Origin of the sequence: Microbacter margulisiae (genome assembly GCF_014192515.1) — a bacterium.
Taxonomy (GTDB): domain Bacteria; phylum Bacteroidota; class Bacteroidia; order Bacteroidales; family Paludibacteraceae; genus Microbacter; species Microbacter margulisiae.
Genome location: NZ_JACHYB010000001.1, coordinates 1095757 through 1557129, shown reverse-complemented (window position 1 = coordinate 1557129; position 461373 = coordinate 1095757). Strand labels below are relative to the sequence as shown.

The 461373-nt window shown below is 39.6% G+C and carries 329 protein-coding genes, 2 tRNA genes, 5 pseudogenes and 1 riboswitch (2 of these 337 cut by a window edge); of the genes and pseudogenes, 130 read left to right on the top strand and 206 right to left on the bottom strand.

Annotated features, from left to right (window positions below; translation table 11 throughout):
- Positions 1-542, bottom strand: partial view of an endopeptidase La gene (gene lon / locus FHX64_RS06210; protein WP_183412926.1) — the start only. The gene continues 1873 nt to the left of window position 1, outside the view; 542 of the gene's 2415 nt are visible here — the first part of the coding sequence; the start codon lies at positions 540-542; its stop codon lies beyond the left edge, outside the window.
- Between the two features lie 327 nt (positions 543-869).
- On the opposite strand from lon, the gene FHX64_RS06205 reads away from it, so the two are divergent.
- The 6 genes from FHX64_RS06205 (at position 870) to metA (ending at position 5588) form a co-directional block, all read left to right on the top strand.
- Positions 870-941 (top strand) — tRNA-Glu (locus FHX64_RS06205).
- A gap of 26 nt (positions 942-967) precedes the next feature.
- The gene (gene rpsT / locus FHX64_RS06200) at positions 968-1225 is read left to right on the top strand and encodes a 30S ribosomal protein S20 (RefSeq protein ID WP_183412925.1); all 258 of its coding nucleotides are present in this window, start codon (positions 968-970) and stop codon (positions 1223-1225) included.
- A gap of 224 nt (positions 1226-1449) precedes the next feature.
- Complete coding sequence (locus tag FHX64_RS06195; RefSeq protein WP_183412924.1) at positions 1450-2061, top strand: riboflavin synthase; 612 nt, start codon at positions 1450-1452, stop codon at positions 2059-2061.
- Between the two features lie 86 nt (positions 2062-2147).
- Positions 2148-3809 (top strand): dipeptidase, encoded by a 1662-nt coding sequence (locus FHX64_RS06190; RefSeq protein WP_183412923.1) that lies wholly within the window; start codon positions 2148-2150, stop codon positions 3807-3809.
- Between the two features lie 10 nt (positions 3810-3819).
- Positions 3820-4659 (top strand): glutamate racemase, encoded by an 840-nt coding sequence (murI, locus tag FHX64_RS06185; RefSeq protein ID WP_183412922.1) that lies wholly within the window; start codon positions 3820-3822, stop codon positions 4657-4659.
- An 11-nt stretch (positions 4660-4670) separates the two neighbouring features.
- Complete coding sequence (metA, locus tag FHX64_RS06180) at positions 4671-5588, top strand: homoserine O-acetyltransferase MetA (RefSeq protein WP_183412921.1); 918 nt, start codon at positions 4671-4673, stop codon at positions 5586-5588.
- 58 nt (positions 5589-5646) lie between these two features.
- Here the strand turns inward: metA and FHX64_RS06175 are convergent, their stop codons facing one another.
- From FHX64_RS06175 to nadB, 4 genes are all read right to left on the bottom strand, one after another.
- Positions 5647-6519, bottom strand: a complete 873-nt coding sequence (locus FHX64_RS06175) for an IS3 family transposase (RefSeq protein WP_183413736.1) — start codon at positions 6517-6519, stop codon at positions 5647-5649.
- Positions 6516-6890, bottom strand: a complete 375-nt coding sequence (locus FHX64_RS14315; RefSeq protein WP_246392323.1) for a hypothetical protein — start codon at positions 6888-6890, stop codon at positions 6516-6518. Before FHX64_RS14315 ends, FHX64_RS06175 begins: the two co-directional genes overlap by 4 nt.
- A gap of 34 nt (positions 6891-6924) precedes the next feature.
- The gene (lgt, locus tag FHX64_RS06170) at positions 6925-7773 is read right to left on the bottom strand and encodes a prolipoprotein diacylglyceryl transferase (RefSeq protein ID WP_183412920.1); all 849 of its coding nucleotides are present in this window, start codon (positions 7771-7773) and stop codon (positions 6925-6927) included.
- Between the two features lie 81 nt (positions 7774-7854).
- Positions 7855-9426, bottom strand: a complete 1572-nt coding sequence (gene nadB / locus FHX64_RS06165; RefSeq protein ID WP_183412919.1) for an L-aspartate oxidase — start codon at positions 9424-9426, stop codon at positions 7855-7857.
- A gap of 428 nt (positions 9427-9854) precedes the next feature.
- Here nadB and FHX64_RS06160 point away from each other — a divergent pair, with 428 nt between their 5' ends.
- Positions 9855-11555, top strand: a complete 1701-nt coding sequence (locus FHX64_RS06160) for an alpha-amylase family glycosyl hydrolase (RefSeq protein WP_183412918.1) — start codon at positions 9855-9857, stop codon at positions 11553-11555.
- A 110-nt stretch (positions 11556-11665) separates the two neighbouring features.
- Here FHX64_RS06160 and FHX64_RS06155 read toward each other — a convergent pair whose 3' ends face one another.
- From FHX64_RS06155 to gcvP, 13 genes are all read right to left on the bottom strand, one after another.
- The gene (locus tag FHX64_RS06155) at positions 11666-14197 is read right to left on the bottom strand and encodes a TonB-dependent receptor (protein ID WP_183412917.1); all 2532 of its coding nucleotides are present in this window, start codon (positions 14195-14197) and stop codon (positions 11666-11668) included.
- 239 nt (positions 14198-14436) lie between these two features.
- On the bottom strand, positions 14437-14787 hold the full coding sequence (locus tag FHX64_RS06150; protein WP_183412916.1) for a hypothetical protein: 351 nt from the start codon (positions 14785-14787) through the stop codon (positions 14437-14439).
- Positions 14788-15161: 374 nt separating this feature from the next.
- Positions 15162-16616 carry a TonB-dependent receptor family protein gene (locus tag FHX64_RS06145; RefSeq protein WP_183412915.1) on the bottom strand — a complete coding sequence of 485 codons (1455 nt, stop codon included), beginning with the start codon at positions 16614-16616 and terminating at the stop codon, positions 15162-15164.
- A gap of 121 nt (positions 16617-16737) precedes the next feature.
- A complete protein-coding gene (locus FHX64_RS06140) occupies positions 16738-17421 on the bottom strand; it encodes a TonB-dependent receptor plug domain-containing protein (protein ID WP_183412914.1) in 684 nt (227 codons plus the stop codon).
- A gap of 376 nt (positions 17422-17797) precedes the next feature.
- The gene (locus tag FHX64_RS14460; protein ID WP_183412913.1) at positions 17798-17983 is read right to left on the bottom strand and encodes a FeoB-associated Cys-rich membrane protein; all 186 of its coding nucleotides are present in this window, start codon (positions 17981-17983) and stop codon (positions 17798-17800) included.
- Positions 17984-17997: 14 nt separating this feature from the next.
- The gene (feoB, locus tag FHX64_RS06130) at positions 17998-20490 is read right to left on the bottom strand and encodes a ferrous iron transport protein B (RefSeq protein WP_183412912.1); all 2493 of its coding nucleotides are present in this window, start codon (positions 20488-20490) and stop codon (positions 17998-18000) included.
- 24 nt (positions 20491-20514) lie between these two features.
- Positions 20515-20844 (bottom strand): hypothetical protein, encoded by a 330-nt coding sequence (locus tag FHX64_RS06125; protein WP_183412911.1) that lies wholly within the window; start codon positions 20842-20844, stop codon positions 20515-20517.
- A gap of 129 nt (positions 20845-20973) precedes the next feature.
- Positions 20974-21462: a 2-C-methyl-D-erythritol 2,4-cyclodiphosphate synthase gene (gene ispF, locus FHX64_RS06120; protein WP_183412910.1), complete on the bottom strand. Its 489-nt coding sequence runs from the start codon at positions 21460-21462 to the stop codon at positions 20974-20976.
- 100 nt (positions 21463-21562) lie between these two features.
- Positions 21563-22678: a type IX secretion system outer membrane channel protein PorV gene (porV, locus tag FHX64_RS06115; protein ID WP_183412909.1), complete on the bottom strand. Its 1116-nt coding sequence runs from the start codon at positions 22676-22678 to the stop codon at positions 21563-21565.
- Between the two features lie 104 nt (positions 22679-22782).
- Positions 22783-26190: a type IX secretion system sortase PorU gene (porU, locus tag FHX64_RS06110; RefSeq protein WP_183412908.1), complete on the bottom strand. Its 3408-nt coding sequence runs from the start codon at positions 26188-26190 to the stop codon at positions 22783-22785.
- Between the two features lie 39 nt (positions 26191-26229).
- The gene (locus FHX64_RS06105) at positions 26230-26844 is read right to left on the bottom strand and encodes a fumarylacetoacetate hydrolase family protein (protein ID WP_183412907.1); all 615 of its coding nucleotides are present in this window, start codon (positions 26842-26844) and stop codon (positions 26230-26232) included.
- A 50-nt stretch (positions 26845-26894) separates the two neighbouring features.
- Positions 26895-27533, bottom strand: coding sequence for a redox-sensing transcriptional repressor Rex (locus FHX64_RS06100; RefSeq protein ID WP_183412906.1), 639 nt, complete (start codon positions 27531-27533; stop codon positions 26895-26897).
- Positions 27534-27586: 53 nt separating this feature from the next.
- Positions 27587-30430 (bottom strand): aminomethyl-transferring glycine dehydrogenase, encoded by a 2844-nt coding sequence (gene gcvP / locus FHX64_RS06095; RefSeq protein ID WP_183412905.1) that lies wholly within the window; start codon positions 30428-30430, stop codon positions 27587-27589.
- Positions 30431-30998: 568 nt separating this feature from the next.
- Here gcvP and FHX64_RS06090 point away from each other — a divergent pair.
- From FHX64_RS06090 to FHX64_RS05950, 29 genes are all read left to right on the top strand, one after another.
- Positions 30999-31445: an Hsp20/alpha crystallin family protein gene (locus tag FHX64_RS06090; protein ID WP_183412904.1), complete on the top strand. Its 447-nt coding sequence runs from the start codon at positions 30999-31001 to the stop codon at positions 31443-31445.
- A 167-nt stretch (positions 31446-31612) separates the two neighbouring features.
- Entirely contained in the window at positions 31613-32443 is an 831-nt protein-coding gene (locus FHX64_RS06085; protein ID WP_183411862.1) for an IS5 family transposase, read from the top strand.
- A gap of 279 nt (positions 32444-32722) precedes the next feature.
- Positions 32723-33967: an IS4 family transposase gene (locus tag FHX64_RS06080; protein WP_183411901.1), complete on the top strand. Its 1245-nt coding sequence runs from the start codon at positions 32723-32725 to the stop codon at positions 33965-33967.
- A 13-nt stretch (positions 33968-33980) separates the two neighbouring features.
- On the top strand, positions 33981-34277 hold the full coding sequence (locus tag FHX64_RS06075; RefSeq protein ID WP_183412903.1) for a cupin domain-containing protein: 297 nt from the start codon (positions 33981-33983) through the stop codon (positions 34275-34277).
- A 21-nt stretch (positions 34278-34298) separates the two neighbouring features.
- Positions 34299-35045: a hypothetical protein gene (locus FHX64_RS06070; protein ID WP_183412902.1), complete on the top strand. Its 747-nt coding sequence runs from the start codon at positions 34299-34301 to the stop codon at positions 35043-35045.
- Positions 35046-35161: 116 nt separating this feature from the next.
- The gene (locus FHX64_RS06065; RefSeq protein ID WP_183412901.1) at positions 35162-35908 is read left to right on the top strand and encodes a tRNA threonylcarbamoyladenosine dehydratase; all 747 of its coding nucleotides are present in this window, start codon (positions 35162-35164) and stop codon (positions 35906-35908) included.
- A gap of 336 nt (positions 35909-36244) precedes the next feature.
- A riboswitch (cobalamin riboswitch) is annotated at positions 36245-36447 on the top strand.
- Positions 36448-36549: 102 nt separating this feature from the next.
- Positions 36550-38577: a TonB-dependent receptor plug domain-containing protein gene (locus tag FHX64_RS06060; RefSeq protein WP_183412900.1), complete on the top strand. Its 2028-nt coding sequence runs from the start codon at positions 36550-36552 to the stop codon at positions 38575-38577.
- A gap of 45 nt (positions 38578-38622) precedes the next feature.
- Complete coding sequence (locus tag FHX64_RS06055) at positions 38623-39696, top strand: YncE family protein (RefSeq protein ID WP_183412899.1); 1074 nt, start codon at positions 38623-38625, stop codon at positions 39694-39696.
- 703 nt (positions 39697-40399) lie between these two features.
- Entirely contained in the window at positions 40400-41143 is a 744-nt protein-coding gene (locus tag FHX64_RS06050; protein WP_183412898.1) for a FadR/GntR family transcriptional regulator, read from the top strand.
- A gap of 1278 nt (positions 41144-42421) precedes the next feature.
- On the top strand, positions 42422-43036 hold the full coding sequence (locus FHX64_RS06045) for a hypothetical protein (RefSeq protein WP_183412897.1): 615 nt from the start codon (positions 42422-42424) through the stop codon (positions 43034-43036).
- A gap of 1018 nt (positions 43037-44054) precedes the next feature.
- On the top strand, positions 44055-46457 hold the full coding sequence (locus FHX64_RS06040; protein ID WP_183412896.1) for an outer membrane beta-barrel family protein: 2403 nt from the start codon (positions 44055-44057) through the stop codon (positions 46455-46457).
- 285 nt (positions 46458-46742) lie between these two features.
- Entirely contained in the window at positions 46743-47879 is a 1137-nt protein-coding gene (locus FHX64_RS06035; RefSeq protein WP_183412895.1) for a peroxiredoxin family protein, read from the top strand.
- A gap of 76 nt (positions 47880-47955) precedes the next feature.
- Positions 47956-48150 (top strand): hypothetical protein, encoded by a 195-nt coding sequence (locus FHX64_RS06030; protein ID WP_183412894.1) that lies wholly within the window; start codon positions 47956-47958, stop codon positions 48148-48150.
- A gap of 60 nt (positions 48151-48210) precedes the next feature.
- The gene (locus tag FHX64_RS06025; RefSeq protein WP_183412893.1) at positions 48211-48816 is read left to right on the top strand and encodes a hypothetical protein; all 606 of its coding nucleotides are present in this window, start codon (positions 48211-48213) and stop codon (positions 48814-48816) included.
- 35 nt (positions 48817-48851) lie between these two features.
- Positions 48852-49373, top strand: a complete 522-nt coding sequence (locus tag FHX64_RS06020) for a TlpA family protein disulfide reductase (RefSeq protein ID WP_183412892.1) — start codon at positions 48852-48854, stop codon at positions 49371-49373.
- Between the two features lie 553 nt (positions 49374-49926).
- Positions 49927-50883 (top strand): signal recognition particle-docking protein FtsY, encoded by a 957-nt coding sequence (gene ftsY / locus FHX64_RS06015; RefSeq protein WP_183412891.1) that lies wholly within the window; start codon positions 49927-49929, stop codon positions 50881-50883.
- A gap of 267 nt (positions 50884-51150) precedes the next feature.
- Positions 51151-52074 (top strand): alpha/beta hydrolase, encoded by a 924-nt coding sequence (locus FHX64_RS06010; protein ID WP_183412890.1) that lies wholly within the window; start codon positions 51151-51153, stop codon positions 52072-52074.
- Positions 52075-52164: 90 nt separating this feature from the next.
- A complete protein-coding gene (locus FHX64_RS06005) occupies positions 52165-52506 on the top strand; it encodes a hypothetical protein (RefSeq protein ID WP_183412889.1) in 342 nt (113 codons plus the stop codon).
- Between the two features lie 66 nt (positions 52507-52572).
- A complete protein-coding gene (lolA1, locus tag FHX64_RS06000; protein ID WP_183412888.1) occupies positions 52573-53217 on the top strand; it encodes an outer membrane lipoprotein periplasmic chaperone LolA1 in 645 nt (214 codons plus the stop codon).
- A gap of 204 nt (positions 53218-53421) precedes the next feature.
- Entirely contained in the window at positions 53422-54738 is a 1317-nt protein-coding gene (locus FHX64_RS05995; RefSeq protein WP_183412887.1) for an alpha-amylase family glycosyl hydrolase, read from the top strand.
- Positions 54739-55135: 397 nt separating this feature from the next.
- The gene (locus FHX64_RS05990) at positions 55136-58162 is read left to right on the top strand and encodes a SusC/RagA family TonB-linked outer membrane protein (protein WP_246392321.1); all 3027 of its coding nucleotides are present in this window, start codon (positions 55136-55138) and stop codon (positions 58160-58162) included.
- 12 nt (positions 58163-58174) lie between these two features.
- Positions 58175-59812 (top strand): RagB/SusD family nutrient uptake outer membrane protein, encoded by a 1638-nt coding sequence (locus FHX64_RS05985; protein WP_183412886.1) that lies wholly within the window; start codon positions 58175-58177, stop codon positions 59810-59812.
- 76 nt (positions 59813-59888) lie between these two features.
- Complete coding sequence (locus FHX64_RS05980; RefSeq protein ID WP_183412885.1) at positions 59889-61064, top strand: SusE domain-containing protein; 1176 nt, start codon at positions 59889-59891, stop codon at positions 61062-61064.
- A gap of 341 nt (positions 61065-61405) precedes the next feature.
- A complete protein-coding gene (locus FHX64_RS05975) occupies positions 61406-64339 on the top strand; it encodes an alpha-amylase family glycosyl hydrolase (protein WP_183412884.1) in 2934 nt (977 codons plus the stop codon).
- 66 nt (positions 64340-64405) lie between these two features.
- A complete protein-coding gene (locus FHX64_RS05970) occupies positions 64406-65419 on the top strand; it encodes a LacI family DNA-binding transcriptional regulator (RefSeq protein WP_183412883.1) in 1014 nt (337 codons plus the stop codon).
- A gap of 91 nt (positions 65420-65510) precedes the next feature.
- Positions 65511-68168: a 4-alpha-glucanotransferase gene (locus FHX64_RS05965; protein ID WP_183412882.1), complete on the top strand. Its 2658-nt coding sequence runs from the start codon at positions 65511-65513 to the stop codon at positions 68166-68168.
- Positions 68169-68324: 156 nt separating this feature from the next.
- Entirely contained in the window at positions 68325-69653 is a 1329-nt protein-coding gene (locus FHX64_RS05960) for an MFS transporter (protein ID WP_221202151.1), read from the top strand.
- Positions 69654-69827: 174 nt separating this feature from the next.
- Positions 69828-71174, top strand: coding sequence for an alpha-amylase family glycosyl hydrolase (locus FHX64_RS05955; RefSeq protein ID WP_246392319.1), 1347 nt, complete (start codon positions 69828-69830; stop codon positions 71172-71174).
- Positions 71175-71331: 157 nt separating this feature from the next.
- A complete protein-coding gene (locus FHX64_RS05950) occupies positions 71332-72693 on the top strand; it encodes a M28 family metallopeptidase (RefSeq protein WP_183412880.1) in 1362 nt (453 codons plus the stop codon).
- 11 nt (positions 72694-72704) lie between these two features.
- Here FHX64_RS05950 and FHX64_RS05945 read toward each other — a convergent pair whose 3' ends face one another.
- Positions 72705-73346: a protein-L-isoaspartate(D-aspartate) O-methyltransferase gene (locus FHX64_RS05945; RefSeq protein ID WP_183412879.1), complete on the bottom strand. Its 642-nt coding sequence runs from the start codon at positions 73344-73346 to the stop codon at positions 72705-72707.
- Positions 73347-73421: 75 nt separating this feature from the next.
- Positions 73422-73652 carry a DUF5652 family protein gene (locus FHX64_RS05940; protein WP_183412878.1) on the bottom strand — a complete coding sequence of 77 codons (231 nt, stop codon included), beginning with the start codon at positions 73650-73652 and terminating at the stop codon, positions 73422-73424.
- Between the two features lie 352 nt (positions 73653-74004).
- Between FHX64_RS05940 and FHX64_RS05935 the strand changes: the two genes are divergently transcribed.
- On the top strand, positions 74005-76065 hold the full coding sequence (locus tag FHX64_RS05935) for a DUF3857 domain-containing protein (RefSeq protein ID WP_183412877.1): 2061 nt from the start codon (positions 74005-74007) through the stop codon (positions 76063-76065).
- Positions 76066-76074: 9 nt separating this feature from the next.
- Complete coding sequence (locus FHX64_RS05930) at positions 76075-77976, top strand: DUF3857 domain-containing protein (protein ID WP_183412876.1); 1902 nt, start codon at positions 76075-76077, stop codon at positions 77974-77976.
- 24 nt (positions 77977-78000) lie between these two features.
- On the opposite strand, the gene FHX64_RS05925 is transcribed toward FHX64_RS05930, so the two are convergent.
- The 7 genes from FHX64_RS05925 to FHX64_RS05895 form a co-directional block, all read right to left on the bottom strand.
- The gene (locus FHX64_RS05925; protein ID WP_183412875.1) at positions 78001-80370 is read right to left on the bottom strand and encodes a TIM-barrel domain-containing protein; all 2370 of its coding nucleotides are present in this window, start codon (positions 80368-80370) and stop codon (positions 78001-78003) included.
- Positions 80371-80629: 259 nt separating this feature from the next.
- Positions 80630-82546 (bottom strand): molecular chaperone DnaK, encoded by a 1917-nt coding sequence (gene dnaK, locus FHX64_RS05920; RefSeq protein ID WP_183412874.1) that lies wholly within the window; start codon positions 82544-82546, stop codon positions 80630-80632.
- Positions 82547-82788: 242 nt separating this feature from the next.
- Positions 82789-83250, bottom strand: coding sequence for a hypothetical protein (locus tag FHX64_RS05915; protein ID WP_183412873.1), 462 nt, complete (start codon positions 83248-83250; stop codon positions 82789-82791).
- 43 nt (positions 83251-83293) lie between these two features.
- The gene (locus tag FHX64_RS05910; RefSeq protein WP_183412872.1) at positions 83294-83638 is read right to left on the bottom strand and encodes a hypothetical protein; all 345 of its coding nucleotides are present in this window, start codon (positions 83636-83638) and stop codon (positions 83294-83296) included.
- A 51-nt stretch (positions 83639-83689) separates the two neighbouring features.
- Positions 83690-84241 carry an RNA polymerase sigma factor gene (locus tag FHX64_RS05905; RefSeq protein WP_183412871.1) on the bottom strand — a complete coding sequence of 184 codons (552 nt, stop codon included), beginning with the start codon at positions 84239-84241 and terminating at the stop codon, positions 83690-83692.
- Between the two features lie 18 nt (positions 84242-84259).
- Positions 84260-85147, bottom strand: coding sequence for a phosphatase PAP2 family protein (locus FHX64_RS14390; protein WP_183412870.1), 888 nt, complete (start codon positions 85145-85147; stop codon positions 84260-84262).
- Between the two features lie 204 nt (positions 85148-85351).
- Positions 85352-86467 (bottom strand): GNAT family N-acetyltransferase, encoded by a 1116-nt coding sequence (locus FHX64_RS05895; RefSeq protein WP_183412869.1) that lies wholly within the window; start codon positions 86465-86467, stop codon positions 85352-85354.
- 167 nt (positions 86468-86634) lie between these two features.
- Between FHX64_RS05895 and zupT the strand changes: the two genes are divergently transcribed.
- Positions 86635-87444, top strand: a complete 810-nt coding sequence (gene zupT, locus FHX64_RS05890) for a zinc transporter ZupT (protein ID WP_183412868.1) — start codon at positions 86635-86637, stop codon at positions 87442-87444.
- Positions 87445-87497: 53 nt separating this feature from the next.
- Here zupT and FHX64_RS05885 read toward each other — a convergent pair whose 3' ends face one another.
- The 5 genes from FHX64_RS05885 to infC form a co-directional block, all read right to left on the bottom strand.
- Complete coding sequence (locus tag FHX64_RS05885) at positions 87498-88358, bottom strand: sigma-70 family RNA polymerase sigma factor (protein ID WP_183412867.1); 861 nt, start codon at positions 88356-88358, stop codon at positions 87498-87500.
- 156 nt (positions 88359-88514) lie between these two features.
- Positions 88515-89738: a M16 family metallopeptidase gene (locus tag FHX64_RS05880; protein ID WP_183412866.1), complete on the bottom strand. Its 1224-nt coding sequence runs from the start codon at positions 89736-89738 to the stop codon at positions 88515-88517.
- 94 nt (positions 89739-89832) lie between these two features.
- Positions 89833-90183 carry a 50S ribosomal protein L20 gene (gene rplT, locus FHX64_RS05875; protein ID WP_183412865.1) on the bottom strand — a complete coding sequence of 117 codons (351 nt, stop codon included), beginning with the start codon at positions 90181-90183 and terminating at the stop codon, positions 89833-89835.
- 98 nt (positions 90184-90281) lie between these two features.
- Positions 90282-90479, bottom strand: coding sequence for a 50S ribosomal protein L35 (rpmI, locus tag FHX64_RS05870; protein ID WP_183412864.1), 198 nt, complete (start codon positions 90477-90479; stop codon positions 90282-90284).
- Positions 90480-90533: 54 nt separating this feature from the next.
- Complete coding sequence (infC, locus tag FHX64_RS05865) at positions 90534-91061, bottom strand: translation initiation factor IF-3 (protein WP_183412863.1); 528 nt, start codon at positions 91059-91061, stop codon at positions 90534-90536.
- 243 nt (positions 91062-91304) lie between these two features.
- Between infC and hisS the strand changes: the two genes are divergently transcribed.
- From hisS to FHX64_RS05850, 3 genes are all read left to right on the top strand, one after another.
- Positions 91305-92663 (top strand): histidine--tRNA ligase, encoded by a 1359-nt coding sequence (gene hisS / locus FHX64_RS05860; protein ID WP_183412862.1) that lies wholly within the window; start codon positions 91305-91307, stop codon positions 92661-92663.
- Between the two features lie 132 nt (positions 92664-92795).
- A complete protein-coding gene (locus tag FHX64_RS05855; protein ID WP_183412861.1) occupies positions 92796-94640 on the top strand; it encodes a LysM peptidoglycan-binding domain-containing protein in 1845 nt (614 codons plus the stop codon).
- 33 nt (positions 94641-94673) lie between these two features.
- Positions 94674-95318: an outer membrane beta-barrel protein gene (locus tag FHX64_RS05850; RefSeq protein ID WP_183412860.1), complete on the top strand. Its 645-nt coding sequence runs from the start codon at positions 94674-94676 to the stop codon at positions 95316-95318.
- On the opposite strand, the gene FHX64_RS05845 is transcribed toward FHX64_RS05850, so the two are convergent.
- From FHX64_RS05845 to ald, 3 genes are all read right to left on the bottom strand, one after another.
- Positions 95302-96426, bottom strand: coding sequence for an AI-2E family transporter (locus FHX64_RS05845; protein WP_183412859.1), 1125 nt, complete (start codon positions 96424-96426; stop codon positions 95302-95304). The genes FHX64_RS05850 and FHX64_RS05845 overlap by 17 nt on opposite strands.
- A 62-nt stretch (positions 96427-96488) precedes the next feature.
- Positions 96489-97217 carry a DNA repair protein RecO gene (recO, locus tag FHX64_RS05840; RefSeq protein WP_183412858.1) on the bottom strand — a complete coding sequence of 243 codons (729 nt, stop codon included), beginning with the start codon at positions 97215-97217 and terminating at the stop codon, positions 96489-96491.
- Between the two features lie 104 nt (positions 97218-97321).
- The gene (gene ald, locus FHX64_RS05835; protein WP_183412857.1) at positions 97322-98407 is read right to left on the bottom strand and encodes an alanine dehydrogenase; all 1086 of its coding nucleotides are present in this window, start codon (positions 98405-98407) and stop codon (positions 97322-97324) included.
- Positions 98408-98789: 382 nt separating this feature from the next.
- Here ald and dnaA point away from each other — a divergent pair, with 382 nt between their 5' ends.
- Positions 98790-100181 carry a chromosomal replication initiator protein DnaA gene (gene dnaA / locus FHX64_RS05830; RefSeq protein ID WP_183412856.1) on the top strand — a complete coding sequence of 464 codons (1392 nt, stop codon included), beginning with the start codon at positions 98790-98792 and terminating at the stop codon, positions 100179-100181.
- A 272-nt stretch (positions 100182-100453) separates the two neighbouring features.
- On the top strand, positions 100454-100726 hold the full coding sequence (locus FHX64_RS05825; RefSeq protein WP_183412855.1) for a DNA-binding protein: 273 nt from the start codon (positions 100454-100456) through the stop codon (positions 100724-100726).
- A 46-nt stretch (positions 100727-100772) separates the two neighbouring features.
- Here the strand turns inward: FHX64_RS05825 and FHX64_RS05820 are convergent, their stop codons facing one another.
- From FHX64_RS05820 to FHX64_RS05805, 4 genes are read right to left on the bottom strand one after another with little or no spacing between them, the layout of a single operon-like run.
- A complete protein-coding gene (locus tag FHX64_RS05820) occupies positions 100773-101129 on the bottom strand; it encodes a hypothetical protein (protein ID WP_183412854.1) in 357 nt (118 codons plus the stop codon).
- Between the two features lie 5 nt (positions 101130-101134).
- Positions 101135-101449 carry an FtsB family cell division protein gene (locus tag FHX64_RS05815; RefSeq protein WP_183412853.1) on the bottom strand — a complete coding sequence of 105 codons (315 nt, stop codon included), beginning with the start codon at positions 101447-101449 and terminating at the stop codon, positions 101135-101137.
- A gap of 52 nt (positions 101450-101501) precedes the next feature.
- Positions 101502-102989, bottom strand: coding sequence for an RIP metalloprotease RseP (gene rseP, locus FHX64_RS05810; RefSeq protein ID WP_183412852.1), 1488 nt, complete (start codon positions 102987-102989; stop codon positions 101502-101504).
- Between the two features lie 21 nt (positions 102990-103010).
- Positions 103011-104201 (bottom strand): 1-deoxy-D-xylulose-5-phosphate reductoisomerase, encoded by a 1191-nt coding sequence (locus FHX64_RS05805; protein WP_183412851.1) that lies wholly within the window; start codon positions 104199-104201, stop codon positions 103011-103013.
- A 624-nt stretch (positions 104202-104825) separates the two neighbouring features.
- Between FHX64_RS05805 and FHX64_RS05800 the strand changes: the two genes are divergently transcribed.
- Entirely contained in the window at positions 104826-106061 is a 1236-nt protein-coding gene (locus FHX64_RS05800) for a DUF6051 family protein (protein WP_183412850.1), read from the top strand.
- 54 nt (positions 106062-106115) lie between these two features.
- On the opposite strand, the gene FHX64_RS05795 is transcribed toward FHX64_RS05800, so the two are convergent.
- The 3 genes from FHX64_RS05795 to FHX64_RS05785 form a co-directional block, all read right to left on the bottom strand.
- Positions 106116-107519: an MBL fold metallo-hydrolase RNA specificity domain-containing protein gene (locus tag FHX64_RS05795; RefSeq protein ID WP_183412849.1), complete on the bottom strand. Its 1404-nt coding sequence runs from the start codon at positions 107517-107519 to the stop codon at positions 106116-106118.
- Between the two features lie 115 nt (positions 107520-107634).
- Entirely contained in the window at positions 107635-108591 is a 957-nt protein-coding gene (locus tag FHX64_RS05790) for a bifunctional methionine sulfoxide reductase B/A protein (protein WP_183412848.1), read from the bottom strand.
- Between the two features lie 80 nt (positions 108592-108671).
- Entirely contained in the window at positions 108672-110825 is a 2154-nt protein-coding gene (locus FHX64_RS05785) for a cation:proton antiporter (RefSeq protein WP_183412847.1), read from the bottom strand.
- 565 nt (positions 110826-111390) lie between these two features.
- Between FHX64_RS05785 and FHX64_RS05780 the strand changes: the two genes are divergently transcribed.
- The 3 genes from FHX64_RS05780 (at position 111391) to FHX64_RS05770 (ending at position 114566) form a co-directional block, all read left to right on the top strand.
- Complete coding sequence (locus FHX64_RS05780; protein WP_183412846.1) at positions 111391-111747, top strand: 6-pyruvoyl trahydropterin synthase family protein; 357 nt, start codon at positions 111391-111393, stop codon at positions 111745-111747.
- Positions 111734-112336: a 7-carboxy-7-deazaguanine synthase QueE gene (locus FHX64_RS05775; protein ID WP_246392317.1), complete on the top strand. Its 603-nt coding sequence runs from the start codon at positions 111734-111736 to the stop codon at positions 112334-112336. The genes FHX64_RS05780 and FHX64_RS05775 overlap by 14 nt, the downstream gene beginning before the upstream one ends.
- 181 nt (positions 112337-112517) lie before the next feature.
- The gene (locus FHX64_RS05770) at positions 112518-114566 is read left to right on the top strand and encodes a M13 family metallopeptidase (protein WP_183412845.1); all 2049 of its coding nucleotides are present in this window, start codon (positions 112518-112520) and stop codon (positions 114564-114566) included.
- 103 nt (positions 114567-114669) lie between these two features.
- Here the strand turns inward: FHX64_RS05770 and FHX64_RS05765 are convergent, their stop codons facing one another.
- From FHX64_RS05765 to FHX64_RS05755, 3 genes are read right to left on the bottom strand one after another with little or no spacing between them, the layout of a single operon-like run.
- Complete coding sequence (locus FHX64_RS05765; RefSeq protein ID WP_183412844.1) at positions 114670-116145, bottom strand: rhamnulokinase; 1476 nt, start codon at positions 116143-116145, stop codon at positions 114670-114672.
- A gap of 10 nt (positions 116146-116155) precedes the next feature.
- A complete protein-coding gene (gene rhaT, locus FHX64_RS05760; protein ID WP_183412843.1) occupies positions 116156-117193 on the bottom strand; it encodes an L-rhamnose/proton symporter RhaT in 1038 nt (345 codons plus the stop codon).
- A 53-nt stretch (positions 117194-117246) separates the two neighbouring features.
- Positions 117247-118506, bottom strand: coding sequence for an L-rhamnose isomerase (locus tag FHX64_RS05755; protein ID WP_183412842.1), 1260 nt, complete (start codon positions 118504-118506; stop codon positions 117247-117249).
- Between the two features lie 188 nt (positions 118507-118694).
- Between FHX64_RS05755 and FHX64_RS05750 the strand changes: the two genes are divergently transcribed.
- Complete coding sequence (locus FHX64_RS05750) at positions 118695-119594, top strand: AraC family transcriptional regulator (RefSeq protein WP_183412841.1); 900 nt, start codon at positions 118695-118697, stop codon at positions 119592-119594.
- Between the two features lie 16 nt (positions 119595-119610).
- Here the strand turns inward: FHX64_RS05750 and FHX64_RS05745 are convergent, their stop codons facing one another.
- The 42 genes and pseudogenes from FHX64_RS05745 to FHX64_RS05545 form a co-directional block, all read right to left on the bottom strand.
- Positions 119611-120852, bottom strand: coding sequence for an MFS transporter (locus tag FHX64_RS05745; protein ID WP_183412840.1), 1242 nt, complete (start codon positions 120850-120852; stop codon positions 119611-119613).
- 39 nt (positions 120853-120891) lie between these two features.
- On the bottom strand, positions 120892-121794 hold the full coding sequence (locus tag FHX64_RS05740; RefSeq protein ID WP_183412839.1) for a dihydrodipicolinate synthase family protein: 903 nt from the start codon (positions 121792-121794) through the stop codon (positions 120892-120894).
- A 75-nt stretch (positions 121795-121869) separates the two neighbouring features.
- Positions 121870-123333 (bottom strand): sialate O-acetylesterase, encoded by a 1464-nt coding sequence (locus tag FHX64_RS05735; protein ID WP_183412838.1) that lies wholly within the window; start codon positions 123331-123333, stop codon positions 121870-121872.
- Between the two features lie 107 nt (positions 123334-123440).
- On the bottom strand, positions 123441-125783 hold the full coding sequence (locus FHX64_RS05730) for a DUF5703 domain-containing protein (RefSeq protein ID WP_183412837.1): 2343 nt from the start codon (positions 125781-125783) through the stop codon (positions 123441-123443).
- A 35-nt stretch (positions 125784-125818) separates the two neighbouring features.
- Positions 125819-127249, bottom strand: coding sequence for a sialate O-acetylesterase (locus tag FHX64_RS05725; protein WP_183412836.1), 1431 nt, complete (start codon positions 127247-127249; stop codon positions 125819-125821).
- 61 nt (positions 127250-127310) lie between these two features.
- A complete protein-coding gene (locus FHX64_RS05720; protein WP_183412835.1) occupies positions 127311-130190 on the bottom strand; it encodes a glycoside hydrolase family 2 protein in 2880 nt (959 codons plus the stop codon).
- Positions 130191-130231: 41 nt separating this feature from the next.
- Positions 130232-133540: a glycoside hydrolase family 2 TIM barrel-domain containing protein gene (locus tag FHX64_RS05715; protein WP_183412834.1), complete on the bottom strand. Its 3309-nt coding sequence runs from the start codon at positions 133538-133540 to the stop codon at positions 130232-130234.
- A gap of 12 nt (positions 133541-133552) precedes the next feature.
- Positions 133553-137938, bottom strand: a complete 4386-nt coding sequence (locus FHX64_RS05710) for a beta-d-glucuronidase/beta-L-arabinofuranosidase (protein ID WP_425487963.1) — start codon at positions 137936-137938, stop codon at positions 133553-133555.
- 79 nt (positions 137939-138017) lie between these two features.
- A complete protein-coding gene (locus tag FHX64_RS05705; RefSeq protein ID WP_183412832.1) occupies positions 138018-140747 on the bottom strand; it encodes an alpha-d-galacturonidase in 2730 nt (909 codons plus the stop codon).
- Positions 140748-140792: 45 nt separating this feature from the next.
- Positions 140793-142826: an aceric acid hydrolase gene (locus tag FHX64_RS05700; protein WP_183412831.1), complete on the bottom strand. Its 2034-nt coding sequence runs from the start codon at positions 142824-142826 to the stop codon at positions 140793-140795.
- Positions 142827-142896: 70 nt separating this feature from the next.
- The gene (locus tag FHX64_RS05695) at positions 142897-145059 is read right to left on the bottom strand and encodes an alpha-L-rhamnosidase-related protein (RefSeq protein ID WP_183412830.1); all 2163 of its coding nucleotides are present in this window, start codon (positions 145057-145059) and stop codon (positions 142897-142899) included.
- A gap of 55 nt (positions 145060-145114) precedes the next feature.
- Positions 145115-146965, bottom strand: a complete 1851-nt coding sequence (locus FHX64_RS05690) for a right-handed parallel beta-helix repeat-containing protein (protein ID WP_183413538.1) — start codon at positions 146963-146965, stop codon at positions 145115-145117.
- Complete coding sequence (locus FHX64_RS05685) at positions 146949-147665, bottom strand: vitamin B12 dependent-methionine synthase activation domain-containing protein (RefSeq protein ID WP_183412829.1); 717 nt, start codon at positions 147663-147665, stop codon at positions 146949-146951. The genes FHX64_RS05690 and FHX64_RS05685 overlap by 17 nt, the downstream gene beginning before the upstream one ends.
- A 26-nt stretch (positions 147666-147691) precedes the next feature.
- The gene (locus tag FHX64_RS05680; RefSeq protein WP_183412828.1) at positions 147692-148693 is read right to left on the bottom strand and encodes a uroporphyrinogen decarboxylase family protein; all 1002 of its coding nucleotides are present in this window, start codon (positions 148691-148693) and stop codon (positions 147692-147694) included.
- A gap of 69 nt (positions 148694-148762) precedes the next feature.
- On the bottom strand, positions 148763-149431 hold the full coding sequence (locus FHX64_RS05675; protein WP_183412827.1) for a cobalamin B12-binding domain-containing protein: 669 nt from the start codon (positions 149429-149431) through the stop codon (positions 148763-148765).
- A 56-nt stretch (positions 149432-149487) separates the two neighbouring features.
- Positions 149488-150549 carry an L-rhamnose/proton symporter RhaT gene (locus FHX64_RS05670; protein WP_183412826.1) on the bottom strand — a complete coding sequence of 354 codons (1062 nt, stop codon included), beginning with the start codon at positions 150547-150549 and terminating at the stop codon, positions 149488-149490.
- 36 nt (positions 150550-150585) lie between these two features.
- Positions 150586-150912 (bottom strand): L-rhamnose mutarotase, encoded by a 327-nt coding sequence (locus tag FHX64_RS05665; protein WP_183412825.1) that lies wholly within the window; start codon positions 150910-150912, stop codon positions 150586-150588.
- 61 nt (positions 150913-150973) lie between these two features.
- The gene (locus tag FHX64_RS05660; protein WP_183412824.1) at positions 150974-152011 is read right to left on the bottom strand and encodes a uroporphyrinogen decarboxylase family protein; all 1038 of its coding nucleotides are present in this window, start codon (positions 152009-152011) and stop codon (positions 150974-150976) included.
- Between the two features lie 61 nt (positions 152012-152072).
- Entirely contained in the window at positions 152073-153641 is a 1569-nt protein-coding gene (locus FHX64_RS05655) for a sodium:solute symporter family transporter (RefSeq protein ID WP_183412823.1), read from the bottom strand.
- 62 nt (positions 153642-153703) lie between these two features.
- Positions 153704-154762 (bottom strand): annotated as a pseudogene (locus FHX64_RS05650) (corrinoid protein); the annotation flags it as partial.
- A gap of 6 nt (positions 154763-154768) precedes the next feature.
- The gene (locus FHX64_RS05645; protein ID WP_183412821.1) at positions 154769-156997 is read right to left on the bottom strand and encodes a glycoside hydrolase family 31 protein; all 2229 of its coding nucleotides are present in this window, start codon (positions 156995-156997) and stop codon (positions 154769-154771) included.
- 18 nt (positions 156998-157015) lie between these two features.
- Positions 157016-157693 (bottom strand): L-rhamnose mutarotase, encoded by a 678-nt coding sequence (locus FHX64_RS05640; protein WP_183412820.1) that lies wholly within the window; start codon positions 157691-157693, stop codon positions 157016-157018.
- Positions 157694-157696: 3 nt separating this feature from the next.
- A pseudogene (locus tag FHX64_RS14455) lies at positions 157697-158428 on the bottom strand (sugar phosphate isomerase/epimerase family protein); the annotation flags it as partial.
- Positions 158429-158572: 144 nt separating this feature from the next.
- Positions 158573-162316: pseudogene (locus FHX64_RS05635) on the bottom strand (family 78 glycoside hydrolase catalytic domain); the annotation flags it as partial.
- Between the two features lie 16 nt (positions 162317-162332).
- Positions 162333-163778 (bottom strand): glycoside hydrolase family 140 protein, encoded by a 1446-nt coding sequence (locus tag FHX64_RS05630; protein WP_183412818.1) that lies wholly within the window; start codon positions 163776-163778, stop codon positions 162333-162335.
- A 23-nt stretch (positions 163779-163801) separates the two neighbouring features.
- On the bottom strand, positions 163802-167125 hold the full coding sequence (locus FHX64_RS05625) for a glycosyl hydrolase (RefSeq protein ID WP_183412817.1): 3324 nt from the start codon (positions 167123-167125) through the stop codon (positions 163802-163804).
- A 53-nt stretch (positions 167126-167178) separates the two neighbouring features.
- A complete protein-coding gene (locus FHX64_RS05620; RefSeq protein ID WP_183412816.1) occupies positions 167179-169635 on the bottom strand; it encodes a glycoside hydrolase family 95 protein in 2457 nt (818 codons plus the stop codon).
- Between the two features lie 55 nt (positions 169636-169690).
- Positions 169691-171091: an acetylxylan esterase gene (locus tag FHX64_RS05615; protein WP_246392314.1), complete on the bottom strand. Its 1401-nt coding sequence runs from the start codon at positions 171089-171091 to the stop codon at positions 169691-169693.
- 286 nt (positions 171092-171377) lie between these two features.
- A pseudogene (locus FHX64_RS05610) lies at positions 171378-172679 on the bottom strand (glycoside hydrolase family 28 protein); the annotation flags it as partial.
- A gap of 13 nt (positions 172680-172692) precedes the next feature.
- Positions 172693-173841 (bottom strand): four-carbon acid sugar kinase family protein, encoded by a 1149-nt coding sequence (locus FHX64_RS05605; protein WP_183412814.1) that lies wholly within the window; start codon positions 173839-173841, stop codon positions 172693-172695.
- The gene (gene pdxA, locus FHX64_RS05600; RefSeq protein WP_221202149.1) at positions 173838-174866 is read right to left on the bottom strand and encodes a 4-hydroxythreonine-4-phosphate dehydrogenase PdxA; all 1029 of its coding nucleotides are present in this window, start codon (positions 174864-174866) and stop codon (positions 173838-173840) included. The genes FHX64_RS05605 and pdxA overlap by 4 nt, the downstream gene beginning before the upstream one ends.
- A gap of 71 nt (positions 174867-174937) precedes the next feature.
- The gene (locus FHX64_RS05595) at positions 174938-176086 is read right to left on the bottom strand and encodes an iron-containing alcohol dehydrogenase (protein WP_183412813.1); all 1149 of its coding nucleotides are present in this window, start codon (positions 176084-176086) and stop codon (positions 174938-174940) included.
- 77 nt (positions 176087-176163) lie between these two features.
- Entirely contained in the window at positions 176164-177708 is a 1545-nt protein-coding gene (locus tag FHX64_RS05590) for a sodium:solute symporter family transporter (RefSeq protein ID WP_221202148.1), read from the bottom strand.
- A 67-nt stretch (positions 177709-177775) separates the two neighbouring features.
- Positions 177776-178687, bottom strand: coding sequence for a dihydrodipicolinate synthase family protein (locus tag FHX64_RS05585; protein WP_183412812.1), 912 nt, complete (start codon positions 178685-178687; stop codon positions 177776-177778).
- Positions 178688-178711: 24 nt separating this feature from the next.
- Positions 178712-181471, bottom strand: coding sequence for a glycoside hydrolase family 78 protein (locus FHX64_RS05580; RefSeq protein ID WP_183412811.1), 2760 nt, complete (start codon positions 181469-181471; stop codon positions 178712-178714).
- Positions 181472-181509: 38 nt separating this feature from the next.
- The gene (locus FHX64_RS05575; protein ID WP_183412810.1) at positions 181510-184851 is read right to left on the bottom strand and encodes an MGH1-like glycoside hydrolase domain-containing protein; all 3342 of its coding nucleotides are present in this window, start codon (positions 184849-184851) and stop codon (positions 181510-181512) included.
- Between the two features lie 12 nt (positions 184852-184863).
- Positions 184864-185796, bottom strand: a complete 933-nt coding sequence (locus FHX64_RS05570; RefSeq protein WP_183412809.1) for a glycoside hydrolase family 43 protein — start codon at positions 185794-185796, stop codon at positions 184864-184866.
- Positions 185797-185808: 12 nt separating this feature from the next.
- On the bottom strand, positions 185809-188955 hold the full coding sequence (locus tag FHX64_RS05565) for a DUF6298 domain-containing protein (protein ID WP_221202147.1): 3147 nt from the start codon (positions 188953-188955) through the stop codon (positions 185809-185811).
- 42 nt (positions 188956-188997) lie between these two features.
- Positions 188998-189654 (bottom strand): DUF3826 domain-containing protein, encoded by a 657-nt coding sequence (locus tag FHX64_RS05560; protein WP_183412808.1) that lies wholly within the window; start codon positions 189652-189654, stop codon positions 188998-189000.
- Between the two features lie 136 nt (positions 189655-189790).
- Positions 189791-191569, bottom strand: coding sequence for a polysaccharide lyase (locus FHX64_RS05555; protein ID WP_183412807.1), 1779 nt, complete (start codon positions 191567-191569; stop codon positions 189791-189793).
- Positions 191570-191718: 149 nt separating this feature from the next.
- On the bottom strand, positions 191719-193683 hold the full coding sequence (locus FHX64_RS05550) for a RagB/SusD family nutrient uptake outer membrane protein (RefSeq protein WP_183412806.1): 1965 nt from the start codon (positions 193681-193683) through the stop codon (positions 191719-191721).
- A gap of 42 nt (positions 193684-193725) precedes the next feature.
- Positions 193726-194601, bottom strand: a complete 876-nt coding sequence (locus FHX64_RS05545; protein ID WP_183412805.1) for a SusC/RagA family TonB-linked outer membrane protein — start codon at positions 194599-194601, stop codon at positions 193726-193728.
- Positions 194602-194716: 115 nt separating this feature from the next.
- On the opposite strand from FHX64_RS05545, the gene FHX64_RS05540 reads away from it, so the two are divergent.
- On the top strand, positions 194717-195880 hold the full coding sequence (locus tag FHX64_RS05540; protein WP_183412237.1) for an IS4 family transposase: 1164 nt from the start codon (positions 194717-194719) through the stop codon (positions 195878-195880).
- A gap of 31 nt (positions 195881-195911) precedes the next feature.
- Here FHX64_RS05540 and FHX64_RS05535 read toward each other — a convergent pair whose 3' ends face one another.
- Positions 195912-198470: a SusC/RagA family TonB-linked outer membrane protein gene (locus tag FHX64_RS05535; RefSeq protein ID WP_183412804.1), complete on the bottom strand. Its 2559-nt coding sequence runs from the start codon at positions 198468-198470 to the stop codon at positions 195912-195914.
- 1266 nt (positions 198471-199736) lie between these two features.
- On the opposite strand from FHX64_RS05535, the gene FHX64_RS05530 reads away from it, so the two are divergent.
- Positions 199737-200900 (top strand): IS4 family transposase, encoded by a 1164-nt coding sequence (locus tag FHX64_RS05530; RefSeq protein ID WP_183412237.1) that lies wholly within the window; start codon positions 199737-199739, stop codon positions 200898-200900.
- A gap of 400 nt (positions 200901-201300) precedes the next feature.
- Here FHX64_RS05530 and FHX64_RS05525 read toward each other — a convergent pair whose 3' ends face one another.
- The 24 genes from FHX64_RS05525 to FHX64_RS05410 form a co-directional block, all read right to left on the bottom strand.
- On the bottom strand, positions 201301-204135 hold the full coding sequence (locus FHX64_RS05525; protein ID WP_183412803.1) for a beta-galactosidase: 2835 nt from the start codon (positions 204133-204135) through the stop codon (positions 201301-201303).
- Between the two features lie 98 nt (positions 204136-204233).
- Complete coding sequence (locus FHX64_RS05520; RefSeq protein ID WP_183412802.1) at positions 204234-205205, bottom strand: glycoside hydrolase family 43 protein; 972 nt, start codon at positions 205203-205205, stop codon at positions 204234-204236.
- A 128-nt stretch (positions 205206-205333) separates the two neighbouring features.
- Entirely contained in the window at positions 205334-206473 is a 1140-nt protein-coding gene (locus tag FHX64_RS05515) for a glycoside hydrolase family 88/105 protein (protein WP_183412801.1), read from the bottom strand.
- 28 nt (positions 206474-206501) lie between these two features.
- Complete coding sequence (locus FHX64_RS05510; protein WP_425487962.1) at positions 206502-208010, bottom strand: rhamnogalacturonidase; 1509 nt, start codon at positions 208008-208010, stop codon at positions 206502-206504.
- A gap of 417 nt (positions 208011-208427) precedes the next feature.
- Positions 208428-212114 carry a DUF4450 domain-containing protein gene (locus FHX64_RS05505; RefSeq protein ID WP_183412799.1) on the bottom strand — a complete coding sequence of 1229 codons (3687 nt, stop codon included), beginning with the start codon at positions 212112-212114 and terminating at the stop codon, positions 208428-208430.
- A gap of 281 nt (positions 212115-212395) precedes the next feature.
- Entirely contained in the window at positions 212396-213265 is an 870-nt protein-coding gene (locus FHX64_RS05500; protein ID WP_183412046.1) for an IS3 family transposase, read from the bottom strand.
- Positions 213265-213678, bottom strand: coding sequence for a transposase (locus FHX64_RS05495; protein ID WP_183412047.1), 414 nt, complete (start codon positions 213676-213678; stop codon positions 213265-213267). Before FHX64_RS05495 ends, FHX64_RS05500 begins: the two co-directional genes overlap by 1 nt.
- 293 nt (positions 213679-213971) lie before the next feature.
- Positions 213972-216770 (bottom strand): alpha-L-rhamnosidase, encoded by a 2799-nt coding sequence (locus tag FHX64_RS05490; protein WP_183412798.1) that lies wholly within the window; start codon positions 216768-216770, stop codon positions 213972-213974.
- Between the two features lie 20 nt (positions 216771-216790).
- Complete coding sequence (locus FHX64_RS05485) at positions 216791-217531, bottom strand: DUF4450 domain-containing protein (RefSeq protein WP_221202146.1); 741 nt, start codon at positions 217529-217531, stop codon at positions 216791-216793.
- 22 nt (positions 217532-217553) lie between these two features.
- Positions 217554-219014, bottom strand: coding sequence for a glycoside hydrolase family 28 protein (locus FHX64_RS05480; RefSeq protein WP_183412796.1), 1461 nt, complete (start codon positions 219012-219014; stop codon positions 217554-217556).
- Positions 219015-219026: 12 nt separating this feature from the next.
- Positions 219027-220352, bottom strand: a complete 1326-nt coding sequence (locus tag FHX64_RS05475) for a rhamnogalacturonan acetylesterase (RefSeq protein WP_246392312.1) — start codon at positions 220350-220352, stop codon at positions 219027-219029.
- A gap of 44 nt (positions 220353-220396) precedes the next feature.
- On the bottom strand, positions 220397-223075 hold the full coding sequence (locus tag FHX64_RS05470; RefSeq protein WP_183412795.1) for a glycoside hydrolase family 2 protein: 2679 nt from the start codon (positions 223073-223075) through the stop codon (positions 220397-220399).
- A gap of 31 nt (positions 223076-223106) precedes the next feature.
- On the bottom strand, positions 223107-224720 hold the full coding sequence (locus FHX64_RS05465) for a right-handed parallel beta-helix repeat-containing protein (protein WP_183412794.1): 1614 nt from the start codon (positions 224718-224720) through the stop codon (positions 223107-223109).
- Positions 224721-224953: 233 nt separating this feature from the next.
- Entirely contained in the window at positions 224954-226663 is a 1710-nt protein-coding gene (locus FHX64_RS05460; protein WP_183412793.1) for a RagB/SusD family nutrient uptake outer membrane protein, read from the bottom strand.
- A 28-nt stretch (positions 226664-226691) separates the two neighbouring features.
- Positions 226692-229499: a SusC/RagA family TonB-linked outer membrane protein gene (locus FHX64_RS05455; protein WP_183412792.1), complete on the bottom strand. Its 2808-nt coding sequence runs from the start codon at positions 229497-229499 to the stop codon at positions 226692-226694.
- A 32-nt stretch (positions 229500-229531) separates the two neighbouring features.
- Complete coding sequence (locus FHX64_RS05450) at positions 229532-231508, bottom strand: RagB/SusD family nutrient uptake outer membrane protein (RefSeq protein ID WP_183412791.1); 1977 nt, start codon at positions 231506-231508, stop codon at positions 229532-229534.
- Positions 231509-231527: 19 nt separating this feature from the next.
- Positions 231528-234590, bottom strand: coding sequence for a SusC/RagA family TonB-linked outer membrane protein (locus FHX64_RS05445; protein ID WP_246392310.1), 3063 nt, complete (start codon positions 234588-234590; stop codon positions 231528-231530).
- A 490-nt stretch (positions 234591-235080) separates the two neighbouring features.
- Positions 235081-237219, bottom strand: a complete 2139-nt coding sequence (locus FHX64_RS05440; protein ID WP_183412789.1) for a hypothetical protein — start codon at positions 237217-237219, stop codon at positions 235081-235083.
- Between the two features lie 550 nt (positions 237220-237769).
- Positions 237770-239293, bottom strand: a complete 1524-nt coding sequence (locus tag FHX64_RS05435) for a glycosyl hydrolase family 28 protein (RefSeq protein ID WP_183412788.1) — start codon at positions 239291-239293, stop codon at positions 237770-237772.
- Between the two features lie 239 nt (positions 239294-239532).
- A complete protein-coding gene (locus FHX64_RS05430; RefSeq protein ID WP_183412787.1) occupies positions 239533-242199 on the bottom strand; it encodes a glycosyl hydrolase 115 family protein in 2667 nt (888 codons plus the stop codon).
- 98 nt (positions 242200-242297) lie between these two features.
- Positions 242298-243797: a sialate O-acetylesterase gene (locus FHX64_RS05425; protein ID WP_221202145.1), complete on the bottom strand. Its 1500-nt coding sequence runs from the start codon at positions 243795-243797 to the stop codon at positions 242298-242300.
- 59 nt (positions 243798-243856) lie between these two features.
- The gene (locus FHX64_RS05420; protein ID WP_183412785.1) at positions 243857-245818 is read right to left on the bottom strand and encodes a glycosyl hydrolase family 28 protein; all 1962 of its coding nucleotides are present in this window, start codon (positions 245816-245818) and stop codon (positions 243857-243859) included.
- Between the two features lie 211 nt (positions 245819-246029).
- On the bottom strand, positions 246030-248462 hold the full coding sequence (locus tag FHX64_RS05415) for a glycoside hydrolase family 2 TIM barrel-domain containing protein (protein ID WP_183412784.1): 2433 nt from the start codon (positions 248460-248462) through the stop codon (positions 246030-246032).
- Positions 248463-248737: 275 nt separating this feature from the next.
- Complete coding sequence (locus FHX64_RS05410) at positions 248738-250729, bottom strand: alpha-L-arabinofuranosidase C-terminal domain-containing protein (RefSeq protein WP_221202144.1); 1992 nt, start codon at positions 250727-250729, stop codon at positions 248738-248740.
- A gap of 485 nt (positions 250730-251214) precedes the next feature.
- Between FHX64_RS05410 and FHX64_RS05405 the strand changes: the two are divergent.
- Positions 251215-252378: pseudogene (locus tag FHX64_RS05405) on the top strand (IS4 family transposase).
- On the opposite strand, the gene FHX64_RS05400 reads toward FHX64_RS05405, so the two are convergent.
- The 13 genes from FHX64_RS05400 to FHX64_RS05340 all read right to left on the bottom strand — a co-directional run bounded on the left by FHX64_RS05400 (position 252350) and on the right by FHX64_RS05340 (position 271797).
- Positions 252350-254344 carry a glycosyl hydrolase gene (locus FHX64_RS05400; RefSeq protein WP_183412783.1) on the bottom strand — a complete coding sequence of 665 codons (1995 nt, stop codon included), beginning with the start codon at positions 254342-254344 and terminating at the stop codon, positions 252350-252352. The pseudogene FHX64_RS05405 and the gene FHX64_RS05400 sit on opposite strands and share 29 nt — an antisense overlap.
- A 13-nt stretch (positions 254345-254357) precedes the next feature.
- Positions 254358-257246: an exo-beta-1,4-galactosidase gene (locus FHX64_RS05395; protein WP_183412782.1), complete on the bottom strand. Its 2889-nt coding sequence runs from the start codon at positions 257244-257246 to the stop codon at positions 254358-254360.
- Between the two features lie 48 nt (positions 257247-257294).
- Entirely contained in the window at positions 257295-257609 is a 315-nt protein-coding gene (gene rhaM / locus FHX64_RS05390; protein WP_183412781.1) for an L-rhamnose mutarotase, read from the bottom strand.
- Between the two features lie 57 nt (positions 257610-257666).
- Positions 257667-258887, bottom strand: coding sequence for an oligogalacturonate lyase family protein (locus FHX64_RS05385; RefSeq protein ID WP_183412780.1), 1221 nt, complete (start codon positions 258885-258887; stop codon positions 257667-257669).
- A 270-nt stretch (positions 258888-259157) separates the two neighbouring features.
- Positions 259158-260075 carry a lipoate--protein ligase family protein gene (locus FHX64_RS05380; RefSeq protein WP_183412779.1) on the bottom strand — a complete coding sequence of 306 codons (918 nt, stop codon included), beginning with the start codon at positions 260073-260075 and terminating at the stop codon, positions 259158-259160.
- Between the two features lie 2 nt (positions 260076-260077).
- Positions 260078-261379: a class II aldolase/adducin family protein gene (locus FHX64_RS05375; protein WP_183412778.1), complete on the bottom strand. Its 1302-nt coding sequence runs from the start codon at positions 261377-261379 to the stop codon at positions 260078-260080.
- 58 nt (positions 261380-261437) lie between these two features.
- Positions 261438-262712, bottom strand: a complete 1275-nt coding sequence (locus FHX64_RS05370) for a zinc-binding dehydrogenase (RefSeq protein WP_183412777.1) — start codon at positions 262710-262712, stop codon at positions 261438-261440.
- A 212-nt stretch (positions 262713-262924) separates the two neighbouring features.
- Entirely contained in the window at positions 262925-263305 is a 381-nt protein-coding gene (locus FHX64_RS05365) for a four helix bundle protein (RefSeq protein ID WP_183412776.1), read from the bottom strand.
- A 35-nt stretch (positions 263306-263340) separates the two neighbouring features.
- Complete coding sequence (locus FHX64_RS05360) at positions 263341-265302, bottom strand: SDR family NAD(P)-dependent oxidoreductase (RefSeq protein WP_183412775.1); 1962 nt, start codon at positions 265300-265302, stop codon at positions 263341-263343.
- A gap of 34 nt (positions 265303-265336) precedes the next feature.
- Positions 265337-266518 (bottom strand): PHP domain-containing protein, encoded by a 1182-nt coding sequence (locus tag FHX64_RS05355; RefSeq protein ID WP_183412774.1) that lies wholly within the window; start codon positions 266516-266518, stop codon positions 265337-265339.
- A 77-nt stretch (positions 266519-266595) separates the two neighbouring features.
- Complete coding sequence (locus FHX64_RS05350; protein ID WP_183412773.1) at positions 266596-269073, bottom strand: alpha-ketoacid dehydrogenase subunit alpha/beta; 2478 nt, start codon at positions 269071-269073, stop codon at positions 266596-266598.
- Positions 269074-269109: 36 nt separating this feature from the next.
- The gene (gene lpdA, locus FHX64_RS05345) at positions 269110-270468 is read right to left on the bottom strand and encodes a dihydrolipoyl dehydrogenase (protein ID WP_343053506.1); all 1359 of its coding nucleotides are present in this window, start codon (positions 270466-270468) and stop codon (positions 269110-269112) included.
- Positions 270469-270480: 12 nt separating this feature from the next.
- A complete protein-coding gene (locus FHX64_RS05340) occupies positions 270481-271797 on the bottom strand; it encodes a dihydrolipoamide acetyltransferase family protein (protein WP_183412771.1) in 1317 nt (438 codons plus the stop codon).
- 280 nt (positions 271798-272077) lie between these two features.
- Between FHX64_RS05340 and FHX64_RS05335 the strand changes: the two genes are divergently transcribed.
- The 10 genes from FHX64_RS05335 to FHX64_RS05290 all read left to right on the top strand — a co-directional run bounded on the left by FHX64_RS05335 (position 272078) and on the right by FHX64_RS05290 (position 283453).
- Entirely contained in the window at positions 272078-272785 is a 708-nt protein-coding gene (locus FHX64_RS05335; protein ID WP_183412770.1) for a GntR family transcriptional regulator, read from the top strand.
- 798 nt (positions 272786-273583) lie between these two features.
- Entirely contained in the window at positions 273584-274363 is a 780-nt protein-coding gene (locus FHX64_RS05330) for an O-methyltransferase (protein ID WP_183412769.1), read from the top strand.
- A 146-nt stretch (positions 274364-274509) separates the two neighbouring features.
- Positions 274510-275067: a cob(I)yrinic acid a,c-diamide adenosyltransferase gene (locus tag FHX64_RS05325; protein ID WP_183412768.1), complete on the top strand. Its 558-nt coding sequence runs from the start codon at positions 274510-274512 to the stop codon at positions 275065-275067.
- A gap of 133 nt (positions 275068-275200) precedes the next feature.
- Positions 275201-275422 carry a DUF2795 domain-containing protein gene (locus FHX64_RS05320; protein ID WP_002558131.1) on the top strand — a complete coding sequence of 74 codons (222 nt, stop codon included), beginning with the start codon at positions 275201-275203 and terminating at the stop codon, positions 275420-275422.
- A 187-nt stretch (positions 275423-275609) separates the two neighbouring features.
- Positions 275610-276593, top strand: coding sequence for a PorP/SprF family type IX secretion system membrane protein (locus tag FHX64_RS05315; RefSeq protein WP_183412767.1), 984 nt, complete (start codon positions 275610-275612; stop codon positions 276591-276593).
- Positions 276594-276609: 16 nt separating this feature from the next.
- Positions 276610-277971 carry a T9SS ring complex lipoprotein PorK/GldK gene (gene porK, locus FHX64_RS05310; RefSeq protein WP_183412766.1) on the top strand — a complete coding sequence of 454 codons (1362 nt, stop codon included), beginning with the start codon at positions 276610-276612 and terminating at the stop codon, positions 277969-277971.
- Positions 277972-278005: 34 nt separating this feature from the next.
- Positions 278006-278857 carry a type IX secretion system motor protein PorL/GldL gene (gene porL, locus FHX64_RS05305; RefSeq protein ID WP_183412765.1) on the top strand — a complete coding sequence of 284 codons (852 nt, stop codon included), beginning with the start codon at positions 278006-278008 and terminating at the stop codon, positions 278855-278857.
- Between the two features lie 20 nt (positions 278858-278877).
- Positions 278878-280416 carry a type IX secretion system motor protein PorM/GldM gene (porM, locus tag FHX64_RS05300; protein WP_183412764.1) on the top strand — a complete coding sequence of 513 codons (1539 nt, stop codon included), beginning with the start codon at positions 278878-278880 and terminating at the stop codon, positions 280414-280416.
- 25 nt (positions 280417-280441) lie between these two features.
- Positions 280442-281386, top strand: coding sequence for a type IX secretion system ring subunit PorN/GldN (porN, locus tag FHX64_RS05295; RefSeq protein WP_183412763.1), 945 nt, complete (start codon positions 280442-280444; stop codon positions 281384-281386).
- Between the two features lie 180 nt (positions 281387-281566).
- The gene (locus tag FHX64_RS05290) at positions 281567-283453 is read left to right on the top strand and encodes a putative porin (protein WP_183412762.1); all 1887 of its coding nucleotides are present in this window, start codon (positions 281567-281569) and stop codon (positions 283451-283453) included.
- Positions 283454-283455: 2 nt separating this feature from the next.
- Here FHX64_RS05290 and priA read toward each other — a convergent pair whose 3' ends face one another.
- A complete protein-coding gene (priA, locus tag FHX64_RS05285; protein ID WP_183412761.1) occupies positions 283456-285921 on the bottom strand; it encodes a replication restart helicase PriA in 2466 nt (821 codons plus the stop codon).
- A gap of 3 nt (positions 285922-285924) precedes the next feature.
- Positions 285925-286941, bottom strand: a complete 1017-nt coding sequence (gene murB, locus FHX64_RS05280; protein ID WP_183412760.1) for a UDP-N-acetylmuramate dehydrogenase — start codon at positions 286939-286941, stop codon at positions 285925-285927.
- Between the two features lie 465 nt (positions 286942-287406).
- Here murB and murA point away from each other — a divergent pair, with 465 nt between their 5' ends.
- The 11 genes from murA (at position 287407) to scpA (ending at position 302738) form a co-directional block, all read left to right on the top strand.
- Entirely contained in the window at positions 287407-288714 is a 1308-nt protein-coding gene (gene murA, locus FHX64_RS05275; RefSeq protein WP_183412759.1) for a UDP-N-acetylglucosamine 1-carboxyvinyltransferase, read from the top strand.
- 40 nt (positions 288715-288754) lie between these two features.
- On the top strand, positions 288755-291442 hold the full coding sequence (locus FHX64_RS05270) for a YncE family protein (protein ID WP_183412758.1): 2688 nt from the start codon (positions 288755-288757) through the stop codon (positions 291440-291442).
- Between the two features lie 39 nt (positions 291443-291481).
- A complete protein-coding gene (gene serB / locus FHX64_RS05265; protein WP_183412757.1) occupies positions 291482-292705 on the top strand; it encodes a phosphoserine phosphatase SerB in 1224 nt (407 codons plus the stop codon).
- Positions 292623-293366 carry a pyridoxamine 5'-phosphate oxidase gene (pdxH, locus tag FHX64_RS05260; RefSeq protein WP_246392308.1) on the top strand — a complete coding sequence of 248 codons (744 nt, stop codon included), beginning with the start codon at positions 292623-292625 and terminating at the stop codon, positions 293364-293366. The genes serB and pdxH overlap by 83 nt, the downstream gene beginning before the upstream one ends.
- Positions 293367-293593: 227 nt before the next feature.
- Positions 293594-294646 carry a thiamine-phosphate kinase gene (gene thiL / locus FHX64_RS05255; RefSeq protein ID WP_183412756.1) on the top strand — a complete coding sequence of 351 codons (1053 nt, stop codon included), beginning with the start codon at positions 293594-293596 and terminating at the stop codon, positions 294644-294646.
- A 100-nt stretch (positions 294647-294746) separates the two neighbouring features.
- Positions 294747-295202 (top strand): ribose 5-phosphate isomerase B, encoded by a 456-nt coding sequence (gene rpiB, locus FHX64_RS05250; protein WP_183412755.1) that lies wholly within the window; start codon positions 294747-294749, stop codon positions 295200-295202.
- Between the two features lie 47 nt (positions 295203-295249).
- Complete coding sequence (locus tag FHX64_RS05245) at positions 295250-296380, top strand: aspartate aminotransferase family protein (protein WP_183412754.1); 1131 nt, start codon at positions 295250-295252, stop codon at positions 296378-296380.
- A 42-nt stretch (positions 296381-296422) separates the two neighbouring features.
- Positions 296423-297145: a (Fe-S)-binding protein gene (locus tag FHX64_RS05240; protein WP_183412753.1), complete on the top strand. Its 723-nt coding sequence runs from the start codon at positions 296423-296425 to the stop codon at positions 297143-297145.
- A 150-nt stretch (positions 297146-297295) separates the two neighbouring features.
- Positions 297296-298294, top strand: coding sequence for a type I glyceraldehyde-3-phosphate dehydrogenase (gene gap / locus FHX64_RS05235; protein WP_183412752.1), 999 nt, complete (start codon positions 297296-297298; stop codon positions 298292-298294).
- A 355-nt stretch (positions 298295-298649) separates the two neighbouring features.
- Positions 298650-300542 carry a methylmalonyl-CoA mutase small subunit gene (gene mutA / locus FHX64_RS05230; RefSeq protein WP_183412751.1) on the top strand — a complete coding sequence of 631 codons (1893 nt, stop codon included), beginning with the start codon at positions 298650-298652 and terminating at the stop codon, positions 300540-300542.
- 72 nt (positions 300543-300614) lie between these two features.
- Positions 300615-302738: a methylmalonyl-CoA mutase gene (scpA, locus tag FHX64_RS05225; RefSeq protein WP_183412750.1), complete on the top strand. Its 2124-nt coding sequence runs from the start codon at positions 300615-300617 to the stop codon at positions 302736-302738.
- A gap of 93 nt (positions 302739-302831) precedes the next feature.
- Here scpA and FHX64_RS05220 read toward each other — a convergent pair whose 3' ends face one another.
- Positions 302832-303962, bottom strand: coding sequence for a TlpA disulfide reductase family protein (locus FHX64_RS05220; protein WP_183412749.1), 1131 nt, complete (start codon positions 303960-303962; stop codon positions 302832-302834).
- Positions 303963-304082: 120 nt separating this feature from the next.
- Between FHX64_RS05220 and FHX64_RS14385 the strand changes: the two genes are divergently transcribed.
- The 5 genes from FHX64_RS14385 (at position 304083) to FHX64_RS05200 (ending at position 309378) form a co-directional block, all read left to right on the top strand.
- Complete coding sequence (locus FHX64_RS14385; RefSeq protein ID WP_281370786.1) at positions 304083-304205, top strand: hypothetical protein; 123 nt, start codon at positions 304083-304085, stop codon at positions 304203-304205.
- A gap of 331 nt (positions 304206-304536) precedes the next feature.
- On the top strand, positions 304537-305613 hold the full coding sequence (locus FHX64_RS05215; protein WP_183412748.1) for an NADH:flavin oxidoreductase/NADH oxidase: 1077 nt from the start codon (positions 304537-304539) through the stop codon (positions 305611-305613).
- Positions 305614-305880: 267 nt separating this feature from the next.
- The gene (mnmE, locus tag FHX64_RS05210; RefSeq protein WP_183412747.1) at positions 305881-307281 is read left to right on the top strand and encodes a tRNA uridine-5-carboxymethylaminomethyl(34) synthesis GTPase MnmE; all 1401 of its coding nucleotides are present in this window, start codon (positions 305881-305883) and stop codon (positions 307279-307281) included.
- Positions 307282-307428: 147 nt separating this feature from the next.
- Entirely contained in the window at positions 307429-307776 is a 348-nt protein-coding gene (locus FHX64_RS05205) for a hypothetical protein (protein ID WP_183412746.1), read from the top strand.
- A gap of 330 nt (positions 307777-308106) precedes the next feature.
- Positions 308107-309378, top strand: coding sequence for an IS256 family transposase (locus tag FHX64_RS05200; protein ID WP_246392280.1), 1272 nt, complete (start codon positions 308107-308109; stop codon positions 309376-309378).
- A gap of 292 nt (positions 309379-309670) precedes the next feature.
- Here FHX64_RS05200 and FHX64_RS05195 read toward each other — a convergent pair whose 3' ends face one another.
- Together FHX64_RS05195 and FHX64_RS05190 are read right to left on the bottom strand one after the other, a co-directional pair.
- Positions 309671-310885, bottom strand: coding sequence for an IS256 family transposase (locus FHX64_RS05195; RefSeq protein ID WP_183412745.1), 1215 nt, complete (start codon positions 310883-310885; stop codon positions 309671-309673).
- Positions 310886-311058: 173 nt separating this feature from the next.
- A complete protein-coding gene (locus FHX64_RS05190) occupies positions 311059-311616 on the bottom strand; it encodes a hypothetical protein (protein ID WP_183412744.1) in 558 nt (185 codons plus the stop codon).
- A 257-nt stretch (positions 311617-311873) separates the two neighbouring features.
- On the opposite strand from FHX64_RS05190, the gene FHX64_RS05185 reads away from it, so the two are divergent.
- The 4 genes from FHX64_RS05185 to FHX64_RS05170 all read left to right on the top strand — a co-directional run bounded on the left by FHX64_RS05185 (position 311874) and on the right by FHX64_RS05170 (position 315000).
- A complete protein-coding gene (locus FHX64_RS05185) occupies positions 311874-312053 on the top strand; it encodes a hypothetical protein (protein WP_183412743.1) in 180 nt (59 codons plus the stop codon).
- Positions 312054-312082: 29 nt separating this feature from the next.
- Positions 312083-312643, top strand: a complete 561-nt coding sequence (locus FHX64_RS05180) for a YdeI/OmpD-associated family protein (protein ID WP_183412742.1) — start codon at positions 312083-312085, stop codon at positions 312641-312643.
- Positions 312644-313034: 391 nt separating this feature from the next.
- A complete protein-coding gene (locus FHX64_RS05175; RefSeq protein WP_183412741.1) occupies positions 313035-314072 on the top strand; it encodes a hypothetical protein in 1038 nt (345 codons plus the stop codon).
- Between the two features lie 295 nt (positions 314073-314367).
- Positions 314368-315000 carry a ribonuclease H1 domain-containing protein gene (locus FHX64_RS05170; RefSeq protein WP_183412740.1) on the top strand — a complete coding sequence of 211 codons (633 nt, stop codon included), beginning with the start codon at positions 314368-314370 and terminating at the stop codon, positions 314998-315000.
- An 8-nt stretch (positions 315001-315008) separates the two neighbouring features.
- Here FHX64_RS05170 and FHX64_RS05165 read toward each other — a convergent pair whose 3' ends face one another.
- The 8 genes from FHX64_RS05165 to mutY form a co-directional block, all read right to left on the bottom strand.
- Positions 315009-316469: a hypothetical protein gene (locus FHX64_RS05165; RefSeq protein ID WP_183412739.1), complete on the bottom strand. Its 1461-nt coding sequence runs from the start codon at positions 316467-316469 to the stop codon at positions 315009-315011.
- Between the two features lie 87 nt (positions 316470-316556).
- The gene (locus FHX64_RS05160; RefSeq protein ID WP_183412738.1) at positions 316557-317261 is read right to left on the bottom strand and encodes an SAM-dependent methyltransferase; all 705 of its coding nucleotides are present in this window, start codon (positions 317259-317261) and stop codon (positions 316557-316559) included.
- A 93-nt stretch (positions 317262-317354) separates the two neighbouring features.
- Complete coding sequence (gene sufB, locus FHX64_RS05155; protein ID WP_183412737.1) at positions 317355-318794, bottom strand: Fe-S cluster assembly protein SufB; 1440 nt, start codon at positions 318792-318794, stop codon at positions 317355-317357.
- 19 nt (positions 318795-318813) lie between these two features.
- A complete protein-coding gene (locus FHX64_RS05150) occupies positions 318814-319467 on the bottom strand; it encodes a 4'-phosphopantetheinyl transferase family protein (protein WP_183412736.1) in 654 nt (217 codons plus the stop codon).
- Between the two features lie 11 nt (positions 319468-319478).
- A complete protein-coding gene (gldD, locus tag FHX64_RS05145) occupies positions 319479-320048 on the bottom strand; it encodes a gliding motility lipoprotein GldD (protein ID WP_183412735.1) in 570 nt (189 codons plus the stop codon).
- 21 nt (positions 320049-320069) lie between these two features.
- Positions 320070-321341 (bottom strand): gliding motility-associated protein GldE, encoded by a 1272-nt coding sequence (gldE, locus tag FHX64_RS05140; protein ID WP_183412734.1) that lies wholly within the window; start codon positions 321339-321341, stop codon positions 320070-320072.
- A gap of 169 nt (positions 321342-321510) precedes the next feature.
- Positions 321511-321963, bottom strand: coding sequence for a single-stranded DNA-binding protein (locus tag FHX64_RS05135; protein WP_183412733.1), 453 nt, complete (start codon positions 321961-321963; stop codon positions 321511-321513).
- 39 nt (positions 321964-322002) lie between these two features.
- Positions 322003-323097, bottom strand: coding sequence for an A/G-specific adenine glycosylase (mutY, locus tag FHX64_RS05130; RefSeq protein ID WP_183412732.1), 1095 nt, complete (start codon positions 323095-323097; stop codon positions 322003-322005).
- Positions 323098-323302: 205 nt separating this feature from the next.
- On the opposite strand from mutY, the gene FHX64_RS05125 reads away from it, so the two are divergent.
- The 16 genes from FHX64_RS05125 to recQ all read left to right on the top strand — a co-directional run bounded on the left by FHX64_RS05125 (position 323303) and on the right by recQ (position 347050).
- Entirely contained in the window at positions 323303-323575 is a 273-nt protein-coding gene (locus FHX64_RS05125) for an HU family DNA-binding protein (RefSeq protein WP_183412731.1), read from the top strand.
- A gap of 200 nt (positions 323576-323775) precedes the next feature.
- The gene (locus FHX64_RS05120; RefSeq protein ID WP_183412730.1) at positions 323776-325350 is read left to right on the top strand and encodes an Rne/Rng family ribonuclease; all 1575 of its coding nucleotides are present in this window, start codon (positions 323776-323778) and stop codon (positions 325348-325350) included.
- 660 nt (positions 325351-326010) lie between these two features.
- Positions 326011-327096 carry a 5-aminoimidazole-4-carboxamide ribonucleotide transformylase gene (locus tag FHX64_RS05115; RefSeq protein WP_183412729.1) on the top strand — a complete coding sequence of 362 codons (1086 nt, stop codon included), beginning with the start codon at positions 326011-326013 and terminating at the stop codon, positions 327094-327096.
- Between the two features lie 351 nt (positions 327097-327447).
- Positions 327448-329907, top strand: a complete 2460-nt coding sequence (locus tag FHX64_RS05110) for a TonB-dependent receptor (RefSeq protein WP_183412728.1) — start codon at positions 327448-327450, stop codon at positions 329905-329907.
- Between the two features lie 505 nt (positions 329908-330412).
- Complete coding sequence (locus tag FHX64_RS05105; protein ID WP_183412727.1) at positions 330413-332872, top strand: TonB-dependent receptor; 2460 nt, start codon at positions 330413-330415, stop codon at positions 332870-332872.
- Positions 332873-333207: 335 nt separating this feature from the next.
- Entirely contained in the window at positions 333208-333825 is a 618-nt protein-coding gene (locus FHX64_RS05100) for a TetR/AcrR family transcriptional regulator (RefSeq protein WP_183412726.1), read from the top strand.
- Positions 333826-333948: 123 nt separating this feature from the next.
- A tRNA-Arg gene (locus FHX64_RS05095) sits at positions 333949-334020 on the top strand.
- 114 nt (positions 334021-334134) lie between these two features.
- Positions 334135-335220, top strand: a complete 1086-nt coding sequence (locus FHX64_RS05090; RefSeq protein ID WP_183412725.1) for an efflux RND transporter periplasmic adaptor subunit — start codon at positions 334135-334137, stop codon at positions 335218-335220.
- 27 nt (positions 335221-335247) lie between these two features.
- Positions 335248-338370 (top strand): efflux RND transporter permease subunit, encoded by a 3123-nt coding sequence (locus tag FHX64_RS05085; RefSeq protein ID WP_183412724.1) that lies wholly within the window; start codon positions 335248-335250, stop codon positions 338368-338370.
- The gene (locus FHX64_RS05080; RefSeq protein ID WP_183412723.1) at positions 338358-339761 is read left to right on the top strand and encodes an efflux transporter outer membrane subunit; all 1404 of its coding nucleotides are present in this window, start codon (positions 338358-338360) and stop codon (positions 339759-339761) included. The genes FHX64_RS05085 and FHX64_RS05080 overlap by 13 nt, the downstream gene beginning before the upstream one ends.
- A 23-nt stretch (positions 339762-339784) precedes the next feature.
- Positions 339785-340258 (top strand): 23S rRNA (pseudouridine(1915)-N(3))-methyltransferase RlmH, encoded by a 474-nt coding sequence (gene rlmH, locus FHX64_RS05075; protein ID WP_183412722.1) that lies wholly within the window; start codon positions 339785-339787, stop codon positions 340256-340258.
- 291 nt (positions 340259-340549) lie between these two features.
- On the top strand, positions 340550-341161 hold the full coding sequence (locus FHX64_RS05070; protein WP_183412721.1) for a nucleotide exchange factor GrpE: 612 nt from the start codon (positions 340550-340552) through the stop codon (positions 341159-341161).
- Positions 341162-341213: 52 nt separating this feature from the next.
- Complete coding sequence (gene dnaJ, locus FHX64_RS05065) at positions 341214-342368, top strand: molecular chaperone DnaJ (RefSeq protein WP_183412720.1); 1155 nt, start codon at positions 341214-341216, stop codon at positions 342366-342368.
- A gap of 157 nt (positions 342369-342525) precedes the next feature.
- Positions 342526-343197: an ATP-dependent Clp endopeptidase proteolytic subunit ClpP gene (clpP, locus tag FHX64_RS05060; RefSeq protein ID WP_183412719.1), complete on the top strand. Its 672-nt coding sequence runs from the start codon at positions 342526-342528 to the stop codon at positions 343195-343197.
- Between the two features lie 12 nt (positions 343198-343209).
- Positions 343210-344439 carry an ATP-dependent Clp protease ATP-binding subunit ClpX gene (clpX, locus tag FHX64_RS05055; protein WP_183412718.1) on the top strand — a complete coding sequence of 410 codons (1230 nt, stop codon included), beginning with the start codon at positions 343210-343212 and terminating at the stop codon, positions 344437-344439.
- 424 nt (positions 344440-344863) lie between these two features.
- Positions 344864-347050, top strand: a complete 2187-nt coding sequence (recQ, locus tag FHX64_RS05050) for a DNA helicase RecQ (protein WP_183412717.1) — start codon at positions 344864-344866, stop codon at positions 347048-347050.
- Positions 347051-347055: 5 nt separating this feature from the next.
- Here recQ and FHX64_RS05045 read toward each other — a convergent pair whose 3' ends face one another.
- The 25 genes from FHX64_RS05045 to lpdA (FHX64_RS04925) all read right to left on the bottom strand — a co-directional run bounded on the left by FHX64_RS05045 (position 347056) and on the right by lpdA (FHX64_RS04925) (position 372984).
- The gene (locus tag FHX64_RS05045) at positions 347056-348708 is read right to left on the bottom strand and encodes an AMP-binding protein (protein WP_183412716.1); all 1653 of its coding nucleotides are present in this window, start codon (positions 348706-348708) and stop codon (positions 347056-347058) included.
- 3 nt (positions 348709-348711) lie between these two features.
- Positions 348712-349485, bottom strand: coding sequence for a creatininase family protein (locus tag FHX64_RS05040; protein ID WP_183412715.1), 774 nt, complete (start codon positions 349483-349485; stop codon positions 348712-348714).
- 23 nt (positions 349486-349508) lie between these two features.
- On the bottom strand, positions 349509-350084 hold the full coding sequence (locus tag FHX64_RS05035; protein WP_183412714.1) for a helix-turn-helix domain-containing protein: 576 nt from the start codon (positions 350082-350084) through the stop codon (positions 349509-349511).
- Between the two features lie 141 nt (positions 350085-350225).
- Positions 350226-351338: a DNA-processing protein DprA gene (gene dprA, locus FHX64_RS05030; RefSeq protein ID WP_183412713.1), complete on the bottom strand. Its 1113-nt coding sequence runs from the start codon at positions 351336-351338 to the stop codon at positions 350226-350228.
- Positions 351335-351733 carry a VanZ family protein gene (locus FHX64_RS05025; RefSeq protein WP_183412712.1) on the bottom strand — a complete coding sequence of 133 codons (399 nt, stop codon included), beginning with the start codon at positions 351731-351733 and terminating at the stop codon, positions 351335-351337. Before FHX64_RS05025 ends, dprA begins: the two co-directional genes overlap by 4 nt.
- A gap of 14 nt (positions 351734-351747) precedes the next feature.
- Positions 351748-352401: a uracil phosphoribosyltransferase gene (gene upp / locus FHX64_RS05020; protein WP_183412711.1), complete on the bottom strand. Its 654-nt coding sequence runs from the start codon at positions 352399-352401 to the stop codon at positions 351748-351750.
- Positions 352402-352881: 480 nt separating this feature from the next.
- Positions 352882-354285, bottom strand: coding sequence for an NADH-quinone oxidoreductase subunit N (locus tag FHX64_RS05015; RefSeq protein ID WP_183412710.1), 1404 nt, complete (start codon positions 354283-354285; stop codon positions 352882-352884).
- A gap of 54 nt (positions 354286-354339) precedes the next feature.
- Positions 354340-355836 carry a complex I subunit 4 family protein gene (locus FHX64_RS05010; protein WP_183412709.1) on the bottom strand — a complete coding sequence of 499 codons (1497 nt, stop codon included), beginning with the start codon at positions 355834-355836 and terminating at the stop codon, positions 354340-354342.
- Between the two features lie 6 nt (positions 355837-355842).
- Complete coding sequence (gene nuoL, locus FHX64_RS05005; RefSeq protein WP_183412708.1) at positions 355843-357780, bottom strand: NADH-quinone oxidoreductase subunit L; 1938 nt, start codon at positions 357778-357780, stop codon at positions 355843-355845.
- A 2-nt stretch (positions 357781-357782) separates the two neighbouring features.
- Complete coding sequence (gene nuoK, locus FHX64_RS05000; protein ID WP_183412707.1) at positions 357783-358097, bottom strand: NADH-quinone oxidoreductase subunit NuoK; 315 nt, start codon at positions 358095-358097, stop codon at positions 357783-357785.
- A gap of 11 nt (positions 358098-358108) precedes the next feature.
- The gene (locus FHX64_RS04995; RefSeq protein ID WP_183412706.1) at positions 358109-358651 is read right to left on the bottom strand and encodes an NADH-quinone oxidoreductase subunit J family protein; all 543 of its coding nucleotides are present in this window, start codon (positions 358649-358651) and stop codon (positions 358109-358111) included.
- Entirely contained in the window at positions 358648-359151 is a 504-nt protein-coding gene (locus tag FHX64_RS04990; RefSeq protein ID WP_183412705.1) for a 4Fe-4S binding protein, read from the bottom strand. Before FHX64_RS04990 ends, FHX64_RS04995 begins: the two co-directional genes overlap by 4 nt.
- A 111-nt stretch (positions 359152-359262) precedes the next feature.
- Positions 359263-360351 carry an NADH-quinone oxidoreductase subunit NuoH gene (nuoH, locus tag FHX64_RS04985; RefSeq protein WP_183413530.1) on the bottom strand — a complete coding sequence of 363 codons (1089 nt, stop codon included), beginning with the start codon at positions 360349-360351 and terminating at the stop codon, positions 359263-359265.
- Between the two features lie 19 nt (positions 360352-360370).
- The gene (locus tag FHX64_RS04980; RefSeq protein ID WP_183412704.1) at positions 360371-361498 is read right to left on the bottom strand and encodes an NADH-quinone oxidoreductase subunit D; all 1128 of its coding nucleotides are present in this window, start codon (positions 361496-361498) and stop codon (positions 360371-360373) included.
- A gap of 11 nt (positions 361499-361509) precedes the next feature.
- Positions 361510-361965 carry an NADH-quinone oxidoreductase subunit C gene (locus FHX64_RS04975; RefSeq protein WP_183412703.1) on the bottom strand — a complete coding sequence of 152 codons (456 nt, stop codon included), beginning with the start codon at positions 361963-361965 and terminating at the stop codon, positions 361510-361512.
- The gene (locus FHX64_RS04970) at positions 361958-362458 is read right to left on the bottom strand and encodes an NADH-quinone oxidoreductase subunit B (protein ID WP_246392404.1); all 501 of its coding nucleotides are present in this window, start codon (positions 362456-362458) and stop codon (positions 361958-361960) included. Before FHX64_RS04970 ends, FHX64_RS04975 begins: the two co-directional genes overlap by 8 nt.
- A gap of 47 nt (positions 362459-362505) precedes the next feature.
- Positions 362506-362856: an NADH-quinone oxidoreductase subunit A gene (locus tag FHX64_RS04965; RefSeq protein ID WP_183412701.1), complete on the bottom strand. Its 351-nt coding sequence runs from the start codon at positions 362854-362856 to the stop codon at positions 362506-362508.
- Positions 362857-363068: 212 nt separating this feature from the next.
- A complete protein-coding gene (locus FHX64_RS04960) occupies positions 363069-363821 on the bottom strand; it encodes an NADH-quinone oxidoreductase subunit B family protein (protein ID WP_183412700.1) in 753 nt (250 codons plus the stop codon).
- Positions 363822-363846: 25 nt separating this feature from the next.
- Positions 363847-365343 (bottom strand): NADH-quinone oxidoreductase subunit D-related protein, encoded by a 1497-nt coding sequence (locus tag FHX64_RS04955; protein ID WP_183412699.1) that lies wholly within the window; start codon positions 365341-365343, stop codon positions 363847-363849.
- A gap of 1 nt (position 365344) precedes the next feature.
- The gene (locus tag FHX64_RS04950) at positions 365345-366772 is read right to left on the bottom strand and encodes a proton-conducting transporter transmembrane domain-containing protein (RefSeq protein WP_183412698.1); all 1428 of its coding nucleotides are present in this window, start codon (positions 366770-366772) and stop codon (positions 365345-365347) included.
- Between the two features lie 11 nt (positions 366773-366783).
- Entirely contained in the window at positions 366784-367413 is a 630-nt protein-coding gene (locus FHX64_RS04945) for a hypothetical protein (protein WP_183412697.1), read from the bottom strand.
- Between the two features lie 4 nt (positions 367414-367417).
- A complete protein-coding gene (locus tag FHX64_RS04940; protein WP_183412696.1) occupies positions 367418-368326 on the bottom strand; it encodes a respiratory chain complex I subunit 1 family protein in 909 nt (302 codons plus the stop codon).
- Positions 368327-368333: 7 nt separating this feature from the next.
- On the bottom strand, positions 368334-370361 hold the full coding sequence (locus FHX64_RS04935; protein WP_183412695.1) for a proton-conducting transporter transmembrane domain-containing protein: 2028 nt from the start codon (positions 370359-370361) through the stop codon (positions 368334-368336).
- Between the two features lie 381 nt (positions 370362-370742).
- Positions 370743-371486 carry an ABC transporter ATP-binding protein gene (locus FHX64_RS04930; RefSeq protein ID WP_183412694.1) on the bottom strand — a complete coding sequence of 248 codons (744 nt, stop codon included), beginning with the start codon at positions 371484-371486 and terminating at the stop codon, positions 370743-370745.
- Between the two features lie 148 nt (positions 371487-371634).
- The gene (lpdA, locus tag FHX64_RS04925; RefSeq protein ID WP_183412693.1) at positions 371635-372984 is read right to left on the bottom strand and encodes a dihydrolipoyl dehydrogenase; all 1350 of its coding nucleotides are present in this window, start codon (positions 372982-372984) and stop codon (positions 371635-371637) included.
- Positions 372985-373261: 277 nt separating this feature from the next.
- Here lpdA (FHX64_RS04925) and FHX64_RS04920 point away from each other — a divergent pair, with 277 nt between their 5' ends.
- Both FHX64_RS04920 and tyrS read left to right on the top strand, forming a co-directional pair.
- The gene (locus FHX64_RS04920; protein WP_183412692.1) at positions 373262-373672 is read left to right on the top strand and encodes a hypothetical protein; all 411 of its coding nucleotides are present in this window, start codon (positions 373262-373264) and stop codon (positions 373670-373672) included.
- Positions 373673-373988: 316 nt separating this feature from the next.
- The gene (gene tyrS, locus FHX64_RS04915; RefSeq protein WP_183412691.1) at positions 373989-375281 is read left to right on the top strand and encodes a tyrosine--tRNA ligase; all 1293 of its coding nucleotides are present in this window, start codon (positions 373989-373991) and stop codon (positions 375279-375281) included.
- A 60-nt stretch (positions 375282-375341) separates the two neighbouring features.
- On the opposite strand, the gene FHX64_RS04910 is transcribed toward tyrS, so the two are convergent.
- From FHX64_RS04910 to FHX64_RS04900, 3 genes are all read right to left on the bottom strand, one after another.
- On the bottom strand, positions 375342-376148 hold the full coding sequence (locus FHX64_RS04910) for a sulfite exporter TauE/SafE family protein (protein ID WP_183412689.1): 807 nt from the start codon (positions 376146-376148) through the stop codon (positions 375342-375344).
- Positions 376149-376187: 39 nt separating this feature from the next.
- Positions 376188-376829, bottom strand: a complete 642-nt coding sequence (gene queC / locus FHX64_RS04905; protein WP_183412688.1) for a 7-cyano-7-deazaguanine synthase QueC — start codon at positions 376827-376829, stop codon at positions 376188-376190.
- Positions 376830-376901: 72 nt separating this feature from the next.
- Positions 376902-377909 (bottom strand): aspartate-semialdehyde dehydrogenase, encoded by a 1008-nt coding sequence (locus FHX64_RS04900; RefSeq protein WP_183412686.1) that lies wholly within the window; start codon positions 377907-377909, stop codon positions 376902-376904.
- Positions 377910-378031: 122 nt separating this feature from the next.
- Between FHX64_RS04900 and FHX64_RS04895 the strand changes: the two genes are divergently transcribed.
- The gene (locus FHX64_RS04895) at positions 378032-380605 is read left to right on the top strand and encodes a lamin tail domain-containing protein (RefSeq protein ID WP_183412684.1); all 2574 of its coding nucleotides are present in this window, start codon (positions 378032-378034) and stop codon (positions 380603-380605) included.
- Between the two features lie 10 nt (positions 380606-380615).
- Here the strand turns inward: FHX64_RS04895 and ybaK are convergent, their stop codons facing one another.
- From ybaK to FHX64_RS04880, 3 genes are read right to left on the bottom strand one after another with little or no spacing between them, the layout of a single operon-like run.
- A complete protein-coding gene (gene ybaK, locus FHX64_RS04890) occupies positions 380616-381089 on the bottom strand; it encodes a Cys-tRNA(Pro) deacylase (RefSeq protein ID WP_183412683.1) in 474 nt (157 codons plus the stop codon).
- Between the two features lie 25 nt (positions 381090-381114).
- Positions 381115-382428, bottom strand: coding sequence for an ABC transporter permease (locus FHX64_RS04885; protein WP_183412682.1), 1314 nt, complete (start codon positions 382426-382428; stop codon positions 381115-381117).
- Positions 382429-382433: 5 nt separating this feature from the next.
- Positions 382434-383351, bottom strand: a complete 918-nt coding sequence (locus FHX64_RS04880; protein ID WP_183412681.1) for an ABC transporter ATP-binding protein — start codon at positions 383349-383351, stop codon at positions 382434-382436.
- 172 nt (positions 383352-383523) lie between these two features.
- Here FHX64_RS04880 and recF point away from each other — a divergent pair, with 172 nt between their 5' ends.
- Positions 383524-384621 (top strand): DNA replication/repair protein RecF, encoded by a 1098-nt coding sequence (gene recF / locus FHX64_RS04875; protein ID WP_183412680.1) that lies wholly within the window; start codon positions 383524-383526, stop codon positions 384619-384621.
- An 18-nt stretch (positions 384622-384639) separates the two neighbouring features.
- Here the strand turns inward: recF and argC are convergent, their stop codons facing one another.
- From argC to udk, 5 genes are all read right to left on the bottom strand, one after another.
- Positions 384640-385608: an N-acetyl-gamma-glutamyl-phosphate reductase gene (argC, locus tag FHX64_RS04870; protein WP_183412679.1), complete on the bottom strand. Its 969-nt coding sequence runs from the start codon at positions 385606-385608 to the stop codon at positions 384640-384642.
- 35 nt (positions 385609-385643) lie between these two features.
- Positions 385644-386333 (bottom strand): tRNA (guanosine(37)-N1)-methyltransferase TrmD, encoded by a 690-nt coding sequence (gene trmD / locus FHX64_RS04865; protein WP_183412678.1) that lies wholly within the window; start codon positions 386331-386333, stop codon positions 385644-385646.
- Positions 386334-386384: 51 nt separating this feature from the next.
- Complete coding sequence (locus FHX64_RS04860) at positions 386385-386810, bottom strand: DUF5606 family protein (protein WP_183412677.1); 426 nt, start codon at positions 386808-386810, stop codon at positions 386385-386387.
- Between the two features lie 123 nt (positions 386811-386933).
- The gene (locus FHX64_RS04855) at positions 386934-388298 is read right to left on the bottom strand and encodes a methyltransferase RsmF C-terminal domain-like protein (RefSeq protein WP_183412676.1); all 1365 of its coding nucleotides are present in this window, start codon (positions 388296-388298) and stop codon (positions 386934-386936) included.
- Positions 388299-388315: 17 nt separating this feature from the next.
- The gene (udk, locus tag FHX64_RS04850; RefSeq protein WP_183412675.1) at positions 388316-388924 is read right to left on the bottom strand and encodes a uridine kinase; all 609 of its coding nucleotides are present in this window, start codon (positions 388922-388924) and stop codon (positions 388316-388318) included.
- Between the two features lie 321 nt (positions 388925-389245).
- Between udk and FHX64_RS04845 the strand changes: the two genes are divergently transcribed.
- The 5 genes from FHX64_RS04845 (at position 389246) to FHX64_RS04825 (ending at position 396558) form a co-directional block, all read left to right on the top strand.
- Positions 389246-389836, top strand: a complete 591-nt coding sequence (locus FHX64_RS04845) for a DUF4290 domain-containing protein (RefSeq protein WP_183413529.1) — start codon at positions 389246-389248, stop codon at positions 389834-389836.
- 263 nt (positions 389837-390099) lie between these two features.
- On the top strand, positions 390100-390837 hold the full coding sequence (locus FHX64_RS04840) for a biotin--[acetyl-CoA-carboxylase] ligase (RefSeq protein WP_183412674.1): 738 nt from the start codon (positions 390100-390102) through the stop codon (positions 390835-390837).
- Between the two features lie 278 nt (positions 390838-391115).
- The gene (locus FHX64_RS04835) at positions 391116-393209 is read left to right on the top strand and encodes an OmpA family protein (protein ID WP_183412673.1); all 2094 of its coding nucleotides are present in this window, start codon (positions 391116-391118) and stop codon (positions 393207-393209) included.
- 243 nt (positions 393210-393452) lie between these two features.
- Complete coding sequence (locus tag FHX64_RS04830) at positions 393453-395687, top strand: LruC domain-containing protein (protein ID WP_183412672.1); 2235 nt, start codon at positions 393453-393455, stop codon at positions 395685-395687.
- A gap of 76 nt (positions 395688-395763) precedes the next feature.
- Complete coding sequence (locus tag FHX64_RS04825) at positions 395764-396558, top strand: hypothetical protein (RefSeq protein ID WP_183412671.1); 795 nt, start codon at positions 395764-395766, stop codon at positions 396556-396558.
- On the opposite strand, the gene FHX64_RS04820 is transcribed toward FHX64_RS04825, so the two are convergent.
- A complete protein-coding gene (locus tag FHX64_RS04820; RefSeq protein ID WP_183412670.1) occupies positions 396542-399466 on the bottom strand; it encodes a glycoside hydrolase family 2 protein in 2925 nt (974 codons plus the stop codon). The genes FHX64_RS04825 and FHX64_RS04820 overlap by 17 nt on opposite strands.
- Positions 399467-400126: 660 nt before the next feature.
- On the opposite strand from FHX64_RS04820, the gene FHX64_RS04815 reads away from it, so the two are divergent.
- The 5 genes from FHX64_RS04815 to FHX64_RS04795 all read left to right on the top strand — a co-directional run bounded on the left by FHX64_RS04815 (position 400127) and on the right by FHX64_RS04795 (position 406344).
- Positions 400127-401341: a DNA recombination protein RmuC gene (locus tag FHX64_RS04815; RefSeq protein ID WP_425487960.1), complete on the top strand. Its 1215-nt coding sequence runs from the start codon at positions 400127-400129 to the stop codon at positions 401339-401341.
- Between the two features lie 216 nt (positions 401342-401557).
- Complete coding sequence (uxaC, locus tag FHX64_RS04810) at positions 401558-402964, top strand: glucuronate isomerase (protein ID WP_183412668.1); 1407 nt, start codon at positions 401558-401560, stop codon at positions 402962-402964.
- 154 nt (positions 402965-403118) lie between these two features.
- Positions 403119-404162, top strand: coding sequence for a sugar kinase (locus FHX64_RS04805; protein WP_183412667.1), 1044 nt, complete (start codon positions 403119-403121; stop codon positions 404160-404162).
- Between the two features lie 94 nt (positions 404163-404256).
- Positions 404257-404925 (top strand): bifunctional 4-hydroxy-2-oxoglutarate aldolase/2-dehydro-3-deoxy-phosphogluconate aldolase, encoded by a 669-nt coding sequence (locus FHX64_RS04800; RefSeq protein ID WP_183412666.1) that lies wholly within the window; start codon positions 404257-404259, stop codon positions 404923-404925.
- 33 nt (positions 404926-404958) lie between these two features.
- A complete protein-coding gene (locus FHX64_RS04795) occupies positions 404959-406344 on the top strand; it encodes an MFS transporter (protein ID WP_246392304.1) in 1386 nt (461 codons plus the stop codon).
- A 370-nt stretch (positions 406345-406714) separates the two neighbouring features.
- On the opposite strand, the gene FHX64_RS04790 is transcribed toward FHX64_RS04795, so the two are convergent.
- From FHX64_RS04790 to FHX64_RS04780, 3 genes are read right to left on the bottom strand one after another with little or no spacing between them, the layout of a single operon-like run.
- Positions 406715-407896, bottom strand: coding sequence for a class I SAM-dependent rRNA methyltransferase (locus FHX64_RS04790; RefSeq protein ID WP_183412665.1), 1182 nt, complete (start codon positions 407894-407896; stop codon positions 406715-406717).
- Complete coding sequence (locus tag FHX64_RS04785; RefSeq protein ID WP_183412664.1) at positions 407896-408474, bottom strand: 3'-5' exonuclease; 579 nt, start codon at positions 408472-408474, stop codon at positions 407896-407898. Before FHX64_RS04785 ends, FHX64_RS04790 begins: the two co-directional genes overlap by 1 nt.
- A 10-nt stretch (positions 408475-408484) precedes the next feature.
- Positions 408485-409099, bottom strand: coding sequence for a DUF5063 domain-containing protein (locus FHX64_RS04780; RefSeq protein WP_183412663.1), 615 nt, complete (start codon positions 409097-409099; stop codon positions 408485-408487).
- A 274-nt stretch (positions 409100-409373) separates the two neighbouring features.
- On the opposite strand from FHX64_RS04780, the gene FHX64_RS04775 reads away from it, so the two are divergent.
- On the top strand, positions 409374-409676 hold the full coding sequence (locus FHX64_RS04775) for a Dabb family protein (RefSeq protein WP_183412662.1): 303 nt from the start codon (positions 409374-409376) through the stop codon (positions 409674-409676).
- Positions 409677-409852: 176 nt separating this feature from the next.
- On the opposite strand, the gene FHX64_RS04770 is transcribed toward FHX64_RS04775, so the two are convergent.
- From FHX64_RS04770 to FHX64_RS04715, 12 genes are all read right to left on the bottom strand, one after another.
- Positions 409853-411220, bottom strand: coding sequence for a TolC family protein (locus FHX64_RS04770; RefSeq protein ID WP_183412661.1), 1368 nt, complete (start codon positions 411218-411220; stop codon positions 409853-409855).
- Entirely contained in the window at positions 411217-412845 is a 1629-nt protein-coding gene (locus FHX64_RS04765) for a DHA2 family efflux MFS transporter permease subunit (protein ID WP_183412660.1), read from the bottom strand. Before FHX64_RS04765 ends, FHX64_RS04770 begins: the two co-directional genes overlap by 4 nt.
- Complete coding sequence (locus FHX64_RS04760; RefSeq protein WP_183412659.1) at positions 412845-413855, bottom strand: HlyD family secretion protein; 1011 nt, start codon at positions 413853-413855, stop codon at positions 412845-412847. Before FHX64_RS04760 ends, FHX64_RS04765 begins: the two co-directional genes overlap by 1 nt.
- 90 nt (positions 413856-413945) lie before the next feature.
- Complete coding sequence (locus tag FHX64_RS04755; protein ID WP_183412658.1) at positions 413946-414437, bottom strand: MarR family winged helix-turn-helix transcriptional regulator; 492 nt, start codon at positions 414435-414437, stop codon at positions 413946-413948.
- A 593-nt stretch (positions 414438-415030) separates the two neighbouring features.
- Positions 415031-415993 carry an alpha/beta hydrolase family protein gene (locus FHX64_RS04750; RefSeq protein ID WP_183412657.1) on the bottom strand — a complete coding sequence of 321 codons (963 nt, stop codon included), beginning with the start codon at positions 415991-415993 and terminating at the stop codon, positions 415031-415033.
- Positions 415994-416087: 94 nt separating this feature from the next.
- Positions 416088-416648, bottom strand: a complete 561-nt coding sequence (locus tag FHX64_RS04745) for a hypothetical protein (protein WP_183412656.1) — start codon at positions 416646-416648, stop codon at positions 416088-416090.
- A 122-nt stretch (positions 416649-416770) separates the two neighbouring features.
- Positions 416771-417616, bottom strand: a complete 846-nt coding sequence (locus FHX64_RS04740) for a hypothetical protein (protein WP_183412655.1) — start codon at positions 417614-417616, stop codon at positions 416771-416773.
- 35 nt (positions 417617-417651) lie between these two features.
- Positions 417652-417864 (bottom strand): energy transducer TonB, encoded by a 213-nt coding sequence (locus tag FHX64_RS14445; RefSeq protein ID WP_425487959.1) that lies wholly within the window; start codon positions 417862-417864, stop codon positions 417652-417654.
- 45 nt (positions 417865-417909) lie between these two features.
- Positions 417910-418293, bottom strand: coding sequence for a hypothetical protein (locus tag FHX64_RS04730; protein ID WP_183412654.1), 384 nt, complete (start codon positions 418291-418293; stop codon positions 417910-417912).
- A gap of 151 nt (positions 418294-418444) precedes the next feature.
- Positions 418445-418774 carry a YbjQ family protein gene (locus tag FHX64_RS04725; protein ID WP_183412653.1) on the bottom strand — a complete coding sequence of 110 codons (330 nt, stop codon included), beginning with the start codon at positions 418772-418774 and terminating at the stop codon, positions 418445-418447.
- An 83-nt stretch (positions 418775-418857) separates the two neighbouring features.
- Positions 418858-419307: a YybH family protein gene (locus tag FHX64_RS04720; RefSeq protein WP_246392302.1), complete on the bottom strand. Its 450-nt coding sequence runs from the start codon at positions 419305-419307 to the stop codon at positions 418858-418860.
- 113 nt (positions 419308-419420) lie between these two features.
- Positions 419421-419888 (bottom strand): pyridoxamine 5'-phosphate oxidase family protein, encoded by a 468-nt coding sequence (locus tag FHX64_RS04715; RefSeq protein ID WP_183412652.1) that lies wholly within the window; start codon positions 419886-419888, stop codon positions 419421-419423.
- Positions 419889-420549: 661 nt separating this feature from the next.
- On the opposite strand from FHX64_RS04715, the gene FHX64_RS04710 reads away from it, so the two are divergent.
- Both FHX64_RS04710 and FHX64_RS04705 read left to right on the top strand, forming a co-directional pair.
- Positions 420550-421380, top strand: coding sequence for an IS5 family transposase (locus tag FHX64_RS04710; RefSeq protein WP_183411862.1), 831 nt, complete (start codon positions 420550-420552; stop codon positions 421378-421380).
- Entirely contained in the window at positions 421377-422087 is a 711-nt protein-coding gene (locus FHX64_RS04705) for a hypothetical protein (RefSeq protein ID WP_183412651.1), read from the top strand. Before FHX64_RS04710 ends, FHX64_RS04705 begins: the two co-directional genes overlap by 4 nt.
- A gap of 163 nt (positions 422088-422250) precedes the next feature.
- Here FHX64_RS04705 and FHX64_RS04700 read toward each other — a convergent pair whose 3' ends face one another.
- From FHX64_RS04700 to FHX64_RS04690, 3 genes are all read right to left on the bottom strand, one after another.
- Positions 422251-422823 carry a transposase gene (locus tag FHX64_RS04700; protein ID WP_183412650.1) on the bottom strand — a complete coding sequence of 191 codons (573 nt, stop codon included), beginning with the start codon at positions 422821-422823 and terminating at the stop codon, positions 422251-422253.
- Between the two features lie 121 nt (positions 422824-422944).
- The gene (locus FHX64_RS04695) at positions 422945-423715 is read right to left on the bottom strand and encodes a LuxR C-terminal-related transcriptional regulator (RefSeq protein ID WP_183412649.1); all 771 of its coding nucleotides are present in this window, start codon (positions 423713-423715) and stop codon (positions 422945-422947) included.
- Between the two features lie 718 nt (positions 423716-424433).
- Positions 424434-424739 (bottom strand): hypothetical protein, encoded by a 306-nt coding sequence (locus tag FHX64_RS04690; RefSeq protein WP_183412648.1) that lies wholly within the window; start codon positions 424737-424739, stop codon positions 424434-424436.
- 162 nt (positions 424740-424901) lie between these two features.
- Here FHX64_RS04690 and FHX64_RS04685 point away from each other — a divergent pair, with 162 nt between their 5' ends.
- On the top strand, positions 424902-425528 hold the full coding sequence (locus FHX64_RS04685; protein ID WP_183412647.1) for a fibronectin type III domain-containing protein: 627 nt from the start codon (positions 424902-424904) through the stop codon (positions 425526-425528).
- A 219-nt stretch (positions 425529-425747) separates the two neighbouring features.
- Here the strand turns inward: FHX64_RS04685 and FHX64_RS04680 are convergent, their stop codons facing one another.
- From FHX64_RS04680 to FHX64_RS04665, 4 genes are all read right to left on the bottom strand, one after another.
- Entirely contained in the window at positions 425748-426353 is a 606-nt protein-coding gene (locus FHX64_RS04680) for an FmdE family protein (RefSeq protein WP_183412646.1), read from the bottom strand.
- A 14-nt stretch (positions 426354-426367) separates the two neighbouring features.
- Positions 426368-427381 carry a porin gene (locus FHX64_RS04675; protein ID WP_183412645.1) on the bottom strand — a complete coding sequence of 338 codons (1014 nt, stop codon included), beginning with the start codon at positions 427379-427381 and terminating at the stop codon, positions 426368-426370.
- Between the two features lie 75 nt (positions 427382-427456).
- Entirely contained in the window at positions 427457-428230 is a 774-nt protein-coding gene (locus tag FHX64_RS04670) for a sulfite exporter TauE/SafE family protein (protein WP_183412644.1), read from the bottom strand.
- A gap of 12 nt (positions 428231-428242) precedes the next feature.
- Positions 428243-428899: an FmdE family protein gene (locus FHX64_RS04665; RefSeq protein WP_183412643.1), complete on the bottom strand. Its 657-nt coding sequence runs from the start codon at positions 428897-428899 to the stop codon at positions 428243-428245.
- A 29-nt stretch (positions 428900-428928) separates the two neighbouring features.
- Here FHX64_RS04665 and FHX64_RS04660 point away from each other — a divergent pair, with 29 nt between their 5' ends.
- Positions 428929-429069, top strand: a complete 141-nt coding sequence (locus FHX64_RS04660) for a hypothetical protein (RefSeq protein WP_183412642.1) — start codon at positions 428929-428931, stop codon at positions 429067-429069.
- On the opposite strand, the gene FHX64_RS04655 is transcribed toward FHX64_RS04660, so the two are convergent.
- The 4 genes from FHX64_RS04655 to FHX64_RS04640 form a co-directional block, all read right to left on the bottom strand.
- Positions 429066-429410, bottom strand: a complete 345-nt coding sequence (locus tag FHX64_RS04655; RefSeq protein ID WP_183412641.1) for an ArsR/SmtB family transcription factor — start codon at positions 429408-429410, stop codon at positions 429066-429068. The two genes, FHX64_RS04660 and FHX64_RS04655, sit on opposite strands and share 4 nt — an antisense overlap.
- A 302-nt stretch (positions 429411-429712) precedes the next feature.
- Positions 429713-430168: a nuclear transport factor 2 family protein gene (locus tag FHX64_RS04650; protein ID WP_183412640.1), complete on the bottom strand. Its 456-nt coding sequence runs from the start codon at positions 430166-430168 to the stop codon at positions 429713-429715.
- A gap of 1120 nt (positions 430169-431288) precedes the next feature.
- On the bottom strand, positions 431289-431666 hold the full coding sequence (locus FHX64_RS04645; protein WP_183412639.1) for a hypothetical protein: 378 nt from the start codon (positions 431664-431666) through the stop codon (positions 431289-431291).
- 107 nt (positions 431667-431773) lie between these two features.
- On the bottom strand, positions 431774-432307 hold the full coding sequence (locus FHX64_RS04640) for a hypothetical protein (protein ID WP_183412638.1): 534 nt from the start codon (positions 432305-432307) through the stop codon (positions 431774-431776).
- A 765-nt stretch (positions 432308-433072) separates the two neighbouring features.
- Here FHX64_RS04640 and FHX64_RS04635 point away from each other — a divergent pair.
- The 12 genes from FHX64_RS04635 (at position 433073) to FHX64_RS04580 (ending at position 455170) form a co-directional block, all read left to right on the top strand.
- Positions 433073-433678, top strand: a complete 606-nt coding sequence (locus tag FHX64_RS04635; RefSeq protein WP_183412637.1) for an RNA polymerase sigma-70 factor — start codon at positions 433073-433075, stop codon at positions 433676-433678.
- Positions 433679-433694: 16 nt separating this feature from the next.
- Positions 433695-434693, top strand: a complete 999-nt coding sequence (locus FHX64_RS04630) for a FecR family protein (RefSeq protein ID WP_183412636.1) — start codon at positions 433695-433697, stop codon at positions 434691-434693.
- Between the two features lie 191 nt (positions 434694-434884).
- Complete coding sequence (locus FHX64_RS04625; protein WP_246392300.1) at positions 434885-438331, top strand: SusC/RagA family TonB-linked outer membrane protein; 3447 nt, start codon at positions 434885-434887, stop codon at positions 438329-438331.
- Between the two features lie 24 nt (positions 438332-438355).
- Positions 438356-440290 carry a SusD/RagB family nutrient-binding outer membrane lipoprotein gene (locus FHX64_RS04620; protein ID WP_183412635.1) on the top strand — a complete coding sequence of 645 codons (1935 nt, stop codon included), beginning with the start codon at positions 438356-438358 and terminating at the stop codon, positions 440288-440290.
- A gap of 148 nt (positions 440291-440438) precedes the next feature.
- Positions 440439-441569 carry a glycoside hydrolase family 18 protein gene (locus tag FHX64_RS04615; protein ID WP_183412634.1) on the top strand — a complete coding sequence of 377 codons (1131 nt, stop codon included), beginning with the start codon at positions 440439-440441 and terminating at the stop codon, positions 441567-441569.
- Between the two features lie 62 nt (positions 441570-441631).
- Positions 441632-443890 carry a GH92 family glycosyl hydrolase gene (locus FHX64_RS04610; protein ID WP_183412633.1) on the top strand — a complete coding sequence of 753 codons (2259 nt, stop codon included), beginning with the start codon at positions 441632-441634 and terminating at the stop codon, positions 443888-443890.
- Between the two features lie 31 nt (positions 443891-443921).
- Positions 443922-445370, top strand: coding sequence for a glycoside hydrolase family 125 protein (locus FHX64_RS04605; protein WP_183412632.1), 1449 nt, complete (start codon positions 443922-443924; stop codon positions 445368-445370).
- Positions 445371-445447: 77 nt separating this feature from the next.
- Positions 445448-446845: an alpha-L-fucosidase gene (locus FHX64_RS04600; RefSeq protein ID WP_221202143.1), complete on the top strand. Its 1398-nt coding sequence runs from the start codon at positions 445448-445450 to the stop codon at positions 446843-446845.
- A 98-nt stretch (positions 446846-446943) separates the two neighbouring features.
- A complete protein-coding gene (locus tag FHX64_RS04595) occupies positions 446944-449154 on the top strand; it encodes a glycoside hydrolase family 20 protein (RefSeq protein WP_246392400.1) in 2211 nt (736 codons plus the stop codon).
- 44 nt (positions 449155-449198) lie between these two features.
- Complete coding sequence (locus FHX64_RS04590; protein ID WP_183412630.1) at positions 449199-451817, top strand: glycoside hydrolase family 2 protein; 2619 nt, start codon at positions 449199-449201, stop codon at positions 451815-451817.
- A 248-nt stretch (positions 451818-452065) separates the two neighbouring features.
- Complete coding sequence (locus FHX64_RS04585; protein ID WP_183412629.1) at positions 452066-454750, top strand: transglutaminase-like domain-containing protein; 2685 nt, start codon at positions 452066-452068, stop codon at positions 454748-454750.
- A gap of 174 nt (positions 454751-454924) precedes the next feature.
- On the top strand, positions 454925-455170 hold the full coding sequence (locus tag FHX64_RS04580) for a hypothetical protein (protein WP_183412628.1): 246 nt from the start codon (positions 454925-454927) through the stop codon (positions 455168-455170).
- 65 nt (positions 455171-455235) lie between these two features.
- Here the strand turns inward: FHX64_RS04580 and FHX64_RS04575 are convergent, their stop codons facing one another.
- From FHX64_RS04575 to FHX64_RS04555, 5 genes are all read right to left on the bottom strand, one after another.
- Positions 455236-456339: a glycosyltransferase gene (locus tag FHX64_RS04575; RefSeq protein ID WP_183412627.1), complete on the bottom strand. Its 1104-nt coding sequence runs from the start codon at positions 456337-456339 to the stop codon at positions 455236-455238.
- Between the two features lie 21 nt (positions 456340-456360).
- Positions 456361-457605: an ABC transporter permease gene (locus tag FHX64_RS04570; protein ID WP_183412626.1), complete on the bottom strand. Its 1245-nt coding sequence runs from the start codon at positions 457603-457605 to the stop codon at positions 456361-456363.
- 42 nt (positions 457606-457647) lie between these two features.
- Positions 457648-458847: a pyridoxal phosphate-dependent aminotransferase gene (locus tag FHX64_RS04565; protein ID WP_183412625.1), complete on the bottom strand. Its 1200-nt coding sequence runs from the start codon at positions 458845-458847 to the stop codon at positions 457648-457650.
- A 71-nt stretch (positions 458848-458918) separates the two neighbouring features.
- Positions 458919-459374, bottom strand: a complete 456-nt coding sequence (smpB, locus tag FHX64_RS04560; protein ID WP_183412624.1) for an SsrA-binding protein SmpB — start codon at positions 459372-459374, stop codon at positions 458919-458921.
- A 6-nt stretch (positions 459375-459380) separates the two neighbouring features.
- Positions 459381-459944, bottom strand: coding sequence for a hypothetical protein (locus FHX64_RS04555; protein ID WP_183412623.1), 564 nt, complete (start codon positions 459942-459944; stop codon positions 459381-459383).
- 208 nt (positions 459945-460152) lie between these two features.
- Here FHX64_RS04555 and ahcY point away from each other — a divergent pair, with 208 nt between their 5' ends.
- A protein-coding gene (ahcY, locus tag FHX64_RS04550) for an adenosylhomocysteinase (protein ID WP_183412622.1) crosses the window boundary here: on the top strand, positions 460153-461373 show its 5' portion. It continues 198 nt past the right edge of the window; 1221 of the gene's 1419 nt are visible here — the first part of the coding sequence; its start codon is at positions 460153-460155; its stop codon lies off the right edge, out of view.

The following is a 461373-nucleotide window of genomic DNA, read 5'->3' as shown; positions in this document are numbered from 1 at the left end:
GGTGGAATTGTTCCTGAATTTTGAATGATTTTGATTGCCAGATCTTTAATTGCTTCTATTAATGCAACAAAAACGCGGTTATCTTCATTAGGAATTTGATCTGTCATCGTTTTGATAAATCCTTGATGAAAAGGAGTTTTACTAGTTATTTCCAGTAATTCAAAACGTGTAATTCCCTGAAGTAAAACAGTAGTTGAGTTATCCGGCATTTCTAAAATGCGAACAATACGAGCGATTGTTCCAATGGGATACAAATCTGATAAGCCAGGATCATCTACCTTAATGTCTTTCTGAGTAGTTGCTGCCAATACGCCATTGTTCTTATATACTTCCCGGATTAAGCGCAGCGACTTATTGCGGCTTACGGCGATAGGAAGCACTACATTGGGAAACATGACCATGTTGCGCAATGGTAGAACCGGAATTAGCTCATCTTGAGATAGATTTATACTTTCCGATTCACTATTGTCTGCAACAATCGAAAGATAGCCCGTTGATTCATCTGAATCATTACTCAAAATTTTATTTAGTAGAATGTCCATGTCAAAAGATTAGTTTTGTGTTGTCATTTTGTCAGTCTGTGTCATTGGCTGCTTTCTTTCCATCTTCCTTTGCGGAATGAAGGAATATCTATTAATCACGTGTTTATCCAATTCCATATGCAAGATAATACATATAAACCGGGAAAGCACTATCCGTTAACAATTGCTATGCCATGAGCGCTTATCCGCCCTTTCTGACGTTCTTTACCTAATAAGCAGAAAAACGGGGACATGAGCATGCTAAAAAGATTCGAGAAAAAGTCTTCGACTTATTTTGTAGTTTCAAATATGCGCCTTATCTTTGCACCGCTTTTGAAAAAGCGATTTGGCCCATTCGTCTATCGGTTAGGACGCAAGATTTTCATTCTTGAAAGAGGGGTTCGATTCCCCTATGGGCTACAAAACGTACATTATTGAAATACATTATGGCAAATCACAAATCATCCGTAAAAAGAATTCGTCAAACAGCAAAAAAAAGGTTACACAATCGTTATTACGCTAAGACGGCGCGCAATGCTGTACGGGCTTTACGTAGTGTTAAAGAACCTGCTGAAGCAGCTGCGATGTTGCCAAAAGTTGCTTCTATGCTTGACAAATTGGCTAAACGCAACATGATCCACAAAAACAAAGCGAATAATCTAAAATCGAAATTAGCTTTGCACGTCAATAAATTGGCGAAATAAATTGGTTTTTAATTTCACATTTACAATCTCTTCTGTTGCATAAAGTGACAGAAGAGATTGTTGTTTTAAATTTGCCTATTCAGCTCTCTTTTCATACATTTGTACCTCTTTTTTAGTTACAATATGAAAAATGAATGAGAATATAATCTGCAATATTACAGATTTTTAATGGATTTCTCATGTTAAATGCATATTTGAATATCTAACCACAAATTCATACGAAAATGTTTTCTGGTATTATTGAAGAAGCGGCTGAGGTAGTCGCATTAAGCTATGACAATAGCAATTTGAACATTTCATTACGTTGTTCGTTTACGAATGAGCTCAAAATTGATCAGAGCATTGCTCACAATGGAGTTTGCTTAACAGTGATTGATATCAAAAATGATATATATACTGTCACTGCCATACAAGAGACTTTGGACAAATCTAATTTAGGACTTTTGCAAATTGGAAGCAAAGTGAATTTGGAACGTAGCATGCTAATGAATGGACGATTAGATGGACATATTGTGCAAGGCCATGTGGATCAGACTGCTATGTGTACAGATGTGCAGTTGGCAAATGGAAGTTGGTATTACACATTTAGTTATAAAACAACTTCACAAATGAAAGCACAAGGTTACGTAACTGTGGAGAAAGGTTCTGTTGCTGTTAACGGGGTGAGTCTGACAGTGGTACATTCAAAACCCAATAGCTTTTCAATTGCAATTATTCCGTACACTTACGAGCATACCAACTTTAATCAGATTACCGTTGGCTCTGTAGTAAATTTAGAGTTCGACATCATTGGTAAATATATCAGTCGTTTGATAGGCGATCGTCATAAGGCATAATGTTTTTCGTAAATGTTGTAATATTGTCTGTTTTCCACTAGTCAAATGCATTGCTCTTGTGTAAAAGTGATCTAACCAGAATATGCATGAAAAAATTCTTCTTTCTCATTTTATTATTAACCGTTATTGTTTCGCGCCCCTATGCATGTACTAACTTTTTAGTCGGTAAAGATGCCAGTGCAACTGGAGCTGCTTATATAACTTATAATGCCGATTCATATTTCTTGTTTGGAGCGCTTTATTATCGTCCTGCTGCCAATTATCCTAAAGGTGCTATGATGGATATTTACGATTGGGATACAGGAAACTACCGTGGCCAGATCAAGCAAGCTGAGCATACGTATTCTGTGGTAGGAAATATGAATCAATATCAAGTTACGATTGCCGAAACTACTTTTGGTGGAAGGCCTGAATTAGTTGATACAACAGCTGTACTGGATTATGGCAGTCTCATGTATATTGCTTTACAGCGTTCACGTACTGCGAGAGAAGCCATTAAGGTAATGGCCTCGTTGGTAAATGAGTACGGATATGGAAGTGAAGGTGAATCATTCTCAATTGGAGATCCTGAAGAAGTCTGGATCCTCGAAATGATAGGTAAAGGGCCCAAAAATAAAGGGGCAGTGTGGGTCGCTGAACGTATTCCTGATGATTGCGTTTCGGCACATGCAAATCAGGCACGGATTACCACTTTCCCGTTGGATGATCCAAAAAATTGTCTGTACGCACCTGATGTTATCTCGTTTGCCCGATCTAAAGGTTATTATAACGGCACAAATAAAGATTTCAGTTTTTCAGATACATATGCCCCCTTAGATTATGTAGCTTTACGCGCTTGCGAAGCTCGCGTATGGTCTTTCTTTAGAAAGATGGATACCACAATGAATAAATATATTACCTATGTGAAAGGTGAAACAAAAGAGCGTATGCCATTGTGGATCAAACCTTCACATAAAGTAACATTACATGAACTAATGCTTGACATGCGTGACCGTTTTGAAGGTACTGAATTTGATATCACAAAGGGAGTAGGGGCTGGCCCTTTTGGTTCGCCTTTACGATGCAGTCCATTAGTATGGACATATAACGGGAAAGAATATTTACATGAACGGCCAACTGCAACTTATCAAACAGGTTTTACCTTTGTGGCGGAAATGCGTCGATGGTTACCTGATCCTGTAGGGGGAATTCTTTGGTTTGGAGTGGACGATGCTGCTTGTTCGGAATACGTGCCAATGTATTGCGGAATTAATAAAGTTCCTGAATGTTTTTCTCCAACCAATGGAAGTTTATTGAAATTTTCATGGACATCAGCATTTTGGATTTTCAATTGGGTTTCTAATATGGCATATAGCAAATATTGTTATATGATCCAGGATATTAATAAAGAACAATCCAAGTGGGAAAATAAATTTACCATTTTAACTCCTGCTGTTGATAAAGCAGCTGCTTATTTAATGGAAACAGATACAACAGCTGCCTGCGATTTTCTCACTGAGTTTAGTGATGATCAAGCTGAGGCTGTTACTCATGCCTGGAAAAAGCTGGGAGAGTATCTGATGGTGAAATATATGGATGGCAATATTAAGGTTGAAAAAGACGGAAAGTTTGTACAAAATGCCGCAGGCATTCCTCCTACAATTGACAGACCGGGTTATCCGGATGATTTTAAACGCCAGATTATTCAAGCCAATCCTGATGAGTTTCGTGTGAAAACCCAGGCAGAGTTGGATAATCGAAAACAGTGATATCGCAAAGATGGTAACACGATCTAATTCAGCAACAGGCCCTATTGGTATCTTCGATTCCGGATATGGCGGATTGACGATATTGAATGCTATACGGGAGCAGATGCCACAATACGACTATCTATATTTGGGAGATAATGCACGAACTCCTTACGGAACACGTTCATTTGAAGTAGTATATCAATATACTCTGGAATGTGTAAAGAAGTTATTCAGCCTGAATTGCAGGCTTGTGCTGTTGGCTTGTAATACAGCTTCTGCTAAGGCTTTACGTACAATTCAACAAAATGATTTACCCAATATTGATCCTGACAGGCGCGTGTTAGGTGTTATTCGTCCAACAGCAGAAGCTATCGGAACCTTGACAAAAACACGCCATGTGGGTTTAGTTGGTACAACAGGAACTATCCAGTCGCTTTCTTATCCGATGGAAATAGCCAAATTATTTCAGGATATAATTGTTACGGGAGAAGCTTGTCCCATGTGGGTACCTTTGGTCGAAAATGGAGAATATGATTCTCCGGGTGCTGATTACTTTGTTGAAAAACATTTGAATCATTTATTTTCTGTTGATCCTGAAATTGATACACTGGTATTGGGATGTACGCACTACCCTTTACTATTGAATAAGATACGGCAATTTACTCCTTCTCATGTGTCGTTAATTGTACAGGGAAAAATTGTGGCTGACCGCTTGTCCGATTATTTATATCGACATCCTGATATGGAGCAACGCTGTGCAAAGAATGGATCATGTCATTTTTTGACGACCGAATCAGAAGAAAAATTCGCTGCTTCGGCATCTTTGTTTATAAATGAACCTGTTATTGCCACTCATGTTGTGGTATAAAACTGATCATTATGCCTGTTAATATTCCTGATAAATTACCTGCCGTTGAACAATTGAAGCACGAAAATATTTTTGTGATGGATGCTTCGCGTGCATTAACCCAAGATATCCGTCCTTTGAAAATCGTGATTCTGAACTTAATGCCGATTAAAATCACAACGGAGACTGATTTGATTCGATTGTTGTCCAATACGCCACTTCAGGTCGAAATTGATTTTTTAAAAATGAAAAGTCATATTTCCAAAAATACACCAATGGAACATATGACGATGTTTTACAAAACGTTCAATTCTATTCGTAATGGCAAGTATGATGGCATGATTATTACAGGCGCTCCTGTTGAAATGCTTGATTTTGAGGAAGTAAACTATTGGAGTGAATTGACAGAAATCTTTTCTTGGGCTAGGACACATGTAACATCGACTTTTTACATTTGCTGGGCAGCTCAGGCTGGCCTGCATTATTTCTATGATATTCCTAAATATATTTTGTCGGAAAAAATGTTTGGAGTGTTTGAACATTCGTTGAATGAACCTTTAAATCCAATTTTTAGAGGATTTGATGAGACTTTCTATGTTCCACACAGTCGCCACACTGAAATTAAGCGGGATGATATTATTTCAAAGCCGGAACTAACTATATTATCTGAATCGGACGAAGCCGGTGTGTACATGGTTATGGCCCGTAATGGCCGAGAATTTTTTATTACAGGGCATGCTGAATATGCCCCTGATACGCTTGATCAGGAATATCAAAGGGATGTGGCAAAAGGTCTTTCCATTGAATTACCTCGTCATTATTACAGAGATGATAATCCTGAAAATCCCCCTTTAGTTAGGTGGCGGGGACATGCCAATCTGCTATTTACAAATTGGTTGAATTATTTTGTCTATCAGATGACTCCGTTTAATAGAGAAGATATTCAGTAGACAAGTGACTAGTCCTAAAAAACCGTTACAGGTTTATTGAACAAAAATACTCTTTTTATCAAACCTTATCAAGGCTAGCCTTGATAAGGTTTTGCTTTTTATAATTTCTAATTTTTATTTCTTTTTGGCAGTGCATCTGTTCAGGTGTTTTCATGTAACACGACCAGTGTGGCCTTTGTGTATTGTAAATATGAACAGCATCTTCTACCAATAATTTCATTGTTTTGATATCTACCAGATAATCCTCCAGAAAAAACTCCTGTTTTAATATCCCATTTACCCTCTCAGCTATCGCATTGGCATAAGGGTCATAATGCTCAGTCATACTTGGTATAATCTTTTTCTTTTTCAATACATTTTGATAATCGTTACTGCAATACTGTAATCCTCTATCCGAATGATGGATCAGTTTGTTTTTATATTTTTTTTGTTTAATGGCCATGTTTAATGCTCTCAAAGAACCTTCAGTGGACAAACTATTAGAAACATCATAACCCATGATCTTTTTGGAATATGCATCTGTAACTAATGCCAGATAACAGTTCCTGTCCCTGCCCCCGATATAAGTTATATCCGATACCCAAACCTGTTCGGGATGGGTCAGTTCTATATCTGCCACCAAATTCTTGTGCTTTCTAAAACGATGGTGGGAGTCTGTGGTTATACGATAATTTCTCTTTGGTTTAATCAACATCTGATTAGCCTTTAGTATAGATAGAAACTTGTCACGGCCAACATGTAATTCTATTAATGGTTCATAAAGAAGATAATATAACTTCCTGAATCCTATTCGGGGCATATTTTTCCGTATGGGACGAACCATTGTTAATACTTGCTCTGCCTTGTCCTGTTTCTTCTGTTTTGACCTACAATAACGATAATAAACCTGTCTACTTACCCCGAGCAATCCACAGGTGGAGGTTTTGCTCACTTTGTTTTCTTGGCTGAATCGGTCGACTGTTCGGGTAAAGAGTTTTTTCGGATAGAGATATTGTACTCTTTTTCTGCCATATCAACCATCATGTCAAAGAAAGCTGCTTTCATATCAGATTGCTCTGCCTGTTTTTCTAGAAATGCCTTTTGCTTTTCTAAAACCTTGATCTTTTGTTCTAATTCAAGGATCTTTTGATCTTTACTTTTTGGCATATTACTCGGCGTTTGATTTTCCCAATCAAAGGTACCATATTTTCTGAGCCAACCAACAACTGTGGATCTTCCCTGTATACCATATTTCTTCGTAGCTGATGTGACTGAGATATCTCCTCGTTCTATCTCTGAAATAATCGATAATTTAAAGGACATGCTATAATCCTTTTGAGTCAGCTTGTTTTTGCTGTTATTTTTTATGCGAGGATACTGACTTGATTCGGTTTGGAATTTTATAGCTTCTCCAAACAAGAAAGAGACCTATTAAAACAAATGGAATGCTGAGCCATTGTCCCATATCGAGTGTCATATTCCGTTCAAAAGCTTCCTGAGGAGCTTTGAAGAATTCAATGATAAAACGTGCCGTGAAGATTAATGCTATTGTTAGCCCGAAGAAGAACCCGGATCCAACCTTCGATTTGATCTTTTTGTATAAAAACATATTAAGAAAAAAGATAAACAAATAGGAAAGGCCTTCATAAATTTGCGAAGGATGTCTGGGTGATTGATCTACTCTTTCGAAAATAAATGCCCAAGGTACATCGGTTTTCTTTCCATAAATCTCAGAATTCATTAGGTTGGCCATCCGAATAAAAAAACCTGATAAAGGTGTTACAATAGCTACTAAATCAAGCGTTACCCATATGTTACGTTTCGTTTTCCATGTGAAAAGCGCTAATGCCAAAATTAATCCCAAAGCACCACCATGGCTGGCAAGACCCTGATATCCAATAAAATGATAGTGGCCATCAGGCATTTGTTCAATTGGAAGAAGGACTTCCAAAGGATGTGTTATTAGTTGACTTGGTTCATAGAATAGATATTGACCTAACCGGGCTCCGGCAATAATGCCGATTAACCCATATAAAGTCAGTTTATCCCATTCTTTCTGAGTAAATCCTTCACGTTTGGCCATTTTTTCTAATATGAACAGGGCCAAAATAATACCTCCGACAAATAAAATGCCATAATAACGAATGGAGATGCCAAACACCTTGACAATCTCGGGATTGACATTCCAATGAATAAATAGATTCATAAATGCTGATTTTCAGTTAAATAATTATTCTTTTTTCGCTTGTTTAATTTCAATGAATTGAAAAACATCCATCTTAATACTTCAATGTTTTTCGCAAGGTTCCGGATAATCAATTGTATAATGCAACCCAATGCTTTCTTTTCGTTGCATGGCTTGTTTTATGATTAGGTAGCCAACACTAATGATGTTGCGAAGTTCGCAAATTTCTTTTGAAACAACAGATCGGTCAAATAAACTTTCGGTTTCACGATACAGGATTTCAAGACGTGACATTGCACGCTGCAATCGCAGATTGGAACGTACAATACCTACATACGTTGTCATAATTTGCTGCACTTCTTTGATGCTTTGAGTGATTAAGACCATTTCTTCTGGTAATGAAGTCCCTGCATCGTCCCATTCAGGAACTTCTACGAATGACAATTGTGAAATGCGTTGAATGGCGTCTTTGGCAGCAGCATCGGCAAATACAACAGCTTCAATGAGCGAATTTGAGGCAAGGCGATTCGCTCCATGCAAACCAGTCCGGCTACATTCCCCGACTGCATACAAACGGTTAATTGATGTATGTGCGTTCAGATCAACCTGGATGCCACCACATAAATAATGGGCTGCCGGGGTGACGGGAATCATATCACGTGTTATATTAATGCCAAGGCTCATGCATTTCTGATAGATCATCGGAAAATGTTGTTTTGTTTCTTCTGCGTCTTTGTGGGTGACGTCCAAATAAACAAAGTCATCTCCACGGTTTTTCATTTCATTATCAATAGCGCGTGCAACAATATCGCGGGGAGCCAACTCTCCACGAATATCATATTTGTGCATGAATTCTTTTCCGTCCGTTGTGCGTAATAGTGCACCATAGCCCCGCATAGCTTCCGTTATCAAAAACGAGGGCCGTTCTCCGGGATGATAAAGCGCTGTGGGATGGAACTGAACGAATTCCATATCAGAAATTACTCCACGTGCCCGATGCACCATGGCAATACCATCTCCTGTGGCAATAGCCGGATTGGTTGTGGTTTGATATACATTTCCAATACCTCCGGTTGCTACCAAGGTAATTTTTGCCAAAAACGTATCGATACGTCGTGTGTTATGATCCAGCACATATACTCCATAGCATGCAATGTTTGGAGTGTGCCGTGTAACAATTTGGCCTAAATGGTGTTGGGTAATTAAATCGATAGCGAAATGATCATTGAAAATGTCAATATTCGGATTTTGTAATACCCGATTGACCAATGATTCCTGAATTTCACTACCGGTCGAATCTTTATGGTGTAAAATACGAAACTCGGAATGTCCCCCTTCGCGATGCAAGTCAAAATGTCCCGAATCATCTTTGTCAAAATCAACACCCCATTGAATTAACTCTTTAATTTGAGCTGGAGCTTCCCGGACTACTTTTTCGACTGCTTCCCGGTTGCACAGAAAATCTCCTGCTATCAGCGTGTCCTGAATATGTTTTTCGAAGTTATCCGACTGAAGCATGACGGTAGCCACGCCTCCCTGAGCATAAAATGTATTGGCTTCTTCTAAAGATGTTTTGGTTAAAATGGCAACTTTACCCTTGGATGCTACTTTGAGAGCAAAGCTTAATCCGGCAATACCTCCTCCAATAACCAAAAAATCATAGCGGTATTCCATCTTTATTTATTTGTAAATGTCGTAACACTAATGTTTCGTCTCGAAAATCAATGTTGGCATATTCGTGTTTTGTTGTTTGATTTGAATAAGCAAAGATACTCTTTTTTCAGGACTTGCAGTCAATCAAATGTTTTTAGCTTTTTTACTACCATTTGGCATTGAGAATCGTTATCTTTGTTTGGTCAACGAGCAATGATATGTTCAACGCGATGACATGCTTTTTATACTGAGAAGAATCCATTTTGATACTAATCCAATCGCTTAAAAAATTGAATTACGCTTATTGCTACACACTTACTCCGAGCTATTTATTTCATTTCGCCTGCTTTGCTTAATGATTTTCAGTATATATCCTTTTTTATCAAAAGACATGCATGTTTCCTTGTTTTCAAATGCACAATTAATTCGTAAATTCCATCATCCAACCTATGAGTTCAAAAATGATTATTTATCAGATTTTACCGCGTCTTTTTGGCAATACCCACGATAGACTAATTCACAACGGAGACATCGAATCCAATGGATGTGGAAAGTTTCAGGATATAACGTCAAAAACTCTTCAAGAGATCAAAAAATTGGGGATTACACATATTTGGTATACGGGGATTATAGAACATGCATCGCAAACCGACTATTCCGCATTTGGAATTACAAAAGATCATTCTGCTATTGTTAAGGGGAAGGCGGGTTCGCCGTATGCTATTAAAGATTATTACGATGTAGATCCGGATCTGGCGGTGGATGTTACAAACCGGATGCATGAATTTGAGGCATTAATAGAACGAACGCATATGCAGGATATTAAAGTGTTGATTGATTTTGTCCCGAACCATGTGGCACGCCAATATCATTCAGATGCGAAGCCGGCTGATGTGTTTGATTTGGGTGAGCTTGATAATCAAAAACTTGCATTCGATTCTCAAAATAATTTTTATTATTTGCCGGGTGAATTATTTGCTCCCCAGATGGATTTAACGGGAGATGAACAATCTCCGTATGTGGAATCGCCTGCCAAAGCAACAGGAAATGACCAATTTACGTCACACCCTACAATCTATGATTGGTATGAGACAGTAAAACTGAATTATGGGGTCGATTATGTAAATGGGAAGTCAAAATATTTTGATCCAATTCCTGATACGTGGCAAAAAATGCGATCTATTTTATTGTTTTGGGCACAGAAGAATATTGATGGTTTTCGTTGTGATATGGCAGAAATGGTCCCAGTGGAGTTTTGGTCATGGGTAATTCCTCAAGTAAAAGCTAAGTTTCCTGACATTGTTTTCATTGCTGAAATTTACACTCCTTCGTCATATCGTCATTTTATTGAAATTGGTAAGTTTGATTTCCTTTATGACAAAGTGGGAATGTACGATACATTGCGTGCCATCACAACTGATTTTGAATCGGCGAGAGATGTCAGTGTGAAATGGCAACAGGTAAGTGACATATTGCCTCACATGCTTTTCTTCCTTGAAAATCACGATGAGCAACGGATTGCATCTCGTTTTTTTGCAGGCGATCCTTTACAGGCTGTACCAGCAATGATTATTGCGGCTACATTAAGTGTCTCTCCTGTCATGATTTATTTTGGACAGGAATTAGGAGAGCGTGGATCTGATGTTGAAGGTTTTAGCGGAGATGACGGACGAACAACTATTTTCGATTATTGGAGCATGGATACTGTTCGCCGATGGTATAATAAAGGAAATTGTGACGGAGCGCTATTGACAGAACAAGAACGTGATTTACGAAATTTCTATCAGAAATTACTGAATATCTCACAGGATGAGAAAGCTATTGCTCATGGCGAAATGTTTGACCTTATGTATGTCAATTATGAAAATCAGATGTTTAATGTTGATAAACAATTTGCTTATTTGCGAAAAGCGGGTGATGAGCTTATTTTGATATGCGTAAATTTCGATGCTTTGTGTTCCGATATACTGATAAATATTCCACAACATGCGTTTCATTACTTGGAACTGCCTGAAGGTACAAAAATGAATGGTGTTGATTTGCTTTCTGGAGAACAAGAGTTAGAGCAGGAATTCAGTTCGCATACGCCTTATTCTATGCATTTGAATGCATTTTCAGGGAAGATTCTAAAAATGAAATGGGCAAGATAAATCAATGATAAATTTATTCAATTGATTATTTGACAGTGCATGCTTGGATGGCCATAATAAAAAAGCGGTTATGTTCAATAAAGACATAGCCGCTTTTTTATTAATCTGGGCTATATTTTGTTCGTTACTTTTGTTTTTGGCGACAGATCAAATGGTATTACTACCTTTAAGCTGACATTACGTCCCATATTGAAAATCCCTGGTTGAATTCCTGCCGGCACAACCGGATTGTCGAAATATTTTAGGCGGCTCATATTGGATTGATAATTCACATTGGCAAGATTGGTTCCTTCAATATAAAGTTCAACGACTTTTTCTCCCTTTCTGTTTACAATATTTCCCCCGAATCCAGCGCTTAAAAGGTTGTAGCCTGCCGTATATGTTTCAGTACCATAAGCTGCAAAAAAGCGCTTTTGAGGTTCAAAATGAGTCAATCCGATATAACCGTACATGCCTCTGAACCAATTAAATCCTTTTGAAAATGTGGCGCGTAATGCTGAATAGGTGTGCAAAGGAGGAATAAAAGGTAAATATCGGAGACTATCCGGTTCGTTTCCGTGATTGCCCAAGTTGGTTCCGTATGTCAATGTGAGAGAGTTCTCGAAATGTAACCAAGCTAATGGATGGATGTCTAATGTAAAGTCACCCCCTAAAATGCGTGCTTTGGTTTGTGTATAGGTAAATCGGCTGTATTGCCCGTTTGGATTTAAAGATCCATTGGCATTGACTCTTTCCGGAGTGCCATTTGCATCAGTCATTTGTTCCTGGAAAATATAATTTTCAATATTGTTATCATACAATTCGGCACTGGCTGATACGACAGGCAAGGTTATGTAAGCTCCAATATCTCCTTGTATACTGTATTCCGGTTTAAAATTAATATTTCCAACATGATAGATCTGGGATCCCGGATCAGCGCCGTTAGCCGATAGTTCTGCTATGCTTGGTGCCCTAAATCCGGTGGCAATATTTGCTTTCAACAACAAGGCATTCGAAACATTATAGGCTGCACCCAAACTGCCTGATGGGCCTGAAAATGTTTTGTGAAATGCATTGAATTGTTGTATGACATTTGGCGTTCCCGTAGGATTTTGTCCGTAATATAACGATGGAAAATATGTTACGGTTGTGTCAATATATGCAGCGCTTGAGCTGATGACACGCGTGTCATAACGTCCTCCTGCTGAAACGTCTACTTTCCCAAAACTTTTCTTTGCAAAAACAAATGCTCCGATATCAAATAGGCGGTATGCCGGAATCGGAAAATCAGTACTGTTCTTTCCGAGTTTATTATCCTGATACATGCCGTTTAATCCTATTGTGGTTTCGTAATTGTTGCCTGGAGTGAAATTATATTTCAAGTCATAGTTGAGCGTATGCAATTCCAAGTTTAATCCTGGTACGGATGGATTTTGAGGATGGGTATATTCCCTTCTGTGGCTGTATTGATAACCCAAATTTAGCAACAACGTGTTGTTCCCGATATTAAAGCTGCTATTATCGTATATGTTATACATTTGCACATGTTGATGCAATGCTGGCGTAGCATACGAGTCCAGCATTGATGCCGGAACTATAGGCCGATAGGTATCTGCATCAGTGATCTGATACGTGAACTGACGCGTGAGTGAGTCGCGGCTACCGTCTGGAATATCTTGAATATCATCAAATACAGAAGCGTTCAGATACGAATATCCCCATGATTTATTAAGTCCGATCATTACACGGGCATCTTTTTCTTTGAAACCGGTGGCGTATACTCTTCCGTCATGTTGGTTTTCATAGTTTTTGGCTAATTTATTGGTCAGAACAGTTCCCCATACGAGTCCGTTGTTATTTCCCTGTAATTGAAATGAGGTATTGATCAGTCCATTGTTTGTGCCATAATCATTTGAGAAAGATCCTAAGATTCTCCCGTCCGGAATGGTTGGAGCTGTAATCAGATTGATAACGCCTGCAATGGCTCCCGAACCGTATGTCAAGCTTGCCGGACCTTTTATTACTTCAATATGATTGATGGCATTCTGGTCGACTTCTATGCCATGCTCGTCGCCCCATTGCTGCCCTTCGATTCGAATGCCATCCAATAATGTAACCACCCGGTTGTATCCTAATCCGTGAATAAACGGTTTTGAAATGTTGGGCCCTGTGGTGACAGTGCTTATCCCCGGAATATGAGTAATTTCCGCGATAATATTATTTGAAGCGCTATTTTCATTAAGATAGACTTTATCAACTGCAACGATAGGAACAGGACTTTGCTTGATTTGAGTGGCTTTGCTTACACCGGTAACAATTACTTCATTGAGTTCTGAATTCGATTCTGTCATAGCAAAATTAGCGGTTCGGTTGGTTCGCAAATTAATGTCTTTCGTAATCGTTTGATACCCTGTGTAACTGATTTCAATACTTTGGGTGATTGCCGGAAGATTGTTAATCTCATATTTACCATTGCCATCGGTAATGGCTCCTTTTCTTAAATCAGGAAAATAAACATTGACTCCTATTAATGGAGCCCCGGAACTTTTGTCCACGACAACTCCTGTCAGCGAACTGGTTACGATGCTTGTACTGTTGCTTGCGAAAAGAGGAATAGTAATGAGTGTTACTAATATGATGAAGATGATTTTTTTGAATAACATATGGATAAATAATTAAGTAAAACAACTATACATCAATCTACTATTGCGTTAAAACGCAAAAACAGATGTATCTTATCAATGAATTTGAATAGATATATAACCGGATTTCGATGGTATCTGTGCACATGGCATACCACTGCGTAATCCTTTTATTGTTTTATTCAAGAACAAGGTTTCATGTAATTAAATAAAGGTAGATCATGTATCGATTGTTATTCGATACAGATTGAATTTGAAACTTAAATGAATGATAGGACAGGGGGGGCTCTTAAAGAAAGAGCGCCGGCGAAACTGTTAAAAGCTTTGCTTGTAATGACGGCACGTTCTTTTTGATGAGGAAGCAATGCTGCTTGTGGAAGCGGATGTTCCGTATGAGAAGTATAAAGAAAAAACTCAAAATCACAGATTGGACAATCTTTTTCAACTGGCGAAGATATTTTTGTTTCTGTATCGTGCATCACAACAACATTGTGATGAATGAAAAATATATGCACAGGTTTAATCAAAAGAGCGCCACACATGAGTGACAATAAAAATATTGCCAATACACGTTCGAAAGATATAAGACGCTTTTTTGAAGAAAAATACATGAAAAACAGAGATTTACTGTTCAATTGAATATTTCGCTGAATTTGCAAAGAAATCTTGCAAAGCAATCAATGGTATTGTTGAGGACTAACAAAAGATGCTGCAAAGATAACTACGAATTGATATCCCTGTACCTTTTATGTCAAAAAAAGGACTGCATCCTTTGTTCTATTATTAGAAATATACTAAAAAGCAGGAGAATTTTCTTCTTTCGAAAAAGTAACCTTGGGAGCAATCCTTTGAATGCTCCCAATACCCTCTGTAGATATGAAGCAAGGAAATGCTTTAAAGAAGTAAAACACTGCGTACATGAAGTTATCACACTTCTTTAAAGAAATAAGACGCTTCAGGCATCAAATTAGGTGATCTTTATAAATCAAAGTGTTGCAGATAAGCCGGCATACAACATTCTCCCTATTGAAGGTATAATACCCGGCCCGGGGTATTCATCAGTTCGAAGGGTAAAGTACTTTTCATCCGTTAAATTGTTGACTCCAAACTTTAGTTTAAGTTTCTGATTTATATTATAAGAAGACGATAGATCAACAACGTAATACGCCGGGATAATACCTGTTAAAGCATTGGCAGCAAAAACTGTATTGGCTGCATCGCTATAGGAAGACGAAGTATAGGAATATTGCAGGTTCATGGAGAAGTGCTTGATACTGTAATCCAGCCCAACCCGCTCAATATTCTTAGGGGCATATTCCACATCATTGCCTTTATATGGCCCCGAAACATAGCGGGCATCTATGTAGGCATAAGAATTATACATGCCCAACCTTCCTGCTTTCAAGCTGGGAATAATCCCTCCAAGAATATTTACTTCAACATACGTTTCGATCCCCTTGTGCACAGAATTGCCGGTATTGGTTCTGTACTCATAATTTGTTGTAACTGTTGATTTATTAATGATGCCGATCTCATTTTTATAGCTCATATAAAAAGCGCCCACATCGAAGTTCAAAGCATGTTTAATTACTCCCCTGTAACCGATGTTGATATTGTTCGCCTTGGGATCTTTCATATTTGGATCTATTTTGGCAATGCTCCCGAATGGAGTTAATTGATCATAAGTGATGGGCTGGTAGCTTTGATTGCCATTTGCATAAATATTTGTAGTTTCAGAGATTTTATACTCCAGGCTAATACCGCTCAACAAAATTTTGCGGGTACGTCTCTCCTTGTTTGCGTAAACAAAAGGGTCAGTACTATCTCCTGCGGTATTTTCATCATAGCCGTTGGCCATAGTACTCAGGTACTCAAATCGCAGGCCTGGGCTGACAGAAAATCTTCGTCCGATTCTAAAGAGATTTTCAGCATAGGCTGCTATATTGGTAGTGTAATAATACATATTGCCGCCCCAGGGAGAAGTAGTTGTGTAATCTAAATCACTTCCTGTAGTACCGTCCGCTCCGTGAAGATTGTGTTTGGTGTTATATGAATACCGTAATCCAAGGGAAAGGGTCTGGTACTGTTTCCCTATATCATATCCTGTAACAAAACGTAATTCATTGGCTATACTTCTGAAGTATTCGTGTTCTACCTCGCGCGGAACATAAGAAAGGGAAGGAGTGATGGTATCCTTTATCGGCCAGTCATCTTCATTTCTCCAAACCAGGTCCCGTTCACTATGATTATAGGCAGATTTTAAGCTTATGGAAGTATTCTTGTTAAACGTATAACTTGCATGCGCTTCGATAATATTCCAGGGACTTTGCAACCAGTTGCGGGCCCGTATAGATTGTTTTGGGTTTTCCTTGAACATAGCGTCTGTCAGACCTCCCGGCATACGAATGGTGTTTCGCAACGCAGAATATTCAATGCCCATATGAAGCTTTTCTGTAGGAAAGTACTTTATGCTTGCAAACCCCGATAACTGGTTTTGTTGGGAATTGTCTCTCCAGCCTTTAAAATATCGGTACTGTAAATAGGTATAATATTTGATTTTTTTATACGTGCCCCCCCACAGAAGTGAAACTGTTGTACATACCATAGCTCCCCATAGTTTGAGATGTTGTAATATTAATGGGCCCTGGGCCGCCGTCTTTAAGCTCATAATCAATCATGCCGCCAATTTGTGGTCCAAAGGCGAGAGAGGATGCGCCACGTAAAAATATGATATCCTTTACTGCTTCCATCGGGGGAAGATAATAGGCTTCATTATAACCAAAAACATCGGCAGAAATATTATAACCGTTTTGCCGGGTGTTGGTTTCAATACTCTGGTAAGGGTTCAGTCCGCGAAAGCCAACGCCATTGGCCGTAAAACCGTCGCTTTCTGTTTCAGCAATATTTAATCCCGGAATACGGCCTATGATCTGCCGGGTAGTATTAATGGCTTTATTGGCATCCAAACTATCAAGTACAACCACTTCCGTCTTCTTCCCAGCATAAATTACCTGCTTGTTGACATCTTTTATCCGGCCCACACCGTTCATCGTTCTGTAAGCAGTGATCTTTACCTCCCGCAATGAATCATAAAGAAGTGTTGCAGGATATTTTGCCTGCAAAGGATCCTCTTTCGTAGTTGATTGGGCATACCCATTGGCTATAAAACAAAAGAATAATAGCGCCAACACGTTTATCTTTCTTCTCTGATCAGTATTAGGTGTTTTTGTTGTTATATTTTTCATTATTTCATCTTATTTATAAAAAAACATAAACAATCAAACAGGGATAATCCGCCAAATGATAGGAGCTTTTACCTAAACTCTGGTGCTTAATTGCTGATAGCCAAATTTCGGTTATAATTTTCCGACTCCTGCCTGGGATAGAAGAGCGATATATTACGAAAGTGAAATTTTGATAGATTTTGCACTGCCTTGAATAGTTTCAGCCATAAGCCTTCTATTAAACGTTCCGGCAATGCTCCATGTAGTGTATTGTCCTGAAGATTGTTTACAGATTTTGTGTTAATACTCTTGTCTTTGAATAACTCCTTTACAATGGAATGGAGAATGTGAAGTTAAGAAAGTCATTATCTTCAAATTCTCACATCTTTTCCATTCCTTATTTTATGGATGTCATATGATCACATGAGATGTGATGCTTCGTCAGGTCATTTTTCAGAGTACAGCCGGAACAACCATCACAGAGTGAACCTTTCTTTTTGGGATGCATCTGTTTGATAAGTTTCTTTATTGCAAAATATAGTGCGATAGCAATAACAAGAATGACGATAATATCTTGTATCATGATTGAAAAATTTATTATGAAAACAAACTGCCGATCTGATATGCAAGCAATGCTACTACCCAGGCCAACACTGTGGTAAATGTCGCAGCGAATGTAGCCCAGCGCCATCCGGCTTCCCGGTTAATGGCTGCTATAGTGGCAATGCAAGGAAAATAGATTAAAACAAAGAGAAGAAACGCAATGGTTGCAGCGGGCGTGAAAACAGCTTTCCCAATCAGAGGCCCACTTTGATATTTTTCTTTAATTAATTGGTTTTTTAGGGTTTGAGAATGTTCGTCAGCATGAGAACCTGCCTGATAGAGAATTCCCATTGAACTGACAACAATTTCTTTTGCTGCAAAGCCGGAAATTAGACTGACACTCATTTTCCAGTCGAATCCTAAAGGTGCCATAATTGGTTCTATTGCATGACCCAATCGCCCGATGTAAGAATTTTCTTGTTGAGCTGATTCTTTGTCAAGCGAAAGATTCTCTATTTCATTGGTTTTTGTGTGTTGAGAAAGCTGGGAATTGGCTTCTATTTTGGCTATTTGCTGTGCGTAAAATTGATCCTTACTGCTGTGTCGTGGAAAATATCCCAATGCCCAGAGCAAAACAGATGCTACCAAAATCACACTCCCCATTTTATGAAGATATTGTTTGGCTTTAAACCACATGTGAACAGTGGTACTTTTAATTGTAGGCATACGATAGGGTGGAAGTTCCATAACAAATGGAGCTTCTTGTTTTTTGAAAACGATTTTTTTCATTACCAAAGCGACTAAAATTGCTAACAACACTCCTGTAAAGTAAATAGAAAACAAGACAAGCCCTTGATAAGCAGCAAAGAATGCAGATATTAGCAATACATATACCGGTAATCGAGCACTGCAAGACATGAATGGGATAATCATCATGGTGAGAATTCTGTTTTTGCGGTTTTCCAATGTACGTGTTGCCATAATGGCAGGGACATTACAACCAAATCCCATTAGCAGTGGAATAAAAGACTTGCCATGTAGTCCAATTTTGTGCATCAGTTTGTCCATGATAAAAGAGGCCCGGGCCATATATCCCGTATCTTCCATAATGGAAATGAACAAGAAAAGAATCAATATATTGGGTAAAAACACAATGACGCTTCCTATACCTGCAATTACTCCGTCAACCACTAAATCGTGCAATGGACCTGGCGCAAGCAAATTACTAACCATCTGACTGATCCATGCAACGCCGTCTCCTATCCATACCATCGGATAGCTTCCCAATGTAAAAGTTGCCTGAAACATGAGCCACATGAAAAAAATGAAAATGGGAAATCCCCAAAACCGATGAGTTAATACATCATCCAGTTCATGTTTGTTTTTGCGCTTATCTTTGATATTTTCTTGATATGTCTCTTTTAACGCTCCGTCTATGAAACCATATTTTGCATCGGTGATAATAGTTTCGGAGTTTTCTCCGTACTCTTTTTCTAACCGTTGAATGGCTGTTGCAGTAACCAGTTTGATTTGCTGAACGTTTTGACAACTTGCCGTAAGTTGATTCATCGTTGTTTTATCCTGTTCCAGAAGTTTGATGGCAAGATAACGCGATGATAGTTTATCCGTAATGGATGGATTTTTCCATATTTCATTTTGAATCAACTTGATGGCAGCTTCAATGTCAGTGCCGTAATTGATGTGGACGTGGCGAACATTCGGATCTCGGTCTTCATATACATCAATTAATTTATCCAATAATTCGTCAATCCCTTTTCCTTTCGATGCAATAGTGGGTATGATAGGAATTCCTACCATCCTTCCAAGTGATTCATAATCAAATTGAATATTCTTTTTTTCCAGTTCATCAAACATGTTCAGGGCAATGACAACCTTAATGTTCATATCGATTAACTGTGTTGTCAAAAATAAATTTCGTTCCAGATTCGAAGCATCTACTACATTAACCACAATGTCAGGCATTTTATCGGTTATGTAGTTACGCACATAAAGTTCTTCGGGTGAATATTCGGTGATGGAATAAGTGCCTGGCAGATCAATCCATTGAAACGTGTATCCCCGATGTTTCATGAAGGCTTCTTTGGCATCAACTGTTACACCGCTATAATTCCCCACATGTTCGTGCGATCCCGAAGCATGATTAAATAGTGTGGTTTTTCCACAATTCGGATTCCCGACCAGTGCTACGTTGATATTTAAACTTTTTTCGTGTGCTGATATTTTTAAGCGTTCTTCGTCGATCGTGCCTGCAAAAGAAGCCTCTGTAAGATTTCCAGCTTCTTCTATCGCGGCCATTTGTACTAATGCTGCTTCTGTGCGTCGAAGCGATACTTTGTATCCTAAAATCTCATATTCAACCGGATCTTGAAGGGGCGCATTTTTTATGACAGTTACTTTTTTCCCTTTAACAAATCCCATTTCCGTAATTCGCTTTCTGAAAGCACCGTGTCCCAGGACTTTGATGATGATACCTTCTTCTCCGGTACTCAATTCCGATAAAGGGGTGGTTCTGATATTTGTTGTCATAAATGCTTCAATGTTAGTTGTAATTCAATGTCTGACAGCGAATGGCGTATAAAATTTGAGCTGAGGATACACATGACTTACCAAACGATTTAGTTTTAAATCGTTTGCAATACTTGCAAGCTTCATAAACAATACTTTGTCTTGCAATGATTTAATTGTTTGATTGTAGAAAAGGATGAAAAAGTCAGGTAATCTCAGAAATGTTTGCCCCTCGCAGATAGCGCTACGAGCAATGGTATTCGCTAAAGTATGAATAGAATATGCAGAAAAGAAAAAGTTACTGTTTTGTACACGCAAATAGAAAGAGTCAATAATCTTGAAGTACAATACAGCCCAATAAGTCATTTTTTGCATAGAGCATCGCTTTAAAATCGCTGCAAAGTTACGACATTCTACACAAATGGCTAATCACCAGAAGTGACCATTTATAGAATAAAGTATCCCTATAAATGATGATTTTTGCCTTTCCCGGGTAAAGACTGGCTATTCTTTCCCGGTTTGATAAAGTAATGCCACAGCATATGTGGCAATTCCTTCATTTCTGCCAATGAATCCAAGTTTCTCGGTGGTTGTGGCTTTTACCGAAATATCATCTTCTGAAACACCTATAATTTCTGCTAATTTCCCGGTTATTTCAGGGATATATCCTTGTAATTTTGGATGTTCGGCACAAATAGTACAATCGATGTTGCTGACCTCGAAGTTTTTGTCCCGAACAATTTGCATGGTTTTGCTCAGCAAAATTTTGCTGTCGATACCTTCATACTTTTTGTCACTATCGGGGAAATGAAACCCGATATCACGTGCATTGGCGGCTCCAAGCAATGCATCACAAATGGCATGAATGAGTACATCTGCATCCGAATGTCCCAACAAGCCAATTGGATGAGCAATCCGTATGCCTCCCAACCATAATTCACGTCCTATTGCAAAACGATGGACATCAAAGCCCATACCAACTCGAATTTTCATAACAACCTTATTTATGCAAAACTGAAGAAATGTTCATGCTGCAGTTGGTAATTTCATCCTGACGCAACACGGAGATTTCATTATCTATTTTGGTAATTGATTATTTCATAAGACCTTTAATTCCTGCCAGATCAAATCCAAGAGATAGGCGCAACGTCTGATCCAACGGATTACTTTGCGAAGTAGCAATTAAATAGGCTACGTCTAAGCGAAATACATTGAGCATAAAACCGGCACCTAATGTAAAGTACTTTCTATTCCCGCTGAGTTGTGATTCATAAAAATAACCACCACGCACAAAAAACTGGTTATTATAGCCATATTCAACACCCACCGAAGCCTGAATCCGCTTGATGAAATTTGGATCGCTGAATGATTTGAAGATGCTGGTAATTGGGGATATTTGTGAATATTGTTCGGTAGTCATTGTGTCTTGAGGCTCTACCAATAATTTATTTACATCAACATTAAACGAAATAGAATTGTAGTTATCCATTGGGTATTGATAAGAGACTCCAAGTCGAAGATTAGTTGGCAGGAAGTTACTGGTATTTCCTTTATCGTATGAGATTTTTGATCCGATGTTTGAAATGTCAGCTCCAAATCCAAAAATTGCATCACCATTAGCTGCCTGAATGGTAGAGTGGTAATAGGTAGCTACATCCGCTGCTACAGCAGAACCTGGGTACATATCCGTAATTTGTCCTCCGGATAAATCCGAATAGATAAAACGAAGAGCTACGGCAGCCGACCATTTGTCGGAAAGCTGGCGCGAGTAAGCTGCGTCAATGGAATATTCAGCGGGATTAATGCTATTTAATGTATTCCCGCTTGCATCAGTCAAATCTACTGATCCCAAGGAAAAGTAACGTAAAGAGGCACTTATTGCTTGTTGATCACCAATCTTATAATATCCTGCTAGATAGGATAAACTCATGTCACTTACCAATTTACGAAGCCATGGCGTGTATGATAAAGAAAGGCCTGCACCGCTTTCCATAAAAGCATATTTAGCCGGATTCCAATATTGGGAATTGACATCGGGAGTTGTAGCTGCTCCTACATCACCCATGCCACCTCCACGAGCATCCGGAGCAATTGATAATGAAGGCACTCCAGTTACCAACGGATTTAATGAATTATCAACCGTTTTCTGTGCTGAGGTAACCGTGGCAATAAGCAATACAAACACGAATAGAAACAATATTTTTTTCATTGAAAAATGCTTTTGGGTAAATAATTTGTCTGTTTATGTTGGCTTTGTTCGTATAATACGTTGTTGTAAACTTTGTTATATAAAACGAAAAAATCGCTCTTTTATTATTGACTGATAATTACTTTTTGTGTTTTTGAACTGTATGAACCATTGTCAGATGCTATTTCAACCTTATAAAGATAAATTCCAGGTTGCAGGCGAACTCCGTTTGCATCCGTTACATTCCACGGGATAGTTGTCGTGGACGATTCTGTGACAGCAGTTTGCTGTATGATGTTTAACAAACGACCAGTGATATCGTATACAAATACTTTGATCGACAATATGTTGTCAGGACGATCATGTTGCAAGACAAAATTAGTACTTTCTCCTGTAACTGGGTTAGGATAATTGTAAATTTTATAGAAGTCAGGGCTAATTCCTTGTTGAACAGTAAAATTAATAGTAGAATCACTGGAATTGTTCAATACATCCCAAATTTTAAATGTCAGTGTGTGTTTGCCGTTACTGAGCGTAGGAAGTTTATATTGAATCACTCCACTGCGGTAATCACCAATATTGGATTGAAAATAATCATTGAGTACGTAATAATTATTCGGGTCGTTATCCAGTGTTAAGGTAATGTCATGGCCAATGCCGCTTCCAATAGTATTAATGCCTGTTTGGTCGCTTACATCTGCTACGAAAAGAGGTGTTGAGTTAACTTTATCTCCATTCCGGAATTCCGGTGTGTTGAGGTACATATGAATGTCTGGTCCATTGTTCTCCCATGCAATTTGGTTATTGGTTCCTCCTACAAAGAAATTTGTAAAATTACCTTGGCCTTCGTGGCCTAAAGAATCTGCGGCATAAAAACTCATTCTTCCTGTGCCAAAGTTATAATCAATATCTTTGGGAATAATAGCTTCCACTGTAAAGCGTCCGTTTTTCACCAATGATTTGCCTGAAAAAAGTATGTTAGGTCGGTCGTAATACACAAAAGGACTTGATCCTGAGATATTGGCTAACGTTGTCATTTTTTCCACTTTGTCGAAAACTTTCGTTTGAACATACCCATTGAAATCGGTACAAACATTATTCGTATTTGGTTCATCAACATGTCCACTAATAGTCATGGTGGAAAGTGCGTTAAGCGTATCTGTCTTTGAAATGGGAACATGGTTGATACTGTCTACCACGACAGTGAAGTTGGGAGCAGGGAATGCCAGCTTCAATGCCGGATCGCCTATCAAAATAAAATTCATTTTATTGTCATCTCCGGGCATGGCATTTTTTGTACGCATCATCATATCTCCAAGTCGTAGGGAGTTGCCATTGGAATCCCGATAGAATACATTGTGTGCAAAGTTTTGGTTGATAATGAAATTGGAGGTTGAAAAAACGGTTCTTGTGGTAGTAAAAAGAGCTATACCACCGCCATTGGGATTCAGAAATACATCTTCTCCGGCCGTTAAATCCGTATAATCGCATCGGGTGAAATCGCACGTGGCTGTTACCCAAAGGGCTAGATTCTGATTGTACATAGATTGAATGTCGTCTGTGGTCAGTATTTGTGAATTCGACCAACCTGACGTTCCACCATGTCCGGTGTAATTTAACAACAGTACTCCTGATTTAATGAGGTTCAATAGCTTATCTTTTGCTGTGGGATATGTGACACTGGTTGCGTTTGTAACTGCTTGGAAAGCATCCAGATAAATTTTGTTGACCTGAACATAGGGATTGGCACTTGCCGTAATGGAAGCTATGCTGTCTGCCTGTGTCATGTGAATGTCGTAGTCAGGAGCATCGCCGGCATAGTAATCACCTACAAAGCAAACCTGGTTTTTCCAATAACCGGTGTTTTGATTTTCAATGTATTGAATCGTTTTGTTAACGGTTGCTTCGGCCTGATCGACGGTATAGATTGGGAAACGACCGACACCAATACGCAATATGTCAGAATTAAGATTAACTCCCGAATTGTCATCTAAAAAGCCGAAATAGTCATCGGACATATAAGATGCTGTTTGGCTAATGGAGTTGTAGGATTCGAAATCAAGAAGTTGTCGTATTGGCTCTGAAGTAGGAATGATGCCACGATTGTCAAAACAGCCTCTGCCAAAGAGTAATAAATATTTTGGAGCTGTGGTCGGATTGCTTCCATATTTATCATACAGCATTTTCATGATCTTGCGGTAGGCAGTTGCATCTGGTGTCCCTGATGAAAATTCGTTATAGACTTGTTCCGGGGTTACAACGGTCACTTTTAAATGGTCATGATCGCGATGTATTTGTGCCAGTTGTTCAGCTTCGGAGATAAACGCATCAGGAGAAATAATAACCATATCCTGCGCTGAAAGAGCATGAAGATCCTGATTGGGAACATTTGTCTGAACTATTTCAGGAGATGGTAAAGCGGACATTTGAGAGGTGTCGATTGCTACAAACTGTTGTAAATTTTTGTTTGAAGCAGATGACACAAAGCGAAGTGTTGTCTCTTGTCGGGTTGTTGGAACCGTTTGAATATTCTGCGGATCGGTAATATTCCAGATTGCTACATTATTATTGGCATTACTGAGAGTGAAAAGTGGAATTTTTACTGTGTTCAAAAAATCAGGATTACGAAAAAACATCACACTATTTGTCATGATCAGCTTGCGATAAACATTCATTTCGATCCAGTTCAGGTATCCTGTTGCAACAGAATTTGGCTGATTGTAGGTTAGCGTGACATTTAGATTATCCATATTTGGTGTAAATGGGAAAGCTCCGCTTCCATCACGGGCAAGATCATACATGCTACTAACCGCTGCAATTCCAACAGTACCTACTGTTGCTGAATTAACATTTACCGTAAAGCTGCTGGTATTGGTGGAATTGGCTACAGCATCAATACTTATAAAACTATTTCTGCGAGTGTCGGCATTCACGAAAGTGAAAGGGAATGTATAAGAATTGGTATAGCTAAACGTTTCTCCATAAAATTCCCGGCCTGAATTTGCTAAATTGATCAGGTCTTTTTCATGAAGGGCATAATCCAGGAAATAGTCGGCTGTGTCTGTCGGGATTGAGGTGTCTGCCGTAGCTAATGAAATTCGTTTTGTTGGTGTACTTCCTTGATTTATAAAGTAGTATCCATAATCAGAGTAACAGTTGGTGACGTGTGTGAATCTTTTTTGAGTCGTATTGTATTGCCAACTGATAGGCCCCTGGGCATAAAAAACAATATAATTGCTGCCTACATAAACGGCATTATCAGGCAAATCGTCGATAAACGGTTTTGTGAAGTCTTCTGGTAATTCCGCTCCTCCATAGCCATATACATGGACATCCTGAGGATTGGTTATCCCAGCTTTCCTTAGGTCATCAAAAGTTAGCCTGTAAAATCCGGTTGAAGCAATTCTGATTTTTATCCATGTCCCCTGGGCAAGCACTGAATGATTGGCATAGGTATGCACTGATGCAAAAGCGGCATTAGCAAAGCTGGTTAAGAACAAAGCCAATATCCACAGGGAGGCTTGTCGGGTCATGGGTGAAATTTAATTGAAAGGTCAAAGATAGCCATAAAATTATCGTACCCAAAAGTCGAGCATTAGATTATCTTCGATAAATCCTTGTAAGTGATCTCCAATGTTGACCGGTCCTACGTTGACAGGAGTTCCGGTAAAGATTAAATCTCCGGTCTTTAGTGTGAAAAAATGGCTGAGATAGGCTATTATTTGATTGATTGGAAAAATCATATCACGCGTATTGCCTGTTTGCACAGTTTTGCCGTTAATGGCTAAATGGAAATTGATATTTTGAATGTCTTGGAATTGACTTACTTTCAGAAAATGACTTATCGGTGCGGATTGATCGAATGATTTACAGATTTCCCACGGACCACCCGAAGCACGTTGTCGTCGCTGTAAATCACGGGCTGTAAAGTCAATTCCTAATCCGATTTCTCCGTAATAGCGCGGGGCAAATTTTTCATCAATACCTTTCCCTAAACGGTTAATGCGAACAACGATTTCTGTCTCGTAGTCGATTTCCTGTGAAAATGATGGATAGAAAAACGGCTTGTTGTCTTTTACGATGGCCGTATCTGCTTTCATAAAAAAAGTTGGCTCAGTGGGTATTTCATCATGAGCCAACTCCTTATTATGATCCAAATAGTTCCATCCGATAGCAAAAACTTTCATGTAAATTATGATTGAGTTTTATCAGGATTTTGAAATACCGGGATAGTGATTTATTCGTTTTTTAATTGTTCCAAACGGTTGTACATTACCGCTAGGTGTGCATAAATGGAAGTGTTCTGTACAACAATATGATCAGGGACCTTAATGCGGATAGGGGTAAAATTCCAAATTGCTTTAAAATTGACTTCTATCAAAAAATCAGCTACTTCTTGTGCCCGATTGATAGGAACGGTCAGTACCGCTATGTCGACACCTGTTTTACGTCGCAATTCGCACATATTGTCGAAATGATGAATAGGAATATGATTAATATTAGTGCCGGCTAATTCATATTTCACATCAAATGCAGCAATAATTTCGAGTCCGAATTGACGTAATCCATTGTCTTGTAATAATGCTCCGCCAAGACGTCCTACGCCAAATAAAAAAGCAGGATGGCTTTTGGTAAATCCCAGAAATGTTTCCAGAACTTCAATCAGGGTAAAGGTATTATAACCTACTCGTGTCTTTCCTGCTACATCTATGTATGACAGGTCTTTAGCGACTACTGAAGAATCTACGCCAATAGCAAAAGCAATCTGTGTTGATGAAATCGTTGTCTCTCCTTTTTCCAACGCTAATTTGGCATACGACAAATACCATGGTAATCTTCGTATCGCAGGTTCCGGTAAGTGTACAGAATTTTCCATTGTTTTAATTTGCTGAATAACTAGGTATTTTGCAAAGATAACAAATATTTTTTCTATTTACATGTACAGACAAGATTCCGATCGCCATAGGCATTATCAACACGTCCAACCTGTAACCAGAATTTATTTTCACGAACCCATTCCAAAGGATATGCAGCCTTTTCGCGTGAATAGGAATGACTCCATGCGTCGGACATAACATCAAATTCACAGTGTGGCGAGTTTAGGAGCACATTGTCTGTTCGATCGGCTGTGCCATTTTCAATTTCTTTGATTTCATTGTAAATGGTCAGCATGGTTTCTACAAACCTGTCGAGTTCTGCCAGTGATTCACTTTCTGTTGGTTCTACCATCAAAGTGCCATGGACAGGGAACGAAAGAGTTGGAGCATGAAATCCGAAGTCCATCAACCGCTTCGCAATATCGGTTTCGGTTATGCCTGATGTTGCCTTGAAATGACGGCATTCGAGGATCATTTCATGTCCGACACGTCCGGTCTCTCCACTATAGACAATTCCGTACGTGTCTTTTAACTTAGCGGCCAAATAATTTGCATTCAGAATGGCGATTTTAGTTGCGTCAGTCAATCCCTCAGCTCCCATCATACAGATATAACCATACGAAATGGCGTAAATAGCAGCACTGCCGTAAGGAGCTGCAGCAACAGCTGTGTAGGTGACTTCATTGTCAATAACAGGATGTTGAGGAAGGTACGGCGCTAAATGACTGGCTGCACAAACCGGGCCAACACCAGGACCGCCTCCTCCATGAGGAATGGCAAAGGTTTTATGCAGATTGAGATGGCAAATGTCGGCCCCAATGGTGGCCGGCGAAGTAAGACCTACCTGGGCATTCATGTTTGCTCCATCCATATAAACCTGACCACCGTTGTTATGTACTATATCGCAAATTTCGCGAATAGCACTTTCAAAAACGCCATGTGTAGATGGATATGTAATCATCAGAGCGGCTAGTTGCTCTTTGTGTTGTTCGGCTTTAGTCCGCAGATCAGCTACATCCACATTGCCACGATCGTCGCAGTTGACAACCACTACTTCATAACCAGCCTGCACTGCACTGGCCGGATTAGTTCCATGTGCTGATGACGGGATTAAGATAACGTTACGCTGTGATTGCTTTTGGGATTTAAAATAATTGCGGATGGTAATTAATCCGGTATATTCTCCTGCAGCGCCTGAGTTAGGCTGAAAGGTGACAGCAGGAAATCCAGTGATTTCTGATAGAAAGTCTTTTAGGCGGGCAAACATTTCATGGTATCCCTGCGCCTGATCTGATGGTACAAATGGATGCATTGTTCCCCATGCCGGATGATTTAGCGGCAGCATTTCAGCGGCAGCATTCAGTTTCATAGTACACGACCCTAACGAAATCATGGAATGAGCTAATGAGATGTCCTTTCGTTCCAGTTTTTTGATATAACGCATCATCTCTGTTTCAGAGTGATATTTATTGAAGACGGGCTGTTGCAGAAAAGGGGAAGAGCGTTGAAGGTATAGCGGCAAGGTGGTATCATTATGTTCATAATAGGTAACCGAAGACATATTCCCTAATGTTGTCGAAAATAGCTTGATAAGTTTTGCAATATCTTCATTTCCGGTTGTTTCATCAATGCTTATACCGATCTCTCCGGAAGAGAAATACCGAAGGTTAATTTGTTGTTTCAATGCCCTTTCTCTCAGTGTTTTTAATGAGAATTTTGCTGGACAGCTAATTTTTAAAGTGTCAAAATATTGGGTGTTAATGACATAAAAGCCAAGTGATGTCAAGACTTTGGCCAATGTTTCTGTGTGATGATAAATCCGGTTTGCGATTCTTTTCAATCCTTCCGGTCCGTGATAAACTGCATAAAATCCGGCCATGGTGGCAAGCAAAGCTTGGGCTGTGCAGATGTTGGATGTGGCTTTCTCGCGTTTAATGTGCTGTTCACGTGTTTGTAATGCCAAACGGTATACAGGACGTCCCTGAGTGTCTTTTGAAATGCCGATGATCCGTCCCGGAAGGTCACGCTTAAACGAGTCACGTGTGGCAAAAAAAGCAGCTGAAGGTCCTCCGTAACTTAGCGGAATCCCAAAGCGTTGCGATGAGCCAAAAGCTACATCAGCACCCCATTCACCGGGAGGAGTTAACAGTGTCAGTGCCAATAAATCTGTGGCAACAGCTACCCGACAATCATGAGCATGGGCTTTTTCAACAAATGAAGCATAGTCAATAATGTCTCCATTAGCATTTGGATATTGAATAATGGCGCCAAATACAGGAGTCGAGAAATCGAATGTGCTGACATCGGCAATCAATAACGAAATACCCTGAGGGACTGATCGCGTTTGTAAAACGGATAATGTTTGATCCCAAATTTCTTTGTCAACCAATAATGTGTTCACTCCGGCTTGCTCCTGAACTTTGCTTCGGGTATTGTGGAACATAGTCATGGCTTCTGCAGCGGCAGTGGCTTCATCAAGCAATGAGGCATTGGTCAATGGAAGTGCTGTTAAATCGCTAACCATCGTTTGAAAATTGAGTAGCGCTTCTAGCCTTCCCTGCGAAATTTCAGCCTGATAGGGAGTGTAGGATGTGTACCATACCGGATTTTCAAATACATTGCGCCATATAACAGCCGGCGTTATTGTATTATAATATCCCATCCCAATGTATGTTTTGAATATCTTATTTTTTTCGGCCAATGATAAAATATGGTTTGAATATTCATATTCACTCATAGCCGGAGGTAACTGAAGTGGTTTTTTTAGTTTTATATCTGACGGAATTGTCAGATCTATCAGATTATCTAAGGTTTTAACTCCTATGGCATTCAACATTACAGGTAAATCGTTTCCCGTGATGCCATTATGACGATCGACAAATGAATCATTTTTCATGTGAATCTATATTTGTATTGAGATGTTAATTACGAAAGGGAAATCTGCCAAAAGATTTTTGCGTTGTGAGGATTCGTGTTTTTCCAACAAAACATGATTGTATGGAATGGTATTATATAAAACGCATTGATAATTAGCTTGTTATTTTTGAAGATAAAATGTTGATTTTTGTTCCACAAAGGTAAAGTTCTTTTGTGGAAAAAGAAAATCAGGTTGATATTTCATGGATAATGATATTTTGTAAAAAAAAGCATGTTGTCGGTATCAAAATAACAACGAGTATGCTATTTTTGTGATATATTGTTGTCTGGTATGTTGAAAATGCTGTTTTTAGGATGAAGAACAGATTGTGATCAGGAGACTAAAAAAAATAAAAGCAATAGTTATCTGGCAATCAATGGGTGTTGATTCTGTCAATTTGTCAGTTACGAGAGGGGGAGAGGTAAGGGTTTATGATTCAATATTCAGACTTTGCGAGTTATTAGGAAATGAGAAATGGCACAGATTTTGATAGATTTGTTTGAGAATGAAAATAAATAAGTTTAATCCATTAAAAAAGGAGGTAATTATGGCACTGATTAAAAGAGATGATTTGGTTCCTGCATGGTCGAATTTTTTAAACGATTTTTTTAATCGGGATTTGTTCGATTGGTCACTCCGTCATTTTTCGGGTCCGAATTCAACACTTCCGTCCATGAACGTAAAAGAGACTCCCGATGCTTTCGAGATTGAGATGGCTGCTCCCGGAATGAACAAAGAAGATTTCAAAATTGAATTAGATAACGGAATGTTGACTATTTCTTCCGAAAAAAAACAGGAAAATACAACAGAAGAACAAGGAAAATATACGCGCCGGGAATTTAGCTATCAATCTTTCAGCCGTACGTTGGAGATGCCTGCCAGTGCTGACAGTGAAAGTATTTCGGCCAAGTATGAAAATGGTATTTTGAAAGTGGTTATTTCAAAGAAAGAAGAAGAAAAGCCAAAACCCAGCAAACAAATTTCGATTGAATAATCTTTATTTTCTAACAAGCTGCTTTTCAATCTGGGAAAACAGCTTGTTTTTTTTTGTGCGGATAGTAAATTTATACGAATTCGTCTTGACTTTTACAAGCTTTAAATACTAAAAAAAGGGAAGAGCCGTTTTATGAAAAGCAAAACTATAAAACACCACTCTTCCCCATGTACTTAGTACTCGACAAAGATACAATAAATAAAGAAATAGTGCCATTCATCCCTGTACCCAAGAGAGGGTTCAGGACAAAGTGTGATATCGCCGAGATTGTTAACTGCATATTGTACAAATTAAAAACAGGTTGTCAATGGCATATGTTGCCCGTTAAAAGTTTATTTTCTAATGTCGTATTGCATTATAAGACTGTTTTCGGTTATTTTCGTACATGGTGTAAATCAGGAGTGTTACAACAAATCTGGTTTGGTTTATTGAATAAATACAGAGCCTCATTGGACATGTCCAGTGTTGATTTGGATGGCAGCCATACCCCCGCATTACGTGGAGGAGAACAGGTTGCTTATCAGGGTCGGAAGAAAAGGAAGACTACCAATGCTCTTTATCTTACAGACAGACAAGGTATCCCATTGGCCATATCAGACCCGATAGAAGGGAATCACAATGATTTACATCAAATTAAAGAACGTTTTACCGACATTATTGATTCGCTGAATAACTCCGATATAAGAGTTGATGGTCTTTTTCTTAATGCCGATGCAGGTTTTGACTCTGCGGAGTTCAGAGAATTCTGTTCTTCCCATGAAATAATACCCAACATCGCTATTAACTGGCGTAACGCAGCACATACGGATGATATATTCTTCGATGAATTGCTCTATCAGCAACGCTATTGCATAGAAAGAACCAATGCATGGATGGATAGTTTCAGATCTCTATTGAACAGATTTGATGTTACTTGCTCCAGTTGGCAAAGCTTTAACCTTATCGCTTTTATCGTGATACTACTTAAGAAAATTACTAAACAGAAAAAGTCAAGATGACTTCACTTCATATTTTGATAAAATGAGAACGAAAAGCGATACATTTCTGATTGAACAGGAAAAAGAATGGATTAAAATAGGGGAAGGCGTGCGCCCAATGTCATTAAGTTAGCGATATAATTATCTGATTATCAACAATAAACGCTTGTGTATATGAGTTATTTTTTGTATATTTGTTTCAGAATCAAATAGTTATTATCATGAAAAAAAACGCCGGAAAGTATATTGGAACTGATAAGGAAAAGAGTATTTTCGCAGGAAATAGTTTTAAAGTTCAGAATGTTAGAGACAGATTTTACAAGAAACAGGAAGCAATCATTTCACAGCACCATTGTCTTTATGATAAATTTTCTCACTAAAAGTCTTTCGGTTGAGATAGCTAACTTTATTAGTTTCATAAAGTACAATATGCCTGGTGCTTCGATAAATGGTATTACAAAAAGTGCTTTTGTACAGTATCGAAAAAAAATAAAACCTGAAGTATTTAAATCACTTTCAGATAGTTTGATTGAGGAGTTTTATACAGACAATGATGCATCGATAAAGCTCTGGAATGGATTTAGGTTGTTGGCTATTGATGGGTCAAGATTGGTTTTGCCCGATACTCAGGAGTTGGAAAGCATTTATGGCAGGACTAAAAACCAATCTGAAACAGGAGTGGTACAGGCAAGAATATCGGTATTGTACGATGTTTTGAATCGGTTTGTCCTGGATGGTGTTTTAGCTCCACTGTCAACTGGAGAGAGTGTTTTGGCGTTGAATCATTTGGTTTTTGCAAAAGCTAACGACTTGATTATTTACGATAGAGGTTATCCTTCTTTCAATTTGATTTATGAGCATTTTGAAAAAGGAGTAGATTTTCTCATCCGGGTTAAAGCTGATTTTAGTAACCTCACCCGGGAATTTTACCAGAGTGGACTACAGTCAGCTATTGCTCGAATGCAACCTGGAAAGAACATAAAACTGTCGGATAAACCGTATTCGAAGAATGCATTCAAAGAAGTTCGGTTGGTTCGGGTTGAACTACCTGATGGAGAAATAGAAATACTGATAACTTCTTTGTTTGATTCAAAAAAATATCCAGTCTCTTTATTTAAAGAACTGTATTTTTTAAGGTGGGGAGTAGAAACGTTTTATGATGAATTGAAGAACAAGATAAAAATAGAACATTTTTCAGGCTATTCAGAGCATTGTATATTGCAGGATTTTTATGCAGCCTTATTTGTGTCAAACGTTCAGAGTTTAATCGTTGGAGACATAAATGATGAATTAGCCAAAGAATCAACCAAATATCAATATCAATACAAAGTCAATAGCAATTTATCATACGGCTTTCTCAAAGACAGGATAATTTTACTGTTTTTCTCGGAAAAGGATATGAACGAAATAGTATCAGAACTCAAAGCGTTGTTTAAAAAACACACGATACCAATACGACCAAATAGAAGATTTGAAAGAGATACTGACAAATACAGAAAAAGAGGTAAACCGAAGTTGCTGAAAAACAATAAAAATACTTTCTGATGGCCTTAACTTAATGACATTGGGCGTGCGCCGCCAGATCATGGGTTACGACGGACAGGTAATGATGGTTAAGGTTTGGTTTCAGAAAGGCGCCGAAGGATATATGCACGAACATTTTCATTCGCAATGCTCATATGTGGCAAGTGGGAAGTTTCAGGTTACGGTGAATGGTAAAATGAAAGTTTTAAGCGGGGGTGATGGCTTTTATGTTGAACCGGATCAGCTTCATGGTCTTATTTGTTTGGAAGAAGGCGTTGTGGTCGATTTTTTTAGCCCGATGCGGACTGATTTCCTTCAAACTGAAGCTTAGCCTGATGATATCTACTATTGCATGCGACGAAGTGCATTATATTTTTTGTTGATTGGCGTTGCATTATTCTGGAGTGTTCCAATAGATGCCGGTCCTCCTTTCCGAACGGATGATCCTGTCCCTGTTCCATTCCGGCATGGGGAAGTCTATTTGTTCTCCTCGGGCGTGTTTGATGCTTCGGGATTGAATGGCATAGGCCCGGCGTTTGAATTCAATTATGGAATTCTTCCCAATGTGCAATTCCATATGGTGGCGCCACTGGCGTTTACCGTTCCTAAACAGGGATCGTCCTATTTGGGTTATGGAGATACAGAGATAGGAATTAAATATCGTTTTGTTAGCCAGTCTGCCATGACTCCGGATATTGCTACATTTCCTCTTATAGAAATACCTACCGGAAATGCTGCCCGGCATCTGGGCAATGGGAAACCTCAGCTTTATTTACCTATCTGGTTGCAAAAAGACTTTGGCAAATGGACTGTTTACGGAGGTGGAGGCTATTGGATTAATCCTGGTATCGACAATAAAAACTGGCAATTCTACGGCTTGTTGCTTCAATACAATTTTACCGGTTCTTTTTTCCTGGGTGCTGAACTGTTTCATCAGACTCCGTCTTCTGTGGATACACCTGCCAATACTGGTCTGCATGTTGGGGGAGGCATTCCTGTTGCCCGGAACACTCAAATCCTTTTTTCTACTGATCTTGGCAATGGCCTTACTGCCTATAAACATTTTGCTTATTATTTGGGGTTATACCATACATTCTGAATGCCGGTAACGTGGATAGATGAATGCAAAGCAATATCTTTGCATTCTTTTTAGCGGTTTCAGCATCGGGGATTGAGGATGTCCCGGAATTGTCATATCAATAAATCAGCGTTGTAATGAGTTTGCAAGAAGATATTTTTCATCGTACGGAGTTATTACTTGGAGCAAAGGCAATGGCCTGTTTAGCCGAAAAGAAAGTAATCATTTTTGGTATTGGCGGAGTGGGAAGCTGGTGCGCGGAGGCGTTGATCCGCAGTGGCATTATATATCTGACGATTGTGGACAGCGATCGTGTAGATGTGACGAATGTCAACCGGCAATTGCATGCAACTACCGAGACTCTCGGGGAATTAAAGACGGAGGTGTTTAAACAGCGTTTATTGAGTATTAATCCTGATGCGCAAATCACCGCTATAGCCAACCGCTATAATGCATCCACCTCTGCTTCGTTTGCGCTGAATTCATATGATGTTATTATTGATGCAATTGATAGCCTCGAGGATAAAATGCATCTGATTCTGGAAGCGACACACACTTCGGCTCTGTTTTTTTCTTCGATGGGAGCTGCCTGGAGACTGGATCCGACGCGTGTCAGGGTTGCTGAGTTTTGGAAGGTGCAAGGGTGTCCTCTTGCGTCTTCTTTGCGTACGCGGTTCCGTAAGCAATCTCTTTTCCCTGAGAAAAAATTTCTGGCAGTTTACAGTGATGAGCATGTTATCGGGCCGAAAGATAAAATAACAAACGAGGCTAATTCTGCTTTAAAACCTGCCCATCGTGAAAATGGATCGGTCGTTTATGTGACCGCTGTTTTTGGATTTACCATTGCCAGTCTGGTAGTCAAAACATTAATGTCATCAGTCTAAAGGCAGGAATCAGTAGACTAAAGTCGAAGGTTTAAAGTCAAACAACGGGTTGAAAGTTTAAGGTGTAAAATTGAAAGTGTAAAAAAACAACAGGTCGAAAGTCTAAAGACAATCTGTTATGGGAATTTTGGATCAACTGGATTGCTGATTTCCAGAGTTCAATAATTCTTCTTATAACTTCCTTAACTTCTCATCTTCCATTATCTTCAGATTTTCATTGTCAATTTTCAATTGAATGCGTCTTCCCGTAACTTTTTTAACTTCCAGATTGTCATTGCTGTCTACGTATCTCTCAAAATATTCTTTCCATCTTTTTAGCTGAATCAAAAATTAGTCTTACCTTTGCCGGTGCATTGGTTCGCCGACGGTGCATTCGTGCCGGGCGATGAAAAGGGAATCAGGTGAAATTCCTGGACAGTCCCGCTACTGTAAGTCCTATGCAACGTTTCAACACAATCTTTAGCCACTATTTCCGAGAAATGGGAAGGCTGTTTGAAACGAGGATAAGTCAGGAGACCTGCCATGCAAATAAACAGGTAAAGCTTTCGAGGAAAGAGCTTCTAACCAAATGAGAATCTGCAAGGCTTCCATTTGATTTTGCATTCCCGTGAAAGCTGTTTGAATGTCAAACAGTTTTTTTTATGTCATTTTATTTGCATTTTGACCGCAGTAAGCTTTCTGTGTTGCATCATAGCACAAGAAAGATCATGTTATTTGTGTGCCTTTCGCTTGGTATATGCTCTTTAAAGGCGCAAAAAGACAGTGTGCATGTGATGAAGGAAGTCACCGTCACAGCAATACCGCTGCCTCACCTGGCAAATACAAGTGTACCTGTACAAACATTTAATGCCGCCAATATTGCCGGTATGGATGCGCTGCAATTGTCAGACGTGGTTAAACATTTTGCAGGCGTTACCGTAAAAGATTACGGAGGCATCGGAGGATTAAAGACTGTTTCAATCCGGGGATTGGGGCCAACGCATACGGCGGTCAGTTATGACGGACAATTGATGAGTGACGCCCAAAACGGAGAAATCGATTTGGGTAAACTATCTCTGAGCCATGTACAGGAAATCTCATTAGCCAACGGAGATGACGAAGATGTGCTGGAAAGCGCCAGAGCTTTCGCTGCGGCAGGATTATTGTCGGTGGTGACAAAGAGGCCTCATCTGGATTCATTGCATTGCATTAAGGGAGAAGCTGCTTTTCAGACCGGTTCTTTTGGATGGGAGCATCCTACTTTTTGGATGGGCAATCGCCTGAGCCGTCATCTTTCTTCAACCCTGTTCCTGGAGTCCCAATATGCCAATGGCCGTTATCCTTTTACAATTCATAACGGGGATTCCATTCAACATCTTCAACGGACGAATGATGATGTGCATCTATACCACGGAGAAGCCAATTTGTTTTATATCCCGGATTCGTGCCATCGGTTGACTGCCAAGATATTTGCTTCCAACGGAGTTCGCGGATTACCCGGCGCTGTTATTTTCTATAATCCTTATGCAGCCCAGGGGCAACGGCTTTATGATCAGGATTATTTTGTGCAAGCCCGGTTTGTATCTATATTATCAACGCAAAGTAGTTACGCCCTGGGAGCAAAAGCCGAAAACAGCTATTCGCGTTATGTGGACCCTTATTTTTTGAATGCTGCCGGAGGACTTGATAATCGCTTTCGTCAGCAGGAATATGATTTGTCGGGAGCATATGCCCGGACATGGAGTCGCTTGCTGAATCTCTCCTTAGCCAGCGATTTTGTCTATAATCATTTGAATGCTAATCTGGCGCAATTTGCACAGCCAAGTCGTTTTTCTTCCTATACTTCGGTGAAAGAGCGGCTTCATCTGAACTCCTTTCATGCAGAAGCGGCCTTGTTATCTACGTATATTGCCGACCGGGTTGCGTTGGGAAGTGAATCTCCCCATCATTTCCGTTTGTCGCCGATGCTTAGTGTCAGTGCAGAACCTTTTCAGATTGCACATTGGCAGTGGAGGGCGTTTTATAAAGAGACATTCCGTATGCCCACATTCAATGAACTCTATTATACCGGTATTGGGAATACGCGTCTGAAGCCTGAGGTAGCGCAGCAATTGAATGTTGGTACGTCGTACTGGACATCGGGACAGGCTGGTTATTTATCCGTTTCTCTTGATGGATATTACAACCGAGTGCTTAATAAGATTGTAGCAGTGCCTTCGGGCAACCTGTTTATTTGGTCGATGTTGAATTTAGGATTGGTTTCGATTCACGGGATGGATTTGTCGTGCCGTAGCGAAATTCGTCTGACCGGTACTATTCATGCCACTTTTGAAGGAAGCTATAGCTATCAGTCCGCTTTAGACAAGACTAATGCAGAGACTTCTACCTATAACGAACAGATTGCCTACACTCCCCGGCAATCCGGATCGGGGACAATCGGTATTGAGATGCCATGGGTCAATGTCTCCTATAATATTTTATGTTCCGGGATGCGTTATGATTTGAGCCATTCTCCTCTGGCGGGATATAGCGAAAGCAGCATGGCTGTGTGGCGTTCATTTCAATTACACCGCGTTGCCCTTAAGGTGAAAGGAGAAATATTGAACCTGCTGAATGAGCAATATGCGGTGGTCAAAAACTATCCGATGCCGGGACGTTCATGGCGTGCAACTATTGGGATAACTTTTTAGCTTTAATATAATCATTATTCAATCAATCATTTAATTAATTGCAGTATGAGACAAAAGAACGCTTTTTTTCTTGTTTTGACAATGTTGTTTGCTGTGTTGGTCAGCTCATGTTCAACTAATGATCCGACAAATTCCGGCACTATTGTTCAAAGTGCCCAATCCATTTATGTGTTAAATCAGGGGACAATGAACCAGGACAATTCGACGCTCACTATGTATAATTTGTCAAATGAAACAGCTACCACCGACTGGTTCAATACGCAGAACGGGAAAGGCCTGGGTGATACGGGCAATGATATGGCCATTTATGGCGGTAAGATTTATATTGTGATGAATGTTTCGAGCTATGTTGAGGTGACCGATTTGCAAGGACATGAATTAAAACAGATTCCTTTATTTAACGGAACAGTGGCGCGGGAGCCGCGTGAAATCGCTTTTTACCAGAACAAAGCCTATGTCTGCTCCTTTGATAGCACGGTAGCCCGCATCGATACTTCTACTCTTTCCGTAGATGCAATTACAAAGGCAGGTTCCAACCCTGATGGTATCTGTGCAATAGATGGGAAACTCTATGTCTCAAATTCAGGCGGATTGAATTATCCTAATTATTCCAATACCGTTTCGGTGATTGATATTCCTACTTTTACGCAAACAAAAACAATTACGGTTGTAACCAATCCCTATCTTTTAAAAACAGGCTCTGACGGAAAAGTTTACCTCTTATCGCATGGAAACTATGGTTCTATATCAGGTGCAATACAACAGATTGACCCAACAACCGATGCTGTTACGCAGACCTATTCAAACTCGGAAGCGGTCGATTTTGCATTGAATGGGACGAAGCTTTATTATTGCAATTTTGATTATTCAACCATGCAATCATCTGTCAAAGTGATGGATCTTACTACCGGAACTTCAACTGATTTTATTACGGACGGGACATCCATTCCCCTGGCTGCCGGCATCGCTGTAGATGCAGCTACAGGGAATGTCTATGTGGCATCATCTGCAGCTGATTATGTTTCCGATGGTACAATCTATTGTTTCGATTCAACAGGGAAAAAACTATTCAGTTTCACTACCGGAGTGAATCCCTGGAAAATGGTTTTTGTCCGATAATTTTTTGTTTAGTGTAGGCGGTTGTGTTGTTGGGAAACAAGCTTCTGTCCATCAAAGATATTCTTTGATGTGCTTAAGAGCCTTCGTCATGATGTGGAGTTGACGAGGGCTTTTTTTAGTTAAAGAAGAAGATTCAGGAAGTTGAGAAGTTAAGAAAGAACTGAAGAATTGGTAAAGCAGGGATGTGATGGAATATTCTGTTCTACGAAGATTTCAGGACTACGTTCCTAAGATTGAGGGATAGAAGGACTGACGGATTGAGGAAAGAATCAAGAGCCGAAAGTCAAAGGGCAACAACGGGTTGAACGTTTAAGGTGTAAAGTGTAAGGGCAACAAGGCGAAAGTCTAAAGTCAATCTGTTATGGAAATTTTGACGTAGAGAGACCTCAAAGGTTTTTAAAACCTTTGAGGTCTGCAACAAACTACCTACCAACTACTAGACTACTTAGGTTGTTTTCTTCTGATCTTCCCGATTTCTCATCTTCTTTAACTTTGGGACTTCTTTCATTTCTGATTTTCAGTTTTTGCTTTTTTATGATAAAAACCAAAGAAAACATGTTCAACAACGCTTTTTGGTATGGCAATTCATATGGAGAGCAGCAAAAAATAGTGTAATTTTGTATCTCTTTCAGGCGTAATTTTTAAATGAGGCCTGCATTTGTATCATGCAACTATCATTATTGATTTATCTAATAGTAAGCTTATGGAAGCACCCAATCTGACAGATCAGATTCAGGAGGTTACATTTGAATCCCCTTCGGATGTAATTATTAATCATATTAAAGGATTACTTGATTCAGGAGAGTTAAAACCCGGGAATCGTTTGCCGGCAGAACGAAAACTGGCAGAACAGTTTGGTGTTGGTCGTGCATATGTGCGCGAGGCCATTCAGAAGCTCGAAATGTATGGCATTGTGAAAACATTGCCTCAAAGCGGAACCTATATTGCCGGATTGGAAATAACTGCCCTGGAGGGATTGCTCTCCGAAGTGCTGAAGTTGGATGATTATGACTTCTTTTCATTGGTTGAAACCCGGTTGATTCTTGAAATTAATGCTGCCCGTTTGTGTGCATTGCGGCGCACACAGGAAGATCTTGCTAAATTGGAAGAAGCCCTGGATGTTTATTTAAGAAAGGCACAGTCGGGGCCTTCTGCCGTAGAAGAAGACCTGATGTTGCACCGGACTATTGCAGACGGAAGCCATAATAAGGTCATCAAATCGCTTATGCTGATTATTACCCCTGATATTATGCGCAATTATCATGCATTCCGTGTGTGCCAGACGATTGAGAATGTTGCCGTGAAAGAGCATGTCTTATTGGTTGATGCCATTAAACGGCAGGATGTGAAAGCGGCTACAGATATTATGCGCACCCACCTTAAAGGGATTATGGACTACGCGGCTACCACCATCAACCGCACAAAGGGAGAGGTTGAAACCGTATAACACTCCCTTCAATAGCCAAAAACGGGAAGTTGCCGGAAGTTATAACATTCACTTTTTCAATTTCTAGCATCTCCTGTTCCCCATCTACTGGGTAAGATGTCAGAGCTATGCTCCTCTCTTATATGATGGAATATTCTGTCCCAGGAAGGTTGCAGGACTACATCCCTTTTTTATTTTCTGATCTTCGCCTCCCTGCAATGTTTTCATTATCGATTATCCATTGCATCTGATATAATACTATACTGCATTTTCAGTATGGATTCTATCATTTCCTGATTACAAAAGAAGCTTTTTTTTGCTCCATTTTACATTTTCTATACCCAGTTAATATGCTGCTATTTTATCCTGTTTTTATGTGGTTAATATACAATGATATATGAGGTGTCCAATAATGCATAGTTAATATGCAATCCGTATCCTCTTTTGCATCATTAATCCATTTTATTATGTTACTTAGCAAGAGTTCTTTGATAAACAGAACAGGATTCCCGGGATATTACATGTGCCTTCAGCAAAACGGTATCATTACGCTACCAGGGAGTATCGTTTCTTTGATAATGCAGGAAAGAAGGCAAACCGCAGGAAGATGTCTTGTATCTTATGAAATTCGCTGATAACAGAAGGAATATGCATGATTCCTTATAGATTCGGCGGAAAATAAAAGCAATGTGCTCTGTTTCCTGTGAAATCCGCGGAAAGCATAAAGAATATATCTTATTCCTTATAGAATCCGCGGAAAGCATATGTAATTCGATCTATTCCATATACTATCGGCGAAAAGCACAAGGAATACATATTATTCCTTATAGAATCGGCGGATAGCATAAAGAATATATCTTATACCATATAGAATCCGCGGAAAGCATATGTAATTTGATCTGTTCCATATACTATCGGCGAAAAGCATAAGGAATACATATTATTCCTTGTAGAATCGGCGGAAAGCATAAAGAATATATCTTATTCCTTATAGAATCCGCGGAAAGCATATGTAATTCGATCTATTCCATATACTATCGGCGAAAAGCACAAGGAATACATATTATTCCTTATAGAATCGGCGGATAACATAAAGAACAGACATTATTCCATATAGAATCCGCGGAAAGCATATGTAATTTGATCTATCCCATATACTATCCGCGGAAAGAAGAAGGAATCCATCCTGTACAACATTATACAGACAATATGCAGGTTATATTTTGAAAGATAGTACATAGCTAAAACAAGGACAGCGTTTCTATATATCCATTATTATTCATCTAAATCTCAATGCGTATGAAAAAAGTAAGAGCTCTTTTTGATTTTGTCAAATTTCCTGTTCCGGTAAAGATTGCATTTTACAACAACGTGGTTGAAAAACTCACCGGAAATACCAAGTTCCCGGAACCTGATGTTCTCCTCGCTGAAGCCAAAACAAAGGTGGATAAGTTAAATACTACCTACCTGGCATCCAAAGACGGGAGTCATACGGCAATCTCGGCCATGTACGATGCCGAAGAAGTAGTTGATCATGATCTCCGCCTTACGGCGGCTTATGTCAACCGGATTGCCAATGGAGACGAAACGGCTATCCTGAGTGCCGGGTTTCACACTTCAAAACAGCCCGCTTCCATTCAAAAGCCGGTTTTGGCAGCCATTGACGGTGATAACTCAGGTGCTATCAATTTGGTGGCAAAGGCAATACCCAAATCCCGCGCTTACATTTGGCAAATGGCAAAGGACAAACTGCCCGAGACGGAAGCAGGATGGGGAATTGTGGGATACAGCACCCAGGCTTACCTCCAGTTAACCGAACTGACAGTGGCTACGAGGTATTACTTCAGGGTGGCTGCCATTACGCCAACCGGCAATACCGACTATACTCCTGCCGTAATGAAATTGGTAGTGTAGGAAAGAACAGAAAGAAAATAAAAAGATAAGAACGCACGAATTTCTTTCTGATCTTGCTGTTTTACTGACCGGATGACACTAAGTCATCCGGTCAGTTTCATTTCAGTCCTTTAATCCATTTCTTCCCCTGTTTTCTTCCTTTTTTTACCCCCAAAAACGCCTCATTCCGCTACAAAAGTGGAAGACTTAAGGTATAAAAGCTATTATTTTTGACATAAAACACTGTTATTTAGTTATCTGTGTAATATTAATATTCTTAAAACTAAGGTCTTTTCTTGTTGCAATTTGGTAGCATTCCGATTTTTTTCATATTACTTTGAATGGAGCAATGAAATAAATTGTTGATGTAATGAAGAGAACATTCCTTCATGACACCAAACAGAAGAATTGATTTCCTATTGCTCTTTCCTACACTGCTCACCCGATATAAAAGATAGAAAAAGAGCCATATACAGAGCATGGATCCATCTGAATTATTGAAATTGGGAATGGAATAGATGCTTCCTAAGATAAACGACAAAAAAGCAGAGACTTGCTCTTTTTACGCCGAAAAAACAGCCTGTTTTGTATTAAAACCTTCCTTTTTTTCGTGCTGTCAAGTTTTATTTAAAACGGGCATTTGCAGAGTCTTGATAATTAAAGAGATAAAATGGTTAAAATACGTAATGTCAAGTTCGTGTTTGTGGGAATATCGTATTTCCTATTTCTCTTTTGTGTAACTTTAGCAAGAGCAAGGAATAAATTGCAAGAGAAATATTTCATTAGGGTATAAAAATAAAGATTTGTATCAATAGAGAGTTCATCATGATCTATGCCAACATTAAAGATCAAAAGGCGTTCTATAAACGAGCATGTTGACAACAATGAATCGATTCATGCAAGAACCAAATATATACATGTTGTATGTCTATGGCAAGAAACACCAACTTTGATATTCAGGAAAGCGATCATTTTTAGCAAGAAGTTTTAAGTGATCGATTTGAGGATAAAGTATTTAATTGTTTTATATTCTCATAATATGGATACTCCATTAACCAACCATTCCTGCAGGCGCTGTTTGCTACTGCTCTTTGTATTCAATAGCCTGGTGATCTGGAGCCAGGTGGAGTTGCGGGGCAAAGTCGTAACCCCAAACCACCAGGGCGTTGATTTCGCAGAGATCGACCTGTTGAAAGACAGCACCTTTGTCAAACAGGCCCTGTCCGATACTTCTGGAGTCTTCTCAATCGTAGTCCGGAAAGGAAAATATGACATGCAGGTCAGGCAATGGGGAAAGCTATTGAAAGACACCACGCTACTATTGGAGCACAATGTCAATATAGGCAACATATTCATAGACCCCACCCAAATGCTGCACGAAGTAGTGGTGGAAGGGAAAAAGAGAGTATTCGAACAAAAGGTAGACCGGTTGGTATTCAATGTGGAGAATGACCGTTTCAGCAAAGGACTGAATGGACTGGAAGTACTTGCCCGTACACCCCGTCTTGAAGTAAGTCCCGATGGCGCCCTGCAGATGATTGGGAAAGGCAATGTAGTAGTCATGATTAACGGACGCATCCTGCACATGCCGGAAGAAGAGATTGCCGCCCGTTTGCGTTCGTTGCAAGCTGAAGATATTGCAAGGATTGAAGTGATCCCCCTGCCACCAGCCAAATACAGCGCCGAAGGGAACAGCGGCTTCATTAATATTGTGCTGAAGAAAGATCCCTCCCTGGGTTTGCAAGGTACAGTGAACGGAAGTGCGTTTGATAATGAACAAACTTCCGTATTAGGCGGAGTCAATCTCAACTACCGGTCAAAGAAATTTGAAATGATGACCGGGTTAAACTATAATGGCATCAAAGGCATTAATGACGATAACGCCACGTATGATTTTGCAAACAGCACCATCCAGTCTGACGAACATAGACTATTCAACTTGGGGATGTATTCTTTCAACAGCATCCTGCAATATCAACTGACCTCGAAGATAGACGTGGGAGCCACTATAGACTATAGCCTCTGGAAAACTACGGGAACCAACACCTGCCACAGTTCCTATTTCAATAAAATCACAGGCACGATGGACTCCACCATCAATACCCTCTCTTCCGACCGTGCCCCCATACATGACTTTGCCCTCTCCGCCTATTGCGATTACACCATTGATACGCTGGGCAAGAAAGTAAGCCTTACCTATAACCATTCATCCAATATCAATCCATCCAGCAGTGATCTTACCTCCACAATAGATAACACATCAAGGCAATACGAAGAAGGGCTGTCGACCTACGGGAGGAACTTTTACCTGATCAATTCGGCCATGGCCGATGTCACCCTACCCTACAAATGGGCGGATGTAGAGACCGGATTAAGTTTTGTCGGGATCAATAACAACAGCAATGTGACCCTCTATGATGTTACCGGAGGAGAAAAAGAAATCGACGCCTCCGGAACCAATACATTCAAATACAACGAAAACACTTCGGCAGCATACCTCTCCGCCAACCGGAATCTTAACAAGCGATGGACGATGAAGGCAGGGCTACGTTATGAATATACCCATGTGACCGGTTATTCCCCCACCACCGGTTTGCGAACCACATCATCATACGGAAAACTCTTCCCCACGGTTTTCGTGCTCTACAACCCGAACGACAAAAACTCCATCTCGCTGTCGTATGCCCGTCGGATAGAACGCCCGAGCTTCTATGACCTGAACCCCTTCCGCTATTACTCCACTGTGAATTCCTATGCATCCGGGAATGCATACCTGTTGCCGCAACTGTCAAACAATATCGAAATCGACTATTCCCTTAACAACAAACTCAACATCAACCTGTGGGATTACCAACTGCTCAAAGCAATTGATTATGTATCGCAATTCAACAGCCAGAATGTAGAGAGCACAACGGCACAGAACCTGTACAACATGAATAAGATAGGCATCTACGCCAACTATACCCTGGATCTGTTCAATTGGTGGAACCTGTTTTGCGACGGTACGCTCTACTATTGCGAAAGCAAATCCTACCGGCCGGAACTGCAGGCAGTGAATCAATACGGTTATGGATCTTCCGCAAGCATACGCAGCGACTTTGTCATGAACAAACAGAAAACCCTCCTGGGAGAGATCAGCTACAACCAGTTTTTTCCCTCAATAGATGGAATGACAGATACCAGGGCTTTTGCATTTCTCAGTGCAAGTCTCAGGTATTCCATGCTCAATGACAACCTGAAATTTGCCATTCACGCATCAGATATTTTACGACAGAACTTTAATAATACCGAACGCCGTTACGCAACCTATGTTTTTATCAACAAACTTAATTTTCATGCACGCGATGTGTTCGTATCCGTTACCTATTCCTTTGGGAACAAAAGGGTAGCCAGTGTGTATCGTGAATCGAAAAATAAGGCTTTGGAAAGAGCAGGGAAATAAAGGAGTAGTAAAATACCCGGATTCAAAATACTTTATGACAAATCTATCGAACTACCTTATATTATACCATTCAAGGCAAACTCAGTAGAACTGAGATGAAAAAAATAATGGCAGGAAGTGAATTTGGAACAAGAGATAATTGTCTTCTAAATTGTGATCCAAATTGCAATGTAGAACATAACTGTCAATCTAGAAATGCTGGCACTCCTAATCAATTTTGTACCTCAGTATCTTAATGTAAATTTGGGGAGAATATATTCTCCCCAAATAAAATCATTTACATATATGTATAAATATTTAATTCCCCCAATCATTTTGCTTTTTTGTATGATGAATGTTTTCGCCAGAAATACATCTATTATCATGCACGGAATGGTAAATTCGGACTCAGGTACAGTAACATTAATACCGGTTGGTGATGATATATTTTATCCGGATAAAAATAGTCCTAGTGCTAGCCAAGTCATAAACAAAAGATTTGCTTTTACTAATAATGCCACATATCCTCTTGCATTTCGATTAGGATTAAAAAAAGAGTCCAGATTAATATACATATCTGACATCTTCTTTGTTTGCCCCGGAGTTCAGAATGTTTTGTGTAATAAAGATTCAATATGGGAAATTCCGAAAATCAATAACTCCTGCATGACAGAATATACAACTTCTTTCAAGAATGCATCCCATGAAGTAGAAGCTGGATATAATAAAGTAAATGAAGAACATTCGCGTCTATCTGCTGAATTTAAATCTAAGATTCCTCAAGATATGATATTTCACATTCAAAAAGAATATAATGTATTGATACATAAGAAAGATTCTGTCCTTTTTCAGTATACCAAAATCCATCCAAATTCATATGTGGCATTATGGGAATTGGTTGATCGATTTACAATAGATGGTTATAAATCAATTTATGATTCTATCTATGTTCACCTGTCGTCTAAGATTAAAAATACATATACTGGGGAAATACTGGCTCAGAAATTACATGCAGCAAGTGTTACTTGTATAGGTAGTATTTTCCCTAAATTATTGATTTCAGATTCAAAGAAACAGGTTTTGTTTAATCCTAAAGCTGCTCATAAAAAATATACATTAATTGATTTCTGGTTTAGTCATTGCGGTGCTTGTATCGGACAATTTAATGATCTGAAAAATATTTATGCCTTGTATGACAATAAAGGATTTATGATTGTTGGCATCTCCATAGATGATAAAGACAATATAAATAATTGGAGAGCTATAATCGACAAATATCACCTTCCCTGGAAACAATATTTGGACTTTAACGGAAGAGAATGCCATAAACTAAGTATTGAAGTGTTCCCATCGAACTTCCTGCTCAATGAACAAGGAAAGATTATTGCAAAAAGTATCTCTCCGAATGAACTATCCAAATTTTTAAAGACGCATCTTCCATAGAACATGTTTGTCTGAAGGAAAACACGAATCCGAAACTCTGTTAGAATAGCGTACCATCAATTCAAATTTCATTAGTATGAAAACCGTAAAAATGAGCCTTGCCACCATTCAAGGCAAACTCAGTAGAACTGAGATGAAAAAGATTATTACAGGAAACGGCGGTGTGGATGATTGTGCTAAAAAAGTGGCTTATTGCAATGGCGGACACTGGAGCTGCTATATTAATGAACATGGTATTTGTTATAATTCGTATTGTGGTGTAATTTGTTAATTGTTAAACAAAGATATGTTGCTATATCATGTTAGCAACATATCTTTAAAATCTATCTATATGAAACTCCCATTAAATTATTTGTTACTGGTTCTTATGATCACAGTTTGTCAATTCTCTTATGGAGAAAAGAAAATCGAAGTGACGGTACAACTTCCATCCGGAATTGACTATAAGAAAATGAGCGTTGATTATAACAACGGGATAAATTACAGAGAGATCAAACCAGAGATTAAAAACAACTCCTTCACGCTTGCCGATAGTTGCTATTCACGTTATGCCACACTATTGATTTCATACCCTGACTCCACTGAAAAAGATGGAAGTCCTACTTTTGGTTTTTGGGTATCGGACAAACCCGCTATTATTCGCTTTTACAGAGATAACAACGTAGAGAAAAGCAATCCGTTTAGCCATTTTTATCTTACAAATGCGCTATCGGTAGATAAACAAGGACAGAAACAATTAGACAATTATATTTCAAAAGAATCGCAAGACTCCAAAACATACTATCTGACCCATTTCGATAGTATCCGATACTCGAAAAATGAAGCATATGAAGATACGCTAACAAGCAAACAACAGCAAGTTGCGCATAAAGAACTGTCCATGCCTGAATATCGTTCCATCCAAGCCACTATTTTTCGATATGGATTTTCAATCTAGAAATAGCCGGAAGCAGCATACTACCGGCCAATGAATTGCTTCGGTTTTATAATGCGACATTTCCTGACAGCTTAAAACGGACATTCGAGGGTAAAGAAATCCTGAAGAAACTGTCAGGAAGAATCAATACCAAGAAAGGAGGTGAAGCACCTGATTTTATGGCAAAAGACATTACAGGAAAAACCATTGCCCTGAGTAAGCTGCATGGAAAATATGTTTTACTCGATTTCTGGGCTTCGTGGTGCGTCCCATGTATGCATGAAATGCCGGAGATAAAAAGTATCCGAGAGAAATATTCGCCGGAGAAGTTGGCTCTCATTTCTATTTCCCTTGATGACAACTATAACGAATTCAAGGCCGCCATAGCCAAGATAAAGCCTACCTGGACAGAGATTTACATAACAAACAGGGATTTAATCAATCGTTACGCCATAGGACCAATTCCTCAGCTTTACCTGATAGACAGGAATGGCTATGTGATATACAACAAGGAAGAAGAAAAGGACTACGACCTGACAAAACTGAAGCAATTATTAAGTCAAATCATAGGAAAATAGGATAAAGCATTTTGTATGGAAACAACCAACATGAGCCTTGTACCCATCCAGTATATTTTTAAAACAAACACCAAACGTGAGTCCTCATCCCCGATACCCTCCTGTACGATTATTTGTGCAATTGTTTAATGATCAAACATTAAGAATTGATCGCAGAACACAAGCAAAAACATAAAAAACAGAAGAGAGACATCTGTTAATGCAGGCAAAACGAATATATGCGCAAGCGAAACGTCTGCGAACCCTAGAGAATGAAAAACGAACGCAGAAAAAATGGAAAAAACAGGAGAGAAAGAGCTGCGAACGCAGACAAAACGAATATATGTGCAAGCGGAACGTCTGTAGGTCTTGTCAGACGACAGTCAAATGCTGACAGAGCAGGTTTGAACACAGGGAACAGGAGAGGCAGTTTGCAAAAAGCGGGAACAGACATAGAAGGATTGTGTCTTTATTGTGCTGCCCTGCTTTTTATAGAACAGGCCAATACATGCAATCATCCTTGATTTTTTGTACCTTTGTAGAGTTAAATGACAATTTGTAAAACTGAGATCGCATGGGTATTTTTCAACTATTTTCAAAAGATAAGCAGGAGACATTGGATAAAGGGTTAGCCAAAACCAAATCGAATGTTTTTGCAAAACTTTCAAGGGCGGTTGCCGGAAAATCGAAGGTTGACGATGAAGTATTGGATAACCTCGAGGAAGTGCTTGTGACTTCGGATGTGGGGATAGACACGACATTGCGCATTATTGACCGTATTGAAAAGCGTGTTGCGCGGGATAAATATATTAATACGGCAGAGCTGAATGCCATCCTGAAAGAAGAGATAGCTGCACTTTTGGCAGAAAACAATAAAGAAACCGAGGCTGACTTTGAAGCTGCATTGACGAAGAAACCGTATGTTATTATGGTTGTGGGTGTAAATGGTGTAGGGAAGACAACTACTATCGGGAAACTGGCCTATCAGTTTAAAAAAGCAGGGAAGAAAGTTTATTTGGGAGCTGCTGATACATTCAGGGCTGCTGCGGTTGAGCAATTGGTGATTTGGGGCGAGCGGGTAGGGGTTCCTGTGGTAAAACAACAAATGGGATCTGATCCGGCTTCGGTGGCTTTTGATACCTTGACGTCAGCTACATCAAATGATGCGGATGTGGTGATTATCGACACCGCAGGCCGTTTGCATAATAAGGTGAATTTGATGAACGAACTGACCAAGATTAAAAACGTCATGCAGAAGGTGGTTCCGGATGCGCCTCATGAAGTATTGCTGGTGCTGGATGGTTCCACTGGTCAGAATGCTTTTGAACAGGCAAAACAATTTACAAAGGCTACCCATGTGACGGCTTTGGCGATCACCAAACTGGATGGTACGGCAAAAGGTGGCGTAGTGATTGGCATTTCCGATCAGTTTCATATCCCGGTACGTTATATCGGCTTGGGTGAAAAAATGGAAGACTTGCAGTTGTTTGACAGGGAACAGTTCGTTGAGACCTTGTTTGAACAGCAATAAGGAGAACCTCCCAAGTGGGCAGAATCAAATAGCTTAATGACGGAGTAGCAGAATAACTGATAAAACAGCAGGAAGTTACAGAAAGAATCGGAAAATCGACTATTCGGTTAATCCAAAATTTCCATAACAGATTGGCTTTCGACCTTGGTACTTCCGGCTGATGTTTTCGTTCCTTTCAACCGCAGTTCTCTTTAGATTCTTGGTTCTTGACTTTTTAATTATTACATCCGCAAATCAATCTGTTAGACATATAAATCTGTTTTCCAAATGAAAATCATTTTTTATTTACTTTTGATTATGAGTAGTTTGGCATTCCCTGCCATGGGACAAACAAAGTTTGAATTGCCGGTTTGGCCAAATGGCCCTGCAGAAAGTAACGGCATTACAGCAAAGGAATTTATCAAGAATCATCATAGTGTATTTAATATATCGAAAGCTGTTATAACGGTGCAGCTTCCGGCTGCGGACAAAGCCAATGGAGCGGCGGTGTTGATTTGTCCGGGAGGAGGATATATTGAAGAGGCTATTTATCACGAAGGCTATGAATTTGCCGACTGGCTGAATGAACACGGGATTGCAGGAATTGTATTAAAATACCGGTTACCCAACGGTCATTCTACCATACCATTGTCTGATGCCAAGGAAGCCATGCGTATCATCCGGGCGCATGCAACCGAGTGGCATATTGATCCGAACAAGGTGGCAGTAGCCGGTTTCTCGGCAGGGGGACATCTGGCATCGACGTTAGGGACACATTACGATGTGGGCGATTCAACAGCGACAAATCCGTTAATGCGCTATTCAACACGTCCTGATTTAATGCTGTTGTTTTATCCGGTCATCACAATGAAACAGGGCGAAACGCACCTGGGTTCCCGTGAAAACCTTTTAGGCAAGCATCCTACAGAACAATTGGTAGAAAAATATTCAAACGAGTTGCATGTAACAAAGAATACACCGCCGGCAGTATTGATGCTGAGCGATGATGATCATACCGTTCCGCAAAGCAACAGTATTCATTTTTATGAAGCGCTGCATGCCCATCATGTTCCGGCTTCCCTTTATATTTTCCCGTCAGGTGGGCATGGATGGGGAATGAACACTACGATCTCCTTTTGGAAGGATTGGAGAGCCTTATTGCTGAACTGGCTGGAGGAAAGGCATTTTATTCCTGCTAATACACAAAAGTAGAAATTATAGGGACCGGTTTGTGCTTGGTGCATTGACCCCTATACCTTATTATATATAGAAAGAATACGCAATTCTTAATCAATTTGAGCGATGGAAAATGTTGTTTTGCAATTGTCGAAAACCGGGATGGGGAATGCTCCTGAAGAATTAGAAAAACTCCTGATGAAAAATTATTTGAAATCACTGCTGACCGAGGAGTTTTATCCGTCGTTCATTACGCTTTATGCGGACGGTGTCAAGCTGGCTTGCGAGGGATCAGAGGTATTGCCCGAATTGCAGCAGCTTAATGAGAAGGGATCTGTGATTTTGATCTGCAAAACCTGCCTGACATTTTTTTCTTTATTGGATAAGGTACAGGTGGGCGTTATTGCTACCATGAATGATATTGTGGCTGTTCAGAAAAAAACTGCTAAGGTGTTGACTATCGCTTAACCGGGAAATGGTGTTGTGAAATTTTTGTAGAGCTTTACTGATAAAAAGAAGAGAAAATTAAGGACTATGTATAAGAAACTGGCGATTTTGGGTGTTTTTGTGCTGACGACGTTTGCTATGTTTGGGCAGCAGGAACCTAAGGCAAAAGCAGCATTTGAAAAGGCTGTTGCCATCATGAAGTATTCGAGTGTGAAAATGAATTTTTCCACTATCATTGATATGCCTACAGCAAAAAGGAAACAGACCGTAACCGGAACGATATGGATGAAAGGGGCTATGTTTAAACTGGTCATGGATGGCTCGGTTTCTTATTTCGATGGAAAAACAGAATGGGTATATCAACCCGATAATAACGAAGTAACGATTGCATCCGTTTCGGGAAGAGACCAGCAAGCGATGAATCCTTTGGCTATACTGTCAAACTATGAAGGAAAGGCAGCAAAGATCATCTTCGATCCAAACGTTCGAAGCACCCCTGCTACGGAAGTCATTGATCTTTTTCCGGCCAATCAGGCTGCGGCTGAATTTAAAATAGAACTCCGTCTTAATCCGCAAACTCATTATCCTCAATCGATTATTGTTTTTGGCCGGGATGGAACCCATACCTATATTACCATTCATTCTTTTCAACAACTTCCTGCGTTGAATAATAACACCTTTGTTTTTGATGTGAAAGCGTATCATGGCATTTCGGTAAATGATTTACGCTAACTCCTGAACACTACCAATTGATCAAACCCAATTGGATGCAGCATACGTTTGCATGGCTTTTTAGAGGAGAAACAAACAGATTTCGGCTGTGATTTGTTCAAAAGCAATACATTTGCGCCCTAATCTTAATAATCTTAGCCAATGTACCGGTTGTGTCTGTTTGTCTGTTTAGGTTTGCTGCTTGGCAGCTGCAGTAAAAATAGTGTGATTGCCTCTGCTGTGTCATCCTCTGCTGCTTCAGACACAGTAGTACAATATGGGACACCGTTTACAGGAGTTCCTGATAGCCGTGATGCCGTGATTTATCAGGTGAACATGCGCTGCTTCAGCTCAACCCATAATTTTCAGGGAGTCATTAACCGTTTAGACAGCATTAAAGCTTTAGGGGTAAATGTGATCTACCTGATGCCTATTTATCCGGTAGGCACATTAAAAGCCTTCGACTCCCCGTATTGTATAAAAGATAATGAAGCCGTTGGTTCTGAGTTTGGGAGCCTTACCGACCTGAGAAATCTTGTTGCCGGTGCTCATAGCCGGGGAATGGCAGTAATCCTGGATTGGATTACTGATGGTACATCATGGGATTGTTCGTGGATTAACAATAAATCATGGTATGTGCAAGATGCAAGCGGGAATATTCAAAGTCCAAACGGATACACGGATGTAGCTGAATTAAACTATCAGAATCAAACCATGCGGCTTGCGATGATAAAAGCCATGAAGTATTGGGTTTTGACAGCAAATATTGATGGCTTTCGGTGTGATTATGCAGACTTTGCCCCTGCCGATTTCTGGGTGCAGGCCAATGACAGTCTCAATGCAATCACTCCCGCACACAAATATTTGATGCTGGCAGAAGGGACACGTGCGGCCAATTATACTTCCGGATTCGATTATAATTTTGGTTTTGACTTTTATGGGGCATTAAAGTCGATCTATGGCAACGATCAGTCGGTGAGTACATTGATTAATAATGCCAATACAACAGAATATCAGGGAGCCTCCACCGATCAGAATCAAATTGTCAGGTACCTGACCAACCATGATGTAAACAGTTCCGATGGAACCCCTCTGGATCTTTTTGGAGGAACCAACGGTTCGATGGCTGCCTTTGTTGTTGTAGCCTACATGAAAGGAGTTCCTTTTATATACAATGGGCAAGAGGTTGCAACGCCATACCGGCTTACCTTTCCCTTTACCACAACCGTCATCGACTGGAGCATCAATCCGGGAGTTACAGCAACATACAAGAAAATCATAGCTTTTAGAAACAGCAATGCTGCTGTAAGGAGAGGAACATTAACCTCGTACTGCAGTTATGATGTATGCGCATTTACCAAAACATTAAATGCAGATACTGTATTTGTCATGGATAACCTGAGGAATGCAGTGATCAATTACACGGTTCCTTCGTCCCTGGCAAATTCTACATGGAAAGATGTATTTACGGGAAATCCGGTAACGCTATCTTCCCAGATGACTCTGCAGCCGTATTCATACATGGTGCTGGAAAATAATTGAATAAATGATGTTATAGCCTCTTGTTGTTTGCTTTATAAGTTAAGCAAACAACAAGAATCTCTCTTTTGCTATCGAAACTGTTTCGGTCTGCTATCGTTTGCTTTGTACAATAATGTCTTTGTGCAAAACAATGTTGTTTGGAATATGGTTGAAAAGGCATTTTCTTGTTGCAAAATCCTCTGATTTTAGCATTTATATTCCTGTAAATTAACTTAAATCCTATCTTTTTGTCGCTAAATTGCATTCAACAAACGTTTGCGGTCTTTTTTAGCGTAAAAAAATCGTTTGCAACATTAAATCGTTTTTTGTCGTTCTATTTTTGTCAAGAATTTATCTCTGTGGAAGAGCCCCACTTGTGGTAGATTGAATTGAGTGTTAACAATTAATTTATTAATGCATGAAGAACTTGAATGCTATTTCTGCGCTAACGCTGCGTAGATTGGGTATGATGCTTGTCTCATTGCTCTTTGTGATGAGTATGACAGCCCAAAACATTTTTGTGAAAGGTGTCGTTAAAGACGCCAGTACGGGGGAAACAATTATTGGAGCAAACGTTGTCGTAAAAGGGACAACAACCGGAACTATTACCGATGCGAATGGTAATTTCTCGTTGACAGTACCTGCTAAAGCCACGTTAAGCGTTTCCTATATTGGATACCAAACAGTGGATGTTCCTGTAGAAGGAAAATCTCATTTTGTTGTAGATCTGAAACAATCGGCTGTTGCTTTGAATGAAGTCGTAGCCATTGGTTATGGTACAGTAAAGAAAAGCGACTTAACAGGATCAGTAGTAGCTATCAATGCTGACAAACTGACCAAAGGGCTGGCAACTTCAATGACAGATCTCCTAGCTGGTCAAATTGCAGGGGTAAATATTACTACGGATGGCGGTGCTCCTGGTAGTTCAGCTTCCATTCTGGTGCGTGGTGGATCTTCTGTGTATGCCAGCAATCAACCTTTGTTTGTTGTTGATGGAGTTCCTTTGACTCCTGAAGGTGTTAATGGGGTTGCCAATCCACTTTCTTTTATTAATCCACAGGACATTCAGACGGTTACTGTTTTGAAAGATGCATCTGCAACTGCGATCTACGGTTCTCGTGCTTCCAATGGGGTTATCCTGATTACTACAAAAAAAGGGAGACTACATCAGAAACTTTCTATCTCTTATGATGGCAATACATCTGCCAGTGTTAATTCTAAATTGATGGATGTTCTTTCTGCTGATGAGTATCGTCATTTTATCGATACGTATTGGGCCGATGCTTCAACAGGGATGAATACAAAAGCAGCTTTATTAGGTACCGCAAATACGAATTGGCAAAAAGAAATTTACCAGACAGCGATTAGTCAGGATCATAATTTAAGTGTTTCTGGATCAACAGGGATATTGCCTTATCGCGTATCGGTAGGTTATACAGATCAGAGCGGTATTTTGAAAACTACTTATTTTAAGCGTACTACCGCTTCTGTGAATTTAAGCCCTTCCTTCTTGAATGATGATTTAAAAATGAATGTCAATCTAACTGGCGCTTATATTGTAAATAGCTTTGGAAATACTGGTGCTATTGGTGCAGCTGAGTCAATGGATCCCACCCAGCCGGTTTATGCAACCAATGGTGTTAATTCTACAATTGGTAAAAATTATGGCAATGGATACTTTATGTGGATGGGTAGTAATGGACAACCTTTGTCTTTAGGTACTTGCAATCCTTTGTCCGCCTTGACACAGGAACAGAATGATTCGTGGGTTTATCAAAGTTCAGGAAGTATGCAAATGGATTATCGAGTACATTGGTTACCAGATTTGCATGCCAATTTGAATTTAGCATACGATTTATCACATGCTAATGGTTCGGTTGTAATTGCGGCTAATTCTCCGATGTCCTATGTATGGGGCTCGGACAAAACAGGTTCTGCTGAATATAATCCTTACTATCAGTCTAAAGTGAATACTTTATTGGATTTCTACCTGAACTATAAAAAAACGTTAGGGATTAATTCAATAGATATCATGGGAGGGTATTCATGGCAAAAGTATTTTGACACCAGTTGGAATTCAACCACATATGCGACAAATCCAGGACAAAATGTACCGCGGGTAGATACTCCTGAGGAATATTATATGGTTTCCTTTTATGGTCGTTTGAATTATACTTTACTGGACAAATATTTGTTGACTGCTACTATACGTAATGACGGAACTTCCCGTTTCGCACCGGGCAATCGTTATGGAGTGTTTCCATCGGCAGCATTTGCATGGAAGATAAAAGATGAATCGTTTCTGAAAAATGTAAACTGGTTAAGTGATTTGAAATTACGCTTAGGTTATGGACTGACAGGTCAACAAGACATACCTCCTACTGTTAATGGTGTATTTATTGGTTATTACCCATATATTCCAAACTACACAACAAGTACAGCTAATAATGGAGCTGCTTACGAGTTTGGAAATAATTGGTATCAGTTGATACGTCCAAACTGGTATAATACAAATTTAAAATGGGAAACATGTACGACCTATAATGCAGGAGTTGATTTTGGGTTTATGAATCAGCGTTTCACTGGTAGCGTAGATGTTTATAAACGAATTACCAATAATTTGTTGAATGTGATCCCTGTGGCTGCAGGTACCAATTTTACCAATAATTTATTGCAAAATATTGGTAGCCTGGAGAATAAAGGGGTTGAAGTCACCTTAGGCGGCAGGCCAATTATTACCCATGACTTTACCTGGGATGTAAACTTGAATGCAAGTTATAACTATAACAATGTAACTAAATTAACCCGCTCTGGTACTGCTAATTATCCAGGTATAACTACTGGAGCTATAAGCGGAGGCACTGGAAATTATATTGAGTTGATTGCAGTAGGACATCCATTGGGTGCTTATTACGTTTATCATCAATTGTACGATTCTAAAGGTCAACCTATTGAAGGAGCTTATGGAAATGGGGGAATGTATATCAGTAAACACACCGGAACGCCTCCTTGGACCATGGGATTTGCTTCAAAAATGACTTATAAAAAGTGGTTCTTCAATTTTGCAATGCATGCTGATATAGGCAATTATAATTATAACAACAACGCTGCTGGTCAGGATGGGTTAGTAGGCACATATACTTCATCCGGGTATTTGTCTAATACAACTCACAGTGCAATAGCTACAGGATTCAATACTATCCAATATTTTTCTGATTATTTTATTCAGAATGCCTCTTTCTTGCGAATGGATAATATGACTCTTGGATATAACTTTGACCATCTGTTTGATACTAAACTGAGTGCCAGCATATATGGTACTGTTCAAAATCCTTTTGTGATCACTAAATACAAAGGATTGGATCCTGAAGTGAATGGTGGTATTGATAATAATATTTATCCACGTCCACGTGTCTATATCTTAGGCTTAAGAGTTAATTTTTAAATTGCAAATACAATGAAAAAAATAAAATATTTGACGATAGTTTCTGCTGTTGCACTAGCTATACTTTCTTTAAGTTCGTGTACAAACGATCTGAATGTGACGCCACTTGATACTAAAGTATCGACTGCTACCGCAACTTTTAAGAATACTGCAACTCCATATATTGAGTATTTGGCAAAAATTTATGCCGGCTTCTCGACTGGTGGTTTGCAGGGAGGAGATAATCAATTGGATATTTCAGGATATGATGGCGGTAGCCAAGCCGGCTATTTGCGTCCTCTCTGGAATTTAGAGGAGTTGCCTACTGACGAAGCAATGTGTTGTTGGAATGACAATACCATTCAAAATTTTCACACTTTCTCTTGGACTCCTACGGATATCTTTCTGAATGGATTTTATGCACGGTTGTATTATCAGATTACCATTGCAACCTCGTTTTTACAAGAAACAACAGATGCTCAATTGCAATCACGCGGATGTTCAACTTCGTTGATCGACTCCATTCATACGTTCCGTGCCGAGGCTCGTTTCTTGCGTGCACTATGTTATGATAATGTATTGGATCTCTTCCGTAACGGGCCTCTGGTAACAGATTCCAGTCCCATAGGTACTCCAACACTTCCACCCTATGCAACAGCACAGCAAATTTTGAATTATATTACAACTGAGCTGAATTCTTGCCAAGCTGATTTAGACGCTCCTGCTGTAGGGTATGGCCCAACTTATGGTCATGCTAATAAAGCTGCTGCCTGGGCATTGTTAGCACGTGTTTACCTCAATGCCAATACCTATTTGGGAACCAATAATACCCAGTATTATGATTCATGTTTGACGAATTGCAATAAGGTGATTGCTGCAGGATACAAACTAGAGCCAACTTATCAGAATTTATTCACCACGGATAACTATAAATCACAGGAAATTATTTTCCCAAATATTTATGACGGCACTAACCTGACAACTTGGGGTGGCCTAATGTTTTTGGAATGTAGTATGGTAGATAGTAAAAATCAAAGCATTACTAACGCTCCAGGCGCATGGGGTGGCAACAGAGCTGTGCCGGAATTCGTTGCCCGGTTTACCAATGAAGAGACTAATTATACTTTGGATCAGCGTTATTCCATGCTTTATCAGGGATTTAATCATCCGAGCATAGATGATAATACACAATTTGAACAAGGTACTCCTTTGTTGAAATATGTTAATTATAGTAGTACAGGCGTTAAAAGTACAGCTTCTTTTGCAACAGGTGCATTTCCGATATTACGATTGGGAGATGTCTATTTGATGTATGCTGAAGCTGTTTTGCGGGGTGGAGCAGGGGGTGATAAAGCTACTGCTTTGCAATATATTAATGATTTGCGTGACAGGGCTGAGGGTAGTGGCGGATTTACGGATCTTGAAATTACCTCATCGCAATTGACATTGCCATTTATCCTTGAAGAACGTGCCCGCGAAATGTTTGCTGAAGCAACCCGTCGTACAGACTTGGTACGGTTTGGCGATTTGACATCTTCTTCCTATCTCTGGCAATGGAAGGGTGGAGTCAAAAATGGAACTGGAGTTGATAATCATTATAATGTATATCCTCTTCCTTCTTCTGACTTAAATGCCAATCCCAACCTGAAGCAAAATCCTGGTTATAATTGATTTTGTTTGATTGAGAGCTTGTAATTAACTATTACAGGCTCTTGGTCAGGCTATAAATTTATAAAAACATAATGTTATGAAGAAATTTAGAATATTTTTCCCGCTTTTGGCGCTGATATTGCTTGCTGCATGTAATAATGATCCTAAAATGATGATTCTGGCTAATCCTGTAGCACCGGTTTTGAATGCACCAAGTCACTCTACAAGCGCTTACAATAAAGATTCAGCGGCTTATGTACTGAATATGGACAGCACAGGTCTGGCAGACACCTTTACGGGTACTGCAGCAAATTATGGTATAGGCACAACAGTTACTTATAGCCTTCAAATTGATAAAACAGGTGATAATTTTGCAAATGCTCAGACCGTGACCTCTGCGACAACTGATAGTCTTCCGGTGACCATTAGCCAACTATATACAATCATTACGGATGCAAAAACATTTAATGCTCCTGCAGGTGTACGTACAAGTTTTGATATTCGTGTGATGACGACCATTGGCGCTAGCAAAATTCCAACTTACTCCAACACTCAAACCTTAATCATTATTCCTATTCTTTCATTAAAGTCTTATACTATTGCGACACCAAGCTCATGGTATATCATTGGAATGGGTGATGGCAAGTGGAATTATTCAAAAGACGGCATTGGGGCATCTATGTTCCCGCTGAGTGTTGTGTCTGGTAAAGCATATCTTAATAGCGGTGCTGGTACATTTACTTATACTGGCTATTTTGAACATGCAAATCCATTTAAAGTGGTAGATAATTCTATGAGCTGGTCAGATCCTTCATGGGGAAGTTCAGACGGTGCTCTTACTCCTGTATTGTCAAGCAGTTCAAAGAACTTTGTTGTGCCTTCGGATGGATATTACACAATCACATTAAACTCTATTACGAATACGTTCACAATTGTAGCTGCAACGGCTCCATCCGTAAATTATACTTCTATGGGGTTGATCGGAGAATTTAATGGATGGGCAAGTGATGTCGCTCTTACCGCAGCAGATCCAGCAGCAGGAGCCAATAATCATATTTGGTACACAACATATACGTTTACAAGCGATTTCACTCCCCCGGTGGGTACTGGCGGCTGCAAATTCCGTGCTGATGGCGCTTGGACTTATAATTGGGGCGCAGGTACGTTCCCTATAGGTCTTGGGACGAATGGTGGTACAAATATTCCATTCTTAAAAGGAACCTATAAGGTGTTCTTTAATGATATCGATGGCTGTTTTTATTTTATACAATAAAATAGCATATTACGAGTTGAGGTCTATTGCAGAATTATATAACTGAACTCCATTCGTAATTTGAATTTTGAGAATTAAATATTTGTCAGGAATCCATAGTCTGACTTAGGGTCCGGATCAATGAGATTATGGCAAAAATCATAGAAACGCCTTTACATGGGTAAAGAATTGATGAAAGATGATGCGATTTTTCCGGCAGGTTTTGAACTTGCCGGGAATTATCGAACATCATCGATACGTTGACTCCCGTGTATAACTAAAAACTGAATATTAAGTATATAAACCCCGATCAAAAAACATATGTATTCTATTGGTCGGGGTTTTTATTCAAAAGAAATGCCATGAAGCAACATCTCCTGTTCTTTTTCGTCGCTATATTTTCACTTAGCACTACACTATTAGATGCACAGGTGACAACGAATCCTCCTATTGTGATCCAACAAAGTGGTTCTGCTGTGACTGTTATTTTTAACGACTCTACAGTATCATCTTTGAGTGGTACTGCAGGCCCTATTTATGCTCACACGGGAGTTATTACCCCGGGTAGTACAAACAGTGACGATTGGAAATATGTGCTAACGCCATGGCCAAATGGGTCAAACAGTTCGTTAGCCAATACCACAGCTAATACTTTGACTGCTGTAGCGGGTTCAAAATATAAATGGCAATTAAGTATTTCTCCTGATATCAACACGTACTACGGAATTCCTGCCGATACAATTGTCAAACAATTGGCTTTTGTCTTCCGCACTGCCGACGGATCAGCACAAACCAGCAATATTTATGTCCCTGTCTTTCAACCGGGATTAAATCTTCAGATAGCTTCACCAACAAATAACGCATTAGTCCCCTTAAATACGGCTACTACAATAACTGCCAATGCTTCGAACGGGACAAATTCATGCAACATGTATTTATATACCGGAACAACATCTACTGCAAATATTGCCAGTGGCACACCGATTGCCCAGGGTACGAATATAAATACATTAACTACCTCATATACTTATTCAACCGCAGGCAATTATTATATCATTGCCAAAGTGGTGTCAAACAGTGTCACCATGTATGACACAACCTATGTTTGTGTCCCTAAACCCCAGGTTGTTGCCGCCAGGCCATCGGGGTTAAAAGAAGGAGTTACTGTCAATTCGGATGGTTCAGTAACGTTCTGTTTTTCTCTTGGCTATGATGGAACTGTCGTTCAGGGTAATACGCAAGTGTTCCTTCTTGGCGACTTCAATAACTTTAAATTGGACAATAATTACATGATGAACCGTCAGGCGGAAAGCTCAACTTATGGTGTACCTGTTTATTTTTACTGGTTAACTGTCAAAGGGCTGAATGATACTACGGAATATGCTTATCAATATTATGTGACAGGATTAAAAGGGCCTGGCGCAAGTGCGGTACGGGTAGGCGACCCCTATTGCCAAAAGATACTTGATCCGAATAATGATCAATATATCAATCAAACCTATACCATTTATCCTAATTTACGAAAATATCCATCAAGCCTGACCAGTGGTATTTTGTCATGCTTCCGGATTGATTCTACCAATTACCGGTATCAATGGCAGGATCCTACCTTTAAAGCACCTCCACAGAGCCAGTTAACCATTTATGAAATGCTGTTTAGAGATTTTACAACACAAGGATCGGTGCAGGCCGCTATTCAAAAGCTGGACTATCTCAAGAGTCTGGGAGTTAATGCGGTGGAACTAATGCCTATCATGGAGTTTGACGGGAATAACAGTTGGGGATATAATCCGAATTTCTATTTTGCTCCTGATAAAGCATATGGTCCTGAGAATGAATATAAACTGTTTATCGATGAATGCCACAAACGGGGAATGGCCGTGATTCTTGATGTTGTATTCAACCACACCTGGGGATTAAGTCCATATTGTATGGTATACTGGGATGCAGCCAATAATCGTCCGGCCCCTACAAATCCCTATTACAATGCATTGGCGCCACATCCTTATAGTGTCGGAAACGATATTAAACATACCTATGCTCCCGTTAAAGCTTGGTTATCGAGAGCTCTGCAATTTTGGCTGGAGAATTATCATGTTGACGGATTCCGGTTTGATTTAAGTAAAGGTTTTACACAAACGGTATCCGTTGGATCACCAATGGCAACGTCGAGTACAACGATCCAATGCAGTGACTACGATCAAAGCAGGGTCAATAATATCGAAACATATATTAATGCCGTAAAAACTGTCAATCCGAAAGCTTACTGTATCCTTGAACACTTTTGTGTAGATCAGGAGGAAGACACTCTGGCGGCTCATGGTGCCATGCTTTGGAGAAACGTTTCAGGCTCGTTTGATCAGGCTGCTATGGGTTACTCAAGTGGTTCAGATTTTTCACCTTTAGCATCGGCTTCTCAATCGGGTGGTACTGTTACCTTGCCTACAAATCGGGTTTCGTATGCAGAAAGCCATGATGAATACCGTATGGGCTATAAAGCTATTACATGGGGAGTAACGGATGTTCAGGACACAACGAATGTGATGAAACAATTAGCTGTTTGTGGTGCATTTGTGTTTTTAGGCCCTGGCCCCCGGATGATGTGGGAATTTGGCGAGTTGGGTGCTGATTATAATTCGAAGGATGCGAGTGGAAATAATATTACCAGTCCAGTACCTGCGATGTGGAATTATCTGAATATCCCGGCACGCAAGACACTACATGATACCTATGCCAAAATATTGAATTTCAGAGATGAATATCCAACATTATTTTCAAATCCTGTTGCGTGGAATTGGCAGGTTTCTACAAGTGACTGGAGTAGCGGGCGGCGTATTTATTTGACAAACGATACGATAACTGCTATAATTTTAGGAAACTTCACGGGTACAGGTTCTATTACCGCATATCCGGCATTTGGCAAGACAGGTACATGGTATGATTTGATTACCGGGCAGTCTCTTAATGTTACAGATCCCAATATGTCACTGACTTTGCCTGAATTTGGATTGCGTGTTTATACAGATCAGCCTGTCAATTTGCCAATTAATACTGCCGTTACGTCAACAACTGTTGATAAAGTGCATATTTATCCTAATCCGACGTCAGATGAACTATTTGTGACAGGGAATAATGCCAAGTCTATCGAAATTATGAATCTCAGCGGAATGGAAGTTTTAAATCAGCCTTTTGAATCTAACTCTATATCACTGAGTTCCTTGCCATCAGGGATGTACATTGGACGTATTCATTTTGATGACGGAACAGTACAAGTGGTAAAAGTAAGTAAAAAATAGGTTTTTATTTGTTCTTTCTGAAGATTTACTTATAGCTTTGTTGTTTAAAATGTTAGCCCAAAACCAATGCCTAAAGCTCAAATTACCATTAAAGATATCGCACGGGAACTTCAGGTTTCTGTTTCAACTGTTTCACGTGCGTTGAACGATAGCCCCGATTTAAGTGCTGCTACCAAAAAGAAGGTTCAGGATTATGCTAAGTTACATCATTATAATCCTAATTTTCTTGCGCTTAGTATTAAAAAGAGGGAGAGCACGATTATTGGAGTTATTGTTCCTGAAGTGACCCATCATTTCTTTGCGTCAGTTGTTGAAGGAATTTTGGAGGTAGCTGACCGGGAGGGATTTAGCGTATTGCTGTTCCGGTCGCATGAACAATATGACAAAGAAGTCCGCAGTGTTCAACGACTGTTGTCATCGAGAGTTTGTGGCGTTTTAACTTCGGTAGCCAAAGAAACGACACGTTATGATCATTTTCAGGAACTGGTAGATAATGATATACCGGTGATTTTTTTCGATCGTATTTGTGTCGATATTCCTACAAACCGCGTGGTAATAGATGATTACGCCGGAGCTCTTACTGCAACTGAATATCTCATCAATACGGGTTGCCGAAAGATTGCTTTTTTCTGTTCACCGATGCACCTCGAAATATCTAAAAACCGACGTGGTGGATATATGGATGCTTTGCGAAAACATGGGTTACCTGTAGATCATGACTTAATTAAGATCTGTGATAATTATGATGATGCTATTCCCGTAGCTACGGAAATGCTGCAATCGGAAAACAAACCTGATGCCTTTTTTGCGGTTAATGATGAAACGGCGTTAGGAATTTTGCATGCTACAAAACAATTACATTTTAAAATACCTGATGAAGTCTCTATTTGCGGTTTTACTGACGGATTTGCCGCTATTGCCTCTGACCCTCAACTAACTACGGTAGGACAAAATGGTTTTGATGTTGGCGTAAGTGCTATGGAATTGTTATTAGAGCGAATTCGCTACAAAGGCGCAGATGCAATGCTAAAAAACAGGATTATTCGCACAAAATTGATAGTCAGAGAAACAACGCGATAGGTTTAAGACGGATTTGGTTTAGTGAGTAATGAAAGCTCAGAGTGTGACAATTGAATTTATGAAATTAGAGGTTAAAATAAAATAGATATACATGAAGCTTTATTTTTCTGTGGATTATCACACGGTTTGGGGACAAGTGGTTTGTGTGAGTGGCTCTTTGCCTGAATTGCATGAAATAGAGATGCAATATGCTGATAACGGCCGGTGGGAGGCAGAGGTTGATGTTCCCGATAACGTGGAAGTTTTTACGTATTCATATTGTGTACGAAGCAACAATAAGTCGGTTATTCATGAGTGGGGGAGGCCCCGGACATTTACGGCTAATGAGAAAACGGTAATCTACCATTTACATGATCAATGGATGGGGATGCCTTATGATAGTTCATTTTTTTCTTCAGCATTTACCAAAGCTTTTTTTGTACATGAGCAACCCAAGGAGGAATCATCTAAATCATATGTGTCTGCATTGACGTTGAAAGTCTTTGCTCCTGAAATCACTCCCGGAAAGGCCTTAGCAGTAGTCGGAAATCAGGCTGTTACGGGAAATTGGAATATTGAGAAATCACGTGTGTTAAGCTCTGCACATTTCCCGGAATGGGAAATTACGCTTGATTTGTCAAAATGCAAATCTCCTTTTGAATATAAATTTGTAGTGGTAGATGCTAAACAGATGAAGGCACTCCAATGGGAGAACGGCGACAACAGGCAGATAGATCTATTGCCCAAAAAAGGAGAGCATATTATTGTAACCAATGGCGTTTTTAGAGGAAATAGTCCTTCCTGGCGAGCTGCAGGAGTGGCAATCCCGGTCTTTTCATTGCGTACTGAACATAGTTTTGGGATTGGCGATTTCGGGGATTTGAAAAAGATAGTTGATTGGGCTGCCAAAACTGGTCAACGTGTTGTTCAGGTATTGCCGGTAAATGATACGACCATGACACATACGTGGACAGATTCATATCCCTATAATGCAAATTCCATTTTTGCGCTACATCCTCTTTATCTTGATGTTAATGTGTTTGCTCCTTTCAAAACCGATAAAGCAAACAAACGTTTTGAAACTTTACAAAAACAACTAAATGCTTTGTATGAAGTGGATTATGAGGCTGTTTCTGCTGCCAAATGGGAATTTTATAGCATAGCATACAAAGAAAAGGGGAAGCAGGTTTTTGAAACAGACGATTATAAACAATTCTTTGAAGATAATAATGAGTGGTTGGTTCCCTATGCTGCATTTTGTTATTTAAGAGATACATACAAGACGGTTGATTTTCATCAATGGGGCGAATATGCTGTTTATGACAGAGAAAAAATAGAAACATTATGCGATCTACACGGGAAGCATTATGATGCGATTGCCATTTATTATTTTCTACAGTATTTTTTAGATAAACAACTATCTGAAGCATCGCATTATGCACGAACCAAAGGAGTTGTCCTGAAAGGAGACCTGGCTATTGGCATTAGTCCGAATAGCGCTGATGCATGGACCGATCCGCATCTTTTCAATTTGGATGCACAAACCGGAGCTCCACCTGATGATTTTTCATTTACAGGACAGAATTGGGGATTTCCTACGTACAATTGGGAAAGAATGCGTGCTGATGGCTTCCGTTGGTGGAGACGTCGTTTTACAAAAATGGCTGATTATTTTGATGCTTATCGTATTGATCATTTGTTGGGGTTTTTCCGTATCTGGGAAATTCCAATGAATGCAGTGCAGGGCCTGTTGGGACATTTTAGTCCGGCGTTGCCGATGTCGCATGAAGAGTTACAGGCTAACGGATTTTGGGTGGACGAAAATTATCACTTGAAACCCTACATTCGTTCATACCAGTTGCATGAAATGTTTGGTGATAGTACAGAGAAAGTGATTCAGCAGTTTTTGAATGATAAAGGGAATGGCGTTTTTGAACTAAAACCGGAGTTTGATACACAACGAAAAATTGAATATTTCTTTAATGAGACTAATGGTGATGTAAATATTCGTGACGGATTGTATGCCTTGGTAGCTGATGTCCTTTTTGTACGCGATAAAAAGGAACCGGATAAATTTCATCCCCGCATCACCGCCCAATATACCTATAGTTTCAGGGCTTTATCGGATAGTGATAAATATACATTTAACCGGATTTATGACCATTTTTATTATCAACGGCATAATTATTTCTGGTCGGAACAGGCTTTGCAAAAGTTGCCGGATTTGATTGCTTCAACCGATATGCTGGTTTGCGCTGAGGATCTTGGGATGATACCCGCCTGTGTTCCTTATGTGATGCACCAATTGCAAATGTTGAGTCTTGAAATTCAGCGGATGCCGAAAGATCCTACATTAACATTTGCAGATACACGAAATTATCCTTATTTATCTGTTTGTACTACTTCTACACACGATATGAGTACATTGCGGGGATGGTGGGAAGAGGACGGCGTCGTGCGTCAACGTTACTATAATGAAGTGCTGGGTCAGTGGGGAGAAGCTCCATTTTATGCAGAGCCATGGATATGCAAGGCAATTTTGAGAAATCATTTATGGGCGCCTTCCATGCTGGCAATTTTCCCTTTGCAAGACTGGCTTTCATTGGATGGAACGTTGCGACGTGTTCATCCTCAGGAGGAAAGAATTAATGTGCCATCGAATCCCCGACATTATTGGAGATATCGGATGCATCTGACTTTGGAGCAACTTCTGGAAAGTGATACATTGAATGATCAGATCAGGACCATGATTTTTGAAACTGGACGATAGATAATAATTAGTTAATAATAAGGTGTTTAATCAATGAGTTGTTGTTCTGTCGTAAATCGGACATAGCTTGAAACATATCGTTTTACTGCTTTTAAACACAGAATATTTATGATAGAATATGTGTAATTTTGGAGAAATCAATTTAGTAAGTTTACCATGAAGACGAAGCCAAGACTTTCTACTGCCCAGATTCTCAATATGAACTTTGGGTTTTTAGGTATCCAATTCGGGTTTGCATTACAAAATGCCAATGCAAGCCGTATTTTACAAACATTTGGTGCTGATATACAATCCCTTTCCTGGTTTTGGGTTGTTGCTCCGCTTACAGGAATGATAATTCAACCTATCATCGGCCATTATTCGGATCGGACTTGGTGTCGTATGGGACGCAGAAAGCCTTATTTTTTGGCAGGAGGGGTGCTAGCTGCTATTGCTTTGATATTTATGCCAAATGCAGGATCTTTGTCTTCTCTCATGGCCCCATTGATGATTGGAGCTGGCATGCTAACCATTATGAATGCTTCTTTCAATGTGGCAATGGAACCCTTCCGTGCTTTAGTTGCCGATGTTTTACCTGATTCACAACGAACCACAGGATTTTCTATTCAGACTTTTCTTATTGGGATTGGCGCTGTTGTCGGATCATGGTTACCCTATGTGCTTTCTGAGTGGTTAGGTTTTGGAAAGAATACCCCTGATGGTCAGATCCCTGTAAATGTTATTTGGTCGTTTTATGCTGGTGCCATAGTGATGGTGGGTGCTATTGTGTGGACTATTGTCAGCACAAAAGAGTATCCTCCTGAAGTTCAGCGCTCATTTCATGTCAGTGAAGACGCTACAGAGGAAAGCGAACATAAGGCGAAGTTTGGTGATATTTTCAAGGATATAGTCAAAATGCCTCTCACGATGAAACAATTGGGGATAGTCCAGTTTTTTTCGTGGTTTGCCTTATTTGCCATGTGGGTTTATACAACACCTGCTGTAGCATTGCATGTTTATGGTGCAGCTGATGCCAATTCTCCGGCATACCAAAAGGCAGGCGATTGGGTTGGAATTTTGTTTGGCGTATATAATTTAGTCGCTATGTTTTTTGCTTTGGCATTGCCATCCATTGCTGCTTTGACAAACCGAAAAATTACACATGCCATCTCTTTGTTATTAGGAGGTATAGGTTTGATTTCAATTTATTTTATTACCTCTCCTTACTGGCTCATTTTGTCAATGGTCGGTGTTGGAATTGCATGGGCAAGTATTCTTGCAATGCCTTACGCTATTCTGGCAGGATCGGTTCCTCCGGCAAAGATGGGTGTTTACATGGGAATTTTTAATTTATTTATTACAATTCCGCAAATCGTTAGCAGTATATCGAATGGCCCTATTGTGAAACATTTTTTCCATGACGATGCAATTTATGCGCTTCTCATGGCAGGGATATGTCTCTTAATTGGGGCTGTTTCCGTGGTATTTGTGAAAGATGATAATTGAGCAGTATTTATCAAGTCAGAGGTCTTTGTCAAGTTGATTCTAACATATTTATGGGGAAAAATATTATGAAATCCAATGTTTAATGTGCTTGATAATAAATAAACTGGCACTATTGGATAGTGTTTTATGAGAAAAATATTCTTCTAATCAATGATAACCTTTAATTATTTTCGTATGAAGGCAATGAAATTTTTTATTTTTGTTGTGGCTGCGGCTTTTATAGCGGCTTGCGCCACAAAACCTGTCGCACAAAATCCTGATGTATGGGATCGAAACGCGGTATTATATGAAGTTAATGTCAGACAATATACTGTGCCGGGAACCTTCAATGCTTTTGCGGAACATCTACCGCAACTAAAAAAATTGGGGGTAAATATTCTGTGGTTTATGCCCATCAATCCGATTTCAAAAAAAGATCGTAAAGGTACTTTGGGTAGCTATTATGCTGTTCAAAATTATACGGCTGTTAATCCGGAATTTGGTACAGCAGCAGACTTTAAAAAATTGGTTACCGAAGCACATCAAATGGGACTTAAAGTCATTCTTGACTGGGTTGCAAATCATACGGGACGCGATAATGTGTGGATTACAGAGCATCCTGACTGGTATGTGAAAGATAGTCTTGGTCGTCCATTGGTGCCTGACGGGTGGACCGATGTGGCTAAATTGAACTATAACAATAAAGACCTGCGTGCAGCTATGATTGACGCTATGTTGTATTGGGTTAAAAACTTTGATATCGACGGTTTCAGATGTGATGTTGCTACGGGCGTCCCTCTTGATTTCTGGATTCAGGCACGTACGGCTTTGGATAAAGTGAAGCCTGTCTTTATGCTTGCTGAAGGTGATAATCCGAGTTACACTGTTAAGGCTTTCAATATGGATTACAACTGGCGTTTACTGCATACTATGAATGATATAGCACAAGGCAAAGCAACTACAACTAATCTTGATCAGGTAGTACAATATACCGATTCGGCATACTCCCCTAATGCCATAAAAATGAATTTTATTACCAATCATGATGAAAATACGTGGTCTGGATCTGAATATAAACGAATGGGAGATGGCGCTAATACGTTTGCCGTGCTTACATACACGCTGCCTGGTATGCCATTGATTTATACAGGACAGGAAGTGGGAATGAAAAAGAGTCTTCTTTTCTTTGATAAGGATACCGTTCCTTCCTGGAATAATCCGGCAGAATTTGCTTTTTATCAATCATTGAATGCACTAAAACACACACAAGAAGCCTTGAATGCTGGGCCGACAGGTGGTAAAATGATTCGCTATGCAACCCAAAGTTCATTAATATATAGTTTCTCCCGGGTGTTACCCAATGATAGCGTGATGGTTGTATTGAATTTGAGTGCAAAACCACAACAAATCCATTTTACCAACCAAAAACCTTCAGGACAGTGGATTAATTGGATGAATAAACAACATGTTAATGCTTCGTCGTTAGAAGGGTCAACTTTGGCACCATGGGAATACGATATTTTAGTAAGTAAAACCAAATAACCAAAAATATGCGGCAAAAACCGCGAGAGTGTAGTTTTAATGAATGCGTGCCTTCCTCTGCGCTTTGTGAAAAGCAAGAGGAAGGTTTTTTTTGTATGCCTGATGACTAAACTTTTGTATCTTTGCTTTGTATTCAAAGTTTATTATTCTACTAGCTATGAAAATATCAACCCTTATTTCAGTCAGTTTCTGTTTATTCGGATTGACAATGGCAAGGCCACTTCTGTCACAGCAAGAAAATATTGATCCGGAAATTACCCATATGGTATCCGAAGTAAAAGCAGCTAATTTAGAGGCTACAGTAAATAAATTAGTTTCTTTTGGTACGCGTCATGCTTTGAGTGATACTAAAAATGAAACAAGGGGTATCGGAGCGGCACAACGTTGGGTGAAAACTCAGTTTGATACTTATGCTAAAGCTTCAGGAGGGCGACTAACCTCAGAGGTTGATTGGTTTCCGGTGAAAGCTGATGGTAAGCGCATCTTGAAAGATACAAAAATGGCGAATGTAATGGCAGTCTTAAAAGGGAGTGATCCCAATGATGATCGTGTTATTATCATCAGTGGACATTTGGATTCACGGGCAACTGACATCCTGGATACAAGGAGTGATGCACCGGGAGCGGATGATGATGGTTCGGGAGTGGCTGCTGTATTGGAATTGGCTCGGATAATGAGTAAGCATACGTTTCCTTGTAAAATTATTTTTGTAGCAGTTTCCGGTGAAGAGGAAGGATTGTATGGCTCATCATATCTGGCCGATAGTGCGAAGGCAGCAGGATGGCATGTAATCGCCATGTTGAATGATGATATGATCGCTAACAGCCAGTCGAGCGGAACCAGTCTAAGAGAAAATACTAAAGTTCGCGTTTTTAGTGAAACGATCCCGTATGTTGAGACTCCGGAAGAAGCTAGGATGCGTAGAGCTACCAGTCGTGATAATGATAGCCCTTCCAGAGAATTGGCAAGATATATTAAAACTATTACAGATGAGTATGTTCCCAATCTGAATGTTGATTTGGTATATCGTATTGATCGTTTTCTGAGAGGAGGCGATCAAATTCCTTTCAGTCAGGATGGATTTACTGCAGTGCGTTTTTGTGAAATGGATGAAAATTTTGATCATCAACACCAGAATGTAAGGACTGAAAATGGTGTGGAATATGGGGATCTTCCTCAGTTTCTGGATTATGAATATGCCCGAAAAATTACCTGTTCAAATCTTGCGACAATGTGTAACCTGGCATGGGCGCCTTCAGCTCCTGAACATGTGGGTATTGAGGTGACAGCTTTAACTAATTCATCCACTTTGGTATGGCAAGTTCCTAAGGGGAGAAAGCCATTCGGTTATCAAATACTGATTCGAGACACTTCAGCCCCGCAATGGCAAAAGACTCTTTTTGTGAAAACCGCTAGTGCTACGATTCCTTATTCAAAAGATAATTACTTCTTTGCTGTACAATCTGTTGATTCATTAGGACATAGTAGTATCCCAGTTTTTCCTGTCGTGGTAAGATAGAGAGAGGCCCGTTAGTTTAAGGGTTTTCTGTCTTGCATTGTTACGAAAACTACAGGGAGAATTTCTTTCCTATGGATGCTTCCATCTTTATTCTTTGAGATGACGTACAGCATTTGCCTGTTTTTCCCAAACGGAATTACCATAGTACCTCCTAGGGCGAGTTGTTCGACGAGGTTTTCGGGAAGATAAGGAGGTGCTGCTGTAACTAAAATCAGATCGTAAGGAGCAGCTGCAAGGTATCCCTCATAACCATTCCCCAGTATGAACCGGATGTTTTGATAACCAAGTGATGTAAGTGTATTTTTTGCAGTCTCTTGTAACTGGGAGTAAATTTCTATCGTATAAACTTCTTGCACTAATTCAGCCAGAATTGCTGTTTGATATCCTGTGCCTGTTCCAATTTCAAGTGCTTTGTGATGTTTTTGCGGAACGAGTAACTCAGTCATTAACGCAACGATATATGGCTGAGAGATAGTTTGTCCGCACGACGTAGGTAAGGGATGATCGCCATAGGCAGCATGACGATAAGCGGGCGGAACGAACAGATGACGCGGTACTTTTTTGATACTTTGCAACACAGACTGATTGGAAATTCCTCGGTTTTCAATCTGTTTGATCACCATATTGTTACGCGCTTGTTCTTCTGCATCCATACGAAAAATGTATTAAAATGACGAAGCTGTTTGGATAACTGCGTGATCTCGTTTTCTGATCTGGATTTTCTTAATTTATTCTTTTGTTTCGTGCATTTCCGGTGTGTTTCTATATATCAGGAGGTAAATGATAGGTAAAATACCAACCGTGTTAATGATGCCAATGCAAATGAACCAAACCAGATGATTACGGCGGGCAGCTTTCCAAAAGGTAATTAGCTTCCAGCATAACTCCCAAATAAATAGGCTAATGAGTGTAGGTCCAAACCATACATAATGTCGTAATGGTTCTAGAAAATGAATCATAGTTGTGTGATTTAGGGGTGAATATAAAATTCAAAATTACATAATTTATTGGATCTGTAAACTGGATGCTATTTTATTTTTTGCCGTTCTATCTGTCGTTTTCTTGTGATTATTAGTGTGTAAATATCTTATTTATAATGTTATAGCCCTTCAGTATTAAATATTATTTGAGATGCGTGTTTTATAATAGAATATTTATATGTAACTTGTTTTATTCAAAAATAAAATACTAAATTTGCATTAAATTGTAATCGATATATGTCTCTTGTAGCCATGAACCATAGGTATAAAAAAATAACTTCAAGTTAATCAGATATTTATATATTATTTTCCCCTTAATGAATTAGATATTATGAAAGCTAATAATTTTACTTTTGATGTATTTCCTGCCAATAAAACCGAACTAGGCTTTAATTTTATTTTTATTCCAGCCTTTCGTCCTAATTTGAGATGGCTTTTGTTCCTATCGATTACTTTGTTATCTTTAACGAGTTATGCTGGTAATGATGTGCAAAAATTTGGGAAGATTAGTGATGGTGAAATTAAAATGACAACATTTCCTGCTGATACAAGTGCTTCTGCTGTCATTTTGTACGAAAAAGGGACTGCATATTATCAAATCAATCAAGGATTCCAAGTGTATTATGAAATATATTCCAAAATAAAGATTTTGAAACCAGAGGGTGTTAAATACGCTAATGTGGAAGTTCCATATGTTGATTATGGCTCTGGAAGTCATGAACGTGTGCAAGATATTGACGGATATGTTTACAATTTTGTCAATGGGAAGGTTGAAAAAACGAGATTGGACAAAAAGTATATTTTTACGGATAATGAAGAAGGCAAACACTTTCGTCTCAAGTTTTCATTACCTAATGTAAAAGCGGGATCACTGATTGAATATAAGTATACAATAGTTTCTGATTTAGAAGGAAGAATCCGTCCATGGCGGTTTCAGAACTCCATCCCTGTTTTAGAAAGTATTTATGATGTAACTGTTCCTAATTATTTTATTTTTAATATTAACGAAAAAGGATATTATCCTTTCACTACTAAAAAAGAGCCTGTCAATCAAACTTTTATTTTCAATGGTGATATGGCTAGTATTCCATGTACTCACTTGTTTATGAAAGCAGAGAATCTGCCTGCTTTGAAGAAGGAAAGCTATGTCCCCAATATGAATGATTATTATAGCGGGGTGTCTTTTGAAATCTCTGGAGTTCAGGTACCAGGCCAATTGTATAAATCTTTTGCTCTAACGTGGAATGAAGTAGAAAAAGCATTATTGGATGATCCCGAATTTGGAGATAATTTAAAGCAGTCAGGCTTTTTTAAAGATGAAGTCAAAGCAATCGCTTCATCTCAATTGACAGATCGTGATAAAATTGATGCCTTATACCATTTGGTACAAGCAAAAGTAAAATGGAACAAGAAGGAAGCTTTATATACCTCTAAATTGAAAAAAGCAATCAAAGATGGAGTCGGAAATTCTGCTGAGATCAATTTTATATTATTGGATATGTTGAAAGATGCTGGATACAATGCTTTTCCTGTGGTAATGAGCAAGCGGAGTGAGGGTCATTTGCCGATAGCAAATCCATCAATTGATGGATTTAATTATTTTGTGGTTGGAGTTATTACTTCTCAAGATACATTATATATGGATGCTTCTCGTAAAAATGCTCCTATTAACGTTCTGGATGAAGATTATTTGGTCGATCGGGCTCTTGCCATCAGAGGTCCAGAAGGCAATCAATCGACGTGGGTAGATTTGTCTCATGTTGCTCCAAGTACAAACTATGATATATGTAAAATTGAGTTTGAAAATGGAAAAATGATCGTCAATGTAACTAGCACTAAGAACAATCAAGCTGCATATGTGTTTCGTGAAAACTATGAAACATACAAGAATCAGGAAGAAAGAATTGATGCTCTCCAAAGTAAATTTGGTATTTCTATATCCAATTATTCGATTCAGGGGTTAGATAGTGTAAATAAACCTGTTGTTGAAAAATATACATTTGCAAAACCCTTTGCCTTGTCTGATTCTGTTGTATTTCTAAATCCATTGACTATTTTTAATGATAACTCAAATCCATTTAAAGCAGAAAAACGTGATTTGCCGGTAGAATTCAGTTATCCGTTTACCGATCTTACCAGTGTCGTGATTAGTGTGCCTAAAGGCTATGCTCTTGAGGCGTTGCCAAAATCAGAGAAATCATCTATTAAACAAAACGATGCTACATACCGTTATATGCTTCAAAAAGATGATCATTTTCTTAGGATGATGGTAGTTCTGTCACTGAATGAAACAATATATCCTGTGACTGATTATGGCTACCTGCGTGATTTTTGGGCAAACCTAACAGCTCAAGATAATCAGGAAATTGTATTAAAAAAGATAACCTTATAATTCTCTTACATGAAACGGTTTATATCCATTTTATATCTTGTATTTTTTTCTTTCGTAGTGACGTTAGCACAAAAAGAATGTTTTTATCCGGTAAGTCAAATTCCTGATTCATTACGTAAAAATGCTTATTCTGTAGTGCGTTATGAATCAAATGATTTTGAATATATTAATTCTGAAAATGGAGTATTGAAAGTGACACGGGCTGTTACTATTTTAAATGATAAAGGCAGTGATGCCGCAAATTTTAGCGATGGAGTTGGTAAATTCTGGAAATTGAAAAAATTCTCCGGAAAAATTTTAGATCAAACCGGGAAAGTAATTAAGAAAATAAAGATGTCCGATCTGCGTACTTCTTCTATTTCCACTGAATTAGCAACAGACGAAAGTATTTCTTACTATGAGTGCAGTCAGCCTGTATACCCATATACTGTTGTGTATGAATATGAAGAAGATTGGGTTAATGGGATGATGGATTTCCCTTCATTTTCTCCTATGCAGGATTTTCAACAATCAGTTCAGCAAGCGGTGTATCACCTGACAATGCCTATGAATGTTAAGTTTCAGGCCTTTGCTAGAAATATGCCACAGACAGCTGATTCTACTATGGAGAAAAATCACAGTATTTATACCTGGATGTTGAATGGATTGCCAGCTATTGACGAAGAAGATCTTATGCCTTCGTTTTATACATTAGCTCCCCGGCTTCAACTTAAACCTGTTATGTTTAGCTTTGATAAATCGACTGGTTCTTTAGCTTCATGGCAAGATGTGGGACAATGGCTGTGGATGTTATCGGCCAAGCAAGATGAACTACCGCCTGATGCCGTTCAAAAAATACAGGAAATTACTTCTGGGGCTAGGTCAGAAAAAGAAAAAGTAAAACGTCTATATCATTATTTGCAAAGTTCTACACGTTATGTTAGCATTCAATTAGGGATTGGCAGCTATCAGCCTATGCCGGCTGCTACTGTTTATAAAACTGGTTTTTCAGACTGTAAAGGTTTGAGTAATTATATGATGGCTATGTTAAAGGTGATTGGAATTCCTTCTTTCTATACAATTATAAATACAGATCGTGCACACCTGATTACATCCTTTGCAAGTCCGAGACAAGCTAATCATGCAATTTTGATAGTGCCTTTGGGTAAAGATACTATTCCGTTGGAGTGTACTAGCTCTGTGGTGCCTTTTGGTTATATTCATCATGAAATAGCAGGGCACGATGCTTTGCTGGTGACATCCGCAGGCGGACGGTTGTATCACTTGCCTTCTTATCCTGATTCTGCTTCATATGTACGTACTGCAATGTATATTAATCTGTCCAATTCTGGCGAATTACAAGCAAAGATACACAGTGTGTATACGTTATCTCATTATGAAGAAATGTTGCCTTTTGAGAAAATTGCCAATAATGATGATCGAATTAAGATAATCGCAGCCGATTATCATCTCCCAAGCTTAAAAATCAGCAATATAGCATTAGTTGATCATCATGATTCATTGCCATCTTTAGAACTTACATACTCACTATCGTCAGATACATATGCGACATTGTCAGGTTCCCATATGTTTGTATCTGTTAATCCCAGAAAAAACTTATATCCGTTTTTCTCTTCTAAGTTCAGAAAATATCCTATCGTTATTCAAAATGGAAATATGGAAAGTGATACACTAATTATTACAATTCCCAATGACCTGACCATTGAGAAAGTTCCTGCTGACATCTCCTTGCAAAAGTCATTTGGAAAATTTTTCTCGCATATTTCGATTCATGATAAGACCTTGAAGATTGTTCAGACTATCGCTATCCCGGCAGAAGAATTGCCTGCAAAGGGAAAAGATGACTTTAAATCATTTTTGGATACTGTTAATCAGGCATATCAGGATCAAATTGTGTTGAGAAAATTATAACCTTGATACAACATACTTATCCTGCTACTCTTCTAATTTTATAGTAACCGGCTTACCGTCAAATGTAAACATACAATGCAGAATACCATTGATATAACTTACCTGTAGGTCTTTATGCCTTGAATTTGATGCAAGTGATATCCGTTCTCCATTGAAAAGAATAGTATTTGGACAACGTTCATTCATTGGGATTTGCAAATCAAAATGGCGTTTAAAAGGTTTCCCATAGTATTGCCCATGATTGGAAACAATGGAGATCGTTCCACCATGTGCATGAAAGCCGTCGGATGCAAAATGAATTAATTCATAATGTTTGTCTTTAAGACTGCTCTTGGAAATGCCGTCATCATTAAAAAGATCGTAAGACGAATGTTTGGTTGAAGGAACATATAGAATGATTAAATCACCTCCGTTATATCGCCCAGCCTGTTCAATTGTCTTATCTTCAGGAATAAAACTACCTTCTTTGTAAAAATAGGGGATGTCTGCGAGTGGGCATTGTTCGGTGTAAAACTGATTGCCAATCATTATCTTATGAGTTAGTATCGAATACCACTTCCCGGCTGGCAGATAATAAGTCCGCGTGGTTGCTCCCTTTTCAATGACAGGAGCTACAAGAATTTCATCTCCCCACATATATTCGTCCTGAATATGATTGGCTATGGTATCATTTGGATACCAATAATATAAGGGAGATATTAATGGTTGTCCATTCTTCGCTTGTTGATAACCTAGTGTATAATTATAAGGTAATAATCGGTAACGCGTATAAATTGCCTGTTTGGCATAGTATCTGTATGGCTCTGGCATTAATGCAGCTTCACTTGGAAAGCTAAAGGCTGTAGTATCCATTTTATAAAGTGCCGTTCCGTGAGGACGAAAAATAGGGGTAAAAGCAGCAAATTGAAGCCAACGAACATATAACTCGTAATCGCCATCACCTCCGGCGAATCCTCCGGCGTCACTATGTACATAGGGAATGCCACTCATGCTCATCCCTAATAAAACCATTAATTGTGCTTGCAAACCACTCCAATTTCGACCGACATCGCCTGTCCATGGAAAAATACAATAACGCTGAGTACCGGCATAACCGCTTCTATTGAGGCTGAATAGCCGTTTGTCAGGATAAAATTGAGCATATTTTTCAAATAGCATTTTTGTCCATACATGTCCAAAATAATTGTGCACTTCATCAGCACTAAAGAGTCGTTTGAACCCCAAGGTTTTTAGATTATGAAACATGTTTGCCGGATGAGTTTCCGGTTCACCCAGATCTCCCCACCAGCCTTCAACTCCATTTTTCATTTGACGTTGGTAAAATTGCCAGAACCAATTTTGAGTATCTTTTCTGAACAGGTCAAGCAATCCTCCGTTCCCAAAATAAAATTGAGTAAGAAAATAGGGCTTTTTGCCTGTACTGTCAACCGCAAAATAGGGTTTCGCTTCGTTGTAATGCAGGCTGTTTTTGACCAAGTAAGGCTCGGTGACTAAAATAGTCTTTATGCCTTGTTTAGAAAAGCCAGAAATCATTGCTTTCGGATCCGGCCAATTTTTTTTGTCCACCCATTCCAGATTGCCAAGTGTATGCTTGATATGGTCACCAAACCAGAAAAGATCGAAAATTACTGCATCAACGGGAATTGAATCCTGAGTCATTTTTTTCAGAATCTGATCCACTTGGGCTTGGCTTGTATACCCAAACCTGCTCATTAAGTTCCCAAAAGCCCAACGCGGAGGTATCGGTTGAGTGCCAGTCAGTTGGTAATATGAATGAAGAATGGTTTGATAATCTCCAAAAATAACATACACAGTTAAAGCTCCTGAATATGCTCCATATTGCAATACTTTACTGTTGCTTTTCCCCAAATCAAGATAAGCTTTTGATACGTTGTCAAAAAAGAGGCCATATCCGCATGAAGTTGTCAGGAATGGGACTTCATAGTTTAGATTTTTTTCTCCAACACCATAACCATAATGCGGAATATTATACAAATCTAAGTGATAACCTCGCCTGTTTAATGGCAATGCACGTTCTCCTGTTCCAAAAATCTTTTCGCCTTTTTTGAGGGCAATATTAAACCCCCTATAGTGCCCGTTATGAAAAGTAGAAGCAATAACAAAACGGTGATTAACAACCAGTGAGTCGTGATATAAAACAACCGGTAATTTTTTTTTGATTGTCTCCGGTTTTAAAATTACAGCATCACTGATCGATTCATTATGCTTATAACCATTTGGTTGGAAGTTTATTTTATAGATGCTGTCTTTATATTGAGAGACTGTATATGCTCCTGATGAAGTAACAAATCGTTCATATTGAGCTTGATTTTGGGCAACGATCGTAATAACGAACCATATAAGGCAACTGGTTATGAGTGCTAATTTCTTCATAGTCTTATATTTTTGATATTTTCGAGAATGGAGATTCTAAATGATTTTTTTTGGAGGTATTCTCTTTCTAAGAACACAAAAATAAGATTTAACGCTAGAACTTTCATTGTATGTGCAATAATTATCCTGAAATAATAGCGGAATCGTTTTTATAGGATGAAACAGACTTCTCAAGACAGAGCTTTTGGTATGTATAAAAAAACCGCTACAATGTATTTACACTATAGCGGTTGCATATATAGAGATAAAAACAAAGCGACTACTTTACTTCTTCGTAGTCAACGTCAGTTACATTGTCTTTGCCATTCCCACTTTCTGAAGCTGGGTTGTCATATGCTTGTTGTTGATATGCACCTTGTTGCGTTCCTCCGGCAGATTGTGCATTGTACATTTCCTGGCTTGCGGCATGAAGTACACTTTCCAATTCCTTGGTGGCTGCATCAATACCTGTAAGATCTTGAGCTTTATGTGCTTCTTTTAGCTTGTTCAAAGCTGCCTCAATAGGTGCTTTTTTGTCAGCAGGAAATTTGTCTCCTAATTCGTTTAATTGTTTCTCTGTGTTGAAAATCAGACTATCAGCATGATTTAACTTGTCAATACGATCTTTTTCTCGTTGATCAGCCTCAGCATTGGCAGCAGCTTCATCTTTCATTCGCTTAATTTCTGCATCGGTTAAGCCACTTGAAGCTTCTATCCGGATACTTTGTTCCTTGCCTGTGGCTTTATCTTTGGCAGACACTTTCAGAATGCCATTTGCATCAATATCAAAAGACACTTCGATTTGAGGAACTCCGCGTGGAGCTGCAGGTATTCCATCAAGGTGGAATACGCCGATTTGCTTGTTATCGCGAGCCATTGGACGTTCTCCCTGTAATACCCGAATTTCAACAGAAGGTTGATTATCAGCAGCTGTACTGAAAATTTCTGATTTCTTTGTCGGAATAGTTGTGTTTGCTTCGATTAATTTTGTCATAACGCCTCCATAAGTTTCAATGCCAAGCGAAAGCGGAGTTACATCCAGCAATAGAATATCCTTAACGTCACCTGCTAAAACAGCTCCCTGAATAGCAGCTCCTACAGCTACAACTTCGTCAGGATTAACCCCTTTTGAAGGTGCTTTCCCGAAGAATTTTTCCACAATAGACTGAATTGCGGGAATACGGGTTGATCCACCAACCAGAATTACTTCGTCAATCTCGGATACTTTTAGACCAGCATCGGATAACGCTTTACGACAAGGTTCAATAGTAGACTGTATCAATGAATCTGCAAGTTGTTCGAATTTGGCGCGTGTCAATGTTTTTACGAGATGCTTTGGAATGCCATTTACGGGCATAATATATGGTAAATTGATTTCAGTTGAAGTGGAGCTTGATAATTCAATTTTAGCCTTTTCTGCGGCTTCTTTCAGGCGTTGTAAAGCCATTGGGTCCTTGCGCAGGTCAATTCCCTCTTCATTTAAAAACTCTTGTGCGAGCCAGTCAATGATTACATGGTCAAAATCATCACCTCCAAGGTGAGTGTCGCCGTTGGTTGATTTTACTTCAAAAACGCCGTCTCCTAATTCAAGTATGGAAATATCGAATGTACCGCCACCAAGGTCGAATACCGCAATTTTCATGTCTTTGTGAACTTTATCCAAGCCATAAGCCAAAGATGCGGCGGTTGGTTCATTTACAATGCGTCGAACATTTAATCCTGCAATTTCACCAGCTTCTTTTGTAGCTTGACGTTGAGCATCGCTAAAATAGGCTGGTACTGTGATTACAGCCTCAGTAACTTCTTGTCCCAGGTAATCTTCGGCTGTCTTTTTCATTTTTTGCAGGATCATTGCCGAAATTTCTTGTGGCGTATATAAACGTCCATCGATATCAACCCGAGGTGTGTTGTTTTCTCCACGAGCAACTTGATACGGAACGCGATTGATTTCTTTTGTTACTTGATCATAAGTTTCTCCCATAAAACGTTTAATCGAAAAAATGGTGTTTCTCGAGTTTGTGATTGCCTGACGTTTTGCAGGATCTCCAACTTTACGCTCACCACCATCTATGAAAGCTACAATGGATGGAGTTGTTCTTTTGCCTTCGCTGTTAGCGATTACAACAGGCTCGTTTCCTTCCATTACCGCAACACAAGAGTTGGTAGTACCTAAGTCAATTCCAATAATTTTTCCCATAGCTTTTGTCTTTTTATTTATATATGTATAGTTGTTTTCTTGTTTTTGTTTTCCTGAATGACAACGTTGAGTAGTTTACAAAGTTTGTGCCATCCATGTTACCGCGCTATAAAACGATTTTTTTGGCAGAAAATTTCTTATAGCTTAGTTGTTTTTATATACATGTATGACAAAAAGTCAGTTTGTGGCAAAAAAAATGCCTCCAAATTATGGAGACATTTTTAAGTATTCTGTAACACGTTCTAATGGTGCTGATGTTTAGCTGCTTCTCGTTGTATATCTTGGAGCAACCATTCCTTGAATTCTTTATCAGCTACATAGTATTGAAAGAGTTTCTGAGGAGGTAGAATTTTTTTAAAACGTTCGTAATATGTTTTTGCCAGTTGTGCCCGCATAAGATCAAAATTGATCATGTTTTCAGCCATTTCTGCATAGTTTACAGCTGCGCCTTTCAGTCCCATATCTCGTTTGAAGTTAGCGCGTGAAGCTTTCATCAAATCCCACCGTTTCTGTTCATACTCGTAGTAAACGGGCCAGAACTCTTTCGCTTCAGCAGGTGTCAAATTCACCCGCTGTTGAATGAATGCTGTCTTTTTTTGTCGAATTTCATTCACCCGCTGTTGATGACGGTTATCTGGATGTCCTTGAGCCTGAAACAAGCTTATCATCAGCAACATTCCGGTAAAAAGTAATATTCGTCTCATTGTGATGTTTTAAGTTGTTGGTTTAGTGATTATATGATAAGAATTATTTTGTTGATTGTGGCTGATTGTTCGTGGGTTCCGATTGTTCCATACTGGCCAAATAATCTACCAGTGCCGGTTCATCTACCTGGCTTAAAACATAATTTTCTTCTTCGGTTAAAGGTGCTGTAGTAGTTGTTCGAGTGGACAGGATCGGTGAAAACATAAAATGAGAACCAATCAGAATTCCCGCTACAGCCGCTGCAATTGCAGCCCATGAACGGACGTGTCTGTACCATGGAATTATGACCGGTCGCGTCATTTGCTCCATTTTAGCCTGAAAATCCTGAAAATAATTTTCAGGAACGGCAAATGGGTTGCTCTTGTCAAAATAGTTATTGATATCCATGATTTGTAGGTTTAGCTTTTCGATTATTGGACAAAGTGGGTGATTAAAGGTTTAAACATGACTCAACAAATATTGTTCAATTTTTTTGACTGCATGATGATAAGACGCTTTGAGTGCACCTACAGATGTGCCTAATATTTCTTCCATATCTTCATATTTTAAATTGTCGAAATATTTCATGTTGAAGACTAATCGTTGTTTTTCTGGAAGAGATAAAATCGCTTGTTGAAATTGTAGTTGTATTTCATCCCCCGAAAAGTACGGATCGGCTTGCAGTCCTTGCGACAGCGTTTCTTGCATATCTTCGATCGACACATTATATTTTTCGCGTTGATTGGATAGAAATGTCAACGATTCATTCACTGCTATGCGGAATAACCAAGTGGAAAGTTTAGAATCTCCGCGAAATGAGTCAAGGGCTGACCACGCTTTCATAAATGTATTTTGAAGAATATCATTGGCGTCGTCGTGAGAAAGTACCATTTTGCGGATGTGCCAATAGATAGGTTGCTGGTAATTTTGCACCAATTGTCCGAACGCCCTGCTTCTTTGCGAAGGGTTCTTTAAATCATCCATCAACTTTTCTTCTTGTTTTTGATCCATCTAAAGGGTTGTGTTAATTCAAGAGCGTGCTAAATGCAACCAGTGATTCAATTTGTTCCAAGCCCATACGCTATAAAAATAGAACGGGAATGCTAAAATTGCTCCGGTAATAGCGTCAATCATATAATGAGCTTTAATATAGACAGTTGATAAGGCCAATAAAATAGAGAATGGTAAAAAGTACCAGAAAATTTTCCGATCATGAAACCATAATAAAATCATGTAGCTTGTCATTGCTCCAACATGGGAACTTGGGAAGGCTCCTCCCGGAATTTCACCCAGAGACTGGATAAATAGCAAAAAACGTCTCATAGGTCCTGTGATTGGGATTGCGTAGACCGGACTGTGACAAACATAAAACTGTGGGCCTTCTGCAGGCAAAATTATATAAAAAGCATAGTACAACAAAAATACATTTAGCAAGATGAATGCGGAGAAATATGCTTTTTCTCTATTGACAATCGAAAAATAAACAAGGATGAAGGTAAGCGCTATATAAAACGAAATATAGGCAAAATTCATTAACTCATTAAACCATGAAGCTGAAATCCAAAGAGAAAACATTGTGCTGGGTTGAAATCCACAAATCCATTGGTCAGCAGCAATTAGGGCGGAGTCGACATTTTTAAAAAATTCCTGATTGTAGTAGAATGTTTCAGGATACCAATACAGGATTAAAAAGAATGGCCATATTTGCCTGATATAATGAAACAATTGCCATTTCGTTTGCTTATGTAGGATGTATAAAACAGCAAAGCTGGCAACTATCAACAGTCGATCTCTTATAAGATGATGTTCAGTTGTGAAATTTAAAGAGTGGGGAAAGATATTAATGTATAAGCTTGTGACGATTATCCAGAGGAATGTTATGACCTCTATGGGATAAAGCTTAAAAAAAACTCGCATTTGAAACTATTTTGTTTTTGTTGATGAATGAAAAATCATTCTTTACTAATCTTCCCCGGTTGACAAAGAGGTGCTTATCAGGAAATATTATTGTATTTAGAGAACTCTGGTGTTTTTTATACGAAAAGCAGATGAGAGTCCTTTTAATCATGACAATATGCATTTGTAATGATGTGTGTCATCTACTTTCTTATAAGCTAAATTCTAGTCTCTGATAAAACAGCGAGTTCTAAACCAAGGCTCTTTTTCATAATTATCCCAAATGCCAAGTGCATCATGGTTGGTTTCTAATTGACCTGCAGAAAAGGCTGTGTTAATATTTCGTTGAATGCTTACTTCGTTTAATGCTACATGATATAAAGCATGAATTCCTCTGCGATGCCAGTCGGGATGAACTCCCGTTAAATATAAATCAATCGTATCGTATTTCCGTAAAGCTCTAATTATATGGATAAAACCGAATGGAAACAGTCGTCCTTTAGCTTTTTGAAATGCTTTCGACAATGAAGGGAAGCTAATTCCAAAACCAATTACTTCATCATGTTCGTCTACAACAAAGCAAATCAATTCGGGTCGTGCAAATCCAAAATAATGTTGTACATAATATTTCACCTGTTGTGGCGATAGTTCTGAAAATCCGTAGAGTTTGCTGAATGATGTATTGAGTGTTCGGAAAAAACTATCGACATATTTCAATATTTCTTTCCGGGATGACATGACTAATGTTCTTACGTGATATTTTTCTGAAATTAATGTATTAATTTTCAATACTTTTTCTGGCACAGATTGCGAAGCATTAAATTTATATTGTACCCAATCTATTTTTTTTACAAATCCTTGCTTTTCCAAATGTCTTGGGAAGTAAGGATAGTTGTAAGCTGTTGTAATTGTGGGCTGATGTTCAAAGCCTTCTACCAGCATTCCTTCTGAGTCAAAATCAGTAAATCCCAAGGGGCCGTGCAATCCTTGCATTCCTTTGGTTGTTCCCCATGCTTCAACAGCATCTAATAAAGCTTTCGAAACGTCTTCATCATCGATGAAAGCAATCCAACCAAATCGGGTGCGATAATCATTCCACGTTTTATTTGCTTTGTGATTTATGATGGCTGCTACACGACCAACAATTTTGTTATTTTGGTAAGCTAAAAAATAAGCAGCTTCACAATGTGAAAATGACGGATTTTTCTTTTTGTCAAAAGTTTTCCACTCGTCTGAAATAAGCGGTGGTACCCAATTCTTGTCATCTTTGTAAAGTTCAAAGGGAAATAAAATAAATTTTTTCAGCTCTTTTTTTGTGGTTGCTTCGCGAATACTTACCATGCTGTGAGGTTATCTGTTTAGTAAACAACAAAATGTAATTTGAAGAAATTTAGCCAACAAATATAGTGATTATTTACAACATGCAAAGTAATTCGTTATAAATGGAAGAAAGAAGTTTTTCAAAATAAAAAGTATATCTTTGTGTGAGAACCATACGTATACTTATAATGATATCTTCATCCATTATTATAGCATTTAGCTTGACGCTAATTGCAGGTTTATCGACAGGAATAGGAAGCTGGTTGACTTTTTTTACACATCGCACCAATCGTTCGTTTCTTTCGTTTTCTTTGGGATTGGCTGCTGGCGTTTTATTGTTTGTCTCGTTTATTGATATTTTCCCGGAAAGTCAATCGTTGTTTCAGCAATATATACATACAGGCAATTCTTTTTTATGGATATTGATTGCCTTTTTTGCCGGTATAGGCCTTATGTTATTACTGGATTGGATTGCACCCCATCATGATCATACGCCATCAGAATCCAACACCCACGTTCATAGTAAAAATGATCCAGCATCATTAGCACATTTGAAGCGATTGGGTATGATGGTAGCTATAGCGGTATCTTTGCATAATGTGCCCGAAGGTATTGCTATCTTTACTGTAGGTATATCTCACATTAATGTAGCGATACCTATTTTATTTGCAATTGTATTGCATAATATACCTATTGGTGTTTCTATCTCCGCTCCCATCTATCAAGCTACCGGCAAGAAACAGATCGCATTTCTTGTAGCTATTCTTACAGGAATGGCATCTCCTTTTGGTGCTATTTTGGCATGGCTATTTTTGCTGCCTTCCTGGACGCCACTTTTGCAGGCTATTGTGCTGGGAGCTGTTTCAGGAACAATGGTGTATATTGCGCTGATTGAGTTGCTCCCGTCCGCTGAGTGTTATGGTAAACATACTCTGACCAGAATAGGTTTGATTTCTGGAATGATTACCATGGGTGTAACAATTTATCTTTTGGGATAAAAAAACGGATTCATTGTTAGATGAATCCGTTACAAAAAATTTATCGACCAAAATTAGCCTAAAAAGCTTTTCAATAGTTTATTGCGTGAGTTAGACCGTAACCGGCGAATAGCTTTCTCTTTAATCTGACGAACGCGTTCTCGTGTTAGTCCAAATTCGTCGCCAATTTCTTCAAGCGTCATTTCTGGACGACCAATGCCAAAGAACATTTTTATGATTTCACCTTCACGTTCGCTTAATGTTGATAGTGCCCGATCAATTTCCAATGATAATGATTCATTGATTAAGCCACGGTCGGCATGGGGCGCATCTTCGTTCACAAGAACGTCTAATAAACTGTTGTCTTCGCCTTCAACAAATGGAGCATCTACTGAAATATGACGACCCGATACTTTTAATGTCTCGGCAATTTTTTCTACAGGAATATCCAGTTTGTCGGCTAATTCCTCAGCAGAAGGGCGTCGTTCGTTTTCTTGCTCAAACTTTGAAAAGGCTTTATTGATTTTGTTCAACGAGCCTACCTGATTTAATGGTAAGCGTACAATTCTTGATTGTTCAGCCAATGCCTGAAGAATAGATTGGCGAATCCACCACACGGCGTAAGAAATGAATTTGAATCCTCGCGTTTCGTCAAATTTTTCTGCTGCTTTAATTAATCCAAGATTTCCTTCGTTAATCAAATCGGGTAGGCTAAGTCCTTGATTTTGATATTGCTTTGCAACAGAAACAACGAAACGCAAATTCGCGCGTGTAAGTTTCTCCAATGCACGACGATCGCCTCGGCGAATGCGCTGTGCTAAATCAACTTCTTCTTCAACAGTGATCAATTCTTCCCGGCCAATTTCTTGCAAATATTTGTCGAGAGAAGCACTTTCGCGATTGGTTATTGATTTGGTGATTTTTAGTTGTCTCATGTGTTATAATGACAAAAATAAGCATGCAAAGGTAACTATTTTTCAAGCCTTTTCCAACTCTATCTTGCTAAAAGTTGTTATGGCATAGCAATTGATAACACTGCAAAAAGAGTGCCATCTTTTAGCTCTTGGTGGCTGGTGCAAACGCATTATTAACTAATCGTGGTACAGTAAAGAAGTTAACTGATTATCATCAAAGATTTCCTGAGCCAATTTTTGCAGATCGAACACAGTAACATGTTGTAGATTTGTCATAATGTCATTCAGACTTTCAAACGTTCCCATTTGTAAAAGGCTTCTGCCAAAACTCAGAGCAATGCTTTCTTTATTTTCAGAGGCAATGGCTAATTGTCCCATTAATTGATGCTTGGCTTTGACAAGACTTTTTTCTGATAATGGCTTGTCTTTTAGTTTATCCAATTCTTTATATACTAGCGCATGACATTTTTTGTGATTTTTGGGGTCTGTACCATAATATATTGTAAATGTTCCGGTATCAGTGTACGGGGTATAATTGGATTCAATCTGATATACAAGTCCACTTCGTTCGCGAAGAGATAGATTGAGTAAGCTATTCATTCCAGGACCTCCCAGGATATTGTTTAATAAATAGAATGCTGTTCGATTGGGATGAGATAATGAATAAGCCCGATTTCCAAGAATATAATGCTCCTGATGTGTTTCTTTGTGGAAAACCTCATTTTTAGGAATGTATACTTGAGGGGGAGTGCGAATATATGGTTTTGTTGATACTGGAATTGCAGTCAGATATTTCTCTCCTAGCCGAATAATTTTTTGAAAATCTGTTTTTCCAAATGAAAAAAATACCATTCGCTCGCTGTGATAATGAGCCGTGTGAAAAGTAACCAGATCAGATTGCGTGAACGTTGAAATACTTTCGGGTGAGCCCAGAATGTTACGCCCAATAGGATACGAATCGAAAAGTAGTTGCTCAAACTCATCGAAAATCAATTCTGACGGAGAGTCATTATAGGATTCAATCTCGTCTAGGATAATATCCGACTCTTTGCCCATTTCTTTCTGTGGAAAAATTGAATTTCCTACCATATCAGCAAGCAGATCAACCGCTTTTTCAATGGCAGTTTCCAGAAAAACGGCGTAAACAAAGGTTTCTTCTTTAGTTGTGTATGCGTTCAATTCACCGCCTTCTGTTTCCATGCTGTTCAAAATATGCCATGCTTTACGGTGTTTCGTGCCTTTAAATAGCATGTGCTCAATGAAATGAGCTATTCCATGTTGTGATGACAGTTCGTCCCGCGTGCCTGCATTTATGGCAAATCCACAATAGGATACGGGACTGTTGTCTGGAAGATGCACCAAACGAAGCCCGTTTGAAAGTGTGTGTGTGAAATATTGCATTAACAGATTTGTAGCTATTTATTGAAAATATAATTACAAAAAAGCCGCCTCACCAAGATGAGCCGGCCTTCCCAATTATTTTATAATAAATGAATTATGCGTTTTTTGCTTTTTCGACAATCGCTTTGAAAGCTTCTGGATGATTCATTGCAAGGTCTGCTAACACTTTGCGGTTCATTACAATACCTGCTTTGTGTAAAGCTCCCATAAGTTTTGAATAAGATAAACCTTCCAAGCGAGCAGCAGCATTAATACGCTGAATCCATAATGCTCTGAAATTACGTTTTTTGTTTTTTCGGTCGCGATAAGCATATTGCAACCCTTTTTCCCATGTGTTTTTGGCAACAGTCCAAACATTTCTACGTGCACCAAAATAACCTCGGGTTAGTTTTAATACTTTTTTTCGTCTTGCTCTTGAAGCGACGTGATTTACTGATCTAGGCATACTTTAATAAATTGTGAATGGTAGCGTCGCATTTCATTGCGAACTTTTTCAGCTAAACATTCGGTTAAAAAATACAAGTGAATGATAATATAAAGTGCTTATTTAATGCGCAATAAAGTTTTAACATTGTTCATGTCGGGTGCGCTTACCAAACCACTATGTGTCAAATTACGTTTTTGTTTGGTTGTCTTCTTGGTCAGAATATGACTTTTGAAGGCATGTTTACGTTTAATTTTACCTGTTCCGGTAAGGGCAAACCTTTTTTTTGCACCGGAATTAGTCTTCATTTTTGGCATGTTGTTTTATAATTAAATAGATTCAAATAATTGGGATTCAAAATTGTAATGCGTTTATTTCACTTTTTTCGGTGAAAGCATAATGATCATGCGCTTCCCCTCGAGCGTAGGCATCGAATCAACTTTTGCATAATCTTCTAAATCATTTGCAAAACGTAATAACAAAACTTCACCTTGCTCTTTGAACAGGATAGAACGGCCTTTGAAAAAAACATAGGCTTTTACTTTATTGCCATCCTTCAAAAATTCTTGTGCATGTTTTAATTTGAAGTTATAGTCATGCTCGTCAGTTTGAGGTCCGAAACGAACTTCTTTTACGACTACTTTCGCAGCCTTTAACTTCATTTCTTTCTCACGTTTTTTTTGCTGATAGAGAAATTTCTGATAATCTATGATTCGGCAAACAGGTGGAACCGCATTAGGAGATATCTCTACTAAATCAAGGCCCAGTGCGTCGGCTTTTCTTAAAGCTTCTTCAATGGTATAAACGCCCATTTCAACATTTTCTCCAACTAAGCGAACTTCCTTTTCTCGAATATGATCGTTGATCCGATGTAAATCTTTAAGTTTGTCGTTCTTCATGAACTTTGCAATAGCTATGGTGTTTCCTCCTTGTTATATATGAATTACTGATTATCATTTTTGAGGCTGCAAATATAGCATTATTTTCCTTTCCAAACAAGACTTAACGGTGAAACAAATTCTCATAGTGATATATCTTCCAAAATTGTTTATGAATTCACGGCTAAACAAATAGAAAGAGACAAGAGAGGCCGTTGGATAGCTACCTGTTTTTCCTTAACTTTGCACTAAAATTTTACTTCTATGCAACAACCTTCCATCCCAAAAGGAACACGTGATTTCTCTCCCGAAGAGATGGCTAACCGTAACTATATTTTTGATACAATTAAACGTGTGTTTCAACTGTTTGGATTTAGGCAAATCGAAACACCTGCTGTCGAAAATCTTTCCACTTTAATGGGAAAGTATGGCGAAGAAGGCGATAAATTGTTATTTAAAATCCTCAATTCCGGTGATTTTACAAGTGCTGTTGATGCTGCTGATTGGGATTCCAAAAATAGCAACAAACTTACAACGAAAATAGCTGAAAAAGGGTTACGTTATGATTTAACTGTGCCTTTTGCCCGGTATGTTGTGCAACATCGAGATCAGATTACATTTCCGTTTAAACGGTTTCAGATTCAACCTGTTTGGCGCGCAGATCGACCACAAAAAGGCAGATATCGTGAATTTTATCAGTGCGATGCAGATGTGGTGGGAAGTGATTCTCTTTTGAATGAAGTAGAATTGCTTCAAATGGTCGATGACGTTTTCCATCGGTTAAAAATTAAAGTGACCATCAAGCTGAATAACCGCAAAATTCTTAGCGGAATTGCACAAATCATTGGAGCAGAAGAAAAAATTACTGATATCACTGTTGCTATTGATAAATTAGATAAAATTGGACTGGAGAATGTAAATGCAGAAATGATTTCCAAAGGTATTGAACAAACAGCTATTAATCAGCTGCAACCGATTCTTTTACTGAAGGGGGATAATCATGAAAAATTGGAACAGCTCAAATCAGTCTTAGCTAATTCGACTGTAGGGATGAATGGAATAACCGAATTGGAAACTATTTTTAAATGGATTGAGGAGCTTCCTTTGTATAATTCTATTGAACTTGATTTAACTTTGGCAAGAGGTTTGAACTATTATACGGGCGCTATTATAGAAGTAAAGGCAAATGATGTTCAAATTGGAAGTATCAGTGGTGGAGGACGTTATGATAATCTGACGGGTGTTTTTGGGTTGAATAATGTATCGGGTGTTGGCGTATCGTTCGGTGCTGATCGTATTTATGACGTGCTGCAACGGCTTAATGCTTTCCCGGAAACCGCATCTGAAAATACTTCGGTGTTGTTTTTGAATTTTGGAGAAAAAGAGCAAAGTAGAGCTATGTCCTTATTGCATAGAGTACGTCAGTCGGGCATTAATGCTGAGATTTACCCTGAGTCAGCCAAGATTAAAAAACAGATGACATATGCTAACCAAAAAAATATTCCTTGGGTAGTTATACTTGGAGAAAATGAAATGAATCAAGGCGTTGTGACTGTGAAAAATATGATCAATGGAGAACAAAGAACTGTGCCACCAGAAGAAGTGATACAATGTTTTATTTAACCTGAAATTGGCCTATCTTTGTCTCTATCTTAGTAATAAGATGTGGGTTATATGTAATATCATGAGAGTGGGATGTAGTATGTTATGTTTTTTGAGAGTGATTGTTGGTCAATTGCATAATGTGTTTGCAAAATGAAAACTTCGATTCGATTTAGCTTATTGTTGTTTCTGGCTTTGTGTTTAAGTTTTCTTGTTACTGCACAACAAGAGAATTTTCCGGTCATTCAGGAAAATGGGCAACGATTTTATCTTTATTCCGTAAAGCCACAAGAAGGACTTTTTAGCCTTGCCAGAGAATTCAATATTTCACAAGCTGAAATTTTAGCGTACAATCCTTCTGTAACTAGCGCCTTGCAGGTAGGTCAGCAAATTAAGATTCCTATTAATGATCAGACAACGGCGTTGAGAAGCCATACTGTTACGAAAAAGCAGACTCTCTATTCCATTGCATATTTGTATGGAACAACTGTAGAGGCCATTGTGGCACTCAATCCGGAAGCTGAAAAGGGTATAAAAGATGGTGAGATTTTAGTTATTCCCCCAGCAATTCCTAAGGAGCTTAAATCGGCTGTTACTATAAATAACGTTGTTTTAAATAAATCTCCAAAGGTCAACAAGGAAACAATAAAACCCGAGATAAAGAAAACAGGTCAATTTATTACACATCAAGTTGTTGCTGGAGAAACATTTTATAGCTTAAGTCGGGAATATAAAGTGACAGTTGATGCTATCCGGGAGGCAAATCCAGATGTCAGCGAATTGAAAACAGGGACTACAGTCCGTATTCCATTACTATCATCTTTATCTCCACAGGGACATAAAACAATCATACAGCAGACACAAAAACTAGCTGAAGAAGCTTTTGAGCATAAACCCGATTTATATCATAAAAACACAAAAATAATCAAGATTGGCATGTTGTTGCCATTTTCTGTTGATGGGGTGAAAGTTGATGGAACGATTGATAAATTTGTGGATTTTTATCAGGGAGCTTTATTGGCTTTATTAAAGGCAAAAAAAGAAGGAATTGCGATACAGTTATATACCTATGATATCGAAAAATCAGATGATATATTATTGTCCTTATTGACTAAAGAAAGTCCATTGTGGCATGTGGATTTTATAATAGGGCCTGCTTATGCCGGGCAGGTACAAGCCATTTCGTCATTTGCAAAACAGCATAAGATTTACACTGTTATTCCTTTTTCTTCACAGGTTCATGATATAGCGTATAATCCCTATTTGATTCAATTCAATCCTTCGGCGCAATGGCAGTGTGACACATCTACTTCTTTATTTGCACGACAATTTAGAAATTATAATATTGTGATTGGGAATCTTGATACTGCTACCGATCCATCAGGTATTGGACGTATGTTTACTTCATCTTTGACGCAGAGATTGAATTCTCTTCGGATTCCATTCAAAAATGTGGCCCTAGCTAATGGTAATGTGGGGGTGATTCAACCTTTACTTTCTCATACCAAACCAAATATTATTGTTTTAGGTGATGATAATGTCGATAATGTGATTCCTTATTTACGAAATATCGGACCACTTGCTTATGCAAATAACATTTCTGTTTATGGATTTCCGGATTGGGATCCTGAGCAGGGAATTTATCCAAAACTGTATTATACCTCTTTATTCTTTGTGAATAATCCCTTTCAATTGAGCCAATACGATAATGCTTTATATCAATGGTTTCGAACAAGAATAACACCAAGTAACGGCATGCGGTATGATTTGTTAGGATACGATATTACGAATTATTTTGTAGATACTTGGAAGCATTCCGAAAATCAGAATGTTGCAAATCAGTTGATTTGCCCTCCTAAAGACAATCTTCAATCTCAGTTTCATTTTCATCAGGTCTCACCAGAAGGAGGCTGGGTAAATGAAGAGATGAATTTACTGTATTATTCAAATGATAATGGAATTCAACGTGTATCACAGAGTATGCCATATACAAAATGATCTTATAGTCGATCATAATTAAAAAAAATAAAAGTGAGACGCAGAATAACTCATGTTCTTTCGGTTATTATTGTTTGCTTTGTGTTTGGTCAAGGCTCATTGACAGCTGCCCCCCCCTTTCATCCCTATTTTTTATTGGGGGGCACCTATGGGGCAACGCTTTCGAGTGTTAGCTTTTATCCTCAAATCACTCAATCATTGTTGTTAGGGCGCACAGCAGGTATTACCGGATGTTTTGTGTCTGAACCTCATTTTGGACTTCAATTCGAAGTGAATTATTCGCAACGGGGATGGAAGGAACAGAATGGGAGCAGCTTTTATCAACGGCAATTGAATTATGTTGAAATGCCAATCATGACACACTTCTTTACCAACGGGAGGATAGGATGGTTTCTGAATCTTGGCCCTAAGTTTGGTTATTTGTTATCTGAAAAACCTACCACAAATCTTACTTCTTTAACCAATCCCGAATATACTGCAGCGATATCGTCCCATTTTGATTACGGTATTTGTGCTGGTTCTGGATTTGAACTTCACACGAAACCGTTTAATGTGGTATTAGAAGGGAGATATAGTTATGGTCTGAGCGATATTTTCCCGAATAGATCAACTGATTACTTTGAAAGCTCTGGGAACCAAGTGATATCCATAACTTTGGGACTTATGTTTCGTTTGTAGTATCTGTATTCAAAGGAGCGGGTTCGTTGTCTGCGATTAAAATATATCTTTTGTAATACGAAATCATTAATGTTGTGACAGGCAAGGCAATAATCATCCCAATTATGCCAAGCAATGATCCCCAGATGGATAGTGAAAGTAATATCAGAGCAGGCTTGAGGCCTGTGACTTTTCCCATAATTTTGGGGATCAAATAAAGATTTTGAGCTGCTTCTTCTACCAAGATTATAATCAACAATCCAATCAGCAAAAGTGAAAAGTTTTGTCCTGTTTCTATAGACTTCAATCCTAACAGGAGAACTACCGGAATATATCCGAACCATTGCATATAGGGTACCATATTGAGCAGTCCAATAAACAAACCCATAATGATAGCTAAAGGTAGGCCGAGAATCGAAAACCCAATGGCACAGATTACTCCAACGGAAGCTGCTACTAATGCTTGTCCCCGAAAATAGCGATTCATTCCCTGAGTAAGATCTTCAAACAGTTCTTCAAAAAATGGACGATAATGTTTTGGAATAATAGAGCTCCATCCATTTGTAATTTTATTATAATCAATTAAAATGAAAACGACATACATAAATATCACAAAGACAATCAGTAAATTCAATAACAACTGGAAAGTCCCGGACAATAGGTGCATAAAGTGAGGCTGCATTTTGTTCAATGTTGCTATAAATGTACTGCTACTCATTAATTTTTGCAAATCCTGATATGCATAATGTGTCTGAAGATATGTCTGCCAATCGTTGGGAAGAAATGGAATACGCCATTCCTGTGTTTGAGGGTTTACTAAATAATATTGAATTAATGTTCCTGTATGTTGTATTTCTTGAGATATTGGATTGATTAAAAGTATAATAACTCCAGTAAACACAATTAACAGTAATGAAATAGCAGCAAATACAGAAAGAGCACGATTCTTCAATTTTAGCCGATACTGAAAAAAATCCACCAACGGATTGATCATGTATGCAATTAACCATCCAATAAAGAAAGGAAGCAAGACACTACTTAATCTTTTGAGTAATATGAAAGTGACTAAAAGAATGGCTAATCCTATAATGAGACGGATCACGCGGTCGAATGTGAATGGTTTTCGCATGTATCTTGGTATCATATGCTATGAGTATTAAGAAATAAAACCTTTCTGCAAAGATACAGATATTAAGCATCAAACAGTTCTGAAAAAACTCCCAGCGAATGAATAGTTCCAAAAGTTGGAATATGAATTCGGTAATAGTGTAGAATTTGCTCCAGGATAAGCACTCGCTCATGTCTTGAAAAACCAAACAAATGCATATTTGAATAGTTCATACGCATAAGCTTCTGGAATATCAGACTGTCATCCGGATTTAGAAATGAGGCATGTTGAGGTTTCGTGGGAACAAAAATGCCATTTACCATATCAAAGTATGCTACCGGAAATGATTTGTTGAGATTAGGGTAAAATCCTAAAAATCTTGTCAATTGAAGCAAAAATACCAGATGAAAATTGGCAAAGCCATCGTTTTTAAAATTTAAAGTAATGATAGATTGTTCTATGAAATCATATAATGTTATGTCTGTTTGTGATTCTTTGAAGATGCGATATAAACATTCAGCGATAAAAAAAGCCAGAACATTTTTTACAGGATGAGAGCCCAGAAACGTGATCGTCAATTTTGATTTGATTTCAATAATGCGATGGAGTTCTCTTCCATGGATTAATTCCAACTCTAGTTCAACCACACTTAATGGCTCTAAGAGAGCGCGTTTTATGCCAGATTTAGACCCTTTCGTACTATAAACCATACAATCGATTCGTCCCTTTTCTGCAGTATAAAATGAAATGATTGAAGAACGATCTCCGTAGGGAAGTCGATGTAATACAATGGCAGCTGTTTTTAAGTACATGGATTGATTTCAATATGCACTTCAAAGGTAACTAAAAAAAACGCAAATAACTTTCTTCAAATCAATATGAAGAAAGTTATTTGCGTTAAATAAATCAGAAAAGATTACCATCCAAACGCTTCTTTTACAGCATTATAAACGATATCTCCTTTTATAATATTGAGACCTTTCTTTAATTCGGAGGTTTGCTCGCAAGCTTTTTCCCATCCAAGATTAGCTAATTGTACTGCATATGGCAGTGTTGCATTAGTCAGCGCCAGTGTTGATGTGTAAGGCACTGCTCCCGGAATGTTTGCGACGCAATAGTGTACAATTCCATCAATGGTAAAAGTAGGAGTTGCATGGGTAGTAGGATGTGATGTTTCAAAACATCCCCCTTGGTCTATAGCAACATCAACCATGACTGTCCCCGGTTGCATTGTTTTCAGCATAGCCTGCGTCACCAAGTGTGGGGCTTTAGCCCCTGTTACTAATACTGCGCCGATAATCAAATCGGCATGTTTCACCTCTTCTGCAATTACATATGAAGATGACATTAAGGTTTTTACGTTCGATGGTAATGTCTCAGCCAGATAGCGTAGACGGGGTAACGAAATGTCTGCTAATGTGACATCAGCTCCTAAGCCAGCTGCCATCCATGCTGCCTGTGTTCCAACAACACCTCCTCCAAGAATCAGGACTTTAGCAGGTTTGACTCCAGGGACACCTCCCAAAAGAATTCCTTTTCCTCCTTTTGGTTTTTCCAAGTATTTCGCTCCTTCCTGAATGGACATCCGCCCTGCAACTTCGGACATCGGAATCAATAGTGGCAATGACCTATCAGGGCGCTCTACTGTCTCATAAGCCAGACAAATAGCTCCACTGTCAATCATGGCGCGTGTTAATTTTTCGTCGGACGCAAAATGAAAATAAGTAAATAGAAGCTGCCCTTTTTTGATTAGTTTATACTCAGGTTCGATCGGTTCTTTCACTTTTATGATCATGTCTGCAGCGGCATAAACATCCTCGATTGTAGATAAAATATGAGCTCCGACGGCTTCATATAAACTATCAGAAAATCCACTATTTATTCCTGCATCTTTCTGAATATAAACAATATGGCCGTTTTTGACCAAAGCGGCTACACCTGCTGGCGTTAGGCCAACCCGATTTTCGTTATTCTTAATTTCTTTGGGTGTTCCAATTTTCATACATGTAAATTTTAGGTTGAAATTTGATGATGTAAAGTTGGCATATTTAAACCAAAAGCAACGCAGAAAAAGATTAAAATAATCCCAAATTATCTTGTAAAAAATCTTTTATTCTCAAAATATTGATTGAAAAATTTCGGTTTGAATCTCAATTTGGCTGATAAATAAGAAATAGGATTATTTAACTATTTCGATAGTGTACTGATAAAAAGGATTTTATTGAAAAGATCAATCGTATTAATTTGATTATTATGTATTTGTATTAACAGCTTGAAAGCAAAGCGCATAAGCTTACAACGGTAAAATAGATAAAATCACCCCTTTCTAATGTAAAAAATGTTCGTGATATTTGTGATTCGAAACTGCTAAACGAAGAAGAAATATGAAAACAAATAGTGCCAATGAATTGTGGAAACGGTGTACACAAGTTATTCGTGACAATGTGTCTGAAACAACTTTTTCAACATGGTTTGCCCCAATCATTCCACTTTCATATGAGAACCAGGTTTTCACTCTTCAGGTTCCAAGTCAGTTTTTTTATGAATATATTGAAGAAACCTTTGTCGATCTATTAAGGATGACGATTCATCGCGAGGTTGGTGAAGGCACAAGGTTAATGTATCGCGTGTTAGTTGACCGTAATGCAGGAACCAGTACAACAATTCCAAGTGATGAAAAAGTTAAGCCTTTTGCATCTACTCCTATCCAGAAAGAAAACCCGTTCGTCCGTTCGTCTCAGGTTCAGAATATTGATCCTCAATTGAATCCAATCTACAACTTCAATTCGTTTATTGAAGGAAATAGTAATAAATTGGCCCGTACAGCGGGATTAAGTATTGCGAAAGATCCCGGAACAACTATTTTCAATCCTCTTTTTGTATATGGTCCTTCTGGAGTGGGCAAAACACATTTAGTTCATGCAATTGGAGTGCAGACAAAACAGCTTCATCCGGAAAAACGGGTTTTATATGTATCTGCTAATCTTTTTCAAATTCAATATACAGATGCTGTCCGCAACAATACGGTGAATGATTTTCTCAATTTCTATCAATCAATTGATGTGTTAATTCTGGACGATATCCATGAATTTGCAGGGAAAAACGGCACACAAAACACATTTTTTCATATTTTCAATCACTTACATCAAAACGGCAAGCAGCTTGTCCTGACTTCAGATCGATCTCCTGTTGTTTTGCAAGGATTAGAACAAAGATTGCTTACACGCTTTAAGTGGGGATTGTCGGCAGAAATAAGCCAACCAGATTACGAACTGCGTAAAGCCATTTTGCAACATAAAATATATAAGGATGGGTTAGATATTCCCGATGACGTTGTGACATACATTGCTAAAAATGTTGTGGATAATATTCGGGATTTAGAAGGTGTAATTATTTCATTGTTAGCTCATTCTACACTTACAAATTGTTCGATAGATCTCAAATTGGCCGAAAAGGTTATTGCAGGTATTGTCAATATTAAACCTAAAACAATTACTATTGAGCATATCCGCGATGTGGTCTGTGATCATTTTGGTCTGAAGATTGAAGATATGCTTTCAAAACGCCGTGATCGTCAATTGGCTCAGGCCCGCCAGATTGCCATGTATCTGGCAAAAAATTACACACAGCATTCTTTGTCGGCTATTGGAGCTTCTATTGGGAAACGTGATCATGCTACTGTTTTACATGCCTGCAAGGTAGTTTCTGATTTAATGGAGATTGATAAAACCTACAAAGGATGTATTGAAGAAATACAGCAAAAGATAAATGCTTAGAAATCCTTTTTCGTAGGGCATTAGCGGCATAAAAATAAGGACTGTTTGACAGTTTGGGAGTGATACTTAATCTGTCGTTTATATGGTTTATTAATAAATCTATGATTAGCAAATCAATCTGTAAAATTAGCCTTAATCAAGCCTTTTGCAAGAAATAAGAGTCGAAAATTGTTTTTTAAATAAATCAAAAAAGACTTGCATCTGCAGATAGAAAACGCTACATTTAGCACATTATTTATAACGTGTTTCTAACCTTATAATATCAGACCATTATGACAAGAACGATCACATTTAACGAATTGAGAAGAATTAAAGATAACTTACCTTCGGGAAGTATGAGTAAAATTGCCTCAGAGTTAAATCTCTCTGACGAAACTGTCCGCAACTATTTTGGCGGCCATAATTTTCAAGAAGGGAAAAGTTGCGGTATTCATTTAGAACCGGGTCCGGATGGCGGATTAGTAATGTTAGATGACACAACCATTTTAGATTGTGCATTGCGCATCATTGATGAACACATGGAGCTGGCACATTCTCATCATTAACCAAAAAAGCGACGGAAGAAATTGTTTCTTCCGTCGCTTTTTTTGATTATTCTTCTTGTTGGTTGTGCTTCGGTAAACGGAAACTTACGTATAGATCTATCAAAGTAGATAGACATAACCCTGCAATCCATAGATAGTAATGGACAAACATTCCATAGGCTGATGCCAATAATATCAATGTTGCAAAAGCATGAATCGTATTTAGTCGTTTTGTTTTGAAATTGACGGAGTCAATAGGTAATATAATCCGTACGACTAACAAAAAAACAGCTCCTAATGAGAATAGAAAGGGAGCAACCGCCTGTTTTTCAAAATAGAGGATAGTTCCTATGATTAACAGAATATATCCCAGTCCATATATCCCTTTTAAAATCTGCGTTCGTTTTGTTTCATTCCACTGCATAGATTCTATTTTTCTTCTTTAATGATATAGACATCTTCGTTCTCACGTTTCATCCCATATGTTTCTCTGGCAAATTTTTCCAGATTGGCATTGTTTGTTTTTAGTTCGTTTATTTTTTCTTGATTGCTTTGTATTGTTTTATTATACGTCTCAATTTCCTGTTCCAACCGATGGATTTCTCTTGCATTTTCAATACGTTTTACAAAATTGTCCTCATCAAAAAATGACATGAGAAGAAAGAAAAAAATACCCACAATCCAATATTTATAATGTTGTACATGAGTCAATGAAGCTTTTAATTTAATCCAGAATCGTTTCATAGTACACAATTATTAATATACAATTAGGTACAACTAAAGCAATTTAATTTTGCTATTTAATAAATAGATGGAGCAAATCGTTTCCGTTTGCATAAATCAAAAGTGCAAATAATAGAATCAGACCAACCATTTGAGCATGCTCTAAAAATTTATCGCTAGGTTTACGGCCTGTAACTATTTCATACAATAAGAATAACGTGTGTCCACCATCCAATGCCGGGATCGGTAATATATTCATAAAGGCAAGTATAATGGATAAAAACGCTGTTAACCCCCAAAAACTTTGCCAATCCCATATACTAGGGAAAAGAGATCCGATGGTTCCGAATCCTCCTATTTGTTTAGCGCCCTGTTTTGTAAATACAAACTTCAGCTGTTTAACATACGAGGTTAGCTTGTCTACGCCCATTTCAATGCCTGCTGGGATTGATGCTAGTAACCCATATTCAATATGTTTTGTTTTGAAATACTCAGTGAAAGGCACGAGTTCAACTCCCAGTTTCCCATTTGCATCAATGGCTATTGGTTTGGTCATCTGTTTTCCATTCCTAAAGAATGTCAAAGAAATAGTTTTTCCCTTGTTATCCTGCAAGAAAGACATAATATCCTGTGCTGTATACATTGATTTGCCATTGATAGCTACAACACTGTCTCCTTTTGCCAGACCTGCTGTTGCCGCTGGTGTCTCGTTGACAACTTTATTAATGACAAAAGGTACGCGTGGTGCCATAAATTGTTTTTCATGGGATCCAATTACCTGTTGTGCAAAATTAGACGGTAGCGTTAATTGAACCGTTTTCCCATCTCGCAAAACTTCGACCGTTGAAGCTTCATCGATCAAAATCTTACCAATAGCATCACTTGCTTCATCAACAGGCTTATTGTTTACTGCTAGTAGGATATCCCCATTATGAAATCCATTTTTCAAAGCAACTTCCGAGAATTGCATGCCCATACGGGCATTTTGCAACGGCAGATATTCCTGTCCCCAAGAGAACAGAATCAACGCATAAATGATTAAAGCTGTTAAGAAATTGACCACAACGCCACCAACCATAATCAACAATCTTTGCCAAGCTGGTTTACTGCGAAATTCCCATGATTGAGCTGGTTTTTTCAATGCTTCCGTGTCCATTGATTCGTCAATCATTCCGGCAATTTTGCAATAACCTCCCAAAGGCAACCATCCGATACCCCATTCTGTTTTTTCGGGATGACGGCGCCAGTCATTTTCTTCTAATTCATTTGTGTTTATTTCTTCTAGTTTTGCTTTACCTTTTTCATCTTTTACTATATTGCCTTCACTGTCCTTCATGGGCTGGTACATATCGGGCACATTGGATGCAAAAAACCGGAAATATCTTTTACTGTTAATCTTCTTCATCCGAAACAAGGAAAAAGAGGGATTGAAGAACAGATAAAATTTATCGACACGCGTTTTGAAAATACGGGCAAAAGTAAAGTGCCCCAATTCATGTAGAAATACCAGAATTGAAAGGCTTAAAATCAACTGAGCGGCTTTAATCAGAAAAGTCTCCATTATTTAAATACTTGTTTTAGATTACATATTACACACACTGCCAACAAGCTCTGCGGCAACACAACGCGCTTCTTCATCCGAAGTTACATAATCTTCGTACGAAGGCTTGGCTAAAAAAGTTACTTTTTGCAATGTTGCTTCAATGACGTCAGACATTTGCAAAAACCCAATTTCATCTCTTAAGAAAGCTGCTACAACCACTTCATTGGCAGCATTCAACACACAAGGAGCGTTCCCTTGTTGTTTTATTACCTCAAAGGCTAAGGCTAAATTTCTGAATTTGTGTAAATCGGGTTTTTCAAAGGTCAACTCCGGATAGGCAGTAAAATCAAGACGCGGCCATTTAGATGGAAAACGATTGGGGTAAGAAAATGCATATTGTATTGGTAGCCGCATGTCTGGCAATCCTAGTTGTGCTTTAATGCTACCATCAGCAAATTCTGCCATAGAATGCACGATAGATTGCGGATGTACTAATACTTCAATTTGACTGGATTCAAGGCCAAAAAGCCATTTTGCTTCAATCACTTCAAAACCTTTATTCATCATGGTTGCTGAATCAATCGTGATTTTAGCTCCCATGTTCCAATTGGGGTGTTGCAATGCTTCGTTTTTGGTTACTTTGGATAAATCATCCTCATGTGTTGTACGAAAAGGGCCTCCCGAAGCGGTCAGGAAGATTTTTTCAACTGGGTTATCTCCTTCTCCAACCAAACACTGGAAAATAGCTGAATGTTCAGAATCGACGGGAATAATTGCCGCATGATGCTGTTTTACCAATGAATAAATTAATTCCCCGGCTACCACTAATGTTTCTTTATTAGCTAATGCAATGGTTTTCCCCGATTTAACCGCAGAGAGTGTGGGAAGCAGCCCTGCATATCCTACCATCGCTGTGAGAGCAATATCTACTGCCTCCATAGCAGCGATTTGAGCTATGGATTCAATGCCGGAATAAACATGAATGGGTAAATCGCTTAAAGCGTCTTTTAGTTTGAAATAATGAACAGGATTCGCTATTGCCACTACCGCAGGTAAAAAATGGCGCGCTTGCTGAATCAATAAGTCTACATTGTTGTTGGCCGTTAGCGCATATACTTCAAAATTTTCGGGATGAGCGGATATAACCTCAAGCGCTTGCGTGCCAATTGATCCAGTTGATCCCAGAAGAGCAATTTGTTTTGGTTGTGACCTGTTCGTATTATATATCATAATTTATTTAGGACATTTTAGAAAATCAGCATGCCGGAAACATCCTGTGATTGAATTTGAAAATACAGGAAGATTTGAATTCTCTTCTTAATTTGAGCGTGCATGATGGAATTGATTCTCTTTTTTTCATTGGTCATCAAAAGCCTGTTTTCGCTCTGATTTTCTGTTAGTCTTTCCACTGTTTTTGTTTATCGTTGGAGCTTTGACATGTCTTGATAAAATCTGGCTTAAAGGCGTCAAATTTATTAAGGATGAAACCACAAGGACATAGCAAACACTAAACCAGAAAAGTACAAAGAAAAACATGTTCAGACCGTTGATCTCTCACAAAAATATTTCAACATCAATGTAGTAACGTGTTATTCCAAAAATATTTCTATGTATATCTATATGCAAAGATAGCACTATTTTCTCACTCTGTGAAAGTAACTCGGATTGCCTGCAAAGAGAGTTTATAAGATGAGTAATGTTATTTTCAGTGATTTCTGCTTTTAAGAAATATTGCAGCTTTGAACCCACTCACGCTTTCCCAATGGATGCAAGAAATTATGTTTACCTTTGTTCTTTATTCTACATTTGTCTCCAAGTAGTCGTTGATTTACTCTTCGATGCTTACAAATCATTATGCTTCAGTTAAACATGGATTACTTTGAGTTACACGCTTTATTAAAAAACAAGATTTCTGAGCAAGTAGAAGTCATTGATATTGATGACAAAATCTTAGTTCAGAATTATTGGTTTCAATCGGAAAACTGGGAAATCTTGCAAGGCCATTCTCCTATTTATTGTAAAGAACATCAGGTCGAGTTTTGCGATGAAGTATTTCATACCGATATTGGCCATTCGGAAGAAGGTTTGGACGTTATCGATTGTGATGTAAAAGAGAATAAACGGTTTATCATTCACGTATTTGTACCAAAGCATCAGAAAAAAAGCACAGATGCGATTTTAATGTTTCATGGATTCAATGAAAAATCATGGGACAAATATTTTCCATGGGCATACAAACTTGCTACGCAAACGCACCAATGTGTTGTATTGTTTCCCATAGCTTTCCATATGAACAGGGCTCCATCTTTATGGAGTACAAGGCGTTGTATGCATGAGATAAGTCTGGAACGGCAGAATGAGTTCCCGCATTTGCTTGCATCTTCTTTTTCGAATGTTGCCATTAGTACGCGTCTGCAGGCAAAGCCACAACGATTTATCTGGTCAGGGTTACAAACCTATTATGATATAGTACAGTTTATCCGGCAATGCAACGAAGGTAAATATCCTGAGATTGCACCTCAAACGCAGTTTCACTTTTTTACCTATTCCATTGGCGCTTTTCTGGCTCAAATACTAAAGATTACCAATTACGAAGGTTATTTTACCGGCACAAAACTGTGTGCATTTTGTGGTGGAGCTACGTTTAACCGATTTACTCCCGTTTCGAAAGCGATTCTTGACAGTGAAGCCAATGTTGCTTTATACTCGTATTTAATTGAACATCTGGAGAGCCATTTGCGTCATGAAAAAAGACTATATCACTATCTGGAAGAACATTCCGAAGGTCAGTCTTTCCGTATGATGCTGAATTTTAATTATAACAGGCTTCAGCGCGAAAAGCTGTTTAAGCAATATAGTAAAGATTTCTTTGCAATTGTTTTGGAGAATGACAGCGTCATCCCCGCTTACGATGTGGTGAGTACCTTGAAGGGCGCCCTACATGCTGTTCCGACCCATGTGCTGATTACCAATTTTGATTATCCGTACACGCATGAAACACCTTTCCCTTTGAAGGAGAAGATAAAGGAAAGTGTCGAAAATGCGTTTAACTGGACTTTTGATCAGTTTATTGCATTTTTAAATAGCTGAATCAGAAAATAATAAACTGGGACAGAAACTCTTTGTCCCGGTTTATGATTGAATTTAATGAATGACGAACGGTTCTCCCTTCTCCGGAATTTCAATATCATGAAATCCGATCTTTTCTAACTCTTTGGCATAAAACTCCTGCGTTTGAAATTCTCCGTGAACTAAAAAGGTTTTCCTGATTTTTTGTGGATCCTGACATCCAAGGAATTCCTTCATTTCGTTATAATCGCCATGTCCTGATAACGATTCAATTTTTTCAATATGCGCTTTAATAGGGTGTTTTTCGCCGAAAATAGAAATTTCTTTTACGCCAGTCTGTATGCGGGCTCCTAATGATGATGGCGTACAATATCCTACAATTAAAATGGTATTTCGTTCGTCTTCAATGTTATTAGCCACATGGTGTTTAATACGACCGGCTTCCATCATCCCCGATGCCGAAATAATAACGCATGGCTTTTGGTAATCATTCAGCTTTTTCGATTCTTCGACATTCTTTATGTAATGTAATCCGTTAAATCCAAAAGGATCAGGATCAAACGCGATAGTGTGCTTCACATCCTCATTCATACATTCGGGATGCAACCGATAAATGTCTGTTGCATTCACCGCGAGCGGACTATCGACATAGATGTCAATCTTCGGCAATTTGCCTTCATTGTAAAATTTATTCAGCATATAGACAATCTCTTGTGTACGGCCAATGGCAAATGATGGAATGATTAACTTTCCACCCCGTTCTACACATGTTTCTTTGATTACCCTTAATAATTCATTTGCCGTGTCATGTTCGGCAGGATGTAACCGGTCTCCATACGTGGATTCGGTAATAAGATAATCGCATTGAGGGAACGGATCCGGAGCGCGTAAGATTCGATTATGCGGACGTCCAATATCTCCTGTGTAAGCAATATGAATCTTTTCCCCGTTCTCCTTGATTTCCAGATTCACTACGCTGCCGCCCAACAGATGGCCGGTATTGGTAAATTTTACATTGATCTTGTCGTTGATATAAAACCGGCGATCGCGCGCTACTCCGATAAAAAGTTCCATACATTTTTCTGCATCTGTCTGGTCATAAATGGGAGCGACGGGAGGTAATTCCTGACGTGCTCTTTTTTTGTTGAACCATTTTACGTCCAATTCCTGAATGTGAGCGCTATCCGCCAGCATGATGGAACATAAATCGCGGGTAGCATTCGTGCAAATCACTGACCCCCTGAATCCTAGTTTGTAAGCATATGGAATTAGTCCCGAATGATCGATGTGGGCATGCGATAAAATGATATGATCAATGGTCGCTGGATCGAATCCAAGATCGCGGTTCATGGCATCGGTTTCCAACCCTTTCCCCTGGAACATGCCACAATCGAGTAAAATACGTTTACCATCTTCGGTCGTAATTAAATGTTTACTGCCGGTTACTTCGCGCGCTGCGCCAAAAAATTGAATTTTCATACGATAATCTTTTTATATTTTATGAATGGATGAACTCGCATGTCACCTTTTGGATGCAAGATTACAAGCTTATTTTACGATCAAAAAAAATTGATAGATACATTTAATATCAGATTTAATGAAACAAATTTGTATTCAGAGTATGGCAAGCCGGTTTTTCTCCCTGGTTCTCATAATAGTGTTGATGATAGGCTTCAGCTTTCCAAAATGTACTTACCGGGATCAACATCGTAGCAACATTATATCCTTTATTTGTAAGAAAACGAATTAATTCTTCGGCCGTCCTGCGCTGATTTTTTGAACCATAAAAAATAACCGAACGGTACTGAGGTCCGATATCAACTCCCTGACCATTTGTTTGCGTAAAATCGTGCATTTCGAAAAATAGCTTTGCCAAATCCTCATAGGAAACAACCTGAGGATTATACTCCACCTTGACGGTTTCGAAATGGCCTGTTTTGTGGGAGCTGACCTCTTCGTATGTCGGATTCTTCACATGTCCGCCCATGTAGCCTACTGTAGTGTTGACCACCCCTTTTTGGTGCATAAAAAAATACTCCGTTCCCCAGAAACAACCGGCTGCAAAATAAGCTGTCTTTAATGTAGCGGCACTGTCGGGGACAAATATCATTGCAATGGAATTAATGCAATATCGTTTTTCTTTGGGTGTAAAACCTTCATTTAAGAACAGATGGCCTAAGTGAGCTCCGCAATTGGCGCATATAACTTCCATGCGATGTCCGTCAGGATCAAGTTGCAATTTTACAGCTCCTTTGATTGCATCATCAAATGAAGGCCATCCACAACCGGAAGCAAATTTATCACTCGACCGAAACAAGGGAGCATGGCATTGTTTGCAGTAGTAAGTTCCCCGGGTAGTTGTGTTTACATAATTTCCGGTAAATGGGGCTTCAGTGCCACGATGCAGCATCACTTGCGCTTCTTCCGGCGTTAAATGGACGTAATGTGCCGGATTGCGGATTTCTGTCAATGTGTCGTTGTGGGTTTGACATTGGCTCGTACAGTTTAAAGCCAGCGTCAGAATAAAACCCAAAAATATTTTGATGTTCATATGGTTGCAATTTCTATAATTTCTAGTTTCAAGCCTGTGGGGTATTTTCCATCAAACTGTTTTTTATTTGTCTGGGAAAGCTATTCTTTCCCTTTTTTTAAAAGTATGCCAATACCTTTTCCCAATTTCTCTATAGCTTCCATACTTTTTACCAAGGGTTCGGAAGAGACTTCTTCATAGCTTTCCGTTTTTTCAGCATGCTCATTTTGTTGTGGATAAATAAGAATTTTGCTGTTTTTTTGAAAATACTTATTGATCTTCACGACAGCAGTATCTAAATAAGACAAGTATGAAACCGATCCTTTACGGGCTCCTACCAGGATTAATAAATCATCGGATTTGATATACCGGCTCAAGACTAAAAAATCTTCCCAATCTTCGAAAAGATGAAAAGTTATCGTTATATGAATATTTCTTCCTTTCAAAGCTTTATGAAAATCGTCATATGTTTTTTTGTCTCCGTAAAAATCGATGGGAGACGTTAATTCATTAGCAATGATACTGATTTTTTTTATCCAAAATTCAAATCCTGGTTCAAGTTCTGCTAGGGGAGGAGTTAACAGGATGATACGCTTATGCGCTACTAAAGGATGTGCAAAATAAGATATAAAGAGATTTTTATCGGTATAGTTGATGATGTTTTCTGTCTTTTCGTTTAATATTTTGGAGAAAAATCCGGTTCGTTGAGGCCATCCTACTACTATCAGATCAGCCATAATTTCACGCGCGATGCGCGTGATTCCACTCAGTGCATTGTGATCAATGGTTGTAATGACATTGGTTTTAATCTCTGCTGCAGAAGCCTGGCGTACAAAATCTTCAAGCTTCTTCCTTGATTTAATCATATTGAACTCGGCCTCATTGTTATTCGGCACTACGGTTAAAACAGAGACCGGATGAACAGCCTTTTTATCTTTAATCAGCATGACAAATTCAAGCAATTTGTGCATATTATCCACATTTGCCACAGGCAACAAAATGTGTTCGTGCTTCATTATTTCTAATGTTTTGCTGTCCAACTGATCTGATTCTCCGCTGATCACCATTCGTTTTGCTGCACGTTCCGTTGCAAATGATGCTACGATGGATGAAATCAGAATGAGCAGGATGGTTCCATTCAGGATATCCTGATTTAAAATGCCGGCACGATATCCAACGATGATAATCGCTAATGTTTCGGCAGCGTGAGCATTACTCAACCCGAAAATAATTTGACGTTGATCGCGTGAGTAGTGAAAGCTTATTTGGGTAATCCACGCAGCTAGCCACTTACTGAAAATAGCGACTACAGAAAATACTACCGTAACAATAATGACTGTTGTTCCATTAAAAATTACATTGACATCGACCAGCATCCCTACCGAAATAAGAAAGAACGGGATGAACAATGTATTCCCGATAAAATCAATACGATTCATTAACGCTGACGATGAGGGTATCAGTCGGTTGAGTGCAATACCGGCAGCAAAAGCTCCGATAATGGGTTCAAATCCGGCGACGGTTCCCAAAAAGGCAGCAAAAAAGACAACAGACAAAACGAATATGTATTGTGCATATTTTTCGTTTTCCAATTTGCGGAAAAACCATGTTGCTATTCTGGGAATGATAACGAATAAAATAATGGAAAAAATAATCAGTGAGATGGTAGTTCTAATCCAGAATTCATGATTTAATTCCCCAAGTTGATTTTCTTTGATAATGGAAAGAATAATGAGGACTGCCGTATCTGTCAGAATTGTTCCGCCAACTGTAATAGCAACTGCTTGGTTCTTGGCCAGACCAAAGCGACTTACAATTGGATATGAAATCAGCGTTTGTGTTGCGAACATGGCTCCAACTAAAGAACTGGCGTTAAAACTATAGCCAAATCCATAATAACATATTGGAAATCCAATGATAATAGGGAGAAGGAAGGTCAGCATACCGTAAATAATGCTTTTATGCTGATTGATTTTGAACTCATTCAAATCAAGCTCCAGACCAGCAATAAACATGATATAAAGCAAGCCAATGGTGGAAAATAATTCGACGGCTGAGGTCTGTTCTAAAATATTGAGGCCATGAGGACCGATGATAACCCCGGAAAGAATCAAACCGATAATTCCAGGGATACGTAACCGCTTCAGGACAATAGGCGATAGGAGGATGATTAATAAAATCAACGAAAAAATCAATATCGGATTTGTCAGCGGTAGTGTAAATTGTTCTTGCAGTTGCTTGAAAAAGTAAAGCATGTCAATGTTTTATCTGTTTTTCAATTTGATTGTAACCGGACAGGCTGCTCATTATTGTTTATAAACGCATGACTCAGTAACAATACCATTTAGTTTATTCATATGTTTACAAAAGTACGACAAAAAGAGCTGAACCCGCCAAAACAAAAAGATAAATTGAAGGAAAGTAAGTATTTTCAAGAAAGAAAATTGTTGGATGATATTGCGCATCTCTTTTGGGATGAATTCATATGATAATGATTTCATTGCTACTGGTCATACGGAATTCGCAAGCCAAGAATGTGATTTGAAGAGAAGTGTTTGTCAATATATATTGCATAAGTGCCTAAAAAGATTGTTTCACGCTGATATGAAGTATAGCGCTGCGACTTGAAGAAGGCATTTTATGCATGAAATGCAGCAATGTTTGATCACGTTAAAAAAAGGATTGTTCACAGGAGGATGTCTATTATTTTATTGAAGTTGGTTTTGCCGAATCCACAAGCATATTTGGCAAACGGCTTATAATATCCTAATTTTGCAATCTGTTTCCTGTGGATACTTTACATAAACCATCTTTTTTTCTATGTATATCATCAGTAAAGAATTTCATTTTTCAGCCAGTCATGCTTTGTCCCGTTTACCTGACGATCATCAATGCCGGAGGGTGCATGGTCACAATTATGTAGCGACGATGTTTTTCCGTTCGGCTACGTTAAACGAAACAGGGTTTGTTATTGATTACCTTGATTTGGATTCGATTAAACAATATGTTGATGCATATCTCGATCATCAGCATCTGAATGATATTTTACCTTTTAATCCTACGGCTGAAAACCTTGCCAAATATTTGTTCGATATTTTTCAACCGAAGTTTAAAGAGTTGTTTAAGGTTGAAGTTTCTGAAACGCCGAAAACAAAGGCTATCTATGAAATCGATTAAACCATTGCGGATTGTTGAAATCTTTTATTCCATACAGGGCGAAGGGGCAAATTTTGGTAAACCTGCTGTTTTTGTACGGTTAGCCGGATGCAATAAAGATTGTTGGTTTTGTGATACCGATTGGCATCAGGGCATTTCCATGGCGGTGCAGGAGATCGTGAACGTCGTGCAACAATATCCTTCCAGAATGATTATTTGGACGGGAGGCGAGCCGACGCTGCAACTTACGGATGACGTACTCGAATGTTTTGATGGTTATTATCATTGCATAGAGACCAACGGGACAAACAAGGTGCCTTCTAAAATTGATTATATTGCTTGCAGTCCTAAAGTGACGGAGGAAGAGCTGCGTAAGAATTTTATTTCTGTAGATGAATTTCGTTTTCCGATTGGAGTAGGGGAGTTACCCCCCCCTATTGAAGCATTGCCTCCAGCTACCAACTATTTTGTCAGTCCTTTGTTTTTGGGAGAAGAAAAAAAACGGTTTGAAAAAAGCGAGGCGAACATGCAATATTGTATTGAGTTTGTGAAACAAAATCCCCAATGGAGGCTGTCGGTACAGATGCATAAACTATTACATGTTGAATAAGGGGGCTGATCCCCTTTTTATGCTTGTTTGAAAGATTGACCATACCTGTCCATTCCTTCCTCTTTGATGTATATCGTCAGCCATTTGAAAGTACGGAAAAATAGTTACTTTTGCATGTTTATTTGATATTTATGCAACTGTGATGTTGCACATGCTCCGATGATTCATTAAACCATTCCCTATGAATAAATTTATTCCTTTTAAGCGCCTGCTAATTATTGCTTTGGTTTTGCTTTTAAGCAGTGCGACGTTGCCATTAACGGCACAAACCCTTGATCCTTTGGTTGCTCATATTGATTCGACGGTAAATCCAGGAGATAATTTCTTCATGTTTGCCAATGGCCGTTGGTTTAAAGATCATCCTATCCCACCTTCCGAACAGTCCAATGGAATTTTTCAGACCATTCAGGATACCATTAATGCCCAGATTCATGATGTTTGTGTTTCGTCTTCTACACATAAAAATGAGGTAAAAGGAAGTGCAAGACAAAAAATAGGTGATTTCTATTATACGGGGATGGACAGTGTTGCATTGAATAAAAATGGAATTTCGCCATTAAAACTCTATTTTTTGCGTATCGATCGAATTCAAAACCGAAAAGAGCTGATGCAGGCTGTAGCTTTTTTGCAAACCGTGGCAGCATCTCCTATGTTTAGCTTTTATGTTGGCCCGGATGATAAAATAAGCAGTAAGAATGCGATCCATTTGTCGCAAGGGGGATTAAGCCTGCCTGACCGGGATTATTATTTTGCAACAGATAAGCAGGCTGTTGAAGTACGCAAGCAATTTGTACTTTATCTGCAAAAGCAATTCCGCAATATGGGTTATGCGCCGGCAAGAGCCAATCTGGCAGCAGAACAGGTCATGAAACTGGAAACAGCTTTGGCAAAAATTTCCCGCGAACGTGCCGATACACGTGATCCGTTGAAAAATTATAGTAAAATGTCTTTCGCACAACTCGAACATCTCGCTCCACATCTTGATTTTGCTGCGTTTTTCCAGGCCGTAGGTCTTCCTCCGGTGGATTCGGTCATTGTGGGTCAGTCTGAATTTCTTACGGCTGAAAACAATATGATGTCCACCATTTCGCTTGCAGTGTGGAAAGATTATTTGAAATTCCAGTTGTTGAACAATTTATCGGACTATCTGAACGATGTTACGTATCGCTTGTCATTTGATTTTTATGCCAGAACATTACGCGGTATTCAGGAACCCCGTCCCCGCTGGAAGAGGGTGACGAACGAGACGAATAGCGCTTTGGGCGATCTGGTTGGTCAGGTATATGTTACCGACTATTTACCTAAAGGCACAAAAGCCAAACTATATGAGATTGGTCATCGCATTAAAGAGATTTATGCCGAACGTATTAAGCATCTTGACTGGATGACGCCGGATACGAAAACGAAAGCTTTGCATAAACTGGATGTGATGATCATGAAAGTAGGCTATCCAGATAAATGGAAAGATATGAGTGCGTTGCAAATAGATCGGTCGTCATACGTCAACAATGTTATCCGGGCTAACGAATGGGCTATGCATTATATGATTGCAAAATATGGTAAGCCTGTTGACCGAACGGAGTGGGACATGGAGCCACAGACCTATAATGCTTATTATAATCCATCCAATAACGAGATTGTCGTTCCGGGATGTAATATATTAGTTCCAGGCTACGAGCATAAAATGGCTGATGATGCTATCTTGTATTCCATTATTGGTGGTTCAACATTTGGGCATGAAATGACGCATGGATTTGATGATCAGGGAAGCAAATATGATGCTGAAGGAAATCTACATAATTGGTGGACGCCTGAAGATAGCACCAGGTTTTATGCTAAAACGAGAATGCTTGCTAAGCAGTTTGATAAATATGTGGTGGTGGATAGTTTGCATGTCAACGGAGCGATGACATTAGGAGAAAATATTGCAGATCTAGGTGGTATCACTATGGGCTATCAGGCTTTTCAGCAAACCAATCAATATAAATCGAATGAAAAGATTGCCGGATTGACACCGGATCAACGTTTTTTTCTGGGTTATGCAATGGCCTGGATGGTTCATATGCGACCGCAAGCCCTGGCTAATCAGGTTCGCAGCGATGTGCATTCTCCTGCCAAATACCGGGTTAACGGGCCATTATCTGATTTAGATGCCTTTTACAAGACATTCCATGTCCATAAAGGTGACGCAATGTGGTTGCCGGATTCACTAAGAGTAAAAATATGGTAGGAATTCCATATTCGGTGGAGAAATAAAAAATCCCGTTCTCCTTATGTAATCAAATAAGAGAACGGGATGTTAAAAAACTACCTATTAGCACACATAACTGATTTTATAAATGACAGCGCTCTACAAATTGTTGATATGCCTGTTGCCATTGCTCTTTGTCTTGAGGTAAAAAGGATTCAAGCTTTGTGGAATTCCTAACAAACTTCCTGATTTCTTCTAGGTTTTGGAAATAGCCTGCTGTTTTTGCCTGAATCATTATATTTCCAATAGCCGTTGCTTCGGCGGGGCCAGTTTCCACTTCGATGCCAAGCGCATTTGCCGTTAGCTGGTTAAGAAATGAATTCCGGGATCCACCTCCGATAATGTGTAATTTCTCGATAGGAAACGAAGCAAAAGACTGCAAGGAATTGAAAACATGTTTATATTTAAGAGCCAGACTTTCAAAAATAGATCTTACATATTCCCCTATTGTATTGGGTTGCTCTTGTCCTGTTGATTTGCAATAGGCTATAATGGCCAGAGTCATACTTGTAGGGTTGCTGAACATTGCATCATCAGGATCAAAACAATACTGAAAGGGAGTTGCATTTTGTCCCATCGCCATTAATTCGTCGTATGAATAAACATGTTGTTTATCCCACTCTTTACGACATTGTTCCAGAATCCACATACCCGTGATATTTTTTAGGAAACGTATTGTTCCGTCCACGCCGCCCTCATTGGTAAAATTAGCCTGTTGAGAACGTGCATTTATGATAGGTTCCGGTACCTCAATACCCATCAGTGACCATGTTCCTGAACTGAGATAAGCAAAATTAGAATTCATTGCCGGAACTGCAACTACAGCTGAGGCGGTATCATGTCCACCAACAGCTACTACAGGAACTTCGTTCAATCCAGTTTCTGAGGCAATATCTTTGGTTAGCGTTCCGACAACATGTCCCGAAAACATCATTTCATCCGGAAATTTGGAACGTTTAATATTAATCAGGTCGAGCAATTCAGGGTGTAAATTCTTTGCTATAGGATCTAATAATTGCGACGTAGATGCAATGGTATACTCCATGATTTGTTTTCCTGTGAGTAAATATGAAATGGCATCCGGCATGAATAGCAATTTGTTCGATGCTTTTAACTGAGATGAATGGCGCAATTGTAATGCATATAATTGAAAAATGGTATTAAAATCCATTGTTTGGATTCCAGTTTTTTCGTATAATGCATCGAGTGGCATTTGGTTCGCAAATGACTCTGTGTTTTCCTTTTGCGTATAGTTTCGATACGAAAACGGGAGACCCATTAACGCTCCGTCGTCTCCCACAAAGGCAAAATCAACTCCCCATGTATCAACACCGATGGAAACAGGCTGAATACCCTTGTTTGTTGCAAGGGATAAGCCTTCTTTGATATGAGAAAACAGTTGGAAAATATTCCAATAAAATTGTCCATGAATGTTGACCAATACATTGGGAAACTTAAGAATCTCTTCTAAAACTAACTTGTCTTTTTTGAGAGTGCCACAAATAACTCGTCCGCTGGTAGCTCCCAAATCAACTGCTAAAAATGATTTTTGACTCATTGAATTTATATTATTGATGCATTAATGACGGGAAAATACAAGAGAAAATTAATATCGCCAGCCCGATGGTAAGGACTAAAATCGTTGTTCTTTTTGAACCTAGCCATTCTTTGAGGACAATACCCCAGAAATTGCTAAAAAGAATATTGAGCGACATTAAAATGCTCCATGAAAATGCCATCATTATGCTGCCTTCCTGAAAGAAACTTTTCCCTAAGGCCAACCCAAAGAATTGTGAATACCAAAGAATACCCGCTAAAGCACAAAATAATAGGTTATTCAATAGTAACGGTTTGGAAACCGAAACGTATTCTTTTAGCGTTTTGTGTTTAATATTTTGGCTTAAGCAATAGATAGCGTTGGTTATAAATCCTCCGACGGTAACCATAAGTACGGCTGGTAATCCTGCATATAAAGCCTTAGCACCAGTAGTAAGAGCTGCTGTTTTTATCGGTTCGCCGGCCTGTAACCCAAGGCTAAAACAGGCGCTCATGATTCCTGCCAGCAATGCTACCAGCAATCCTTTTCCTAAAGCAAAATCTTTAATGGCCGCTTTTCTTTGTTCTTCAGTCATGTTTTTTGCCCGTAAACTTCCTGCAAATCCGATGACTGCAATTCCTGCAATGGCAATACTAACACCAATCAGTAAAATCAACCCTGCTCCTTTGAAAAGATTGGTTCCACCCATAACAGCTGGTATCAAGGTGCCGAAAGCGGAACATGTGCCTAAAGCGATAGATTGTCCCAAAGCGATACCTAAATAGCGCATGCTTAAACCGAAAGTCAATCCGCCAACTCCCCATAAAATGCCAAATGCCATGGCTTTAATAGCAGCTCCGTTTCCACTGGCAAGAATACTGCCAAGGCTTGAACCGTGAGGAACAGCAAGTAAAGCCCCCAAATATGGGAATAGCAACCACGCAAAAATACCTTGTACCAACCAAAAACTTTCCCACGACCAGTTCTTAATCTTGTTGATTGGAACATAGGAACTCGATTGTCCCATGCTGCCCAGTGCTATGATGATTAACCCAAATATTGTGTTCATGATGCTGGTATTATACTAGGAAAAGGATAACAAATATAGAAAATTGTTCTTAATTAAATGCGTCTACTCGTTACTTGTTTCTCATATTCATTGATTTCTGAAATAAATTCAATACCAACAGGAACATGATTAATATAACAGAAATAGTCATATACATCACCCCATGGCAATGCTTTGGCTTCTTCCAGTAATGCCAGGCGTTCGAAATATTGACCGTTTGCTTCGTATTTACGCAACATATTGATTGGCTCAAGAAGTGCTTGCAAGAATGCTTTTTGTGTTGCTCTGGCTCCGATCACATAGGCTCCTATACGATTGATGGATGCGTCAAAATAATCCAATCCTACATTGACACGATTGAGAGCATTTGCCCTTACTATTTCTTGTGCCAACATGATGACGCTTTCATTTAAAACTACAACATGGTCGCTATCCCAACGTACAGGGCGACTTACGTGTAATAATAATTCAGGCGTGTACAAAAGCAGAGAGGAAATTTTATCATATATTTCTTCTGTGGGGTGAAAATGGCCTAAATCCAATGTCGCCATTATCTGGTTTTGAACAGCATATCCCATATAAAACTCATGAGATCCAGCTGTGAAACTTTCAAGGCCTGTTCCAAATAATTTACATTCAACGCTATCTTTTACATTTTCAAATTTATATGCAAAGATTTGATCAAGAGAATCTTTAAGGTACGAACGATATAGGAAACGATCTACGGTCATATCTTTTTGTCCGTCGTGAACCCATAAATTGTGGCAAGCCTTGCTTCCAAGCTGTTTCCCCATTTCATCAGCGATACGTCTGCTACGGATAGTATGTTCAATCCAGAAATCACGAATCGTTTTATCACGATGCGAAAGAGTTTGGTCTCCGCTTTTAGGATGAGAAAAACTGGTACTGTTGAAATCAAGTTTTAAGTTATTGGCTTTAGCCCAATCAATCCAGCTTTGAAAATGCTCAGGTTCGATTTGATCCCGGTCAACTTTCTTTCCTCCAAAATCGCCGTAAATTGCATGCAAACTTAAGCGATGGTTTCCAGGAAGGAAAGTTGCTACTTTTTCAATATCCTGACGAACCTCGTCAATGCTACGGGCTTTCCCAGGATAATTTCCTGTAGCCTGAATGCCTCCGGAAAGTTGTGCATTTGAATTTTCAAACCCAGTCACATCATCTGTTTGCCAGCAATGTAACGATAAAGAGATGCCTTTTAATTGTTTTAAGGCATTGTCAACATCAACGCCAATAGCTTCGTATTTTTCTTTTGCATAAGCAAACTTTTGCTCTATCCCTAATGTATTTTTCATTCCTATTCTATGTTAATAGTGTTATTGTATAAATTTTTGGTAAAAGTAGAACAACTTCATTTTACTATAATTGAAGGAATTGATACTTCATCTTTGGTTTTTGATAAATGTTTGAATGGAGGATGTACAGATCGTACCATTTGTATAATATAGTGCTTATATTTGCGGGGCAAAAAGAAAAGAACCCCATGGAAACGCCGTCAAATGATTCTATAAGGCTAAAATATCTCGTAACAACTGAGCGGGATTTATTATGGGGGCTTACTGTTACGACGGTTGGTTCGCATCAGATTACAAAGCAATTTGATGTATATCCTCCTCATTGTGGCCATCCTGATAAATACTTCTTTCTGTTCGAAGAAGGCCGCATTCTTAATGAATTTCAGCTTGTTTATATTACTCAAGGAAGTGGTCGTTTTTATACCTCACAACATGAATGGATTGAAGTGAATGAAGGCGATATTATTTCTATACTTCCTTCAAAATGGCATAGCTATACTCCCAACAAAAAAACAGGATGGAGTGAATACTGGATTGGGTTTAAAGGCCCTTCCATGGATCAAAGGTTGTTGAATGGTTTTTTATCCCAACACAATGGAATTTATAAGGTTGGGTTGAGGGATGAAATCCTTTCATTGTATCAACAGGCCATAGAAGTTGCCACGAAAGAAAGCATTGCTTATCAACAAGTGTTGGCAGGGATTGCCAATCATATTCTTGGTTTAGCTTTAGCATATGATCAGGAACAACAATTTGAAAACTATGCAGTTGTTCATATGACCAAAGCAAAAATGATCATTCGTGAAAACCTGTACTACAAGATTACTCCTGAAGAAGTTGCGGAACAATTAAATATGAGCTATTCGTGGTTTCGTAAAACATTCAAGGAATTTACAGGTCTTTCACCGGCGTGTTATATTCAAACCCTAAAAATGCAGGCGGCTAAGGATGCGCTACTTTCTAGCAATCTGTCTATTAAAGAGATTGCCTTTAATCTCCATTACGATAATACTGAACATTTTTCCACGCAATTCAAAAAACATATTGGATCTTCTCCGAAAGAATACCGTCTGAAACATGGTAAGTAATCTATGGCATATCCATTTAATCTTCTACTTGGTTGATATATTTTGGATGTAACATGGTTATTTGCAGAACTATAGCTATTACAACGACAATGCTTAAAAGAGCAAAGTTGTTCCCTAGGTTTCCTTTATCTGCAGACTCTCCTAAAAAGCTTGTAATTACAGCACCAGAAGCAATACCCGCCAAATTCAGTAATCCATATCCTGTAGCCCGATAACGAGGGGAAACAAATTGGCACAGAATTGGCATATTGTTTACGTCAAAAATGCCAAAGCCAAGGCCGAAGAGGAGTGATCCTGTCAAAATAGGAATAACATTATGTCCATAACCGATCAAAATTAATCCTGGAACAGTTAGCCCCAAACCAATTGCTCCAGTGAATATTCTGCCTTTTATATTTATCTGAACCCATTTGTCAGAGGCAATGCCTCCTAGTATAACACCTGAAAAGGAGGCAATTGCCATACTGATAGTGGCCATAGGACCTGCTTGGGTCATGTTGATATGCAAGCTATCGGAAAAAAGGGTTGGAAGCCAGTTTTTTGTTGCCCATCCAGGTAGACTTGGTGCTGAAAAATAAAATAGAATGACCCAGAATGATATATTTCCAAGCAGTATCCCAAAACTTTTTATCAACATCTGAAACTCTTTCGTAATAGGCGAAGATTTGGGCTTCTCAGGGATGTAAGTCTTCTTTTCTTTTAGGAATAGAATTAGAATCAGGCTATAAACCAATCCGATCCAACCAAACGAATGAAACGTAATCCGCCAGGAAAAATCACTGGCTATCAAAGCTCCAAACCCTCCAAATGCTTGTCCAAGATATATTCCGGTAGTATGAATGCCAATAGCTGTAGATCGTGTTTTCCCTTCATGATAATCGGCTATTAGGGCTAATCCTGCCGGAATATAAAAAGCTTCACTTATCCCCATGATGGCTCTTAACCAATAAAGTTCATCAAAGGTCTTTGCATAACCCATGAGTAAGGTAACTCCTGACCAAATCAGCAGGCTAAACACAATCAACCATTTGCGATTAATACGATCAGCTATAACTCCTGAAATAGGACTCATAAAGGCGTATATCCACAAAAAGATAGCCATTAATCGTCCAAAGTTTTCTGCTGATACGAGTTCTGGAATATCTGTCATCATAGATGGTTTCATTGTAGAAAGCATCTGGCGATCCAGATAATTGAGCAGAGCAACTACCCAAAGCATTATTACAACTAACCAGGGATAAATGTTTTTATTTTTCATGTTTTTCGATTTGGATGCGGTGGCACAGTGAATGCTCTACTATAAATCTAATGATTCGATAGCAGCCCGGATTTTATTTCGTTGTTCATCTCCAAACTTATTGAAAGGAGCCGCAATAAAATCATTGCAAATATGTAAGACAGAAAGTGCACACTTCACCCCCTTTAAATAGCTGGACCCATAACTCCCAACCGTATATATGTTTGAACTGATCTGCATCACTTTCTGATGAAGCCTTTGCACTTCTTCAATATTTCTGGTGGAAGCTGCTTTGTACAGATCTACATATAATTTTGGGAATATATTGGCGCCACCGTTTACTCCTCCATGTGCTCCTAATAATACGGCTTCTGCCATCATTTCTTCAGGCCCGACAAAAAATGAAAAATCCGGATGGTCCTGCATTGTGTACATGACGGATTGAAAATAACATCCGTTTGCCGAACTGTCTTTAAATCCTATCACCTTGTTGTCTGCTGCTATTCTTTTAATGGTATCAGGAGAAAACATGACCTTTGTGTGAGTAGGCATGTTATAGAGATACACAGGTAATTCTAATTGTGGGATCAGACTTTCGTAAAATTCGGCTAACTCTGCCTGCCCGGTTGCAAAGTAATAAGGAGGCGCAGAAACAACAGCATCAGCTCCAACTTCATATGCAATCTGGGATAATTTAATGCTGTCAACGATTGAAGTGTCAGAGATGCCAACCAATAATGGCAGGCGTTTGTTTAAAATTTTTGCTGTCTGACGAATCATCTCTATGCGTAGGTTGAAGCTGAGGCTTTGGGCTTCTCCTGTTGTCCCTAAAATGAAAATTCCATTCACACCACCTGTAATTACGTGTTCTATGAGACGTTCTAATCCTTGTGTATCAAGCGTGTTGTTGTCTAATAATGGTGTGACTAAAGGAGGAATAATTCCTCGTAATAATGTGGACATATTGTATGATGTTTATAATTAATGAATAACGAATGATTTTGTCTATTGAGTTTCAGATACGGATGAATCAGAGTCTTATTTGAATAGTTTAATCCAAGGGTTATCACTGCGGAAAGGAACAGCGGGTAATCCTGCTTTATTGATAAAATTGGATTGCGCTGCTTCGTTCCATCCAAACCGTACGAAATAGGGATATTTGACTTGTGGCGAGGATACGATGACTTGATTTCCTTTTATAGTAGCAAAAGCGGGAACAAATTTTTTGTTCGCTCCGGCAATAGAAAACCATGTGAGAGATTTTCCGTCACGGCTCATTAAACCTCCGTCTACATTATTGAAACTTAAATCAATAGTATTGTTGATGATTTTGAGTGATTTAAATGTTGGCCCTGAACAGGTGATGTTTTTGAATCCATAGGTTTTATTCAAAGCCACCAGGCAAAGCCGGCGCCCTACTTCCCATTTATAATTAGGATGCAGATTAGTGATATGATCGACAAGATCGGTAATAGTAACCATTCCTGTATGAGGAACTTTTAAATCAAGCGCTTGTGCTTCCCATAGTTTTGGTAATGTTTCTACTGTACGTCCACGTCCATCATCACCAGCAGAATAAATATAGGGAGCAATTTGTACAAAATAGAATGGAAGTTTAGAATCCTTCCAATCATGACGCCAGCTTGTTATAAGTGTTTGAACTTTGTACGCATAACGGATGCTCTCATTAAGAAAACAATTTGATTCTCCTTGATACCAAAGGAATCCGCGAATGGAAAATGGAATCAGAGGCTGAATCATAGTTGTATAGAATTCTCCCGGGTTGCCCTTATCTTCGGATAATGGATCCAGCTTTTCCCCATTTTTTAATTTAGGAGAAATATTTAATTTGCTTGCTTCGATCCATGGTTCTATTCGGCTTCCGGGAACAGCTGAAGATATCATTCCAATGGGTACATGTAGTTTCTCGTATAAATTTTTAGCGAAGAAATAACCTACTGCTGAAAATGGTCTTAGTGATCTTCCCATTGCGGAATCCCATCCTTGATGGTTAGGATCAGGTGCCATATATTTACGTCTTACCAGAAAGATTCTGATATATGAATTATTGGCTGTTAGAATATCATTTTCGGTTGGATGCTTGCCTTTTGCTTTGTCCTGTATTTTACAGCTTCTACGCATCGAATATTCCATGTTGGACTGTCCGGAACAGATCCATACCTCTCCAATGAGGATGTTGTTTAATTGGACAAAGTCGTTGTTCCCTTTAATAATCATTTTGGAAGGATTGAAGGATGCTTTCATCGGACTGAGCTTTACCATCCAATGGCCTGTCTTGTCAGCGATTGTTTGCTTGTGTTGGTTATTAAATATTACCGTTATTTTTTCGCTTGGTGATGCCGTTCCCCAAATGGGTACCGTTTTATTGCATTGTAAAACCATGTTGTTCCCTATAATTTTAGGAAGAACAATTTCTGCATGCAGAACATTTGTTGATAAGAAGAGGCTGATTGCCAACATCCACAAATAAATTACTTTCATTGATGATAACTTTTTAATGCGTGATCGTTTGTAGTTTGTTTTTAAAGAAATACTTAGTTACAATTTAAGCGTTAGTTGTCACGGTAATGGGTTAATTTATTTATTTATTACTGGACGTTCTGTGTTAGCATATTGATAACATCTTTCGTCCTCGACTGGGGAGATACAGAGAGGGCTTTGATCTGACCATTTTCAAGTTCTCCTTCTACAATAGTTTGATATGGAGCATACAATTTAAAATGGACATTCCAGTTTTTTGGCCATGCAGGGAAAAGATATATTTTCGTTCCAACGCATTGCATCAACATATTTTGTAAGCCGATCATTCCTGTTCCGCCCCAGTTATGATCAGGTGCCCAATCAAATCCTGGTCCCCAAAATGCAGGGAAACGGCGTTGGGAATTGGCTAGTTTTAACTCAGTCAGCCTTTTGGCTTCTTGTGTCAGTCCTAGGTGCGCTGCCCAAATATTATCTTGCTTCCATCCGATATAGCTTTCAAACTTCTTGACATCAGGATCATATTTCCATGTGTTTAATGCAATATTCAAATGAGGACAGCCAATTCCATAAATTCCCCACGGAAAAACCGGATACAATTGTGGATTTTCGCTATTATTGACACGTGCCCAAACTTTAGCAGGCGAAATCGTTTTATGCCCATCGCACTCACGCAAAGAAATCGGAGGAATTCTTTTTTGGAAACTACGCAATTCGCTTACCGTTGCCGTATCCAGATAACCCGTTGGCAATGCCAGTAATTCTTTTGTGACTGTGGTTAATGCTGAGATTGTTGATGTTGAGTTGTACGCCATTTTATATGTCTCCCCGGCAGATCCGGGATAAAGAATCAGATGTCCTTGTCCATCCAACGCTTTGCTTCCTAAATGTTTTGCTTCATATTGATAATGTTGGTCAAAGAATTTTAGACAACTGGTTATTAGCGGAATGTAGCGCGCAATATTATTGTGATTGTACAATTGGGTTTGTAATATCATGTGACAAAATTCAAGCGATGTGTCCCATAAATATTCCAGCCACGGATTGTATTCAATTCCGGGATTGGCATTAGCAGGGCGATGCCATCCATATTCACTACAGTTGGGTAGTCCAAAATCTTCAATTTGTTCAGTGAAACAAGCTCCCTGATGCCCCCAATATACCTTGCTGCGAAGTTCAGCGTTATGTAAATTATTCAGATAGAAATTGAACTCAGGCTTCATCATGTCAAAATCTCCGCTTTCCAGCATTGGATAATAAACCAGACGTTGATTTTGTGCGGTAAAAATGCCTCCTCCCCAGTTTCTGTAATCAGGCGTAAAATGTTTGGTAGAATCTACAAATACCGGATCAAACGTAAACATGCCGCCATTAAACTTTGTCGGCCATTTTCCATAAGCATTGCATCCAAGCATATATCTGAACAATTGATAATTGCGCCCTACCTGCCATGCAATTTGATGATGATCTGTATTTTTGGGATTTATAATAATGAAGCTTCGGTTCCAGAAATCATGCCACCATTTTACAGAAGCGTTTTCGTTATATTGTAAAGAATCCTGCATTTGTGCCAATCCTTTGTCCAAGTCAGTTTTCCATTGTGACAGCGTAGCGGTTTGTTTCGTTAGAAGGACGATATCAAAATGAGCAAGATGACTTGGAGCATTGCTGGATAATATCCAGCCTTTGTATGGTGTGTCGACATAGATTCCCTGATGAGTACCGTCAGGATGCATGTTGCGCCCTATGAGCATGCCGCCAAATGTCAAGTGACTGATAGGATTAAACATTTCGGATTTGACGGAATCCATTCTTTGCTGATGTACCGTAAAATCAAAGATAGTTGAATCGCTTTTATTCCGATGATAAAATAAAATGCCGTTTTTTTGAAATGAAATGTCGTCCTTCAATGTTGCATGACTGCGGTATGGATCCCATTTATAAGAAGACTCAAAGTTTTCTCCTTTACGAAGCTTCTGATCCTGATAACGCCAATTCTCATAAGTAACCTTTGTTGATATTAGCTTATTGGATTGAATATCAACGTGGATATTCGGATGAAAAACATCACATCTGATTGTGATGGTACCCTTTACGTTTTTGTTTGATCCTGTGATGCTTACAAAGCCATCTTTTAATATAAGGTCTTGTCGGAAGAATCTTCCGGCAAAAGGATTCGGGGTACAATGCACCCTGACACGCCCTAATTTGAGTAATGTATTGTTTTCGTCAAACGTTCCACTTTGGGCAATATAAAACATTAAGTCGCCGTTCTCCACCCAGACATTAAGTCCGATATTGCCTCCTCCGCATGGCATTGATTCGGATGAATTGTGGCTTTGGCTTCGCCATACAACATTGTACTGCGAAAGCTCGGCTGGTTGACCGGACAAATGACTAGAAAAAAATACAAATACAAGTAATAAAAGCGCTTCCCCAGACCTTATATTCATAAATGGCTTCATAAAAATAATATCAAGAAAATATTTTACCAATTGTCAGTTCTAAATGAAGAAACCGGTAGCCCACCTGTACTAAATAAATCTCCTACAATGAAATCCTTAAAGGCATAACGTACAGCAACAGGTTCCGGTACCTGAGGAGACCAAACCACTACTTTGCTCCGTTTTATCTCTGCTTTTGCCGGGTAGAAGACTTTGTCTTTTCCTGCAATCTCAAAATCTTTTAATTCTTTGCCAAAAGAAGTGAGCCACATAGGAGCGTGGTCGAATGATATGGTCGCTTTATTATCAACAATGCTCATGCTATAAAATGTAGGACTTTCATAATCAAATCCTTGTAATCCGTAGGTTTTTGCTAACGCTAACAAAGCCAATCGTTCGGCGCCTACTTCTTTTTTCTCCGGATGAATGCAATCTTTTTCTCCAATATCCATTAATACTGCCATGCCTGAGTTAGGGATTATCTGGGCAGCTTTGTATTGGGCTTCTCTCAAATAAGCGGAATTCGTTTTAGTAGTTTGTTCACTTGCAGGAGTAATAGAGGCGTAGTCAAACGGAGCAATTTGACAGAAATAAAATGGGAAGGTTCCTTCATTCCATAATTTACGCCAATTGCTTACCATTGTTTCAAATAAAGCTGGATATTCATCTGGATTTAGATAATTATTTTCGCCTTGATACCAAATACACCCTTTGATTGAAAATCCAATAATAGGATTTATCATTCCGTTAAACAACAAAGTAGGAGTCCGGTTAGGAACCTTGATAGTATCTCCCTGATGGGGAATCCTGATATCATGAAAATTATTTAACATACTGGAACTCATCCAGGATTGAATGGGAGACCCACCCCAGGAGGAACAAATTAAACCTACGGGTATACCCAATATTTTGTTTAGCATTCTGCCGAAGTAATAAGCTGTGGCGCTGAATTTGCTAACGGTTACAGGATTGGCCTCCTGCCATGATCCAGTGATGTCGTCTACCGGTTTTATTTGGGCATTACGCTTGATGGTAATTAATCTTATTTCGGGATTTTGTGAAGTGAGGATGTCTATATTACCATGTAATACCGGCGTATTTTTAAAGCCTTTCATGGGCATTTCCATATTGGACTGTCCACTGCATAACCAAACTTCTCCGATAAGAATGTTTTTTAAAGTTATTGCTTCACCGTCTTTTATGGTTAATTCATATGGTGTGTTACCTGCTTTGGGCGTTGCAATGGCAAGTTTCCATTTTCCTGTTCGATCCGCTGTTGCTTCATAATGCTTTTTGTCCCATGAAGGCGTGACATGTACTATAGAGTTGGCTTTTGCCCAACCCCATATAGACACATTGGTTTGTTGCTGAAGCACCATGTTGTCTGAGAAAATCTTAGGTAACCTCAGTTCTGCATGCAAACAAATCGATATGGCAGAAAACAGTAAAATAAAACTAATCTTGTTCATCTTCATTGTGTTGTTTTTATAATATAATTGAGTTGTTTTTGTTGTTATGATGACTGCTTTGTTCAAATCAGAACTTAAAATACAAGGATCCTTTCTGTATCCCATGAACCCATTTGGGTTGCGATGACGGACCTATCAGGTCTGTGCCATTTACTTTATTCCTTACAGCCGGTATGACTTTCAGTATCGAAATTCCTGTCTTAGGGAAGGTGTATAGTTGTGCATCACGTCCGTCCTTGGGTGTATAAACGCCAATATAGCTGTTTGGATCATCGTTGCCAATGGAGAAATCACCTTCTTTCGTGTTGAATGTTATCCATTTCCAGTTGTAGAAAAACCCTTTGAATTCCGGATAAACAAATGATTCGCCAGGGATAGGATCATTGTATTTGCATTTCCAATCGCTAAACGTAGTGCCAAGTATCCGGTTCTGCCAAACCCGGTAAGGTCCGTTGCCCAGCCATTGTTTTGATAATACCTTATTTTCCGGAAAGTCAAATTTTATTCCCATAAGTTCTACTACGCCATCATATTTATATTGGTAGTCGAGGCGAATATTTCCATCTCTGAAAATTACCCAATGAGCTTGTTTTAATTCGCCGAAATATACTGCATTCACTACGATACTGTCGGGGTATGTTTTATATGTGAGCTGTGTTAATTGGCTTGTGTCTGAAATGTCATAATATATCCGATCTTTTGCAATAGCATCTTTGTCGTCAGTGTTAAAATAACCATCCAGTGAACGATCGCCCCGAAGAGCAGCCGTGAAACGAGGCCCATTTCCAAACGACAGTAACTTTCCATTGTGGACTACGTGCATTAATTCTCCTGTAGAACGACTAAATGTTAGTTGATCAGAATCTGTTGTGACAACGAGAGTTGTACTATCTTCTTTGGCATTGAGTGTTGAACCTGACTTCCCTCCAAAAGAATAAAAATCGGTTGATTTCTTCCATGTCCAACTCCATGTCCACAACTCTTTCCCGAACGGATCTGTTGCCGTCAGGTATAACACGTCTGCATCTCTCCAGTTTGCAGGCAGATTAGCTTTGAGAAATCCTGAACCGTGAGGGGCCACATTGGGGCTTTCAATCTGACCGGATGCAATGATTTCTTTAGGTTGCATGAATGGGAGTTTGGCCAATTTCCAGGTGAATGTGCAGTTTTTCAAGTTAGTAAAGTCATACCAATTGTCTACCGTAAAAACTCCATTAAAGTCTTTAGGCAATGTTTTGTTTTCTATTTGAACCGGCGACCAAATTTGTTTTACGGTAAAGAAACTTCCTTCTTTTTCGTGATGAGGCCCAAGAATACCATCAGGCGCATAACTGCCAACACAATCAATACGTCCATTTTCGTCGGTACGTACCACTCCCTGATCGGTAAATCCCCATAAAAATCCGCCGGCACAACGAGGCGCTTTTCTCATTATTTTCCAATAATCGGATAGACCTGCCCCTAATCCTCCATCATATAAACCGTGTAAAAATTCTGTAGGCATAAATATGTCCGGTTTGCGCAGGTAAGCTTCCGTTTGACCGTACGAACGATAATGCATGGTCTCGAATCCGTCAAAGTCACCTGATGGGTGAATCACAGGTCTTTGTTGAGGGTCTAGTTGTTTGAATTCACCATCAAGTTCTGTATTCCATCCACCTTCGTTTCCATTTGACCACCATGTAACACATGGATGATTTTCGTCTCGGGTCACCATTTCCCTGACTAACTTTCTTCCGACGGTAGTATCATATTTGCCATGCCATCCTCCCAGTTCAACCATTACGTATAATCCTAATTCATCGCAAGCATCCAAAAATGCGGGGTCAGAAGGATAATGCGATAATCGTACAGCGTTCATATTCATTTCTTTGATAAGTTTCACGTCATCATAGTTGTCTTTCCTTGAAAGTGTTCTACCCGTTGCAGGACGAAAGCTATGGCGACAAATACCTTTAACCAGCACCTTCTGCCCGTTGATATATAAACCATCATGTGGACGGACTTCTATAGTACGAAATCCAAACCGGACTTTTACAACATGCCGAACAGTATCTCCTTGCATCAAAGACAGTTTGATATAATATAAATTTGGGGTTTCCGGTGTCCATGTTTTAATGTTTGAATAGCAGGTGTCTATTTGAACATGATCAGCGCCTCCCCGAACCGGAACGTCAACATAATGCCCAATATCATGCCCTTGTACATCTGTTAATTGCGCACGTACATTAAAATCACTATTTAGTGCGTAACCGAAATAGACATCAGCAGAGAAATGTCCGTTTGCCAAAGCATTGATTGCAGTGCGATCAATATACTGCGCTGGCATTGACTCCAAAAATACCGGACGGAAAATTCCTCCAAAATTCCAATAATCGGCTCTTCGTTCTGCCAGATTAACATTGGGATCGGACGATTCTTTGCTTACGGTGACTTCCAGTAAATTTTCTTTATTCCCGAAAGATAAGAGTCCGCTTATATCCTGGCTTTTGAAACGATAAAATCCGCCTTGATGTAATTTGATACATTTTCTGCCATTGATTTTTACACTACAATCGGTCATTACGCCTTCAAAGACAATCCGAATTATCCGGCCTTCCCAATTGGCAGGTACTTTGAATTTATATTTATATAATCCTTGTTCATTGGCAATTCCCGGAGGATTAGCCTTCCCATAGAAAGGTAACCCATATTGGTAAGTGCCAAACCCCTGAAGTTCCCAACATGAAGGAACTTTGATGGTTGTCCATTTACCGCTATTTCTTCCTTTCGTACAGAAGAAATCCCAGCTTACAGCATCCTCAGGTCCATGTCCTGAAAGATATTGGATTTCGGTAGATGTTGACGATGCTGGTAGTGCTGTTTCATGTTTGCGGGCGTGTACATGAACTATGTTCAACAAAAACACGCTGATAAAAAATAACGATAATAATGATTGTTTGCTCATTATGCTTATTATTAATAGTTTATTTTTAGATTATGTGGTTTTTACTCTATAGGTCCAAAATCGTACGGTGTAGGCATTAACGACGAATCATTTTTCGGGTTACATGGTTTGATTTCAAATTCTAGGTCATATTCCTGTTGCTTGATTGCATATTTCTTTAAAACGCCCGGACCACAGCTACTGTTTCCCAGTCCCAACATCGCTGCATTAAGCGAAAGCACTACTTCCGGCCTTGGTTTTAATAAATAAGCATGCGTTGCTCTGTATAGATCATTTGCAGTGAAGTGCAATGCAGAAGCCGACATGTTCTTTGAAAGGGCAACGATAGCAATGCCTTGACCTTCTTTCGTGGTAAGATGCAGCCAGTGAACATTTTCCTTATTTCCTGTCTCTTGTGGATGTGGATATGGAACATATTGAGCCGTGACAGTACTTTTATAAATTCCCATAGGACAGCTTTCTTTCCTGTCAACATAATTTTCATAGGGGCCATGACCATACCATTCAAATTGTTCCAAATTTTTATTGAGAGACATTACCACGCCCAACCGGGGTAGGGAAGGTAGATTTCCCATCGGGATGAAGGCATTATTCATTATAATTGTTCCGTCTCCGTAAATTGTCCAGATTGCTTTGTGAATGAAATAACCTGATTTGGCTAAACTTCTGGCTACAGTTTTTATTTTTAAATAATTATGTCCTTTCGTAATGATAGAACAGCTATCTACAATACGGCATAAGCTATCTAATCTTGCTTTTGCCCAGTCCTTAGCCAACCAGTTCCCAAATCCCCGGTCATTATCGGTAGGAGCCCGGAATCCTTGGAAAACAGGAGGAGAAACTATCATTTCTTTGCCATTGTATGTCAAAGAAGTCAGGGAAGCAATTTTGCAATTAAATACGGCAGAAAATGATTTACCATGTAATAAGATTTTGTTTCCTGTTTGTTCCCAATATAATTTTCCGTGGTGCTTTTCAGCCGGTACTGCCGGAGTGGCTATGTGCATTTTCATTTGGTCAAAAGCGAATTCAAAGCCTCGTTTTGCCCATAACTCGTCTTTCTTTAAACGATAGCTAATCCGTAATTGATAATCGCCGCCAGGAACCAAATGTTTCAATGGTTGAACCGGAACCGGAATTTCTTTACGTTCACTTGGTGGAATATCTGTCGGAGGCAATACCCCTGATTGAATTATTTGCCCATTACAATAAAGCGCCCAGTCAGCTTCATATTGATTGAGATTTACAAAGGAATTACGGTTTGTGATCCATACCGTGGTGTGTCCCGGTACATCATCTCCCATTGCTATGGAGACAGGTTGATAGATTTTCTTTACCTGATAATATTTTGGTGATGTTGTCCGGTCTGAAAATACGATTCCTTTTAAACAAAATGCATTCAGGTTTGGATAATCACCGAAATCACCTCCATAGGCAATGTATCGAGTTCCATTTGGTGCAGTTTTGTACAAACCCTGATCAGCCCATTCCCAGATAAAACCTCCTAATAAACGTGGGTTAGAATAGATTTCATCCCAATATTCTTTTAGGTTTCCCACCGCATTACCCATTGCATGAACATATTCACTAGCCAAAACAGGTCTATCGTCGTCCTTGTTTTTGGCAATGGTTAGTAAATGATCCCAACGTGCATTTTCAGGACGTTCTGCATCAGATGTGTCTGGGATATCGGGATTTAAATAGGGTTCGCAGACTCTTGGATAAAAACGGCTAATGACATCTACGGTCGGTGGATCTTTAGGTTTGCCCTGGGCGCCTTCATAATGAATAAACCGGGTTGGATCAAAATCTTTAATCCATGCTGATATTGCCGCAAAATTTGGACCATAGCCCGACTCATTTCCCATTGACCATAAAATGATACTTGGATGATTCCTGTCTCGATAAACCATCCGTATTGGACGATCAAGAAATGCAGCGCACCACTGGGGATCATTTGCTAATGTGCCTCGTACTCCTTGTTCTTCAATATCAGCTTCATCCATTACGTATATGCCATACCGGTCGCATAGGTCATACCATTCAGGGTTATCCGGATAGTGGCATGTACGCACCGCATTAATGTTTGCTTGCTTCATGAGCGTTATGTCCTGTACCATTCTTGCATAGCTAATAGCTTTACCTGTTGCCGGATCGCATTCATGCCGGTTAACGCCGCGTAAACGAATGGCTTTCCCATTCACTAAGAATTGCCCGTTTTTTATTTCCAGGCTGCGAAATCCTACTTTACAGCTTACCGCTTCAATCGTTTTCTGATTGCTATTGATCAAACTTAAAACCAACGTGTATAGATTTGGTGTCTCTGCTGTCCATTTAGCAGGATCAGTTACTTCGGCTTGCAACCAGGCAAATTTGGCACTTCCCCGCTGAGGATAGCGAACATTCATTATTTTAGGATCGTATGCTATATTCAGAATTGACGCAGCATCATGTGCAAGCGGCTCCTTAAAGACTGGATGATTGTTCGCATCATACAATTGAGCCTGTACACTCCAGCCTCTTAATGTGTCTTTTAAGTACGATGCCAGTTTTAAATAAACCTGTAATTCGGCATTTTTATAGTGTTTATCTAAAATGGTGCGTACTGCAAAATCAGAAATGTTTACATTATTAGTAGAAAAAAGATATACTTCACGGAAGATACCTCCTAACCGCCACATATCCTGATCTTCAAGATAACTGCCATCGCTGTATTTAAACACTTGTACAGCCAATAGATTTTTACCTGGCTTTACGTATTTTGTAATGTCAAACTCGGAAGTTTCCATGCTTCCCTGACTATAACCGACCTTTATTCCATTGATCCATACATAAAAAGCGCTTTGTACGCCTGCAAAATGGATAAACACTTTACGTCCTTTCCATGAATCAGGGAGTTGAAACGGATGACGATACGAGCCGACCGGATCCCTTTCTTTATACGTGGTATATTTCACTGGTGGAGTGCTTGTCACAAAGGGAGGATCTATTTTGAAAGGATAACCCGAACTTACATAAATTGGCGTTCCATATCCTTGTGTTTCCCAGTTTGAAGGTACGGGGATTGTTTTCCAATGAGAATCATTAAAATTGGTATGATAAAAATCCTGAGGACGTAACTCGGGACGAGGTACCCAATAAAATTTCCAATTGCCATCGAGTGACATATACCATGGTGAATCTTTTCGAATGCCAAGCAGGGCTTGTTTATCTGTTTGATATGGGATGAAATCAGCCCTGGGAGCCTCTCTGTTGATGCCTAGTACAGCTTCATTTTCCCAATCATGTTGTTTTGCAAATGATACATTTACAACCAGGAACAGGCAAAATAATAAAGTTAATCGCTTCATTACGTTAGGATTTTATTGTATTTGTAATGTGTTTAAATATAGGCCTTGTAAATGCAGCCCACTGATTTTGATTTTATAATGACCGGCATTAATAAAAGATTCCGTTGATGTGTTGAGAAGCTTCCATTTATGAGGAGTCGGAGGGAAATGCAAAGTGTCATTATGTATCATCTGTCCATTGGCATCTGTTATCGTGATGACTGCATCTATTGCCGTTGTATTGAGGTTCATATAGGTAAACCGTAATGCATAAATGTTGGCAAGTCCCGTAGTAACATTCCATGTAATGCTGTGTTGTCCTTCTGTTGAAGCTTCTACACAGGAATCTTGTCTATAGGTAGATTTCTCCCAATTACCTTGTAATTCTGCTGTTTGACTGGCATAAGTGGTTACTGGCCTTACATTCGCTTCTTTAGGCCAATGGATTTGAGGCAGGATTGCCAGACATTTATTCCCTGATGTAATTACGGTATCGCCTTTTTTATAAAAACGTTTTATATAATCCGTATCGTTTGGAATGTAAATATTGGCATCAGAAGTCACAACAAAACGCATTGTATGGTTGTTGTTTTTTGGTCTTATCCATTCTGCTCCGTACATTATCGGAAGTATTGTTGGAAAATAAGCATTAGGTTCCAGCCATGTACCGGGTATGCCACCTTTTATGTCGGTCATTATAGAAGCGGAAGATGGAGCTGCCTTGATAGCTTTATTCTGTGATGCTATGGCTATTGCCGATATAACGGCTTGTCCGGCTGATTCTTTCGGGAAGTTAATTTCTAATATTCCATTGGTTACCTGAGCTGGTACGACTTCCTTTACTGCTTTATCACATCCGGCTTCTTTCCATATATCGAGATCTTTAATGACTGTTTTACCATTGATTCCTACGTCAAATACCCGATATCCTGTGCAGTTGATGCCTCCTCCAACGCCATACCACGGCTCGATAAAATAGAGCTCTACACGATATTCTCCATTTGGTAAAGGAAACTTATAACGTAAACGATTTAGACCATATCGAAATGATTGGAATAATGTCCAGTCTCGGCTTCCTGCAATCGGATCTTTGGTTTCTCTTTGAGAGGCAAGGAATGCAGGCAAATCTTTGAAATCGTTCGTCCATGATAATGATCCCCAAGTTTTATTGCTGGTTTGATGCCTGTCTGCCAACCATTTGTTGTGATTTATGTCAATGTAATCCGGCCCTCCGCAATTAACCCGGTAAATATAGTGATAGCCTTTTGCGGGTTTGGTGATGTCCTTGGCGCCACTGTATAATCTGGAAAAGTGTGGCGCTTTAGGTAAATGATTTAATATAATGCAATCTTCAGCTACCGGTTTATTCTTGATGTATCCTACGGCATACAAAACATTATATTTGATATTGACATTGTCCCACTGAAAATGCGTTCCCATTCCATGCTTAAATCTTTTGCCTAACGGTATGGCACGTACATCATTGAACAATTCTACTTCATCACAATTGGAATAAACGATAATTCCGCTTTTGATACCTGGTTTTGTCCATCGGTTATTCCATGTGTGGGATACAATATATACCATGGGTTCTGTTTTCGCAGGAGCATAATTGGAACAATACATATAGTATGCATCAACTGGTTCACCCCAGATGGTAAATAGGCCTTTATAATTAAACGGACCAATGCGGTCAATATCCCGATAACCTTCTTCATTCTGAATTCTGCCGGGATTATCATTCGAATTATATTCCCAGAGGAATTGTCCGCAAACGCTGTCTTTTACCTGTTCTGCCAATTTGACTTTCAGTTCCAGCAACTGCGTCATTCTATCTTCACTGCAAATGCCATTCTGTTTAAGATTGAATGGTCCTTCTGCATGTAAGTCAATGCTACGCCATGCGCCATATTCTCCATTAAGGTATTCTTTCTTTAAGTCTTGTCCGTATTGATAGGGATTCCCCCCGTAAGTGCCCGACCAGTTTTGGCTTACATTCCAATCTGTCCCTGTTCCGCCGTTACATGTTGTTACGAGTCTTTGTGACGGGGAAGTTGGATCCATTTGATGAATGATGTCGGTGCATTGCTTCGCAAAATCATAGGGTAATACGCTTTCATTTTGTATTCCCCAAAGAATTATTGAAGGAGAGTTACGCCGTTCTTTGATCCATTCTTTTAGATTATTGAGAAAATTCATACGAAATTCAGGCGTATCGTACCAGATATGAGCAGAAAACTGCGACCAGAAAAGCAACCCGTTTTTATTAAGCAGATCCTGGTATAATAAATTGTGCGGCTGATGTGCCCCGCGAAATGCATTGAAGCCAGCCGATTTAATCTGGTCTATCCGTGCAGTGATCTCTGTCGTATCGAAAGCATGACTATCGCCTAATTTATCTTCGTACTCTGCTATTCCGTTAATAAATACCGGCTTGCCATTAAGGTGAAAACAAGAACTATGATGAGGATCGTTTTTTGGCCAGCTAATCCAACGAAACCCATAATCGGTCGTAGTTTCATCAATGACTTTCCCATTTTCTTTAATCATTGTGATCAGATGATATAAGTAAGGGTCGGAAATACTCCATAAATGGGCATTCGCAATGTCTTTTGTGTCTTGATGAATGGTCTTACTTTCATTTCCCTGTAATGTTAACGTATCGGTCACCCGTGCCACTTGGAGGCCATCCTCATTCACTAGTTTACTGATTACGCTGATATGGGATGTTTTGTTCCCATAGTTTTTTATTTCACTGTTAATGTGTAATACGAAATGAGGATCCCGGGCATTGGCAGGGACATCATTCCAGACGTGTACTCCAAAGGGTTCAATGCGTGTTGGGTTTGTTATTACTAAAGTCACCGGACGAAAAATTCCCATAGGTTCTGAACCTTCGGAAAATCCCCATTCGGAAGAACACCCTCCACACACCCAGGGTAAATCAGTAATCATTGCCGGATGATCTGCTCTCACGGCTAATACATTAGTTGTATCAAAACGAATATCTTTAGTCACGTCGATCGTAAAGGTTGTTAATCCACCTGCATGATATCCTATTTTTTTCCCGTTTAACCATACTGTTGCATATGAACCAACACCTTGAAAGTATAAAAAGTATTCTTTACCGGAACCTTGGTTTTTGATTTCAAAACTTTTTCTATACCACGCATATCCATGTTTATTTCCATGTTTTAAACGACGGGCTCCTTGATAGGTGTCCCAGTTGTGAGGTACATCTACATGTTGCCATCCTATTGGTTTGTATACCGGGTTTTCAAAGCCGGCATACGCATCTCTATTTGTGTCATTTTCTGCTGTCAACCAATCAGCATCAAGCGATATTTTTTTTCTGAATGTAGATTCGTCAGGTTTTGGAAACTCTACTGTACTCGTTCCCATATTTTTAGATGTCGCTACAGCAATTCCTCTCTGATTGTGTACGTCAACGGCACAGTAGAAATGATAGACTACTCCTTTCCATTTGACTACATATGATTTGTGAGCGAATAAATTATCATAGGGCTCACTTGGAATGATTAAATCAGGCCCGGTCCAATCAGTCCAATGAACGAGATCATAAGAGCATGCAAATGTATTAAATGCTTTATATGGACGGCTCTTGCGAAAGGCACTATAATAGAACATTACATATACTTTGCCTATTTTTTGAATCACGGGATCTCCGGTGATTCCTTCGGCATGCGTAAAAATCGGATTGTGCTTATATCGTACCCAATGGATCATATCGTTGGACAACGCTATGCCAATGCGTTCTGCTTTGACTTTAGTGACAGGATCAATGCCTCCTGCATTGTAATACATCACGAACGGATATCCTAATTTTTTTGATTTATCCCAAAGCACTGTTGATTTATACTGCGTAACATTCTCCCACCATCCTCTGTCGGAATCTGTCGGCGATAGTGTGGGATGCCCTAATGTTTGCCATTCATGGGCTTTGGTAATGTCTCCTGTTGTAAAGGCCATGCCTTCTTTGAGGGTTCCCATTTCGTACCCTCTGGTATTGCCTCCAAAATAGGACATCCAATGTTTCCCATTAAACATTTGAGCGTGATAATTTCCTCCCCATTTATAATTGATCAAGGCAATGTATCCTGCTCTTTGGTTTTCATCCCAAACATTCCCTTTGGGATAAGCCAGAATGCGTCCCAATGTATGCCAATGCAAAAGGTCATTACTTGTTGCCAGCCAGGTTTCGTAGCCCCGCCCATCTCTTCCTTCCTCTCCGTTATAAATGAGATAACTCATATACCATTTTGATTTTACATGGAATACCGTAGGGCAATCTATTTTGTAATGATTGTTCTTTGGCGCTAATACCAAACCAAATTTGTAGGGAGTCTTTACTTTCTGATAGATTTCCTGCATGACTTGTAGAGGAACCCTTTGAGGCATTTCCTTCGCGTATGCGTGTAAAAAAGTGGTGCAGATGAATATTAACAGATACTTCTTCATTGTCTCATTTTATACGGAATTAATAAAATAACCAATCAATATTACGCGTTTTCGTATTACTGCCCATGCCATCATCATGAAAAGTGATTTTTTGAGATGCGTTGATAAAGCCTAATACCATTAATGCTCCTTTTCCTAATGATAACGTATGGATACCACTGGGGAAGGTATATGTGTGGACATTGACAGATAATTGTCCGTGAACTTCTAATGCATTGGCAATTTTGACATCGGCCTGGCCAAAATCGTTCGCATTAGCGTCGGTTTCGAGTTTTGGAGGTTTTGCAAATTCATTCCGTTCCGAATTAAAATATCCTACCAGGACACTCACAGGATGATTGCTTTCAAATGTAAAGGAAGTTCCGTCAGCCATTTGATGCTTCAAGTCAAACTGAATGGCTTTAAGATCGCGTAATTCATTGGCAACCGTGTCAATGACCAGGTTTTTGTCTCCAAATATTTTAGCGCCTTTCGCCAGGGAATATGTTTGCAGGTTCTTGTCTGATAGTTTTACATTGGCAGGCTTTAATACTGTTGTGTCACTTAAAATAGTATTGCCATGTTCTTGTAAATATGCAACGTTTCTTTTGAAATTCTGCAATTCAGTTTCAAAATAAGGAAGCATTTCTTTCCATGTTTTATTTTTTCCTCCGCCTCCTCCTATTGGAATTCGCCGTTGACTGGTTTGCATACTATTGGCATATAGATATGTGTTTTCTGTCAGGGCAACTAAATGCCGATAATATTGGAGGCTTTTTTCGAGATATGGAACGGCAGCTTCCAAATCTTTTATGTCGTTGGAATGACTATAACGTAACACTAGCATTGCGGCTTTAACTTTTTGGTTAAAATAGTTTGCAAATGTGTTGTAACAATACATGTCATTTTTCAAACGTTCAAATTCAGCCTTGTTGTGTGTGACGTGAGGCGCTGCCGAATCAATGGCTTGCACTGCTTTGGCGCCTTGTATTACGGCGCCGGCAATAAGCTGAGGCGGCAGTTCTCCTGTATGAAGCTGGTGATTCCATTCCTTATCCATGTATTCGGTGAGTACTTCTCCCTTTGGCCCACATGATTTAAAAAAGTCCGGGTAAATAGTCCATTTTTTAGGATTTACCAATTGGCTCATAAACATGCCTAATAAGAATGTTTGACGATTCCCGTCCGTTATGGCAAATTTTCTTGTTAGTTCCGGCGATATCTCTCCCGCTTGTTCATATGCTTCCAAAATATTTTTTGCTGCATCTAAGCCGCATCCGTATAATGTATCAAGACGATAGCTCCAGTAATGCACTTCATCTTTTGGATTACGGTTTGCGTTCCAGGCATATCGTGCCCATGCCGCATACCAAATCCAATCTCTGTTCATTTCCAATAATCTGGGATGGGTGTTGTCAGCCGTATAAGGCCAGTCCCAATAAGAAGCTTGGGGATAAATGTGTATGCCATTAGCGCCTAATTTGCTATGCATAGCTTGCACACATTTTTGAATAAAATCAGGAGCGCCATACCGGAATGGTTCTAAGTTCGCCAGAATATGCACATTAACAATATGTACAGGACCCAGTTTGCTTAGTTCCAAATGTTCTTTTGCCCAAGGCCCGCGAGGATTGTAGGTGGTTAATGACTCTCCATTATACTTCCACATCGTATATAAATTTTTATAGAGAGGTAAAGCCTCCTGCATATCCGTTTTAGCATCAGTATCGTGCGCACGGAGGATTATCGGTGGTTCATCGGTTCTACCTAATGCTTTTAGCCCGTCTTTAACTCCCGGAATAATCGTTTGGGTAAACCATTTTACGCCATCCGGATATGAATCAATCGATTCGCCGAGGCAAACCAAAAGCCCTACGTGAGGATATTGTTTAATAAAGGCGGCAATTGATTTACGGGTATAATCCGAAATTAATGGTGTTATAGGACGATTTCGATCTTGCGTTCTTATGCCATAGTGTTCTGCAAAAGGCTTGGAAACAATGATATTGTAAAACATCTGGATTACCCAGATATTGCGTTTCTGAGCTTCTCTGGTTAAGAATGCAAACATCTCCTGATTCTTTTTGAGTGTCTGATTATCAACTTCCACGGCAAAAGGATAATCTTTTAATTTTACCAGTGAGGCAAAGGGATGTCCATTCCATAGATAGAGGGTGTTCATCCGGTTTTCAACCATCATATTCAGGTATTTGATCCATAAAGCTTTATCATAGAACCAGGGAAAATTTTGAGGAGTGTACGGATATTCATAGACTCCGTGACCAGGCAACAAATAAGGTTTTTGCAAACCAATGCAAGCTCCCCGCATGACCATTTCTGGCTGATCCGTTATATCCATTGATGTCGGCAATCTATGAGAAGCCCTGATCTTGTCTGCAAGTTCTACACATCCGTATAATGTTCCACTTGTATCTGCCCCCTGAACAATGATCAATTTGCCAAGAGCTTTGATCGAGTACCCTTCTTTGCCCGGAGTTTTCTCAAAAACAACTTTTTTGCCGGCAATGAATTGTTCCAGCCATTTATCAGTCATTGTGCCAATTACAATGGTTGTACCCGTCGTGTGTTTTTTGAGAACTGTTGTTTGATTGACCTTAAATCCATCCGTTTGTAATGTTTTAGTCAGCCAGTGAATGCCAAACGTAGCGCATACGGAACTTTTCCCATGCGTAATAATATTTACTTGTTGGGCATATATAGCTGTCGTAAAAAAGCACAACCAGAAGAATATGGATATTTTAATTTTCATTTTTTGCGTTGTTTGTTGTATGTCAATAGGTACAAAAGAGTTGTTTTATCGTTTCAGGTTTAACCATACAGCCATATCGGATTTCCCTCTGTTTCCCCAGGCAAAGTATGGTATTAGATGAATATGTACGTTTGTCTGTAGCGGAGCAATTTCGCGATATAACACATTGTGCCAGCTTGCTGTTTTTTCTACGTCAGCAACTCCATTAAGGCAATAGAAACGGCTTCCGTCAATCATCATCGGTTTTGCATTGAAATGAACAGACGATGGAATAACAACTTCAAAAATATTGTAGTTTGGCAAATCACATCCTTCTAAACAATACACAACCGGGCCCCGTTGTATAGCAACCTGATTTCGGGTTTCTTCTACTAATGGATTGGTCTCTATCAACATTGTTTTTATGGGGAGGTTTAGTTCTATTTCGTCGCCGGTTTTCCATGTGCGTTTTAATTTCACATAGGAGGCTGGTGTAAGGATTTCATGTTGCTTGATGCCATTTATAGCCACTGTAGCATTATCGCACCATCCCGGAATTCTTAAATAGATTGCACAAGGATCTTGCGGCGCTTGCTGCATTTTAATGATTATATGCCCATCCCAGGGATAGTTGGTTGTTTGAGTGAGTTGGATAGATTCACCGTTCCTCAATTTAGTGTTTAATGTATTACCTCCATAAAGGTTTATCCATAAACCGTCTTTTGATAAGCCATAAATATAATCTTGAACTTCAGCTATTGTCCGTGTTATGTTTGGCGGACAACAATCTGATAATGAAATATACGGAATGCGCTTCCCTGCCCAGCGTAGTTTGTACGGAAATTTAGATGAAACGCTTAACGGATTTGTATAGCGAAAGTTTATTCCATTCAGGCTTACTCCCGATAACAAGCTGTTATAAAGGATGGTTTCTACTACATCAGCATATTTTGCATTACCGGTAATTTGTAGCATACGCCAGTTAAATAATAAATTGCCTATGTTGGCACACGATTCGTTATATGCTGTCATATTCGGCAATTGATAATCACGTCCGTACGCCTGATGTACTTCCTGAATTTCGCCGGGCTTATATGAAGTACCATCGGGAGAAACTCCATCGTACAATGCTCCGCAAGCGCCGGTAATATACATTTTAGTGTGTACCAGATTATTCCAAATCAGGTTTAAAGCATGCAGTAATGTTGTGTCTCCTGTTTCGGCATACAAATCGGCCACTCCAGCATAAAGATAGTTCGCTCTTACGGCATGTCCCATCGCTACGGTTTGCTCACGGAATGGGATTCGATCTTGATTCTGATCTGTTCCCCCTTTTGCTAACCCTCGCATATTAATCAGGTTTTCTGCTAATTCTAAATATTTGGCATCATGGGTGGTGCGGTATAATTCAATTAACCCCATGTAATGAGACGGGCATATGGCATTGCGAGCCAGTTGATGCGATGAGGATTTATAGAAATCGCATAAATAGTTTGCTGCTTTAATTGCAATATTGAGCATGGAACGTTTTCCTGTAGCGCGATAATGTATGCAGGCAGCAGTCATTAAATGCCCCATGTTGTATGTCTCAAAATTCATTTTGTCGGCAAACATTTTGGCCTCCATGGGATCTTTTTTTTCTGCTATAATGGTAGTTGTATTTATGTACCCGTTCGGCAGTTGAGCTTTGGCAATGATCGAAATGACCGAGTCCATTTCTTCGTCTAGCTTCTTGCTTTTGGTGATGCTGTACAAGCTTGCCAGGCTTTCAAAAATCTTATAAAAATCGCCATCCTGAAACGGAGGCCCTACATAAGATCCTGTATCCAGGCCAGCCGCAATTTCGAAATTCTGAATAGCATGTCCTATGTGTCCATCCATGTAAGTTTGCATCAACTTGGGCGACATTGTATGGAGGCATACATTAAAACGATCAGCCCAGAACCCTTTCGTCCAACGTACATCTCCCATGTTTACACCTGTAAGTTTTGCAAAAGGACTTTGGGATGTGTTGACCAGGCTCCGGTTTTGTCCGGATAAAGAAAAAACGATGATCCAGGTACATACTCCAATTACAATATTTATTTTCTGTCTATTCATTTGCTGTTATTTGTCATGATATACATTAAAATCCTTGCAGAAATGCTGTGTGTGATTTTTTTTTGAATAGCTATTTGCAGGTTATTGTGTATGATCTTCCCGCCTGAACCTGCATTTCATACTGATGATGACCTTTGTTTATAATATCCCCGTTCTCACATGATGGTTTTAACAGGCTGGAAAAATGTAACACGCCCGTGCCTTCGTCGGATCTAACCTTGATTAGCGTATGACTATAGTATACATAAATTTTTCCATGAGGTGTGGGAACTGTCCCTTCCATCCATTGCAATCCTCCTAAATGAGGTTCTATTGCATAGGTTTTATAGCCTGGTGTGGTGGGTCTGATGCCAAGATAATATTTCCCCAACAGGTATATTGGGCTGGCGCCCCATGCATGGCACAGGCTTTTCCCAAAAGGTCGGCCATACATTGCTAAAAGCTGAGCTCCTTTTTCGTTCGGATTATATTGTTCCCAAAAAGTAGTTGCTCCCAGTCTAAGCATTCCTCCCCAATAGCTTCGGATATCATTAAGAACATGTTTTTGTTCGCCTAACGCACAAAGCGCGGCGAGTTTGTAAAACTGCATGTAGGGCGTTGTAATTTGCAAGGCATTAGGATTTAATAATACCCCGCTTTTAATATCCTCTGTTTTTGTTGAGTCCAGGTAATTGAACAATACCGCAAAAATATTGGTGTACGGAGTTACCTGCGTACTTTTTATCCCATTGACCCTGTTTTGGATGAAAGCATTTGCCTTGTTTGACCAGAATGCTGTGAATAATTTCGATCTGAGTCCTTTCTCCAGATCATTATATTCTTTTTCATGAATAGTGTCGTTTTCTAATTTTGCGCATGATGCCATGACTTCCAGGCTACGGCAAAACAGCAACTGCTCGAAGCTTACTTCTCCTGCTTTACTCATTTTAAAGTCCGACCAATCAATAAAGACCCAATCACCAGGCAATCCCTCCATCATTCCATTCGCATCTCTTCTTGTCAGGCAAAAATTCATCATGCTTTTCATCCGGGGATATATTTGTTTAATAAAGAATTTATCCCCCGTATACTGGTAATAATCATAGATGCTCATAAACCAGTAAAAAGTATAATCCATAATGGTGTTTATATGGCTTGTTACCGGATTTTTACCCCGTAATGCATATATGGTTCTGGTTACTGCCGGTGAATTGAAAAAGCTGTAATAGTTCATCAGATAACTTTGGTAAGCATCGCCGCTCCATATCCACCGGTCCCGTTTAATGCCATCGAGAAAGAATTCCCGTGTTGTCAGACGTAACGTATAGGCAGAAACATCCCAGATTTTGTTGATTAAAGTATCGTTACATTTGAAGGATCCTGTTTGTTGCAATGGAAGATATTCATAATTCATCGATAATGAATGATAGGATAATTGTCCGTCCTTTACGATATAGATGTAACGGAAAGCTTTGGAATCCGTCATGGTTACGTTTTTAGGCAACCTGTTGTCTACAGGCAGACTATCCAATGTCTCGCAATAATGGGTTGAAAGCGCTTCTTCCGGGGATTCTCCGTAATAGATATGGATGAGTCCTTTCCCTCGTAATCCGTTAAATTTCACATATCCAAAAGTCTCTTTGCCAAAATCATACAACATTCCTTTGTCTTTCTTTGTCATCGAAACCGGCGATTCAGGTGTCGTGGGAAGTTTGAAGTGAGATGGGGGAGTATCCGGCGAATTGAAATTCCATGATCCGGCATTTACATATACTGTTCCGGTCGAAGTGTCTGAGGCTCTTCCGGATGCATCAATCCATTCTTTGTCTTCATAGGTTACCAGCCATGAACTGTCAGATTTAATGGTTGTACCATTCACATAAATAGCCGGGACATTGGCTTGATCGTAAACTTTGACTTGAATGAGGTGATGTCCTGCCGGGATAGCAATTTTTGTGGGGAATCCCGGAAGAAATTTATCGTCGATTTTGACGTTGTATTTGCCTTCTACCCTTAACGATATATCTTCTGGCTTTGCTAATGTCACCTTCTTTGAAAACTCAACCAGTACATAGAAACTATCCATCTTCCAGAATGGAGGGAAGAACGTTCCCCGGTCGGTGCGACGATTTTGCACCTGATTTGCCAGCCAAATCTCAAAATCTCCGGGATAATAGATCCATGTAGCGACTTTTTGAGCAAAGGTCAGTTGCATAACAATTGACATTAAAACAAGTAAAATGGTTCGTTTCATATTTATATACTTTGTGAGATTATTGGCATTATGCTTCAAGTTATTCGTTTGTAAGTCAGAATTCTTTCTGTAAGAATCGGTATTTCTTTTCCAATCCGGCATGTTCTTTTATGCTGTCAGATACTGTTGGCCCGTTGTTTTTCCAGACGTTTCCCGGCCCATTTGCGTTTTTCAGGAATCTTTCCGCCGGAGTCCAGTTATTTTTAATCGTTATATAGGATGACCCTTCGTCTGTGTAAAGGTAAAACCAATGATTCGGATCATGTGCATAAGACGGTGTGTAGATACTATCCACCACATTGTCCTCGATAATCGTTTTTGGTTGTGCCGAAAGAGTGTATATTCCTGCGACATCGTACATGTGCTTTGCATAATGATGAACATAATTGGCGATAACATGATTGTTTCTCATGCAATTGGGACTTTTTGTCCAACCCCATCCTAAACTAATTCCGGTGTATGAAACATCATTTATTTCATTATGTTCAATATAAATATTTTTGACAAACCCGGCAGCAATCCCGACGCAGCCCCAATCTTCGTTAGAGACATTCGTAATGTAATTATCCATAATACGTTGATCAGAACATACGGTACGTTTGTCGGCAGGATGATAGGGCATATGGGTTTCTATCGATCCGTTATCGTCAAAAGAACCGATCTGCATGCCGTTTCCTGCTATATCGCGGAAGAGGCATCCTTTTACCGTCGTGAATTTTGATCCTGAAATAATATCCAGCCCGCATGCTCCCAAATGCTCAAACTTGCATTGTTTAATGGTTATGTTCCGGGTGTCGGTTAAGGATACCGAAGCAGGTTGTCGTTTTATCCATGCCTGATTTTCAAGTCCTTTATTTTTATTTCCTAATGCTCCCGGAGGCTTTAAGGAATATCCTTCCAATATATCCATTCCCGCTTGCAGAGGAACGTGCCCTTTTTCAGAAGGACGTGTCCAGCCTGCATATTCAAATCCAATCCCTTTGAACTGAATATATTGAACCGGATGATCCGGCGTCCCTTTTATCTCGATCAGCGTTTGTAGGACAGGAATTACAGCTTTGACATTATTCATATCTTCCCCTTTACGAGGCAAATAATAGATTTTAGACTGATCTTGATCATAATACCATTCGCCCGGTTGATCCAGAAATGCTATATTATTTGTCAAATAGAACGGTGAGTTATTCCCTTTTTGAATCATCGGATGCGGCCATGGATGTTCAAATTCTATTTGAGATTCAGGATTGTGAAAGGTTACCCCGGCAGAGTCTCCATGAAACCGGATGGATTTAATGCGCAAGTTAGCCACTTCCCACATCTGGAGAAGGTCAAGTTCGGTATGCGGAATATTGGTCAATCCCCGGACTGAAGATGCCGGAATCCAGAGCGTTCTGGTTTGTTTGTTAAATCCTAATATCCGATCCATTTTATTGAAGTCGGATACATTACGCGCTCTGACAGCTTTACGCCCATTAATCCATAATTGTCTAAAGTTGACCTTGTTTCCGTTAAATTCCGGTACAGAAGCAACCTGGAAATTTCCTGATTTTTCCCATCCTGTTATTGCGATTCCTCCACTGATTATGGGCTGCTCATTATGGGCATTTTCAATGATTGTAGGACTAGTTTTTGTCCCATTGTCTTCAGGACGAATAACAAGCGGTTCATAAAGAGGATAAGTTCCTCCTTTCAGGATAATATGGACTGTATCTTTTACCGACACCTTATGCAAACGACGTAGCTCGCGGGCTTGCCATAAAGCCCTGTATAACGTTGCATATGGCGCCTGGATTGACCCTCCCGAATTGTCATTCCCGGTCGGGGAGATGTAAATATTGATTCCCAACAAGGTTGCCGATATGCTTAATAAGCAAAGCAACAGATAAATTTTAGGCTCTCTCTTCATGTCGTTGAATATTCCGGTAAATACAACTCTGATTTTTACAAACAGGGCATCCATAGGCTCTTTTTTTGACTTCTGCCCCAATGGCAATGATGCCGCTTACCGATTTGATGGGTTGCATAAGACAAGATTCACTTAATGAAATACCGGTAGGATTTGTTCCTATCAAATGAAATAATGTTTCTTGGGACGCTAAATGCCAATTACAATATCCAGGGCTATAGCGATTGCTAATATTCAGATTTTCTAATGAGGCCTCAGATGACAAAATATCCTGGATTTTATCCATGGCATTTTCCACTGTTAATGATCCTATTACATCTACAATATAGGCTTCCAGCAAATCTCCTTTATTTGTCAACTGATTTGCCAGTTTGGTAAATATATTTCCGGCTGTACACAGAAACAGCGCAGCCGATGTTGCCCCTTTCATATAGCTACAGATTTGCCGTTCAAGATGCAGGTTTGTACCTGCAATCTCAATCATGCCTTCTCTTATTTGTATTTTATTGACAGGCAAAATATTATATCCACCTATGATGTCTTTGTTCCCATGTAATTTTGGAAAGATCTCATTGACAAATACTGTAGCAGGATGATCTTCTTCCTCTTGATCTAAACGTAAGACAGAAAAAATATCATCTAACGTAGGACTTACTTCTTGAAAAGTAAAACGATATGAATGGAACTGGCTATGTTGCATGACTTATTTTATTCCGGCTCTTTTGTTTAGTTAAATTGATTGTTATATTCGTTGACCGCCCGAAAAAATGCCTTTATATTGTCTGTTGGGACGTGGGGAGGAATATCGCAACCCGATGAAATTACAAAATTAGAATATGCTGTTGTTTGTTGTAACAGACTCATGGTTTCTTCATATACTTTTTTAGGCTCAGCATGTTTGAAAACTTCTACCGGATCCAGATTTCCCATGACGAGTATATCCGAAGGGCATTCCTTAAGCGTTTGAATCATGTCGATTTTATTCCCAAAATGTAATCCCCGCGCGCCGCTGGCTATCATGGCATTGGTGCAATGGCCGGTATTCCCGCAATTATGCAATATAACAGTGAATGAGTCGTCCTGAACGGCTTTTGTTATTTGTTGAACGTACGTTGTGGAAAACTCCATGCAATCATCGTTTGATAATAATCCGGCTGCCGGTTCTGCAATAACAACACCCTGTGTTCCGGTTGCTTTTAACGCCTTGCAATAATTGATAAGAAAGTCTGTGCATTTCGCTAAAAGCTGACGAATACTTTCGGGATCAATATAGATGGCAACCATGATTTCTGACATGTCATACAAACGCCCGGCAAGTGAGAATGGCCCTATACATCCGGAGAAAATGGGTTTATCTTTAATGTTTTCAGCAGCTAATTTGTTGGCTAACAAATAGGCGGGGATACGCCCCTTATCCAGGGCAGGAACTTCAAGCGCTGCTATTGAAGCGGCATCTGAAACAAGCTGACCTACGATGGTAGGAACTTCATTATCTGGCATTTTAATGGCTGCACCAAAAGCTTCTGCCTCCACAGTAAGGTCCATAATGACAGAACAAGCCTTTACATCGAATTGTTCTGATACGGCTTTTATGGCTTCATAATGAATTTGTCCGTTGGAAACAGCTTCTTTAACACTTTTCCCAATGGCTTCTATCCCGGGATGAGTCATTAAGGGTAATGCAATCTGTTTTTTGCTTGCTAAAACGGTATCAATCCATGGCTTCATGATTGTGTTGTGTTTTTTGAAAATTATGAATTTTAAAAATGTAATAGACAATATAACTCAGATTGATATTTAGTTTGATATGGAGTCCAACCATTTGATGCTGTCTTGTGGCGTTCTTCCATATGCGTCTGCTCCGATAGATTGTGCAAATTCAGCCGAAAGGGGAGCACCTCCTACAATAATCCTGGTATTGGCAGAAGTTGTTTTTACAGCTTCAATTACCGGTTTTATATTGACCATGGTTGTGGTTAGTAATGCTGAGATGCCTACCACAGCTCCAGGATGTTGCTGTATGGCTTCAACAAACTTGTCAGCCTTCACGTCAATGCCTAAATCAATTACCTCCCAGCCTGCTCCTTCAATCATCATGCTTACCAGGTTTTTTCCTATGTCATGTAAATCGCCGAAAACTGTACCGATAATAAAAACGCCTTTTCGTTGAACTGCGCCACTCATGAAAAATGGTTTTAGGTGCATCATTGCGGCATTCATGGCTTTTGCGGATAGGAGCATTTGTGGTACGAAAATCTTATTTTCGCTAAACTTCTGGCCAACTTTGTTCATGGCGCCTATTAACTCGTCTAATATGTCATTAGGTGTTATTCCTTCTTCAATAGCTTGTTGTGCGTATTCATCCGCGCCTGGTTTTCCTTTCATAGCAGGAGGATAGGGGGATGCCAGATTTATCTTTCCGAATTCAACGCATTCGGATAATTGAGGTAAGAGCTCTTGATTCATGTCGATTTTTTTTGTTTAGTGTGTAATTATTGATAATCTATTTTATGCGTTACCGTTTATTTGGCATTAGCGGTCAAATCTCCATAAAAGCTGCCATAGGAGATGGTTACTGAAGCAATGATCAAAATGAATAAAGCAAACAGCAACATTGCATAAGTTCTCTTTGATACATTTTTCCATTCTTTCATCACAACTCCTACGATATAACTAAAGAATATCAGCATGGACATATGCAGAACCCAACTGACAAACTTAAAATCACCCATGCGCACATGTCCCAGCCCATAGAAAAAGAATTGTCCGCACCATAAAGAGCCGGCAATAGCTGACCACAAAAGATTTTTTGCTTTTTGTTTGGTTGTTAGTTCGGAATGGATAAACTCCTTTAATGTGTTTTGCCTGATGCCCAATACCAGAAACCATATTAAATTAACGACAAAGCAACCTGCGGTTGAGACAATTAATTTTGCATCGCCTTGAAACTCTCCGGCGCCGCTTTTGGCTGCTAAATCAGCAATAGGTTGTCCGACTTCCAGTGAAATATTAAAAACTGCCGATAGTAATCCTGCTATAATGGCAAGCATTAGTCCGACCGTCATATTAAAATTTTGTTCTTTTTTATGCTCACCTAAATCACGTTCTTTCCGGAAACCTGCCAGTCCGCAAAGCGCTACGCCGATGATGGATAACACCATTCCCCATAATACAATATTACTTCCTGGTCGCGAAAAATATTCGATGATTTCTCCTTTTAATAAAAGCGGGGTCACAGTCCCTAAAATGGCAGAAAGCCCAATGCCTATGGTGTACGTAAGCGAATATCCTATATTTCGGATAGCAAATCCAAAAGACATGCCGCCGAAACCATATACTGCCCCCAATAAAAAGGCGCCCCAAATCACTTTTGGAGGAGCTTGCAGCAAGATGTCAAAAAAATAAGGGACTGTAATAACGCCAATTAAAAGAGGCATTAACAGCCATGCAAATACAGATTGAGCTAACCAAAAAGTTCCCCACGACCAACGATTCGTCTTTTGATATGGCAGATAACATGTAGATGCAGAAGCTCCCCCTACTGCATGAAAAAATGTCCCCATTATTGGATTTGGCGTAATCATAAGATGTTATAATAATTGAAGCCTGAATCTGTTTTTTTAGTCCAAATGAAAAATCTCTTCCATATCTGCCCAGAATTCGTTTGCGTTTCTGGTCTCAATAGGTTCCATCAAAGGCTTTACAACTGCCCACCATTTTTGTGTTTCCGGATCTGCCGCCATTTTATCCATGTCTCCTTCAAAGTCATTGCCGGCATATTCAAAATATGCAAACAATATGTTGTCTTTATGATATATGGAATAGTTTGTTATATGACACTGTTTGATGGTATCGAGCACATCTTTCCACACTGCTGAATGATACCGAATGTAAGCGTCGGCTCCTTCTGGCTTTAACCGGATTATTTGCCCAAATCGTCGATTCATATTGTTTTTCATGAGGTGATTACGGAATCTTGCGTTATCTGTCTATTTATCTGAATGATAATTAATGGTTTTTGATTGCATCAAACATTGCTTTGATATTAGCAGGTGGAATATCGGGGAGTATGGCTTCATGACTAGGGGAAATGATTAATCCTGTCGGAAAGATTTCCCGTAACTCATGTACTTTGCAGGCTACCTCATCCGGTGTGCCATTAACAAGTAAATGCTGCGCATCGACTCCTCCGCAAAAAGCTGTTTTCCCACCGAAATTAGCCTTTAGAGTTGGGGCATCCATATCCTGAGCCAATGCCTGGATAGGATGAATTGCATCAACTCCCATGTCTATCAAATCATTAATTATAGGGAAAATAGATCCACATGAATGGTGAATCACTTTCAATCCATAACTTTTTGCCTGATCGATTAGTTTTTTGGTTCCCGGAAATACATAGGTTCGTAATGATTCCGGATCAACCATTAATCCGTTTTGGCTGCCAAAGTCATTCCCGATCAATATTGCATCTAAATATCCTTTAGTGGCTTCATAAAACAATTCGTTTGCTCTTAGATAAAATTCTGTGATTTTATCTATTACAGCGGTAAACATATCGGGATTGGTCAGCATGACCATAAGCGCCTTTTCCATGCCGAAAGCAGAGCATGCATCCTGAAAATGGGCGCTCCACATAATACCCATCCGAATATAATTTTCATCAACAGCTTGAGCCCATCTTTTTGATTCTTCTCTGTCAAGGTATTTTTCAGGATCCGGCCAATCAAATTTATTCACATCGTCTGGATCGTCAATGTCCTCAAAAAAACCTGGAGCTGTCAGCGTTCTGTCATCCGGTTTGTCATCATGAGCCACTTTCGCAAATTTAAAAGCACAGGCAATATGATTGGATGGAGGGAAATGATAAGGAACATCAATGGGGTAGATATCATCATCAATTAGCATCTTCAATTCATCAATAGAGTTTACCTTAAAAAAGTCCTTTAATCCTTTTTGTGCATCTGGTACGGGAAGCCCTAACCAGGAAGCAGGTCTGTCAACCGGCTGATTGGCAATTGTTGCATGAAATCGTTCTTTATGATTCATCTTTGGTATAGGTATATAGATGTGAGTTCGGTTAATCGTTGAATTCAAAATATATTTTATTTCATCTAAAGATAACGTATAGAATAACCATCGTCACGCATAATAACCCCCATGAAATTTTGACCGTGCGTGACACTTTTATATGTTCATATTTCAACATGTTTTCTTCTTCCCTGTTGCTATATCTGTCTAACAATGAATACACGACAACAAACAGAGAAAGAAGGATAAACAGGAAAAATGAGAGATACAGGAAATGCAGATCTTTGAATATGAGTTTGTCATAAAACAAAATTCCGACGGCTAAACACAAAAATGTTCCTGCAGACAGCACCCAGTTAATGGCTTTGCGGGATGTATTCTTCCATAATACGGAAAAAAGAAAAGTTACCGACATCGGGGGCGCTAAAAATCCCAATACAGACTGGAATATGTTGAAAAGATTCAGTCCCTTAATATTATCGATTGCTAATGCAATTGCAACCGCAACAATAGCGCTGACCACCGTAACCCATCTGCCTGTTTTTATAATCTCGGCATTTGTGGCGTTGGGATTGTGTTTCTTCAAATAGATGTCCATCGTATAAACGGTACTTACAGAATTGAGCGACGATCCTACATTCCCTATCAATGCGGCTAGCAGCACTACTATGATCAGCCCTTTCATTCCCATGGGGAATAAATTAGTAATCAGGACAAGATAAGCAGTGTCCGGGTTTGATAAATGAGGAAAAAGAACGAAACAAATAATTCCCGGAATGATAAATAAGGGTACATCCAGAATTTTTAACCATCCTATAAAACTTGCTCCCAATTGTCCCTGTTTTAAGTTCTTCGCTCCCAGAACAGATTGAACCATTGACTGCTCCGTACACCAAAACCATATTCCCATAACAGGATATCCCAGAATAATGGCAAGCCATGGAAAGTCTTTGTTTGAGTTTGGTAAAAACATATCCCAATAATTTGCAGGGGTATGGTGAAACAATGCAGAGGCTCCCCCAATGCGTTCGAGTCCGATCAGCGTCAGTGTTAATGAAACCACAATCAACAAAATCATTTGAAAAACACTGGTATATGCAATCGCCTTCAAACCTCCGGCAGCAGTAAGTACCGTTGCCAGCACGACCATTATCAAAATAGACGACCACATTGGGATTCCTAATAATTGTTCCACCATGATACCACCAGCAAAAAGGCCTAATGATAGCCATGAGATTAATATGGTAATTAATGTATACCAGGCTAACAGGTGGCGTGTGGATTGTCCAAACCGCTTTCCCATGTATTCTGGCAAAGTGGAAACTTTAGCACCTAAATAGCGTGGTGCAAAAATTACCGCTAACATTAAAATAAAAATAAATGCATACCACGCAAAGTTTCCTGCTACAATGCCTGTTGTGTATCCAGCGCTGGCAGAAGCTAACAGCATGGATGGGCCTACGTTTGTTCCCCACATGTTAAGACCGATGGATGGCCATGTTAGTGAATGTTCGGCAAGAAATATGTTTTCGTTCTCTTTTTTCTTCTTCACAAAGCTGACCCAATATCCGATGCCAACCAACACAATCAGGTATATGGCAATGATGACAAAATCGAGAGATCGAAGGCTACTTAAGACATTTATCATTAGATAATAATTTGGATAAGATGAATGGTTAACAATTTGTATCGGGTTGTATGCGTTTAACGGTATTGCTCTACGATTTTCATTGCCTGTTCTATTTCTTTCTCTGATTTAAAATCGACATTGATATGTAATCCCTGATTGCCTACATTGTCAAGTAACGGCTGTAATTCGTCCATGGTGACCCAGTTCGCCATAACGGATTTCCCATTAGCCAATATTTTCCTGTATAGGTCATACCATTGAGGATTGCCGCCTTGTGGTTGCCCATATCCTGGCGTCCACTGAACTGCATTGAGATTCCCGATTTCAAGGATTGCATCGAGGTGCCGGATTGCATCTACGCCATCCAGATGGTAAAGCGTATAATCGATTTTATTACACTGTTCCTGAAGAAACGGCATGGAAAATGTTCGGAAATCTTCTTCAGAGATCATAATGGAAATGTCAGCCTGAAGTTTTGAAACTTTACCGGGTCCCCAGATTGAAAAATAACAAAAGGCCATCTCCCCGTCAATATTGATAATGTCATAAATAGCGTCGAATACTTTGAAATAAGCATCATTGATTGCCTGCAACTGTTCCAGGGTCTTATCCGGATCGAGTATCATGTCCATTAGCACGTTGTCTGATCCTTTTAAACTGGCCAAAACATCAAGTCCTTCTATCAGATCAGGACATCCTACAAAATAGTTTCCTTGTGCCTTTGCTTTGCATGCCTTAAGCAAATCGAAATGGAGTTTTAACCATTTATTGTTTTCATCAAGGATGATGTCGCCATTAAAATCACTTTTGTCCCGAATCCAAATCGTATCTTCACGTCCTTCAAGATCTGCTCCTAAAATGGCTCCCAGAGAACCCGGCCCCAGTTGCGTATTGGCTACGGGAAGGATATCGGCCATGTACGAATTGCGCGACATGGTATAATGTAAATAGCCGGCTCTCCATTGTGGATCGAACCAAAACTGATTCATATCTTTATGTGGAGTAGGAGGGAGGACATTCGCATAGGGAGCGCCCTCCTTAGTTATATGTTCCCACATCGTTAACACAATACCTTTTTGATTCCACCAGTCCAGATAGTGCTGTTTTGATGCTTCAAAGTTTGCTTTCCAGGTTGACATAGCTATTTATTTAGGTGTATTTTCGTCGAAACGTATCTTGATCGTTTTGCTTAAATTCATTTCATCCGTACAATTTACCTGTTCAGGATAGAAAGGAATTTCAGCTCCATATTTTACATAAACCGGCATTTCCGAAAGGGGTACTGCTACATTTCTCAACCATCGGGCTCCCTCTGTAATCTCTTTTGTAAAGAAATGTACCCACTTTCCTTCCGGTAAATAAATGTCACGACGGTTGTCCGGGTTCATCACGGGAGCCACCATGATATTATCGCCGAAATAGTACTGATCGTCGATATGCCAGCAAGTCCTATCTTGCGGATGATGGAATAAAAGAGCGCGAATCATCGGATAACCACTACACGTCACCTTTTGGCTTTGTTCCAAAATGTATGGAATGAGATGATACCGCAACTGCAACCATTGTTTGATAATCGGGGCAATATTGGGATAGAGCCAGGGTTCGCGGGCATGTGAGCCGTGATAACGTAAATGCGATGAGAATACGCCGAATTGTGTCCAACGTACATAAATATCTTCCGGTAGTTTTGAATTCATAAAGTTTGGCACTCCATGAAAACCAGGTACATCATGGCTCCAGAATCCAAACCCCGAAAGGCCAAGATGCAAGCCTCCTTTTAACGATCCTGCCAATCCATCCCAGGAACAGGCTGAATCGCCTCCCCAATGTAACGGATAGCGCTGGCATCCTGCCCAACCGGCACGCGCCCATATAATGCCGTCGCCTGTAACTTCTTTTGTTATCTCGTAAGCTGCTTTTTGATAAAGCAAAGGATAGAGATTATGCAGTTTTTCCGGTGTCATGGAGTGATATTTTGCATCCAGATGAATATCTTCTCCAAAGTCTGTTTTAATACAGGCAACTCCTATATCCAGCAATCTTTTTAACAGGTTTTTGTACCATTCCGTCGCTTTGTCGTAAGTAAAATCAATCGTACCGGCATAATCCTGGATGCTAAAATTGGATGATCCGGAAATCTTTCGTTCACTTTTGCTTATATAATCGTTTTCATTAGCCTCTTCATATTGTTCGGCATCGTATGAAATGTAGGGCAATTGCCATAAACTCACACGGTAACCATTTCCCTTAAGACCGGCGATAAATTTCTTTGGATTGGGAAAACGTTCTTCATTGAATTTCCATTCACATAACCAGTCGGTTTTGAACCATCCTGTGTCCAGATGAATCACATCGCATGGGTATCCTTCAACTCGCATTCGATGGCAAATCTTATTCACTTCATCAGCCGAAAAATATGTCATCCGGCTCATCCATGTGCCAAAGCTCCACACTGGAGGCATTGCCGGGAATCCCGTCAGTTGTCGATATCCATAAAGAATTTGCTCTGCATTGTCTCCGCCAATAAGGAAAAGATCAATAACAGGCTCTTCTGCCAGGATTTGGGCTGAACGCGTGGAATGATCTGCCAATGAAAATTTGGCAAACGAAGTAGTATGTAAAAACAGACCGTAAGGCGCACTGGAGAGATAGAACGGAATATTTTTGTAAGCGCGGCGATTATTTACCCCTTGCCCGTCCTGGTTATACAATTGGAATGTGTGCCCCGATAGATCCATTTTTGCAAAACGTTCCCCTGTCCCGGTAAAACATTCGTCTGCTTTGGCCTGAATAGCACAGGTAGCGCGATGAGGCTGCCCATCTTTTTCTATAAATGCCAATGCAAAAGCGTCGTGACGTGCCGGCGAGAACATGTCATATGCTGATAATTTTACTTCATGTTGTCCATCGGGAAAAAATGCCAGGTTGATGGTTTCTGCCGGCGCCGGAACCAAATCGCTCCACCAATCTGTTTCAACAGGATGAAAATCTACAATAGCTTTTGTTTGATTGTCGGAATCTTTTACAATCCATTCGTATTCAGCTTTCTCAAAGTGTAAATGGTTTTTGGTTAGATGAGAGTCAAGCTGTAACATTGCGGAGGTTTCCATCCATTCGGTATCAAAGCCGATAGCGGCCCGGATGATTTTGGTACCATATGCACGCAACCTCATTTGATAGGATTTTCGTGCTACGGAGGTGTCTGGATTAATCTCGTTCGAGTTTAATTGCTGTTGAAATGGAATTGTAATCAGTATGTCTCCTTCTTTGGCTTCAATAGACGTTGGAGTACACGCTCTCCAGAGCCTGTCACCTTCATTCAGTGCAGGATTAAAATCTAAGAAATCAAATAGTTGATAATTCGTTTGCTTCATGATGCTTATAACTGATTTTTATTTGACATGATGAAAAAGTACCCATGTGGTGCCTGCCGGAGCATCCGGAATCCCTACCTGGTATTTGCTCATGATGGCATTCCATTGATCCATTTTGGGATTATTTTTGACTGTCAGCGGATTTAATTCATTGAGAGTTTTTCCTTTGGGGATACTGATAATCAACATAAGCTGTCTTCCGTTGTGAAAGACCAGCAATTGTTGAAAATCCGCATTGCAAAAGCCTTGTGCAATTTCCGGCCACTTCTGGAATTGAGTTTTGTGATATTCAATGTATTGATGTTGCATTGCAGTATCTTTCACCAGATCAGCAGTCATAATAACGTTGTCCCATTCTTTTGCAATATCTGTTTTTATAAATTGTTTCCGGTCAAAGATGTAAAATGGTGTTTTGTAGAGTTTGATGCGTACTGATGGGAATACCTTCTCAAGCTTTAGTTTCGTATTTTCAATGTGGTTAAAATGAGCATACAAAACCCAGTGTGCTTGCCAGGCAAATAAATCATTCGTGTTAATCCTGTTTTCTTTGCAAAAATGCAAGATCTTTGATTTGAAAAGATCATTCTTGTTTGGCACAATTATTTCAATAACAGAATTATAGGTAGTCTTATTCTTGCCTTCCACCGTTGGGGCAAGAATAAGGATTACGAATAGAATAATGCTAAACCGTTTCATCTGTCAACGTATTGATTGTTGAAATATCTTTTTGAGATAAGCAGCGTTGGCGCTATAATTCCATTTTACGTTATGCACATCTTTAGTGTCTCTCGAACGTTCAAGAACCAACCAGCCACTCCAACCCATCTTATCGAGTGTTTCTTTAATCTTGGCCATATCGATACGAGGATCGTTTTGCAGCCAATATCCATCTGTATTGGTAGCATGTATTTGAATAATGCGGTCTTTCCCCAGTGTCTTCAGATCTTTGCAAATATTGCCATGGCGTTTCAGGATAGTAGAAAAATTTACATAGCAACGAATGGCAGGCGAACCTACCTGATCAATCAGCTCTGCTTCTGCTTTCGCAGGTATTGAAGTGTCAATTCCAATCACGACTCCGGCGGCTTCCGCTTTTTTTGCAATCACTTTCAACCGTTGTAATATGATTGGATAAAGATCCGGGTGTTTCACTTTATCACATTCATCTCCAAGAGGTAAAAATGCCACTTTCACTTTTAAGGCTTTCATGACCGATATACATTCATCAACCAGTTGCTCATAGTTAGGTCGTGTTGCAAATGATTGTCCATAAAAGGCGGACATGGCGATGGAACTAATTTGCATGCCTAACCGGTTACATTCTCCAATGTACTCTTCTTGCACCTTTTTCTGGTTCAGCTTATTCGCAAAGTCAACTTTTTTCCCTAGTCCTCCCATATCTACTTCGACGCCGTCTGTTCCAATCTCTTTAGCCAAATCGATTGCTCCCAATTTCTGGCGTTTCAGGATCATCCAATCGCAGACTGAAACCTTGTATCTATGTAGATTTACAATATTGATTTCTTTTGTTTCTGAGTCTGAAGGCCATTGTTCATTTTCGATTTTTGAAAATATAAGTTTTGTCGGATCAATCTCCACGTATTTAATAGCTTTTCTCCGCCAGGTATATACGATCTGTATGTTTCCATCCGATGATTGAATTACAGAGGGATAAGAATATTGCCCAATAGGAGAATCTTCCAATACTACGGCTGCGTACCATGTCTTTCCGTCAGGAGAAACTGCTATATTCAGCGGAGATCTTGCTCCTTTACCCCTTATGGCATTTGCTGGTGGCAATACGTGATTATAGACAAGCAAGAAGTAGCCATTTCTTAGGGTAACTGCATCTATGCCCGAATTGTTATTGGGTAATGAGGTCTTTTCCAGAGGAGACCATGTTTTGCCATTATTTTTTGACCATGATTCGGCAATAGTGCGTTCTGTTGTCCGGCAAAGCATTTGTAATTCGCCATTTTTATGTACAAGAATAGTTGGTTGTATAGCCTGGAAATTATTGCCATCAACAGGTTCGGCATACTTCCATGTTTTGCCAAAGTTCTTTGTTAGTTCGAAATGGATTTTCCAGCCTCCACTTTCAGTACTTGAAGGAGCAATTAAGGTTCCATTTTTTAGCAATACCGGTTTGTCTTTGATTGGGCCTAGGAAGCCGGCAGGTAAATCCTGTGGTTTCGACCAGGTAATGCCTCCGTCATGTGATACAATTAATTTACCTTTCCATTTTGCGGTATTTGGACCAACTTTGTAATATAACTGGAGTTCTCCCCCGGGAACTTGATACAAAACCGGATTCCAGCATGCGTAGCGTAACGTATCATTGATGATTCCATTTGCTACGTTTTCGCCTGGAGTCCATTTCCCGTTTACACGACGGCTTACCCATATGCAGACATCCGGATTACGTTCTTTGGTACCGCCAAACCATGCGGCAACCAGATTCCCATTTGTCGCTTGTGCAATAGTGGCAGCATGGCATTCCGGATAAGGTGCATTTTTATTAATAAACTCATCTGCAATAATGCCCGCTTTCCAACGATTTTGAGCTTCCCCATATTTGCATACAAACGTATAATCGCCGGAGCCTATTTCAAGATTAATGCGGTAATCCTCTACGCGTACAAATTTGATACCCTCTATTTTCATCACAGGGTTGCCATTTTCTGTTATATCATTGACAGTTGATGCCGGAATTAACAGGTTTGCTCTTGTGTTTGCCGGAATGGAAACATGCCATGTGAAGATTCCTTTATGCAGGGTCCAAGCGCTTTTTACCACACCATACGGAGTCATTGTTTGTGCGCTTACATCTTTTAATGTTTCTGCAGGATGGGGTTCCATCACCAACCACTTAAATCCCGGATGATTCGGATGGGTCTGAATGCCTGCTAAATCTTCATACATCCAGGCTATCAGATCACCAAGCAACATCACATGATTACGGGAGCTCATTTTTGGACTGGCTGTATTTCCATCCCATAATTCCCAGGTAGTAGTAGCTCCGTTTTCTACCATATATCCCCAACTTGGATAGTCTTTTTGTGTGGCAATTCTAAAAGCTACATCGGTTCTGCCTTGTTGTGTCAATTCTTGCAACAACCATTGTGTGCCGATGACGCCGGTGCTTATATGCATTTTATCCTGATTCACAATCTTATCCAACATTTGATGAAAAACTGCGTTTTCATTATCGTTGTTTACCATTCCGAAAGCCAGCGGTAAAAGATTGGCAGTAACGGTATTGTTTCCATATTGGTATGTTTCTTTATTATAGAATTTCTGATTAAAGGCCGTTTTTATATTTGCTGCCAATGCGATATATGCTGGAATGTCTTGTTCATTCCCGGATATTTTTGCGAATTTCTCCATTAGCTGCATAAAATAATAATAATATGCCGTGGAAATTAATTCTCCTGAAGTCAGGCGTGCAGGATCTATAGAATGAATCCGCGTTTTCGATTTAGGAGGTACACACCAATCCCCATATTTATCTTTTGTTAAAAGATAGTCTTTCATATAGTGTGTTTTCATATACGAAAGCCATTGTTTCATATGGGGGTAATGTTTTTTTATCACTGCACTGTCTCCAAACTGATCATACAACATGTTTGCTACCATTAAATAAGTTCCCGGCCACGTCATATTATCCGAGTAATATGTTTTGTAAAAAGCAGGAGCCATATCAGGTAGTTGTCCATCAGGTTTTTGCGAATACATGATGTCATCGAGCCATTTAATGTATAGGTTTTCATTATCGAAGATGAAACTTTCACCGATACACCCGGAGGCGCGGTCTCCAAGCCACGGCTGACGTTCATCCCGTTGAGGACAATCTACAGGCATGCCTTTATAATCACTGCGAATACTCCAGAATGCATTGTGATATATCTTGTCCAGCAATGAATCCGAACAGGTAAATGAACCGATGGTGTTGAACCCATCGTATATTACTTTTCCTTCAAAATCATTTAGTGTGGGAACGCCGGGATATCCTGTAATTTCAACATAACGGAATCCATGATATACAAAAGAGGGTTGCCATGATTCCACTCCTTTGCCATTCATGATATATACATCGGTCTGGAGTGCACTGCGTAAGTTAGCCCGGTTTATAGAACCATCCGGGTTTAGGGTTTCTGCAAAACGGAGTGTAATTGTATCTCCTTTCTGGCCTTGTGCTTTCAATGCTAACCATCCTGCCATGTTTTGTCCCATATCAAGAACATATGCACCGTTAGGTAAGGCATGAATGGCGACCGGCTTTACAGATTCGTGTATTGCCATGTTTGGATTCATTTGAGCTGATATGATGCCCGTTGGAGCTGATACTAATTCAGCCGGAAGCCATTTCTTTGTATTGTAATGCGGCAAATCCCATCCTGTTAATTCTTTGGTTGCATCGTATTCTTCGCCATCCCATTCATTATCGCTACGAATAGGCCCGTCCGGGGTTACTTTCCATGTGCCATCACTAACGATGGTTGAACTAGTCCCGTCTGTATATTCAATTTGTAACTGAAATAACATTTTTGGGAATCCAAACGTTTTAATTTTTTGTGGTTTGTAGTTTTGACGCATATTAAAATAGCGGCCATTCCCCAAAACTACTCCAATAACATTGTCTCCTTGCCGTATTGCGGTTGTTACATCAAACGTATTATATTTTACGTCTTTATCATAATTGGTTGGGCTGGGTGATAATACCTGGCTGCCAATTTTTTCTCCATTGATGTATAGTTTATACATCCCCAGGCCAATGATATAAGCTGTGGCTTGTTTAATGGTCTTTTTGTGATTTACATCAAACTCTTTTCGAAAGTAACGAGCTGACAAACGGGAGTGAAAAACAAGCTTATCCCACGGAAAAGCTTTGTCCAATCCAATCCATTCTCCTTGCCAGTCGGCTTTATGCAATAATCCCATACTCCACTGGGCCGGCTGACTCCAGTCGCTTTCTCCTTTGTTTGTCCATATTTTCACTTTCCAGTAATAGTTATGCCCGCTTTGTAACGTCGTTCCTCCGTATAAGACATTGATTGATTGATTGGAAACAATCTTCCCGGAATTCCATATATCACTTTGTCCTGCATTTAGTTTTTCCGGACTGGAGGCTACCATGATTTGGTATGCAGTCTGAACTACATTGCGGGCATTGCTTTCGGTCATCCAACTTACATGTGGATGGATGATGTCAATTCCTTCGGGATTGGTAAGCATTTCTGTCCGCAGATTGCATACTTCAATTGCACTAACAGATGCAAAATAGATTAAGCTTAAAACCAATAAGATCGTTTTTTTCATGTTATCGTGCTTTTATTTACTTGTTGATATATTTTTGATCTTGCTGAATATAGGATGTCCTGGCGTCTGTAATAATGAGCACATGATCATTGCCCGGGTAAGAACCACCATCATGGACAAAAACGTGTTTGCCATTATTAAATTCGCCTATATACTCCAATGCACCATTGTGGGGATTAAACCACCAGGCATTCTTCTTATCACCTGATATTTTCGTCATGTCAATATCCATGGGTGTATTGGTATAGTTATAGACTAAAATGTAATCGTTGCCCCGGGTGGCAATGTCCCTGTAATACTGAGTTCCATTTTTACCGGCTATGACGCTTTGATCGGGAATCCGGTCAAAATAGGGAAATGAATAGATTAAATCCTTTACATATTGCATTTCTAAACATCCCGGGTCATGTATCGTTTCATACCAGGGCCGGTCAGCGCCAAATGCCGGCATATAGCCAGGGTGGTACATTTGCATGGTCGAATTGTTGCCATAGGTATGCCCGCATGATCCTGCAAAGACTGACCAATAAGCATACCGGCGTACGTCACGCGCTTTCCACCGGGGTTGTGTAGTATCATGCAATCCTTGTGGAATATCTTCGTAGGAAGGTTCTCCGTCTAAGACGGGTTTCAAAGGTTGCGTTTGGAGGCTGCGTTCTACATAGCGCCAGTTATCTTCTTCTGTATTGGGAGGAATCAAACTGTCTTCCGGTTGTTGCCCGTAACGCCGATGACCCGATTGAAACATGTTGAAGTCCAGCCATGAATCTTTATCAAACCAGATCGAAGATATGGTTCTGCCGCGTGGATGAAAAGTCATTAAATGGTTGGGATCGTACTGTTTAATGGTATTAGCCAGCGTTTCCCAAATTTCTTTCTTCTCATTTCCATACGTGTCACCTCCTATTATCCAAATGATATTGGGATATTTCTTATATCGTTCGGCGAGAAAACGTCCGTATTTTCTGGCATCTTCGATGGTTACCTGTCCCTCTTTCACTGGCGTCCCCCAGACACATACAATACCGACGTAAATGCCATATTGTTTAGCCTGTTGTACAATAAAATCTACATGCTGCCAATAACTGTATTCGCCTCTTTTATCTATATGTTTAAAGTTGAAGCCATCGGGTAATGCCAATTGTCCGTAACTGTTAATGGCCGGAATGGTGTGTAGTACAGAAACCAATACAACATTGAATCCGCTTTTAGCCGTTTCATCCATAAAATAGCTTACCTCCTCACGCTTTGACCTGCTTGGCAATAGCCATGCAGTCTCCCCCAGCCAGAAAAAAGGTTTTCCATCGGCATACTGTAAGAAACGATGATTATCACTTACTCTTAATCTACCGTTGTTCCATGGAGAAGCTGCTTTTTCTTTCTTGTTTTGAGCATTAAGTATTGAAAATCCATTCATTAACAGAATAAGGCTCAGTAATAATGCCAGATTTTTACTATTCATATGAATACATATTGTTTTCATTGTTATTCTTCACTTAATAGTTTTACAGGTCCGATTAATCCAGCCTCTTTTGTGGTTTTATCATTCAAACGATAAACCGGATTTACTAAATAGGTGACGCGTTGTTTTGCGGGTAATAAACTATCTCCTATTAGTCGGTTGATCCAGGTGTTGGTTACAGCAATTTCTATCTTGTTATTCCCATTTTTTAGCGCTTTGGTGATATCGACACGGTATGGGGCAGTCCATGCTACTCCGCAGTGAACGCCATTAACGGTTACTTTGGCAATATCATCAACTTTGCCTAAGTCAAGCCACTGATGTGACAAGCTAGTTTTGTTTTTATTCCATTTTAAATTTATTGTATAGATGGCTGTTCCTGAGTAATATTTTAGGGCAGGATCAGCTTGATTTCTCCAATCCTGTAATTTGGGGAAAAGAATTGCTTTCTTCGGGCCTCCATATTTTGGATTAAATTTTACTTTCCATGGGCCATGAATATTTATTGCATTTGTAATGCGATTCCAGTTTAATCCATTATTTGCATAGGTTGCATGGGTGGGCGTATGCAGGATAATGAATATGGATCCATAGGCATCCAATTGTATCGGTAATTCCGTACGTCCGTTTTCGATCTTCCACTGACTTGCTATTCTGGTTTTACCGGTCACCGGCTCCCAAAGCTCGGGGACACGGCCTGCAACCCGCAATGATACGATTACATGTCGTAATGAATCTTGTTGGTTAGAAATGAAATATATATCCGTCGTTGCTGTTCTTCGGTGTGTCCAGGCAAAGCCGTCTACAATTTTATTCGTTGAATCTCTGAATATGATATCACGTCTGATACCTAAAGGATTCAATGTCCTCTGATTATAGAAACGAATTATTTTGACTCCTTCATGTTGTAACTCGGCAAGGCGTTTCTGAACCTGTTCGGAGAGCGTTGTATCCGGCATCATTGGGTTTGCTCTTGGCAATACCAATAACTTATAACTAACACCCCCCGGCATGTCCATGTCACCATTTTTTACCGAAATCAGATGAAAGAATGCATCCGGGTTTAACGAATCATACTTATATCCTCTTAATGGATCAATCCAATCGGCAGGATTACTGGTATTTGCTGAGTTCATTACTCCATCCGGCTTGTTCCACATTGGAACGCCTACATTTGCCAATCTGGCTTCTTCTCTTTTTATTGCAGCTTTGCCAATGAGACCAGGTAACGTGTTAATCAGACGTTCCGGCAGAATGGCACGGCGTGGCAATCCTTCTCCCGTGAATACAGCAATATCGACAACCGGTGTCCCATATTGTAACAAAGCCTGGCATCGTTGGGTATAGGTAACCCATGCTTTTGCAGGTTTCCACCACGTTTGTGCAGGTTGAAAAAACAAACCCGTTGGGCCGAGCGTCATACCTGGCATGCGATTCGGCCATGGATTCAGCGTAAACACATGGAAAACGAACCGATTGATTCCTAATGAATAGTTTCGATCCTGTATATATTTCAACATTCCGGGATATTCATTCCAATCCATGCGTAATGTGGTAAAAGCCTCTGCCTGAATGACAGGTTTTCCATAGACATGTCCTGCTGATATAGCGTCTAGTATGTCTGTCGGCTTATCGTGCGTAGGACTATTGAGCCAGAATTCACCCATTGGAATGTCCAGCTTTTTATAATGCAACATGTCATCTCCACACATGACAGGAGCGGCAGACTCTCCTGAAAATTCGTATCCATTCTTTTTCGCCAGAGAATCTAATACGCCATAGAAATTGTCTACATATAATTCCGAAATTGTCTTGCGAATATCATACAGGAATTTTTCGGAGAATTGGGCATCTTGAATAGGAATTCCAGCCATTGCAGGAAGATATAATGTAGGGTCATATCCTCTGCGTTTGATAAATTCCTTTTTAAATACCGGAGACCAGTTTTGACTTCCACATTCCCAACTGTCAACATGAATACGTTTTAATACATCGGCAGTTAATTGGTTCCCGAGTTTTTTGCGAATAGTTCCATACCAGTTATTGAATTCCAGTTTGGCTGCCACCGGATTAAACTTATCACATTCCAAGCCCATTTCCGTTCCGCCTGTCATATTTTCGGTACCGGTAGTTGTATATCCAACGCGAAAGATGATCCATTTTCCTGCCGGAATATGCCAAGAAAGTTTTCCGTCATGATATTTGTTGGTGATGTTTATGATTTTATTAAAAGGGACACAAACCGAACTATCCAGTTCTGATGATGGCGTTGCCGGTGAAAAACGCCAGACCTCTCCGTTTTTACCTTCGTATTCATCAATGACTGCTGCTGAAGATAATTCTAATATTTTGATCTTTAAATTAGGGTTCCATTTTGCCATTTCGTTATCTTCCGATCCGGGTTCCGATCCGGCTTTATTATAATAAAAACGAAAATAACGGGCAGTAACTGTTGGAACAAGATGGGTATAATTGAATCCCGAATCATCCCATCCATTGCGGGCAGGAGTCAAACGACATAATGTATGGAAATGAATGCCATCATTACTCGTTTTTATTAATAAACGATGAGATTGATAATTATTAGTTGCACCTCCAGTGATGACGGAGCGGCAGGTAAATGGTTGTGCAAATTCATATTGAATCCAGCAAGGATGAATGCTTTTGAAAACTTTCTTGTTGTTTTTTTGTGCCAGAAAAGAGGCATCCTCTCCCGTACTTGTAGTGACTATGGGTGTTACCGATTGCGTTGTAATTCCAGAACCTTCAGGCGATGGGAATGCCAGGATGGCAATATCTCTGTAATAATTTCTGAGCGATGGCGGATGGGGAAGCGTATCGTTAAAATCCCTGTTCCCGACTACATGTAGTTCGCTCCATGTTACCTTTTGCATGGAAAGCTGGGGCGTAATCCATGGTCCTCCCGCTGTAGCATAACCATCTCCACAGTGCATGGTGAAAAACAATCCCAAATGTTTCGCTTCTTCAAAAGCGTAACGAAGCATTTTCCACCATTGTGGCGTAAATGTATTGGCCGGAGGATTTACCAAAGGAGGATTCGGAGCTGCCTCAATAGGCACTAAATAAGCTCCTGCAAGACCTTCCTTTTTCATTGCCTCCAGATCGGTCTTTATGCCTGCTTTCGTGACAGCTCCTTTCATCCAATACCAATACACCCATGGTTTCGCCGAGGTAGGTGGGTGTTGAAATCGTTGCTTCAGGCTGGATATATTTGACAGGTTTGTGCTGTCTGATTGCGCAAATGTAGTGTTGCAACATGCTATGCCTAACAACATAATGATCCCAACGGAGGTCCTGAAAAAATATTGATACATTTTCTTGTTCATGAATTATGAAGCGATATGAACTATAGCTGGATAATTTGATTTTTATGAGAATATTACTGTTTTGCTCTAAACGTATAACTTTTACCGGCTTCAGTTTTTAAGTCATACAGAAACGTCGGAACCAGGTGCACGGCATTTAATTTCGCTTTATCGGAAATGATGGGTTGTTTTACATCCGGTACATGGAAAAATGGATTGGGATTTTTCCCTTGTGCAAGTTTTAGCCCTTTCCCGATTAACTGATTTTTGACTCGTAAGCGGCAATTTCCTCCTAAGGAAGAATGAATCGTCAGGGTTTCTACCTTGCCGTTTTTCCATGTCATGTCAATAGTGAATCCTCCGCGTGTTTTCAGACCGTCAATAGTGCCGTTTTTCCAAACTGTTGGTAATGCAGGTAATAAATAGATAAACCCGTCATAACTCTGTATTAGCATCTCTGCAATACCGGCAGTACATCCAAAATTTCCATCAATCTGGAAAGGAGGATGTGCATCCAGCATGTTGGGATAGGTTCCACCTTTCTTTTTAATGGTTGAAGCTAAGCTCAACTGATCTTGAAGGAGTTTATACGCATGATTTCCATCCAGGAACCGTGCCCATAAGCAAAGTCTCCAGGCCATTGCCCATCCTGTTGAAAGATCTCCGCGATGAATTAAAGAGGTACGTGCAGCATCAAATAATTTGGGAGTCCGGTAGGGCGAGATTTGATTGCTGGGGAATACTCCATACAAATGGGATACATGGCGATGGGTATCATTGGGATTATCCCAATCCTCTTCCCATTCCTGTAACTGTCCAAAGTGACCGATCCGCATGGGAGAAATTTTATTGCGCAACATTCTTAGCGTATCTGCAAAAAGCGAATCTGTTTTGAGAATCTTTGAGGCTGCAATCACATTGGAATATAAATCGAAGACCAATTGATTATCCATTGTACATCCTCCGCAAATACTGTATTTCCCTCCATCGCCCGGGTGTACATGTTCAGGAGACACAGAAGGACATACGATTAAGTATCCGTTCCTTGGATCTGGAATCATAAAATCCACAAAGAACTTTGCAGCTCCTTTCATGACAGGATATATTGAATCCAGATAAGCTTTATTCCCGGAATACAAATAATGTTCCCATAATTGCTGGCAAACCCATGCTCCGCCGGAAGGCCACATCCCCGATGCGGCATGATCGACAGGCCCGGTTATTCTCCAGATATCCGTGTTGTGATGCAGAACCCATCCTCTGGCTCCATACATTATCCTGGCTGTTTCGTGTCCAGAGACAGAAACGTCGCGCACCATCTGTATGAAAGGTTCCAGCATTTCGCTTAGATTGGTCACATCCGCAGGCCAGTAATTCATTTCCACATTGATATTGGTGGTGTATTTACAATCCCATGGCGGCAATATCTGATAATTCCAAAGACCTTGAAGCGTTGCGGGCTGATCTCCCGGTTGTGATGCACAAATCAGCAAATAACGGCCAAACTGAAAATAGAGTGCTGCTAACTGCGGATCAAAACATAAACTGAATCTTTCGATTCTTTCATCCGTGGGATAATTTGCAGCAGAAGTTGTGCCCAAATCAAGTTTTACCCTGTTGAAAAATTTTGCATAATAAGCGGAATGTTCCCGTTTCGCTTCGTCATAGTTGACGGTCATGGCTTTGTCCAAATAGTTTAAACACTTAAGTTTTTCATTGGTATTAAGTGTTTTGTAGTTGGTGAAATTGGTAGCCATTGATATATAGAAAATGACTTCATTGGCTTTGGAAATGGACATTACTGCATCCTTTACGATATGTGTCCCTCCAAAAACCTTCGCTTTTATCTCTGTGTAAAAATGAACCTTGCCGCTTTGATTTTCATGTGTCTCTGTAATTCCTGAAAGAATCAACGAACTACTGTCATTCGTGATATTAAATTTTTGGTGGGGAGTCGTAAGAAACGCATTACATGAGATACTACCTGGTTTATCAGCCGTTAAACGAACAATAACTACCTGGTCGGTGAAAGAGGTGAAGACTTCACGGTGAAAAACCGTCCCGTTTACTTTGTACGAAACCGAAGCTACTGCCTTACTGATGTTCAGATCACGGTAATAATCCGTGTAATTATTATGCCCCGGGAATGAGATATAAAAATCTCCCATTGACTGATAAGGCATGCCGGAATTGGTATGTGACATGACTTTTTCGTCTGCCAGTCTTTGGGCATCACCATACTTCCCTTCAAAGATCAGCTTCCGTATTTCAGGTATAGCCGCTTTTGCATTTGGGTTGGCATTGTTATTTGGCGATCCTCCCCATACGGTGCCTTCATTGAGTTGTATATGTTCAACAGACGGTGTGCCGAATACCATCGCGCCCAACCTTCCATTTCCTAAAGGCAATGCTTCGTCCCAATTAGCGGCAGGTTTAGTATACCACAATATTAAATCAGATTTTTTATTGGCAATAGCATAATTACTGAGTAATAGTGATGATACTAAGATAAATATAATGCGAATTTTCATAGAGAACTCTATATTTAGTAATTTCTGTTTTGATATATTAGTCAGTTTATGCCGGTTATTTATAATATCCGATTTTTGTAAGCATTGCTGTCAAGGCTGCTTTTCCCTTAATTGCGTTTGCAGGCAGATTCTCCCCGTTAGGGCCAAAAGCATACATTTGGGGATCTTTTTCTATGGTCACTGTGTTTTCGTCAAAATTACCGGCTTTATCCTTCATCCGATTTATATCCAATCCCCAATGCGCTGCCGTGAATTCATACATTGCTTTACGTTTTGACGGCCCATAATCGTGTCCTTCATTGGGAAAGTGAACGTTCTTAACTTCATTCACTGCGTTATAGAATCCATAAGTCCGTTGTAAAAAAGGAAATTCCAGCGTGGGGACGGTACTTGTCCAGTCATGCCCATCGGAAACCACTAACTGTGGCTTGGGGGCAAACATGGCTGCTATCTCGGCATAATTGGTACGGTTTCCACAAAGTTGAAGCGGTAATCCGCTTTCGCATGGGCAACCGCCGGCAAAATGAGAAGTAAGCATAACCACAGGAATGCTTAATGTAATCCGGTTATCGAGTGCGGATATCATGATCGATGTGCCTCCTCCGTTTGATCCTCCTGTAATGCCGACTCTAGTTGTATCTACGTCTTTGAGACTTAATAGATAATTCAAAACGCTAATGGCGTTAAGTATTTGAATGCTTCCAGCAACGCTTGTCCGGTGTAGTGCGCTGTTGAATTGCAGCCTGCTTTCTCCCCATGCAAACAAATCCCAGTCAGCAGCGATGATCCCCATTCGGGCTTCCATTGCACAACGGATCTGTTCGTCTGTACGATAGCGTCCATCGGCAAAATGGCCATTGGGATTTAGCATGACAGGACATTTTCCTTTTATTTTTGATGGCATGTAGATTGAACCGCATACGTAAAGACCCGGTAATGTTTCAAGGGCAAAATTTTCAACCGTATAACCATCGTATTTTCTTTTTGGAGTGAGTATTACCCTGGCTTTGGGTTGATGCGACAGCAACACCGGGAGTTTTAAAACTTGCCACATACATGATTTTAATTCATCCTTCCGTTTCTCCCAACTACTTTTGTTATTGTATAATGTTTCCAGATAGTCTATAAACTCTTTCCCTTCTGCATCTGACATCCGGGTATAGTCAAAGGGTTTGATTTTGTACATGCCGTGATCCATGACATACGTATAGTCAAACGGAGCAAGCACAGCCTGCAGGCTCTTTGTCACACTCCAGGGCTGAATGCGCCAGTCGGCATATTTTAATTGCTTCCCGGCTATCAGTTTTGAGTCATACTTAATCTGTACATGAAACTCCGTCTCTATCTTTTTCAAAACGTCGACTAATGGACGTGTATAGTCGTCATCTGATGTTTGTGCAAAAACTTGTCCGGTTAAAACAACGACAAATAGTGTAAGCAGGATTTTTTTCATCATGATGTTATTTTTCAATGAAATGTATGTTTTTGTTCAGGCTATCTTGCTTTACAATGGGCTGAGATAATCTTCCAAGATAATCATTGGATAATACAATATAATCACTTTTTTCTCCGCTTAACGACAGGAAAGATTGATTTCCGGAGGGGAAACATCCTGTGATAAACATTCCCCGGGTATTGTCAGCCTCAATCAATGGCTTTGCAGCAAGTGGACTAGCCGTATAAATGTTGTTTAAGTAACTGTTTTCTACATCGCTCAATTTGAATGCGGCGCCTAATTGCACATTCACCTGCACATTGTTTAATCTAATATCTTTGGCTTTGCTGATATCAAATCCTGTCTTTGCATCCATATTGATGTTGTCAAATGAGATATTCGAAATTGGCATTTCTTCCAAACCTTTCACTACACAAGCCTGATTGATATTACGGCCTGTAATTCCTGAAATATGAATGTCACGGAATATCGGTGTGCGTTCAGATACCGGTTCCGGTGGAATATTCGCATAAAAGAGATTTACGACAATGCCTCCTTTTTTGATATTATTCATCACTATGTTATTGAAGCTGACATTCTCAACAACACCTCCGCGGCCACGAACGGATTTAATACGGATGCCGTTATCAGTACCATCAAATACACAGTTTGATACAGCAACATTGCGTACTCCTCCGGACATTTCGCTGCCAATCACCACACCTCCATGTCCTGCCAGCATGGTGCAGTTGGTTACTGTAATGTTTTCACTGGGAATGCCATATTTACGCCCTTGTGCATCACGTCCGGATTTAATGGTGAGGCAGTCGTCGCCTGCGCTGATGTAGCAATTGGATATATGCACATTCTTACACGACGATGGATTTATCCCATCTGTATTTGGCGAATGATATGGATTCTGAATGGTAACTCCGGTTATTGTTACATTGTCACAAAATACGGGATCAATCGTCCAGAAAGGGGAGTTTGTTAGTGTAATTCCCTCTATACGAATGTTTTTGCTCTTGTAGAACTGAATAAACGGAGGACGGAAGAATTTCTTTGCCAATGTTCCCTTCCAATCGGAGTTGGGTTCAATATGGAAACCGGGATTCTCTTTGTCCCATAACAGCCTGTATTTTTCCAGCTTGTTTTTAATCAGAGCTTCATTTTTAGTTTCAAATGCCCATGCGGCATTCCACCAGGCTGCTCCGTTCCCGTCAATTTTTCCTCGTCCTTCGATGGTTATATTTTCCTGACCATAAGCGTAAAATAGGGGAGAAAAGCTTTTCATAACTACACCTTCATAACGCATGGTTACAAATGGAAGGTAATCATCAAAATTATTGGAAAATAATAACGTTGCTCCTGCTTCAATATCAATGGTAATATTACTTTTCAATACAATGGGCCCCGTGAGATAAGTGCCTGCCGGAAAGAAAAGAGTGCCGCCTCCTTTAGCTGATAATTGATCAATTACCTTTTTAATGATTTCGGTATTCAATGTCTTACCATCTGCTATACAACCGGTTTTCTGCATATTAATGGTTTCTGCAGTCATGTTTTTTCCTAAAAATAATAAGATAAGGGCAATTAATAGGTGTCTCATTGTGACGGTTTCTTTATTGTTTTCCTGTTAAGTTAAAGATGCCGGATGGCCATGTATAACTACCCGGTTTTATGGTTACGTGCAATGATGGCATTCGCATTACCTGCATTCTTACTACGCCAGGGAATAACTCCTGTTGCGGAGCAAGCGTCTTCCAGCTTAAATAATTCATAATGCTATAAGCCGTAGCGCCTCCTTCTATCAATAATTCGTTAATTGTGCAGTTTTTTACCATGTGCCTTACGACTTTATTCATCCTCATTTTTAAGATTGCAGCATCATTACAAAACGATATTTTTTCAGGGGCAAATGCAATTGCCATTTTGTGGCTTCTTGTCCATTCAAGATCCAGAGATTGCGCCCATTTATAAAGATCGTCGTCTGAACATTGTTCGGCTAAAAGATTTTCAGGGAAAAATCTTACCAGACAATCGGATGCTTCAAGTCGTTTCAAATGATCGCGACTCTGCGGGTGCGTAGTTCCGCAAACGATCAAATAATTGGTAAAACTTTTTGTTTTATAGCTCGTGCTGTATTTTGGTAGTCCAAACGCCATAATCAGTACTTGTTCAAAAAACGCGGCGCTCCCTGCCAGCAATGTGTTTTTGTTCCATGTTTTGAGAATTTTTCCAAGGTCATCGCTAACATTACAATCAGGCACATCTATTACATTATCGGATAACAGTTTTGTTCCCTTCGAGGTGCATCTTTGGGTAAGCAGCTCTTTCACTACGGAGGTGTGCGCTGGGAAGTCAGGATCCATTGAGAATCCCGATTTTTCCAATAAGCTATCGTTGACATAGTAAACGCCATTCCGGATACATCTTCCGATTGCCGGATTAGCAGGTTGAAAAAGCACCTTAGATTTCCCGGTGATTTGCATCATAGCCTCTAATTCAGCCATGATATAACCTCTGAGTACAGAATCTGTTTTTTTGAATAATAGAGAGTCCTTTGCTGACAAAGCCTTACGCGTCATTTGTAAATGTTCGCGAAACGCCTTTTTTTCTGTTTTGGAACGGCTGTCGGTGGCAATAATGAATACATCCGCTTGTTTCAATGGCATGGAATCAATTCCAAACGCCACTTTCAATCCATAGCGAAGGCAAATGCCAGCTACTTCAGCCGCTCCCGTCAGATCGTCAGCAATTACCGTTATCATTTCTTCTTATATTTCGACATTAAAATCGCATAATCAATTGCCAGCAGCATGGCGTCCGGTGATGCTATGCCTTTCCCTGCAACCTCAAACGCTGTCCCATGATCGACAGAGGTACGTATAATAGGCAGCCCCAATGTGATATTTACTCCTTTCACACTTTTCATGGTTTGCTTTTCATTGTCCCATTGAAAGCCTTCCAGTTTAAATGGGATGTGTCCCTGGTCGTGATACATCGCTACACAGCCGTCATATTTCTTTTGAACGGCTTTCACAAACATTGTATCGGGTGGTACGGGGCCTTCCACGTTGAATCCTTTTTCTTTTGCTTCTACAATGGCAGGTATGATTTCGTTGATCTCCTCGTCTCCAAAAAGCCCGTTCTCGCCTGCATGAGGATTAAGGCCTGCCACTGCTATTCGGGGATTGGCGATTCCAAATTGTACACATGCATCATGTAACAACTGGATTACTTCCAGTACTCTTGCTTTAGTACATAAATCGCAGGCCTTTCGTAACGAAACATGAGTGGTGGCATGTATCACTCTTAAACTATCATCTACCAATAACATGGCATACTTCTTCGTATTGGTGAAATGAGCATAAATCTCCGTATGCCCTGAAAAATTATGCCCTGCTTTATGAATGGATTCTTTATTAATCGGCGCTGTTACTGTTGCATCGATGTCTCCGTTCAATGCTAACTCAATTACTTTCCGTACAGCTTGAAAGGCGGCATCTCCGGCCATTGCCGATACTTCGCCCAGTCTTAACTCCGGAAGGTTGACGCTTTGCATATCCAGTACATCAATGCATCCATGTTTGAATATTGCTTCTTCATGTGACCTGACTGGATTGACCGTTAAGGATAAATGCAAATCTTCTGCCGTTTTCTTGAGTACATTGGCATCCCCGACAATAAAAGGATGACACTGTTCATATATATATGAATTCGATAGTGCTTTGATACATATTTCAGGACCGATCCCTGCCGGATCTCCCATGCTTATTCCTATAATTGGTGTCATAATTTTTAGTCTCAAATTTTTTAGTGCAATGAAAAAACAGTCTCTGTATTATATTGATTTCATATATAAAATCAAAGCAGTTTTCTGTAGATTTCAATCGCGTCGGTTTTCGTTACTTCTCTCGGATTGTTTTTTAATAAACGAGTTACCCCCATGGCAATATCAGCCAGTTCCGATAAGTCTTCTGCTTTAATACCGATATCACTCAAATGTTGTGGAATACCACATGCTCTTGATATTTCCTTTATCTTTTCAATTCCGGCAAGGGCTGTTTCTTTTTCATCTCCTTTGTTTTGAACTCCCAGGGCTAATGCTACTGTCGCATGTCGTTCTATAGAGGCCTCCATGTTGAATCGTAAAACCTCCGGCATTACTATAGCGTTGGCTAATCCATGGGGTACATGAAATCTTCCGCCCAATCCATATGACAAAGCATGAATTGCGGCTGTATTTACCGGCCCAAGACATAATCCTCCGTACATGGATCCTAATGCCAAAGCTGATCTGGCTTCGATATCATTTCCATTTTCACAGGCGCGCTGCAAATTCTGAGCAATCAGCTCCATCCCCTTTAATGCATAAATATCAACAGCCGGATGAGCAAATTTATTCGTGTAGGCTTCAATGCAATGGGCGAGGGCGTCCATTCCTGTTTCTGCCGTTAAACGTGCTGGTAAAGATATCGTTAATACGGGATCGATATAGCAGGCATCAGGCAACAGATAGGGACTGATAATACCACTTTTTGCCAAGGTAGTTTCATTCAATAAAATTGCATTCGGCGACATTTCGCTTCCTGTGCCTGAAGTCGTCGGCAAACAGATCAGCTTCTTCGATCTTCCGTTTAACAATCCTATGCCGGCAATATCCTCCAGTTTCTGATTATTCCCCGTCAGCGCAGCCAGTAATTTGGCGCAATCCAACACGCTTCCTCCTCCTATGCCTATAACACAATCAGGATTAAATTGTTCTGATTGGGCTAATAATGCTTCGAACTGACTAAAAGTAGGTTCGCCGGGGAAATTATAGTCGATTAATTCTACTGTCTTCCCGCTGGTTGTTATAGCTTCTAACGTAGGTTGAAGGGTATTTATTAATGGTGAAGTGATCAGCCATAATATTCTTTTTGATGCCTGTACAAACCGGTTGTCAATTAATCGGCCTATACAATTTTCTCCAAATACTATGGTTCCGGGTTGTTGTAATATAATCGAGTTCATATTTTAATTTTTTTAGATTGTCTTCTATTCGACGGTTATTTGTCCGTTGTACCGTCGTCCTCATCTACAGGTCTGCCTCATGCTGCTTTCTTCTTGAAATATCCGTAAATTGTCAGATCGTCTTCTGCAGGTTGTGACTTAAACAGGAAACTGGCTGCATAACCTACAAAAAGAACAATCAGGTGGCTATAGACGCCAAGCATATATTTATGTTGGTGAAAATTATATTTCCCCAGATTCAAAATCAGTTTATCATGTATTTGTGTCGAGGTAAGCACGGCATAGGCTGTAAAAAGAACGCATACGGCAATTCCTATATATAATCCCTGCCGGTTTGCCCGCCTGGACAGGATGCCTAATAGGAATATGCCAACGATTCCGGCTGAGAAGATGGAATAGAGTCCGAAGACGACCCCCAACACTCCTTGCCCGTTCCATGTAATATACAGGTAGGTTACCAACATCATCAACAGGCTTGCTATGAAGACAAGTAATCGTCCCATCCTCAATTTTTGTTTGTCAGTGCTGTTTGGTTTGAAGCGTTGATAGTAATCTCCTATTCCAATAGCCGAAAGACAGTTCAGGTCGGACTGTAAACTGGCAAGTGCGGCTGCTACAAGTGCAGCAAGGACTAGCCCTACAGCACCAACGGGAAGCTGCGTGGAAATAAAGTAAGGAAATACCTTGTCAGCGGTGATACCTTGAGGTAAAGTGGCAGTTCCCGTATGATAAAATACATATAATAATGAACCAATCAACATAAATAACGTCCATACGGAAACGCTTGCAAATACGCCAATGTAGGCGGCATGCTTAGCATCCTTGTCCGATTTTGCAGTCAGGTAACGTTGAACGATCGTTTGATCCGTTCCATATTTCTGAAGTGCATAAAAAGCACCATTAAACACCATCACCCAAAATGTGAGCTTTTGTAAACTAAACGTGAACGGGCCAACGCCAATTTTTCCCATATGTAATGCCTGGCTTAAAGCTTCAGTAGGTCCTCCGGCATTGCGGAACAACAAAATTCCCAGACAGAGTAATCCTCCTCCTATCAGTAAGCTTCCCTGAATCACATCCATCCAGATGACAGCTTCCATCCCTCCCAATAGCGTAAGGGCGACAATGGCAAACCACAATATGAACATAATAGCCAGGATGTGGAGATGAAAGAAGCTGCTCATAGCCAGACAAATCAGGTATAATACGGTTCCCATCTTGGAAAAATGGGTCAGCATAAACGCTATTGAGCTGTAGAGCCGGGCAAAGAATCCAAATCGCCGTTCAAAATATTCATATGTACTTAGCCGTACCACTCTGCGAAACAATGGAACAATGATCCAAATGATTCCTACCAATACGACCGGCACCATTAAACCTTGCACAAGCAATATCCAGTTTGACCTATAAGCTGCTGCCGGATAGGCTAAGAAAGTAACGCTGCTTAGCAAGGTGGCAAAGATGGATAGTCCTATTGCCCACGAAGGAAAGTTCTTGCTCCCTATAAAGTATCGGTCAGAACTTTTTTGCCTTTTTGAAAAGTAAAGGCCTGTCCCGACTGTAAACAATATCGATAATATGACAATCAATCCGTCAATCCAGTGTATTGGACTATTCAGCATGTATCTTGGAAATAAAGAGATTCAACTATGTTTATGGATAAAAAAGAGCTGCCGTTCCATTTTGCCGTTAAATGATTGCGGTTCTCTTTTTGTAATAATCAAATTTTGCTATGATAAGCTCAGTTTCCCGAGCTGAAAGTTCCGTTAACGGAGGCATCATCGTGGTATTACATGTTTTTTCCCCGTGCATCATTACTTTCAGGGCGGCTAACGATTGTCCAAGCGTCCGGTCTTGCTGATAAAGAATTGCTACAATATCTGTCAGTTCCTGATAATGCTGAACTGCGTCCCAATTGCCGAGCAACGCTTCCTGCTTCATTTTGCCATAAAGGGAAGGGACAATATTCCCTGTACTGGGCACTATCCCGTCGGCGCCCAGTTGCAGGCTGTTGGCGCTTTGTGCTCCCCATCCGCAGAAATAGGAGAAATCTTCACGATCGCGATAGGTTTCAATACAGGTTGTCATCCGTTCGATATCACGTTCGGAATCTTTCAACCCCCAAATATTTGGATGCTTGCTTAATCTTTCCACAACAGCCAATGGAATGGACATTTGCGTTGTGGCCTTAATATTATAGAGCATCACAGGCCCTTTTATATGGTCTGCCAACTGAATGTAAAAGGCTTCCATTTGTTCCGGTGTCAGGATATAATAGGCGGGCAGGGTAGCCACTACAACATCAGCCCCTAAGTCGATATATTGATTTCCCCGTTTGATTAAATCCGAAACCTGATTGCCAACTAATCCGGCATAAATGGTTTGGTGTGTCCCTTTTACGGTTACTGCAGCCTGAACGAAACGCAAACTTTCCTGTTCATTTATGGAACTTGATTCGCCGGTTGTTCCTAAAACCAGCGGATCTATATTGTTTTGCGCTAGTTGGTTCAGGATTAATCCTACAGCCGTAATATCTACTGTGAAATCTTTATTTAATGGCGTAATGACCGGAACTACTACTCCTGAAAATCTCTTTTGCATTATATCAGTTCTGTTATTAACGTGTTATAGACTTGTGATGATATTCCATCTTCCTGATCCTAAGTCAATGGTATTGTCTTTTATCGCTTCTGTTTTATGATTTATGACAGCCGAATTGACCTTGAAGGGTAATGTTACTGTTGCTGAAGAATTTACAGGAATAGTGATTCTTAGCGTAAATTCTTTCGCTTGTTTTGTCCATTCAACCTGAATTCTTCCATATAAACTTTCTGTTGAAGCAGATACTGTTTTGATGTTGCCGGCAGGAATCGGTTTGATATAGAAATGTCTGAATCCTGGACTTTCCGGATCATCCTGTATACCGGCTAACGTTTTATAAAACCATTCCTCTACTTGTCCCAACATAAAATGGTTTCTGGAATTTCCCTTACGTGGGTCCCATTGTTCTGCAAGCGTAGTTAATCCGTATTTTACCTGGAATCCATATCCCGGAACATCATAACGATTTAACATATCAAACATTACATCATTCAACCCATTGTTTGCCAGTGTCTGAAACAGGTAACGGTTACCAATATCGCCTGTTGTCAGATGATTGCCATGATAACGGATGTCCGCAACCAAATTGTTCAGAACCGCTTGTTTATTTTTCGGGTCGACCAGGTTTAAATAGAGAGAAACCGCATTTGCATATTGGCTCCCAATGTCATATTGTTTTGTTGCCGGATTAAAGAAACGTTCGTTATAGGCTTTTTTTATCTCATTAACGAGCTGTTTGAATTTTGTTGTGTCATTTGTACCTAACAGCTTGGCGGCTTTATACATCAAGGATGCTGATAAATAATAATGTGCTGTTGCTGATAATGCAATGGATGTGTTTTGCGAGTATCCAGCAGGTTTTACGCCATAGTCATACCAGTCTCCCAATCCATAGGAAAGAATATGGCATTTGGCTCTGGATGTAAGATAATCAAGGTATCTTTTCATGACAGGATAATACTGACGGATCAATGAACTGTCACCATAATGTTCGTAATATATCCATGGTATAACGATAGATGCACAGCCCCATTCAGGTGAGTCTGTAAAATCTCCTCCAAAATGTACATATTCCGGACAGATACTTGGAACAAGTCCGTCGGCATATTGGGCGTCGCGTATATCACGCATGATTTTCGGGAAGAAAGTTGACATGTCGTAATTATACATTAAGCCGGGTGCGTTTAATTGATCCTGTTCCAGCCAACCCAGTTTCTCGCGATGAGGACAATCTGTAAGTACTCCCTGGAAGTTACTTTTTATTGAATTGTTGATTATAAAATGAGTATGGGAAAAGAGTGAATCGGAGCAGTTAAACGAACCGATTTCCGGAGCTGAGGAATAGACAAAGTCTGATTTTATAGCTGTTATTAAGGGGAGTTGGCTCCCTTTAGGCGCTTTCAAGACATTGGCTCCTACCACTTCGATATATTGAAATCCGTAATAACTGAACAAAGGATGCCATTGCTCAATGCTGTCTCCGCTTAATGTGTATTCAAAATAGTAAGGTCTACCGGTGCGTTTCTGGCTGACGTATCCGTCTTTATCCAAGCTTTCACCTACCCACAACCGTATGGTTTGTCCCTTTTTACCTTTTACTTTAATCGATGGAAAGCCGGCCAGGTTTTGTCCCATATCCAGCACATATACGGAATCGGATAATTGATGAATGCTCTTTATTCCATATTGCTTGTGGATGACGACAGGAGGAGCCAATTGCGGAGTTAACTCTCCCTTTGGGGATTCCTGTATGACCACCGGTTTCCATGCTTTTCCTTTGTCATTAAATGCGGGGCTATCCCAGCCTTTTTGCTCTAAGTTCGCATTGTAATCTTCTCCGCCATAGATGTTATTAAAAGTAATGGGACTCAATGCGTAGCTCCAGCTTTGATCAGAGCAGATTGTTTGTTCTGTACCATTGGTATAGTGTATTACCATTTTGAAAAATAGGGTGGGAGGCCCATAAGTACGCCATAGCTTACTGTACCGGTTGCTGATGGCATTGTAAAAACCATTCCCCAGGATGACTCCAATCACATTTTCACCTTTGTGTAGCTGTGAAGTGACATCGTAGGTATTGTAATAAACGGTTTTATCGTAATCACTCCACAGCGGGGCAAACTGACTATTGCTAATTTTTTCTCCATCGATGGATAGCCTGTAATGCCCGAGTCCACAGATATAAACTATGGCGTCCCGGATTTTTTTGTGCACGGTGAATGACTTTCTGAGCATAATACTGCGCAATGCCAAGCTATTGATGGAATCCAATAATTCAAGGTTTGCTTTCTTTTTAAGAGAAGGCATGTGGAAGCTTCTGCCGATTGGCAAATGAGCATATGTTCTTGTGATGGCTCCGATCCACCGGGCATTCATGAAAGATGGATAAGGCGCTATAGAGAAATAGGAGGGGAGGCTCCATGAAGAAGCCCTCCCTTTTGCATCCCAAACTCTTACTATCCATTTATAAAAGTGTCCCGGTTGTAATTTCCCAGTTCCCCCGTAGGGAATCAATTGGCTTCTGTCTGATTTTATCTTTCCGCTCTTCCAAATAGGATTGTTAGCGTTAGAAAATTTAGGACTTACCTCTATTTCATAAGCAGTTTGTTTGTCGTCGTTGGTAGCCGATTGCAATTGCCAGCCAAACCGGGGTTCAACGGTATTGATCGATAACGGATTGACAGCCATGTCGCAAGTAGTTTTGGCTATTACAATTGCATTCGCAAACAATGGCATCATTGCAATGATAACACACAAAATACTTCTTGCTACTCCTCTGTTCATCGCTAACTAATCTTAAAACATTCTTGAAACCCTGTAAATTACTTCATTGTATAGGTCAGCTTACCTAAGTCAGGTCTTGATGCCACCTTGTGACCATTTATAAACAGCATTAGGCCTTTCCCTAATTCGTATTTTCCTCCGGTTTTATCCCAGACAATGGTAAGATTTTTTCCATGATAGAGCACATTGTCCAGACAGAACCAGTTCCATTGATGTTTAGGAAGCAAAGGATTGATCTCAATTGTATTATCAGGACGTGGCCGTAAACCAACCAACCCGGTTATGATTAAATCGTTAAACGTAGAATGGTTATAGTATCTGCTGCGTTCCTGATCTCCTTTTAACCAATAGCCAGTCCTTTGATCTAAATATTCGCCTATGTAGGGTCGTCCTCTGTACGATTGGCATTCAACATATTGTTCAAGCCTGGCAAAATAGATACTATCATTCATTTCTGTTTGAGGATAGTTATTGATTAAATTTTCCATTGCAGTCAATGTTTGTGATGTGGCAAATGGCCATACGGCACCGTCCCATTCACAATTACCAACTCCATGTGTCCTGAATTCCGGATTACGCTGTTCTGCAGTAGTGATGCCAAACGGAGCATAAAAACCTCTTGGATTCGTAATTTGTTTCCATGCAGCATCATATCCTTTATTTTTGTCCGGCAGATTGAAATACCATGGAAGAAATCCTATCTCTTCCCGAACCTGAGCCATTTCGCCGGGTTTACGTAATGTTTCAAAGAAGAGGCTGTCTTTATTCCATAACAAGTTCTGAACAAGAGACTTCAATGTATCTGCTTTCAGTTGGTAAAATCTCGCATCAGTTTGATTGTCATCCAGGGCTGCAATTTCAGATAATGCTTTGGCATTTCCATACATGTAACTGTTGATCGTTGGTCGGGCATAATGTTTTCTGCGTCCTCCGCTGATGGATTCTTCCATGCCGTCCTGTACATCGCTTTGCCAGAACAACCCGCTATGTAATCGATGATCGCTTTCCCAGGCAGCATAATTGGCTTTTAGATCAGGGTACATATTCAAAAGAAATGTAGTATCCCCATCGACCAGATATTTATTATAGATTGCATCTGTTGCCCAACTGCTATAGTTGCGCAGTTTCTTCATCGGTTTACCATCATTTCCCCGGTACCATACATGAATATCATCGTCAACATATTGGCGGTCACGCAACCAACGGCCTTCGTAAATATGATGGCCCAAAGCGCAGCTTATTAAGTTATACTTGTCTGCATAATGCCTCGGTACCAAAAATTCAGTAATTGCATAACCGACCGGTGTTTTTTCTATATGTTTACGATATGTCCACCACCGGTAGTAATACATTTGCTCCATAGTATATTGAGGGCATTCGAACAATGGAATATTCTTTTTCATCCAGTCCCATGATTGGGCATTCGAAATAGCCAGGGTGATATTTTCATTTTCCATCGAATTGAAGAAATCCACAAAATGCTTAAATTCATCAGCCTTTAACACTGCTGCATGACTGTCGTCGTCCAAGCTAACCGTTTTCAAGTTTTTGATGTAAAATACAGCTTTAGGTGCTGTACTTCCTGCATGAGGTAAATCAGTATAACGAAATGCCGGACTGTCAGGTGTGGGCTCTATAGGTAATTCTCCTGTCCGGAAGACGATACGGCTAACGGATGCTACTGGATTAAAGAAAAGATGTGTGGAAATCTTTTTACCGTTTACCACCATTGTGTAACTGTTCGTTGTTGCATCTAATGCGAGCTCAATATGAAATACTTCTCCTCCCTGATAGTGGGCAAGCGTTGAATAGTGTGGCCCTGTTTGTGCTTTGAAAAGCTTGTCTTTATCGAAGATTAAACGAATGCAGGGTTGTCCGGTTTTGTTCTCAAACTCAATATCCAACTCTCCTTTGTTGTTTTGTCCAGGAACAATCGTAAATTCGGCAGTCAGTTTCTTTGATGTGGGAATTACTCTTTCTGCTTTTGCATAATCAAAAGGATCCCAATCCTGCAATGTTAACCAACGCCGTCCGTCTGCGCGCTTTTCAATACTTACCGGCGCCCACAACGGACTATAAATATTCCATTGGGTCATCTCTGCAATGGAATGGAAGTTGTTGAAATCATCATTTGCTTGTGCCGTAGCTCTGTCCGTTACCGGAACAGGAATCCTGGAAACCCATATGTCTTCTTTGTTCATGCTGTAGGTTACCCATTCATCGCCATCGGGTGGTGTTCCATTCCCTTCAATGATGCCACGTACATACTGAGGGCCCGGATTTTTAAAATTTCCTCCATATCGCATTGGAGTCAAATCCCCATGAACTAAATACATATCGTTATAATTCAACCCGTCGTTGCTTGTTGAAATGGCTAACGGCCAACGGTAAAATGATGAGGGATTATATACGGTAGAATATCGTCCGTCAGAAGTTCGTTGTCCCCAAATTTTGGCGTTGCCATTCACAAAACCTTGAGCCCTCTGCGGATGTGTTAACCATGTACGTCCATTATCTTTACTAATGGATGTCACCGCACATTTCCATAAGCCTACAACGTTCCCATTTGGTAAATGATAATAATCAAATGCTTTGAAATCCAGCTTCAGTGGAATCAGAGGATCATTTCTGTCTGCTTCCTCATTCCATTGTTGCATCATAAGTGGTTTTGATAAAAGCTCGTTACAGGCATCTACGAACCCTTGATCTTTGCTTTGGGTATAAAACGGATAAGTAGTGTTTTTTTGACTAAATCCGTGATTATAGCGAATAAAGTAAATCGGTCCAAATTTTCCATTGGGGAAAACTTCCCGTACAACACGGCCTATACCATTCCCATCGTTCGGATGATCCTTGGGTCCCAGACAAATGCCATAAAAACCCAGTACTAACAGTCGATGGCTTTTCGATACATAAAATCCCATCCGTTGGTGCATCACAGCCCACAAATGCTTAGCAACTATTTTGCTATCGGGTTTTGTTGTCCCATCCGGAACCCGATACTGAGGAAAAATAATGACGGGATTTGACCAGCGATACCCATCTTTGGAAGTTAATAATAAAGTCCTTCCCGGAGGAACACTCTCTCCTACAGGATCAGACAGATATTCCAAATAGAACTGATGATTCCAGTAAGCCAGCATGGGAGCATGATTGTATGTCCAACTTACGCCGCCTCCCAATGCAGGATGTTCTCTGTTCGCTCTTAGTACCTGAATGTTGTGAACACCTACGGCAAGAGGCAATTGCCCATCATGGTAGTTGACATTCGATAGTGTAGTGCCCGTATAGTAAATTCCATCCTGAGCATGGATTGTTATTGTACTTGAAAAAATAGCCAGAATTATAGTAACCAGATATGTTATGGTTTGATGTTTCATTTCAAATATTGATTAGTGTCCCTTGTTGGCTTGAGCTTGGTATTTTAATAGTTTCTTATAAATACTGTATTTGACTTTGAATATAGTGCCGTGTTTTTGCCCCTTCGGTAAAAACACTTCGTTGGAAATGTCAGTGAACGTTTTGAAGTCTTTTGTTTCTACGGCTCCATATTTTTTTGCTACATAACGTTCGAAATAAATCAAATAGTTGTGTCCGATTTTCACCACGGTAGGTCCTTCGCTAAAGTGTGGCGAGAACGGCGCTGACGGAATAGCGTATGGCCCGATAGGAGAGTGTGAGAATGCTACTTTGACGTTTCTCTCTGGACGGGTATTATCTTTAAATACTAATACATAATTCTTGGAAGCAACTTTAAAAATCGTACCATCTATTACACTATATCCCGGATCAAAAAATAATTTTGCAGGAGAGAAAGTCTTAAAATCTTTCGTAATCGTATAGTATAACCGATGATTGTTGTCCTCGGCTTCTTCTCCCTTCGGAAAACGATATGGAATAGTCGATGCCCAAATAATAATGAAATCTTTTTTCCGTGCGTCATAAAATAAATCCGGAGCCCACACATTAATGGTCGTGGGCTCACTTTTCATTATTTCGACATATTGCGACTTAGTCCAGTGTATTAGGTCTTTTGAACTTGCATAACCAAACCCTTTGTCATTTGTCCAGCTACAAGTCCATACCATATGAAAGGTGCCATGAGGTCCTTCTACAATCGATGGATCTCTGAAGACTTTGTCCCTGCCTACTCCCGGAGTATTGAATGGCCCGCCAAGACTCTTCCAGTGATAACCGTCAGTACTGCCGGCTAACAGCAATCCATCCTGTTGAGGTTCTCTAAATGTAGAAAACAGATATGCCTGTGTTGTTTTACACGATGACAAAGCAATCATTCCTACTATGGCCAAAAATAGATACTTCATTGTTTTAGCTGTTTATTTCAAGGATAACCAAAGTACGATGCTTCCCTTATCAGGAGATTTAATCGAAACAACGTGTCCGCCTTTTACATGGAATTTTTTCTTCATGAGAATCCCTGTAGCAGGGTTCATCCAGCAGGCAATATATGTTTTAGTGGTTTTTGTCAGGTCTAATGATATTTTGTTCCCTGATTGTAAATAAGCAATGTATCCGATGTTGTTATTTCCTAAGATATATTGATTGTTCGAATGAGATGGAATGATCTCCATATGTACAGCATCCTTAAGGAATGTAGGATCTATGCCTGCTGGTAAGTTAGGTAATGATCCGCCGGCCATGAATACAGCCCACCCATATGCAGGATAATTATCTGCATAGTACATAACAGCTTTTTGCGGATATTTAAGCCTGTATTCGCTTACGGCACGATATACCTGGGCAAAAGAAGTTACTCCCGGTTTGACTAATCGCATATGTTGTCGCGGAGCTAGGTTTTCTCCTCCTAGGGGTGCGTATGCAGTGCCGTTTTTGCGATAAAACCAATAACGGATATCTATTATATCAACTACCTTGGCACGTTTGGGGTCTCGTAAAATAGCGTCTTCGACATCTTTGGTTGCACTTAAGGCGATGAGTGGGTGTTTCCCTGTTTCTTTCTCCCAGTTTCCAACAACATCCAGCCAAAACTGCATGAAATGCAACGGCCCTGTATATTCAGCACTTGTTAGTTGAATAACGCTCGTATTGTTGGCGAAATTTTCTAAACATTTGCGGATGTAGGCTTTAAGCAACTTTTTACGAACCAGATTGGTAGTGTCATAAAACTGTTCCGCCATAAATTGGCGTTTATCGCCGGCAAAGTTTACCGGTTCGGGGAATCCGGTGTGATTTATATTGTTGACAGGCCTCCATGGACAATCTACCCAATGAGCGCCAGCTTCAAGAATATTGTGCTGGAAGAAATTTTCGTGTAATAGAACCAAACCGTTTTGATCTGCTAAATCGGCAAATTTCTTTAGACGACTCCAATACCATGTGTTGTATTTGGTTAGGTCATATTTGCTTAATCCATCCCATGCGGTTCCTTCTCCTGAACGTGCAAATGGTTGTTCATAAAATGGAGGCCATACGTCTCCATCCATTCTTCTCACCCGTTCGTGATCATCTCTGCGAAGATCATACCAAAGTCCATAGTTATGATCGAGGGAAACTACATCGTTCTTTTTCATCCATGCAACAACGTCATTCAGATTATCGGTCAAGCCTAATCCAACTTTGCCAGGTACATAGCGTGTGATATCGGGTTTGGCTTTCGGTAAAAATGAGGGTAGGGTACTACCGTTCCACCAGGGAGCCTCCAACCGATTTCCATAAAGCAACACATCTCCATGTACGATATGCCCGTTAACGATGCGAGTAGGTAAAGTATTGATTGTGCCGGTTGTGTGAACATATCCGATTTCATCAATAGTTTTGGCGCCATCGGTTGCTGTTGAAATAGGATTGCGTTGTCCGGCATGTTCAATCCAGTTTATTAATGTAGGGGCGGGATGTTTAGCTTCTTGTGCCAGTTTTGCAGCCATAGCTATACTGGGACTACTATCTTCTGAGTTATTCAGCATCATTAGCGAGCTTTCATCAACAGGTTTATGTAAACGTTCTGCCAATTGTTCCAAATACAGGCTGCGTGGTTGGAGGTGATTATTTGATTCATACCAGCCTCCGTTACCTGCAAATTGTGACCAGCTGCCAAATGCCCAGTTTTCAGCAGTGGGAGGCTTGGGACATTCAATTAAAGCAGCATTGCATTGCCAGAATACGCTATTGGCACCGCTCCATCCGGTTCCTCTGTCATCTTGCCCCCTGTTGGCAAAACGTAAAGCATTTCCATCCACATTGACCATGTCGAAAAGAATTCCGGAGCCCCAGCTTCCAATTGTTCCGCTAAAACTGTAGGGTAATTCTGAGTAACACTGAACAAACGCAATGGGGCCAGCAGCACACAAACCGGTAGAGAAATCATGAATGCCATGTTCTGCATACAGATCTTCAAAGAGCGTTTGTTGTCCTTCCGTATAGAAGGTATTGCGGCGTTGTCCTCCTATTTCTGAGATTGGTTGTAAGGAAATGCAATCTTCAACGGTTACTTGTTTGGAAGTGGAAAGAGCCATTACGGCAGAGCCGGCAAAATGAGAAAAGGTGATTTGCCTAATCCATGCGTTTTCAACATTTTCTAAGGTAATAGCCATCCATGAGTGTGCTTCATCTTTTACGTTTGTGGTATCATAGTTGGAAATACACTGCATGTTTTCAACGCCTACGTTCGATATCCGTCCCGGCCATGTGTATGGAATAACCTGGCCTTCTCCATATTGTGGATCCAGCGCTGTGGTTAAAGGCGCATCGAACGTAATTTTGTTCCCGTTAATGGCGGTAATGGTTCTGTCCCAGTTAATCGTACGATCATTGGGCTTCCATCCAAGAGCCGAAACTCCACCTCCAAAAGTTACCATTCCTAAGGTTTGAATCCATTTCTGTGTGATTGGCCTGTGAATGATAATTTTATCACCAACCTTTAGTGATCCTATATTATTTACAGTTACTGAAAATGAATTAACAGGCACGTACGAATTTACTATGGGTATCGGAGTGCCTAATTGCCGATCATTTTCTCCTAAGATTCTGATTAAAGTCCGCCTGTCATCCCCGGCGGCTATAAGTTTTGTTCCGTTTTCTCCGGTTCCTGAACCACGTAAAACTACTCCGGAAGCATTCATTATTAATTGTCCATATACATTGAATGTTCCTGATCCTAACAATACTGCTCCTCTAAAGCCTTTTGCATCAGGTTTTAATTTAGCTACATAATCCAATGCTGCCTGAATGCGGGCTGTGGCATCTCCTGGTTTTGCGGGTACTACAATTATGACGGGAATAGTCGGAATGGATGATTCTCCTTCCATATATCCACAATAAGAAAAATCAGGAATACGATTTCCGAGACTATCGCTTTTGTACTGCAGTTGTCCATTGGCTAAATATAACGGAGGAAGCGTTATTACACTCTTTTTTGCCTGAGCTCCAATGTTAGCTCCAAAGATCATTGCTAATAATGCAATGAGTATTTTTTTTACGCTTAAATGGTTGAAGAAGCTTTTCATGTTTCAGAACTGGAGAAATGATAGAAATATAATTGATAAGTATTACTTTTTAGCCTGAGCTTCTTTTATTCTTTTTGCCCAGGCAACTCTTTCCTGCTGCATATTGTATCCTTGTTTGGAAAGATAATTGTTTATCCGACCTTTATATTTATTAAACCATGCATGTTTTTTTCCAGAGGATGGGGCTTCTATTGCATGCTCTCTTGCTTCTACCAACCAGGAATAAATTTGTCGTTTTTCATTTGGTTTCAGTGTAGGAATCATAGCCAAGTATGCTCCATAAGTAACTTTGAGCACATTATATGTCATTGCATTTTTTACTTCTTCGATTTGTTGTGGTGTTAAATCTCCCGAAAGAGCACCGGTAAAGGCACAATATAAATTATATAATTGTGTGTTAGTATCGCCTTCAATTGTTTTGTCTAAAGCCTGAAGTGATGCTTTATTGTTTCCTGCAGTTGCCTTGGCGGCTTTCATTGCAGCATTATTATCGTCAAAAATTTTTCCAACACTGGCGTATTCATTAACCAGAATATTGACCACCCGGTTAAAGACAGCAGTGTCTGATATGTTTAATTTCTTTACAATTTTAGTGGATCTGAGCGTTAATGTCTTAATGTAGGCAGCATCATTTGATTGTGCGGACATGCCTGCCGCAAATAACAATAATACGATTGCAATTCGGAATGTTTTTGTCATGAGTAGTTGAAGGTATTTATAATAGAAACTATAGGATTGGGTACCTATAGTTTCTATTATGGAATTTACATATTTCTAATTTCTGCACATAATTTCAAGTTCATAATTCAAAATCAATGGCCATTCAACTGGTTGATTAGTTGGAATGATTCCATAATTTTGTTTTACCGGCTAAAACATCGCGGTTATTTTTGGGATTTGTCCAGTCAACTTTTTTCGTTGGATCGATTCCATTGATATATTTTTCAATGTTGGTATATCCGTCCCCGTTGATGTCTCCATTAGCATCTGCAGGATTATGAGGATTCAAGCCATATTTGATTTCCCACCAGTCTGGAATACCATCACCATCGCTGTCTTTGTACCGTTTCCAGTCTTTGCTCAGTTTTGGATAACCTCCAACTTGGCTTATGTCGGTAATGATACCTTCTTTATATGAATCTTCGGGCAATCTGCGGTGCTTGAATTGGAAGTAAGTGCGGCTGTCTGCGCTTTTATCGTAATATGCTTTTCCTGTACGCACTTGTTCTATAATCCTTTGATCGGTAATATCCCGTACAGGCAATGTTGCACCTACATTTTCAAGAACATAGTTGTATGCTTCTTGTGCACTCATAATAGGGAATTTCGGCATTGGGAACGGTTTGTTCCATTTTACCAATGCATAATATTCTTTTGTGGTTAGATTTGACCAGAAGTCATTCTTACGATACTCTTTCAATGATGCTAAGAATGCAGAGTCGCCTCTTACTTTCAAAGGTTGGGTTTCCAACTGAACACCACCATCCCAGTTATCTTTGGTGACTGCCGGATAGCCATCCACATAATTACCGTTGCAATAAACGCGTCCAAATACCTTATATCCTAATTTTGAGCGACCTGCGTCTGGTCTCAGAATACGGTAGCTGATAGGTTCGTTTTTCGGTGTGCATGGACCTGGTTTGTAATAGTTGTTGATGATATTATACAATGCCGTATAGTCACCACCGTCTACTGACCGGGATACCCAGTTGTATAGAACATTGTTGACAAAATTGAAAATGCCATCTTCACCAATCGATGGATTTCTACAAATACAATCAGCCCACATATTGCGCATAAAGGTACAGTTTCTACCTCCTAAAGTACTCCCAAAAGCATGGTTCCAGGTGTCTAAAGTTTGTGCAATAAGGGAATTTTGAATGGTGAGATTGACGGTAGGATATTTGAAAGCTTTTGTTCCATCCCCTGGATTGTACATGTGCCGGTACAAAGAGATGCTTTCATCACCTCCCCATTCTCCTGAACAATGGTCAACAATGATATTCCCTACAGGGTCTCCGCCAAGAGCATCGTCACGTCTTCCCACATCGGTAATACCGCGCATGAAACGCATGTAGCGTATAACAACATCATGCGTATTAATCCATACGGATTCGCCTGCAATGATTACACCATCACCCGGAGCAGTTTGCCCTGCGATGGTAACGTAAGGAGCTCTGATGATGACAGGTGTATGTAAATGAATAATCCCGGATACGTTAAATACGATGATACGTGCGCCTCCTTGTTCGCAAGCCCAGCGGAAAGAGCCGGGTCCGCTGTCATTCAGATTGGTTACAGTATATACTTTTCCGCCACGGCCACCAAATGAATATTCTCCTCCTCCCATAGCCCCCGGAAATGCAGGAATGCTGGCCTGAGGTAAATCTGATGGACGATGAGCCCATGGTATGTACGGTTTACCATGCATGGCCTGCTCTTTTACAATAGGAAGTGCGACTTGCCATGCCGAGTCAGAGTGTGCGTAACAGGCCTGCATCATTTTTGCATCTTTTATGCGAATGCTGTCAGGTACCTGTGGGTACTGTGCTTTAGCTGTTTGTAGTGATACAAAAGCAAGAGCGATTAAACTTAAAAAAACAAATTTTCTCATTTTGACTAATTTAATTTATTGATATGAACTGGGTTGTTTATCTATTCTGATTAAATTGTTAATACCAGGGTTAAAGAGGGTGTCCAAAGGGCACCCTCTTGTTTTTTTGTTATAACTACACAATCTTTTATTCAGTCTACTAACCCTAATTATTGTTGATAATCAAATGTTCCCTGAGAGCCATAAGCGTCATACCATCCTTTGGTTTGTAATAGCCATGGGTTATTGGTCAAAACCGTAGTAGGCAATCCCTGGATATAATAGTTTTGTTGCCAGCCAAATTGTGTCAGGGTTTGATTGTTATATGTATCCATGGCAGGACTTGCAGCAACACGAACAAAATAGGTGTTATATAATGTTGCTAAAGAATTTAGTTCCTGGGTAAAGTTCGAAGCATCCGGATCAATGGAAATAGTATTTATTGCAGATGCTACAGGATCAGTATTGCTAACGGTTTTAGCCTGCCAGTAATCGCCGACACGAGTAGTTTGATCAAGCGGGGTTAATCCCAATTTGGCACAGGTATTATTGCCACTTGAAGCATCATCATTGAAGAGCATCCACCGTTGGATATCCCAGAACCGTTTGCCTTCATATGCCAGTTCTACCTGACGTTCATACAGACATGCAGCTATGGCTTGATACTTATCAGTGAATGTTCCTAAACCATAATTGTTTGCTGAAGGTATACCAACCCGTGCACGAATTCTTTCCAGATAAGTTAAACAATCGGATAGATCTCCCGTTGCTGCATAACATTCAGCTATGTTCAGTATCAATTCTGCATAACGATATTCCATAATAGGAGTTCCTGAGTAGCTGAATGCAGTACTATCGGCAGAAGGATCAGACATTTTACGGACAAAACACGGACTCTTTAGCTGGTTGTTGCCATGATATGTATACGCGCCTTTTGAGTTAACATAGCGATATGCCCATACCACCGAATTGGCGTTTGCTTTGTTTGCCCATTTACAACCACTAAAAGCAAATGTACGATAGAAACGTGGATCCCGGTTTAAGAAGAACAAAGAATCGTTATATCCGTCGGCTACTGTAGGACGGGTTCCATTTGCCATAGGGAATAAATCAATCATTTCTTTTGGAACAGCTATGCCACCGCTGCCACCCTGGCTCTTTAAGCGAATGGAGTTTTCCCACTGGTTATTGATTTCTGCACTTGGAGTACTGGATGAAGAACATTGAAATACAATGATGCCTTCTTTTTTGTAACCCGCACTCGATACAAACATATTTGCCCAGTCTTTTGCTGAACTACCATATAAGCCATAGCCATCAGCACTACATTCTTTTTCAGCAGCAAGCCCTGCAGCAAGTGCAGCCTGCCAACGGGAATCAGATGTGTTATCCCAGTCTGTGTTAAACAGAGGGCTGGCATAAGTTAATAACACGCGGCTTATTTCAGCTAATGCCGCTCCTTTGGTAAAACGCCCATAATCTGTAGAAGAAGACCAGGATGTAGGCAACAAATTCGCTGCTGAATCTAAATCGTTAACAATTTGAGTAACGCATTCCGAAGTAGTCGCTCTGGGATAACGGATGCTTGTATTTGTAGCTGATGGACTTATTAAATGAAGCACAAGCGGTACACCTCCGTATGTACGGACAAGATCAAAATATTGGAGAGCCCTTAAGAAAAAGGCTTGGCCTCTGACTTCTTGCCGAAATGTTTCAGGGAGGTTACTTCCCATATAATTGATTGTATCTATAAGAAAGTTACAGTTACGAATACGTGTATATGGATTATTGTTTACAGAGGAAGTAAGTGCTGACCCGAAGTAAGTTGAACAGGATGCAGCAGTATTAAGCGTCATTGTCGGGTTAATCAGATTATTGATTGTCCCTCCAATTTCCTCTGTCATATAAGTTTGATCATTGCTATAAAGTCCGACTACTGTTTTAATAGGGGAGTTATATCCACTGAAATAGTTATAATAGATATTATCCAGAAACCAGCCCGTTTCGGTTTGATTGGTGAATAAGGAAGCATCATAATTATTGTAACTTTTCATGTTTTCCAAAAACTTATCACTACAGCTAGTTACCAGTAACATAGCCAGGGATAAGAACAAATATAATATTTTATTATTCATGATATATGCAATTAAATTGTTTTATATCCTAAGAGTTATATTTTAGAATGTTAGATTGATACCTAAAGAATATGTTCTTAATGTAGGATAAGATACTTTAGAGTTATCGTACATGTTGCGATAATGGTCAGGATATGGGTTATAGAAATCCCATAAGTTATTTCCAACTAAACTGATCGTTGCACTTTCAACAGCGAATTTCTTTAGCAAATTAGCAGGCAGAGTATATCCGATTCCCATATTCTTGATATAGCTACGGAATGCAGGAACTTGCCAGAAATCAGAATTATAGTAATTCTGAGAATAATAAGCATTCGGATATTTCCCGTTTACGTTATTGGTGGCGTCGTACATATTTGACAAATACGATTCGTGTGACCACAAGATATTACTTGAAGATGTGCTTTGTTTAATATAGTCAAGAGAAGCATATCCACCCCATCCGGTTGCAATTTGGGCAAACCAACTAAATCCATTCCAGTTAAGGCCAAGGTTAGTTGTAAATCCGTAAGTATAGCCACTTGCTAGTTTCGCGTAGTCTTCATTCGCATTGATTTCTCCGTTAGGTATTGCAAATGATCCGTTTGATTGTATTGCTCCATGAAGATCCTGATAAGCCAGCATTCCGGTTGATAAACCTGATTCACTGGTTATTCCCATATAGGAAGGAGAATCACCTGCAGCAGAAGCCAGTTTGGTCAGGTATGCCCAATAAGCGTCAATATCAGATTGTGAACGAAGCACTCCATCATGCCCGGCATTCCCTTTCCATACTTTGAATCCCCATGTTGGCATAATCATTGATCTTCCCACAATCACATTGTTTGTTGAAGGATATGTAACTGCCGATGCAGGATATTTGGTTACCTTGTTTCCACTGAAACCTGTGATTACACCTATGTTGTAATTTACTTTCATTGGTGTCCACTAAAAAATTGCAAAAGATCTTTGAAAATATTGAAAGTTAGATAGTTACAGCGCTTTAAAGGGTGCGACGATTTCAATTTATCTTTGTATTGATATTCAATACGATATGCATAAAGAGAAGTTCGTTTTCGCCCAATTAGTCGAGTTTCTTAATGCCGATAAATTCAGGCACATTGTAGACAAGCACCAAGGAAACCGCTATATCAAGTCTTTTACCTGTTGGAATCAGCTGCTTGTTCTCATGTTCGGACAACTTTGCAACAGAAGGAGTCTGAGAGATTTGGCGATGGCTATCGGTGCGCATAGGGGTAAAGGATATCATCTGGGTTTTGGCAGTGATGTCAAGCTAAGCAATCTTTCCAAGGCAAATACCAATCGGGACTATCGCATTTTTGAAGAGTTTGCCTATTACATGGTTGGCAAAGCTCAATCAAAACGTATGGACAACATCTTCAAGCTTGGAGGTAAAGTCTATGCCTTTGATTCAACGACCATTGACTTATGTATGAACATTTATCAATGGGCTCGTTTCAGAAAGACAAAAGGTGGAGTTAAAATCCATACCCTGTTTGACCTGGAAACTCAGATCCCAATGTTCTTCCATATCACTCCTGCTGCGGTAAATGACGTAAACGCGATGGATGTGATTCCCTATGAACCAGGATCTTTTTATGTGTTTGACCGCGGGTACAACGATTTCAAACGATTGTTTAGAATCAACGAAATCAGGTCATTATTTGTGGTCAGAGCCAAGAACAATCTACAGTGCAAGGCAGTCAGATGGAAGAGAAGGATGCCGAAAAACATCCTCTCAGATTCCGTGGTGACATTCACTGGTTACATGAGCGAAAGGCATTATCCGAAGCCCATACGAAGAATTGTCTTCTACGACGAAGAGCAAGACCGAGTGTTTACATTCCTAACCAATGCTTTTAGTCTTGATGCTTTGCAAGTCGTGCTGCTTTACAAGAACAGATGGCAGATCGAGCTGTTTTTCAAGTGGATGAAGCAACACCTCAATATCCAAAAGTTTTGGGGCGTAACTGAGAATGCTGTCAGGATCCAGATTTACTCGGCTATTACCGCCTACTGCTTGGTAGCTATTGTGCATCATGACTTGAAGATGGAATGCTCCATCTACGAAATGCTTCAGATTCTCAGCATGTCACTAACGGACAAAGCCAACATAAATGATTTGCTCAACAAATCTAACTTCAACAATTTCAATGAACGATGCGGTTCAAGTGAACCAAGTTTATTTGCTTTTTAATATTTATACAGTGCCGTTTTTTTAGTGGACACTAGTGATTTACTTTACCGATTTTATCTTTCCAGTTGATTGATATTTCTGCTCCCCAGTCATTAAGATTAGCATAGTTTTGTTCTGCATAAGCACCACCGGCTGTAATAGGAACATTTGCTGCGCTTGCCATTTGGGTTAACAGATTGGTGTTACGATCAAAATATCCGTCTAAAGAAAATGATAATCTGTTGTTTAATACGTTCCCATCAAATCCTAAATCATATTTTACGGTTGAGTCCCAACGTAAGTTTGGTGTAGGGGTTACATTGGTTGTTAAGCCGCTTACTAGCGAACCCCCGTTTGACCCAAAGCCTAACCCTTTATTTGCATTATAAGTGTACAACTGTTCCCACTCGTATGCTGTAATGTTATCTTTCCCGGTTTCTCCAACCGATGCACGTACCTTGAAGTAATCCACCCATCCGAATTCTTTTCTGAACCAGGGTTCTTCCGATGCAATCCATCCTAACGAAAGTGTCGGGAAGAGCCCCCAATAGTTTGCCGGGGCAAATTTTGTGGAAGCATCGGCACGTAAAATAAATTGAGCTAAATACTTATCTGCATAGTTATAGTTGACACGTCCAAAATAAGAGAGCGTTCCTAAGGAAGTTTTTGTTGTATAACTATTAGAAACATCCAGTGTGCCTGCAGAAGAGCTGGCTCCATTATAGGCACCTGCTAAAGGATTATCATATTCGTAGTAGTTGTTTTGGACACTTTGGGTTGAACGTTCAGCCGCTGCCATGGCGGAAATGTTGTTTTTCCCAAACGAACCTGCATAGTTGATAAAGAAGTTCATTTGTTCGTTTTCGCTCAATTGGTTGCTATAAACGACGCGTGAATTTTTATTGTTTTGAGCTACTTTCCAGGTTGTGCTGGATGTGTATAAGTGATTATCCAGTGTATTGGTGTTTGTAGCCAATGCTAACGTAAACGGCATGGCGTCTTGTTCGTTATTATCGGTTTCATAAGTGCGGGCATATTGTCCTGATACTGATAATCCTTTTACATAAGGAATATCGTAACGTAATGTGAAATTAGCTGTGTAGCTATTGGATGTGTTTGTTTGAGCTGATCCGCTATTTAATATGGCAAAATAGTTCCAGTCTGCAATTGCATTTGCTGATGTTGCATTGCCTGATACTTTGGCAGGGCTCAGGGCGGGAGACACATATTGGGTTGTCCCATTCACATTATAAGACCAGGGAATATATTGTGGCATGTGAAGCAAATAACCATAGTCAGCTTGTTCCCCTCCTGCGTAAGACCCATAACTACCATCATTTATTGCGCTAACGACCTTCGTGAATGATTGAGTTTGTTTGCCGCTATTGGCGGATACAGATCCGTTCAAATGTAAATTAGAAGCGATTTCAGCATCTGTCCCTGCTCTGAAAGTATATCTGTTATAATTTTGGTTTTCCAGATTAGCTCCTTGTGTATAATAAGATGCTCCTACAAAATAAGTTGCTTTTTGGCTACCACCGCTTACATTGATCGAATGTTGCATAAGCCCGGCAGGTTTCCAAGCTTCCTTGAGCCAGTTATAATTCAATGTTTTCATTTGATTCAACTCATCTGTTGAATAAAGATTGGTTGGATTAGTTACCCCGCTTGCTTGCAAGAAACTATTGGCAAAGACTCCGTATTGATACGCATTCAATGTTTTTTCAAAACTTACAGCATTATCTATTTCGAATTTTGCCGAGTAAGAAATTTTAGGAGCACCTATTTGGCCATGCTTTGTTGTGACAATAATAACCCCTTGTGTCCCACGTGCACCATAAATAGCAGCACTTGCATCGCGCAATATTGAAATACTTTGAATTTCAGAAGGATCAAGCATATTAAACTGATCTAATGTGGGTAATCCACTTGTTGGATCAATTTGAATTACCCCATCAATAACAACTAAGGGAAGAGGCGTGCCTTGGTTTTTTGAAAAATTAAAGACTTGGCGAATTTGCATGGTCGATGTGTTATCGCCTGGGCGAGAACTTCCATCATTTACTGATAGACCAGCAATTTGTCCGCTTAATGCTTCTGTAAGATTGCCAACAGGTAGCTCTGTTGCTTTTTGCATGTTAACCGTAGCAATAGAACCTGTAATGTTTTTGGCTTTTTGAGTACCATAACCAACTACCACTACTTCATTTAATGATTTTATGTCCGGAAGCATCTTAATGTTTAACTCTAACTGTCCTGTGTAAGGTATTATTTGTCTTTTATATCCGACATATGATACCACTAATACGTCTGAAGGACGAACTTCTAAACTGTATTTTCCATTAACATCAGTAATAGTTCCCCGGGAAGTTCCTTTACAGGCGATAGTAACCCCAATTAAAGGTTCTCCCTGGTCATCGGTCACCTTACCTGAAATTCTTGATCCTTCAGATTGCTGAGATTGACTTTGGGTTGCATTGCTTGGTGCAGCCGTCAGTAGCTGTCCTCCTAACAGGAATGTTATTAAAAAACAACAAACCCATTTGGTACCTGGCAAAAGCACAATGTGTTGCAACTTTTGCCTAAACGATTCTTTGTGTAGTCGTTTCATGAAAAGTAAAATTAATAATTAATAAATTGAGATGAATTGTGTGGTTGTGAAACTATGAAGATTAACTATATTTTGTGTGTAAGATTTACGATAAGATTCTATATGTATATGTACATCGATGGTTATTTATTCGTATCTCTATAGTTTTACCTGATAGAAATTCTCAGGTGAGCTATTTGTCGGATGTTATTTGGCGCACGGACAAGCCCTTATTGTTGGGATTATAGTTTATATCCTGACAAGACTTCAGTGTAGTGGCAGCGACAGAACATAATGTAGTCTTTTTGCTGAGAAAGGAGTGTGTGCTCATATAATGTTTATTGATTAAGGTTGAGTCGTAAATAATTGAGTGTTACTTTCTAATTTTCAGGCTATATTGAGAAGAGCTCAGTTTGTAATTACGATTTTATTTGGTATTATCTTTTGTTTTTGTTTGTCTGTCGATGCAAATGTAATAGTAAATAATCGAAACACAAAGAAGATAATGATAAATATTCAAAATAAGTGTTTTCTGAAAAATAATAAGATTGATAATGTATAGTATGCTGATAAATAATATTATAATAACATTTTTCTTTTATATTCATTTGCTTTCGCTATCGAAGATGTAAAAGAATTTTTGTTTTAGACAATCTTCTATTCAAAAAGAATTCCTTATTTGTATTGATTCCTTTTTCGAATCTATATATTGGAATTCTACTAATTTTTCTTTCGTTTTTTTGTTCTATAGCTTGCTATGCCGATCTTGATAAATAAAAAAAGTCGTGGATTTGTTGTGAAAAATCACCTAATGCATTTTAGTTATGGCAATCTTGATGATTATGCCTCTTTATTTTTTATTGGAATTTATGCACACGTGTGCAATTTTTAATATAAATTTAGTCTATCCGTCTATTGAATTTTTCTTTTCAAAATTGATAGGGTGATTTTAATTGTGTGATATTGTATCCAGTATACGTCAACATGTGTTATATTATATAAAACAAATCTTCACTTATCGTATTATTAATTTATTTGTTAGTGAAAAGGGAAATGCATATAACACTACTTGCTATTTATATTCTAATATCGACGGATAAAACTAGAAATATCCTATTCATATATTGTTGAGAAATTTGATCTTTAACCTTTGTCTTTTGATCTAATTTCACTAGTGTCCACTAAAAAATTGCAAAAGATCTTTGAAAATATTGAAAGTTAGATAGTTACAGCGCTTTAAAGGGTGCGACGATTTCAATTTATCTTTGTATTGATATTCAATACGATATGCATAAAGAGAAGTTCGTTTTCGCCCAATTAGTCGAGTTTCTTAATGCCGATAAATTCAGGCACATTGTAGACAAGCACCAAGGAAACCGCTATATCAAGTCTTTTACCTGTTGGAATCAGCTGCTTGTTCTCATGTTCGGACAACTTTGCAACAGAAGGAGTCTGAGAGATTTGGCGATGGCTATCGGTGCGCATAGGGGTAAAGGATATCATCTGGGTTTTGGCAGTGATGTCAAGCTAAGCAATCTTTCCAAGGCAAATACCAATCGGGACTATCGCATTTTTGAAGAGTTTGCCTATTACATGGTTGGCAAAGCTCAATCAAAACGTATGGACAACATCTTCAAGCTTGGAGGTAAAGTCTATGCCTTTGATTCAACGACCATTGACTTATGTATGAACATTTATCAATGGGCTCGTTTCAGAAAGACAAAAGGTGGAGTTAAAATCCATACCCTGTTTGACCTGGAAACTCAGATCCCAATGTTCTTCCATATCACTCCTGCTGCGGTAAATGACGTAAACGCGATGGATGTGATTCCCTATGAACCAGGATCTTTTTATGTGTTTGACCGCGGGTACAACGATTTCAAACGATTGTTTAGAATCAACGAAATCAGGTCATTATTTGTGGTCAGAGCCAAGAACAATCTACAGTGCAAGGCAGTCAGATGGAAGAGAAGGATGCCGAAAAACATCCTCTCAGATTCCGTGGTGACATTCACTGGTTACATGAGCGAAAGGCATTATCCGAAGCCCATACGAAGAATTGTCTTCTACGACGAAGAGCAAGACCGAGTGTTTACATTCCTAACCAATGCTTTTAGTCTTGATGCTTTGCAAGTCGTGCTGCTTTACAAGAACAGATGGCAGATCGAGCTGTTTTTCAAGTGGATGAAGCAACACCTCAATATCCAAAAGTTTTGGGGCGTAACTGAGAATGCTGTCAGGATCCAGATTTACTCGGCTATTACCGCCTACTGCTTGGTAGCTATTGTGCATCATGACTTGAAGATGGAATGCTCCATCTACGAAATGCTTCAGATTCTCAGCATGTCACTAACGGACAAAGCCAACATAAATGATTTGCTCAACAAATCTAACTTCAACAATTTCAATGAACGATGCGGTTCAAGTGAACCAAGTTTATTTGCTTTTTAATATTTATACAGTGCCGTTTTTTTAGTGGACACTAGTGATCTAATTTTCATATTTGTCTTGTGCTTATTTCTTTTCTATATTGTCATAGTGCATATTATCAGGTATTTGTCCGGTAAGATGAGCAAGATTCTTGTATACAAATGATTCCTGTAATTTTATTTTTCTGTATTTGGATTGCTCTGTTGCCAATGGATTTAATAGATACAGATTGAATTGATGTGATGCTCTTTTTTATCGAAAAGATAGATTATCCGGCATATGTATCAACCGGATCATTGTTGAATCATTCAAGGTTAGTCTGTATATATGACTATGTGTATAATTTGTTGATTTTATGATAATTGAATTGGTGCTGATGCAAATATGATCATCTTAGACTTGAGTTGATGTTGAATACAAGTTATTTATAGTTGACTAAGATGTTAGCGTAGTATTCGGGATTCAAGATTATCTTATTCATATTTACTTGATTGCAATTATCGTTTTGCATAGGGCTGTCGAAATAAATCTTGTCATTCGGTTTGAATGCGTAGATATGAAATAACAAAGGAACGTTTTTCAATGCTTCCCCATATCGTTTCAAGGAAAGATTCCAGTATGAGCCGTTGTTAAAGCTGTCATCGATTAGTTTGTCATCCAGCCTGCAGGTAGCACGATTCCCCGTGTATTTCAAATGTAAATAGCCATTATCCATGCTGTTTGAAAAATGATGTGGCACAAACAATTCCCAATAGTGAATGGGAAAAATCTTCTTTTGAGAATAAGATGAAAGATTAGCATGCTTTACTATGGCCGGTTTTAGGTTTTTAAACGATTCCCAGGGAGCTGGAGGAACATAAGCCACCGTTGTCAGCCAGGAAGTGTCACTGTAGAAATTGATCTGGTCTGTATTGTAATAATCGATTTTTATTCGTGCTGCAAAAGCTGTGTCATTCTTTACAAATGGAAAATCAATCATTAATGTATTATCCCCATTCTTCAGATAGCCGGTTAAGTCGAGTTCGTTCAATGTTTCAGCAGATACAGGCTGGTTCAGCCATTTGTGATCGATGGCCAATGAACAGGGGAGTCCGGTGGAAAGATACAATGTGGCGCTCTTGATTTCCGAGGCGTGTGAAACACTGAATTCCTTTATAAAGAATTTATGGTATAATGTATTGCCTGCATTGATGACCGGAATAGCTGTACTTAACCATTGGGCCTGTAATAAAACTGTTTTGGGCACTAATTGGTAATTTAATGTATCCCTCTTGAAGTGCAAATCATAGGTGGTAAAGAATCCTTCTTTCTTTGATTGCATGGACAAATCCCCGGGTAGGGTCAAATGATATGGGTTATTGAGGGCAATAAGCCGGACATGAGGCGACGAACTGTACACATGTAAGGAATTGTGTTGCAAATATAGGTTCGCATTTGAGAGGAACCCTATTTTTTGATGATACCTATGAAACAACCATACATGCAGGCTCTCTTTGTAAGATAATATAAACAGGTGTTTGATGTTATTCTTCCTGTCCTTGATTGTAATATGGTGGGCGATCCCCGGTGTAAAGCCGGTCAGCAGATAATGATCCCTTTCCTTTTCTATATGACCGCTATTGGATTCGATCGATTGGATAGCCGTAGTGTCAAAAGATAATTCAGGCATTATGTTTTTGGTTTGCGTGAAAAACCAGTCGGTTGCATCCGGTTGTTTGATGACACAAAGCGGGGTAGCAGTTGCATATTGTAATATTACGTCGTTCATCCTAAAATTGTAAGGCCATATAAAGATGCAGCTATCTGTGATATCTACTGGTTTATGCGGAAAGGTAAGCTGTTTCGCCTGAAGCTGCAGGGTAAACTGAACCTGTTTTTGTATCGGTTTGCGATAACCACGATAATAATTGATTCCGAACACATAGCCTGTATCCTTTTCCGCTCTTACAGCATATTGTAATTTCGTATACACATCGGGAGAAGGTTTGATGACCGGAGTCATGAGGGCAAGGCGGCTTCCGAATTCATTGAGAAAATAATGAAACTTTTTTAATTGAAAATAAGCAGGTGAAAGCTCTCCCGATTCTTTCACCGCTGCCTGGAAATCGTATGAAATCTTCGGATATCGATTCGGGTAGCCGGTTTCATCTTGATTTTCTTCTAGGGAGGTCAATTGCCCTTTCTCATTGGTTCCCCCGGCAAACATATAATAGCCAATCAAATTACTGCCCGAACCTAATTTGGCTGTCGCTATGGCTAACCCATCGATATCACTGAAGACGGGACGGCGATGATAGGTCACCTCGTTGCCGACACCTAATTCACAGGTAAAATAAGGATAGCGGTGATAGGTTTCATAATGGATGGTATCCGCTAATTTCATCTCGTTGCCGATACCTTCTTCGTTCCTTACCGTAGTAAAAATGTAGTTGGTGTTATTGGCAATTTTATCCAGATTCGTATTCCATGGAGCCCCGGGGTATCCTCCAAACAAAGGGATAACCTGATTTTTAGGAACCGATGCATTCCCCCATCCGGTGACGGTATACATAGGCACATCGATGCCTGCTTTTATGGCAGTTTGTTTTAGCCATTCAATGTGCGCTTCTCCCTGTTTGCCATGCCGGTATTCATTTTCCAATTGAACCCCTATTACCGGCCCGTTGTCTTTATACAGCAATCCTTTCAACTGAGCGGCAACCTGATTATACCATTGCTGTACATAGTATTGGTATTCCGGATCATTGCTGCGGAGATGAATGTATCTTTTTTGTAAAATCCAATCCGGAAGCCCTCCGTTACGCACTTCGCCATGGCACCAGGGACCTATGCGTACAACAGCCATTAGATGCAGCTTTTTACATAATGCTAAGAAATAACGCAGGTCTTTATTCCCGTGCCAGTCATATTGTCCTTCTATCTCTTCATGGTAAATCCAGAATACATAGGTGGAAATAATAGTAATGCCACAGGCTTTCATTTTGAGCAATACATCTTCCCATTCGTTTCTCGGGTAACGTGAAAAATGGATCTCTCCCATGACAGGTATGACGGGTTTTCCACCAATAGTCATGTATTGATTGTTGATGAGAAGCGCTTTACCTGAAGGGCCGGGGTTCCCCATACATAATTGTCCTTTTATCAATGGGCTTGACGCATTGCGGGTATCAATGAAATAGTGTTGTGCAAAGGCCTCCGGCATGGTCATGGTTCCGACGTACACTAAAATGAACAGTAGAATGATTTTTTTATTCATAACGCTTCAATGTCTATTATTAAAGGAAATGATCGTTGTTTTTGGTGTAGTGATTATGACAGGTTAAGAACCCTAGTTGTTCGTTCGACTGTGGAGTTTTACCTAGTCAATGAGATTAGGCGGTTTAACACTGTAACCGGCACACGTAGCGCTGTTCCGTGCCGTGTTCCTGCCGGGAAAGATACAAATGAAGAAACGTTTTGCCAGTGTATTCCATCGGTTGAGCGTACTGCGCCGTAGGTATGTTCCCGGTATTTATCAAAATAGACATATACGTATTTCCCTATTAATAGGGGAGAAGGGCCTTCTGCCCAATAATGGCCGGTGATAGGAGGCGAAACGTTTATCGGGAACCCTTTGTTCAGGGATCTTGTACAAGTGACCCGGATATTTTTTTGCACAGGCCTGAGCATTTCATTCTTTATGAATAACCAGTATTTTCCTTTCCAATAAAGCATAGCGCCGTCGATGACGCTAAATGCAGGGTTGAAGAATAGTTTTGTAGGACTATAATGGATAAAATCTTTTGTGGTGGTAAAATATAACCGGTGGTTTAAGCCTTTCTCAGTGGCCGAGTCAGGCGTTTCCGGATGTAACCCCGGCACAGTAGATGCCCAGAAGATGTAATATGTTTTTGATTTATGATCATAAAAGAGTTCCGGTGCCCACGTATTTTTAGCTAAAGGTTTATAGTACATTACAGGAAGATACTGCTCTTTCGACCAATGAATCAAATCTTTGGACGATGCATGGCCAAATCCTTTGTCCCACCATCCTGTTGTCCAGACTACATGAAATATGCCATCCCTGCCTAATAATAAACTGGGATCACGTATCAGGCTGTCCTTTCCAACCAGTGGTTTCAAAAAGGATTTCCCATGATTAAGCGGAAGCCATTTTAATCCGTCATAACTATAGGCTAAATGTAACCCGTCTTCTCCATTGCCACTAAAATAGGAAAACAAATAGGCCGTTTTGCCTTTTCTTTTGGCAGATGCCAAAGGCAGGGAGAGGACAAATGCAAATAAGCAGATCCATATAAATTTTGTGTCTGTCGACTGTGATTTCATATGTTTATTTTTTACACTATGGATGTATGAAACTCGCCAAAACAATCATCTACTTGAACATGAGTTATTTTAGGCTCGTTTCATATATACTGTTCCTTTGTGAGATGCCTTATAGTTTTTGATTGATTTTATTTGTTTCGATCCGGTGCCAGTTGATATATTTCACTGCCAGCCAGTAAGAAACAACCTAATCCATAATCCTCGAAGTCGGGAACATGATTGTATGTAACAGGTTGACCGTCTTTCGGTTCTTTGCCCGTTCCTTGTACATATCCGAGCATGCCATCGGGATGAAGGGCATATGTTGTCAAGCCATGCCAGGCTTTTTCAACGATTGGTAAATATATTTCCCGATTAAGCCATCTTTTATGAATTCCCCATGCCATTCCATAAACGAATAAGGAGGTTCCTGATGTCTCTTTGCCTCCAAAATAATCAGGATCTAGAAGGCTGACATTCCAAAAACCGTCGGAACGTTGCAGGGAGGCTATTTTTTGCATCATTTCCATAAAAGTGTGCTTATATTCCTGATATCCTATAGCCGATTCGGGCATTATCTGTAATACTCTTACCAATGCCGCGATAACCCATCCGTTTCCCCGCGACCAGTAACAATTTTTCCCGTTGGGTTCTTTGTAGGGTGATACAAATGATTTATCGCGCCACCACAAACTGTCTTTTGAATTGTAGAGTCCTCCTCCCTCCTCCGTTTTGGTATGCATATACATCTCATACATACGTTGAAAGTATCGGTTATCGTGATATAACACTCCTAACTTGGCAAATACCGGCATGCCCATTTGTAATGCATCAATCCACCACCAGTCATCGATTTTGTTACTTTGCAGCATGTTATCGATAGATTCTTTTATATTGCCGATTTGTTTCTTTTGGTGTTGTAACGTATAAAGATCAATATAAGTTTGTCCGCAACATTGATTGTCTGCACTACGCGTCGCAGGCCCGCCCGGTAAATTCCACTGATGGCTGTCTCCCCATCGGTCTGCATATTTTAAGAACTTGTGTTTAGGACTCAGGTGGTATAAGGCCATTAATCCTTCATAGTACACACTGCGTGTCCAAATGTTACTGGGCCGCGTTTTGTCTGTCGTGATAGGAAGCCCCGGATCAGGATATTTGACCATGAAATATTTGTTGGCAAGTTCCATCTGTTGTAGAACGCGATGTTTGTCCGGTAATGTTTGTGTAAATACAAGCTGGCAGATTGCGATTGCAATGCACAGCCCTGCGTATTTCTTCTGATTCATGTGTCGGTAATTTATGTTTTGGTTTATGTTAATAGGTGCTGTGTTCTGCTTCGGGTAGGGCTATGTCTTTTATTCCAGAACAATGAAATGTATTAAAATCGCTCACATGGTGTAACGAGAAAAATGGGACAAGCCTCTCTTTCGGGAGCCGAAGGTCATCAAAGGTAATATCATGCACATCGCTGAGTACAACGGAAGGCCTGAAATCGGGGTGTGCATAATAGACAGCAATATGATTCATTTGTATATTCCGGGCATGGCGGATATAAAATGCCGCCGCCGGTAAATCGCCAAACATGGTAGGCTCAGGATAAGCTGCTTCTTTTTCAGGAACAATCAATGCAGCTTGGGCTTTCGTTCCTCCTCCCTGATAGTAAATGGCTATATTACTTAGGCTAATGTCTTCGATGGGATGTCCCGGTATGCCGCTGAATGAGCAAACATAACGGGAGTCGGCATGGTATACCCTTATATTGTTTATCGAGATATCATGTAATTGCCCGATGGAGGTTCCTTTGGGGCTTCTCATTCTCGATCCTAACCGGATAAAAATCGGAGAAGAATTCATATCCTTCATCACAATATTGGATACCGTAATATTATGCAAGTCCCCGCCATCTACGGTTTCAAGGGCTAAACCGCGACAATGGTCAAACACGCAATTGGTAATGGTTATATTGTTAAAGCCTCCGCTTGATTCTGTCCCCAGTTTGATTCTGCCGCATGAGAACGATTGATCGGGAGCCTGATTTTGATAATGTTGAAAGGTGCCGTTCATGACGGTTCCAAGATCATATCCGCTCACAAAACAGTCTGAAATGGTCACATTCTCCGTATTGCGGAAGAATCCCAATGCATAGGTGGCTTTGAGCACAATGGCATCATCGTAAGGGGAGTTGACCGTGCAATTTGAGATCCGGACGTTACGGCATGCGTCAATATCCATCCCATCCCTATTGGTGTCAATCAACAGGTTTTCAATCGTCATATTGTCCAGCCCTGTAGCTAAGAGTGCAAAATGGCCGCAACGTTCCATCCGGATGTCTTTTAGGAGTACATTGCGGCATAGTTTCAGGCTGATAGCCTTATTCCCGACACCTGTGATATGGCTATCTTCCCGGGTCAAACCTTGTCCGTCAATTATTCCTTCGCCGCAAATGGTAATATTATGTAGTCCGATTCCCCAAATCAGGCTATTTCGCCAATAACTATGCCCAAAGTCCTGGTATTGGCTGAATGGATTGGGTTCGATGGAGTCATATCCGGTATTTTGAGTAGGATAGGCCGCTTTGAGCGTAGCTCCTGCTCCTAACCTTAGGGTGATGTTGTTTTGTAGACGAATAGAATAGGAAGCATATACCCCGGCAGGGAGAAAAACCGTTCCGCCCCCGGCTTGTGCTGCAACATCGATGGCTTTGTTGATGGCAGGGGAATCAATCGTTTTTCCATCGCCAACAGCACCAAAATCTTTTACGTTATACCAATTGTTCGCTTGTGTCATAACGGATAACAATAAACAACATACAAAAATAAACATTCTTGTTTTCATGTGATTATAATTTTACTGAGATTAAGCAGATGACTTTAAGTCACCCGCTGAGTTATACTCAAAATTTACAAATGCTCTCTTCCCTTTAGATTGAAGGATCGAAGGATTGAGGGTTCTAACTTCCCTTAGATTGAAGGATCGAAGGATTGATGGATTGAAGGTTTCAACTTCCGTAACTTCTTCTTCAACCATTTGCTGTTTAAAAGTCCCTTTAGGGATTTAGGGTAAATTTCAGATTTTCAGATTTCTACTATACTACCATCTACTAAACTACCTTGCAGTTGACATCTTCTTTAACTTCCCATCTTCTAATATTCAGATTCTTAGATTCCTACTATCTACCGTCTACCAACTACTGTCTACTGGTTGATGTTCTTCCTTAACTTCAGAATTTTCTTCTTCTGTTTATTGCATTAACGTAATCCCCATTAGTCCGATTACAACATCATTGGCCACTGTTTGAAGCGTTAATGATTTTAGTGCTTTATGTTGATTGAGCGGCATATCAAGAATGACGGCTGCCCCGCCGTCAATTCTACGGTTAGAGACTTCAGTCGGAGGTGTCTCAATATAATCGCCGCCATTTTTCTTTTTAGACAGCTTGGTGTCATACTTCATGTTTTTTATATCTTGTCTTATCAATTGCCGGCTTATTATTCCGGTTTTAAGATACACCCGATAAGGTCGTGGTTGATTTAATTTGAAAGCATAACCGTCTGTATAATAGTCTTGCTCAATAGGGCACCAACTATCCGGATTAGAGAGTAACAATGAATCTTTTGTCCCGTCGGTATAGGTGATTCTTATGATTCCATTGACAAAATGACTTTGCATATAGTTGGTCGAACCTGCCATCAGAAAATAAGCATGACTGGCTTTCCCATGCAATGGAACGGTAATTTGGTCAGGATAGTTGTTCCATAATGATGTAAAGGCGATATTGTTTTTTGCCGGGTTTGCAAATGTACGGAAAGAAATCCCCAATGAAGTATGGAAAAGATTATGTACAACAGCCTTACGCAGTCCGGAATCATCAATCATTGCCGAATCTAATGGATGACACCATTCTCCCATTCCCTGCCAGGGTAATTGAAGTGTAGTATAAGGCGAACGGGGCGATAAATAGTGGTTACGAAAGATTTGAGTTACTTTGTCGTTCATGATGGCATCCATGTTGACCGGTTGGTAGACACGGACAGGTCTATTTTTGATGTCCCAATTAATCATTGACATAGGGTATGCGATACCCTGATCCGTAGTTATGTCTATTTCATTTGTCCCGCATAGGGCAATCGAATCGGGAATAACGATTAATCCGGATTTGCTGTGCGGTTGCAATGAAAATGGGATCATATATTGATTATTGTGATTTATGCTGATCCTGCCTTTTGTTGGCATATTTCGATTATTAACAATAAAAAACCGAAGCTTTAAACGGTCAGTATTCACAGGAACAACTTCAACGGGTTGTTTGATTTCAATATTTACGGGTTGCCACCAGGTCATCTCACCTTGAGAAAGTTTTACGAAAAATGTATGGAAACCTGTAATTCCGATTATTTTTCCGCGTAAAAGATGTGTGTTATATTGCAGTTGGGAGAATATACCCTGAGGATCATATATTTTATCGATGTGTTGACGGGTTTTTAAATACCAGATATCCCCATAGGCTGCTTCATTGGTATATTCCATAGGCCTAAAATGATTTTTTCCCCATATGATGTGAATATTCAGCAGTGAATCATTACCGCAAAGCAGATTCACGCAAGGAACGCCGACAGTAGCGGTATCAGCTTGCCAGATTGTTGGAACTCCGTTGATGGTAACCGATAGTATGGAATCAGCACAAGCCCGAAGATGTAATTGTATATTTAATTTTTCAGGGAAATGCTGTTTGATGACATACTTTGTCGTGTCGTGATTTTGTTTAAAAGAGAGGGAAATATCGGGTGTATTTAATGAGGTAAATTTCCATGTATCGGGAAATCCCGGTTTAAGTATTGCTTTATGATTTAATGCATCAGGCCAAATACCAAACAATCCCTGAATAATAGCTCTTGAAGTGATGCCAATATTATCGGCAAAATCGCGATAACATTCGCCGCGTGCTGCGTCATAGAAACTGATTTGACCAAAGTTGCCCGGACTGGCTCCGAGATACATCTCATCTAATATATCACTCTTGAATAAATTAAAGGCGCTATTGTTTCTCCCGCTTTCCCAATAGGCAAGCGCAGTGTTCATCACTTCCGCGTGTGCTACATTATTGATAGACCAGTCATAGGGCATCCAATCCGATGTGGCAATGGTTGAATACCGGTGGCTGTGTAATCCTGTGGCAAGGACGGGTATGTGGGGAATCTTCGTGTCAAGGTATCGTGTTGCCTGATAAAATTGAAAGGGAGTGCCTGCCTGATCGTCTATCGCCTGATAGATGGTCCATACTGCGGGTTCCGTATGTAACCTTTTATATCCCATATAGTCTTTATATTCAGCCCACCATCCTTTTTTTGAAAGCCACAATTGAGTTGATAATGCCTGTTTTATTTTATCCGCTTCCTTTTGATAAGGAACAGGATTTTTGCCTGTTCCTTTTGCAATTTCTGCAGCTATTACATTTGCCCTGTAGTTGTAAGCCATCGCATGCGTCACTCCGCCGCTGTTATATTGCAATCCGTCACTAGCCCAAATTGCTGCATAAGCATCATATAAGCCATTGTTTTGAGGATCAAAATTACGTTTCTCCCAGGCTAAACTTAATCGTATTACAGGCCACATTTTCTTGACATATGACCAATTGCCCGTCCAATTGAAATGCCATAATAATTCGTCCATGTAACACAGATTCATATCATAATGGTTCATTTGATGATTATTGTCCGGATTTCGGCAAATATATCCGTTACTATAGATGGGGGTTCCCCATTTTTCGACTCCCCTGGAAAGATGCATCGCCGAATCTAACGCAGGTGAGGGGAGGGAAGGTGGTATGTCAACTACTTGCGAGGCGGCATATGAATTAAAATGAGTACGGGCGCGATTATGCCAACCTAATACGTCTCCCGCGTAGGGACCTCTCCAACCTGGCAAAGGCATCCTCCAACCTACTGCGCCATGCAAATAAGCTCTGTTTCCCCAAATAGCATCAGCAGCTATGGACAATGTTCCTCCTAAGGTATTGATATACGGATCTGGCGTGGCAATACGTATGCGGGAAGCCAGTTGTTGGCGACTATTTTCCGCTGCTTTGAATCGTTGTTTTAATGAGCAATCATTGGATACAACAGCTCTCCCTTTTTGAATAAGAAAGTAATACGTTTTATTTGCTTTCGGAGCTATTTGGGATAACAAGACTGAATCTTTGGCAATGCCCTTCTTATGCCAAAGCTGAAAGGGAGTTGCTTCTTTGGAAAATCGTCCTATTTTCAAAAGACTGTTTTTAGGGAAAATGCCATATAAAAAGGTGTTATCTCCTTGTTTTGAAGGAGGCAATAGCAATTGAAACCTGTTTTGTTGAATCGTAAATTTGTTGTCTTTACAATTTATGGCATGAAGGTCGAATGAATTTTTTGGATCTACTCCCAGATCTCCGTCACGTAGGAATCGGCGATTAGAGGCGCCTCCGAATACTGTCAACAAATGCAGCCCTTTAGGAGTATGATGAAAGGTGAATTGCAGTATCATTCCGTCTTTGTCAGACAAAGGAAGTATGGTCATCCTTACTGTTCCTTTGCCTAACAAAGAATCCCGGATGATATAAATCCGGGATCCGGCTCTATACCTCGCCTCGATGAATTGTGCGTTGTTTAACCATTTCGTCTGTTTTTTACACCATAGGCCAAAATGCAGGTTACCTCCCATATTGGGTAGATAAAGCCCAAATTCAGGTAAATCGCCGGTTTCGATTCGAAATCCTGTATGGAGCCTGCTGTATAATGCCCTATTGTATTTAAGGTTACCATGGGTAATGACGAAGTCGCTTCCGTCCGGATGGTAACGCAGGGTGCGCTTCTGATTATGCCAGTATTGAGCATTGGCATATGATATAGATGTAAAAAGAAATATGTATACTATACAAATAGCTTTCTTCATGTGTTTGTCATTTATCTTTATTGTAGTCATGCGCTAAAGTCTAAAGAGAACTACGGTTGAAAGTGAACAACAGGTGTAAAGTTAAAAGTGTAAGGTTTATAGAGAAACAACAAACAAGAGTCAAAGGTCTAAAGTCAATCTGTGTCCATGCCTGAATATCGTTGACCGTTTTGTTACCTATTTTTTTCATCTATACTTTCAGAACAAAATGATGATAATGCAACTATTGTTGATAATGGGCAATAACTTTTAGCGAAGCGTCAAGAAAGTTATTCTCGTTATCAACAATTTGACTCCTTAGAGTCAGTGTTTACATGTTCAGTATAATTAGCCATACAAAAATATTCATTTTCGAACTGCTTTGGACTTTTTCGTTGTAACTTACTATGCGGTTTTTGGGTATTGTAAAGAAACACACTTCGGTCAACCTCTATCTGTAATTGTTCGAAAGAATTGATAACTCTATGAATTAGATAGTTGTTTTTAATAATGCCGTTAATGCGTTCAGCTTTTCCATTCTCCCAGGGATATTGACACATACTGTTTCTGATTTTGTATTTTTCAGTCAGTTTCAGGAAATCTTTATCATAATACTGCCCACCTCCGTCAGAATGAAAAATAAGCGCATGAATACATATATTCAAATCCATGCGGGATTTGATTGCTTTTTGTAAAGCAGGCAAAGTAGTTTGTTCGGTCTTTAATCGTTGTGAAATGGCATGACCCACAATTACTCTGGAGAAAGCGTCCATGATAAAGGTTATGTAATAAAACTTTCCGTTGAGATCAAAGTAAGTAATATCACTTTGCCAAACCTGATTGGGTTTATTAATAACCAATCCGATCAGCAGATTATCAAACCGGATTACACCCGAACTATCGGTGGTTTTTCGCAAGTTATGTGTGCGCTCCACCATTAAGCCGGATTCCTTACAAAGTATTTCAAAACGATCCCTGCCCATATCAATGGGAGCTATTTTGAAATACATATCGCGTAATCCCATCGTAGGATGATCCTCACGGACACGATATACTAACATTAGAATTTGTTCTTCAATAGAGCGTTCTTGCAGGTATCTGTCCATGCGCTGATGAAAAGCCTGTTTGCTTACTCCGATACTTTGATAGAGTTTGTTTAAGCTGTAAGCCATCACTTTCCGGTTTGCCCAGAAGTACTGGATGGTGTGGAAAAGAATTTTTTTTTAATATCCACTCCATAGGTTTCTTCTGCTAACTCTATCATCTTATCCTGAAAATCAATGAGTATTTGCTTTTGACCAATGATGCGTTCAAGTTCAGATATCCGTTTCTTGAGTTCAATAAGTTGACGGGTGTCACTCTGGGTTTCGACAATCATACGTTCTCCTTTGTCCTTTTTCATGCTGCCAAATTTATCTATCCAAAGATAGACATTTTTATAAGCAACCTGATACTGAGAACAAATCTCTGATACTTTGGTTTGTCCCGTTTCAATTTCCCGAACTTTTTGAATCTTGAAATTGTCACTGAATTTACGCCGACGACGTTCGGCTGTACTCATTTTTAATTGATCTGGTCGTGCCATGTTGTTTCACTTTTTAGTTGTTTTTGTTACTCTAAAGTGGTCAACTTATTTCAGGCATGGACACTGTTATGGGAAATTTGGATTAACAGGATTGCCAGTTTTCCAGTTCTTCTTTAACTTCCGACCTTCCTGTATCTTCTTAACTTCAGATTTCCAGATTTCTACTATACTACCGTCTACTAGCTACTAAACTACTTTGAGGTTGTCATCTTCTTTAACTTCCAGATTTTCATTGTCAACTGTCAACTGTCCATTGTCAATTGAATCGGTTATTCAGTCATTCGATTGCTTGTCTACTGGTTGATATTCTTCGGTTGGCTAACTACAGGTATTAATTCAACCGGGCCAAGCAGTCCGGAAGGAACAGGTTTCCATGAAGCATAGGAGCTCTTTTGATAATGAACATCAACCATGTTGATTTCATTGAATATTCTCCATTTTACTCCCCGGCGGTCATAATCCGAGATGCGGTTTGCCGGAAGATTGGTTACTTCAACTTGCAGCGTGTTACTTCCCGGATGCAGGTATTGGCCAACATTCGTTTCATAAGGAACTGACCAAAGCGTTTCTACTTTTTCCCCATTGATATATACACGGGCGCTTTCGCGGACATCTCCCAAATTTAATATCCAATCGGTTGCCTTTGATTTGGGAAGATTAAATTTGATCGTATATCGGGCTATCCCCATGTTTATTTTTGCATTTGGGATGTTCATATTGGTCCATGACTCCAAATGATGTATGTTGAAGGTTCTTTTAATAGCCGGTTCGCTTTTGATGAATTGCATTGACCATCCGTCAGCTAATGTCAACGTATCAGGCAATGCCTGATAGTAGCACCAAGGTTTAACTTGTACATTGTTGTTGGTAAATGTTTTGACAATAATAGATTGTCCGGATTGTAATTGTAAATAGATTTGGGTATGTCCATTATGTTGCCTGAGAGCGGCTTTCCCCGAATGGCCTGTTAAAGGATCAAAAAGCATGGCTGATTTGGCTCTTACTCCCAGGGTAACCCATCCATTGATGCCTTTATGCTGTAAAGAAGCAATAAAATAATGATATCCCGTCGGATTCTTACGACGGATATAAGAGCCTCCCCACACGGTTCTTATTTCTTCTTTTGGAATGTTACATAGGGATAATGCTGATTTATAATCTTTGGCAGTAATGATATAGCCTTTCCCAAAAGCGTAACGTTTAGGTGTCTGAAATGTTTGGGAATCAGGTAGTTCACTTATTGCATGCTTAAAGACTACGCGCCGTGATTGTAAAGATCCTAATCCCGGAACATCTTCAGGATAATGACCTACAAAAATGATCGTAGCTCCATTTTTGGCTAACATAATTAATTTTTGCAGCGTTCCCGGCTGCATCATGGTTACCGATGGAATAACAAGCGCTTTGTAAGTAGTGCCTCCGGCTGTTTTCAGCAATCCGTTTTCAGCCGATGTTGTTGCTATATAACGATCGGAGATATAATCGGCATCGTAACCGTCGTTAAGTATACTATTTACGGCTTTAATAAAATGAGGTGTATGTTGAGGCATAGAATGAATATCAAATGCCAGGTAAGGTGTCCCTCTGTTTTCATACCAAAAATCATAAACAGGTAAATAAATCAGAACGTCATTGTTCGGTTTTCCGTATTGGAGAAATGACTGGCAACGCCTGATATAGCTGAAAAAGGGAGCTGCATCGTGCCACATCGGATCAGTTGGAGACATATCAATAGAAGCATAAAATAACCATCCGGGCCATGCAGCATTTTTTGGGGAATAAGGTGTTCCATGAAAAAAGACATGGTTAATTCCGGCTGAATACAACATATCCAGCACCGGTTTGCATTCTGAAAGAGAGGTTCTGAAGTGTTCGGTTAACCAGGTAAACGTTTCGGAAGAGGCATATTTTTTCCCGTTTATATGAGCGGCTGACGATGCATATTTCATGGTGGTCAAATCAGCTTCATTGGTAGTGCTGAGACTGTCTTTCCGTAATCCCTTGATATTGAAATCAGGCATGCCTCCAAATGTTTCACATTCGGGGATGTCAGCAGCGCTATAAAGATCAATTAAATTACCGGGAGAGCCATGCGCTTGATTTCTGGTGATGCTTCCATGGCGGTGAGCCCATGCCGTCCAGTTTTCTGTAAAGTTTTCCAATAACAACTCCGCTAAGGTTTCTCTGTAGTCGCTAACCACACGAGCAATGGTATCGGCGTTTCCTTCTCCGCGGAATTCTCTTAAATAATTTTCTAACCGATACCCGCGACGTTTGGCAAATTGTGTAAAAAAATCAGGTGTCCAATTAGCTCCAAATACTTCGTAGGAATCATTAAAAAATGCATTGGGATAGGGGACATGGCTTGTGGCAAAAGCATGATCAAAACGTGCCAGATAGGTATCAACCGCTTTTTTGGAAAAATGATTCATTACCCATCCTTCTCCTCCGGGTGCCGCCCGTTTCACCTTCTGAAGGGTTTTCCCATTGAAAACCGCCATTAATTTCCATGTTCCTGCCGGAGCAGTCCATTGTAAGTCTCCTTTGTTATCTATCTTATCGGTTAGATTTAGTTTCTCTCCTGTTGGCGAGAATGCCATTAAACACAATAGAGTCCCATAAGGTCTTTGCTTTACGTTGTTCATTACAATGGGTTGCGATAGATGTTCTCCTCCGGTTAACGAATAATCCTGAAAGATTACCTTATCTGCTGCATTGGCAATGGTGATTTGAGGTCCTCCGAAAGGCCATCCGGTACCGGTAACCATATCAATCTTCATGCCTAATTGCTTGGCTTTTTCTTCTGTAAAACGTAGCATTTGCATCCATTTAGGCGACAGGTAGGATATGTCATTGGCATCATTTCCCTGAACGCCATAGATGGGCGTAATTTCCAAGCCTCCAAGTCCTTTTTTACTGTATGCCTCCATATTGCAAGCCAGATTGGCGGTGTCCACAGCGCTTCCCATCCACCACCAACGCGACCATGGTTTTGTCTCGGTTGTCATTTTTGGCCATGCGGTTGATTGGGCATCTATGCTTGATGTCAGAAATAATAAAAATATTACGAATAATGTAACTCTGGTCTTCATGTGTTTATAATTTGTTTTTATTACTGTGCTTCGAGTTTGCTGAATATGGAGGGTAACATGTAATAATTCACGTCAAAGGATGGTGAAGGTCGATATAAAGCAATGTAATACTTGCATCCTGTTTTTAGTACAAATGTCCCTGTTAAAGCCTGATATTTTGTTCCCCCCCCTGAATTAAAAAATAGTAAAGGAGTGGTTTGCTCTCTTGCGTCGGCAATCCGGGCTGTCGTTTGAATAGGAAACAGGGCATGGATTACTCCAAATTTCGGCAGGGTAGGATAGTAAAGAAATTCTGAATTACGTTCTATGATGAATACATTATTGAGACAATCATCTGCATTAAGACCCGGAGGTGATTGTTGTATCGTTTTCCCCGATGCGCCGCCGAATGCCCAAAATAATTGAATGCTGTCAGGAAGCTGACACCCTTCTATTTGCATGATGATTCCATCTGTTTGCAATAAAGCATATATGGTAAATGATAATGCTCCCTGCTTTAGCAAGCCTCCTGTAACGGAATAATGCAGCTCATTTTTATTACTCATACAAATGGTCTTCATATCTGATAACCACATGCTGGCCTTTCCTTGAATCAACCCGAATTTTATATTCCCGGCTAACCCGGGAATATAAAACGACAAGTCCGGAGAACTTGCTCCTTTGATACATGATGAGTAGGTTCTTGTATTCAAGTTGTAGGGATATCGGTTGTTTTGTGCTTTTCCATTCAATGCTACACAAGCCCAAACAAATAATATCATATACAGCTTACGCGTTTTCATTTTATTTGATAAATTGAACGTTTTGACTATGTGAAATGGATAACGAATTGCCTTGAACCGCATGAAATACTACGTTCCGGAATAGCCAGTTTTTTGCATATGCGATTTCGCCTGCTTTTTGTACGTTGAAAGTACAATTTTTGAAAGTGAAATTATCCAATGTGGATTGATCCATCCCTGAAGCATCGATACCCACAATGGCATTCGTAGCTGTCAGCCCTTCAATATATATATTTCTGAATTTAGGTAAGGGTACACTATCCGGAATCTTTTTAAGCATTACTTTCCAGTAGGCGGGGATGGGCTTTCCGGCATATGCCGGCGGTAATTTTGGATAACTATAGGCTGGATTCCAGCTTAATGATGCGACAACAACAGCCTTTGTACCGATCGCATTGATGTGATAAGCCGTTACGTCTTCTACCGTACTTCCCCGATTTATAATGGCCGATTTAAATCGCAAAGCTGCAGATGTGCCATGAGCAGTCAGATTATACGCTAATACGTGACGAATACTTCCGGCAGTCTCGCTCCCAAATACGATTAATCCGCCTCCTAAGCCTGATTCACAATTGCGTATGACTACATATTCCGTAGGTTTATCCACGCGCGCTCCATCCACTCCCCGCCCTGCTTTCAGACAGATGTCGTCATCATTGCAGTCAATATTGCAATGCTCGATTAAAATCCGGGTGGATGAGTCTACATCGATCCCATCCGTACTGGGGCCATGTCCTCCGATATTATTGCGAATGGTAATGCCATCTACTGTAATGTTTTTTGAATAGAGTAGTTGTACGGTCCAAAAACCGGATCGATGCAATTGTAACCCCTGAAGAAGTATGTTTTGTGATTTTGATATCAGTATCATGCGGGGCCTATGGCATTCATGATCTACCACCCAACGCAATCCTTCGGCTTCATAGACTTTGCGCATTGACCAGTATAAATCCCAAAACTTTTTACCCCGTCCGTCAATTATTCCTTTTCCCTTGATAGCAACATTTTGTGCGTTTAATACATTGACAATAGCTGCTGGCCATTTCATTTCAATCCCGGCAATCCGGGTCTGAATCAGGGGATAATCCTTGATGTTTTGAGAGCCTAAGAGTACTACTTCGGAATCTAACCGTAATGTGACGCCACTTTTCAGAAAGATGGATCCTGTTACATAATTCCCCGGTTTAAAAGTGACAATGCCTCCTCCCTTAGCTGCACAGGCATCAATAGCTGCTTGAATATATTTTGAGTTCAAGGTGACGCTATCTCCTTTTGCTCCATACGCATTAGCATTGAACATGTGGTTGGATGCAAATGTCGTTTTTGCTCCTGCTTCGTTTTCCCATGACGGATGAAACCTGTTGATTGCCTGAATACTGTCTGTAAATAAGCAACTAACTATAATGCATATATACAATGCAATAGTATATCTTTCTGTTTTTTGAAAATTATATCGTATCATATGGCTGAATATTTAACTTCCTAACGGTTTTATAAGGGTGATGAAAGGACTCATAGGTACTACAAAGGTATTCCAGGAATCCGGTTGCGCAGGATCAAATGGTTTATAATTATGCCGAAGAAACTTAATAAGTCCTAGTTTTTGCTGAATGCAACCTTTTATAATGCATTTGGCAAGTTCATAAGCCCCATATTCATTAAAATGTGAGTTGTCGGCTAAAGCCACTGTTTGGCCCGGAAACGTTCCTGCGGGATAATGAACGAAAGCCTTGGTAGAACCGTCAGGTCCCCATGCTTCATATAATATTTTGCTCATGGCATTTAGGTCGATTAGAGGCACATGTTCTTCTTTTGCCGTGATTCGAACAGCTTCCGGGAATTCTCCTAAGGTATTGATGACTTTTCCCTTTGAGTCGAAAAATCTTCGATTCATAGGGGTTACAAGAATAGGGCTTGCTCCTTTTTCACGTACAGCCTGGATAATCTCGATAAGCGATTTCTTATAGGAACCAAAGGGCCCTGATCCCGGAAAATGCTGTTTTTGGTCGTTATGCCCGAACTGTATAAAGACATAATCTCCTTTTTTCATTTGTGTGAGGGCTTTGGCTAATCTTCGGGCGGCAATGAAAGTATTGCCTGCTTCTCCCGATGCTGCGTAGTTTGCAAAGGCAATTCCCTGGTTGAAAAAGAAGGGAAGCATTTGTCCCCATCCGGTCCATGGCTCCATTTGTTGATCTGTCACGGTTGAATCTCCAAAGATAAATGCAGTAGGCATTTGATCATTTTTTGTTATTTCGATAGCCACGATCGCCGGATGTTTTCCCCCGAATTCTAATGTTAACTTATTATCCCAATCTAATTTCCCTATTTCACGTGGTTTTAATTTTACCGATAATGTGTTGCTTATTTTGCTATTCCGTATATTAACTGAGAATGTTCTTGTTGAAAGTGTTTCGGCAGGAGTTTTGACGTTTAGGAATATGAGCCGTCTGGATTCCACCTTGATAGTGGTATTGGAAGGCTTTTGCGTACCTGCAAACCATATTTTTACCGTATAGTTTCCTTCCGGCAAAGCTACTGAAAAAAAGAAAGAAGTAGTGTCTTTTACTCCATCTCCGTGGAATGGGGAGGAACCCTGAAATGAAAAATCTTGCGGATGCGTTCCCAAATCAAAACCGTAACCTGATTGATCGGTATAGGCTGTTGAAGCATCAACGCCTACGAATCCTTTTTGAATGTCCGTATGACCAAATTCAAATTTCCACGTCTTCTTTTCTGCATGAAGAATGCCAAATGCACTTACTAAGAATAGTATCAGGCATAATTTTGTTTTCATCATAGTTCGTTTTTGTAATGTTTGTATCTTGATTTATTGTTACATCTTTATTCAGAGGCTAAGGTGATTTTATTTGAAGCATCTAATCTTTGTGGCGTAGACAGGGAGAGCCCGCTGACGATTTTTACAGGGTTCGATTCAATTTTTACGGTAGCACTGACAAGTCCTTTTCGTTTGGCCGTTATTGTAATGATACCTGGTGTGAGAGTTGAACGAATGGCTACCCGATTAATGCCACATTCCGTATAAAGATAAAGATTATTGGTGCTATTGAGCCTTGAAGCATTAAATCCTCCCCTCCAGATAGCCGGTCCTGTGATTTGAAAATCAACCCTTGATTCATCCGTTGGACAGCGTCTTCCTTTTGCATCCACAACCTCGAAGTCGATTAAAGCAATGTCACTTCCGTCTGCTTGCAATCCTTTTGCTCCTGTATGAACGGTAAGCCTGACAGCTTCTGGTTTTCCTGCAGTTTCGATTTCATCCCGGACAACAATTTTACCGTTGGTTATACCTATTGCTTTAATAGTACCGATTTTATATTGAACGGATGGGAAAGCATAGATATACCCTGTGTTGCCAAGATTCTTATTGTTCCCATTAAAGCGATCTGTAAAATCATACGGTTTATTGGCCACGCCTACTAATTTCCCATTAACGAATAATTCCATCGAATCACAATGATTTGCGGCTGTATAGATAGTTTTTACAGTATTGGGCGGGTAAGTCCAATGCCCTATTATATGGATGTCAGGCTGTGGATTTTGCATCACCCGCGAAACATAGAACAACGATTTCGGCAGGCGCACACCGTCAACCTTGCCACTAACCCGCAGCACATAACTGCTATCCTGGCGTCCGTCGGCATCCGCATCTGTGAAATAAATGGAAGCATAGCCTGACCATTTTGAATGAGCAGGGTCGGGATTGTCTATCCGGTTAAGCATGTAACGCTCATATCGCGCGGCAGCCGCCAGACAAAATGTTTCGGAGTTCCAATGATATGTGTCTCCTTCACGGGGTTTGAATCCAAAATGTGGAGGAGAATAGGCATCCCAAATATTACGACCGGCTTCATCGCGAAAATCTTCTTCCTCTATCAGAGGCGCCCTGTTGCGACGGGCAATACTATAGCCGCGGAAAATTTCATCCCCTGTGATTTTGTCGGTTTGAGGTGCTTGACCTATCATGACCCCATACCATTCACATATGGGAGTTAAAGCTTTGTTGGCCTCTGAGAGGTCATTGTCGCGTGTCCCAATGACACGTCCTCCGTGGGGATCCCATTGTTTTCTGAGGGATACCATCTGTTCCATCTGTTGCGGTGTTACAATGGTGTTCCCTGCTTCCCAAAAGAATATGCTTGGATTGTTACGGTAAAAAATCATTGTGGCACGCATGACCTCAACCCGTTGATCCCATTGCCGTCCCTGCGCATCCCTTTCCTTATCGCCGGCAGGACATATTTCGACTATACCATATTTATCACATGCTGCTACGTCTGCCCGTTGGGGGGCAACGTGCATCCAACGAATAAAGTTGCCATTGCTTTTGCGTACGAGTGACATGGTAAAATCATGCATCCAGTCAGGATAGGCTCCTCCCAGTCCCGGCCAACCATTAGCCGCCCGTTGTGCATAACCGGTAAGCCAAATGAACTTTCCGTTGAGATAGACTCCTCCGGTGCCAACACCTCCTTTAAATTGGGTTTCGCGAAATCCTGTTTTAATTCTCTGTACATCAACAATCTTGTTATCCACAGTGAGAATGCAATATACATCGTAAAGATTTGGTGATTGGGGACTCCAAAATTTTGCATTTGATAATTGTCCGCTTGCGGTAAATATTTCTGTTTCACCATCTACCAAATCGGATGTGTTACCTTGCAATCTGGCACATACGACTCCTTCACGATTAACAATTATGGCTGACAATGTAATGGATTGCTGATCGCCTGATTCATTGCGTACCTGTGATTCGATATTTACATCACAGGTTTTATGATGGATGTTAAAATTCGATGGATAAATGTAAATTCCTGATGTTTTTAGATCTTCGTAAAGAGGGAGAGTTTGATAGATCTTACTTGTTATAATTAGTTTGGCATCTCGATTAAGCCCTCCGAAATTAGGATTAAAATCTTTTACATTCCATTCAAATGGAGTGCCCGTAGCTTTTTCTTTATAATTTTGACTGTTATCTACCTTGACGGCTAAAATATTATCCTGACCTCCAAACTTGACAGTGTTTGTAATGTCAAATCCTACAGCGGTGATCCCATTCTCATAATTACCAATTAACTTCCCATTAAGAAAAAATTGACCTGCTTGCCGCATACCGTCAAATTCAAGAAAAATTTTTCGACCCGTTGCGCTTTGGGGCAATTTGAAATGTTTTCGATACCAGCCTATTCCAAACCGCTTTTCTCCTTGGTCGCCACCACTATGGCTGATGAATGATCGATACGTATCGATATCGTTCCATGTATGGGGGAGGTTGACGTCGCTCCATGCAGAATCATTGAATTGTGGTTGACTGGCGTCGGCAGAATCGCCAAAGGCAAATTTCCAACCCGGGTTAAAGTTATAAATTGTCCGCGGAGAAATGGGGGGATGGTATATAATTCTTGTTGTAGCCCCTAAATTTGAGGCTGTTGAGTTCTCTGTCTTAAGTACAAAAATGACGCTAATTAAAAAGAGTAGAGCTATGTATTTCTTTTTCTCCATTGGTTAATATGATTATGTGGTATTATACCTACTATTTCGTTTTGACAAATTTAATCGTACCATCTTTTGCGTCTAGCTGCGCATATTGCATCAGATAAATACCTTCTTGTAGATTCGAAACATTCATTTGATTTGTATTTTTTGCTGTCAGTATTAATTCGCCTGTCATGCTGTAAACTTGCACTTGTTTCATTTCCGAACGGAAGTTTAGCATGTCAAGAACCGGATTTGGAAAGAATAATGATTTTTGGGAAATTATTTTGGGAACTGCCGTGGTACTATAATCTGATTCGAAAGCGCCAAGATCGGGAGTAGTTCCATTGTAAGGAAATCCCAAATCCATGCCTTTATCAATTAGATCGCTACCTTCTTTCAGTTTTAGAAAGTTGATATCGGGTAGGCTACCATCGGCCTGACGTGGTGCAGTCAATGAAGATGCGTCCACACTTAAAAAATCATCAGTAGTTACAGTCACTCCGGAATTAGGAGAAAAAGAATTGTAGGTATTCACGCAGGTTCCCATATTGACAACTTCGGTCTGTGTGCCATATCTGAAAGAGAGATTATTGTGCAACACATGACTAAAGCCTGGGCAATCAAGCGTAGTGTCATCTCCTGTTATTGGGCTTATGGTAATTTTCTGGCTCAACATATTGTAGTTGATTCCATTGTGATAGGATGTGTTGTTATAGAAATGATCTCCTGTCTGTACATGATGGTTGGCATAAATTCCATTGGCTTTATTCCTGTAGGCCAGACAAAATTCGACAGTATGAGATGGAATTGGATTGGGAAGATTAGAGACAACAGGTGCCTGTCCATAACCACCTGCTTTGAATCCATTGCCGTCTCCAAGGCTTTCAAATGAAGTGGAATATCCATTATAGAATGCCCAACAATGATCAAAAACCACAGGTGCATAAGCATTGATACAATCGTAACCATCATCACTGTTGAACCACGCACGGCATCCCCTGAAAATATTCCCTACGCTTCCACTGCTTACCGGGTGACAACCAAAACCGTCGACATTTCCGCCTTTTTTATCTTCCGATACATTGTCCCAGTTGTTATAAGCATCGCAATTGAGGACAAGGTTATGCATTCCTCTGGTCAGGTAAAAACCGATTGCCATTCCATCATGCATGGAGCATTGTTCGTAAATGTTATAGTTTCCCCCTTCATTGCGGAAACATTCCGATTGTGTGTGAGTGGTAATGGTTACCTGCGTACCGATAATCTGAAGCCCTTTGAAATGCAGGTACGAGCCTTTCACATAAAAAACAATGATACGATAACCGACAGGCTTTACTGCCGACATGTCAATGATTGGTTGTTCGTTGCGATAAGCACAGTAACAAATATATTTGGATGAAGTTCCGCTCTTATCCATATAGTTCATATATGCCCAAATACTATAATAACGATTAATCTGAGCGTCTGTCATTTTATAAATTCCACCACGAAGAAATACAGTGTCCCCCGGCAAGACATATTGGTTGGCTTTCATGACTGTTGCATAAGGAGCATCAATTGTTCCCGTTCCGGTCGTATCATTGCCATCAGGAGCAACGAAATAATTGGTTGCAGGAATTGGGAATGACATTAAAAATACGATGGAAATAAGAAGTAAAAGCTTTTTCATCTGTTTGTTAAAATTTAAACTGTTCTTTTAAAAACTGACGCTTGCAAACGGGAATCGTCCAAACTTGTTTTCTCCTGAAGTCGGGAGCTTCAAATAAGGACGATTCTATCCGTTTCCGTGCTTGCGTTTGGCTTACTTATCAAGGTTAATCCCTGGAATTAGCCAGTAGTAAATTAGATAAAATATCAGATACTCATTTTGTATGTTTGTTGCTGTTGGATGTCAGGGTAAACTTACCAACCTGGATTTTGTGTTAAATTTGGATTCTTCATGATTTCTGATTGTGGAATAGGGAAGAGGTACATTTTGTCATCCCATGTACGAGCTACATTCACACGGGTGTATGTGTAGGTTCCGTCTGCGTTTTGGGTTATCTTCATTTCCTCAATACTGCTCAACTTAGAGCCTTCTTTCCATCTTCTCAAATCCCAGAAGCGATGGTCTTCGAAAGCCAGTTCTACCATACGTTCGTCTTCGTATTTGTTCCAAAAATCAGTGTTTGAGAGTCCTGTTGGATATGGTGGCATTTTGACATCCGAGCGGTTGCGGATAATATTCACAGCGGCAGTGGCAGAAAGCGGGAACTCCGCTGAAGTAGCATCAGGAGATCCCAGATATTTGAAAACTGCCTCGGCATAATTCAGATAAAATTCGCCTAAGCGAAATATAATCCAGGAATGGCGTTTAGTATTTATGCTAGTAGCTGTTAGATTGACGGAAACATCGCAATATTTTTTTAAGTAATATCCCGTAGGTGTAGCCCCCGAAATGGGGTCTCCATTAGCTCCACCATAATAAGTTTCAATCGGAAGTGTGTTGTATGCAGGCCATTTTGTATCTCCGTTTTTTACAATAGTAAGAGCAAATCGGGGATCACGTCCTACATATGGATTTGTTGGGTCGTAGCCACTTCCGGCTTCATTCCATAATTTTCCGGTTGCTTTCATTTCATAAGCGTCTACCAATGTTTGAGTCGGACAATTGCCAGAATGACCACCTTCCACTCCAACTGGGAAGTTATAACTTTCCAAGGTATTGGTAGCGTCAGGATACATGCGACGCATAAAGATCATTTCCTTATTGGACCAGTTATTTTGCCCCCACAGATCGGCATATTTACCTAACACATATCCATATTTTGCACATGAATCCAAAACTGCTTTATTTGCCAAAGCTGCTTGATGCCAAAGTTCTATGTTATTATTTGGATTGAACAGCGGACTTGCATGATAAAGAGCCGCACGAGCTTTCAATGCAAGAACAGCTAACCGGTTGGCACGCCCAGTTTCAGCCGAGCTACTGGGAAGAGCGTAAATTCCTAAATTGGTATAATCCGCAGGGATTTTATCAACAATACTATCGCATTCAGTATTGATAAATGCGAAAATGGAATCAGCGGGAGTGCGTTTCAAGGTATTTACTGTTGCTGTAGTAACTAAATGTTTAATTAAAGGAACAGCACCGTATTGTCGAACCAAATTGAAATAGAAATAGGCTCTAAGAAAGCGTACTTCGTAAGCATTGTTGTGGTAACGGAACATCTTAGCCTCATAATCTTGATTTAATGCTAAATCAGGGAAAGTTAGTCCTTGAAAGTCATCCAGATAAAGATTGCACATCTGAATAGCGGCATAGCTATTAGTCCAAGTACCATCTAATGGATTAGACGGACTCCATGATCCGTTATAAAAATCGCAAATGGAATTTGATGGGTAGGCATATTCTGCTTCATCACATGCTGAAGCCAGCATGCCTCCCGAATAATTTTGTCCGAAATCATAATCCAATTTAGTGTAAATATTTGTCACCAATCCGGTCACATTGTCGTAAGTGGCATCAACATAATCTTTTTGATAAAGGGAATATTCATGATAGTTCATATCACTACATGAAGCAAGGGCTAGTGTAAAAGCTATTCCACTTATTATTGTTTTCAATTTCATACTCATTCAAATTAAAATGTTTTTTGAATTAAAAATCTAAGTTTATTCCGGCTACAGCACTACGCATTAGCGGATTGGTTGCTCCATACGATTCCGGATCTGCAATTTTGATGTGATCAAAGCAAAGCAAATCGATACCTCTGATGTATAGCTTGATATTGTTGATAACTTTCGTGTTTTTCAATAATGCCTTCGGAAGTTTGTAATATAACTCCACTGTACGTAACTTCAGAAACGAACGGTCAGCAACCCAGAGAGAACTCGTTTGATAATTATTCGTGTTACTTTGAGCGCTTAGACGTGGAAACTTAGCATTCTGATGAGTCGGTGTCCAACGATTGTCATAGTAATACTGCGAAATATTCGTATTGTTAATCAATGGCCAATAAACACTTTGGGTATTTAATACGGCTGAATAATTTCCTGTTCCCTGGAACATGGCGTCAAAACCTAATCCTTTCCATTCTGCTCCCAGATGGAATGAATAGTAAATCTCAGGAGCTAGCGTACTGTATCCTATAAAAGTTTTATCATTCCCATCAATTTTCCCATCGCCGTTTACATCCTTATATTTGATATCGCCCGGTTGAACTGTGCCAAACGATTGTGTCGGACTGTTGTTAATATCAGCCTGATCTTTAAAGAACCCAATTGCTTTAAGTCCGAACACCTGACCAATAGAAGAGCCTGTTTGTACTAAATTGGGATACATTTGAGGTTGTTCCAGCATGTTCACAATTTTGTTTTTTGACCAAGTAAAGTTTGCTCCTATATTTAATGTTACATCGCCTGCTTTTGCAGAATAATTAGCACCTACTTCAATACCACGGTCGTCAACTATACCTCCGTTTTCGTATGGAGGAGTAAATCCAAGGATAGTAGAATACTTTCCGTTCGAAGCTACCCAAATGTCTTTTTTTCGTTGATAATAGGCGTCAATGGTCATATCTAATCCATGCAATAGTGTCGCGTCAATACCTACATCATATTTATAAGACTTTTCGTGCGTGGAATTGAGAGAAGCCAATTGACCTAAAGTCCAACTGGTGGTTCCGACAGAATAATTAGTGTCGAACGGATAGTAAGATCCACCTACATAAGCTTGTTGCCAATATCCATCATAGGGAATTCTGTCGGAATTTATAATACCCAAAGATGCTCTTAATTTCAGGAAATTCACCCAAGAGATGTCTTTTAAAAAGTTTTCTTTGGAGAGTATCCAGGCGGCTGAAACAGTCGGTGAAAATGCCCATTTGTGTTCGGGAGCAAGTTGGCTTGATTCAGAAGCAATCATTGTCACATCGCCAAAATAACGGTCTTTATATCCATAGTGAGTATACATAGATACGTTCTGGCGATACCAGGTGTTGTTCACACCTATTGAGTTTCTGTATTCATAATCCCATTTTAACTGACTGTAAATTTTATGAACGTTGAATGTACGGCTATAATCAAATGCGCCGGATAAATTAAAAGCACGTGTCCACCCTGTAATTCCTGCAGAAGTATTCATTCCGCTGGTAGTACCGCCAGTATAGCGTTGTGTCGTAGCCGGTGTTCCATTTAACCAACTTGTAACAGCATCGCTCCCATACACAAAGGTTTTAGAATGGTCTTCCCAAAGATTGGAAATGTTGTCGTATGACATACGTATGTTGCCTTGTAATCCTTTTAGAATGGGAGATAGATCTTGTTTCAAAATCAAGTCTGTGAAATTTGAATAGGTACGTGCTTTAGCGTAAGCTGCAGCTTCAGACATGGCAACAGGATTACTGGTTCCTGGCCAAGTGGCATTACCTCCCCATGTGTTATCCTGTAATTTTACAGGAAAAGCCGCAGCCGGAATTGTATAAATCATATTCCATAGGTTGGCGTTATCACCCGGAGTACTACTTTCGTTAAGAGTTCCCAATACATCACATACTAACGATGTTTTGTCTGTTAAATCAATATCCAAATTGATTCTCAGATTTGCTTTCGAATATTTATCTTGTGTAGAGTATCCGCTGTTCATATTGGGATGAGCGATAAATTCATCGCTGGAAGTAAGATTGAACAATGTAAAGTAACGTAATTTTGAACCTCCCCCACGAAAGATTATATTGTACCTGTTTGATTGACATAAATCTCGGAATGTGCTATTTATCCAGTTTACATTTGGATACAAATAGGGATATTGCTCGGTTTTGAAAGCATTCAGTTCATCAGCAGAATAACGGATAGATGAACCATCGTTGGTGAGAGCCTCGTTGATAGCATTGGCATACGTATATGCATTCACAAATTTTGGAAGGCGTTCCTGCCAGTTAAAGGATTGATCGTAAGAAAACTGGATTTCCTTGCTATTGTATTTTCCTCGTTTTGTTACTACGTTGATAGCTCCGTTAACACCTTTATACCCGTAAAGAGCTACGGCGGCAGCATCTTTCAATATGGTTACCGATTTCACTTCTTCCGGCGTTATAAAACTCATATCACGTTCAATGCCATCTACCAGGATAAGTGGCTTATTGTCAGAACTGCTTTGCAATCCGCGGATATAGAACGTGGGTTCTTGCGAAGCATAAGTGCCTGAATTTTCTAATGTCATAAGGCCCAATCCATATCCAAACAACGAATTAGATACGTCTTTTGCACTACGTTTTGTAAGATCTTCTCCTTTTATAATAGATACAGAAGAGGTTGATTCTTCCAACGGTTGATTGATGTCGTAGCCAATGTTAACAGTTTGGTCGGCATAACTCTGAGACTTGTCATTGTCATTAGCTTTCTGTGCAAATCCGTGCAGACCAACGCAAACAAGAAAAGCTGAAATTATTATTTTATTTATTTTCATAATTGATTATATTTCAGTTGACATATGTGTTTTTACCATCCGGGGTTTTGGACAAGTCCGTAACCTTTGTTTACTTCAGTTTGAGGGAAAGGTGATAGATACCATTTCGGATCAAAACCGTTTGTCCACCAATAGCGGGTAGGACTGGTAATAGGGAAAATTTCGTAATCAAAATGAGTCGGTTGAAGAGCTCCCGTTTTTCTGTCACCATTATACCATGCAGTTTCTATCTTATTCCCAGATGCATCAAGTCGGTATATCCGAAGCCCGTGCAATTGTTCTTGAAAAAGATCTGCTCTTTTGTAACGAACTAAATCGAAGAAACGGCTATCTTCCATTCCCAATTCGCAAGCACGTTCACGAAGAATTTCCTGAAGAAGTGCATTCTTGTCAGTGGTGAGATTTTCTGTAGGGTTACAGGCGACCAGACCTTTTAATCCTACACGAGCCCGAACTATGTCAACCTGGTTAATAGCATCCTGTAGATCGCCGGTTTGACACAACGCTTCCGCATAGGTAAGGTAAATATCTGAAAGGCGAAGGTAAGGCCATTCACAATATTGACGAAGCATATCGTTACCCATCAGGAATTTAATTGGGGCATATCCGGTTGCAAAATCTCCACTTTGGGTTAATGGCTGTAATAATGCATTGGTACCTCCTACCCAGCTTTCATAAGTGGTACCACTCATGTTTCCTGTGGTCCAGTCTAATGATTGTTGCTGTCCGTTGACAATCGCTTCTTCATACAACCTTGGGTCGCGAGTCAGTGTAACATTATTTTGGGCAACTGTTCCGGTGACAAACATCTGATCCAGTTTACCTGCAGCTTGTGTTTGGTCCCAATTAAAGGGTGTCCCGTCTGCCCAGGGGAACATGTCTACATATTCCTGAGTAGGGCAATAACTGAGTCGTTGAACAGTCATGAGAGGATCTCCCCAGGAATGCCAGCAATAATATCCTGATTTAAAGGCATCTGTGGTTGTTACAGTGGTGAAAAGTAAAATTTCTGGACTTGCTTCTGAAGCGTATCCAGTACGATAGGCAAGGCGGTAATCCTGAGGACGTGTTCCTTTAGCTTGCACAAGGTGATAATAGCCATTTTGAGATAGTGCATTGAAGAAGTCGGTGCAAGCAGTAAGACATTGTTGCCAGAGTTCGGGTTTGTAACCGCCATACCAAATAGCCGGGTTGTTTGTAGCTCCGGGATAATAAGGTTGGGTATCATTAAATAACGGAGAAGCGGCAAAAAGTAAAATTTTACATTTCAATGCCATAGCAGCTGCTTTTGTCCAGTGTCCATTCATGTTACTAATGTCGGCAGCGCTAAAGCTCCACGGAAAACTTGAAGTTGCGATAGCATTATCCAACAAACTGTCCATGAAATTGACCGTTTCTGCCACACTGGCGCGAGGAATATTATAGCTTGAACTTGTCCCACTAAAAGAGGATCTGATGATAGGGAGTCCTCCATAATTACGGAAAGTGTCATAATAACGGGCAGCAATAATACATTCGGCTTCAGCCTTCATTTCTGCTTTTTGATCATCCGTTAAGCCAGAAGTCCTGTGTATATTCTCTATCAATAACCATGCTGCACGAACAGCCTGCCAAACTCTGTTATTTAGGAAGCTCCATTTGTCGGAACGTACTCCATATTCTGCAGTGTGCGATCCATTGTAATATTGGGAATATATTGCACATCCTGACCAATTGGTTTGCCAGCAGTCTGAAAGTAAGTCAACTTTGCCAACATACGGATTATCACATTCGGGAAAGTCTCCGGAACCGTTATAATAGGGTAATCCGTAGTATTGATATGAATAGAGAGAGGTTAGGAACTGCTGAGTATATGTTGCATTATCGAACACAGTATCTTCAGTTACGTTTCCACCAGGAGCCTTTGAAAGAAAATTATTGCCAAAGTTGACAGGATCCACACAAGAAACAACCAGGACTAACATGATTCCTGCGGCGACAAGTATCCATTTGTTATTTTTTATTTGCATTGTATTTTGATTTAATATATTAAAAGCCAAGTCTCAAATTCAGAGAATACGTTTTTGTCAGAGGATAAGTGGGCGAACCAGAAGCAGTCGATTCAGGATCACCCCAAATATATTTTGTGAAAGTTAAAATATTATAGCCGGTGAATCCCAATTGGAAAGTGTTCAATTTTAGTTGGTTCATAAAGGGGAGATGAAAATTGTATGCAACTTGTATACTTTTCAAGCGCAGATAACTGGCATCTTTTTCATAAAGGGTAGAAGTAGCATAGTTGTTTGTTGCATTAACCCAGGTTGCACGCGGGTAGTCGGAGCTTTGAGATGGATTTTGAGTCGTCCATGTATGATCTACCTGATAAACCAGTAAACCTCCTTGGTTAACCGAACTGCCACTGACAAAAGGTTGACGAAAAACATCTGATAACAAACGACTTACTCCCCAATCTGCAGTCCATAGAAGGGATACATCAAAGTTGTTCCAACTGAAGCCCATGTTAATCCCGGCAATGTACTCCGGATCGTCTGTATGACCTAAACCGCGTGTCATGTCATTAGGATCGATCTTCCCATCATGGTTTAAGTCCACATATACACAATCACCATCTTGTAAGGTTTGCAATTGTGTGGGAAAAGGTTCTCCAAATACTTTCATGTAATGTGCAGGTGTTGTTTTTGAATTATAAAATTCAAAGAATTGGTACATACTACGAGCTCCGATGCGATGCCCTTGTGCATATTGGTAGGCGCTATTCAGGGGTGCTTCTTTATCTTCAATAATCTTATTTTGATTGTATGAAAGGTTCAATCCCAGAGAGTATCTGAATTTCTGTCCAATCATGTCATTCCATTTCAATGCGAGTTCCCATCCCCAGCTGTTCACACGGCCAAGGTTGGCATATGGCAATACGAATCCTAATATGCCCGGAGCAGTTTGATCCTGTAGCAAAATATCTGTACGGCGTTCTTTGTAATAATCTGCGCTAACTTGTAAGCGTTGATTCAGCGTATAAAAATCCATCCCATAGTCTTGTTTCAAGGAATGTTCCCATGTTACGTTCGGATTGTTTTTTGCTAGTTCATGTGCCCCAGGGGTAATCGTCCCGTTATTAATACCAAAGAAATAACCGTATCCCAAACGATTGGGCGCTGTAGTATTGTTTATTTGATACGGATCTGCAGTGTACATAAACCGACTTCCTCCTACCTTATCATTGCCAACAAGCCCCATCGATGCACGGAATTTAAGGTAATTAATAATAGGCTTGATAGGTTTCCAAAATCGTTCTTCGCTTACGATCCATCCAACTGAACCGGCGGGAAAAGTGCCAAATCGTTTACCGGGAGCGAAATTTTCAGAGCCATTATAGCCTAAATCAAATTCTGCCAGATATTTGCTTTTCCAATCGTAAGTGGCCCGTCCTACCAAACCTACATATCCGCTCGGCAGATCAGAATACGTTGACGGATAATATGTCTTGGATTCATTATAAAGTAATAAACCTGTCACATGATTATAACCAAATGTGCGATCATAATTAAACCCGGCCTCCATATACCAGTTATAAGATTTACCCTCGGTTTCGGTATAGGCTAGTTGAGAGTTTTGTCCATTTATTTTGTAAGCAATTGTTCCATCAGATTGAGGTACTGGGGTGTAGGTGGCAATAGAGGCGGAGGCTTGGTCATACATTGTATAACCACTGTTCATAGAACCTTTAATTCTTGCCGAAAGACCTTTGGTTATGAATCCTAATTTCTGAGCTAAACTAACATCGACGTTTAGGGTATTATTTCTGGTTTCCATAAATCCACCTCCATAATAAGCCATACCTGCTCCTCCGGTGAAAGGTAGTCCATATTCTGTACTGGTGTAAATCATTTTGCCGTTAACTAATCCCGGACTAGAAAATGGAGTCGCCCAGTACATGTTTTTCAGCATTCCAGAGCTACCTTGCCCTGTGTATGGTTTGTGTGAATCATCCACAATTCCAGCCAGGTTTAAAGATAGAGTGGTGCTTTTTGTGACATCAATATCCAGATTGGAGCGATAGTTAAATCTGTTGTAACGATAATCGAGGTCGTATGGCAAGCCAAATTCCTTGAACAATCCTCCTTGTGTAAAAGCGCCTGCTGAGACAAAATAACGTGCTGTTTTAGTTCCGCCCGTAATACTAATGTTGTGTTCTGTTTGAATGGTAGCTTTCTTCAAACAATAATTCACCCAGTTGACATCCGGAAAAAGAATAGGACTGGAATGATCCTTGAATTTTTGAATGATGGCATCGGAAAACATTGGAGTCGCCGTCGGATCATCGTTCAGTTGCATTTGGTTATAAAAAGTGGCGTATTGGTAGGCGTTAGCTTGTTTAATGGTTGCTGTAGGTACTATTACGCTGTTCGAAGTCGAAAACGTTATTTTGGGTTTTCCTTCAACACCACGTTTGGTTGTGATCAGGATTACTCCGTTAGCACCTCGCACCCCAAATACAGCTGTAGCGGATGCATCTTTCAACACAGTAATGCTTGCTATGTCGTTTGGATCAATATCGTTAAAGCTTCTTTCCACACCATCTACTTCTATTAAGGGAGCAGAATTATTCCAAGTAGCTTGGCCTCGTACAAAAATACTGGCAGCGTCAGAGCCTGGTTCTCCTGAGTATTGTACTGTAGTAATACCTGTTAACTCACCAGATAACATATTGGAAACAGATCCGGTTGGTGTTTTTAATAACATGTCACCCTTTATGCTCGAAATCGCGCCGGTTATGGTTACTTTTTTCTGAGAACCGTATGCGACAATTTCTACATCTTTTAAATTAACTGAGCTTTCGTCCATGGTGATTTTCATAACGCCACCCTGAGTTGTTACTGTTTTTGAATTATATCCAATATAGGATATTGTTAGTTTAGTACCAACAGGAACGTTTAATGTAAATTTACCGTCAAGATCAGTAACCGTCCCGACTTTACCATTCATTGTTTTTATGTTGGCACCAATAATTGGAACATCTTGATTGTCAACAATAATTCCAGTTACGGTATTTCTTTTCTGTTGCTGAAGTGTTGCTTTTGCAGAGATACCCATTAGGGGGTAAAAAATTACGGAGCAAAATAGAAGCAAGCGAGTGCTTCTTAAAAATTTTTGTTTTAAGAGTAGTATTATCATATTTAACGTTAATTATTTATTTTAGATAATTGATAGCTTTGTCTGGCATGTCAAAACAACGATGCTTTAATCTTGAAATAATCTTAGAGTGAATTCGATAATAGTTGATTTGTTAATTGTTTTTTTGAGATACCATTCCCATAAAAGGGGAAAAAGTAGGATTGATGTTTTCATAATCAGATTAATAATAAGCTCAGTGAAATAATTAGAATTTGTCTTTTGTGGTTTTAGGCCTCTGGTTGATGTTTTTATTGTTTGGATAAATGTGTAATTGTCTTTTGCCTTATGAATATTAAATTAAACTTAGGAGTTAAGTCTGACTCATTAGGATTGGCTATTTCCTGCTGAATTCAGGGAACATTATGTAATATGGAATACGATTCTGCGTGTATGTTGTAGTGGTGTATTTCTATGGTATCTTTTTTAATCCTTCCCATTGTACATCCCATTTGCCATTTTTAGGGAATCCGGGATTTTTTTGTGTACAGCCATCCCAGCCGGCACACATCATGGCAATTGCCGTAAGTAACCCCCCATTCCCGGGCAAATAGATACGAAGCCGTTGATCCTGATAGTTATGACCATTAATAAGATATCTATTTTTTTGTTGATTCATTAGTAAAGCGTCTATCGCTTTTTCAGGTTCTCCCAAGCGTGTTGCCGTCATCGCTATTAAAGGGTAATCCCAACCCCATGTGGTAGCCCAAAGCCAATGTGTCATGACCCAGTCTAATGTTTTTCGCATGATTGCCGGTTGCACTAAAGGCGAAAGAGGTAACATGCCCAATGCTCCCAAAACAGCCGGATGGTCTGATGTAAATCGTGGATCGCTGTATGTTTGTGCGGCAGATGCTGCAGCAAGATATAAACTGTCTTTATATGCCAAAGGAGGTAAATGTTGTAAGACCTTATCCCATTCCGGATTCCGTGGCATACCGCATCGCTCTCTCCATTTTTGTGCCGTGTTTAGCGCATAATACCAATAGGATAATTCTAAGGGCGGATCAACCGTTGTGCTTGCTTTCAGTGTCTCTTGTGCAGGAATAAGCCCTTTTAAATCATAATATCCTGTCTTTTTATTGAAAGTTGCAAATGATGCCATGAAGTCGGCAGTTGCAAATACCAATTTTTTGTAACGGTTTAAGATGGCTAATGAAGGATGGTCCCGATAGATTAATTCGGCTACGTAAATGACATGGGGTTGCTGCCAAACTAAAAAAGATCCAACATTTGACGGAGATTCACGGGCGGACGGATCTGTCATTTTCATCCATCTGACGCCTTTGAATCCTTGCCTTTCGGCAATTCTTTTGGCATTTGTATAGGCTGTATTGTACCAGTCAAAACTGCGTTTTAGCAAATTAATCCGGTTCCATAATGCAAAATGGACTTCGTGCCACCAATACATTTCCAAATGGAATTTACCATACCAACTGTTGTACGTTAACCCTATTTCCTGAGGCGGCGTGTTGCCGGCGCATTGTATGGCTGTTAGGTATTGGGAGAGCACTACTCTTCTTTCTAATTCTCTTGCTCTTAAGTCTTTACATTTTCTGAAATCAACTGCGGCTCCTTTCTTCCAAAACTGGTTCCAATATTTTTTAGCCGCCATTTTGTTTGCATAAAATGTTGATAAAGGCAGTTTTGAATAATAATTCGTGAACGAACACGAAAATGAAAACGAATCTGCCCTGCTGTCAGGCATGAGAATAAAAAAATGAGCCGCTTTTTTGGATAGTGTTGCCTTACCTTTCCATTGAATGGCAACATAATAAGTCGTGCTGTCTAATTGCCGCTTAAAAATAGCAAAGTGTGCCCCTTGTGCTATAATTAAAGTGATGTGTTTATTCGGTTCATTCCAACTACATCCGTCGTCAAAAGAATTACCGCTTGGATAGGCAAACCGAAAATGGATTTTGATCGATTGTGAATGTAATGAAGGAGAAGTGATCCGAGCGGAGATGATATCTTTATAAGGATTACATACGGTTTGAACATCTACTGGTTTGCCGTTGATGACATAATCGCTCTGAATGTAACCATCCCACAAATGCAGTTTTTGATGAATATGATGTATGTCATTTATCGTTAGTGCTTCTCCCTTGGAATTCGTGAAATCAAACCCGACATTGCCTAAGTTTAATCGATGTGGATTAATCCGAAACCAGTTGGCTGCATCCTGTTGGCGTCCTTTTTCATTAAATTGAACGGAGTAAGGCTCTTTCCATCCACGAAAGTCATAATTCCGTAATGTTTCGGAAAAAGTGTATTTGTGAGGGTTCGGAAAACTATGCCAACCCCAATCGGATTCGGTTCCTAATGGAACTCCATTTTTATAAAATGTGGGAAATGTTTGTAATCCTGTTGGGTCAACAGTAAAGGCAAAATGGCCGTTTCCTACCGATAATGATGATAAGGAATCTATTTGACGAATGATAGGTTCATGCCTTTTTACCAGCGCTTTGCGATTAATTCTTGAGCCATAGCAACTCATCGTACCGGATAATGATACCAGTCCTACAGCCAAAATGTAAACGCATGTTTTCATACGATAGGAATTTTGATTTTAAGGGTTCTACGAAGAGTCGCATATCACTATGCTCACATCTTTTGATGTAAATTATTTACATCTTCATTTTATAATTTCTATTACAAAGGTAAGAGAGCATATCCTAATCAAAATTGAACAATTTGATACTTTATATTCGTTTTTTGACACAAATTTTTGGATCATGTTTGGCCAAATTATTGTTATAACTATATTACTATTTGTAGTAATGTTCATATATATAACTATTTATATATATGAATGTATGAAAATATGACTGATAATGTGAAATCGTGATGATAAATTTTCCATATTCGCAAGATCTATTGTCGCTTTTTTGTAAACGTCTTTTGGTCAATTGTATATGCTATTTTAGGATTCTACTTACTTCTCTGTTCCAAGTTTATCTTTATAAGGCATTCAACCGTAGAGCTGTCAACTATTATATTTTAGTGTTACTTTGCCAATAAATTATAATCGAAATCAGTGTAACGTGATATAAATGTTTAGTAGCTAACATTCTTGAAATCTCACATGTAAAGATGTATCTCTAATAATTGATATTAGTACTATTTAGAATTTTGAAAGTGGGTTTATTTCCTGTTGTTGTTCTAACATTAAAGAATTGGACATTTTTTGCATTGCTTACTGACACCTCGGCATCTTTAGGTAAAACGATGTTACTAAATTTTACATGATTCAGTTTATGATTTTTATCTTTAAAGCCGTGTATATCAATCACCGCTCCTTTTGTTTGAGCAGTGCTAAGATCGATGTTTTTAAAAACGAAATTGTCAAATGTCGGAACTTGAGGTGCAGGCTCCCCATCATTATTATACGGTAGAGAAGACGAAATAGTGATTTTTTGTAGTTTGCAATCCATTACCGTCACATTTTTTACATAACCACCACGGTCTTTAGTGGCTTTAATTTGCATGCCATACAGCAATGGCCCTGCCTTACAATCACGTATCAGTACGTCGCTCACCCCACCTGACATTTCGCTTCCGATAGCTATGCCGTGTCCTCTTAGAAAATTACAATCTGTGATTCTGACGTATCGGGTTGGTTTTCCGATGTAGTAACCGTCTGGATTTTTACCGGATTTAATAGCAATACAATCATCTCCGGTTGAAAAAGTACAGTTAAAGATATAGCTGGAATCTGAAGAGTCAGGATCAATTCCGTCACCGTTGCGTGCAGTGCTTACGATATCCAGGTCGTGTATGCTAACACATTTACTGTAAACATATTGAATGGTCCAACAAGGTGAATTTTCGATATGCAGTCCATGTATTTCAATGTTTTTGCAGTTCATTAACAATATAAGCCTGGCACGACTTCTGGCACCACTTTTTTCTTGCATAGAGTTACCTAGCTTGCCGCCTCCGCCGCTGATTGTGCCTTCCCCTTTGATGGAAAGGTTTTTAATTGAAAAACCACCTTTATGATTTATGATGCCAGCGTTGATTAAACTGGCATAGGATTTTAATTCCCAACCTTCAAACCGATTATTAATCATTGGCAAGTAATCATCGATGTTACTGCTACCTTTCAGTACACCTCCTTTGGTAATCTCTAAGGTCATATTGCTTTTCAGAAACAGGGCACCACTAAGGAATGTACCCTTCGGAATCAATACAGTCCCGAATTTAGGGCAGGCATTTATCGCTTGCTGAATAGCTTTTGTATTGTCAGTGACGCCATCTCCTTTAGCCCCAAAATTATTCACATTAATAATCTTTCCTTGAATCTGTGTGGTAAATTCTATGGAAGGAGTTGCTCGAGATAGTTTGCCTGTTTGATCTTCTGTCTTAATTGATACCGTGTAAAGGGTAGCAGGTCTCAATCCTTCTATTCGATAATTACATTTCATTGAAGTCCCAATACACTTATTATTGAGGGAAAGGTGGTAACAGCTAATATTGCTGTAATGTTGTGGCTTATCCCAAACTATTGTTACCGACGTAGCAGCTAATGTTCCTGGAGCAATGATCAGATGTAAAGGTGATTCTGGAATAGCAAAGATATGGATGCTCAGTAAGAATGTCGAAAAAACAAAAAAGTATTTCATGTGTTTAATTTATTGTTGATATTAGGGTTTTCTTGATCCTGTAGTGAAGGTATTGCTCAAGTCTGTTGCTGTTTTGTGATACTTGATCAACTAGATGTTGACTTGTGTGTCTTATTTGGACATTGTAATTCGAAAAATTTATTTTTATTCTATTGATTGTTTGAACTTTTCGATTTCTGAATTTTCTTGACTTCGGATTTCTGTGATCTACTTGGTAGTCATTTTCTTCTTCAAATAATTTAATTTTTTGTTTCAGAGGGCCATACATATCCCAACGGGGAGTGATGATTTCCGCTTTCGGCTTCAATCGCATCAATGACAATGCCAGGATCCACCATCCATATCTTCAGGATATGCAACCCGGCAGTATGAATGGCATGCAGGCTGGTGGTTAATGCTGCGTTACGCAGAACGTCCTGTTGCCACTGTCGGTCGTATTCACTGGTGCTGTAAGGTAAGGAAATGATTTTTGGAGAGGCGTTGTCAAAGGCAATGGCATAACGTTGTGGTTTTCCGGCTTGCACGGAAAACGTGGGCAGTGCCCGGACAGTCACTTTCCATATACCTGTGTCTTTTAGACAGACTTTATATTCAAGGCAAGGCGAGTCTTTCAAAATCATTTTTGGTTGATCAAGCACAGGAATCAATCTAGGGAACACCGTTACGGCCTCGCCATTGTAGCCCACGCCTGCAATCTTTCTCCAACACACCCCTTTTTTCCCTGGAATAAATGCGGATGCATGTTCAGCTTCCATAATCACATGATGGCCCTTTTCAACGAAATCGGCTCCTGGCATGGAACAAGATGAGACAGGAGATGGCTTAATGGCTGTAGGGATGTTTTGATGCCTGACAACATCATTTGTGTCATTTTGGGGTAGCTGTGGAATATTTAATGTAAGCTGCCCACGCGGATTGTCCGACATCATATAACGCCATTTTCCTCCGGCGATTTGGTTGTTGTAAATGTCTGTGAGCCGATGAATTTGAGCTTGCGCCTCTCTTGCTTCAGTCAACCGGTCGATACGGTTCTGGTGTATCCCAGTATAATATTCATCCAGTGCCAGGCATTTTTCATTCATTGCAGCCGCTGCTTCAACAGGATAACCGACAAGCTCAAAGAAAGCATCATGCCATTGGACAGGCAAAGTCTTCCCGACAGCTACTGCTTGCGTTGATAATTTTTGCCAAGCTTCTATGCGTTGTTCGGCTTCATCTCCGTTGAGCGTCGTGGAAAATGTGTTAGTCAAATTTACCAGCATATGTTCGGGCTTACGCTGGAAATTCAGGCGATAGTATTTGGACATGATGGAGGTCAGTTTTGGCGCATAAGCCGCACCGAAATCGCGGGTAAATTGTTTCTCCAGCAAATCGTAGGTATTCATGCCATTCCATGCATGCGGATTCCATGCCAGATGGAGAAAGTATTCAATGTCGAGTTCTGCCGGTTTTAAATCTCCTACATTGAGGATCCAGACTTTATTTGCTCCATAATCACAGGCTTTGGTCATTTCTTCGGCAATCAATCCAGGAGATGTGGAACAGAGCCATAAATAATCATGCGGACGCCCCCAGTAGGAAACATGATAATAAACGCCAGCTCCGCCATGGCGCTTGCGTTCTTGGGCATTCGAAAATTCGCGAATATATCCGTAATTATCATCCGGCCACATCAAGGTTATATCGTCCGGTAACTTGGGCATGAGATGGTAAAGCGGCAATACCTCTTTATAGGGACAAAAAATTTGGGGTACTTTTCTTACATTTGGATTTACCCAGCGGGCCAGCATCTTGCGTTGATCTGAGATGATGGTATGTAGTCTTTGAGCTTTTTGAAGGAGTGTACCTCCGCCCGGCATACCGGAATCGCTTATGCCGCGCATTCCAAGTGTATATATGTTTTCATATTTTCCATTTTCACGGATGCGCTGTTCCCAATATTTCAGGACACCCTGAGCGTTTGTGACGAAGTTATATGCGCCATATTCTTTTTCGTTCCATTCACTGATATTATTCCGCAACATTTGTTCACAGTGGGATGAACCCATAACAATGCCATACTCATCAGCTAATTTTGCATCCTGAGGGAAAGCATTAAATGCTGTCGTGCCAGGGTGCATGGCCGGCCAGAGATAATTTGCCCGAAGCCGGAGTAGCAGTTCAAAAATCCTGGCATAGGTCTTTGGCCCGATATTGCCGATTTTCGGGTCAAAGGTTTTCGATGCCCACGGACGTAATCCCCAGTCTTCATCATTCAAAAAAATGCCCCGGTATTTTACGGCAGGCGGACCTACTACAAAACGCTCCCCACAGGCTCTAATAAATCTTTGTTTCCTGACAGGCACGTCAGCCCACCAATACCAGGGTGATACGCCGATTCGTTGCGATAATTCATAAATGCCGTAAATTGTCCCGCGCCGGTCGCTACCGGCAATGACCAGCGCATGGGAAATGCCGGGTAATGGATTTTTGATAATCTGCCATACAAAAGATTCCCACTTTCCTTTGATGCCGGTTGTCTTAAGTATTCCTTTTGCTGCTAGCCGGTCAATGGTGGGACTGCTTCCGAGCGTGCCTGCAATCACAATATTTTTTACTCTATCAGGGAGTCCATGTATCAGCTTTGGCTTACATCCGGTGACATGGTAAAAATCGTTTGCAAGATCATGGGCGGCACGCAATACAGCTTCATTATTAGTGGACTCTACCAGAATAGGCGAGGCATGTCCATTGCCGGCAAGAACTACCCCGGAAGATTTCAATCCGGAAAAATCAATTTTTACAGGAGTGGCTCCGTAGCAGAACTGCGTAAAAAGAACAGCCAAACAACTCCCGATTAGATTTGTTACACAACGTGGATATGACATTCTAAAATTCCATTTTTCAGATTGCGTTTTTATTATCATCTCAGGAAATGTTTTTACCTCATTCTGTTTAATCTATTTGTGTAAATCTTACATTCACGGGTTGATTTGAAGTCAACCCGTGTGAGATATACTTGTTGTTATCGTTTCCCGGCAGTAGGGCCTGGCCAGTTGTCGGAACGGAAGGGTGATGCCGGGAGTCCGCTATTATTCGTGAGATTGGGATCGCGTGGGTTGCTGTTGAAGGCATAGCGTACGGCTACGGGTTTTGGTACTGCTTTCGACCATACTTTTACAAGATTTTTCCCTATAATTTTTGCCTGTGCCCAATGCCATTGTCTGCTTGCTCCGGCAAGAGCAAATTCATGCAATGCTTCTCCGTCTTTCGTTTTTAATCCTGTACCGGCTTCTTTAAATTTTACAATGATGTATTTCCCTTTCGCTATTGCATTTTGAAAAAAAGGCCCCGAACCAAGCACCGGATAGTGATAGACGAAATCCAGCGCCCATAAATACATTCGTTTTCCTACGTCAAGTTTATCTTTAGAATGAATATTATGAGCTTCTCCAATATTAATGGTAACAATCAATCCGGTATTCTTAACCGTGTCTGCCGTCCATCGTTGAGCATCGCGTAAATCACTCCATGCATCTTCAACGGGTTGAGTCTTATGATCCCGGTAGTTTGGCAATTGTACGATTCCAAAAGGAAAATTCCCTTGTTGCCATTTGGCTCTCCAGGCTCTGATCATCGTTGGCAATAAAATCCCATATTGTTCTGCCCGCCCTTCATTATTTTCTCCCTGATACCAGATTACTCCTTTCATTCGGAAGGGGATTAGTGGCTTAATCATGCCGTTGTAAATTGACGCTGCAATGCGATATTCCCGTAAAGCATCGGGTGGGTGTGGAGCTTCTTTCGGTTCTCTCCCTGCTGCTCGTTCTTTGGCGGCGTATTCTCTCCATTTTTCCAATGCTGCTGCATATTCTTTCCTAACCTGAGGTCGTTCTGCATCCCATATTTTTTCACGATCGATGCAGGGTTGCAAATCCGGGGTATGCAAATATTCAATTGGAGTCCATGCTTCTGCTTGAGATCCTCCAAAAGAAGCATTGATAATTCCTACGGGAACGTTCAGTTTCTTTTGTAGTAGCAGTCCAAAATAATAAGCGGCTGCTGAGAAATCTTTTACAGAGGCCGGCGTGCATTTTTCCCAAATCGCTAGTGGTCCGCTCTGGTGTTTGAATGCAACAGCTCGGCTGACATTAAATAGCCGTAGCATGGGATAGTTTGCAGAGGCGATCACCGAATCTCCTTTATTTGTACTTTCCAATATCAATTGCATATTTGATTGTCCTGAACATAGCCATACTTCTCCTATTAGGATGTCATGCAAAACGATAGTGTTTGTTGTTCCTGATATTTTCATTGTACGAGGGGTACTGCTTGCTTGCATCGGTTCAAGCCATATTTTCCAATGTCCAGTCGTGTTAGCGATTGTGCTTTTATGCTGTCCTGCAAACTCAACTGTTATTTTCTCTCCCGGATTGGCGGTTCCCCAGATGGGATCTTTTTGCTTTTGTTGTAGTACCATTCCGCTATTCAAAACATCGGGCAGTGTGATTTTGGCAAATGTCATTCCACTTGTTATAAACAGAATGATTAGACTAATAAATAACTTCCTCTTCATGTCAATTTTTAATTTTTACGGATTATGGATTCTCCTTTGGCTACTTTCAACGTGAGTCCTGAGAGATTTATATTCTTTACGTGATCTAAAATAAATCCTGTTTGAGCGGTAATGTTACAGTTTTTAAATTCCACATTGCTTATCGGACTTCCTGCCAGGCCGTGCATGTCGCCTACCGATTGAACCGTTCCGGATACATTGATGATATGGATGTTGCGTATTACGGGCAATGGATTTGATGCCGGCTTAGGATGAACCATCCGCCATGCCATGTTGAAGTCGAATGCATTACGGGTGTTTTTCAAGATAATGTTGCGATAGGTTATGTTTTCTACAACACCTCCCCGGCTGGGTTGTGACTTGAATCGGATTGGTGCCCAGTTACCGTCTTCTGCGACGCAATCGTGAATTTCTACATTTTTGATTCCTCCTGACATTTCACTTCCCATCGCCACGCCGCCGCCGCCATAACGAAATGTACATTTCTCGATAAGAATATCTTGTGATGCTCTCCCGATACGTCTTCCTTCTGCATCTTTCCCTGATTTAATAGAAATGCAATCATCGTCGTCATCAATGTCGCAATTATTGACATGTATCTTTTTGCTTGAGTCAATATCAATGCCGTCGGACATGGGGATGTTGTGTTCGGCGTGAATGGTCAGATTTTGCACGGTAATGTTTTGAGAATAGAGAATAAACAGACACCAGCAGGCTTCATTGTGCAAATGCAATCCTGAGATGGTGACATTTTTGCAATCCTGAATGGCAATAAGGCGTGGTCTTCCATAACGTTCCCTGTCGCTTAACTTGCTGTATCCGGGTTGTTTTGAAGCAATGATCCCATTCTGTACCCAGGCTTCACCCGACCCGTCAATAGTTCCTTCCCCGCTCAGGTGAAATCCTGTCATATTGAATACATTGATAAAAGCAGAAGTCCATTGACATTCTGTTCCTTCCCAACGGGTTGCTACTAAAGGATAATCTGCCAGATTTGTAGTGCCCTTGAGCACCCCGTTTTTTTCAACCATCAGATTGACGCCTTGCTTTAGAAAAATGGCTCCGCTTAGAAAAATTCCGGATGGGACGATTACCGTCCCTCCACCTTCTGCTGCACACCAATCGATTGTGTTTTGTATTGCTTTTGTGTTGAGTGTTGTTCCATCTCCTACAGCACCATAATTGGTGATTAGAAAAGATGAATCCTCCTTTCGCAAAAATTGTTTTAACGGGCAATCTTTTAAATGCCGAATGCCTTTGACAACCATTCTGGCGTTTAGCGTCGCTCCTGTAGGAGAAGTATGTGTGTGATCCTGAGGGAACAATTGTTTTACGACCTCAGCTCCCATCTGATCATATTTATTGGCTATTAACGTATTAAGATCAATAAAATAAGCACCTTCCGTATGGGCGACTTCTCTTGCCCATCCACCGTAATTGGTTTTATTACGGATCACTTTGCCATCTTTCCATTCATTTCGCGGTATCGGCGAACATACAATGGGAATAGCGCCTTTGGCTTTTGCTTCGTCAATGTATTTCCGCATATACCATCCATATGTATGTACCATTTCTTTACTCCCATCCGGACGGGTGATTTCTTGTTCTTCATCTCCGATACCTTTTAAGGATGCACGATATTTGTCTCCATCTATTTTTCCTCCATCATTATGACCGAATTGCATTAAAACATAATCGCCAGGTTGTAACTTATTGACCACTTTCTGCCATAATCCTTCATATCGGAATGATCGACTGCTGCGTCCTCCTCGTGCGTCGTTTTCTACAACGATTTTTGCCGTATCAAAGAATGTCGCTATTGGAACTCCCCAACCTTCTATTAGGCCTCCATCTTTAGCTATGGTTGAATCGCCGATAATGTAAAGGGTGGGCTTGTGATTAGTTTTGAAGGCCATAATTACCAACAACGTAAATCCTATTGTCAGCAGCGAAATCAATTTAATTTTCATACGTGAATAATTTATTTTTAAAGGTCGTATGTAACTCACGCATAAGCATTCCCTTGTATGTCAAGTTTTGCTTGTCGTGTTCGTTTCATCTTATGAGTGTTTTATTTGTGTTTGTACTCTGTTTAATAACCTGTTTAGCTGTTTTATTTTCTATAACTCCTTTCTGGTCTTAATTTCAAGTCATATATTTTTATGCTTGTGTAAATAATTATCATAAAGTTGGAATCGTTTTGTTTTGCTGCGCATTCAGTTCGACGGAAGCTTGGGTTAATCCTTCGGCAGTGGCGGTTAATATGATTTTACCTGCTTTCCGGTTAGAGCGAACTATAACTAAACAGCGTCCATCTCTCAACTCCCGATGGTTTGATTGAAATGCTTCGCGGCTGTCTAAATCGCCGTTATCAACGCCTGCAATGATGCCGGCTCCTTCAATGCTAAATCGTATTAGTTGTCCATTTTCAGGAACGCGGTTGCCATTTGAATCAACGGCTTTCACTTCAATGAACGATACATCTTCGCCATTTGCGCTCAATGTTGTTCTGTCGGCAATGAGTTGTAGCCTCGTAGCTACTCCGGTTGTTTTCAATTCGTTTGCTGCTACTTGTTTTGTGCCTTTGAAAGCAATTGCTTTCAAAGCGCCTGGTATATTAGGGACTTCCCACGTAATAATCCGATTAGGATAATCGATTAATTTCTTTTTTCCTAATGTTTTTCCGTTGAGCGACAGTTCCACTTCCGGCGCGTTGGTGAATGTATAAACGCGAAGGCTGTCATTTTGAGGTGCCCAGTTCCAATCTGAATTCAACGCCAGCCAATCGAAGTTGTCATACTTTCTTTTGTCGCTTGCGAACGCCGGATTAGCAACAGCAATTCTCACCAATGAACTATCGGTGTACAAACTTTGTATATAATAGGAGAAAGGTTTTCTGAAACCTGTGGTTTCTATCAGATTTTTTCTATTCCCTTTGCTTGGCCATGCTCCTGCTTCGCCCAAATAATCGAATCCTGCCCAGATAAATTGTCCTCCGACATAATTATAGTATTTGTTTGTAACATAGTTACGTGTCCCGAACCATTGATTCCCTGTTCCATCATTTGGCTGATTGCTTTCATTCAGATTGAGTTGATGTACATGTGTTTCGCTTCCTAATAAAACCTGATTCGGATGTTGTTCGTGATCACGCGGATAGAATTTTGTTTGGTAGTTCATACTGATCACATCCATGTATTGAGCAATTTCAGCCAGCGGTGCATCTCTTTTTCCATCGCTTGTCCGTACCGGATGCAACGCTGCTGTTACCGGACGGGTCATGTCGAGTGAATGCACGGTTGCCTTCATGGATTCGAAGATGCGGGCGCCCCAATGCGAATACATGTGTGGAACCATTTCATTTCCTACGCTCCAGATAATGACGCTTGGATGATTTCTATCACGTTTCACAAACGATGTTAGGTCTTCTTTCCAGCCTGTTCCATTTGGTTCGAAGCCATACCATTTGTCGAAACACTCATCGAAAACGAGAATGCCAAGACTATCGCACATTTGCAACATTTCGGGTGAATATGGATTGTGACTTAGTCGAACGGCATTAATATCCATGCTTTTTAATATCAATAACCGGTGCTTAATAGCTTCATCGTAAGCCGCAGCACCCAAAGCTCCCAGATCGTGATGCAAACAGACTCCTTTAATAACGATTCGTTTGCCGTTTAATTGAAATCCATGCCGTACATCCCATTTAATGCTGCGAATCCCCAGGAGTGTTTGATATTTATCTTCCGTTTGCTGATCGGAAATTACCGTACTGATAGCTTTGTATAAAGAAGGGGTTTGTTGTGACCAAAGTTGAGGAGAGTGCACATTGAAAAATTGATTTATTGTCGATGAACTATGTGCGGGAATGGTTATTTGTGATATTTTTTCGGCAACTGTTTTTCCTGACGGATCAATAAGTCTAGTATCAAGCATGGCTTTCTTTGCCTGATCGTTGCTGTTATGAAGCGTGGTTTCTCCTTTTACAAGGGCTTTGTTGCTTGATATGTTCAATGTGGTGAAAAATGTGCCCGAATGTTCTACATGGATTTGTCCCATGACTGTCAACCAAACGTGCCGATAAATTCCGCTACCTGTGTACCAACGGCTTGCTTGTTTTAAATTATCGACGCGCACCGCTATTGTGTTTTTTTTGCCGGCTCTGATCCATGGTGTCAAATCACATTGAAAGCCGATATAGCCATAGTCCTTATGTCCCACTTTTTGCCCATTTAACCACACATCTGCATGATTCATCACCCCGTCGAAAGTAAGAAATACTTGTTTCCCTTTTAAGCTGTCGGGAACCACGAACGTTTTTCGATACCATCCAATGCCTATTGTTGCATAACCTCCGGCTTCTCCCGATGGATTGTCTTTATTCCATTTTTCGCCAATGCTCCAGTCATGCGGCACATCAAGATGTTCCCATGCAGTGTCATTAAACCGTGCGCTTTCTGCATTCGGAATATCCCCCAATATGAATTCCCAATCATAATCCATCGTATAGCGTTGAACATGACCTGTAAATTGTGCAACACAATGATTATTATTCCATCCAAAGAAAATTGGGATTAATAGCAAAAACTTGAGATAAGATGTTTGTTTCATGATAAAGTATATTTCTTCCGTATATCTCTTAAACAGATAATAACTAAATTGGTTATGTTACTCATATTGGGAGTCTCATAAAGTCAATTCAGACAAACAATTGTAATTTGGTAATTTATACATACAAAATTAGAGCTTACGAAAATTTTTCATACGTGAATAATTTATTTTTAAAGGTCGTATGGAACTCACATGTCAACTATTCTCATAATCTTGGATGTAAGTAATTTACATGTTCGTTTCATATCTCGACAATAAATCAATCCAGAACTAATCTATTTTGTCTTAATCCGCAGCACAGTGATCGAATAGGCTGGAAATATGTGGGTAAACTTTCTGGAAATACCTTTTATGATCATCGAATGCGGTACTATATTATCGGGATTATTGATTGAATTGGTCTCTTCAGGATGATTCGCATAGAGTACAATAGCTTCCCCCGTTGGAATTATCCTGGTCTTTCCTGCAAAATCAATCATTACTTTTTGTGGAGTCCCCAATGTGTTGACCATTTTCAAATAGATCATTCCCGAAGATGTATCGCGTGTAGCTACATAAAAAAGAGCTGGAATCCTTTTAGGTTGAACACCGGCAACAGAATCTTTTGCTGATAGTTTCTGCAGTTGCCTAGGGATGTTATCTCCTGTTATGGGCACTACTTTATTTCCAAGGTTATTACTGAACATTGTCTGGGCATAATACGACGGCGATCCGTAGCTTGTCAATGCATTATATCCAATTAGATCTGATCTCCATTCCATCCCTCCGGGGTTTACATTGACAAACAGGGGGGCATAGCTTGCCATGATGACTAAGTCGGAATTGCGTTCCATGCCGGTCATCCAGGCTGCATCTCCCAATGCGGCATTCATGTTTGTGGTGGGTGAACCTTCCCTTGTTGCCCACTCTCCCACAAATACTTTCGGGCCATTACGGCTATAACTGTCAAATTGGGATGCATTTTCTTCCATCTGAAAAGCGGAACGGTAATAATGTTCATCTACGATGTTCAGGTCGCGGGAAGGTGCCGGGACTCTACGTCCTAAAGGATCTTTACCTCCAACGGTTGAAATGATATGCAAATGGGGATATTTCGCTTTAATAGCATCATAGAACTGAAGGTAGCGTTGCGCATAGCTACCCGAAAGATCAAAGCCATCTTCATTGCCTATTTCCACATAATTCAGAGGAAAGGGTTGCGGATGTCCGTCTTTAGCCCGTTCTGCCCCCCATTTTGTTGTTACATCTCCCGTTACATATTGAATCTCGTTAAGAGCGTCATCTACGAATGGTTTCAGGAATGCACCCGAATCTAAATGGTCTCTGTTTAGTGTATATCCGGCAAAAACGGCCAACACGGGTTGCATCTTCAAATCTTCGCACCATTCCAGAAACTCCAACAGACCCATGCCGTCGGTAGAGCGATAGCCCCAGGGGCTCATATGTCCCGGACGACCGGCTATGTTGCCAATGGTTTTTTCCCACTCAAAGCGTGATGAAAACATATCTCCTTCCAAATAGTTTCCTCCGGGAAAGCGTAAAAAAGCCGGTTTCATGGCAGACAGCATCTTCATGATGTCGGCACGATTCCCGTTCGGCGTGTTATCATAGGTAGGTGGGAAGAGGGATACCAGATTAAACCAATAACTGCCTTTCTCATGGGCTAAAATGACAAATTTTGTATCTGCCGTGGGTTGAATACCTGCAGGTGTAGTGAAGGTAAAATGATATTCCTGCCATTTGTCACTAACCCCTGATACTTTTGCACTTGCATAAACAGTCTTTCCGTCAGCGCTTTCTATGCCTACGGTTACTGTTTTATTCCCCGATCCTGATGATTTAGCATAAAAACTTCCTTTATAGGTTGTGTACGGCTTTACGGGTATTCCCCAATAGCCATCATTGGAAATGCCAATTTGATTGCCACAATTTTCAATGTCAACCCGTAAACATACCGTTAATGCTTTGTTAATTTCCTGCTTATGATCTAATGAGATTGATCCTTGAGCTTCACCTTCCTGTATCAAATTCCAATGAACCGGAATTTTTGGATTATCTTTAAAAATCCGGTTTTGAATCAATTCTGCATATAATCCTCCATCGTAGGAGTGATTGATTTCTTCTGTCATTAAACCATACAGGCTCGGACTGACTCTAACGCCGGGTTGGTCTAATTGCAGGGTTAAGGTTGCAGATGAGCGCCCAAATACATGCATCTGCATGAACCACATTGCCAAAATAATACCGAATACTTGATGATGTCTCATACGTAATTTATTGTTAGAAATTTGTTAAATGCCAGCTTGTCTTGTAAATCAATATTCTATCAACGAACGCTGAATATGCGGCTCTGCTACTCTCTTCAATTAAATATGGTAGATAATTACTATTTCTTATGAATAAATGCACAACGCACCATCTATAAATAAGTTATTGATGAGATTTTAAGACGATTATTTTTGTTTCAAAAGGCATCATATTCAATGAGGTTTTTGTATATTTCTTATTTATACATGTTCTATTGACAAGTTGAATATCTCCATTCGTAGGATTCCATATGTGCATTTTTCCACAACTACTTAGTGATACTGATCTTCTGATACGTTTATTGCTTTCATTAAAAAAGAAACATTGCTGTCCCATTAAAATCTAAGGAAGCTCTTTGAAATATTTGAAATTTAGTTCATTACTGGGTTTTTTCGATTAAACGGATTTCAATTTGCACTTTTGCAATACTTAAACAGATTTGTAAATGCATAAGGAAAAATACGTTTTCGCTCAGTTAGCCTCTTTCTTGGATCGGAATAAGTTCAACTACATTGTTCGCAAGTTCGATGGCGACAAATATGTAACGCATTTTAAATGCTGGAATCAATTACTTGCTCTGATGTTCGGACAACTGTCCAACCGAGAAAGTTTATGAGATTTGATTGTCGCACTTGATGCTCATCACTCCAAATCTTACCATTTGGGTTTGGGCAAAAATGTTTCAAAATCATCTCTGGCAAGAGCCAATCAAGACAGAGATTATCACATTTTTGAAGAGTATGCTTACTACCTGATAAACGACGCGAGAGAGAAACGAGTTTCTGACATTTTCAAACTTGGTGGTAATGTCTACGCTTTCGATTCAACAACGATTGACTTATGTCTTTCAGCCTTCTGGTGGGTGAAGTTCCGTAAGAAGAAAGGTGGGATCAAAGTACATACATTATACGATGTAGAAACACAGATACCAGCATTTTTCCATATCACTGAAGCGTCAGTACATGACTCAAAGGCAATGAAAGAAATTCCGTATGAATCAGGATCATATTATATATTTGACAGAGCGTACAACAGCTTCAAAATGCTGTATAAGATTCATCAGATAGAAGCTTTCTTTGTTGTTAGAGCCAAGAAGAACCTGCAATACAAATCCATCAAATGGAGACGCAGGTTACCTGAGAATGTGCTTTCAGATGTGATGATTGAATTGACGGGATTTTATCCAAGTCAATACTATCCGGGAACTCTTCGTTTGGTCAGATACTGGGATGAAGAACAAGAACGTGAGTTTGTTTTCTTAACCAATGCGATGCATATTTCAGCTCTTCATGTTGCCGAACTTTACAAGAACCGCTGGCAAGTTGAGCTGTTCTTCAAATGGTTGAAACAACATCTGAAAATAAAGAAATTTTGGGGTACAACTGAAAACGCTGTTCGGATTCAAATCTACGTAGCTATATGCACATATTGTCTGGTGGCAATAATCCAAAAGGACATGCAACTTGACAGTAGTACATATGAGATTTTGCAGATATTGAGTATGTCATTAACTGATAAAACTCATCTTCGGGACCTCTTCGAGAGAACTAAATTCCAAAATGACAAAGATCGTTTTAGGCTTAATGTGCCAAGTTTATTTGATTTTTAATTCGCCCCAATTTTAATGGGACACTAGTGAAAAAGAAATAGAGATCTCCGTTTTCGAGATGTCTATGAATATATTTAATGTTAGGACATGGCTTATTGAATGCTACATCTTGAGGAGGTAAAGCATTTAAAACTTGCTGGGTAAATTTCCCTGAAGATTCTTTGATTGCCCAATTGACAGATGTGAAATCTACTGCTTTCAGGAATGATGTTGTTTCGATGAATATAGGAGTTCCCATAAAGATCACCTTACCTCCTTCTTCTGCAAATGTTTGTAATCGTCGAAGTTCCGCCTCCGAAATAACTTTAATGGACGGAATGATGATTGTGTTGTAAGATTGTCCACTCTGGTTTGTAAAGCATCCGTTATCAAGTGACATGATCGAGTCAATGGATTGCTGATCGACAAAATCAAAGTCTTCTTGCTTATCTAACAATGTTGTAGCGATACTCCATACGCTCTTTGCGGCTAATGTATCTCCCAACCAAAGACTTGATGTGGGAAAATATAAACCGATTTTAGCTGTTGGTTGTCCCTGAGCCAATACATAAGATTCTCTGCTAAGAGTACGCATCACATTCGGAAAAGAATCGGATGCCATGAAATTATATCCGGGTATTTTTCTTGTTGACGACGGGTAGTACATAATCTCAAACAAATTGATGCCTCTCGCCAATTGTTCATTAAGCACCCATTGCAGTTGTTGTATATTTGGTTGAGGATGAAAGGCGGCAAAGCTTTCACTAAATACTTGTGATCGCCCATACAGATGAGCCGCAGAAGAAGCTAATTTTGGAAAATTAGCTGCATCCCCGGGCCATATTTGATTCCAAATAACGTCAATGCCAGGAATTTGCAAATATCGCATGTCTTTAAAATAATCTCCTTCACAACGAGCCAGTGCCATCATGGTTTTCACATCTTCAGGCCCATCATGGTCAATATGATCTTCATATTCAAGGTGATTTTTTAAACACCAGTCGGAAATAACTTTGAAGAAATGATCACGATACAGATTAGAAAACACCTCCCAATAATCAGCTTTGGCTAATTTTTCTTGTTTTGTTGGATGGGAAATGAAAAAAGAGGCAAGATATGGTTTTATGTTATATTGTTTTTGTTGTTGAAACTCTTTCAACATATCCGGAGTCCATGGAGTATATGAAAAGGAAGGCTCATCACTTCGAAATCCCACTACGGTTTTCCAAAATTCGTCGCCAATGTATTTTTTATATTGTTCATGCGTGAATCGAATAAATTGTAATGTAGCATTGGGATTCAGATAGTCACATAATGAATTTGAGGTGTCTTTAGCTTTGGTAAGATTGCTGGATGATCTGGTTGGTGAAGTTTTAAATGCATGTCCAACTAATAACAGAGTCCATTCTCCCACCTCTTTAGGAGCTGTCCAATGTATTTCTCCCATATTTATTGGAATAAATATATTAGACGAAGCGTGATAGGCAATGGCACTTACAATAGAAGGAGGGATTTTTCGATTAATGGTTTGTCCCGCCTTCACTTTGAAAGACATTATAGGGATAAGTGCTTGCATGCGTAAATTCGGACATTCACGACTAAAACGACCTCCTGCAAAACCACTCGGATATTTACTTTCGTCAATGAACCAGATTCGTATTCCGCGTTTTTTTGCTGCATATACTGCGTATTTAATTAATTGAAAATAACCAGCAGATAAATACTTATAAGGAAGATTATATCCGGCCTCGATAGTTACCATCCTGAACCCATGATGTTTAATCTCATCTAAATTCCGATTGATTATAGTACTATCAATATCTCCATTCCAACCCCATGTTACCGTGGGACCATATTCAGGAGGAGGTGACTGGAAATGTCGTGCTAGTTCTGCTACTGTAACTGCATTATGTGTCTTTGTTTGAGCTACAAGTATAGCCGGAAAAAGTAGACATAGCAATACGAATCTGCTCCAGCGTATTTTCATTTTCGTGTATTAGTTATTTCTGTTGCCCTTTCTTGAGCTCATCAGGTGCATCATGGGTGTATGTTTTGAATTGCCGGGATGATTTTGTGAATAACTCTTTGATGGTTTGTATGCTTACCGAATACTGGGGATAGAATCGGGATGAATTCATATATTGCGTAATAGAATACAATAATTGCCTGGCAACCGGACGTTGATTTAAATGATGTTCTAAATCGATACTGGTAACTACAATTCTTCCTTTGCCAACTTGTGCTTCGAACAACATTCCTAATTTTCGACTCAGAAACCATGTGTCAATAGGCTGTACCAAAGGATGAAATCCTTTAGGAAAGTCTGTCAATTGCATGACTTGTGCGTGGTTGAGCAACTCCCACCATTGTAAGTTTCCCCAATAACCAGTTACAAAGTTTTGAAAAATAGGATGATGATTGTTGATATAGACTCCTGTCGTATGAGGAGGTCTCATTTTAAACCAGGATGTATTCCAAAATACAGGCTGATAATATTGAATAATATCTTTGCCATATTCAACATGGCCTGCAGCCAGAAGCAAGACTTTTCCTCCTTCATTGAGTATCCTTTCGGCTTTTTGGTTCAAGGTGTGACAGACATAAATATGGGTTGTGTCAATGGTGAGGGTATCGGGATAGACCCAAAAATTCCAATTGTTTTTGATTGATGTTCCTTGTAAAGCGACCTCCAGATCTAACTTACAGGGAACCGTAAAGGATTTTAGGCTCACATCGATTGCTCCCAGTGTGAGGTGACTTCCAGCCGGAATAGTTTGTGCCGGAAATTTACCTTGCTTTAATACATTTCCATAAGCATCTTTAATTCTCCAAACAGGGCAAGCATTGATTAAAGGCTGATTGGTGTAATGAATGATTTCTGCAGTGGCATGTAATGTTTCATCGCTTTTGTAAACAAACTTCGGCATTCGTACCAGCGGGACAGTTGCATTGCAAAAATGACGGAATTGAGAGGGTGTAACATATCCTTTTTCATCCCAGAAAGGATCCAGAACCCCGACTAATGCAGTGCCTTGTCCGGGGTAATCCGTTAAGCTTAATAATTGAAACCCTGCATAACTAGGAGTGCGTAATATTTTTTCTATCTCATTTTTGTAACATAGAACCTGTAACTTACCGGAGGCCATTAAAAAGTCTTGGGCCATGTCGGCCATATCATTTTTGGCTAAGAGATCCCGGAAGAGTTCAAAATTTTTTGCCCGGGTCACTCCCGTATATTTTTCTATTTCGCTAAAATCAGGGAAAGCGCACCATTGGCCTGTTTCATGCGATATATATGGCTCTTTGATGGTATCGATCTCTTGTCTGAAATCCGACATGGTTTCAGGGCGTTGATTAACCCAATTCAATCCACGTGCTCCTGCCTTAACCTGATATTGATTTGCAGGTTGCCATGCCCAACTGCCTCCTACGGAGAATCCGGTATAAATTCTACGTTTATCTGTTTCCTTCCAATAATTTACAAACTTACTTGCCCATGGCACCCAATTGCCCCGGGGTTCATTTCCGGCAGCCAACATACAAAAGGAGGGATAATTGCCATATGCTTTATCCATTCGTTTGGTTTCCGACAGTAAGAAGGTATCAATCGGAAGGCCTCGCCCTAAAGAAACTCCGTGATTTGGCCAACTCGGCCCTTCAGGTTGTAGATAAACGCCTGCCAGATCTGCCGCTTTGAAAGCAGCCTCGGGAGGACAATAAGAATGAAAGCGCATATGGTTAATTCCAAATGACTTACAAATTTTGAAAATTCTTTCCCAGGGAGCAACATTCATGGGAGGATATCCTGTTAGGGGAAATACGCAATTCTCGACGGTGCCTCTCATTAAAGTGCGTATATCGTTAACATATATCCATTTGCCTTTTGCATCTATCTTACGCATTCCAAATTCAACGTTTTGCTGATCGATGATATCCTTTGCTTTTAGCAGTGCATGAAGTGTATATAAAGTAGGAGAAAATTCACTCCATAATTGCATTTGATTCCCAATCGGTAGCGAAACATTGATTTGTTCCGTTTTGTTGATCGTATGGAAAGATACTGTTACAGAAGGGACGCCACGGGGTGTATCGGTGTTGAAGCTCCTGGCCGATAAAACAATAATTCCTGATACGGATTTATGGCTGTCATTAGCCAACGTAATCCGAATGTTGGCAACTTTCTTGTTAATGTCAGGAAATACCTGAATGTTTTCGAAATAGATGGATGGCTTGGCCTGTAATTCTATTTTACCTACAATTCCATTCCAATTCCCTTGTGTCTGGTCGGTCACACTGTGGGAATCTTTTCCCGGATTAATGGTTGTTTTTAGGCTATTGTCAATTCGTATTGTGATTCTGTGGTCTCCAGTTGATATATATTTTGTTATATCATAACAGTGAGGCGTAGTTAATGATAGTTGGGATCCAACCTTATGATTGTCTACCCAAACGGTAGTTTGTATATGAGCCCGTTCTAAAAATAGAAAAATTTTCTTCTTCTTCCATGCAGAAGGAATCGTTACGCTCTTTTGATACCATGCTACTCCTACATAATGTTTTAAAGGAGTCAGCATGAATGGGATTTTTAAGTTATCAGGTTGCCTGTATTTTGCTAATGCGGGATTGAAGTAAAAAGAACTATCGTAAATACTTGCAGTCCACTTTGTTTTTAATGTTATATCGTCTCCTTTCCGGTTTTCCAGCATCGAACCTGGCAGATACACACAATCGTTGTTGTCGTTTAGCTGATGTTTAAACCATTCTTGCGCAATGCCCTCATTGTTTCGATCGATCTTAAATAGCCATTGCCCGGCAAGCGATACGGTTTGTTGGGCCAAAAGCCATGGGCCCAAAACAGCGAATAAAAAACAAAAAAGGATCTTCTTCACTTGATTGATATTTTTAGAATCCAATAATGATAATAACGCAGATATGGTTTATTCCATATAAAACAGCTCGTCAAGGGGAATGGAAATAGGAGAATGATCCGGATTGACTTCCATGATGTCTGCCATATAATCCCACCATTTTTGAACAATAGGATTTGAACCTAAATCCTGGGAATTTTGTCCTCCATCTATTTTTTGGACGGCAAAAAGTATATTTGTCTCTTTATCCCAAAAAATAGAATAATCTGATACTCCTGTTTCTTTTAGAAGCGCTTTCAATTCAGGCCAAATGGCATTATGCCGTTTCTCATATTCAGCTTCACAACCGGGTTTTAAAAACATTTTGAATCCTTCTCGTTTCATGATGATTAAATTTTAGCGTTTGTAATTCTTTTGATCATGAAATATGTTGTGCTGTGTCTATTTTGCTATCTTTACAGCATAAACACTCTCAAATCCTTCAAAATTAGCTCTGAAAATAATCCATTTCCCATCCGGAGAGAAATGCACATTGGGTTCCAAATGATAATGATCATATTTCATATTTACCAATCGTTCTGCCGAAAAATGATTCCCATCGGGGGTAAACAAATAGATCCATTTCCCGTTTTTTGCATTTGCCACCGAAACAGTATCCCCTCCGTCACCTGCAAATAATTTTTCATTAGGGGAAATGGTGTAATGCACACTCCATTCGTTTCGGGTTAACTGGTATTTGACTTCTTTTTTTGTTGTTACATTTGTACCTCCAACATAAAAGACTTTGCCTCTCGGTTGTTGCAAATCATACCAAATAGTTTTGCCATCAGGACTAAACCATTCATGTCCGGCAATTTCCATATTCATGGTGCGCTTGTGCATTAAGGTTACTTGTTTTGTAACGAGATTCATTGTCCATATCCTGTTAACTTTTTGCCAGGTTCCTTCATGGCAAAACATCATTAGCGATGGGTCTGTTGGGGAGAATTGCACATGATTAAGCCATGCGCTATCGGTATAAAGCTTATGAAGCTGTTTGGTTTTTAAATCAATCGTAAATAACGTATGAGGTAACTTGGCTTCAAATATCTTGGTGAAAAACTTTCTTTTTTGTGGATTCGCCTTGAAAATAGCTTTTTCTGCGCTTGTAGCATGTACTCCTCCCAAGAGTGTTTCATTTGCATTTAAGGCTGTTACGCTTCCTTTGAAATTTTCGGGAAAGGTGTATACTAAACTAACTTTTTTTGTGTCGGCGTTGACACAAAAGATGCGGTCTTGTTCCTGATAGTAAATATTGTGGCTTTTTCTTCCGACAATTTCTCCGCTTTTACGGTTATTGTCAAAGGTGAGTTGTGTGATTTTGTAATTGGATAGATTAACGGTGAATAGTTGCATGGCATATTCACCTTTTGCGGGATTATTGCCATAAAAAACCATACGGTCTCCATTCCCATTGTCCCCTAAAATGAACGGATCATTAGTAAAATAGAAACTTGCGCTGTTTCCCGGCCTTTGTGTTAACCGGATGATTAAGTGGTGAGTGTCTTTGTCTATCCATTCATATGGCATTTTCTTTCCACCGGTAACGAGTGTGGGCAATGCGAAAAGAGATTGTTGTACACATAAGGCGAATACCAATAAAAGTAAAGATGATTTCTTCATGGTTTTGGGATATTAATAAATAAGATTTTGACTTCTTTCGGATAGTTTGTTTAAACTAACTCTGCAAAGTTCTTGAATTTCCCTTAAAACTTTATTGAAGAAATTGACTTTTATTCTTTGCTTTTTGATCTAATTTGAGCCTTATTGCTATCTGTATTAGTGGATTAGATAAAACAATTTTATTTTGTTATTGATTGTTTTTAATAACTATTCGCATTTTGTCTCTTTAAAATACAAGAATAGTAAGCCAAAAAAATTACTTGAGGTTTCTTACAGCTTGTTAGAAGCGATAAAATCCCACAGCTTATCTGCATGTTGTGCAAGCAATAAATTTTTTAAAGAAGATGGACAAGCACCTTGTATTTCGGTTATCTGTCCTTTTTCAATTTTGAAGGTTAGTGTGTAGCTATTGCGTCCGTACCTCAAGGTTTGGTGCAATGTCGTTTTGGGACTTTGTCCAAAGTTCCAATCCCATGTGTCATACCTTGTTGTTTGTAATTCTTGAATTACATGCTTTTCTAATGGAGTAAAATGTTGGATTTTGCTTGAGTATTTTTTTGAAAAATAACGCAGTAGATGTGCTAGGAAGTTTGTGGAGCCTGCGTGGTGTTCAATGCTTTGCCGATTGATGTTCCCTGATTGGGCATCTATGATATTGGTTACGTCGCTTTTGACCGATTTGACAGCTTTACTCTCCATCTGAAAACTTGGAGATAAAGCTTGTTGAAGCTGGTTGAGATTTGTATTATACAACAGTGTCCCATGAAACAGAACGTTATCAATGGTACAATGCAAAGCGGTTCCTGAAATTTTTTTCTGATTGATATATAAGTCTTTGCGATCACCCCGTGTTGTAGTAATCCCTAAATCATCTAAAGCTTCTTCAATTTCAGCAAGTCTGTCGTGATCCAGAGGTTGATTTTCTTTTCGGGTAATGAAGCAGAAGTTAATGGTACCATTGTCGTGATAGACAGCTCCGCCGCCTGATAATCTTCGGATAACAGTTATTCCTTGTTCACGGCAAAAGGGCAAATTGGCCTCTGCATAAGCGTTTTGATTACGTCCCAGTACGACGCAAGGGGAGTTGATATAGAAAAACAGAACGTCATGTTGACGTTCTGTCAGTAGAAATTGTTCTGATGCAAGATTAAATGACGGCGAAAAACTTTCGCTGACAATGATTTGCATGGCTATTGAACGTTAAAGGCGATCCGCAATTCTTCGATCTGCTCGTCATTGATCGGTTTCAGCTTGCCGATAGGCGCTGCCATAACCAACGATTTGGCGCTGAATTCGGCAACTTCGAGGTGGTCGAATGTCTCCAATAATTTGTTCCCTGTTACAATTACAGAATCATTTTCTACAATTACGGCAGGAACATTTTGCAAGATTTCGGCAACAGCAGCCGCATTTTCGTGTTGTGTGCCGAAAGGAACAGAAGAAACATCTTTAAGGAAAATCCAGCTTTCCGGTATAGTGCGTACATCGAACTTTTCTCCTGTAGTACCAAACGCCATCAGGTTTGGAGACTGGGTCAGGATAATAGAGTTAACTTTCGGATTAGTCTGATAGATCAGTTGGTGTAACGCCACCGAACGGCTTGGATGTTTACCTGCTTCTACCATTCCGTTTTTCACCTGCACGATGTGTTCGGGAAGAATATCCCAACGTGCAATATTGGGAGGAGTAATTAGAAAATCGTTATCTTTCCAACGAACAGAAACTGTTCCATACGTACTGATCATCAATCCCTGATCGCAGGCGCGACGAACAATCCTGCAGATTTCTGCTCGAATTGCGCGTTCGTCCGACGGATACGTCACATCCATAAAAGGCTGGATATTCACATTCAGCGCTTTTTCAAAGTCTATAATCTGCTTATCTGTAAGATACTTGGGCGTGCCAATGGTTTTTGCATTGATAATGGTACGGGCACAAAATTCAAGCGTTTCAAATCGTTGGTATGCATCCATCAGGTCTGTACCGCCAAGCACAACGCCATGATTTTCCATTATTACCGCTTTATATTCAGGGTGCGTTTTGAATTCATGCGCTATATTTTCTCCCAATTGCTGACTGCCTGGTAAGGCATAGGGAGCGAAACCGATAGGTCCACAGATATTTTTAGCCTGTGGAATAATATTGGTGTTTGGAATTTCGCCCACAATGCTAAAGGATACCAGGGCGGGCGGATGAGCATGAATAACTGCCGTCATTTCCGGACGAATATCATAGATAGCTTTGTGAAAAGGATATTCCGACGACGGCTTGTGTTTGCCGGTGATGGTTCCGTCTTTTTTTACGCACACAATATCAGCCGGAGTCAAAGACCCTTTATCTATGGCTGACGGTGTGATCCAAATGTCTCCATTGTCATCTTTGATAGAGATGTTCCCTCCGGAGGTTGTTGTCATTCCGCTACGATAAATGCGACTGATGATAATAGTCAGTTGCTCGCTGGGATGCATCAATTGAGTGTCAAGTTGTTTCATTGTCTGATTAATATATGGTTCAAAAGCATGATGCTATAAGAAAGTTTGTAAAATACATCTACTGTTTGTCATAATGAGCTAGCAAATAGCTTTCTGCTTCAACAGACCAAAGTCCCCCGTTTTTTTTACAAATATCGGATAATTTGGCCAGAAGCGGATCATTTTTCCCTTTTTCTTCAAACTCAGCAATAGGGGTCAGAGGCATTTTAATATGGGTATAAATTAGTTTTTTTCCACCGGGGATTTCGGGTAAATGGTTGGTTGCGTCAATGACAGCATCAAGTCCGCCGATATGTGTTACCAGTCCTGCCGGATCAAGCCCTTTAGACATCAGATCAAGCGCTTCCACCATGTCGTCTTTATTGCCTCCACTGGTTCCTACCACATGCGTATAGCTATAATGTACGTTGTAAAAATTGAACATGGCGCTAAACTTCGGATCACCAGGTCCTGCAAAGAAATTCAGGCAACCATCAAATGCCAGAATAGCATCTGCCTGCTCAACAACCGGTTTAACCGGAGCAAATACAAAAACATCGTTATAACCACTTCCGCCGGTTATTGCTCTTAACTCTTCGGCAGGATTTGTCATATTCGAAGTGTTGATGTAACGCAAGTCAATGCCCTTTGTGGCGGCAAATTCAACCGGATAAAGCTTTGCAGCGCGATCCAGCCGGGTTTGATCCACATCGGTTACGATACAAAGCGACGGATGCCGCTCTTCCCGCCGGAGTACATAATTGATCGCTGCCAGACCCATAGGCCCTACACCTGCCAGAATGGCCATCTTCCCTTTATCAACAATCTCCATTTTATGGACATAACTGCCGGGAGTAAGATGGTAATTGGCATGCATGGCTCCAATCACACATGATAGCGGTTCTGCTAACGATGCCGGATAATATCCTTCTCCGTTATAGGCCAACAGGCAATCCTGTTCCATTACTTCGTTTGGAATGATCACATAGGTGGCATCACCGCCGATATATGGGTAACTGTATCCTGGTGCGCTGAGTATGCCAACCGGTCCGTTTTCATAATTCAATGCCGGCTGAATGGAAAACTTATCGCCTGCCTTGAATTTATGCGCCCATTTGGTTCCTACTTGTACCAATTCTCCGGCAAACTCATGCCCGATGATAATTGGGTTTTGAGCTACATCATTCGGAATGCGTTTGTGATCGGCTCCCTGGCTCGAAGCCTTGTATGACGACATGCAGAGCGAATCGGAAACGACTTTTGCCAGTATTTCATTGTCTTGAATTTGGGGCAACTCAAATTCTTCCATACGAAGATCTTTTTTGCCGTAAAGACGAATTGCTTTTGTTTTCATATTGTTCAATACCAAGAATCCAGAGTCAAGAATCCAGATAATAATCTGTGACCTGACAATTAATCCCAGGATTTTTTTAGTGTTATTATTTGAGGCAAGAGTAAAGTAAAAGAGTCAATAATTGAAACAGTTCTGATTACTCTGGGTATTTTATTTTATGTTGTTGTTTCTTCAATGTTTCTATGTGTCACATCAAAATTTCAAGAGATTCATCAAGTCTTGATTCTTGGCTCCTGATTCTCAGATTGTAATTTTTCTTTGAATCCAAGTATCATCTTTTGTAGTTCAGTTAGTTTATTAATCAACTGATTATATTGTTCCAAATTGACATATGATAAATTGAGAGAAACAAATAATTCTGTTTCCAGTTCAAAAGTAGAACCAAGAGAAATCTCGAGAAAACGGGCAAAATCTTTAGTACTTGATTTTGCAGAACCTTCTGCAATATTTGTAGGGACAGACACTGCTGCTCTTTGTAACTGAGAAACTAAGCCAAAACGTTCATTTTCAGGGAATGTGCTAGTCGTTTTATAAATCTCAGTAACAAATTCTACTGATTTTGTCCAAATAACTAATTTCTTGAAATTATGCATAATAATATCTTGGCTCTTGATTCTTGGCTCTGGTTTTATGAAAGCATTACCTGTCCTCCGGTAATTGGTAATGCCTGACCGGTTTCTCCGCATTGTTCCATCAGGTAATATACTCCTTTCGTAACATCTTCCGGTGAACATCCTTTTTTCATGGGTACTTGGGCCAGGTAAAACTCCTTTACATCTTCAACTGTTTTGGCTCCGGGCACTTTCCCTGCTTTAAGATATTGTACGAAAAGGCCATTTTCAGGATCACTCCATAGCGGGCCTTCATAAAAATTACCCGGACAGATAGCGTTGACTTTAATCCGGAATGGTGCCAGTTCGAGTGCAAATGACTGGGTCAATCCAACTCCCCCGAATTTTCCGCCTGCATAAGCAAAATTGGCTTTGCTACCACGTAATCCTGATTTGGAATTGATCTGGATAATGTCGGCATAATAAGCGGCTGATGCATATTTTGTTTGCAATTTCAGTACGCGGCTTACCACTTTGGTGCAATAGAAATAGGCGTTGTAATTGATCTTGGTGACAAACTCAAAATTTTCGGGAGTCATCTCCTCCAGTCCTCCTGCCCGTAGAACACCTGCATTGCTTATGAAACAGTCGATAGCGCCAAAGTGACAAACTGTCTGATGAACCAGGTTTTCAATGCTTGGAATATTACTGACATCGGTTTTTACAAAAAGAGCGCGGTTGTTTTTTGCCATGATGTTGAAACGTTCCACCGTAGCTATGCCAACGGCCCCATTCATGTCGGCAACTACAATATTGGCTCCTTCCTGTAGCAGGCAGCGGGCTATGCCTTCTCCAAAGCCCTGGGCTGCTCCGGTTACCACAAAAGTTTTATTTTCAACACGACCGGAAGAAGAGCCTGTTGCTACACTGCGGCGATAATTTTCCACTTCCCAGTGATCGATAAAATCGATTTGCTCTTGTGTCATCGGATGTGCGCCACCGAACGATTTTGCCAGATAAGCTATTTTTATGGCATCTTCGAATACATCGAGGATGATGTCGCATTGTTTGGCATTATCACCTACAGCTACAATTCCAATGCCTTTTATGAGAATGACTTTGGGTAAATAGCCGAATTTATTCTGAAACTCCGGGATGGCTTTTTGAGCGGCAGATAATACAGATTCAGGTTCTACCTCATTCAGAAAGATATAGTTCGATTTGCAATAGACAATCGCATCGGGAGTAAAAGGACGGGCAATGCCGACCTGTTCTTCCTCTCTGTCATAGAAGAATTTTATCAGTTCATTCTTGCGAAGTTTTAATGTTTTAATCCCTTCGTTTGAAAGCATCATACGAAGTCCGGGAAGGATTTCCTCGGTGTGGGAACAAGCTGCGCGTTCGCCTTCAGGAATAGGGGAGCCAATCGTTTTAGCAAGTGTATGAAAAATTTGATCGTAAAGCTCTTTTATTTCTTCAATGGTGTTGGCTGCAACGAAGATGCCGTGGTTTTGTAACCAGATTACCTGTGGCTCCTGATTGAAGTTATTACGATACTGTTTGATGGCATCTTCCACTTTTTTGAACAATACATAGCCCGGATCAGTGTATTCAATATATAACGCCTGCCCTCCGAAAAGCTTCTTCAGATTCACTTCTGCATCTTGGGAGCACATCAATCCATTCACGGCTGTCGGATGCAAATGCACTACAAAAGCGTAATCAATGACATTATGCATCGAAGTCTCAACTGAAGGTCGTCTCCCTTTGGAGAGGGTAGCGGCGGCTAAATCGTTCTTGACCTCCTCTTCCCGTTCTGTGGCATTATTACTGTATTGCTTGTCCGACATCAGGTTAAGTTTGGAACGGTCAAGCACGGCAAAACCATCTTCGGCAATTGTAGCCAATGACGATCCGCTGGCTTTTACCCATATTGTTTCGCCATTTTTGTACGAAGTATTGCCTCCGCCGGCAATCACAAAACGGCTATCGCGTCCGTAAAATTGCGATATTTCGATCAGTTGTTGTATCTCTTTCATATTCGTTTAATAATCCGCAGTTGCATAATGCCTGTCAGGCATGTGTTACATCCTGTGCGGTTTTGCTTTTAATTAATTCATCGCCAAGCTTCACAAAATCTTCGCGTTTGCTGCGATCAGCATTGCCTTGAATATCTACATATCCTGAAAGCCCCTGGGCAACCAAATGTTGGTGAGCAGCTACGACGCAGGCGCCTTCGTAATTGATTTGCAGCAATCGTTCGGTCAGAGGCGCACTATTGCGGGCAAACAGTTCAAGCGGTTCCATAGCAGGCGTGTTGTGTTCGCTGCCGAGAGTGACCACAAAGCCTTGATCATGGAGATACGAAGCATATTTCTCCAACAAATGCACATCATTCCGGGTAGTGATGAACTCTACGGAATGAAAGCCACGTCCGGTGAGTTGTTGGGCTACACGTTCAAGATCTTTCTCAAAATCAGTATATCCCCCTTTTGCATCATCTGCCAGAAATGGATAAGTAGGGATTCCTCCTCCCGCCAGAATAATTTCGCATACCGTCTGCATCGGAAGAAACGCTTTCGGATCTTCAGGGACAAAAGCGGCGCCACCTGCTTTCAATAAATTGGCGCGAATCTCATTTTCTACGCCGGCATGATCTGAAACAGATGATTTTAGCTCTCTCCCTCCGAAGAGTTTATGAAGTAATTCTTTAATTGCTACATCATTGTTGCCGCAATTTTCGTATGCTTTCATACGTAACGCCTTGGCCAGATGACGTTCGCGAATCAAGCCATTTGTCAGTTCTGTTTCAATCCATTCAAAGTTAAGCGTAAAGCCTGCCTTGGTTGCTGCCAGTATTTCATTTACTTTGTGGTACATGGCTTTGACTTGCGCATTCGATTCGGCTACTACCCCTGCTAAGAAAGAAGCATAAGGGTCGTCGAGCTTAAACGGATAGGAAAGGCCTTTTCCACTCAGATAGGTTCGTCCCGGATTGCCGGGATCATTTACCCTGAGACCAGCCTTCTGATCTTCTTCATTCAGGCTGATAAATTCTATATTAAAAAGTGGAAACAAGCCTCGTGAAGTACAACCTTCAGCCCAGTCTTTGTATCCGGCTGTCATATAAAAATCATTGATGCCTACTACTTGCACGCCTTCGGCAACAGCTCTGTCCAAAGCGTCGTTAATATCTTTGAAAGCGCTGAATGAATAGGGCGTATGGAGATGTGCATTAACCTTTAGGGGTGTCATTATTTTATTGTTTTAAACATCTGTGTTTGCAAAAGCCATTCGGTGAGCGACTTTATGCCACACCCCGAATGTGCGTTTTAGATTCCCAGTTTTGCGCGGCGAATTTGTTCTGCATCGGTAAAATTAGCAAAAGGAACATAACCCTTCAGCGGGATGATTTTCTCATGAATAGCATCGATAATGGTTTCCGGTTGAGGGAAGAATGCATATTCAAGTTCGTAAGCCGGAGTGATCCAGTTACGCGAACCGACAACTACCGGAGGCGCATCCAGATAATCAAAAGCCAATTCCGAGATATTCTGAGCCATGTCATTGAGGAAAGAGCCGCGCTGGGTGGCATCGCTTGATAAAACAATTCTGCCGGTTTTCTTTACCGATTCAATGACTTTTTCATAATTGAATGGTACCAATGAACGAGCATCAATCACCTCCGCACTCATTCCGTATTTTTCTTCCAATATCTTTGCCGCTTCCAGGGCGCGATACAATGTGGCTCCAATGGTAAGAATGGTAATATCTTTTCCTTCACGCTTGATATCAGGTTCACCGAAAGGTATTTCATAATAACCTTTAGGTACTCCTCCTTCATGAAATTGTTCTCCTATTTCATAAATACGTTGGCTTTCGAAAAAAATCACGGGGTCTGTTCCTTGTAATGCAGTATTCATAAGTCCTTTGGCGTCGTATGGAGTAACTGGGAAGCAAACTTTCAATCCCGGAATATGAGCCACCAGTGATGTCCAATCCTGTGAATGTTGCGCTCCATATTTTGATCCAACGGACACACGCACTACAACCGGCATTTTCAAAATATTACCACTCATAGCCTGCCATTTGGGCAGTTGGTTGAATACTTCGTCTCCGGAACGTCCCAAGAAATCACAGTACATGATTTCGGGAATCACCCGCCCGCCACACATGGCGTATCCGATGGCTGTCCCGACAATAGAAGCTTCGGCAATAGGTGTGTTGAAAAGACGATGGTAGGGTAGGGCTTCCGTAAGGCCGCGATAGACGGCAAAAGCGCCACCCCAGTCTCTGTTTTCTTCCCCGTAGGCAATCAACGTGGGATCTTCATAAAAACGGTGAATAATAGCTTCGAATAATCCATCGCGCAGTTGATATTGTTTCATCTTCGATACGGGTTTCCCCTCCTTGTCCGTAACAAAACGTTCTTTTCCGGCAATTTGCTTGACTCGGGGATTTTCATTCAACGGGTGGTTCACATCAGGAGTAGCATTCGAAAATGAATCCACTGTTTTATTGGAAAACATCATGTCTCCCAATAACTCAGGAGTCTTATGCAAATCCATCCGTGGTGAAATTTCTTCATCAATAGCAAGTTTAAAGACATCGACCATGCTTCCCTTGACACTGTCTTGTATTTTGTCCAGATCAATCTGGGTGGCTATGTTGGCTTCAATCAGCTTTTTCCCGAACTGTAAAATACAGTCCTGCTCTTCCCATGCTTCCATCTCTTCTTTCGAACGGTAGGAAGAGGCATCGGATGGTGAATGCCCGCTATAACGATAGGTCATAACATCAAGCAGAACCGGGCCTCCTTTTTGTTTGTCAATAATCTCTCGTTTGCGGCGGTATGCATCGATTACAGCCAGCGGATTATATCCGTCTACCCGTTCTGCATGCATCTGTTCCGGATTGATGCCGGCGCCTATCCGTGCTGCAATATCATAACCCATTGTCTCTCCGCATGTTTGACCTCCCATGCCATAATGGTTATTCATGATATTGATGACAACGGGTAACCCGCCTTTCATATCATCAGCCCATAACTGTTTGAACTGATCCATGGCAGCAAACATCATCCCTTCCCATACAGGGCCGCAGGCCATGGAAGCATCACCAATGTTTGCTACGACAAGTCCGGGTTTACGGTTTACTTTTTTAAATAAAGCGGCTCCTACGGCAATGTCGGCGCTTCCTCCTACAATAGCATTGTTGGGATATATGCCGAATGGCAGAAAGAATGCGTGCATACTTCCTCCCAGTCCTTTATTAAATCCTGTTTCACGAGCGAAGATTTCAGCCATCACGCCATAAAGAAGAAAACGCTTTGCCAATTCTTTTACAGAACCATTAAAATCTTTCTTTACGATGTTGTAGGCGGTTCCTCCGAAGAAATCTTCCATGATTTTCGTTAATGCGGCATCATCCAGTTGCTGGATGGAGCGAAGCCCCTTTGCCAGAATTTCGCCATGGCTTCGATGTGAGCCGAAAATAAAATCATCAATCGTTAGCGTGTACGCCATACCTACCGCAGCAGCTTCCTGCCCTGCCGAAAGGTGGGCTGGCCCTGGATTGTTGTATGCAATGCCACTATAAGCTCCGGTTGTTTTTACTAAATTGAGCATGGTTTCAAACTCACGGATCATTGCCATATCGTGGTAGATATGCAGCAACTCTTCTTTGGTGAAGTTCTTGTTGTCGAGTTCTTCCCTGATGGTTTTGTTGTATTGATTGACAGGTATAGGCGTAAACGTGATCTCGCTTGCCGAACGCATTTTTACAGGATCGATAAATTGACTTTTAGGCATGGTATGTTATGTTTTAGTTGTTTATTTGAAGTGGTGTTAGAATTCAAAAATGGTTTCTTTAAATATTTCGGAAACAGTAGGATGGGGGAACACAATTTCCTTCATTTCCTGTAAAGTCAGTTCACTTTCGATAGCCATGCAAGCTCCGTAAATCATCTCACTTGAAGGATTTCCCAGCATGTGTACGCCTAGGATTTCTCCATATTTTTCTCCGATCAGTACTTTGCAAAGTCCGTTAAAACCTTCGTTCTCAACCATAAAACGACCTGCGTAAGTCATGGGTAACTTTGCTACTTTGAATGGAATATTGTTAGCTTTGGCTGTTTCTTCAGTCAGACCGACACCTGCAATCTCAGGATTGGTGTACACAACTCCGGGAATTGCATGATATCGCATCAGGTCTTTTTGTCCGGTTAAGTTATTTACGACAACTTCTCCCTCACGGCTTGCGGTGTGAGCCAGGAGAGAAAATCCGGTAACATCACCTGCAGCAAATACATTGGGAATATTGGTGCGCATCTTTTCGTCCACTTTGATGCCTCCTTTGAATAATTCGACCCCAAGATTTTCGAGTCCAAAACCTTGTGTCACCGGACGGCGCCCTACGCTGACCAAAATTTTATCTCCGGACGCCGTAAAGGATTGGCCCTCCTTCTCGTATGTGACTTCATTGCCATTGACCCCGGTTACTTTCGAAGATAGATTGAATTCGATCCCTTTCTTTGTGTAAACATCACGAATCATGGCGCTCATTTCTGTGTCCATGCCGGTCAGAATTTCAGGCAGCATTTCTATGACAGTGACTTTTGTGCCGAGACTGTTGAAAAAACTGGCAAACTCCATCCCAATAACACCTCCTCCTATAATAACCAGCGATTTGGGTTGTTCGTTCAAAGAAAGAATCTCCCTGTTGGTCAGAATGATGTCCCCTGATTCTTTTAATCCGGGGATGGGCGGTATAAATGCTTCCGATCCTGTACAAATCAACAGGTTTTTGGCAATAAAACGGATTCCATTGCTATCTATTTCGATCCCTTGCGCTGATCGTCCTGTAATTATGGCTTCACCCTTGACGACGTCAACATGGTGAATTTTCATTTTTGTGCCAACACCCGCTACCAGTTTGCGAACAACTTTGTTCTTACGGGACATGATCTTCTCAAAATCAAAAGTCACGTTTTCGGTCGTAATGCCATATTTATCTCCATGCAACGCATTGTCATATGTTTTTGCACTGTATAGCAGCGTTTTTGTAGGTATGCATCCTTCATTCAGACATACTCCGCCTAGTTCTTTCTTTTCGAAAAGCGTAACGAACAGTCCTTTGGCTCCAGCTCGTTCTGCTGCAACATATCCAGCGGGGCCTCCTCCAATAATTGCTAAATCAATCATAATATGTAGTATTTATTAAAGCTCAAATTCAAGATTCTCAATTTCTATTGCAATTTGTTTTAGAAAACGGGTGGCTTCCCCTCCGTCTAAAGCCCGGTGATCATAAGTGAGGCTGAGGCCAATGTATGGCACAAAAGCATAAACGCCATTTCCCAGGTCTTTAGGACGGGGAATAATGGTATTGACTCCCAGAATGGCTGTTTGCGGCAGATTGATGACAGGTGTGAAAATTTCCACGCCATAGTTTCCGAGATTGGAAATGGTAAATGTTGCCGCTTCCGAGGATAACAAATCCGGGTCGATACTCCCTTTTCTGCATGCATTGGCAATTTCTTTGAATTGATTGGATAATCCCTGTATGGAAAGATCATCCGCATTTTTTACCACAGGTACCATTAAACCGCGATCTGTATCTACAGCTAAAGCAAGATGTACTTTATTGAAGTATTTAATGCTGTCTCCTAAAAAGTGCGTATTGACCTGTGGAAATTTCTTTAATGCCTTAATCACAGCCATGCCAACCATATCATTCAAAGTAACATTGGTAGGATAACCTTTTTCGATTGCTTTTTTTACTTGCTCGCGCAGTTCCAAAATCCGACGGGCATCTGCTCCAAGGTGGTGGGTAAGTTGCGCCGAGTTTTGCAGTGAGGCATGCATTGCCTTTGCAATAATTTTGCGCATGTTTGTGATGGGCTTTATCTCACAATCGTTGCCATAAACAGGATTGCTTGTTGAAAGATCTTTTGCTGTAATAGCGCCATAGAGTCCGCTTCCTTCTGTTGCAACACTGCCTGTCACTTTTGTTTCTGCTTTTGCTAATGGCGTCATTTTAGGACGACTGGAAATGGTGTCTTGTATATCACGTTCGATAATACGGCCTTTGGGTCCAGTACCTTTTATTTCGGAAGTTGTGATGACTGCTTTCTCTGCAAGCTTTTTTGCACGTGGCGAGACTGCTCCGGAGAGGCTTGATAAAGTTTTTACGGCGGGACTTTCAGTCTTGGCTTCCGGAATGATGGGTTGAGAAACTTCCGTTGTTTGAATTGATTCCGGTGCTGCATCCGCATGAAGAAATTCTTCGATTGATTCTCCGGGTTGTCCGATCACTAAGACGTTTGTCAGCACAGGCACTTCATCGCCTTCCCCGAAAAACAGTTCCAGTATGGTGCCATCTATCGGGGCAGTTTCTTCAAAAGAAGCCTTATCCGTTTCATATCCAAAGAGTACCTCTCCTTGTTTTACACTCTCACCTTTCTTTTTATTGAAGGATGTAATAATACAGCTTTCAACTGATTGACCCTGTTTGGGCATAATGACTATTGTTGCCATTGGTATATGATTTTGTTTAATGTATTTTGCAATGTTGTATAGTTTGAATGGTAATAGCAAAAATATATCCAATATCTTTCATTACAAAGTTATTTACTATGACATATAATTACAAGTAAATATTATGTGATTATATATTATTCTATTATTGATACTTGTGTTTTGTATTTACTTGATTTATTTGTTGCTTGTATATACAAATATCTTTGAGAAAGTTTTGATTTCAGCATCTATTCCATTATATTTGCCCCGGATTTCTCTAATACTTATTGAAAACGTTATGAAGGACTTACCGGAACATAAAAAATTGTACGAGACGCTTCGGAATTTGATTAACGAAGGTATATATACTGAAGGTAGCTTATTGCCATCTGAAAACGAATTGGCTAAAGTTCATAGTGTTGCGCGTCCGACTGTTCGTAAAGCATTAGATCGTTTGGTGGTGGATGGCTTTATTGTCAAGCATCAGGGAAAGGGAAGCGTGGTTAAAGGCGTTCCTCAAGGGATAGGAATACTGTCTTTGCATAGTACAACTACGGCTGTAGGAGATAATATGTTGACTACTAAAATTATTTGTAAACCGGAAGTCCGTGCATGGGACAAAGCGTTTTCATTTGCGGTTAGCGACCAGGAACAAAAAGTGGGGTGTATTTATTTCGAACGATTACGCTCGCTTAATGGGAAGCCGGTATTTTATGATGTTACGATGCTCCCGAATATCAATTTTCCCCGATTTACTTCACTCAATCTGGAAAATAAATCTTTATTTGATGTGTTGCGTGCTAAATATCAATTGTATGTTACAGGGGGAATTCAACAATTATTTGCTATCAAAGCAAATGTAAAATTACAGGAACATTTCAGGGTGAAACCCGGTCATCCTGTCTTGCAGCTCGATCGACGGCTTGATACGAATAAAGTAGGTGTAAATATTTATAGCCAGGTGTTTTGCATTACAGATGAAATTGGATTATTCGGAACGTTCTGAATGTTTATTTATTCAGCTTATGCCTGTAAATAACCTGCGGGTTTATGAAAAAAGTAACATGTGCATTTGATCGATAATAAACATAGTATATAATTCTTCCTTGTGTCGAAAAAAGCAAGTTTGTTGTGCCTTGTAAAGTCGCTGATATTCAGTGCTTTTGCTAAATTTGTATACTTCTTTTTTTAATATATCAGAAAGTTATTTTATTTGCGAAGGTTGAATAAGAAATAGCTATATTTGTAACTCAAACGGGAAATATTGTAATGAAAGCTCTCTTATTTCCGAAGTGTTTTCTTGAAATGAAATCCGGTAAAACAGCGTTTTATGTCCTCTGTTCCAATACCGATCTTCCGAATATCTTCCGTGGATCCTCCGACTATCCTCCGACATAACTCCGACTTTTCTCCGTGTCATCTTCGATGATCCTCCGACTCTCCTTCGATGTACCTTCGTTATTACATCGACATTACACCGGTATAACACCGATGTTACACTGGTATGGCTTTATTGGATTCAAAGTGATAATTGCCTCTTTTCTGTTTGTGGCTATCTTGATTGTTTTGATATACACATCTGATCAGGATTCATTATCATGTGTTTTTTTGCTCTGTATCTACTGTTTTGCTGTGTTTCCACTTAGCGGATAGCGATCGATTTTTTTTCTACAAATATTACGGTGTGCTACTTTGGCGGAAAACGCCATTTGCCATTCCAATTGTGTATCCAATCAATATTAGTAGCATAAAATTAAAGCACTCATGATACTTTTTTGTATTTTTGTAGCATCTATTCGTTTGTATGAACTATTTGTATACTACCAAAGAATATGTTTGCTATCTTTTGAAAGCACGCCATCGGCAAGGATTTGGCATTCATTCTCCTTTCGTTTTTCGACTTTTGACAGAGGTGATTTTTGTTCAAGAATATTTTTATTGCTATGAACCGATTGAAGCGCTGCGAGATACTTTGTTGGAGAATAAAGAAAAGATTCGGGTTGAAGATTTTGGAGCAGGAAAATACACAGAACGAACAATTGCTTCAGTGGCCAAATATTCTGTAAAATCAGCAAAATATGCACAGCTATTGTTTCGTTTAGCTAATATGAATACGTCACAAACTATTCTTGAGCTGGGTACTGCTATGGGAATTACAACATCATATTTGGCTTCGGCAAATGCGCATGCGGCGGTGTATACAATAGAAGGGGACTCAAAACTTTGCGAATATGCCCGGAATCATTTTGCCCAACTTGGGAAGGATAATATAAACTTGTTTAGTGGTACTATAGATCAGCATTTGCCAAAGATTCTCGAAATAGTAGATAAACTTGATTTTGTTTTTTTTGATGCCAACCATACAAAAGAGGCAACCTTACGTTATGTTATGTGGTGCTTGCCCAAAATACATTCAGGAACTATCTTTGCAGTAGATGACATTCATTGGTCGCCTTCTATGAAGGAAGCCTGGCAGGTATTAAAACAAGATCCCCGGGTGCGGTTGTCCATTGATCTTTTTGGAATGGGACTTTTGTTCTTTAATGAAGAATTGATAAAGCAAGACTATATTGTTGCTTTTTGACAAGAAATAGTTAGAAAATGAATTGTAGAAATATAGGTCGTATTCTTAAGATAATGGAATGTGGGATAAGCCAAGTTATAGATTATTATGGATATGATGATATTGGTCAACATATATTGTCTTTTTCTAAAAACACAACATAAACAATGAAAGTATATACAAAAACTGGTGATAGTGGATCAACGGGGTTGATAGGTGGAACTCGCGTTTCGAAAACAGATGAGAGACTGGAAGCTTATGGTACTGTTGATGAATTAAATAGTAATGTCGGGTTATTGATTGCAAAGCTTGCTAATAAAGAGTCTATCCGGATTTTATCTAAAATACAGAATCTGCTATTTGATCTTGGCGTTGAATTAGCTACGGATAAAAGCCATCCCGGGATAAAACAAAAGAATGATGGGTTTGTCAAAGCTACTGGTGAATTGGAATCGTTGATGGATGTTTATACTCAGCAGCTCCCTCCATTAACCGGATTTATATTACCTTCTGGGAGTGAATCAGTGGCTCAATGTCATGTATGCCGGACGATTGCCAGAAGAGCTGAACGTCGCATTTGGGAGGTTCATTCACATTATCCGGTTGATAAGGATTGTTTGGTTTTTATCAACAGATTATCTGATTTCTTCTTCGTTTTTGCAAGGAAAATTGCCCTTGATGAAAATAGCGCTGAAATTTTATGGAAATCCCTTTGTTGGTATTAGATTTTTTGTAATTTTGCGGACTGATGAATATTTTTTTTAACGCGGGAAAATAAACAGTAAAATATATTTTTCGCGTTGAAAATAAGAGAGTTATAATCGGGGATTCAAACATAACATCTTTAGAAAAGCCTATATGTATTGGACATTAGAACTTGCCTCAAAGCTAGAAGATGCTCCTTGGCCTGCAACCAAAGACGAATTAATCGACTATGCCATGCGATCTGGCGCTCCATTGGAAGTGATTGAGAATTTGCAAGAAATGGAAGACGAAGGAGAGATATACGAAAGTATCGAAGATATTTGGCCTGATTATCCAAGTAAAGAGGACTTCTTCTTTAATGAAGAGGAGTATTGATTTTTTTTGTGTTTTACTCATTATTAAAGCTGTATTAAAGGGACAACTAAAGCCAAGTCGTTAAAGTTAAACACAAACATACTAAATACAAGGATAAAAACGTTGTATTAAATATCTTTCTTTCTATTGCCATTGTATGTGGCTTTATTTAAACGCAATGAGTAATCTGAAATAGAAAGCTTTTTATATGTACACGTTGCAAGTACCTAATGAAAAAGGTATCTTTCTTGTTTTAGTTTGTTTTCTGTTGACATTCAAGATGAATGCACAATTTGTGTCGCAATTTTCGCAATATATGTTTGCAAAAGAATCTTATAATCCGGCTGCCTTGGCAGAATACAGCAATATTACACTCAACGGCATTTACAAACTTCAATGGATTGGAATTTCGGGTGCTCCTGTGGATGCTAATTTCCATGGTAGCATCCCTTTTGCTGTGAAAAACAAGGAAGGTAACATTGGAATTTCTTTTGATAATGAGAGCCTTGGATTGTTTAATAAACAAGAGGCAGAAATACAGGGTGCTTATAAAATGAATTTTGCTAATGGAACTTTAAGCCTTGGATTAAATATCGGCGCGATAAAGATTGGATTTTCGGGTGATAGTGCCCATATTCCTACGGGGGTATACGGGAATGATTATCACATACCGGCATCCTCTGACCCTTTGATTCCGACAAGTCAGGTTTATGGAATGGCCCTAGATTTAGGGTTAGGCGCATTCTATTATTCTCCTAAAATGTATGTTGGAATTTCAGCATTAAATATTAATGAACCTACCGTGCAATGGTCTTCGACTCAATCAACATATGTTGGAAATATGTACTATTTGATGGGAGGATATAATATTGCACTTGCTAATCCGAATTTTATACTCAAACCTTCTGTATTGATAAAAACTGATTTTGTGAATATGCAAAGTGATATTGATTTATTAATGGATTACAAAGAAAAGTTCTGGGGTGGATTAGCCTATCGAATTAATGATTCATTTGTTTTTACGGGAGGAGTGAACTTGAGCAATGGATTATCTATTGGTTATGCTTTTGATTTGCCAATAACAGCGTTGGTTAGTTCTTCTTTTGGTTCACATGAATTGATGATATCATACCATTTTAATTTTTCTTTTGCAAAGAAGAGGAATAAATATAAAAGCGTTAGAATATTGTAAAGATAAATAACTCGATATGAGAAAATTATTGTTACTTTTTCCCATTTTGGGGATGTTGGTGAGTTGCACTCCAAAACCTATGGCAGGCGGAGGACTAATGGGCGTTTCCAACTCTAAGGTCAAAGAAACCGTTCCCTACGGCATGGTTTGGATCAAACCAGGTGCTTTTATGATGGGGCCTAATGATCAGGATGCATTTTGGTCATACAAAGGACAGTCTAAGATGGTGTCAGTTGATGCATTCTGGATGGACCAGACAGAAATCACTAATGCACAATATCGTCAATTTGTAGTCTGGGTGCGAGATTCAATCACACGTAAACTACTTGCTAGTGCAAATCCTGAAAAATGGACAATGAGGCGTGATACCTCTCATTTGAATTGGGAAAGGCCAATTCCTTGGAATCGTTCCTGGACAAAAGCTTCAGGGGAAGAAGATCCAGTCAAGGATTCTTTATGGAATTGTCTGAAGGACTACAATAATCATTTTGAAATTTTAGACTACCAATACAAATGGTTGGATATTGAGCAAGCTGCTAAAGAATGCAATAAATTTGATCGTTCATTAGGTCGTTATCCAAGTAATTCATATGCATTGGTGGATGATTATTATATGGATAATGGAACGATAAAAATTAGGACAAAAAGAATATCACCAATTCATAGTATGAATGATTTTTATATGACCAAAATCATTAATGCATATCCGGATCGCCTTGCATTTGTGTCGGATTTTACCTATTCATATAATGATCCAACAACAAAATATTTTATACTGAATGCATATGATCGTTATCCGGTAGTTGGTGTAACATGGGAACAGGCCAATGCTTTTTGTGCTTGGCGTACTAACTATGTCAATCGTAAAAGCGGATATGTAGGACAAGATTATCGTTTGCCGACGGAAGCTGAATTCGAGTGGGCGGCCCGTGGCGGTAAACAGCAAGCTATGTATCCATGGGGAAGTCCATATATCCGTGATGCAAAAGGTTGTTTCTTGGCAAATTTCAAACCTATGCGGGGTAATTATCGTGCTGATGGGGCTGTTCGGACAGCTCAGGTTGCATCATATCCTCCCAATGGTTATGGCCTTTATGATATGGCTGGAAATGTGTCGGAATGGACAGAATCTGCGTATTTGCCAGTTAGTGCAAATGAAATGTCAGATTTAAACCCAAGTTTTACATACAATGCTAAAGCAAGTGATCCTGACATATTGAAGCGTAAGATTATAAAAGGTGGGTCATGGAAAGACGTTGCAGCCTATTTACAATGCGGAGCGCGTTCATTTGAATATCAGAATGTGTCGCGTTCATACATTGGTTTTCGCTGTGTAAAATCAACTAATTTAAGAAGAATTACGAAAACTAATTATTGATACAGAAGACTGTAAATTAAATTGTTATTATATTATGGGGTTACTTCATTTTATTGAAACGGAAGAGGGGAAAAAAATTACTGCCAAAATTTATGGATTTGGGGCATCTGTTGTGTTGATTGGTGCACTTTTTAAAATTCAACATTTTCCTGGTGCAGGCTGGTTATTGGGAATTGGAATGGGAACAGAAGCTTTTTTATTTGCCCTTAGTGGATTAGAGCATCCACCTCGTGAATTTGATTGGAGCAAAGTGTTCCCTCATTTTAATGAATCTGGGCATACTCCTATTGAAAGCGGTGGTAGTGGTATAGGTGCTCATCGTCAGCCTATAACGACAGTAGCAAGTAATGTTTTAGATGAGGAACAAATAAAGCGGTTACAGACAAGTATTAAGAATTTAAGTGAAACAGCCCATCAACTGACAAATATTGCATCAGCAGGAGAAATCACAACAACATATGTGCAATCCATTCAGTCTGCTGCTGTTGCTACGAAGGAATATGCGCATTCACAGCAGGTATTGACAGAAGTAGCTCAAAATATTTTGCAGTCATATAAGACCACCGAAGAGCAAATGGGCACAACAGCTGATCAGACTAAACGTTTTGCTACGAATGTTAGTGCTATAAATAATCATTTGTCGTCTATCAATACGCAATATGAATTACATTTGCAAGCTGTTCTTGAATCTAATTCTTCATTATCTCAATATGTTAGTTCGTATAAGTTGGTCAATTCCAACATGGAAAATGTCCAACAAAATGCCGCAATAGCATTAAAGGCAACAGAAGATTATGTGAGTGAGACAACAAAATTATCACATAGAGTTGGAGAACTAAACGACATATATGGCAATATGCTTAGCGCTTTATCTATTAAATCATAAAAGAAAAGGTACCCTAATCTATGAGTGGAGCTAAGAATTGTCCAGAAACGCCTCGCCAGAAGATGATAGCGATGATGTATCTTTTTTTGACGGCTATGTTGGCGCTTAATGTTTCGGCAGATATATTAAATGGTTTTGTTGTCGTGAACAATAGCCTATTACAGACAATAAAAAGTGCAAATAGTCGTAACCATGCTACTCTTGAAAAATTTCAATATTTGGATGAAGTAAATCCGAAGAAAATTGGGGAATGGTTAAATAAAGCATTAATAGTGAAGCAAAAATCTGATAGCATGTTTAATTACATCGAAAATTTTAAATATCAGATTGTACGCCTCGCAGATGGTAAAAATGCGACATTGACCAACATTATTCATAAGGATAATTTGGATGTAACAGGTCAGTATGGGTTAATAGAACATAATGGTACAATCTTGAAAAATAAACTTACAACGTATCGGGATTTTCTTGCAACTATGGTAAATGGAGATACCACTCAAATTGCTGCATTTAATAGAAATTTTGCTACCAACGGCGGGCGTGATGGCAAGAACTGGGAGCAAACAATGTTTGAAATGATGCCTGTAATTGCCACCGTTACAGAGCTTTCAAAATATCAGTCAGATGTAAAGGCGGCGGAAGGTGAAGTGATTCGCTATTTAATGGCACAAACGGATGCAAGCGATTATCGGGTCAATAAACTACAGGCATATGTTATCCCAACTTCCACATATGTGATGGTTGGAGATCAGTATAATGCACAAATCATATTATCTGCTGTTGATTCAACAAAAGTTCCTGAATATTATGTAAATGGGAGTAGGATGTCAAATAATATGCTTCGATTTGTATGCTCTACTCCCGGAGAGTTTAATTACAAAGGATATATTCGATTAAGCTCAGGTGGCATAAATAAGGATTTTCCTTTTGAGAGTAGTTATATTGTTGGAGCAAAAAGTGCAACTATTTCGAATACAGCGCTTGATGTTGTTTATGCAGGTATTGATAATGAGCTATCTGCTTCTATTCCTGGCATAGCAGCTTCAAATATTCAGGTTGCGTGTAATAATGCTGTGCTTACTCATAAACCAAACGGATTATGGAATTGCCGTCCAACAGTTACATCTGGGAAAATAGTCTTTTCATTATTCGCAAAAGTTGGTGGAAATAAAAGTTTTACGCCGATGGGAAACGTTGCTTACACTGTTCGGCAATTGCCTGACCCACGTCCGTTTTTGCAATATAAAGATGCCGGAGGTGTGATACGAAAAGTTGAAGAAGGGAACGTGACGTTGTCCATGTTGGATAATGCTTCAATCGTAGCAGATTATGTCAATGAACTTATTTCGGCTAATTTTACTGTGGTTGGTTTTACAATAGAATTTCCTAACGGAGAAGAACTGAATTCAGGATCAAATGTGTTAAATCAGGAGCAAAAGAATCGATTGACAGAAGAACGTATTGGATCCAGAATAATTATTAAGAGAATCAAAGCTATAGGCCCTGATAAATTGGTACGACAATTGCCTATTTTAGCAGTGAGAATAAGTGGACGATAATTGCAAATATTCAAAAATTAATAATATGCAACGAATAAAATTCATGCTGATAATATGTTTTTCTGCTTTGCTTTTGACGTTACATGCGCAAAGTAGAGATGCCCTCTTTTTTCAACCCATTCAGTCCACTTCTGATACAATTCCTGCCAATAAATCAGAAAATGAATTAAATGATTCGGTCAGAAACGTAATTCATAAGTTGCAGGATGCCGTTCAGGCAAATATTCATGCTGATGATGTAGTGTGGTCAAAAACTGTATATCGCATTATTGATATGCGTGAAAAACAAAATTTTTCACTTTATTTTCCCTTTGAACCGGGGAATGGTATGAAAAACTTAATGACGATCATGTTAGATGGGGTTATTAATAAAACTTTAACCGTGTATAAAAAAGGGGTACGTGACGATCAGTTCAGACCTGATTTTTCACAAAATATGATTGTTCCTTATGACAGTACTGATTATTTGATTCATAGTGTTTTTTCATACAAAGTTGGCAATGATGTTTTTTATCCTGCATTACGAGTCGACAACGGAAAGTTGTCTATAGACAATATGAGTATTGATGAATTTATGAAACATCAGCAGCGGTTTTTGATTAAAGAAGTTTGGTTTTTTGATAAACATCGCTCTGTTGTTGATTCTCGTATCTTGGCAATTGCTCCTCTACTTACCTACCCTAAGGCTGAATCATCGCTGATTCGGGATATTGTATGCTGGTTTAATTTTGATGAATTACGTAAATTAATGGCTGAATCAAAAATATATTGGGGTGATAATCCGTCTTCTGACATGACGATGGGGTTATTTTTCGATCAGCGACTTTTCTCTAGTTATATTTTAGGCGTGGATGATATTTATCATCGTACATTGCTGGATTACTTAACGAATGAAGATGCTATAAGAAAAGAACAAAACAGAATCGACGAATCAATTATTGATTTTGAGAACAATCTCTGGGAATATTAATCATTCATATCTTAGATAATGGGAATAGTTCGCTTTTTTTAGAAAAGGCGAACTATTCTTGCTTTAAAAAGTCATGGCAAACTGCTATCTTTGTGCAGATTTTCACTCATGAAGAAATTTCTCTTTTTTATCTCTGTCGTATTTTGGGTGGGGTCCCCGATTTGGGGACAAAATCCTCGCATGCAAAATAGAAGATCAGGCAATATATCGGATAATCGGTCATCCCAACAGAAATCTGTTTATGTTGCTCCCGACGTAAAAACTTGGAAAATTGATTCTCGTTTTGGCGTAGCTGATACAGTTGCAGTTGATACCATTCCGTTGAATTTTCAGGATGATAATCCTGTTGATCGGTATAGCATAGCTAATTCTTACAATGGAAACTTAGCATCTCCATTACAATCGAAGATCTTTTTTGATCGCACGCAAAAAACAGATTTTTTATTTGGTATCCCGTATGATGCTTATTTTCGGGATCCAAGTGATTTTTACTTTTTCAACACAAAGACTCCATATACTAATTTTGGGTATCAAACAGGTTCTTCTGCTCAACAAGCAGAGGATCATGTGAATGTCCTTTTTTCAATGAATGATGGCAAAAGATTAAATATTACCGGTTTGTTCGACTATATTTATGCCAGGGGGCAATATTCCAGCCAATCGGCAAAAGCATTGGTCGCTTCTTTGTATGGTAGCTACACCAGTAATCATTATAATGCTTCTGGTATCTTGGCTTATCAAAAATTTGATAATAAAGAAAATGGTGGATTAACGGATGATCGCTATGTTACCAATCCTACCTATACGGGTCAATATACCACGATTAATATGCCCGTGAATTTGAGTGGTGCTCAATCGGGCTATGAAAATGTCTTTTTTTATTACAACCAAAGCTATTCTCTCGGGTTTACGAAAACCATTCATCTCAAGAACGATTCAGTGCGAAAAGAATTTATTCCTGTTACTACATTTATCCACACACTGAATTATTCCCTTGGAAGTAAACGTTTTCATGAAACGAGTGTTGATACTTCATTCTTTGCTAATACCTATCTTAGCAATACGAGTCATTCCGATACAGCTTCGGAGATGTCGCTGAAGAATACTTTTGCTGTACGCTTGGATGAGAAGTTCAACCGGCTTTTTCATTTTGGCCTAACTGCCTTTATTGAAAGTAATTATCAACGTTACATGATGTTGAATGATTCTGATCGACTTTCTTATGCTTCTGAATATAATACGACCATTGGAGGCAAGCTTTCAAAATATGAGGGTAGAATTTATAAGTATGATTTCGAGGGAGATATGATTATCGAAGGTCCCCGGATTGGAGATTTTCATCTGAAAGGGAATATTGGCGGATTTTTCCGGTTGGGGAAAGACTCGGTGGTGCTCAGGGCGAGAGGAAGGATACAGTCTGTGTCGCCGTCATATTTTTGGGATCATTATTATTCCAATCATTTTATTTGGAATAACCATTTTGCCAACACCTTCCAGTCCTATGTCGGTGGAGATTTGTCTTTGCCAAAACATCACTTATTTTTAGGGCTACAAATGGCAAACACAAAGAATATGCTCTATTTTAATTCGTCAGCATTACCGGCTCAATTTTCTGGAAACATTCAGGTCGTGGCTGCAAATGCTGAACTTGATTTGCATGCAGGCCCTTTTGTGTTAGCAAATAAAGGGGTATATCAAATTTGCAGCAACCAATCCATCTTGCCTTTGCCAACATGGTCGATGTTTCATAATTTGTATTTTACTACGACGCTTTTTAAAGACCTTAATACTCAAATTGGAACTTCTGTCAGCTATAATTCAAGTTATTACGCCCCGGACTATATGCCCGCAACGGAACAATTTTATCTACAGCATCAAATCAAACTGGGTGCATATCCGTTGATCAATGTTTATGCTAATTTTCACTTGAAGCAAATTAGAATCTTTGTAAAGTATTATAACTTAGGAACAATGTTTTTGCCCAATACCAACTATTTCTCCATACCTCACTATCCTTTGAATCCAATGACTTTTAAATTTGGATTTTCATGGAACTTCTATAGCTAGTCTTACATTGGATCAACGTCAAAATTGATTTGGACAGACTGAAAAGGAGCCTCTGCCTGAAGCTCTGCTATTGTTTCTTTCAGCATCTTTTTTGCCGCATTACTTGATCTATTGCTTTCAATCTTTAGTAAAAGGGTACGCATATACCAGCTATGCAAGCGCCCGATGGGAGGAATCTCCGGGCCTAAAACACGATCGGAAAATAATTTACGCAACTGTTTGGCTAATCGCTCGGATGCGTGATGTACCGTGTTTTCGTCTTTATGTCGTAGGTTTATGACAATCAGCCTGTAATAGGGTGGATAACAAAATTCATATCGTTCCTTCATTTGGGTACGGAACATTGAAATATAATCATGAGCGATAACCTGTGGCAAAACAGCATGATTTGGATCCATGGTTTGAATCAAAACATTTCCTTGTTTGCCTTTCCTTCCAGATCGACCACTGACTTGCGATAGTAATTGAAAAGCTCTTTCATGGGCTCTGAAATCGGGATAGTGAAATAAAACATCGGCATTGAGAACTCCAACTAACGACACATTCGCAAAGTCAAGCCCTTTTGCAACCATTTGCGTGCCTATCAAAATGTCTGTTTCATGTTGCTCAAAGGCAGTAATGATGCGTTCAAATCCTTTGCGGGTATTTGCTACATCAAGATCCAGCCTACTTATTTTCGCGTTTGGGAAAAACTGACTTACTTCATCTTCGATTTTTTCCGTTCCCAATCCTTTTATTTTTAAAGAATTATTTCCACACGATGGGCAGCGATCGGGCAATGGTTGTGAGAATCCGCAATAGTGGCAAATTAATTTATGTTGTTGCTTGTGGTAAGTCAGGCTAACGTCACAATATTTACACTTAGGCACATAGGCACACTGCGGGCATTCTACATAAGGTGCATATCCTCTACGATTATGAAATAAAATGACCTGCTCACGGCGTGATAAAGCTCCACTGATGGCTTCAATTAATGTGTCGGAAAAATGACCGGCTGTCTGCTTTTTCCGAAAAGCTTCCTTTAAATCTACAGAGGCAACACGTGGTAATGTAATGCCTTCATAACGCTGCTTCAATTCTACAAATCCATATTTACCTGACAAGGCATTTTGATAGGTTTCTATAGATGGAGTGGCTGTCCCAAGCAATACTTTTGCGCTGTGTAAATGTGCCAGCATAATGGCGGCGTCCCGTGCATGGTAGCGTGGCGCTGAATCCTGTTGCTTATAGCTGGTTTCGTGTTCTTCGTCAATAATGACCAATCCTAAATCGTGAAATGGCAAAAAAATAGAGGAACGTGCTCCCAGAATAATTTGCAGCCCTTCCCGATGCAGCAAATTCTTCCATACTTCGATACGTTCATTATCATTAAACTTGGAATGATAAATGCCTAGTTTACTTCCGAAAACCCGGGCTAAGCGATGCGTCAACTGTGTAGTTAAAGCGATTTCGGGAACCAGGTATAAAACCTGGCGTCCCAATGCTATTACTTTCTGAATGGCATGTATGTAAATTTCCGTTTTGCCACTTGATGTGACACCATGCAATAAAACTGTTTGTTTTGTTTTCCATTCATCTAATAATGACTGGTATGCTTTGGTCTGAAATAAGTTTAATGAGGCTGCTTCTTGTAAAGGAGTGGTTATCTCATGCGTCAGGCGACTTACAGGCTGGTCATATAATTGTAGAATTTTTTTATCGACTAAACCATTCAGAACTGCCACTGAAGCTCCGCTTTTTTCAAGTAAAGTTTGTTTCGATACAGGTTTTGTTTCTTGCTTTGAAAGTAATTGCGACAGATCAAGATAGGTAATCAACAACGACAACTGCTTCTCAGCACGCTTTAAACGCTCAAAAATGGTTTGAACCTCTTGTTCGTTATCTTTGTTGAATGCAGCTTTTACCATGCTGATGGTACGCGGCTTGTATGTGTCTGTGATGGTTTGGGATACGATGACCGCTTTTTTATCCATAAGGCTTTTAATCCACACCACTGCATGTTTGGATTCGGTGCGCTTAATCAATTCCTGAATGGAGCAGGCCCTATCTTCGGATATTGCATTCCATATGCGCGATTCACGGGAAGAGAACGAAAGTGTTTTATCAACTTCGGGATTTCGTCTGATCAGCGTTTCATTTTCCAAGCGTAATCCGGATGGTAAAGCAGCAACATAAACATCTCCTAATGATGCCATGTAATAGGTTGCCATCCATTCCCAGAAATCCAGTTGAGGCCGTATTAAAATGGCTTCTTCATCCAAAAGGGAAAAGATGGGTTTTACATTTTTCGTATCCGGCGGAATGAGATGCAGATATTGTATAATTCCCGTGTATAAACGATGTGTGCCGAATGTAACCACCACACGCATCCCAATTTTCACGATCGATGACAATTCCTCCGGGACACTGTAAGTGAATGTCCCTTCTATGGGTAAAGGCATGATAACTTCGGCAAAACGTGGTGTCATGGTCTATTCTATAAATAGGGCTTCTGTCTCTAATTTGACATCAAATTTTTCTTGTACCGATTGTTGAATGGCAAGGGCTAATTGTTTAACATCGTTACCGGTACATGATCCCAGATTGATTAAGACCAATGCTTGTTTAGGATAAACGCCTACTTTGCCAATTTGTTTTCCTTTCCATCCGCATTGTTCAATCAACCATCCGGCTGCAAGTTTATAATCTTCACCTACCGGAAATGCTACCATGTCAGGGTAATGATTCTTTAGGCTGATATATTTATCGACTGCTACCACCGGATTTTTGAAAAAACTTCCCGCACTTCCGATGATGGCCGGATCGGGCAGTTTTTCATTTCTCAGGGTCTTCACAGCACGACTTACATCTTTAATAGTTGGCTGTAGAATGCCTTCTTTTTTGAGTTGCTGCTGAATGCCTCCATAACTCAAGTTTAAGGAAGGATTTTTATCGAGGCGAAAAGTAACGGACGTAATGATGACCTGGTTTTTCAGAGCTTGTTTAAATATTGAATCCCGATAACTGAATTGACATTCGGAATTGAGCACGTTCTTCCATTTTCCACTTGCTATTCCAAAACATTCTACAGATTCAATAGCATCTTTGGCTTCAACTCCATATGCGCCTACATTCTGAACAGGCGAGGCTCCAACTGTGCCTGGAATTCCAGTCAGGTTTTCTAGTCCGCCCCATCCCTTTTGAACACAGAAATCGACAAAATCGCTCCAGTTTTCACCGGCAGCAGCTTGAATCCAGACATGTTCATCATCTTCTTTGAGTAGTTCAATGCCGTGTAAAGATACTTTTACTACGCTTTTATCAATCCAGGGAAGAAAAACAACATTGCTCCCGCCTCCGAGAAGAAAGAAGGGTTTGTCTGATTGTTGTTGCATGGATGCCCATAAAGCAACATCATCACGTTGTTGCAGCTCAATAAAACGGTAGCAGTGAGCCTCAATGCCAAAGGTATTGTAAGGTTGCAAAGAGAACGAGGAATGCGAAATCATAGGTTAGTTTTTGAAATCCAAAATTACGACAAAAGGAGAACAATCTGGCAAGGAATCTGAAAATCTGAAGTTCAAGAAGATCTGCTTGGTAGTATAGTTGGAATCTTAGAATACGAAATCAAAGAAGTACGTCAGTTATAACCTTCAATCCATCCTACCGTCAATCTAAAGCATCTTTAGTCGAGAGACGCAAAGTGTTTACGATTACCGACGCAAGGTGTTTACGACTACCGACGCAAGGTGTCTGCGATTACCGACGCAAGGTGTCTATCCTTAGCAAGAATTGAGGGTTCCAACTTCCCGAACTTCTCAACTTCTTTAACTTCTTTACTATGTCTTTTTTTGAAAAGCATTTTCTCTGAACAATTTAGGTGTTTATATGTTAGATCGCAAAAAATAGTGTAAATTTGCAGAAAAGCATGTGCTGGCTTTTGGCGCTTATTATGAGCAACATTCAATCCATATATGGCATCATTTGAAATTTATGGCGGAAATCGCCTTTCCGGAGAAATTATTCCACAAGGAGCAAAAAACGAGGCACTACAGGTTATTTGCGCTACCATCCTGACTTCTGAAAAAGTTACTATCAGCAATATTCCCGATATCAGGGATGTCAATAAGCTTATTGAATTATTACAATTGTTGGGCGTGATTGTCACTCGCGAAACCGCAGGCAGCTATTCCTTCCAGGCAAACCAGGTTGATATGTCGAAACTGAATACGCCTGAATTTGTACAACAGGCAACTTCTTTGCGTGGTTCTATTATGCTTGTGGGGCCATTGTTAACCCGTTTTGGCATAGCGACAATTCCTCACCCGGGTGGAGATAAAATCGGCCGACGACGTACAGATACACATTATATCGGATTTCAGAAACTGGGAGCAGAGATTTCTTATGACCCTGAAAAAACTGAAGTTACAGCTCCATCTGGAGGTTTGCAGGGAGCGTACATTTTGCTCGATGAAGCATCTGTAACCGGAACTGCTAATCTGGTAATGGCGGCTGTGCTTGCAAAAGGCAAAACAACGCTTTTTAATGCAGCTTGCGAACCGTATCTTTTTCAGCTTTGCACAATGCTCAACAATATGGGGGCTCATATCTCAGGGGTAGGGTCTAATTTGTTGACAATCGAAGGAGTCGCTCATTTATCGGGATGCGAACATCGTATTTTGCCTGATATTATTGAGATAGGAAGTTTTATCGGACTGGCAGCAATGACCCGATCGGATATTACCATTAAGAACGTCGCCAAAGAACATTTGGGAATTACGCCGGATATTTTTGAGCGAATGGGAATTTCTTTGGTCTTTCAGGATGATGATATTTATATTCCTACCCAGGATCATTATCGTATTCAGCGATTTATGGATGGTTCTATCATGACGGTCGCCGATGCTCCCTGGCCCGGATTTACTCCCGACCTGATCAGTGTGGCTTTGGTTGTTGCTACTCAGGCAAAAGGGAGTGTGTTGATTCACCAGAAAATGTTTGAAAGCAGGCTTTTCTTTGTTGATAAATTGATTGATATGGGAGCTCAGATTATTCTGTGTGATCCTCACAGGGCTGTTGTCATTGGGTTAAATCATGAGCAACCATTACGCGCTACACGTATGACTTCTCCGGATATCCGGGCTGGAGTTGCACTTCTGATCGCTGCACTGTCGGCTGAAGGGAAAAGCATAATCGACAACATAGAGCAAATTGACAGAGGCTATCAGTCTATTGATAAGCGGTTACAACAATTGGGCGCTGATATCCGGAGAATTGATTAAATGTGGGTGGTGTCTGTAAAATCATTAAAATAAATAGTTTATGAGAAACAAAACGTGGAGACGATCTATTTTTTGGGTTATTATATGCTTCTCTTTTTATGCTTCGGGTTTGGTAATACAGGCAGCACCAAAGCGTCCATTGCAGGTAAATACCACTCATCCGATTTGGCTTACGAATAACCGGGCTATTGCATCTGCAGGTAAACAGGTTTTCTTTGGAGATTCGCTTTTGGAGAATCACGCGATGGATGCTGCCCTGTCACCTGGTGGAAAATGGCTTGCCATTGAAGAACGTTATAGTTTGGTGATTGTTAATACTATTACTCAAAAAGTAGTTTATACGCTTCCATTGAAGGATATAGAGCAAATCCCTAAAGTTGGATATGGAGCCATGAATACCTATTCAGGCATTCGCTGGAATAGAATTGGCGACGAAAACAGAATTACATGGAGTGCTGTGGGTGGAAATATAGCATATTCGTATGTTATTCAAGTCATGTGGAACGGCCACAAAGCGACAGTTAAGAAAATATTCACCTATAAAGCGCAGGCTCCGGCAGAGACAGCACTGCCTAACGAGGTTTTGATTCGTGATGAAAAGGGGAAGGACATGCTTTATGTGGTGTTAAATGGCAATAATCAGTTGGTTAAACAGGATCTGAAAACTGGAGATACCATTTGGATTGCCCCCACGGGTGTGGCTCCTTACGGGATAGCTTTAGCAAATAATAAGTTGTATGTTACCGATTGGGCAGGAAGAACACCGGACAAAGATGATCCGAATGTTGCAGGAGTTCCTTGGGGTGAGGCTCGTATTGATACAACGAATGCCGCCACAAGGGAAGGAAGTGTAAGCGTCATTGATCCGGAATCAGGTAAAGTGCTTAAAAATATCGTTGTCGGGCTGCATCCAAATAAAATCGTCGCATCTCCCGATGGCCAATTTGTATATCTGACGAATTCAAATAGCGATGCAGTGAGTGTCATCAATACATTTAACGATGCTGTTGTTGAGACAATACCCGTTCGACTGCAATCGAACATTAATGACTATTTTGGCGATTCTCCCAATGGACTTGCAGTATCTGCCGGTGGGCACAAACTCTATGTAGCGGTAGGAATGGACAATGCCATTGCAATAATATCACTGGGAAAGAAAAGTTGCTCTGGTGGGACATTAAATAAAAGCGTTGTTGATGGATTTATCCCAACAGGCTATTATCCTTCTTCCATTAATATTAAATCTGGTAAGATTAAAGATAGGAAAGAGTTGTTTGTTACAAACATAGAAGCAGACGGACCAAACCGCCCTTTCTATTTATTAAAAGGGGAACCAGCAGTTTATAATACGCATCATATGCTGGCCTCTATTTCGATTATTGATATGCCTGGTAAAGCACAGCTTGCCCGTTATACCAGACAGGTTATTGCGTTGAATCAATTACGGCGACTCCAGAGCGCCCAATTGCCGCCACGTAAAGGTATTGCTCCCAGACCTCTTCCTGCACGAATCGGAGAACCATCTGTCTTTAAGCATGTTTTGTATATCATCAGGGAAAATAGAACGTATGATCAGGTGTTGGGTGATGTCAAAACGGGGAATGGAGATGCTCAGCTTTGCACTTTTGGGAAAGAGATAACACCAAATGCTCATCAGTTAGTCAAAGATTATCTATTGCTTGATAATTACATGGCTTCCGGGAAATGCTCGGCTGAAGGGCACCAATGGACAGACGCTTCTATAGTGACGGATTATATTGAAAAAAATGTCAGGGCATGGTTTCGTAGCTACCCACATGTTCAAACCGATGCTTTGGTATATGCTCCAAGTGGTTTCCTATGGGATAATGCCAGAAAACATGGCGTCTCGGTCGAAATCTTTGGTGAAGCCTGCATCCCTCACTTTGATCCAAAACTCACATGGAGTGATATTTATAATAACTTTATCAAGGGAAATCCTTTCAAATTTACCAATGTTACGACATTAAATACGGTGAAGCCTTTACTTAGTCCTACTTATCCGGGTTATGACAGTCATAAAATTCCTGATGCCGTCCGGGCTGATGCATTTGTACAGGAGTTAAAACATTATGAAGCCATGTCGGGAGATTCGTTGCCACAATTAATGATTTTGGCTCTTCCTGCAGATCACACAGCTGGTATGGCTCCTGGGTTTCCAACGCCAAGGGCTATGGTGGCTGATAATGATTATGCCTTGGGGAAAATAATTGATGCCTTTACCAACAGCAAGTTTTATAAAAACAGCGTCATTTTTGTGACAGAAGATGACTCTCAGGATGGATGGGATCATGTATCAGCATTCCGTACTGTCGGGTTGGTGATTAGTCCTTATTCACGCCTTCACAAGACTATTTCAACTGCTTATAACCAGCCTTCGATTGTGCGGACTATTGAGCAGATTCTTGGATTGCCTCCTATGAATATCGAAGATGCTATTGCTACGCCAATGTGGAATTGCTTTACTCAAAAACCTGATTATTCTCCATATTACGCTATTCCGAACCGTATTCCTCTCAATGAAATGAATAAACCTTTAACAGCATTGAGTGGGGCTGCATTACACTTTGCGAAACTGAGTCTCGAACCACAGTTTGCTGGAATTGATACAGGCAATGATGATTTGTTGAATCGTATTATTTGGTTTTCGGCTAAAGGGACAACTCCATATCCGACACAATTTGCGGGAAAGGATTCAGATGATAACTGATTGTTTATTCCGGAATTGAGAATAATTTAAATTTGTATTATGCCAAACAGTGAAATCATTTTAATCAATATTTCGGGTGACGATAAACCTGGTGTTACCACTGCAATTACTGATATTTTAGGGAAGTACGATGCCACAATTTTAGATATTGGTCAGGCAGATATTCATAACACGCTTTCTCTTGGTATTTTATGCAAAATAACGAATAATGCCGATTCGGGAAATGTGTTGAAGGAAATCCTTTTTAAATGTTCGGAATTGAATGTAAACGTACGTTTTACTCCTGTGACGATTGATCGGTATGATAATTGGGTAACGCAACAAGGGAAGAACCGTTATATTGTAACTGTCTTGGGCAAAGTTATAACGGCTAAGCAATTATCTAAAGTAACGAAGGTGATTGCAGGACAAAATCTCAATATTGATTCCATTATTCGCCTGACCGGACGACCTTCGTTGGAAGTAGACAATTCAAATGCGGTACGTGCATGCATTGAATTATCCGTGCGGGGTACGTTGAATGATAAAAATGCGCTTTCGTCCCAATTCATGAAATATTCATCAGAGCTGGGCATTGATATTTCGTTTCAAAAGGATGACATGTATCGTCGTAACCGGCGTTTGATTTGTTTTGATATGGATTCGACTTTGATTAAAACAGAGGTAATCGATGAATTGGCCGAACGGGCAGGCGTGGGCGCTCGGGTAAAAGCAATCACCGAATCGGCTATGCATGGCGATATTGACTTCAATGAAAGTTTTAAACAAAGGGTCGCTTTGCTAAAGGGATTGGATGAGTCCGTACTGGAAGATATTGCCAGACAGCTTCCCATAATGGATGGAGCTGAACGCCTCATTTCTACACTTAAGAAGATTGGATTCAAAGTTGCCATTCTTTCCGGCGGATTCAGTTATTTTGGCAACTATTTGAAACGTCTCTTTGATGTCGACTATATGTATGCCAATGAATTGGAAATTATTGACGGAAAGTTGACCGGCAATTATCTGGGTGATATTGTTGATGGAAAGCGTAAAGCCGAATTGCTGAAGCTGATCGCCCAGGTAGAAAAAATTGAATTAGAGCAGGTTATTGCTGTGGGAGATGGAGCTAATGATTTGCCAATGTTAAATTTAGCTGGACTTGGGATTGCTTTTCACGCAAAACCTAAGGTGAAGGCCAATGCGCAGCAATCTCTTTCGACAATTGGTCTGGATGGCGTTTTATACTTTTTGGGCTTCAGAGATTTCCATATTGGTAATTAATCAAAGGAAACTGCCCTTTTTATTGCAAATGATGTTACGCGATATACGAAAAAATTATCAGCACGGCATATTGAATGAGCGCGATATGGCCGGTAATCCGCTGGAACAGTTTAATAAATGGCTTCGGGAAGCAATTGACGGCGACGAATTAGAACCGACAGCAATGTCACTCTCAACGGTTGATCAACATGGACAACCTCATTCCCGGATGGTTTTGCTGAAAGAAGTGACGAATGAAGGTCTTGTCTTTTATACGAATTATGCCGGGCATAAAGCAGCACAAATAGCTGAAAATAATCATGTCGCTTTGTTGTTTTTCTGGCAGTCGCTTGAGCGTGAAGTGCGTATTGAGGGTGTTGCCCGTAAAGTGGACGAAGCAATATCCACTCAATATTTTCATTCAAGACCAACGGAAAGCCAACTGGGGGCGTGGGCATCGCCTCAGAGCCAGATAATTACATCCCATGATGTTTTGGATGTACAATTTCGCTATTACAAAGAGAAATTTGGCGATACTATTCCAAAACCTCCACATTGGGGCGGATACATAGTCTCTCCGGTTACTTTTGAATTTTGGCAAGGCCGTCCTAACAGGCTCCATGATCGATTGTTATATGAACTTATTGAAAATAAATGGATTATGAGTCGATTGGCTCCTTGAAGAGTATTGCAATTAATAACAAAAAGAAGTCTGGCATATTTTTACTACTGAAATAGATGGAGCTTCAATTTTTTCAATGAATCTGACAAGATCTTCCTTGTTTTATGATACTATTTATTTGCTTTTTGTTGTAGATTTTTCAAGCAACCCTCATTTTTTTTGGGAAGGGGCTCAGATTGTTATACCTTTGTAAGCGTAAATTTCATGCTTAAAAACATTTTTTCTTCATGCCAGAACGCACTGAAATAGCAAGTTTGGGGGAGTTTGGTTTTATCCGCCGGCTAACTCAAACCTTTTCGAATAAGAATTCTTCTACAATCAAAGGAGTTGGTGATGATGCTGCCGTGTTGTCCTATGACGGAAAGCAAACCCTTGTTACAACTGATCTTTTGCTCGAAGGCATCCACTTTGATCTGATATATACTCCTTTGAAGCATCTAGGATATAAGGCTGCTGTTGTGAATTTTTCAGACATTTATGCCATGAATGGAACGCCAAAGCAATTGACAGTTTCGCTTGGTATTTCTAAAAGATTTTCAGTGGAAGATATCGACACTTTATATGAAGGTCTTCATTTGGCATGCGAGCAGTATGGTGTTGATTTGGTTGGCGGCGATACTTCCGCCTCTGTGACGGGCTTACTGCTTTCGCTGACTTGTATCGGAGAAGCTGAAAAAGAATCGGTCGTTTATCGTAATATGGCAAAAGAAAATGATCTGATTTGTGTGTCGGGTGATTTAGGCGCTGCTTACATGGGTTTGCAACTGCTAGAACGGGAGAAAGTGGTTTTTGCAGGAAATCCTGAGATGCAACCTGATTTCAGCGGAAAAGATTATTTGCTTGAACGACAGTTGAAGCCCGAAGCAAGAAAAGATATCATTGAATTGTTACGGGAGAAACAGATTATTCCCACTTCGATGATTGATATTTCAGATGGGTTGTCTTCCGAGTTATTGCACTTGTGCACTCAGAGCCATACGGGCTGCCGTATTTATGAAGATCGAATCCCGATTGATTATCAGACGGCTGTAATGGCCGAAGAATTTAATATGAATCTTGTCACCGCAGCGTTGAATGGCGGAGAAGATTATGAGCTTTTATTCACCATGCCAATGTCAATGCATGAAGTGATTGATTCCCTCGAAGGCGTAACGTTGATTGGCTATATGACCCGTGCTGAACTGGGTTGTCGGCTGATTACGCGTGACGAACAGGAATTTGATCTAAAAGCGCAGGGATGGAGCATGGAAAAGGCAATCAATGAATTAAAAAACCAATAAACCATATACATGAAACGAGCCATAAAATAACTCATGCTCAAGTAGATGATTGTTTTGGCGAGTTCTATACATCCTTATTGTAAAAAATAAAAATAGACGTATGAAAGCCCTTAATGAACTCAAAATTGCTATCGCTTCCGATCATGCCGGCTATGGCTTGAAGACGGGTATAACGCCTTGGTTAGCTGATCATATAGCTGTGCTTCATGATTTTGGAACCTATTCTCCCGATAGTTGTGATTATTCTGATTTTGGCCATAAACTCGCTGATGCCGTTGAAAAAGGAGAATATGACTATGGGATTGCCATATGCGGTAGCGGCAATGGTATTAATATGACTGTTAACAAGCATCAGGGTATCCGCGCGGCTTTGTGCTGGTCGCCGGAATTAGCTGCCTTGGCGCGTCAACATAATAATGCTAATATATTATCGCTGCCGGGCAGGTTCGTAAAAGCTGATGAGGCCCTGAATATGGTAAAGATATTTCTTACCACCGATTTTGAAGGTGGTCGCCACCAACGTCGCATTGATAAAATTCCACTTCAACCTAAATGACAATCTTCTTAGAAAACAAAAGGAGAAGTGCAGAAATATAATAATTTATGAAACCTTTTGACGTTTATCCTTTATTTGATGTTGAAATTACAAAAGGGAGAGGTTGTCGCACATACGACAAGCAAGGGAATGAATACCTGGATTTGTATGGTGGTCATGCCGTAATTTCCATAGGACATTCTCATCCGCTTTATATTCAACGATTAACGCAACAACTGAATGAATTGGGATTCTATTCGAATTCAGTCCATAACAACTTGCAGGTTACTTTAGCAGAGAAGTTGGGCATTGCTTCCGGTTATGAAGATTACAGCCTGTTTTTAATTAACTCGGGAGCTGAGGCTAATGAAAATGCACTGAAACTGGCATCGTTTTATAACGGTCGAAAGCGAATCATAGCTTTTGGAAAGAGTTTTCATGGCCGTACCTCTGCTGCTGTACGAGTTACCGATAACCCGAAGATTATCGCACCTGTGAACGCCGGATTGGAGGTCACGTTTCTCCCAATGAATGACTTTGAAGCCCTGTCGAAAGAATTAAATAAAGGAGATGTTTCGTCGGTGATTATTGAAGGCATTCAGGGCGTAGGAGGTGTCCGGTTGCCGGATGAACGCTTTTTGAAATATCTTGCCGAGGAATGCAAACGCACCAGAACTGTGCTTATTCTCGATGAGATACAATCGGGTTACGGGCGGAGCGGAAAATTTTTCGCTCATCAATATGCAGGCATTCGTCCTGATTTAATCACAGTAGCCAAAGGAATGGGAAACGGCTTTCCGATCGGAGGCGTATTAATAGCTCCTTTTTTCGAAGCTGTTCATGGCCAGTTGGGAACAACATTCGGGGGAAATCATTTGGCCTGTACGGCTGCTATTGCTGTGTTGGATGTTTTTGCACAAGAACGCCTGATTGAAAATGCTCAAAAAACAGGTGCGTTTTTGTTGAAAGAACTTGATGCCTTCCCAAAAATAAAAGAGGTAAGGGGCCTGGGCCTGATGATTGGCATTGAAATGGAAAAACCTGTTGCCGATTTACGCAGACGTTTACTCTTTGAACAAAAGGTCTTTACAGGAGGCAGCGGAACGCATGTTATTCGACTATTACCACCTCTTTGTTTGACTCACGATGACGCTCTATTATTTTTAGAGCGGTTTGAAATGGCATTGCGTAACGAATAAATTAAGAAATCGAATCCTGATAACTCTGCAATATAGTGTTGCATGACAAAAGTTCAGTTGTTTATTCCGTGCTTTATTGATCAGCTTTATCCTGAGACGGGATTTAATACGGTTAAAATTCTCGAGAAAGCTGGCTGTAAAGTCATGTTTAATACTAACCAGACATGCTGTGGTCAACCGGCATTCAACAGTGGATACTGGAAAGAATCCAGAAAGTTAGCTGTGAAGTTTTTACAAGATTTTGAAGAAAATATTCCTATTGTGTCTCCTTCGGGGTCTTGTTCCGGTTTTGTCATAAATGATTATCCATCTTTATTCAAAGACGACCCCGTGTTGTTGCAACGACATGCCAATGTAAGCCGGAACCTATACGAATTGTCCGATTTTCTCGTTAACGTGTTGCAAGTGGTTGATTTTGGAGCCTGTTTCCCGCATAAAGTCACTTACCATGATTCTTGTTCTGCTCTCCGGTCATATGGCATTAAAGAAGAACCTCGCGAATTGCTCAGCCATGTAAAGGGATTGGAGCTGGTGGAAATGAATGAGAGCGAAGTCTGTTGCGGATTTGGAGGTACATTTTCAATTAAAAATACGGAAATTTCTACCGCTATGGTAGCTAATAAAGTGCGTAACGGTGTTGAGAGTGGCGCTGAATATATTGTCACGAGCGAGGCGTCGTGTGCCATGAATATTGCTGGCTATTGCAAGAAAAATAAAGTACCGCTAAAGGTGATTCACTTGGCTGATATTTTATCGCAATTTTAGAATGCATCATCGTTGTAACTTGTTGTAAATTAAATAATTATTAATTAGAGAAAAAAATCAGTATTAATTCTCAATCACCCATTGTTAGGTCATAAAAAAGCAGTATCTTTGCGCTTAATATTAATAATGAACCATTAAAACAGTAAGAACATGATTAAAGTAGGTATTAACGGTTTTGGCCGTATCGGACGTTTGGTGTTCCGTGCAGCATTAACTAAAAAAGACATTGAAATTGTAGGTATAAACGACTTGATCGACGTTGAGTATATGGCTTACATGCTGAAATATGATTCAGTTCATGGTCAATTCGACGGTACTATCGAAGTAAAAGACGGTAAATTGGTTGTGAATGGCCATGCTATTCGCGTTACTGCAGAAAAAGATCCGGCTAATCTGAAATGGAACGAAGTTGGTGCTGAATATGTAGTAGAATCTACCGGTCTGTTCTTAACAAAAGAAAAAGCTGGTGCTCACATTGCAGCAGGTGCAAAACGTGTTGTTATGTCAGCTCCTTCAAAAGATGATACTCCAATGTTTGTTATGGGAGTAAACAATAAAGCTTATGCTGGCGAAACTATTGTGTCAAACGCATCTTGCACAACCAACTGTTTAGCTCCTTTAGCAAAAGTAGTTCATGATAAATTTGGTATCGTTGAAGGTTTGATGACTACTGTACACTCTGTTACAGCTACCCAAAAAACTGTTGACGGCCCATCACAAAAAGATTGGAGAGGTGGCCGCGCATCTGCTGGTAATATTATTCCTTCATCAACCGGTGCTGCAAAAGCTGTTGGTAAAGTAATTCCTTCCTTGAATGGTAAATTGACCGGAATGTCTTTGCGTGTTCCTACCTTGGATGTTTCTGTGGTTGATCTGACTTGCCGTTTGGAAAAAAGCGCAACATACGAAGAAATCTGCAACGCTATGAAAGAAGCAGCAGAAGGCGAATTGAAAGGTATCCTCGGCTATACTGAAGATGCTGTTGTTTCTTCTGACTTTGTTCACGAATCACGTACGTCTGTTTTTGATGCAAAAGCAGGTATTATGTTGAATCCGAATTTCGTGAAATTAGTATCATGGTATGATAACGAATGGGGCTACTCTAATAAAGTTGTAGAACTGATTCAGCACATGGCAACTGTGAAATAATTTTAGATAGAATTATCGTGTGAAGCCGCCTCAAAAAGGTGGCTTCCTCTTTTTATGATATAAATGAGATTTTTCAAAAACCTATTTGACTTTTAGCCGGAATACTACTTTACAACGAACAATATAAAACACAACCACGGTAGTAAAGCATCGTGTTTCTACACACAACTTCAATTTTTCAAACCTGTTTCTACAGCGATCATGATGCTTTAATACATTACCTGAATTCTAAACGATACGCATCTACATGCTGAATCACTTTTTTGATTCCGAATGTATATATGTGTCGGGAATGTTTTCAACACACGAATTGGCTTATCATTCTATAGATACAAACTACACTAAACAAAAAGAGATGGATCATTCAAATTCACTTTTCTCGGAATTTCCACCTGTTTCCACGCAGGAATGGATGGATAAAATCAACGGAGACTTAAAAGGCGCCGATTTTGAAAAAAAATTAGTCTGGCGCACAAATGAAGGGTTTAATGTTCGACCATTTTATCGTGAGGAAGATTTGGTTGGACTGAAAGCTCACGGAGAACTCCCCGGAAAATTCCCATATGTTCGGGGAACAAAACAAACAAACAGTTGGCAGATTCGTCAAAAAATCAATGTTTCCAATCAAAACATCAGTGCTGCTAACGAAAAAGCTACCGCTTTACTTACGCACGGCGTTACTTCTTTGGAAATTGCCATTGATGCCGATGCCATAAGCGCCGATTCATTAAAGCAATTACTGAAAGGTATCGATATAACAAAGGTTGAATTGCATTTTGATACCTGTGTCAAAGCAGCGGTAAAATTGACGGAGCTCTTTGTCGCTTATGTAAAAGAAAACAACATTGAACCGAAACAGGTTTTTGGTTCACTCAATTTTGATCCGATCGGACGTCGATTGACACGTGGCAAAGTTATTGACAATGTTGTTGACCTGTACGCCTCTATTGTTACTGCATCGCTATACCTGCCTAAATTTAGAACGATTGCTATTAATCCTGTTTATTTCAACAATGCCGGTGCATATATTTACCAAGAACTAGGTTACGCTTTGGCTTGGGGAAATGATTTGCTGGCTCAATTGGTAGAAAAAGGATTTACGGCTGAAAAGATTGGGAAGAAAATGACTTTCAATTTTGGAATCAGTTCAAACTATTTCATGGAAATTGCCAAATTCAGAGCAGCCCGCTTTTTGTGGAGTAATATTGTGTATGCATATGGAGAGAAGTGTCCGAATGTTTGCAAGCATAATGAACCTGACGGTATGGAACGTTGTGCTGCCAAAATGATGATTCATGCTGAAACATCGCAATGGAATATGACAACATTCGATCCGTACGTCAACATGCTTCGCTCTCAGACAGAAGCTATGTCGGCAGTGATAGCCGGGGTGAACTCATTAACTGTTTTGCCGTTTAGTACCGTATTCAAGAGCTCGGATGAGTTTTCTGAACGTATTGCACGCAATCAGCAATTGTTGCTGAAAGAAGAAAGCCATTTTGATAAAGTGGTGGATCCCGGAGCCGGCTCCTATTATATCGAAAACCTGACAGAAGCCATTGCTAACCAGGCGTGGAAATTGTTCCTCGAAGTAGAATCCAAAGGTGGCTTCCTGGCAGAAGTAGCTGCCGGAAATATCCAGTCGGCTGTTAATGCTTCCAATGCCAACCGTCGGAAAGCTGTTGCAGGTCGTCGCGAAGTGATTTTAGGAACAAATCAGTACCCGAACTTCAATGAAATTGCCGGAGATAAAATTGAAGAAATGGCAGGGCATACCTGCAATCATGGCGAAAATGCGCCTGTGCTTGATTTCACACGTGGAGCTGCTGATTTTGAGGCATTGCGTCTTGCCACTGAAAAGTCGGCGAAACGTCCTAAAGTATTTATGTTAACTATTGGAAATTTGGCTATGCGCCTGGCTCGGGCACAATTCTCGAGCAATTTCTTTGCCTGCGCCGGATATCAGGTGATTGACAACCTGGGATTCCAGACGGTAGAAGATGGAATTGCCGCTGCACAACAGGCAAATGCTGAGATTATTGTCCTTTGTTCAAGCGATGAAGAGTATGAAACAATTGCTCCTCAGGCTTATAAGGTCATTGATGGAAAGCAACTGATGGTTGTTGCCGGTGCACCTGCTTGCATGGATAGTCTGAAAGCACAAGGCATTTCAGAATTTATCAATGTCCGCTCTAATGTATTGGAAACTTTACAACATTTCAATCAACTGTTAGGCATTGCAAAGTAAAACAATATTGAAAGTGGAAGGAAATGAACATCTTCTGCTTATTTTACATAAACACAACTAAACAAAATAATCATGCGTCCAACGTTTCATACACTCCGGTTTGAAGGAGAAACCGCAGAAAACAGTCATTTGTCGACGACTGAATGGACTACTCCTGAACAAATCAATGTAAAATCAATTTATACAAAAGATGACCTCGAAGGAATGGAGCATCTTCATTATGCTGCCGGTATTCCTCCGTTTCTGCGTGGCCCGTATAGTGTCATGTACGCTATGCGTCCCTGGACAATCCGGCAATATGCCGGTTTCTCAACGGCTGAAGAATCCAATGCTTTCTATCGTCGTAATCTGGCAAGCGGACAAAAAGGACTTTCCGTAGCTTTTGACCTGCCTACCCACCGTGGATATGATGCCGACCACGAACGTGTTGTCGGCGATGTCGGTAAAGCCGGCGTATCCATCTGTTCCGTTGAGGATATGAAAGTGCTCTTCGATGGCATTCCATTGAATAAGATGTCTGTTTCCATGACTATGAATGGCGCTGTTTTGCCGATCATGGCATTTTATATCAATGCCGGTCTGGAGCAGGGCGCCAAATTGGAAGAGATGGCCGGTACTATTCAGAATGATATCCTGAAAGAATTTATGGTGCGGAATACCTATATCTACCCACCGGCTTTCTCGATGAAAATCATTGCTGATATCTTTGAATACACATCAAAGAACATGCCGAAATTCAATTCGATCTCTATCTCGGGTTACCACATGCAGGAAGCAGGCGCTACGGCTGATATCGAATTGGCCTATACGTTGGCTGACGGATTGGAATATTTACGCGCCGGCGTAAATGCCGGTATGGATATTGATTCGTTTGCCCCGCGTTTGTCCTTCTTCTGGGCTATTGGGATGAACCATTTTATGGAAATTGCAAAGATGCGTGCTGCCCGTCTGTTATGGGCAAAGATTGTCAAGCAGTTCAATCCAAAGAATCCGAAATCACTTGCTTTGCGTACGCATAGCCAGACTTCCGGTTGGTCATTGACCGAACAGGATCCTTTCAACAATATAGGGAGAACCTGTATTGAAGCTATGGCAGCTGCGCTGGGGCATACGCAATCGTTGCACACCAATGCGCTGGATGAGGCAATTGCTTTGCCTACTGATTTCTCGGCGCGTATAGCGCGTAATACACAGATCTATATTCAGGAAGAAACCAATATCTGTCGTGAAGTCGATCCCTGGGCAGGTTCTTACTATGTGGAAAGCCTGACGAAAGAGCTGGCTGAAAAGGCTTGGAATTTGATTCAGGAAATTGAGCAACTGGGCGGAATGGCCAAAGCAATCGAGACAGGCATTCCCAAAATGAGAATTGAAGAAGCTGCTGCCCGCACACAAGCTAAAATTGACTCCGGTCAACAGGTTATTGTGGGCGTTAATAAATATTGCCTTGACAAGCAGGATCCGATTGATATTCTCGAAGTTGACAATACGGCTGTTCGTAAACAACAGATCGAACGGTTGAATGCCCTGAAGCAAGATCGTGATCAGGTATTGGTTGATAATGCATTAGCAGCTATCACCGAAACTGTGAAGACAGGCAAGGGCAACTTGTTGGAACTGGCCATCGAAGCAGCCAAAGTTCGTGCTACCTTAGGAGAAATTTCTTATGCCTGCGAAAAAGTCGTAGGTAGATATCAAGCAACCATTCGAACAATATCAGGCGTGTATTCATCAGAAACAAAACAAGACGCAGATTTTATGCGTGCTTGCGAACTGACAGAACAGTTTGCTAAAAAAGAAGGACGTCGTCCTCGTATCATGATTGCCAAGATGGGGCAGGATGGTCACGATCGTGGCGCCAAAGTTGTGGCAACCGGTTATGCTGATTGCGGGTTTGATGTGGATATGGGACCTTTGTTCCAAACTCCGGCAGAAGCTGCAAAAGATGCTGTTGAAAATGATGTGCATGTGTTGGGCGTTTCTTCATTGGCTGCGGGACACAAAACTTTGATTCCGCAAGTAATAGAAGAATTGAAAAAACTTGGTCGCGAAGACATTATTGTTATCGCCGGCGGAGTAATTCCTGCTCAGGATTATGACTTCCTCTACAAGTCCGGTGTGGCTGCCATCTTTGGTCCCGGTTCTCCGGTTGCCAAGGCAGCATGTCAGATCATGGAAATTTTACTGGCTGACTAAAGAAAGTCGGTTTGAATCATAAAAAAACGCTGATCGTTTCCGGTCAGCGTTTTTTTATGATCATTTCTTGTCTATCTCAATACCTTGCTTTTCTCATTTAGTCCCGAAAATCTCAGATAATTTGTTGGTTAAAGCATCGCCTCGTAAATCTTTAGCAATGATCTTCCCGTTTGGATCGATCAGAAAGTTTTGTGGGATAGAACGAATGTGATAGAGTTGTGCGGCTGCATTGTTCCAATATTGGAGGTCAGAAACCTGTGTCCAGGTTAGCCCGTCTTTCTTTATAGCATCCAACCAGTCCTGACGACCGTTTTCATTATCCAGCGACACGCTCAGAATAGTGAAGTTTTTACCTTTGAATTCATTGTATGCTTTTACAACGTTTGGATTCTCACGACGGCATGGTCCACACCAGGAAGCCCAGAAATCGAGTAATACATATTTTCCACGAAAATCGGAAAGTTTTACAGGATGACCTTCTGGGTCGTTTTCCGTAAAGTCAGGCGCAATGGCTCCAATGGCGACCGTTTTCAGTTGAGCCAGCATGGTAGCGTAAGCTTTTGCGTCTTCCGTGTTTCTAACTTTAGGGGATAAGGTTTCAAAAATAGGTTCCAGTTCATTATAGTCTGGCGTGTAACCTCCTAATGTTTTTAACGCATCTAAGCTGACAATGGTTTGTGGATGATTTTTGATGAACTTTTTGATAATAGCTTTTTGCTCCAGATCAAGTGCATCAAAAGCACTTTCGATTTGTGATACAAATACTTTCGATTGTCGTTGTTCGGGAGTTGCTTCTGCATATTGGTTATACAATGCTTTTTGTTTGGCTTCAATAGGTTTCAGTTGGTCTATTAATAGTTGGTTGATGCGGTTCAATTCAGATCCTGCAATGATAGCTTTGCTTACTGAGTCGGTGGAAGTGACGGAGATGGTTCCTGCTTCCAGATAAAGGGGTAACATGTCGTTCCCGGAATGTTTTACGCCGGTTCCGTCATGATCAATGACGATATAGGCCTGTGTCGGTTCGTCCAGTTTTCCTGCAAAATGAAAGGCTCCCTGGTTAATGTCGGCAGTATCAATAACGGTTTTTGTACCTGTGTGATACGTCAGGTATGCCTTGGCAGGCGCATTTAAGTGATCTACATTCCCTTTTAGGGAAAAGTTGATTTGTGCCATCAGCATCATTGGGAATGCTGCTGTTGCTAAAAAAAATAATTTCTTCATTCTACTTTCTGTTAATTAATAGGTTAATTCTGAAAAGAGTGTTTGTGCTTTGCCAAAATACAAAGCATTATGCAGTCTCCTGTTTTATTTCTACTTAGATGGGAACAAAATAATTTTCAAATGTACGACTTTATTGTAGCCAAACGCTTGTCTATCGAGCTTTTTAGAAAAAATAAAGAATTAAAAGCGGAATCAAATAACGAAATGAAGGAATCACTGAATAATAAAACAGCAGGAAGTTAAAGAAGACGCATTCAATTGACAATGAAAATTTGAAGTTAAGGAAGCTGGAAAGTTAATTCAAAATTCCCATAGCCGATTGACTTTAGACTCTTGGTGCTTTTACTCACTCCTTTTGTCCTTCGATCCTTCAATCTAAAGCGATGGCACTTCAAGCTGTCGCTTTTTTGTTGAAAATGGACTATATTTGACCTTTCTATAAGTGTAATTCCATGAACGCCGGTTATAAGATAGCGAAGTAGGGGGATGGAGAAATCCGGAACTTGCGCCGGCGGAAGGGAAAACTTTGATGTCATTATTGGAATACTTTGTAAATCAATTAATCAGTACATATATGTCAACTATTTTATTTTCACCGTTACAATTGCGGAAAGTCATTTTAAGGAATCGGCTTGTTGTGTCACCTATGTGTCAATATTCTGCCGAAGACGGGTTTGCCAATGATTGGCATTTGGTTCATTACGGAAGCAGGGCTGTTGGAGGTGCAGGTTTGATTCTGCAGGAAGCCACTGCTGTTGCCCCCGAAGGTCGTATCTCGCCGGATGATTTAGGGATATGGAAAGAAGAGCATGTTCAGCCTTTGCGCCGTATCACCGATTTTATTTCGGCTCAGGGGGCTGTCCCCGGCATTCAGTTAGCTCATTCGGGACGGAAGGGAAGCACCTCGTCTGAGTGGAAGGGTGGGGGAAGTGTGGTAGGAATGCATGAGGGAGGCTGGCAAACTATTGCCCCGTCGGCTGTGCCATTCCGTGATTCAGATCCATTACCGGAGGAATTGTCCATCGAAGGGATTCATCGCGTCATCAATGATTTTGTAAAAGCCACACAACGGTCTCTTGCCGCCGGATACAAGGTTGTGGAGATTCATGCTGCCCATGGCTATCTACTCCATCAGTTTTTGTCGCCGTTGAGCAATCACAGGACAGACAGCTATGGCGGCTCTTTCGAAAACCGGATCCGTTTATTGTTGGAGATTGTCGATGCTGTGCGTGCAGTATGGCCACAGGAGTATCCTTTGTTCGTGCGTATATCTGCAACCGACTGGGCTGAGAATGGATGGAATATGGAAGATTCGGTGAAATTATCCGCTCTTTTGAAGCATCATGGGGTAGATTTGATGGATATATCTTCTGGGGGATTGATACCTACGGCTAAGGTTCCTGTTGCCTTTGGATATCAGGTGGGATTTGCTACCCGCATCAAAAGCCAGACAGAAATGCCGACCGGAGCTGTTGGATTGTTGGTGGATCCTGTACAAATGGAAACTTTATTGGTCAATAAAAATGCTGATTTGCTGATTGTAGGTCGCGAATGGTTGCGAAATCCCTATCTGGGTCTTGAAGCAGCTTCAATGTTGCATGCCGATATGCCCTGGCCGGTACAATATCAGAGAGCGAAACCGAATAAATAAATGATAAAACAGCCCGAAGATAAAAAAGTCGTATTCAATTGACAATTGACAATGAAAATCAGAAGTTATGGAAGATACAGGAAGAACTAGCAGCATTGCCAACAGATTTCTTCTTGATTCTTGGTTCTCAACTTTACACCTTAAACGTTCAACAGTAGTTCTCTTTCGACTTTAGACTCTGTTATTTCAAGCAACTTTTTTGAATTTGTTGTATCTTTACAACACGAAAACGACTGGTTTACCGCCGGATTATCCATCAGTAAGACAATGAACAACGATACCATCTGCGCTTTATCAACTGCCCCGGGACAGGGTGCCATTGCCATAGTGAGACTTTCGGGCATCGATGCGATCTCCGTTGCAGGGAAAATTTTCGTCCCGCACCGCAAATCGCATCCGCTTTCGGAGCAGGCGTCGCATACAGTGCAGTTTGGAGATATCCGCGACCCGGAGAATGGTGCATTGATCGACGAGGTGCTGGTTACCCTTTTCCGTACTCCCCATTCCTATACGGGTGAAGATCTGGTAGAGATTTCGTGTCATGGTTCTTCCTACATCGAACAACAGATCCTGCGGCTGCTTCTCCGGTACGGTTGCCGGATGGCGCAACCGGGAGAATTTACGCAACGGGCTTTCCTGGATGGCAAGATGGATCTCTCGCAGGCGGAAGCTGTGGCCGATATCATCGCGTCGGAATCGGCCGCTGCACACCGCCTGGCTGTGCAACAACTAAAAGGGGGGTTCTCCAAAGCACTGAACGACCTGCGCGAACAGTTGCTGAACTTCACGGCGCTCATTGAACTGGAACTTGATTTCAGCGAAGAGGAGGTGGAATTTGCCGACCGCAGCCAACTGAGTGAACTGATCCATCATATCGATAGCGTCATTAGCCGGCTGATCGACTCCTTCAACGTGGGCAACGCCATTAAAAACGGTATCCCCGTTGCCATTGTGGGGGAAACGAATGTCGGGAAGTCAACCCTGCTCAATAAGCTGCTGCATGAAGAGCGGGCGCTTGTGTCGGATATCCACGGCACAACGCGCGACACCATTGAGGAGGTGCTGGTGCTTGACGGTATTCAGTTCCGCTTCATCGACACGGCAGGCATACGCGACACCCGCGACCATATCGAATCCATGGGCATAGAGCGGACATTTAACAAAATAGAGCAGGCCAGCCTGCTGCTGGTGGTGCTCGACGCTACCCGCGACAATGAAAGCCTGGCAACCTTTATCTCTCAAATAACAAAAAAGACAGCCGGTAAGAAACGGATATTCATCCTCAACAAAGCGGATAAAATAACTGCCGGAGAACGCAAACAACGGATAGATCTTCCTTTCCCTGACAGCGACCCGTATGTGTTCCTCTCGGCAAAGAAGGGCGAGGGCATCGACCTACTGGAGCAAAAGATTGTGGAGGCGGCGCAGATCCCGCATATTGGCAACAATGATGTGATCGTGACCAATATGCGTCACCAGGAAGCATTATCGATGGCACGGACAGCTATCCGGCGCGTCATCGACGGCATGGAGCGAAATCTGTCTGGGGAGTTCCTGTCTCAGGATATCCGGGAAGCGATCTTTTATCTCGGAACGATTACCGGCGGAGCAATCACACCCGACGAAGTGCTTGGCTCCATCTTCTCCCGGTTTTGCATCGGCAAATAGGTATTAGATTGACAAACATGTGAGTTGCAATCGGAACTGTCAAAAGCTACTTTAAGCGATAACGGAGGATGCAGGGAGTTAGTTTGTTGCATTCATACGCGCACCTTCAGTTGAAAGAATGTATTAACCCCACGAAATCTGTTTATAATGAAAAAAGTTATTTTATTCATTTTTGTGGCGTTGTTGATCGCCTCCTGCTCCACCACAAAAAGGTTTTCAAATGCGACTGCTCCCGCGCAAACGGTTCTTGCCAATAATGCCGGGAGGGATGGTTCTTCCTATCAAAAAGCTATCATCATCCATGCTTCTTCTGAAAGCACAGGAGTACCGGCTGAGTATCAATGGCTGAAAAATCATTATCCGGGATATCAAACCAAGATGCAAACACTCGTTTTCCATCAAAAGAAACCGTATGATATTATTGAGATTGTAACAGCAGAAGGGCAGGATAAAAACATTTACTTCGACATCTCCAACTATTTCGGAAAACTATAAAGAATCTCCATAACTACCGGTAGTACAAAACTCCAACTGTCAGGAATTGAATGTTTTTTGTTTCCCTTATCAGATAACAGGAATCCTGATCCATTGTAATACACTTCCTGCCTGTATCATATTTCGTAGCACTGCCGCTTAACGGGTGGAGGGTGACTCATTTTTCTACAAATATTTGTGGGGTACTGTACTTGCCAAACATCTTGTCCACGCGAATGATTTGTGCGGGAACATGCGGAGACTTTAGGGGAGGATTTAATGTTGGGAGACCGTCCAAAAAACTGTGTAAATAGAAATAAATGCTTATTTTTATAACAGAAAAAAAAGGACATGAAAAAGCAGAAATCAGTATTATCAAAATTGAGTGCAGAAGATGAGGCACTTTTCTCCCAGTTACCAACAGATTTTTTCAAGGGTTTCAAGACCATGCAAGACATAAATGGTTTTATGGATAAGCTATTTAAGCGGGGAGTAGAAAAGATGTTAGAAAGTGAGTTGAGCGAACATCTTGGCTACGACAAGCACTCAGTCAAAGGAAATGGCAGTGGGAACTCTCGTAATGGAAAAACCCGCAAGTTAGTAAAGAGCAGTAGTGGAGAAATAATTATAGAGGTTCCCCGCGATCGTCAGGGTGAGTTTAATCCCATCGTTTTGCCCAAGCGTCAAAAAGTAATAGACAAGATAGAAAGCGTTGTGATTTCTTTGTATGCACGAGGCATGTCGACTCGTGACATAGAAGCTCAGATAAAAGACATTTATGGTGTCACTATCAGTTCTTCGTCCATATCCAATATCACAGATCAGGTAATGAGCGATGTAGAAGCCTGGCAAACCCGTCCATTGGATGATACTTATCTGATTGTTTGGTTAGATGGTATTCGTATCAAAGTTCGTTCAGGAGGTAAGATAATAAGTAAAAGCGTTTATCTGATTATCGGTTTAAATACCAATGGACATAGAGAAGTTATTAGTATGTGGATCAATGAAACTGAATCGGCTTCATTTTGGATGAACGTGTTGGATGATTTGAAGAAACGAGGGGTGAAAGATATTTTAATTGCCTGTTCAGATAATCTGAAAGGGCTAACCCAGGCTATTCAGGCTGTGTTTCCGGAAACAGTAACACAATTATGTATTGTTCATCAGATAAGAAACACGATGAACTATATTGGGACAAAGGAAAAACGGAGTTTTATGCATGATCTTCAACAAGTGTATCAGGCCCGAAACTTAGATGCTGCTGGGGAAGCTTTTGCTGAATTGGAAACTAAATGGGGAGAGAAATATCCTTATGCCATTAAATCCTGGATTGCAAATTGGGAAAATCTGACAGCCTATTTTACCTATCCAGCCGAAATACGAAAGATTATCTATACCACTAATGTGATTGAAAATCTAAATCGAAGCATACGCAAATACACCAAAAATAAATTGATGTTTCCTGATGATCAGGCAATGAAAAAAGCAGTGTATCTGGCGATCCAACAAGCCTCAATATCTTGGAGTGCAAAAGTTTCCAACTGGCCATTGATTGCCAATCAGTTTATGATTTTATATCCTGATAGAGCAAATATTAGTGACACTAGTTTAAGAATAAAATAAAAACGGAAGTTTTTTCTTTTCAAACCCCTCAAAAATTTTGAGAGGGGATTCGAAAAGAAAAAGGTAGCGTAAAATAAACTGTGTCAGTTTCAATTCTTATCAAATTTCAGATACTCAATTAATCCGATTTTTTATAATGGATAATGAAGATCCTGAGTTTTGTTGGGCAAAAACGGTTAGGGGTCGACCCCCTAATCGTTTTTTATTACAATGGCACAAAGTTTCACCATCGTTTTGTTGGGTGGAAGCAAAACTAAGAAAAATGCCTGGATATTTATTTGATGTTGTGATTTTATTCAAATAAATTAAACCTTTCAGGAAATTTAATCGCCAGTTGTTGTGCAGTTAACCCCCAGTTTGACAGAGGCATAGTCCATTTTTTCCGGATATTGCGATAGGCCAAATACACCAATTTTTCCAATGCTGTATCATTGGTAAAAACACCTTTGTTTTTGGTAACTTTCCTTATCTGACGGTGATAGCCTTCTACGGTATTGGTGGTATATATGATTCTTCGGATAGCATCAGAAAACTCAAAATAAGCGGTTAGTTTTTCCCAATTATCACGCCATGATTTAATGACAATTGGATAATCCTTTCCCCACTTTGAATCAAGATTATCGAGTTCGATTGCTGCCTGCTCTTTGCTTACTGCTTGATAAACAAGCTTCAAATCTTTCATGAACGTTTTCTGATTTTTACTTGCAACATATTTAATTGAATTGCGGATTTGATGCACCACACAAGTTTGAACTACTGTGTGTGGAAATACGCTTTTTATAGCATCTGAAAAGCCACTAAGATTGTCCGTAGAGGCTATTAGAATGTCATTTACTCCTCTTGATTGAAGATCGGTGAGCACCGATAACCAAAAGTTAGCTCCTTCGCTTTTGGAAATATACATGCCAAGCAAATCTTTGTAACCGTTACGGTCAACACCCAATACGTTGTATATGGCTCGTGTTACAGGGCGATTCTTTTCGTCCATCACTTTGTAGTGAATGGCATCCATCCAAACAATTGGATAAACACTATCCAATGACCTGCTACGCCAGGACTGAATCTCTGGCAGAACCCGGTCTGTTATGGAACTGATTGTGTCAGCAGAAACCCTGTTTCCAAGGTTTTCCTCCATCCAATCGCTTATTTCCCGAGTACTGTTCCCCAAGGCATAAAGACCAATTATACGGTCTGCAACACCTTCTGCAAGTATTGTTTCACGTTTCTTTATAAACTCAGGTTCAAAACTGGAATGGCGGTCACGGGGTGTATGAACGGTGACTTCACCCAATTGGGTTTGAACTTGTTTGGACATACGTCCATTGCGCCGATTGCCTAAACTACGCTCATCTTCATCTAAATGAGCATCCATTTCTCCCTCTAAAGCTGCATTTAGAATATTTTCTAACAAGGGCGCAAAGGCACCATCTTTGCCTAAAAGGGGTTTGCCAGATTTTATCTGTTCTAAAACTTTGGCTTGAAAAGCCTTGTAATCAAATTCTTCCATAAAAATAAACTGTATTGTAAAGTTATAAAATTATTTTATTCTTTACTGACACAGTTTAATTTACAGTCTCAAGAAAAAATAATAATAAATGAGATAAGAATGCGTTTACACAAATTTTTGGACACTACCAATGTTGGGGTTGCTTCTTAAATATTTTAGGTTGCAACACATTTTCATTGCGATGCAACATTTTCGTTGCGATGCACCACAATGTTTTTGCGATGCAACACATTTTCGTTGCGATGCACCACAATGTTTTTGCGATGCAACACATTTTCGTTGCGATGCACCACAATGTTTTTGCCATGCACCACATTTTCATTGCGATGCACCACAATGATTTTGCGATGCACCACATTTTCATTGCGATGCACCACATTTTCGTTGCGATGCACCACAATGATTTTGCGATGCACCACATTTCCCTTGCGATGCACCACAATGATTTTGCCATGCAACACATTTTCATTGCGATGCACCACAATGATTTTGCCATGCAACACATTTTCATTGCCATGCACCACAATGATTTTGCGATGCAACACATTTTCGTTGCGATGCACCACAATGATTTTGCCATGCAACACTTTTTTGTTGCGATGCACCACAATGTTTTTGCCATGCAACACATTTTCGTTGCCATGCACCACAATGATTTTGCGATGCAACGCATTTTCGTTGCGATGCACCACAATGTTTTTGCGATGCAACACTTTTTCGTTGCGATGCACCACAATGTTTTTTCTTTGCAGACTTTTTCCCCCGGGGAGAGTCACTTTTCGGATAAATGTCCGGTTTTTATTTCTTCTTCAGGCCTGCCTTATATTCAATAACCGTATTGTTGCATCCCTTTATGCCCCTCCATTACTAATATATCAAATATTGATAACTAATTGATATCTTTTGCTGTAAGATTGAAAATAATTGTTTATGTTTGTGGAGCGAATAGGAAAAAGAGGGAAGAAGCCATCATGACGATTCATTCGAAATGATAAATCCCGTTGTACGACAAACCGATACAATGGGAGTCCTGACCTACAATCTGCACTCCTATTCAGGTGAAACGTTCTGGAAAGAGAATTGTACGGAAGTGTATAGGCTTGAAGAAAATAACGAGTGGAAACTCATCCACAGCCATTGGTCGTTGACTAATCCTTCCATTGATTAAATTACCCTGTCATACCTCTTAGATTGCTTATGGAAGAAATATTGACATTCGCTGACCGGCAAGCCTTTCGGGAATGGCTTGGCAAACATGGGACAGAGAGCGATGGCGTATGGCTACTCTTTGGCAAAAAAAGAAAATTTGTCACACTCTCTGCTGGCGATGCACTGGAAGAGGCGCTTTGTCACGGATGGATAGACGGACAAATGCAATTTCTTGACGATAATACGTATAAAAAGTATTTTGCGCGCCGTATGCCTAAAAGCAAATGGTCTGTTAAAAACAAAAAGCTGGCGCAAACTCTTATGGAAAAAGGGTTAATGACACAACAGGGTTTAGAAGCTGTAGAACGCGCCAGAAAAAACGGTTCATGGGATAATGCTAAACGTATTCTTATTGACGATGAACAAATACGGATGTTTAAGGAGACCATTCAGCCGTATGAGCCTGCTTATACCAATTTGCTGGCAATGTCGCATTCGGTACAGCGTACATATACCGGATTTTATCTTGATGCCAAATCGGATAAAGCCCGTCAAGCCAGGCTAGAGAGAATCATTGACAGACTTAACAGGAATTTGAAACCAATGTGACATAGGATAAAATCTAAAGTCAAGAATCAAGAGTCGAAAGAGAACTACGGTTGAAAGTGTAAAGTGTAAAGCTGAGAACCAAGAATCAAGAAGAAATCTGTTGGCAATGCTGCTGGTTCTTCCCGTATCTTCTTTAACTTCCTGTTGTTTTATCAGTTATTCAGTTATTTGATTCTGTCTACCACCTACTATCTACGGGTTGATGTTATCTCCCGGTTCTCATTGTCAACTAAATCCTCCAATGCACACCTCTTTATGATATTCGTCTAAAATAACTACCTTTGCTGCCTGTTTGACCGGGTTCTGAAAAGTCATAACAATAAAGGCAAAAGGTCATTTAGCTCAAGATTAGATCTGATTCTTCACTCTTCTATACATTACAAAATCTACTATGGTAAGAAATAGCTTTTTAGTTGCAGCCGCGCTGTTGTTCATGGGGTTCCCGATGCTGGCGTTCGGGCAAAAGTTTGCATACGAGGTTGATTTTAATCATTTCCTTGACAACCGTGAATATACCAGTAATTATGAGATGTCCCAGACGATGCTTGGGGCGCGCCTGAATGCTATGGCAGGTGCTTCGCTGGATACTACGCAGGGATTTATGGGTGGCGTAAATTACTTGTATGAGTACGGAGACCGGATTAATGGCAATACACCGACTGTCGATCTCTTTTATTATTATCAAACCCCGAAGTTTTCGTTCATAGTCGGATCTTTCCCACGACGGGGATTGCTGCATTATCCTTTGGCTTTGCTTACGGATACCCTGGATAACTACCGGCCAAATATTCAGGGAGCTTATCTTGAAAAGCGGTGGAAATGGGGCTATGAGAATTTCTGGATTGATTGGACAAGCCGCCAGCGGCCTAATGTTCGTGAAACTTTTCTGGCAGGTCTTTCCGGCGAATTAAGATATAATCTGCTGTTTTTGGATCACTATTTTTATATGTATCATGATGCTTTGTATGGTGATTATGTGCCGGGAGAGACGATCCGCGATAATGGAGCTTATGGAATGTTGCTGGGTATTAATCTTGCACCATTGACGCATTGGAATACGCTTTCGTTCAGGGTCGGGAGCCTGGGCAGTTACAACAGGGAACGCCCTTTCGTTGGGGCAGCCGGAGCTATTGATTTCCATTTTGGCTTTTTCTCGCAGTTGCATGCTTATTACCGCAAGTTTGGGATTGATGCTTCTTACTATAAAGGGCAATCGCTAAATGCTGTTTATGGCGATCATATGTATCTTTCAGGAAACTATGGGCGCATTGACTTTGCTTATTTGCCTATTAATAATCGGTTTATAACGACAAGGGTTGCTGTTTGTTTACATGATGTAGATAAGAAATGGCAAAACTCCGAGATGTTGACGCTGATTTTCCACGTCGGGCAAAGCTTCAAGAGCTATCATAACTGGCCAACTCCTTGAATGCATCTAAAAGTTCCCGATTATGCTCAGAAAGTATCATAATCTTATCTATATTCTTAATTTAACAGAGAGTTGATGTTATTTAACGGGAATAATTTGCTTTTTGCTTGAGGAGCTCTTATTTTTGCAAAGTGATTTTTTCATAGTATTAGATTTTAAGGTTAACAGAGATTGGGGAGTCGTGAGACTGCCCTTTTTTTATTTTAAATTCTTTCCTATTTTTGCACGTGCTATTGATATTCTGTCTTGTTTCACGAACTGCTTTCTAGTCAGTTCTTTCTTCTTACTTTATTACATGCCTAAAAGGAAAAACAGTTACTATGTCGTCTGGAAAGGACGTCAAACGGGGATCTTTACGGATTGGGAGCAATGTAAAGCACAGATTATGCATTTTGAGCAGGCGCAATACAAGGGATTCCCTACGCTCGAAGAGGCTGAAAGCGCTTTTAAACAAGGATATTGGGCAACGATACATGCTCAGAATAAAGGAGTGATATCTTCTGCTGGGAAAAATAACCCATCAATCATTCGGAATAGTTTAGCTGTGGATGCTGCATGTAGCGGTAATCCCGGTAAAATGGAGTATAGGGGAGTGGATGTTGCTTCGGGAAAAGAACTTTTTCATCAGGGACCTTTTGACGAAGGGACAAATAATATCGGAGAGTTTCTGGCGATAGTACACGGATTGGCCTATCTGAAGCAGATCAACAGTGCGATGCCCCTTTATACAGACAGCATGACTGCTCTGGCATGGATACGGGCAAAGAAATGCCGGTCGAAACTGGAGCGAACAGCAAAGAATAACGTTCTTTTTGATCTGGTTGAGCGTGCAGAAATATGGCTGAAACAAAATAGCTATACTACCTCTGTTTTGAAGTGGGATTCAGCTCAATGGGGTGAAATTCCTGCTGATTTTGGTAGAAAGTAAGCGTCCTGTCATGATTTTGGAATGCCATTCTTAGGAATCCATTCGTAAGCTCCGATGTCAGGCTGATTATTCCAGAAACGATAAATTCCATTCATGTCATATTGATAAGGCGTCGTGCGGCTGATTGCAGGATCTGCTTTTCCCCGTAATACAGACAGGGAATCAGGTTCGAAATTGTAATAACCATTTTGCATGGTAGAATTGACAAAAATGTTATCCTGCGAATTTCCCCAAATCATACCCGACATGTTGGATGAACTGATAGCAGGAGACATGATGTAGCAATGGTTGAAATGAAACTTAAACTGACTTGAGGAGAGTGTGTCGGGAAGAAAGAGTTCGTTGGTTAAATATCCTGTTATGACGCAATTATTGAATATAACAGATAATGGCCAGATTGCATCTTTGTCTTTATCCATCAGCACAACAGACGGATTTCCGTCACGTTGTTTCCCGCCGTAAACGTCATTATAATAATTTGCAATTGTGTTGTGCGTTAAAGTGTAAGTGCCTCCTGCAAAATACAGGCAATATGATTTGCAGTTTGAGATTTCACAATTATACATGTTCAGGTTAGCGTTTTTTGCCGCTATACCGCATGAATCAAAATTCTGAATGCTGGAGTTTTCAATGTTCACAATAGGTTGATGCTGGTTATTTCCGTTCGGAATATTAACGCCTATCTTCCCGTCAATGAGAATAACATGGTTGAGCAAATAGGTGCTTTGCGCCCCTGATAACTGAACGCCTCCCCATTGTCCTGATAAATAAGCATAGGGCACACCTGGAAATAACCAGTCGATGCGATCACCCTGCATGGTAATTTGTTGATTGGCTCCTAGTCCGCCGTCCGCTATCAGGTTACCATTGACTTGCAGTGATGCGTTCTGATGGAAGTAAAATTTGGCGCCTGGCTGTATGGTTAATGTTTTTCCACTGTCGATAGCCAGATAATTGTAGATAAGATATGGCTTTGCGTTCGTTAGCGTTGTGTCGTTATGAATCGTTTTGGAACGGAAAATAGTGACATCCTGTCCGTATGCCAATAGTTTTACGATCTGCCTGTTTGTATTTGTTTCGAATAAAACCGAATCTTCAATCAATACAGGATTGTTTTGTTGTTGCGGATTGACGGTGACGGAGACAAAAACATAAATGCTGTCGTGGGCTTTAATTTCTATGTTTTGAAGTTCGTTGTCCGTCAGATTGGTTCCATCAACATTGATGTGAAACCCGCTTGCCGTTCCGTTAACCAGTTGAATTGATTTGATCGTTACCGGGTTGCCGCTGCGGTTGTATACCATGAAGTCTTGGGTTGTCGACCCTATGGTAGAAAATACCGTATCGAAGGAAAGTGTGTCGCATGAGAAGGCCAGCTTTCCATCTGAGCCAAATGCAATTTTAGATTCTGTGCAATTCGTCAATAAAAGGGCAAACAGGACGATAAACAGTGTAACAATAGATCGCATTAAAGATTTGAAATCATGTAATTGGATGGTTATAAAATAAATCTTTCAATAAGGCTATGGCAATGATGCTGAAATATATCTGTTTTGCTATTTGTTGATTAAAAATACGGTGGGCTTTTTCTGAATATCAGGTAACGCTTTTCTCCATGCAGCTACGCTTTTCGTGAGAATTGATTCCGTCGGTATGGAAATATCTACTGCAACACACAAATGAGTTGCAGGTTGTAAATGTTCCACCATTTCTTCCATCAGTTTGATGTTCCGGTAAGGAGTTTCAATGAAGATCTGTGTCTGATTTTCAGTTATTGCCCTTTTCTCCAATATCTTTAAGGCTTTGACACGTTTGTCGAAGGCAATGGGAAGATATCCGACAAAAGCAAAATTTTGTCCGTTGAATCCTGAAGCCATCAGCGCCATCAGCAAAGAAGAGGGGCCTACCAAAGGCACCACACGAATCCCTTCGAGTTGCGCCAGGCGGACAATGTCGGCTCCCGGATCGGCAACTGCAGGACATCCCGCTTCGGACAGCACTCCCACATCATGACCCTCTTTCAAAGGTTGCAAAAGGGCAGGTAACTCCTTCTCCTGAGTTTGTTCATTAAGAATCAAAAAGGTAAGCGCATCAATGTCGATTTTTGAATTGACTTTTTTCAAAAAACGCCGTGCCGTCCGTACATCTTCGACAATGAAATGGGTCAGACGATTGATAATTTCCAGGTTATAATCAGGAAGAACAACGCGTAAATCGACATCACCGAGTGTTGTCGGAAGCATGTAAAGAGTACCTTTCATACGTTGATTTTATTTTTACACTAAAGATGTATGAACCTCGCCAAAACAATCATTTGCTTGAACATGAGTTATTTTATGGCTTGTTTCTTATGTTTATCCGACTGATCCTTCAAGTGATATTTGTAATAATTTTTGGGCTTCAATTGCAAATTCCATCGGAAGTTTATTGAGAACATCTTTTGCATATCCGTTGACAATAAGTCCGATAGCCTCTTCGGTGGAGATTCCCCGCTGATTGCAATAAAAGATTTGATCCTCGCCTATTTTTGATGTGGTAGCTTCGTGTTCAATTTGTGCCGTGTCATTGCTTACCTCCTGGTAAGGGAAAGTGTGCGCTCCGCAAGTGCTGCTTAACAGCAAGCTGTCACATTGGGAATAATTCCGGGCATTCTCTGCCCGTTGCGAAACTTTCACCAACCCGCGATAGCTATTCTGACTTTTACCTGCGGAGATCCCTTTGGAAATAATATGGCTCCGGGTGTTTTTTCCAATGTGAATCATTTTTGTGCCGGTGTCGGCTTGTTGATAATTGTTGGTTACGGCTACAGAATAAAATTCACCTGCAGAGTTATCGCCGGCAAGAATGCAACTCGGATATTTCCATGTGATGGCAGAGCCGGTTTCTACCTGAGTCCATGAAAGCTTGGAAGATTCTCCTTTGCATAATCCTCTTTTTGTTACAAAGTTATAGATTCCTCCTTTGCCATCTTTATCGCCCGGATACCAGTTTTGTACGGTTGAATATTTCACTTCACCCCGGTCATGGATATAAATTTCGACGATGGCAGCATGTAACTGGTTCTCATCACGCATGGGGGCTGTGCATCCTTCCAGGTAGGAAACGTAGCTGTCGCTGTCGGCCACAATTAAGGTGCGTTCAAATTGACCTGTATTGGCTGCATTGATGCGGAAATAGGTAGATAATTCCATCGGACAACGAACGCCTTTGGGAATATATACAAATGAACCGTCTGTGAAAACGGCAGAATTCAAAGCAGCGAAAAAGTTGTCACGGTAAGAAACAACAGAACCCAAATATTTTTTGACTAAATCCGGGTAATCTTTTACAGCTTCGCTAATGGAACAAAAGATAATGCCCAACTCTGCCAGACTTTCCCTGTATGTGGTCTTTACAGATACACTATCCATGACAGCATCCACTGCAACACCCGCCAGTTGTTTCTGTTCATGCAGGGGAATGCCTAATTTGTCAAACGTTTTTAGCAATTCCGGATCTACTTCCTCGAGCGATTTCGGGGAGGTCTTTTTAGGTGCTGAAAAATAGATGATATCCTGATAATCAATTTTGTCTATTTTAAGATGCGCCCAAGTCGGCATTTTCAATGTTAGCCAGTGGCGATAGGCATCCAGTCGGAATTTCAATAACCATTCCGGTTCTCCTTTTTTCATGGAGATAGTCTGGATGATGTCTTCGTTAAGTCCTTTCGGAATGGTGTCTGCTTCAATATTTGTTACAAAACCGTACTTGTATTCTTTGTCGGTTAATTCGTTGATATTTTGTTTACTGTCCATAATGCGTACATATTTGATATTATTCAAGATTTTGTGGGCTCTTATGTTCAAGGTTCGAACAAACATAAGTAAGTACAAAATCGGTCTCTATGTTAAAGTATAATGTAAACGATGTTTCAGTGTCTTTCACACATCCCTTCATTTCCTGTTTATCCATCTTTATATCAATAACTTGTAAATGATGTACAAAATCTACGGATGGATTGGAAATCAACTTGTACAAGGCCTCTTTTGCCGTCCACAACAACAAAGGTACAACAAATCCAGGCGAATGATTTGCCAGTTTGAGTTCCGAAGGGCTTAAAAATCGTTGCTGAATTTTTGCCGCGCGTGGTGTATTTGCTTCAATGTCGATAGCCACTGCCATGTCTGGGTGTAAGATGATACAGGCGTATCCGGTTGTATGTGAAATACTTATCTTGAAACTGCCATCTTCTAAATACGGCTTTCCGTTTTCGTCATAAAGAATTGTATGATCAGCCCCAGTTAATTCTCGGAGCAAGGCGCGTACGGCTAATTTTTCGCATCGTCTTCCCGAATGCGAAATTGCCTGTAATTCATTAAGCCATTTTACAGGATAATTGTGCAATGAAAGGAGTTGATCTTCTGTCTCGGTGATATGCCAGATGCCGATGAGCGCCTTTTCATGTGTCCATTTCTTTTGAATAAGCATGAACTATGCGATTATGGTTTATTCCAATGAAAAGTTTCGATCATTTTCAACACGTCTTTTCGGACATATGCAAGTACTGGCGCAATGGAATCCTGGTTTGGCACATCGTTAAAGTATAATGCACCACGGACCACATGATGGACGCTGTCTGTCAACATAAATTGTAGTGGCGATGCCACGTCGCCTCTGAGATCGTATAAAATTCCATATACTTTCGCTTGCGGATTGACAAACCGTCTTTCTGTGATAGCTTCTGCCTTAATCACATGCTTATAGACAAACCTGCGGCAATCCTCCGAAATTGCCTGTAAGTTATTGTGCACTGGCTTGTAACTGATATATATACAGCCATTCAATTTTGGGTAATAGATATTTATCCAGTATTCTTCTCCTTTTGCATGTACGACACTGTCTGCTGCATAAGCGGACATGTCAAAGGAATAGGGATAAGCATTATCAAATTGACGATAGGCATGATTAGGCAAATCGATTCGAAAATAGCCGTACGGTCTGGGCGTGTAATTATGACATCCGGTAACGGTGAAGATAAGCAATAGAAATATTCCGAATAATTTTTTCATGTTTACTTGAATGCTGATGATTTATTCGTTTTTAGCAATAGAAGAAGGATCTGCAGTGATCAGACGGACTTTCAGTATTCTTCTTTTTGTCACTTCTAAGATTTCAAATGAATAAGAATGAAAAGCAATTTTTTCATGCAATTTGGGAATATCACCTTTCAATTCGAGAATCAAACCTGCCAAGCTTTCAACTCCGGAAGTGATCTCATCAAAAGGTGCAGTTTCGATCCCCGTAATCTTAAAGAAATCGGGCAATAGAATCTTGCCGTCAAAATCAAATGTCTGTTCATCAATACGGGAGAAAAGGGGTGTTTGATCATCATATTCATCGTCAATTTCGCCAACCACTTCTTCCAGGATATCTTCCAGCGTGACAATTCCTGATGTGCCCCCAAACTCATCGACAACAATAGCAATATGATTTTTGTTGGTTTGGAATTCACGCAATAAATCATCAATCATCTTGGTCTCAGGTACAAAATAAGCTGGTCTAAGCAGAATTTGCCATTTAAAATTATCATTTTTTTCCAGATGAGACAGGAGGTCTTTACTGTATAAGATTCCCCTTATGTTATCAATGTTATTGTAATAAACCGGAATTCTCGAGTATCCCAAATCGATAACCTGCTTCTTGACTTCATAGAAATTGGAATGAATATTGATAGCTGCAATATCAGGACGTGCTGTTTTTACTTCATTCGCGCTTTTACTTCCAAACCGGATAATCCCTTCCAGAATTTCTTTATCATCTTCTTTTTGCGTTGAGGTTGTGAGTTTCAAAGCATTGGATAAATCAGTCATCGATAACTTCTTTGTACTAAACGCTGTCATTTTTTTGCTTACAACCTTCCCGGAAGCCAGCAAGATGGACGAAAAAGGAGATAATAATGTTGTTAATAAAGAAATGATGCCCGACAGACGTCGTGTGATTTTTAGAGGATCTTGCCGTGCATATACCTTAGGAATTATTTCACAGAACAATAACAGAATAAAAGTTATGATGATGGTTTGTATAAGAAAACTAACCCAGGGAGATTGTGAGAAATCAAAAAGCGATGAGATGCATATACTCAGAAGAATAACAATTGCAATATTTAGCGTAGAGTTGCTGATGAGTAGCGTCGCTAAAGTTTTTTCGGGCTGTCTTTTTAATACTTCAAGTTGTTTGTCAGCGCTTTTCTTGCTTTTGCTGATCTCTTGTAAATGAGATGGACTTAACGAAAAGAATGCAATCTCGTAAGCAGACAAAAATGCTGTTGCAACCAATAATACGCATATGACAATTAAATTCATTGCCAATGTAGCTGTGAATGCATTTATCTGAAAAATCGAGAGAATATGAAAATGTAATAGCATGACTACGAAGTCCTAAAACAAAACAAGGACAGATTATTCTGTCCTTGCAAAAGTAGTAAAAATATCTTATTTTGCTATTTTGTAGCTCAATAGCATTGTGATGCAATTAAAATGGTAGGTCATCTTCCGGAGAATCAACTGGCGGAACTGAAGCCGTAGTTGACATGTCAGCCGTATTTGACGAATAAGCAGGTTGAGACTCTGATGGTGCTCCTCCGGTATCAGATCGCTTTCCCAAGAGTTGCATTGTATCAGCGTAGATCTCAGTGGTATACCGTTTGTTCCCGTCTTTGTCTTCCCACTGACGAGTCCGGATTTTGCCTTCAATATACAATTGACTACCTTTTTTGATATACTTTTCGGCTGTTTCTGCCAAGCGATTCCACATAACAATGTTATGCCATTCTGTACGATCTGGAACCTCAGTTCCGTTTGCTGTTTTGTAACCACGTTCCGTAGTGGCTAATGTGAAGTTAGCAACAGCCATATTACGATCCAAATATTTCACATCCGGATCTTTACCAACGTTTCCTACTAAAATAACTTTATTTACGGACATATGAGTAAGGTTAAGGTTTAATTGGTGTAAAGATAGTATTTATTTTTCTATATATTGCTCCTGAAAATGTTTTTTAAAAAACTTTTCTGTTAATCGAGAAACGGGATAATTATTGACTTCTTTGATAGGAACTTGGAGAAAATGATCGATGTTGTTTTGAGTTTCTTTGCTGTTTACCAAGTAAGTTATAAAGTTTGCATGAATTGTTTGATGGCTGAGTTGATGTTTGATAGGCGAAGAAATAGCATGTAATTTATATGTTGTATCATTAGTAAGATTTTTAAAAAAATCATTTTGTTCTAGTTCACTTATTGTGATTATTTCATCTGTTTCTACTAATGGCAGCTCATATAAATTGTGCCAAATATCTTTTTGAGTACGTTTTTGCAAGAAAATACTTTCATTACTGATTAGGCAGAGATAATAAAAATATCGGTCACGAGGTGGCGTTTTTGTTTTTTTTCTCGGAATTTGATTAACCGAATGATTGGCCAACGAAAGACACGAATTTTCGAATGGGCACTCTGAGCAGTTGGGGTTTTTGGGTACACATTGTAGAGCCCCAAATTCCATAATAGCCTGATTAAAATTGTCAGGATGCGTTGTGTCAAGAAGGGAATCAGCTAATTCTTTGATTTCCTGACGCGTTTTCGTGTTATCTACCGGAGAAGAAATGCCGAAATAACGGGCTAGAAAGCGAAGAACGTTACCATCAAGCACTGCATGAGGTAGTTGGAATGAGAAAGATGCAATGGCAGATGCTGTATAATCTCCAATACCAGGTAAAGCGAGAATTGCTTCAAAGGTGTCAGGAAATTTTCCTCCATGAATTTCCATGATTTTTTGTGCTGCAGCATGTAAGTTACGTGCCCTGCTGTAATAACCGAGGCCTTGCCAATATTTCAATACGTCTTCTTCTCGGGCTTCAGCTAAGCTTTTGACATCAGGAAATCGTTGTATAAATCTTAAAAAATAGTCAACGCCCTGAGCTACGCGTGTTTGTTGTAAAATGATTTCAGAAATCCAAATTATATAAGGGTCTTGGGTATTTCTCCATGGAAGATCTCTTTTATTGTTTGAATACCAGTTAATTAATGCGTTTGAAAAATGTGAGTTGTCAGAGTTTTGATTCATAAAAAGAACTACTTTTTTGTTCTAGAAAACAAAAGTCGGTTTTATTGTTCAACAAAGATACTTGAATGGTCAAAAAAAAAATCGTGTTGAATGAAAAAAAGTGGAAAAAAGATTTTGTCGTTGAAAATTAATGCAATATCTTTGCAAACCCATAGACAATTAGTTTTTACGCATTAATGTATAACCCAATTAAAAACTTTCAACGATGACAAAAGCAGAAATTGTAAATGAAATTGCGAAAGAAACCGGGATTGATAAGGTTTCTATTCTGAAAACCGTGGAGTCATTCATGGAAAATGTAAAAGTATCGTTATCCAAAGGAGATAATGTTTACCTGAGAGGATTTGGTAGCTTTATTGTGAAGCAAAGAGCTCAAAAAACAGCTCGTAACATTTCGAAGAATACTACCATTGTTATACCGGCACACAATATTCCGGCATTTAAACCGGCAAAAACTTTTTTTGAATCAGTAAAATAAATAATAACATGCCAAGCGGAAAGAAAAGAAAAAGACATAAAATGGCTACTCATAAGCGTAAAAAAAGACTTAGAAAGAATCGTCATAAAAAGAAGTAGTCGTAATTCATTTCAAGAAAATTTTACAAGAGCAAACCGGCAGCCTATATGGCAGTAGGTTTGTTCTTTGTTTATAAGTGTAGATCATAAAACAATAAACGTGTGAATAGTGAATTAATAGTTAACGTTCAACAATCTGAGATAACCATAGCCCTTCTTGAAGATAAAAATTTAGTCGAACTGAATAAAGAAGGTCGCTCGTTATCTTTTATGGTTGGCGATATTTATCTTGGCCGTGTCAAGAAACTGATGCCCGGATTAAATGCCGCCTTTGTGGATGTTGGTTATGAAAAAGAAGCTTTTCTTCACTATCAAGATTTAGGACCTCAATTCCTTTCTCAAACTGAATTCCTCAAACAAACCCTGGCCGATCGCAAACGGATCCCTTCGATGCTCAAATCTAAATCGTTTGCAGATATTCCCAAAGAAGGTTCAATATCCGATGTATTAAAGGTAGGACAGGAAATGTGGGTTCAAATTGCAAAAGAACCTATTTCAACCAAAGGACCTCGATTGTCTGCAGAACTTTCAATTGCAGGTCGTTATTTGGTACTTATTCCTTTTTCCGACAAAGTGTCGGTTTCTCAAAAAATTAAATCCAGTGAGGAACGCATCCGTCTAAAGCAACTTATTCAAAGTATTAAGCCGCGACGTTGCGGTGTAATTATACGTACTGTTGCCGAAGGTAAGCGAGTTGCTGAACTGGATAATGAATTGAAGATTCTTGTAAAACGATGGGATGAGGCAGTTGGAAAAACTCAAAAATCAAAAGGCGTTACGCCAGTCCTTGAAGAAATCGGGCGCACAATAGGAATTATCCGGGATATTTTCAATCCTGATTTTGAAAATATTCATATCAACGATGAATCTGTATATAATGAAGTGCGTGATTATGTAGAGTTGATTGCTCCTGAAAAAAAAGGAATAATGAAGCTTTACAATGGCAAACTCCCTATTTTCGATAATTTTGGAGTAACCAAGCAGATAAAAGCCTTATTTGGCAAAACCGTCACTTTCAAGCGTGGTGCTTATTTAATTATTGAGCAAACAGAAGCTATGCATGTCATCGATGTGAATAGCGGTAATCGCTCAAAAGCCAATAGTAATCAGGAAGATAATGCTTTGGAAGTGAATCTGGCTGCTGCTGAGGAAATTGTACGTCAGCTTCGTCTACGTGATTTAGGAGGTATTATTGCTATTGATTTTATTGACATGATAAAAAGCGAGCATCGTCAACAACTTTTTGATCATGTTGAAAAATTGATGGAGAAGGACCGTGCTAAGCACCATGTTCTACCTCTGAGCAAATTCGGAGTTATGCAAATTACCCGGCAACGGGTACGCCCTGCTATGTTTGTAGATACACAAGAAACTTGCCCGACTTGTTTTGGTACAGGGAAAATAAAAGCATCCATTTTATTTACTGATACCTTGGAAAGAAAGATGGATTATATGGTAAGTCAACTACATACAAAACATTTTCTTTTAAAAGTCCATCCTTATGTAGAGGCGTACCTTCGTTCCGGATTTCCTTCGCTGATCTGGAAATGGAGATGGCGTTATGGCTTGGGATTTAAGATTATTCCGGTACAGGATTATGGGTTACTTCAATATGCTTTTATTGATCAAGATGGGAATGAAGTTGATCTTAGAGAAGAAATAGAAACTCGTTTATAACCAAGTAAAAAAAAAGAGGCTGTCTCGAAACAAAAATGAGACAGCTTTTTTTGTCTAAATATTTGAAAGTGTATGGTTTTATACCGTTGAAATACAGATTTATATGTAGATTAAAAAAATATTTTAAAAATAAAATAGTGATTTGTGAATATTTGAGTAACGTTGTTTTTTGCACGAAATAGAAGATTAGAAATGATATGGGTTTTATGTGATTATTGAACGCACCACGACTGGCTCATTATACATTATAACCCTTTTTCGTAATCGGAAACTCAAAGGTATCTTAAGAAATCTGTAATCAAATTTTTTCTCTCTGTGAGAGCAGAAGATGGTTTTTCTGAAGACAATTTACTCATAGCACCAAGATAGACCTCAACGCCAACTATTACAGTTTAGCATGGGACAAAGCCTTTCAAGCCTGCATTGACAGAACAATTCAATGATTTATAAGAAAATGAGAAATTGCACTCAACTTTGTTTACCTCCGAATTTTTTAACTTTTCTAATTTCAAGTCGTTTTATTTTCTCCTCTGTCCGAATGGATGAACATTATTTCTTATTTTTTGTGTTGGGCATAAAAGGGGGATTTGTTAAATTTGTGCCTTCAAAAGCTGTAGATAACACATCACAAGAGAATAGAATAACTAATCCCCCAAAATCATGAAATTAAAATATGGAATGAATCCTTATCAGGATTACGCGGAAGTAATTGATAAGTCGAATGCATTGGAACTTAAAAATGGTAATCCGAGCGTTATTAATGTATTGGATGCATTAAACTCATGGCAATTGGTAAAAGAAACCAGTCTTACACTACAAACGGAAGCCAGTACCTCCTTTAAGCATGTTACTCCGTCGGGGGTCGCCATATCAAAGGCTTTGGATGAGAAGGAGAAGCAGGCCTACCTGATTAAACAGGAATTATCGGATTTAGCTTCCTCGTATGCCAGGGCAAGGGGAACAGACAGGCTCGCTTCTTTTGGCGATTTCATTGCTGTAAGTCATCCGGTGGATAAACAGACCGCATTGCTGATCAAATCGGAAGTCTCCGATGGAATTGTGGCTCCGGGTTATTCGAAAGAAGCTTTGGAAATTCTGAGCGCGAAGAAAAAAGGTGGTTATGTGGTTTTTCAGATTGACAGTAGTTACGAACCTGAAGAAATTGAGTCAAGGGAAGTGTTTGGTATCACCATTAAACAGAAGAGAAACAACCTCCGCGTGTCGGATGAGATGTTTTCAAACGTGGTGACATCAAACAAAGAACTGATACCGCAAATATTGACTGATTTGAAGCTGGGAATGATTACCCTCAAATATACCCAGTCAAATTCTATTTGCGTAGTGAACAACGGTCATGTCATCGGAATCGGCTCTGGACAACAATCACGGATTCTTTGTTCCAACCTGGCGTTGACTAAAGCGAATGTCTGGTACCAAAAAATGTTGTTGGATTATTCTTTCCTGAAGGAATACTCGGATCTGAAAAGAACGGATCTGGATCAGATTATCGAACAAAAAAGACAGGAAACTTTTGGCAATGAGATATTGTTGAATCAATTACCGGGCACTTGCATGCTGTCTGACGGTTTTTTCCCCCAGAAAGATAATATAGAACTGGCCCATCAGTATGGAATCAAATATATTGCCACTCCGATGGGCTCGGTCAGGGATAAAGAAATTGTGGAAACTGCCGATAAACTGGGGATAACCCTGATTAATACAGGCGTACGTTTGTTTCATCATTAAAAAATCATTTAGCACAGCAAGTGTTTGTCTTTTTATAGCATAGAAATGGTAATGACTATAACTTTTCGCTGATATACAACGAATATTATCCCAGATAGTTATATGTTATGTAAGAAACGGTCGGAAAATAATCCGGTCGTTTTTTGTTTTTTTACATATGTGACTCATCCAATCCCTTCAGGCATTACGTCTAACAAACGAAGTTCTGAAAAAAGCGAAATAACAGGCTTTCGGATGTTATGTTTTACAGGCTTGCTACGTCAAATGATCAGAACTTCAGAAAAAAGAGAGCAACCTGTTCTCAAATTCCATTTTTTATTTATTTCTGGCAAGCAATCATTTGAAATTTGTATGAAAACAAAAATTTTACTCAGAGTGCGTTACGGATGTTTAGCGTTGGTGCTGTTTATGGCAGGCGTTGGTATGGTTTCTGCTGCATCGCTTGGCGTTGTAAAAGGGAAAGTTATAGATCAGACGAAACATCCGGTGGAGTTTGCTACGGCAGCTCTGCTAAATGCAAAAACCAATAAACTGATTACAGGCAGCATAAGCAATGATAAGGGAGAATTTGAAATAGACAAAGTTCCCTTTGGTGAATATAAACTGGCCATTAGTATGATCGGATATCAAAAAGTGGAAACCGAATCGTTTTCCCTGAATTCCGGCAACCATATGGTCATTGAAAAACAAATCGTGCTAAATGAATCCACACAACAACTGGCAGAGGCTACAATCACGGCACGGCGTAAGTTCATCGAACAGAAAGCTGACAAGATGGTGATTAATCCTGAAGCCTCCATTACCACCTCTTCCGACAATGTGTTTGATATTTTGAAACAATTACCCGGTGTATCGGTGGATAACAACGATAACATTAGTTTGAAAGGGAGACAGGGTGTTATTGTAATGATTGACGACAAGCCTACCTATCTTTCAGCTGACCAGTTAGCCAACTTTTTAAAAGGAATGCAGGGTAAAGATGTGGATCGCATTGAGATCATCCAAAATCCATCTGCCCGTTATGATGCTGAGGGCAATTCGGGTATTATTAATATCAAAACCAAGCATAACAAGGCTCCAGGTTTTAATGGAAGCGTGTTTGGAGGACTTTCTATTGCTAATCAATTGGGGGAAAATGGAGGTATTGACCTGAACATGCACACTGGAAAATTTAATTTCTACGGAAACTATTCATTCTATGAATGGCGCGGATGGCATACACTGGATGTAGCACGACAATATACTACAGGAGTTAATCAGGATGGTTTTCAACAGGTTCATTCTTTTTCCCGTTATCACGGTAACTCGCATAATTTCAAAATAGGAGCCGATTATTACATTAACAAGAATCAGGTGTTCAGTGTTATGTTTCGTGGTTCGACAGGATTCAATAATTCTCCCGGTTACACAAAGGATGCTTTTCTGAATGCACATCAACAGCTCGATTCGACACTGAATACCACTCTGGCAATGGATGACCGGTGGCAAAACTATACCTACAACGCTAACTACAAATGGGACATTGATTCCACAGGACAATCGCTGACCATTGATGCCGACTACGCAAAATATTTATACAACTCCAACAATACACAAAGCAGTGATTATTATAATGCTGACGGTGTAGCCCTGAATCGTAACTTCAGTATGATCGGTTTACAGAAGAGCGTGATCAACATCTTTACATCAAAAGTGGATTATGTCTATCCTGTCAGCAAAGCAATTACCATTGAATCGGGTTTGAAAACCAGTTTTGTTTCCAATGATAATCGGACGGATTTTAATGTGGACGATCCGACAGGAATCATCTGGAACAACGGATTGCAGCAACATGACCGTTTTATATACAACGAAAACATTAATGCGGCCTATATTAGCGGAAAAGGACAGTTTGGAAAGACTTCGGCGCAGCTCGGTTTCCGGGTTGAAAATACCAACGCAAAAGGAAACTCGGAATCACTGCATGAAATTAACTGGCAACACTACACCAACCTGTTTCCATCGTTGTTTGTACAGCAATCTTTTAACCAAAATAACCAACTGGGCTTTTCATACAGCTATCGTATCGGTCGCCCCAGTTATGATATGCTGAATCCATTCTTGTGGATTCTCGATCCTTATACTTATCAACAGGGAAATCCATTCCTGAAGCCTCAGTTTACCCATGCACTTGGACTGAATTATACCTACAAAAACAGGTGGATCACCTCCTTAGGCTATAATTACACACGCGATCTGTTTACTCAGGTATTACAACAGAATGACCAAACCAATGCTGTTTATCAAACCGATCAAAACCTGAGCAAAGAAGTCGATTTCAACGCTTCCGAGACAGCACAGCTTGATTTAACCAAATGGTGGCACATGAACGGAACGGTAATCGGAATGTATGAACGTATTGTTTCGAATGTAGCTGGGGCGACCACCTTTGCACGCTGGAGCTATAGCGGTAATTTGTCGAATACCTTTAGTTTGCCGAAAGACTGGAGCATGGAACTGAACGGACAATACCAATCGACACAGTTACACGGGAATTTTATTATCCTTTCCGAATATCAGGTTAATGCAGGCATTCAAAAGCATCTGTTGGACAATAAGGCTACGCTTAAATTGACCGTGAATGATATATTCAACCATAATTATAGTACAGCGATTGTGCGATATGGGAGTATCAACATGACAGCTCTCAATCACTGGAGTGGGCGTAGGGTAAATGTCTCATTTTCTTATCAATTTGGGAAAGATAATTTCAAAACAAGGGCTAATCGTTCCACTTCTTCAAGTGAAGAAGAACAGCGGAGCGCAAAATAAAATATGCTATGCTTTTTTGTTAACACTCATATGTAGACTTTTCTTGTAAATAGACATGTGATTCATGTTTTATTATAGAACTAAACCCGGTTTGTTGTGAAACACGCCGGGTTTTTTGTGACAGCTAAATCGGACTATCCATGATATGGGTAATCATCCTGGGAATATGCTGCCATTTTTATTCATCAGGATATGGATTGACTCATTTTGTTACTTATCCGGAACATAAAGACATATACTGAAAGAGAAGTTGGTTTCTTTTTGTACTGCAGGCTTTCAAGCAACATCATATGAAGGGCGATGTGATCCACATTAAAGTAAACTGCCGGAATGACACGAATCTCAGGTTAGTAGTAAAAATATTGAATTTTTTTCGGATTTTAATCTGGTTCACTCATCCATTCAACCTATTCATTACGTCTAATAAATGAAGCTTCAGAAAAAGGGAGCACCCGGAACTCCCATTTCAATTTGTATTAATTTCTGAAACCAATCATTTGTAATTATGAAAACAACTATTTTACTCACGGTACGTTACGCTTGCGTAGCATTAGGCCTTTTTGTAGCAGCCATTGGCGTGGCTTCTGCTGCATCTCTTGGCATAGTAAAAGGAAAAGTTATAGATCAGACGAAACATCCGGTGGAGTTTGCCACGGCAGCATTGTGGAATGCTAAAACAAATAAGCTGATAAACGGTAGTGTAAGCAATAATAAGGGAGAGTTTGAAATTGACAAGGTGCCATTTGGTGAATATAAACTTACTGTAAGCATGATCGGCTATCAAAAAGTGGAAACAGAATCGTTCACGTTGGCCTCCAATAATCATGCTGTTGTGGAAAAACAAATCGTGCTGAATGAAGCTGCACAACAGCTCGCGGAAGCTACAGTCACGGCACGACGAAAATTTATCGAACAGAAAGCGGATAAAATGGTGGTTAATCCCGATGCTTCCATTACCACTTCTTCTGACAATGTATTCGATATCTTGAAAAAATTGCCCGGTGTTTCGGTTGACAACAACGATAATATCAGCCTGAAAGGGAAACAGGGTGTCATTGTGATGATTGACGACAAGCCCACCTATCTTTCTGCAGATCAATTGGCTAATTTGCTCAAGGGAATGCAGGGTAAAAACGTTGACCGGATCGAGATTATTGAAAATCCATCTGCACGTTATGATGCAGAAGGTAATTCGGGTATTATTAATATCAAAACCAAGCATAACAGTGCCCCGGGTTTCAATGGTAATGTTTTTGGGGGATTGGCCATTGGCAGTAGACTGGGAGAAAATGGCGGGATTGACCTGAACATGCACACCGGGAAGTTTAATTTCTACGGGAACTATTCATTTTATGAGTGGCGCGGATGGGAAAGCATGGATGCTGTTCGTCAGTTTATGAGTGGAGCATCTGCAGGTGGTTTTCAAAATATTCATTCCTATAGTTTATATCATGGCAATGCCCATAACTTCAAAGTCGGTGCAGATTACAATATCAATAAAAACCAGGTATTCAGTGTTATGTTTCGTGGTTCAACAGGATTTAATGATGTAAAGGGACATACAGAAAATGCGTTTTCAGATTCAAACCATCAGCTGGATTCCACGTTGTTTACCAAATTAAGCGTTAATAATCATTGGCAAAACTATACGTATAATGCCAACTACAAATGGGATATTGATACGACCGGAAAAGCCTTGACCATTGACGCCGATTATGCACAATTTTTCTATGACGCCACGAATACTCAAAACAGCAATTATGAGAATGCTGTCGGCGTAGATCTGAATCATAATTTTGGTATGGTGGGGTTTCAGAAAAGTGTGATTAATATCTTCACCTCTAAAGTAGATTATGTCTATCCTGTGAACAAAGCAATTACGATTGAATCAGGTATGAAAACAAGCTTTGTTACCAATGACGGTCGCACAGATTTTAATGTAAACGACCCGTCGGGAACCATCTGGAACAGCGGATTACAACTGCATGATCGTTTTATATACAATGAAAACATCAATGCTGCCTACATCAGTGGGAAAGGACAATTTGGAAAAACATCTGTTCAACTGGGATTACGGGTTGAAAATACCAATTCAAAAGGAAATTCGGAGTCAATGAACCGGATTGACAGGGATCATTACACAAATCTTTTCCCCTCATTGTTTGTACAACGTGCTTTTAATGACAATAATCAGTTGGGCTTTTCATACAGCTATCGTATTGGTCGCCCGAGCTACAATATGCTGAATCCGTTTTTGTGGATGCTCGATCCTTATACATACATGCAGGGAAATCCATTCCTGAAGCCTCAGTTTACTCATGCGTTAGGACTTAATTATACCTACAAAAACAGATGGATCACTTCGGTAGGCTATAATTATACGCGTGATCTCTTTACGCAGGTGTTACAGCAAAACGACCAGTCAAATGTCATTTATCAAACTGATGAGAACTTAAGCAAAGAGGTCGATTTCAACGCTTCTGAAACCGCACAGCTGGATATTACAAAATGGTGGCATTTTAATGGAACAGTAATAGGAATGTACAAACGCATTGTTTCGAATGCAGCCGGGGCAACAACTTTTTCCCGTTGGAGTTACAGCGGTAACATGTCGAACTCCATCACTTTACCTAAAGATTGGAGCATGGAGTTAAGCGGACAATACCAATCAACACAATTATGGGGAAATTTCACCTTGCTGGAACAATATCAACTTAATGTTGGAATCCAGAAACGTTTGATGAACAATAAAGCTACGTTGAAATTGTCACTGGATGACATATTTAATACCAATCATGGCACAGCTATAGCCAAATATGGAGATATCAATATGCACGTCTGGAATCATTGGGATAGCCGGAGGTTGAATATTTCATTCTCTTATCGTTTTGGAAAAGATAATTTCAAAACTAGAGCAAACAGAGCTACATCTTCAAGCGAAGAAGAAAGGCGAAGCGCAAAATAAATTTCTTATATACAGATATTTGTATGTAAAAACTGAAATGATACTTTTCATATAAACAAACATGTGACTCAAGTTTTTTTATAGTTAAGAGAATCGGTTCGTTGTGAAATGAGCCGGTTTTTTTGTTTTTGTGCAGTGTTATCTGTAGATGTAGAGAAAAATATTATTTTTGTATTTGCTATTGTATATCAGTGTTTTATGTTTTTTGACAAGTCAAATAAATAAAATCGCAACGTTTTATTTAAACTTTTGCTTGTTGCTATGGTCTAAACAAAGATTTTAAGAAGCAAGAATCAAATATCAACTATATAAAATTCGTAATGAAATATTGAATTATGAAGGCAAAAAACACCGAACAGAAAATATTGGAAGCTGCTGAAGCTGTATTTCTTGAAAAAGGGTTTAGTGCAACAAAGACTACTGAAATTGCACAGCGAGCCAGTGTGAATCATGCATTGATTCATTATTATTTTCGTACGAAGGAGAATTTGTTTGAAACCATTTTTGTGGCAAGGCTAAAGTCCATCCTTGAATCTTTTGAAGGGATTCTTTCTCTCGAAATTTCTTTTTCGGAGCGTATTGAAAAGATTATCAATGCTTATTTTGATCTTTTTATCGATAACCCTCAGATGCCTATTTTTATGCTGAATGAATTTTTTATTAATAAAGAACGGTTGGAATTTTTCAAGCATAAAATTGTTTCGTTGACGTCCCATTTGCAGGATCATTTTGAGCATGCAACTCAAAAAGCGGTAGAAGCTCGGGAAATCAGGCTAGTCAACGCCCGAGATTTACTTATCAACATTTTTTCCCTCAATTCATCTGTTTTTGTGAGTAAAACACTGAATCAATCGCTATTTGACTGGAACAATGAGGAATATGTAAATTATATTGGACAACGGAAAGATGCCATTGTCGATTTTGTTTTACATAGTATTCAGGTAGTCAAATAATTTTGTAGTTCATAAACAGAAGATTAGCACATCGAAAATTCATTTTTTGTGTGGTTTTGACACGAATTGTGAGGAATAGATGCACGTGCTAAGGAAAAATCAACTATTTTTGCATGATCAAATGGTCCTATAGTTTAATGGATAGAATGACAGATTCCGGTTCTGTTGGTCTGGGTTCGATTCCCGGTGGGACTACTTTTATTTGTCATACGATTTACTCTGTAAGAGAAGATATACCCCAAAGGATCGTGTCTTCTCTTTTTGCTTTTCCGTTAATTCTCACTTATTCTTATTTTTAATTATACCTATATGAGACAGTCTTTTTTTATGTCAAGGCTTCGTTCTTTTCTTATCCCATTCTTAATGATTACCCTGGCTGGCTGCCATTCATCAAACAAAGGGAATCATACTCCGCCGCCCCATCTTAAAGCAATGACGGTGCATTATGCTGATGCTACAGTCTATACAAGTTATGCAACGCAACTTCAGAGTGAAAATGTTGTAACCATTTATCCCCGGGCAACAGGGTATATTGAACGTTTGTATGTTGCCGAAGGAGACCATATCCATAAAGGGCAGCCGATTCTGAAGATACAGGATAATGATTATATACAAGCTCTCCGGAGTGCCAAAGCTGCTTATGAAAATGCATTGCTTGAAGTGAGAAAGATTACGCCTTTGGTGAAACAGGGCATTATTAGTCCGTATCAATTGGAAACGGATCAGAGCAATCTGGATGCTGCTAAAGCCAACTATGAAAATGCCAGAATTAACTTAGGCTATACTTTGATTACAAGTCCTGTGACAGGAGTTGTGGGCCAGATTACCTTGCGTGAAGGAAGTTTAGTGACTGCGGGCGAATCTTCTCCGATTACTACAGTTTCATCAAACGGAAATATGTTTGCGTATTTTTCTATAGATGAAAAACAAATGTTGCAATTGGTTGATACACTTAAAGGAACGTTACAGGAAAAAATCATGAGACTTCCACCGGCTGAATTAACGTTAGCTGATGGTACCTTATATTCATATAAAGGTAAAATTGCCCTGGGAAGTGGATTGATCAATTCTACTACCGGATCGTTGCTCTTGAAAGCTATTTTCCCCAATCCTCAGGAACTGTTACGTACCGGTAGTACCGGAACCATTCAGCTTCCAAAATATTATAAAAATGTACTGCTAGTTCCTCAGAAAGCTACTTTTGATATACAGGATAAAAAAATGATTTATACGGTGGATAAAGAAAATATAGCTCATGCCACAAACATTACCGTTGGAGCATCAGCAGGTGATAACTACGTGGTAAATGATGGTTTGCAAGACGGTTCTGTCATTGTGATTGATGGAATTAATCTGGTAAAAGACGGAATGAAAGTTATTCCGGTGTTGCATTAATACGTCTCATTTTAGTTTTACGTTTACATGATACAAACATTTTTACGCCGACCTGTTCTTGCAACGGTAATTTCTATCCTTATCTGTATTATTGGTATTTTAGGATACATATCGTTACCGGTTGAACAGTTTCCCAGTATTGCACCACCAATGGTTATGGTGTCTGCAACTTATCCCGGAGCGAATGCTTCAACGGTGTTGAAAAGCGTCATTGCTCCTTTGGAAGAGCAAATTAATGGAGTTGAAGGAATGACCTATATGGTTTCTTCTGCCAGTAATAACGGATCAGCTTCCATAAAAGTTTATTTTGATATTAAGACAGATCCAAATATGGCTCAGGTGGATGTACAAAACCGGGTTTCATCTGCTTTAAGTCAGTTGCCTGCTGCGGTAACACAATATGGAGTTACCACTCGAAAAATGCTTGATAATCAATTGATAATTGCAGCCCTTTATAGTGATAATCCTAAGTTTGATGAAACTTTTCTGCAAAATTATGCCCGTATCAATGTTGCGCCATTATTGGAACGGGTAGATGGTGTTGGACAGGTAAATATATTCGGATCCCGTACTTACTCAATGCGTATCTGGTTGGATCCTACCAAAATGGCAGCTTATGATTTGGAACCAAGTGATGTAATCAGTGCCATTCAGGAACAGAATGTGGAAGCTGCCCCCGGACAATTAGGGTTGAATGGAAATCAACCCTTCCAATATACATTGACCTATCAGGGAAAGTTTAATAAAGTACCCGAATATGAGAATATTGTCATTAAGGCTTTACCTGGCGGACAAATTCTCAGACTAAAGGATGTGGCTAAAATAGAGTTGGGAGCTTATGATTATTCGGTTAAAACATTAGCAAACGGGAAGCCAGGAGTTGGAATGGCAGCTTTTCAAATGGCTGGCTCTAACGCACGTGATGTGGTTAATCGTTTGAAATCTGTGTTGCAGGAAGCATCCAAATCTTTTCCTCCCGGAGTCAAATACACCATTCCAAATGATGCCAATAAGTTTCTTGTTGCATCCATCAATAAAGTAAAGCGAACTTTATTGGAAGCTTTTCTATTAGTGTTCTTTGTTGTGTTCCTGTTCTTACAGGATTTGCGTACCACATTGATTCCGGCTATTTCGTCAATAGTCGCCATTGTGGGATCTTTCTTCTTCCTGAATGCGTTCGGCTTTTCGCTTAACCTGTTCACGATGTTTGCGTTGGTGTTGGCCATTGGAATTGTAGTGGACGATGCAATTGTGGTGGTGGAGGCGGTACATGCCAAAATGGATAAAGATAAAACTTTATCAACATTTGAGGCCACTTCAAGTGCGATGAGTGAAATTTCAACGGCCATTATCTCCATTACTTTGGTTATGGCTTCCGTATTTATTCCTGTGAGCTTTTTACAAAGCACAAGTGGCGTCTTTTACAGACAGTTTGGATTAACTCTGGCGGCTGCTATTGCATTGTCCGCCTTAAATGCGTTGACCTTAAGCCCGGTATTGTGTACCCTATTAATCAAGCGTGAAAATAAAGAAGAGCGAAAAAAGAATTTTTTTACCCGTTTACATTCTAATTTCAATGTTGCTTTTGAGGCACAAACCGTAAAATATAAACGGGCATTAGGCTTTTTTACAACAACACACCGCTGGATTCCAGCTTTGATGATTGTCGTTTTTGCACTGGGGGCTTACGGTTTAATTAAAATAACACCTACAGCCTTTGTGCCTAACGAAGATCAGGGTATTATCATGGCTGATGTAACATTGCCTCCAGGAGCATCCCTTGAACGAACACAGCATGTCATTAGTCAGATTGATAGCGTGATAAAAACGATGCCAATTATAGAATCGCGTCTTGCAATTGCTGGGCAAAGCTTGTTGACCGGTGTTGCTGGAAGTTCGCATGGAATGGTCGTTTCTTCATTAAAAAACTGGGACGAACGTGGAGATACAACAGTTCAGGATGTGATAGCAGAGCTATATCGCAAAACGGCAACAATAAAAGGAGGGAAAATACTATTCTTCGCTCCGCCTCCCATTCGAGGATTTGGTTTTTCCGAAGGATTTGAAGTGCAATTGGAAGATAAAACTGGAGGAAGTATCAATAAGTTTTATCAGGTCGAACAAAAATTTCTTAAGGATTTAATGGCTCGTCCTGAAATCGATTATGCTACAACATCATTTAATGTTAATTTTCCCGAGTATCAATTTGATATTGACGTAGATAAATGTAAAATGGAAGGCGTATCCGTGAGTGATGTCTTTCAGTCACTACAGGCTTATTACGGTGGCATGTTTGTGTCCGATTTTAACTTATATACAAAGTATTGTCGCGTTATGATTCAGGCGCCTCCTCAAGATCGGACCGATTTGAATTCTTTTTCAAAAGTAATGGTTAGGAATAGTCAGGGTAGTATGGTGCCTATTACGACTCTACTAACTTTTAAACGTGTCTATCAGCCAGAAGCTCTGACGCGATACAACATGTTTACTGCGGCTACAATTTCTGGCAAGCAGAAAGCCGGTTATAGCACAGGGGATGCAATCAATGCCGTAAAGCAGGTGGCTTCTACCTTACCTACCGGTTATTCCGTAGAGTTTTCTGGTATGTCTCGTGAAGAAATTAAATCGGGAAGTCAGGCAATCTTTATCTTTTTGCTTTCATTCCTGTTTGTCTATTTTATTTTAAGTGCCCAGTATGAAAGTTATATTCTGCCTTGGTCAGTGATGCTTTCGTTGAGTATTGGTTTGTTTGGGGTATATTTCTTTGTCCATCTTTTTGGAATTACCAATAACATTTATGTACAGGTAGCACTGATCATGTTGATCGGGCTATTGGCAAAGAATGGTATTTTGATTGTAGAATTTGCCCGACAGCGGCGGGAACATGGAATGTCTATTGTTCAGGCAGCTATTGATGGTGCCGGAGCTCGTTTACGACCTATTTTGATGACATCATTTGCGTTTATTTTTGCTATGTTACCCTTGGTGATTGAAAATGGTGCGGGGAAGGCAGGAAATAATTCAATTGGGGTGGCTGCTGGAGGAGGCATGCTGATTGGAACTATGTTTGGTATTTTTGTTATACCGACTATGTTTGTGATTTTCCAAACCTTAGATGAAAAAATTAGAAAAAGAAAATGGAGACACTAAAAATACAACGAATAGCATTTCTTGTTATTTTAATGGCTTTGGTTGCCGGTTGTGCTGTCCAACCGTTTAAAACCAATTTAAGCGTGATGGCAAAAGGATTGTATCGTGACAGTACGTCAGTAGATACAACAACTATTGCCAGTATAAATTGGCATGATTTTTATGCAGATCCGCATTTGCAATATTTGATTCAGCAAGCGTTGGATAGTAATTTGAATGTTCGGTTAGCTATTAATCATTTGGCACAGGCTTCCCAATATTATAAACAAAGTGAGGCTGCCCTGTTTCCTACATTAAATTTTGGCATGGATGGCTCTTTGTCAAATATTTCTAAGTACGGGAATTCCCAACCTCCTAAAGTAGTGCCTATTTCGGATTTGAAATGGAGTCTTGCCGCTAGTTGGGAAGTTGATATCTGGGGAAAACTAAACAGCGCTAAAAAGGCACAGCTGGCTACGATGCTACAACAACAGTCAACGGTTGAAGCAACCCGTACTCAGTTGATTGCAGATGTTGCATCGGCTTATTATCAATTGGTTTTGTTGGATAAGCAGAAACAAGTGACCTTGCAGAGTATTGCCAATTATAAAAAGTATCTTTCGATGGTGCAAAGTATGATGAAATCGGCTCAGGTGAATGCAGTTGCTGTTTTACAGGCGAAAGCACAATTGGCTTCTGCATCAGCGTATTTACCTCAGATTCAGCTGTCAATTGTAACAACGGAAAATTATCTTTCGCAGTTACTTGGAAAAGCTTCATCAGCTATTTCCCGTTCGGATAGCCTTAATTTGATTTTATTTCATCCAGAACCTTTGCATATTGGTGTCCCTGTACAAATGTTACGTCGCCGTCCGGATGTATTAGCCGCTGAATATGCACTAAGAGCAGCTCATGAACAATTCAATGTCGCAACTGCAGACATGTATCCGCAACTTTCATTGACCGGTTCGTTCGGCACCGAAGCAACTGGAATTACTAATTGGTTTAATTTACCAGGATCAATTTTTTGGAGTGCTGTAGCTGGATTGACACAACCGATTTTTAATGGCCGTACTTTACGAACTCAACGGGAAGTCGCTAAGCTCCAAGAAAGCGCTGCTCTATTGACATTCAAACAGACACTTTTAAATGCAGGGGAAGAGGTTTCGAATGCTTTAGCTTCCATACGCTATTTGCAGCAACAGGCTGTCTATCAAAAGGAACAGGTTGATGCCTTGAAAAAAGCATATGAATATTCACAAGAGCTTTTAATGAACGGGTATGCTACTTATTTGGATGTGTTGAACGCTCAAAACAGTGAATTATCCACGGAGTTATCTTTGTATAATACTTATAACAGTATTATTCAGCAAAAAATTACACTGTACCGTGCCTTAGGCGGTGGTTGGTGAAAAAGAATGATAATGTGTGATATATGAAGTGTGTTTTGATTCTGGTTGGAAAGACGACTGATCGTTATTTGGTAGATGGAGTAACGAAGTATCTTGAACGGATCAATCACTATTTGAATTTTGAACCGTTGATTATTTCAGAATTGAAAAATGCTAAAAGCCTGACTTTTGAACAACAAAAGGAGCAGGAAGGAATTGCTATTTTGAAAATTTTAAGTCCATCCGATGATGTAATATTGCTTGACGAAAAAGGGCAGTCATATACGTCTGAAGAATTTGCTTCATGGATGGAGAAGAAAATGGTTGAGTCAACAAAACGTCTTGTGTTTGTTATAGGAGGTCCTTACGGATTTTCTTCCAAAGTATATGAGCGCGCCACTCAAAAATTATCCCTCTCAAAAATGACTTTCTCTCATCAGATGATCCGTTTGCTTTTTGTTGAGCAAATGTATCGTGCCATGACCATTTTAAAAGGAGAGCCTTATCATCATATCTGATCTTTTCTAAGCTGACAAAAATGCAGAGCTTCATAGTCTAACCTGACAAGATGGATGTCATTTGCCTTGTGGTAAACTTTTTGCAGACAGACAATGATTTGTCAAAAGGTATAGACAACCAGAAAGAAACGCTACTATTGTTTGTTATACGTTCTGATCTCAAACGATTTAATGGTAAGATGGTTTTTTTTATGATCTGAACATCCAACAATCAATAGTTCGTTTTTCATTGACATAGAATGTATTACCTAAAAGGGAATTCCATTTTTGAAACTACAAAAATATTGTGAGATGAAACAAAAAAACGAGAAGCCACTTGCAAACGAAACTACTGCTGATCAAAATGAAAAGCCTTTAGAACCAAATGCGGAAAAAACCATCTTTGGGACTGAAGAATCAGGTGATGAATTATTATTATCTGAAGAAGAGTCTATTGCTGATGCCAAACTTAAAGAAGAAATAGAATCGCTACAAAAAAAATATGATGACCTCAATGATGCTCATTTGCGTTTGATGGCTGAATTTGATAATTACCGTAAACGTACATTGCGGGAAAAAGCAGACATGATCAAATCCGCAGGCGAATCTGTGATTGTTAACGTACTACCATTAATTGATGATTTGGAACGGGGACTGAAAACAGCCGAAAATGCCAGTGATGTTCAAGCAATAAAAGAAGGCATGGATCTGATTTATTCCAAATTTCTGTCTTTCTTGAAACAAAATGGTGTGACTCCTATAGATACTACAAATTGTGCTTTTGATACCACATATCACGAAGCCATTACTACGATCCCTGCACCAACAGAAGCCCAAAAAGGTAAAATTATTGATTCCGTTCAAAAAGGCTATATGATGCGGGATAAGGTTATTCGTTACGCAAAAGTGATTGTTGGCGAATAATAGTGCAGTTTGAACTATCCTGCGTATATTTGTTAAAAAACCATATAGAACCATGACGAAAAGAGATTTTTATGAAGTACTGGGTGTTTCGAAAGATGCAACAGCCGAAGAGATTAAAAAGGCTTATCGCAAGCAGGCATTGAAGTTTCACCCTGATAAGAACCCAGGCGACAAAGCAGCTGAAGAAAATTTTAAAGAAGCAGCTGAAGCTTATGAGGTTTTAAGTGATCCTCAGAAACGTCAGCGATATGACCAATTTGGTCATGCTGGTGTTAGTGGAGCCGCAGGAGGAGGTTTTCAGGGTGCCGGTATGGAATTCTCTATGGATGATATTTTTAGTCGTTTCGGAGATATTTTTGGAGGGCATTTTGGAGGCTTTGGCGGATTCGGGGGTTCTGGAAGTAGCGGACAGCGTTATAATAGAGGATCCGATTTGCGTGTAAAGGTTAGACTTACTTTACAGGAAATTGCCAGTGGTGTTGAGAAAAAAATTAAGGTGAATAAGTATGTTGCTTGTTCTCATTGCGGTGGTAGTGGTGCTCAAAGCCCGACCGATGTAACAACATGCTCAACCTGTCACGGTACAGGACATGTGACGCGTGTGCAACAGACTATTTTAGGAATGATGCAAACGCAATCCGTCTGTCCGACATGTAATGGCGAAGGGAAAACCATTACGAAAAAATGTACGTATTGTAACGGCGAAGGTGTTGTCAGACAAGATGAGGTAATTAGCATTAATATTCCTGCAGGAGTAGCTGAAGGAATGCAATTATCACTTAGAGGGAAAGGCAATGCTGCGCGGCGCGGCGGTACAAACGGTGATTTGTTGATTATCGTGGAAGAGGAACCACATCCACAATTAATCAGAGATGAAAATGATTTGGTTTATAATCTTTTACTTCCGTTTACAACGGCTATTTTAGGTGGTACTGTTGAAGTCCCGACAATTGATGGAAAGGTAAAAGTGAAAATCGAACAAGGTACACAACCAGGAAAAGTTTTACGTTTACGCGGTAAAGGATTACCAGATGTAAATCGTTATGGACATGGCGATCTGTTGGTGCATTTAGGTGTGTATGTCCCCGAAAAATTGACCAAAGAAGAGCAAAAACTGATTGAAAAATTAAACGAATCGCCAAATGTAAAGCCATCAGCAACCGCATCTCATTCGTTTTTCCAAAATTTTAAACGAATGTTTGAATAAATGGGGACGATATAAACAGAAAAATTACTTTTGGCATTTACTGAAAATGGGTTATCTTTGCCATCCTTATTGAATTGAATTTGTGGCCGTTTTTGTGTTTTAACGGTCAGTGATTTTTAATTCAATACAGACCGAATATAATAAAAAGTTCAACATAATGAATGATTTTCGAAAATTTGCAACGAAGCATTTGGGAATGAATGGTCTTGCTTTAGATCAATATACATCATTCTCAGATAGCTATATCTCTCCTTCCATTTTGGAAGAAAGACAATTGAATGTAACACAAATGGATGTATTTTCCAGATTGATGATGGATCGCATTATTTTTCTTGGATTGCCCATTGACGATTATGTAGCTAATGTAATACAAGCCCAGCTTCTTTATCTTGATTCTTCTGACCCAGGCAAAGATATTGCTATTTACCTGAATACGCCCGGAGGCTCAGTATATGCAGGGTTGGGCATTTATGACACGATGCAGTTTATAAGCAGTAAAGTAGCTACAATTTGTACAGGAATGGCTGCATCTATGGGAGCTGTTTTGTTGGTAGCCGGAAGTAAAGGAAAACGTTCTGCTTTGAAGCATTCGCGGATCATGATTCATCAACCTATGGGCGGAGCGCAAGGACAAGCTTCTGACATTGAGATTACTGCTCGTGAAATTCAAAAATTAAAAACTGAATTATATACCATTATTGCCGATCATAGCGGAAATCCGTATGAACGAATTGAAAAGGATTCTGATCGTGATTATTGGATGACAGCTGCTGAAGCAAAAGAATATGGTATGATTGATGAGGTTTTGGTGCGCGAGCAAAAGCTTTAATGTGATATTAATATGGCAAAAAGAATTGTTCACGATCGATTTTGTTCTATGTGCGGACGACCTGAATCGGAAGTAGGATCGTTGATTACAGGATTGGAAGGCGCTATTTGTACACAGTGTGTCGAAATGGCTCACGATCTTGTGCTCGAATTTTCCAAGAAACCCTCATCAGATTTGAAATTTCAAAATGATTCATTACCTAAACCTAAGGAAATCAAATCATTTCTTGATCAGTATGTAATCGGTCAGGATGAAGCAAAGAAATTTCTTTCGGTGGCCGTATATAATCATTACAAAAGATTGATGCAACGAGATCTGGGAGATGATGTGGAAATTGAAAAATCAAACATCATTATGGTTGGTCCAACCGGGACAGGAAAAACACTGTTGGCGCGAACTATTGCCAGACAGTTACATGTTCCTTTTACTATCGTGGATGCGACAGTCTTTACTGAGGCTGGTTATGTTGGAGAAGATATTGAAAGTATCCTGACCCGACTGCTACAGGTGGCCGATTACGATGTGAAAGCTGCTGAACGTGGTATTGTGTTTATTGATGAAATTGACAAGATAGCTCGTAAAGGGGATAATCCATCAATTACACGGGATGTTAGCGGAGAAGGTGTTCAACAGGGATTATTGAAACTTTTGGAAGGGTCTATCGTCAATGTTCCTCCCCAAGGTGGCCGAAAGCATCCCGAACAACGGATGATTGCTGTTAACACGCAGCATATTTTATTTATGGTTGGAGGTGCTTTTGACGGTATTGAAAAAAAAATAGCCCAACGTCTTAATACTCACGTGGTAGGGTATAGTTCTACCCGTGATATGCAGACCATCGACCGTTCGAATTTATTACAGTACATTACGCCTCAGGATTTGAAATCATTTGGATTAATTCCTGAAATTATAGGACGATTGCCAGTATTGACTTATTTGGATTCGTTAAATAGGGATTCATTGCGGCAAATTTTGACTGAGCCCAAAAATTCGATTATTAAACAGTACAAAAAGCTCTTTGAGATGGATCATGTCAATCTTCAGTTTGAGGATGAGGTATTGGATTACATTGTTGATAAAGCTATTGAATTCAAGCTGGGTGCTAGAGGCCTTCGTTCCATTGTGGAAACGGTGATGATGGATGCTATGTTCGAAATTCCATCTACCCGCAAGAAAGAATTGCACATTACCTTGATGTATGCAAAAGAAAAAATGGAGCGTCTGAAAATTTTGTCTGCTTAGTTTGATTTTAAATGCAATATATAGGTTTTTTCTGATACAAAACGCGGAATAGTTCTTTTGTGAGTGCTATTTCGCGTTTTTTCATGCTATCATCAGTTGTGTGAGATTTCATAACATAAAGAGAATGTGTGATTTGTGTTTTTTTTATGGAGCAAATTCTATATATTTGAATGAATTACTGATTTTTTGCTTCAAAAATTAGGTTGTTTGCAAAACTTGTTTATAAATTTGTTTTGGGAAACCTGTAGACAAAAAAAATCTTGTAAAGTTGACATATAACATGCATTGCAAGGCATCAATTAAGAATAATACAAACATACACATGATGAAAATTACTTATTTTATTGTCTGCTTTCACCATGTATCGTAGTTTTATTTTCTAATTTAATTGCATGAAAACAAATCATTTGACTGTTTATTTTTTATGGTAAAAGAGCATTCCGAATTGACGGAGCAACTTAAAAAGTACTTTGGATTTGATACGTTCAAGGGGAATCAGGAAACGATCATACAAAATTTATTGGCCGGGAAAGATACTTTTGTGTTAATGCCAACAGGAGGTGGAAAGTCGTTATGTTATCAGTTACCGGCTTTAATTATGCCCGGCACTGCAATTATTATTTCTCCTTTGATTGCTTTGATGAAAAATCAGGTTGATGTCATTAGGAGTGTAAGTGCAGAAGACGGGATTGCTCATTTCCTAAATTCATCGTTAACGCGAGCTTCTATTGATGCCGTCAAAGAAGATATTCTGTCTGGTAAGACAAAAATGTTGTATGTCGCCCCTGAATCCTTGACGAAGGATGAGAACATTGAGTTTTTGGGTCAATTGAAAATCTCTTTTTATGCCGTCGATGAAGCGCACTGTATTTCGGAATGGGGTCATGATTTTCGCCCTGAATATCGCAGGATTCGTTCTATTGTCAATGAAATTGGGGTTGCACCTATTATTGCTTTGACAGCTAGTGCTACTCCAAAGGTGGAACATGATATTCTGAAAAATTTGGGTATGTTGGATGCCAACTTGTTTAAATCATCCTTCAATCGCTCCAATCTTTATTATGAAGTAAGGCCAAAAACATCTGAGGTCGATAAAGAAATTATTAAATTCATACGTACTCAACCCAAAAAAGCTGGGATTATTTATTGCCTAAGCCGGAAAAAAGTAGAAGAGTTAGCAGAGACTTTACAGGTGAATGGGATAGCTGCATTACCTTACCATGCAGGTTTGGATAGTACAGTGAGAGCAGAAAACCAGGATAAATTTTTAATGGACAAGGCCCAGGTAATTGTTGCAACAATTGCATTTGGAATGGGAATTGACAAATCAGATGTTCGTTTTGTGATACATTACGAAATTCCTAAAAGTCTGGAAGGATATTATCAGGAAACCGGACGTGCCGGGCGTGATGGAGGTGAAGGTGTTTGTATTGCATTTTATTCAATCAAGGATTTACAGAAATTAGAAAAATTCATGCAGGGAAAGCCGGTAGCAGAGCAGGAAATTGGCCGTCAATTATTGCTTGAAACCCAAGCTTATGCTGAAACTTCAGTGTGTAGAAGAAAAGTATTATTACATTATTTTGGAGAAGAATATATGGAGGAAAATTGCGGGAGTTGTGACAACTGTTTACATCCTAAGAAACAAATTGAAGCTCAGGACTTATTGTTGTCGATTATGGAGACGATTAATTTACTAAAAGAGAAATTTAAATCGGATTATATAATCAATGTGCTTCGAGGCGTTGAAACTGAAGATATTAAATCGTATCATCATGATGAAATCGAGCAATTTGGAACTGTTCAGGATGAAGATGCGAATTTTTTGGAAGCTATTATTCGTCAAGCGATGTTAGCAGGTTTCCTAGAAAAAGACATTGAAAATTACGGATTACTCAAGATTACAGCAAAAGGCAAAAAATATATGGCTAGTCCTACTTCATTTTTAGTTGTAAAAAATGCTGATTTTGAAGAAGATGAAGAAGAAGCGCCAATGCGAGGTGCTGGGACAAGCGCTGTCGATCCTGCTTTATATTCAATGTTGATTGATCTGAGAAAGAAGCTTTCAAAGCAGTTTGGACTCCCTCCTTATGTAATATTTCAGGATCCTTCGTTGGAAGCCATGGCGACCACTTATCCTATTAATATTGACGAGCTTCAGAATGTCCCGGGTGTTGGGTCAGGTAAAGCAAAAAGATATGGAGAACCATTTGTTGCTTTAATTAAAAGGCATGTGACTGAAAATGAAATTGAACGTCCTGAAGATTTGCGTGTTCGCACAGTTGCAAACAAATCAAAACTAAAAGTAGCCATCATTCAGGCTATTGATCGGAAAGTGGCTTTAGATGATTTAGCTGAGTCAAAAGGACTTGATTTTGAAGAACTTTTGGATGAGGTGGAAGCAATAGTTTATTCGGGAACGAAAATAAATATTGATTATTTTTTGCACGAAATTATGGATGACGATCACATTAATGATATCGTTGAATATTTTCGTGAAGCCGAGTCAGATGATCTGGCTGATGCTATGAATGAATTGGGAGAAGAAGACTTCAGCGAAGAAGAAGTACGCCTTGTTCGTGTCAAATTTCTTTCTGAAATGGGAAACTGATGTGATTAAATCACATCAATCCCTTGTTCTTTCAGCAGGTTTAATCCAATATCTTTTAGTTTATATTTTTGGATTTTACCGCTGCCGGTCATTGGAAAATGATCGACAAAGAAATAATATTTCGGGATTTTGTAACGTGAAATTTTTCCACGGCAAAAATCCCGAATTTCTTCTTCTGTGAGATTAGTGCCCTCTTTGAGAATGAAAAAGGCTCCTACTTCTTCTCCGTATTTTTCGGAAGGAATGCCAACAACCTGAACATCGTGGATATTCGGTAATTGATAAAGAAATTCTTCTACCTCACGTGGGTATATATTTTCTCCTCCTCTAATAATCATGTCTTTAATGCGTCCGGTAACCCGATAATTTCCATCGGTATCTTTTACTCCTAAGTCGCCAGAATGTAGAAATCCTTTTTGATCAATAACTTCAGCCGTGGCTTCCGGGTTTTTATAATAACCTTTCATCACATTAAATCCTCTGCAGCATAATTCTCCCTGGACACCAACAGGACATTCTTTTCCGGTTTCAGGGTCAATGACCTGTACTTCTACAAACGGATAGTCTCGTCCTACCGTTGTACAACGGGTTTCAAACGAATCTGTGATACGAGTTTGAGTCATTCCCGGAGAACTTTCGGTCAGTCCATAAACACTGGTAATGGTCATATGCATCTGTTCTGAGACCCGTTTCATAAGTTCAATAGGGCAAAGCGAACCTGCCATGATGCCTGTCCTTAATGAAGTCAGATCGAAAAGGTCGAACATAGGATGATTCAGTTCTGCAATAAACATTGTCGGAACACCATACACTGCAGTGCAACGCTCTTTATGAATTGATGCCAGAACTACTAATGGATCAAACCGTTCTACCATAACTTGCGTGCTTCCATGTGTGAGACAGTTCATTCCTGCTAAAACGATACCAAAGCAATGAAAGAGAGGCACACAAATGCATAGTTTGTCGGTTTCGGTAAAAGCCATGTTTTCGCCGGTTATATAACCGTCATTTACAATATTATAGTGAGTCAACATTACTCCTTTAGGGAATCCTGTGGTTCCTGAAGTATATTGCATATTCGTGACATCGTGGCAGTTGACTGCCTTTTTTGCTTCCAGTAAAGGTTGATCATCCTGGGTTTTACCAAGCAACAACAATTCGGCTGTTGAATACATTCCCCTGAATTTTTCTTGACCGATATACACTACGTTTTGTAGTTTTGGGAAACGCTCATTGACCAGATATCCGCGTTGACAGCTTTTCAATTCGGGTATCAGCCCGTAAATCATCTCAATATAATCTGTGTCAAATGTCCCATTGGTTAGGAAAAGCGTATGCATATCGGAATTTTTAATTACGTATTCCAATTCGTGCTGCTTGTAATTGGTATTGACCGTAACAGTAATAGCTCCAATTTTTGCAGAAGCATAAAGAATCGTCATCCAATCGGGAACATTTTGTGCCCATACACCTACATGATCGCCTGTTTTAATTCCGAGTGAAATCATACTTTTGGCCAATGTATCCACACGTTCGTTAAACTGTTGCCATGTAAAACGTAAATTACGATCGGAATAGACTATACATTCTCTATCAGGAGTTTTCTCTGCCCAGTATTCAAGCCATTCTCCAATGGTTTTTTCTGATAATTGATTCATGAGTTAGAGGACATTGTTTGGATGGGGGTATAATTCATTTTTGGCCAATTGTTCTAGTAAGATAGCAATTTTATCAGTAACTGCATCAACATATTTGGCTCCTTTTTCTGCAGTAGATGCTTTAGGATTGCCGATGCCTGTATCAGACGTCGCGAGATTCCAATGTCGGGGTGTCCAACCTGTTTTTTCGTTTAGCGCAGCGATATTAAATGGAGTTTCTATCCCATCTCCGGCTTGCGACAGTGGTAATACCCATTCTGGGTGAAAATGGAGCATAACAGAAGTTTCCATTTCCCCGGCATGATCATCCTTATTTTCGAAATAAGATGATTGCGGAACGATGGCAAACCAGTCTACTACCACAATGGTAATTTTAGGAAAATCGACAGCCAAGTCCCGTATCATGTTTTTGAAAGAATTGCCGCCATGACCATTGATTAAGACCAGTTTGTCGAAATGTTGTCGATTCATCGATGCAATAATATCCGAAAGAATTGCTTTTTGGGTTTCATATCTGGCATGAATACACAACGGTTGTCCTGTTTGCCCCGGATTTTGGGAACCAAAAGGCACAGGTGGTAATATGATAGCTGTCACACCTTTGTTTACAATTTTTTGTGCGGCTTCCACAGCTATGTCATTGCTGAGGATAGTATCTGTCCCGTAAGGTAAATGCAAGTTATGAGGCTCAGTTGCACCCCAAGGTAACAAAAGAAGGTCAATCTTTTTATCCCGTATGGTTTGTAACGATAGTATGTTTAGTGTGGTTGTAGGCATTATTTATTTGTTTTCTCAGGTTCTCATGCGGGGGTATAAAGTACTGCCAATACTTTGGCTGGTTCGTCAACAGCAGATACAATCAGGTGAGAGACAATTGAATCGTAATAAATGCTGTCGCCAACCTGAAGATTATAAACATTTTGTGCATAACGTACTGTAATTTTTCCCGAAATCACATATACAAATTCTTCTCCTTCATGGGATGAGGAACTTAACGTTTGTTCTTCTGCCGGTAGCACATCAATCAGAAACGGTTCGAGGTGACGATCAGCCTTTCCTCCTGCTAGTGAATAAAATTTCAAATGGGCTTGGCTAGGTGTATTTTGTGTAGAGAAACTAATAGTCGGTTTAGCTTCTTGCTTACTAACAATAATAGGTTCATTGCTGGTCGTATCATCTAAAAAGGTTCCCAACCGTACTCCTAAGGCCCTTGCAATCTTTAGCAATACATATAGTGATGCGATTGTACTATTATTTTCGATGGCTTCAACTTGTTCAACGGATAAACCGGAACGTTCTGCTAATGTCTCTTTTGTGAGTTGTTTACTTTCTCGGATGGTAGTGATCTTGGATCCAATAGAAGTTTCGTTTGTCATGCGTGTTAAAATGAATAGTAGAATGCTTATAAAACTATACTCTTTAGCGGTTTAAAAATGATGCTTTTACTTGCCAAAACAATCATTTTTATAAGAAAAACAAAGGTACAAAATGATTTTTATAACAAAAACAGAAATGTTTTACGTAACAGCCTTATATACATTGCCCGGTAGTACTCGTATAATTCCTTTGAATTCCATTTCAAGCAACATGGAAAACAGTTTCTCCACAGGCCATTGAGTTTGGACTGTAAGTTGATTGATTTGTAATCCTTCGCTTTTGCGCAAAAGCGTCAGTATTGTCTGTTCATCTTGGTTTAAATCGCTAAAAAGCGTTTGCTGAGTTGAAACGTTATCTTTTGATTCCCAATTCATAGCATTGAGTAAATCGGTAGATGATCCAATTAGCATGGCTTTATTTTCTTTGATCAGGTTGTTGCAGCCTTCAGAACGAATATCACCAATACGACCAGGAAGAGCGAATACATCACGGTTGTAGCTATTGGCCGCTTCGGCGGTTAATAACGCTCCGCCCCGTGCTGCTGATTCTACAATGATAATTGCATCGGACAATCCTGCTATAATGCGGTTACGTTGCACGAAATTAGGTCTATCTGGATTTGTGCCTGTGGAATATTCACTCACAATACCTCCATTTTTAGCCATTTTATTGCCAATGGGAGTATGTGTTGCAGGGTAGATACGATCTAATCCATGAGCTACCACACCAATGGTGGGGATTTCGTTTTTCAAGGCTACTTTATGTGCCGTAATGTCAATTCCATACGCCAACCCACTGACAATTATAATATTGGAAAGTTTTTGTGCCAGTTCTTCAATCATAGACGTACACCAACTTTTGCCATAGTCAGTTGGCATTCGTGTGCCGACAAAAGCAATAAAATGGCCGTCATTCAAATTGATAGTGCCATCATAATAGAGCACAATAGGTGAGTCGTCACATTCTTTTAGCCGAAATGGATAGTCTTGCTCTGAAAAGATTAAAGGCCGGATATGATGTGCATGTATGTATTCAAGTTCTTTATCCGCTAAGGCTAATGCAGTGGACGCCTGGTCAGCAATGATGGTTGCCAGTATCGTACCTATACCAGGTATTTTTTCCAGAGTGGACGCTTTTTCTTTGAATACGGCTTCTGCACTTCCTAAGAAAGCAATCAGATTTTTTGCCAATATGGGACCAATCCCTTTTATCAGCGTTAATCCGATATAGTAGCGCAGGGAGGATTCGTTCATCTGGCTTTATGATTATAATAAATAGCCAACAACCACCTGCCTATGAAATAACCGGCAGTTGCCCCTATGGCGTCTGCTAATTCGTCCAGCCATTCAGCATCGCGGGTAGTGGTGAAAAACAACTGGAATAACTCCATGCTGCCTCCCCAGATCGCGGGTATTCCGATGATAAGCAAGACGGTCTTTGTCTGATGAATCACAGAAATGCCATAGGTTGAGGAATATTCCCAAAACAGCATCAGGGCAAAACCGAAATACATCATGAAATGTACCAGCTTATCTTCGTTGGGGAATGAGGGAATGCCCGCAAACGTTGAAGCTGGAGCAGCCGACAAATAAAATATGACAAGGAGTACTATGATAGTCTTCCAGTATCTTTTGAAGAATAGTAGCATAAAAAATTAGTGATTTATAGTTTTTCTCCGTAAGCGAGATCGCCAGCATCGCCTAATCCTGGAATAATGTATGAATGCTCGTTTAACGCAGGGTCAATAGCAGCTGTCCACAGGGTAATATTTGTATTCTCCATATGTGCTTGTACATAATCGATAGCTGGTTGGCTTGAAATGATGGTGGCAATATGAATATGTGCAGGAGTTCCTTTTGTTAGCAGAGCTCCAATGGCCAACTCCATAGAGCTGCCTGTAGCCAGCATCGGATCGGTAATAATCAATGTCTTTTCAGTGATGGAAGGGGATGCAATGTATTCAATGAAGATATCGAATTTCAATGCATCCTTATATTTTCGATAAGCTGATACAAAAGCATTTTCGGCATGGTCGAAATAATGTAAGAACCCGTTGTGAAAGGGGAGCCCGGCGCGTAAAATAGTTCCCAAAACAATAGATTCTCCTGAAACCGGCATGTTGATTGTTCCTAGGGGAGTTGGAATATCTTCGTTTCGATAAGCGAGAGTTTTACTGATTTCGTAAGCCATTACTTCTCCAATACGTTCAATATTATGACGGAACCGCATTCTATCGGTTTGAATGTCAACATGGCGTATTTCTTTCAAAAACTGATTCAGCAGTGAGTTTTGTTCGGATAGGTTGTGTATTGTCATAAGAGATAATTTTTGCAAAATAACAAAATAAAACGATGTCTTCCAAATGAAGAGGCGATGTTTTTCCATAGATTGTCATGCAATTTGTTTGGTTTCTGTCTCAACGTCAACATTGTGACTTGACTTCGTATGACCAACAATAAATAGGGAACTTCAAATGCCTTTGTTGGGCTTTTTTTCATTGTCATATAACAAATTAGCTGTAGTTTTGAAATGAAAACGATACTTGTTCCAGAAGATAGAAAAAAGAGTAAGCAATGGAATCTGAATTTTGTGCTTAGAAAAATATTTTTTCTAAGCATCCGATTTGAAGCGGAGCAGCAAGATTTAGTCAGAAAGCAGACTTGTGTTTAGAGTAAATACGATGTACGCATTTTTTTCTGGATTGTCATGTGGTTTATTTGATGACTCTCAAGAACAAATAAAACGAGCCTCCGGAGTTCTCCGAAGGCTCGTTTTGTTCACAATTAAACGGATATATTACATTGTGCAAATTTGACTGATGTATTGGTAGAGTTCAGGAATGAATCCGATAGCAAGAAGACCAATCGTACAGACTACCAATGCGATCGTTAGTTGACGGTTGCGCTTCATCGGCGGTATGGTTTCAATAGCTTCATCGATGAACATATATTTCACAACTCTCAAATAATTGTAAAGGGATAGCACCAGGTTGGCTCCTGCAAAACCCAGCAGGACGTAGAGTTTGCTATTCATCCCCGAAGTCAGCAGGAAGAGTTTCCCGAAAAATCCGGCTACAGGAGGCACGCCTGCCAGCGAGAAGAGAGCAACTACCATAAACAGAGCATAAAAAGGATTCGATTTATAGAGTCCCTTGAACGATTGCAGCGATTCGGAGCCAGTCGTATCGGCCATAGCACTGATTACCCCGAAAGCGGCAATGTTGCTGAGCAAATAGATCAGGATAAAATAGACAACGGAAGTCGATCCCATGACAGATGCTCCAGCCACACCTACAAGTACAAATCCCACCTGAGAAATAGATGAGAATGCAAGGAATCGTTTTGCATTTTGTTGACGCATGGCAAACAAGTTCCCTATGGTCATACTCAAAATGGACAGGATACTGATGGCATATAGCCATTCTTCTTTTAATCCACCGAAAAGATGATATAAGATGGTAAGAAATACGAATACTACCGAACCTTTACTGATAACCGAAAGAAAATTGGTGACGGCAATAGGGGAACCTTCGTAAACATCGGCAGTCCAGAGATGAAATGGTACAATTGACATTTTGAAAGCAAATCCAGCCAGGATAAAGGTGAATGCAAAAATCGTCAGCATGTCAGGATGCAAATTAGCAATCACAGAGTCAAAACTTAAATTGCCAACGGCTCCATAGAGTAATGAAATACCGAACAGCATAATACCAGTAGAAAATGCTGATGACAGAATGAGTTTCAACCCAGCTTCAGACGAACGTTTTTCGTTGAGATTGAAATTCGACATGGCAGCAATAGGAATTGTTGACATTTCAACTCCCAGGTAAAGCATTAAGATATGCCCGCTCGATAGCATGACAAACACGCCCATGATACTACTGAGCATCAGAAAATAGAATTCAAGACGATGTTCCGATTGTTTGAGCCATTGGTAAGAAGTGAGCGAAATCAACAAGATGCCCAGATTCAGGATGTTTTTTTCGAAAACAATCAGATCGGTTGTTCTGAAAAATCCTGAGAAATAACTTCCGGTAGCCATGGGTAACCAACCGGCTAAGAAGTTTACCAGCAACAGGATATTCATCGTGCCTAGAAAAGCAGTTACTTTCGTGTTGAAATCACGTAGCGACATCACTAAAAGCGCTAAAATCAAAACCGCGATGACAATCTCAAAACGAAATAATAAAACGTTATCCATTTATTTATGTGTTTACGATGTTATAATTGGGATGATAACAGGATTTGTTTTTGATCAGTGAACAAGCACTCCCGAAATCAGTTTTTGATAAATCGTGGTAGTATCCATATCGATCAACCGTACAAACAGGAATGGAGCAAGACCAATAAGTAAAATGCCAAGTACTAAAAGCACGGTGGCTGTTCTTTCACTCCATGTAGCATCTTTCAATTTCAAAAATTCTTTATTGGTGATAGATCCCCAGATGGCAAATCCAACTGCACGCAAAATGTAAACGGCTGTTACCACAATCGACGCTGCTGCTAAAATGGTGGCAACCCGATAAAATATACCGGCATGTTCCCATGATCCTACAAAAATTGTCATTTCCGAAACGAACCCGCTAAAACCAGGCAATCCGAGGGAAGTTAACCCTGAAACAATGAAAGCAGCACCAATAAAAGGAATTTGTTTCAACATCCCCCCCAGTTCATTCGCTTGTCGTGTATGTGCCCGGTCGTAAATCATGCCGATAGCAGCAAAGAAAAGTGCTGTCATAATACCGTGCGATACCATTTGCATGACTGCCCCTGTGATGGCAACCTTGGTCAGCATGGCAATACCAAGTATGATAAATCCTACGTGACTTACGGACGAATATGCGTTCATATACTTGAGATCCTTTTGCATCATAGTAGCAAAAGCTCCGTAAATAATGGCAATGGATGCCAGGATGATAAATATCCATGAAAGTTCCTGTGCAGCGCCCGGTAATAAATATGTGGCTACCCGTAAACAGCCATAACCTCCAAGTTTCATGGAAATACCGGCCAGGAACATTGAGGCAGCTGTTGGTGCCGATGAGTGTCCGTCAGGTGCCCATGTATGGAACGGGAACATGGCTGTGAAAACTCCAAATCCTGTAAACAGCAATAAATAGAGCACACGTTGGGTTGCAATAGGAATATTGAGCCTGGCTATATCCTGAATGTCCCAGGATTGCATTCCTGATTCATAGAACAACCCGATCATGCCCAGAAAAACCAGTGCAGAACCTGCCATTAGCATCAAAGCTAGTTTCATTGAACTGTATTCTTTTCGTCCGCTACCCCACATCCCGATCAACAGGAATTTTGGAATAACAGCCAGTTCGAGGAAGAAGAACATGGCAAAAAGATTCGTTGTCATGAAGAATCCGTATGCACTTAAACTCAACAGGATGAGCAGAAAGAAAAATTCTTTTACCTGTTTGTTGATCTTCCAGGAAACCAGTACTCCGGAAAGTACAACCAAAGCTGTCATTAAAATCATCACCAATGAGATGCCGTCAATACCCGATGTGAAATAAATCTTCAACGGTGCAAACCACACATAACTACTTTGAAACAAATAAGGAGCAATAGCCCCTGCCTGACGCATCTGCACATACAAGGTAGTTAGTATAATGGCTAGAATTAATTGGAGGGAACTCCCGGCTAAAGCTACACTTTTAATATGCAGCTCTTTTTTAGCCACAATCATCCCGAGTAAAGTTACAATCGGTAGAATAATTAATAATTGTACGATATCCATTGTTGATTACATAAATTGAATGAATAATAAAGCGACAAGAAGAAGCGCGCCACCCAGAAAATACATGGCATATTCCTGAACTTTCCCTGATTGCATCGGCTTGATGGTTTTTGAAGTAACCTCGGTTACAGTAGCTGTCCCATTAATTAAAATGCCATTGACTACTGTGCGGTCAAACCAAGCGGCAGGTCGCCCAACCAAATTGAAAATAATTTTTTTGGTGACAAATAAATAAATCTCGTCGATATAGAATTTGTGGTAAGCTACCTGATAAAATCCTTTGAAATAGCCAACTGCTTTTTCTGCTTTGTCGGATTCCTTATAAAAGAAGAGATAAGCGAGGATGATTCCAAGCAATCCCAGAGAAACAGGCAATACAGAGAATGCAGGATGGAAAGGCAGTATAATCGGAGCTCCTGTTGCACTTACAAATGATCCGAATGGAATGAGACCTGCAAAAGCGGCGCCAAGTACTAACACGAGGAGAGCCGTATTCATTGCCCATGTATGTTTTTCGTGATTATGATGATCACTTACCGGTTTATACCAGAAAATCCGGAAGTAAAGCCTGAACATATAGAATGCAGTCAGTCCGCTGGTGAATACTCCAATGTAATATACTAAAGGATTGCTATGAGATGCTGCTGACAAAATTGCTTCTTTACTGAAAAAACCGGAAAAAGGAGGAATACCGGAAATGGATAAACATGCCACAAGGAAAGTAATATGTGTGATAGGCAGAGCCTTCCTCAAGCCACCCATATCTTCCATTTCGTTACTATTTATAGCGTGGATGATAGCACCCGCACCTAAGAACAATAAAGCTTTAAAGAAGGCATGCGTAAAAAGGTGAAAAATTGAGGCAGTAAAGCCTTCTGTTTGTCCTTCACTCCATCCGGCAACACCCAGCGCAAACATCATATAGGCAATCTGAGAAATAGTGGAGTAGGCCAGCACCCGTTTAATATCAGTTTGTGTACACGCGATAATTGCCGCAAAAAGAGCCGTAAAAGCTCCGATATAGGCTATGATATGCAGCGCATCAGGAGCTGATATAGCGTAAATAGGGAATAAACGGGCAACCAAATAAACACCGGCAACAACCATCGTGGCTGCATGGATCAAAGCCGACACAGGTGTTGGGCCTTCCATTGCATCGGGCAGCCAGATATGTAACGGAAACATAGCCGATTTTCCGGCGCCTCCCATGAACACAAGAAGTAAAGCCCATGTCAGGGTGGATAATCCCATGAACGAAGTAGCGGTAAAGTGGGCAAGATATGGTGATCCGGCTTCAGTAAGACGTTGAATCATTACAAAGAAGTCAAGTGTTTTTGCCCCATGGCTTAATATCAAAATCCCAATTAGAAACCCTAAATCGGCAAAACGCGTTACTATAAATGCTTTCTTCGCTGCTGCGATTGCTGATGGTTTGGTAAAATAGAATCCAATCAGTAAAAAGGATGATACACCAACCAATTCCCAAAATATATACATTTGGAAAATGTTGACAGCTACAACCAACCCTATCATTGAAAAAGTAAAGAGGGAAAGATATGCATAATAACGGGCGAAATATTCCTCGCCATGCATATAGTTCAGACTGTACAGATGCACCATCGTTGACACGATGGTAATGACTAATAAGAGTGTTACGGAAATAGGATCAAGCACGATACCCAAATCGATGGAAAGATTATCTGAGAATTTTAGCCATTGAAACTGCAAAGCAATATGATGTACATATGAACCGGCTTCTGGTCCAAATCCAAAGAAATAACCTGCGGCAACATAAAAAGCCAAAATAGCCGTTGTGGCAAGTGTAAGTGTGCCAATGAGCCCAGCGATACCAGGCTTCATTCGTTTGCTGAGTAAAATAATCAGGGTAAAACTCAGCAAAGGCAACCCCACAATTAATAAGGATGATAAATCGTAACTGTTCATATTTAATACTTCATCGTTGTCGTATCTTCAATGTCAATGGTTTTGAATCGACGATACAGATTTATAATAATAGCAATCGATATTGATACTTCAGCCGCAGCTACTGTGATAATGAACATGGTGAAAAATACACCTTCCAGTTGATGCGGGAACAGATATTTGTTGAACGCTATAAAATTAATGTTGACACTGTTCAATATAAGTTCAATGGACATAAGCATCGTAATCATGTTACGACGTGAAAAAAATCCGTAAACCCCCAGAAAGAAAAGAGCAGAACTTAAAATAAGAACATGTGATAAAGGAACTTGTTCCATATTCTGTTTATTTATTTGGTTTGATTGGTATCGTTAGTTGATTTTTCCTCTTTTTTCTTCATAGCAATCACTATACTTCCAACTAATGCTGCCAGCAATAAGATGTTGATGACTTCAAATGGAAATACGTATCCAAATTGAGTATAGTTTAGCATCTGCTTTCCTATATTATGAACGGAAGGTTCAATGGCGGGCAAGTTAGATGATGTAAACAGATAATTATACACTATCCATGAAGTAAAGCCTAATCCCGCAACGGATAAAATTCCTGCACCGAGAAGCCTACTCTTAATTGGAGGTGGCAGTTTGTCTCCTGCACGTTGCGTTAGTAAAATAGAGAAAATGATTAATACTACTATACCTCCTACATAGATAATGATTTGTAACGCAGCGACAAAATCCATTCCCCATAGCAAATAGATGCCAGCAACACTAATAAGCGAAAACAACAAATAAATGGCAGCTCTGAAAATTTTGCGCGTAAAAACGGTCATTGCTCCGAAAGTGAGCACTAAAATGGCCAAAACATAAAATATTACTGTGGATGCATTCATGATTGTTGCTCTTTAACGGTCGGTTTTTCTTTTAATTTAGAACCAGGACGATTCAATTGACGAACTAACTTGCTGCGATCATAAACGCTTAATTCAAATGAATTTTTCATTTCAATGGCATCTTGTGGGCAAGCATCAATACATTGATAGCAAAAAGTACACATATCCAGGTGATAAATCCATTTGTCCAAAACACGTTTCTTTTTTCCATCTTCTGTTTCAACTTGTTTTGAAATAATCTGAATTGAATTATTGGGACATGCAATTTGGCACAATGTACAAGCTGTGCACTTATGTTCGTTGTTTTCGTCGTGCGTCAAAACAACTTCGCCATAAAATCTCTCTTTGACGCTAATTGTAGTTGTTCTGTTGTCGGGATACTCTTCGGTGATGTTCACTTTCTTGATGGTGACAAAGTAGCGAAGAGTCAATAATAACCCTTTGGCCAACGACACGAAGGCATAAACAACCTCCTTAATATAGTTGAAAAGTGCTCTCATCTTTTGTTATTAATTTATTATTCGAGTCTGAAGAAAGTTCCCGGTTTCAAACGGGTATGCTTTATTCAATCTATTTATTCATTTGCCTCATTTGATATTACAGACAAAAAATTACAGATGCCAATGTAATATGATAATTAATGCGGCAAACAGTAAGTTGACAATACTAATGGGCAACAAATATTTCCACTCCAGCTTCAACAATTGGTCAATCCGTAAGCGAGGGAATGTCCAACGGAACCACATCATAAAGAAAATGACTAGGAACATTTTTCCAAAGAACCATATCCATGTGGGAATAAAGTCCATTATATGGTTAAACGTTTGTACAATAGGATAATCAAATGGCAAGTGGAATGGCATCCAACCACCGAGGAACAGGGTAGAAGCTATAATTGCAACAACTGCCATGTTGATGTATTCATTCAAGTAGAAAATACCAAATTGCATACCGGCATATTCGGTATGATAACCTGCTGTAAGCTCTGATTCTGCTTCTGCTAAATCGAATGGTGCTCGGTTACATTCGGCTGTACTCGCTATAATGTAAACCAGAAATGCGATAATCGCAGGAATTTGTCCTTTAATGATCCACCACCCATTGGCTTGGGATGCGATGATGCCATTTGTTGACAGTGTGCCAGCAAGAGCTACGGCAGTTACAATGGATAAACCGGCCGAAAGCTCATAACTGACAATTTGAGCTCCGCTTCGCATAGCGCCAAGTAATGAGTATTTATTGTTACTTGACCATCCGGCCATCATAATTCCGATGACACCCATCGAAGAAATAGCAGTAATGAACAAGACTCCTATATTAGTATCCCACATGGTTAACCCAGGCGCCCACGATATCGGGGCTAAAGCCATCAGAGAAACACATAACGCCAATGCAGGAGCAATATTGAACATGATTTTATCCGCTCGATTTGGCGAAAAACTTTCTTTCAATAAAAGTTTGATGACATCGGCAATAACTTGAAAAAGTCCATAAGGACCAACCCGATTTGGACCCCAGCGAAGCTGCATGAACCCAGCTACTTTGCGTTCCATGTATACCATGATGATAACACAAACTAACAATACTACCAATGCAGTCACACCGGATAATATTAATTCAACAACATATGTCCACGTTGGAGACATAACACTCAGCAAAAGGGTGTGAATCCAAGCTGTAATATCTGTAAACTGAATCATTGAAATCATATGCTCTGTTTTATCGGTCAATATCAGGAATTACCAAATCGATGGTCGACATGTTTGCCATTAAGTCGGCAATTTTTAGGCCTACTGTTGTAGGGTTCACTGCGCCAAGATTTGAAAAGGAAGGCGTACGGAATTTCATACGGTAAGGTTTGTTGCTACCATCGGCAACGATATAAACTCCCAATTCGCCGCGAGCCGTCTCAACACGTTGGTAATATTCTCCTTCAGGCAGCTTGATGATCCCTTTAATTTTTGTCCGGTAGTCTCCTGTTGGAAAGTTATCCAATAATTGTTCGATGATATGAATGGATTGATTCATCTCTTCCATCCGAACGACATAACGTGCCCAGTTATCACAACCATAATCGATTACTTCTTTAAAATCCAGATTCTCATAACCATCATAAGGATGAAGTTTTCGAATATCGCAGCTTACTCCTGAGGCGCGTGCAACCGGACCTGAACAGGCTAATGAGATGGCTTGTTCTTTTGAAAGATATCCAACGCCTTGTGTCCGGTGTTGAAAAATGTAGTTGCCGGTAATCAATTGATCATATTCATGCCGGTAACCTTTGATTTTCTTGAGCAATTCCTTGACGTCCGTGACAAATGTGGATAGTACGTCGCGCATAACCCCGCCAGGTACAATGTAGTGCATTGTAAGACGGTTTCCTGTATTAGCTTCAAAAATTTCCAGAATACGTTCCCGGTCACGGAATCCTAAAAAGAAAGGTGTAACAGCCCCAATATCCATTGCACACGAACCCCACCACAATTCATGTGATGTTAAACGTTGCAATTCATCCATGATGATTCGAATGGCTTTTGCACGGGCTGGCACTTCAATACCGAGGGCATTTTCAATAGCCAAAGAGCAGGCGTGGTTATTGATGTGGGCGGACAGATAATCCATCCGGCTGGTTAGAAAAATCGATTGTTTATAAGGCATCGATTCTGTCATTTTCTCAATACCACGATGGATGTAGCCCAAATGAGGCTGAACGTTCTTTACTATTTCTCCGTCAAGAGTTGCTTCAATGCGTAATACTCCATGTGTTGCAGGGTGTTGTGGCCCAATATTGACAACGAACTCTTCCGTTCTTAGTTCGTTTGGTTTTTGGTTAGATTGATTTTCCATTGACTAATAGGCTACAAGGAAATAATTTTATCATCTTGGTAATCTTTTCGTAGTGGAAATCCATTCCATTCATCGGTAAGCATAATCCGGCGAAGGTTAGGATGACCTTTGAAACGAATGCCAAACATATCATAAATTTCATCTTCATATAGATCAGCAGCTTCCCAAAGCCCGTAAACGGAATCAATTTCAGGATTCTCTCTATCTTCCAGAATCACTTTTACCTCTAAATCATGATGATAGTAAGTGGAGGATAGGTGATAAACAACTTCAAAGTTTGGATTTCGATCGACAGCAGTCTCACAAAACAAAAAATTAAATTTTGTTTCAGTGGCTGTCTTCAACTTGGACAGCACCTCGATGACATCTTCTTTATTCACGATTAACAGTGGGAAATTGAATGTCTCTTTCACTTCCAGGTTTGGGAAGGTAACCCCGAGATAGTGTTTGAGTTCCTCTTTAGTCATTGTTGTCCTTCTTTTTTTTAGGTTTATCGATAACGTATGCTTTGGATTTTCTGATTTTTTCCTGTAGCGTCATCATGCCATGAATCAATGCCTCAGGACGCGGAGGACATCCTGGAATGTAGACATCAACTGGAATTACATTATCAACGCCACGAACAACAGCGTATGAGTTATAATAAAAAGGTCCGCCTGACACTGCACAAGCTCCCATTGCAATCACATAACGTGGTTCGGGCATTTGGTCATAAAGACGTTTAAGAACCGGAGCCATTTTGTGTGTGATGGTTCCAGCAACGATAATCAGATCACATTGGCGGGGGCTGGCACGCATTACTTCAAATCCAAAACGAGACCAGTCATATTTTGCTGAAACTGTACTCATCAGTTCGATAGCACAACAACTTGTTCCAAATGATAAAGGCCATAATGAATTGCTTCGACCCCAATTGGCAATGGCATCTACGGAAGTGAGAATAAAACTCGTTCTTCCCATGTCATCTTTATAAGCATCCCCGTCGAATTCGGGAATATATTCTTTTTTTACATCCATGAGAGTGCTTTCTTTTTATATGCATATAAAAGTCCCAAAAAGAGGAACAGCGTGAAAAGAAATATTTCAATAAAAGCAACAACGCCTAACTCACGTATAACGGTTGCCCAGGGAAATAGGAAAACAATTTCTACGTCAAATACTAAAAATAAAAGGGCAAATAAATAGTATCCGATGTGAAACTGAACCCAGGTTTCTCCTTTGGTTTCAATTCCACATTCGTACGGTTCTCCTTTTACAGGATTAGTAGATGATGTTCCAAAAATTCTGCCGATGTATACGGCAATGATAGCAAATGCTATTGCTATGAATAACAGTACGATAAGAGATGCTGGTCCCATAATTGATCCTTGTTTTTAGAGAGTGCAAAGGTAGTCAATTAAACGATTATTTACTATTAACGAACCTTCGTATTATTGAAAAAAATCTTTATATATAGATTAAGTAGTTGTAAGTTATTTAGATGCTGCTATTTTTTGACATTGAAAAAAGCCCATATTTTTTGATTATTTAATTTTATTGTTCGAAACTGCAATGTCCATGTGGCATTTTATTAAGATTCTAAACCAATCAGTTGAATGATACCGTTAATGAAAGTGAGTGGATGAACCGGATTACCTGGAACGTACAAATCAATTGGATATTGTACAAGAAATGAACGGTCTAATGCATGGCTTTCTTCAAAAATACCTCCACTGATGGCATCAACCCCAGCTAAAATAATGATTTTAGGATCAGGAACAGCTTTGTAGCAAAGTTCCAATGGTTTTGCCATGCTTTGTGTAATGGGTCCGGTGATAACAATCCCATCAGCATGTCGCGGAGAGGCGACAAATTCTATACCGAAACGTCCTATATCAAAATTGACATTGCCTACGGCGTTCAATTCCCATTCGCAACTATTGTCTCCCCCTGCTGATATTTGTCGTAATTTCAATGAATGATGAAATAATCTTCGGATTTCTTTTCGAATCTTATCAGCATCAAGAGTAATAGGTTGCTCAATTCCTTCTTCTATGATTAATTGATTGCGAGTGTTCGATGATAATTTATAATCTTTGGTAAACCGGATTTTTTCGGGGAATTGAATGGCACATTCGCCACAGAAAGTACATCTCCCTAAATCAATTGAAACGGGATTTGTTGTGATGGCACTTGTTGGGCAAAGTTCAGTCAGTGTTTCTGTATTCACACTTGCTTTACTAATAACGGGTCGTCCTCTGAAAATGCCAGCAGCTTCAGCTTTAGTAACATCGGGAATAAATTGTTTTCCTTGGTGATGGAGTATTTTTAAATTATTAAACATTGTCTTGTGTGAATTAATAGCAATATTACAGATCGTTACCGCAATATGAGAGATCAAAGCTTTTATTACAAATCGGGAAATCCGATATTTCGTTGTTACGTACAGCCAGTCCTAATGCCAACCAATTATGTAAAGATGGATCTTTTATTTTATAACATTGCAAATTGCCGGTTTTATCTGTTATGGCACAGTGACAAATTTCGCCACGCCATCCTTCTGTTAATCCAATAACAAAAGAGTCTGGCAAAGCATCTTTTTCTTCTGTTATACCTTTATCAGCATCTGGCAATAATTCAATGATTTGTCTGATATATTGAATGGATTGGAGTGCTTCTTCTTTTCGTATCTGAACGCGCGAGAAAACGTCACCATGTCGTTTTATAACCGGTTGATGGGAAATGGTAGTCCATCCTTCGGGATGTGACATGCGAATGTCTCGGGTCAATCCGCTTGCACGGGCTGCCATGCCGACCATACCGATTGTTTGAGCTGTTTCTTTATTGACAATTCCTGTCTTTTCCATTCGAGCTAATGCCGAGGGTAGATCCGAAAGCATGTCATACATTTCAATAAAATCGGGTTCAAATTTTGAAATTACTTCATGCCATCGTGTCGCTAACTCTTTGGTAAAAGTAAAATTGGTTTTATTAGGACGTATTAATCCTTTAGCAAATCGATTACCTGTCCACTCCTGAAAATAATTAATGATAGGCGTGCGTAGTCGCCCGAAAACGGAACTGCCTAATTGATAAGCCAAATCAGTACACATGGCGCTTAAATCACCGGTATGAATGGCGATTCGCTCGTGTTCTAACGCTAAGGTACGCTCAAGCTGCAATGCGGGAGAAACAGCTGTTTCGCATAAACTTTCCCAAACACGGGCAAAAGTTGAAGCATGACCAATTACTGTATCGCCGGCTATATTTTCGGCTAATGTTGCTCGTTGCAGAATTTTCTTTTTCTCCACAAACAGGGATTCAATACCGCGATGCTGGTATCCTAATTGAATTTCCAGATGCAAGATTTGTTCTCCATTACAGATAAATCGAAAATGGCCTGGTTCGATGATTCCTGCGTGAATTGGGCCTACTCCGACTTCATGGAGCTCTTCGCTTTCAATGGAATAAAACGGATAATTGGCAATTGTTTTATTCAGATCCGATCGATTGAAAGAATAACGTACTGGTTTTAGCCAAGGATGATCAGTGTATTGAATTCCAAATTGTTCATTAAGTTCCCGCTCAAAAATGTGAAAGGCGAGTTTATGAGCTGTCAGTGAAGGTAATGTTGCATTAAGTGTTACAATGGTTGATGTGACATAAATGGTGTGTTGTTTGTCATTGGCAATACAACAAATCAATTGAACCTTGTCATTATGTGGAAATCCAACATAATTAACACAATGGCACGAGTCGTCAATCATCAGTTCTTCCAGAATAACCGGAACAAAAAGTTCATAAGGCAAAGCCGGGATGGCTGAAAAGGGAATACGTTGGTAATTTTTTATGACAATTGCGTGCATTTCAGAATGTAATTGAATGAACAACCGATTGAATTAAATTGACGAATCCTTGTGGCGGACAAAATCCCAGATATACGGTTAATCCGAGCAGCAAATAATGTGATAAAGTCTCATATCCATTCCCTTTTTCTATGTTTTTAGGATTAAAACCTAATGGTGGAACGAATAATATTTTGAATACGTTTTTTCCTAATGTCCATAAAATAATGGTCAGCAATATTAATATGAGAATCAGAACAAACCATTGGTGTGCTTGTATTAACGCAAGTACCAGATAAAATTCACTTATAAACAATCCTGATGGAGGTATAGCCGCTATACCAATAAATGCCAACAACAGAAAAACTGCTCCCGGGGTATTGTATTTGAAGTAATTGCCAATGGAGAAGATTTCTTTACTCTTGAAGGTTTTGTAAAGATGTCCGACCTGCAGGAATAGAGACGATTTGACAAAAGAATGTAAAATTAATTGCAAAATAGCAGCATAATAGCCTATTCCTCCTGTGCCTATTCCTACCATAACAATTCCCATATGCTCAATGCTTGAATAGGCTAGCATTCGTTTTATATTTCTGACTTTTAGCAAATAAACAGTAGCTACGAATATGGAAAGTAACGCTGTAATGAGGATAATTGCGTTAACCCATGCGTGAATGGAAGCGTGCTCTGTGATTATGTACATGCGTAAGATTCCGACAAAACCTAAATTCATTAATACACTTGAAAAAAGAGCTGACGCCGGAGCCGGGGCTTTATCTTTGGCATCAATGCCGGCTGTGTACATGGGAACTAATCCTAATTTAGCTGTATATCCAGTAAAAATAAAGATAAAAGCTAGCTTCAACCAGAAAGGATCAAGTGATGGCGCCAGTTGTACAAGTGTGCTATATTGCATGCCCGCTTGATATTCGTTGTTCATGGCCAGACTTAAGAGCAAAATACCTATAAAAACGAATACCAAACTAATGGAGCAGACGAAAATATATTTCCATGTGGCTTCTATGGATCCGGCATTGCGCCTGTGAAAAGTTAATACTGAAGTACTTAACGTAGTAATTTCGACAAAAATCCATGTTACGGCAATATGCGATGCGGTATAGCCGGCAGTTAAAGCCATGATAAATATAACCATAGCTCCATAATACATGCCTCTGTTGGCCGGCGAATCCTGTTCTTTGTAAACGTAGTCATACCGATGCAATAAAGCAGGAATGGCAATGATAGTCAGTGTACCTGTCATTAAGATTGCCAAAGCATCTGATTTGAAATAGATTGCATCACTACAATTTTGATATATAACAAGAAAAGCTGTATAACAGACTTGTAATAATAAAAATATAATTACCAATGTCTTATTTATTAAAGCATTGCGATTGAGGAATAAAGCGCCTGCCAATAAAATGGAACCTGCCAAATAGAATAGAGTCATCGATGTACCTTTTAATCTTTTATGTTACTTAACTGAGTGACATCGCTTTCGTTAATGACGTCGCCTATTTTATTGACAAACATGCCAAGGAGAAAGATGCTGACGAAAACATCCAGTAAAATTCCCAGATTAACCAGCATGGGCATGTTGTGTCCTACCGCCAGAGATAAAATAAATACGCCGTTTTCAATCATTGCATAGCAAATGACGTGGGTAATGATCTTTCGTCGGGTACTGATAAAATACAAACCGCTAACAAGAGCTGATAATGCAGCGATGAAGTATATCTTATTCAGATTCGGCTCCTGAATATAGTTGCCTATAAAAAAGGTTACTACGATAATTGCAGTAATTACGATCAAAGAAACAAAATAGGGAACATAAGGTTCGGCTTCCCGGGTGATTTTGTTCTTCTTGATGATATATCGCATAAACAACGGAATAGCAATAGCTTTGACAACGATAGTCTCAAAAAGAATGAAAATTAAATTTATGATATTGATTTCAATTAATTCAATGAAAGCAACTCCAAACAATAAAATTCCCTGTAATGCCAATATCTTGACATAAGTCATCAATCGATTGGCAATGGCAAAATAGAGAAGCGATATAATGAAGACAATCAACAGAATATTTGTCATCTTATTATGAATTAAATTTATTCAGCAACATCAAAACTCCAAACAGAACTAATAAAGATAATGAGGATAAGATCAGTACAAATTGAGCGTTATGGGTCATCCGGTAACGTGCCATAAAGGATTCGATCAGCCCGATGCAAATGCCAAATACTACCTGAATGCCCAAAAACATGGGAATGGCGTCATATAAAGGTAAATTACCTAAAAACATATTGGCAATTAAAGCTCCGTAAATAACAAATTTGAAATTCGTTGCTTGAAAGATAAGCCCAAGATCAAAGCCACTGTTATCCAAGATCATTACCTCGTGAATCATCGTCAATTCCAGATGAGTCTTGGGGTCATCTATGGGCATGCGACTGTTTTCAATCATGGCAAGCATAAGCAGAATAAAGGTAGCAATGGCAGTTAGCGCATACGTAATGTAAGAGCCGAAATGCAATGCTTGAAAAATAGCATTGAAGGAGGTATAGCCTGTTAAGAGGCTTAACGACCCCATTAATAGAAAGAAAGCGGGTTCTGCAAGCATTGAGAATAGAGCCTCGCGGCTTGCCCCCATGCCTTCAAAACTGCTACCGGTATCTAATGCGGCAATAATATTAAAAAATTTCCCGGTGGCTAACACATAGGCAAAAAACACAAAATCACCATCAAATGAAAACAGCCCACAATGTCCTCCCAAAGGTAAAGCGGCTGCAGCCATTAGTATAGATGAAAAATAAACGGTTGGAGCAATACGAAAAATCCAACTGGATGTATGGCTGTAAACAGATCCTTTTTTCCATAATTTAAGAATATCTCTCATGGGCTGCATAATACCTGAACCTTTACGTCCCGAGCAAATGCTTTTAGTACGGACAATAATACCTGAAATAAACAGGCTTGTAACAATGATAACAATGAAGCTAATCATGATCTCTTTAAAGGATATTTAAAAAGTGAGCCAGAATATGATAAAGATATTCCAGCGAAGGAACTGCAATCAATATAATGATAAACAACAATCCATATAAAATATAGAATTGTAGGCTGCCGTTTTGTAAAAATGAAAATCGATTTAGCCAGAACCGCATTCTTTTCAATGGCATATGAATCAGATACATTTCGACCCTGTCTAATGAATGTATTGAATGAAAAGCTTCATGAGGGAAAATGCCCGAAACTTCCTTTTTGTGCTTTTGAAAGAGCAATATGGGTTCAGCTAATTTTCGGTAGGTTCTTACAAATGAGCTTGCTGTGTATTGCATCTTCGGGGTAGGAGCAATATAACCACATCCCCAGGTTTCCGCACAAGTGACGGTTTGTCTTTTCGTTAATTGATAACGGATAAACCATATAAAACCTGTTAACGCCATAAATATAAGCGATGCAATTCCTATTTGTTGTGCAATGCTAAGTAACGAAGGCGAAAAGGTAAAAGCATTTTCATGCATATTTCCTGTGAATTGTTGTACCGGTAACCACAGAGCCTTTACAAAAATACTTGGGAAAACACCTATGGCGATGATCAATGCGATAATGATATACATTGGAATTAATGCCATACGAGAACTTTCCTGAGGTTCTTGGGCGAATGTTTGGCGGGGAGATCCTAAGAAAATTGTACCGAAGGCCTTGGTGAAACACAGAATTGCTAGTCCGCCTATTAATGAAAGTCCAAAAACCGCAAAAGCAAAAATAAGGATATAAATAAATGTGCCGTGACTCCATCCGTTGATTAATCCGGAATAAATCAGAAATTCTGAGATGAATCCGTTAAACGGTGGCAGTCCGCTAATGGCCAACGATGCAATCAGAAAAAGGAAAGCGGTATGAGGCATTCGTTTAATTAATCCTCCAAATGATTCAATATTAACACTGTGAGTGGCTTGATATACATTGCCTGCACCGTAAAACAGTACTGACTTAAATAATGAATGGTTAAGCGTATGTAATAGTGCCCCTGCGAATCCAATAGCTGCCATAGGTTCATTTCCTAAGCCCAACCCTAAACAGCCGACTCCGATCCCAATCCCGATAATGCCTATATTCTCAATGCTATGGTATGCTAAAAGTGTCTTCAGATTATGTTGTACAATGGCCAGCATGACACCATAAATTCCTGTAATTATGGATATAATAAGAATGACGATACCAATCTCAATCGTGTTATTCGGCAATAATAACAACATACGCAAAATACCATAAATCCCAATTTTGATTAATACTCCTGACATCACTCCCGATACATGTGCAGGAGCAGCAGGATGTGCCTGTGGCAGCCAAGTATGAAAAGGCACAAAACCGGCTTTGAATGAAAATCCAGCAAAAAACAATAGCATTAGCCCAAATGCTTCAAGCAGTGATCCGGTTTGCCCGAAAAGTTTAATAGCGTCAAACGACCATGAGCCTGTTTCTACATATACCCATCCGAAGCCAATAGTCAGGAGTAAAATGCCAATGTGGGATTGTATTAAATAATTGATTCCGGCTTTTATGGTTTGTGATTTTTCACTTTCAAAAATCACCATGATAAATGAACTGAGCGCCATAATTTCCCAGACGAACAAAAATATCAGCATGTGTTGTACCACGCAGACAGCCAACAATCCTATATGTGACAATAAGTAACTGATCCAGTGTAATGAAAGTTGGTGTTTGCGATCTGCGTAAGCCTTCATGTAACTGTTTCCGTAAATGGAGCCTGTAAGAAAAGTAAAATTGATCAGTAGGATAAACCAGGCAGCTAAAGGATCAATAACAATAGGAATATTGCCAGTAACGATTGATCCGATCAGAATATATGAGGTTGATTGTCCGGTTAAAGCTTCTATTGCAAAGAAACCACTGAAGCAAAAAATAAAAAACTCACAGGCTATTAGTAGGGTTTGTGTCGTCCTTTTTTTTGTAAAAGGTATAAACACCAAAACAATAAAAACAACGGAAAGAATCAGTGCAACAGGATTCATGTTTAGACAGAAGTGATTAGAGCATCCATTAAAACCTTGTTGTTAAAAAAATATTTCAATGTAATGCTGAAAAGAGATTGTTTGGAAGTATTATGTCGTTTTTATATAGATGTATATTTCTGAAAATAAAACGGATATACAAATGTAATGTCTTTCTCTTTTATGGTGCAAAGGTAATGTTTTATTATTAGAAACAATAAGAGAATCTTACTTTTAATTGTTTGTTTGTGTTAAATTATAATTAAAGATATATCTGTCTTTTTGAACGGATTTCTTTACAGCGAAATAATTTAACTTGAGATTGTAAATAGAAGAAAGCTCTATGTATGAAGGAAGACGCGGGAATAGTACAAGAATTATTAATACAGACTATCCCTTTTTTTAATTAGATTGTGTTAGTTTAGATGCAAACAAAAAATCATTCAGATTTTTATTCTCAGTACTGAAGATATCTTTGTTCTCACCTTGCCAGGCTTTTTCTCCGTTATCAATATATATCACATTTTCACCTATTTCGATGACAGAGTTCATGTCGTGGGTGTTAATAATAGTAGTCATTTTATACTCTATGGTGATGTCGTGTATCAGTTTGTCTATTAATCGTGAAGTTTGGGGATCAAGGCCGGAATTGGGCTCGTCGCAGAAAAGATATAATGGATTCAATACAATGGCGCGGGCTATTGCAACCCGTTTTTGCATCCCACCACTGATTTCAGCAGGGAACAAAGAAAAAGCGGATGGATCAATATTCACCCTTTCCAAACAAAATTCGGCTCTTTTTACTTGTTCTGATTTACTCATGGAAGAAAACATTTCCAGAGGGAAAAGAACATTTTCCAAAACTGATATGGAATCGAAAAGGGCAGATCCTTGAAAAAGCATACCCACTTTTTGACGAAGGAGTTTTGTGTCGCGAGGATTCATCTCTGGCAAATTCTGTTTATTGTATAGTATTTGCCCTGAATCAATATTATGCAATCCTATGATACATTTTAATAAAACTGTTTTTCCCGAACCACTTTTTCCGATAATGAGGTTTGTTTTGCCTGGCAGGAAAGTGGCTGAAACATCTTTGAGTACATGATTTTCTTCGAAAGTTTTATTTAAGTTGACAACTTCGATCATCGAATAAGCATTAAATAGGATTTATTCCTTATATAAAATAATATCTCGTGGCTAGAGAAAATTTAAAACATCTCATAGCCACGAATAATTTTTCTTTGAGGAAATAGAATCGTCAAAGATAATAAGAAAACTGCAATGCACGTTGAATTTATGCTTTGTAAAGTGCTTCGCGGAAAATTTCACTGACAGATGGGTGAGGGAATATGTTCTTTGCCCATTGTTTTGCACTGAATCTGTTGTTGATAGCCATTGTTGCAGAAACAATGATTTCGGTTGCCATATTTCCAATAATATGAACTCCCAGAATCTCATCACTGTCTCCAAGAATTAATTTGCAAAGCCCGGCAAACCCTCCGTTTTCAATTTCAAAACGTCCTGAATATGTCATTGGAATCTTAACAATCCGGTGAGGCATCCATGCCATTTTCAAAGCTTCTTCGGTTAATCCTACTGTAGCAATTTCTGGATTGGAAAAAATACAACCCGGAATAGATTGGAAATTCATGGGATCATATATCCCTTTGATTGTATTTACAACCACGTCTGCTTCTCGGTATGCGGCATGGGCTAATTTTGAAAACCCTGTTACATCTCCGGCTGCATATACGTTTGGCTCCGAAGTTTGCATCTGATTGTTGACTCGTATGCCTTTGCGATATGCTTCTATATCAAGTACTTCTAATCCAAATCCTTCTAAATTTGGCACCCGGCCAACCGAAACTAATATTTTATCTCCGCTGACGCGCTTGATTTCTTTGTCTTGAGTAAAAATCACTTCGTTACCTTCTATCTGGGTCACCTGTGCATTTAGATAGAAAGTAATGCCTCTTTTCTCATATTCAACACGTAGAATATCGGTTAACTCTCGGTCGGTACCTTCTAATATAGTATCTTTTAATTCAACAATTGTAACCTTGGTATTCAGGCTGCTAAAGTAATCAGCAAATTCGATTCCAATATATCCGCCACCAATAATCACTAATTCATTGATCGGTGTTGTTAAATTTAATAAGTCACGATGTGTTACCACGGACGCTGATTCGATACCAGGAATTGAAGGCATAAATTCTCTGGAGCCTGTAGCAATTAATAAATTTTTAACTTCATGAATCTCATCGTTACAAGAAACATTAAGAAGCTCACCTTGCCTCCCTTTGATGGCAGCATGTCCTTCTATTACTGTAATGAAGTTGTGTCTTAATTTTGCCCGAACACCTGCTTGCATTTTATGCACGATGTGATTCTTGCGTTGAATGATTTGTTCTAAATTAAATGTTGGTTCTGCATTTACAGAAATGCCATATTTATCAGCGTGATGAATGGTTTCTATCACGTGTGCACTTTGTAAAAGAGCTTTGGTAGGGATGCAGCCTTCGTTTAAACATACACCTCCGATTTTTTTCTCTTCAAAAAGTATAACTTTTAAATCTTGTGCAGCTGCACGTTCAGCGGCTGTATAGCCTGCCGGACCTCCTCCAATAATTCCTAAATCATACATAATTTATTTACTTTAAGCGGTTTAGCTTTCAGTGTATCAACACCACATTAGTCATTAATTTGCTCTCAAATAATGTACATTCAACATTTGAGGACAAAAATACAATAAATATTTTGTTTTTGTTTCTTCTCCAAAATTTTTTATTTGTGAAATATGATAGGCTAAACATTTGCAGGCTAAAAAATTAAATGTTACCTTTGTGGTGACAGTAGCATGCCTTTGTGGTAAAATTACGTTTATTTGTGTATTTTAATGGATAACTACAAAATAGATCGCTATGAAAGTTTCTTGTAAAAAGGAAGATACATACTGGAAAGTAGTATTTAAGTCAGATGTTTTTGATGCTTCCGGAATGAGTGTAGTGGGAAATTTTAATGACTGGAACATTAAAGGAGCCAGTACGTTTTCAAAAAACTCGAAGCAACTAACCATCAAAATACCCGCAGAATTTAATGAATTATCATTCAAATTTTATGATAGTATTTATGACTGTTGGTGTGAAATTTATGATAATGGAGAGTTGTATTCAGGCTTAGAAAAATATTTCCTACGAAATGAGGTTGGAACAACGAATGTAGTAATTCCGCTGCAGGAGACAAAAGAACCTAAAAAACCATTAAAAAAAACAATTTCGGTAGATTCTGTCAAACCTAAAACAACAAGGCAGAAAAAAGTTTCCGACAATTAATTGTTGCGTTTACGCATCGAAATGTTTACTTGTTCGCACTGAATTAGTGGATTGTTTTCGTCACAATGATGAAGAGAAACGATCTTTACAAGGTTCTTTTGCCCAATGCTTATAAGCTAACAACATCTGTTGATTGTGTTGTTGGCTTTTTTTGTGGCACATGGGAAATAACTTGCGAGTATTAACAAAATTGGCGAACTTTGTCTTCGCATATTCTTTGTACATCTAATAGGAAAGTAATAAATTTTTTGCTACTAAATGAATGGGAGTAATCTCATGATTTTTATCTGTTTTTGAACTAACAAATAATTTTGGAATGAATTTTATCGAAGAACTGAAATGGAGGGGCATGATCCACGATATGATGCCAGGAGTGGAAGAGGTACTTGCAACACAAATGGGAGTAGGTTATGTAGGCATTGATCCTACAGCCGATTCGTTACATATCGGGCACCTCGTTGGCGTTATGATGTTAAAGCATTTTCAACGCTGTGGCCACAAACCACTAGCTTTGGTTGGTGGTGCAACTGGGATGATCGGCGACCCTTCAGGAAAATCACAGGAACGCAATTTGTTAAGTGAAGATACGTTACGCCATAATCAGGAGGCCATCAAACAACAATTGGCACGTTTCCTTGACTTTGATTCTGATGCCCCTAATGCAGCAGAATTGGTCAATAATTATGACTGGATGAAAGACATCTCTTTCCTTGATTTTATTCGCGATGTGGGTAAGCACATTACCGTAAATTATATGATGGCAAAAGATTCTGTCAAGAAACGACTGAATAGTGAAACCGCTGATGGAATGTCTTTCACAGAATTTACATATCAATTGGTTCAGGGATATGATTTCCTGTATCTATACCAGCATAAAAATTGTTGTTTGCAAATGGGAGGTTCTGATCAATGGGGAAATATTACGACTGGCACTGAACTGATTCGCCGGAAAGCAAGCGGTGAGGCTTTTGCTCTTACTTGCCCATTGATTACAAAAGCCGATGGCGGCAAATTTGGGAAAACCGAATCTGGAAACGTCTGGTTGGATAGGCGTTATACTTCCCCCTATAAGTTTTATCAGTTTTGGCTTAATGTGAGTGATGCTGATGCTGAAAAATATGTCAAGATATTTACTTTTCTTTCTCAGGAAGAAATTGCCGGGTTGACCAGACAGCAAGCTGAAGCTCCACATTTACGCCCTCTGCAAAAAGCATTAGCTCGCGAAATAACAATCATGGTGCATTCTGAAGCAGACTATATAGCTGCCGTTGAGGCTTCGAATATCTTGTTTGGAAACTCAACTTCCGAACAATTGAAAAAGCTTGATGAAGAAACTTTCTTGGCAGTTTTTGATGGAGTACCTCAGTTTGATGTGCCTGCGATGCTGTTGTCCGAAGGCGTCAAAGCAATTGATTTATTAGTTGAAAAGTGCCAGATTTTTCCTTCAAAAGGAGAAATGCGTAAGCTGATAACTGGTGGCGGAGTGTCTGTAAACAAAGAAAAACTCGCGGAGCCAGATCGTATTGTTACTTCGGAAGACTTACTGAGTAATCGTTACTTATTAATCCAAAAAGGCAAAAAGAATTATTATCTGATTGTTGTTAAATAGTCTAAATATCTATTATACATAAAGTAAAGGCAGTGAGATAATCCATCATCACTGCCTTTCTTATAAGTATTTGGAAACAATGTCAATCGCCACTATTAATAAGAAAATGGCAAATGCCTTTTTGAAAATTGAAGTTGGCAGTTTTACAGCAACAATCGATCCGAAAAAAGCGCCAAAAACAATACCAATAGCAATTAACCCTGCATAAAGGAAATTCAGGTGGCCGCTGTGGGCATACACAATTACACTGGGAAGCCCGACAGGTAATTGAAGTGCCGCTAATGATGTTGCAGCCGCAGCTTTTGGGTGATAACGGAAAAGCTTTACCAGTGCAGGGACAATAACAATACCTCCACCTTTGCCAAACATACCTGCCAGAATTCCTGCCATGATACCTAATAAGATAAATGCCCAGGCAGATTTGTTTCGTGGCGTATAGTCAGCAGTGGGGGCTTTTTCTGTTTCTATTGATTTCTTCTTCTTGAAATAAGAGGGAATGTCCAAATATTCGATGCTGATATAGAGGAGGAAAGCTGCGTATAATTTGGTCAGGAGGGCACTGTTGATATTGACAGCAAAATACGCGCCAAAGTAAGATCCTCCCATAAGACCCAGCGAAATCCACAGCGCATTCTTAATATCAATGTAACCTGCTTTATAAAAAGCAACTACACCTAATATGCTAACGGGTAATAACATGGCTGCTAATGAGATAGCGTTTGCATTTAGAATGGGGAATCCGAAAATGGCGATTAGGGTAGGTACCAAAACAACTCCTCCCCCGATACCGAAAAAGCCGGAAAGAATGCCTGTAATAAAACCCAACACTAACATGCCGATTTCTACAGTGGTTAAATCAATGTGCATTGTGAAAAAATTAGATGAACTTATTAAAATAACAGTGGATCAGGCTTCGTATTCTGTGGGATCAAAGCCTTCAAGAGCCTCTTTCCGTTCGATACACGTACCACATTTTCCGCAGTGTTTTTCCCGTCCGTTATAACATGAATAGGTATTGGCAAAATTAACATGAATTGATTTGCCGATTAAGGCAATCTCCCGTTTCGTCAAATCACAATATGGAGAAACAACTGAAATACCTTTTACGGTTCCTGCGTGTGCGGCTTCGGCAAAAGCGTCGATAAATGAACGACGACAATCAGGATAAATAGCGTGATCTCCAAAATGATTTCCCAAAAGAACCGTGTCAAGTTCCCTGCTCTCTGCCAGGCCAACTGCAATACTTAACATTATACCATTGCGAAACGGGACAATGGTCTGCTTCATATTCTCATCAGCATAATGGCCTTCGGGAATTGCACCTCCGGTTTGCAATAAATCACTTCTGAAGTATTGATTCATAAAATCAAGCCGAATCGTAATATGTTCGATTCCGAAATCTTTACAATTTTGTTCAGCGTAAACAATTTCCCGATCATTGTGTTTAGACCCATAATGAAAAGATACAGCAAGTTGTATTTCTTTTTGATATTGGTATAAAAGCGTAGTACTGTCCATTCCTCCCGAATAGATCAATAAGGCATTCATAAGTTTTAAATAAGATCGTTATTAACGATACAAAGATAATCTAAACATAAGAACCTGCCAAACAGGAATAGGTTACAAAGCATTTTCACGAATTAGGTATTCAGCAATCTGCACTGCGTTTAAAGCGGCTCCCTTTCGGATTTGATCACTTACAGACCAGAATGTCAAGCCTTTTTGGTTTGTTAAATCTTTGCGAATACGGCCTACATAAACAGGATCCTTTCCTGAGACAAACAAGGGCATAGGATAAATCTTTTCGTTTGGATTGTCTTCAATCACAACACCTTCCGCTTGGCTAAAGGCTTGTCGCGCGTTTTCAACTGAAATAGGAGCTTGCGTTTCAATCCAAATAGATTCGGAATGAGCCCGTAAGGAAGGAACCCGAACGCACGTAGCGCTGACTTCTGCTTGGGTATGCATAATTTTACGAGTTTCATTATACATCTTCATTTCTTCCTTGGTGTATCCATTGTCCATGAATACATCAACCTGAGGGATCATGTTAAATGCCAACTGATAAGCAAATTTTGAAACTGTCACAGGTTCTCCGTTGATAACTTGCTTGTATTGTTCCATTAATTCATTCATGGCGGCTGCCCCTGCTCCGCTGGCTGCCTGATAGGTTGATACATGAACACGCTGAATGGGAGAGATATCATTCAGAGGTTTCAATGCTACAACCAATTGGATGGTGGTGCAGTTTGGATTTGCAATTATGTTACGTGGACGTACTTTTGCATCTGCAGGATTCACTTCAGGAACAACCAAAGGAACATCTTCATCCATGCGGAAAGCACTTGAATTGTCGATCATAACGGCACCAAACTTGGTAATGGTATCTGCATATTCTTTAGAAATACTTGCTCCTGCTGAGACAAAAGCTATATCAACCCCCTTAAAATCGTCGTTATGTTTTAATTCTTTGACCAGTATTGTTTTTCCGTTGAAAGTATATGATGTTCCCGCACTACGTGATGAGCCAAATAAAAGTAACTCATCCATTGGGAATGCTCTTTCTTCTAATACTTTGAGAAATTCTTGACCTACGGCTCCGCTGGCGCCAACGATTGCAATTTTCATTTTTTATGTATTGTAAAATTAAAAAACTTATCGTACTTTTATGCACTTTTGTTGGTGCTTGGTATTCCAAGCTATTTAAATATGCTGCAAAATTACGCCATTTTATTGATATTGCTGTCACTATGAAGAACATTATTGCTTTTTTGTTGCTTTTTGCTCCATGTGGACTGTGTGCCCAGTTTGAGGATTCCTTCTCGGATAAGGACTTTTCAAAAAATCCTATTTGGTCAGGTTCAACGGATAAGTTTATTGTCAACGATTCTGAACAATTACAGCTAAATGCACCCAAAATTACTTCGTCGGCTTATTTATCAACTTCTTCGAAAGCTATTGATAATGCTTCATGGCAGTTTTACCTGAAAGCTGGATTATTATTGACAAGCGCCAATTATGTCAACTTCTATTTAGTTTCCGATAGTGTAAACTTGTCCGGATCATTGAATGGCTATTACATAATGATAGGGAATACAGATAAATCTATCACGTTGTACCGGCAGCAGGGTTCGTCAAGAACCAAACTGATCGGCAGTCAAGCCAATCGGTTGCCAATTTCAGGCAATGCCACAGAGGTTATTGTAAAGGTGACGCGTGATACAATAGGGAATTGGGCTCTTTATTCAAAATTGCCTAAGGATACAAATTTTGTTCTGGAAGGAATGGCGAATGATATAACCATGCAGAAAAGTTGCTATTCTGGCATTTTTTGTAAGTATTCATCGACTAATAGTGCAAACTATGCTTTTGATGATTTTAAAGTAACCGGAACTTCTTTCGAAGATCGAGTCCCTTTGTCTGTTGTTTCTTATCGGATGATCAACCAAACACAATTAGAGATTGTTTTTTCCAAAGATGTATCGCTTCAACATGCCCAATTTCAGTTTGCTCCTTTGCTAAATTACCAAACATCCCTTTCGGAGAATCATTTACTCATTACTTTTGATCATTCGATTCCGACTCGTGAATCATATTCGTTAACGCTATTACAAATAGAGGATTTAGCCGGAAATGTGATGTTGCCTGATACTCTGTCATTTGGTCTTTTCCCAATTTCCTTTGGAGATGTGATTTTCAATGAATTGATGGTTAATCCGGCTCCAAGCGTTAGTTTACCTGAAGTGCAATATATTGAATTGTATAATCGCTGTAGTTTTCCAATTTCACTCCATAATTGGACATTGACTTACGGATCAAAACATTATATTATTAATGATGGTGTAATTTCTCCATACGGTTATCTTTTATTGTGTAATCCTTCCAACCATTCTATTTTAACTACTTATGGTGATGTTGCTGCCATGGAAAGTTTTCCTTCTATGGCGAAATCGGGGCAAATGCTTTCTTTAATGAATGATCAAGATTCGTTAATAGCCTTTGTGAATTACTCAAATACCTGGTATAAGGACGATTTCCAACAAAGTGGAGGATGGTCGCTTGAATGTATTGATCCTTCTAATTTGAGTGGAAATGCTTTGAATTGGAAAGCTTCTGAAAATCAATCGGGAGGTACTCCAGGTAAAATCAATAGTGTTCTGAATGACTGCCCTGACCAAGTCCAACCTTCTGTTCTTTCGGCTTCATTGTTTGAACCGGACACTTTGACGCTGACTTTTAATAAACCGATGTTACTTTCAGATTTATATAAATCCACTAAGTATGAATTTTCTGATGGATTAACAGCAGATGTTTTGGATGTAGAGTTTCCTCAAGGGACTTGGGTTCGTCTATTGGTAAATGGGAATATGTATCATGGATCAGTTTATACGGTTTCTATACATAATTTGTCTGATGTCAACCAACATGTTTTGCAGCAAGCATTGCAGTTTGGTTTGCCGGATTCTTGCGACAAAACGGATGTTGTGATTAACGAGATATTATCGCATCCGAAGAGCACTGGTGCCTCTTTCGTGGAGTTGTACAATCGTTCGGAGAAGTTGATTGATTTGAAAGATCTTTGGTTGAACCGCATAACTTCAACCGGGAAACGGGATGCGGGGTATCCTGTTTGTACCAATGGTTATCAGCTATTTCCTGGAAAATATGTTGTGTTGACAACTTCAAAACAAGGAATTACCAGTAATTATTCTTGTGCTGATTCGACTGCATTTATCGAAATGAATAGTTTTCCTTCTTTACCGAATGCATCAGGGAATGTTTTGCTGGTGAATCGTTCGGGCATGGTTATTGATTCGGTGGAATATAATGAATCGGAACATGATCCTATGATTCAGGATCCGACAGGCGTTTCTTTTGAGCGTGTATCTCCAGATGAAAATAGTAATCTGGTTACTAATTGGCATTCTGCAAGTTCCACTGTGGGTTATGCAACTCCCAGCTATCGTAATTCACAATATAAAGATGTAACTTCTACCTCTGTTTCTCATCATTGCTTTTGGTTCGATCAAGACTTCTTTACGCCTGACAATGATGGATCGGATGATTTATTATGGATTCATTATGCTTTGCCAGATGTAGGTTATTCTGCTACGATGACTATATATGATGCTATTGGGAGACGTATCAGGCAATTGACCAATAATGCATTACTTGGAACCAAAGGTTCGATCTCCTGGAATGGACGTGCGGATAATGGGACATCGGTTAATGTGGGAGTATATGTGATTTATATTGATGCCGTACAACCCCTTGCAGGAAAACGTATTCAAGCAAAATTACCTTGTGCTTTGACTGCAAAATAGAATAGACAGTCTACGTTAAAGCGTTTATTGTAATTGGAATGACACGTTGCAAATCTTGTGGAGAAAGCTTTAATTGCAGTCCGCGCTCGCCTGCACTGATATAGATGAATGGAAATTTTAGAGCAGAATCATGGAGAAAGGTAGGAAATGTCTTCTTCATTCCGATTGGTGAGCAACCTCCGCGGATGTAGCCGGTAAGTGGAAGCAGCTCTTTGACACTGACAGGTTCAATTTTTTTATTTCCTGAAAGCGTTGCTGCCTGTTTCAAATTGACTTCTTTATTGCCCGGAACAATACATACCAGAAATCCAGTTTTGTCGCCCCGTAACAAGATGGTTTTAAATAACTGCTCTACAGGCAAGCCGGTAAGTTGTGCTACATGTATTGCACTGAGATCATTTTCATCTACCGGATATGAAATTAATTCATATGAGATGTTGAGCTTGTCAAGCAATCGGGCAGCATTTGTTTTTTTAGCAGACATGAAATCAAATGTTTTTAAGCAAAATTTATCGATTGGAATATCTAAGCCATTTCCATAATTCTTTCCAGGAAATTTTTTTACCATACATCAGGATGCCTGTCCGATAAATCTTTGCCGCTAACCATGTTGTGCTTAAGAAAGTGATTATAAGGAGGCCGGATGAAAGTAGTTTTTGCCACAATGGTACGTCAAAAGGCAATCGTACCATCATCACAATGGGGGATGTGAATGGAATGATGGAGCACCAGAAGGCTAAGGGGCCATCAGGATTCTGCAGGCTGTAGAATGCAGCATAAAAAGCAAAAATAATGGGGATGGTTACCGGTAACATAAATTGTTGTGTGTCGGTTTCATTATCAACGGCTGATCCAATGGCAGCAAATAGGGAAGCATAGAGCAGATATCCTCCAATAAAATAGAAAATAAAATAACCAATAATTTCCACAAAATTAATGCCTTGTAGCCCCTGGATTATACTTAATATGGCATGATGAGCAGTGCTTTGTGTTCCGGCAGTTAATTGGGTGCTTTGCTGAATGCCTGCTAATGAACTGCCAAACATAGCAATTCCGGCTACATTGCTGATAATTACTGTAAGCAACACCCATAGCAGAAATTGAGTAAGGCCTACCAAGGCAATTCCTATAATTTTCCCCATCATTAATTCAAAAGGACGAACTGATGAAATAATGATTTCTACAATACGGTTTGTCTTTTCTTCTACCACTCCGCGCATTACCTGAGCTCCATACATAAAGATGAACAGATAAATCAGAAATGTTGCCAATGCTCCAATGACAGCCGCGACTTCTGATGAGGTGACGATTTCCTGTCCATTAGCATTCAATTTGATCGTCGCCACTTGAATGGATGACTGTGACGCTTTGATAATTTGTTTAATGTTAGGAATATGTGAAGCTTCCAGTTTTTGATTTTCAACATATTTATTTAAATGATCTGCGATATAGGATTGCAATTCGAAGCCTACTTGTTTTTGGGAATAAAGTGCAACGGCTGTTGAGTCATGCATCAAATTGCCGGATATGACTAATATAGCGTAATAATCATTAGATAATTTTGATTTACCAATGTCCTGTTGTGGAGCCTGAACTATTTCAAAATGATAAGTGGCATTGGATGGCAAAGCTTGGGCATACATATTTGTATAGTCAACTACTGCTATAGTTTTGTGTTCGGTATCTTTTGCGGTTGAAAGCCATAAGGGAATCAGCATGATGGCCGCAAAAAGCAGGGGCGAAAGAAATGTCATAATAATGAATGATTTCTTTATTACCCGTGATGTATATTCCCTTCGGATGATTATGCCTATCTTACTCATAGAATTTATATAACAGATGGTTGTCCTTTTACAATCTGAATGAAGATATCATTCAGATTGGGTATTTCCTCTTCAAAAGAAAGCAGCGTGTAGTAGGGGAGCAATGCAGTAATGATTTCGTTTGCTGACGAACTAACAGTCTCAATGCGCAATAATGTATGATTGTTCACAATATTTTGATCAAGCATTTTGAACTTTCCAAAAGGAGTCGGAGAATCAACGATGCCATCCAAAATAATCCTGTAAATATTGGTTTTGAATTGTTGTTTGATCTCATGGACATTGCCTTGCAGAACTACTTTAGAACGATTGATTAATGTAATGTTATCGCATAATTCTTCGACAGATTCCATGTTGTGAGTGGAAAAAATAATTGTTGCTCCTTCATTACGCAAACGGATCATTTCCCGTTTCATGATGTCTGCATTAACAGGATCAAAACCACTGAATGGTTCGTCGAAAATCAGCAAATCAGGATTATGCATTACTGTGGCAATGAATTGTACTTTTTGTTGCATGCCTTTTGATAACTCCTGCACTTTTTTGTCCCACCATGATGTCATTTCCAAACGTTCAAACCATTCTTTCAAACGTTTGGTTGCTTCTGTTTTGGATAATCCTTTTAATTGAGCCAGATAAAGCGCTTGTTCGCCTACTTTCATCTTTTTGTATAAGCCCCGTTCTTCCGGCATGTAGCCTATACGTTGAATATCGCTTGCTTTCATGGGAAAGCCTTCTAAAAGGATGGTCCCTTCGTCGGGGGCGGTAATTTGATTAATAATCCGAATTAATGTAGTCTTGCCGGCGCCGTTAGGCCCTAATAATCCATAGATGGCATTTCGCTGGATGGAGAGATTTACATGATCTAACGCAAGATGATGATTGTATTGTTTTGTAACTTGTTGTATTTCAATGAATGGCATGAATGCAAGTTTTGAGAAGCTGTGTGATGTAGTATTGTAACCTTGTATAGGTACAACATTTAATCTGCAAATTTAAGCAAACGATAATAAATTTCAAAACTACTATTTATGAATCCGATAATTGGAAGAATTTTTCTATTTTTGAGAAGTTATTCAAGTAAACGTTTTGCTGATGCTTTTGTCAAATCTGACTGTCGTAAATTATAAGAACTTGGAGCAGATTGAGCTTTCTTTTTCTTCAAAAATCAATTGCTTAATTGGAAATAACGGTATGGGAAAGACCAATTTGCTGGATGCCATTTATTATTTGTCATTTTGTAAAAGTTTTACCAACCCTGTGGATATTCAGAATATTCATCATGCACATGATTTTTTTGTCATTCAGGGAATTTATCAACGGATTGAAGGCGAAGATACAGTTGTCTATTGTGGATTGAAACGGAGGCAGAAAAAGCAATTTAAGTTGAACAAGAAAGAGTACGAACGCCTCTCTGATCATATCGGATACCTTCCGTTGGTCGTTATATCTCCTTTTGACAGTTCGTTGATTAGCGAAGGAAGCGAGGAACGGCGCCGTTTTGTCGATAGTGTTATTTCTCAGTATAACAAACTTTACCTGATTGATCTGATTCGTTACAATAAGGCTTTGATGCAGCGAAACAGTTTGATTAAAAATAATCTGATGCAGGATGATTTGGTGATTGACATCCTTGAGGAGCAGATGGCACAGGCAGCAGAGGTAATTTTCAATGCCAGAAAAGCATTTATTGACGAATTTGTTCCACTTTTCGAAAAGCGGTTTAATGAAATTACCGCGGCTAGCGAACATGTCTTGTTGAAATACCAGTCGCAATTATTTTCAAACAATTTGTTGTCTGCCCTACGTGAATCGCGTGAGAAGGATAAGATTCTGGGTTACACAACAGTTGGTATCCATCGCGATGACTTGGAAATGTTATTGGATGATTTCCCGATTAAACGGATTGGCTCTCAAGGTCAAAACAAGTCATTTCTTATTGCTCTGAAACTGGCGCAGTATGATATAGTAAAGCAATCGTCCCAATTGAAACCGATGCTGCTTCTGGACGATCTTTTTGACAAACTCGATGCACAGCGTGTGGAGCGGTTAGTCAGATTGGTGGGTGGTAATGATTTTGGGCAGATTTTCATCACTGATACCAATCGGGACCATTTAATTGAGATATTGAAAAACACAAATTTAGAAGTCAGTTATTTTTTTGTTGACAATGGAACCGTTGTAAGATATTAGTCCACTCTTGCCGGAATATTAAAAGCCAATCGATTTTAACTGTAACCCTGTCGTTTGTTTAAGCCCGAATATCAGGTTCATATTCTCAACGGCCTGTCCTGATGCTCCTTTTAAAAGGTTGTCGATCATCGAAACAATAACCAATTTTGTGTCATGCTTCTCCAGATATATCACACATTTATTGGTGTTTACTACCTGTTTTAAATCGGGATTATGCTTAGTTACAATGGTAAATGGAGCGTCAGTATAATAAGAACTGTAAAGCGAATAAGCCTCTTCGATCGTTAAGTTGCACTCAGTGTACAATGTTGCAAAAATGCCTCTTGCAAAGTCGCCGCGTAAAGGAACAAAATTGATCGGTGCTTCGAAGGCAGATTGCAATTGGCAAATAGATTGCCTGATTTCTGCAAGATGCTGATGATTAAAGATTTTGTAAGCGGATATATTGTCATTTCTCCAACTAAAATGAGTGGTTGACGATGGTTTAACTCCCGCTCCAGTTGATCCTGTGATGGCATGGACGTGCAGTTCGTGCAAAGAATGGTGATTGGCTAAAGGCAAAACCGCCAATTGAATCGCAGTTGCAAAACAACCTGGATTTGAAATATACTTTGCATGGCAAATTTCATTGCGATTGAGTTCTGGTAATCCATAAACAAAAGGATTGCCTTCTCTTTTCTGACGGTAATCAGTTGATAAATCAATTATTTTTAAAGATTCAGGAAGGGAATGGGAATCTAAGAAGCGTTGGGTGTCGCCATGTGCCGTACAGAAAAACAAAACATCAATGGCATCCAATTTATCCAACTGATTGGTGAATGTCAACGACGTTTCTCCTAGTAGACCACTATGAACATCTACGATGTTGTTGTCTGCATTACTTTCACTGTGAACAAATATAATCTCTACTTCCGGATGATTGATCAGTATCCGGATTAATTCGCCGGCAGTGTATCCAGCTCCGCCAATAATGCCTGCTTTAATCATTTGATGATATGTTGAAATATGTTTTGTGCAAATAATTACAAATTGTCGTCAGATAGTAAGTCCGGCCTTAGTTTTTTAGTCCGTTCGAGGGCTTTCTGCAACTGCCATTCAGCAATTTTTTTTTCATGCCCTGATAACAGAATCTCCGGGACTTTCCATCCGTTGAATTCTGCCGGACGTGTATAAACTGGAGGCGCTAACAAATGATCCTGAAAAGAATCGGTTAAGGCGGATTGTTCATCATTCATAGCCCCGGGCAAAAGTCTGACGATAGCGTCTGTCATCACAGCAGCGGCTAATTCTCCTCCTGTCAGAACATAATCGCCGATCGATATTTCACGAGTAATAAGATGATCACGAATGCGCTGGTCGATGCCTTTATAATGGCCACACAAAATTAAGACATTACCTTTTAATGATAATTGATTGGCAATACTTTGCGAGAAAGGCTCTCCATCAGGAGATGTATATATAATCTCATCATATTGCCGCTCTTTGGTTAGCGCCTCAATTGCATTAAATATCGGTTCAATTTGCATCACCATGCCTGCATTCCCGCCAAAAGCATAATCATCTACCCTGTGGTGCCGTTGGTCAGATGAATAATCCCTAATATTATGCAAATGAATCTCAACCAGCCCTTTGTTGATGGCTCTTTGAATAATCGAGTGACTAAAGGGACTTTCCAATAATTCCGGCAAAACCGATAAAATGTCAATTCGCATGATCAGCCGATGATTATCTTATTTGTAAAACTAATGCAAGGAAGCAGTTGACTATTCCGCTTCTTCAGCGTTTTCTTTATTGTCGGGAGTTTGATCAAAATCAGTTAACCCGTTTTTTACAAGAAGATTATACCAAACAATCATTTTCTTGATATCCGAGTTATGAACCTTTTCTTTATCAAAATCAGGCAAAATAGATTCAAAGTAAGCCCGGAGAAGTTTCGGATCTGCTTTTGGATCTACAGATGCCTCTTTGCCTTCTTCTTTTGCTTTTATTTTTGTCAATACTTCACTAAGAGGAATTTCGTCTGTTTCAGTGTAAATGGAAATGTCGCCTAAAGAAACAACGCGGTCATTGGCTAACGCAGCTATTCGTTGTTGATCAATTAATGATTCGATTATCATGTTGTTTTTGCCGTGGGCAACAAGTTTATATAATCCGGGTCTTCCTGATACCGATAAGATGTCTTTAAGCATAATGGTAGTTTGTTTCTTTGTTGGTTTAACGAAAAAGTTATGTATTAAAATGGTGTACAAAAATAGTTGCTTTTGCCTACAGCAGCAAATGCTATTGAAATATCACAACATTATTCAGATGCTTTAAGAAATGAGAAGAGGACTTTCGTAAATGGTTGCTCCATTGGTTTTCATTCGGATGTGCCAAGCGCTCGGGTAGAGATTGTTTGAACGGGAACCAAGATTCTTAATCCAACCCAGAGGTATATGTCGAAAGGTAATTAGCTGGTATTCTTTTTTTTCGTTGAATTGGGAAATATTTTCCTTCTGAAGAAACCTAACGGCTTCGGATACATCCAAGTCAATGGTTTGGACTTTTTGGGTGTAAAGCATTAGTTTTGATAATGCCAGCGCTGTATGGGGAATAAAATCCTTGCCTTTGATCTCTCCCATCAGCGTTCCTATAAAAAGAGGTGAATATGCCTGTATGATTTGGGTGATTATTTCTTGATATTGCTTGTGAAAAGCAAATAAGAAATTTCCGGTTTTGCCTATTCCCCATTGTTGATCAGGAAGGAACTGCTTTGCATAATCATGCTGTGCAAAAAGTAGTCCGTGGTGTGCCATTTTGTTTTTGGAAGCTTTTGGAGCGGTAGCTGTTTTTCGCAACAGTGTGATGAAGAGTCCTTCTCCGCGGGCCTTATGCGGGAAAAAACGGTATCCTTCGTCCGATACGGTGATACCCCAGGTGTCATCAATGGTTATGTTAATTCTTTCGGCTCCAAGTTCTTCTATAATCCACCGAATATTTTTTTCGTTTTCCTCCTGGTTATATGTGCAAGTACTATAAATGAGCCAGCCACCTTCTTTGAGGGCATCCCAAGCATCAGAGACGATATCTCGCTGACGAATAGCGCATTGAGCAACATTGGAAGGCGACCATTCCTGTATGGCATCAGGATCTTTCCGAAACATTCCTTCTCCTGAACAGGGTACATCAATCACAAGTAAATCAAATAAAGAAGGTAATCTTTGAAAATCCTTGGGTTGTCTATTGGTGACGGCAACATTGGAATTTCCCCATTTCTGGATGTTTTCAGACAGAATATTGGCACGGCTGTGAATAATTTCATTTGAAACGAGAAAGCTGCTTGGATGCAGAGCATTCAACAATAGTGTTGATTTTCCTCCTGGTGCGGCGCATAGGTCCAATGCGATAACAGGGTGCCGAATGTGATGCTTTATGATGTAATCAAGAAATTGTGAACTTGCTTCCTGCACGTAGTATGCACCGGCATGAAATAAAGGATCAAGAGTAAATATAATGCGCTTTGGTAAATAATATCCTGAATCACACCAAGCAATATGGTCGTAAGGGAGCGAAGCGTTCCATTTATCGTTGAGGCGTATTGAAACGGGAGCCGGTTTCTGCAAAGCATCTGCAAATGCATCCCATTCTTCATGCAGCAATGATTTGGTTTGTTCGATAAAAGTAAGAGGCAAAAACATAAAAAAAGTTTGTATGACTATTTTAGGTTGTTTTGAATGAACATTGTCAATATATCAATGGCTATAGTATTGTTGCCTCCCTGCGGAACAATAAGGTCGGCAAACCGTTTCGTGGGTTCGATAAATTGTTCGTGCATTGGTTTCACTGTGTGTTGATAACGATCGATAATAGTTGATACCGTTCTTCCACGTTCCACCATGTCGCGTTTGATCACTCTGATTAACCGGTCATCGGCGTCTGTATCTACGAAAACCTTTAAATCCATTTGGTTCCGCAACTCCGGATGCGTAAGCACTAAAATACCTTCTATAATAATTACTTCGCGGGGAGAAATAGTGATCGTTTCTTCCGAACGTGTGCAGGTGACATAGGAATAGATGGGTTGTTCAATAGATTGACTGTTTTTTAGCATGGTAAGATGATTGAGCAATAGCTCAAATTCTATTGAATCGGGATGATCAAAGTTGATTTTTAACCGTTCTTCCATCGGGATATGTGCACTGTCTTTATAGTAAGAATCTTGAGGCAGTAAAACAACTTCTTCGGGTGGCAGCCGCTCAATGATTTTTCTTACGACGGTACTTTTCCCTGAACCTGTGCCCCCAGCTATCCCAATTGTCAACATGATGCTTTGTATATAAAAGTATTATGAATTAGAAAAGAGTAATTTAGATGTAATGATGCAAAAATAAAATTTTTCTTTTGCTTGCGAATCCTTTGTTGTCAAAGTTAAGCATTTTAGGAAGAACTATATTCGCGGTCATGTGAAAATCAAAAAAATAAATTTCAAACTGCCGGTAGCCATGTGGTTAATCAACGAAAATAGCTATCTTTGCAAAATAATCGATTCTACGTTCAATTGGCTCATTTTTAGAGAGATGATTGATTTTACACCGGATTAAGTTAGTAAATGATGCATTATGAGCGTTGAAATTTATTTTGAATGATGGATTACTTAAAACAACAAACATTGATTCTCCCCGAGTATGGCCGAAACATTCAGCAAATGGTAAATCATGCTGTACAGATAGAAGATCCGGCGCAGCGGGCGCGTTGCGCCCAGACTATTATTAATATCATGGGAAGCATGTTCCCTTATTTGCGTGATATCAATAACTTCAAACACAAGTTATGGGATCATTTGGCTGTCATGTCTGATTTTAAACTGGATATTGAATATCCTTATGAAGTCTTGAAAAAGGAAAACCTGCGTACTCACCCTGAACGTATTCCTTATTCAAAAAAACAGTTAAAATATCCTCATTATGGGCGCATTCTGGGCAAAATGATTGAACAGGCGGTAGCTTTTCCCGAAGGTGAACAGAAGCAGCAACTCCTGCAACTTATTGCCAACCACATGAAGAAGTGTTATCTGACTTGGAACAAAGAAATTGTAGATGATAAAAAGATCTTCGACGATTTACGCGAATTGTCGCACGGTCAATTGCAAGATGATTTGAACTTCCTTAAACTTACCGAATCTAAAGAAATTCTCAACAAAAACAATAAGAATAATGGCAAGAAAAACACGAAGTAGCGGTGTTTTGTCATTTTAATTTTGCTTTTTCTGCACAGAATGCTTTGTGCATAAATATTTAAATAACAATTAATGTTGCTTATAAATGATTGATTCTCTGCTTCAAAAAGGATATTTTATTTGACTTATATCTAATTTTGTGAGAACAATCTTTTAGTGTGCATTTTGTCTATAATGAGTATAACAGGGAAGCATCTGGATTACAATTATGCAGGTTTCCCCTATCGTTATTGAAATAGCATATATACTTATTTGTTTTGTAAATGGCAACGATTATCAGGCTTCGGGAGACTCTCTCGACAAACAGTTATCTTAAGGAGTTAATTCTTACCCAACGGGATACTTTATCAGAAGGTATGGTTGTTTATGCTGATTTTCAGGCAAAAGGAAGAGGCCAGGCCGGCAACTTTTGGGAATCCGAAGATGGGGAAAACATACTCGCCAGCATCTATTTTTCGCCAAACCATATTGAACCTTCCCGGCAGTTTATGCTGTCGCAGCTTATCTCACTGGCTTTGGTGAATTTATTGGAGGAAGAAATTTCTGATGTTTCCATTAAATGGCCAAATGATATTTACTGGAAAGAGAAAAAATTGGCTGGCATTTTGATTGAAAATGAACTGATGGGGAATCGCATCGTCCATTCCGTTGTTGGTATCGGACTTAATGTTAATCAAATCCATTTTCAGAGCGATGCTCCTAATCCAGTGTCATTAAGTATGATAACTGGAAAACAATATGACCGAGAACCTTTATTGCATCGATTGATTGAACGATTGTACACCTATTATATGCGTGTTTTACGGGATGAAATTCCAAATCTCGATGAAGAGTATCAGTCTCATTTGTTTTGGAAAGATGGGTTCCATCGGTTTGAACAACATGACGAAATCTTTTCTGCGCGTATCGTGAATGTGCAACCAAACGGGCAACTGGTATTACAGCGGCAAGATGGCAAACTGTTGAAATGCGCATTCAAAGAAGTACGCTTTGTTTTGTGATACTTTAATTTAGAATAATTCTACGAATTTTTTTGTACTGAAAAATATCAATTTCTGATTATAAGAATTTGAATTACATTAGTCATGCATCATTTTGCCTATTTATTTTAGGATAATGTTCTGCTTATTAATATACTATATGGTACAGATGCCTCGTTTGATCGACCTAATAGGTCTGAAAATAAATAATCTCTAATTGATAAATATGGAGAATAATATTAGTATCTTTGCAATACTACATATTACGCTTTTAATAAATCAACGTAATAAAAAAGATTATGAATTTACTCTCCAAACTTTTTACTCTCCTAGTTTTATTCATTTGTTGTGCTTTTTCGCTTGCTGCTCAAGATACAACAAAGATTGCTACTGATTTTATTAGTCGGAAGGGTAATAATTGGTTTATTGGTGGAGGTATAGGAATTAGTGCTTATTTTGGCGGTGAAAATAGGTATATTCCTAAAAATCAGGGTGGATATTGGAAGATGATTACATGGCCTGCTGGGGGCGTATGGGGAGGCAGGTGGATTAGTCCTTCTGTAGCAATTAAAGGAGAAATCGATGCTATGTCTTCTCGGAGTTGGAATGCGGGGGATTCCTATGATTTAATTCACAACGGGAAGCCTTACTTTACCAACTTTGATCACGTGGAATTAAGCATGGATATGATGTTTAATATTAATAATCTATTGTTGGGAGTAAACAATAGACGAAAATTTTTTGTGCTATTTTATTTGGGACCTGGCATTGCCAGAACTTTTAATGATTTTAAAGTGCCTCCTGATACGCATATGATTTTTAAATCGGGAGGTATGCTACTCCTTAAGTTAAATAAAGCTTTCGGACTGTATGGTGATTTGCAGGGAACAATTGTTCCTCAAAAATTTAGTGGAGAGCATTTCTTTCGCTCTTATGAAGGATACCTTACTCCAATGTTTGGCATTCAATACATATTTCCAGGGAAAAAACGAGGATTTGAACCATGTTGCTCTTGTTCAACTTCTAGTATTGATCAAAATTATTTAATAGAAAAAGTAAACACACTTCAGCAAAGGGTTTATGCTTTACAAAAGGACTCGGTAGAAAAAGCAGAAATACTAGCAACCTCTAAAAGTAAGCCTTGCGATACTTGTCGACAAATTAGCAAAATGATGTCGATCGTTAAACAGATTTTGGCGCAACGACCTGATCAAAATCTTTATATCCCTATACATTTCACAATTGATAAATGGAATATTCGTCCATCAGAACAATATAAATTAGGTGAAGTAGCTTCATTTATGTTTAATCATCCTGATGATACAGTTTACATTAGTGGATATGCAGATGTTCAGACGGCTTATCCTGCATATAATATGATGCTAGGTGTCAAGCGTGCTCAAGAGGTAATAAAGATATTAGTTACTGAATATGGGGTAAATCCAAATCGATTTATATGGAAATCCTATGGAGACAGAGTTCAGCCGTTTAGTGTTAATGCGCTTAATCGTGCCGTCATTGCTTACAATATAAGAAGTAATCCTAGGCAACTTCTTATAAATAAGAAGAGTTTGACAAATCCTAACGTATTAACATTGAGGCAGCGAAATAATAAATTCAATGTGGCGATATTTTTCAGAATAGATAAATGGAATATTCGACCATCAGAAGAATATAAATTGGATCAGATTGCTAAGTTTATGAATGAACATCCGCACGATACAATATTTGTAGGAGGCTATGCAGATGTTAAAACGGCTTATCCTGCTTACAATAAACGGTTAGGACAGAGGAGAGCTGATGAAGTTGTTCGTACATTGGTGGTTAAATATCATATTCCTAGAAGTAGATTTGCATGGTATGCTTTTGGCGACAGTGTACAACCTTTTAAAATTAATGCGTTGAATAGGGCTGCAATAGCTATGGATAGAAGGATTATTGCTAATAAGATGGCTCCAAATTTACCTAATCCTCAACATACAGATTCTATTCCTGTAGATACTTGTCAGAAGATAATGAAAGAGTGGAATGACTTATTGAAACAAATTAAGCATCCTCGACTGACACGATTATATGTTGCTATTCATTTTCATCTTGATAAATGGCATGTGCCTCTAAATGAAAGATATAAATTGGATGATATTGTGCGTTTTATGATACGATATCCTAATGTGTATATTTCAGTTACGGGTTATGCAGATGTCCAAACAGCTTATCCAGCATATAATCTTAAGTTAAGCGTAAAAAGAGCTAATGAAGTAGCATATCTTTTAATCAATAAATATGGAATAGCTCCAAATCGAATCATATGTAAATCTCTGGGTGATACCGTGCAACCATTTAAAATTAATAATCAAAATAGAGTCGTCATTGCGTTAGATGTGGAAGAATAATCAATATTGCTTTGATAATTGAAAATGTATTCGATTTAAAATAATATAAATGTGTTTGTAATACGATACTGAATAATCCATAATCAATCAAGGTTATTATGGATTTGGGATTCAGAAAATAATATTATTAATATGCTTACCTAGAGTGTAATACAATAGTTTTGAAGTAATTATTCTGTATATTTGTATTATGAGGTGGTGTGTTGAAAGATGTATTTAAATTAATTGTAAAAAAAAATTACTATGATTCATGTGCCTGATTATCAAATTATAAGAAGCATAATTAGAAAATGCTTTTTTCTGTGCTTGCTGTTTATCAGTGGAATAATTATTTGTACTTCCTGTGCGAAAGAAAATTTGATTGATAATACTGTCAATAAACCTCAATTACAAGGGACTGGGTTTACTTATCAGAATCAAATTGATTTTACATTAAATATGACTTTTCAGGATATGCAAGGAAATCCAATTTCCTTAACGAAAGTTGATGTGTATGATCAAAATCCTATGGTTCCCGGAACCTCCAACTGGAGAACAGATATAAGTCCATTTACCGAAGGGCAAACAGATAATAATGGTTTATTTGCAAAAACTTTTTCCTTAGGAACTAATGTGGATACAATTTATGTGGTGTTAAATAATCTAACATATGCAACTCCTATTGTAGTTCCTATTCAGGGAACTAGTGCTTCTATCGTAATGCGTCCTTCTGGCTATGGAGTGCTTCGTTCTGAAAGTTCTACAAAAAGCTTTACCTCATATAGTATTCAAAGTTACGAGAATCTTTCTGTTTTGAATACTATGCCTAATGGAGAGGCCCCTTGGCATTATACCGTCAGTCCATTTACTAGCTCTAATTTGTGGGTATTAGGAAATTTTGACGCTGTTGGATTCCCTAGCTATTTAGACTCTTCTGATACAATAAGCTCTAGTGCAATAAAAACTCTTTCAAAACTATTGCCGGAAAGAGTTAATGAAATGGTAGCAAATCCTAGTTTATTTAGTACTGATCCATTAAAATCAAATTTTGTAACAACCGCAAAATGTCAGATATGGGTGTCGTTTATTTCTGAGGGAGCTGCTTATCAAGATGTTTTAGGATATTTTTATTATCCTACTGGATCTACTCCGTCGTCAGTATCTAACATAGATAAAAGAATCATTGTTTTTCCCAATGCTTCTTATCCTAGCTCTGTACAAGGTGGCGGTTGGGGGAATGGATCTATGGTTATGGGAGATAGAGCTCGGCTAGCATATTATAATAATACTTTAAAACAGTGGACAGATACATTTCCTGCAGGAGTAAGTGTAAGCTGGTTTTTGATTTCAAATGGTTTTACAACAACTGGTTATGTAAATCAGGGATTAACCAATGGTAATGGCTTTTTATATTCTATTCCTGCTTTAAATTCAGGAAATCAACAATCATTATTATTAAACGATCCAGTTTCAAATACGTTTTTGCTAACCTTTGAAGATATGCCAATTATTTCTGGAAATAGTGATAAAGATTTTAATGATGTTATATTTCAAGTTTCTGCTAATCCTATTACTGCAATTAATTATAGTTCTTTGCCTATTTTAACACCTTCAACATCTACGGATGCGGATGGCGATGGTGTTCCTGATGCAAATGATGCTTATCCCAATGATCCTCAGCGTGCATATGATGAATATTATCCTACGAGTGGTTATGGAACCTTGGCATTTGAAGATCAATGGCCATATAAAGGCGATTATGATTTTAATGATTTGGTATTGGATTATAAGTATCATTTGGTCTTAAATGCTTATTATCAGGTAAAAGACGTGAAGATTACATATTATGTGAAAGCGGTAGGAGCAGCCTATCGTAATGGGTTTGCTATCCAATTTGGTACAGGGGCAGGGAATGTACAATCCGTATCTGGGCAGGTAAATATGGCAGGCAATAAAATCTTTAGTCTAAGTTCTGTAGGATATGAAAACGGACAGGATTATGCTGTTATTCCTGTATTTCCAGATGCATCACAATTGTTTGGTTATACAACAGGGACTCCACCATTTATTAATACAAGTAATTCTGGGGTTTTTGCTGACTCCATTCCAATTAATTTGACTATAACATTTGGAACTCCTGTTGATCCAAAAACGCTGGGAAGTCCTCCATATAACGTTTTCTTGGTTGTTAATCAGGATCGCGGGAGGGAAGTTCATTTAGCAGGACAGATGCCTACAGCTAAAGCAAATACTAAATTGTTTGGAACGGGGGATGATCGAACAAATAACAGCACTATCTTTTACGAAGGAGATCAAGAGTCTCCATGGGCCATAAATTTACCAACAGTCTTTTCGTATCCTTTTGAACAGGTTAACATTAATAGACCATATCTAAAATATTCTCCTTGGGTACAATCGACAGGAAATAGTTATACCGATTGGTATTATAATGCTTCATCAGGTTATAGAAATGCAGCTCTTATTTTTCATCATCCGTAAAATTAGCCAAAAAGTAGAAAGGGTAATTCTAATGAATAACATCGAATGATCTGTGCAAATAAATTGATGAGCTATTATGGTTTTTTGTTATAAAAAAGTAGGTATATTGGTTGGTGTTATCGCTTTATTATATGGTTGTAGCACGACGTTTATTCCTATTAATACATCTTATACTGACTACAAGTATTCAAAATTATCTCGTGATACATTTGCCCAATCGTCAGTTGCTGTATTCCCGTTTTTTAGTGATAGTCTCTATCGGAATGACATAAACGGTGCGGAAAACGATGTTTATGTTAGTTTGGCTCATCAATTTCCTAAATTACATATAATTTCATCTGAACAGATTCGGCAAAGAATAAAATTACTGACACACAAAAATAAAGATGAGCAAACATTACTATCAAATTATTCCATTTTTTCTTCTTCAACCAGACAGTTTTTTTATGATTTGTACCTGACTGATCATTGTCGATATGTCCTTTATAGTGTGGTTCGACGAAAAAAAGAATCTCAAATCATTAATCAACACGGTAAACCACTGAAACATTTTGAACCCATAGAAGTAGAGATTTTTACTCAGATGTGGGATAATAAGAATGGCACTATTGTTTGGCAGGGGGCTGGAAGTTCGTCAACGATTAAAGATATACATCACGAGCCTATAGATACTTTATCTTTGATTCATTTGGCATCGAATAATTTGATTCAACGAATTTGCGATAATGATATTGGAGAGCAACTGAACACTCAATCACTTTACAATTTACAACAAAAAAGGATGCAGGATACTTCATTTAACTTGAAAATGATTATCGGCGGACTTACATTAGTGTCGGCGTTGGTGGTGTATTTTATCGTATCACCTTAACTAAATAGACTTTGACTTTGCTTTGCATACGGCAATCTGAGGAATCACTACATCTGTTTTTTTTATAAAACAGATGTAGTGATTTTTGATTTGTTCGTAAAACTATCTGGGGGACGTATAACTTTCGCTCATTATTCAAATTCCATCCTGTTATTCTTAAGGATAGTTTGGATGAAATGATTTTGGCTTTTGGGACTTCCACCGTGATATCCCGGGCTTCGTAGGGCTTCAATGTTATATAATTTGCCGACCAGAATGACGGGAGTATTTCCTTGTTATTATGATTCATCAATTGCAAGCGTACAAAAAAAGCAATCTTTCCGGTTGGATTTGAAAGATGTACCATCCATTTATAACTTGTTTTTTTACTTGCTGTTTGAAGCAATTTGGCATCTATATGAGTTTTAGGCATACTGCTCAGAGAGGCGAAATTTTCGTTAGGAGCAACCCAGTAACTATTATAGGAAATAGTTTGACCTATAGAATTTTTGATATGGAGCAAAATAAATGTGACTCCATGGCAGTTATGAATATCCTTCGCCAATGAGAATGCTTTTTGAACTCCAGCCGGTGATATTGTCAACATGATATGGTGGTGAAATAAAGCCTTTGAATCCATGCTATAGCCTGCAGCTTCGACAATCACCGATTTCGCCTGCAAGTAACTTCTATTAACAACTACTACTGTAGAATCATCCCGATCAAATTGTACATGCACTGGTTCACACGCATTTTGCATAAAATAGTAACCGGCGTTAGGCTCCAAATACCAATCGTATATTTGCCAGATGACACTGGGGAAGGCTGCATTGAGTTTCCATAACATTACTCCCCCATTTTCATTAAGTATATGTCCTGCTGCTTCGAAAATTCCCTGATAGCCCATAGCGTTCATTAACTGCATTTTGAGTGAAAAATCTTTCATGCTGACAGGTTTTCCAAATCGTTTAACCATATCGGCATAATATGAATCATAGCGTCCTGCCCCAGTGCATGCGTCATGATATCCCCACGAATCATTCAACGGGAAAGAATCATTTTTATCCCATACCAGATCGGGAATGATCCTGTGTAACATATTATAGGGGGGCTGAGATGGTATTCCTGTTTCATCTTTAAAGACCCAGTCTTTTGCATGATCTGCCAAATTATAATACGTTAATGGATCTTTCCATGCATATGGACCACCGCTATAAACCCCGGAAGGACCGTTATCAGGCCAGGATCCTTTCCATTCTGCTGATATTTTTGCGAATCCGGATGAGCTTGGAATAAATGGACGTGTCCCATCTAAAGCAATGACGCTGTCGCGCATTGCATGGTACAACTCTTTTCGGGCATGTCCTTCATTGCCGCCTGTCCAGACCAATAAACTGGGATGATTCCGAATACGAAGAATTGTACTTGTCATATTATTAATAAAAACACTTGATTGGAGAGGCCAGTTGGGAGATCCCTTAAATTCTCCCTGCGTATCACCTGTGATCCAAAAATCAGACCAGACTAATAATCCAAGACGGTCGGCAATATCAAAAAAAGCATCAGGAGGAGTTATACCGCCTCCCCATATGCGGATAAGATTTGCATGGGCATTACGACAAAGTTGTAATTCATAAGCATATCGCGTTGAGTCTCGATTGAGCATCATGTCAGGAACCCAAGCTCCACCGACCAGATTTACTTTTTTACCGTTTACATAAAAATCACGGCGTGGAAATTTTCCCGGCACATGGGTCAATTTGGACGAAACGGAGCGAATGCCAAACACAAAAGATGTGTCATCAGATAGTTTATTGTCAATGAAATATGCCAGTTTAATGCGATATAAATTAGGTTTACCATGATCAAAAGACCACCAAAGATGAGGATTTTTTATGTGTAAAAGAGGTTCGTTGAAAGGATTAAATGAAAGACAGTTATCTTGATTAGCTTTTATTGATAGTTGTCTTGAAAATGAAAATGATTTTCCAATAAAATTCTCAGGTTTAATCGTAATGACGAGTTTTCCCTGAGTTGCATTACGTCCTGAATTATATAAGGAAAGGGACAACGAGATATTAGCAATAGTGGTATCCGGTAATTGCGGAAGGATGGTAACTATATGTGGATTTCCAATGGTGACATCACCTGTTGTTCTTAAATAAACAGGTTGCCAGATACCCATGTTGCGATCGCGAACCGGAGGAATCCAATCCCAACCCACAGAACAAAGCATCGTAACATTTTTCCCTATATCACCCGTAGGACCTCCATTTTCAAAGAAAGGCCCCATTGCTTTTAATTGTTCATCTGCAGGAGTTCCCGGGAAGTCCAGCGGATAGATCTTAACGGCCAAAACGTTTTGCTGTCCTGCCTGAATAGCACCGCTTACATCCAGACTATATTCACCAAACATACCGGCCATTTGTGTGGAATCAGCAATTTGTTGCCCGTTAAGCCAAACGGCAGCACGATAATTAATACCTTTGAAAATGAGCTGAAAATGTCTCCCTCTATCTTCAAACGGCACATTGAATTTTGTACGGTACCAATATGGTTTTGACCATGGGTTTACATGTCCAGGTAAAAAACTATATTGTGACAAGTTGTATTTTTTATTAAAACTATCTGATGCATCAGGGATTAGCATGTTATTCAATCCAATATATGGATCGGGATAGATATGATTTGCTACCAATCCGGTAAGTACTGTTGAGGGTACTTTTACCGGAAACCAATAAACGGGAGACTGATATGAAGCGGATGAAAGAGTTTGTCCATCTACTGTGATAAGGGTGGACGATTGCATTTGAAAATCACTTAACTTTATTTGTTTGATAGTCCCGTTTTGCCCTAACATTGCGGAAGAAAGTAAAAGAGCAATCAATGGGATAGCGCCCTTCAATATAAGACTTCTGAATTGTTGCATGGAATTACGATTTAGATGATTTACTGCTTGATGATAGAGCAAAACACTCATTCATTATTTTATATGCAAAAGTAACATCCACTAAGAGAATATTATGAATAAATTTTATCCAATAGCGATACTTTTTTGCGCAGGATTTATTTTAACATAGTGGCATGAGAAGGCAAGTCATAAGGAGAAAATAAAGGGTAGCTTTCTAATTTGAGATAGTCTTAGTCAATATTGTTATCTTTGTATTTTAGCCTCTGCATTCATGCTGGTAGTGTAACAGGTTAACGTTATATGCTTTGATTTTTAGATATTTGATCTATAAAACTCACAAAAATGATAAGTACTGTACTGATAATCGTCATTCTAATTTTTGTATTCATCATCTTTCTTCTCCAGTTAGTGAAGAAACCTCAGAATGAAGAAGAGTTAAGAAATAAGATAGCAGAGCTGCAAAACAATTTGAGTCGGCTTGAACTGAATTTGAAGGAAGAATTTAAAACCAATCGTGATGAAAATTCCGCTGTTGCCAAAGAAAACCGGAGAGAACTGAATGAAACATTGAAAGATTTTAGAACGGAACAAACACAAACTTTACAGCTAATTACACAACAAACTCACAATGCCTTAAAAGAAATCAATGAAACTTTGGCTCAAAAGATTGAAGGCTTAATGTTGAAAATTGACAATAATAATCAGGCAAATAGAGATGCGTTGTCAATTAATCTAAAAGATTTTACAACAGAACAACGTTCTAAGTTTGATGAGCTGACAAAAGAGCAGCAGGAACTTACGTCAAAAACAGTAGAACAATTAGAGAAGATCACCAATAAAGTGGAAGAAAAGATTTTAATATTGCAAAACCAGGTTCAGGCAACATTAGATAAAAATATCAATGCTTTGAATACCTTGCAAAAAGAAAGGTTTGAGCAAATGGAGCTTAAACAAACAGAATTGGTGAGAAATACTGAAACTAAACTGGAATCAATCCGGATAACGGTCGAAGAAAAACTGGAAAAAACCTTAAGCGATCGATTAGGCCAAAGTTTTGAAACCGTTGGGAAACAACTTCTTGAAGTGCAAAGAGGTTTGGGAGAGATGCAAACTCTTGCGCAGGATGTTGGTGGCCTAAAGAGAGTACTGAGTAATGTAAAAATGCGAGGCGGTATTGGTGAGGTACAACTAGCTATGTTGTTAGAACAAATTTTAGCACCGGATCAATATGAAGCGAATGTTAAAACAAAAATCAATAGCAATGATTTGGTCGAGTTTGCCATAAAACTTCCGGGAGCGAGCGATGATAATGCCCGGGTTTGGCTTCCTATTGATGCTAAATTTCCCAAAGATGTATATGAGCAATTGCAAACTGCTTATGATACAGGTGATTTACTTTTAATTGAAGCTGCACAAAAAAATTTGGAAATCACGATCAAAAAAATGGCTAAGGATATAAGTGACAAATATCTTGATCCACCAAACACTACTGATTTTGGTATTATGTTTCTGCCGTTTGAGGGTATTTATGCCGAGGTAGTTCGCAAAGCCAGCTTATTGGAGGAGTTGCAACGTACATACAAAATTGTTGTTACAGGCCCGACTACGCTGGCTGCAATTCTTAATAGTTTGCAAATGGGCTTTCGTACTTTAGCAATTCAAAAACGAAGCAGTGAAGTTTGGCAAATTTTGGGAGCGGTCAAAAAAGAATTCGAAAACTTTGGAGGCTTAATGCAGAAGGCTCAAAATAATATTCAAACCGGTCTAAATCAATTGGACGATGTTATCGGAAAGCGTACTAAGGCTATCCAACGTAAATTACGCAGCGTGGAATCCCTGAATGAAACAGACGCAAAACTAATCCTCCCAGAAAGCTCTGATTTTGATGATTAAATTAGTAAAAATTGATCGTCACTCAGGCTATGTAATGATACCTTAGATTTGTTTGTTAAATAAGCAAAAAACAAATCAAATATACTGAGATTGAAAATTCTTGGCGCTTAATACGTAGAAATTTTCTTATCTTCGTGCACGAACACGATTTGAAATACACAAAACACAATACATTGTAAAACAAATATATAATTCAAACTTTAAACTCATAAAAGCATGAAAGAATTTATGGATGAGCATTTCTTGCTCGAAACAGAAACAGCGCAGCGTTTGTATCATGAACACGCGAAAAATATGCCAATCATAGATTTTCATTGTCACCTAAATCCTGAATTCATTGCCAAAGACCGCCAATTCGACAATTTAGGTCAAATTTGGTTAGAAGGTGATCATTATAAATGGAGAGCAATGCGCACAAATGGTGTGGACGAACGTTATTGCACCGGGAAAGACACTACCGACTGGGAAAAATTTGAAAAGTGGGCAGAAACGGTACCATATACCATGCGTAATCCTTTGTATCATTGGACTCATTTGGAATTACAACGGGCATTTGGCGTCAATACGTTACTAAAACCAGAATCTGCCCGGGCTATTTATGATGAGTGTACGTTGAAATTAAAAACTCCAGAGTTTTCTGCCAGAGGTTTAATGAAAAAATTTAATGTAGAAACGGTTTGTACAACAGATGATCCGGTTGATTCATTAGAATATCATCAATCTTTGCGTGATCAAGGATTTGAAATCAGAGTACTGCCTGCTTGGCGTCCGGACAAAGCAATGGCAGTGGAAGATCCTGTTAAATATCGCGCATATATTGAGAAACTATCCGAAGTTTCTGGTGTTTCTATTACGACATATACAGATTTGATGCTAGCCTTACAAAAAAGACACGATTTCTTTGCATCCATGGGATGTAAGCTGAGTGATCATGGCATTGAAGAGTTTTATGCTGAAGATTACACAGCTGCAGAAGTTGATTCTATTTTTAAGAAGGTAATGTCTGGAAAAGCTCTGCAAATGGATGAAATTCGTAAAATCAAATCAGCTATTTTATTTGATTTGGCAATTATGGATTGGGCTGCAGGTTGGGTGCAGCAGTTCCATTATGGTGCCTTACGAGATAATAATACACGACTACTGACTTCACTGGGTCCCGACACCGGATTTGATTCAATTGGTGACTTTACTGTAGCCAAATCAATGTCAAAGTTTTTGAATCAGTTAGATTTAAAGAATCAATTGGCCAAAACAATTTTATACAATTTAAACCCACGCGATAATGATTTAATCGCAACAATGATTGGTAACTATCAGGATGGGAGTGTTGCAGGAAAAATACAGTTTGGTTCCGGTTGGTGGTTTCTTGATCAGGAAGCAGGCATTACAGCTCAACTGAATTCACTATCTTTGATGGGTTTATTGAGTCGTTTTGTAGGTATGCTGACTGATTCCCGAAGCTTTCTTTCTTATCCTCGCCATGAGTATTTTCGTCGTATATTATGTAATTTACTTGGCAACGATGTTGAAAAAGGAAAGCTGCCGGCAAGTGAATTGAATTTTATTGGAAAAATGGTTGAGGCGGTTTGCTACAAAAATGCTGTAGATTATTTTCAATTTTAGGCTAAATATCATTTTTCTGGTTGGTTCTTTTATTTTTTTGTTGCAGTCTTTTTATGATTTGAAGAAAAGTGACTCTTACTGCGTTTTTTTGTAAGAAAAAAATTGTTTCTTTGCAGCTGATATTGGAGAACCAATTTTATAACAGATAAAAATAATGAATAAGAAAATTGTAACGTTTGGAGAAATCATGTTGCGTTTAGCAACACCTGGTTATGAGCGTTTTAGTCAAGCAACACAATTAAACGCATCGTTTGGTGGTGGCGAGGCTAATGTTGCGGTCTCGTTGGCAAATTATGGTATGTGTGCCGACTTTGTTACTCGCTTACCACAGAATGATATTGCTGATTGGTGCATTAAAGAGCTTCATAAGAATGGAGTAAAAACAGATCACGTGCTTCGGGGTGGAGAACGTGTTGGCATTTATTTTTTGGAAACAGGAGCGGTGGCACGCCCAAGCAAAGTAGTGTACGATCGTTCTCATTCGTCAATTGCCGACATTCAACCGGGGATGATTAAATGGGAAGAAGTCTTTGCCAATGTAGATTGGTTTCATTGGACAGGAATAACTCCAGCATTATCTCAAGGCGCTGCTGATGCTTGTTTAGAAGCTATTCAGGTAGCAAATAAAATGGGGGTTACCGTATCGTGTGATTTAAATTATCGCAAGAATTTATGGAAATATGGGAAACAGGCATCTGAAATCATGCCAGCTTTGGTAAGTGGCTGTGATATCATTTTAGGTAATGAAGAAGATGCTGAAAAAGTATTTGGCATAAAACCTGAGTCATTTGATGTTGAAAATACCAATGGTCAAATTAATGCTGCTGAGTTTGAATCGGTTTGCAAGCAATTGATGGAACGTTTTCCACGTGCCAAAAAAGTGATTATCACTTTGAGGGGTTCCATTAATGCCAATCACAATACATGGGGAGGTTGTTTATATGACGGTAAAACATTATATCAATCAGCTCGTTATGATATTACCCATATTGTAGACCGCGTTGGTGGTGGCGATTCTTTCATGGGTGGATTAATTTATGGTCTACTTACTTATACAAATGATGACCAAACAGCATTGAATTTTGCAGTAGCGGCTTCTTGTTTGAAGCATACCATTTATGGTGATTTCAATTTGGTAACGGTGAGTGAAGTGGAGAATCTGATGAAGGGGGATGTAAGTGGACGCGTTTCACGATAAATTGCTGATAAATATAAGATTGTATAATAGGTCAAATGCCTATCAATCTGATTCTCCGTCGTATTATTGACGATCAAATTCTAATTTATATACTATGCGTTTCAATAAAATTCAAGTATTATCGGCTATGCTCGAAACAGGGATGGTGCCGGTATTTTATCATCAGGATGTTGATGTAGCAAAGAATGTGATTAAGGCTTGCTACGAAGGAGGTGTACGCGCTTTTGAGTTTACCAACCGGGGCGATTTTGCACACGAAGTATTTGCTGAGGTAACGAAATGGAGTAATAAACATTGCCCGGACATGATTATGGGAGTTGGGACAATCGTGGATGCTGGAACCGCCTCACTTTATTTACAGTTGGGAGCTAATTTTGTAGTAAGTCCAATTCTAAATCCTGATATTTTCAAAGTATGCAATAGACGGTGTGTGCCATATATTCCTGGGTGTGGCTCTGTGAGCGAGATTGGGATGGCACAGGAATTGGGCGCTGACGTAGTGAAGGTTTTTCCAGCCAGTAATGTCGGGGGTCCGTCATTCGTCAAAAACGTAAAAGCGCCTATGCCTTGGACAAATATAATGGTTACAGGAGGAGTAGAACCAACGGATGAAAATCTGCTGGCTTGGTTTAAAGCAGGAGTTGCATGTGTAGGCATGGGATCTAATTTGTTTCCCAAAGAAGTTGTGGCTCATCAGGAATGGAATATTATTACGGAACTATGTAAAGCTTCATTAGAAAGCATTCAAAAGGCAAAGCTATAAAGTTTTTAATATCAATCCTATAAAATCATTATCATGAATAAAGACAACGGGATGACAGAAAAATTCGGTCGGTACAGATGGATTATAGTTAGTTTGTTGTTATTTTCGACAACAATTAATTACATGGATCGCAATGTAATTGGATTTCTAAAAGATTACTTTTGCTCTGCACAAGGTTTTGGTTGGACTCCTCAGGATTTTTCGTACTTAACTTCTGTGTTTACTCTTTTCTATGCTCTTTTTACCATTTTTGCAGGGGCAATAATTGATAAAATCGGCACAAGGTTAGGGTTAATGTTCTCTCTGATTATTTGGTCTTTTGCGGGCATCATGAGTGCTTTTGTAGGGAAGACTATAGTAGCCCAAGGTATCATAAGAAGCATTTTTGGTGCTGGTGAAGCCGGCAACTTTCCTGCTTCTGTTAAGACTGTAGCTGAATGGTTTCCCAAGAAAGAGAGAGCTTTAGCAACTGGGATTTTTAATTCTGGTTCCAATATTGGTGCTATGATTTGTGCTCTTTTTGTCCCTTGGGCACTATTGTTATGGGGGAAGGGGCATGAATTTTTAGGCATTTTTGCAGGTTGGCAAATGGCTTTCATTCTAACGGGAATAATTGGACTTATTTGGCTGGTCTTTTGGCTGGTCTTTTATGGAACTCCCAAAGAAATGCTCGCCAAAGGAAAAGTGACCCAGACCGAATATGACTATATTCATAGCGATAAAGACGAAGCCGTTATAAATGCATCCGATGAAGAAGTTGTGAAAAAAATTTCCTGGGGTAAAATGTTGGCATATCGCCAAACATGGGCTTTTCTGGTGGGTAAGTTTATGACTGATGGCATTTGGTGGTTCTTATTATTTTGGCTACCTACTTATGTAAAACAGCAATTCTGTGTTGGATTAAGTCCTGATCAAACGGCTGACTATGTAATGATCTCAAACTTTATTGTATTTGGTATTGCTATTGTGGGGTCTATTTACGGCGGAGCCATTCCTTTATCGTTTATGAATAAAGGGTGGTCAACATATAAAGCCCGCATGACAGCCATGTTGTTGATTGCGTGTGCGCCATTAGCTTTATTGGCCACCCAGCCATTAGCTAATTCATATGGTATTGTAGCTGCTATTGCAATGGTATGTATTGGAGGGGCAGCTCACCAGGCATGGTCTGCTAATTTGTTTACTACAGTATCAGACATGTTTCCAAAGAAAGCAGTTGGGACGATTACCGGCATTGGAACGACTGCAGGTGGTGTTGGTGGAGTTTTAGTCCAATTATTAGCTGGCCATCTTGATGGGACTTTGAAGGCCAGTGTTGCTTATGGAATTATGTTTGCTGTCTGTGCTTTTGCTTATTTAATTGCATGGGCATTGATAAAGATGTTAGTCCCAAAATTCAAAATTATTACCGATTTGTAGAAATAGAAGTAGAGTGATAGAGTAGATAGATTAGTGTAATTAATTTTGGATGGCGTCATTAACAGGTTTCTGTTAATGACGTTTTTTTATCTGAACTAAGATAGGAAAGGCTACAATGCTGATGAAGTAATTTTATCGCAGAGTTGATGACTTCATAAGGGAAGAAGGGATGTTTTTAAAATAGAAAGGGTTGTCTCCCGACAACCACAGTCTTTTGTTAACCTTAAATCTAATACCATGAAAAACACAGTGCAAAGGTAAGTATTTTCATATATCATTTGCAAATAATAAAAGAAAAAAGAACGGATATTATTGATATTTAACCGAAATAGTTTTCACCAAAGTCAGAAAGTTACAATAATCCGCTAAATTATTCTACATATAATACCAGCCCTTTTAAATATTCACCTTCAGCATGATAAATATTGATAGGATGATCGGCAGGCTGAGTGAGTTGATGTAAAATCCGGACCCGACGCCCCGATTGTGCTGCTGCTGAAAACACGGCAAGTCTGAATTGTTCTTTAGATACAATTTGTGAACAAGAAAATGTAAACAGAATGCCATTATGCGCAATCTTTTCAAAAGCTTTTGCATTGAGTTTTCGATAGCCTTGCAGTGCATTATGAAGCACATTCTTGTGTTTGGCAAAAGCTGGTGGATCAAGAATAATTAAATCATATGTAGTTGTTGCATTGTCCAGAAATTTAAATGCGTCCTCCGCAAATGCCTGATGTCGGTTCTCAACAGGAAAGTTAAGGGCAACATTTTCATTCGTTAATTCAATTGCTCTACCTGAGCTATCCACTGAATGTACCTTAGCAGCTCCACCTTGTAATCCATATACCGAAAACCCTCCAGTATAACAGAAAAGATTAAGCATTACTTTGTCTTTAGCATAATATTGCAGTAATTTCCGATTTTCGCGTTGATCGACAAAAAAGCCAGTTTTCTGACCATGTATCCAATCAACATGAAATAATAAATCATTTTCTTTTACAATGCCTTTCCCACCACTGCCAATCAAATAACCGTCTTCTGAAGTTAGGTTTGCTTTATATGGAAGAGTCACTTCTGATTTATAGTAAACATTTTTAATCCCGGATACTGTATTTATAATCGATTGTGCTATAATAGTCCGACTATAATGCATGCCTACGCTATGAGCCTGTATCACTGCTGTGTCTTCATAAATATCTATAATCAAACCGGGCAGGTGATCTCCTTCTCCATGGATGAGCCGATATGTTGTGTTTTGCTCACTTTCGGCTAAGTAAATGGATTTTCGTAAAGCATAGGCTTGTTTGATAGCACTCATCCAGAAAGTATCGTCTATAAGACCGTCTGTAAATGTTAGCATTCGCACTGTAATGCTTCCAATTTGATAATGACCTACCCCCATATGTATTTGGTCTGCAGAAACGACTTCAACGAGGTCGCCTTCATTAACAGGTCCGACTATACGGGAAATCGCTCCTGAAAAAATCCAGGGGTGAAAACGTAATAGCGGTTCCTCTTTTCCTTTTTTGAGTATAACTTTAGAATAAGCCATTAATATTCTTGTGTTAAGTATGTATATATTTTGTAGCATGCCCACGCATCTGTTGCGGCATAAAGCTGTTGCGCTTCATTTAACGGTTGCGCTTCCCAGTTGGATAATCTTTTGTTTTTCGATATGCGTTGTCCAAAAATAATAGCAAACAGTTTTGTCAGGCTGGTTTCCTCAATGTTATAGTTTTTAGCAAAATCCTGTAAATCAATGAAACTTGCTTTGTTGATGGTTGCTCTCTTTTTTATGGCAATGAAATCATCGCGTAAGGACAGTCCTATTTTGGTTACATGAGTGTCATTGAGCAAATCAATTAACGCGGTCGGCATTCCGATCATGTTGAGACGGAAAAGATAACAGATATCTTGCGATGACAATTGAATTAAAGCAACATGATTATGCGAATGTCGTGAGAAGTTAGGTTTCGTTTCTGTATCAAATCCAATGAGCGATTGTGACTTTAGATATTCGATGGCATCATCTACTTGTTCATTACGATCTATGGTGATTATTTTCCCCTGAAAAGCAGCGACAGGAAGAACTGATAATTCTTCTTTGGATATAGTTGGTCTAAAATTCATAGGCATAGCTCTAAAGATCGTCACTATCGTCTCGTAGTTGATGGTGTAAGAACGACTCCTTTTGCGATGTGGCGTTTATGGGAGGCAAAAATTCATCTTGTTCTTCTTTCTCTTTGTCGTCGTTATATTGAAGCTGATGAAGTGCGGTCAAAGCATTGAGTAATTTTCGTCCCCAGTGCTGATGGAATCCATAAAGGCAATTATCCAAGGCATTGCTTAAAAGATCTTCATCTCCGAGCTGACAATTGAAGAGAAAATCTTTGAGTTCTTGTAAAATATCGGCTAAGTCTTCAGAGATTGATGCAGCAATTGGTGCCTCAGAATATTGTATTTCAGGATGAAATGTAGTAAGATACATATCATCAGTTCCCAGCAATGTTTCGATGCTCACTCTAACATTTTCATATTCAGCTTCCGTTACGGTTCGTTCTGACTCTTCTTCAGGAAAATCAACAACAGAAGGGAGCAATATAGTCTTTAAATAAAGGGTAGGTAAATATTTTACAGCTTGTTTGATAAAGATTTGTTTATCAGTTGATACGCTATTTTCAATGAAAATGCAATATTCGGCGGCAACAGTAATAAATTCTAATCTATCTTTTTCAGATGAAGTTGCTGTAGGCATGGTAAAATAAACTCATTGATTGATAGTACAAAAGTAACAAAACATTTTGAATTTGGGATTTCTCCCCGAATATTAATCTTGCTGCTGATTTGTTTTTACATAAAATGGCATATTTATTACCAGGAGATCAATTTCTATTGCATTTATCTTGTTTATGCTATATATTCGTTTTTTAATGTAATCATTGAGTCATTCATGGGAAACGAAAGAAGATTTTAGTATCTTTGCCCTTCCAAATCATGAACAAAAACATCATCTCTAAAAATCAAATGATATGGTAAAACATCTTGTCTTTTGGAAGTTGAAAGAAGAAGCTTTTGGAAATAATAAAGCAACCAATGCATTATTAATCAAGAAGAAGCTTGAAGATCTAAATGGTCAGATTGAAGGGTTAATTCATCTGGAAGTGGGTATTGACTTTATGAAAACAGACGATAGTTATGATCTTGCTTTATATGGTGAGTTTGAATCCCGTAATGCGTTGGCCTTTTATCAGGAACATCCTAAACACAAAGAAGTGCAACAGTTTGTAAAGGTAGTGAGATCAGGACGTTGTTCCGTAGATTACGAAATATAATTGTTTCCATTGACCTACACTTTCTTTTTCTCTGTAAATTTTCATTAGAAGCAATATCTTGTTTTCTGTAACTTTGTTTTTATAAACAAACGCCGACAAATATCATAAAAAAGTGCCTTCGATATGCATCTCAGATGCACAAATCGAAGGCACTTTTTGTTTTAAGTTGTTCTGTTTTAATAGATCGTATCTCCTACTGAAACCTTCAGTTTGTAGAGACTGACTGTATAATCAATCTGAGTCTTCAATAATGATAAACGACTTTCTGCCAACGATATTGCACTGTCAAGCAAGTCCAGATTGGTGATACTTCCGCTTTCATAGCTTGTTTCTGCTAACTGATAGGCCTTTTCCGCTTGTTTTACCTGTAATTCTGCTTGTTTTACCTTTTGTTGAGAGGCATCCATATTTTCATAACTTTGAATTACATCGCTAATAATATTACGTTTAGTCAGATCTTTATCTTGTTGCGTACTTTGAATTTCCGATTGAGCTGCTATACGATTGTATTTTGTGCGGGTAGCATCAAAAATTGGGATATTGAGGCTTACTCCGACAACGTAATTGGCTTTTGCTGTTGCCAACACAGGAAAATATCCATTCTTATATCCACCATTAGCAAAAAAGTCAATAGAAGGATTATTGGCTAAATTGACATTTTTCAGATGTAACTGGGCTAATAATGTTTTCTGGGTGGCAATTTTTAGCTCTTCGCGTTGTTTAAGTGCAGTTGAAATCAACGAATCGCTTTCGATGAGTGAGCCATATGAATTTATGTCATTCTGCACAGCAACAGGGATGGTTTGTGGTTTCCCTAATAATGCATTAAGCTGGCTTTGGGCAATTTTTAAGGCTGTTTCCAGATCCGTTTTTTGATTTTTGATAGTCGAAATGCGAACTTTTGTTGTCAGTATTTCGTAATCTGTTGCAGATCCCGTTGCTGCCTTCTTTTCTACAAAATGTAAATGGTCATTTAAATTATTCAGTTCGTCGTTTTTAATTCGAATTGCTTGTTGCAAATAATCTAAAGTATAGAAACTGCCAATAGCCACCATCGATAGCTGCTGTTTGATCTGACTTTCCGTTAACTTGGCAAGCTCACTACTTTCCTTGGCATACAGCACATTATTGGCTGTCTTTCCAAAGTCATAAATTTTCTGATCAAGATTTACCGTGGCAGAATAATTATCGGCAGCAAACATATTAAATGTGCCTAATCCCGGAAATGAGATAGAAGAAACAGGCGCCAGATGTGAATAAGACGAAGAAAGCGAAATGTTAGGATAGTACGCTGATTTTGCCAATCCAATGCCTGCGTTAGCTGAAATGATTGCCTGTTTAGCTTCCTGAAGAGTGGGATAATTGGACATCACCTGTTTCAATACTGACGACAATGACAGCGAATCAGAAACAACGGTCGTTTCTGTTTGCGCTGTTGCAGAAGTTGCTAAAAGGCCTGTAAATAATAAAGTAAAAAAAGAAATTCCAGCTTTCAGGCGGATTGTCTTTTTAACTTTAAGGGTTTGATGATATAGTAATTTCATAATTCGGGAATTTTAGTTTGATTGGAGGACATATGCTTATTCTTTGTTTTCAAAATTATAACAGGTACAACACCTAACAAGGTTATAAGAGCTGCAACGAAAAAGTCGTCATTAATGCTTTCAATAAAAGCCTGATTGTTGATGTTGGACAAAAGCAGATATTCTGCCTGCTTCATAGCTGTTAATACACCACTCCCTACATGTTGTTGTGCAAAGAATGACAGATGATGTATCACATTATGAAATTCCTGCGATCTTGGAAGCACAGACGATCCATAAATTTGAGAATGGAAACTCATTCGCGCAGTCATTAATGTAGTCAGAATAGCTACTCCGATACTTCCTCCAATCTGACGGATTGTATTGGTAATACTAGATGCCTGAGCCATCTTATTATGAGCAATCGTCAATAAAGAAATCTGATTCAACGGAGTAAACATAATACCCATGGCAAATCCCCTAAGATAAAGAGACGACATAATATAAGGCCTTTCCGTTAAGAAAGAAAGATCAGAGTTAATATATAAACTGATTGTTAGCAGAATGATCCCTATAATAATCGGAATTTTGGGATTCGCTTTGTCTGCGATTAATCCTGCAATAGGAGACATTAATCCTTGTATAATCCCTACCGGCAGAAATACGGCGCCTGACTGCAATGCAGTGTAATCCATTGCATTTTGCAAATAGAGTGGCAACAGGAAAGTGCTTCCGAACATCCCGATGCTAAAGATAAAGATCACAAGATTACTCAATCCAAAATTTCTATCGATAAGTAATCGTAAATCAATAAGAGGATTTTTTGTTGTTAATTCCTGGGTAATAAACACAGCGAAAGCAATAATCGAAATGGCAAAGCATGCAAGAATATAGGGGGCTGACCATCCTTCGGCATTCGTACTGGCATTCCCTTCTGATAGTGCGTAAAGCAATACCGGTAAGAAAATAACAACAGATATAAATCCGACAAGATCGAATTTACGAATATCTCTATTGATGAATTCCCTCTGAATAATAATGGTTAGAGCTAAAGCGACGATCCCGACAGGAACATTAACGTCGAAAATCAATTGCCAGCTATAATTGTCAACGAGATAACCGCCAATAAGCGGTCCAAAAGAAACAGATGCTGCTGCTGCTATTGCCCAGAATCCAAGAGCAATACCTCTTTGCTTAACAGGGAATTCACGCATGATGATGGCCATCCCCAATGGTTGAATCATACCGCCACCCAATCCCTGAATAACGCGTGATGATATTAACATGGTTTCATTGCTTGAAATACCACATAACATCGATCCGAATGTAAACAGGAACAATCCCCAGAAATAGATACGCTTATACCCGAACTTATCTGCCATCCATCCTGATGTTGGAAGCATGGCTGCCATAGCCAACATGTATCCCGTAACAACCCATTCGATGGTAGAAAGTCCTACCCCAAATGAAGCCATAATTTTAGGAAGTCCAACGTTGACAATGGTTGCATCAAGCACAGCCATAAACGTCCCCAACATTATATTACCAAGAACAAACCATTTATAAGCAGGGTTTTGAGGATGGTAAACAGAAGTTCTGGGCCGTAAAGCGCGTCGTATTTTATGTGTTGGTGAGAGTTTTCTCATTACTTCTTCACAATTTTAATAACAACTGACATCCCTGTGCGGAGTACATATTGACTTAAAGGCGTTCCATTTTCAGTGCCATCAATAGATACTTTGACAGGTACACGTTGCGTAACCTTTGTAAAGTTACCTGAGGCATTATTAGGTGGAATCAGTGAGAATTGTGAAGCTGTGCTGGCTCCAATGTAGAAAACCTTCCCTGTAAAGGTTACTCCGGGATATGTATCAAGAGTAAAAAGAGCTTTTTGTCCAATGGAGAGATGTTCCATTTTAGTTTCTTCCAGATTGACTAAAACCCAAAATTTGTTCGTGTTGTTTAATGTAAAGACAGCTTGTCCCATTTGAGCGAGATCGCCCGGCAGTTGCCACCGTTTTGAAATAATGCCATCACATGGAGCATATAACTTGGTATTGGCAAGCTGGGTATTGATCACTCCTAACTGAGCTTCAGCCGTTTTTATAGCAGCTTCTGCGCTGTTGATTTGTGTTTTGGATACCTGTATCATAGCCTGTGAAGCGCTAACTTGTGCTTTTGCTGCTTCCTCGGTTTTTTGAAAGTGATCATATTGTTCTTTAGGAATGACTCCACCTGCAAATTGAGTTTTTGCCCTTGTAAAATCGTCCAATGAACGTTGCCAGTTGATATAGGCTATTTTGCTATTATCGGTATTGAGCTGATAGTTAGCTTGTGCTTGTGCTTCGGCTGCTTTGGTCTGCAAAATTGACGAAAGCACTTGTTGGCGTTGTGCAATTAAATCGGCACTGTCTAATGTGGCAAGTAGTTCGCCCTGCTTTACCGTATCTCCTTCGTCAACAAAAAGATGATCAATGCGTTCGACCACTTTTGGTGTAATCGAAAGATTGTCGGAATCAACGTAAGCATCATCTGTCTGCAGATAATGTGCGTAATCTTCATACCAATAAATTCCTGCGGTGATGACTAACAGGATAATGATCGTAACAGGAAGATAAATTTTCAAGTTTTGTTTGGTGATTTTCTTGATTTTCATACGTAAATAATTAGTATTCTGTTTTTTTATGTCTCTAAATATAAACTATTCTGATGTCTTACTGATTTACCGGCATATTGCAATTATATTTCATGAGGCTTCCTTTTCTCCGTCATGATCACTACAACATGTTGATTTGCCAAAGCTAAGTATCAAAAGTTCACGTACCTTCTGGGTAGCATCGGCTAAGGAGATAATTTGCTCTTCCGTAAGTTGGTGCAACTGCAATCGCATATCCTCTCCAATTTCTTTTTTAATAATTTGAAACTGAGTGTATCCTTGTTTTGTAATGCGGATATTGACTATACGCCGATCGTTTGCATCGGAGATACGTTCCACCATCTTTTCTTCAATTAATTTGTCAATCAAAACCGTTACATGAGGTTTCGGCATTGACAATTTTCGACCAATTTCAGACATGGATAACGTTTGATGTACACTTAAAATTCCCATAATGAATAATGCTCCGGGATTCAGGTTTGTTTTGGAGCGCATTTGTTTTGAAAAACTTTTGGAAATGAGCGGATGGAGATACATTAAATTATCCACGACTTTGTCAATAGTTTGATTGAGTTCAGTCATGATGATTGTATTTTGTTGTTTGTTTTATAATGGTTACAAAGTTACAACTATTACATACCGAAAATCAATAGTTTTTTGAATTATTATAGATTCTATTTTTGCAAGTATAGATGTCTAATTAATAGATATATATATTATATTTTAATTAGTGATTTTTATCGATATATGCTGCTGTATCATAAAACAAAAGTCAGTTATTTATGTTTTTCAGCATAAATATGACCTTTTTCTCTATTGCTTTTTTGAATAATTCAACTCATCCTTTTTAATGTATCCAACATAAGTGCTGCTCTTTTTTGTGGAGATGGGCTGACCCTATGTATCGGACTAATATTTATGCTCGACCTTCTTATACATAGACGAATAATAGCAGCACTTATTTTAAAAAGCACTGTTTTCCCAGGAAGATTATTTGATCACGATGCTTCGGGAGAAGATTGTACAGGATCAAGGTTGAAAATCGAAAAAGAAAAGAGATTGTAATTAAAGAAGTTGTGAAACCTCTAAGATTTGAATAACTGCATCCGGATTCAGTTTTTCAGCTGTTTCCCATATAATTTAGAGTTCATCCATTCCCCTGGTCACTCTGTTTTCTACTGTTTGAAGTTTGCTTTGATGTAATCGCCTATCCCGAACTTCTTTTTCAGTTGCGGTTTGTCAGTCTGGCGGACATGTTCGTGAATTTCAAGGGGCAATTTCTTTTCTACTTCCTTGCGTAAGAATGCTTCAATTTCGGGAAGATTTGACTTCATAGGCGTACCTGCTATTTCATGCGCGGCATTCTCAACGTCATAGAAGTAGTAGGGACTTTTCATCTTCTTCAGTTGTCCGGCTAAGTTTTTAGAGCCATAGAAACCATAGTTGAACAGGCGAACCTTGTTGTAAGGCACATGGTTATCGGCATCACCCTGAAAGAATTGGACAGGCGCAGGCTTTTTATCCCAATGCAATGATCCTTTTGTGGTGAAAATAGCTCCTGCAAATGCAATCACACCGGCATACCCGAAACCTTCCGGTAGTCTATTTATCAGCTTGTTATTTGAGCAGAGGTAATATTCCGCTTGCAGCACCGAAATAGCTCCCGCACTCGATCCGTTGATAATGACCATGGCAGGATTGATATGCCAGTCGCTGGCGTTGCTGAGGATAAAATCAGTAGCATTATATAAATCGGCCACAGCTGTATCAATGGCACTTGCTAATAACCCGGGAAATGCCATTTTTTTTATTTTTTCTCCCTTGTGAATCTGTTCTGCTGTTTTTTTCAATCCCAACCGGTAATCAATGGAGACCATCACGTAACCTCTTTGCGCCATTTGGTCAAAATAGGGGAGGTAGTAGGGGTTATCACGCTTTCCTCCAATAAAACCTCCTCCAAACATGAAAATAATGCAGGGCTTTGCTGCCACGGTATCCGTTTGTGCTAACTCATATCTATCGAGCCGAAGCGTATCCTGACCCTTAACGGAATAGATAAAGGTAGATTTGGTTACCTGCGAAAAAGCTGACAGTGAGATAAACAGCAAAAACAAGAGTAATATATATGTTTGTTTCATAAAGGTAAGTTCTGTTTGTTTATATGATCCTGTAATGTTTATGCCGGACCCTCTTTTGACAGCGAAGATAGGTTGTTTTTTACCCTTTGCTAGGTCAGGAGATGTTTGACTCTTTTTCTACGCTTTGATATGCTGTTACGAATGCTTGATAGTTGATTTCAAATCTTGCTGGTCCTAAATAGATAGCAGGCCAATAGATACTGTTGAAATAGACTTTGTTATCCGGTGAAAAGATCAGTGTAATAGTTTGTTTATCTTCTATTGAGCCAAATGTAGTTTCGAAAATCATATATTTATCTGTTTCCATGGATAAATTCCAGTTGAGTTTCTTAGCCGCCTCCACTAGTTTTGGCTTTGCTCTGGTCAGACTGATCGTTATTGCTACTTCTCTTAATTTATCTCTGGTTAAAAGGGTACGGCTTTCCATTGCAGCTGCCCAAATCATTACCATCGGAATGACGATAGCAATGGCATAGTCCATTACAGACGGATTGCCCTTGAGTTGGTTTTTGAATATGAAATAACTGATGATGCATGTGCCACCAAACATAATCAGAATGAAACCATAACTTACTGCTTTTTCATAGGATTGTCCTTTGAAAACCAACTTATTCGTTTCAACTGTTTTATCATAATCTAATCCACCTTTTATCATATAGTTTGTTGCTATTTTTCTTAAGTTATCAACTCACTTTACTTCTTTTTTCTGTTTCGCGGAATTGCCGCTTAACGGATGTTGGATGATTCTTTTCTGTAAATAATAGGAGGCTGTATTATTTATTCTTTTGTTAGCCAGATGATTTTCCCATTTTGTCCTCTTAGACAGGCTTTTTTTCCCCCATTATTTGCTGAAGTAAATACCTCAATATGATGATTATATTTAAAACCGGCAAAAACATAATGTTCTTCATTATATTGCTTTGTCAAGGGCTTGTTTAATTGACAATCATTGTCAATAGTATAAACCCAAAAAGGCGTGTATGATTCAAAAGTTCCTTTTTCTGTAAAATGTTCAGGTGGATTATCTTCTTCCGAATATGCTCTAAAGATAAAGTTTAATTTTCCATTATGTTCAAGATCAACTAATTTAACAGGAATTTCAACGTCAACACTATCCTGCTCACTATTGAAAACCATTTTAGGTTTATTGTCTGAAATATTGATGATTGAAAAATTTTCTCTGTAACCTGCTCCATCTAACATACCAAAAAGTAAAATTACAGTCTGTACCTTGGTTTTTTTGATGAATAGTGATTTTGTTGAAACGTAATTTCTGTTATCTTTCAAAAAGGAAGAATCTACGTCCGTCCAGCTATCCTTTGTGATAAAATCCTCTTTGCAAAATCCTGAAATAATGATGGTTATTTTATTAAATAACGAAGTGCTTTTCAATGAAGAGCTTAGAAAAATAGTATCTGAAACATTATCATTATTCAGGTTTGTGATAATAGTTTTATAAGGTTTATAAGCCATAGCATCAGGCTTTATCTGATTGTTTTTTGACAAAGAGTTGTTCTTTGCAAACATTCTAATTGTTCCTTGTTTATTATCGGTTGATCTAGCTGGATTACTACAACTGGTTATTAACAGGATCAATATAACAGATAAAGCTGTTGTTTGCATAATGCTTAATATTTCATATATCGAAAACTTCTTTGTCAATTGTCTAACCATAAGTGATCGGTAAATGGTAATACATAATTTTGTTTTATGGGTTTACCATATAAATAGGCAGGTGTCCACTTTGGCATATGATTGACAATATTAATGATCTTTTGATTGATTTCCAGATTAACCCCTTTTATAATTACCGGAGTTTTTATTTGTCCGGTAGTATCAACTGTAAATTGTACAATTAATTTTGATTTGATGTCCTCTTTTTCTATTCCAGCCTCTTGCAGTTTGTGTAATAAATACTACTTTAATGCTTTATCTCCACCAGTGAATCGGGCATTTTTCCTCCAGTCAGGGGTATTGTCCAAACTATCACAGATGACTTGTGCCCGATCCAAAAATTTTTTTCCATATTTCTTCTGTAATAATTTGTTCATTTCGCCATCATAACATTTATAATAATTGGAAGAATCCGTGAAGTACCAGTTGATTTTATAGTATTTGTATAACACATAAAAATAAGTATTATCCGCCGGCACCACTTCTTCTGAATGAAAAGAGTAGTTTCCATGTTGAAAATCAGATCTGGCTTGATTTACAGCTTTTCGACAACTATTCCGGCAAAATCCGGAGCTGCTGACCAATAAACATATAAATATCACGAATATCTTCTTTGAATCTTCCATTGGTTTGATTTATTCAACACAAAATGCTGTTGTTTTTTGACGCCACCTCTCTGGAATCATAACTTTTAGTCATGCTTCCATGATAGGCTTATCAACGGGCATTTGCTTTGTTGAGTCACTCTATTGTAGCATTGCTTCTTCCTCCTTGCCTCTACGCCTGTTCCACAATGACGGCAGTGCCATAGCAGATTACTTCGGTGACACCCGACATAATTTCAGTCGATTCGTAGCGTACGCCGACGACTGCATTGGCTCCGAGCATTTCAGCATGTTGCAACATCATTACAAAGGCTTCGTTACGGGTTTTCTCACACAGATCGGACAGGATCGTTATGTTGCCGCCAAACAGGGTTTGAAATCCGGCACCAATGTTGCCGACAATGGATCGTGAACGGACTAATATGCCTCTTACTACGCCCAGGTTTTTACTGATTTTGTAGCCGGCAATCTCAAAAGCTGTGGTGGTCATTCTTGTTTCCATATTATTTTTATTTATAAGGGTTTGTAAGACAACTATCCGAATGTTTCATCCCCGGCAACAGGAGTGCGCCGGGAATATAAGATTTATTTCTGCAGTCGCGGTTGTGTAAACGACCAGTGTGTCTGTATGATCCGCCACTGATTGTCATCGTCAAGCCGGTACACTTCAGTACAGTTCCATTTATGGGGTGTCAAACCCGCATATGAGACCAGGTTATAGGTCAGCACAGCCATACTATCCACTGCCTGCACACAGGGGTTGCCCATTTCGTACCGGCTTGCGTGTACTTTTCCCCTGATCGCTTCGTAAAGCGCTGTCAGTTTATCCAGACCGTCAAGCCTTTGGGGTGTCATTGGGTCAAAATAGACAACATCCGTATCCGACAGCTCAAGAAATCCTGACGGATCGCCCTGATTCCAGCGTTCCAGGGCCGCTTTTTCCATGCCAATAATCTTTTTGGCTATGGTGTTATTCTCCTGCGCACACACTGGGGCCATCACCATAAGGGTGAGCATAAACAATAAGGTTTTCATACGGTAAACATTTAATGGTTATGGTATATAAACCGGTATATGAACGCTTTCATTCCCGTATATAGCTGCTTTGCCTGTTTTTTGCCAGTGATGCCTGGTAACCTGCGCCAATGTCATTCCCAATCGCCCGATTGTTTGCCTGTGATCTGCCTGATATGGAGTTTCAGGATCACGATAGCTTCCACCTGTTTCTCTTTATACACGTTGTTGCCGGCCCTCCCGTTGTGCGCCATGATAATGTCCAACCCCCTTTTCTTTTCCTCGAAAGAGGTTATCATCTCAACCGTTGCATAGCCAATAACGGAACGGTATTTTTCACTCCATTTGCATGACTCTTCGTGCCGGACAATCATCGCTCCGTATTCGATCTCAAAACATACCTCAGGGTTCTGTTTCAACAGCTCAATCTTTTTGCCCGACTGTGCAGAATGGATATAAAAGGCATGTCCGTCATATCCATAATTGAGTGGAACAAGGTAGGGCCGATTACCATCCATCATGGCTATACGGCACACTTCACCTTTGGAGAGAATCTCTTCAATGACTTGCTGGTTGGTAATTTCTTTCTCTTTTCTTCGCATAATGTTCTCCTTTACAATACACAGGGTAGGGGGATCGGGCTGTTTATGCGTGTGAACCGCAACTTCATAAAACGCCCCTGTTAAAACTTTGGAATATCAAAGGTACGGTAGTTCTTTTATACCACAAAAATAAACAGGAATAGAATGGTTTTTAACTTGTTGCAGGAATTTATTTTCTTTCTGTCCTGCAAAAAATAATTCCATTTTATGACTGTGGTTGTGCATTGGCACCCTTTACCTGTTATCAGCAGCAGTAGTCTTAAGTTAGGCCAGAATACCAGGGCTGTGCTTCTTACTCTGTTGTTGATTGTTTCATTCTGATAGCATAGCTTTGGATTATTGCGTCAGCAAAATCGTTATATCCCCGACAAGGCAACAATGCAGATCATGTACATTGACTAAAGAAAATATTCGAAAAAAAATCCTTAATAACCGGCGCACATCCCTATTGCTTCTTCGATATTCAGTACCTTTGCCGTCGAATGAATAAACTTATTTTGAACATCTTCAGATCATGAAATTTAAACAAAGATCCGCAGCTTTACTCTTTATTATTAGTGTATTAACAATGAATTCGTCTTGACTTTTACAAGCTTTAAATACTAAAAAAAGGGAAGAGCCGTTTTATGAAAAGCAAAACTATAAAACACCACTCTTCCCCATGTACTTAGTACTCGACAAAGATACAATAAATAAAGAAATAGTGCCATTCATCCCTGTACCCAAGAGAGGGTTCAGGACAAAGTGTGATATCGCCGAGATTGTTAACTGCATATTGTACAAATTAAAAACAGGTTGTCAATGGCATATGTTGCCCGTTAAAAGTTTATTTTCTAATGTCGTATTGCATTATAAGACTGTTTTCGGTTATTTTCGTACATGGTGTAAATCAGGAGTGTTACAACAAATCTGGTTTGGTTTATTGAATAAATACAGAGCCTCATTGGACATGTCCAGTGTTGATTTGGATGGCAGCCATACCCCCGCATTACGTGGAGGAGAACAGGTTGCTTATCAGGGTCGGAAGAAAAGGAAGACTACCAATGCTCTTTATCTTACAGACAGACAAGGTATCCCATTGGCCATATCAGACCCGATAGAAGGGAATCACAATGATTTACATCAAATTAAAGAACGTTTTACCGACATTATTGATTCGCTGAATAACTCCGATATAAGAGTTGATGGTCTTTTTCTTAATGCCGATGCAGGTTTTGACTCTGCGGAGTTCAGAGAATTCTGTTCTTCCCATGAAATAATACCCAACATCGCTATTAACTGGCGTAACGCAGCACATACGGATGATATATTCTTCGATGAATTGCTCTATCAGCAACGCTATTGCATAGAAAGAACCAATGCATGGATGGATAGTTTCAGATCTCTATTGAACAGATTTGATGTTACTTGCTCCAGTTGGCAAAGCTTTAACCTTATCGCTTTTATCGTGATACTACTTAAGAAAATTACTAAACAGAAAAAGTCAAGATGACTTCAATTACAACATCAACGTGTGTATCCGCCCAGGATAAAAAAGACAATTTCAACCTGAGCGTTGATCTTGTGAGTTCTTACGTTTGGCGTGGCATAGCACAGGAAGGATCAAAAGGCGGTACGCCCAATATCCAGCCTACTTTAACCTATACGATAGGATCTTTTAGCTTAGGTGCATCCGGATCATATGCTTTTTCGGGAGATGTCAAAGAAATAGACCTCAATGCGACACTCGCTTTACCCCATGCTTTTTCCCTTACGCTTACCGACGACAACTGGAACAACAGCAACAATAATGCAGAAGTAAGTTCGGGGTATGCCAACTATTTTAACCTTCGGAGTAATGGCACAGGACATATCTTAGAGGGCACTTTAGCATATGGAGGGTGTAAAACCTTTCCGGTGAGCTTTTCCTGGAATACCATGTTTTATGGTGCAGATAAGAATCTAAACGGGAAAAATGCCTATTCTACCTATGTTGAACTTGATTATCCCGTTGCATCGAATGTAAATACCTTCCTTGGTGCATCCTTGTTTGACAGTCCTGCTATTTACGGCAATAAGGGATTTTCCGTGATTAATGTCGGGATAAAAGTCACCCGGAAAATTAAACTTTCAAATACTTTTTCCGTGCCTGTTTATGGCATCTTAGGAGCGAATCCACAAGCTGAAAAAGCTTTTTTTGTGGCAGGGGTTACGTTGTAGCAAAGCTTCGTGTCATCAATGTTGTTTCAGAAGAAAATCGCATAAATTGTCTTCAATCAGTACCTCATTTGGCTTACTGGCAATGGACTTATCCGGGGTAGTGCGGAAATTCTTCCTGCCCCGGCAATTCAGCAAATGCCTGTTCTGATTTTTTCGGTGATTCTCATTCCGTATAAATTTTATCTTCTTTCCACATCAATACATTATTTTCTATATAGGTTGCAATGCGGTTCATTTCGTCCTGATTACGGATAATATGATCGTGAAACCGGGATTGCCAACCAAAATCAATGTCATTTTCATTTGAAAACCGGGTAATCGCCCGTTTAAAACCGCCCATGGCTGTTGATAATTTTCCACGTCTGGCTGAAATAGATTGCATTTTTTCATCTACCAATATATTTTTCCATCGTTCATTGGCAGATGGCGTTGATTGTAGAGACGATGTGCACATTGTCTCTACAAAATCAATCACCACAATGGCATGGATATGGTTGGGCATTACCACAAACAATGGTATCTCGCAATTGGGATAATGCCCATTGATTTGTTTCAGGTTTTCGACCGCATATTTCCCGATTTCCGACAATATCATTTCATCATTCCTTATTTCACCAAAATAATGTTCCCTGTTTTTCGTACAAACCGTTATAAAATAATCACCACCGTTATAATCGTGCCATGATGCGCGTGCTGACAGAATGCGGTATTTATTTTGAAATTTGTCGGTTGACACAACGGTTGATATTTTATTTGTTTGTGATTCTATTCTATTCTGTTTTGTTTTGTTTTGTAGGAAGACGATGTGCACATCGTCCCTACAGTCCTGCCATTGTATTATTGTCTTGTAATAAAATTTATTGTTGAAACGTACCCATGATTTCATGGTAACGAATGGCTTGCGTCATATTTTTTGCACCGCAGCCCTGCAAAATCCTGCTGCGTTGGTTATACAACGTCTTCTTGCTGATATGCAGATGCTCGGTTATCTCATGTGAGGAAAATCCCTGGCGGATAAGCTGCAACAGCTTGAGGCATCCCGGGGTGATGGGTTCCCATAACCCATTTCCCATTCCGGTAAGCGGCTCTGCTTCATGGGTTTTTATATTGAATATCCAGGCAGCCGGAATGCTTCCGCTGGCTGCTTCGGACATCAGGTCGAAAGTAACCGACAGTAACCACACATTTCTATAGGTATCATATTCCAGTGGCCTTACCTTCCGTATCATCCGCAAATAACTGCCCGAAGCTGTCCGGATGCGGAAATGGCACCCCATGCCATAATGGTCGCGCTCACGGGCAGGCAAACTGTGAAACTGTTGGTAGCAGCAGATATCCGCTTTATGCAAGTCCTGCAGGTCGTCCGGATGTACATGGTCATAGAGTGTGTCATGTGGCTTAAAATCATTGCTATTCCGGTTCGGTTCACCCAAAAGTTTCTGGATGCGATGGTCAAGATAGAGGTAGTTGCCTTTGTGCAGGTCAAAAATAGCAATCATCAGCATCGAAAGCCTTGTCCCTTTCAGGAATTGTGCATACTGGATCAAAATGGTTTTATAATCGGCAGGGCTTACATGGCACAGGTGTGAACTGAAAATAGAATGATGAAGGATTTGCAGGGCCGACATGGTAAAATTATAAATATTACGTTTGAAAATTTAGAAAGTCAAAGGTAATAATGTTATTTTATAATTCAAAAATAAATAATGCATATAGTCGTTTTTATTTGATTTCAGGAATTTATTTTTTATCCTTCCCAAAAATCACTGCACATGGAAATACAATAAATATACGATTAAATAAATTGTATGTCAATAGTTTGAGCCTGTTTTAACCTGCCATTTATATGGTTTGCCTATAGGATATTTTTCCTATTTGATTTAAATAATTACCTAATTAACTTTGTGACGCGCCAATGATCTTTGACATAATGATACAAACAGTCACTTTTTAGATAAACATTTTTTATTTCATGAAAAAGAGTCATGGGTTTCTTGCATTAATTGGGAAGATATGGATAAAAACATAGAAGATGTTGATCAAATACAGGGACTATTCAGGGTTTTGTGTAAACGAACCACTACAGGATTTAGGATCTATATTTGAATCCTGTTTTCAAATATAGTAAGGAGCTGGTTAAAGATCGAGCCTCAGTTCCAGATTGGCTGATTCCAACTCTTTTCAATCTCAGAAATTAACAGGTACAGCGCTTTTTTCAGGGCATCATCATTAGGAAATGACAACTTGTTTTTGGACAGTGTCTTTTTGAATGCAGATGGAATCTCTATTAAAAAATTCTCCTGACACAGTTTATTGAAGAGACCCCACAGTTTTTAAACAGTCCATTTATTTGATCAATAATGCCCCATTTTGGATCAATAATGCCCCATTTTGGATCAATCTTGCTGCATTATGGATCAGCTTTTCCTCAAAATGGATCAGCCTTTCCTTAAAATGGATTAGCCTTTCCTCAAAATGGATCAGCTTTTCCTCAAAATGGATCAGCCTTTCCTTAAAATGGATTAGCCTTTCCTCAAAATGGATCAGTCTTTCCTCAAAATGGATTAGTCTTTCCCCAAAATGGATCAGCCTTGAGCCAAAATGGATCAGCCTTGAGCCATGATGGATCAATAAACGACCATTTTTAGTCATGAAAACAACAGGATTGATAACTATGTTATATGTTTAAATAACTGATTGTATGATATCTGTCATTTTTCCTTGGCATCCGGTGGTGTTCCGGCAGATGGTAGAACCAGCAGAAGCAAAGAAAATATTTTTTGTCCTACTATAAACTCTTTAAATTATTATTTTATGATTGGATATAAAGTCCTGATCGATTTTTCAAGCAGCAAATACACGGATGCAAGTTTTCCGATATTTGTGAAGCAGGTACTGGATCACATGACGGGTAACCCGCGTTATCCGACACCCGATCCAACTCTCGAAGTGGTGAAAACCGCTTATGACAATTATGTCGACGCCATGGGTAAGGTAAAAGATGGAACCCGTGAGGATACGATTTATAAAAATGACATGAAGGATATCCTGAAAGGGACGATGCGCTCCCTGGGCACCTATGTTCAGAGGGCAAGCAACGGCGACGAAGCAGCCATTATCAGCTCAGGTTTCGACGTAAGCAAGAAGCCTGTACCGGCAGGGCCGCTACCAGCTCCAACCGGATTGACAGTTGAAGCTGGGAACACGCGAGGAGCACTGGATGTTCGTTGGAATGTTGTAAAAAGCGCCCGCAGCTATGATGTGGAGTACACCGAGTTTCCCTACACCGGCACCACGGTATGGGGACATGCTGTAGTCAGTCAGAGCCGCGTGCAACTGGACAGTTTGACGCAAGGCAGGCAATATGCCATTCGTGTCACAGCCATAGGGAGCGATCCGACTCGCACGACGAGTAGCGACGTGCTAAGTTACGTTATGTAACCGGCAATTTCAAAATCAGACGGACAAAAAATAAACTTTCCCCGGTTTTCAGATGCTTGATGCGTTCTGAGAGCCGGGGTTCATTTTTTAATAACAGAATAACAGCGTAACAGAATACCAGATTCAATTGATAACAGACAGTTGGCAATTGACAGAAGACGGAAGTTAGAGAAGTTACAATCCTCATTCCTTCAATCCTTAAGGAAGTAATTCCTTAGTTTACTTTTTTGCAGCGCAATCTATGCAGACTTTTTTATCTCCTTTAATGCGCCCATATTCCATCACGGTCATCTCGCCGCATTCTTCACAAACAAATCCGTCGAAGCTATCTTTTTTCGGTTCGAGTTTGTATTCAAAAATAGGAGATACCGTAAGCAACATCTCGTCAGGAGCATTCATTACATTATCCACGAGAGGATCGACTACTTCGGCAGGGACAGTGCTTGCCGGCTTGCCCAACATACGATATTCTGTAAAGAATTTCGATTTTTTGTTGTTGAGCATGGCTTGTGCAGTAGGGGTAACCCTGACAGCACGTCCTGTGGCACGGTCAACAACGGTGACAGCCCATTTCCCTTTATTTGTTTTTTTAATATTCCCTTTGCCAAAGGTCGTCCCCATGATGACCTGAAGGCCATCACCATAACAGGTAGCGCAATGATCTTCTCCCAAATCGACAAAGGCAACCAACTGTCCGTCTTTAGCACGTTCTACACCCAGGGCATTCATGGCAGCAGCGCCAACTCTTAAACCCATTGGCATAGCAGGACATTTATGTCCGTGAAATTTTTGCCCGAATTCGAGCCAATCTTTTGGATTAATCATTTTCTATTCCTCCTTTAATTAAAAAATATTTGTAATTGAAGATCCCCCAGGTATTTCCTGCCGGAATCAGTGTCTTGCGTTTTCAGGTCGGACATCAGTTTTGTGTTGCCCGACAGTTGTACATTAAAACCTACTCCATACCAGGCATTGTTGCTGGTAATCGGATTCAGGTCATTGTATTTTTGTGCCAGGGCAACAACCTGATACTTTTTATGAATTGTATAATCTGCCAGGGCATACCAGCCATCGGCCTTATCTTTGTTGATTTTTGCCTGTACGTATTCACCCTGCAATTCAAAATTATTCCAGTGCCACTGGGATTCGATGCCCCAACGAAAATCATTGCCAGAGATAACAGAGTCGGGTTGATAGATGGTTGTAAGCGTCATTTTGTCAAGATGACGATAGGCAAATGAACCTCCGATATCAAGCCAGGAATTGCCTTTGTCTATGACTTTATATGCCACGCGGGAAGTATATAACAACAGGTTGTCCTTACTGTGGGCAGGTTGTTCGACATTCGCATTGAAAATACCAAAGCTAAAATGGAGCGGCAACGATTTATGTTGGAAGGTATATTGAAGGCCTACCTCCCGTCCCATTTCTTTTTCATTGATCGTCATGTCACTAATCACATCTGCACGTTCAAGGACGGGAATTTCATAATCGGGTTGCATCCGTTGCAGCATAAAATCGGGAACAAAGCGACCTACCCGCAAATAACCATACCCAGGGGTATGGATATCTGCAAAAGCATCCTGAAAAACAAAAGACTCACTTTTAAACGAAGTGTACACCGCCTGCATTTTATAGGTAATAAAACTCAGATTCGGGATTTCGCCATAAACCCAGAGTTTTGCGCGTCGTATGGTAAACTCAGTCGAATTATCGAAATTACTGGAAAGGCGTGTTTGCAGGTAACCATTCAAATTCACAAACTTTTCATCCTGACCAAAGGCATGAAGTGCAAATACTAATCCCAACATCAAAATAATCCATTTCAACTTCTTCTTATTCAGGTAAATCATATTTTTTTTGTTAAGCGTCTGGCGGCTCATCACACATCTATTCCTGATTGCATGCCAGAAGCGTAATTTATCTGTCTAAATTAATTTGATTAATATCTGAGCAGCAAGCGCCCACATAATAAGGCCAAGGCCGGCTTTAATCATTTTGGGTTTTACCCTGAGACTGAATCTTGCCCCGAGATGTCCACCAATTAATACGGCAATTCCTACTATGACAATTAATGGATAATCAAGCCGATGATTGGTTGCATGTCCTAGAATTCCGGCAAGAGCCGAGAATGAAATAATGAGATGAGAAGAGCCTGCAGCTGATTTTGTCGGGTATTTCAGAACATAAGCCATGAAGGGAACAATCAGCACACCACCACCTACTCCCAGTAAGCCAGAGATCAGCCCTACGGCAATACTAAAAACCACAATCAGGATGTACATCGAAACTGAAGGATGTGGCATCGGTACCTCGTCCGTATCATGTCCTTTCTGCCAATAAGTAAGGATCATTCTGGTACCAAGGATTAACAGGAAGAACACAAACAACCACAATAAGATATCCTGATTGACATATCGGGCATAAACACCGCCTGCAAAAGCACCAAGGACAATGCCCGGCACAAACATAAACGATGCTTTCATATCAATCATTTTATTCTTATAGAACACATATCCTGCAGAGAGGGAGGTAATCAAATTCAGTACCAATGATGTGGATGTTGAATTTAAAACTGAAAAACCAAGGAGAATCAGTAGTGGAGAATAAACTGATCCTCCTCCCTGTCCAAACATCGAGAAGATGAACGCAAGTACAAAAGAAAAGAGTACTGCCATTAAAAGAGCACTGTTAAAATCCATATCTTCTATGATTTAGTGCTTGTGTGAAAGACGTGCGTTGGGTACAGCTATTGTCATCTCATCGGGTTCGTGTCCGGCACAGGAAATGCAAACCCGTTTTCCATCTTTGAGGCGCAGATAACGCTCAAAAACATATTCACCGCAAACTTCACATTTAGCTTTTGCAAATGAACCTTTAACCGGTTTGTATTCAAAGTCTGGAATCGCTGTCACAATAAATAACTCATCGTCAGTAGCATCTAAGACTATATTTACAATATCCCGTCTGACTTCTACCGGTATCTGTGATGGTTCAATACCCATTTTGCGGTAATTAAAGAATTCATGAGGAGCCAGTTTATCCTGAAACTCATTGCGCAAAAAGATACGATAAGCACCTTTTACATCAGGATGCCAAAAGGTAGCCGCTACTTTACCGTAGTATAATTTATCAATCATACCCTTTCCAAAAGTTGCTCCGGTGGCAGCCATGATACCATCCTGCATACATCCCTGCGGATGACCAACGCCCATTTCGGAAAATACGTGAAACTCATGATCCTTGCAGCGTTCAACACCTAACGTCTTTAATGCCAAAACACCCATACGGTAACCAATTGGCATAAAAGGGCATTCATGTCCGTGAAACTCAAATGCCCAATCCGGAATTTGAAATCTTTGTGTACTCATTTTTTTGATTTTAATTATATTGATATTACATGATTATTTTCTCAATCCGCTTTTCCTTAATGAATGATCTTTATCAGGAAAGAAATGCCTCTCTTATTGCATCCCTGAACAGCATGATATGGCATTGTTATGCTTATGCCATGAACTATTCAGTGGAAAGTATGTATTAAAAACAGCCTGGTTTTGTTGTAGTTGATTTATCTGATTTGCTGTTAAACAGAGCTTCAAAAGAGGCTTGCGCTTTTATCCAGTTTTCCCGGTTAATACAGTATTTCACCTTGGGCGTTTCTATCTCTCCCTGAATCAGGCCAGCATCTTTTAATTCTTTCAAATGTTGGGATACGGTCGCTTTTGCTATTGGCAGTTCATTATGAATATCGCCAAAATAACAACTGTTCAATGAAGCGAGGTATTGCAAAATGGTGATGCGCGTTGGGTGACCCAAAGCTTTAGCAAAACGGGCAAGTGTTTCGTTGTCAACAATATAATCTTTATTTTTATTAGCTTCCATAACGATATAAGTTTAATGTTCGTTGTTCGCAAAATTACGAACAATAAAATGCAATTTGCAATAGGCAGAGATTAAATATTTATCAAAAAAGACAAAATGGCTGTTTGCCTGGAAATTTAATATCCAGACATTTTCATGTGGTGGTATGTTTGAAAGAAGCCGGAACTGGCACTGAACGCAATGATAGTGAAGCTCATCCGGTGACGCCAGGCAGGGTCAATCATCAGTTGAGGCAATGTTATGCGCATTTAGCTTCAGAGAAGCGATATGCTGATAGGATTAATGGCACACAGCACTCTGTGTTAATCAGAAGAAACAGAAAGCATTACGGCGAGCGAATCCATATAATCACGCCAATGGGCTATTTTACGATTTTCGATCGTTATGATAGAACAAAAACGGTTATCGTAGGCTTTTCCTGTAGAAGGAACCTTTCCATGAACTTCATATTCCAAAATAATTACCTTTTCAGGTTTTGCCGATTTATATACCCGTAAGTTATCGGACGAATGAAGGACATTGGTATAACTTCCAAACCAGTTCATATACGCAGTACGGCCTTCAATCTTATGGGTAAATCCTGGAATATGATATAAAAATTCAAATACTGCATCTTCTGCTACAGCATCCCAAAAATGCTCCCCGTCCACCTCTCCTTTCAACCCTTCCATGATAATACTATAGAATGGTTCGGCATTCTTATTAAAGGCAGGATGATTCCTATCCACTTTTTTCGGAGTGTTTGTTCCCTTTTCCATGTTCCCTGTTTCTTGTAGATAATTGTTATTTATGGGGCATGATGCAATGATGCAGATGTATCTGTTACCCATGCCTCTGCCGAAGTTAGTAATAAAAATGGCGCAATCTGCTGTTTATTATTTTGTTTTTCAGGTAGGGACAAGCAGAACGGCTTTCGATACAAGATGCAATAATAAAAAACAATGGAAGCAAGGGTAGGGAGGCTTTCTCCCAAGTGAAGGCTGCACTACAAAAGATGGAATTCTTATGATGATTTGCTATAACACACTGACGTCATTTTTACGTCAGGTAATGATGCCCATTGTCGTAGGTGAAGAAAAAAGGCTTACCATATATTGGCCATAATCAAAATCCAGGCAAAGAATGCGGTTACAATGATTCCGATTATTAAAGGAATCCAGAATGGTTTTGTTCTATATTGAACCTCCTTGCCAATATATTTCCTCCAAAAATAATCATATAAAAAAATTGATCCGACTGTATTAAGGATAACAGATAATACAGATTGGTTCCCCGGGATTAAATTCAGGATATAAATTACGAATCCGGTATAGACAGCAGAATAGAGCAGAACAATCCCAATTCCTTTTTTATTATTTACTGTCTTAAGATTTATGGCTAATTCAACTTTCGCAAGCTCCAATTAACCCGGTTGCTTTAGGTTGTTAAGATTTAAACCTTATTCCCTTATTACATGAAACAAGCAGTAAATTTTCACATCCAAAGTATGATAATGTTGGAATGTGAGTCCCTACACCCTCCCACAAACAAATTATTATCGTATGTAATAAGGGAATAAGGTTAATTCCAGTGTGGTTATTGGTTTCCCTACTAAGGGTTAAGCTACACCCAAAATAAGGTTCTGAAATGCTTACCTGATCTAAATTATCAGATATGGAATTCAAGTTTCATACGGCAACTGTTAAAAACATAAACAAGGAGACTGAACATTGTTCCTATTGCTTTTTCCCTTGCAGTAAAAAGCTATTTATCTCTGAGAGTATTATTGTATCTTTGTGTCGCAGCATATTTTTTGGGTTTTGTTTGACAACATAAAGTTACTGATATTCAACCACTTTGCCAAATTTATATGCTGCTTGTTTCTTATATATCAGCAAGTTATTTTACTTGCGAAAGTTGAATAGCTAAGAGGATCCCGCCAAACAGGACACAAAACAATATGGAGAATATATTGATCACTCGCCTTGAATATAATTGTGGAGCATTCTCATCCTTCACTATATTTTGTTTCCATTTTGGATGAAATGCATCCCAGTCTTCATCTGTTTCCTGTTTTTTGATGGTTTCCTGTACCATTTTCTGCTTAGCGATTTCAATGGTTCGCTTTTCTTCATCCGACAGTTCAATCCCACGATTTGCCAGTTCATTTTCTGCAGCCGAGATCAAAGCTTCCTGATAATTATCAAAATGAATCACGATCTCCTTTAGTTTTTTGTCAGACTTTGTTTTTACATCTTCTGTAAAGTTATGTTCCATAAGGTATATGTTTTTGTGTCATCTACATTCATCCGATCATTGAAAGCAGACCTTTATCGTAAGTTTGAGTAAAACGATAGCTTATGATGCTTTCATGTTTGTAAATTTCATTCTCCCAAACTTATATATCTCGTTACTTTACCATTCAAAGAGATGGTCCACCAGACAAAATATGTATTTGCACCGTCACCACTATTCATTTCCACAAGAACGCTTTTTTTGTCATCAGCCACAACTATTGTAATACCATCTCCGTTGACGTCAGGATTGTAACAGTCATTATATAAAGTTTTCGGTATTTGTATGGGTTGTCCATTCAAGGTAACTTTAAATTGGCTTAACTCGTACTTGGGATATCCATACTCACTGCCCCATATATCATGTTCATCGATTCTGTCAATCACAGGATGTTCTCCGGATGTAGAATAAACCACTATGTTGCCAGTACTTGACAGCACATGTTTGCTTGGATTAAATCGGGACCGGCATAAAGATATCGAGAGGGTGTCCTTGTCGAGATGACCTTTCCAAAAATATGAACTATCTGTCCAGTCAACATTTTGACAAACCGTTTTTAGAGGAATTAAAATGAGTACGAAGATGAATATCGACAATATTTGTATGTTGGAATCATGTTTCATGATAATGTTTTATCTCATTTTTTATCAAACGCTTCTATTCTTACTCACCAAAATGCACACTGCTATAATATATATATAAGCCCCACATAATGATTTCTTTCCAGCAGTCATGTTCCACATCATCCCATGGCGTTTCTTTATTTCCTTTGCAAATGTATTTTTTATTTTTGGAATATTACAATAGCAAACAACTAAATAAAACAACCTGTAATATTATTCTGCAAACATCATCGTCAAAATTCGACATTTCGGGTTTTTCTTCTTCTGCATCACCGAATCATGGGTTAAAATGAGTACTTCCTGTTTTAGTCCTCCAATGGATATGATTTAATATGTTGTGATAAAGTAATTTCTGTTTTTTCGGTTTTGTGGCAATTCATTAAAAGATATGCTAACTTTACGCGCCTGAACAGCTGAAAGATTGAAGAATTGAGAAAAAAGAGCCAGGAACTTAAAAAATTGAAGGTTGAAAACAGGTTGAAGGTCAAACAACGGTCAAAAGGTGTAAAAGAAACAAGAGGTCTAACGTTCAAAGTTGGATTTCATTCTTCAGATTTCTACTATATTCCTGTTTATCACCTACTAAATACTTTGTAGTTTTTATCTTCAGATTTTCATTGATTCTGTCTTCTGTCTGTTTGGTGGTAGGTTTACAACTATTTATTTTAACTGCAAAATATGTTATTAAACATATTTGTGCAATGAGTATTTAACTTCTTCAGGGGCTCTTTTATATTGACCTTGAAATTGAAAATGGAAAAATCGATGAAGAACGAGGACGAATACATATTTAAAGCTATTCGTAAGGGAGACATACAAGCGTTCGAACGTTTTTATAAAACATATCAGCCCAAGCTGTTTGCTTATGGCATGGGCATACTGAAAGACGAGGAGAACGTGAAGGATCTGGTGCAGGAGACATTCATCATTTTTTGGGAAAATCATGAACATATTCTGACGGATTATTCAATTACGGCTTATTTATTCAAGATATTTCAGAGTAAATGTATTAAACACCTGCGGTTTAATGCGGTAAAGACAAACTTTTCGAATTTATCGGAGTTTAAATTACAGGAAATTGAGCTTGCGTATTACAATCCGGATGATAATATCCTGGGAACGATCTTTATGCACGATGTTGAGGCCTTATATGCCAATGCCATTAAGAAATTGCCCGAGCAATGCCGTGAGATCTTTGTGCTGAGCAGGCAACATCAGATGAAAAGCGCCGATATTGCAGTGAAACTGGGGCTTTCGGTGAGGACGGTGGAGAATCAGATATATAAAGCAATCCGTATTGTGCGTGAAGAGATGAAAGATTACGCTTTCCCTGTGGTTTTAACGATAGTTTTGTTGAGTGGACTCTTTTGATAGAAGAAAAACAGAGATGATAACGGATATTGACAACATATTGCTTATAAAGTTCTTGCGGAAAGAGCTGACTGACGGCGAAAACCAGCAGGTCATCGACTGGTTGCAGGCCAAGGAAGAGAATAAGCATTTCCTGTTTGGACTGAAAGAAGCTTACATGCTGAGCCAGTGGGAAGAATTGCGCGACAAAGCAGATACAGAGGCAGGCTGGAATGAATTAAATCAGACACTGGAGCTGGATTCGATCCCTAAAGCGTCCATGTGGAAAAAAATTCGCACCACTTTGCAATACGCAGCTGCTATCATCCTGTTACTTTCAGTCGGGTATTTCCTGCGCGACCTGATTACGAGGCATCCGGTTCAGTATGCGGTGGTAGAAACATCAGACGGGCAGCAATCAACCCTCATTTTGAGCGATGGCACGAAAGTGAGACTGAATGAAAATACCAAACTGGTCTATCCAACCGACTTTAACGGGTCAACACGCACTGTTGCCTTAAGGGGAGAAGCCTATTTTGAGGTGGTTCACAACGCAAAGAAACCATTTATGGTCAATGTAGGCAGTTATACGGTAAAAGATATAGGCACAAAATTTGATATCGATACCTATCCTGATGAGATCTATTCCTATACCAGCCTGAAAGAAGGCGAAGTGCAGGTGATGGAGAATAACCGGGATCAGAACTTAATTACCGACCTCAAGGCAGGAATGCAGCTAGGATTTAACCGACGAACAAAAGAATATTTTGTCAGGACAGTAGATCAAAATAGTATAGGAGATTGGACAAAAGGCCAAATAGTAATCAAACGGGAAACATTGCAGGAAGTTGCAGAAAGATTACAACATAAATATGATTATAATATTTCTGTGCAAAATAATCGATTGGATTCATTAAAATACAACATAACCATTGAGAACGAGTCATTGGAAGAAATTCTAAATGATATTCACTTTATTACACCCCAAGTACATTATTATATAAACAAGAAAGACAAATCATTGATATTTAAATAGATATATTTGTTTTAGGCCATGATTAAATTTCATTGCAAGCCAATGTTGTATCTAAATGTAACGTTGCTAATAGGTTTTGCACATATTATTAATTCTTAAACCCAATTTATTATGAAACAAATCAGGTAACTTGTCTTTTTAATCAAGTGTTTTCGAGTCTTTTAGTATTAATCTTAAATTACAAATGAATTATGAACATTAAACGACACATTGTAGAAACTGAAGTTGTACAGCGTTTTATGTACAGCTTTTTTGGACGGTTGTTAAGTGTATTGATGCTTCTGTTTTTGGTGCAAGCTTTCAGCGCTCCAAAACTTGACGCGCAAACCAAAAAAGTGACACTTCATGTCACAAATGCTCCTCTGGCTAGAGTTTTAAATGATCTTAGTAAACAGACAGGGTATAAGTTTTTTTATAGCGACAATGTCACCAACACCCGGGAAAATGTCACTTTACGAGTGATCAATAAACCGTTAAATGAAGTTTTAACTCAAATTTTTGCTAGGCAAGATATCGCCTTTACTTTAAAGAACAATCAAATTCTTTTATATAAAAAGGGTGCATCTAGCGAAGCTGAGCGGCAACCTACACATGAAGAAAGGATAGAAGGCGTTGTCACAGATGAAAAGGGAGAACCTTTGATTGGTGCAAGCGTTGTAGTAAAAGGAACAACCAAAGGGACTATTACCGACGTAAATGGGAAATATTCATTAATGGTTCCATCACATTCTATTATTCAATATTCCTATATTGGATATGAAAGCAAAGACATGCAAGTGGGAACCTCCTCACGCATGGATATATCCTTGAATGCAAGCAGTAAGTCATTAAATGAAGTAGTTGTAACGGCTTTAGGCATCAAGCGAGACAAAAAAGCATTAGGTTATGCAGTACAGGAGGTTAAGGGTTCTGATTTATTGCAAGCACATGAAAATAATTTTACCAATGATCTTTCAGGTAAAGTTGCAGGGTTGCAAGTTGTAAGATCATCAAATGGACCTGCTGGCTCTTCAAAAATATTATTACGTGGAAGTAATTCATTGACAGGAGATAATCAACCGTTAATTGTTGTTGACGGAATCCCAATGAACAATTTTACCGGAGCTTCCAATACAGATTTTTGGAATCCATCGATTGATATGGGTAATGGGTTGTCTGATATCAATCCTGATGATATTGCCAGTATATCTATTTTGAAAGGACCTTCTGCGGCAGCTCTTTATGGATCACGTGCAGGAAATGGAGTTATTCTGATTACCACTAAATCAGGACAACATACGCAAGGACTCGGCATTAGAATATCATCTTCAACACAATTTGAGACACTGTTCATGGTTCCGGAATTACAAAATACATTTGGACAAGGGAGTTACGGATCGTATAATAAATTATCAACCACTAGTTGGGGCCCTGCAGCAACCGGGCAAACCATTCAGAGTTGGAATGGGAATAATGTTCCTATGCATATTTATAATAACATTAATAATTTCTTCCAGACAGGACTTACCACTACTGAGAATGTTGCATTTGAGCAACAGGTAAAAGGCACTTCTCTTTACACCTCCTTTACGCGTGCAGATGACGGAAGCCTTGTTCCAGGTACTACATTGGCAAGGACTGATTTGATGGTTCATGCTATCAGTAAATTTGGGAAAGATGATCGTTGGACATTAGAGACAAAAGTGCAATATATTAATGCAGCAGCTAAGAATCGTCCTATCAATGGACAGAATGCATCCAATTATTTTGCCACACTATTTTCTACCCCACGTTCGTTGGATATTCGGCAGTTTAATCCTCCGACAGATAAATATGGGAGTATGATATGGTATAACACAAATGGATATAATCCTTATTGGCTGATAAAATACAATTTGAATCAGGATACCCGGGATCGTTTCTTGATGTTTGCTTCCTTGAAATATGATTTTACCAATTGGTTGAATTTAGACGTTAAAGCCGGTAGTGATTTGTACTCAACCCGATATTTAAATCAAACCTATGCTGGAAGTCCATTAGCAATTACAGGATCCTATGGTACCAGTAAGGATCAATTCTTTGAAAATGATTATAGTACTCTGCTCACAGCTCACAAGGATAATGTTTTTGGTAAATTAGGGGGAATGGTAAACCTTGGAGGTAACTTAATGGAAACTCAATCCAGTTCGATAGGTGGAAGCGCAGGAGCATTAGTGGTACCAAATCTTTTTACGCTGAATAATGCGGTAGGAAACCCTAGTATCAACCAGTCATTTAGTGAAAAGAAAATTAATTCTGTTTATGGTTCATTGCAACTAAACTGGGATGGTTATTTATTTTTGGATGGAACTCTGCGTAATGACTGGACATCAACTCTAAGTCCGGAAAATCGTTCATTTTTTTATCCTTCATTGAATTTTTCATGGGTGATAAATGATATGCTCAATAAAATAGGGTCTGGTATGCCATCCTGGTTTGATTTTGCAAAGCTAAGAGCGTCTTTTGCTCAAGTTGGAAATGATTTAAGTCCTTATCAGTTGTATAACACATACTCTATATCAAAAGATCCATTAGGATCTGTAACAGCAAGTAATGGGAGTAGTACATTGTTTAATGAAAATGTAAAAAATGAGTTGATTTCTTCGTATGAAGTAGGGACAGAGCTTCATTTCCTACAAAATCGATTAAGCCTTGATGTTTCATTATATAAATCGAATGCAACACGTCAATTACTTAATTTACCCATAGATCCTATGAGTGGATATTCATCGATGAAAATCAATGCGGGAAATATTCAGAATAAAGGTGTTGAAGTTCAAGCTAATGCAACTCTTCTTCAATTAAAGAATAGTTTTACATGGCTTTTATCAAGCAACTTTTCATCCAATCAGAACAAAATTATTTCTCTGTATCCTGGAGTAACAAAATATGCCTTAGGTGGTTTTGATAATTTACAGATACTTGCAGTTCCTGGAGAAATATATGGGGCTATTTACGGAACAAAATTTGCACGGGTAGCCGATCCTAAAAGTCCATATAATGGCAAGATGATATTAAATAACGGATTGCCTACCTCAGATGGACAATCTTATTATTTAGGATCACAACAACCAAAAGCGCTTTGGAGTTTTACCTCCTCGTGGGGATTCAAAGGATTTCAATTAAGCATGATGGTTGATATGCGATTTGGTGGAAAGATGTATTCTGCAACCAATTTCAACTTGCAAATGGCAGGTGTTGCAGCAGTAACAGCTCCTAATGGGCAGCGTCAGGATTTTGTTGTCCCTGGTGTGACTTCAGATGGGAATGGAGGCTATACCCCCAATACAACTAAAGTAAGCGTACAGGATTATTGGACAAAAGGAATTGCTTCAAGTGGTAATCTGGGTATTGATGAAGCTAACGTATATGATGCAACAAATATTCGAATCCGGAATATTGAATTGAGTTATACATTCAATAAGAAGTTATTACGTCATACTCCATTTCAAGCTATACAACTCTCTGCATCGTGTAACAATGCTTTCATGCTCTATAGTAAAATGCATGGAGTAGATCCAGAAGCCGTGTTTGCTACATCAACTAATGCAACAGGTTTTGAAAATGCTGCACAACCTACTTTAAGAACCTATACATTTAATGTGTCCTTTGGATTCTAAGCTAATCTATTAAAAAAACATGTCATGAAAAAATATCTAAGATTTCAATATTTGGCAGCTGTAATAATATTTCTCGTTGTTGCAGGGTGTTCTGATTTTGAACAAATTAATGTAAATCCCATGGCTGCAAATGCCAGCCAGGTAAAAGCGGAATATTTTTTGAATAATGCTATAGTTGGGGCCCAACAAGATCCAAATATTGCAGAGCGGGCTTTTGTATTATACTGGAAAGTCGCTGCACATCAGGAAGGTGATGAATATGGGACTCAAGGCATTACATCTGATTATAATATGGATGACTGGTCAAGTCAATATTATTCGTATGTTTCGGGGTGGCTTGATAATGCTACTAATGCTATTACGATTGGTGAAGCCCAAATTAAAGCTGGAACTAGCGATGCGTGGACAAACAATGTGGTTCAAATGGCACGTATTTGGAGAGCTTATTTAATGACAGAAGCTGCTGACCTATTTGGCCCTCTGCCTCTTATTGGAGCTTTTCAAGGTACAAATCCACAGTTTAATAGTGTAAAGGATATTTACTATTATGCTCTATCAGAATTAGATGATGCTACATCTAAAATGGATTTAACGGTTACAGCTAAACCTTCTGATGCAGGTCTGGATAAAGCATACGGTTTTAACTGTGGAGAATGGGTTAAATATGGTGACTCCATGCGATTACGATTGGCTATGAGGCTTGCTCAGGTGGATCCTGCAAAAGCGAAGGCTGAATTTGAAGCTGCTGCGAAATTACCACTTATTACTCAACAATCTGATATTTTCCAAGTGGTTGAAGATAATGGCTGGGATGCATTGACTGGAGTGATGACAAGACAATGGGATATTCAGTCTCTTTCGGAAACGCAATTTAATATTTATTTTGGTCTTGGAGGTATTCCAACTTCTACATTGGTAGATGCTGCTGCACAACCACACGTTAAACCTGCAAACTGGATGGGAATCAAATATGACAAGCATTTGCCGTATTATACGAATGATCCGTCGAGAGGATTCAGTTTTGATGGTTTACCTTATGCTTTAGATCCACGTGCTTTGAAAACATTTTATATTCCAGGAGATTTTCAGAGTCCTACTTTTTGTAATTATCCAACATGGGGAAATTATGCAGAAGATACTGTTGGATTACTATATCCTATAGCCGGTGTCAATACAGATACAATCCATGTTGACCGTGCCTTTACATGGAATGGAACTACTAGTGGAGAATGGGGAGATTTGAATAAATACAATAATAGTAATTTTTATTCCTATCCCGGCACTTGCCCTGGCCTTGCTATGCAGTATCGTAATGGAACCAGTCATCGTGTATTCTTCCAACCTGCCGAAACATATTTTCTTTTAGCTGAAGGTGCTTTATATGGTTGGAATGCTGGAATAGATGCAAAAACTGCTTATGAGGATGGTGTCCAGGCAAGTTTTGATTATTTTGGCCTAGGCAGTGCTGCTACTTATTTGGCTTCGAATGATTATAACCGCGATGGGACATGTGTTAATTGGGATAATACGACAGAACCACCTGCTACAGTACAAATGCAATGCATGAATGGATATACCCATCAAATTGAATCATATACTTTTACGTATCCTGCAAATAATTTATATATGAATGGAACGGTACATAATGATCATTTGACTAAAATTATTACCCAAAAATACATTTCTGAAATGCCTTGGCTTCCTTTGGAAGCATGGAATGATCAACGTCGTCTTGGGCTTCCTTTTTTTGAGAATGTTGATGTTGAAAAACCAATTGTTACGTTGCCTAATTTGACACAATCAAATTATATGACTTCAAGCATTAAAAACTTCCCGCAACGGATAAAATATCCTTCAAGTCTTGCTACTAGTAATCCTACTGGATATCAGGATGCTATAAAACTACTTTCAGGACCGGATGCTGTATCTACTCCTTTATGGTGGGCTAAACAGCAATAGAGGAATCTGGGAAGAGCATATTTTTAATATGAAAGCCATTTTGACAAGTGGCTTTCATATTTTAGTGTTTAGAAATTAATTTGTGCTTATGACTTATTCTATATTTTACTTACTATACATTACTTGATGCAAAATTGTAAAACATCTTATGAAGCTTATTTATTCATTTATCTTATTAAGTCTTATTTTTGCTATTAGTTTTGAAAGAACTTCTGCGTTGAATCATTCCTATGAGAAATCTCCCATGGCAGTGATGGCCTATTACACGGGGAATGGTACGGCGATTAACCAGTATCATGTGAATGAGCTGACGCATTTGATCTATAGTTTCCTGCATATACGTGAGAATCGCTTAACCGTAGATTCCCCTGCAGACAGTATCACGCTGCTTCAGTTGGCAGCCTTAAAAAAAGAGTATCCCCATTTGAAAGTGATGGTTTCGATGGGAGGTTGGGGAGGTTGTGCTCCCTGTTCAGCCGCATTTTCGACGGCAAGAGGGCGTAGGGAATTTGCCCGGTCGACCAAGCAGATCCTGGATGAATACCATTTGGACGGGATCGATTTAGATTGGGAATATCCAACTATCCAGGGATATCCGGGTCATCTGTTTACGCCCGAGGATAAACATCACTTTACGGAATTAATTAAAAGTTTGCGGCATGAATTAGGAAAGCATAAAATCATCAGCTTTGCAGCCGGAGGTTTTGATACATATTTAAGATATTCTATTGATTGGCGCAAAGTAGTCCCTTTAGTGAATTATGTAAATCTTATGTCGTATGATTTGGTAAATGGCTACAGCAAAGTCACCGGACTGCATACCCCGCTTTATTCTTCACCTCACCAACCGGAATCAGTGAATCATGCCATTCAGTACCTTGATTCTATCCATGTTGATATGCATAAGATTGTGATTGGTGCCGCCTTTTATGCCAGAGTTTGGACGGCTGTGCCTGATACCAACCATGGTTTATTCCAGCCGGGGAAGTTTACGGCCATGATTAATTATAAAGATTTTGAATCCTACTTTGCCCCCGATAACGGATTTGTACGCTACTGGGATAAAGCATCCCGGGCACCCTATTGTTACAGTGCTGTGAAACATGCCTTTGGAACATTCGATGATAAACGATCCGTAGAACTCAAGACAAAATATGCCAAAGAACAAGGACTGGGAGGTATCATGTTTTGGGAATTGACATGCGATAAACCGGACAATGGCCTACTGGATACCATTTATAAAACAGTTCAGGATTCTGTTTCAATTCCGAAACAATGACGATTAAAATGAAGGAACAATACTAAACAGGAGAAATAGCAACGATAATAAATTCTAAGATTATGAGAAATAAAGTAGTTTATATCATGATGCTTTTGGCATCCATTTTTGGGAATAGATTTATCTCCTATTCCCAAGATTTAACCCAGTATGTCGATCCCTTTATCGGGACAGGAGCTCATGGGCACACGTTTCCCGGGCCATGCCTGCCACATGGGATGGTACAGGTGAGTCCCGATACAGGAGAAGACGGGTGGGACTGGTGTTCGGGATACCATGACAGCGACACGTCTCTGATGGGTTTTTCGCTCACCCATTTAAGCGGGACAGGTGCTGCCGATCTGGGCGACATTCTCTTTATGGCCTATACCGGAGGGTGGAAAACCGAACCCGGGAGTAAGGAACATCCCGGAGAAGGCTACCGCTCCATCTTCAGCCATCAGGACGAACAGGCCAGTGTAGGTTACTATTCAGTAATGCTAAAAAGCTATGGCATCAAAGCCGAACTGACCGCCACCGCACGCTGCGCGCTGCAACGCTACACCTATCCCAAGACGGGAGACCGGGATATGATTATCGACCTGGGACGGGGCATACAGAACAAAACGGTATCCTCTTCGATCCGTTTTGTAGGCGATGACGCAGTAGAAGGCTACCGGCAATCCACAGGCTGGGCCCACGACCGGTATGTCTATTTCTATGCCAAGTTCAACCAGCCGATAGAAAAGAAAGCCATAGACAATGACGGACAGATAGAAGAAGACAAGGCAGCAGGGACAGGGAAAATAGAAAAAGCCCTGATACGCTTTTCCGGTACCACAGGCCAACCCGTACTCGTGAAGGTATCCATTTCAGCCGTCAGCATCGCCAATGCAAAGGCCAACCTGGAATCGGGACTCCCCGGATGGGACTTTTCGGCCGTGAGAGCCTCGGCAGAAAAGAGCTGGAATAAGCTATTATCGAAGATAGAAGTAGAAGGAGGCAGCACAGCAGAGAAGCGCACGTTCTATACGGCCGTGTACCATTCGCTGCTGGCCCCGTACCTCTATAGCGATGTCAATGGGCAATATGTGGGCATGGACAGGAAAGTACACCAAGCCCAAGGCTTTCACTACTACACCGTTTTCTCCCTGTGGGACACCTTCCGGGCAGCCCACCCCCTCTATTCGCTGATAGAACCCAAGACCAACGACGATTTTGTCAAATCCATGCTGGCCATGTACAAGGAAGGCGGACGACTCCCGGTGTGGGAACTGGATTCCAACGAGACCTGGTGCATGATCGGGAACCACAGTATCCCGGTTATAGCAGACGCCTGCCTGCACGGCCATCCCGATTTCAACATAGCAGAAGCCTACCAGGCGATGAAAGCCACTGTAGAGGATACCATCCGGGGCATGAAAGCCTACCATCAATACGGTTATGTCCCCGATAACGTAGAAAACAATTCCGTATCGATCACCGTAGAATACGCCTATGACGACTGGTGTGTGGCACAGGTAGCCAGGAAGCTGGGGAAGATGGCTGATTACAGGAAATACATGCAACGTGCAGAAAACTATAAGAATCTCTATAACCCAGCCACCCGTTTTTTGCAGGGGAAAGACACCCAAGGCCAATGGCGGGAACCCTTTAACCCGATCGACGTATCACGGTTAGGCAGTGATGACTTTACGGAAGGCAATTCATGGCAATACACCTTTTTTGCCCCGCAGGATGTAGACGGGTTAGTCCATCTGATCGGAGGGAAGAAAGCCTTTGCCCACAAATTAGATTCCCTTTTTGACCAACCCTCTATCAATAATAACCCGGGAGAACCCGATGTAAGCGGGATGATCGGCCAATATGCACAGGGGAATGAACCCAGCCATGAGATAGCCTATCTGTACGATTACGTTGGCGAACCCTATAAAACAGCAGACAGGGTCCGGGAGATCATGGATTCGCTGTACACCGACACACGGTCGGGACTATGCGGGAATGACGACTGCGGGCAGATGTCAGCATGGTATGTCTTTGGAGCGATGGGCTTCTATCCGGTGAATCCGTCCAGTGGAGAATATGCGATTGGGAGTCCGGTGTTTTCGAAAATCACACTGCATACAGGAAGCGGACATCCCTTTGAGGTAGAGGCGAAGGATGTGAGCAAGGCCAATAAATACATTCAATCGGCGACGCTGAATGGGAAGGACTATCCCTACTCCTACATCACAAGGAAAACGATAGAGCAAGGCGGCAGGCTGATCTTCCGGATGGGCGACAAACCATCTTCATGGGCAACACAACCTAAGGATTGTCCGGTGTCTCACATTGATTATTGAAATAGTTGATAGATAAAAAATAAAGGAAGTAATGACGACGCGAAGAGACTTTATACGCAAGAGTGGGATAGTGTTGGCAGGTGTAGCGCTGAGCCGATCGATGATGGGGAATGCAGGAGTGCTGGAATCCCTGAGTTATAAGACAGAGCGTCCTCCTTTAGGCAAACGCAACTTCACGTCCAAAGCCGTGGAAGCCACCATAGAGCAGATGAAGCAAAAGATCAAAGATCCGAAACTTGCCTGGATGTTTGAGAACTGTTATCCCAATACACTGGATACGACCGTAGAATTTTCGATGAAAGGAGGGAAACCCGACACCTTTGTCATCACGGGTGATATCGATGCCATGTGGTTGCGAGACTCCTCGGCGCAAGTCTATCCCTACCTTTCGCTGGTCAATGACGATCCCCAGCTCAGCCTGATGATAGAAGGCGTGATACGGCGTCAAAGCTATTGCATAGGGCTCGATCCCTATGCCAATGCGTTCAATAAGGGGGCAACAGGCAGCGAATGGGACAGTGACCACACGAAGATGATCCCCCAGCTCCATGAAAGGAAATGGGAGATCGATTCGCTCTGCTACCCGATCCGCTTGGCCTATTACTACTGGAAGAAGACCGGCAACCAAACTATCTTCGACCAGCAATGGAAGTATGCCATGAGCCGGGTCTATGAAACCTTTGTACAACAACAACGCAAGGATGGCACCACCCCCTACACCTTTACACGGGTAACCGACAAACAAAGCGATACGGTATTAAACAACGGCTATGGCAGCCCCATCAAGCCCGTGGGGATGATCTGTTCCACCTTCCGGCCATCAGACGATGCCACGATATTCAGCTTTTTAATTCCCTCCAACCTCTTTGCCATTGAATCCTTACACCAGTTAGCGGAGATATCGGATAAAGTGACGGGTGACCATTCCTTTGCACAGAAATGCAGGAGACTGGCATCAGAAGTAAAGCGAGCCGTAGAAGAGTACGGGAAGAAACGACATCCGGAATACGGGGAAATATATGTATACGAAGCAGACGGCTTCGGGAACCAGCTATGTATGGACGATGCCAATGTCCCCGGTTTGCTATCCCTGCCTTACCTCTGCCCTTTTATTCCGGAAGGCGATCCCATCTACCAGAACACACGGAGGTTTGTATGGAGCGAAGACAACCCCTATTATTTCAGGGGGAAGGCAGGCGAGGGGATAGGTGGCCCCCATGTAGGGTTGGGCTGGATATGGCCGATGAGTCTGATCATGCGGGGGATCACCTCGATGGAAAAAGAAGAAGTGGCATACAGCCTGCAGAGCCTGCGCGACACGGATGCAGGGACAGGCTTCATCCATGAATCCTTTTGGAAGGACGATGCGAGGAAGTACACGCGGAAATGGTTTGCGTGGGCCAATACGATGTTCGGGGAGTTTATCCTTACGGTTGACCACAAGTATCCCGAGCTGCTGAAAAGAAGTTTTGATGTATAAATATAGCCAGTTAACTATGAAATTGTTTATAAGGCAGTAACATGTAAAATATAGTGTCGAATCTTAAGTCTCATATTATGAAAAAAATATACATTTTTGTCATGGTGATCTTTTGTTCCTTTATGATTTCTTCTCAAGAGAAGCCAAGCGCAGTCTATATGAAAAATTATCATCAGATAGTGGAACGTACCCGTTGGTGGAGAGATGCGCGTTTTGGTATGTTTATTCATTTTGGGGCTTATGCTGTACCTGCACGTGGAGAATGGGTTAAATCTGATGAACGTCTTACTACCGCTCAATATGAACGCTATGTAGAAGAATTTAATCCAAAGGATTTTGATGCCAGAAAATGGGCGAAGATAGCAAAAGCAGCGGGGGTGAAATATGCTGTACTCACGGCTAAACATCATGATGGCTTTTGCATGTTTGATAGTAAATTAACGACTTACACTATTTCCCATTATTTTCATGGGAGGGATATTGTGCGTGAATTTTTAGATGCTTTCCGTGCTGAGGGTATTAAAGTGGGTCTTTATTATTCTTTGATTGACTGGCATCATCCTGATTATCCAAATGTAGGCAATCATCCTCAACGAGGAGATTCTGCTTATAGCAAACATCATTTTAACTGGAATAATTACCTGAAATACATGCACGGACAAGTAGAAGAACTGATGAAAAACTATGGAAAAATTGATATTCTGTGGTTTGATTATTCCTTTGATAATTACAGCGGGGAAAAATGGGGGGCAAAAGAATTGGTGAAGATGATTCGTAAATATCAGCCAGATATCATTCTGAATAACCGCTTAGAAGTTAATCAGGGAACAGATACAACAGGCAGGGTTTTGGGTTATGGTGATTTTGAAACACCAGAACAAGGCATACCTGACAAAGGATTGACCGATCGTTATGGAAATCCCATTCCGTGGGAAACCTGCATGACGATGAATAACAATTGGGGTTATGACGCATTTGACCACAATTGGAAATCGCCGGCATTAATCATACAATCTTTAGTGAATTGTGTTAGTAAGAATGGTAATCTCCTGTTGAATGTAGGGCCAGATGCAGAAGGTAATATACCTGAAAAGAGCGTTGAGATTTTGAGCACCATTGGGAAATGGATGGATAAAAACAGCGCAAGTATTTATGGTTGCGGAGCTGCATCACTAGCTAAGCCCGATTGGGGTCGCTATACACAAAAAGGAGATACGCTGTTTGCCCATTGGATGAATCTCAATCTAGGACCAATCAATGTGCAAGGCTTAACACAAAAGGTAAAGAGTGTTTATTTATTGAGTACCGGGGCAGAAATGCCATCAGTCACCTCATGGTGGGGAAATTCTGAAAGAAATAATTTTTTCATTAATGTAAATACGCCTGTATATCAGACTTTCGAAAGGCCAGATTTATTTGATACAGTTTTTAAAATTGAATTGGACAAAACATCAAACAGGGAGGCTGCACATTAAACCTAAATTAGAAATATGTTTATAGATTCATTGAATTAAATATTCTTCTCTATATGCAGTACAAACGTATTTTTTGCATTATTATTTTGGAATTGGGAATGTTGACGCTACTAATGGCTAAGCCACGTTTGGATATTATTCCTCAACCACAATCAGTGCAATTGACCCATTCATTTTGTGATTTGAACAATCCATTGCTACTGAGGACTAATTTACCTGATTCATTAGTGACACGTTTCTCTAAATATCTAAACACAACTCCTCGTGTTCACTTCATTAATGAGCCGAGAAAACATGCTAACCTGTTAAAATTGTGGATTGACTCGAAAGATACCTCTTTTGTGTCTAAAGAAGCGTATCAACTTGTTATTAAGAAACATCTTATTTTAATTCGGGCATCATCTGATGTGGGAATATTTTATGGCATCCAAACACTTTTGCAACTCATTCAATTTAATGAGGAAGGATCGAGATTGCCGGCGTTAGTTATAAAAGACTGGCCACGCTTTGCTTACAGAGGTTTTCATTTGGATGTTTCCCGGAATTTTTTTTCAGTGGGTTTTATTAAAAAACAACTGGATATGATGGCTTATTATAAGCTTAATCGTTTTCATTGGCATTTGACGGATGGCCCAGGGTGGCGAATTGAAATAAAGAAATATCCTTTATTGACTGATGTTGCAGCATGGAGAAAACAAGAAAAATGGACAAATTGGTGGGCTTCTGATCGTCATTATGTAAATAAAAATGATTCATCGGCTCATGGGGGATATTATACCTTAGATCAAATCAGAGATGTGGTAGCATATGCTGCAAAACGATATATAACGATAATTCCTGAGATTGAAATGCCTGCACATTCTGAAGAAGTTCTGGCTGTTTACCCACAATTATCATGTTCCGGGAAACCATACACCAATAGCGTTTTTTGCGTGGGGAATGAAGAAACATTTCAATTTCTTGAAAATGTATTAACCGAAGTCATGAAACTGTTTCCCTCAAAATATATTCATATTGGAGGAGATGAAGCTGATAAAACTGCATGGAAGACCTGTCCGAAATGTCAGGAACGTATGAAAGAGGAGCATCTGACTAATGTAGATCAATTACAAAGTTACTTCATTAAGCGAATTGAAAACTTTTTGAATGCACATGGTAGAAAACTTTTAGGATGGGATGAAATTCTTGAAGGAGGATTAGCTCCCAATGCAGCTGTAGAATCATGGAGAGGAGAAGATGGAGGCATCGCAGCAGTAAAAAGCGGGCATAAAGTCATTATGGCACCAGGACAATATTGCTACTTTGATCATTACCAAGCAGATCCTTCAACTCAACCTGAAGCTATAGGTGGATACTTGCCCATTGAAAAAGTGTACTCTTACAATCCGGTACCATTAGTTTTTACTCCCCAGGAAGCTAAACTAGTCATGGGAGTGGAAGGCTGTTTATGGACAGAATACGTACCTACACCAGAACATGCTGAATATATGATGTATCCTCGTTTATTGGCCCTTGCTGAAGTGGCATGGACCATGCCAGGACAGAAATCATGGCAGAATTTTAAGCAGCGTGTCAATGTGCATATCCCTTATTTATTATCGAAAGGTTATCTTCCATTTACCTTGTCTAATGAAATTTCAATTAACTATACTGCCAATTATCCTAAGAAGGAATTTTTAGTGAATTTGGATTCAGAAAAATATCCTTCCACCATTCATTACACACTTAATGGAACTCAACCTACTATACATTCGTTATGTTACAAAAAACCATTTCCGGTAAAAGGATCAAAGATTGTTTCAGCACAGTTGTTTCAAAATAATGTTCCTGAAGGGAAAGTGTCGATTCAGCATTTAGATTACCATGAGGCAATTGATAAAACGATTATTTATAATGCTCCTTATAGCCAGGCTTATCCCGGATCAGGTAAAAACACTTTAATTGATGGGTTATGTGGTGGACAGGATTATGGAGATGGGCATTGGCAGGGATTTTTGAATAATAATGTGGATGTTACCATCGATTTAGGTAAAATAGAGAAATTGTCTTCTATTCATGCTAATTTTATGCAGACTATTGGCCCTGAAATTTATTTTCCCAAAGACGTTATTATTGAAGTATCAAATGATGGGAAAAATTTTTCAGAATTGACCCGCATTAAAAATACAATCTCAGATAAAGCAAATGGTTTATTGTTTAAGAATTTTGGCTGGGCAGGAGCGGCACAAGGTCGGTTTGTCCGGTATATTGCAGAGATAGATGCTTCGCATGGGGGTTGGTTGTTTACCGATGAGATTGTAGTTTGGTAAAACTTTCTGTTGATTCTTTGGATTATGCTTACATTATAATGATCATGAAAACTCGTTTTTTGCTTTTTATTTTATGTGGATTTTTCCTGAATGTATTTGCACATCAGGAATATGAACTGAACAAAGGGTGGCAATGCCGGAATATAGAAAAGGTGCATGCTAGCGGGACGCAACTCAGTAACGTATCATTTCCGTTACACCATTGGTTGCCGGCAACGGTACCCGGAACGGTACTTACCACATTACTCAACGACAAAATCTTTCCGGATCCGTTCTATGGCATGAACAACAAAAAGATTCCGGATATCTACCATGCAGGACGTGATTATTACACCTACTGGTTTGTAAATAATTTTCGAGAATCCTTTCCACAGGGGGATGAACAGGTATATCTCAACTTTCACGGTGTTAATTACGCCTGTGATATCTATTTGAACGGACATAAAGTAAATGAACAAAGACATTACGGCATGTTTTTGAGGCAATCCTACAACATCACCTCCTTATTGGCAAAAAACGGGGAAAACCGTCTGGCAGTCATCGTCTATCCGCCCGATCCGGTAGGCAATCCCAATGGCGGACAAGGGGGAGATGGCACCATTGCCAGGAATGTAGCCATTCAATACCCTGCAGGATGGGATTGGATACAGCCCATTCCCGATCGCAACACCGGAATCTGGGATAAAGTGACCCTTCTCGAAACCAAAGGTGTCTTGCTTAAAAATCCCCATATCATAACGCTGGTTCCCGGAAAGCGGTTTCCGGATGCTAGGACACAGGATCCGGCGATCATAAAAGCATCCATAGCCATAGAAAATCCGACGGATGACGAAATGAAAGGAGAAGTGCAATACACTATTAATAATCAAGTTATTAAAAAGAATGTAGATCTGCTCCCAAAGAGTACGCAGATGGTTCATTTCAGTGACTATACTTTGCAGAATCCCCGTTTATGGTGGCCCAATGGCTACGGAGATCAAGCTCTATATAACGTTCGTTTTCAATTTATTTCCGACAACCACAAGGTATTGGATGAAGCATCGCAAAACATTGGTATCCGGCAAATTGAAACATCATGGGATGAACATACAAGAAGCCGCAAGGTCTATGTGAACGGGCAAAAGATCTTTATTAAAGGAGGAGACTGGATCATATCAGATGAAATGCTCCGTTTCAGTCCCGGGCGGTACAATGCAGAAATACGGTTTCACAAAGAAATGAACCTGAACCTGATCCGCGTATGGGGGGGAGCGTTGACCGAAAGGCCGGAGTTCTATAATGCCTGTGATAAATATGGCCTATTGGTTTTTCAGGATTTTTGGTTTTCAGGAGATTGCAATGGCAGATGGAAAGACCCGATGAAAAAAAACGACCAATGGACACGCCGCAACTATCCTGATGACCACGCATTGGTGTTAGCCTCCATGAAAGATCAAATCCGGATGCTTCGCAACCACCCTTCCCTGGCTTTCTGGTGCGGCGGGAATGAGATTACCCCTCCCAATGATATTCTGAATCAACTGGAAGATTCGATATTGCCAAAACTGGACGGGACACGATACTTTTTCGAATACTCCAATACAGATAGCATGTCCTATAATTCATTAGGCGGTAACGGCGATGGCCCCTATGGCATTCAGGATCCCGATCATTTTTGGAATGACCGGACCTTCCCGTTTAATTCCGAAGTAGGCTCTGTGGGCATGGGCGATATTGAATCGTTAAAACGCTTTATCCCGGAACACGATCTTGTGATTCCAGATTCCGATCACCTTGACTCGGTATGGGAATACCATAAGTTTATCGGATACGGGAATCACATAAAACGATACGGCACCCCAAAAACACTGGCAGATTATTGCGAAATAGCACAATTAGTAAACTACGACCAATACCGGGCGTTGGCGGAAGGCTTTAGCGCTCATATGTGGGATTGGTACACAGGCTTTATCATATGGAAAACCCAAAATCCATGGACAGCATTAAGAGGACAAATGTATGATTATTACCTGGATCCCAATGCCTGCTTATATGGGTTACGATGCGGAGCCGAACCGCTGCATATAATGTGCAACCCGGTAACAGGGATGATCATGACAGTGAATAACACCTTTCAACCCTATCGGAATATCATGTTAAGAGAATTCACCATAGAACTGAATGGCAAAAAGAATCCTGACAACACACAATTCATATACATAAGCCCCTCTTCCGTACAACCCTTCTTTTCCGTTGAAGATCAGTTGGACGCCTTGCGCCGTCAAGGAGGCGGTTTCCTTCAGTTGCAATTACTGGATGCAAACCGGCATGTTTTATCCGGTAATTTATACTGGATTCCCGATACAATAGGCAATTATACCGGATTAAGCCATATGCCGGAAGCAAAGGTGCATTTGGTGACAAAAGAATTATCGGATACATCCATTCGGGTTTCATTGACGAATCCCTCCGGTAATCCGGTAGCATTTTTCATCCGGCTTTCAGTGGTTGATCCGGCAACAGGGAAAAGAATTTTACCGGTGTTCTATGACAATAACTACCTTTCTGTTTTGCCTGGAGAAACCCGGGAGGTGCATATTTCGTCAGAGAAACCCTTTGAAAAATGTGCTCTGCAGATAAGCGGGTGGAATGTAAAAGAACAAACGGTAAAACTATCGTTTTGATGATGGTTTGATAAAATAGGACTAAGTATAGCATAGATGTTTAAACAAGGAGCCTTTAATAAGCGTAATGACAGGAAACGAGCCATAAAATAACCCATGTCCAAGTAGATGATTGCTTTGACGAGTTCCATACATCCTTTAAAATAAAATTATTATCATATGAAACGAGCACGACAAATAAAGCATGACACACAAAGAAATGTTTATGTGCGAGTTCCATGTGACCTTTAAAAATCAATTATAAACATATGAAAACACGGCTGTTTATTATTTTGTTCCTATCTCAAATTTTGGGAAGCTCCATTTGGGGGCAATTCATTTCCAATTCTGAGCGTTTGCAGGATATAAGACGTATGCTGGCAGTGCAGCAAAAACTAACTGCACATAGCAGAACGGAAATATGGCATTATTTGCAAAAGCCGATGACACAGGATGCAAAACAGGCCATGCGTTTTTTGTATGCCTATATGCCCTTAAGCGATATGGCAGATTATTCACCCTCTTTTTTCTATAAAAATGTGCAACGGACATTAGAAGCCCGCGCAGAAATGCCATGGGGAAAAAAGATTCCTGAAGACGTGTTTCTTCATTTCGTGTTGCCTCTGCGGGTCAATAACGAACATTTGGATTCATTCCGGTTGAAAATGTATCCCATATTAAAAGCTCGTATCCAAGGGTTGGACATGAAAGAAGCAGCGCTGGAAATCAATCACTGGTGTCATGAAAAAGTGACCTACAGAGGGACCGATGACCGTACCAGCTCACCATTAAACACCATGAACAAATCATTTGGCCGGTGTGGAGAAGAATCCACCTTTACGGTGGCTGCTTTACGAACGGTAGGGATTCCGGCACGTCAGGTATACACGCCCCGGTGGGCACATTCGGATGATAACCATGCCTGGGTCGAAGTCTGGATAAATGGCAAATGGCATTATATGGGAGCATGTGAACCTGCTCCTGATTTAGATATGGGTTGGTTCAGCGAGCCGGTAAAACGGATCATGCTGGCAGATTCCAGAGCGTTTGGCCGTTATTATGGGCAAGATCAGGTTGTGGTTGCCAATGATCGTTTTTCAAACCTTAATTTGACATCTAATTATGCACCCGTAAGAAATGTTACCATCAAGGTAATGCATGTTGACGGGACGCCCGTTGATAGCGCAAAGGTCGAGTTTAAACTTTACAACTATGCCGAATACTATCCCATAGCCACTACATATACGGACAAATCGGGTCAGACACATTTATCTCTTGGCTTGGGGGATATATTGATATGGGCATCTAAAAACGGCATATTCGGTTATGCAAAACTGTCAGTGCCAACAACAGGTTCCCTCACGCTTGTGTTGGATAAAACCAGTCTGGATAATGTTACCGATGATTATTATATGGTTCCGCCACCTGCTCAAAAAGTGATGTCCCATGTTACGCCGCAACAGGAAAAATACAATGATCTGCGACTGGCACACGAAGATTCGATTCGGAATGCTTACATGGCAACATTTAAAGATTCACTATGGGCTGGAGCGTTAGCACAGAAGCTACATCTTTCCTCAGATACTGTCGTTGGCTTTATCCAAAAAAGCTATGGGAACTGGGCGCAGGTGGAAACTTATCTGAGCCAAGGTGCAGAAATCTCCCGCAAGTACGTGTTGGCCATGGCAGCTCAGTTATCTGACAAAGACTTCAGCGACTTACGGGCCTCTGTCCTGATAAGCCAGCTCCGTTATGCTGTCAGACCCGAAGGGAGGGAGCAGGGGATCAGTGACGGCCAGTTTATCCGTTATGTGCTCAATCCGCGAATTGCGACGGAGAACTTATCTGCATGGAGAAGTTTCCTGTCAAATCAATTCGGGTATGAAATGGTATTGAAAACCCGCGACAATATTCATGTGCTGATCAATTGGATGCAACACCAAATAACCATTAATGACGATGCTAATGTATATTCCCATTCCTATATTTCTCCCGAAGGCGTATTTTTAATGCGATTGGCTGATAAGAAGTCACGGGATTTGTTTTTTGTAGCTGCATGCCGCACTTTTGGCATACCGGCACGCCTGAATCCGGAGACACAATTTCCTGAATATATGAAACAAGGGAAATGGCTACGCGCCGTCTTTTCTGCTCATGCAATTGCAAATCCGGTATTAGGATCATTGCATTTGCTGAATGGAGACAATCCGATGGTGCCTCAATATTACTTGCATTTTACTATTGGCGAGTTACGGAATGGAACGTATCATACTCTATATTTTGATGAAGATAAGAAGGTGACCGATTTCCCGCAACAGATTCCTTTGGCGATAGGGCATTATGTTTTGGTTACGGGAAACCGGTTGCAAGACGGCTCTGTGTTAAGTTCACTAACCTATTTTCAAATTAAAAAAGGACAGGAGACGACGATTAAAGTACAGTTGCGCCAACCGAAAAATATATTGGCCGCATCCGGCAAACTTAATTTGAATGATTTGTATATAAAACCGTTAGATAGTACAACACCTGTGTCGTTGGCTTCACTTTCCGGAGGGAAAGACATGGCGTTGATATTACTTGATCCTGATAAAGAACCATCAAAACACATCCTTAATGATTTAGGCTCGTATATCAACTATTTCAATCAAGGAGATGTGAAATTTGTTTTTGCCATGTCGCAGATGAATGCACAACAATCGAATGAACTAGCAACCTATGCGTTGCCCGCAAATCGTTTGGAGGGGATTGATTTGTCAGATCATTTAGTGAAGGCTATTTCGGCTATCTACAATCAGGGAAGCCCGGCAAATCTTCCGCTTGTCCTTTTAATGGATAAGGCAGGGCAGATTTATTATTTTTCTGCCGGATACAAGATTGGTATAGGAGAGCAACTTTTACGCATTGAGGCTTCGATGAAACTTAGAAAAAAAGAAAATAAAAACGTTCAAGAATAATGTTTAAGGTCTTGTAAATCATTTCTGTAAAGTATTGCAAGCTTTGGATTGTTTTTACATCGATTTTTAACAAAACAGAATTGTAAAAGGATTGTGCTAAAAAATATCAGCTACATTTGGAAATGAGTATTACATTGCTTTATATTTGCGACTAAAGCATTAAATTCAATTCTTATGAGTAACAAAACCCCCGCTCAATTAGTTCGGCAAATCAGCCTGTCACTTTTATTATTAAGTGCCATCACACAAGCATTAACCATTTTGAGTTTTCTATTTGAAATCCATAGTCACGTCATTATGGAAGTGCATAAAGCGAACGGCTTTGTGTTGTATATTCTTGTGCTGACTCATATCTTTGTTTTCCGAAAAAACTTGAAATTCTATCTGTTCCCTAAAAAAATTGTAGGTAAAAAATCCTAATATTGCTATAGAATAATCTATGCCTGAAAAAAAGGAAGATGCTTGTTGTAACGCTTTCCCTAAAGTCATTTTCTCCGAATCACATCGATCAGGCATGATTCTTCACGTTCCCAACACAATTCTTTGGCTGCAAGCCGACTGTTTTCCCGATAACGCTGCAACCGCTCAGGATTATGTATCAAATCGTTAATTGAAGCAGCGAGCAAATGAGGATCGTGAGAATCAAACAATTCACCGACATGATAATGTTGAACGATTTTGGCGATTTCCGGTAAATTTGAAGCCAGCACGGGAATGCCAGCCTGAATGTAATCGAACAATTTATTCGGCAGGCTGTAGTAATAATTTAAATTGCTGTTTTTATCCAGACTCACACCCAAATCAGCCAGCGCAGTATACGATAAAAGTATATTTCCAGGCTGACGTGGGATGAAACGTATCTTATCATGCAGGCCAAGTTGATTTGTCATGTATTTTAATTGTGGCATTGCATCTCCTTCTCCGATGATTAACAAAAAAGCGTTTACTTCCTGCATGGCTGCAATCAGCTCTTCTCCGCCACGATCCATATTTATTGCCCCCTGAAGAATAATAAGAAATTTATCTTGGGGAAGTTCTAAATCAACTCTTGATAATGAACGTATTTTTTTTGCCATCGGGACATTGCGTACCACTACCATTTGAATCGGATATTCCCGGTTATACATATCCGCAATAGACTGGTTAACGGTAATAGTATCCCGGAGTTTGGGCAAAATCCAGCGCTCAATGGCAAGCCACACGTTTCGCGCAAGGAAATTCTTCTGCAACTCTGGGACTTCGGTAAAATATTCGTGACTGTCATAAATTAGGCGCTTACTTTTCAGCCTAGAAGCCAGATAACCCGCTAAAAGAGTATCCAGATCATTGACATAAATCAAATCAGCTTTATGAAAAAGCAGAAAAAAGAAAAAACGGATATTCAATTCCGCATAAAACAGAGCCTCTTTCTCAAAAAAAAGGCGCATGCGCCGAACCGGATAGGAACGGGAATCCATGGGGAGGCTGTTTTTGCGTAAACGTCCTACAAGCAATACATCATAGTCACATTTTTGTAAAGCAGAACAGGTCCGCTCTACGCGGTGATCGGTTGCTAAATCATTTGAAACAAGAACAATGGCCTTCATCATATCCACATACAATTTCAATGTCTATTCATAACGAATAGCAGACACTGGTGATATTTTTGTTATCAGATACGAGGGAGCCACCAGCATGAACATAGAGACCAGAAAAACAGAAATATTCAGGAGCAGGAAAGGCGCCAGTCGCAACTCTACAGGTACAGACGAAACATAGTAATTGGCGGGATCAAGAGGAATCAGACCGGTGGTATGCTGCACAATAATAAAAGTCAATGCCAATAGATTTCCCCAAAACATTCCTTTTAGAATCAGAAATCCGGAATGATAAATAAATATTTTGCGAATATCCCAGTTTGTGCAACCCAATGCTTTCAGAATGCCAATCATCTGAATTCGTTCCAAAATCAGAATCAACAAACCGGAAATTATTACAAACCCCGAAACTGCCATCATCAGAATCAATATTACCCACACATTCATGTCAAACAATCCAAGCCATGCGAATAGCTGGGGATTGAGATCTTTGATGGATTGGGAATAATATGCTACACCATTCCGGTCGACACGATTTGCCACATGAAAATAGACGGTATCGCTGATGGCATTAAGCTGGTCAAAATTGTTAATGGAAAGTTCAAGTTCGCTAATCTCGTCAGGTTGCCAGTCATTCAACGCTTGAATCATTCGAATATCGCACAGAATATAAAGATTATCGAAATCCCCAAAGTCAGTCGAATAAATACCGGCAACATAGAATTTACGTGCCTGAAGCCTATTCTGAAGAAAATAAGCGATAAAACTGCTTCCAACCTTCAACCCTAATTTATTGGCAATAACTTTGGAAATGACCACTTGATTGGATGGTAGCGAATCTTGTTCTTTAAAACGGGAACCGCTTATCATATTTTGCTGAAAGAAATGCCAATCGAAATCACTTCCGACTCCTTTAAAAATTACACCTTGAAACTGATCCGGAGTTTTAATGATCCCTGGTTTTGAAGCAACCCGTTGAACGTGACGTATGCCCGGCAAATGGGTTAAAGAAGCAATCATGGAGTCAGAAACAGCAATAGGTCGTGTTTCATACGTCGAATTGTTATCAAAACGCATAACCTGAATACTTGATCCAAACCCGACAATCTTGGTGCGTATTTCTTTTTTGAACCCCATGACAATTGCAATTGTAAGCATCATTACTAACAAGCCTACAGCAATACCAATTGTGGCAATACGTACTGCAGGACGGGAAACGCGGCGTTTACCATCGTCAGTAAAATGAATACGTTTTGCTATAAAATAAGGAAGGTTCAAAACATCAATTCATTAAGCAATATAAATGATACGAAAATCAACTTAGATCGTACGGTGAGGATATTGTTCGAGAGCAACCCTAAGTATCTGCATTGCTTTAGCCAATTCTTCAATATTTAAAACATACGCCAGACGTACTTCATTCCGGCCAACGCCTTTGTTGGTGTAAAATCCTGAAGCAGGCGCCATCATAATGGTTTGCCCTTCATATTGAAAATCAGATAACAGCCACTCGCAAAACCGGTCAGAATCATCAATAGGTAAACGTGCTACTGTATAAAATGCTCCCATTGGGATAGGAGAATAAACGCCGGGAATACGATTCAGCTCATCAATCATAAACTTCCGGCGTTCCACATATTCATTATAAACGTCCAGCATATATTCTTCCGGAGTATCCAATGAAGCTTCAGCTATCATTTGTCCGATAAGTGGCGGACTTAGACGTGCCTGGCAAAACTTGATGGCACTACGCTTAACCTCTTCATTTTTGGTTACTAACGCACCAACACGTAACCCTGTTTCACTATATCGTTTGGAAAATGAATCAATCAGAACCACGTTATGTTCGATTCCTTTTAAATGAAAAGCTGAGATATAAGGAGCGCCGGTATAACAAAATTCACGGTAAACTTCATCAGAAAAAAGGAACAGATCGTATTTCTTGATCAAATCACGAATCTTATTTAGTTCTGAATGAGTATACAGGTAACCGGTCGGATTATTCGGATTACAAATCATGATCCCTTTTGTGCGGGGAGTAATCAATTCCTCAAATTTATCAATCGAAGGCAACCGGAATCCTTCATCAATGGACGATACGACAGGCCGAACTATTGCTCCGCTCCCAATGGCAAAAGCTGTATAATTGGCATATGCGGGTTCAGGGACAATAATCTCGTCATCAGGATCAAGGCATGATAGGAAAGCTATATTTACAGCTTCAGAACCTCCTGCTGTGATGATAATATCTTCGACGGCAACATTAATATTAAACTTGGCATAATATTGCACCAGTTTTTGCCGCAAACTCAACAAGCCGTCGCTGGGAGAGTATTCAAATATTTTCAGGTTGATATTTTTCAGCGCTTCAAGAGCAATGGGCGGTGTCGCCACATCAGGTTGTCCAATATTGAGGTGATACACTTTAACACCCCTTGCCTTGGCTTTATCAGCCAGCGGAGCTAATTTTCGAATGGGAGATTGAGGCATTGCAAAACCTCTTCCTGAAATCTTTGGCATCTCTTTATTTTTTAATTGAACAACTATATTGATAAGGAAGCGCAATAGCAACTAGTGATAATCAGTCGATATTAATGCTTCATCATTCGATCCATTTGCCGCTTATCCTCTTTTTCCCTTAGCGACTGACGTTTGTCATAACTCTTTTTTCCACGGGCAATAGCTATTTCCAGTTTAGCCAAACCACGGTCATTGATAAACAGTTTGACCGGAATAATTGTAAACCCGGTTTCCTTTGTCGCACGTGTTATCTTTGCCAATTCTCTTTTGGTCAGCAAGAGCTTGCGGTCGCGACGTACGTCATGATTAGCGAAATTACCGAAAGCATATTCGGCTATGTGCATGTTTTTAATCCATAACTCTCCCTGCAACATTATGCCGTAAGCATCTGATAATCCAGCCTTCCCTTCACGGATTGATTTGATCTCAGTACCGTAGAGCTGGATGCCTGCAATATAACGTTCCAACAATTCATAGTCAAATGTGGCGCGTCTGTTTTTGATGAGAATCGACGAAGCACGGTGCATATTTAATTATGTGAGGTGCGACAAAAATAGACCATTAAAGATCAGATTAATAAACCATGGAACGCCGGCAATTAAAGCACTGAGGCCGATAACCAACATTCCACGTGCCTCCGGTTTTATATCAAACAATACATCAGCGGCAATCCAAATCAGGTAAGGGGTATACAGGAAAAAGACCCACAGAAAAAAGAAACTTGAAGAGAACGCCATCATGATATAAAGGAGATAAACGATTGAGAAAGAGTAACCGGTTACCAAAGTGAGCTGATCTTTAGACGCTGTAATTTCATATCGTTTAACTAATAAATAAGATAAAGCATAACGAACGATATAAAAAGAGCTGAATAATGTCACAAAATAGATCAAACTTCGGATGATGACAGCATGGATTGAAGTGTGGTGAAACACAAGGTTAGATACTAAAAAAATGCCAGCGGCAATTGACATTAAAGGGTAACAGAACTTGTTGATTACATTCTCTTTAACGCGTCCTTCTGACAAAAATTCACCCCATGCAATTTCAGGTTTTGTCAGCAGCAAGACCAATTTTTTATAAATCACTTTCAGCATAAGTTTTACCTGCTTTTTAATGACTGCAAAAGTAGAACTTTACCGTTGAAATCACAAATACAAATTGATGTAAAAAACGGATATCTCCCGGGTTGTGATGATGCAAAATTTGCCAAACACCATCCTTCACTTTGAAAAATAAAAACTATCTTTGTCCCACGAAAACAATTTATAGTAATCATAATATACTCAATAAAAAAGAATTGCTATGACCATGCCATTATTTTCAAAGTTGCCATACAAAGTTGCTGATATAAGCCTGGCCGATTTTGGCCGTAAAGAAATCATACTTGCCGAAAAAGAGATGCCGGGATTGATGGCACTAAGACATAAATATGGATTGCAAAAACCTCTCAAAGATGCACGTATCACAGGATCGTTGCATATGACCATACAAACAGCCGTTTTAATTGAAACTTTGGTTGAACTGGGCGCAGAAGTTCGTTGGGCAAGCTGTAATATTTATTCGACACAAGACCACGCAGCGGCAGCAATTGCAGCAGCCGGAATTCCCGTTTTTGCCTGGAAAGGAGAAACATTGGAAGAATATTGGTGGTGTACCTTGCAAGCTTTGACCTTTGAAGGAAACAAAGGACCAAACCTGATCGTTGATGATGGCGGTGATGCCACATTAATGATACATAAAGGGTTGGATAGTGAAAAAAACAGCTCAGTTCTCGATTATCACGCTCATGGCGAAGATGAAGTGCAACTTTTATCCATTCTTAAAAATATATTGAACGAAAACAATACATTCTGGACACGTATGGTCCCCGATATCAAAGGTGTTTCAGAAGAAACCACAACCGGTGTACATCGTCTCTACCAAATGCTCGAAGAAGGAAAACTATTATTTCCGGCGTTCAATGTAAATGATTCTGTCACCAAATCGAAATTTGACAATCTCTATGGTTGCCGCGAATCATTGGCAGACGGCATCAAACGTGCAACTGATATCATGTTGGCAGGAAAAGTAGTGGTAGTTTGCGGATATGGTGATGTCGGTAAAGGATCAGCTCATTCGATGCGTTCATATGGAGCACGCGTCATTGTTACGGAAATTGATCCGATTTGTGCGCTTCAGGCTGCCATGGAAGGTTTTCAGGTGGCTACGGTGGAAGACGCATTACCGGAAGGTGATATTTATGTTACAACAACGGGGAACAAGGATATTATCCGTATGGAGCATATGGAAAAAATGAAAAGTGGTGCTATTGTTTGCAACATAGGGCACTTTGACAATGAGATACAGGTTGACAGATTAAAATCTTATCCGGGCATTGTAAAAGAAAATATTAAACCACAGGTGGATAAATATATATTTCCTGACGGGCATTTTATTCTTTTGCTGGCTGACGGACGTTTAGTCAATCTGGGTTGTGCGACAGGACACCCATCATTTGTCATGAGTAATTCATTTTCCAATCAA

What these genes read in the sequence shown, in the direction of transcription:
- FHX64_RS04845 (WP_183413529.1), top strand. Translation starts at nt 389,246, where the DNA reads ATGGATTACTTAAAACAACAAACATTGATTCTCCCCGAGTATGGCCGA.
- FHX64_RS04660 (WP_183412642.1), top strand. Translation starts at nt 428,929, where the DNA reads ATGATTATTTTCTCAATCCGCTTTTCCTTAATGAATGATCTTTATCAG.
- FHX64_RS05400 (WP_183412783.1), bottom strand. Translation starts at nt 254,344, where the DNA reads ATGAAAATACGCTGGAGCAGATTCGTATTGCTATGTCTACTTTTTCCG.
- FHX64_RS04555 (WP_183412623.1), bottom strand. Translation starts at nt 459,944, where the DNA reads ATGCTGAAAGTGATTTATAAAAAATTGGTCTTGCTGCTGACAAAACCT.
- FHX64_RS05465 (WP_183412794.1), bottom strand. Translation starts at nt 224,720, where the DNA reads ATGAAAAAGCTTTTACTTCTTATTTCCATCGTATTTTTAATGTCATTC.
- FHX64_RS05010 (WP_183412709.1), bottom strand. Translation starts at nt 355,836, where the DNA reads ATGGATATCGTACAATTATTAATTATTCTACCGATTGTAACTTTACTC.
- FHX64_RS05245 (WP_183412754.1), top strand. Translation starts at nt 295,250, where the DNA reads ATGAAACCTTTTGACGTTTATCCTTTATTTGATGTTGAAATTACAAAA.
- dnaJ (WP_183412720.1), top strand. Translation starts at nt 341,214, where the DNA reads ATGACGAAAAGAGATTTTTATGAAGTACTGGGTGTTTCGAAAGATGCA.
- hisS (WP_183412862.1), top strand. Translation starts at nt 91,305, where the DNA reads ATGCAACAACCTTCCATCCCAAAAGGAACACGTGATTTCTCTCCCGAA.
- FHX64_RS05770 (WP_183412845.1), top strand. Translation starts at nt 112,518, where the DNA reads ATGAATAAATTTATTCCTTTTAAGCGCCTGCTAATTATTGCTTTGGTT.
- FHX64_RS04970 (WP_246392404.1), bottom strand. Translation starts at nt 362,458, where the DNA reads ATGGGAAGAACGAGTTTTATTCTCACTTCCGTAGATGCCATTGCCAAT.
- FHX64_RS05975 (WP_183412884.1), top strand. Translation starts at nt 61,406, where the DNA reads ATGAAGCAACATCTCCTGTTCTTTTTCGTCGCTATATTTTCACTTAGC.
- dnaA (WP_183412856.1), top strand. Translation starts at nt 98,790, where the DNA reads ATGAAAACAAATAGTGCCAATGAATTGTGGAAACGGTGTACACAAGTT.
- FHX64_RS04785 (WP_183412664.1), bottom strand. Translation starts at nt 408,474, where the DNA reads ATGAATTTTAGACCAACTATATCCAAAGAAGAATTATCAGTTCTTCCT.
- queC (WP_183412688.1), bottom strand. Translation starts at nt 376,829, where the DNA reads ATGAATGCCTTATTGATCTATTCGGGAGGAATGGACAGTACTACGCTT.
- sufB (WP_183412737.1), bottom strand. Translation starts at nt 318,794, where the DNA reads ATGGACAGTAAACAAAATATCAACGAATTAACCGACAAAGAATACAAG.
- recF (WP_183412680.1), top strand. Translation starts at nt 383,524, where the DNA reads ATGCTTTTGTCAAATCTGACTGTCGTAAATTATAAGAACTTGGAGCAG.
- FHX64_RS05620 (WP_183412816.1), bottom strand. Translation starts at nt 169,635, where the DNA reads ATGAAAATTCGCATTATATTTATCTTAGTATCATCACTATTACTCAGT.
- FHX64_RS05335 (WP_183412770.1), top strand. Translation starts at nt 272,078, where the DNA reads ATGAAGGACTTACCGGAACATAAAAAATTGTACGAGACGCTTCGGAAT.
- FHX64_RS05560 (WP_183412808.1), bottom strand. Translation starts at nt 189,654, where the DNA reads ATGACAAAAACATTCCGAATTGCAATCGTATTATTGTTATTTGCGGCA.
- FHX64_RS04945 (WP_183412697.1), bottom strand. Translation starts at nt 367,413, where the DNA reads ATGACAAATATTCTGTTGATTGTCTTCATTATATCGCTTCTCTATTTT.
- FHX64_RS05470 (WP_183412795.1), bottom strand. Translation starts at nt 223,075, where the DNA reads ATGGAGAAAAAGAAATACATAGCTCTACTCTTTTTAATTAGCGTCATT.
- FHX64_RS05160 (WP_183412738.1), bottom strand. Translation starts at nt 317,261, where the DNA reads ATGAAAGGTACTCTTTACATGCTTCCGACAACACTCGGTGATGTCGAT.
- FHX64_RS04625 (WP_246392300.1), top strand. Translation starts at nt 434,885, where the DNA reads ATGAACATTAAACGACACATTGTAGAAACTGAAGTTGTACAGCGTTTT.
- FHX64_RS04730 (WP_183412654.1), bottom strand. Translation starts at nt 418,293, where the DNA reads ATGGAAGATTCAAAGAAGATATTCGTGATATTTATATGTTTATTGGTC.
- FHX64_RS05675 (WP_183412827.1), bottom strand. Translation starts at nt 149,431, where the DNA reads ATGAATCAAGAGCTCTTACCTCAATTATCCGAATGCGTTGAATTCGGA.
- FHX64_RS04635 (WP_183412637.1), top strand. Translation starts at nt 433,073, where the DNA reads ATGAAGAACGAGGACGAATACATATTTAAAGCTATTCGTAAGGGAGAC.
- FHX64_RS05440 (WP_183412789.1), bottom strand. Translation starts at nt 237,219, where the DNA reads ATGAAAACATGCGTTTACATTTTGGCTGTAGGACTGGTATCATTATCC.
- FHX64_RS05040 (WP_183412715.1), bottom strand. Translation starts at nt 349,485, where the DNA reads ATGCCTACAACCACACTAAACATACTATCGTTACAAACCATACGGGAT.
- ybaK (WP_183412683.1), bottom strand. Translation starts at nt 381,089, where the DNA reads ATGTCTGCTAAAAAAACAAATGCTGCCCGATTGCTTGACAAGCTCAAC.
- FHX64_RS06070 (WP_183412902.1), top strand. Translation starts at nt 34,299, where the DNA reads ATGCGACGAAGTGCATTATATTTTTTGTTGATTGGCGTTGCATTATTC.
- FHX64_RS05105 (WP_183412727.1), top strand. Translation starts at nt 330,413, where the DNA reads ATGAAAACAACTATTTTACTCACGGTACGTTACGCTTGCGTAGCATTA.
- FHX64_RS04620 (WP_183412635.1), top strand. Translation starts at nt 438,356, where the DNA reads ATGAAAAAATATCTAAGATTTCAATATTTGGCAGCTGTAATAATATTT.
- FHX64_RS05930 (WP_183412876.1), top strand. Translation starts at nt 76,075, where the DNA reads ATGAAACGGTTTATATCCATTTTATATCTTGTATTTTTTTCTTTCGTA.
- rhaM (WP_183412781.1), bottom strand. Translation starts at nt 257,609, where the DNA reads ATGAAACGAGAAGGATTCAAAATGTTTTTAAAACCCGGTTGTGAAGCT.
- FHX64_RS04670 (WP_183412644.1), bottom strand. Translation starts at nt 428,230, where the DNA reads ATGGATTTTAACAGTGCTCTTTTAATGGCAGTACTCTTTTCTTTTGTA.
- FHX64_RS06060 (WP_183412900.1), top strand. Translation starts at nt 36,550, where the DNA reads ATGTCATTTTATTTGCATTTTGACCGCAGTAAGCTTTCTGTGTTGCAT.
- FHX64_RS05085 (WP_183412724.1), top strand. Translation starts at nt 335,248, where the DNA reads ATGATACAAACATTTTTACGCCGACCTGTTCTTGCAACGGTAATTTCT.
- FHX64_RS05925 (WP_183412875.1), bottom strand. Translation starts at nt 80,370, where the DNA reads ATGAAGAAATTAGCACTCATAACCAGTTGCCTTATATGGTTCGTTATT.
- FHX64_RS05615 (WP_246392314.1), bottom strand. Translation starts at nt 171,091, where the DNA reads ATGATGAAAAAAATCCTGCTTACACTATTTGTCGTTGTTTTAACCGGA.
- FHX64_RS05660 (WP_183412824.1), bottom strand. Translation starts at nt 152,011, where the DNA reads ATGAATCATAAAGAACGATTTCATGCAACAATTGCCAATCAGCCGGTT.
- FHX64_RS05425 (WP_221202145.1), bottom strand. Translation starts at nt 243,797, where the DNA reads ATGACATTTGCCAAAATCACACTGCCCGATGTTTTGAATAGCGGAATG.
- mutY (WP_183412732.1), bottom strand. Translation starts at nt 323,097, where the DNA reads ATGAATCAAAACTCTGACAACTCACATTTTTCAAACGCATTAATTAAC.
- FHX64_RS05180 (WP_183412742.1), top strand. Translation starts at nt 312,083, where the DNA reads ATGGAAGAAATATTGACATTCGCTGACCGGCAAGCCTTTCGGGAATGG.
- dprA (WP_183412713.1), bottom strand. Translation starts at nt 351,338, where the DNA reads ATGAACGAATCCTCCCTGCGCTACTATATCGGATTAACGCTGATAAAA.
- FHX64_RS05325 (WP_183412768.1), top strand. Translation starts at nt 274,510, where the DNA reads ATGAAAGTATATACAAAAACTGGTGATAGTGGATCAACGGGGTTGATA.
- FHX64_RS05970 (WP_183412883.1), top strand. Translation starts at nt 64,406, where the DNA reads ATGCCTAAAGCTCAAATTACCATTAAAGATATCGCACGGGAACTTCAG.
- FHX64_RS05080 (WP_183412723.1), top strand. Translation starts at nt 338,358, where the DNA reads ATGGAGACACTAAAAATACAACGAATAGCATTTCTTGTTATTTTAATG.
- FHX64_RS05750 (WP_183412841.1), top strand. Translation starts at nt 118,695, where the DNA reads ATGGAAACGCCGTCAAATGATTCTATAAGGCTAAAATATCTCGTAACA.
- FHX64_RS06065 (WP_183412901.1), top strand. Translation starts at nt 35,162, where the DNA reads ATGAGTTTGCAAGAAGATATTTTTCATCGTACGGAGTTATTACTTGGA.
- FHX64_RS04605 (WP_183412632.1), top strand. Translation starts at nt 443,922, where the DNA reads ATGACGACGCGAAGAGACTTTATACGCAAGAGTGGGATAGTGTTGGCA.
- clpX (WP_183412718.1), top strand. Translation starts at nt 343,210, where the DNA reads ATGGCAAAAAGAATTGTTCACGATCGATTTTGTTCTATGTGCGGACGA.
- trmD (WP_183412678.1), bottom strand. Translation starts at nt 386,333, where the DNA reads ATGCGAATTGACATTTTATCGGTTTTGCCGGAATTATTGGAAAGTCCC.
- FHX64_RS05585 (WP_183412812.1), bottom strand. Translation starts at nt 178,687, where the DNA reads ATGCAAAAGAGATTTTCAGGAGTAGTAGTTCCGGTCATTACGCCATTA.
- FHX64_RS04765 (WP_183412660.1), bottom strand. Translation starts at nt 412,845, where the DNA reads ATGAGAAAACTCTCACCAACACATAAAATACGACGCGCTTTACGGCCC.
- upp (WP_183412711.1), bottom strand. Translation starts at nt 352,401, where the DNA reads ATGACAATACACAACCTATCCGAACAAAACTCACTGCTGAATCAGTTT.
- FHX64_RS14315 (WP_246392323.1), bottom strand. Translation starts at nt 6,890, where the DNA reads ATGTCCTTTAAATTATCGATTATTTCAGAGATAGAACGAGGAGATATC.
- FHX64_RS04725 (WP_183412653.1), bottom strand. Translation starts at nt 418,774, where the DNA reads ATGGAAACAAGAATGACCACCACAGCTTTTGAGATTGCCGGCTACAAA.
- FHX64_RS04595 (WP_246392400.1), top strand. Translation starts at nt 446,944, where the DNA reads ATGTTGACGCTACTAATGGCTAAGCCACGTTTGGATATTATTCCTCAA.
- FHX64_RS05540 (WP_183412237.1), top strand. Translation starts at nt 194,717, where the DNA reads ATGCATAAAGAGAAGTTCGTTTTCGCCCAATTAGTCGAGTTTCTTAAT.
- FHX64_RS06090 (WP_183412904.1), top strand. Translation starts at nt 30,999, where the DNA reads ATGGCACTGATTAAAAGAGATGATTTGGTTCCTGCATGGTCGAATTTT.
- FHX64_RS05200 (WP_246392280.1), top strand. Translation starts at nt 308,107, where the DNA reads ATGAAAAAGCAGAAATCAGTATTATCAAAATTGAGTGCAGAAGATGAG.
- FHX64_RS05745 (WP_183412840.1), bottom strand. Translation starts at nt 120,852, where the DNA reads ATGAAAAATAAAAACATTTATCCCTGGTTAGTTGTAATAATGCTTTGG.
- FHX64_RS05565 (WP_221202147.1), bottom strand. Translation starts at nt 188,955, where the DNA reads ATGAAAAGCTTCTTCAACCATTTAAGCGTAAAAAAAATACTCATTGCA.
- FHX64_RS04720 (WP_246392302.1), bottom strand. Translation starts at nt 419,307, where the DNA reads ATGAAAACCTTATTGTTTATGCTCACCCTTATGGTGATGGCCCCAGTG.
- FHX64_RS05530 (WP_183412237.1), top strand. Translation starts at nt 199,737, where the DNA reads ATGCATAAAGAGAAGTTCGTTTTCGCCCAATTAGTCGAGTTTCTTAAT.
- FHX64_RS05355 (WP_183412774.1), bottom strand. Translation starts at nt 266,518, where the DNA reads ATGACACCCCTAAAGGTTAATGCACATCTCCATACGCCCTATTCATTC.
- FHX64_RS04825 (WP_183412671.1), top strand. Translation starts at nt 395,764, where the DNA reads ATGGTTTTTTGTTATAAAAAAGTAGGTATATTGGTTGGTGTTATCGCT.
- rpiB (WP_183412755.1), top strand. Translation starts at nt 294,747, where the DNA reads ATGAAAGCCCTTAATGAACTCAAAATTGCTATCGCTTCCGATCATGCC.
- FHX64_RS05800 (WP_183412850.1), top strand. Translation starts at nt 104,826, where the DNA reads ATGCTTCAGTTAAACATGGATTACTTTGAGTTACACGCTTTATTAAAA.
- porK (WP_183412766.1), top strand. Translation starts at nt 276,610, where the DNA reads ATGAGAAAATTATTGTTACTTTTTCCCATTTTGGGGATGTTGGTGAGT.
- FHX64_RS05205 (WP_183412746.1), top strand. Translation starts at nt 307,429, where the DNA reads ATGAAAAAAGTTATTTTATTCATTTTTGTGGCGTTGTTGATCGCCTCC.
- FHX64_RS04715 (WP_183412652.1), bottom strand. Translation starts at nt 419,888, where the DNA reads ATGCGAAGAAAAGAGAAAGAAATTACCAACCAGCAAGTCATTGAAGAG.
- gcvP (WP_183412905.1), bottom strand. Translation starts at nt 30,430, where the DNA reads ATGAAAAATGATTCATTTGTCGATCGTCATAATGGCATCACGGGAAAC.
- murA (WP_183412759.1), top strand. Translation starts at nt 287,407, where the DNA reads ATGGCATCATTTGAAATTTATGGCGGAAATCGCCTTTCCGGAGAAATT.
- murB (WP_183412760.1), bottom strand. Translation starts at nt 286,941, where the DNA reads ATGATTTCGCATTCCTCGTTCTCTTTGCAACCTTACAATACCTTTGGC.
- FHX64_RS14385 (WP_281370786.1), top strand. Translation starts at nt 304,083, where the DNA reads ATGTACGACTTTATTGTAGCCAAACGCTTGTCTATCGAGCTTTTTAGA.
- FHX64_RS05380 (WP_183412779.1), bottom strand. Translation starts at nt 260,075, where the DNA reads ATGCAAATCATTGTCAGCGAAAGTTTTTCGCCGTCATTTAATCTTGCA.
- FHX64_RS05725 (WP_183412836.1), bottom strand. Translation starts at nt 127,249, where the DNA reads ATGAAGATGAACAAGATTAGTTTTATTTTACTGTTTTCTGCCATATCG.
- FHX64_RS06140 (WP_183412914.1), bottom strand. Translation starts at nt 17,421, where the DNA reads ATGAAAAATATAACAACAAAAACACCTAATACTGATCAGAGAAGAAAG.
- FHX64_RS05550 (WP_183412806.1), bottom strand. Translation starts at nt 193,683, where the DNA reads ATGAATAATAAAATATTATATTTGTTCTTATCCCTGGCTATGTTACTG.
- FHX64_RS05365 (WP_183412776.1), bottom strand. Translation starts at nt 263,305, where the DNA reads ATGCATAATTTCAAGAAATTAGTTATTTGGACAAAATCAGTAGAATTT.
- FHX64_RS05170 (WP_183412740.1), top strand. Translation starts at nt 314,368, where the DNA reads ATGCCTAAAAGGAAAAACAGTTACTATGTCGTCTGGAAAGGACGTCAA.
- FHX64_RS04760 (WP_183412659.1), bottom strand. Translation starts at nt 413,855, where the DNA reads ATGAAAATCAAGAAAATCACCAAACAAAACTTGAAAATTTATCTTCCT.
- FHX64_RS05630 (WP_183412818.1), bottom strand. Translation starts at nt 163,778, where the DNA reads ATGAATAGTAAAAATCTGGCATTATTACTGAGCCTTATTCTGTTAATG.
- FHX64_RS04775 (WP_183412662.1), top strand. Translation starts at nt 409,374, where the DNA reads ATGGTAAAACATCTTGTCTTTTGGAAGTTGAAAGAAGAAGCTTTTGGA.
- rseP (WP_183412852.1), bottom strand. Translation starts at nt 102,989, where the DNA reads ATGGAGACTTTTCTGATTAAAGCCGCTCAGTTGATTTTAAGCCTTTCA.
- FHX64_RS04685 (WP_183412647.1), top strand. Translation starts at nt 424,902, where the DNA reads ATGATTGGATATAAAGTCCTGATCGATTTTTCAAGCAGCAAATACACG.
- FHX64_RS04960 (WP_183412700.1), bottom strand. Translation starts at nt 363,821, where the DNA reads ATGTTTAATAATTTAAAAATACTCCATCACCAAGGAAAACAATTTATT.
- FHX64_RS05115 (WP_183412729.1), top strand. Translation starts at nt 326,011, where the DNA reads ATGAAATTAAAATATGGAATGAATCCTTATCAGGATTACGCGGAAGTA.
- serB (WP_183412757.1), top strand. Translation starts at nt 291,482, where the DNA reads ATGCCAAACAGTGAAATCATTTTAATCAATATTTCGGGTGACGATAAA.
- dnaK (WP_183412874.1), bottom strand. Translation starts at nt 82,546, where the DNA reads ATGGGAAAAATTATTGGAATTGACTTAGGTACTACCAACTCTTGTGTT.
- FHX64_RS05955 (WP_246392319.1), top strand. Translation starts at nt 69,828, where the DNA reads ATGAAGGCAATGAAATTTTTTATTTTTGTTGTGGCTGCGGCTTTTATA.
- FHX64_RS05690 (WP_183413538.1), bottom strand. Translation starts at nt 146,965, where the DNA reads ATGAAGAGAGAGCCTAAAATTTATCTGTTGCTTTGCTTATTAAGCATA.
- thiL (WP_183412756.1), top strand. Translation starts at nt 293,594, where the DNA reads ATGCCAGAACGCACTGAAATAGCAAGTTTGGGGGAGTTTGGTTTTATC.
- FHX64_RS04705 (WP_183412651.1), top strand. Translation starts at nt 421,377, where the DNA reads ATGACTTCAATTACAACATCAACGTGTGTATCCGCCCAGGATAAAAAA.
- FHX64_RS06150 (WP_183412916.1), bottom strand. Translation starts at nt 14,787, where the DNA reads ATGTATTTTTCTTCAAAAAAGCGTCTTATATCTTTCGAACGTGTATTG.
- recO (WP_183412858.1), bottom strand. Translation starts at nt 97,217, where the DNA reads ATGTACTTAAAAACAGCTGCCATTGTATTACATCGACTTCCCTACGGA.
- FHX64_RS04880 (WP_183412681.1), bottom strand. Translation starts at nt 383,351, where the DNA reads ATGCCATTCATTGAAATACAACAAGTTACAAAACAATACAATCATCAT.
- murI (WP_183412922.1), top strand. Translation starts at nt 3,820, where the DNA reads ATGGTAACACGATCTAATTCAGCAACAGGCCCTATTGGTATCTTCGAT.
- FHX64_RS04800 (WP_183412666.1), top strand. Translation starts at nt 404,257, where the DNA reads ATGCGTTTCAATAAAATTCAAGTATTATCGGCTATGCTCGAAACAGGG.
- FHX64_RS05580 (WP_183412811.1), bottom strand. Translation starts at nt 181,471, where the DNA reads ATGAACAGAGGAGTAGCAAGAAGTATTTTGTGTGTTATCATTGCAATG.
- FHX64_RS05475 (WP_246392312.1), bottom strand. Translation starts at nt 220,352, where the DNA reads ATGATGAAAACAAAATTATGCCTGATACTATTCTTAGTAAGTGCATTT.
- FHX64_RS04640 (WP_183412638.1), bottom strand. Translation starts at nt 432,307, where the DNA reads ATGAAACATGATTCCAACATACAAATATTGTCGATATTCATCTTCGTA.
- FHX64_RS04920 (WP_183412692.1), top strand. Translation starts at nt 373,262, where the DNA reads ATGAAAGTTTCTTGTAAAAAGGAAGATACATACTGGAAAGTAGTATTT.
- FHX64_RS04695 (WP_183412649.1), bottom strand. Translation starts at nt 423,715, where the DNA reads ATGTCGGCCCTGCAAATCCTTCATCATTCTATTTTCAGTTCACACCTG.
- FHX64_RS05025 (WP_183412712.1), bottom strand. Translation starts at nt 351,733, where the DNA reads ATGCTACTATTCTTCAAAAGATACTGGAAGACTATCATAGTACTCCTT.
- lolA1 (WP_183412888.1), top strand. Translation starts at nt 52,573, where the DNA reads ATGTATAAGAAACTGGCGATTTTGGGTGTTTTTGTGCTGACGACGTTT.
- FHX64_RS04585 (WP_183412629.1), top strand. Translation starts at nt 452,066, where the DNA reads ATGAAAACACGGCTGTTTATTATTTTGTTCCTATCTCAAATTTTGGGA.
- FHX64_RS05905 (WP_183412871.1), bottom strand. Translation starts at nt 84,241, where the DNA reads ATGGATCAAAAACAAGAAGAAAAGTTGATGGATGATTTAAAGAACCCT.
- FHX64_RS05780 (WP_183412846.1), top strand. Translation starts at nt 111,391, where the DNA reads ATGTATATCATCAGTAAAGAATTTCATTTTTCAGCCAGTCATGCTTTG.
- porU (WP_183412908.1), bottom strand. Translation starts at nt 26,190, where the DNA reads ATGACCCGACAAGCCTCCCTGTGGATATTGGCTTTGTTCTTAACCAGC.
- FHX64_RS05410 (WP_221202144.1), bottom strand. Translation starts at nt 250,729, where the DNA reads ATGAGACATCATCAAGTATTCGGTATTATTTTGGCAATGTGGTTCATG.
- FHX64_RS05185 (WP_183412743.1), top strand. Translation starts at nt 311,874, where the DNA reads ATGATAAATCCCGTTGTACGACAAACCGATACAATGGGAGTCCTGACC.
- FHX64_RS05165 (WP_183412739.1), bottom strand. Translation starts at nt 316,469, where the DNA reads ATGCGATCTATTGTTACACTGTTTATCGTCCTGTTTGCCCTTTTATTG.
- FHX64_RS05990 (WP_246392321.1), top strand. Translation starts at nt 55,136, where the DNA reads ATGAAGAACTTGAATGCTATTTCTGCGCTAACGCTGCGTAGATTGGGT.
- FHX64_RS05370 (WP_183412777.1), bottom strand. Translation starts at nt 262,712, where the DNA reads ATGAAAACAAAAGCAATTCGTCTTTACGGCAAAAAAGATCTTCGTATG.
- FHX64_RS04860 (WP_183412677.1), bottom strand. Translation starts at nt 386,810, where the DNA reads ATGCTTAAAGACATCTTATCGGTATCAGGAAGACCCGGATTATATAAA.
- infC (WP_183412863.1), bottom strand. Translation starts at nt 91,061, where the DNA reads ATGAAGAACGACAAACTTAAAGATTTACATCGGATCAACGATCATATT.
- FHX64_RS05910 (WP_183412872.1), bottom strand. Translation starts at nt 83,638, where the DNA reads ATGGATATCAATAACTATTTTGACAAGAGCAACCCATTTGCCGTTCCT.
- FHX64_RS05645 (WP_183412821.1), bottom strand. Translation starts at nt 156,997, where the DNA reads ATGAAGCAAACGAATTATCAACTATTTGATTTCTTAGATTTTAATCCT.
- FHX64_RS05680 (WP_183412828.1), bottom strand. Translation starts at nt 148,693, where the DNA reads ATGAAGCCATGGATTGATACCGTTTTAGCAAGCAAAAAACAGATTGCA.
- nadB (WP_183412919.1), bottom strand. Translation starts at nt 9,426, where the DNA reads ATGGAATACCGCTATGATTTTTTGGTTATTGGAGGAGGTATTGCCGGA.
- FHX64_RS06040 (WP_183412896.1), top strand. Translation starts at nt 44,055, where the DNA reads ATGGATACTCCATTAACCAACCATTCCTGCAGGCGCTGTTTGCTACTG.
- FHX64_RS05360 (WP_183412775.1), bottom strand. Translation starts at nt 265,302, where the DNA reads ATGAAAGAGATACAACAACTGATCGAAATATCGCAATTTTACGGACGC.
- ispF (WP_183412910.1), bottom strand. Translation starts at nt 21,462, where the DNA reads ATGAAAATTCGAGTTGGTATGGGCTTTGATGTCCATCGTTTTGCAATA.
- FHX64_RS04590 (WP_183412630.1), top strand. Translation starts at nt 449,199, where the DNA reads ATGAAAACTCGTTTTTTGCTTTTTATTTTATGTGGATTTTTCCTGAAT.
- FHX64_RS05945 (WP_183412879.1), bottom strand. Translation starts at nt 73,346, where the DNA reads ATGGATGCAGAAGAACAAGCGCGTAACAATATGGTGATCAAACAGATT.
- FHX64_RS05445 (WP_246392310.1), bottom strand. Translation starts at nt 234,590, where the DNA reads ATGGGTATCTCTGCAAAAGCAACACTTCAGCAACAGAAAAGAAATACC.
- FHX64_RS05195 (WP_183412745.1), bottom strand. Translation starts at nt 310,885, where the DNA reads ATGGAAGAATTTGATTACAAGGCTTTTCAAGCCAAAGTTTTAGAACAG.
- FHX64_RS05590 (WP_221202148.1), bottom strand. Translation starts at nt 177,708, where the DNA reads ATGCTGAATAGTCCAATACACTGGATTGACGGATTGATTGTCATATTA.
- FHX64_RS05515 (WP_183412801.1), bottom strand. Translation starts at nt 206,473, where the DNA reads ATGAATCAGAAGAAATACGCAGGGCTGTGCATTGCAATCGCAATCTGC.
- rhaT (WP_183412843.1), bottom strand. Translation starts at nt 117,193, where the DNA reads ATGAACACAATATTTGGGTTAATCATCATAGCACTGGGCAGCATGGGA.
- FHX64_RS06005 (WP_183412889.1), top strand. Translation starts at nt 52,165, where the DNA reads ATGGAAAATGTTGTTTTGCAATTGTCGAAAACCGGGATGGGGAATGCT.
- metA (WP_183412921.1), top strand. Translation starts at nt 4,671, where the DNA reads ATGCCTGTTAATATTCCTGATAAATTACCTGCCGTTGAACAATTGAAG.
- FHX64_RS05545 (WP_183412805.1), bottom strand. Translation starts at nt 194,601, where the DNA reads ATGAAAGTAAATTACAACATAGGTGTAATCACAGGTTTCAGTGGAAAC.
- FHX64_RS05555 (WP_183412807.1), bottom strand. Translation starts at nt 191,569, where the DNA reads ATGAGAAAATTTGTTTTTTTAAGTTTAATCGCTCTTGCTTTTGTATCA.
- FHX64_RS05940 (WP_183412878.1), bottom strand. Translation starts at nt 73,652, where the DNA reads ATGATTCATTTTCTAGAACCATTACGACATTATGTATGGTTTGGACCT.
- FHX64_RS04975 (WP_183412703.1), bottom strand. Translation starts at nt 361,965, where the DNA reads ATGACTAAAGAGGAACTCAAACACTATCTCGGGGTTACCTTCCCAAAC.
- FHX64_RS06155 (WP_183412917.1), bottom strand. Translation starts at nt 14,197, where the DNA reads ATGTTATTCAAAAAAATCATCTTCATCATATTAGTAACACTCATTACT.
- porN (WP_183412763.1), top strand. Translation starts at nt 280,442, where the DNA reads ATGCAACGAATAAAATTCATGCTGATAATATGTTTTTCTGCTTTGCTT.
- FHX64_RS05525 (WP_183412803.1), bottom strand. Translation starts at nt 204,135, where the DNA reads ATGAATAAAAAAATCATTCTACTGTTCATTTTAGTGTACGTCGGAACC.
- FHX64_RS06055 (WP_183412899.1), top strand. Translation starts at nt 38,623, where the DNA reads ATGAGACAAAAGAACGCTTTTTTTCTTGTTTTGACAATGTTGTTTGCT.
- FHX64_RS05240 (WP_183412753.1), top strand. Translation starts at nt 296,423, where the DNA reads ATGACAAAAGTTCAGTTGTTTATTCCGTGCTTTATTGATCAGCTTTAT.
- FHX64_RS05015 (WP_183412710.1), bottom strand. Translation starts at nt 354,285, where the DNA reads ATGGATAACGTTTTATTATTTCGTTTTGAGATTGTCATCGCGGTTTTG.
- FHX64_RS05575 (WP_183412810.1), bottom strand. Translation starts at nt 184,851, where the DNA reads ATGAAACATCAAACCATAACATATCTGGTTACTATAATTCTGGCTATT.
- FHX64_RS05035 (WP_183412714.1), bottom strand. Translation starts at nt 350,084, where the DNA reads ATGACAAACGAAACTTCTATTGGATCCAAGATCACTACCATCCGAGAA.
- FHX64_RS06025 (WP_183412893.1), top strand. Translation starts at nt 48,211, where the DNA reads ATGAAACTCCCATTAAATTATTTGTTACTGGTTCTTATGATCACAGTT.
- FHX64_RS04645 (WP_183412639.1), bottom strand. Translation starts at nt 431,666, where the DNA reads ATGGAACATAACTTTACAGAAGATGTAAAAACAAAGTCTGACAAAAAA.
- FHX64_RS05495 (WP_183412047.1), bottom strand. Translation starts at nt 213,678, where the DNA reads ATGGCACGACCAGATCAATTAAAAATGAGTACAGCCGAACGTCGTCGG.
- nuoH (WP_183413530.1), bottom strand. Translation starts at nt 360,351, where the DNA reads ATGATTCAGTTTACAGATATTACAGCTTGGATTCACACCCTTTTGCTG.
- FHX64_RS05705 (WP_183412832.1), bottom strand. Translation starts at nt 140,747, where the DNA reads ATGAAAATTAAAATATCCATATTCTTCTGGTTGTGCTTTTTTACGACA.
- FHX64_RS05500 (WP_183412046.1), bottom strand. Translation starts at nt 213,265, where the DNA reads ATGGCTTACAGCTTAAACAAACTCTATCAAAGTATCGGAGTAAGCAAA.
- FHX64_RS06195 (WP_183412924.1), top strand. Translation starts at nt 1,450, where the DNA reads ATGTTTTCTGGTATTATTGAAGAAGCGGCTGAGGTAGTCGCATTAAGC.
- FHX64_RS05535 (WP_183412804.1), bottom strand. Translation starts at nt 198,470, where the DNA reads ATGAAACGACTACACAAAGAATCGTTTAGGCAAAAGTTGCAACACATT.
- FHX64_RS06030 (WP_183412894.1), top strand. Translation starts at nt 47,956, where the DNA reads ATGAAAACCGTAAAAATGAGCCTTGCCACCATTCAAGGCAAACTCAGT.
- FHX64_RS05885 (WP_183412867.1), bottom strand. Translation starts at nt 88,358, where the DNA reads ATGAGACAACTAAAAATCACCAAATCAATAACCAATCGCGAAAGTGCT.
- nuoK (WP_183412707.1), bottom strand. Translation starts at nt 358,097, where the DNA reads ATGGAACAAGTTCCTTTATCACATGTTCTTATTTTAAGTTCTGCTCTT.
- FHX64_RS05150 (WP_183412736.1), bottom strand. Translation starts at nt 319,467, where the DNA reads ATGCTTATTCAAAAGAAATGGACACATGAAAAGGCGCTCATCGGCATC.
- FHX64_RS06035 (WP_183412895.1), top strand. Translation starts at nt 46,743, where the DNA reads ATGTATAAATATTTAATTCCCCCAATCATTTTGCTTTTTTGTATGATG.
- FHX64_RS04940 (WP_183412696.1), bottom strand. Translation starts at nt 368,326, where the DNA reads ATGATTAGCTTCATTGTTATCATTGTTACAAGCCTGTTTATTTCAGGT.
- FHX64_RS05665 (WP_183412825.1), bottom strand. Translation starts at nt 150,912, where the DNA reads ATGAATCGACGATTTGGGCAAATAATCCGGTTAAAGCCAGAAGGAGCC.
- FHX64_RS05960 (WP_221202151.1), top strand. Translation starts at nt 68,325, where the DNA reads ATGAAGACGAAGCCAAGACTTTCTACTGCCCAGATTCTCAATATGAAC.
- FHX64_RS06160 (WP_183412918.1), top strand. Translation starts at nt 9,855, where the DNA reads ATGAGTTCAAAAATGATTATTTATCAGATTTTACCGCGTCTTTTTGGC.
- FHX64_RS05340 (WP_183412771.1), bottom strand. Translation starts at nt 271,797, where the DNA reads ATGGCAACAATAGTCATTATGCCCAAACAGGGTCAATCAGTTGAAAGC.
- FHX64_RS04855 (WP_183412676.1), bottom strand. Translation starts at nt 388,298, where the DNA reads ATGTTTTTGCCTCTTACTTTTATCGAACAAACCAAATCATTGCTGCAT.
- FHX64_RS04680 (WP_183412646.1), bottom strand. Translation starts at nt 426,353, where the DNA reads ATGATTAATCCAAAAGATTGGCTCGAATTCGGGCAAAAATTTCACGGA.
- FHX64_RS05765 (WP_183412844.1), bottom strand. Translation starts at nt 116,145, where the DNA reads ATGAGTCAAAAATCATTTTTAGCAGTTGATTTGGGAGCTACCAGCGGA.
- FHX64_RS04830 (WP_183412672.1), top strand. Translation starts at nt 393,453, where the DNA reads ATGATTCATGTGCCTGATTATCAAATTATAAGAAGCATAATTAGAAAA.
- FHX64_RS05740 (WP_183412839.1), bottom strand. Translation starts at nt 121,794, where the DNA reads ATGTCCACATTATTACGAGGAATTATTCCTCCTTTAGTCACACCATTA.
- FHX64_RS06010 (WP_183412890.1), top strand. Translation starts at nt 51,151, where the DNA reads ATGAAAATCATTTTTTATTTACTTTTGATTATGAGTAGTTTGGCATTC.
- feoB (WP_183412912.1), bottom strand. Translation starts at nt 20,490, where the DNA reads ATGACAACAAATATCAGAACCACCCCTTTATCGGAATTGAGTACCGGA.
- FHX64_RS04950 (WP_183412698.1), bottom strand. Translation starts at nt 366,772, where the DNA reads ATGACTCTATTCTATTTGGCAGGTTCCATTTTATTGGCAGGCGCTTTA.
- FHX64_RS05520 (WP_183412802.1), bottom strand. Translation starts at nt 205,205, where the DNA reads ATGAAATCACAGTCGACAGACACAAAATTTATATGGATCTGCTTATTT.
- zupT (WP_183412868.1), top strand. Translation starts at nt 86,635, where the DNA reads ATGATATCTTCATCCATTATTATAGCATTTAGCTTGACGCTAATTGCA.
- FHX64_RS06085 (WP_183411862.1), top strand. Translation starts at nt 31,613, where the DNA reads ATGTACTTAGTACTCGACAAAGATACAATAAATAAAGAAATAGTGCCA.
- FHX64_RS04885 (WP_183412682.1), bottom strand. Translation starts at nt 382,428, where the DNA reads ATGAGTAAGATAGGCATAATCATCCGAAGGGAATATACATCACGGGTA.
- FHX64_RS05090 (WP_183412725.1), top strand. Translation starts at nt 334,135, where the DNA reads ATGAGACAGTCTTTTTTTATGTCAAGGCTTCGTTCTTTTCTTATCCCA.
- clpP (WP_183412719.1), top strand. Translation starts at nt 342,526, where the DNA reads ATGAATGATTTTCGAAAATTTGCAACGAAGCATTTGGGAATGAATGGT.
- FHX64_RS05795 (WP_183412849.1), bottom strand. Translation starts at nt 107,519, where the DNA reads ATGAAAATTCAATTTTTTGGCGCAGCGCGCGAAGTAACCGGCAGTAAA.
- FHX64_RS05220 (WP_183412749.1), bottom strand. Translation starts at nt 303,962, where the DNA reads ATGAAGAAATTATTTTTTTTAGCAACAGCAGCATTCCCAATGATGCTG.
- FHX64_RS04610 (WP_183412633.1), top strand. Translation starts at nt 441,632, where the DNA reads ATGAGAAATAAAGTAGTTTATATCATGATGCTTTTGGCATCCATTTTT.
- FHX64_RS04630 (WP_183412636.1), top strand. Translation starts at nt 433,695, where the DNA reads ATGATAACGGATATTGACAACATATTGCTTATAAAGTTCTTGCGGAAA.
- FHX64_RS04910 (WP_183412689.1), bottom strand. Translation starts at nt 376,148, where the DNA reads ATGCACATTGATTTAACCACTGTAGAAATCGGCATGTTAGTGTTGGGT.
- FHX64_RS06075 (WP_183412903.1), top strand. Translation starts at nt 33,981, where the DNA reads ATGACATTGGGCGTGCGCCGCCAGATCATGGGTTACGACGGACAGGTA.
- FHX64_RS05270 (WP_183412758.1), top strand. Translation starts at nt 288,755, where the DNA reads ATGAGAAACAAAACGTGGAGACGATCTATTTTTTGGGTTATTATATGC.
- FHX64_RS04935 (WP_183412695.1), bottom strand. Translation starts at nt 370,361, where the DNA reads ATGAATCCTGTTGCACTGATTCTTTCCGTTGTTTTTATTGTTTTGGTG.
- FHX64_RS04650 (WP_183412640.1), bottom strand. Translation starts at nt 430,168, where the DNA reads ATGGAAAAGGGAACAAACACTCCGAAAAAAGTGGATAGGAATCATCCT.
- FHX64_RS05735 (WP_183412838.1), bottom strand. Translation starts at nt 123,333, where the DNA reads ATGAAAGTAATTTATTTGTGGATGTTGGCAATCAGCCTCTTCTTATCA.
- FHX64_RS06050 (WP_183412898.1), top strand. Translation starts at nt 40,400, where the DNA reads ATGGAAGCACCCAATCTGACAGATCAGATTCAGGAGGTTACATTTGAA.
- FHX64_RS06105 (WP_183412907.1), bottom strand. Translation starts at nt 26,844, where the DNA reads ATGAAAGTTTTTGCTATCGGATGGAACTATTTGGATCATAATAAGGAG.
- FHX64_RS04805 (WP_183412667.1), top strand. Translation starts at nt 403,119, where the DNA reads ATGAATAAGAAAATTGTAACGTTTGGAGAAATCATGTTGCGTTTAGCA.
- FHX64_RS05315 (WP_183412767.1), top strand. Translation starts at nt 275,610, where the DNA reads ATGTACACGTTGCAAGTACCTAATGAAAAAGGTATCTTTCTTGTTTTA.
- FHX64_RS14460 (WP_183412913.1), bottom strand. Translation starts at nt 17,983, where the DNA reads ATGATACAAGATATTATCGTCATTCTTGTTATTGCTATCGCACTATAT.
- FHX64_RS05720 (WP_183412835.1), bottom strand. Translation starts at nt 130,190, where the DNA reads ATGAGCAAACAATCATTATTATCGTTATTTTTTATCAGCGTGTTTTTG.
- FHX64_RS05125 (WP_183412731.1), top strand. Translation starts at nt 323,303, where the DNA reads ATGACAAAAGCAGAAATTGTAAATGAAATTGCGAAAGAAACCGGGATT.
- FHX64_RS04710 (WP_183411862.1), top strand. Translation starts at nt 420,550, where the DNA reads ATGTACTTAGTACTCGACAAAGATACAATAAATAAAGAAATAGTGCCA.
- ftsY (WP_183412891.1), top strand. Translation starts at nt 49,927, where the DNA reads ATGGGTATTTTTCAACTATTTTCAAAAGATAAGCAGGAGACATTGGAT.
- FHX64_RS05980 (WP_183412885.1), top strand. Translation starts at nt 59,889, where the DNA reads ATGAAGAAATTTAGAATATTTTTCCCGCTTTTGGCGCTGATATTGCTT.
- porV (WP_183412909.1), bottom strand. Translation starts at nt 22,678, where the DNA reads ATGAAAAAAATATTGTTTCTATTCGTGTTTGTATTGCTTATTGCCACG.
- FHX64_RS04755 (WP_183412658.1), bottom strand. Translation starts at nt 414,437, where the DNA reads ATGACTGAACTCAATCAAACTATTGACAAAGTCGTGGATAATTTAATG.
- FHX64_RS05815 (WP_183412853.1), bottom strand. Translation starts at nt 101,449, where the DNA reads ATGAAACGATTCTGGATTAAATTAAAAGCTTCATTGACTCATGTACAA.
- rpsT (WP_183412925.1), top strand. Translation starts at nt 968, where the DNA reads ATGGCAAATCACAAATCATCCGTAAAAAGAATTCGTCAAACAGCAAAA.
- FHX64_RS05845 (WP_183412859.1), bottom strand. Translation starts at nt 96,426, where the DNA reads ATGCGAAAACCATTCACATTCGACCGCGTGATCCGTCTCATTATAGGA.
- FHX64_RS06100 (WP_183412906.1), bottom strand. Translation starts at nt 27,533, where the DNA reads ATGGAAAATTCTGTACACTTACCGGAACCTGCGATACGAAGATTACCA.
- FHX64_RS05820 (WP_183412854.1), bottom strand. Translation starts at nt 101,129, where the DNA reads ATGCAGTGGAATGAAACAAAACGAACGCAGATTTTAAAAGGGATATAT.
- FHX64_RS05935 (WP_183412877.1), top strand. Translation starts at nt 74,005, where the DNA reads ATGAAAGCTAATAATTTTACTTTTGATGTATTTCCTGCCAATAAAACC.
- FHX64_RS04565 (WP_183412625.1), bottom strand. Translation starts at nt 458,847, where the DNA reads ATGCCAAAGATTTCAGGAAGAGGTTTTGCAATGCCTCAATCTCCCATT.
- FHX64_RS04665 (WP_183412643.1), bottom strand. Translation starts at nt 428,899, where the DNA reads ATGAGTACACAAAGATTTCAAATTCCGGATTGGGCATTTGAGTTTCAC.
- FHX64_RS04655 (WP_183412641.1), bottom strand. Translation starts at nt 429,410, where the DNA reads ATGGAAGCTAATAAAAATAAAGATTATATTGTTGACAACGAAACACTT.
- tyrS (WP_183412691.1), top strand. Translation starts at nt 373,989, where the DNA reads ATGAATTTTATCGAAGAACTGAAATGGAGGGGCATGATCCACGATATG.
- FHX64_RS05775 (WP_246392317.1), top strand. Translation starts at nt 111,734, where the DNA reads ATGAAATCGATTAAACCATTGCGGATTGTTGAAATCTTTTATTCCATA.
- FHX64_RS05070 (WP_183412721.1), top strand. Translation starts at nt 340,550, where the DNA reads ATGAAACAAAAAAACGAGAAGCCACTTGCAAACGAAACTACTGCTGAT.
- FHX64_RS05290 (WP_183412762.1), top strand. Translation starts at nt 281,567, where the DNA reads ATGCAAAATAGAAGATCAGGCAATATATCGGATAATCGGTCATCCCAA.
- FHX64_RS04745 (WP_183412656.1), bottom strand. Translation starts at nt 416,648, where the DNA reads ATGATAAAAGGTGGATTAGATTATGATAAAACAGTTGAAACGAATAAG.
- ald (WP_183412857.1), bottom strand. Translation starts at nt 98,407, where the DNA reads ATGAAAATTGGAACACCCAAAGAAATTAAGAATAACGAAAATCGGGTT.
- FHX64_RS04900 (WP_183412686.1), bottom strand. Translation starts at nt 377,909, where the DNA reads ATGAAAATTGCAATCGTTGGCGCCAGCGGAGCCGTAGGTCAAGAATTT.
- FHX64_RS05625 (WP_183412817.1), bottom strand. Translation starts at nt 167,125, where the DNA reads ATGAACAAGAAAATGTATCAATATTTTTTCAGGACCTCCGTTGGGATC.
- FHX64_RS05350 (WP_183412773.1), bottom strand. Translation starts at nt 269,073, where the DNA reads ATGCCTAAAAGTCAATTTATCGATCCTGTAAAAATGCGTTCGGCAAGC.
- FHX64_RS05420 (WP_183412785.1), bottom strand. Translation starts at nt 245,818, where the DNA reads ATGAAAATTAAATTGATTTCGCTGCTGACAATAGGATTTACGTTGTTG.
- FHX64_RS05915 (WP_183412873.1), bottom strand. Translation starts at nt 83,250, where the DNA reads ATGAGACGAATATTACTTTTTACCGGAATGTTGCTGATGATAAGCTTG.
- smpB (WP_183412624.1), bottom strand. Translation starts at nt 459,374, where the DNA reads ATGCACCGTGCTTCGTCGATTCTCATCAAAAACAGACGCGCCACATTT.
- FHX64_RS04615 (WP_183412634.1), top strand. Translation starts at nt 440,439, where the DNA reads ATGAAGCTTATTTATTCATTTATCTTATTAAGTCTTATTTTTGCTATT.
- FHX64_RS05640 (WP_183412820.1), bottom strand. Translation starts at nt 157,693, where the DNA reads ATGAAACGGTTTAGCATTATTCTATTCGTAATCCTTATTCTTGCCCCA.
- FHX64_RS05570 (WP_183412809.1), bottom strand. Translation starts at nt 185,796, where the DNA reads ATGAAGTATCTATTTTTGGCCATAGTAGGAATGATTGCTTTGTCATCG.
- FHX64_RS04895 (WP_183412684.1), top strand. Translation starts at nt 378,032, where the DNA reads ATGAAGAACATTATTGCTTTTTTGTTGCTTTTTGCTCCATGTGGACTG.
- FHX64_RS05605 (WP_183412814.1), bottom strand. Translation starts at nt 173,841, where the DNA reads ATGATAACGGTAATTGCTGACGATCTGACGGGAGCGGCTGAAGTAGCT.
- pdxA (WP_221202149.1), bottom strand. Translation starts at nt 174,866, where the DNA reads ATGACACCAATTATAGGAATAAGCATGGGAGATCCGGCAGGGATCGGT.
- FHX64_RS05710 (WP_425487963.1), bottom strand. Translation starts at nt 137,938, where the DNA reads ATGCCTCAAAGGGTTCCTCTACAAGTCATGCAGGAAATCTATCAGAAA.
- FHX64_RS04965 (WP_183412701.1), bottom strand. Translation starts at nt 362,856, where the DNA reads ATGGGACCAGCATCTCTTATCGTACTGTTATTCATAGCAATAGCATTT.
- FHX64_RS04740 (WP_183412655.1), bottom strand. Translation starts at nt 417,616, where the DNA reads ATGCAAACAACAGCTTTATCTGTTATATTGATCCTGTTAATAACCAGT.
- FHX64_RS05215 (WP_183412748.1), top strand. Translation starts at nt 304,537, where the DNA reads ATGTCAACTATTTTATTTTCACCGTTACAATTGCGGAAAGTCATTTTA.
- FHX64_RS05700 (WP_183412831.1), bottom strand. Translation starts at nt 142,826, where the DNA reads ATGAATAGACAGAAAATAAATATTGTAATTGGAGTATGTACCTGGATC.
- FHX64_RS04990 (WP_183412705.1), bottom strand. Translation starts at nt 359,151, where the DNA reads ATGAGAGCACTTTTCAACTATATTAAGGAGGTTGTTTATGCCTTCGTG.
- FHX64_RS04750 (WP_183412657.1), bottom strand. Translation starts at nt 415,993, where the DNA reads ATGAAACAAACATATATATTACTCTTGTTTTTGCTGTTTATCTCACTG.
- FHX64_RS05450 (WP_183412791.1), bottom strand. Translation starts at nt 231,508, where the DNA reads ATGCAAATAAAAAATAACAAATGGATACTTGTCGCCGCAGGAATCATG.
- porM (WP_183412764.1), top strand. Translation starts at nt 278,878, where the DNA reads ATGAGTGGAGCTAAGAATTGTCCAGAAACGCCTCGCCAGAAGATGATA.
- FHX64_RS04675 (WP_183412645.1), bottom strand. Translation starts at nt 427,381, where the DNA reads ATGATTTACCTGAATAAGAAGAAGTTGAAATGGATTATTTTGATGTTG.
- FHX64_RS06145 (WP_183412915.1), bottom strand. Translation starts at nt 16,616, where the DNA reads ATGGGCATTGAATATTCTGCGTTGCGAAACACCATTCGTATGCCGGGA.
- FHX64_RS04980 (WP_183412704.1), bottom strand. Translation starts at nt 361,498, where the DNA reads ATGGAAAATCAATCTAACCAAAAACCAAACGAACTAAGAACGGAAGAG.
- FHX64_RS05455 (WP_183412792.1), bottom strand. Translation starts at nt 229,499, where the DNA reads ATGAAAATAAATAAAATAATAATTTCAGCTTTTCTTGTTTGCGTTGGT.
- FHX64_RS05375 (WP_183412778.1), bottom strand. Translation starts at nt 261,379, where the DNA reads ATGAAACAACTTGACACTCAATTGATGCATCCCAGCGAGCAACTGACT.
- FHX64_RS05965 (WP_183412882.1), top strand. Translation starts at nt 65,511, where the DNA reads ATGAAGCTTTATTTTTCTGTGGATTATCACACGGTTTGGGGACAAGTG.
- FHX64_RS05755 (WP_183412842.1), bottom strand. Translation starts at nt 118,506, where the DNA reads ATGAAAAATACATTAGGGATAGAGCAAAAGTTTGCTTATGCAAAAGAA.
- FHX64_RS05595 (WP_183412813.1), bottom strand. Translation starts at nt 176,086, where the DNA reads ATGAACTCGATTATATTACAACAACCCGGAACCATAGTATTTGGAGAA.
- gldE (WP_183412734.1), bottom strand. Translation starts at nt 321,341, where the DNA reads ATGAATTTAATTGTCATATGCGTATTATTGGTTGCAACAGCATTTTTG.
- FHX64_RS04575 (WP_183412627.1), bottom strand. Translation starts at nt 456,339, where the DNA reads ATGATGAAGGCCATTGTTCTTGTTTCAAATGATTTAGCAACCGATCAC.
- FHX64_RS05415 (WP_183412784.1), bottom strand. Translation starts at nt 248,462, where the DNA reads ATGAAACAAACATCTTATCTCAAGTTTTTGCTATTAATCCCAATTTTC.
- FHX64_RS05110 (WP_183412728.1), top strand. Translation starts at nt 327,448, where the DNA reads ATGAAAACAAAAATTTTACTCAGAGTGCGTTACGGATGTTTAGCGTTG.
- FHX64_RS05880 (WP_183412866.1), bottom strand. Translation starts at nt 89,738, where the DNA reads ATGCAATATTTCACACACACACTTTCAAACGGGCTTCGTTTGGTGCAT.
- FHX64_RS05430 (WP_183412787.1), bottom strand. Translation starts at nt 242,199, where the DNA reads ATGATAATAAAAACGCAATCTGAAAAATGGAATTTTAGAATGTCATAT.
- FHX64_RS05985 (WP_183412886.1), top strand. Translation starts at nt 58,175, where the DNA reads ATGAAAAAAATAAAATATTTGACGATAGTTTCTGCTGTTGCACTAGCT.
- pdxH (WP_246392308.1), top strand. Translation starts at nt 292,623, where the DNA reads ATGCGCAGCAATCTCTTTCGACAATTGGTCTGGATGGCGTTTTATACT.
- FHX64_RS05460 (WP_183412793.1), bottom strand. Translation starts at nt 226,663, where the DNA reads ATGAAATTGAAAACAATAATAAGTGGAATAGCTTTTACACTAGCCCTT.
- FHX64_RS04820 (WP_183412670.1), bottom strand. Translation starts at nt 399,466, where the DNA reads ATGCAACAATTCAGAAGTCTTATATTGAAGGGCGCTATCCCATTGATT.
- FHX64_RS05135 (WP_183412733.1), bottom strand. Translation starts at nt 321,963, where the DNA reads ATGTCCGTAAATAAAGTTATTTTAGTAGGAAACGTTGGTAAAGATCCG.
- rlmH (WP_183412722.1), top strand. Translation starts at nt 339,785, where the DNA reads ATGAAGTGTGTTTTGATTCTGGTTGGAAAGACGACTGATCGTTATTTG.
- FHX64_RS04840 (WP_183412674.1), top strand. Translation starts at nt 390,100, where the DNA reads ATGGCAACGATTATCAGGCTTCGGGAGACTCTCTCGACAAACAGTTAT.
- FHX64_RS05785 (WP_183412847.1), bottom strand. Translation starts at nt 110,825, where the DNA reads ATGCTTTACTTTTTCAAGCAACTGCAAGAACAATTTACACTACCGCTG.
- lpdA (WP_183412693.1), bottom strand. Translation starts at nt 372,984, where the DNA reads ATGTATGATTTAGGAATTATTGGAGGAGGTCCGGCAGGCTATACAGCC.
- FHX64_RS05045 (WP_183412716.1), bottom strand. Translation starts at nt 348,708, where the DNA reads ATGAATCAATTATCAGAAAAAACCATTGGAGAATGGCTTGAATACTGG.
- FHX64_RS06080 (WP_183411901.1), top strand. Translation starts at nt 32,723, where the DNA reads ATGTTAGAGACAGATTTTACAAGAAACAGGAAGCAATCATTTCACAGC.
- FHX64_RS05485 (WP_221202146.1), bottom strand. Translation starts at nt 217,531, where the DNA reads ATGATATTATTTGTTTGGGCTTGTGTAGCATTGAATGGAAAAGCACAA.
- mutA (WP_183412751.1), top strand. Translation starts at nt 298,650, where the DNA reads ATGGATCATTCAAATTCACTTTTCTCGGAATTTCCACCTGTTTCCACG.
- FHX64_RS05715 (WP_183412834.1), bottom strand. Translation starts at nt 133,540, where the DNA reads ATGAAGCGATTAACTTTATTATTTTGCCTGTTCCTGGTTGTAAATGTA.
- rpmI (WP_183412864.1), bottom strand. Translation starts at nt 90,479, where the DNA reads ATGCCAAAAATGAAGACTAATTCCGGTGCAAAAAAAAGGTTTGCCCTT.
- FHX64_RS04955 (WP_183412699.1), bottom strand. Translation starts at nt 365,343, where the DNA reads ATGCACGCAATTGTCATAAAAAATTACCAACGTATTCCCTTTTCAGCC.
- FHX64_RS05175 (WP_183412741.1), top strand. Translation starts at nt 313,035, where the DNA reads ATGGTAAGAAATAGCTTTTTAGTTGCAGCCGCGCTGTTGTTCATGGGG.
- udk (WP_183412675.1), bottom strand. Translation starts at nt 388,924, where the DNA reads ATGTTGACAATTGGGATAGCTGGGGGCACAGGTTCAGGGAAAAGTACC.
- FHX64_RS05855 (WP_183412861.1), top strand. Translation starts at nt 92,796, where the DNA reads ATGAAAACTTCGATTCGATTTAGCTTATTGTTGTTTCTGGCTTTGTGT.
- argC (WP_183412679.1), bottom strand. Translation starts at nt 385,608, where the DNA reads ATGATTAAAGCAGGCATTATTGGCGGAGCTGGATACACTGCCGGCGAA.
- FHX64_RS04995 (WP_183412706.1), bottom strand. Translation starts at nt 358,651, where the DNA reads ATGAATGCATCCACAGTAATATTTTATGTTTTGGCCATTTTAGTGCTC.
- mnmE (WP_183412747.1), top strand. Translation starts at nt 305,881, where the DNA reads ATGAACAACGATACCATCTGCGCTTTATCAACTGCCCCGGGACAGGGT.
- FHX64_RS04930 (WP_183412694.1), bottom strand. Translation starts at nt 371,486, where the DNA reads ATGATCGAAGTTGTCAACTTAAATAAAACTTTCGAAGAAAATCATGTA.
- FHX64_RS04795 (WP_246392304.1), top strand. Translation starts at nt 404,959, where the DNA reads ATGAATAAAGACAACGGGATGACAGAAAAATTCGGTCGGTACAGATGG.
- FHX64_RS04600 (WP_221202143.1), top strand. Translation starts at nt 445,448, where the DNA reads ATGAAAAAAATATACATTTTTGTCATGGTGATCTTTTGTTCCTTTATG.
- lgt (WP_183412920.1), bottom strand. Translation starts at nt 7,773, where the DNA reads ATGAATCTATTTATTCATTGGAATGTCAATCCCGAGATTGTCAAGGTG.
- FHX64_RS05490 (WP_183412798.1), bottom strand. Translation starts at nt 216,770, where the DNA reads ATGAAGACCAGAGTTACATTATTCGTAATATTTTTATTATTTCTGACA.
- FHX64_RS05655 (WP_183412823.1), bottom strand. Translation starts at nt 153,641, where the DNA reads ATGATAAATGTCTTAAGTAGCCTTCGATCTCTCGATTTTGTCATCATT.
- FHX64_RS05435 (WP_183412788.1), bottom strand. Translation starts at nt 239,293, where the DNA reads ATGAAATACTTTTTTGTTTTTTCGACATTCTTACTGAGCATCCATATC.
- priA (WP_183412761.1), bottom strand. Translation starts at nt 285,921, where the DNA reads ATGACACCACGTTTTGCCGAAGTTATCATGCCTTTACCCATAGAAGGG.
- FHX64_RS05385 (WP_183412780.1), bottom strand. Translation starts at nt 258,887, where the DNA reads ATGAAGAAATCATCTTTACTTTTATTGGTATTCGCCTTATGTGTACAA.
- FHX64_RS04835 (WP_183412673.1), top strand. Translation starts at nt 391,116, where the DNA reads ATGAATTTACTCTCCAAACTTTTTACTCTCCTAGTTTTATTCATTTGT.
- FHX64_RS04690 (WP_183412648.1), bottom strand. Translation starts at nt 424,739, where the DNA reads ATGACTAAAAATGGTCGTTTATTGATCCATCATGGCTCAAGGCTGATC.
- FHX64_RS05805 (WP_183412851.1), bottom strand. Translation starts at nt 104,201, where the DNA reads ATGATATATAATACGAACAGGTCACAACCAAAACAAATTGCTCTTCTG.
- FHX64_RS05505 (WP_183412799.1), bottom strand. Translation starts at nt 212,114, where the DNA reads ATGAAGAAAGCTATTTGTATAGTATACATATTTCTTTTTACATCTATA.
- FHX64_RS05100 (WP_183412726.1), top strand. Translation starts at nt 333,208, where the DNA reads ATGAAGGCAAAAAACACCGAACAGAAAATATTGGAAGCTGCTGAAGCT.
- nuoL (WP_183412708.1), bottom strand. Translation starts at nt 357,780, where the DNA reads ATGAACAGTTACGATTTATCATCCTTATTAATTGTGGGGTTGCCTTTG.
- FHX64_RS05670 (WP_183412826.1), bottom strand. Translation starts at nt 150,549, where the DNA reads ATGATTACGCCAAATCCAATAATGGGGACATTTTTTCATGCAGTAGGG.
- FHX64_RS14390 (WP_183412870.1), bottom strand. Translation starts at nt 85,147, where the DNA reads ATGCGAGTTTTTTTTAAGCTTTATCCCATAGAGGTCATAACATTCCTC.
- FHX64_RS05510 (WP_425487962.1), bottom strand. Translation starts at nt 208,010, where the DNA reads ATGTTTATTTTTGTATGTTGTTTATTGTTATCCGTTATGACACAAGCG.
- FHX64_RS06125 (WP_183412911.1), bottom strand. Translation starts at nt 20,844, where the DNA reads ATGCAAAAAATGACTTATTGGGCTGTATTGTACTTCAAGATTATTGAC.
- FHX64_RS05730 (WP_183412837.1), bottom strand. Translation starts at nt 125,783, where the DNA reads ATGAATATAAGGTCTGGGGAAGCGCTTTTATTACTTGTATTTGTATTT.
- FHX64_RS06045 (WP_183412897.1), top strand. Translation starts at nt 42,422, where the DNA reads ATGAAAAAAGTAAGAGCTCTTTTTGATTTTGTCAAATTTCCTGTTCCG.
- FHX64_RS05320 (WP_002558131.1), top strand. Translation starts at nt 275,201, where the DNA reads ATGTATTGGACATTAGAACTTGCCTCAAAGCTAGAAGATGCTCCTTGG.
- FHX64_RS05695 (WP_183412830.1), bottom strand. Translation starts at nt 145,059, where the DNA reads ATGAAACGAACCATTTTACTTGTTTTAATGTCAATTGTTATGCAACTG.
- recQ (WP_183412717.1), top strand. Translation starts at nt 344,864, where the DNA reads ATGGTAAAAGAGCATTCCGAATTGACGGAGCAACTTAAAAAGTACTTT.
- rplT (WP_183412865.1), bottom strand. Translation starts at nt 90,183, where the DNA reads ATGCCTAGATCAGTAAATCACGTCGCTTCAAGAGCAAGACGAAAAAAA.
- FHX64_RS04580 (WP_183412628.1), top strand. Translation starts at nt 454,925, where the DNA reads ATGAGTAACAAAACCCCCGCTCAATTAGTTCGGCAAATCAGCCTGTCA.
- FHX64_RS04815 (WP_425487960.1), top strand. Translation starts at nt 400,127, where the DNA reads ATGTTGAAAATTGACAATAATAATCAGGCAAATAGAGATGCGTTGTCA.
- FHX64_RS04770 (WP_183412661.1), bottom strand. Translation starts at nt 411,220, where the DNA reads ATGAAATTACTATATCATCAAACCCTTAAAGTTAAAAAGACAATCCGC.
- FHX64_RS05480 (WP_183412796.1), bottom strand. Translation starts at nt 219,014, where the DNA reads ATGATACGATATAATTTTCAAAAAACAGAAAGATATACTATTGCATTG.
- gldD (WP_183412735.1), bottom strand. Translation starts at nt 320,048, where the DNA reads ATGAAAAAATTATTCGGAATATTTCTATTGCTTATCTTCACCGTTACC.
- FHX64_RS05950 (WP_183412880.1), top strand. Translation starts at nt 71,332, where the DNA reads ATGAAAATATCAACCCTTATTTCAGTCAGTTTCTGTTTATTCGGATTG.
- FHX64_RS06190 (WP_183412923.1), top strand. Translation starts at nt 2,148, where the DNA reads ATGAAAAAATTCTTCTTTCTCATTTTATTATTAACCGTTATTGTTTCG.
- gap (WP_183412752.1), top strand. Translation starts at nt 297,296, where the DNA reads ATGATTAAAGTAGGTATTAACGGTTTTGGCCGTATCGGACGTTTGGTG.
- FHX64_RS05825 (WP_183412855.1), top strand. Translation starts at nt 100,454, where the DNA reads ATGACAAGAACGATCACATTTAACGAATTGAGAAGAATTAAAGATAAC.
- FHX64_RS05685 (WP_183412829.1), bottom strand. Translation starts at nt 147,665, where the DNA reads ATGCAACATAGCCAGTTCCATTCATATCGTTTTACTTTTCAAGAAGTA.
- FHX64_RS05790 (WP_183412848.1), bottom strand. Translation starts at nt 108,591, where the DNA reads ATGAACATCAAAATATTTTTGGGTTTTATTCTGACGCTGGCTTTAAAC.
- scpA (WP_183412750.1), top strand. Translation starts at nt 300,615, where the DNA reads ATGCGTCCAACGTTTCATACACTCCGGTTTGAAGGAGAAACCGCAGAA.
- uxaC (WP_183412668.1), top strand. Translation starts at nt 401,558, where the DNA reads ATGAAAGAATTTATGGATGAGCATTTCTTGCTCGAAACAGAAACAGCG.
- FHX64_RS05330 (WP_183412769.1), top strand. Translation starts at nt 273,584, where the DNA reads ATGAACTATTTGTATACTACCAAAGAATATGTTTGCTATCTTTTGAAA.
- FHX64_RS04790 (WP_183412665.1), bottom strand. Translation starts at nt 407,896, where the DNA reads ATGGCTTATTCTAAAGTTATACTCAAAAAAGGAAAAGAGGAACCGCTA.
- porL (WP_183412765.1), top strand. Translation starts at nt 278,006, where the DNA reads ATGGGGTTACTTCATTTTATTGAAACGGAAGAGGGGAAAAAAATTACT.
- FHX64_RS05895 (WP_183412869.1), bottom strand. Translation starts at nt 86,467, where the DNA reads ATGGTAAGTATTCGCGAAGCAACCACAAAAAAAGAGCTGAAAAAATTT.
- FHX64_RS04780 (WP_183412663.1), bottom strand. Translation starts at nt 409,099, where the DNA reads ATGCCTACAGCAACTTCATCTGAAAAAGATAGATTAGAATTTATTACT.